Origin of the sequence: Pseudomonas orientalis (assembly GCF_001439815.1) — a bacterium.
Lineage (GTDB): Bacteria > Pseudomonadota > Gammaproteobacteria > Pseudomonadales > Pseudomonadaceae > Aquipseudomonas > Aquipseudomonas orientalis.
In genome coordinates, this window is the sequence record NZ_JYLM01000002.1 from 226,650 (window position 1) to 686,787 (window position 460,138).

General features: G+C 60.6%; 404 protein-coding genes, 2 tRNA genes and 8 pseudogenes (2 of these 414 only partly in view). 199 read left to right on the plus strand and 215 right to left on the minus strand.

The features are described 5' to 3' along the window. From TU82_RS05370 to TU82_RS05385, 4 genes are all read left to right on the plus strand, one after another. On the plus strand, positions 1 to 287 hold the 3' portion of the coding sequence (locus TU82_RS05370) for a RidA family protein (RefSeq protein WP_012723821.1). The gene continues 103 nt to the left of window position 1, outside the view; only the last 287 of its 390 coding nucleotides appear in the window; its start codon lies off the left edge, out of view; it ends in the stop codon at positions 285 to 287. A 166-nt stretch (positions 288 to 453) separates the two neighbouring features. Continuing rightward, entirely contained in the window at positions 454 to 1,218 is a 765-nt protein-coding gene (locus TU82_RS05375) for an IclR family transcriptional regulator (protein WP_057722094.1), read from the plus strand. Between the two features lie 9 nt (positions 1,219 to 1,227). After that, positions 1,228 to 2,436, plus strand: coding sequence for an amino acid deaminase (locus TU82_RS05380; RefSeq protein WP_057722095.1), 1,209 nt, complete (start codon positions 1,228 to 1,230; stop codon positions 2,434 to 2,436). A 108-nt stretch (positions 2,437 to 2,544) separates the two neighbouring features. After that, positions 2,545 to 3,450, plus strand: a complete 906-nt coding sequence (locus TU82_RS05385; protein ID WP_057722096.1) for a sugar kinase — start codon at positions 2,545 to 2,547, stop codon at positions 3,448 to 3,450. A 121-nt stretch (positions 3,451 to 3,571) separates the two neighbouring features. Here the strand turns inward: TU82_RS05385 and TU82_RS05390 are convergent, their stop codons facing one another. The 12 genes from TU82_RS05390 to TU82_RS05445 all read right to left on the minus strand — a co-directional run bounded on the left by TU82_RS05390 (position 3,572) and on the right by TU82_RS05445 (position 19,190). Further along, on the minus strand, positions 3,572 to 3,847 hold the full coding sequence (locus tag TU82_RS05390) for a peptidylprolyl isomerase (protein ID WP_057722097.1): 276 nt from the start codon (positions 3,845 to 3,847) through the stop codon (positions 3,572 to 3,574). Positions 3,848 to 3,890: 43 nt separating this feature from the next. Beyond that, positions 3,891 to 6,428, minus strand: a complete 2,538-nt coding sequence (locus TU82_RS05395; RefSeq protein WP_057722098.1) for a hybrid sensor histidine kinase/response regulator — start codon at positions 6,426 to 6,428, stop codon at positions 3,891 to 3,893. A 141-nt stretch (positions 6,429 to 6,569) separates the two neighbouring features. Beyond that, a complete protein-coding gene (locus TU82_RS05400) occupies positions 6,570 to 8,525 on the minus strand; it encodes an acetoacetate--CoA ligase (protein ID WP_057722099.1) in 1,956 nt (651 codons plus the stop codon). A 159-nt stretch (positions 8,526 to 8,684) separates the two neighbouring features. Next, a complete protein-coding gene (locus tag TU82_RS05405; RefSeq protein ID WP_057722100.1) occupies positions 8,685 to 9,458 on the minus strand; it encodes a 3-hydroxybutyrate dehydrogenase in 774 nt (257 codons plus the stop codon). 7 nt (positions 9,459 to 9,465) lie between these two features. Further along, on the minus strand, positions 9,466 to 10,857 hold the full coding sequence (locus tag TU82_RS05410; protein ID WP_057722101.1) for a GntP family permease: 1,392 nt from the start codon (positions 10,855 to 10,857) through the stop codon (positions 9,466 to 9,468). A gap of 283 nt (positions 10,858 to 11,140) precedes the next feature. Beyond that, the gene (locus TU82_RS05415; protein ID WP_057722102.1) at positions 11,141 to 12,541 is read right to left on the minus strand and encodes a sigma-54 interaction domain-containing protein; all 1,401 of its coding nucleotides are present in this window, start codon (positions 12,539 to 12,541) and stop codon (positions 11,141 to 11,143) included. Between the two features lie 108 nt (positions 12,542 to 12,649). Then, positions 12,650 to 14,221, minus strand: coding sequence for an ABC transporter ATP-binding protein (locus TU82_RS05420; RefSeq protein WP_057722103.1), 1,572 nt, complete (start codon positions 14,219 to 14,221; stop codon positions 12,650 to 12,652). 10 nt (positions 14,222 to 14,231) lie between these two features. Continuing rightward, on the minus strand, positions 14,232 to 15,254 hold the full coding sequence (locus tag TU82_RS05425; protein ID WP_057722104.1) for an ABC transporter permease: 1,023 nt from the start codon (positions 15,252 to 15,254) through the stop codon (positions 14,232 to 14,234). Beyond that, positions 15,254 to 16,312, minus strand: a complete 1,059-nt coding sequence (locus tag TU82_RS05430) for a microcin C ABC transporter permease YejB (RefSeq protein ID WP_057722105.1) — start codon at positions 16,310 to 16,312, stop codon at positions 15,254 to 15,256. Before TU82_RS05430 ends, TU82_RS05425 begins: the two co-directional genes overlap by 1 nt. Continuing rightward, positions 16,312 to 18,171, minus strand: coding sequence for an extracellular solute-binding protein (locus TU82_RS05435; protein ID WP_057722106.1), 1,860 nt, complete (start codon positions 18,169 to 18,171; stop codon positions 16,312 to 16,314). The genes TU82_RS05430 and TU82_RS05435 overlap by 1 nt, the downstream gene beginning before the upstream one ends. Before the next feature lie 128 nt (positions 18,172 to 18,299). After that, positions 18,300 to 18,581 (minus strand): peptidylprolyl isomerase, encoded by a 282-nt coding sequence (locus TU82_RS05440; RefSeq protein ID WP_057722107.1) that lies wholly within the window; start codon positions 18,579 to 18,581, stop codon positions 18,300 to 18,302. 114 nt (positions 18,582 to 18,695) lie between these two features. After that, positions 18,696 to 19,190: a DUF1543 domain-containing protein gene (locus tag TU82_RS05445; RefSeq protein WP_057722108.1), complete on the minus strand. Its 495-nt coding sequence runs from the start codon at positions 19,188 to 19,190 to the stop codon at positions 18,696 to 18,698. Positions 19,191 to 19,296: 106 nt separating this feature from the next. Between TU82_RS05445 and TU82_RS05450 the strand changes: the two genes are divergently transcribed. Beyond that, the gene (locus TU82_RS05450; protein ID WP_057722109.1) at positions 19,297 to 20,118 is read left to right on the plus strand and encodes an aldo/keto reductase; all 822 of its coding nucleotides are present in this window, start codon (positions 19,297 to 19,299) and stop codon (positions 20,116 to 20,118) included. A gap of 49 nt (positions 20,119 to 20,167) precedes the next feature. Here TU82_RS05450 and TU82_RS05455 read toward each other — a convergent pair whose 3' ends face one another. Further along, a complete protein-coding gene (locus TU82_RS05455; protein WP_057722110.1) occupies positions 20,168 to 20,683 on the minus strand; it encodes an Hcp family type VI secretion system effector in 516 nt (171 codons plus the stop codon). A gap of 478 nt (positions 20,684 to 21,161) precedes the next feature. Here TU82_RS05455 and tssA point away from each other — a divergent pair, with 478 nt between their 5' ends. From tssA to TU82_RS05535, 16 genes are all read left to right on the plus strand, one after another. After that, positions 21,162 to 22,715 (plus strand): type VI secretion system protein TssA, encoded by a 1,554-nt coding sequence (gene tssA, locus TU82_RS05460; RefSeq protein WP_057722111.1) that lies wholly within the window; start codon positions 21,162 to 21,164, stop codon positions 22,713 to 22,715. Between the two features lie 23 nt (positions 22,716 to 22,738). Further along, complete coding sequence (tssB, locus tag TU82_RS05465) at positions 22,739 to 23,248, plus strand: type VI secretion system contractile sheath small subunit (RefSeq protein ID WP_057722112.1); 510 nt, start codon at positions 22,739 to 22,741, stop codon at positions 23,246 to 23,248. Between the two features lie 15 nt (positions 23,249 to 23,263). Next, on the plus strand, positions 23,264 to 24,745 hold the full coding sequence (gene tssC / locus TU82_RS05470; protein ID WP_057722113.1) for a type VI secretion system contractile sheath large subunit: 1,482 nt from the start codon (positions 23,264 to 23,266) through the stop codon (positions 24,743 to 24,745). Positions 24,746 to 24,759: 14 nt separating this feature from the next. Next, positions 24,760 to 25,161, plus strand: coding sequence for a type VI secretion system baseplate subunit TssE (tssE, locus tag TU82_RS05475; protein WP_057722114.1), 402 nt, complete (start codon positions 24,760 to 24,762; stop codon positions 25,159 to 25,161). Continuing rightward, the gene (gene tssF, locus TU82_RS05480) at positions 25,151 to 26,938 is read left to right on the plus strand and encodes a type VI secretion system baseplate subunit TssF (RefSeq protein WP_057722115.1); all 1,788 of its coding nucleotides are present in this window, start codon (positions 25,151 to 25,153) and stop codon (positions 26,936 to 26,938) included. Before tssE ends, tssF begins: the two co-directional genes overlap by 11 nt. Continuing rightward, positions 26,902 to 27,909 carry a type VI secretion system baseplate subunit TssG gene (gene tssG, locus TU82_RS05485; RefSeq protein WP_057722116.1) on the plus strand — a complete coding sequence of 336 codons (1,008 nt, stop codon included), beginning with the start codon at positions 26,902 to 26,904 and terminating at the stop codon, positions 27,907 to 27,909. The genes tssF and tssG overlap by 37 nt, the downstream gene beginning before the upstream one ends. A 12-nt stretch (positions 27,910 to 27,921) precedes the next feature. Further along, positions 27,922 to 30,360: an AAA family ATPase gene (locus TU82_RS05490; protein ID WP_057722117.1), complete on the plus strand. Its 2,439-nt coding sequence runs from the start codon at positions 27,922 to 27,924 to the stop codon at positions 30,358 to 30,360. Continuing rightward, the gene (locus TU82_RS05495) at positions 30,357 to 31,889 is read left to right on the plus strand and encodes a sigma-54 interaction domain-containing protein (protein ID WP_057722118.1); all 1,533 of its coding nucleotides are present in this window, start codon (positions 30,357 to 30,359) and stop codon (positions 31,887 to 31,889) included. The genes TU82_RS05490 and TU82_RS05495 overlap by 4 nt, the downstream gene beginning before the upstream one ends. A gap of 81 nt (positions 31,890 to 31,970) precedes the next feature. Then, positions 31,971 to 32,102 carry a hypothetical protein gene (locus TU82_RS05500; protein WP_057722604.1) on the plus strand — a complete coding sequence of 44 codons (132 nt, stop codon included), beginning with the start codon at positions 31,971 to 31,973 and terminating at the stop codon, positions 32,100 to 32,102. A 20-nt stretch (positions 32,103 to 32,122) separates the two neighbouring features. Continuing rightward, positions 32,123 to 33,313 carry a type VI secretion system-associated FHA domain protein TagH gene (gene tagH, locus TU82_RS05505; RefSeq protein ID WP_057722119.1) on the plus strand — a complete coding sequence of 397 codons (1,191 nt, stop codon included), beginning with the start codon at positions 32,123 to 32,125 and terminating at the stop codon, positions 33,311 to 33,313. A gap of 5 nt (positions 33,314 to 33,318) precedes the next feature. Next, positions 33,319 to 33,804 carry a type VI secretion system lipoprotein TssJ gene (gene tssJ, locus TU82_RS05510; RefSeq protein WP_057722120.1) on the plus strand — a complete coding sequence of 162 codons (486 nt, stop codon included), beginning with the start codon at positions 33,319 to 33,321 and terminating at the stop codon, positions 33,802 to 33,804. A 1-nt stretch (position 33,805) separates the two neighbouring features. Further along, the gene (gene tssK, locus TU82_RS05515) at positions 33,806 to 35,134 is read left to right on the plus strand and encodes a type VI secretion system baseplate subunit TssK (protein WP_057722121.1); all 1,329 of its coding nucleotides are present in this window, start codon (positions 33,806 to 33,808) and stop codon (positions 35,132 to 35,134) included. 5 nt (positions 35,135 to 35,139) lie between these two features. Continuing rightward, positions 35,140 to 36,000 (plus strand): type IVB secretion system protein IcmH/DotU, encoded by an 861-nt coding sequence (gene icmH / locus TU82_RS05520; RefSeq protein WP_057722122.1) that lies wholly within the window; start codon positions 35,140 to 35,142, stop codon positions 35,998 to 36,000. Positions 36,001 to 36,017: 17 nt separating this feature from the next. Further along, positions 36,018 to 39,374, plus strand: a complete 3,357-nt coding sequence (gene tssM, locus TU82_RS05525) for a type VI secretion system membrane subunit TssM (protein WP_057722123.1) — start codon at positions 36,018 to 36,020, stop codon at positions 39,372 to 39,374. A 5-nt stretch (positions 39,375 to 39,379) separates the two neighbouring features. After that, on the plus strand, positions 39,380 to 40,090 hold the full coding sequence (locus TU82_RS05530) for a PP2C family protein-serine/threonine phosphatase (protein ID WP_057722124.1): 711 nt from the start codon (positions 39,380 to 39,382) through the stop codon (positions 40,088 to 40,090). Next, complete coding sequence (locus TU82_RS05535; protein WP_057722125.1) at positions 40,087 to 40,965, plus strand: serine/threonine-protein kinase; 879 nt, start codon at positions 40,087 to 40,089, stop codon at positions 40,963 to 40,965. The genes TU82_RS05530 and TU82_RS05535 overlap by 4 nt, the downstream gene beginning before the upstream one ends. On the opposite strand, the gene TU82_RS05540 is transcribed toward TU82_RS05535, so the two are convergent. After that, positions 40,935 to 41,264 carry a DUF6388 family protein gene (locus TU82_RS05540; protein ID WP_057722126.1) on the minus strand — a complete coding sequence of 110 codons (330 nt, stop codon included), beginning with the start codon at positions 41,262 to 41,264 and terminating at the stop codon, positions 40,935 to 40,937. The genes TU82_RS05535 and TU82_RS05540 overlap by 31 nt on opposite strands. A 10-nt stretch (positions 41,265 to 41,274) precedes the next feature. Continuing rightward, positions 41,275 to 41,553, minus strand: coding sequence for a hypothetical protein (locus tag TU82_RS05545; protein ID WP_057722127.1), 279 nt, complete (start codon positions 41,551 to 41,553; stop codon positions 41,275 to 41,277). Positions 41,554 to 41,866: 313 nt separating this feature from the next. Between TU82_RS05545 and TU82_RS05550 the strand changes: the two genes are divergently transcribed. Beyond that, positions 41,867 to 43,936: an EAL domain-containing protein gene (locus TU82_RS05550; RefSeq protein WP_057722128.1), complete on the plus strand. Its 2,070-nt coding sequence runs from the start codon at positions 41,867 to 41,869 to the stop codon at positions 43,934 to 43,936. A 53-nt stretch (positions 43,937 to 43,989) separates the two neighbouring features. On the opposite strand, the gene TU82_RS05555 is transcribed toward TU82_RS05550, so the two are convergent. From TU82_RS05555 to TU82_RS05565, 3 genes are read right to left on the minus strand one after another with little or no spacing between them, the layout of a single operon-like run. After that, positions 43,990 to 44,832 carry a metal-dependent hydrolase gene (locus tag TU82_RS05555; protein ID WP_057722129.1) on the minus strand — a complete coding sequence of 281 codons (843 nt, stop codon included), beginning with the start codon at positions 44,830 to 44,832 and terminating at the stop codon, positions 43,990 to 43,992. A gap of 15 nt (positions 44,833 to 44,847) precedes the next feature. Continuing rightward, a complete protein-coding gene (locus TU82_RS05560; RefSeq protein WP_057722130.1) occupies positions 44,848 to 45,738 on the minus strand; it encodes an SDR family NAD(P)-dependent oxidoreductase in 891 nt (296 codons plus the stop codon). Further along, on the minus strand, positions 45,735 to 47,273 hold the full coding sequence (locus TU82_RS05565; protein ID WP_057722131.1) for a flavin-containing monooxygenase: 1,539 nt from the start codon (positions 47,271 to 47,273) through the stop codon (positions 45,735 to 45,737). Before TU82_RS05565 ends, TU82_RS05560 begins: the two co-directional genes overlap by 4 nt. Positions 47,274 to 47,542: 269 nt before the next feature. Between TU82_RS05565 and TU82_RS05570 the strand changes: the two genes are divergently transcribed. The 10 genes from TU82_RS05570 (at position 47,543) to TU82_RS05615 (ending at position 61,033) form a co-directional block, all read left to right on the plus strand. Next, positions 47,543 to 48,541, plus strand: coding sequence for an alpha/beta fold hydrolase (locus TU82_RS05570; protein WP_057722132.1), 999 nt, complete (start codon positions 47,543 to 47,545; stop codon positions 48,539 to 48,541). Between the two features lie 300 nt (positions 48,542 to 48,841). Then, a complete protein-coding gene (locus tag TU82_RS05575; protein ID WP_057722133.1) occupies positions 48,842 to 50,122 on the plus strand; it encodes an alkane 1-monooxygenase in 1,281 nt (426 codons plus the stop codon). 124 nt (positions 50,123 to 50,246) lie between these two features. Next, positions 50,247 to 50,741 carry an alkane oxidation protein activator PraA gene (gene praA, locus TU82_RS05580; protein WP_057722134.1) on the plus strand — a complete coding sequence of 165 codons (495 nt, stop codon included), beginning with the start codon at positions 50,247 to 50,249 and terminating at the stop codon, positions 50,739 to 50,741. A 118-nt stretch (positions 50,742 to 50,859) separates the two neighbouring features. Then, positions 50,860 to 51,363: an alkane oxidation protein activator PraB gene (gene praB, locus TU82_RS27615; RefSeq protein WP_169794955.1), complete on the plus strand. Its 504-nt coding sequence runs from the start codon at positions 50,860 to 50,862 to the stop codon at positions 51,361 to 51,363. A 126-nt stretch (positions 51,364 to 51,489) separates the two neighbouring features. Next, positions 51,490 to 52,899 (plus strand): outer membrane protein transport protein, encoded by a 1,410-nt coding sequence (locus tag TU82_RS05590; RefSeq protein WP_057722135.1) that lies wholly within the window; start codon positions 51,490 to 51,492, stop codon positions 52,897 to 52,899. Between the two features lie 235 nt (positions 52,900 to 53,134). Next, entirely contained in the window at positions 53,135 to 55,660 is a 2,526-nt protein-coding gene (locus tag TU82_RS05595) for an acyl-CoA dehydrogenase (protein ID WP_057722136.1), read from the plus strand. A 91-nt stretch (positions 55,661 to 55,751) separates the two neighbouring features. Continuing rightward, entirely contained in the window at positions 55,752 to 57,095 is a 1,344-nt protein-coding gene (locus TU82_RS05600; protein ID WP_057722137.1) for a 3-oxoacyl-ACP reductase, read from the plus strand. A 3-nt stretch (positions 57,096 to 57,098) separates the two neighbouring features. Next, positions 57,099 to 58,007 (plus strand): MaoC/PaaZ C-terminal domain-containing protein, encoded by a 909-nt coding sequence (locus TU82_RS05605; RefSeq protein ID WP_057722138.1) that lies wholly within the window; start codon positions 57,099 to 57,101, stop codon positions 58,005 to 58,007. After that, the gene (locus TU82_RS05610) at positions 58,000 to 59,298 is read left to right on the plus strand and encodes an acetyl-CoA C-acetyltransferase (protein WP_057722139.1); all 1,299 of its coding nucleotides are present in this window, start codon (positions 58,000 to 58,002) and stop codon (positions 59,296 to 59,298) included. Before TU82_RS05605 ends, TU82_RS05610 begins: the two co-directional genes overlap by 8 nt. A gap of 31 nt (positions 59,299 to 59,329) precedes the next feature. Further along, positions 59,330 to 61,033 (plus strand): AMP-binding protein, encoded by a 1,704-nt coding sequence (locus tag TU82_RS05615; RefSeq protein ID WP_057722140.1) that lies wholly within the window; start codon positions 59,330 to 59,332, stop codon positions 61,031 to 61,033. Between the two features lie 184 nt (positions 61,034 to 61,217). On the opposite strand, the gene TU82_RS05620 is transcribed toward TU82_RS05615, so the two are convergent. Next, entirely contained in the window at positions 61,218 to 62,333 is a 1,116-nt protein-coding gene (locus TU82_RS05620; RefSeq protein WP_057722141.1) for a Gfo/Idh/MocA family protein, read from the minus strand. A gap of 332 nt (positions 62,334 to 62,665) precedes the next feature. Here TU82_RS05620 and TU82_RS05625 point away from each other — a divergent pair, with 332 nt between their 5' ends. From TU82_RS05625 to TU82_RS05645, 5 genes are all read left to right on the plus strand, one after another. Further along, positions 62,666 to 63,706 (plus strand): WD40/YVTN/BNR-like repeat-containing protein, encoded by a 1,041-nt coding sequence (locus TU82_RS05625; protein WP_057722142.1) that lies wholly within the window; start codon positions 62,666 to 62,668, stop codon positions 63,704 to 63,706. Positions 63,707 to 63,721: 15 nt separating this feature from the next. Further along, a complete protein-coding gene (locus TU82_RS05630; RefSeq protein ID WP_057722143.1) occupies positions 63,722 to 66,097 on the plus strand; it encodes an efflux RND transporter permease subunit in 2,376 nt (791 codons plus the stop codon). A gap of 166 nt (positions 66,098 to 66,263) precedes the next feature. Beyond that, positions 66,264 to 66,554: a DUF5629 family protein gene (locus TU82_RS05635; RefSeq protein WP_057722144.1), complete on the plus strand. Its 291-nt coding sequence runs from the start codon at positions 66,264 to 66,266 to the stop codon at positions 66,552 to 66,554. Further along, positions 66,541 to 67,716 (plus strand): lactonase family protein, encoded by a 1,176-nt coding sequence (locus TU82_RS05640; RefSeq protein WP_057722145.1) that lies wholly within the window; start codon positions 66,541 to 66,543, stop codon positions 67,714 to 67,716. Before TU82_RS05635 ends, TU82_RS05640 begins: the two co-directional genes overlap by 14 nt. 155 nt (positions 67,717 to 67,871) lie before the next feature. Continuing rightward, entirely contained in the window at positions 67,872 to 68,051 is a 180-nt protein-coding gene (locus tag TU82_RS05645; protein ID WP_057722146.1) for a hypothetical protein, read from the plus strand. A 119-nt stretch (positions 68,052 to 68,170) separates the two neighbouring features. On the opposite strand, the gene TU82_RS05650 is transcribed toward TU82_RS05645, so the two are convergent. The 5 genes from TU82_RS05650 to TU82_RS05670 form a co-directional block, all read right to left on the minus strand. Beyond that, on the minus strand, positions 68,171 to 68,764 hold the full coding sequence (locus TU82_RS05650) for a glutathione S-transferase (protein WP_057722147.1): 594 nt from the start codon (positions 68,762 to 68,764) through the stop codon (positions 68,171 to 68,173). Beyond that, the gene (locus TU82_RS05655) at positions 68,761 to 72,399 is read right to left on the minus strand and encodes an AAA family ATPase (protein ID WP_057722148.1); all 3,639 of its coding nucleotides are present in this window, start codon (positions 72,397 to 72,399) and stop codon (positions 68,761 to 68,763) included. The genes TU82_RS05650 and TU82_RS05655 overlap by 4 nt, the downstream gene beginning before the upstream one ends. Beyond that, the gene (locus TU82_RS05660; RefSeq protein ID WP_057722149.1) at positions 72,396 to 73,637 is read right to left on the minus strand and encodes an exonuclease SbcCD subunit D C-terminal domain-containing protein; all 1,242 of its coding nucleotides are present in this window, start codon (positions 73,635 to 73,637) and stop codon (positions 72,396 to 72,398) included. Before TU82_RS05660 ends, TU82_RS05655 begins: the two co-directional genes overlap by 4 nt. 254 nt (positions 73,638 to 73,891) lie before the next feature. Beyond that, a complete protein-coding gene (locus TU82_RS05665) occupies positions 73,892 to 75,136 on the minus strand; it encodes a saccharopine dehydrogenase family protein (RefSeq protein ID WP_057722150.1) in 1,245 nt (414 codons plus the stop codon). 28 nt (positions 75,137 to 75,164) lie between these two features. Further along, a complete protein-coding gene (locus tag TU82_RS05670; protein WP_057722151.1) occupies positions 75,165 to 76,262 on the minus strand; it encodes a carboxynorspermidine decarboxylase in 1,098 nt (365 codons plus the stop codon). A gap of 852 nt (positions 76,263 to 77,114) precedes the next feature. On the opposite strand from TU82_RS05670, the gene TU82_RS05675 reads away from it, so the two are divergent. The 9 genes from TU82_RS05675 to TU82_RS05715 all read left to right on the plus strand — a co-directional run bounded on the left by TU82_RS05675 (position 77,115) and on the right by TU82_RS05715 (position 87,417). Further along, complete coding sequence (locus TU82_RS05675) at positions 77,115 to 78,134, plus strand: LacI family DNA-binding transcriptional regulator (RefSeq protein WP_057722152.1); 1,020 nt, start codon at positions 77,115 to 77,117, stop codon at positions 78,132 to 78,134. Further along, positions 78,118 to 79,122 carry an ABC transporter substrate-binding protein gene (locus TU82_RS05680; protein WP_057722153.1) on the plus strand — a complete coding sequence of 335 codons (1,005 nt, stop codon included), beginning with the start codon at positions 78,118 to 78,120 and terminating at the stop codon, positions 79,120 to 79,122. The genes TU82_RS05675 and TU82_RS05680 overlap by 17 nt, the downstream gene beginning before the upstream one ends. Further along, the gene (locus TU82_RS05685; protein WP_057722154.1) at positions 79,123 to 79,941 is read left to right on the plus strand and encodes an ABC transporter permease; all 819 of its coding nucleotides are present in this window, start codon (positions 79,123 to 79,125) and stop codon (positions 79,939 to 79,941) included. Then, positions 79,938 to 80,732: an ABC transporter permease gene (locus tag TU82_RS05690; RefSeq protein WP_057722155.1), complete on the plus strand. Its 795-nt coding sequence runs from the start codon at positions 79,938 to 79,940 to the stop codon at positions 80,730 to 80,732. Before TU82_RS05685 ends, TU82_RS05690 begins: the two co-directional genes overlap by 4 nt. Further along, a complete protein-coding gene (locus TU82_RS05695; RefSeq protein WP_057722156.1) occupies positions 80,729 to 81,760 on the plus strand; it encodes an ABC transporter ATP-binding protein in 1,032 nt (343 codons plus the stop codon). Before TU82_RS05690 ends, TU82_RS05695 begins: the two co-directional genes overlap by 4 nt. A gap of 9 nt (positions 81,761 to 81,769) precedes the next feature. Continuing rightward, complete coding sequence (locus TU82_RS05700; RefSeq protein ID WP_057722157.1) at positions 81,770 to 82,603, plus strand: phosphodiesterase; 834 nt, start codon at positions 81,770 to 81,772, stop codon at positions 82,601 to 82,603. Positions 82,604 to 83,317: 714 nt separating this feature from the next. Further along, positions 83,318 to 85,606: a 5-methyltetrahydropteroyltriglutamate--homocysteine S-methyltransferase gene (metE, locus tag TU82_RS05705; RefSeq protein ID WP_057722158.1), complete on the plus strand. Its 2,289-nt coding sequence runs from the start codon at positions 83,318 to 83,320 to the stop codon at positions 85,604 to 85,606. Positions 85,607 to 85,655: 49 nt separating this feature from the next. Further along, the gene (gene zapE, locus TU82_RS05710) at positions 85,656 to 86,765 is read left to right on the plus strand and encodes a cell division protein ZapE (RefSeq protein ID WP_057722159.1); all 1,110 of its coding nucleotides are present in this window, start codon (positions 85,656 to 85,658) and stop codon (positions 86,763 to 86,765) included. Positions 86,766 to 86,925: 160 nt separating this feature from the next. Continuing rightward, positions 86,926 to 87,417, plus strand: coding sequence for a GNAT family N-acetyltransferase (locus TU82_RS05715; protein ID WP_057722160.1), 492 nt, complete (start codon positions 86,926 to 86,928; stop codon positions 87,415 to 87,417). A gap of 195 nt (positions 87,418 to 87,612) precedes the next feature. On the opposite strand, the gene TU82_RS05720 is transcribed toward TU82_RS05715, so the two are convergent. The 4 genes from TU82_RS05720 to TU82_RS28875 all read right to left on the minus strand — a co-directional run bounded on the left by TU82_RS05720 (position 87,613) and on the right by TU82_RS28875 (position 92,409). Continuing rightward, a complete protein-coding gene (locus tag TU82_RS05720) occupies positions 87,613 to 87,825 on the minus strand; it encodes a hypothetical protein (protein WP_057722161.1) in 213 nt (70 codons plus the stop codon). A 143-nt stretch (positions 87,826 to 87,968) separates the two neighbouring features. After that, positions 87,969 to 90,206, minus strand: coding sequence for a TonB-dependent siderophore receptor (locus TU82_RS05725; protein ID WP_057722162.1), 2,238 nt, complete (start codon positions 90,204 to 90,206; stop codon positions 87,969 to 87,971). A 129-nt stretch (positions 90,207 to 90,335) separates the two neighbouring features. Next, positions 90,336 to 92,078 (minus strand): phosphoethanolamine transferase CptA, encoded by a 1,743-nt coding sequence (locus tag TU82_RS05730; protein WP_057722608.1) that lies wholly within the window; start codon positions 92,076 to 92,078, stop codon positions 90,336 to 90,338. 154 nt (positions 92,079 to 92,232) lie between these two features. Further along, complete coding sequence (locus tag TU82_RS28875) at positions 92,233 to 92,409, minus strand: DUF6026 family protein (RefSeq protein ID WP_163003427.1); 177 nt, start codon at positions 92,407 to 92,409, stop codon at positions 92,233 to 92,235. A gap of 259 nt (positions 92,410 to 92,668) precedes the next feature. On the opposite strand from TU82_RS28875, the gene gnd reads away from it, so the two are divergent. Genes gnd through TU82_RS05745 form a run of 3 tightly spaced genes read left to right on the plus strand, consistent with a single transcriptional unit; the run spans position 92,669 to position 95,993 of the window. After that, a complete protein-coding gene (gene gnd, locus TU82_RS05735) occupies positions 92,669 to 93,652 on the plus strand; it encodes a phosphogluconate dehydrogenase (NAD(+)-dependent, decarboxylating) (RefSeq protein WP_057722163.1) in 984 nt (327 codons plus the stop codon). Beyond that, on the plus strand, positions 93,649 to 95,172 hold the full coding sequence (gene zwf, locus TU82_RS05740) for a glucose-6-phosphate dehydrogenase (protein ID WP_057722164.1): 1,524 nt from the start codon (positions 93,649 to 93,651) through the stop codon (positions 95,170 to 95,172). The genes gnd and zwf overlap by 4 nt, the downstream gene beginning before the upstream one ends. After that, entirely contained in the window at positions 95,169 to 95,993 is an 825-nt protein-coding gene (locus tag TU82_RS05745; protein ID WP_057722165.1) for a Cof-type HAD-IIB family hydrolase, read from the plus strand. Before zwf ends, TU82_RS05745 begins: the two co-directional genes overlap by 4 nt. 54 nt (positions 95,994 to 96,047) lie before the next feature. Here TU82_RS05745 and TU82_RS05750 read toward each other — a convergent pair whose 3' ends face one another. Beyond that, complete coding sequence (locus tag TU82_RS05750; protein ID WP_057722166.1) at positions 96,048 to 96,308, minus strand: hypothetical protein; 261 nt, start codon at positions 96,306 to 96,308, stop codon at positions 96,048 to 96,050. 328 nt (positions 96,309 to 96,636) lie between these two features. On the opposite strand from TU82_RS05750, the gene TU82_RS05755 reads away from it, so the two are divergent. Next, positions 96,637 to 97,962: a sigma-54 dependent transcriptional regulator gene (locus TU82_RS05755; RefSeq protein WP_057722167.1), complete on the plus strand. Its 1,326-nt coding sequence runs from the start codon at positions 96,637 to 96,639 to the stop codon at positions 97,960 to 97,962. A 670-nt stretch (positions 97,963 to 98,632) separates the two neighbouring features. On the opposite strand, the gene TU82_RS05760 is transcribed toward TU82_RS05755, so the two are convergent. The 7 genes from TU82_RS05760 to TU82_RS05790 form a co-directional block, all read right to left on the minus strand. After that, positions 98,633 to 99,931 (minus strand): hypothetical protein, encoded by a 1,299-nt coding sequence (locus tag TU82_RS05760; RefSeq protein WP_057722168.1) that lies wholly within the window; start codon positions 99,929 to 99,931, stop codon positions 98,633 to 98,635. Positions 99,932 to 99,980: 49 nt separating this feature from the next. Then, positions 99,981 to 100,724, minus strand: coding sequence for a hypothetical protein (locus TU82_RS05765; protein WP_057722169.1), 744 nt, complete (start codon positions 100,722 to 100,724; stop codon positions 99,981 to 99,983). 37 nt (positions 100,725 to 100,761) lie between these two features. Continuing rightward, entirely contained in the window at positions 100,762 to 101,442 is a 681-nt protein-coding gene (locus tag TU82_RS05770) for a C39 family peptidase (RefSeq protein ID WP_057722170.1), read from the minus strand. Between the two features lie 61 nt (positions 101,443 to 101,503). Further along, entirely contained in the window at positions 101,504 to 102,241 is a 738-nt protein-coding gene (locus TU82_RS05775; protein WP_057722171.1) for a hypothetical protein, read from the minus strand. A 69-nt stretch (positions 102,242 to 102,310) separates the two neighbouring features. Further along, positions 102,311 to 102,862 (minus strand): hypothetical protein, encoded by a 552-nt coding sequence (locus tag TU82_RS05780; protein WP_057722172.1) that lies wholly within the window; start codon positions 102,860 to 102,862, stop codon positions 102,311 to 102,313. Then, positions 102,862 to 103,311, minus strand: coding sequence for a hypothetical protein (locus TU82_RS05785; protein ID WP_057722173.1), 450 nt, complete (start codon positions 103,309 to 103,311; stop codon positions 102,862 to 102,864). The genes TU82_RS05780 and TU82_RS05785 overlap by 1 nt, the downstream gene beginning before the upstream one ends. Before the next feature lie 299 nt (positions 103,312 to 103,610). After that, positions 103,611 to 104,606 (minus strand): FecR family protein, encoded by a 996-nt coding sequence (locus TU82_RS05790; RefSeq protein WP_057722174.1) that lies wholly within the window; start codon positions 104,604 to 104,606, stop codon positions 103,611 to 103,613. Positions 104,607 to 104,754: 148 nt separating this feature from the next. Between TU82_RS05790 and TU82_RS05795 the strand changes: the two genes are divergently transcribed. Further along, complete coding sequence (locus TU82_RS05795) at positions 104,755 to 105,024, plus strand: PepSY domain-containing protein (RefSeq protein WP_025857288.1); 270 nt, start codon at positions 104,755 to 104,757, stop codon at positions 105,022 to 105,024. Positions 105,025 to 105,044: 20 nt separating this feature from the next. Here TU82_RS05795 and TU82_RS05800 read toward each other — a convergent pair whose 3' ends face one another. Further along, positions 105,045 to 110,183 (minus strand): dermonecrotic toxin domain-containing protein, encoded by a 5,139-nt coding sequence (locus TU82_RS05800; RefSeq protein WP_057722175.1) that lies wholly within the window; start codon positions 110,181 to 110,183, stop codon positions 105,045 to 105,047. A gap of 176 nt (positions 110,184 to 110,359) precedes the next feature. On the opposite strand from TU82_RS05800, the gene TU82_RS05805 reads away from it, so the two are divergent. Continuing rightward, positions 110,360 to 111,391 (plus strand): Ldh family oxidoreductase, encoded by a 1,032-nt coding sequence (locus TU82_RS05805; protein ID WP_057722176.1) that lies wholly within the window; start codon positions 110,360 to 110,362, stop codon positions 111,389 to 111,391. 128 nt (positions 111,392 to 111,519) lie between these two features. Here the strand turns inward: TU82_RS05805 and TU82_RS05810 are convergent, their stop codons facing one another. After that, complete coding sequence (locus TU82_RS05810; RefSeq protein ID WP_057722177.1) at positions 111,520 to 111,840, minus strand: ElaB/YgaM/YqjD family protein; 321 nt, start codon at positions 111,838 to 111,840, stop codon at positions 111,520 to 111,522. Positions 111,841 to 112,002: 162 nt separating this feature from the next. Here TU82_RS05810 and TU82_RS05815 point away from each other — a divergent pair, with 162 nt between their 5' ends. Next, positions 112,003 to 112,257, plus strand: a complete 255-nt coding sequence (locus TU82_RS05815) for a hypothetical protein (RefSeq protein WP_003190904.1) — start codon at positions 112,003 to 112,005, stop codon at positions 112,255 to 112,257. Here the strand turns inward: TU82_RS05815 and TU82_RS05820 are convergent. After that, positions 112,250 to 113,149 (minus strand): LysR family transcriptional regulator, encoded by a 900-nt coding sequence (locus TU82_RS05820; RefSeq protein ID WP_057722610.1) that lies wholly within the window; start codon positions 113,147 to 113,149, stop codon positions 112,250 to 112,252. The two genes, TU82_RS05815 and TU82_RS05820, sit on opposite strands and share 8 nt — an antisense overlap. Positions 113,150 to 113,241: 92 nt before the next feature. Between TU82_RS05820 and TU82_RS05825 the strand changes: the two genes are divergently transcribed. Next, complete coding sequence (locus tag TU82_RS05825; protein WP_057722612.1) at positions 113,242 to 114,168, plus strand: carbon-nitrogen hydrolase family protein; 927 nt, start codon at positions 113,242 to 113,244, stop codon at positions 114,166 to 114,168. A gap of 549 nt (positions 114,169 to 114,717) precedes the next feature. On the opposite strand, the gene TU82_RS05835 is transcribed toward TU82_RS05825, so the two are convergent. Next, complete coding sequence (locus TU82_RS05835; protein WP_043050713.1) at positions 114,718 to 115,179, minus strand: LEA/WHy family protein; 462 nt, start codon at positions 115,177 to 115,179, stop codon at positions 114,718 to 114,720. A gap of 12 nt (positions 115,180 to 115,191) precedes the next feature. Further along, the gene (locus tag TU82_RS05840) at positions 115,192 to 116,622 is read right to left on the minus strand and encodes a nucleobase:cation symporter-2 family protein (protein WP_057722179.1); all 1,431 of its coding nucleotides are present in this window, start codon (positions 116,620 to 116,622) and stop codon (positions 115,192 to 115,194) included. Between the two features lie 232 nt (positions 116,623 to 116,854). On the opposite strand from TU82_RS05840, the gene TU82_RS05845 reads away from it, so the two are divergent. Beyond that, positions 116,855 to 118,480, plus strand: coding sequence for a methyl-accepting chemotaxis protein (locus TU82_RS05845; RefSeq protein WP_057722180.1), 1,626 nt, complete (start codon positions 116,855 to 116,857; stop codon positions 118,478 to 118,480). Positions 118,481 to 118,595: 115 nt separating this feature from the next. Here TU82_RS05845 and TU82_RS05850 read toward each other — a convergent pair whose 3' ends face one another. From TU82_RS05850 to TU82_RS05895, 10 genes are all read right to left on the minus strand, one after another. Next, positions 118,596 to 119,573: a 2-hydroxyacid dehydrogenase gene (locus TU82_RS05850; RefSeq protein WP_057722181.1), complete on the minus strand. Its 978-nt coding sequence runs from the start codon at positions 119,571 to 119,573 to the stop codon at positions 118,596 to 118,598. After that, on the minus strand, positions 119,570 to 120,868 hold the full coding sequence (locus TU82_RS05855) for an MFS transporter (RefSeq protein WP_057722182.1): 1,299 nt from the start codon (positions 120,866 to 120,868) through the stop codon (positions 119,570 to 119,572). Before TU82_RS05855 ends, TU82_RS05850 begins: the two co-directional genes overlap by 4 nt. A gap of 45 nt (positions 120,869 to 120,913) precedes the next feature. Further along, a complete protein-coding gene (locus TU82_RS05860) occupies positions 120,914 to 121,855 on the minus strand; it encodes a sugar kinase (protein WP_057722183.1) in 942 nt (313 codons plus the stop codon). Next, entirely contained in the window at positions 121,848 to 122,630 is a 783-nt protein-coding gene (locus TU82_RS05865; protein ID WP_057722184.1) for a sugar phosphate isomerase/epimerase family protein, read from the minus strand. The genes TU82_RS05860 and TU82_RS05865 overlap by 8 nt, the downstream gene beginning before the upstream one ends. Before the next feature lie 85 nt (positions 122,631 to 122,715). After that, positions 122,716 to 123,777 (minus strand): LacI family DNA-binding transcriptional regulator, encoded by a 1,062-nt coding sequence (locus TU82_RS05870; RefSeq protein ID WP_156421640.1) that lies wholly within the window; start codon positions 123,775 to 123,777, stop codon positions 122,716 to 122,718. A 107-nt stretch (positions 123,778 to 123,884) separates the two neighbouring features. Then, the gene (locus TU82_RS05875; protein WP_057722185.1) at positions 123,885 to 124,472 is read right to left on the minus strand and encodes a LysE family translocator; all 588 of its coding nucleotides are present in this window, start codon (positions 124,470 to 124,472) and stop codon (positions 123,885 to 123,887) included. A 51-nt stretch (positions 124,473 to 124,523) separates the two neighbouring features. Next, positions 124,524 to 125,363 (minus strand): AraC family transcriptional regulator, encoded by an 840-nt coding sequence (locus TU82_RS05880; RefSeq protein ID WP_057722186.1) that lies wholly within the window; start codon positions 125,361 to 125,363, stop codon positions 124,524 to 124,526. A gap of 72 nt (positions 125,364 to 125,435) precedes the next feature. Beyond that, positions 125,436 to 126,077 (minus strand): DUF1345 domain-containing protein, encoded by a 642-nt coding sequence (locus tag TU82_RS05885; protein WP_057722187.1) that lies wholly within the window; start codon positions 126,075 to 126,077, stop codon positions 125,436 to 125,438. 185 nt (positions 126,078 to 126,262) lie between these two features. Continuing rightward, positions 126,263 to 129,361: an efflux RND transporter permease subunit gene (locus TU82_RS05890; RefSeq protein ID WP_057722188.1), complete on the minus strand. Its 3,099-nt coding sequence runs from the start codon at positions 129,359 to 129,361 to the stop codon at positions 126,263 to 126,265. A gap of 6 nt (positions 129,362 to 129,367) precedes the next feature. Next, the gene (locus TU82_RS05895; protein WP_057722189.1) at positions 129,368 to 130,510 is read right to left on the minus strand and encodes an efflux RND transporter periplasmic adaptor subunit; all 1,143 of its coding nucleotides are present in this window, start codon (positions 130,508 to 130,510) and stop codon (positions 129,368 to 129,370) included. 289 nt (positions 130,511 to 130,799) lie between these two features. On the opposite strand from TU82_RS05895, the gene TU82_RS05900 reads away from it, so the two are divergent. Further along, complete coding sequence (locus TU82_RS05900) at positions 130,800 to 131,501, plus strand: response regulator (RefSeq protein ID WP_057722190.1); 702 nt, start codon at positions 130,800 to 130,802, stop codon at positions 131,499 to 131,501. 3 nt (positions 131,502 to 131,504) lie between these two features. After that, complete coding sequence (locus tag TU82_RS05905; RefSeq protein ID WP_057722191.1) at positions 131,505 to 132,806, plus strand: ATP-binding protein; 1,302 nt, start codon at positions 131,505 to 131,507, stop codon at positions 132,804 to 132,806. Here TU82_RS05905 and TU82_RS05910 read toward each other — a convergent pair whose 3' ends face one another. The 3 genes from TU82_RS05910 to TU82_RS05920 form a co-directional block, all read right to left on the minus strand. After that, positions 132,807 to 133,481, minus strand: a complete 675-nt coding sequence (locus TU82_RS05910; RefSeq protein ID WP_057722192.1) for an anti-sigma factor — start codon at positions 133,479 to 133,481, stop codon at positions 132,807 to 132,809. It abuts the gene before it with no gap. Next, the gene (locus TU82_RS05915; protein WP_057722193.1) at positions 133,478 to 134,008 is read right to left on the minus strand and encodes a sigma-70 family RNA polymerase sigma factor; all 531 of its coding nucleotides are present in this window, start codon (positions 134,006 to 134,008) and stop codon (positions 133,478 to 133,480) included. Before TU82_RS05915 ends, TU82_RS05910 begins: the two co-directional genes overlap by 4 nt. Before the next feature lie 85 nt (positions 134,009 to 134,093). Next, a complete protein-coding gene (locus TU82_RS05920; RefSeq protein WP_057722194.1) occupies positions 134,094 to 134,615 on the minus strand; it encodes a DUF3455 domain-containing protein in 522 nt (173 codons plus the stop codon). Positions 134,616 to 134,806: 191 nt separating this feature from the next. Here TU82_RS05920 and TU82_RS05925 point away from each other — a divergent pair, with 191 nt between their 5' ends. Continuing rightward, positions 134,807 to 135,592 carry a sulfite exporter TauE/SafE family protein gene (locus TU82_RS05925; protein WP_057722195.1) on the plus strand — a complete coding sequence of 262 codons (786 nt, stop codon included), beginning with the start codon at positions 134,807 to 134,809 and terminating at the stop codon, positions 135,590 to 135,592. A gap of 462 nt (positions 135,593 to 136,054) precedes the next feature. Here the strand turns inward: TU82_RS05925 and TU82_RS05930 are convergent, their stop codons facing one another. After that, positions 136,055 to 137,293 carry an acyl-CoA dehydrogenase family protein gene (locus TU82_RS05930; RefSeq protein WP_057722196.1) on the minus strand — a complete coding sequence of 413 codons (1,239 nt, stop codon included), beginning with the start codon at positions 137,291 to 137,293 and terminating at the stop codon, positions 136,055 to 136,057. Positions 137,294 to 137,558: 265 nt separating this feature from the next. On the opposite strand from TU82_RS05930, the gene sfnG reads away from it, so the two are divergent. Further along, a complete protein-coding gene (gene sfnG, locus TU82_RS05935; protein ID WP_057722197.1) occupies positions 137,559 to 138,644 on the plus strand; it encodes a dimethylsulfone monooxygenase SfnG in 1,086 nt (361 codons plus the stop codon). 39 nt (positions 138,645 to 138,683) lie between these two features. Here the strand turns inward: sfnG and map are convergent, their stop codons facing one another. Both map and TU82_RS05945 read right to left on the minus strand, forming a co-directional pair. After that, positions 138,684 to 139,439: a type I methionyl aminopeptidase gene (gene map / locus TU82_RS05940; RefSeq protein ID WP_057722198.1), complete on the minus strand. Its 756-nt coding sequence runs from the start codon at positions 139,437 to 139,439 to the stop codon at positions 138,684 to 138,686. After that, complete coding sequence (locus tag TU82_RS05945; RefSeq protein WP_057722199.1) at positions 139,436 to 139,639, minus strand: ParD-like family protein; 204 nt, start codon at positions 139,637 to 139,639, stop codon at positions 139,436 to 139,438. Before TU82_RS05945 ends, map begins: the two co-directional genes overlap by 4 nt. A 360-nt stretch (positions 139,640 to 139,999) precedes the next feature. Between TU82_RS05945 and TU82_RS05950 the strand changes: the two genes are divergently transcribed. Continuing rightward, positions 140,000 to 140,266, plus strand: a complete 267-nt coding sequence (locus TU82_RS05950; protein ID WP_057722200.1) for a DUF1652 domain-containing protein — start codon at positions 140,000 to 140,002, stop codon at positions 140,264 to 140,266. Positions 140,267 to 140,328: 62 nt separating this feature from the next. Here TU82_RS05950 and TU82_RS05955 read toward each other — a convergent pair. The 11 genes and pseudogenes from TU82_RS05955 to TU82_RS06005 form a co-directional block, all read right to left on the minus strand. Further along, positions 140,329 to 141,318: pseudogene (locus TU82_RS05955) on the minus strand (autotransporter family protein). Positions 141,319 to 141,455: 137 nt separating this feature from the next. Beyond that, entirely contained in the window at positions 141,456 to 142,394 is a 939-nt protein-coding gene (locus TU82_RS05960) for a carbohydrate kinase family protein (RefSeq protein ID WP_057722201.1), read from the minus strand. A gap of 12 nt (positions 142,395 to 142,406) precedes the next feature. After that, a complete protein-coding gene (gene xylB, locus TU82_RS05965) occupies positions 142,407 to 143,888 on the minus strand; it encodes a xylulokinase (protein WP_057722202.1) in 1,482 nt (493 codons plus the stop codon). Between the two features lie 140 nt (positions 143,889 to 144,028). Beyond that, positions 144,029 to 145,510, minus strand: a complete 1,482-nt coding sequence (locus TU82_RS05970) for a mannitol dehydrogenase family protein (protein WP_057722203.1) — start codon at positions 145,508 to 145,510, stop codon at positions 144,029 to 144,031. Positions 145,511 to 145,528: 18 nt separating this feature from the next. After that, positions 145,529 to 146,632, minus strand: coding sequence for an ABC transporter ATP-binding protein (locus TU82_RS05975; RefSeq protein ID WP_057722204.1), 1,104 nt, complete (start codon positions 146,630 to 146,632; stop codon positions 145,529 to 145,531). Between the two features lie 23 nt (positions 146,633 to 146,655). After that, positions 146,656 to 147,486: a carbohydrate ABC transporter permease gene (locus tag TU82_RS05980; protein ID WP_057722205.1), complete on the minus strand. Its 831-nt coding sequence runs from the start codon at positions 147,484 to 147,486 to the stop codon at positions 146,656 to 146,658. 10 nt (positions 147,487 to 147,496) lie between these two features. After that, positions 147,497 to 148,387: a carbohydrate ABC transporter permease gene (locus tag TU82_RS05985; RefSeq protein ID WP_057722206.1), complete on the minus strand. Its 891-nt coding sequence runs from the start codon at positions 148,385 to 148,387 to the stop codon at positions 147,497 to 147,499. Positions 148,388 to 148,451: 64 nt separating this feature from the next. After that, positions 148,452 to 149,774: an ABC transporter substrate-binding protein gene (locus tag TU82_RS05990; RefSeq protein WP_057722207.1), complete on the minus strand. Its 1,323-nt coding sequence runs from the start codon at positions 149,772 to 149,774 to the stop codon at positions 148,452 to 148,454. A gap of 201 nt (positions 149,775 to 149,975) precedes the next feature. Beyond that, positions 149,976 to 150,212, minus strand: a complete 237-nt coding sequence (locus tag TU82_RS05995) for a DUF6124 family protein (RefSeq protein WP_057722208.1) — start codon at positions 150,210 to 150,212, stop codon at positions 149,976 to 149,978. 332 nt (positions 150,213 to 150,544) lie between these two features. Then, complete coding sequence (locus tag TU82_RS06000) at positions 150,545 to 151,450, minus strand: AraC family transcriptional regulator (protein WP_057722209.1); 906 nt, start codon at positions 151,448 to 151,450, stop codon at positions 150,545 to 150,547. Positions 151,451 to 151,520: 70 nt separating this feature from the next. Beyond that, a complete protein-coding gene (locus TU82_RS06005; RefSeq protein ID WP_057722210.1) occupies positions 151,521 to 152,810 on the minus strand; it encodes a glycosyltransferase in 1,290 nt (429 codons plus the stop codon). A 159-nt stretch (positions 152,811 to 152,969) separates the two neighbouring features. Here TU82_RS06005 and tpx point away from each other — a divergent pair, with 159 nt between their 5' ends. The 7 genes from tpx to TU82_RS06040 all read left to right on the plus strand — a co-directional run bounded on the left by tpx (position 152,970) and on the right by TU82_RS06040 (position 165,447). Beyond that, on the plus strand, positions 152,970 to 153,470 hold the full coding sequence (tpx, locus tag TU82_RS06010; protein ID WP_057722211.1) for a thiol peroxidase: 501 nt from the start codon (positions 152,970 to 152,972) through the stop codon (positions 153,468 to 153,470). 232 nt (positions 153,471 to 153,702) lie between these two features. Beyond that, a complete protein-coding gene (locus tag TU82_RS06015) occupies positions 153,703 to 155,001 on the plus strand; it encodes an MdtA/MuxA family multidrug efflux RND transporter periplasmic adaptor subunit (RefSeq protein ID WP_057722212.1) in 1,299 nt (432 codons plus the stop codon). Next, positions 154,998 to 158,099 carry an MdtB/MuxB family multidrug efflux RND transporter permease subunit gene (locus TU82_RS06020; protein WP_057722213.1) on the plus strand — a complete coding sequence of 1,034 codons (3,102 nt, stop codon included), beginning with the start codon at positions 154,998 to 155,000 and terminating at the stop codon, positions 158,097 to 158,099. Before TU82_RS06015 ends, TU82_RS06020 begins: the two co-directional genes overlap by 4 nt. Next, on the plus strand, positions 158,096 to 161,203 hold the full coding sequence (locus TU82_RS06025) for an efflux RND transporter permease subunit (RefSeq protein ID WP_057722214.1): 3,108 nt from the start codon (positions 158,096 to 158,098) through the stop codon (positions 161,201 to 161,203). Before TU82_RS06020 ends, TU82_RS06025 begins: the two co-directional genes overlap by 4 nt. Further along, positions 161,200 to 162,750, plus strand: a complete 1,551-nt coding sequence (locus TU82_RS06030; protein ID WP_156421641.1) for an efflux transporter outer membrane subunit — start codon at positions 161,200 to 161,202, stop codon at positions 162,748 to 162,750. Before TU82_RS06025 ends, TU82_RS06030 begins: the two co-directional genes overlap by 4 nt. A gap of 611 nt (positions 162,751 to 163,361) precedes the next feature. Further along, positions 163,362 to 163,892, plus strand: coding sequence for a GNAT family N-acetyltransferase (locus TU82_RS06035; protein WP_057722215.1), 531 nt, complete (start codon positions 163,362 to 163,364; stop codon positions 163,890 to 163,892). A 142-nt stretch (positions 163,893 to 164,034) separates the two neighbouring features. Next, positions 164,035 to 165,447: an MFS transporter gene (locus TU82_RS06040; protein ID WP_057722216.1), complete on the plus strand. Its 1,413-nt coding sequence runs from the start codon at positions 164,035 to 164,037 to the stop codon at positions 165,445 to 165,447. Positions 165,448 to 165,488: 41 nt separating this feature from the next. Here the strand turns inward: TU82_RS06040 and TU82_RS06045 are convergent, their stop codons facing one another. The 3 genes from TU82_RS06045 to TU82_RS06055 all read right to left on the minus strand — a co-directional run bounded on the left by TU82_RS06045 (position 165,489) and on the right by TU82_RS06055 (position 167,614). Beyond that, entirely contained in the window at positions 165,489 to 166,781 is a 1,293-nt protein-coding gene (locus TU82_RS06045; protein WP_057722217.1) for a PQQ-dependent sugar dehydrogenase, read from the minus strand. After that, positions 166,778 to 167,200: a DUF2231 domain-containing protein gene (locus tag TU82_RS06050; RefSeq protein ID WP_057722218.1), complete on the minus strand. Its 423-nt coding sequence runs from the start codon at positions 167,198 to 167,200 to the stop codon at positions 166,778 to 166,780. The genes TU82_RS06045 and TU82_RS06050 overlap by 4 nt, the downstream gene beginning before the upstream one ends. A 90-nt stretch (positions 167,201 to 167,290) precedes the next feature. Then, a complete protein-coding gene (locus tag TU82_RS06055) occupies positions 167,291 to 167,614 on the minus strand; it encodes a hypothetical protein (RefSeq protein ID WP_057722219.1) in 324 nt (107 codons plus the stop codon). Between the two features lie 252 nt (positions 167,615 to 167,866). On the opposite strand from TU82_RS06055, the gene uvsE reads away from it, so the two are divergent. From uvsE to TU82_RS06075, 4 genes are all read left to right on the plus strand, one after another. Beyond that, on the plus strand, positions 167,867 to 168,895 hold the full coding sequence (gene uvsE, locus TU82_RS06060) for a UV DNA damage repair endonuclease UvsE (RefSeq protein WP_057722220.1): 1,029 nt from the start codon (positions 167,867 to 167,869) through the stop codon (positions 168,893 to 168,895). A gap of 40 nt (positions 168,896 to 168,935) precedes the next feature. Next, a complete protein-coding gene (locus TU82_RS06065; protein WP_057722221.1) occupies positions 168,936 to 169,415 on the plus strand; it encodes a P-loop nucleotide/nucleoside kinase family protein in 480 nt (159 codons plus the stop codon). Further along, positions 169,412 to 170,188, plus strand: a complete 777-nt coding sequence (locus tag TU82_RS06070) for a nucleotidyltransferase domain-containing protein (RefSeq protein WP_057722222.1) — start codon at positions 169,412 to 169,414, stop codon at positions 170,186 to 170,188. The genes TU82_RS06065 and TU82_RS06070 overlap by 4 nt, the downstream gene beginning before the upstream one ends. 83 nt (positions 170,189 to 170,271) lie before the next feature. Beyond that, positions 170,272 to 170,733, plus strand: coding sequence for an NUDIX hydrolase (locus tag TU82_RS06075; RefSeq protein ID WP_057722223.1), 462 nt, complete (start codon positions 170,272 to 170,274; stop codon positions 170,731 to 170,733). 22 nt (positions 170,734 to 170,755) lie between these two features. Here the strand turns inward: TU82_RS06075 and TU82_RS06080 are convergent, their stop codons facing one another. After that, positions 170,756 to 171,319, minus strand: coding sequence for a TetR/AcrR family transcriptional regulator (locus tag TU82_RS06080; protein ID WP_057722224.1), 564 nt, complete (start codon positions 171,317 to 171,319; stop codon positions 170,756 to 170,758). Positions 171,320 to 171,458: 139 nt separating this feature from the next. Here TU82_RS06080 and TU82_RS06085 point away from each other — a divergent pair, with 139 nt between their 5' ends. From TU82_RS06085 to TU82_RS06100, 4 genes are all read left to right on the plus strand, one after another. After that, positions 171,459 to 172,160 (plus strand): glutathione S-transferase, encoded by a 702-nt coding sequence (locus tag TU82_RS06085; protein WP_057722225.1) that lies wholly within the window; start codon positions 171,459 to 171,461, stop codon positions 172,158 to 172,160. Between the two features lie 128 nt (positions 172,161 to 172,288). Further along, positions 172,289 to 173,698, plus strand: a complete 1,410-nt coding sequence (locus tag TU82_RS06090) for an XAC2610-related protein (protein WP_057722226.1) — start codon at positions 172,289 to 172,291, stop codon at positions 173,696 to 173,698. Positions 173,699 to 173,816: 118 nt separating this feature from the next. Next, positions 173,817 to 177,320, plus strand: coding sequence for an AAA domain-containing protein (locus TU82_RS06095; RefSeq protein WP_057722227.1), 3,504 nt, complete (start codon positions 173,817 to 173,819; stop codon positions 177,318 to 177,320). A 144-nt stretch (positions 177,321 to 177,464) separates the two neighbouring features. After that, on the plus strand, positions 177,465 to 179,663 hold the full coding sequence (locus TU82_RS06100) for an OsmC domain/YcaO domain-containing protein (RefSeq protein ID WP_057722228.1): 2,199 nt from the start codon (positions 177,465 to 177,467) through the stop codon (positions 179,661 to 179,663). A 476-nt stretch (positions 179,664 to 180,139) separates the two neighbouring features. Here the strand turns inward: TU82_RS06100 and TU82_RS06105 are convergent, their stop codons facing one another. The 3 genes from TU82_RS06105 to TU82_RS06115 form a co-directional block, all read right to left on the minus strand. Then, a complete protein-coding gene (locus TU82_RS06105) occupies positions 180,140 to 181,306 on the minus strand; it encodes a cystathionine gamma-synthase (protein ID WP_057722229.1) in 1,167 nt (388 codons plus the stop codon). Beyond that, positions 181,303 to 182,679, minus strand: coding sequence for a pyridoxal-phosphate dependent enzyme (locus TU82_RS06110; RefSeq protein ID WP_057722230.1), 1,377 nt, complete (start codon positions 182,677 to 182,679; stop codon positions 181,303 to 181,305). Before TU82_RS06110 ends, TU82_RS06105 begins: the two co-directional genes overlap by 4 nt. 203 nt (positions 182,680 to 182,882) lie before the next feature. Continuing rightward, positions 182,883 to 184,067: an MFS transporter gene (locus TU82_RS06115; RefSeq protein WP_057722231.1), complete on the minus strand. Its 1,185-nt coding sequence runs from the start codon at positions 184,065 to 184,067 to the stop codon at positions 182,883 to 182,885. A gap of 94 nt (positions 184,068 to 184,161) precedes the next feature. On the opposite strand from TU82_RS06115, the gene TU82_RS06120 reads away from it, so the two are divergent. The 14 genes from TU82_RS06120 to TU82_RS29495 all read left to right on the plus strand — a co-directional run bounded on the left by TU82_RS06120 (position 184,162) and on the right by TU82_RS29495 (position 198,379). Continuing rightward, positions 184,162 to 185,055 carry a LysR family transcriptional regulator gene (locus tag TU82_RS06120; RefSeq protein ID WP_057722232.1) on the plus strand — a complete coding sequence of 298 codons (894 nt, stop codon included), beginning with the start codon at positions 184,162 to 184,164 and terminating at the stop codon, positions 185,053 to 185,055. A 150-nt stretch (positions 185,056 to 185,205) separates the two neighbouring features. After that, positions 185,206 to 185,754 carry a hypothetical protein gene (locus TU82_RS06125; protein WP_057722233.1) on the plus strand — a complete coding sequence of 183 codons (549 nt, stop codon included), beginning with the start codon at positions 185,206 to 185,208 and terminating at the stop codon, positions 185,752 to 185,754. A gap of 261 nt (positions 185,755 to 186,015) precedes the next feature. Then, positions 186,016 to 186,531, plus strand: a complete 516-nt coding sequence (locus TU82_RS06130; RefSeq protein WP_057722234.1) for a hypothetical protein — start codon at positions 186,016 to 186,018, stop codon at positions 186,529 to 186,531. A 169-nt stretch (positions 186,532 to 186,700) separates the two neighbouring features. Further along, positions 186,701 to 187,261 carry a hypothetical protein gene (locus tag TU82_RS06135; RefSeq protein WP_057722235.1) on the plus strand — a complete coding sequence of 187 codons (561 nt, stop codon included), beginning with the start codon at positions 186,701 to 186,703 and terminating at the stop codon, positions 187,259 to 187,261. A gap of 764 nt (positions 187,262 to 188,025) precedes the next feature. Then, positions 188,026 to 188,922, plus strand: a complete 897-nt coding sequence (locus TU82_RS06140; RefSeq protein WP_057722236.1) for a nitrilase family protein — start codon at positions 188,026 to 188,028, stop codon at positions 188,920 to 188,922. 39 nt (positions 188,923 to 188,961) lie between these two features. Next, positions 188,962 to 190,125, plus strand: a complete 1,164-nt coding sequence (locus tag TU82_RS06145; RefSeq protein WP_057722237.1) for a substrate-binding protein — start codon at positions 188,962 to 188,964, stop codon at positions 190,123 to 190,125. 58 nt (positions 190,126 to 190,183) lie between these two features. Then, positions 190,184 to 191,017: a branched-chain amino acid ABC transporter permease gene (locus TU82_RS06150; protein ID WP_057722238.1), complete on the plus strand. Its 834-nt coding sequence runs from the start codon at positions 190,184 to 190,186 to the stop codon at positions 191,015 to 191,017. A gap of 70 nt (positions 191,018 to 191,087) precedes the next feature. After that, the gene (locus TU82_RS06155; protein WP_057722239.1) at positions 191,088 to 192,821 is read left to right on the plus strand and encodes an ABC transporter permease subunit; all 1,734 of its coding nucleotides are present in this window, start codon (positions 191,088 to 191,090) and stop codon (positions 192,819 to 192,821) included. Next, positions 192,818 to 193,525 (plus strand): branched-chain amino acid ABC transporter ATP-binding protein, encoded by a 708-nt coding sequence (locus tag TU82_RS06160; RefSeq protein WP_057722240.1) that lies wholly within the window; start codon positions 192,818 to 192,820, stop codon positions 193,523 to 193,525. The genes TU82_RS06155 and TU82_RS06160 overlap by 4 nt, the downstream gene beginning before the upstream one ends. A 5-nt stretch (positions 193,526 to 193,530) precedes the next feature. Then, a complete protein-coding gene (locus TU82_RS06165) occupies positions 193,531 to 194,532 on the plus strand; it encodes an asparaginase (RefSeq protein WP_057722241.1) in 1,002 nt (333 codons plus the stop codon). A 9-nt stretch (positions 194,533 to 194,541) separates the two neighbouring features. Beyond that, a complete protein-coding gene (locus TU82_RS06170; RefSeq protein ID WP_156421642.1) occupies positions 194,542 to 195,693 on the plus strand; it encodes a transporter substrate-binding domain-containing protein in 1,152 nt (383 codons plus the stop codon). Positions 195,694 to 195,697: 4 nt separating this feature from the next. Then, entirely contained in the window at positions 195,698 to 196,306 is a 609-nt protein-coding gene (locus tag TU82_RS06175) for an ANTAR domain-containing response regulator (protein WP_057722243.1), read from the plus strand. 71 nt (positions 196,307 to 196,377) lie between these two features. Beyond that, positions 196,378 to 196,725, plus strand: coding sequence for a hypothetical protein (locus TU82_RS28620; RefSeq protein ID WP_057722244.1), 348 nt, complete (start codon positions 196,378 to 196,380; stop codon positions 196,723 to 196,725). Positions 196,726 to 197,341: 616 nt separating this feature from the next. Continuing rightward, complete coding sequence (locus TU82_RS29495; protein ID WP_420893014.1) at positions 197,342 to 198,379, plus strand: methyl-accepting chemotaxis protein; 1,038 nt, start codon at positions 197,342 to 197,344, stop codon at positions 198,377 to 198,379. Positions 198,380 to 198,794: 415 nt separating this feature from the next. On the opposite strand, the gene TU82_RS06190 is transcribed toward TU82_RS29495, so the two are convergent. Continuing rightward, positions 198,795 to 199,742 carry a helix-turn-helix transcriptional regulator gene (locus TU82_RS06190; protein WP_057722246.1) on the minus strand — a complete coding sequence of 316 codons (948 nt, stop codon included), beginning with the start codon at positions 199,740 to 199,742 and terminating at the stop codon, positions 198,795 to 198,797. Positions 199,743 to 199,915: 173 nt separating this feature from the next. On the opposite strand from TU82_RS06190, the gene TU82_RS06195 reads away from it, so the two are divergent. From TU82_RS06195 to TU82_RS06205, 3 genes are read left to right on the plus strand one after another with little or no spacing between them, the layout of a single operon-like run. Beyond that, entirely contained in the window at positions 199,916 to 200,344 is a 429-nt protein-coding gene (locus tag TU82_RS06195; RefSeq protein ID WP_057722247.1) for a hypothetical protein, read from the plus strand. Between the two features lie 3 nt (positions 200,345 to 200,347). Then, on the plus strand, positions 200,348 to 201,709 hold the full coding sequence (locus TU82_RS06200; RefSeq protein ID WP_057722248.1) for a M48 family metallopeptidase: 1,362 nt from the start codon (positions 200,348 to 200,350) through the stop codon (positions 201,707 to 201,709). A gap of 3 nt (positions 201,710 to 201,712) precedes the next feature. Then, a complete protein-coding gene (locus TU82_RS06205) occupies positions 201,713 to 202,381 on the plus strand; it encodes a hypothetical protein (protein ID WP_057722249.1) in 669 nt (222 codons plus the stop codon). A 125-nt stretch (positions 202,382 to 202,506) separates the two neighbouring features. Here the strand turns inward: TU82_RS06205 and TU82_RS06210 are convergent, their stop codons facing one another. Further along, entirely contained in the window at positions 202,507 to 203,058 is a 552-nt protein-coding gene (locus TU82_RS06210; RefSeq protein WP_057722250.1) for an ankyrin repeat domain-containing protein, read from the minus strand. 234 nt (positions 203,059 to 203,292) lie between these two features. On the opposite strand from TU82_RS06210, the gene TU82_RS06215 reads away from it, so the two are divergent. Beyond that, positions 203,293 to 204,345: a DUF1176 domain-containing protein gene (locus tag TU82_RS06215; RefSeq protein WP_057722251.1), complete on the plus strand. Its 1,053-nt coding sequence runs from the start codon at positions 203,293 to 203,295 to the stop codon at positions 204,343 to 204,345. Between the two features lie 73 nt (positions 204,346 to 204,418). Here the strand turns inward: TU82_RS06215 and TU82_RS06220 are convergent, their stop codons facing one another. From TU82_RS06220 to TU82_RS27660, 3 genes are all read right to left on the minus strand, one after another. Then, entirely contained in the window at positions 204,419 to 205,234 is an 816-nt protein-coding gene (locus TU82_RS06220; RefSeq protein WP_057722252.1) for a hypothetical protein, read from the minus strand. Positions 205,235 to 205,303: 69 nt separating this feature from the next. Continuing rightward, positions 205,304 to 205,783, minus strand: coding sequence for a hypothetical protein (locus tag TU82_RS27655; RefSeq protein WP_082631970.1), 480 nt, complete (start codon positions 205,781 to 205,783; stop codon positions 205,304 to 205,306). A gap of 411 nt (positions 205,784 to 206,194) precedes the next feature. Next, positions 206,195 to 206,677, minus strand: a complete 483-nt coding sequence (locus TU82_RS27660) for a GNAT family N-acetyltransferase (protein ID WP_082631971.1) — start codon at positions 206,675 to 206,677, stop codon at positions 206,195 to 206,197. Positions 206,678 to 206,796: 119 nt separating this feature from the next. On the opposite strand from TU82_RS27660, the gene TU82_RS06240 reads away from it, so the two are divergent. From TU82_RS06240 to TU82_RS28625, 4 genes are all read left to right on the plus strand, one after another. Beyond that, the gene (locus tag TU82_RS06240) at positions 206,797 to 207,312 is read left to right on the plus strand and encodes a GNAT family N-acetyltransferase (RefSeq protein WP_057722255.1); all 516 of its coding nucleotides are present in this window, start codon (positions 206,797 to 206,799) and stop codon (positions 207,310 to 207,312) included. A 436-nt stretch (positions 207,313 to 207,748) separates the two neighbouring features. Then, positions 207,749 to 208,273 (plus strand): hypothetical protein, encoded by a 525-nt coding sequence (locus TU82_RS06245; protein ID WP_197678321.1) that lies wholly within the window; start codon positions 207,749 to 207,751, stop codon positions 208,271 to 208,273. Positions 208,274 to 208,513: 240 nt separating this feature from the next. Further along, complete coding sequence (locus TU82_RS27665; RefSeq protein WP_072024037.1) at positions 208,514 to 209,347, plus strand: DUF4393 domain-containing protein; 834 nt, start codon at positions 208,514 to 208,516, stop codon at positions 209,345 to 209,347. Between the two features lie 154 nt (positions 209,348 to 209,501). Next, entirely contained in the window at positions 209,502 to 210,749 is a 1,248-nt protein-coding gene (locus tag TU82_RS28625; RefSeq protein ID WP_072024038.1) for a hypothetical protein, read from the plus strand. Positions 210,750 to 211,014: 265 nt separating this feature from the next. On the opposite strand, the gene TU82_RS06255 is transcribed toward TU82_RS28625, so the two are convergent. From TU82_RS06255 to TU82_RS28630, 5 genes are all read right to left on the minus strand, one after another. Next, positions 211,015 to 211,572: a hypothetical protein gene (locus TU82_RS06255; RefSeq protein ID WP_057722258.1), complete on the minus strand. Its 558-nt coding sequence runs from the start codon at positions 211,570 to 211,572 to the stop codon at positions 211,015 to 211,017. A 352-nt stretch (positions 211,573 to 211,924) separates the two neighbouring features. Beyond that, a complete protein-coding gene (locus tag TU82_RS06260; RefSeq protein WP_057722259.1) occupies positions 211,925 to 212,203 on the minus strand; it encodes a hypothetical protein in 279 nt (92 codons plus the stop codon). A gap of 87 nt (positions 212,204 to 212,290) precedes the next feature. Further along, positions 212,291 to 212,761: a hypothetical protein gene (locus TU82_RS27670; protein WP_082631972.1), complete on the minus strand. Its 471-nt coding sequence runs from the start codon at positions 212,759 to 212,761 to the stop codon at positions 212,291 to 212,293. 169 nt (positions 212,762 to 212,930) lie between these two features. Then, a complete protein-coding gene (locus TU82_RS06265; protein WP_057722260.1) occupies positions 212,931 to 213,191 on the minus strand; it encodes a DUF6429 family protein in 261 nt (86 codons plus the stop codon). Positions 213,192 to 213,319: 128 nt separating this feature from the next. Beyond that, complete coding sequence (locus TU82_RS28630; RefSeq protein WP_156421643.1) at positions 213,320 to 213,475, minus strand: IS66 family transposase; 156 nt, start codon at positions 213,473 to 213,475, stop codon at positions 213,320 to 213,322. A gap of 111 nt (positions 213,476 to 213,586) precedes the next feature. On the opposite strand from TU82_RS28630, the gene TU82_RS06270 reads away from it, so the two are divergent. Further along, complete coding sequence (locus TU82_RS06270) at positions 213,587 to 214,801, plus strand: aldose 1-epimerase family protein (RefSeq protein WP_057722261.1); 1,215 nt, start codon at positions 213,587 to 213,589, stop codon at positions 214,799 to 214,801. Positions 214,802 to 214,856: 55 nt separating this feature from the next. Here the strand turns inward: TU82_RS06270 and TU82_RS06275 are convergent, their stop codons facing one another. Next, positions 214,857 to 215,477, minus strand: a complete 621-nt coding sequence (locus TU82_RS06275; RefSeq protein ID WP_057722262.1) for a LysE family translocator — start codon at positions 215,475 to 215,477, stop codon at positions 214,857 to 214,859. A 185-nt stretch (positions 215,478 to 215,662) separates the two neighbouring features. Between TU82_RS06275 and TU82_RS06280 the strand changes: the two genes are divergently transcribed. Together TU82_RS06280 and TU82_RS06285 are read left to right on the plus strand one after the other, a co-directional pair. Next, on the plus strand, positions 215,663 to 216,193 hold the full coding sequence (locus TU82_RS06280; protein ID WP_057722263.1) for a GNAT family N-acetyltransferase: 531 nt from the start codon (positions 215,663 to 215,665) through the stop codon (positions 216,191 to 216,193). A 95-nt stretch (positions 216,194 to 216,288) separates the two neighbouring features. Beyond that, positions 216,289 to 217,062: a pyrroline-5-carboxylate reductase family protein gene (locus tag TU82_RS06285; RefSeq protein ID WP_057722264.1), complete on the plus strand. Its 774-nt coding sequence runs from the start codon at positions 216,289 to 216,291 to the stop codon at positions 217,060 to 217,062. A gap of 24 nt (positions 217,063 to 217,086) precedes the next feature. Here the strand turns inward: TU82_RS06285 and TU82_RS06290 are convergent, their stop codons facing one another. The 5 genes from TU82_RS06290 to TU82_RS06310 all read right to left on the minus strand — a co-directional run bounded on the left by TU82_RS06290 (position 217,087) and on the right by TU82_RS06310 (position 221,996). Continuing rightward, entirely contained in the window at positions 217,087 to 217,707 is a 621-nt protein-coding gene (locus TU82_RS06290) for a hypothetical protein (RefSeq protein WP_057722265.1), read from the minus strand. Between the two features lie 70 nt (positions 217,708 to 217,777). Then, positions 217,778 to 218,725 carry a hypothetical protein gene (locus TU82_RS06295; protein ID WP_057722266.1) on the minus strand — a complete coding sequence of 316 codons (948 nt, stop codon included), beginning with the start codon at positions 218,723 to 218,725 and terminating at the stop codon, positions 217,778 to 217,780. 139 nt (positions 218,726 to 218,864) lie between these two features. Then, positions 218,865 to 220,010, minus strand: coding sequence for a sensor histidine kinase (locus TU82_RS06300; protein WP_057722267.1), 1,146 nt, complete (start codon positions 220,008 to 220,010; stop codon positions 218,865 to 218,867). 123 nt (positions 220,011 to 220,133) lie between these two features. After that, positions 220,134 to 220,373, minus strand: coding sequence for a hypothetical protein (locus TU82_RS06305; protein WP_057722268.1), 240 nt, complete (start codon positions 220,371 to 220,373; stop codon positions 220,134 to 220,136). Between the two features lie 747 nt (positions 220,374 to 221,120). Further along, a complete protein-coding gene (locus tag TU82_RS06310; RefSeq protein WP_057722269.1) occupies positions 221,121 to 221,996 on the minus strand; it encodes a LysR family transcriptional regulator in 876 nt (291 codons plus the stop codon). Between the two features lie 115 nt (positions 221,997 to 222,111). Here TU82_RS06310 and TU82_RS06315 point away from each other — a divergent pair, with 115 nt between their 5' ends. Then, positions 222,112 to 222,987, plus strand: coding sequence for an NmrA family NAD(P)-binding protein (locus tag TU82_RS06315; protein WP_057722270.1), 876 nt, complete (start codon positions 222,112 to 222,114; stop codon positions 222,985 to 222,987). A 20-nt stretch (positions 222,988 to 223,007) separates the two neighbouring features. On the opposite strand, the gene TU82_RS06320 is transcribed toward TU82_RS06315, so the two are convergent. From TU82_RS06320 to TU82_RS06410, 19 genes are all read right to left on the minus strand, one after another. Then, complete coding sequence (locus TU82_RS06320) at positions 223,008 to 224,501, minus strand: methyl-accepting chemotaxis protein (protein WP_057722271.1); 1,494 nt, start codon at positions 224,499 to 224,501, stop codon at positions 223,008 to 223,010. Positions 224,502 to 224,672: 171 nt separating this feature from the next. Then, positions 224,673 to 226,823: a TonB-dependent siderophore receptor gene (locus tag TU82_RS06325; RefSeq protein WP_057722272.1), complete on the minus strand. Its 2,151-nt coding sequence runs from the start codon at positions 226,821 to 226,823 to the stop codon at positions 224,673 to 224,675. 152 nt (positions 226,824 to 226,975) lie between these two features. Further along, positions 226,976 to 227,743 (minus strand): PIG-L deacetylase family protein, encoded by a 768-nt coding sequence (locus tag TU82_RS06330; protein WP_057722273.1) that lies wholly within the window; start codon positions 227,741 to 227,743, stop codon positions 226,976 to 226,978. 140 nt (positions 227,744 to 227,883) lie between these two features. Next, on the minus strand, positions 227,884 to 228,543 hold the full coding sequence (locus tag TU82_RS06335; RefSeq protein ID WP_057722274.1) for a glycosyltransferase family 2 protein: 660 nt from the start codon (positions 228,541 to 228,543) through the stop codon (positions 227,884 to 227,886). Continuing rightward, complete coding sequence (locus tag TU82_RS06340; RefSeq protein ID WP_057722275.1) at positions 228,540 to 229,139, minus strand: SAM-dependent methyltransferase; 600 nt, start codon at positions 229,137 to 229,139, stop codon at positions 228,540 to 228,542. The genes TU82_RS06335 and TU82_RS06340 overlap by 4 nt, the downstream gene beginning before the upstream one ends. Then, the gene (locus TU82_RS06345; protein ID WP_057722276.1) at positions 229,136 to 229,894 is read right to left on the minus strand and encodes a PIG-L deacetylase family protein; all 759 of its coding nucleotides are present in this window, start codon (positions 229,892 to 229,894) and stop codon (positions 229,136 to 229,138) included. The genes TU82_RS06340 and TU82_RS06345 overlap by 4 nt, the downstream gene beginning before the upstream one ends. Next, the gene (locus tag TU82_RS06350; RefSeq protein ID WP_057722277.1) at positions 229,891 to 230,889 is read right to left on the minus strand and encodes an acyl-CoA dehydrogenase family protein; all 999 of its coding nucleotides are present in this window, start codon (positions 230,887 to 230,889) and stop codon (positions 229,891 to 229,893) included. The genes TU82_RS06345 and TU82_RS06350 overlap by 4 nt, the downstream gene beginning before the upstream one ends. Before the next feature lies 1 nt (position 230,890). After that, positions 230,891 to 233,050, minus strand: a complete 2,160-nt coding sequence (glgX, locus tag TU82_RS06355; protein ID WP_057722278.1) for a glycogen debranching protein GlgX — start codon at positions 233,048 to 233,050, stop codon at positions 230,891 to 230,893. A 129-nt stretch (positions 233,051 to 233,179) separates the two neighbouring features. Further along, the gene (locus TU82_RS06360; protein WP_057722279.1) at positions 233,180 to 233,440 is read right to left on the minus strand and encodes a DUF2934 domain-containing protein; all 261 of its coding nucleotides are present in this window, start codon (positions 233,438 to 233,440) and stop codon (positions 233,180 to 233,182) included. 21 nt (positions 233,441 to 233,461) lie between these two features. Beyond that, a complete protein-coding gene (locus TU82_RS06365) occupies positions 233,462 to 236,212 on the minus strand; it encodes a malto-oligosyltrehalose synthase (RefSeq protein WP_057722280.1) in 2,751 nt (916 codons plus the stop codon). Next, complete coding sequence (malQ, locus tag TU82_RS06370) at positions 236,209 to 238,293, minus strand: 4-alpha-glucanotransferase (RefSeq protein WP_057722281.1); 2,085 nt, start codon at positions 238,291 to 238,293, stop codon at positions 236,209 to 236,211. Before malQ ends, TU82_RS06365 begins: the two co-directional genes overlap by 4 nt. Next, positions 238,290 to 240,038 carry a malto-oligosyltrehalose trehalohydrolase gene (gene treZ, locus TU82_RS06375; protein WP_057722282.1) on the minus strand — a complete coding sequence of 583 codons (1,749 nt, stop codon included), beginning with the start codon at positions 240,036 to 240,038 and terminating at the stop codon, positions 238,290 to 238,292. The genes malQ and treZ overlap by 4 nt, the downstream gene beginning before the upstream one ends. Before the next feature lie 19 nt (positions 240,039 to 240,057). Continuing rightward, on the minus strand, positions 240,058 to 241,614 hold the full coding sequence (glgA, locus tag TU82_RS06380; protein ID WP_057722283.1) for a glycogen synthase GlgA: 1,557 nt from the start codon (positions 241,612 to 241,614) through the stop codon (positions 240,058 to 240,060). Positions 241,615 to 242,125: 511 nt separating this feature from the next. Then, the gene (locus tag TU82_RS06385; protein WP_057722284.1) at positions 242,126 to 243,079 is read right to left on the minus strand and encodes a D-2-hydroxyacid dehydrogenase family protein; all 954 of its coding nucleotides are present in this window, start codon (positions 243,077 to 243,079) and stop codon (positions 242,126 to 242,128) included. Positions 243,080 to 243,100: 21 nt separating this feature from the next. Then, complete coding sequence (locus TU82_RS06390) at positions 243,101 to 244,102, minus strand: alpha/beta fold hydrolase (protein ID WP_057722285.1); 1,002 nt, start codon at positions 244,100 to 244,102, stop codon at positions 243,101 to 243,103. Positions 244,103 to 244,148: 46 nt separating this feature from the next. After that, the gene (locus tag TU82_RS06395) at positions 244,149 to 244,592 is read right to left on the minus strand and encodes a YqaA family protein (protein WP_057722286.1); all 444 of its coding nucleotides are present in this window, start codon (positions 244,590 to 244,592) and stop codon (positions 244,149 to 244,151) included. Between the two features lie 267 nt (positions 244,593 to 244,859). Beyond that, complete coding sequence (locus tag TU82_RS06400; RefSeq protein WP_057722287.1) at positions 244,860 to 245,315, minus strand: SRPBCC family protein; 456 nt, start codon at positions 245,313 to 245,315, stop codon at positions 244,860 to 244,862. 89 nt (positions 245,316 to 245,404) lie between these two features. Next, on the minus strand, positions 245,405 to 247,399 hold the full coding sequence (locus tag TU82_RS06405) for a methyl-accepting chemotaxis protein (RefSeq protein WP_057722288.1): 1,995 nt from the start codon (positions 247,397 to 247,399) through the stop codon (positions 245,405 to 245,407). A 131-nt stretch (positions 247,400 to 247,530) separates the two neighbouring features. Beyond that, a complete protein-coding gene (locus tag TU82_RS06410; protein ID WP_057722289.1) occupies positions 247,531 to 248,526 on the minus strand; it encodes an aldo/keto reductase in 996 nt (331 codons plus the stop codon). Positions 248,527 to 248,638: 112 nt separating this feature from the next. On the opposite strand from TU82_RS06410, the gene TU82_RS06415 reads away from it, so the two are divergent. After that, positions 248,639 to 249,550, plus strand: coding sequence for a LysR family transcriptional regulator (locus TU82_RS06415; RefSeq protein ID WP_057722290.1), 912 nt, complete (start codon positions 248,639 to 248,641; stop codon positions 249,548 to 249,550). On the opposite strand, the gene TU82_RS06420 is transcribed toward TU82_RS06415, so the two are convergent. Further along, a complete protein-coding gene (locus TU82_RS06420; RefSeq protein ID WP_057722291.1) occupies positions 249,547 to 250,449 on the minus strand; it encodes an AraC family transcriptional regulator in 903 nt (300 codons plus the stop codon). The genes TU82_RS06415 and TU82_RS06420 overlap by 4 nt on opposite strands. A gap of 101 nt (positions 250,450 to 250,550) precedes the next feature. Between TU82_RS06420 and TU82_RS06425 the strand changes: the two genes are divergently transcribed. The 5 genes from TU82_RS06425 to TU82_RS06445 are packed head-to-tail and all read left to right on the plus strand — an operon-like array spanning position 250,551 to position 254,968. Then, the gene (locus TU82_RS06425) at positions 250,551 to 251,111 is read left to right on the plus strand and encodes a carboxymuconolactone decarboxylase family protein (RefSeq protein ID WP_057722292.1); all 561 of its coding nucleotides are present in this window, start codon (positions 250,551 to 250,553) and stop codon (positions 251,109 to 251,111) included. 42 nt (positions 251,112 to 251,153) lie between these two features. Next, entirely contained in the window at positions 251,154 to 252,215 is a 1,062-nt protein-coding gene (locus TU82_RS06430) for an acyl-CoA dehydrogenase family protein (protein ID WP_057722293.1), read from the plus strand. Next, complete coding sequence (locus TU82_RS06435; RefSeq protein WP_057722294.1) at positions 252,212 to 253,015, plus strand: ABC transporter ATP-binding protein; 804 nt, start codon at positions 252,212 to 252,214, stop codon at positions 253,013 to 253,015. The genes TU82_RS06430 and TU82_RS06435 overlap by 4 nt, the downstream gene beginning before the upstream one ends. Beyond that, a complete protein-coding gene (locus TU82_RS06440; protein WP_057722295.1) occupies positions 253,002 to 254,201 on the plus strand; it encodes an ABC transporter substrate-binding protein in 1,200 nt (399 codons plus the stop codon). Before TU82_RS06435 ends, TU82_RS06440 begins: the two co-directional genes overlap by 14 nt. Continuing rightward, complete coding sequence (locus tag TU82_RS06445; protein ID WP_057722296.1) at positions 254,198 to 254,968, plus strand: ABC transporter permease; 771 nt, start codon at positions 254,198 to 254,200, stop codon at positions 254,966 to 254,968. Before TU82_RS06440 ends, TU82_RS06445 begins: the two co-directional genes overlap by 4 nt. 51 nt (positions 254,969 to 255,019) lie before the next feature. Here TU82_RS06445 and TU82_RS06450 read toward each other — a convergent pair whose 3' ends face one another. Beyond that, positions 255,020 to 259,648 (minus strand): membrane-targeted effector domain-containing toxin, encoded by a 4,629-nt coding sequence (locus TU82_RS06450; protein ID WP_057722297.1) that lies wholly within the window; start codon positions 259,646 to 259,648, stop codon positions 255,020 to 255,022. Between the two features lie 177 nt (positions 259,649 to 259,825). After that, positions 259,826 to 259,960 (minus strand): hypothetical protein, encoded by a 135-nt coding sequence (locus tag TU82_RS29335; protein ID WP_276307137.1) that lies wholly within the window; start codon positions 259,958 to 259,960, stop codon positions 259,826 to 259,828. Between the two features lie 173 nt (positions 259,961 to 260,133). Between TU82_RS29335 and TU82_RS06455 the strand changes: the two genes are divergently transcribed. Beyond that, a complete protein-coding gene (locus tag TU82_RS06455; protein ID WP_005788056.1) occupies positions 260,134 to 260,328 on the plus strand; it encodes a hypothetical protein in 195 nt (64 codons plus the stop codon). 12 nt (positions 260,329 to 260,340) lie between these two features. Here the strand turns inward: TU82_RS06455 and TU82_RS06460 are convergent, their stop codons facing one another. After that, positions 260,341 to 260,721: a hypothetical protein gene (locus tag TU82_RS06460; RefSeq protein ID WP_057722298.1), complete on the minus strand. Its 381-nt coding sequence runs from the start codon at positions 260,719 to 260,721 to the stop codon at positions 260,341 to 260,343. Positions 260,722 to 260,956: 235 nt separating this feature from the next. Here TU82_RS06460 and pvdQ point away from each other — a divergent pair, with 235 nt between their 5' ends. The 3 genes from pvdQ to TU82_RS06475 all read left to right on the plus strand — a co-directional run bounded on the left by pvdQ (position 260,957) and on the right by TU82_RS06475 (position 263,953). Further along, entirely contained in the window at positions 260,957 to 263,236 is a 2,280-nt protein-coding gene (gene pvdQ, locus TU82_RS06465) for a bifunctional acylase PvdQ (RefSeq protein ID WP_057722299.1), read from the plus strand. Between the two features lie 222 nt (positions 263,237 to 263,458). Continuing rightward, positions 263,459 to 263,532: transfer RNA gene (locus TU82_RS06470), tRNA-Cys, on the plus strand. A 223-nt stretch (positions 263,533 to 263,755) separates the two neighbouring features. Next, a complete protein-coding gene (locus TU82_RS06475; protein WP_057722300.1) occupies positions 263,756 to 263,953 on the plus strand; it encodes a hypothetical protein in 198 nt (65 codons plus the stop codon). Between the two features lie 444 nt (positions 263,954 to 264,397). Here TU82_RS06475 and TU82_RS06480 read toward each other — a convergent pair whose 3' ends face one another. Beyond that, complete coding sequence (locus TU82_RS06480) at positions 264,398 to 264,655, minus strand: hypothetical protein (protein WP_057722301.1); 258 nt, start codon at positions 264,653 to 264,655, stop codon at positions 264,398 to 264,400. A gap of 227 nt (positions 264,656 to 264,882) precedes the next feature. On the opposite strand from TU82_RS06480, the gene TU82_RS06485 reads away from it, so the two are divergent. Continuing rightward, positions 264,883 to 265,491, plus strand: a complete 609-nt coding sequence (locus tag TU82_RS06485) for a LysE family translocator (RefSeq protein ID WP_057722302.1) — start codon at positions 264,883 to 264,885, stop codon at positions 265,489 to 265,491. 362 nt (positions 265,492 to 265,853) lie between these two features. After that, entirely contained in the window at positions 265,854 to 266,837 is a 984-nt protein-coding gene (locus TU82_RS06490) for a GlxA family transcriptional regulator (protein WP_057722303.1), read from the plus strand. A 10-nt stretch (positions 266,838 to 266,847) separates the two neighbouring features. Here TU82_RS06490 and TU82_RS06495 read toward each other — a convergent pair whose 3' ends face one another. The 3 genes from TU82_RS06495 to TU82_RS06505 are packed head-to-tail and all read right to left on the minus strand — an operon-like array spanning position 266,848 to position 270,063. Further along, complete coding sequence (locus TU82_RS06495) at positions 266,848 to 268,095, minus strand: NAD(P)/FAD-dependent oxidoreductase (RefSeq protein ID WP_057722304.1); 1,248 nt, start codon at positions 268,093 to 268,095, stop codon at positions 266,848 to 266,850. Positions 268,096 to 268,151: 56 nt separating this feature from the next. Further along, positions 268,152 to 269,099: a dihydrodipicolinate synthase family protein gene (locus TU82_RS06500; protein ID WP_057722305.1), complete on the minus strand. Its 948-nt coding sequence runs from the start codon at positions 269,097 to 269,099 to the stop codon at positions 268,152 to 268,154. 37 nt (positions 269,100 to 269,136) lie between these two features. Then, positions 269,137 to 270,063, minus strand: coding sequence for a 4-hydroxyproline epimerase (locus TU82_RS06505; protein WP_057722306.1), 927 nt, complete (start codon positions 270,061 to 270,063; stop codon positions 269,137 to 269,139). A gap of 181 nt (positions 270,064 to 270,244) precedes the next feature. Here TU82_RS06505 and TU82_RS06510 point away from each other — a divergent pair, with 181 nt between their 5' ends. Then, positions 270,245 to 271,033 carry an AraC family transcriptional regulator gene (locus tag TU82_RS06510; RefSeq protein WP_057722307.1) on the plus strand — a complete coding sequence of 263 codons (789 nt, stop codon included), beginning with the start codon at positions 270,245 to 270,247 and terminating at the stop codon, positions 271,031 to 271,033. Positions 271,034 to 271,740: 707 nt separating this feature from the next. Then, a complete protein-coding gene (gene treS, locus TU82_RS06515) occupies positions 271,741 to 273,804 on the plus strand; it encodes a maltose alpha-D-glucosyltransferase (RefSeq protein ID WP_057722308.1) in 2,064 nt (687 codons plus the stop codon). Between the two features lie 92 nt (positions 273,805 to 273,896). Here treS and TU82_RS06520 read toward each other — a convergent pair whose 3' ends face one another. After that, a complete protein-coding gene (locus tag TU82_RS06520; protein ID WP_057722309.1) occupies positions 273,897 to 274,304 on the minus strand; it encodes a hypothetical protein in 408 nt (135 codons plus the stop codon). A gap of 226 nt (positions 274,305 to 274,530) precedes the next feature. On the opposite strand from TU82_RS06520, the gene TU82_RS06525 reads away from it, so the two are divergent. Continuing rightward, positions 274,531 to 274,989, plus strand: coding sequence for an Hsp20 family protein (locus TU82_RS06525; protein WP_057722310.1), 459 nt, complete (start codon positions 274,531 to 274,533; stop codon positions 274,987 to 274,989). 67 nt (positions 274,990 to 275,056) lie between these two features. Here TU82_RS06525 and TU82_RS06530 read toward each other — a convergent pair whose 3' ends face one another. From TU82_RS06530 to TU82_RS06545, 4 genes are read right to left on the minus strand one after another with little or no spacing between them, the layout of a single operon-like run. Beyond that, complete coding sequence (locus TU82_RS06530; protein ID WP_057722311.1) at positions 275,057 to 276,688, minus strand: dipeptide ABC transporter ATP-binding protein; 1,632 nt, start codon at positions 276,686 to 276,688, stop codon at positions 275,057 to 275,059. Then, positions 276,685 to 277,584: an ABC transporter permease gene (locus TU82_RS06535; RefSeq protein WP_057722312.1), complete on the minus strand. Its 900-nt coding sequence runs from the start codon at positions 277,582 to 277,584 to the stop codon at positions 276,685 to 276,687. Before TU82_RS06535 ends, TU82_RS06530 begins: the two co-directional genes overlap by 4 nt. Before the next feature lie 3 nt (positions 277,585 to 277,587). After that, positions 277,588 to 278,538 (minus strand): ABC transporter permease, encoded by a 951-nt coding sequence (locus TU82_RS06540; RefSeq protein ID WP_057722313.1) that lies wholly within the window; start codon positions 278,536 to 278,538, stop codon positions 277,588 to 277,590. After that, positions 278,535 to 280,145 (minus strand): ABC transporter substrate-binding protein, encoded by a 1,611-nt coding sequence (locus tag TU82_RS06545; RefSeq protein ID WP_057722617.1) that lies wholly within the window; start codon positions 280,143 to 280,145, stop codon positions 278,535 to 278,537. The genes TU82_RS06540 and TU82_RS06545 overlap by 4 nt, the downstream gene beginning before the upstream one ends. Before the next feature lie 503 nt (positions 280,146 to 280,648). Between TU82_RS06545 and TU82_RS06550 the strand changes: the two genes are divergently transcribed. Both TU82_RS06550 and TU82_RS06555 read left to right on the plus strand, forming a co-directional pair. Beyond that, positions 280,649 to 280,864 (plus strand): hypothetical protein, encoded by a 216-nt coding sequence (locus TU82_RS06550; protein ID WP_057722314.1) that lies wholly within the window; start codon positions 280,649 to 280,651, stop codon positions 280,862 to 280,864. A 308-nt stretch (positions 280,865 to 281,172) separates the two neighbouring features. Then, positions 281,173 to 282,228 (plus strand): NAD(P)-dependent oxidoreductase, encoded by a 1,056-nt coding sequence (locus TU82_RS06555; RefSeq protein ID WP_057722315.1) that lies wholly within the window; start codon positions 281,173 to 281,175, stop codon positions 282,226 to 282,228. A 183-nt stretch (positions 282,229 to 282,411) separates the two neighbouring features. Here the strand turns inward: TU82_RS06555 and TU82_RS27685 are convergent, their stop codons facing one another. The 5 genes and pseudogenes from TU82_RS27685 to TU82_RS06570 form a co-directional block, all read right to left on the minus strand. Continuing rightward, entirely contained in the window at positions 282,412 to 282,588 is a 177-nt protein-coding gene (locus TU82_RS27685) for a DUF3606 domain-containing protein (RefSeq protein WP_072024039.1), read from the minus strand. A gap of 229 nt (positions 282,589 to 282,817) precedes the next feature. After that, positions 282,818 to 283,372, minus strand: a complete 555-nt coding sequence (locus tag TU82_RS29500; RefSeq protein ID WP_420893015.1) for a methyl-accepting chemotaxis protein — start codon at positions 283,370 to 283,372, stop codon at positions 282,818 to 282,820. Beyond that, positions 283,352 to 284,128 (minus strand): annotated as a pseudogene (locus TU82_RS29505) (PAS domain-containing protein); the annotation flags it as partial. The pseudogene TU82_RS29505 and the gene TU82_RS29500, both read right to left, overlap by 21 nt. 348 nt (positions 284,129 to 284,476) lie before the next feature. Continuing rightward, a tRNA-Leu gene (locus tag TU82_RS06565) sits at positions 284,477 to 284,563 on the minus strand. Positions 284,564 to 284,699: 136 nt separating this feature from the next. Beyond that, the gene (locus tag TU82_RS06570; RefSeq protein ID WP_057722317.1) at positions 284,700 to 285,227 is read right to left on the minus strand and encodes a DinB family protein; all 528 of its coding nucleotides are present in this window, start codon (positions 285,225 to 285,227) and stop codon (positions 284,700 to 284,702) included. A 122-nt stretch (positions 285,228 to 285,349) separates the two neighbouring features. Here TU82_RS06570 and TU82_RS06575 point away from each other — a divergent pair, with 122 nt between their 5' ends. Further along, positions 285,350 to 286,054 (plus strand): tellurite resistance TerB family protein, encoded by a 705-nt coding sequence (locus TU82_RS06575; RefSeq protein ID WP_057722620.1) that lies wholly within the window; start codon positions 285,350 to 285,352, stop codon positions 286,052 to 286,054. 31 nt (positions 286,055 to 286,085) lie between these two features. Here the strand turns inward: TU82_RS06575 and TU82_RS06580 are convergent. The 7 genes and pseudogenes from TU82_RS06580 to TU82_RS06605 form a co-directional block, all read right to left on the minus strand. Beyond that, positions 286,086 to 286,283, minus strand: a pseudogene (locus TU82_RS06580) (hypothetical protein); the annotation flags it as partial. Between the two features lie 19 nt (positions 286,284 to 286,302). Next, a complete protein-coding gene (locus TU82_RS06585; RefSeq protein WP_057722319.1) occupies positions 286,303 to 286,650 on the minus strand; it encodes an SLOG family protein in 348 nt (115 codons plus the stop codon). Between the two features lie 61 nt (positions 286,651 to 286,711). Further along, positions 286,712 to 289,426, minus strand: a complete 2,715-nt coding sequence (gene mgtA, locus TU82_RS06590) for a magnesium-translocating P-type ATPase (RefSeq protein WP_057722320.1) — start codon at positions 289,424 to 289,426, stop codon at positions 286,712 to 286,714. Positions 289,427 to 289,660: 234 nt separating this feature from the next. After that, a complete protein-coding gene (locus TU82_RS27690; protein ID WP_082631973.1) occupies positions 289,661 to 289,954 on the minus strand; it encodes a hypothetical protein in 294 nt (97 codons plus the stop codon). 306 nt (positions 289,955 to 290,260) lie between these two features. Next, positions 290,261 to 290,872: a LysE family transporter gene (locus TU82_RS06595; RefSeq protein ID WP_057722321.1), complete on the minus strand. Its 612-nt coding sequence runs from the start codon at positions 290,870 to 290,872 to the stop codon at positions 290,261 to 290,263. Between the two features lie 424 nt (positions 290,873 to 291,296). After that, entirely contained in the window at positions 291,297 to 292,580 is a 1,284-nt protein-coding gene (locus tag TU82_RS06600) for an arsenic transporter (protein WP_057722322.1), read from the minus strand. Between the two features lie 19 nt (positions 292,581 to 292,599). Continuing rightward, a complete protein-coding gene (locus TU82_RS06605) occupies positions 292,600 to 292,869 on the minus strand; it encodes a hypothetical protein (RefSeq protein WP_057722323.1) in 270 nt (89 codons plus the stop codon). Positions 292,870 to 292,915: 46 nt separating this feature from the next. Here TU82_RS06605 and TU82_RS06610 point away from each other — a divergent pair, with 46 nt between their 5' ends. From TU82_RS06610 to TU82_RS06625, 4 genes are all read left to right on the plus strand, one after another. Next, on the plus strand, positions 292,916 to 293,131 hold the full coding sequence (locus TU82_RS06610; protein ID WP_057722324.1) for a hypothetical protein: 216 nt from the start codon (positions 292,916 to 292,918) through the stop codon (positions 293,129 to 293,131). Positions 293,132 to 293,202: 71 nt separating this feature from the next. Next, positions 293,203 to 293,898: an AzlC family ABC transporter permease gene (locus TU82_RS06615; RefSeq protein WP_057722325.1), complete on the plus strand. Its 696-nt coding sequence runs from the start codon at positions 293,203 to 293,205 to the stop codon at positions 293,896 to 293,898. Further along, positions 293,895 to 294,206, plus strand: a complete 312-nt coding sequence (locus TU82_RS06620; protein ID WP_057722326.1) for an AzlD domain-containing protein — start codon at positions 293,895 to 293,897, stop codon at positions 294,204 to 294,206. The genes TU82_RS06615 and TU82_RS06620 overlap by 4 nt, the downstream gene beginning before the upstream one ends. 171 nt (positions 294,207 to 294,377) lie before the next feature. Next, on the plus strand, positions 294,378 to 294,731 hold the full coding sequence (locus TU82_RS06625; protein ID WP_057722327.1) for a hypothetical protein: 354 nt from the start codon (positions 294,378 to 294,380) through the stop codon (positions 294,729 to 294,731). A 158-nt stretch (positions 294,732 to 294,889) separates the two neighbouring features. Here TU82_RS06625 and TU82_RS06630 read toward each other — a convergent pair whose 3' ends face one another. From TU82_RS06630 to TU82_RS06670, 10 genes are all read right to left on the minus strand, one after another. Beyond that, entirely contained in the window at positions 294,890 to 295,594 is a 705-nt protein-coding gene (locus tag TU82_RS06630) for a YoaK family protein (RefSeq protein WP_057722328.1), read from the minus strand. 62 nt (positions 295,595 to 295,656) lie between these two features. Then, entirely contained in the window at positions 295,657 to 296,709 is a 1,053-nt protein-coding gene (locus tag TU82_RS06635; protein ID WP_057722329.1) for a DNA topoisomerase IB, read from the minus strand. Positions 296,710 to 296,784: 75 nt separating this feature from the next. Beyond that, positions 296,785 to 297,864, minus strand: a complete 1,080-nt coding sequence (gene modC / locus TU82_RS06640; protein WP_057722330.1) for a molybdenum ABC transporter ATP-binding protein — start codon at positions 297,862 to 297,864, stop codon at positions 296,785 to 296,787. A gap of 5 nt (positions 297,865 to 297,869) precedes the next feature. Beyond that, positions 297,870 to 298,550, minus strand: coding sequence for a molybdate ABC transporter permease subunit (gene modB / locus TU82_RS06645; protein WP_057722331.1), 681 nt, complete (start codon positions 298,548 to 298,550; stop codon positions 297,870 to 297,872). Further along, positions 298,551 to 299,303 (minus strand): molybdate ABC transporter substrate-binding protein, encoded by a 753-nt coding sequence (gene modA, locus TU82_RS06650; RefSeq protein ID WP_057722332.1) that lies wholly within the window; start codon positions 299,301 to 299,303, stop codon positions 298,551 to 298,553. 105 nt (positions 299,304 to 299,408) lie between these two features. Continuing rightward, positions 299,409 to 300,467 carry an NAD(P)H-dependent flavin oxidoreductase gene (locus TU82_RS06655; RefSeq protein ID WP_057722333.1) on the minus strand — a complete coding sequence of 353 codons (1,059 nt, stop codon included), beginning with the start codon at positions 300,465 to 300,467 and terminating at the stop codon, positions 299,409 to 299,411. Positions 300,468 to 300,576: 109 nt separating this feature from the next. After that, positions 300,577 to 301,623 carry a bifunctional DNA-binding transcriptional regulator/O6-methylguanine-DNA methyltransferase Ada gene (gene ada, locus TU82_RS06660; protein WP_057722334.1) on the minus strand — a complete coding sequence of 349 codons (1,047 nt, stop codon included), beginning with the start codon at positions 301,621 to 301,623 and terminating at the stop codon, positions 300,577 to 300,579. A 75-nt stretch (positions 301,624 to 301,698) separates the two neighbouring features. Then, a complete protein-coding gene (gene alkB / locus TU82_RS06665) occupies positions 301,699 to 302,364 on the minus strand; it encodes a DNA oxidative demethylase AlkB (protein ID WP_057722335.1) in 666 nt (221 codons plus the stop codon). A 3-nt stretch (positions 302,365 to 302,367) separates the two neighbouring features. Beyond that, positions 302,368 to 302,535: a hypothetical protein gene (locus tag TU82_RS28880; protein ID WP_164484646.1), complete on the minus strand. Its 168-nt coding sequence runs from the start codon at positions 302,533 to 302,535 to the stop codon at positions 302,368 to 302,370. A gap of 24 nt (positions 302,536 to 302,559) precedes the next feature. Then, the gene (locus TU82_RS06670; RefSeq protein ID WP_003173824.1) at positions 302,560 to 302,862 is read right to left on the minus strand and encodes a DUF1883 domain-containing protein; all 303 of its coding nucleotides are present in this window, start codon (positions 302,860 to 302,862) and stop codon (positions 302,560 to 302,562) included. A gap of 212 nt (positions 302,863 to 303,074) precedes the next feature. Between TU82_RS06670 and TU82_RS06675 the strand changes: the two genes are divergently transcribed. The 4 genes from TU82_RS06675 to TU82_RS06690 all read left to right on the plus strand — a co-directional run bounded on the left by TU82_RS06675 (position 303,075) and on the right by TU82_RS06690 (position 305,477). Next, the gene (locus TU82_RS06675; RefSeq protein ID WP_057722336.1) at positions 303,075 to 303,425 is read left to right on the plus strand and encodes a hypothetical protein; all 351 of its coding nucleotides are present in this window, start codon (positions 303,075 to 303,077) and stop codon (positions 303,423 to 303,425) included. A gap of 188 nt (positions 303,426 to 303,613) precedes the next feature. Continuing rightward, positions 303,614 to 304,261, plus strand: a complete 648-nt coding sequence (locus TU82_RS06680; RefSeq protein ID WP_057722337.1) for a c-type cytochrome — start codon at positions 303,614 to 303,616, stop codon at positions 304,259 to 304,261. A gap of 59 nt (positions 304,262 to 304,320) precedes the next feature. Beyond that, complete coding sequence (locus TU82_RS06685; protein ID WP_420893016.1) at positions 304,321 to 305,169, plus strand: c-type cytochrome; 849 nt, start codon at positions 304,321 to 304,323, stop codon at positions 305,167 to 305,169. A gap of 77 nt (positions 305,170 to 305,246) precedes the next feature. After that, positions 305,247 to 305,477 carry a hypothetical protein gene (locus TU82_RS06690; RefSeq protein WP_057722339.1) on the plus strand — a complete coding sequence of 77 codons (231 nt, stop codon included), beginning with the start codon at positions 305,247 to 305,249 and terminating at the stop codon, positions 305,475 to 305,477. 9 nt (positions 305,478 to 305,486) lie between these two features. Here TU82_RS06690 and TU82_RS06695 read toward each other — a convergent pair whose 3' ends face one another. Then, positions 305,487 to 305,768 (minus strand): hypothetical protein, encoded by a 282-nt coding sequence (locus TU82_RS06695; protein ID WP_057722340.1) that lies wholly within the window; start codon positions 305,766 to 305,768, stop codon positions 305,487 to 305,489. A 144-nt stretch (positions 305,769 to 305,912) separates the two neighbouring features. Further along, complete coding sequence (locus TU82_RS06700) at positions 305,913 to 306,098, minus strand: hypothetical protein (protein WP_003173828.1); 186 nt, start codon at positions 306,096 to 306,098, stop codon at positions 305,913 to 305,915. A gap of 299 nt (positions 306,099 to 306,397) precedes the next feature. Between TU82_RS06700 and galU the strand changes: the two genes are divergently transcribed. Together galU and gorA are read left to right on the plus strand one after the other, a co-directional pair. After that, the gene (gene galU / locus TU82_RS06705; RefSeq protein ID WP_003173830.1) at positions 306,398 to 307,237 is read left to right on the plus strand and encodes a UTP--glucose-1-phosphate uridylyltransferase GalU; all 840 of its coding nucleotides are present in this window, start codon (positions 306,398 to 306,400) and stop codon (positions 307,235 to 307,237) included. 106 nt (positions 307,238 to 307,343) lie between these two features. Beyond that, positions 307,344 to 308,702: a glutathione-disulfide reductase gene (gorA, locus tag TU82_RS06710; protein ID WP_057722341.1), complete on the plus strand. Its 1,359-nt coding sequence runs from the start codon at positions 307,344 to 307,346 to the stop codon at positions 308,700 to 308,702. Here the strand turns inward: gorA and TU82_RS06715 are convergent, their stop codons facing one another. After that, the gene (locus TU82_RS06715) at positions 308,703 to 309,710 is read right to left on the minus strand and encodes a DNA-binding protein (RefSeq protein ID WP_057722342.1); all 1,008 of its coding nucleotides are present in this window, start codon (positions 309,708 to 309,710) and stop codon (positions 308,703 to 308,705) included. It lies immediately after the preceding gene. A 171-nt stretch (positions 309,711 to 309,881) separates the two neighbouring features. Here TU82_RS06715 and TU82_RS06720 point away from each other — a divergent pair, with 171 nt between their 5' ends. The 3 genes from TU82_RS06720 to ahpF all read left to right on the plus strand — a co-directional run bounded on the left by TU82_RS06720 (position 309,882) and on the right by ahpF (position 313,209). Further along, positions 309,882 to 310,814: a site-specific integrase gene (locus TU82_RS06720; RefSeq protein ID WP_057722623.1), complete on the plus strand. Its 933-nt coding sequence runs from the start codon at positions 309,882 to 309,884 to the stop codon at positions 310,812 to 310,814. Between the two features lie 144 nt (positions 310,815 to 310,958). Beyond that, positions 310,959 to 311,522 carry an alkyl hydroperoxide reductase subunit C gene (gene ahpC / locus TU82_RS06725; RefSeq protein ID WP_003191303.1) on the plus strand — a complete coding sequence of 188 codons (564 nt, stop codon included), beginning with the start codon at positions 310,959 to 310,961 and terminating at the stop codon, positions 311,520 to 311,522. Positions 311,523 to 311,643: 121 nt separating this feature from the next. Further along, positions 311,644 to 313,209, plus strand: a complete 1,566-nt coding sequence (gene ahpF / locus TU82_RS06730; protein WP_057722343.1) for an alkyl hydroperoxide reductase subunit F — start codon at positions 311,644 to 311,646, stop codon at positions 313,207 to 313,209. Between the two features lie 50 nt (positions 313,210 to 313,259). Here the strand turns inward: ahpF and gloA are convergent, their stop codons facing one another. Beyond that, positions 313,260 to 313,781 carry a lactoylglutathione lyase gene (gloA, locus tag TU82_RS06735; RefSeq protein WP_057722344.1) on the minus strand — a complete coding sequence of 174 codons (522 nt, stop codon included), beginning with the start codon at positions 313,779 to 313,781 and terminating at the stop codon, positions 313,260 to 313,262. Positions 313,782 to 313,958: 177 nt separating this feature from the next. On the opposite strand from gloA, the gene TU82_RS06740 reads away from it, so the two are divergent. Beyond that, complete coding sequence (locus TU82_RS06740; protein ID WP_057722345.1) at positions 313,959 to 314,495, plus strand: DUF4946 domain-containing protein; 537 nt, start codon at positions 313,959 to 313,961, stop codon at positions 314,493 to 314,495. A 102-nt stretch (positions 314,496 to 314,597) separates the two neighbouring features. Here TU82_RS06740 and TU82_RS06745 read toward each other — a convergent pair whose 3' ends face one another. The 8 genes from TU82_RS06745 to TU82_RS06780 all read right to left on the minus strand — a co-directional run bounded on the left by TU82_RS06745 (position 314,598) and on the right by TU82_RS06780 (position 325,346). Further along, positions 314,598 to 314,963 carry a histone-like nucleoid-structuring protein, MvaT/MvaU family gene (locus tag TU82_RS06745; protein ID WP_057722346.1) on the minus strand — a complete coding sequence of 122 codons (366 nt, stop codon included), beginning with the start codon at positions 314,961 to 314,963 and terminating at the stop codon, positions 314,598 to 314,600. Positions 314,964 to 315,161: 198 nt separating this feature from the next. After that, positions 315,162 to 316,703, minus strand: coding sequence for an EAL domain-containing protein (locus TU82_RS06750; protein ID WP_057722347.1), 1,542 nt, complete (start codon positions 316,701 to 316,703; stop codon positions 315,162 to 315,164). Between the two features lie 223 nt (positions 316,704 to 316,926). Next, positions 316,927 to 317,775: an aminotransferase class IV gene (locus tag TU82_RS06755; RefSeq protein WP_057722348.1), complete on the minus strand. Its 849-nt coding sequence runs from the start codon at positions 317,773 to 317,775 to the stop codon at positions 316,927 to 316,929. Positions 317,776 to 317,827: 52 nt separating this feature from the next. Further along, on the minus strand, positions 317,828 to 318,715 hold the full coding sequence (locus TU82_RS06760; RefSeq protein WP_057722349.1) for a phytanoyl-CoA dioxygenase family protein: 888 nt from the start codon (positions 318,713 to 318,715) through the stop codon (positions 317,828 to 317,830). 13 nt (positions 318,716 to 318,728) lie between these two features. Further along, complete coding sequence (locus tag TU82_RS06765) at positions 318,729 to 319,664, minus strand: hypothetical protein (RefSeq protein ID WP_057722350.1); 936 nt, start codon at positions 319,662 to 319,664, stop codon at positions 318,729 to 318,731. A 37-nt stretch (positions 319,665 to 319,701) separates the two neighbouring features. Continuing rightward, positions 319,702 to 323,067, minus strand: coding sequence for an ATP-binding cassette domain-containing protein (locus tag TU82_RS06770; RefSeq protein ID WP_057722351.1), 3,366 nt, complete (start codon positions 323,065 to 323,067; stop codon positions 319,702 to 319,704). 5 nt (positions 323,068 to 323,072) lie between these two features. Then, on the minus strand, positions 323,073 to 324,158 hold the full coding sequence (locus TU82_RS06775) for an AraC family ligand binding domain-containing protein (protein WP_057722352.1): 1,086 nt from the start codon (positions 324,156 to 324,158) through the stop codon (positions 323,073 to 323,075). A gap of 24 nt (positions 324,159 to 324,182) precedes the next feature. Continuing rightward, positions 324,183 to 325,346, minus strand: a complete 1,164-nt coding sequence (locus TU82_RS06780; RefSeq protein ID WP_057722353.1) for an ATP-grasp domain-containing protein — start codon at positions 325,344 to 325,346, stop codon at positions 324,183 to 324,185. A 973-nt stretch (positions 325,347 to 326,319) separates the two neighbouring features. Between TU82_RS06780 and hppD the strand changes: the two genes are divergently transcribed. Further along, positions 326,320 to 327,396, plus strand: coding sequence for a 4-hydroxyphenylpyruvate dioxygenase (gene hppD, locus TU82_RS06785; RefSeq protein ID WP_057722354.1), 1,077 nt, complete (start codon positions 326,320 to 326,322; stop codon positions 327,394 to 327,396). Between the two features lie 213 nt (positions 327,397 to 327,609). Here the strand turns inward: hppD and rarD are convergent, their stop codons facing one another. The 3 genes from rarD to TU82_RS06800 all read right to left on the minus strand — a co-directional run bounded on the left by rarD (position 327,610) and on the right by TU82_RS06800 (position 330,670). Next, positions 327,610 to 328,491 (minus strand): EamA family transporter RarD, encoded by an 882-nt coding sequence (gene rarD / locus TU82_RS06790; RefSeq protein ID WP_057722355.1) that lies wholly within the window; start codon positions 328,489 to 328,491, stop codon positions 327,610 to 327,612. A gap of 184 nt (positions 328,492 to 328,675) precedes the next feature. Continuing rightward, the gene (locus TU82_RS06795) at positions 328,676 to 329,686 is read right to left on the minus strand and encodes an aldo/keto reductase (protein WP_057722356.1); all 1,011 of its coding nucleotides are present in this window, start codon (positions 329,684 to 329,686) and stop codon (positions 328,676 to 328,678) included. An 81-nt stretch (positions 329,687 to 329,767) separates the two neighbouring features. After that, positions 329,768 to 330,670, minus strand: coding sequence for a LysR family transcriptional regulator (locus TU82_RS06800; RefSeq protein ID WP_057722357.1), 903 nt, complete (start codon positions 330,668 to 330,670; stop codon positions 329,768 to 329,770). Positions 330,671 to 330,769: 99 nt separating this feature from the next. Between TU82_RS06800 and TU82_RS06805 the strand changes: the two genes are divergently transcribed. Further along, the gene (locus TU82_RS06805; RefSeq protein ID WP_057722358.1) at positions 330,770 to 331,474 is read left to right on the plus strand and encodes an SDR family oxidoreductase; all 705 of its coding nucleotides are present in this window, start codon (positions 330,770 to 330,772) and stop codon (positions 331,472 to 331,474) included. Positions 331,475 to 332,031: 557 nt separating this feature from the next. Here the strand turns inward: TU82_RS06805 and TU82_RS06810 are convergent. Next, positions 332,032 to 333,342, minus strand: coding sequence for an MFS transporter (locus TU82_RS06810; protein ID WP_057722359.1), 1,311 nt, complete (start codon positions 333,340 to 333,342; stop codon positions 332,032 to 332,034). Positions 333,343 to 333,502: 160 nt separating this feature from the next. Between TU82_RS06810 and TU82_RS06815 the strand changes: the two genes are divergently transcribed. Further along, positions 333,503 to 334,603, plus strand: a complete 1,101-nt coding sequence (locus tag TU82_RS06815) for a sugar diacid recognition domain-containing protein (protein ID WP_057722360.1) — start codon at positions 333,503 to 333,505, stop codon at positions 334,601 to 334,603. A gap of 97 nt (positions 334,604 to 334,700) precedes the next feature. Continuing rightward, positions 334,701 to 335,864 carry a glycerate kinase gene (locus TU82_RS06820; RefSeq protein WP_057722361.1) on the plus strand — a complete coding sequence of 388 codons (1,164 nt, stop codon included), beginning with the start codon at positions 334,701 to 334,703 and terminating at the stop codon, positions 335,862 to 335,864. Here TU82_RS06820 and TU82_RS06825 read toward each other — a convergent pair. Then, a complete protein-coding gene (locus TU82_RS06825; RefSeq protein ID WP_169794957.1) occupies positions 335,849 to 337,462 on the minus strand; it encodes an alpha/beta fold hydrolase in 1,614 nt (537 codons plus the stop codon). The two genes, TU82_RS06820 and TU82_RS06825, sit on opposite strands and share 16 nt — an antisense overlap. A gap of 197 nt (positions 337,463 to 337,659) precedes the next feature. Here TU82_RS06825 and TU82_RS06830 point away from each other — a divergent pair, with 197 nt between their 5' ends. Beyond that, the gene (locus TU82_RS06830; protein ID WP_057722362.1) at positions 337,660 to 338,172 is read left to right on the plus strand and encodes a GNAT family N-acetyltransferase; all 513 of its coding nucleotides are present in this window, start codon (positions 337,660 to 337,662) and stop codon (positions 338,170 to 338,172) included. Here TU82_RS06830 and TU82_RS06835 read toward each other — a convergent pair. Further along, positions 338,169 to 338,860, minus strand: a pseudogene (locus TU82_RS06835) (aspartate/glutamate racemase family protein). The gene TU82_RS06830 and the pseudogene TU82_RS06835 sit on opposite strands and share 4 nt — an antisense overlap. A 268-nt stretch (positions 338,861 to 339,128) precedes the next feature. On the opposite strand from TU82_RS06835, the gene TU82_RS29095 reads away from it, so the two are divergent. The 4 genes from TU82_RS29095 to TU82_RS06855 all read left to right on the plus strand — a co-directional run bounded on the left by TU82_RS29095 (position 339,129) and on the right by TU82_RS06855 (position 342,009). Further along, the gene (locus TU82_RS29095; protein ID WP_057722363.1) at positions 339,129 to 339,644 is read left to right on the plus strand and encodes a hypothetical protein; all 516 of its coding nucleotides are present in this window, start codon (positions 339,129 to 339,131) and stop codon (positions 339,642 to 339,644) included. Then, positions 339,617 to 340,456 carry a cytochrome P450 gene (locus TU82_RS29100; protein ID WP_231982749.1) on the plus strand — a complete coding sequence of 280 codons (840 nt, stop codon included), beginning with the start codon at positions 339,617 to 339,619 and terminating at the stop codon, positions 340,454 to 340,456. The genes TU82_RS29095 and TU82_RS29100 overlap by 28 nt, the downstream gene beginning before the upstream one ends. A 303-nt stretch (positions 340,457 to 340,759) precedes the next feature. Further along, entirely contained in the window at positions 340,760 to 341,254 is a 495-nt protein-coding gene (locus TU82_RS06850; RefSeq protein WP_057722365.1) for a hypothetical protein, read from the plus strand. 83 nt (positions 341,255 to 341,337) lie between these two features. Further along, positions 341,338 to 342,009, plus strand: coding sequence for a DUF3313 domain-containing protein (locus tag TU82_RS06855; RefSeq protein WP_057722626.1), 672 nt, complete (start codon positions 341,338 to 341,340; stop codon positions 342,007 to 342,009). Between the two features lie 49 nt (positions 342,010 to 342,058). Here the strand turns inward: TU82_RS06855 and TU82_RS06860 are convergent, their stop codons facing one another. Both TU82_RS06860 and TU82_RS06865 read right to left on the minus strand, forming a co-directional pair. Further along, the gene (locus tag TU82_RS06860; protein ID WP_057722366.1) at positions 342,059 to 343,459 is read right to left on the minus strand and encodes a DUF1254 domain-containing protein; all 1,401 of its coding nucleotides are present in this window, start codon (positions 343,457 to 343,459) and stop codon (positions 342,059 to 342,061) included. A gap of 110 nt (positions 343,460 to 343,569) precedes the next feature. Beyond that, positions 343,570 to 343,929, minus strand: a complete 360-nt coding sequence (locus TU82_RS06865) for a response regulator (RefSeq protein ID WP_057722367.1) — start codon at positions 343,927 to 343,929, stop codon at positions 343,570 to 343,572. Positions 343,930 to 344,166: 237 nt separating this feature from the next. Between TU82_RS06865 and TU82_RS06870 the strand changes: the two genes are divergently transcribed. The 5 genes from TU82_RS06870 to TU82_RS06890 all read left to right on the plus strand — a co-directional run bounded on the left by TU82_RS06870 (position 344,167) and on the right by TU82_RS06890 (position 350,740). Beyond that, positions 344,167 to 347,670, plus strand: a complete 3,504-nt coding sequence (locus TU82_RS06870) for a response regulator (RefSeq protein ID WP_057722368.1) — start codon at positions 344,167 to 344,169, stop codon at positions 347,668 to 347,670. Next, positions 347,671 to 348,501 carry a CheR family methyltransferase gene (locus TU82_RS06875; RefSeq protein WP_173667467.1) on the plus strand — a complete coding sequence of 277 codons (831 nt, stop codon included), beginning with the start codon at positions 347,671 to 347,673 and terminating at the stop codon, positions 348,499 to 348,501. Further along, positions 348,498 to 349,097: a chemotaxis protein CheB gene (locus TU82_RS06880; RefSeq protein ID WP_057722369.1), complete on the plus strand. Its 600-nt coding sequence runs from the start codon at positions 348,498 to 348,500 to the stop codon at positions 349,095 to 349,097. Before TU82_RS06875 ends, TU82_RS06880 begins: the two co-directional genes overlap by 4 nt. Further along, a complete protein-coding gene (locus tag TU82_RS06885; RefSeq protein ID WP_057722370.1) occupies positions 349,091 to 350,284 on the plus strand; it encodes a hybrid sensor histidine kinase/response regulator in 1,194 nt (397 codons plus the stop codon). Before TU82_RS06880 ends, TU82_RS06885 begins: the two co-directional genes overlap by 7 nt. A 78-nt stretch (positions 350,285 to 350,362) precedes the next feature. Continuing rightward, on the plus strand, positions 350,363 to 350,740 hold the full coding sequence (locus TU82_RS06890) for a response regulator (protein WP_017528049.1): 378 nt from the start codon (positions 350,363 to 350,365) through the stop codon (positions 350,738 to 350,740). Positions 350,741 to 350,789: 49 nt separating this feature from the next. On the opposite strand, the gene TU82_RS06895 is transcribed toward TU82_RS06890, so the two are convergent. From TU82_RS06895 to TU82_RS06910, 4 genes are all read right to left on the minus strand, one after another. After that, positions 350,790 to 354,599, minus strand: a complete 3,810-nt coding sequence (locus TU82_RS06895; RefSeq protein ID WP_156421645.1) for a hypothetical protein — start codon at positions 354,597 to 354,599, stop codon at positions 350,790 to 350,792. 141 nt (positions 354,600 to 354,740) lie between these two features. Further along, positions 354,741 to 356,411 carry an ATP-binding protein gene (locus TU82_RS06900; RefSeq protein ID WP_057722372.1) on the minus strand — a complete coding sequence of 557 codons (1,671 nt, stop codon included), beginning with the start codon at positions 356,409 to 356,411 and terminating at the stop codon, positions 354,741 to 354,743. Then, positions 356,408 to 357,910: an ATPase domain-containing protein gene (locus tag TU82_RS06905; protein ID WP_057722373.1), complete on the minus strand. Its 1,503-nt coding sequence runs from the start codon at positions 357,908 to 357,910 to the stop codon at positions 356,408 to 356,410. Before TU82_RS06905 ends, TU82_RS06900 begins: the two co-directional genes overlap by 4 nt. A 142-nt stretch (positions 357,911 to 358,052) precedes the next feature. Beyond that, complete coding sequence (locus TU82_RS06910; protein ID WP_057722374.1) at positions 358,053 to 359,111, minus strand: tetratricopeptide repeat protein; 1,059 nt, start codon at positions 359,109 to 359,111, stop codon at positions 358,053 to 358,055. A 204-nt stretch (positions 359,112 to 359,315) separates the two neighbouring features. Here TU82_RS06910 and TU82_RS06915 point away from each other — a divergent pair, with 204 nt between their 5' ends. Genes TU82_RS06915 through TU82_RS06935 form a run of 5 tightly spaced genes read left to right on the plus strand, consistent with a single transcriptional unit; the run spans position 359,316 to position 364,877 of the window. After that, on the plus strand, positions 359,316 to 360,965 hold the full coding sequence (locus TU82_RS06915) for an AMP-binding protein (protein WP_057722375.1): 1,650 nt from the start codon (positions 359,316 to 359,318) through the stop codon (positions 360,963 to 360,965). 21 nt (positions 360,966 to 360,986) lie between these two features. Beyond that, the gene (locus TU82_RS06920; RefSeq protein ID WP_057722376.1) at positions 360,987 to 361,754 is read left to right on the plus strand and encodes an SDR family NAD(P)-dependent oxidoreductase; all 768 of its coding nucleotides are present in this window, start codon (positions 360,987 to 360,989) and stop codon (positions 361,752 to 361,754) included. A gap of 12 nt (positions 361,755 to 361,766) precedes the next feature. Beyond that, positions 361,767 to 362,951, plus strand: coding sequence for an acetyl-CoA C-acyltransferase (locus TU82_RS06925; RefSeq protein WP_057722377.1), 1,185 nt, complete (start codon positions 361,767 to 361,769; stop codon positions 362,949 to 362,951). A 13-nt stretch (positions 362,952 to 362,964) separates the two neighbouring features. Next, entirely contained in the window at positions 362,965 to 364,092 is a 1,128-nt protein-coding gene (locus TU82_RS06930) for an acyl-CoA dehydrogenase (protein ID WP_057722378.1), read from the plus strand. Between the two features lie 11 nt (positions 364,093 to 364,103). Next, positions 364,104 to 364,877, plus strand: coding sequence for an enoyl-CoA hydratase (locus TU82_RS06935; protein WP_057722379.1), 774 nt, complete (start codon positions 364,104 to 364,106; stop codon positions 364,875 to 364,877). Positions 364,878 to 364,954: 77 nt separating this feature from the next. Here the strand turns inward: TU82_RS06935 and TU82_RS06940 are convergent, their stop codons facing one another. From TU82_RS06940 to arnC, 12 genes are all read right to left on the minus strand, one after another. Next, positions 364,955 to 366,106, minus strand: a complete 1,152-nt coding sequence (locus TU82_RS06940; RefSeq protein ID WP_057722380.1) for an acyl-CoA dehydrogenase family protein — start codon at positions 366,104 to 366,106, stop codon at positions 364,955 to 364,957. Between the two features lie 3 nt (positions 366,107 to 366,109). Beyond that, the gene (locus TU82_RS06945; RefSeq protein WP_057722381.1) at positions 366,110 to 367,213 is read right to left on the minus strand and encodes an enoyl-CoA hydratase/isomerase family protein; all 1,104 of its coding nucleotides are present in this window, start codon (positions 367,211 to 367,213) and stop codon (positions 366,110 to 366,112) included. Between the two features lie 132 nt (positions 367,214 to 367,345). Further along, positions 367,346 to 368,053, minus strand: coding sequence for an HPP family protein (locus tag TU82_RS06950; RefSeq protein ID WP_057722382.1), 708 nt, complete (start codon positions 368,051 to 368,053; stop codon positions 367,346 to 367,348). Between the two features lie 164 nt (positions 368,054 to 368,217). Further along, the gene (locus TU82_RS28640; RefSeq protein ID WP_156421651.1) at positions 368,218 to 368,394 is read right to left on the minus strand and encodes a hypothetical protein; all 177 of its coding nucleotides are present in this window, start codon (positions 368,392 to 368,394) and stop codon (positions 368,218 to 368,220) included. A gap of 292 nt (positions 368,395 to 368,686) precedes the next feature. After that, positions 368,687 to 370,309: an ArnT family glycosyltransferase gene (locus tag TU82_RS06955; RefSeq protein WP_057722383.1), complete on the minus strand. Its 1,623-nt coding sequence runs from the start codon at positions 370,307 to 370,309 to the stop codon at positions 368,687 to 368,689. A gap of 3 nt (positions 370,310 to 370,312) precedes the next feature. Beyond that, positions 370,313 to 371,692, minus strand: a complete 1,380-nt coding sequence (locus TU82_RS06960; RefSeq protein WP_057722384.1) for a UDP-glucose dehydrogenase family protein — start codon at positions 371,690 to 371,692, stop codon at positions 370,313 to 370,315. Then, entirely contained in the window at positions 371,689 to 372,102 is a 414-nt protein-coding gene (gene arnF, locus TU82_RS06965; RefSeq protein ID WP_057722385.1) for a 4-amino-4-deoxy-L-arabinose-phosphoundecaprenol flippase subunit ArnF, read from the minus strand. The genes TU82_RS06960 and arnF overlap by 4 nt, the downstream gene beginning before the upstream one ends. Further along, entirely contained in the window at positions 372,099 to 372,446 is a 348-nt protein-coding gene (gene arnE / locus TU82_RS06970; RefSeq protein WP_057722386.1) for a 4-amino-4-deoxy-L-arabinose-phosphoundecaprenol flippase subunit ArnE, read from the minus strand. The genes arnF and arnE overlap by 4 nt, the downstream gene beginning before the upstream one ends. Further along, complete coding sequence (arnT, locus tag TU82_RS06975) at positions 372,443 to 374,098, minus strand: lipid IV(A) 4-amino-4-deoxy-L-arabinosyltransferase (protein ID WP_057722387.1); 1,656 nt, start codon at positions 374,096 to 374,098, stop codon at positions 372,443 to 372,445. Before arnT ends, arnE begins: the two co-directional genes overlap by 4 nt. Next, the gene (gene arnD / locus TU82_RS06980; protein WP_057722388.1) at positions 374,095 to 374,979 is read right to left on the minus strand and encodes a 4-deoxy-4-formamido-L-arabinose-phosphoundecaprenol deformylase; all 885 of its coding nucleotides are present in this window, start codon (positions 374,977 to 374,979) and stop codon (positions 374,095 to 374,097) included. Before arnD ends, arnT begins: the two co-directional genes overlap by 4 nt. After that, positions 374,979 to 376,970 (minus strand): bifunctional UDP-4-amino-4-deoxy-L-arabinose formyltransferase/UDP-glucuronic acid oxidase ArnA, encoded by a 1,992-nt coding sequence (gene arnA / locus TU82_RS06985; RefSeq protein WP_057722389.1) that lies wholly within the window; start codon positions 376,968 to 376,970, stop codon positions 374,979 to 374,981. Before arnA ends, arnD begins: the two co-directional genes overlap by 1 nt. Further along, a complete protein-coding gene (gene arnC, locus TU82_RS06990; protein WP_057722390.1) occupies positions 376,967 to 378,001 on the minus strand; it encodes an undecaprenyl-phosphate 4-deoxy-4-formamido-L-arabinose transferase in 1,035 nt (344 codons plus the stop codon). Before arnC ends, arnA begins: the two co-directional genes overlap by 4 nt. Positions 378,002 to 378,400: 399 nt before the next feature. Between arnC and TU82_RS06995 the strand changes: the two genes are divergently transcribed. Beyond that, on the plus strand, positions 378,401 to 379,213 hold the full coding sequence (locus tag TU82_RS06995) for a M949_RS01915 family surface polysaccharide biosynthesis protein (protein WP_057722391.1): 813 nt from the start codon (positions 378,401 to 378,403) through the stop codon (positions 379,211 to 379,213). A 108-nt stretch (positions 379,214 to 379,321) separates the two neighbouring features. After that, the gene (locus TU82_RS07000; protein WP_057722392.1) at positions 379,322 to 380,236 is read left to right on the plus strand and encodes a site-specific integrase; all 915 of its coding nucleotides are present in this window, start codon (positions 379,322 to 379,324) and stop codon (positions 380,234 to 380,236) included. 14 nt (positions 380,237 to 380,250) lie between these two features. Here TU82_RS07000 and TU82_RS07005 read toward each other — a convergent pair whose 3' ends face one another. Further along, the gene (locus TU82_RS07005) at positions 380,251 to 381,447 is read right to left on the minus strand and encodes a multidrug effflux MFS transporter (protein WP_057722393.1); all 1,197 of its coding nucleotides are present in this window, start codon (positions 381,445 to 381,447) and stop codon (positions 380,251 to 380,253) included. Positions 381,448 to 381,604: 157 nt separating this feature from the next. On the opposite strand from TU82_RS07005, the pseudogene TU82_RS29510 reads away from it, so the two are divergent. The 5 genes and pseudogenes from TU82_RS29510 to TU82_RS07025 form a co-directional block, all read left to right on the plus strand. Continuing rightward, a pseudogene (locus TU82_RS29510) lies at positions 381,605 to 382,360 on the plus strand (MCP four helix bundle domain-containing protein); the annotation flags it as partial. A 132-nt stretch (positions 382,361 to 382,492) separates the two neighbouring features. After that, positions 382,493 to 383,218, plus strand: coding sequence for a methyl-accepting chemotaxis protein (locus TU82_RS29515; RefSeq protein WP_420893017.1), 726 nt, complete (start codon positions 382,493 to 382,495; stop codon positions 383,216 to 383,218). A 240-nt stretch (positions 383,219 to 383,458) separates the two neighbouring features. Further along, positions 383,459 to 384,379, plus strand: a complete 921-nt coding sequence (rbsK, locus tag TU82_RS07015; protein WP_057722395.1) for a ribokinase — start codon at positions 383,459 to 383,461, stop codon at positions 384,377 to 384,379. Between the two features lie 28 nt (positions 384,380 to 384,407). Next, positions 384,408 to 385,739: an L-fucose:H+ symporter permease gene (gene fucP, locus TU82_RS07020; protein WP_057722396.1), complete on the plus strand. Its 1,332-nt coding sequence runs from the start codon at positions 384,408 to 384,410 to the stop codon at positions 385,737 to 385,739. After that, positions 385,736 to 386,782, plus strand: a complete 1,047-nt coding sequence (locus TU82_RS07025; RefSeq protein ID WP_057722397.1) for an aldose 1-epimerase family protein — start codon at positions 385,736 to 385,738, stop codon at positions 386,780 to 386,782. Before fucP ends, TU82_RS07025 begins: the two co-directional genes overlap by 4 nt. On the opposite strand, the gene deoR is transcribed toward TU82_RS07025, so the two are convergent. Beyond that, on the minus strand, positions 386,779 to 387,537 hold the full coding sequence (gene deoR / locus TU82_RS07030) for a DNA-binding transcriptional repressor DeoR (protein WP_057722398.1): 759 nt from the start codon (positions 387,535 to 387,537) through the stop codon (positions 386,779 to 386,781). The two genes, TU82_RS07025 and deoR, sit on opposite strands and share 4 nt — an antisense overlap. 128 nt (positions 387,538 to 387,665) lie before the next feature. Here deoR and deoC point away from each other — a divergent pair, with 128 nt between their 5' ends. Continuing rightward, complete coding sequence (gene deoC, locus TU82_RS07035) at positions 387,666 to 388,349, plus strand: deoxyribose-phosphate aldolase (RefSeq protein WP_057722399.1); 684 nt, start codon at positions 387,666 to 387,668, stop codon at positions 388,347 to 388,349. 237 nt (positions 388,350 to 388,586) lie between these two features. On the opposite strand, the gene TU82_RS07040 is transcribed toward deoC, so the two are convergent. Next, positions 388,587 to 388,778, minus strand: coding sequence for a hypothetical protein (locus TU82_RS07040; RefSeq protein ID WP_057722400.1), 192 nt, complete (start codon positions 388,776 to 388,778; stop codon positions 388,587 to 388,589). 20 nt (positions 388,779 to 388,798) lie between these two features. Here TU82_RS07040 and TU82_RS07045 point away from each other — a divergent pair, with 20 nt between their 5' ends. Then, positions 388,799 to 388,984: a helix-turn-helix domain-containing transcriptional regulator gene (locus TU82_RS07045; protein WP_057722401.1), complete on the plus strand. Its 186-nt coding sequence runs from the start codon at positions 388,799 to 388,801 to the stop codon at positions 388,982 to 388,984. A 132-nt stretch (positions 388,985 to 389,116) separates the two neighbouring features. Here TU82_RS07045 and TU82_RS07050 read toward each other — a convergent pair whose 3' ends face one another. Beyond that, complete coding sequence (locus tag TU82_RS07050; RefSeq protein WP_082631975.1) at positions 389,117 to 390,058, minus strand: LysR family transcriptional regulator; 942 nt, start codon at positions 390,056 to 390,058, stop codon at positions 389,117 to 389,119. A 499-nt stretch (positions 390,059 to 390,557) separates the two neighbouring features. On the opposite strand from TU82_RS07050, the gene TU82_RS07055 reads away from it, so the two are divergent. Further along, positions 390,558 to 391,934, plus strand: a complete 1,377-nt coding sequence (locus TU82_RS07055; RefSeq protein ID WP_057722633.1) for an MFS family transporter — start codon at positions 390,558 to 390,560, stop codon at positions 391,932 to 391,934. 76 nt (positions 391,935 to 392,010) lie between these two features. Here the strand turns inward: TU82_RS07055 and TU82_RS07060 are convergent, their stop codons facing one another. Next, the gene (locus tag TU82_RS07060; RefSeq protein ID WP_057722402.1) at positions 392,011 to 392,904 is read right to left on the minus strand and encodes a LysR family transcriptional regulator; all 894 of its coding nucleotides are present in this window, start codon (positions 392,902 to 392,904) and stop codon (positions 392,011 to 392,013) included. A 103-nt stretch (positions 392,905 to 393,007) separates the two neighbouring features. Between TU82_RS07060 and TU82_RS07065 the strand changes: the two genes are divergently transcribed. From TU82_RS07065 to TU82_RS07110, 10 genes are all read left to right on the plus strand, one after another. Next, positions 393,008 to 393,676 carry an RraA family protein gene (locus tag TU82_RS07065; protein WP_057722403.1) on the plus strand — a complete coding sequence of 223 codons (669 nt, stop codon included), beginning with the start codon at positions 393,008 to 393,010 and terminating at the stop codon, positions 393,674 to 393,676. Positions 393,677 to 393,699: 23 nt separating this feature from the next. Further along, positions 393,700 to 394,914, plus strand: coding sequence for a pyridoxal phosphate-dependent aminotransferase (locus TU82_RS07070; RefSeq protein ID WP_057722635.1), 1,215 nt, complete (start codon positions 393,700 to 393,702; stop codon positions 394,912 to 394,914). A 64-nt stretch (positions 394,915 to 394,978) separates the two neighbouring features. Continuing rightward, positions 394,979 to 395,875, plus strand: coding sequence for a LysR family transcriptional regulator (locus TU82_RS07075; protein ID WP_057722404.1), 897 nt, complete (start codon positions 394,979 to 394,981; stop codon positions 395,873 to 395,875). A gap of 123 nt (positions 395,876 to 395,998) precedes the next feature. Beyond that, positions 395,999 to 396,664 (plus strand): RraA family protein, encoded by a 666-nt coding sequence (locus TU82_RS07080; protein ID WP_057722405.1) that lies wholly within the window; start codon positions 395,999 to 396,001, stop codon positions 396,662 to 396,664. 87 nt (positions 396,665 to 396,751) lie between these two features. Then, complete coding sequence (locus tag TU82_RS07085) at positions 396,752 to 398,098, plus strand: MFS transporter (RefSeq protein ID WP_173667468.1); 1,347 nt, start codon at positions 396,752 to 396,754, stop codon at positions 398,096 to 398,098. Positions 398,099 to 398,162: 64 nt separating this feature from the next. Beyond that, complete coding sequence (locus TU82_RS07090; protein WP_057722406.1) at positions 398,163 to 398,825, plus strand: RraA family protein; 663 nt, start codon at positions 398,163 to 398,165, stop codon at positions 398,823 to 398,825. A gap of 406 nt (positions 398,826 to 399,231) precedes the next feature. Further along, positions 399,232 to 400,146: a glutamate/aspartate ABC transporter substrate-binding protein gene (locus TU82_RS07095; protein WP_057722407.1), complete on the plus strand. Its 915-nt coding sequence runs from the start codon at positions 399,232 to 399,234 to the stop codon at positions 400,144 to 400,146. A gap of 81 nt (positions 400,147 to 400,227) precedes the next feature. Further along, on the plus strand, positions 400,228 to 400,974 hold the full coding sequence (locus tag TU82_RS07100) for an amino acid ABC transporter permease (protein ID WP_057722408.1): 747 nt from the start codon (positions 400,228 to 400,230) through the stop codon (positions 400,972 to 400,974). Continuing rightward, the gene (locus tag TU82_RS07105; RefSeq protein ID WP_057722409.1) at positions 400,974 to 401,645 is read left to right on the plus strand and encodes an amino acid ABC transporter permease; all 672 of its coding nucleotides are present in this window, start codon (positions 400,974 to 400,976) and stop codon (positions 401,643 to 401,645) included. Before TU82_RS07100 ends, TU82_RS07105 begins: the two co-directional genes overlap by 1 nt. Then, complete coding sequence (locus TU82_RS07110) at positions 401,642 to 402,376, plus strand: amino acid ABC transporter ATP-binding protein (protein ID WP_057722410.1); 735 nt, start codon at positions 401,642 to 401,644, stop codon at positions 402,374 to 402,376. The genes TU82_RS07105 and TU82_RS07110 overlap by 4 nt, the downstream gene beginning before the upstream one ends. A 52-nt stretch (positions 402,377 to 402,428) precedes the next feature. On the opposite strand, the gene TU82_RS07115 is transcribed toward TU82_RS07110, so the two are convergent. Together TU82_RS07115 and TU82_RS07120 are read right to left on the minus strand one after the other, a co-directional pair. Then, on the minus strand, positions 402,429 to 402,893 hold the full coding sequence (locus TU82_RS07115; protein ID WP_057722411.1) for a RidA family protein: 465 nt from the start codon (positions 402,891 to 402,893) through the stop codon (positions 402,429 to 402,431). Between the two features lie 26 nt (positions 402,894 to 402,919). Next, on the minus strand, positions 402,920 to 403,921 hold the full coding sequence (locus tag TU82_RS07120; RefSeq protein ID WP_072024041.1) for a threonine ammonia-lyase: 1,002 nt from the start codon (positions 403,919 to 403,921) through the stop codon (positions 402,920 to 402,922). 331 nt (positions 403,922 to 404,252) lie between these two features. On the opposite strand from TU82_RS07120, the gene TU82_RS07125 reads away from it, so the two are divergent. The 8 genes from TU82_RS07125 to TU82_RS07160 all read left to right on the plus strand — a co-directional run bounded on the left by TU82_RS07125 (position 404,253) and on the right by TU82_RS07160 (position 411,230). Then, on the plus strand, positions 404,253 to 404,792 hold the full coding sequence (locus TU82_RS07125) for a thiamine pyrophosphate-binding protein (protein WP_057722412.1): 540 nt from the start codon (positions 404,253 to 404,255) through the stop codon (positions 404,790 to 404,792). Next, entirely contained in the window at positions 404,780 to 405,376 is a 597-nt protein-coding gene (locus TU82_RS07130) for a thiamine pyrophosphate-dependent enzyme (RefSeq protein ID WP_057722413.1), read from the plus strand. The genes TU82_RS07125 and TU82_RS07130 overlap by 13 nt, the downstream gene beginning before the upstream one ends. Positions 405,377 to 405,442: 66 nt before the next feature. Continuing rightward, on the plus strand, positions 405,443 to 406,606 hold the full coding sequence (locus TU82_RS07135) for an acyl-CoA dehydrogenase family protein (RefSeq protein ID WP_057722414.1): 1,164 nt from the start codon (positions 405,443 to 405,445) through the stop codon (positions 406,604 to 406,606). A 19-nt stretch (positions 406,607 to 406,625) separates the two neighbouring features. Beyond that, complete coding sequence (locus TU82_RS07140) at positions 406,626 to 407,828, plus strand: CaiB/BaiF CoA transferase family protein (RefSeq protein WP_057722415.1); 1,203 nt, start codon at positions 406,626 to 406,628, stop codon at positions 407,826 to 407,828. Positions 407,829 to 407,865: 37 nt separating this feature from the next. Then, positions 407,866 to 408,615, plus strand: coding sequence for an electron transfer flavoprotein subunit beta/FixA family protein (locus tag TU82_RS07145; protein ID WP_057722416.1), 750 nt, complete (start codon positions 407,866 to 407,868; stop codon positions 408,613 to 408,615). Positions 408,616 to 408,617: 2 nt separating this feature from the next. Beyond that, positions 408,618 to 409,547 carry an electron transfer flavoprotein subunit alpha/FixB family protein gene (locus tag TU82_RS07150; protein WP_057722417.1) on the plus strand — a complete coding sequence of 310 codons (930 nt, stop codon included), beginning with the start codon at positions 408,618 to 408,620 and terminating at the stop codon, positions 409,545 to 409,547. Positions 409,548 to 409,572: 25 nt separating this feature from the next. Next, entirely contained in the window at positions 409,573 to 410,415 is an 843-nt protein-coding gene (locus TU82_RS07155; RefSeq protein WP_057722418.1) for an HTD2 family dehydratase, read from the plus strand. Then, positions 410,412 to 411,230, plus strand: a complete 819-nt coding sequence (locus tag TU82_RS07160; RefSeq protein WP_057722419.1) for an HpcH/HpaI aldolase/citrate lyase family protein — start codon at positions 410,412 to 410,414, stop codon at positions 411,228 to 411,230. The genes TU82_RS07155 and TU82_RS07160 overlap by 4 nt, the downstream gene beginning before the upstream one ends. Before the next feature lie 113 nt (positions 411,231 to 411,343). On the opposite strand, the gene dctA is transcribed toward TU82_RS07160, so the two are convergent. The 5 genes and pseudogenes from dctA to TU82_RS07185 all read right to left on the minus strand — a co-directional run bounded on the left by dctA (position 411,344) and on the right by TU82_RS07185 (position 416,177). Further along, a complete protein-coding gene (dctA, locus tag TU82_RS07165) occupies positions 411,344 to 412,648 on the minus strand; it encodes a C4-dicarboxylate transporter DctA (protein WP_057722420.1) in 1,305 nt (434 codons plus the stop codon). A 40-nt stretch (positions 412,649 to 412,688) separates the two neighbouring features. After that, complete coding sequence (locus tag TU82_RS07170; protein ID WP_057722421.1) at positions 412,689 to 413,630, minus strand: D-2-hydroxyacid dehydrogenase; 942 nt, start codon at positions 413,628 to 413,630, stop codon at positions 412,689 to 412,691. Then, complete coding sequence (locus TU82_RS07175; protein WP_057722422.1) at positions 413,627 to 414,010, minus strand: VOC family protein; 384 nt, start codon at positions 414,008 to 414,010, stop codon at positions 413,627 to 413,629. The genes TU82_RS07170 and TU82_RS07175 overlap by 4 nt, the downstream gene beginning before the upstream one ends. After that, a pseudogene (locus tag TU82_RS07180) lies at positions 414,007 to 414,970 on the minus strand (hydroxymethylglutaryl-CoA lyase). The gene TU82_RS07175 and the pseudogene TU82_RS07180 overlap by 4 nt, the downstream one beginning before the upstream one ends. Positions 414,971 to 414,986: 16 nt before the next feature. Continuing rightward, entirely contained in the window at positions 414,987 to 416,177 is a 1,191-nt protein-coding gene (locus TU82_RS07185; RefSeq protein ID WP_057722423.1) for a CaiB/BaiF CoA transferase family protein, read from the minus strand. A 112-nt stretch (positions 416,178 to 416,289) separates the two neighbouring features. Between TU82_RS07185 and TU82_RS07190 the strand changes: the two genes are divergently transcribed. Continuing rightward, complete coding sequence (locus TU82_RS07190; protein ID WP_057722641.1) at positions 416,290 to 417,189, plus strand: LysR family transcriptional regulator; 900 nt, start codon at positions 416,290 to 416,292, stop codon at positions 417,187 to 417,189. Positions 417,190 to 417,317: 128 nt separating this feature from the next. Here the strand turns inward: TU82_RS07190 and fabF are convergent, their stop codons facing one another. The 3 genes and pseudogenes from fabF to TU82_RS07205 all read right to left on the minus strand — a co-directional run bounded on the left by fabF (position 417,318) and on the right by TU82_RS07205 (position 419,704). Continuing rightward, a complete protein-coding gene (gene fabF, locus TU82_RS07195) occupies positions 417,318 to 418,604 on the minus strand; it encodes a beta-ketoacyl-ACP synthase II (RefSeq protein ID WP_057722424.1) in 1,287 nt (428 codons plus the stop codon). 10 nt (positions 418,605 to 418,614) lie between these two features. Further along, positions 418,615 to 418,854: pseudogene (locus TU82_RS07200) on the minus strand (hypothetical protein); the annotation flags it as partial. A 229-nt stretch (positions 418,855 to 419,083) separates the two neighbouring features. Then, positions 419,084 to 419,704, minus strand: a complete 621-nt coding sequence (locus tag TU82_RS07205) for a TetR/AcrR family transcriptional regulator (RefSeq protein WP_057722426.1) — start codon at positions 419,702 to 419,704, stop codon at positions 419,084 to 419,086. 164 nt (positions 419,705 to 419,868) lie between these two features. Between TU82_RS07205 and TU82_RS07210 the strand changes: the two genes are divergently transcribed. Next, positions 419,869 to 420,930, plus strand: a complete 1,062-nt coding sequence (locus tag TU82_RS07210; RefSeq protein ID WP_057722427.1) for an SDR family oxidoreductase — start codon at positions 419,869 to 419,871, stop codon at positions 420,928 to 420,930. Positions 420,931 to 420,957: 27 nt separating this feature from the next. On the opposite strand, the gene TU82_RS07215 is transcribed toward TU82_RS07210, so the two are convergent. Next, entirely contained in the window at positions 420,958 to 421,896 is a 939-nt protein-coding gene (locus tag TU82_RS07215) for an alpha/beta fold hydrolase (RefSeq protein WP_173667469.1), read from the minus strand. 96 nt (positions 421,897 to 421,992) lie between these two features. On the opposite strand from TU82_RS07215, the gene TU82_RS07220 reads away from it, so the two are divergent. Further along, positions 421,993 to 422,574 carry a CGNR zinc finger domain-containing protein gene (locus TU82_RS07220; RefSeq protein WP_057722428.1) on the plus strand — a complete coding sequence of 194 codons (582 nt, stop codon included), beginning with the start codon at positions 421,993 to 421,995 and terminating at the stop codon, positions 422,572 to 422,574. A 69-nt stretch (positions 422,575 to 422,643) separates the two neighbouring features. Here TU82_RS07220 and TU82_RS07225 read toward each other — a convergent pair whose 3' ends face one another. Then, positions 422,644 to 422,943: a hypothetical protein gene (locus TU82_RS07225; RefSeq protein ID WP_057722429.1), complete on the minus strand. Its 300-nt coding sequence runs from the start codon at positions 422,941 to 422,943 to the stop codon at positions 422,644 to 422,646. Between the two features lie 206 nt (positions 422,944 to 423,149). On the opposite strand from TU82_RS07225, the gene TU82_RS07230 reads away from it, so the two are divergent. Then, the gene (locus TU82_RS07230) at positions 423,150 to 423,740 is read left to right on the plus strand and encodes an acyl-homoserine-lactone synthase (RefSeq protein ID WP_057722430.1); all 591 of its coding nucleotides are present in this window, start codon (positions 423,150 to 423,152) and stop codon (positions 423,738 to 423,740) included. 46 nt (positions 423,741 to 423,786) lie between these two features. Here the strand turns inward: TU82_RS07230 and TU82_RS07235 are convergent, their stop codons facing one another. Continuing rightward, positions 423,787 to 424,512, minus strand: a complete 726-nt coding sequence (locus tag TU82_RS07235) for an autoinducer binding domain-containing protein (RefSeq protein WP_057722645.1) — start codon at positions 424,510 to 424,512, stop codon at positions 423,787 to 423,789. Between the two features lie 401 nt (positions 424,513 to 424,913). Here TU82_RS07235 and TU82_RS07240 point away from each other — a divergent pair, with 401 nt between their 5' ends. Genes TU82_RS07240 through phzG form a run of 7 tightly spaced genes read left to right on the plus strand, consistent with a single transcriptional unit; the run spans position 424,914 to position 431,199 of the window. After that, a complete protein-coding gene (locus TU82_RS07240) occupies positions 424,914 to 425,405 on the plus strand; it encodes a PhzA/PhzB family protein (protein ID WP_057722431.1) in 492 nt (163 codons plus the stop codon). Between the two features lie 25 nt (positions 425,406 to 425,430). Continuing rightward, positions 425,431 to 425,919 carry a PhzA/PhzB family protein gene (locus TU82_RS07245; protein ID WP_057722432.1) on the plus strand — a complete coding sequence of 163 codons (489 nt, stop codon included), beginning with the start codon at positions 425,431 to 425,433 and terminating at the stop codon, positions 425,917 to 425,919. Positions 425,920 to 425,942: 23 nt separating this feature from the next. After that, a complete protein-coding gene (locus TU82_RS07250) occupies positions 425,943 to 427,145 on the plus strand; it encodes a 3-deoxy-7-phosphoheptulonate synthase (RefSeq protein WP_057722433.1) in 1,203 nt (400 codons plus the stop codon). Positions 427,146 to 427,160: 15 nt separating this feature from the next. After that, a complete protein-coding gene (locus TU82_RS07255; RefSeq protein WP_057722434.1) occupies positions 427,161 to 427,784 on the plus strand; it encodes an isochorismatase family protein in 624 nt (207 codons plus the stop codon). 20 nt (positions 427,785 to 427,804) lie between these two features. Then, the gene (locus TU82_RS07260) at positions 427,805 to 429,694 is read left to right on the plus strand and encodes an anthranilate synthase family protein (RefSeq protein ID WP_420893018.1); all 1,890 of its coding nucleotides are present in this window, start codon (positions 427,805 to 427,807) and stop codon (positions 429,692 to 429,694) included. Between the two features lie 3 nt (positions 429,695 to 429,697). Further along, the gene (locus TU82_RS07265; RefSeq protein WP_057722436.1) at positions 429,698 to 430,534 is read left to right on the plus strand and encodes a PhzF family phenazine biosynthesis protein; all 837 of its coding nucleotides are present in this window, start codon (positions 429,698 to 429,700) and stop codon (positions 430,532 to 430,534) included. Then, the gene (gene phzG / locus TU82_RS07270; protein WP_057722437.1) at positions 430,531 to 431,199 is read left to right on the plus strand and encodes a phenazine biosynthesis FMN-dependent oxidase PhzG; all 669 of its coding nucleotides are present in this window, start codon (positions 430,531 to 430,533) and stop codon (positions 431,197 to 431,199) included. The genes TU82_RS07265 and phzG overlap by 4 nt, the downstream gene beginning before the upstream one ends. A 34-nt stretch (positions 431,200 to 431,233) precedes the next feature. On the opposite strand, the gene TU82_RS07275 is transcribed toward phzG, so the two are convergent. The 3 genes from TU82_RS07275 to TU82_RS07285 form a co-directional block, all read right to left on the minus strand. Beyond that, a complete protein-coding gene (locus tag TU82_RS07275) occupies positions 431,234 to 431,851 on the minus strand; it encodes a dTMP kinase (RefSeq protein ID WP_057722647.1) in 618 nt (205 codons plus the stop codon). Positions 431,852 to 431,902: 51 nt separating this feature from the next. Next, positions 431,903 to 433,642 carry a hydrogenase maturation protein gene (locus TU82_RS07280; RefSeq protein ID WP_057722438.1) on the minus strand — a complete coding sequence of 580 codons (1,740 nt, stop codon included), beginning with the start codon at positions 433,640 to 433,642 and terminating at the stop codon, positions 431,903 to 431,905. Between the two features lie 138 nt (positions 433,643 to 433,780). Then, the gene (locus tag TU82_RS07285; protein ID WP_057722439.1) at positions 433,781 to 434,791 is read right to left on the minus strand and encodes a zinc-dependent alcohol dehydrogenase family protein; all 1,011 of its coding nucleotides are present in this window, start codon (positions 434,789 to 434,791) and stop codon (positions 433,781 to 433,783) included. Positions 434,792 to 434,959: 168 nt separating this feature from the next. On the opposite strand from TU82_RS07285, the gene TU82_RS07290 reads away from it, so the two are divergent. After that, on the plus strand, positions 434,960 to 435,859 hold the full coding sequence (locus TU82_RS07290; protein WP_057722440.1) for a LysR family transcriptional regulator: 900 nt from the start codon (positions 434,960 to 434,962) through the stop codon (positions 435,857 to 435,859). Between the two features lie 141 nt (positions 435,860 to 436,000). Continuing rightward, a complete protein-coding gene (locus TU82_RS07295; protein ID WP_057722441.1) occupies positions 436,001 to 436,225 on the plus strand; it encodes a hypothetical protein in 225 nt (74 codons plus the stop codon). A 21-nt stretch (positions 436,226 to 436,246) separates the two neighbouring features. On the opposite strand, the gene TU82_RS07300 is transcribed toward TU82_RS07295, so the two are convergent. Further along, entirely contained in the window at positions 436,247 to 436,477 is a 231-nt protein-coding gene (locus TU82_RS07300) for a DUF317 domain-containing protein (RefSeq protein ID WP_057722442.1), read from the minus strand. 193 nt (positions 436,478 to 436,670) lie between these two features. Between TU82_RS07300 and TU82_RS07305 the strand changes: the two genes are divergently transcribed. Next, a complete protein-coding gene (locus tag TU82_RS07305; protein ID WP_057722443.1) occupies positions 436,671 to 436,931 on the plus strand; it encodes a metallothionein in 261 nt (86 codons plus the stop codon). Between the two features lie 102 nt (positions 436,932 to 437,033). Here the strand turns inward: TU82_RS07305 and TU82_RS07310 are convergent, their stop codons facing one another. Genes TU82_RS07310 through TU82_RS07320 form a run of 3 tightly spaced genes read right to left on the minus strand, consistent with a single transcriptional unit; the run spans position 437,034 to position 445,351 of the window. Continuing rightward, positions 437,034 to 437,546, minus strand: a complete 513-nt coding sequence (locus TU82_RS07310) for a hypothetical protein (RefSeq protein ID WP_057722444.1) — start codon at positions 437,544 to 437,546, stop codon at positions 437,034 to 437,036. After that, entirely contained in the window at positions 437,543 to 438,982 is a 1,440-nt protein-coding gene (locus TU82_RS07315; protein ID WP_057722445.1) for a hypothetical protein, read from the minus strand. Before TU82_RS07315 ends, TU82_RS07310 begins: the two co-directional genes overlap by 4 nt. A gap of 12 nt (positions 438,983 to 438,994) precedes the next feature. Then, positions 438,995 to 445,351, minus strand: a complete 6,357-nt coding sequence (locus tag TU82_RS07320; RefSeq protein ID WP_082631976.1) for a LamG-like jellyroll fold domain-containing protein — start codon at positions 445,349 to 445,351, stop codon at positions 438,995 to 438,997. Between the two features lie 406 nt (positions 445,352 to 445,757). Between TU82_RS07320 and TU82_RS07325 the strand changes: the two genes are divergently transcribed. Further along, positions 445,758 to 446,663, plus strand: a complete 906-nt coding sequence (locus tag TU82_RS07325) for a LysR family transcriptional regulator (RefSeq protein WP_057722447.1) — start codon at positions 445,758 to 445,760, stop codon at positions 446,661 to 446,663. Between the two features lies 1 nt (position 446,664). Here TU82_RS07325 and TU82_RS07330 read toward each other — a convergent pair whose 3' ends face one another. From TU82_RS07330 to TU82_RS07340, 3 genes are all read right to left on the minus strand, one after another. Continuing rightward, positions 446,665 to 447,597 carry a cupin domain-containing protein gene (locus TU82_RS07330; protein WP_057722448.1) on the minus strand — a complete coding sequence of 311 codons (933 nt, stop codon included), beginning with the start codon at positions 447,595 to 447,597 and terminating at the stop codon, positions 446,665 to 446,667. A gap of 155 nt (positions 447,598 to 447,752) precedes the next feature. Next, the gene (locus TU82_RS07335; protein ID WP_057722449.1) at positions 447,753 to 449,075 is read right to left on the minus strand and encodes an LLM class flavin-dependent oxidoreductase; all 1,323 of its coding nucleotides are present in this window, start codon (positions 449,073 to 449,075) and stop codon (positions 447,753 to 447,755) included. Positions 449,076 to 449,098: 23 nt separating this feature from the next. Next, on the minus strand, positions 449,099 to 450,055 hold the full coding sequence (locus TU82_RS07340) for an ABC transporter substrate-binding protein (RefSeq protein WP_057722450.1): 957 nt from the start codon (positions 450,053 to 450,055) through the stop codon (positions 449,099 to 449,101). A gap of 290 nt (positions 450,056 to 450,345) precedes the next feature. On the opposite strand from TU82_RS07340, the gene TU82_RS07345 reads away from it, so the two are divergent. Continuing rightward, complete coding sequence (locus TU82_RS07345) at positions 450,346 to 451,215, plus strand: isocitrate lyase/PEP mutase family protein (RefSeq protein WP_057722451.1); 870 nt, start codon at positions 450,346 to 450,348, stop codon at positions 451,213 to 451,215. 60 nt (positions 451,216 to 451,275) lie between these two features. On the opposite strand, the gene TU82_RS29520 is transcribed toward TU82_RS07345, so the two are convergent. Beyond that, positions 451,276 to 451,770, minus strand: a complete 495-nt coding sequence (locus TU82_RS29520) for a methyl-accepting chemotaxis protein (RefSeq protein ID WP_420893019.1) — start codon at positions 451,768 to 451,770, stop codon at positions 451,276 to 451,278. 93 nt (positions 451,771 to 451,863) lie between these two features. Further along, positions 451,864 to 452,631, minus strand: a pseudogene (locus TU82_RS29525) (PAS domain-containing protein); the annotation flags it as partial. Positions 452,632 to 452,813: 182 nt separating this feature from the next. On the opposite strand from TU82_RS29525, the gene TU82_RS07355 reads away from it, so the two are divergent. Together TU82_RS07355 and TU82_RS07360 are read left to right on the plus strand one after the other, a co-directional pair. Continuing rightward, a complete protein-coding gene (locus tag TU82_RS07355) occupies positions 452,814 to 453,194 on the plus strand; it encodes a RidA family protein (protein ID WP_057722453.1) in 381 nt (126 codons plus the stop codon). Positions 453,195 to 453,489: 295 nt separating this feature from the next. Beyond that, positions 453,490 to 455,469 carry a peptidase U32 family protein gene (locus TU82_RS07360; RefSeq protein ID WP_057722454.1) on the plus strand — a complete coding sequence of 660 codons (1,980 nt, stop codon included), beginning with the start codon at positions 453,490 to 453,492 and terminating at the stop codon, positions 455,467 to 455,469. A 73-nt stretch (positions 455,470 to 455,542) separates the two neighbouring features. On the opposite strand, the gene TU82_RS07365 is transcribed toward TU82_RS07360, so the two are convergent. Next, on the minus strand, positions 455,543 to 456,451 hold the full coding sequence (locus TU82_RS07365) for a DMT family transporter (protein ID WP_057722455.1): 909 nt from the start codon (positions 456,449 to 456,451) through the stop codon (positions 455,543 to 455,545). Between the two features lie 109 nt (positions 456,452 to 456,560). Between TU82_RS07365 and TU82_RS07370 the strand changes: the two genes are divergently transcribed. After that, on the plus strand, positions 456,561 to 457,001 hold the full coding sequence (locus tag TU82_RS07370) for an Lrp/AsnC family transcriptional regulator (RefSeq protein ID WP_057722456.1): 441 nt from the start codon (positions 456,561 to 456,563) through the stop codon (positions 456,999 to 457,001). A gap of 134 nt (positions 457,002 to 457,135) precedes the next feature. On the opposite strand, the gene xylB (TU82_RS07375) is transcribed toward TU82_RS07370, so the two are convergent. The 3 genes in view from xylB (TU82_RS07375) to TU82_RS07385 are tightly spaced (at most 25 nt apart) and all read right to left on the minus strand, a layout consistent with a single transcriptional unit that may run on beyond the window. Next, positions 457,136 to 458,596 (minus strand): xylulokinase, encoded by a 1,461-nt coding sequence (xylB, locus tag TU82_RS07375; protein ID WP_057722457.1) that lies wholly within the window; start codon positions 458,594 to 458,596, stop codon positions 457,136 to 457,138. Between the two features lie 14 nt (positions 458,597 to 458,610). Beyond that, a complete protein-coding gene (locus TU82_RS07380; RefSeq protein WP_057722458.1) occupies positions 458,611 to 459,603 on the minus strand; it encodes a LacI family DNA-binding transcriptional regulator in 993 nt (330 codons plus the stop codon). Between the two features lie 25 nt (positions 459,604 to 459,628). Continuing rightward, on the minus strand, positions 459,629 to 460,138 hold the 3' portion of the coding sequence (locus tag TU82_RS07385; RefSeq protein WP_057722459.1) for an ABC transporter substrate-binding protein. The gene runs 423 nt beyond the window's last position; 510 of the gene's 933 nt are visible here — the last part of the coding sequence; its start codon lies beyond the right edge, outside the window; its stop codon occupies positions 459,629 to 459,631.

Consider the following 460,138-nt stretch of genomic DNA (forward strand, 5'->3'; position numbering starts at 1 on the left):
AGGTGCCTGCGGTGGACGGCGAAATCATCACGGGCGGGATCATCGAGCAAACCCGCCAGACCCTGCGCAACGTGGTGGCGATTCTTGAAGAGGCCGGCTACGAATTGAAAGACGTGGTGCGCGTCGGCGTGTGGCTGGAAGACCCACGGGACTTCTGGAGTTTCAACAAGGTGTTCGGCGAATACTTCACCCCGGAACACGCCCCGGCGCGGGCCTGTGTGCAGGCGAACATGATGGTCGATTGCAAGGTCGAGATCGATTGCGTGGCCTACAAGAAAAAGGGCTAAATTGCCCCATTCTCAAGACCACAGCAACTCCAATGTGGGAGGGGGCTTGCCCCCGATAGCGGTGTATCAGTAACAGATGTATGGCTGACACACTGCAATCGGGGGCAAGCCCCCTCCCACAGGGGATCACTGTGTAGCACACACCCAAGACCGGACCGGAACCGCCATGACCGAAGACACCATCAAACGCCGCGCCAAAGGCCTGGACCGTGCGTTCGATATCCTCGATTTTCTCAAGGAAATCGGCCAGCCGCTGCGCCCCAATGATATCGCCAGCGGTATCGGCGGCCCCAAGTCCACGGTCTATGAACTGGTCGCCTCGCTGCTTGAGCGTCGCATCCTGGAAACCGTGGGCAAGGACGGTCACGTCTATCTTGGGCGCCAGCTGTATTTCCTCGGCCAGGCGCACCTGCGCCACTTCGACCTGACCCGCGAAGCCGACCATGCCCTGCAGGAAATCGTCAGTCAGACCCACGAAACCGCGCAAATGTGCCTGCTCAACGGGCGCAAGTACACGGTGGCGCTGATGCGCGAAGGCCAGCGGCATTTCCGTATTTCTTCGGATATCGGTGAAAACGCGCCGATCCCCTGGACCGCTTCCGGACGCCTGTTGCTGGGGCATTTGAGCGACCAGCAAATCATCGACCTGATCGACCCCGACGATTTCATCCTGCCCGACGGCCTGCGCCTGCCCCTGGAGACCTTCCTGGCGCAGATCCGCCAGGCTACCCTCGATGGGTTCTTCTCCTTCGACAGCGTGGCCGATACCTTCACCCACTGCTTTGCCGCTCCGGTGCGCGATACGCAGGGCATCAGCATTGCAACGTTGTGCATCGTTGCCCCCCGGGCCGATGCGAGCAAAAACTATCACGACTATCGCCGGGTGCTGATCGACAGCGCCAACAACCTGGCCCGGCGTATCACCGAATAGGAATTTCCCATGTCTGCCTTCAATGCCGTTGAAAAAGGCGCCGCCGCGGTTGGCGCCCACCTGGTCCGCGACGTCAGCCTGCCGGCGTTGGTCCTTCACCGCGATGCTCTGGAGCACAACATTCGCTGGATGCAGGACTTTGTCGGCAGCAGCGGTGCCGAGCTGGCGCCCCACGGCAAGACCAGCATGATGCCGGCGCTGTTCCAGCGTCAGATCGCGCAAGGCGCCTGGGGCATCACCCTCGCCACGGCGGTGCAGACCCGCGCCGCCTATGCCGGTGGCGTGCGTCGTGTGCTGATGGCCAACCAATTGGTGGGCGCGCCGAACATGGCGCTGATTGCCGACCTGCTGGCCGACAAGGATTTCGACTTTCATTGCATGGTCGATCACCCGGACAACGTCGCCGACCTGGGCCTGTTCTTCGCCGCCCGTGGCCTGCGCCTGAACGTGATGATCGAATACGGCGTGGTTGGCGGCCGGTGCGGTTGCCGCAGCGAGCAAGAAGTGCGCGAGCTGGCCAAGGCGATCAAGGCCCAGCCCGCATTGGCGTTGACCGGTATCGAAGGCTACGAAGGCGTGATCCACGGCGAGCACGCCATCAGCGGCATCCGCGACTTCGCGGCCAGCCTGGTGCGCCTGGCGGTGGACCTGCAGGACAACGGCCTGTTCGATCTGCCCAAGCCGATCATCACGGCGTCGGGCTCGGCCTGGTATGACCTGATCGCCGAATCCTTCGAGCAACAGAATGCCGCCGGGCGCTTCCTCAGCGTGCTGCGTCCCGGCAGCTACGTGGCCCACGATCATGGCATCTACAAGCAAGCGCAATGCTGTGTGCTTGACCGTCGCAGCGACCTTGACGAAGGCCTGCGCCCGGCGCTGGAAGTCTGGGCCCATGTGCAATCGTTGCCGGAACCGGGCTTTGCGGTGATTGCCCTGGGCAAGCGCGACGTGGCCTACGACGCCGGTCTGCCGGTGCCGCTCAAGCGCTACAAGGCCGGGATTGTGCCGGCCGAGGGCGATGATGTGAGCGCGTGCCAGGTCACCGCCGTGATGGACCAGCATGCGTTCATGACCGTGGCGCCGGGGGTTGAACTGCGCATTGGCGACATCGTTTCGTTTGGTACTTCCCACCCTTGCCTGACGTTCGACAAGTGGCAGGTGGGTTGCCTGGTGGATGAGCAGTTGCGCGTGATCGAGTCCCTGCGTACTTGCTTCTAGACCGAGTCGCGCCTATCGGGGGCAAGCCCCCTCCCACAGGGGAATGCATTCCAATGTGGGAGGGGGCTCGCCCCCGATGAGGCCATCAGCCCCACCGAGACAGCAGCCATGACCACTGAACCGCGCATCGCCCTCATCGGCGAATGCATGATCGAACTGCAACACCGCGCCGACGGCAGCCTGCACCAGAGCTTCGGCGGCGATACCCTGAACACCGCTGTGTACCTGCGCCGCGAACTGGGAGGTATCGGCAGCGTTGACTATGTCACCGCCCTGGGCGACGACAGCTTCAGTGATGCCATGTGCCAGCAGTGGGCCGAAGAAGGCCTGGGCCTGGGCATGGTTCAACGTTTGCCCGGGCGCCTGCCGGGCTTGTACTGCATCCAGACCGATGCCAGCGGCGAGCGCAAGTTTCTCTACTGGCGCAACGAAGCCGCCGTGCGCGACTGCTTCACCACGCCGGCGGCCGAGCCGATCCTGGCCGCCCTGCCGGGCTATGACCTGGTGTATTTCAGCGGCATCACCCTGGCGGTACTGGGGGAGGTTGGGCGCGAGCGCTTGCTGGAAACCCTGGTCGAAACTCGTCGCCTGGGTGGCAAGGTGGTGTTCGATAACAACTATCGGCCACGGCTGTGGGCCGATGTGGACGCGGCGCGTGAGGCTTACCGCAAGGTGTTGGCCGAAGTGGATATCGCCTTGCTGACCGAGGATGACGAGCGCGCGCTGTTTGGCTATGAGGACAGTGAGCAGGTGTTTGCGGCGTATCCATCGATTGAGGAGGTGGTGCTCAAGCGCGGGGCGGATGCGTGTTTGATTCGGTGCGCGGGGCAGCGCGTTGCGGTGCCGGCATTGAAGGTGGAGAAGGTGGTGGACACCACGGCGGCGGGAGATTCGTTCAGTGCGGCGTATCTGGCCGGTCGGCTCAAGGGTGCGTCGCCAGAAGAGGCCGCGTTGGCTGGGCATCGGCTGGCGAGTCGGGTGATTCAGGTGCCGGGGGCGCTGATACCGAGGTGAATGGCCGCCTGTGGCGGATCGGGGGCAAGCCCCCTCCCACATTCGACTGTATTCTTCCAGTTAAAACGCGGTTAATTGTGGGAGGGGGCTTGCCCCCGATAGCGATGTAAAACCAACCCCATCAGTCCCGATAAAACACCTGCACCAGGTGATAGCCAAACTTGCTCTTGACCGGCCCATGCACCACCTTCACCGGCTTCTTGAAGATCACCGCATCGATCACCCCCACCATCTGCCCGGGCCGCACCTCACCCAGGTCGCCGCCACGCTTGCCCGACGGGCAGGTGGAGTACTTCCTGGCCAGCACGTCAAAGGCTTCGCCCTTGGCAATGCGCTGCTTGAGTTGTTCGGCTTCTTCGCTGGTTTTCACCAGGATATGGCGGGCTTGGGCTTTCATTGATTTTTACCAGGTGTGCGACGGCGCGCGATTATGCCTGAACTCAGGCATCGACGCCGATCATGCTACGGATTTTGGTGGCTAGAAGGTCAATGGAAAATGGCTTGGCCACCATGTCCATGCCGTCCTCCAGGAAGCCCTGGCGTTCAGCGGCTTTCTCGGCGTAACCGGTCATGAACAGCACGCGCAGGCCCGGGCGATGCTGGCGGGCGATTTCCGCCAGTTGCCTGCCGTTCATGCCCGGCAGGCCGACGTCGGTTACCAGCAAGTCCACGCGCAAGTCCGATTCCAGCAACGGCAGCGCGGCACGGGCATCCGCCGCCTGGTGCGCGGTATAGCCCAGTTCGTCGAGTACGTTGACCACCAGCATGCGCACCGCCGGGTCGTCCTCGACCACCACCACGGCTTCACCGGCCAGGGCCACCGGCGCCTCGCTCAGGCTGGCGGGCAGGCTGCTTTCCAGCGCGGTGCCGTGCAGACGCGGCAAGTACAGGCGCACGCACGTGCCCTGGCCCGGTGCGCTCTGGATAGTCACATGGCCACCGGACTGCTGGGCGAAGCCGTAGATCATCGACAGCCCCAGGCCGGTGCCCTGGCCGATGGGCTTGGTGGTGAAGAACGGGTCGAAGGCCTTGGCCAGGATCTTCGGCGCCATGCCGCTGCCGTTGTCGCGCACGCCGAGCATCACGTAGTCGCCGGCCTTGACCGGCTCCAGGGTGGTGATATCGGTGCCGTCCAGATAGCTGTTGGCGGTTTCGATCAGCAGTTCGCCGCCGTCGGGCATGGCGTCGCGGGCATTGATCACCAGGTTGAGCAGGGCGTTTTCCAGTTGGCTGGCGTCGGTGTTCACCGGCCAGATGTCTTTGCCAAGCTGCACGTTGAGCGTGATATGCGCGCCCTTGGTGCGGCGAAAGAGATCTTCCAGGGACGCTACCAACTGGTTGGGATCGGTGGGGCGTCGGTCCAGCGATTGGCGCCGTGAGAACGCCAGCAGCCGATGGGTGAGGGCGGCGGCGCGGTGGGCGGACGTCACGGCGGCATCGGCAAAACGGCCGATGTCCTCACTGCGACCGTCGGCAATGTAGCGTTGCATCAGGTCGAGGCTGCCGATGATACCAGTGAGCATATTGTTGAAGTCGTGGGCGATACCGCCCGTGAGCTGGCCCACCGCTTCCATTTTCTGCGCGTGGCGCAAGGCGTCTTCGGCTCGTTCGCGTTCAAACATTTCATTCTGCAGGCGCTGGTTGGCTTCGGCCAGCGCCTGGGTGCGCTGGGCCACGCGTTCCTCGAGGTTCTCGTTGAGATTGCGCAGGGCTTCTTCGGTGAGCTTGCGTTCGGTTTCGTCGATTACAAAGATGTAGAAACCGTTCACCGAGCCGTCGTTGCTGAAGCGCGGCAGGTACTTCATCAAGGCATGGCGCGCGCGCCCGTCGCGATGCGGCGTGACGGTCATGAAGCTGCACGCCTTGCCGTTGAGCGCGGCGGCGATCTTGTCTGCGCGCCCGGCGTACACCTCGTCGCCGATGACTTCGCGGATGGTCTTGCCGTACAGCTCCTGGGGCGTCTTGCCGTACCAGTCGAGGTAGGCGCTGTTGTTCAGGCGAAAGCGCTGCTCGTGGTCGACGTAGCCGATCAATACCGGCATGGCGTTGATGATCAGTTGCAGCTCGGTCTGGCTTTGACGCAGCGCCTGTTCGGTGTGCTTGCGCTCGGTGAGGTCCAGCGCGGCGCCGAGGAAGCGTGCCGGCCGGCCTTGTTGGTCCTTGTAGCAACGGCCACGGGCGAACACCCAGCGCACCTGGCCGTCGGCTTGCTGCAGGCGGTATTCCTCGGCGTATTCGGTGCCGTGGGTGATGCAGTGCTTGATGCTGCGCGTGACCGTGCCACGGTCTTCGGGGTGCACGCCGAGCAGGTAGGCGCTGATGGGCAACAGGCCGGCGTCATTCGGGTCGACACCATGCAGGTAAGCGAAATGCGCGTCGGCGATAAAGCGGTCTTCACCGATGTCCCAGTCCCAGGTGCCCACCGCGTCGGTTGCCGCCAGTGCCAGCTGCAGGCGCTGCTCGGTGCTGTGCTGGGCCTTCAGGCTGTCTTCGGAGCGCTGCTGCAGTTCGAGGGTTTTGCTGCGCCGCTCGTTGGTTTCGATGGCGGTGACCAGGATGCCCGCCACGCTGCCGCTTTCATCGCGCACCGGGCTGTAGGTCAGGTCGAGCCAGATTTCGGTGTCGCGATGGTTGCGCTGCAGCACGAAACATTGCTCGCTGAAGGTCCGCACCTGGCCGCTGAGCACCGCGTCGTAGATCGGCGCAGCAAAGCCTTGCAGTTCCGGCCAGGTGGTGTGTACCGGCTGGCCCAGGGCGTCGGGGTGCTTGTTGCCGGCCAGCAGGGCGAAACCATCGTTGTAGAGCTGGATAAGCTGCTCGCCCCAGAGCAACAGCATCGGCATGGGCGAATGCACCACGATATCCACGGCGGTGCGCAGACTTTGCGGCCAGTCATTGGCCTCACCGAGGGGGCTTTGCGCCCAGTCCAGCCGCTCGATCAGTGCAGCGGCCTCGCTACCGGTGGATGTTCCATTCATGAAAAAAGCCCTGCGCATCACGCTTTGAAAAAATGACAACACCCATTATCCCAAGAGACAACGGCGGGTGGCTACCTCGAAAAATAGCATGCATTGCCGGATTTTCTGCAAAAACGCCGTATCAGCGCTGAAACCTTTCATCTAGCACGCCAGCTCAGGGCGGTCGCGAAATTGCCCGAGCGCCTGGGGATTGGCCAACGCATCGGTGTTTTTCACCGGTTCACCGTGTACGACGTTGCGCACCGCCAACTCGACGATCTTGCCGCTGATGGTGCGCGGGATATCGGTGACCGCAAGGATCTTCGCCGGCACATGGCGCGGCGTGGTGTTGGCGCGGATCACCTGGCGGATCTGCTGCTCCAGTGCCTCATCCAGTTGCACGCCGTCGTCAAGGCGCACAAACAGCACCACGCGCACGTCGTCCTGCCAGCGCTGGCCGATGGCGAGGCTTTCCAGCACCTGGGGGACCTTTTCCACCTGGCGATAGATCTCGGCGGTGCCGATGCGCACGCCGCCGGGGTTGAGCACCGCGTCGGAGCGCCCGTGGATCAGCAGGCTGCCGCTGGCACACTGCTCGGCGTAGTCGCCCTGGGCCCATACGCCGGGGAACTGGCTGAAATACGAAGCGCGCAACTTTTGCTGGTGTGGATCATTCCACAAGCCGATGGGCATGGCCGGAAAGTGGCGGGTACACACCAGTTCGCCTTTTGCGCCGACCAGCGGCCGGCCCTGGTCGTCCCATACTTCGATGGCCATGCCCAGGCTCTTGCATTGCATTTCGCCACGGCGCACCGGCAGCACCGGGTTGCCGATCACGAAGCAGGAGACGATATCGGTGCCGCCGGACATCGACGACAGGCACAGCTCGCCCTTGATCTGGCGGTACACATAGTCGTAACTCTGCGGCGACAGCGGCGAACCGGTGGAAATCAGGCCCTTGAGGCTGCGCAGGTCGTGGCTCAGGCGTGGCTGCAGCCCGGCTTTCTCCAGGGTCACGAGGAACTTGGGGCTGGTGCCGAACACACTGATTTTTTCCGCATCGATCAGGTCGATCAAGCGCTCGGGGCCGGGGTGGAACGGTGAACCGTCATACAGCACCGCCGTGGCGCCAATCGCCAGCACCGAGACCAGCCAGTTCCACATCATCCAGCCGCAGGTGGTGTAGTAGAACAGGCAGTCCTCGCGGGACAGGTCGGCATGCAGGCCATGTTCCTTCAGATGGGTGAGCAGCACGCCGCCGGTGCCGTGAATGATGCACTTGGGTACCCCGGTGGTGCCGCTGGAATAGAGGATGTACAGCGGATGATCGAACGGCACCGCGACGAATTCGGGCTCGCCGCCGGGTTGGTAGAAGTCGCTCCACAGTGCGACGCGAGCATGGGTCCGGTAGTCCTCGACCTGCGCCCGGGGGCGTGCGTAGGGCACGATGATCAGCTGTTCCAGGGACGGCAGCCGAACGAGGATTTCATTGAGCTTGGCGCTCTGGTCGATGGTCTTGCCGGCATAGCGATAGCCGGCGCAGGTGATCAGCACCTTGGGTTCGATCTGGCCGAAACGGTCGATCACGCCCTGGGTGCCGAAATCCGGTGAAGAGCACGACCAGATCGCGCCGAGGCTGGTGGTGGCGAGCATGCCGACCAGGGTTTGCCAAGTGTTGGGCATGCACGCGGCCACTCGGTCACCGAGGCCGACGCCGGCCGCGCGCAGGCTTTTTTGCAGGCCGGCGACGTGTTCAGCCAATTGCGCATAGCTCAGGTGTTCGCGCTGGCCGTCTTCGCTGATGGCTATGACGCCGGGGTGATCGTCGCGTCTGCGCAGCAAGTGCTCTGCAAAGTTCAACGTTGCGCCAGGAAACCATTGGGCGCTGGGCATTTCAGTGCCTTCGATCAACGTGGCGCTGGGCGGGCTGCGAAAGTGCACGTCGAAGAACGCCACGATGGCCTGCCAGAAGTCCGCGCGCTGATCGATGCTCCATTGGTGCAGGGCGGGGTAGTCATTGAGCTGCACAGCGTGGCGTTGGTTGATGAAGTGGCGGAATGCGTCCATCCGCGTGTTGGCAATGCGTTCGGGGGAGGGTTGCCAGAGGATGTCGGACATAGCGAGATCTCTTGTTCTTGTACAGGTCTTCCAAACAATAGAGTTCCAATGTGGGAGGGGGCTTGCCCCCGATAGCGGTGTGTCAGAGTGAACATTTGTAACTGAACTACCGCCATCGGGGGCAAGCCCCCTCCCACATTTGATCTCCACTGTCTGGGGTTATTGGGCCAGCCAGCCGCCGTCGATATTCCACGCGGCGCCACGTACCTGGCTACCGGCCTCGCTGCACAAGAACAACACCAACTCACCCAACTGCGACGGCGTCACAAACTCCAGCGACGGTTGTTTTTCCGCCAGCAAATCCTGCTGCGCCTGCTGCGGGTCCACCCCACCGGCCACACGATCATCGATCTGCTTCTGCACCAGCGGCGTCAGCACCCAGCCTGGGCAAATGGCGTTGCACGTCACGTTGCTGGTCGCGGTTTCCAGGCCCACCACTTTGGTCAGACCGATCACCCCGTGCTTGGCCGCCACATAGGCCGCCTTGCCCACCGAACCCACCTGGCCATGCACCGAGGCGATATTGATGATGCGTCCCCAGCCCCTGGTCTTCATCCCCGGCAGGCTCAGGCGGGTGCTGTGGAACACCGACGACAGGTTGATGGCGATGATCGAGTCCCAACGCTCCACCGGGAAGTCTTCCACCGCCGCCACGTGCTGGATGCCGGCGTTATTGACCAGAATATCGACACCGCCGAACTCGCGCTCGGCGTAGGCGAGCATCTCGGCGATCTGCGCCGGGTCGCTGACGTCCGCCGGGTGATGCCCGACCTTGCCGCCCAATGCCTGCACCTGGGCGATCACCGCGCTGGCGTCGCCGAAGCCGTTGAGAATCAGGCTGGCGCCGGCGTTGGCCAGGCTCAGGGCAATGCCCAGGCCGATGCCGCTGGTGGAACCGGTGACCAGGGCCGTCTTGCCGTTCAATCTCGTCATGAAAACCTCACACAATGCCGGTGGCGTAGAAAGTACCGATCACCACGAACACCGCGAGGGTCTTGATGATCGTGATGCCGAAAATGTCCTTGTAGGCTTCGCGGTGAGTCAGCCCGGTGACCGCCAGCAGCGTGATCACCGCGCCGTTGTGGGGCAGGGTGTCCATGCCGCCGCTGGCCATGGCCGCGACCCGGTGCAGCACTTCAAGGGGAATATTGGCCGCATGGGCCGCTGAAATAAAGCTCTCGGACATGGCTGCCAGGGCGATGCTCATGCCGCCGGACGCGGAGCCGGTGATCCCGGCGAGCAGGGTCACGGTAATGGCTTCGTTGACCAGCGGGTTGGGGATGCCCTTGAGCCAGTCCGCCAGCACCAGAAAGCCCGGCAACGAGGCGATCACCGCACCAAAACCATATTCCGAGGCGGTGTTCATGGCGGCGAGCAGCGCACCGCTGACCGCACTTTTGCTGCCTTCGGCCAGCTTGCTCTTGATCGCCGAGAAGCCGAACACCAGCACCACGATAATCCCCACCAGCAACGCCGCCTGCACCGCCCAGATCGCGGTGAGCTTGGCGATTTCGGTGGTCACCGGGGTGCTCATGCCGGGCAGGCTGAGGCTGTGGGTCTTGCCGTACCACTGTGGAATCCAGTGGGTGAACAGCAGGTTCATCACTCCCACCAGAAGCAGCGGCGACAGCGCGATCCAGGGGTTGGGCAGGGCCAGGTTCTCGGCGGTCTCCGGTTCGTTGCGCAGTTCGGTGCCATAGCCTTCACCCGCGCGCTGGGCCTTGTTGCGCTGGCGCGCCAGGTACAGCATGCCGGCGCAGAACACGAAGATTGTGCCGATCAGCCCCAGCCACGGCGCCGCCCAGGCGGTGGTGTTGAAAAAGGTGCTGGGAATGATGTTCTGGATCTGTGGCGTGCCGGGCAGGGCGTCCATGGTGAACGAAAACGCACCGAGGGCGATGGTGGCCGGGATCAGGCGCTTGGGGATATTGCTCTGGCGGAACATCTCCGCCGCAAACGGGTACACCGCAAACACCACCACGAACAGCGACACCCCGCCGTAGGTGAGCAGGGCACAGACCAGCACGATCACCAGCATCGCCTGGCGCGTGCCGAGCAAACGAATGGCGGCGGCGACAATCGAGCGCGAAAACCCCGACAGCTCGATCAGCTTGCCGAACACCGCACCGAGCAGGAACACGGGGAAATACAGCTTGATAAAGCCGACCATTTTCTCCATGAACACCCCGGTAAAGGCCGGAGCGACAGCGGAGGGGTCGGTGAGCAGCACAGCGCCAAGGGCGGCGATTGGGGCGAACAGGATAACGCTGTAGCCACGGTAGGCAGCCAGCATCAGCAGCGCCAGGGCTGCCAGGGCAATGATCACACTCATGGTGTGTCTCCATCGGATTGTTATTGTTGTGGGGTGGGGCTTTAGGGAGGTATAGCGAGATGTGTGCCAGGTTATTAACCTATTGAAAAGTAACAATATTTTTTATTCTTCGAGTGGGTTTCGTGAAATTTGTCTCAATTCTGAGACATGCGCAAATCCAATGTGGGAGGGGGCTTGCCCCCGATAGCGGTGTGTCAGGTGTATTTGCTTAACCTGACACACTGCCATCGGGGGCAAGCCCCCTCCCACATTGGATTGTCTTTGTATTGAGAGCGCTGTCTCTTTAGGGAGACTTAATTAGTCCGAGGGCGACCATTTTCTTGTACAGCGTCGACCGCCCCAACCCCAACCGCTGGGCTGCCTCCACCACATTCCCCGCGCACGCCTGCAAGGCCTCACCGATCAACTGTCGATCAAACCGCGCCCGCGCCGCTGCAAACGTCTCACCCTCAACCGTGGCCACCGCACCGTGTGCCACCGGGCTGAACGTACCAATCGCCGCACGAATCTCGCCGGCGCTCAACACCAGGTCATCACTCAACAACGCCGCACGCTCGAGCACATTGCGCAGCTCGCGGATGTTGCCCGGCCAGGCATGCCGGGCCAACAGTGTCAGCGCTTCGGGGCTCAATTCATGCTGGCTGCGCAGTTCTTCCAGAATCGCTTCGCTCAGCGCGGGGATATCCTCCAGGCGTTCACGCAACGGCGGCACCTGGATCGGCAGGACATTGAGGCGGTAATACAGGTCTGCGCGAAACTCGCCACGCTTGATCGCTGCTTCCAGGTCCATGGACGTGGCGGCGATCACCCGCACATCGCTGTGCAGCATTTCGTTGGAACCCACCGGTTCAAATTCCTTTTCCTGCAGTACCCGCAATAACTTGCTCTGCAGGGGCAGCGGCATGTCGCCGATCTCATCCAGAAACAGCGTGCCACCCTGGGCGATCTGGAACTTGCCGGGGCGGCCCTTGCGGTCGGCGCCGGTAAAGGCGCCCGGGGCGGTGCCGAAAAATTCAGCTTCAAGCAGGTCGTGGGGAATCGCCGCGCTGTTGATGCTGACGAACGCCTTGTGAGCGCGAGGCGACGCGCCATGGATGGCCTGGGCGAGCAATTCCTTGCCGGTGCCGGTTTCGCCGAGCAGCAGCACCGGCGATTCGGCGCTCGCACTGCGCCGCGCGCGGCGCTTGACTTCAAGGCTGGCGGCGCTGGTGCCGATAAAGTGCGCGAAATTGTATTTGCTTTGCCGCGAGCGCAGCAGCGAACGGGTGGACGCCAGCTCCTGCTGCAGGCTCAGGTAGCGCTCGATCAGCGGCGACAGGTTGCGCAGCTCATCGAACAGTGCAAACCCGATCGCACCCATCACCGCGCCCGCGTCGTCGTGGATCGGCAGGCGCATCACTACCAGCGGGCCTTTGGGCGTGTCCTGGATATCCAGCAGGATCGGCCGGTCATTGCGCACCACCTGGCGCAACAGACTATTGGAAATCACCTGCTCGCAAGGTTGGCCGATGGCCTGCTCGGCGCTCTGCAGGCCAAAGCGCCTGGCGTAGCGTTCGTTCATCCAGACGATATTCGCATCGCGATCGACAATCACCGTGCCTTCGCTGGACTGCTCGATGATCTCGAACAGCGACTGGATGGCCTGGCCGCGAACCTGTTGGTAATCCTTGAGGCTGGTACTCATGGGTACAAAATCCTGTAGGAGCGAGCTTGCTCGCGAAGGTCATCAACGATAATGCGGCGCTTCTGTAGGAATCTGGAGCATTCAATTTCTTCGCGAGCAAGCTCGCTCCTACAGGGGGATGTGGGCTGCGGCCAGCAATTCTTTGGTGTAGGGGTGTTGCGGCGACTCAAAGACCTCATGACTGGCGCCGCGCTCCACCACCTTGCCGTCCTTGACCACGATCATATCGTGGGCCATCGCACGCACCACCGCCAGGTCATGGCTGATGAACAGGTAAGTCAGACCGTATTTCTCCTGAAGTTCGCGCAGCAAGGCCACCACTTGTTTTTGTACCGTGCGGTCCAGCGCCGAGGTGGGTTCATCGAGCAGCATCAGCGCCGGCTTGAGCACCAGCGCCCGCGCAATCGCGATACGTTGCCGCTGGCCCCCGGAAAACTCATGGGGGTAGCGATGGCGGCTGGCGGGGTCCAGGCCTACATCCTTGAGCACCTGGATCACCTGCGCCTCGCGGTCGGCGAGGCTGCACGGGGCATGCACTTGCAGGCCCTCGCTGATGATCTGCTGCACCGACATGCGTGGGCTGAGGCTGCCATAGGGATCCTGGAACACCACCTGCATCTGCTTGCGCCACGGACGCATCTGCTGATGGTTGAGCGGGTCGAGGGCCTGGCCCTGGAAGCAGATGCTGCCGCTGGAGTCCAGCAAGCGCAAGATAGCCTGGCCGAGGGTGGACTTGCCCGAGCCGGACTCGCCGACAATCCCCAGGGTCTTGCCCCGTTGCACGCTCAGGCTGATGCCGTCTACCGCGCGCAGGTAGGTCTTGGGCCGAAACCATCCGCCGCCGAGGCGAAACTGCACCGTCAGGTCATCGACCTGCAAGACCGTCTCGCGTTCTTCGCTGCACAGCACATCGCCGGAAGGTTCGGCGTCCAGCAGCAGGCGGCTGTAAGGATGCCGGGGCGCGGTGAACAGCGTCTGGCAATCGGCCTGCTCGACGATCTCTCCGGCGCGCATCACGCACACCCGCTGCGCAATGCTGCGCACCAGGTTGAGGTCATGGCTGATCAGCAGCAGTGACATGCCCAGGCGTTGCTGCAGGGACTTGAGCAACAGCAGGATCTTGCGCTGCACGGTTACGTCCAGCGCGGTGGTCGGTTCGTCGGCAATCAGCAGCTCCGGCTCGCAGGCCAGGGCCATGGCGATCATCACCCGCTGGCGCTGGCCGCCGGAGAGTTGATGGGGATAGGCCTTGAGCCGCTCCCGGGGTGTCTGAATGCCCACCAGGTCGAGCAGCTCGAGGATGCGTGCCTGCGCCGCCTTGCCGCCCAGGCCCTTGTGCAGCAGCAGGGTCTCGCCGATCTGCTTTTCGACCGTATGCAGCGGGTTCAGCGAGGTCATCGGCTCCTGGAAAATCATGGCAATGCGGTTGCCGCGCAATTTTTGCAGGGCCGCAGGCGATGCGCCCATCAGCTCCTGGCCGCGGTACTTCACCGAGCCTGTGCTGTGGGCGCCGGCTTCGGGCAGCAATTGCAGGATCGAATGGGCGGTCACCGACTTGCCCGAGCCGGACTCGCCAACCAGCGCCAGGCATTCGCCGGGGCGTACGTCCAGGCTCACGTTGCGTACCACGGTCTGGCCGCTGAACGCCACGCACAGGTCACGGATTTCAATCAGGTTCATACGCGATCACTCATGAGCGAGGGTCGAAGGCATCACGCAACGCCTCGCCGATAAACACCAGCAGCGACAAAATCAGCGCCAGGGTGAAAAATGCCGTCAGGCCCAGCCACGGTGCTTGCAGGTTCTGCTTGCCCTGGGCGATCAACTCACCCAGCGAAGCACTGCCGGCCGGCATGCCGAAGCCGAGGAAGTCCAGGGCGCTCAAGGTCGAAATCGCCCCGGTCAGGATGAACGGCAAGTAGCTCAAGGTCGCGGTCATGGCATTGGGCAGTATATGCCGGGCAATGATCTTGCCGTCGCCCAGGCCCAGGGCGCGTGCGGCCTTGACGTACTCCAGGTTGCGCCCGCGCAGGAACTCGGCGCGCACCACGTCCACCAGGGCCAGCCAGGAAAACAGCGCCATGATCCCCAGCAGCCACCAGAAATTCGGCTCGACGAACCCCGACAGAATAATCAGCAGGTACAGCACCGGCAGGCCCGACCACACCTCCAGGATGCGTTGGCCGAGCAAGTCCACCCAGCCGCCGTAGTAACCCTGCAACGCCCCGGCGGCGATGCCGATGGCCGCGCTGATCGCGGTCAACGCCAGGGCAAACAGGATCGACACCCGCGCGCCGAAGATCACCCGCGCCAGCACATCCCGCGACTGGTCATCGGTGCCCAGCCAGTTCACCGTCGACGGCGGGCTGGGGGCAGGGCGGGTCAATTCGTAGTTGGGGGTATCGTCGCTGAAGGGGATGGGCGGGAACAGCATCCAGCCGCCGTCCTGCTTTACCAGCTTTTGCACGTAGTCACTGCGGTAGTCGGCCTGGAACGGCAACTGCCCACCGAACTGCTGCTCGGTGTAGCGCTTGAACACCGGGAAATACAGCTCGTTCTTGAAGCTGAGCACCAGAGGCTTGTCATTGGCGATCAACTCGCCACCCAGCGTCAGGATGAACAGGCCGATGAACAGCCACAGGGACCACCAGCCGCGACGGTTCTTTTTGAATCGCTCGAAACGCCGACGCGCCACGGGAGACAGATCGAGCATCAGGCGTTCCTCGCGGCAAAGTCGATACGCGGGTCCACCAGGGTGTAACAGAGGTCACCGATGAGTTTTATCAAGAGGCCGAACAGGGTAAAGATAAACAGCGAACCAAACACCACCGGGTAATCCCGCGACACGGCTGCCTCATAGCTCATGCGGCCCAGGCCATCGAGGGAGAAAATCACCTCGATCAGCAGCGAACCGGCGAAGAACACGCTGATGAACGCCTGGGGAATCCCGGAAATCACCAGGAGCATCGCGTTGCGAAACACATGGCCGTAGAGCACGCGACGTTCGCTCAAGCCCTTGGCGCGCGCGGTCACTACGTACTGTCGGGTGATTTCGTTGAGGAACGAGTTCTTGGTGAGGATGGTCAAGGTGGCGAACCCGCCGATCACCAGCGCCGTGACCGGCAATACCAGGTGCCAGAAGTAGTCGGCGATCTTGCCCACGGTGCTCAGTTCTTCGAAATTCTCCGACACCAGACCGCGCACCGGGAACCAGTTCAGCGAAGTGCCGCCGGCAAACACCACGATCAGGAACATCGCGAACAGGAACGCCGGCATGGCGTAGCCGATCACGATGGCGGTGCTGCTCCATACATCAAAGCTGCTGCCGTGGCGCACCGCCTTGCGTATCCCCAAGGGGATCGACACCAGGTAGGTAATCAAGGTGGCCCACAGGCCGAGGGAAATGGTGACAGGCATTTTTTCCAGGATCAGGTCGATCACCGTCGCGCCGCGAAAAAAGCTGTTGCCGAAGTCCAGTCGGGCGTAGCTCTTGAGCATCAGCCACAGACGTTCCGGCGCAGGCTTGTCGAAGCCGTATTGTTTTTCGATGTCCTTGATCAGTTTCGGGTCCAGGCCGCGGCTGGCCCGCGAGCCGCTGATGCCTTCGCCGGCAGCGCCTGCCACGCCGCCGCCGCCAATGCCTTGCAGGTGGGCAATGGCTTGTTCGACCGGGCCGCCCGGCGCGGCCTGCACGATGACGAAATTGACCAGCAGGATGATCACCAGGGTCGGGATGATCAGCAGCAGGCGTCGCACGATATAGGCAAACATCAGCGCGCGCCCCCGCGTTTTTCCAGCTTGGCGCGCATCTGTTCGTTTGTCAGCGGCGTCGGGCTGACTTCCCACCAGGTTTCCAGGGCTTCATCGTTTTTCGCCTCGATGGCCGGGCGGCCGAAGCGGTTCCACCACGCCGCGGAAGTGCCGGGCGGGTAGTAGTTGGGAATCCACAGGTAGTTCCATTGCAGCACCCGGTCCAGCGCGTGGGCGTAGGTGAGCATCTGCGCCTGGGTATCGGCCTTGACCAGGCCCTTGACCAGGCTGTCGACGGCCGGGTCCTGCAGCACCATGTAGTTGTTGGCTCCCGGATCGAACGCGGCGGCGGAACCGAAGAAGTTGTACAGCTCCATGCCCGGCGATGCCGTGACCGGAAAGCCGGTGACAATCATGTCGTAATCCCGTGCCATCAAGCGGTTGACGTATTGGGAGGCGTCGATGCGGCGGATATTCAAGGTGATACCGATTTGCGCCAGGTTGCGTTTGTACGGCAGCAGCAGACGCTCCACACCCGCCTGGGCATTGAGGAAGGTGAACTCCAGCGGCTCGCCCTCGGCGTTGACCAGTTTGTCGCCGTCAGGCTTCCAGCCCGCCTGTTCCAGCAGGGCCAGGGCCTGCAACTGCTTGTCGCGGATCACACCGCTGCCATCGGTGACGGGGGCCTTGAACACCTGGGTAAACACTTCATCGGGAATCTGCCCGCGCAGGGGTTCAAGGATCGCCAGTTCTTCCCGGGTCGGTAACTGGGTGGCGGCAAGCGGGCTGTTGGAGAAAAAGCTCTGCTGGCGGATGTACAGATTGCGCATCATCTGCCGGTTGGCCCATTCGAAATCCCACAGCATGGCCAGGGCCTGGCGTACACGGCGGTCCCTGAACATCGGCTTTTGCACATTGAACACATAGCCCTGGGCCGGTTGCGGCATCTCCTTGGCCAGATGTGCGCGCTGCAGGCGGCCATCGTCAAGGGCCGGGCCGTTATAGCCGATGGAGTAGCCGGTGGCGGAAAACTCCCGGTTGAAATCGTAGGCGCCGCCGCGCAGCACCTGGCGCGCCACTTCGGTGTCGCCGAAATACTCCAGGCTCAGGTGATCGAAGTTGTACAGGCCACGGCTGACCGGCAAATCCTTGCCCCACCAATCGGGGTCGCGGGTAAAGGTGATGGTATTGCCGGAGTCGATCTTGCTGACCTTGTACGGGCCACTGCCCAGCGGCGCTTCATAGCCGCCGCCGTTGGCGAAGTCGCGGGTCTTCCACCAATGCTCGGGAAACACCGGCAGGGTGGCGATATCCAGGGGCAGGGTGCGGTTTTCATTGCTGGAAAAGTCGAAACGCACCTGACGCTCGCTTTCGGTTTCGACATGCTTGACGTCGGCAAACAGCGTGCGAAAGCGCAGGCTGCCTTGGGTCATCAATAAATCGAAGCTGTAACGCACGTCTTCGGCGGTGATCGGTGTGCCATCGGCAAAACGCGCCTTGGGATTGAGATAGAAACGCAGCGACAGCCCATCGTCGGCGCGCTCCATTTTTTGCGCAACCAGGCCGTAGACGGTGTAGGGCTCATCCAGGGATCGCTGGGCCAGGGGCGCATACAGCCAGCCATCCACCTGGGACACACCGATGCCTTTGTCGATATACGGCAAAACATGGTCAAAGCGCCCGATCTCCAGGGCGGAACGGCGCAGGCTGCCGCCTTTGGGCGCATCCGGGTTGGCATAGTCGAAATGGCTGAAGCCGTCGGGATATTTGGCCGGCTCGCCGTACACCGTGAGGGAGGCTTGTGGTGCGGCGATCACGGCGGTGCCGGTCATGAACAGGACCAGGGTGATGCTGAACAGTTTTGGAAAAGCCAATCGCATTATCAGCCTTGAGCGCGGATGAACAAAAATAGAGAGCGGTACGTTAACGGCTTAAGCGTCGCCAGTCATCACATGCACAACGGCCCGCCAAATGGCGGGCCGTTGTTTACAGCATCAGCACGGACCGATCAGTCCTGGCGGCTGGTGACTTCCAGCAGGTGATAACCGAACTGGGTTTTCACCGGGCCTTGTACGGTATTGACCGGGGCGCTGAAGACGACGCTGTCGAATTCCTTGACCATCTGGCCCGGGCCGAACGAACCCAGGTCACCGCCTTGACGGCTGGACGGGCAGCTGGAGTTGGCTTTGGCGACTTCTGCGAAATCAGCGCCGCCTTCGATCTGGGTCTTGAGTTCGTTGCACTTGTCTTCAGTGGAAACGAGGATGTGGCGGGCGGTGGCTTTGGCCATGGGAAATAACTCCTTAAGTGAAAAACGGTGAGCCTACCGGATTCAGGCGGTTATTTCCCGGCAAAGTTCCACCGGCTTGCCTGACCGGGTGAGGAACGGCCTGGCATGCGCGATTCAGGCCAGAACGATGTAGTCGTTCTGCTGGACGATGGGGGCGTGCGGGCCCTTGACCAGATGGATATAGCGGCCGTCCACCAGGTCGATGGGCAGGCAGTCGTCGATGTCCATGACCGCGTCGGTGTGGGCCTGGGACCAGTGGCGCAACATCCGCTGCTTGCCCATGCTCATCGCTTCGCGCTTGTCGCGCGCGACCAGCAACAGGTAGTGATGGGCCTCGCCAAAGCTGTCGGCCTCATAACCGCCGAGGTTGATGAAATACAAGTGCGGTGCATCGGCGTGCGGCGCCAGTTGGCTGAATTCGACCTTCCAGCCGTCGACACCATCGACCGCCATCCACGAATCGATGTGCACGCCCTTGGGGCTGCCAAACCAGGCGTCGCGCAATTGCGGGTAGGTGGCTTGCAGCGTATCCGCCACGGCAAACGCCACATCGTGTACTTCGATCCGGGCCCTGGGATGCTTGCCCCCGAGCATGACAACAAACAGCATTGCGAGTGATTCCTGGCGAATGAGCAAAGGCCAACCATACTGCGATTGAACCCTTTTGTCCGGTCAATGCCACACTGTTAATTCGCCAATTCATCAGGAGGTTGTCATGCGCACCATCGATCTGGCCGGCGTTCCCGTCCCTGTCATCGGGCAGGGCACCTGGCGCATGGGCGAAGACCCGAACCGGCGCCGCGCCGAAGTTGGCGCATTGCAACTGGGCATCGACGAGGGCCTGACCCTGATCGACACCGCCGAAATGTATGGCGAAGGCGGTGCGGAAGAGGTGGTCGGCGAGGCTATAAAGGGCAGGCGCGACCAGGTATTCCTGGTGAGCAAGGTCTATCCGCATAATGCCAGCCGCACGGGCGTGCCCCGCGCTTGCGAAGCGAGCCTTCAGCGCCTGGGCACGGACTACATCGATCTGTACCTGCTGCACTGGCGCGGCCAGTACCCTCTTGAAGAAACGGTCGAAGCGTTCGAGCGTTTGCGCGAAGCGGGCAAGATCGGCCGTTGGGGTGTTTCCAATTTTGATGTGGCAGACCTGCAGGAACTGGCATCCCCCGTGTGTGCAACCAACCAGGTGCTCTACAACATTGAAGAGCGTGGCATTGAATTCGACCTGCTGCCGTGGTGGCAACAGCACCATTTGCCACTGATGGCTTACTGCCCTGTTGCCCAGGGCGGTGCGCTGTTGGCGAGCCCGACGCTCAAGCAGATCGCCCATCGTCATGAGGCCACTCCCGCGCAAGTCGCGCTCGCCTGGGTCTTGCGTCAGGACGGCGTGATCGCCATCCCCAAGGCCGTGACACCCGAACACATACGGCAAAACGCCGCCGCTGCGAAGCTGATATTGGACGAGCATGACCTGGACGCGATTGATCGCGTGTTTGGCGCGCCCAAGCGCAAGCACCCGCTGGCGATGGTGTAATGTCGGCAGGAACGGTGCCTTCCCTGGACCGTTCCCGCCTGCGCCGCAGTTAGCCGGCCACCGGACTGCGCCAGTCATCCGCGCCTGACGTGCCGGCTACTTCATGGGTCCAGACGATCTTGCGATAGCTGAAATACACGTCCTCCAGATGGGTGAAATGGGCGTTGTCCGGGTCCTGGCAATTGGGCATGCGCGACTGGATGTCCACAATCGTCGCGCCTTCCAGCTCAACGGTGAAGTAGTGCTCCTGGGTGCCTGCCGATGAGGTACGAAACCATTCCAGCCGGCATGACACCTCTTCCCCCGAGGTCAATGCGCTGAAAAGCAGGGGCGAGGACTTGTCGAAAACCTTGCTGATCATCAGCGGTTTGTGCACGCGCTGGCCGGTGGGCTGGCCCGATTGCGGATCGCGGGGAATGATCACCTGGTGCGCAAACGCCTGCACCAGGATCTGATCCTCATGGCCTTCCTGATAAATGTTCCCTACCGAGTCCTGGGTGAATGTACCTGCGGTAATCAAACCTTGTTTGACGCCGGTGATGGAGAGGTACGCGGGTGTTGGCATGACGGGTGTCCTTGTCTGATTGAGTAGGTGTTCCCGAACGGCGAGGTTGCCGGGCGGGCAAATGCCTATAACAAAAAGCGTGCCTGAAAGTGCGGGGGTCAATGAAATCAAGACGATAGAGTTGTAGGGTTTAATAGGTGGGAATGTAATGGTTTTTTTTGCAGTGTATTTTGTATTTAAGTTGCACGTAAGTGCGCAGCTAATTGCTCATGGTGATAAATGAGTGATTAAGCGCATATGGGGAGGGTTGGAGGTTTTTTCAGTTTATTAAGTGTGCAAAACATTGCGCAGGCTATGATTTTAGAGGCCTGTAGGAAATTCCTTAAGTCCCGATCTGCGGCTTGCTGGTTGTTTTTAGGGTGGCTAAGGTTCGTTCACTTCGTTGCGTTTTGAACGCAGGTCACGCGGAACTCTGGTACGTATTTTCTTGCGGTATCAAGTTTGCCTATTCAGCCTTATTAGTTGTGTGCGGCCCAAAATGGTTCATTCAGAAAAGCTCTGCGCTTATTACCAGGAACTCGCACGTACCCCTTGTTCGCCAGGGAACTTCGCCGGCAACGACGTGCGTTTTTCGAGTGAGTTTGAAGCCGTGGAAGCCGAGGTCGCCAGGACACAATCGATACATGGCGCGAGCCTGCCGGATTGGCAGCAGGTCTGCGAAATCAGCGAGCGCCTGCTGCGTGAGCAATCCAAGGATCTGCGCGTCGCTGTGTGGCTCACCTGGGCACTGCATCAGCGTGATTCATTTGCCGGGTTGCTGGCCGGCCTGGTTTTGCTGGTTTATCTCTGTGAGCATCACTGGGTGCAGGTTTATCCCACCAAGCCACGCACCCGCGTTGCCGCGTTGGGTTGGCTGGTGGCGCGCCTTGACCCGCTCTTTTCGCAAAACCTGTCGCTTGTCGACCAGTTGCCCATATTCCGGGCGTTGCATGACCACCTCGTGCGCCTTGATGAGCTATTGAACGAGTACCTGGGTGGCGACGCCCCGTTGTTGTTGCCGAGCCGGCGCCAACTGGCGCAGCGTCTGGCGCGCGCCACGCAAGGTGAAGTGAAGCCGGCGGGCATCGCGGGCGTCGTTGCCCAGGTCAGGCAGGCGAGCATGCGACCGCTCAAGCCTGAACCGTCCATCAGCAACGAAAAGGATGCCCACAAAGCGTTGCGCGCCTTACAGGAGCAGGGCCATACGTTATGTACCTGGTGGTTGCGCCAGAATGCCACCGACCTGCGGGCCCTGCGTCTGGGACGCACTCTGGCCTGGCTGAGCCTCGTCAACTATCCCGATGCCAACAGTGAGGGGTTGACGGCATTGCGCCCGCTGGCTCCCGACAAGCTTAAACGTTACCAGGATCGTCTCAACCACGGCCATCACGCCGAGCTGTTGCTTGAACTCGAGGCCAGTCTGGCGGGCGCATTGTTCTGGTTCGATGGGCTGCGCATGGTCTGGGAGTGCCTTGACGCCTTGCATGCGAGCCAGGCAATGGCCGAGCTGGAAATGAGTTTCGCGCTGTTATTGCAACGTTTGCCGAACCTGCCTGAATTGCGCTTCGACGACGGTACGCCGTTTGCGGCCCCGGCGACCTGTGAGTGGATCAGGCTCCACGTGATGTGCCATCTGCACAAACCCGAGCCTTTCAATGCTGTCGCCGATGTCGGCAGCGAACCTTGGGAAGCCGCCTTGCAGGCGGTCATGCCGAGTTTGCGCCAGGACGGGCTCAAGGCAGCAGTGGGCGTGCTCAAGCAAGGTTTGCAGAACGCGTGCGGTGAACGCGCATGTTTTCACTGGCGGCTGGCGCTGGCCAGGTTGTGTGTGGGGGCGGGCAAGCCGGACTTGGGCAGGATCCAGCTGGAACAGCTTGACCTCGAATTACAGCGCGCGGGCCTGGATCGCTGGGAGCCGGAACTGGCCCTGCACGTCAGTCGGCTGTTGTACCGCTGCTATGACCTGTTGCCACAAAGCCATGCCGTGCGCGAAAGCAAGGACGCCACGCACCGCCGGTTGTGCCAGTTCGATCTGGAAGCGGTACTCGAATAAAAATCATCAAAAGGAGAAACATCATGGCCAAAGACGGTTCGGTAGCACCCAAGGAACGTATCAATATCACCTTCAAACCCGCCGTCGGCGGTGCTCAGGAGGAGGTCGAGCTGCCGTTGAAACTGTTGGTGCTGGGGGATTTTTCACAACGCGAGGACCCGCGCAAGCTTGAGGACCGCAAGCCTATCGGAATCGACAGGAGCAGCTTCGACGAGGTGCTGGCCAAACAGGCCCTGAACCTGACGTTGAGCGTGCCCAATCGCCTTCAGGAAGAAGCTGACGTTGAAGATCTGGCGATTCAGGTCCGTATCAACTCGATGAAGGATTTCAACCCCGCCAACCTGGTCGAGCAAATACCGCAGTTGCAAAAGCTGATGGTGCTGCGAGAGGCATTGGTAGCGCTCAAGGGGCCGCTGGGCAACACCCCGAGCTTTCGTAAAGCCATTGAGCAGGCGCTGGCCGACGACGACTCCCGTACTCGGGTGCTGGCCGAGTTGGGGCTGAGCAGCGCCGATGCCGAACCCATTCAGTAAAAGGACACTGACACCATGACGACTACCCAGTACACCCCGAAGCCCCTGCCAAAAGCCACCGCCGAGTGCAGCATTCTCGACAGCATCATTGCCCAGACGCTGCTGAATGCCGATGACGAGGCGTACAGCATTGCCAAGCGGGGTGTGGCGGCGTTTATCGAAGAGCTGGTCAAGCCCCACAACCGCGAAGAACCGGTCAAGAAACGTCTGGTCGACCGGATGATCGCCGAGATCGATGCCAAGCTCAGCCGGCAAATGGATGAGATTCTGCACCACCCGGACTTTCAGGCACTGGAGGCGGCCTGGCGAGGCTTGCAACTGCTGGTCGAGCGCACCAACTTCCGTGAGAACATCAAGATAGAAGTGCTGAATGTCTCGCGGCAGGACCTGTTGGACGATTTCGAGGATTCCCCGGAAATTACCCAGTCGGGGCTCTACAAGCACATCTACAGTGCCGAATACGGCCAGTTTGGCGGGCAGCCGGTAGGGGCGATCATCGCCAACTATTTCCTGTCGCCCAGTGCGCCTGATGTAAAACTCATGCAATACGTGGCCGGTGTTGCCGGTATGGCCCACGCCCCGTTCATTGCGGCGGCCGGGCCAGGCTTCTTTGGCCTGGAAAGCTTTACCGGCCTGCCTGACCTCAAGGACCTCAGGGATCATTTCGAAGGCCCGCAGTTTGCCAAGTGGCAGAGCTTTCGCCAGAGCGAAGATGCACGCTACATCGGCCTCACGGTACCGCGTTTCTTGTTGCGCACGCCGTACGACCCCCTTGAATGCCCGGTCAAAACCTTTGCCTACCAGGAAACTGTGGTCAACAGCCACGAGCACTACCTGTGGGGCAATACGGCTTATGCCTTCGCTACGCGCCTGACCGACAGCTTCGCGCGCTTTCGCTGGTGCCCGAATATCATCGGCCCTCAGAGCGGTGGGGCGGTCGAGGACCTGCCGTTGCATCACTTCCAGAGCATGGGTGAGATTGAAACCAAGATTCCTACCGAGGTACTGGTTTCAGACCGGCGCGAATATGAGTTGGCGCAGGAAGGGTTCATCGCCCTGACCATGCGCAAGGGCAGTGACAACGCGGCCTTCTTCTCCGCCAGTTCCGTGCAGAAGCCCAAGACGTTCGGCATCAGTGAAGAGGGCAAGGCAGCCGAACTGAACTACCGGCTCGGCACCCAGTTGCCTTACATGATGGTGGTCAATCGTCTGGCCCATTACCTCAAGGTTCTGCAGCGTGAACAATTGGGCTCGTGGAAGGAACGGACCGACCTGGAGTTGGAGCTCAACAAGTGGATTCGCCAATACGTGGCGGATCAGGAAAATCCCAGTGCGCAAGTGCGCGGGCGGCGTCCATTGCGCGCAGCGCGCATTGTCGTCAGTGATGTCGAGGGTGACCCGGGCTGGTACCGCGTCAGTTTGAGCGTACGGCCGCATTTCAAGTACATGGGCGCGGATTTCACCTTGTCCCTTGTCGGCAAGCTCGACAAAGAATGAGACGAGGCCAGGGAATGCGCCACCACAACAGCCTTTTTGAGCGTCTTGAGCCCGACGCGCCCGCCAGCATGTGCCGCGTGACGTCCGTCGCCACGCACTTGACGAAAATGCTCAGCACCCGTGCAGGCAGCGTGCAGACGCTGCCGGATTACGGCTTGCCTGATCTCAATGACATGCGGCTCAGCCTGCATGAGTCGCTGACCCAGTCGCGCTTGCTGATCGAGCGCTTCATCCAGGCCTACGAACCACGACTGGTGGAGGTGCGCGTCAGGGTGCTGCCCCGCACGCATGAAACGTTGGCATTGGCATTTGCCATTGATGCCGGGCTGCTCATTGAAGGTGGCACCCAACCTGTTGTGTTTCATGCGCGCCTGACGGATGCAGGGCAGGTGGAGGTCTGCGCAGATGGCCTTTAACCACTATTTTCAAAGCGAACTCAGTGCCCTGCGGCAACTTGGGCGGCGCTTTTCAGAGCGCAATCCGGCCCTGGCACCGTTTCTCGCCGAGGCCGGTCAGGACCCGGATGTGGAGCGATTGCTGGAGGGCTTTGCATTTCTGACCGCGCGCCTGCGTCAGAAGCTGGATGACGAGCTGCCCGAATTGACGCATTCCTTGATGCATCTGTTATGGCCCAACTACATGCGGCCAATGCCAGCCCTGAGCATCCTGCAGTTCGACCCGTTGAAATGTGCCGGCCCCAGCGTTCGAGTGGTACGGGATACCGCGGTGGAAAGCCTGCCCATCAAAGGTGAACGTTGCCGTTTCAGAACCTGCTATGCCACCGAGGTCATGGCGTTGCAACTTCGGAGCCTGGATTACACCTGCCAGGGGGCAGTGGACTGGCTGGACCTGCGCCTGGCCCTGAGCGCAGAGGGCAATTTCAGTGCGTTGGCATTCGATTCGTTGCGCCTGCACCTGGCTGGAGACCGTCATGTCAGCCAAGGCCTGTACCTCGGCTTATTGCGCCATCTGGACGGTATTCATCTGCACCTGCTGGACCAGAACGGTTTGCCGGTCAAGGGCGTCGATGATCAGCCTGCGACGCTACGGCTCAGCGCCAGCCAGGTCCGGCCGGTGGGTTTTGCACAGGAACACGCACTGATTCCTTACCCGCAAAACACCTTCTGTGGTTATCGCCACCTGCAGGAATATTTCACGTTCCCCGAAAAGTACTTGTTTGTCGATATCGAAGGGTTGGCTGCGCTCCATCGGTTTCCCCAGGAGGTGCTCAAGCAGGCACACGCCATGGTGCTGCGCTTCGAGCTGCGCGGGCAGGGCCGTGCGCTTGCGCGTCCCACACTGGACAACGTGAAGCTGTACTGCACGCCTGTCGTCAACCTGTTCAATCAGGATGCGATACCCATTCGGCTGGACGGAAAACAGGATGAGTACCTTCTGTTGCCGGGGGAATACTCCCCGGGGAACGCCGCTGTGTTTTCGGTTGACCGTGTTACCGGCTGGCGCCCCGGTGGCTTGGGGTATCAGACGTACGTGCCCTTTGAATCGTTCGAGCATGACGGTGCTCTGCAGACTACGGGCGCGATCCCCAGCTTCAGTATCCGTCAACGGCCTTCGGTACAGCATGACGGGCTGGCCACCTGGATAGGGTTTGGCGGACGCCGCGAGGAGGGCCCGGAAACCCTGTCGATCGAGCTGACGTGCACCAATGCCGGACTGCCGCGCCAGTTACGGGCCGGTGAAATCAACCAGCCCGGCGAGCACACCCCTGAGTCCTTGACGTTTCGCAATATCACCGCGCCAACCGCCAGTTTTGCGCCGCCGCTGGACCAGGATTATCTGTGGAAGCTGATCAGCAACATGTCGCTCAATTATCTCTCACTGACCGATATCAACGCGCTGAAGGTGATTCTCGAAGCCTACGATTTGCCTCGCTATCACGATCGCCAGGCGATGAGCGTCAGTCGCAAGAAATTGGGCGCGCTGCGCGCCATCCAGCATGAAGCGGTTGACCGCTTGCACCGTGGCCTGCCGATTCGCGGATTGCGGGTGGACCTGACGGTGGACCCCATGGGGTTTGCCGGCCAAGGCGACCTGTTCGTGTTCGCTTCGGTCCTCAATCAGTTTTTTGCGCTGTACGCCAGCCTCAATTCCTATCACGAGTTGCGAGTTATCAGCACACAAGGAGACGTGTATCTATGGCCGTTCCAGATGGGGCAGCAACCCCTGCTTTGACCGAGCTTTGCCGTGTCATCCGCGAATACACGCTATTCCAGGCGGTGGTGCAGGTGGTTGCATGTTTAAGCCGGGCTCATCCACGGCTGGATGAGGATGCGCTGTACGACCTGCTGGAATTCCAGGCCAATCCAGGCCTGGGGTTTGCGGGACACGATATTGACCGTGTGGAGTTTTTTACGGAGCACGGGACCTTGCGGGCGCGCCTGCGCATCAATGTGCTCGGGTTGTTCGGCGCGGGTTCACCCTTGCCTGCGTTTTATGCTGAGCAGGCATTTGCGGAGCGGACAGGTGGCAATCCCACGCGGGATTTTCTCGATATGTTCCACCACCGACTGCACCGTTTGATGTTACCGATCTGGCGAAAATACCGTTACCGGGCCTGTTTTCAACAGGGTGCCAGTGATGCGTTTTCACAGCAGATGTTTGCGCTGATCGGCCTCGGCAGTCAGGCGATCCGGAACGCCTCGCGTCTCGATTGCAAGCGCTTGCTGCCTTACCTTGGGCTTCTGAGTCTGCGAACGCACTCGGCTGCGCTGATCGAGACCGTGCTGCGGTACTACTTCAAGCATGCCCCGGTGTTCATCGAACAATGGGTCGAGCGCAGGGTGGATCTCGCGCAGTCGCAGCGCAATGACTTGGGCCGCGCCAACTGTGCGCTTGGTCAGGACCTTGTGCTGGGACGCCGGATCGCTGACCGCAGCGGCAAATTCAGGGTGCATATCACTGCGTTGGATTGGCAGCGTTTTCACGATTTTCTCCCCACGGGAACGGCGTATGCCCCGGCGTGTTCGCTGGTGCGTCTGACCGCGCCGGACGCGCTGCAATTTGACCTGCGCCTGGTGCTGGCGCCCGACGAAATCCGGGCGCTGCACATCGGCGCGAACAATGTGTGCCGCCTGGGTTGGACCAGTTGGCTGGAACATGAGCGAGCAGAGGGTGCGATCACGCTCGCCGGGCATTTTCATTAAGGATTGATGCGCATGATTAATGTTGACCTGCAACAACTGATCCGTACCTTGACGGACCAGACCCGCCGGGACCTGACGCGTGCTGCCGAGCGCTGCATGACCAGAGGCGGTCATGAAGTATTGGTGGAGGATCTGCTCCTGGCCTTGCTCGAGCATCCCGCTGGGTTGATGGCCAAGGCATTGTCCGATGCCGACGTTCCCATGGGTGAACTGCAAGCAGCCTTACAGCCCAGGAGTGAGCAGAGCGCTACACGCAACCCGGTGTTAGCCCGGGCCCTGGTGCTGTGGTTACAACAAGCGGTGATGGTTGCGCACGTGGAGTTGGGTCAACGTTTTGTCGATCATGGTGCGCTCTTGCTGGCACTTTTACAGCATCCGCTGGAGCACGCCGGCAGCAGGTATTACGCTGTGCTCAGCCGACTGGACAGCACCAGACTGCGTGATTTCCTGAAGAGCCAGCCCTGCGAGAATCAGCCGATTGCCAACGAGTCGCTGTTGCAGCGCTTTACCCATGACCTCACCCGACAGGCCCGTGAGGGCCGGATAGACCCCGTGCTGTGTCGCGAGCGTGAAATACGTCAGCTGATCGATATTCTGCTGCGGCGGCGCAAGAACAACCCGATTCTGGTGGGGGAGGCTGGGGTAGGGAAAACGGCGATCGTCGAAGGGCTTGCGTTGCAGGTCGTTGCTTTGCAGGTACCCGATGCCCTTAAAGCGGTTCGCGTGCTGACCCTCGATATGGGCTTGCTGCAAGCGGGGGCCAGCCTCAAAGGGGAATTCGAGCGGCGCCTCAAAGGGGTGATTGATGAAGTGAACGCATCACCGGAGCCGGTGATCCTGTTTATCGACGAAGCCCATACCCTGATTGGCGCTGGCAGCCAGCCGGGAGGCCTGGACGCGGCCAACCTGCTCAAGCCGGCGCTGGCTCGCGGCGCACTGCGTACGATTGCCGCCACCACCTGGTCGGAATACAAGCGGTACATCGAAAAGGACCCGGCCTTGGCGCGACGCTTCCAGCCGGTACTGGTCGAGGAGCCTGGTGTCGAACAGGCAGTATCGATTCTGCGGGGGCTGGTACCTGCCTATGAAGCGAGTCATGGCGTGTACGTGCGTGATGATGCGGTGGTGGCGGCCGCTCGCATGAGCGCACGCTATCTTGCAGGCCGCCAGCTGCCGGACAAGGCAGTGGACGTGCTGGACACCGCCTGTGCCAGTGTGCGTGCGCGTCAGGCCATGCCGCCGCAGGCATTGCAGGCGCTACGCGCCGAACTGATCGAGGGCCAGCGGCAGGCGCGGGCGCTGGAGCGAGACGCCGAGCTCGGTTTGCCCGTGGATGCCCATTCCTTGCAGGCGTTGAAGCTGCGCCTGGAAACCCTCGAGCACGAGCGCCTGACACTGGAGCGGGACTGGCTTGAGCGGGGTGGGCAAGCGTTGGTGAAACCCGAGGTATGCCCGCGTGGCGTTGCCCAGGTCATCAGCGCGTGGACCGGTATTCCCATTGAGCAACTGGCCCTCGAACCGAACGAAAAAGTCCTGGGTTTTGCCGAAGCCTTGCGCGCCCGCGTGCTAGGTCAGGAGCACGCAGTGCAGGCCCTGGATCGTGCCTTGCGCGCGGCCGCCGCAGGGCTTGAGAAGGTCGATGCACCTGTCGGGGTGTTTCTACTGGTGGGGCCAAGCGGTGTCGGCAAGACCGAAACGGCACTGGCGCTGGCCGATCTCTTGTACGGCGGTGAGCAGTTCGTCACCACGATCAACATGTCGGAATACCAGGAGCAGCACGCGCTTTCCCGATTGATCGGTGCGCCACCGGGTTATGTCGGTTATGGCGAGGGTGGGGTATTGACCCAAGCCGTACGCCAGCGTCCCTATTCGGTGGTCCTGCTCGACGAGGTGGAGAAAGCCGACCCGCAGGTGCTGAACCTGTTTTACCAGGTCTTCGACAAAGGCCGCGCCAATGATGGCGAGGGGCGGGAAATCGACTTTCGCAACACCGTGCTGCTGATGACTTCCAACCTGGCAAGCGACTGTATCAACGCGCTTTGCGCAGGCGGTCAACGACCTGACCCCCAGGTGCTGCAAGACGCGATTTACCCGGTACTGCGGGCCCACTTCAAGCCCGCATTGCTCGCCCGCATGCGTGTCGTACCGTATTACCCGATCGGGGAGAAGGTACTGCACGAGGTGGTCGCACTCAAACTTGCGAGCCTTGGCCAGCGGCTGTACCAGCGCCAACTGGCGTTCACCTGGTCTGATGAGTTGGTTGCGCACATGACCGAGCGTTGCGCCGACAGCGACAGCGGTGCGCGGTACATCGACCAGTGGATCGAGCGGCATTTATTACCGCAGATGGTGGATGGCCTGCTCGGCGCCATGGCCGTGGACGCGCCGGTTGCCTCGGTGCATGCCCGATTGGATGGCAACGGTCTGCCTGTCTGTGAGTTCAGCCAATGACGGGAGGAAGCCTTGAGCAACTGCCTGACCCGCTTGCCCATGCCAGCGCCTTGCTCGACTGTTTCACGCGAATAGGCCTGGACACTGACGTCGCTTCATTGCCCGGTGCGTGCGTTTCAGCTTCGGCACACATAAGCCACTGTGAACTCAGCCAGCTGTACCGGCTTGATGAAGCGACTGGTCGGCTTGATCTGATCGCCCAGCACCTGACCACGACGCCTGTGCTGGCGGTTGCGGCTGCGGGTATCGATCTGCAACAGGTGGCTTTGCTGCGCGACACAGTGGACCACGGCGCCGCCATCAGTGTGGATGATGTGCAAAGCAGCCCCTACGACACGGCTTTTTTGCCAGCGCTCGCGTCACCGTGGCGCACCCTGTTGAGTGTACCGCTGTTCAACCGCCTCAACGCGGTCACTGGCGTGCTGCTATGCGCCGCTCAACGCCCGGCCGCGTTACGAGGTTACGCGTGCTCGCTGGGCCAGTTCGGCAGCTTCGCCTTGCACCAATTGGCCCTGCTGCGCAGTCTGCGGTGGGTGCCGGCTGTTGCACCGCAAGGACGCGAAGTCCCGGCGACCGTTACCTATGGCCTGATTGGCAGCAGCGCAGCGATGGTGCAAACCTGCCAATTGATCAGCAAGGTGCTGCATACCCCTTATACCGTCCTGCTGCGCGGAGAAACCGGCACCGGCAAAGAAGTGGTGGCTCGGGCCATCCACTTGGCGGGGCCGCGTGCGGCCAAGGCGTTCGTGGTGCAGAACTGCGCGGCGTTCCCGGAAGGCTTGTTGGAGAGTGAGCTGTTCGGCTACCGGAAAGGCGCGTTCACCGGTGCCGAGCGCAATTATGCCGGGCTGTTCGACGCCGCCCATGGCGGCACCTTGCTGCTGGATGAAATCGGCGATATGCCGCTGTCCCTGCAAGCGAAGCTGTTGCGGGTATTGCAGGAAGGCGAGATTCGCCCGTTGGGTGCCAGTGCCGCGCATAAGGTTGATGTGCGCATCATCGCGGCCACTCACCGCGACCTGGCGGCCATGGTCGCCGAAGGCAGTTTTCGCGAAGACCTTTATTACCGGCTTGCCCAGTTCCCCATCCGGTTGCCCGCCTTGCGCGAGCGGGACGGAGATGTGCTGCAACTGGCACGGCATTTCGCCGACAAGGCGTGCGCAAGCCTGGGGAGGACGCCTGTGCAATGGTCCAACATCGCCCTTGATCAACTCTCGAGTCATTCCTTTCCCGGCAACGTGCGTGAGCTCAAGTGCCTGGTGGAGCGAGCCGTTCTGTTGTGTGACGACAACGTGATTCTGCCGGTACACCTGTCGCTGCCCCAGGCGTCGGTAGCGAACTCCGCTGATGATGTAACGCTGCGCCAGCGCATGGAGCGGGTAGAGCGGGTGTTCCTGCTCGATTGCCTGCACAAGAATCGCGGCAACCGCACCCGTACGGCGCGTGAGCTGGGTGTTGCACGGCGCACGCTGCTGTACCGACTTGCGCGCTTGAACATTGCCTGCGGCGATGCCAGTGGGGAGCGTTGAATGGTGCACCTGAAGATTGTCCGGATCAGCGCCGCCGCCACCGATAGGCATCGACGCGCCTTTTCAACGAGGAGAAACCTGATGCTTGATCGTCCCTGGCACCTTGTCGTGCTTGTGGTGTGTCTGCTCGGCGGTTGTAACGCCAACTATGTATTCGATGACGCCCAATACCGGCCTTTGGGTGAGCCTCAGGCGGTGATCCGTGGGCGCTGAACAGAGGAGGGAGCCTGACCATGCAACTGATGCTTGAAGTATGTGAGGCCGCAGGCGCCAGTCCTGCGTGCACGGTGCGCAAGGTGTTTGACGGCGTGGGCGGCGTGATTGGCCGTGGCTCCGGCTGTGACTGGGTAATCCACGATCCCAGCCGCTTGCTCTCCAGCCACCATGCCCTGGTGGGCTGTCGGGAAGGACGTTACTTCCTCACCGATATCAGCAGCAACGGTATCGGCATGCCAGGCAGTGGCGAACGACTGCGCAAGGGGCAGGCGCGATTGATCGAGGATGGCGACGTGTTCGAGCTGGGAGCGCTGTCGGTACGCGCCCGGTTGATGGAACCCGCTCAGCCCTTCGATGAGCAGCCGGTCATCACGGGTGTACCGATTCCCGATGATGCTTTCCTGGCGCTGGACCCATTGCAGGCGCTGGACCTTGAGCACCTGCGGCTTAGCGTCTCGGATGAACTGCTGGCGTTGAGCGCGGGCGTCGGCGAGCTCGGAGCATGGGCGGATCGGCATGCCGCCGACCGCGAGCATGTGGCAATACCACGCCGGGTCGAGCCCGTCACAGCGATACCTGTGGTTGAGCCGGTCGCGATGGCAGCGTTGTCCGACGACGCCTTCTGGATAGCGTTCGCGGCGGCGCTGGGGTTTGACCTGGGCAGGCTTGACAGCGCCGCCCGAGAGGCGCTGGCGATCAAGGTGGCGCGCTTGTTTCGGCTTGAGGTGGAACGGCTGCAAAGCAGCCTGCGCACCTGTGAAGCATTGCAAGGCGAACTGGCAACGCTGCCTGCCGACGTGTTGGGCACCGCCCGGAACCCCTTGCACAGTTGTGTCGATACCGACGCGGCCGTGACCGCGATATTGGACATGGCGGCGGCAGCCCCGCTGTCTGGCGAACAGGCTATAACCCAGGCGCATCGGGCGCTTCAAGCGCATCAGGTCGCGTTGCTGAGCGCCTGCCGAAGTGCGCTGCGTAACGCGCGAAGCGCTTTCGCGCCAGGCCATTTACTGGAGTGCACCGAATTTCAGGACGCAACTCCCCGATGGTGTTCCGACGGTGCGCGCTGGCGGGCATACCTGCGTCACTACCGGCGCACGGCAGCGGATGAGCGGTTTGACGAGCGACCGCTGGGCAGCGACTTCGTCAGGGCCTATGAGGAACAGGTGCGCCTGATCTCAACCCTGCACAGCGATTATCCAGGATGACGTTCATGTCTCGAGCCACCCTCATATCTGCGTTGCTCATGCTCGGCCTGTTGACTGGCTGCAGCGCCCTATCGCCTTTCTCGACGTTGACCAAACTGGACCTGGTACTGACCGCCAATGAGCACCTCAACCCGGACCTTCATGGTCGACCTTCGCCGGTCGTGCTGCAGCTGATTGAACTGCGCCATGGCGCTGCCTTTGAGAACGCCGACTTCTTCAGCCTGTATGACAACGCCGAGCAGGTATTGCCAAAGGATTGGGTGAGCAGTGAGGAAGTTGAACTGCGCCCGGGCGATCGACTGGTACTCAAGTTGAGGATCGAACCAGGCAGTCATTTTGTGGGCGTGCTGGCGGCCTATCGAGACTTGCCGCACGTTCAATGGCGGCTGCTCGTTCCGCTCACCGCCCAGCAACTGAACCGGGCCGAACTGGTGCTGGACCAGGACGGAATACGGCTGGCCGACCCGCGTTCCGACAAGGAGGTGCAGTGACATGCACGTACATAAAGTCATCTGGCAGGAAGGCATGCTGTTGCGGCCACAGCACTTGCAGCACAACGACCGTCATTACCAGCAACAGCTCAACCAGACGCGTTTGCTGGGCCCTGATGCCTGGGGGTTCCTCACGCTGGAGCTCGATGTGCAGTACCTCAACCTCGGCAAGCTGGTGGTCACTCAGGCCAGCGGTGTGTTGCCGGACGGCACCCTGTTCGTCCACGGTGCCGCCATGGAACCCCTGGTATTACAGGTGCCCGCCAACGCCGGGGAACAGGCCGTTTACCTGGCGCTATTGCTGGCGACCGACAATCAGATTGAAGCCCGTCAACCGGAGCAGGTCGATGTCATGGCGCGCTACCTCAGTTGTGAAGTGGAGGTAGGCGATTCGAATGCCGGGACCGACTCTCGTTGCCGGATTCAGTGCGCGCGGCCTGATTTGCGTCTCCTGCTGGGTGAGCAGCACAGGGAGCAGGGTTTCGTCACGCTCAAGGTCGCACAGGTGCTGGAGTCTACCGATGTGGGCGGCGTGCGCCTGGACGCGGCGTTCGTCCCTACATTCATTTTTATGCAGGACCGCGGGTATGTAGCCTCTTGTCTCAAGGAGGTGATCGGCTTGCTTGCATCGCGAGGGGATGCCATCGCGACCCGGATCAAGGGGGAGGGCACCGCCGCCGGCACACAGGTCGGCGATTTTCTGATGCTGCAAGTCATCAATCGTACCGAGCTTGCGCTGCGCCATTGCTTGAGCCAAGCCCGGGTTCGCCCTGAGGCGGTATTCCGCGCACTGCTGGCGCTGCTCGGCGAGTTATCGACGTTTGCCAGCGATAGCAGGCGCGCCGAGCTGGATGTGCATTACCGGCACGCTGACCAGGGGGCGAGCTTTCGTGGGCTGATGGAGGCTGTCCGTGGGGTGCTGTCGGTCGTGCTGGAACAACACTCTGTCGAGTTGACGCTGCAACAGCGCCAGTACGGCGTATTGGTTTGCCCGATAAGCGACTTGAAATTGCTGGAAACTGCGACGTTCATTCTGGCGGCCACCGCGCAGTCTGATTCGGAGCAATTGCGCCAACGCCTGCCAGCGCATCTGAAAGTCGGCCCCGTTGAGCGCATACGCGAACTGGTCAACCTGCACCTTGCGGGTATCAAGGTCAAGCCATTGCCCGTAGCGCCGCGCCAGATCCCGTTTCATGCCGGCAAGACTTATTTCATGCTGGATATGACTGCCCGCGACATCGCGCAACTGCAGCAGTCGGGTGGGTTCGCTTTCCATGTGGGGGGCGAGTTTTCCGCACTTGAGCTGACCTTCTGGGCCATCAGGAATTGAATGCCATGGACAGTGAATATTTTCAGGATGAAAAAACCGTCCTGCTCGACCGCGACGGCCATGGGCCCGCACAAGGCTCGCTTACGCAGTTCCCCTCACCGCCACGCTACGAGCAGTTGCAGGATCGGATGATCTACGCGAGCCAGGCGTTGGGCGCACACCGCTTCACAACAACGCTCAATCCGCTGGTAGTCGCAGCTTGGGAGGTATTGTCGCAAGTGGTCCAGCTCAAGGACTGCTCCGGTCGTGAAAACCTCGTCACGATCAACGATCGATTGTCATCAGCGGTGACTCAGTTCGAAACCCGCGCCTTGCAGGAAAGCGTTGAAAACACTCAGGTCATGTCGGCGCGCTACGTATTGTGCAGCCTGATCGATGAAGCAGTCGTCACCACGGCGTGGGGTGCTCGAAGCGACTGGTCGAAGATGAGCCTGTTGAGCCGCTTTCACCACGAGACGTTTGGCGGCGAGAAGGTCTTCCAGTTGCTCGAACGCCTGGCGCGAGACCCGGTAAAACACGTGGCGATGCTGGAGCTGGTGTACCTGTGCCTGGCCCTGGGGTTTGAAGGAAAGTTTCGAGTGATGGAGCGGGGGATGCTGCATCTCGAGGCCGTTCGCGATGGCCTGTATCGACAGATCCGGCAGGTGCGTGGCAACCCATCGTCGGCGCCGGTTTTACCGGTCGGGCAGGCGCATGCGCGGCGCAAGCGCATACGCGTCATGCCTGCCCGCTGGCTTGTTGCCTTAACGCTGTGCTGCTTGCTCGCGATGTACGCGGGGTTCTCCTGGGTGTTGGCGCGAGAAAGAGCGAGCGCGCTGCAGAATCTTCAACTTTCGGCGTCGCAGCTTACCCGGACGCCCTTGTAAAACGCAGGGAGCAATGAATGAACGCATTCTTCAAGGGCGCGGGCGCCGTGCTGGGCAGAGTTTGGGTCTGGAGCCTGATACTGGTGCTTTCCTGCGCTGTACTGGTGTGGTGTGTCGGACCGCTGCTGGCCGTGGACAATTACCGATTCTGGCAGGGCGCGGCTGCCCGTCTGGTCACCATCAGCGTTTTGTTTCTGCTGTGGGGGTTGGCGATGGTCCTGGCGGGCGGACGCCGGGCTGCCGAACTTCAGCGGCGGGATTCGCCAACGACTCAACCGTCATTGAAAGCGGTCGAGGACGAGTGCAAGCACGTCCATGGCCGCTTCAAGGAAGCGTTGCACCGGTTGAAAACGTCCCCTCGCTATGGCGAGCGCAATGCGCGTTGGCGCCATGATTTACCCTGGTACCTGCTGATCGGTGAACCGCGCAGTGGCAAGACTCAGTTGCTGGAAGCAGCCGGGTTGCAGTCGCCGCTCGATCGGATGGACACAGGGTCGACGGACAGCGGCGCCCATTGTGACTGGTACTTCGCTGACGAAGGTGTGCTCATCGATACGCCGGGGCGCTACCTGGTTCAACCCGACCGTTCGGTGGATGCCGCCGGCTGGACCATGCTGCTGAACAGGCTGAGGTGGCGGCATCGAGTACGTCCGCTCAACGGCGTGGTGGTGACGCTGTCGGCAGACAGGCTTCTGAGCGCTAACGAGCACGACCTGGAGCAAGCGGCACGCCACGTGCGTTCGCGTTTGCAGGAAATCCAGCAACTGCTGCATGTGGATGTGCCCGTCTACCTGGTGTTGACCCAGGCGGATCGACTGTCAGGGTTCACCGAGTACTTCGGCTCACCCTCATCGGGCGATGTCGATGCAGTGCTGGGCCAGCCCCTGGAGGCTGACAAGACGGGTAATGACATCACCCAGGTTCGCCAGGCATTCGAGCAGTTGCTACAACGTTTGCACAGTGAATTGATCGAACGGTTACACCAGGAACGCGATGTCGAGCGTCGGCGGCGGATGCTCGATTTTCCCGAACAGGCGGCACGAATGGGCGAGCATTTGTGCCTGTTCATCGAATGGGTGTTCTGCGCTCATCGCTACCAGCGCATCAACGGTTTACGTGGGTTCTACCTGACCTGTGCCAGTGACAGGCGCAGCCATTTCGTGCAGGGTTTGTTCAGCCAGGTGATCTTTGCCGAGGCGGATCTCGCCGCGTTACAGAGCAGCGAGCGACAGCGCATCTGGCGGCGCAACGGGTTGCTGGGCATTGCCGCTGCGCTGGTGCTGGCGTGTGCCGGTGGGCTGTGGATGCACAGTTACACGATTAATCAACAGCGTTTGACTCACATCGCTGCTCTCAGCGCACCCGTTGCGCCAGATCGCGACGAAACCTTGACGCTCCTGGCGCTGCTGGACGCGCGTTGGGCGGCGACCCGGGTATTTCCCCCGGCAGGCGACACGCCGCTGATCGAACGCGCCGGCCTGTATCAAGGCGAGGTCAGCCGTCCAGGGGTGTCACGCGCCTATGAGCAAGCATTGCAGCAGCGACTGCTGGGCCGCACCGCTGCCCTGCTGGAAGAGCAGGTACGCGCCAGCCTTGGCGATCGGGAGCGCCTGCTCGACAACTTGCGTGCGTACCTGATGCTCAATCTGCGTGAGCGGCGTGATACCACATGGCTGGCGCAGCATATGGCGAGCTATTGGTCGCTGCGATTTTCCGGTGATATGCCGGTACAGAAGCGCCTGAATGAACACTGGGCGCGATTGCTCGAGCAGCCGTTTTCAGCGCCACTCAATGACGAACTGATAGCCCAGGCGCGTGCCGCGCTGCGGGGAGAGTCACTGGCCGATGTGGTGTATCGGGTACTGCGTGAACAATCGCGTGACCTGGAGCCGTTGCGCCTGGCTGAGGGCAAGGTATTCGCCGCCATCGAGTCCTCGGTTCCTGGTTTCTACACCAAAAGGTACGTGCAGTACTTCGAAACTCAGGGCCCCAGGCTGGTGAACGCCATCGCTCAGGATAATTGGGTACTGGGAGAAGGCACTGACTTGAGCGGCCAGGATTTGCAGCGCTTGATGACCGAACTGCAACAGCGCTACTTCAGCGAATACGCCCAAGCCTGGAGCGACGCCCTCGGGCGCGTCAGGCTGCTGCCAACCGACAGTTTGCGCGAGGATACTGAACGGCTCGCGGGGTTGACGTCGGCGCAATCACCGGTACTTCTGTTATTGCAGCAGCTCCGTGAGAACACCCGGTTACTGCCGGGCCTGGAACTGCCGGCAACGCTGGCTCAGCCCTCAGGTGCGCTGGGCACTGTCGCCAAGGCCGCGTTGGCGCAGGGGCAGGCCAGCCTGGGCGACTCGTCTCGCCGGGCCTTGCAGCGGCGTTTTGAACCGCTGCATCAATTGCTGGACGAGCAGCAGAACCCGGGCGTCGAGCTGACCCGAGGGCTGCGCCTGCTCGACCAATTGCACCTGCAATTGGCGGCGCTGAACCGTGAGGGTTCGCCGGAGCAGGCGGCTTTTTTGCGGGCCAAGCGGCGTATGGATGGCCAGCAGGATGTATTGAGCGACCTGCGTGAGGCGGCCACCCGTTTGCCGCCTCCGCTGGCCGGTTGGTTCGAAGGCATTGCCGAAGAAACCTGGCGCCATGTGCTGGACCAGGCCTATGCCCACATCAATCAGCACTACCAGAGCGAGGTGCAGAGCCTTTACGCCAGGACGATTCGCCAACGCTATCCGTTCAGCGCCCACGCCACGAGTGATGTGGCCCTTGAGGATTTTCGCGAATTTTTCAAACCCCAGGGCGTTCTGACGCGTTTTTACGAGGCTTACCTGCGCGCCTTTGTCAGCGCGGATGGCACTCGCTATCGGCTGCGCGGACTGGACGGGCAAGGTTTGCCCATCTCGCGCTCGCTGCTGGATCAACTGACGAAAGCCCAAGTTATCCGACGTGGTTTTTTCACCGAAGAGCAGGGCGAGCTGGCCGTGCGTTTTACCTTGGCGCCCTACAGCCTGGATCAGTCCGTCAACCGGGCGACCTTGCGATTGGGTGGAAAGCAGCTGGAATACCGGCACGGCCCGATCATACCCATAGCGTTCCGCTGGCCCATCGAAGCGGATAACGGTCGTGCCAGCCTCGTACTGGAGAGAGGCGCCGAACTGCGGCCCCTGGGTATCGAGAAGAACACCGGCGCCTGGTCGTTGTTCCGGTTTTTCGACCTGCTGCAGCGAGAGCCTGCCAGTGGCGGCAACGCACAGATCATCAAGGCCGACCTGGCCGGGCTGCGCGCCAATTACCTGCTGACGAGCCAACGAACACCCAGCCCATTTGAGATGGACAGGTGGCGCAGCTTCCGCCTGCCGGAGCAACTGTGAGTCCGATGCGCCCATGGCGCAGTGCCGGGCGTACACAGCGCGGGCAGTCACGGCCACGCAATGAGGATGCCTTGCTCGATTGCCCGCAACTGGGCTGCTGGGCCGTGGCGGACGGCATGGGAGGGCACCGGCACGGCGATGTCGCCAGCCAGTGGGTGATCAGCAGCCTGGCTTCGTTGCCCGCGCGGGGCAGTCTTGATCAGCGGGTCAATGCGGTCCGGCAAAGCTTGCAGGGCGTCAACCAGCGGCTGGCGAATGCGCGGCGGGCGCCTGGCAGTGCGGTGACAGGCAGCACGGTGGTGACGCTATTGCTGGAGAACGGACGCGCAGCGTGTGTGTGGGCGGGGGACAGTCGCTGTTATCTGTGGCGCCAGCAGAGCCTGTATCAGCTTTCCAGGGATCATTCGTTGTTGCAGCGTCTTATGGACGAGCGTCGGTTGAGTGCAATGCAAGCTCGCGCCCACCCTGATGCCAAAGCCTTGACCCGTGCGGTTGGCGCGCACTCGCCTTTGCGGCTTGAGGTGCTGGAGCTCAGTACCCGCCCTGGCGATGTATTTTTACTGTGCAGCGATGGTCTCTACCAGGCACTCAGCCATGCCGAACTGGGCCTGGCGTTGAGTGCGGGCGGGCCGCGACAGGTGGTGGACAGACTGTTTGCCGGCGCGCTGCACACCCCGGCGCGCGATGACCTGACCGCAGTGGTGGTGCAGGCATGAATACAGGAACGACTCCGGTATTGCTTCTCGGCCGCTACCACCTTGAGCAGGTATTGGGCCGGGGCGGAATGGGCGTGGTGTACCGCGCGCGCGACCTGCTGCATGAGCAGTTCGGCGAACCTTGTTCAGGTGTGGCGCTCAAGCTGTTGGACGAGTCCTTGTCGGCGTGCCCGGATGCCCATGTCTTGCTGCACAGTGAGTTTGCGTTGTGTCGTCGCCTGCGACATGAACACGTCGTGAGGATGTATGCGTTTGAGGTGGATACTTGCAACCAGATCGCCTTTTTCACCATGGAACTGCTGCATGGCATGACGCTGGATCGGTTGCTTCTGGAGTATCCCGATGGAGTGCCTTGGGCCGAGCTGCAACCGATTGCCCTGCAACTGCTGGATGCGTTGGCTTACGCCCATCAACATGAGGTTCTGCATGGCGATATCAAGCCGACCAATGTCATGGTGGGAGAGGAGGGTGTGCGCTTGTTCGACTTCGGCCTTGGGCAGTCGATTGCGCAGACCGCGGCGCACTTGCCGAGTGTGAATCGCAGCCGGCTGAATGCCTGGACTCGCACCTACGCAGCACCCGAATTACTCGAGGGTGGCGCGTTGACCCCCGCAGCGGACCTCTATGGCGTGGCATGCGTTCTGTATGAGCTGGCCCAGGGGAGTCGCCTTGAGGATCGCCAACCGGGCCACGGACTGCCCCGGCCCAGGCATCTGCCCCGGCGCTGCTGGCCGGGACTGCACACCGCGTTGGCGCCGGACCCGCAACGCCGCACTCTGACGGCCGCAGAATTGCGCGAGGTCATCGGTTGCAAGCGGCCTTGCTGGTATGGCTGGCCGCAGCGTCAACCGCTCAAGTCATGCAGTTGGCAGTAGTCGGCCCAACTCATGCCGGCCATCTGCGCGACTTCCTTGTGCACCTCAAGGCGCTCGGCTTCGAAGGCTGCGCTGGACTCGGTTGTCAGCTTGAGGGTCAGCTCCCAGGCGAACAGGCCTTCGCGCTCGGCCTGCGCCTCGAACGCTTGATACAGAAGCTCGGTACGATACTGCGCCAGGCTTTCCCCTCTGGCTTGGGCTGCCAGGGGGTTGAGGCTGTCCAGCTCGGCGGCCACGTCCGGGTGTTCGCGCAGGAACCGGTCCAATGCGCGTTGATAGTTATCGCCAGGTGCTGACAACGCCAGGCCCTCAGTGAGAGGGATGGGTGTCGACGTCGGGCGCGTGCCCGCCGACATGACGCCGCGCGCGCTTGCGCGACCGGCGCTGAATCCAGCGTTGCACCGGTGCCAGTAAAAAGAACATCAGGTAGGCGACGAGCACCAACGCCAGGTCTATCCAGGTTTCCGCGACGGGCCCGGTAAACAGTTCGATGACATTCTTGATCACAAACAACAGCACCACACTGCACAACCACAGCAGGATGGTGACGAACAGGGGGCGCATGGTGCTGGACTGCTTATCGTGCATGGTAACGCTCTCTCCTTTGTGCCTGCGTATCCAGGCAATATTCCCTGAGTAGACACCTGGTGTTACCCAGGTTGTAACATCCTTCAACACTCGGAAAAGCCGCGGATGATACCGACTCAGGCAGGTTTAGGGAGTGGAATGCGTCAGAAAGTTCGATTTTTTTTGTGGGTATTTTCCTAGGTCTGCGAGTTTTTCGCTGAAAGCGCCCGTGGCGATGGCAAAAAGCTTTCGCTCCGAGCATCAGGGCGTGTAGCGTTGACGCGTATTCCGGCGCTGATCTCCAGATGCCGCGAGTACGGGCGGAGGGCGGCTCATGGCGCAAACGCTGTTCAAACTGTTCCTGACCCAGCGTCTCGCGGCCCTGGCCGGTATCGAGTCGTTGCGTGCGATTCGGGAAGGATTGTTGTGGATCTTGCCCTGCCTGTTGGTGTCCGCCGGGTTCCTTATTCTATCCGAGTGCGCCAGGATGCTCGGGTTCAGCCCTCAGACCGTCAGCATCCTGGCGGGTCTGCATGACCGCATCAGCTCGGTAATCCCGCTGCTGGTCGCAGCCTCCATCGGTTATATGTTAGCCATTCAGCATCGCTTGCCACAGCTGCCGATAGCCTTTTTATGCCTTGCCCATGTCGTGCTGGCCACGTTTATCCTGCGCGAATACCCTCGAGCCTCGGCCACCTTTGTGCTGTTTATTGCCATCGCTTCGCCGCTGATCAATGTGCCCTCCATTGCCTGGCTGCACCGTTTTCGTTGGACACGCCTGGTTCATGAAGACCTGATCGGATACAACCTCAAAGGCACGATCAACATGGTGCTGCCCGGCGCGATCACCGCGTTGACATTGGTGATGGTGCTGTCGTTGCTGCTGCAGATCCCCTACGTGGCGCACCTGCAGGGGCCGCAGGTGCTCAATGTGTTACAGGCGCCTTACGGCAGCGGTTTGTTCGTAACCTTGATGAACTCGCTGTTGTGGTTTTTTGGGATTCACGGTGTGTACGCGCTGCAACCGCTGTTCGATGTGCTGGATCAGGCCGTGACGCTCAACGGTGTGGCGCTGGCGGCGGGCGAGCCGGCGCGGTACCTGCTCAACAGTGGCCTGTTGGGCAGCTTCGCGTTTATCGGCGGGTCGGGCAGCGCGTTGTGCCTGCTGCTGGCAATCCTGCTGTTTTCCAGGAGTCGGTCCATGCGGCTGCTGGCGATGGCCAGCTTGCCGCTGTCGTTATTCAATGTCAGCGAAGTGCTGTTGTTCGGTTTGCCGATCATCCTCAACCCGCGGTTGTTCATTCCGTTTCTGCTGGTGCCGGCGTTGAATGGGATGGCGGCGTTGGCAGCGGTGCAATTGGGCTGGGTGTCGCCCGCAGTGGCCAGCGTGCCGTTCACCGCGCCGGTGTTGCTCAATGCCTACCTCAGTACCCATGGCGACATGGCGGCCGTGGTGCTGCAGGTTGTGCTGACGGGGCTGGGGACGCTTGTGTATGCGCCTTATGTACGGGCGATTCATCGCCAGGCCAGTGAAGGCGGCACGGTGTATCTCAAGTCGCTGGACATGACCTTTCGCGGCCTCGAGGAGAAAGGCCGGTTGCTGGAGTTCGACCCCATCCTGGCTGCGCATCGCACCCTGGCTCGCCAGGCCGTTGAGTTGAGTCGCATCCAGCAGATCAGCGATTACGATTTCTATCTTGAGTTCCAGCCTCAAGTCTCCACCCGCACCGGCCTGTGCACCGGCTGCGAAGCCTTGATGCGGGCCCGGGACGGCGAGGGCACGGTGCATTCGCCCTGGGAGTTCCTGCAATGGCTGGCACAGGCACGGTTGATGCCGGACGTGGACGTGTGGGTGGCGTCCCAGGCCGTGCGCCAATATCAGACGTGGAAAAAGTCTGGTTTTGAATTGCCCATCACCATCAATGTCTCCAGTTTCACGCTCAAGGACGCGGCCTTTGGCAATCGCCTGGTGGAGATTCTCGCCCAGGCCCACGGAGGGGTATCGGTGGAAATCACTGAAGATGCGCTGGTCAGCGATATCCGCGCCACCCGTCAGACCATTGGCAAACTGCAGGCGTTGGGGGCCAAGGTGTATATCGATGATTTTGGCACCGGGTATTCGGCGCTGAGTTATCTGCACCAGTTTCCGGTGGACTTCATCAAGATCGATCGCAGCTTTGTGGTCGCCCAGCACGACCCCAAGGGCGCGCAGGTGCTGACGGGCATGCTGCGTTTCTGTGAGGCATTGAGCCTGGGTGTGGTGGTGGAAGGGGTCGAGACCGCCGAGCAATTGGCGTTCCTGAATACGGGGGCGGAGTTGTTTATTCAGGGATGGTATTTCAGCAGGGCGTTGCCGGGGGATGAAATGCCGCAGTTTGCGCGCGAGCGGGCCGCTCTGGCTTGATCAGGCTGGCTTGGCGGCCCCGCTTCAAATGTCGGCTTCCACACTTCGGTCGTCTAGACTGCCTCGTAGCCACGATTGGTCTGCTCGATCTCCTCAACCAGCCCATCTATCCCCTGAAGCCGGGCACGATTGTCATGATCCCATGGATGAAAGCCCGGTTTGAAATAGTGCAGCCAGGGCCGCAGCATGCGCGGGAAGACGCCCTTGGGGCCGTACAGAAACTTGAGCATGCGCCAGAACCCCTTCAGATGCCCACCCGCCTTGCGGTCGGCAATCAGCAGGCGCACATGGAAGTCAAACACCACCAGCCAGAAGAGCAGCGTGGTAAACAGCATGGTGCCGGTGCGCAGCAGGTAGCGTTTGGGCCCAGGCTTGATCACTTGGTTCCACACATCGAAGGCCACGGCTTTATGTTCGGTTTCTTCCAGGGCGTGCCAGTACCACATCTGCCGGTAGCCCTTGAGTGAGTCGCCAAAGCGCGACGGGTCGCTCAGCAGGATTTCCGCGAGCATCGCGGTGTAGTGCTCAAGGGCAATGGTCACCGCAAGATTGAAGGACGGTGGCAGGTGTTTCTTCTGCAGGTCGAGGAAGAATTTCAGGCGTTGGTCCAGGTTGTGCGCCGGCAGGCCCGCCGCTTGTAACAGGTCGTTGTAGGCCACGTGTTCACGGCTGTGCATAGCCTCCTGGCCGATGAAACCCTGGATTTCCTTCTTGAGGTCCGGATCGTCGATGCGCGAGCGGTAATGGCGCACGCTGTCCATGAAAAACAGCTCGCCCTGGGGAAACAGCAGCGACAAGGCATTGAAAAAGTGCGTCACGAACGGGCCTTGTTCATGCCAGTTGGTGATGCGCCCGGCGGGCAGGGCAAAGCGGATATCACGGCGAATCGGCAACATGGGGCGTACTCCTGTTCAGAGGCGAGGCTCGTCGTTGGTTTCAAACACGGGCGTGCGTGGTTTGGGCGCCATGCGCCTGCTGGCAAACACCACCAGCGCTTGATAGGCGGCCGGCAGGCAGCGGGCGAGCAGGTCGAGGAAATAGGCATCGCGGCCGATCAGCACGCGGCGCTTGTTTTTACGCACGCCTTGCAGGATGACCTTGGCGGCCTGATCCGCGTCGGTGATAAACAGTTTTTCGAAATCGGCGCGCGCTTGTTGTTCGCTGTGGATCAGGAAGCCGGTCATGTTCGCGTCGATACGGCTGCTGCGGCAGATATCGGTGCGAATTCCGCCGGGATGCACGCATGTGGCGGATACGCCGCAGCGTTGCAGATCCAGCTCCTGGCGCAGCGCTTCGGTAAAGCCGCGCACCGCGAACTTGCTGGCGTTGTAGCCGCTCATGCCAGGCTGGGCGAACAGGCCGAACACGCTGGAGGTGTTGACGATATGCCCGTCGCCGCTGGCCTTCAGGTAAGGCAGGAACGCCTTGGTGCCATGCACCACGCCCCAGAAATTGATGCCGACGATCCACTCAAGGTCCGCATAATCCACGCCTTCCACGGTGCTCGACAGCGCCACCCCGGCATTATTGAAGACCAGGTTGACCTGGCCGTGCTCCGCAGCGCAACGCGCCGCCCACGCCAGCATGGCTTGGCGGTCTGCCACATCCACTACCTGGGTGGTGACGGTGACCGGTGACAAGGTCGACGCCCTGATCAAGTCCAGGGTCTGCTCCAGCCCCTGGCTGTTCTTGTCGGCCAGGGCCAGGTGGCAACCTTCCCGTGCCAGGGCCAGTGCCAGGGCGCGGCCCATGCCGGAGGCCGCTCCCGTGATTGCCGCTACGCGGCCGTTGAATGACTTCATGACAGGCTGCCTTCTGTGGCGCAATGAGGGGTTGGTTCCGGACGCGGCACAGACGCAACCGGCGCCCGGTTGACCACGTAGTCCTTGAGCGCAAAATGCCGGGTAGCCTGCTTGAAGCGCCACGTCGAGCCGGGCCACAGCGTGGTGTTCCTGCCGGTGCGCGGGTCGAGGTACCAGCTGCGGCACCCGCCGGTATTCCAGATGGTGCGCTGGAGCTTGCCCTGCAATTGCTCGTTGTAGGCCTGCTCCACGGCGGGTTTGACCTCTACCATGGCGATGCGCTGACGCTGCATCTGTTGCAACGCGTCAAGGATGTAGGTGACCTGGGCCTCGATCATCAGGATCATCGAGTTGTGCCCCAGGCCCGTGTTAGGCCCGACGATCAGGAACAGGTTGGGATAGCCCGGCACCGTGGTGCCTTTGTAGGCGTGGGCGCCGTCGTGCCAGGTGTCCATCAGGTCGACGCCGTTGCGCCCGATGATGCAATCACGGGGCAGGGGGTCGGCGGCCTGGAACCCGGTGCCGAAGATCAGGCAATCGGCGGGGTGCTTGATGCCGTCGGCGGTGATCACGCCATCGGCTTCGATGCGCAGCACGGTGTCGGTCACCACCTCGACGTTGCTGCGTGACAACGCCGGGTAGTAGTCGTTGGAGATCAGCACGCGCTTGCAGCCGATGGTGTAGTCCGGTGTCAGAACTTTGCGCAGGGAAGGGCGCACTACCTGTTTGCGCAGGTGGCGCAGGGCGATTTTCTGCACCATCTTCATCAAGCGCGGATGCAGGGCAAAGCCGACCACGCGGCCTTCCAATGCCCAATAAAAGGCGCCGCGCACCAGCGTTTGAGTAAACGGCAGGTGCTTGAACAGCCAGCGTTCGACAGCTGAGATGGGCCGGTCGGGCTTGGGCATGATCCACGGCGGTGTGCGCTGGAACAGGTCCAGATGCGCCACGTGCGGTGCAATCTGCGGCACGAACTGAATGGCGCTGGCGCCGGTACCGATCACCGCCACGCGCTTGCCTTTCAAACTGTAGTCATGGTCCCACTGCTGGGAATGGAAACGCTTGCCCTTGAAACTGTCGAGGCCGGGAATGTCCGGCAGTGCCGGGCGCGACAGCCCGCCCATGCCCGACACCAGCACGCGCGCGCTGACGTGGCGGCCATCGCTGAACGTCAGGTGCCAGCGCTGTTGCTGATCATCGAACACCGCCCGTTGCAAGCCCATGCCGAAGCGCAGGTACGGCGCCAGTTCGAAACGCCGCGCGCAATGCTCCAGATAAGCGCGAATCTCCGCTTGCGGGGCAAATTGGCGCGTCCAGTCCGGGTTGGGTGCAAAGGAAAATGAATAGACATGGGACTGCACGTCACAGGCACAACCGGGGTAGTGGTTGTCACGCCACGTGCCGCCCAGGCTGTCGGCCTGCTCGGCGACAAAAAAATCGGTGAACCCGGCTTCCTTGAGTTTGATCGCCATGCACAGGCCGGCGAAGCCTGAGCCGATGATCGCGATGTCGACGTTGTCACTGTGGGCATTCATAGGTTGTCCTTCTCGGGCATCGGATGTGCTCCCGTCTTTTTGTTGTGTGTTTTGGATAGAACACCATTGCAAAGGAAAATTGAATTAATTATTTTAAAAAAGATTTTAAATAATCTACCTGAAAATTTCGTCTACGCCAGGACCTTGTTCGATCCGTGCGACTTGTCCGACAGACGCACCTGGAGGTTGGGCCCAAGGTAGGGACGAACGTTGAGGCCTCGATCAATCCCGGTCAGGTCGCCAGCAGCAGGGAAGCAGAGGACCGAGCTATGGCTGTCGAGTGGGTTGTCGCTGCGGGTGTGGTGATAGGCGCAAGCGCTGCGTTGTGGGTATTCAGTGCATGGATGACACGGCGTATCGAAACGGCTGTTCCGATCAACGGGCGCTTTGTCGAGGTGGATGGCGAGCGCTTTCATTATGTGGAAGAAGGTAAAGGCCCGGCGCTGGTGATGATCCACGGGCTGATGGGCAGCAGTCGCAACCTGACCTATGCGTTATCCGGTCAGTTGCGTGAGCATTTTCGCGTCATCAGCGTGGATCGCCCAGGGTCGGGCTACTCCACTCGCCAGCGTGGCACGGCGGCGGACCTGCCGGCCCAGGCTCGCCAGATTGCCGCCTTTATCAAAACCCTCGACCTGGACAAGCCGCTGGTGCTCGGGCATTCCCTGGGTGGTGCGATTGCACTGGCCCTGGCCCTTGATCATCCCCACGCGGTATCGGGGTTGATCCTGGTGGCGCCCTTGACCCATCCCCAGCGCATGTTGCCCCTGGTTTTCCTGTCATTGGCGGTACGTCCCGCCTGGCTGCGACGCTGGGTGTCGCGCACCTTGACGATGCCCTTGGGTCTGTTGACCAAGGGTGCGGTGGTCAAGGGTGTGTTCGCCCCCGACGCCGCCCCGCCGGACTTCGCCACGCGCGGCGGTGGCTTGCTGGGGATGCGTCCCGACAACTTCCATGCGGCGTCCACCGAGATCAACCAGGTCAATGATCACCTACCGGACATGGTCAAACGCTACCCGCAACTGACGCTGCCCATCGGCCTTATCTACGGCGCGCGGGACAAGGTGCTCGACTTCCAAAAGCATGGCCAGGGCCTGGCCAGCAAGGTGCCTGGGCTGAAGCTGCAGGTGGTGGAAGACCGTGGACACATGCTGCCGATTACCGCCACCGAGCGCGTGGTGGCGTTGGTCGAACAGGTCGCCAGGCGGGTTCGACCGGTGCAAACCGCCACCGTGTTGCACCCTTCGTTTGCCGTGGCGAGCAAATAATCGTGCCATTCCATTCGCGGCGCCAGTGCGTCAACGCCTGCCCTAGACACCTGGCCAAAGGTCTGAAAAAGAGACTGTACGGTCACGGAAAAAAGGCCTGGATAAACTGGTTGACGACCTAACGATTCCGCGCTATTTATTTAAAAAAATTATTTCAATGTCTAATTTGAAACAGTTTTTGAAATGCCTAAGAGCGAATAAAATAATGAAAAAAACGCCTTTTATCGCATGGTTGATGTCTCGCAGCGCTCAGCGCTGCGTCACTGCCTTGGCTGCTTTAGCCTGTGTCCGGAGGCTGCCATGAACCAGACTCTGGCAGCTCCAGCCGTCTGGGCCGACGGCAAGCGCTACCTATGGTGGCTCGGCATCATGCCCCTGGCGACCCCCTTGCTTTCGGGCGCCCTGGCGATCGGCACCGGTATCCAGCAGCTGTGGTGGGTCGGTGTACTGGTCATCTTCGGCCTGATCCCCTTGATCGACGGCCTGCTGGGTGAGGATGTCAGCAACCCGCCCGAATCCGCCGTCAGCCACCTCGAATCCCAACGCTATTACCGTTGGATCGTCTACACCGGCGTGCTGTTTGTGATCGCTTCGGTGGTGATTACCGGTTGGCTCGCCGCCGGTGGCATTGACTGGATCATTCGCGGCGGTCTACTGCGGGCCACCGCGATGCTCGATCCGTCGAGCGGGTGGGCGAAAGCCGCAGCGTTCATTACCTCGCGCACCGAGTTGCACGGCCAGATCAGTGGGTTCACTTATCTGGGCATGGCGATGTCCACCGGGGCCGCCACCGGTATTGCGATCAACACCGCCCATGAGCTGGGCCACAAACCCAAGCCACTGGAAGTGTTTCTCGCCAAGGTAACCCTGGCGCCGACCTTCTACGGCCATTTCTACACCGAACACAACCGCGGCCATCACGTACGCGTCGCCACACCGGAAGACCCGGCCAGCTCGCGCCTGGGTGAAAGCTTCTGGGCGTTCCTGCCGCGTTCGGTGTGGTTCAGTGCGCGCTCGGCGTGGAACCTGGAGCGCGAACGTCTGCGCAAGCTCGGGCTGCCGGCCTGGCACTGGAAGAACGCCGTGCTCAGCGCCTGGATGTACAGCGTACTGCTCTGGGGCGCGATGATTGCCTGGCTGGGTGTGGCGGTGATCCCGTTCCTGATCATCCAGGCCATCTACGGTTTCTCGCTGCTTGAAGTGGTCAATTACGTCGAACATTACGGCCTCAAACGGCAGAAACTGCCCAACGGTCGTTATGAGCGCTGTTCGCCGCGTCACTCCTGGAACAGCAACCGGATTGTGACCAACATCTTTCTGTTCCAATTACAACGGCATTCCGACCATCACGCCAATCCGACCCGTAGTTATCAGTCATTGCGACACTTTGATGAATCACCGCAACTTCCGTATGGGTACGCAAGTATGATTGTCTGGGCGTACGTGCCTTACTTGTGGCGGCGACGGATGGACCATCGTGTATTGAATCATTATGCCGGCGATATAGCCTTGGCAAATCTTCAGCCGTCACAGCGTTTGAAGTATCTGGAGAAGTACGGCGGCGACGCCAAGCCGTTTTAATTTGAAATAAATAATGCTTTTTCGAGTATGTTTCGATAAGGATTTCTGCGCCGATTATTTGATAGCTTAGTTGCAAGGCAGTTGTTTATCCGAGCATGAATAATTTCAAGGGAAGGGCCTAAACATGCAAGTAAGTGCAAAGTTCACCGTTCATGTGCTGTTGGCCGCGTTGGGCCTGATCGCCTGTCAACACGCCCACGCCGCCCGTATTGAACCTGCCGGCAGTGCATTTACAGCCCAGGGGCCCATCAGTTTTTCCAAGGGCACGTTGATCAGTGCCGACTGCACCATCAAGGTGGCCGGCAAAGTGGCGGCCGATGGGGCGTCGGTCAATATCGACAAGGTGGCGTTCGACGGCGGGCTCAAATGCAGCCGAGTCGAAGCTATTAATTTGCCATGGATTTTGATTGCGAAAGATACCAAAAGCGGCTCGATGTCGAAGATCAGCGTGGATGTGCATGCCTTCGGCCTGGGCGGCAAGTGCGGTCCTTCTACCGCAGCAGGTACTTGGGATAACGCCACCGGAAAGTTGGAGGCTGCCAATGTACCGATTGGTGATGACTGCACAATTAAATCGGTGTCAATCAAGATGCCGCCTGATTTTAAAGTTGTCGAATAAGTGTATCGGATTTAACTGAATTTGGCTGGAGTGCGAAGTTCTGCAGTTTCACCGTGACTTCGTGTTCATGGCCATTACCCCAGGCGAAATAACTCGCCATTACATGTGAGGCAAAATAATGAAAAGCTTGAAAACCCTCGTTTGTGCTACTTCGTTCGCCCTGAGCCTTGGTGCAGTATCGATGGCCAACGCTGCCACTATCGCGCCTGCCGGCACGGCGTTCTCCACATCGGGCTCGATTACCGTCACTTCGCCTGCGTCCCTGAACCTGCCGGTGACCTGCAACATCGCCTTTACCGGTTCCGTCGCGGCTGATGGCTCGAGCGCTTCGATCACAGGCGCAACGGTCAACGGTTCCAATGCGCTGTGCGGTGTACCCAAGTTGTTGGGCCTGCCGTGGACATTGAACGTGGCAAGCGGCGGCCCTGATGCCTTCACCGGTACGGTGTCGGGCGTGAATTTCCAGATTCTCAACAACTGCTCCGCTTCGCCGGTGACCATCAATGTCGGCTTCAGTAACTCCACCAACCAGTTGAAGGTGCCAAGCACACAAACCGTTGGCTCCTGCAAAATTACCGCTCTGACCGCTACACCGTCTCCGGCCTTTACCGTTACCCCATAAATGCCGTGAGCATTTGACGTGATGATCACACGTTGAAACACGCCAGTGCCTCGCAAGGGGCACTGGCTGCGGGAGGCCAGGTCGGGACGACCGATCTCGGAGGATAAAAACAATAAGGAGTGGAGCATGAATAACAAGAAGCAACAGGCACGTACGTTGTTGAGCCTGGCCATTCTCGGCGGCCTGATCACGGCGACAGGCCACGCACACGCCGGCGGTTTCTCGACGCCGACCTTCGGCGCACCCGGATGGGGACGGGCCTTCGGCGGTGGCTCACTGTTCCAGAATGATCCTTCCGCGGCCTACAACAACCCGGCCGGCATGGCGTTCATCGATCATACGATTTCTCAATTCACCGTCGATTACGCGCGCATCAACGTTAAATACAAGGGCACGGCCACGGACTATGCAGGCAACGCGCCTGCGGCGGTCGACCCTACGGATTTGAGTTCCACGCCACGCACCGGCGATGGTGGGCAAGGCGGCTTTACCGCCTGGTTGCCAACCGGCTTCATGGTGATCCCGATCAACGACCGTTTTGCGTTCGGGCTGAGTCAGGTGGTGCCGATGGGCGCGCGCACAACCTGGGATCAAGACTGGATCGGTCGCGACTTTGCCGTTGATACGCGCATTGAAACGGTCGGTGTCACAGGTTCCCTGTCGTTCAAGGTCAATGACCAGTTTTCGGTGGGTGGCGGTGCTATCGTCCAGCACACCAAAGGCTTTGTAAGCCAGAACCTGGACCTGTATTCCGCAGCGGCCTTGTCGCCGGAAATCGGCATCCCGTTCCCTTCCGGCGTCGGCTCCTCGCTGATGCGGGTCAAGGTGGACAACACCTCGGTCGGCTGGTTTGCCGGTGTGGTCTGGAAGCCTACCGAGTTCGATACCCTGGGCTTGAACTACCACGCCAAAATCAAGAATAAACTCGAAGGCAAATACAATTTGTATGCCGACGAAGCGAACAAGTCACTGATCGAAGGCGGCTTGCCGGCGCTGGCTTATCCGGGGCTGGACCTCAACGTCAATGGCGCCAAGGCGTCCACCCAATTGGACGTGCCCGCCAACGCCTCCATCGACTGGGTCCACCAGTTCAATGATCGCCTCACGCTCGGCGCCAGCGTCACCTGGACGCAATGGTCGTCGTTCAAGGCGCTGACATTGAAGTCCGAAGGCACGCAGATCGTGTCGATCCCCTATAACTACAAGGACGCCTGGATGGTGTCGCTGGGTGGCGACTACAAATTCACCGACGACTTCACCTTCCGCGCCGGTGTCGCCACCGACCAGACGCCCACCCGCAACTCTACGCGTGACCCGCGTATCCCCGACGGGGATCGGATATTCGCCTCCCTGGGCTTTGGCTACAACATCCGCGCTGTTCCCGGTTTGAGCATTGATGGCGCCTATTCGCGACAGTTCGTCGAGAAAGCCAAGCTGCGGACGCACAACCAGGATCGCCTGGGCGGCGCAACGCTGGATGGTAAAGCCGACGCCAAGGGCGAAGTCGTCAGCCTGTCAGCGACGTACGCGTTCTGATCCGTTAATGGTGCGCGACCCTGTGGTAGACGGGTCGCGTAGTCGTACTCATGCTACTCGATAGTGACCTGAAAGGCTGATCCGCTCAGCCCGTTATTTTTTCGCCAACGCATTAAATAAAAATTTCAAAACAAAATTTGAATTTATCTTTCCGAATTTGTAGTGTGGCTCTACGCCGCCGCTCAATCCGAGCGGCCCGCAGGTGTCACGCCCTGGATCAAGTAGAGGTATCCCCATGGTTATCTGGTTATTGGTGGGTTTCGTCGCAGCAACTGCCCTGGCGTATCGACAAGCGGCTGCAACGTTGTGGCTGGGCGCGGGCCTGGTATGGCTGGCGGCTGGCTTTCTTTTCAATGTGGTGGCCGCCTTCGGCGCCAGCGTCGCAGCGGTGCTGGTGCTGCTGCCGGCCGTGGTGCTGGCGATCAAACCGCTGCGCCGTGTGCTGTTGACCGGCAAGGCCCTGGGGCTGTTTCGTACGATCATGCCGGCGATGTCCGACACCGAGCGCGCGGCCATCGAGTCCGGCACCGTGTGGTGGGACGCCGAGCTGTTCAGCGGCAAGCCTGACTGGCAGCGCCTGTTGCAAGCCGCACCGGCCAGCCTGAGTACCGAAGAGCAGGCATTTCTCGACAATGAAGTGGAAACCCTGTGCGACATCGCCAATGACTGGGAAACCACTCAGGTGTGGCAGGACATGTCCCCCGAGGGCTGGCAGTACACCAAGGATGCGGGCTTTCTCGGCATGATCATCCCCAAGCAGTACGGCGGCAAGGGCTTCTCCCACTATGCGCACTCCCAAGTGGTGATGAAGCTGTCGACCCGCTGTTCGGCGGCGGCCATTTCGGTGATGGTGCCCAACTCCCTGGGCCCCGCCGAACTGTTGCTGCATTACGGCACCGACGCCCAGCGCAACTACTACCTGCCGCGTCTTGCGCGGGGCGAGGACATCCCGTGCTTTGCGCTGACCAGCCCATATGCCGGCTCCGACGCCGGCGCAATTCCCGACGTGGGCATCGTGTGCAAAGGCCTGCACGAAGGTGAGCAAGTGTTGGGATTCAAGGTGACCTGGGACAAGCGCTACATCACCCTCGGCCCGATTGCCACGGTACTGGGCCTGGCGTTCCGCGCCGAAGACCCGGACGGTCTGCTCGGTGCCGCCGGTTCCCTGGGCATCACCTGTGCGCTGATTCCTACCGCCCACCCGGGCGTGAACAGTGGTCGCCGCCACTGGCCGTTGAACGCGGTATTCCAGAACGGTCCCACCACCGGCAAGGATGTGTTCATTCCGCTGGAGTGGGTGATCGGCGGCCGCGAACAAGTCGGCAACGGCTGGCGCATGCTGATGGAATGCCTGGCGGCGGGCAGGGCGATTTCGCTGCCGTCGGCCAATGTCGGTCTGGCCAAGGTGGCGGTACGGGGCACCACCGCCTACGCGGCGATGCGTAAACAGTTCGGCCTGCCCATCGGCAAGTTCGAAGGGGTGCAGGCGCCGTTGGCGCGCATGGCCGGGCATTTGTATGCCTGTGATGCGGTGCGCAAGGTGTCGGTGGCGTCCCTGGATGCCGGTGAGAAACCCTCGGTGATCTCGGCCATTGCCAAATACCACGTCACCGAGCGCGCCCGCATGATCGTCAACGACGGCATGGACATCGTCGCCGGCAAGGGCATCTGCATGGGGCCCAACAACTTCCTGGCCCGTGCCTATCAGCAAAGCCCCATCGCCATCACGGTGGAAGGCGCGAACATCATGACCCGCTGCCTGATCATTTACGGCCAGGGGCTGATTCGTTGCCATCCCTATGTGTTCCGTGAAATGGAAGCGGCGCGTGACCCCGATCGGCGCAAGGCACTGGAGGCGTTCGACAGCGCGATGTTCGGCCATGTGAGCTTTGTATTGGCCAACACCGTGCGCGCGGCGGTGCATGCACTGACCGGCGGCCGGTTGCTGTCTGCCCCGGCCAAGACCGACCCGGCGCTGGCGTCCTACTACCGTCAGGCCAATCGCTTGTCGGTAGTGCTGGCGCTGGTGTCGGACATTTCCATGGGCGTGCTGGGTGGCGCCCTCAAGCGCAAGGAAAGTATCACCGGGCGCCTGGGCGATATGCTTTCGCAGTTGTACATCCTGTCCTGTGTGCTCAAGCGCTTTGAGGATGATGGCCGGCCCCAGGCCGATTTGCCGCTGGTGCATTGGGCCGCCCAGGATGCCTTGCTGCGGGCCCATGAAGCCTTGGCTGAAGTACTCGACAATTACCCCTCAAAAGTCGCTACCGGGGTGCTGCGGGGTTTGAGTTTTCCATTCGGCATTCCCTTGCACAAGCCGTCGGATCGCCTGCTGGCCCAGGTCGCCGATGTGGTGCAGACCCCCGGCGAAACCCGCGACCGCTTGCTGGCCAATTCCTACATCCCACGGCCGGAAATCGACAAGCTGGCCTACGGCGAGCTGGGACTGCGCCTGTTGCCCCAGGTTGAGCTGATCGAGGCACGGCTCAAGCCCACCATCAAGCAAGGCCTGCTCGAGCCGATGCCGATTTCCGCTGTGGCCTTTGCCGGCTGGCGCGTCAAGGCGCGGGCGCTGGATTTGATCAGCGACGACGAACAAGCCTTGCTCGCGCGCTACGTGGAATACGCCGACCACGCTATCCAGGTCGACGATTTTCCGCAGGACTTTGGGTTGCTGGAGGCCCTGCAGCAGCGCAAGCAAGCGTTGGAGCCCGCCGCCAAGCGTCGCGCCAACCAAAGCGAGAACGCTTCGGTCAATTAATTCAAACGCGGTCACCTGTGGGAGGGGGCAAGCCCCCTCCCACAGGTGACCGGGTTTCCAAGGCAGGATTGTGCTGTGAATGGATCTATCTATGAGTGACAGCTACCTTTCTTTTGTCAATTCCCCCTGGGGCCGTCGCCTGGCCCAGGCCGTCGGCTTGCCGCAACCCTTGCCCCTGCAACGCCACCGCAGTGGCCGGCAGGGGCTGGCCAATCCGGTGATCCTCGCCGGGGCAGGGCGCCTGGTGGAGCAGGTGCAACGCATCTTCACTAGCACTGATACCGTCGCCGCCACCCCGGCGACCCTCAGGGCGCCGTCCACGGTGAACGTGCAGGGCGCGGTGTTCGATGCCAGCGGCGTGACCGACCCGCAGCATCTGGATGAGCTCTACCAGTTCTTTCACGCCAATGCCAGACGCCTGGGCCAGCATGCGCGCGTGCTGGTCCTCGGCACCGCGCCGGAACATTGCCGGGACTTGCCCCAGGCCGTCGCCCAGCGTGCGCTCGAAGGTTTGGTGCGCTCGCTGGCCAAGGAACTGCGCCGGGCCATTACCGTGCAATTGATCTACGTGGCGCCCGGCGCCGAGGACGCGTTGGACAGCAGCCTGCGCTTTTTTCTGTCGCGTCGGTCGGCCTATGTGTCGGGGCAAGTGATACGCCTGGAAAAACCGTTGGGCGACGCGCCGGGTGTCAATTGGGACACGCCGTTCGCCGGCCGTCGCGCCCTGGTCACCGGTGCCTCCCGGGGCATCGGCCTGGCCATTGCCCAGGTGTTGGCGCGCGACGGTGCCCATGTGGTGTGTGTCGACGTGCCCCAGGCCCGGTTGGCGCTGCAACAAGCCGCCGACAGCGTGAACGGCTCGGCGCTGCCCCTGGACATCACTGCGCCGGATGCCGCCGCGTTATTGCAGGCGCATGTCAGCCAGTACGGCGCCTTTGATGTGGTGGTGCACAACGCCGGGATTACCCGCGACAAGACCATCGCCAAGATGACCGAGACCGCCTGGCGCAGCGTGCTGGCGGTCAATCTGGAAGCGCCGGTGCAGCTCAGCCAGGCGCTGCTGGACAACCAAGGCCTTAACCCCGGCGGGCGCATCGTTTGCGTATCGTCGATTTCCGGTATTGCCGGCAACCTCGGGCAAAGCAACTACGCCACCTCCAAGGCCGGGGTGATCGGCCTGGTGCAGGGCCTGGCCCCGCAGGCGGCGGCGCGACAGGTGACGGTGAATGCCGTGGCGCCTGGGTTTATCGAGACGCAGATGACCGCGAAAATCCCGCTGATGATCCGCGAGGCCGGGCGGCGCATGAACTCCCTGTCCCAGGGCGGGCGGCCGATCGACGTGGCCGAGACCATCGCGTGGCTGGCGCATCCGGGGTCCGGCGGGGTCAACGGCCAGGTGGTGCGGGTGTGCGGCCAAAGCCTGCTGGGAGCTTGAACCATGGATTACGTGACGCAAATCATTGACCCGCCGCCCTCGCGCACCCGATTGTTGCTCGACGGCGTGCGCGGCTTGCGCAAGCCCAAGCCCGACGGCGCGCCGCCACTGCCCAGGGAGCGTCTGGTACGCCCGGCGGTGGAACTGTCGGACGCGGCCATCGCCGCCTATGGCCGCGCCTGTGGTTTTCGCCGCGAACAGGGCGTGCCGCTGTCCTATCCTCATGTGCTGGCGTTCCCGCTGCACTTGATGCTGCTGACCCGCCCCGGCTTCCCGTACCCGGCCAGCGGCATGGTGCACCTGGCCAATCGCATTCGCCAGCATCAACGCTTGCACGAAGGTCAGGCGCTGCGCCTGGAAGTGTTTTGTGAACGCTGGGTCGCCCATCCCAAAGGGCAGGCGTTGAGCATTGCCACCCGCGCCTACGGCGACGAGGCCCTGGTGTGGGAAAGCGACAGCCTGTACCTGCGCCGCGACGTGAAAAATCCCATCGGGGAGCTGTGGGTGGAGGCACTGCCGTTGCAGGAAGAAGGCTTGCTGCGCACCCAGCGCTGGGTCTTGCCCGCCGATCTGGGGCGCCGTTTTGCCAAGGTTTCGGGGGACTTCAATCCGATTCATACGTCGGTACTGGGCGCGAAGGTCTTCGGCTTTCGCCGCGCCATCGCCCACGGCATGTGGACCCTGGGCCGAGCGCTGGCCGCACAGCAGCCTCCGGGTGGCCTGGATCGCGCCGAGGCCCATTGCGATTTCAAGTTGCCGATCTTCCTGCCCGGCCAGGTCGCCCTGTGGAGTCACCCCGTGACTGGACCGTTGCGCGAGTTCGAAGTGCGCAACGTCGCCGGCGACAAACCGCATATGCGCGGCTTGTTTATGTGGGATCAACCGCCTGGAATGAGAGCCTTGCATGAGTGAATACAGCTTCAATCCGCCCCCGAGCCGGCGCGTGGCGATCATCGGCGGTAATCGCCTGCCGTTTGCCCGTTCCAATACCGTCTATGCCCATGACTCCAATCAGGACTTGCTGGTGGCCGCACTGCAGGGCCTGGTGGACCGCTACAACCTGCACGGCCAGCGCCTGGGGGAGTTCGCCGCCGGTGCGGTGATCAAGCATTCGCGGGATTTCAACCTGGCCCGCGAGTCACTGCTGTCGACCACACTGTCCGCGCAGACGCCTGCCTACGATGTGCAACAAGCCTGCGGCACGGGCCTGGAGGCCGCGTTGCTGGTGGCGAATAAAATCGCCCTGGGCCAGATCGAGGTCGGCATTGCCGGCGGCGCCGACACCACCTCCGACGCGCCCATCGGCATCAACGAATCCCTGCGCCACACCTTGCTCGCGGCCAACCGGGCCAAGGGCCTGGGCGATAAACTCAAGGCCCTGTTAAAGGTGCGCCCGTCGATGTTGTTCAAGCCCCTGCTGCCGCGCAATGGCGAGCCGCGCACCGGCCTGTCGATGGGCGAGCACTGCGAAGCAATGGCCAGGCGCTGGCAGATCAAGCGCCTGGCCCAGGACGAGTTGACCCTCACCAGTCACCAGCGCCTGGACGCGGCCTATCAGCGCGGTTTCTTCGACGACCTGATCAGCCCCCATCGGGGCCTGGCCCGGGACAACAACCTGCGCGCCGACATCAGCCTGGAAAAACTCGCCGGCCTGGCGCCGGCGTTCGATCGCCAGAACGGTACGCTCACCGCCGGCAACTCGACGCCCCTGACCGACGGCGCCTCGGTGGTGCTGCTCGCCAGTGAAGACTGGGCCGCCGCCAATGGCTGGCCGGTGCTGGCCTACCTGCGCACCGGCGAAACGGCGGCGGTGAATTTCGTCGACGGCACCGAAGGCCTGCTGATGGCTCCGGCCTACGCCGTACCGCGCATGCTCAAGCGTGAAGGCCTGAGTTTCGCCGACTTTGATTTCTTCGAAATCCATGAAGCCTTCGCCGCCCAGGTGCTGTGCACGCTCAAGGCCTGGGAAGACCCGGACTATTGCCGCGAGCGCCTGGGCCTGGACGCACCGCTGGGCGCCATCGACCGCAGCAAAATGAACGTCAACGGCGGCTCGCTGGGCTGCGGCCATCCGTTTGCCGCTACCGGTGGCCGACAACTGGCGGCGCTGGCCAAGGCCATCCACGAGCGCGGTGGCGGTCGCGGGTTGATCTCGATCTGTGCGGCGGGCGGGCTGGGTATCACCGCCATCGTCGAAAAGTAGACCTCCTCAAAACAACAATAAGGACACTGCCATGAACGCCATCAGCCTGGAACAGACCGAACGCATCTGGTTGAACGCCTATCTGCCCGGCGTGCCGGCGGACATCGATGCCGCCATCGAGGATTACCCCTCATTGCGTGAAGTGTTCCTGGAGCACCTGGAAAAATTCCGCGAGCGGGTGGCCTATGTCAGCATCGGCACGCCGATGACCTATGCCGATTGGAATATCCAGGGCCACGCCTTCGCCGCCTGGCTGCAGGGCCAGGGGGTGAAGAAGGGTGATCGTGTCGCGTTGATGATGCCCAATTGCTTGCAGTACCCCATCTGCCTGTTAGGCACGATCCTGGCCGGCGCGGTGGTGGTCAACGTCAATCCGTTGTACACCGCCCATGAACTCAAGCACCTGCTCAAGGACAGCGGCGCCGAGACCGTGGTGATCTTCGAAAACTTCGCCCACACCCTGGAAAAAGTCATCGCCGGCAGCAGCGTCAAGCGCGTGGTGGTGGCAGCCATCGGCGATTTGCTCGGCACCTTCAAGGGCGCGGCGATGAACTTCATCCTGCGCAGCGTGCAAAAGCAGGTGCCGGCCTTCAGGCTGCAAGGTTCGGTGCGTTTCAACCAAGTGCTCAAACAGGGGCGGGGGCTGACGCATCTGCCGGTCAGCCTGGACCGCGATGAGCTGGCCTTCCTGCAATACACCGGCGGCACCACCGGCGATGCCAAGGGCGTGATGCTCAGCCATCGCAATATCATCGCCAACCTGTTGCAGGCCAAGGCCTGGGTCGGCGACCAACTGGACCAGGACAAGCAGGAAACCAACGTGACCCTGTTGCCGCTGTACCACATCTTTTCCCTGACGGTGAACTGCCTGATGTTCATGTGCCTGGGCGGGCGCAATATCCTCATCGCCAACCCCCGGGACGTGAAACGGGTGCAGATGATCCTGCGCAAGGAGCGCTTCAACGGGATTGCCGGGGTCAACACGCTGTTCAACGGTTTGCTGGAGAACAAGGAATTCTGCGCGCGGGACTTTTCCGACCTGCGCCTGGTGATCGCCGGGGGCATGGCCACGCACACGGCGGTGGCCAAGCGCTGGAAGGAGGTCACCGGGGTGCCGATTGTCGAGGGCTACGGGCTGACTGAGTGTTCACCGGTGGTGAGCATCAGCCCCATCGACATTCACCGTATGCGCGAGATGGCATTCACCGGCAGCATCGGCGTGCCCTTGCCGTCGACCTGGGTGCGTTTCATGCGCGAAGACGGTGAATTGGCCGAGGTCGGCGAGCCGGGCGAATTGCAGGTGCGCGGTCCGCAAGTGATGCAGGGCTACTGGAAGCGTCCCAGGGAAACCGCCGAAGTGCTGGACGCCGAGGGCTGGTTGTCCACCGGTGATATCGGGGTGATGGATGCGCGTGGTTACATCCGCCTGGTGGATCGCAAGAAGGACATGATCCTGGTCTCTGGCTTCAACGTGTACCCCAATGAAATCGAGGACGTGGTGGCGCTGCACCCAGGCGTGGCGGAAGTGGCGGCAATCGGCGTGGAAGATGGCGTAACCGGTGAGCGAGTCAAGATCATCGTGGTACGCAGGGACCCGAGCCTGACCCAGGCGCAGATCCTCGCCCATTGCCGGGAATACCTGACCGGGTACAAAGTGCCGCGCTATGTGGAGTTTCGCAGTACCGAGTTACCCAAGACCACGGTGGGCAAAGTACTGCGCCGAGCCCTGCGCTGATACTGAAGGTAACGCAGACCAAATGTGGGAGGGGGCTTGCCCTGATGCCTGTAGGAGCGAGCTTGCTCGCGAAAAACGTCAACGATAACGCGTGCTTCCTGAATGAACGCGGTGCCTGTGAGTTTTTCGCGAGCAAGCTCGCTCCTACAAAAAGCCTTATTAGGGCAAGCCCCCTCCCACATTTTCAGACCGTGGCCACTGTTACCCAGCGCTCCTCACGGGCAGCCATCCGAATCGCCGTCGCCAACCGCTCCACCGCCCACGCCGCTTCAAAATCAGTGCCATCGCCACCTTGACCCGCCAGCGCCATGATCAGCTCCTGCACCTCCAATGTCTTCAGCTCGTTGTAGCCCAACTGATGCCCCGCCGCCGGGCTGAACGCGGCATAGCCGGGCAGGGCAGGGCCGGCGAGCAGACGCTGGAAACCGTCCTGGCCGGCGCGGCACAGGCGCAGTTCGTTCAAGCGCTCCTGGTCGAACGCCAGCGTGCCCAGGGTGCCGCTGATTTCGAAACTCAGGTGATTCTTGTAGCCATGCTTGAGCCAACTGCTGCTCACCGTGCCGCGCGCGCCGTTGGCGAAACGCAGCAGGGCATGCACCTGGTCGTCCACGGCGATGGCGTTCAATGCGCTGCTGCCTTTGGAGGCTGGCCGTTGCGCGTGGACGGTCTGGGTATCGGCGCACACGCTGACCACTTCGCCCACCAGATAATGGGCCATCGACAATAAATGGCTGCCGAGGTCCGCCAGCGCGCCGCCTGCATGTTCCACCTCACAGCGCCACGACCAGGGCGAGGCCGGATCGGCCATGAAGTCTTCGCTGAACTCGCCCTGGAAGCTGATGATTTCGCCCAGCTCGCCGCTGGCAATCATCTGTCGCGCCAGCACAATCATCGGGTTGTGCTGGTAGTTGTAGCCGACGCGCGTCACCACCCCGGCCGCGCCGGCCGCTCGACGCATCGCATCGGCCTGCTGCAGGCTGACCGCCAGCGGCTTCTCGCAATACACCGCCTTGCCCGCCGCAATCGCGGCCATGGCCATGGGGTAGTGCAGATGGTTGGGCGTGGTGATGGCCACCACATCGACCTTGGGATCGTCGATCAGCGCCTGCCAGTCGGCATGGGCCTGGGCAAACCCCCAGGCACTGGCGCAACGCTGCGCGCGTTCGGTGTCGGCATCGGCCAGCGCCGCCAGTGTAAGCGTGACCGGCAGTTCGAAGACCGCCCGGGCGTTGTTGAACGCCAGCGCGTGGGCGCGCCCCATGAAGCCTGTGCCGATCAAACCGATTCCGAGTTCACGCATTGCCGTGGTCCTTTGGATTATTATTTTCAGGATGCGTATTAATGGAATAAATATTCTCAAAATTCAATAGATGGAATAAAAATTCATTCTGCGCGGAGCGATAACGGGGACGGTCACATCATCATTTCGGCTGATGCAGCTATATTCAGCCTGTGGCCAACTGCCGCCAGTTAACAAAAGATAACGTAGCGCCGATTGTCAGAGGATTCGAAAGCCCGATAGGATGGCCCGTGCTTGTTCCAGGCGCTCTAGATTGCAGGTTTCAGAGCCCTGCGCCAGGCGACACGACCTAACAATAATAAATGGGAGAAAGGTCTATGAGTGAGCCTGTCATGGGTTGGGTTGTTTGCCGCCCACGCGCCGCACGCAAGGTTGCGTTGCTGGCCACAGCGCTCTCGCTGTTTGGAGCCGTCGCGTTACCGGGTATCGTTCAGGCCGCCAGCGAGCCTCCAGCTGCGGCAGTGTTTGCGATTGAATCCCCCAAGGCCGCCAAAGGCCTGATGATTGATGTGGTCCACGCCGGCCAGCGCCTGGTGGCGGTGGGTGATCGCGGGCATATCCTCTATTCCGATGACCAGGGCGGCACCTGGGCCCAGGCCAAAGTCCCCACCCGGCAACTGCTCACGGCAGTGTTTTTTGTCGATGCCAAGCACGGCTGGGCGGTCGGTCATGATGCGCAGATCCTTGCCAGCAGCGACGGCGGCGCCAGCTGGACCCAACAATACCAGGACCTCAAGCGCGAAGCGCCGTTGCTCGATGTGTGGTTCAACGACGCCAATCATGGCCTGGCCGTAGGCGCCTACGGTGCGCTGATCGAAACCACCGACGGCGGCAAGACCTGGGAAGACGTCAGCGACCGTCTCGACAACGAAGACCAGTTCCACCTCAACGCCATCGCCTCGGTCAAGGACGCCGGCCTGTTTATCGTCGGTGAGCAGGGCAGCATGTTCCGCTCCAGCGACGACGGCCAGACCTGGGAAAAACTCGAAGGCCCCTACGAGGGCTCGTTGTTTGGCGTGATCGGCACCGCTCAGCCGCACACCCTGCTGGCCTATGGCCTGCGCGGCAATCTTTACCGTTCCACCGACTTCGGCGGCACCTGGGAGCAGGTCGAGTTGACTGCGGCCCGTGGCGCCCTGGAGTTCGGGCTGTCGGGCGCGGCCTTGCTCGAGGACGGTTCCATCGTCGTGGTGGGCAATGGCGGCAGCGTGGTGGTCAGCCACGATGATGGCCAGACCTTCAGCGTATTCAACCGCCCGGACCGGATTTCGCTGTCGGCGGTGACGGCGGCAGGCAATGGCAACTTGATTCTGGTCGGGCAGGGTGGTGTTCGTGTCGCCACGGCCACCGGCGCTGAACCAAAAAAACAATAAGAAGGCGGGGAACGCATGAGCAGTCATCACAACGATAAAGCGACCTTTCTTGAGCGCCTGATCTTCAACAACCGCCCGGCAGTGATCGTCATCTGCCTGCTGGTAAGTGTCTTCCTGTTCTGGCAGGCGACATTGATCCGCCCCTCCACCAGCTTTGAAAAGATGATCCCCCTCAAGCACCCCTTCATCGAAAAGATGATGGAGCATCGCAATGACCTGGCCAACCTGGGCAACACGGTGCGTATTTCGGTGGAGGCCAGGGACGGCGACATTTTCACCAAGGAGTACATGGAAACCCTGCGGCAGATCAACGACGAGGTGTTCTACATCTCCGGCGTCGACCGCTCGGGCCTCAAATCATTATGGAGCCCCAGCGTACGCTGGACCGAAGTGACCGAGGAAGGCTTCGCCGGCGGTGAAGTGATCCCGCAAAGCTACAACGGCTCGCCGCAAAGCCTCGATCAACTGCGCAACAATGTGCTCAAGTCCGGCCAGGTCGGGCGGCTGGTGGCCAATGACTTCAAGTCGAGCATCGTTGACATCCCGCTGTTGGAGTCCTACCCGGACCCGCAGGACCAGGGCAAGTTGCTGGCCCTGGACTATCGCAAGTTCTCCCACGAACTCGAAGACAAGATCCGCGACAAGTTCGAAGCCCAGAACCCCAACGTCAAGATTCATATTGTCGGCTTCGCCAAAAAGGTCGGCGACCTGATCGATGGCCTGGTGATGGTGGTGCTGTTCTTCGGCGTTGCGTTCGTCATCACCCTGATTCTGCTGCTGTGGTTCACCAATTGCCTGCGCAGCACCATTGCGGTGTTGAGCACGACATTGGTGGCGGTGGTCTGGCAACTCGGGCTGATGCACTTCTTCGGTTTCGGACTGGACCCGTATTCGATGCTGGTGCCGTTCCTGATCTTCGCCATCGGCATCTCCCACGGCGTGCAGAAGATCAACGGTATCGCCCTGCAATCCAGCGAGGCGGACAATGCGCTGACCGCCGCACGGCGCACCTTTCGGCAACTGTTCCTGCCGGGAATGATCGCGATCCTCGCCGACGCAGTGGGCTTTATCACGCTGCTGATCATCGACATCGGCGTGATCCGCGAACTGGCGATCGGCGCGTCCATCGGCGTGGCGGTGATCGTATTCACCAACCTGATTCTGCTGCCCGTGGCGATTTCCTACGTCGGTATCAGCAAGCGCGCTATCGCCAAGAGCAAGAAAGATGCAAATCGCGAGCATCCGTTCTGGCGCCTGCTGGCCAAATTCGCCAGCCCCAAGGTCGCCCCGGTATCGGTGCTGCTGGCCCTGGTCGCGTTTGGCGGCGGTCTGTGGTACAGCCAGAACCTGAAAATCGGCGACCTTGACCAGGGCGCGCCGGAACTGCGCCCGGATTCGCGCTACAACAAAGACAACAATTTCATCATCAACAACTATTCCACCAGCTCCGACGTGCTGGTGGTGATGGTCAAGACCAAGGCCGAAGGCTGCTCGCGCTACGAGGCGATGGCGCCCATCGACCAGTTGATGTGGAAGATGCAGAACACCGAGGGCGTGCAGTCGGCGATCTCGCTGGTGACCGTGTCCAAGCAGATGATCAAGGGCATGAACGAGGGCAACCTGAAATGGGAAACCCTGTCGCGCAACCCGGACGTGCTGAACAACTCCATCGCCCGTGCCGATGGCCTGTACAACAACAATTGCTCGCTGGCGCCGGTGCTGGTGTTCCTCAATGATCACAAGGCCGAGACCTTGGACCGCGCGGTGCATGCGGTGCAGGACTTCGCCAGGGAGAACAACAAGGACGGCCTGGAATTCATCCTCGCCGCCGGCAATGCCGGAATCGAAGCCGCCACCAACGAGGTGATCAAGGAATCTGAACTGATCATCCTGATCCTGGTGTACCTGTGCGTGGCAACCATGTGCATGATCACCTTCCGCTCCTGGGCGGCGACCCTGTGCATCGTGCTGCCGCTGGTGCTGACCTCGGTGCTGGGCAACGCGCTGATGGCGTTCATGGGCATCGGCGTCAAGGTCGCGACCTTGCCGGTGGTAGCCCTGGGCGTGGGCATCGGCGTGGATTACGGCATCTACATCTACAGCCGCCTGGAAAGTTTCCTGCGCGCCGGGCTGCCGCTGCAAGAGGCGTATTACCAGACGCTCAAGTCCACCGGTAAAGCCGTGCTGTTCACCGGCCTGTGCCTGGCCATCGGCGTGTGCACCTGGATCTTCTCGGCGATCAAGTTCCAGGCCGACATGGGCCTGATGCTGACCTTCATGCTGCTGTGGAACATGTTCGGCGCGTTGTGGCTGCTGCCGGCACTGGCGCGGTTCCTGATCAAACCGGAAAAACTGGCGGGGCAGAAGGGCAACTCGTTGTTTGCGCACTGAACTGTAGGAGCGAGCTTGCTCGCGAAAAACGTCAACGATAACGCGTGCATTCTGGATAAATGCGCTGTCTGTGAGTTCTTCGCGAGCAAGAACTAGGCGTCCCCCTCGCTCCTACATTATTGGTTTGGGCTATCATTGCGACCTTCCTCGTAAATGATTGACTGCCATGACTGCCGACACCCTCACCACCGCCCTTGCCACCAGCGACATGCTGATCATCGACGGGCTGCATGCCTTCGATTTCACGTTTGACCGGCACTTGTCGATCGAAAGCATGGACGGCCGGGAACTCAAGCGTTGGACGTTCAGTCCAGATCAACTGAACGCCGCGACCTTTGATGACAGCTTGCAAAGCTGGCTGCTGAGCAACGAGGACGGTGAACACCGTCTGGTCTGCCTGAGCGCCATCCAGGGCAACAACAATAACGATGAGGATGAAGCGGATGATGATGCGTAAATTCTGGCCCCTGCTGATGGCCGGCAGTGTCGGCGCGATGTCGGTGCAGGCCGCACCGGCCGACACCTATGAACTGCTGGTCGGCAGCTACACCGCCGGCAGCAGCGAAGGGATCTACCGCCTGCAGTTCGACAGCCGTACCGGGCAGTTCAGCGGCAAACCGGTGCTGGCGGCCAAGACCGCCAACCCGTCCTGGCTGACGATTTCCAAAGACCAGAAACAGCTGTTTGTGGTCAATGAAAACGGTCCGGGCCAGGACGATGTGGTCGGTCGCGTCAGCAGCTACCGTATCGATCCGCAGAACCATCAGCTCACCCTGATCAATCAGGTGCAGAGCCTGGGCAATGAGCCAACCCACTCAAGTGTGGCCGCCGACGGGCGTTACCTGTTTGTCGCCAACTATTCGGTACTCGAAGATCCGGGCGGCAGCCTGGCGATCTTGCCGGTGGACACCAGCGGCAAACTGTCGGCACCGGTGCAGTTGAGCGGGCACCCGGCCAGCGGTGTGAACCCTGAGCGTCAGGCCTCCAACCACGTCCATTCGGTGGTGTCGTCGCCGGACGGCAAGTATGTGTATGTGCAGGACCTGGGCGCGGACAAGGTGTTTGCCTACCGCTACGACCCCAAGGCCAACCACGAGCAGCCGCTGACCCCGGCCGAGCCTGCCGCCGTGCAACTGCCGCCGGGTAGCGGTCCGCGCCACTTGCTGTTCAGCGCCGATGGCAAGCATGCCTGGCTGACCACCGAGATGAGCGCCCAGGTGGCCGTGTTCGACTACAACGAGGGCAAGCTTGTGCAAACCCAGTTGGTGGATTTCGCCGCCGGCCAACCGGTGTCCGATAAAGCCGGCGCCGCGCTGCATGCTTCCAACGACGGCAAGTTCCTCTATGTGAGCAACCGTGGCACGGCCAATCAGCTGGTGGTGTTCAGCATCGATCCGGCCACCGCGCACCTCAAGGAAATCCAGCGCCGCTCGGTCGAAGGCGACCACCCGCGCGAGTTCAGCCTGGACCCGAGCGGCAAGTTCCTGCTGATCGCCAACCAGAAAAGCAATGAAATCGTGGTGGTTGAGCGCGACCCCAAGACCGGCCTGCTGGGTAAAACCGTGCAGAAATTGCCGATCGATGCGCCCAGCGACCTCAAGTTCCTGGTGCGTCAATAAGCCACAGGCCCCGAAACTCGGGGCCTGACCTTGACTATTAATTTTATTGATGACGGCTACTGTTTCAAAGCATTTCTAAGGTTCAACCCTCGGGCGTAAGTTGGGTTCCAAGGCCTCCCGGCCACCTGAACGAAACGCACACGAGGGTTACCGCCATGAACTTCAATCTGTTCTCGATCATCGCCGCTTCCGCTGTTTCTGCGACTGTTGCACTGCCGGCTGCTGCCAGCGTGGAAGTCGTCGGCAAAAAATCCGCCACCACCGCCTATACCCAGAAGTACCTGCAGCAAAGCGCCAACTTCTATGCTGCGCTGGATCACAAGATCCGGGGCTAACACAGATCAACCTGTGGGAGGGGGCTTGCCCCCGATTGCGGTGGGTCAGCTACAGATAAGCAGACTGACACATTGCCATCGGGGGCAAGCCCCCTCCCACAGGTTGATTGATGTTGGTTTCAGGGCTTTGCCATCACCGCGATAAACAGCGGTGACTCCAGAATCCGCTGCAGCCACGCCTGAAGTCGTGGATACGGCGCCCCCGCAAACCATTCACGATCCACATGGGCGAACTGCCGCACGAACGGCACCACCGCCGCGTCCGCCAGACTCATGTGCCCGGCGAGCAGATACTCACGGTCGGCCAGCAAGTCCTCCAGCCTTCGCAGGAAGGCCTCACCCTCGGCCCGATAATGTTCCATCGGTTGTTCCGGGTAGCGCTCGGCGTACTTGTATCGATTCAAGTGATGTTTGAACACCTGGTCATTCTCGGCAATCAACGCCAGCACCCAAGGATCGCCTTGCAGCAGCCAATCATGGGGATCGTGCTGCGCCAAGGCCCATTGCATGATCTCCAGGCTTTCCTCGATCACCCGACCCTCCACGCTCAACACCGGCACCGTGCCTTTGGGCGACAACGCCAGCATATCGGCCGGTTTGGCCTTGAGGCTCACCTCGACGATCTCCACCGGTACGCCTGAATAGCGCAACGCCAACCGCGCGCGCATGGCATAGGGGCAGCGCCGGAACGAGTACAGCAGCGCCTCGCTCACTTGACCTCCAGGGTGCTCAAGCCGTTGCCCTGGCGCTTGACCTGGATCTGCACCGGGATGCGTTCGTGCATTTCCTGCACGTGGGAAATCACCGCCACCTTGCGTCCCTGGGCCTGCAAACCGTCCAGGGCGTCCATGGCCAGTTGCAGGGACTCGGGATCGAGGCTGCCGAAACCTTCGTCGATAAACAGCGACTCGATCTTCAAGGTGCTGGAGGCCATCGAGGCCAGGCCCAGGGCGAGCGCCAGGGAGACGAGGAAGGTTTCACCGCCCGACAGCGAGTGCACCGAGCGCAGTTCATCGCCCATTTCGGTGTCCATCACCAGCAGGCCCAGCATGCTGCCGCCGCGTTTAAGGCGGTAGCGGCGCACCAATTGACGCAGCTGCACGTTGGCATGGTGCACCAGCAGGTCGAGGTTGTAGGCCTGGGCGATCTTGCGAAAGGTGTCGCCGGTGGCCGAGCCGATCAGCGCATTCAGGCGAGCCCAGCGCTGCCATTGGTCATAGGCCCTGGCGATCTGTTCGGCCAGGGCGTGGTTGGCATCCTGGCGCCGCTGGTCTTCGGCCTGGCGCGAACGCAGTTCGGCGCAGTGCTTCTCGCCCTCGGCCAGTTGCTGGTTGAGCGCGGCGAGGCTGGCGTCCAGCTGTTCGGCGTCCAGATTGCCGTTGTGCAAGGCCTGATGCTCGGCCAGGCGCTGTTCACGCTCTTGCAGCAATACCCGGGCTTGTTCGACGGCTTTTTCGCGGGTTTGCAACTGCTGGCGCAGGTCGGTGACCTGGGCCTCGTCGAAGGCCAGCAGGCGGGCCAGGCCTTCGTCATCCAGCTCGGGGTGCGTGGCGCGCCACGCGTTGATGCGCGTATCCAGACTGTGCTGTTCCGCCTCCAGGGCCTGCTGGCGGTCCTGCCGGGCCTTGAGATCGGCAACCAGTTGCACCAGCGCCGTGTGTACCGCGTGCAATTCCTGGCTGGCGTCGGCTTCGCTTTGCCGCGCCTGGGCAACGGCCTGGTCCAACTGCTGTTGCCAGTGTTCGGCGCTCTCGTGCTCGCCAATCAAGTCGCGCAGTGTTGTCTGGGCGTCGTGTTGCTGGGTGCAAAGTTCTGCCACCTGCAGATTCAGTGCTTCCCGTTGCTGCTGGCGATGCTGCTGATGGGTCTGCTGCTTTTCAATGGCCTGCTGGCGCTCTTGCTGCTCGGCCAGTTCATCGCGTTGATGGCCCAGTTGTTCGAGACGTTGGCTGACCTGCTGGTCGAGCTGCAGGAAGGTCGCCGCCGGCTCACTGCGCAAGCCTTCCAGGGTCGCGGCGGGCAGTAGGCTCGCGAAGCCGGCGAGTTCGCCATCGAGGCGCTCGCGGTCGCTGGCCAGGGCGCGCTGCTGGTCCAGCAACACCTGGCGGGCCTGCTGGCTGGCGTCCTGGGCGGCTTGCAATTGCTGCTGCAAACGCCCGGCGTTTTGTTGCAGGTTGAGCAGGGCGCTTTGACGCTGTTCGTCCTGGGCGATGCTTTGCGTCAGTTGCGCCAGTTGCTGGGCCAGCCAGTCGGTGCGCTTGACGGCGTCCTGATGCAACAGCGTCGCGTACAGTGGGTGCGCTTCAAGGCTTGGCGCCAACGCCTGTTGCTGCAATGCCAGCTGTTCCTGTTGCGCCAGGAATTCCTTCTGCTGGGCGATCAGCCCACCCACTTCGCCGCGCAGCTCGGTGAGCTTTTCCTTGAGACGGTCCACGGCGTTTTGCGCCGTGGCCTCTTCGCTTTCATCGTGGCGCCCCAGGCTCTGCAACAGCGCTTCGGGCTGGTGATACGGATGCTCGTGGCTGCCGCAGACCGGGCAGGGCTGGTCATCCTGCAACTGTTCGCGCAGTTCCTCGACGCTGGCACTGCGGGCCAGACGCTGGCGCTCCAGCAGTTGCCTCGTCACCGTCAGGGTCTGCTCGGCCACCGTCAGCTCGGCTTTGGTTTGCAGGCCGGTCTGGTTCAGCTGCTCGCGTTGCTGCGCCGCCTCGGCGAGTTTTTGCGCCAGCGTGCGGGCCTGTGTGTCGAGCTGCTGCTGGCTGTCCCACAAACGGGCCAGGTCTTCGAAGGCGCGTTGTTGCTTGCGATTGTCCTGCAGGAGGCTGGCGAGCAATTGAATCTGTTCGGCCACCGCGTGCGGTTCGGCGCCGGCCTCCTGGTACAGCAGTTCCAGGGCTTCGCGTTGCCGGGTAAATTGCTCGACGGCGGCGTTGGCGCGCTGTTCGAGTTGCGGCAGCTCGGCCTCGCCCTGGTTCAGGCGATTGCCGATCATCATCAGTTGTTGCAGGCGTTCGCGGTAGGCGGTCCAGGCGTCGCCCAGTGGCGCGAGGGCGGCGCTTTGCTCAAGTTCGGCGGCCAGGCGTTGCAGGCGCTCGGCGACCTGGGCCTGCGTGTCCTGCAGACCTTTGAGCAAGGCTTGGCCTTCAGTGCAGGCGCTTTCCTGTTGCTGCTTGTCCTCGGTGCGCCTGGCCAGCTCTTTGGTCAAGTGGGCGAGGGTGGTCTGCTGTTCAAAGGCCTGACGCAACAAAGGCGCGGCGTGCGCCAGGTTCTGCTGGGCCTGGGCCAGGGCCGATTGAGCGGCGGCCTGCTGCTGTTGCGCCTGCGCCTGGCGGCTGTGCAGCGCGGTCTGTTGCTCGAGGTGCTGTTGAATCTGCGCGGCGAGCGGGGCCAGCAATGCGTCGAGTTCAGCGCGGCGCAGGAAGTGATGGCGCTGCGGCGCGAGCTGGTCCAGGCGCGTCAGGTCCAGGCGCTGCTGGTCTTGGCTGTCCCACGACTGCTGGGCTTGCTGCAACTGCTCGGTGGCGCTTTGCTGGCGCTCCTGCCATTCGCGCAATTCCTTGAGCCAAGTGTGCTGCAACTCCAACTGCTTGAGTTGGGCCTGGTGGGTCTTGAGTTGCTGCTGTGCCTGGCTCAGCTGTTGATCCAGCTCGGCGCGGGCTTCGGCAGCCAGAGGCACCACGCCGCTGGCCTGGTCCTGCAACTGTTTATGCGCGTCCCTGGCATCCTTGGCCTTGTCGAATGCACGGCGGCCCAGTTGGGTGTAGAGCGCCGTGTCGGTGAGTTTTTCCAGCAGTTCGCTGCGCTCGTTGTCGTTGGCCTTGAGAAACGCGCTGAACTCGCTTTGCGCCAGCAGCACCGCGCGAGTGAACTGTTCGAAGTTCAGGCCCAGGGCCAGTTCCAGCTGGGTCTTGTATTCGGTTTTCTGGCTGGCCAGCAGTTGTTCGCTGTCCAGGTCGATCAGGCTCTGGCGGCTGTTCTGCAACTTGCCGCTGGCCTTGTCGCGTGCGCGATTGGCTTCCCAGCGCGCACGGTAGCGGCGACCGCTGACGCCGACGAAATCCACCTCGGCATAGCCCCCGCCGGTACCGCGCCGGAGCAGGGTGCGCGGGTCGCCGATGGAAATGTCGCTGTCGGCATCCGGCATCTTGGCCTGGCCGGTATCGCCCAGGCGCGGCACCGCGCCAAACAGCGCCAGGCACAGCGCATCGAGCAGGGTGCTCTTGCCGGCGCCGGTCGGCCCGGTGATGGCGAACAGACCGGCACTGGCCAGCGGTTCGGCGGTGAAGTCGATCTCGAACGGCCCGGCCAGGGACGCAAGGTTTTTCAGGCGGATGGCGAGGATCTTCATGGCTGTTCGCCCTCCTGTTGCACTTCCTGGAGCAGCACGGCGAAGTCTTTCAAGGTCTGTTCATCCACTTCGCTGCCATAGTTGTCCTGCCAGGCGCGGCTGAACAGCTCCTGGGGGGTGAGTTGGTCGAGTTCGACCAGGCGGTCTTGGTCGCCGTCTTCGCGCGGGCCAGTGCCTGCGTATTCGGCGGCGATGCGCACCAGGCGCACGGCCTTGCCTTGCAGGGCGGTTTCGATCTGCTGGCGCAGGTCCGGTTGTGGTTCGTCCAGACGTACCCGTACTTCCAGCCAAGGGTGGCGCTGGGTTTCGGCGAGCAGATCAATATCGGGCAAGTCGGCCAGCTGTTTGAGAATCTCTGCCAAGGGCGCGGCTTCCAGCCGTTGCAGGTTGACCGAGCGTGGAATCAGCAGCGGTTCGACGCCGACCAGTCTTTCGCCCTGGAATGTCACGTCGAGCACCTGGTGCTTGTAGCCAATTTCGGAAAACGACAGCGGAATCGGCGAGCCGCTGTAGCGAATGCGCTCTTCGCCGTTCACCTGTTGCGGCTTGTGCAAATGGCCGAGGGCAACATAGCCGACACTTTTATCGAAGAGGGTGGCCGGCAGCGCCTCGGCATTACCGATGATCAGGCTGCGCTCGGAGTCTTCCGACACCGAACCCCCGGCCATGTGCGCATGACTGATGGCAACCAGCGCCTGGCCTTTCTTGCGTTTGGCGTTGGCGGCGGCGATCAGCCATTCATGCACCTGGCCGATGCCCTGCAGGTAATCATCACCCAACTGCGCGCCCGTGACTTCCGCCGGGCGCAGGAACGGCAGCGCCAGGCACCAGGCGGCGATCTTGCCTTTGGCATCCGGCAAGGGGATCAACAGGCGTTCGGCATCCAACTGGCCATCATCGAGCCACAACACCCGGCCCAGGGCGTGGGTGCGCAGACGGCGCATCAAGGGCGCGGGCAATTCGATGCGCGAACCGGAGTCGTGGTTACCGGCAATCATCACAATCGTCAGGGTCGGGTTTTGTTCGTGGGCGCTGATGATGAAGTCATACAGGCGCTCCTGTGCCTTGAGCGGCGGGTTGACCGTGTCGAAGATATCGCCGGCGATCAACAGCGCATCCGGGCTGTGGGCCTTCAATTGACCCAGCAGCCATTCGAGGAAACAGGCGTGTTCGAAGTCGCGTTCCTGGCCGTGCAGGTTTTGCCCAAGGTGCCAGTCGGAGGTGTGGAACAGACGCAAGGCGAACTCCGTGCAGAAGAGGGAAAGGAGGGGAGTTTACCTGTAAAAGCACGCGGGGTGCCTGCGGGTAGACCCGGATCCAATGTGGGAGAGGGCTTGCCCTCGATAGCGGTGGGTCAGCTTGCTTATTTGTATCTGAAGCACCGCTATCGGGAGCAAGCCCCCTCCCACAGGGGATCGCGTTGCTGTATTGGGTATCCGTGCCCCAACAAAAAATGCGCCCCTGAGGGCGCATTTTTTTGTTCTATCGCCTGTCAGGCAATCGCATCCCAGGCCCGATCACCGTGCTCGTCCTTGATCCGAGTCGGCAAGCCCATCACATCCAGCGCCTTGAGGAACGGCTCGGCCGGCAGTTCCTCCACGTTAGCCATGTGTTTCACATCCCATTCGCCACGCGCCACCAGCAGCGCAGCAGCCACCGGCGGAACGCCTGCGGTGTAGGAGATGCCCTGGCTGTCGGTCTCGGCGAAGGCTTCTTCGTGATCCGCCACGTTGTAGATGAACATCTCGCGTGGCTGGCCATCCCTGGTGCCTTTGACCAGGTCGCCGATGCAGGTCTTGCCGGTGTAACCGGGGGCGAGCGACGACGGGTCGGGCAGGACGGCCTTGACCACTTTCAACGGCACCACTTCCAGGCCTTCGGCGGTGGTGACCGGCTTCTCGGAGAGCAGGCCGAGGTTTTTCAGCACGGTGAACACGTTGATGTAGTGTTCGCCGAAGCTCATCCAGAAGCGCACGTTGGGCACGTCGAGGTTTTTCGACAGCGAGTGCACTTCATCGTGGCCGGTGAGGTAGAGGTTCTGCGAACCCACGACCGGCAGGTCGTCGGTGCGTTTGACTTCGAACATGGTGTTGCTGGTCCACTGGCTGTTCTGCCAGCTCCACACCTGTCCGGTGAACTCGCGGAAGTTGATTTCCGGATCGAAATTGGTGGCGAAGTATTTGCCATGGGAGCCGGCATTGACGTCGAGAATGTCGATCGACTCAATGCGGTCGAAATGCTGTTGCTGCGCCAGCGCGGCATACGCGTTGACGACACCCGGGTCGAAGCCCACGCCAAGGATGGCGGTGATGTTCTTCTGTTTGCACTCTTCCAGGTGATTCCACTCGTAGTTGCCGTACCAAGGCGGGGTCTCGCAGACCTTGCCCGGCTCTTCGTGGATGGCGGTGTCGAGGTACGCAACGCCCGTGTCGATGCAGGCCCGCAGCACCGACATGTTGAGGAACGCGGAACCGACGTTGATGACGATCTGCGAGTCGGTCTCGCGGATCAGGGCCTTGGTCGCTTCCACGTCCAGGGCGTTCAGCGCGAAGGCCTGGATGTCGGCGGGCACCTTGAGGCTACCCTTGGCCTTGACGCTGTCGATGATGGCCTGGCATTTGGAGATGTTGCGCGACGCGATAGCAATACGACCGAGTTCGTCGTTGTGCTGCGCGCACTTGTGGGCCACCACCTTGGCGACACCTCCTGCACCAATGATAAGAACGTTCTTTTTCAATTGCTTTATTTCTCCTTTATCCGCCAGCTTACGAAAGGCTGGACAGGTAGTCGTCGTAACCAAATTCACGAACCACTTCGACTGTACCGTCGAGTTGTTTCACTACGATGGACGGCATTTTCAGGCCGTTGAACCAGTTTTTCTTGACCATGGTGTAGCCTGCGGTGTCGATGAACGACAGCCGATCGCCGATGGCCAGCGGACGATCAAATTGATACTCGCCGAAGATGTCCCCGGCCAGGCAGGATTTGCCGCACACCATCACGGTGTGTTCACCCTCGCTCGGCGCCAGCTTGGCGTTGAGGCGGTAGATCAGCAGGTCCAGCAGGTGGGCTTCGATGGAGCTGTCGACCACGGCCAGGTTCTTGCCGTTGTAGAGGGTGTCGAGCACGGTGACTTCCAGGGAGGCGCTGTTGGTGATCGCCGCTTCGCCGGGTTCCAGGTAGACCTGCACGTCGTACTTCTGCGAGAACGCCTTGAGGCGCTGGCAGAAGGCGTCGATGGCATAGCCTTCACCCGTGAAGTGGATGCCGCCGCCGAGGCTGACCCAGTTGACCTTGTGCAGCAACTCGCCGAAGCGTTCTTCGATGGTGCCGAGCATCTTGTCGAACAGGCCGAAGTCGCCGTTCTCGCAATTGTTGTGGAACATGAAGCCGGAGATCTGTTCTATCACGCCTTCGATCTTCACCGGGTCCCACTCGCCCAGGCGGCTGAACGGGCGTGCCGGGTCGGCCAGCAGGTAATCTGAGCTGCTCACTTGCGGGTTGACGCGCAGGCCACGGGTCTTGCCTTCGCTGCGCTCGGCAAAGCGCTGCAACTGGCTGATGGAGTTGAAGATGATCTTGTCGCAGTTCTCCAGCATCTCTTCGATTTCATCGTCGGCCCAAGCCACGCTGTAGGCGTGCGCCTCACCTTCGAACTTCTGGCGGCCGAGCTTCAACTCGTACAGCGACGACGAGGTGGTGCCGTCCATGTATTGCTGCATCAGGTCGAACACCGACCAGGTGGCAAAGCACTTGAGTGCCAGCAACGCCTTGGCGCCGGACTGCTCGCGCACGTAGGCAATCTTCTGCATGTTGACCAGAAGCTTCTGTTTATCGATGAGGTAGTACGGCGTTTTGATCATTTTTGAGAGCCTGGGGCGGTGCCTGCCAAAAAAGGACACGCATTGTGCCCGCAGTTGGTCAGGATCGAAAGGTTAGCCGGCGGATTTTGCACGCCGGGTTTCAAGCATAGGCCCTGAGTATGAACATCCATGGATGTACACCGACCTAATGTGGGAGGGGCGGTGCGACGGTTCGACTTGCCCCCGATGGCGGCCCACGGATTCAAGCCTGCGTTCGGCCAGCGTGGTTTAACGGGGCGCCTGAGATCAAGATCAAAAGCCAGATCAAGATCAAGAGCGGCTCGCTTCGCATCGTGGTTACCGGTGGGCGCTGCGGCGTTGTGTAGGAGCGAGCTTGCTCGCGAAAAACGTCAACGATAACGCGTGCTTCCTGAATCAACGCGGCGCCTGTGAGTTTTTCGCGAGCAAGCTCGCTCCTACAGACGGCGGTGTACGCAAGCCCGCGTATCCACGATGCGAAGCGAGCCGCTCTTGCTTTTGATCTTAGGCGCCCGCGCCATGGATGGCGCGGGGCGGCGGCCCCCCACATCAATGTCGGATTGTGGGCACACCGAGCCTGGGCGAGGTGCCGAGTGGTGGGGCAAGAGCCTTTTGGTTACTTTGGGGCTTTTCCAAAGTGACCCGCCGTCAGGGCTGAACCCTAAGCAGCCGTGACCACAGCAACGGATATGTACTCAACCCAATCCACCATCCTGGTCGGCCCAGAGGCCGCCATCGGGGGCAAGCCCCCTCCCACAGTTGGATCTCTGAACATCAGACACACTGACATCAAACCGTCATCTTTCCACCACCTTCCTGCCACATTCCCTCGCTAATGTCCTCGCCAATGAGATCGATCTCAAGCGAGCCACAATGACCGACCTGAAAGACGTAGCACGCTTGGCTGGCGTGTCCCGCGCCACCGCCGCCCGCACCTTTGCTTCCCCGGAACAGGTGCGCCCGGTCACCCGTGAGCAGGTGTTCGCCGCCGCCCGTGAGTTGGGCTTCCGGCCGAACCTGCTGGGCCGCCAGTTGCGCCTGCAAACCACCCAACTGATCGGTGTAGTAGTGCCCAACCTGCTCAACCCGGTATTCGCCGAGCAGTTCCAGGCCATGGAACGCGCCGCGCGGTTACGCGGCTACAGCCTGGTGCTGGCCACCACCGATTACAGCAGCGAGCGCGAAAGCACGGTGGTGGAGGAACTGCTGCGCCAGCGCGTCGACGGTCTGGTGCTGACGGTCACCGATGCCGAAAGCAATGCGGTGCTCAGCAGCCTGAACACCGAGAAGACTCCGTTCGTGCTGGCCTACCATCAGCCGAGCAACCCCAACTACAGCGCCGTGTCGGTCGACAACCGCGCGGGCATGGCCCTGGCCACGCGTTATCTGCTGGACGCCGGGCACCGCCGGATCAGCATGGTCGCCGGCCCCGCGTTGCAGTCCGACCGTGCCCGTTTGCGGCATGCGGGGTATTGCGAGGCGATGGAAGCGTACGGTCTCAAGAGCCGCCCGGTGATTGAAATGCCGGCCCACACCCAGGCCGAATTCACGGCCATCGCGCCGTTTCTGCAGCGCCCCGACGCGCCCACTGCTTTGGTGTGTTCCAACGACTTCCTGGCGATCAGCCTGATCGCCGAACTGCGCCGTAACGTCTGGAACGTACCCGGGCAACTGTCCGTGATGGGCTTCGATGGCATCAGCCTCGGTACCCAGATGCACCCGACCCTGTGCAGCGTGGTGCAGCCCATCGCGCTGCTGGCCAGCACCGTGATCGACCAACTGCTGGCGCAAATCGCCGGCAACGCCCCGACGTCCCATTGCCTGCCTTGCCATATCCGGCCGGGCGAAAGTACCCAGCCCCATGAGGAGACCCTTGATGCGCGCACTCAGTAAAACTCTGGCAGCCCTGCTGCTGTGCGGTGCGGCCGGCCTGGCCCAGGCCGCCGACACCGCGATTTGCTACAACTGCCCGCCAGACTGGGCCGACTGGGGCACCCAGCTCAAGGCCATCGCCGCCAACACCGGCGTGCAGGTGCCGCTGGACAACAAGAACTCCGGCCAGTCCCTGGCGCAGTTGGTGGCGGAAAAAGCCGCACCGGTGGCCGACGTCGTCTATTACGGCGTGACCTTCGGCCTGCAGGCGCAAAAAGCCGAGGTGGTCGACACCTACAAACCCAAGGCCTGGGAGCAGATCCCCGCAGGCTTGAAAGACCCCGCCGGCCATTGGTTCGCGATCCATTCGGGCACCTTGGGCATCATGGTCAACGTCGACGCGCTCGGTGGCTTGCCGGTGCCGCAAAGCTGGGCCGACCTGCTCAAGCCGGAGTACAAAGGCATGGTCGGTTACCTTGACCCCTCCAGCGCCTTTGTCGGCTACGTCTCGGCAGTGGCGATCAACCGCGCCATGGGCGGTGACCTGGACAACTTCGCCCCGGCCATCGACTACTTCCGGAAACTGGCGAAAAACAGCCCCATCGTGCCCAAGCAGACCGCCTACGCACGGGTGCTGTCCGGTGAGTTGCCGATCCTGGTGGACTACGACTTCAACGCTTACCGCGCCCGCTACAAAGACCAGGCCAACGTCGCTTTCGTGATTCCCCAGGAAGGCAGCATCAGCGTGCCCTATGTCATGAGCCTGGTCGCCAACGCGCCACACCGCGCCAACGCGGAAAAAGTCCTCGACTTCGTGCTCTCGGACGAGGGCCAGGCACTCTGGGCCAAGGCCTACCTGCGCCCGGTGCGGCCGATGAAGATGCCGGCGGACGTGGCCGCACAGTTCCTGCCCGACAGCGACTACGCCCGCGCCGGTGTGGTGGACTACGAAAAAATGGCCGCCGTGCAGGAAGCCTTCGCCGCCCGTTACCTGAACGAGGTCAAGTAAATGGCAACATCGGCAAGACACGCCGCCTGGGCACTGGCCCCGGCCTTTGCGGTGCTGCTCGCGTTCTGGCTGTTGCCGCTGGCGCACCTGATGCTGCTCGGCGCCGAGAGCCGCGACAGCGCCGGCAGCGGTTACTGGCAGGTGCTCAGCAGCGCGCAGTACCTGGGCAGTCTGGGGCAAACCCTGATCCTGGCGATGGTGGTGACGCTGGTCGCGTTGGTGATCGGCGGCATCAGCGGCGTGTTCCTCGCCCGGCAACAGTTCTTCGGGCGCTCGGCGCTGGTGGCATTGCTCACGTTTCCGCTGGCCTTTCCCGGTGTGGTGGTGGCGTTCCTGGTGATCCTGCTCGCGGGGCGCCAGGGCTTGTTTGCCGCGCTGGGCCTGCAGTTGGCCGGTGAGCGCTGGATTTTTGCCTACTCGTTGGCGGGGCTGTTCGTGGGCTACCTGTACTTCTCGATTCCCCGGGTGATCCTGACGGTGATGGCGGCCTGTGAAAGCCTCGACCGCAGCCTGGAGGAAGCCGCGCATTCACTGGGGGCAGGGCACTGGCGCGTGGTCTGCGATGTGATCGTGCCGGGCCTGGCACCGGCGCTGGCATCGTGCGGGGCGATCTGTTTCGCCACGTCCATGGGCGCCTTTGGCACGGCGTTTACCCTGGGTACGCGGCTCAACGTCACGCCCGTGGCGATCTATAACGTATTCACCAATTACGCCAACTTTGCCGTCGCCGCTGCGCTGTCGGTGGTGCTTGGCGCGGTGACCTGGGCGGTGCTGCTGCTCACGCGGCGTCTGGTGAAAAATTCGGGGACTGTGCTGTGAAGCGCTCATCGCTGTTTGTGCCGCAACTGCTGTTTACCCTGCTGGTGTGCGCCTTCATGTTGGTGCCGGTGCTGCTGTCGCTGCTGGCCGGGCTGACGCGCAACTTTTTTGTCGGCGTTTCCAGCGGCTTGACCTTCGACTGGTTGATCCAGGTGTGGCAGGCCTACTCGCCCACCGTGTGGTTGTCGCTGCAACTGGCCCTGGCTTGTGCGGTGTGCGTCTGCGTGATCGGCGTGCCGGCGGCCTATGCCCTGGTGCGCATGAACAACCGCTTCAGCCGCGCCTTCGAGGAATTGATGGTGCTGCCGGTGGCTATGCCAGGGTTGGCCAGTGCGTTGGCGTTGCTGCTGACGTACGGCCAGTTCGGCGGCTTCCGTAGCAGTTGGTTGTTCATCCTGGTCGGCCATGTGCTGTTCACCTTGCCGTTCCTGGTGCGCCCGGTGATGGCGGTGATGCAGCGCCAGCAACTGCCGGTGCTGGAGGAGGCGGCGGCGAGCCTGGGCGCGGGTCCCGTCAAACGCTTTTTCAGCGTGGTGGTGCCCAACTGCCACGCGGGCATCCTGGCCGGCGTGTTGATGGTGATCACCCTGAGCCTGGGTGAATTCAACCTGACCTGGATGCTCCATACGCCGATGACCAAGACCCTGCCGGTGGGCCTGGCCGACAGCTACGCCTCGGCGCGCCTGGAAATCGCCAGCGCCTACACCCTGATCTTTTTGCTGATGATCGTGCCGCTGCTGATCGCGCTGCAGGCCATCAGTGCCCGTTTGTCCCGTGGAGAGCGTCGATGACCGCTATCACTATCCGCCTGCAAGGCTGCCGCAAGGCGTTCGCCGACGGCACCGTGGCCGTGCATGACTTGAATTTGACCGTCGAAGGCGGCGAAACCCTGGCGATCCTCGGCCCCTCCGGCTGCGGCAAGACCACCACCTTGCGCCTGATCGCCGGCCTGGAACGCCCGGATGTGGGACAGGTGCTTTTCGGTGACCAGGACGTGACTCGCCTGCCCATCGAGCGCCGCGATGTGGGCATGGTGTTCCAGAATTACGCGCTGTTCCCCAACCTGGATGTGGCCGGCAACATTGTCTACGGCTTGAAGGTTCGCGGCATGGCGCCGCGAGAGCGCAACAAGCGTTGCGAAGAGTTGCTTGAGTTGGTGGGTTTGCAGCAGTACGGCAAGCGCAGCATCCATGAACTCTCCGGCGGCCAGCGCCAGCGCGTCGCCCTGGCCCGCGCCCTGGCGCCACGCCCGAAAGTGCTGCTGCTGGACGAACCCCTGGCGGCCCTCGATGCGCAACTGCGCGAACGCCTGCGCAGCGAGCTGAGTGAACTGCTGCGCGGCCTGGGCATCACCTCGGTGTTCGTCACCCACGACCAGGGCGAAGCCATGGCCCTGGGCGACCGCATCCTGGTGATGGAACACGGGCGGATCGCGCAACTGGCCAGCCCACGGGATATCTACCAGAAACCGGCCAACGCCTTCGTCGCAGGCTTTGTCGGCAACCTCAACGCCTTCGCGGTGAGCGGGGCGTCGCCCACGGGTTTGAAAGTCTGCGGCGGCGAACTGCCGTGGCACGGCACCGACCAGCCCGACACCCTGTATTGCCGCCCCGAACATTTGCGCGTGATGGAGAGCGAAGGGCACTTGCACGGGCGTCTGCTGGCGCAGTTCTTCCAGGGCGCGCAAAGCCGTTTGCTGGTGGACGTCGGCGCCCCGCAACCGTTGCTGGTCGACAGCAGCGACAACCGGCTGTACGCCGTCGGCGCGCCGATTGCCCTGGCGATTGCGCCGCATATGTTGTTCACCCTGAATGCGTGAGAATCCACTGTGAATCGTCCGTTTCTCGTCGCCCAGATCAGCGACCTGCACCTCAAAGCCGGCCAGCGCCTCACCTATGGCGTGGTGGACACCCTGGGCGCGCTGCGCCGCGCCGTCGACCATCTGAACGCCAGCCATCCACGGCCTGACATCGTGGTGATCAGCGGCGACCTCGTGGACTTCGGCCGTGCCGATGAATACGCCGTGCTGCACCCTGAACTCGCGCGCTTGCACATGCCGTGCTACCTGGTGCCCGGCAACCACGACACGCGTGGACCGTTGCTGGATGCGTTCCGTGATCATGCCTACTTGCCGTTATCGGCAGAGGCCCCGCTGGACTGGGTTGTTGACACCCATCCGCTGCGCCTGATCGGCCTCGACTCCACCATCCCCGGCAGCCATGGCGGGCAGTTGCTGGACAGCCAATTGCAGTGGCTCGATGAGCAACTGGCGCTGCGCCCGCAGGCGCCGACCTTGTTGATCCTGCATCACCCGCCGTTCATCAGCGGCATCGGCCATATGGACCGCGAGCCGTTTATCAATGCCGCCGCCCTGGAGCGTGTGGTTGCGCGCCATCCGCAGGTGGAACGCCTGTTATGCGGCCATTTGCACCGTCCGATGCAGCGCCGTTTCGGCGGCAGCCTCAGTTGTGTCTGCCCCGGCACGTCTCACCAGATCGTGCTGGATTTGCAGGACGCGGCGCCCGCGCATTTCAACTTGGAGCCGGCCGGTTATTTGTTGCATCGCTGGGACGCGCAACAGGGTTTGATCAGCCACAACGGCGTGTTCGGGGATTACCCCGGGCCGTATCCGTTCTATGACGCTCATGGGTTGATTGACTGAGGTTTCGATTCTGCTGATGTAATCACTGTGGGGGCACAGGTATCCCACAACTAGGGTGCGGCGCCGCACCTGTGGCGAGGGAGCTTGCTCCCGTGACGGCCGGACAGCCTTCGCCTATCTACCTGACGCTCCGAGATCCAAATGTGGGAGGGGGGCTTGCCCCCGATGGCGGCTTCAGGATCGGTCAGAATATTGGATCAGACCGAGTACATATCCGTTTCTGCGGTAACGGCTTCTGGCGGTTCCGCTCTTACAGCGGGTCACTTTTGGAGGGACCCAAAAGTAACCAAAAGGTCCTCGCCCCACCACTCGGCACCTCGCTCATGCTCGGTGTGCCCGAACGCAGGCTTGAATCCGTGGGCCGCCGCAATGGGCCATCCCTGGCCCAGTGCGGCTAACCCGGCGTCCTGCCGGGTTGCCCACGGATTCAAGCCTGCGTTCGGCCAGCGTGGTTTAACGGGGCGCCTGAGATCAAAAGCGCGGCGGCCTTAGAGCCGACCGGTATTTTGTGTCGACCCCGGTCCAAATGTGGGAGGGGGCTTGCCCCCGATGGCGGCCTCCGAGCCGACCAGGATGTTGGATCAGACGTTACGGGTGGGCGCTGCGTTGCTGTATGAATGAATTTTGTATTCATCTAAAGAAAAATGAGTTTGTCTCATTATCGCCATCTCCCGACAATGACCGCCATAGATACCGACATTGGAGATAACAGTCATGGCAGTCGCTCATTCCCTCGGATTCCCGCGCATCGGACGCGACCGTGAATTGAAAAAAGCGCAGGAAGCGTTCTGGAAGGGTGAGCTTGACGAAGCCGGTTTGCGCGCCGTGGGGCGTGACTTGCGCAAGGCCCATTGGGACCTGCAAAAACAGGCCGGCATCGAGTTGCTGCCCGCCGGTGATTTCGCCTGGTACGACCAGGTACTGACCCACTCGCTGATGTTCGGCGTGATTCCGGAGCGTTTCCGCCCGGCCGACGGCCAGGCCACGTTGCAGACATTGTTCGGCATGGCCCGTGGCGTCAGCGACACGTGCTGCGCCGGCGCTCACGCCCAGGAAATGACCAAGTGGTTCGATACCAACTATCACTACCTGGTGCCGGAGTTCAGCGTCGATCAGCAATTCCACCTGGGCTGGGAGCAGTTGTTCGAGGAAGTCCAGGAAGCCCTCGACCTCGGGCACACCGTCAAGCCGGTGGTGATCGGCCCGCTGACGTACCTGTGGCTGGGCAAGGCCAAGGGTGGCGATTTCGACAAGCTCGACCTGCTCGACCGCCTGCTGCCGTTGTACGGCCAGATCTTCCAGCGTTTGGCCGAGCTGGGCGTGGAATGGGTGCAGATCGATGAGCCGATCCTGGTGCTGGATTTGCCGCAGGCGTGGAAGAATGCGTTTGAGCGCGCCTATAACCTGATCCAGCGTGACCCGCTGAAAAAGCTGGTGGCCACTTACTTCGGTGGCCTGGAAGAAAACCTCGGCCTGGCCGCCAATCTACCGGTCGACGGCCTGCACATCGACCTGGTGCGGGCGCCGGAGCAATACCCGACCATTCTTGATCGTCTGCCGGCTTATAAAGTGCTGTCCCTGGGCGTGGTCAATGGCCGTAACGTATGGCGTTGCGACTTGGAAAAAGCCCTGGCGACGTTGCAGCATGCCCAGGAAAAACTCGGTGATCGCTTGTGGGTCGCGCCGTCCTGCTCACTGCTGCACAGCCCGGTGGATCTTGAGCGTGAAGACCAGTTGGACGCCGAGCTGAAAAGCTGGCTGGCCTTTGCCTTGCAAAAGTGCGCGGAAGTCGCGGTACTGGCCCGGGCCGTCGACCAGCCCGAGACGCCGGAGGTGCTGGCCGCGCTGGCCCACAGCCGTGCGGTACAGGTTGCGCGCGCCGCTTCGCCACGTATCCAAAAGCCCGCCGTGCAAGCACGCGTTGCCGCTATCAGCCCTCACGACAGTCAGCGCGAGTCGCCTTTTGCCCAACGTATCGAGAAACAACGGGCCGGCCTCGACCTGCCGCTGTTTCCCACCACTACCATCGGTTCTTTCCCGCAAACCGCGTCGATCCGCCTGGCGCGCCAGTCCTACAAGGCCGGCAAGTTGAGCGAAGCCGAATACGTCGAGGCGATGCACAGCGAGATCCGGCACGCGGTCGAGGTGCAGGAAAACCTCGGCCTGGATGTGCTGGTACACGGTGAAGCGGAGCGCAACGACATGGTCGAATACTTCGCCGAGCAATTGGACGGCTACGCGTTCACCCGTTTCGGCTGGGTGCAGAGCTACGGTTCGCGCTGTGTGAAACCGGCGCTGATCTATGGTGACCTGAGTCGGCCGAAAGCAATGACAGTGGAGTGGATTCGCTATGCACAGGGCCTCACGCACAAGGTGCTCAAGGGCATGCTGACCGGCCCGGTGACCATGCTGATGTGGTCGTTCCCACGCGAAGACGTGAGCCGCGAGGTGCAGGCCCGGCAACTGGCCCTGGCGCTGCGTGACGAAGTGCTGGATCTGGAAGCCGCCGGCATTCGGATCATGCAGATCGACGAGGCCGCGTTCCGCGAAGGCTTGCCCTTGCGTCAGGCGCAGTGGCCGCATTACCTGGACTGGGCCACCGAAGCGTTTCGCCTGTGCGCCTGCGGCGTGCGTGACGAGACCCAGATCCACACTCACATGTGCTACAGCGAGTTCAACGATGTGATCGAATCCATTGCGGCGCTGGATGCCGACGTCATCACCATTGAAACTTCGCGCTCGGACATGGCGTTGCTGGATGCGTTCGAAGCCTTTGCTTATCCCAACGACATCGGCCCTGGCGTCTACGACATCCACTCGCCACGGGTGCCGGAAGTGGCGCAGATGGTTGACTTGCTGCGCAAGGCGGCCAAGCGGATTCCGGCCGAGCGATTGTGGGTCAATCCCGATTGCGGCCTGAAAACCCGTGGCTGGCCGGAGACGCAAGCGGCGTTGATTCACATGGTGGCGGCGGCGCGCCAACTGCGTGCGGAACTGGGCTGAGGGCCAAGATTGCGCGGTAGACGTTTGCGTTGTACGGCATACTGCGCCCATGACTTTCGACTCGCCGCTCGCCGCTTATCAACACGCTATCGCCCAGCAAGGCTTCGTGCCCGACGACGCTCAGCGCCGTGCGGTGCAGGCCTTGCAAACCTGTCATCAGGCGTTGCATCTGGGCGGTTCGCCGATTGCGGGTGTTTACCTGTGGGGGCCGGTGGGGCGCGGCAAGACCTGGCTGATGGACCAGTTCCATCAAAGCCTGCGCGTGCCCGCACGCCGCCAGCATTTTCATCACTTCATGGGTTGGGTGCACCAGCGTTCGTTTCAGCTCACCGGCACCCGGGACCCGCTGCAGGCGGTGGCCCGGGAACTGAGCCGGGACGTGCGCGTGCTGTGCTTCGACGAGTTGTTCGTCAATGACATCGGTGACGCAATCATTCTTGGTCGCCTGTTTCAGGTGATGTTCGAGGAAGGCGTGGTGATGGTCTGTACCTCCAATCAACCCCCCGAGCAGCTGTACGCCGAAGGTTTCAACCGTGAGCGCTTCCTGCCGGGTATCGAGGCGATCAGGCGGCATATGCAGGTGGTGGCGGTGGACGGCGGCGAGGATCATCGCCTGCATCCCGGCATTGGCCTGCAGCGCTACTGGGTGAACCAACCTGATGCGCTGGCCCCGGTGTTCAAACAGCTGAGCGACGGGCAAACCGTCGGCCATGGGAAGCGGGTGGACGTGGGGCATCGCACGATTACGGCGGTACAGGCCAGCGACGCGGTGCTGTGGTGCCGCTACGCCGAACTCTGCGAACAACCCCTGGCCGCGATTGATTTCATGCTGCTGTGCGATCGCTTCAAGGCCATTCTGCTGGGGGAGGTGCCCAACCTGAGCGCACAACAGCGCCCCGGTCGTATTGCCCGTGGCACCGAAGACGGCGTCGAGCGCGTGGACGCGGGGGATCGCCAGTTGCCGGAGTTGTCCAGGCACGATGACAGCGTGCGACGTTTTATCGCGTTGGTGGATGAATGCTACGACCGCAAAGTGCCGTTGTTCATTGAGGCCCAGGTGCCACTGGAAAGTCTCTACACCGAAGGCTACCTGGCGTTTCCTTTTCGCCGCACCTTGAGCCGCTTGCGCGAAATGCAGCTGCTGCGCTTCGGTGCTTGAGAGCCCCGGGATCACCCCGCTTGGGGCTTTGGATGCCCGCAACCTGTGCGTTTTCTGTCAGACATTTGTCGTTAATCGCCTTCATCTACTGCCGACTCCATGCTTACAATTGCCCTCTCAAAGGGAATCGGTTCCCTGGTTGTCGTTATCGAGGAAGGAAATGGACACCCCAGACATCCTGGTGCTGCAAGCCAGCTACACCAACGCCGTGCACGCCGAGGCCATCGGTTCGCTGCTCAACCACTATGCTGAAGACCCGATGGGCGGCGGCCACAGCTTGCCGGCCGATCTGTTGCAGCAACTGCCTGCGGAACTGGCCAAGCGCCCCCATGCATTCAGTGTGCTGGCATTCGTTGGGGGTGTGCCGGCCGGGCTGGTCAATTGCTTCGAGGGGTTTTCGACGTTCGCCTGCCGGCCCTTGGTCAACGTCCACGATGTGGTGGTGGCGCAACAGTTTCGTGGCTTGGGCTTGAGTCAGAAGATGCTGCAGAAGGTCGAGGAAATCGCCCGGCAGCGCGGTTGCTGCAAGATCACTCTGGAAGTGCTTGAAGGCAATGCGCCGGCACAGTCGGCCTATCGCAAGTTCGGTTTTGACCACTCGGTATTTGATCCCGCCCATGGCCGCATGTTGTTCTGGAACAAGTCACTTTAATAACAACGCTGAAAAAAGGCGCGATGATGAAAAAACTGCACTCGCGTAATGGTGACGCGGAGCGTGGGAACGATCAAACAACAAGTCACTGTAATAAAAGCACTGCAAAAAAAGGCGCCATTGAATGGCGCCCAATAAACCTTTGCCAAAGGAGCGGATTGGCACAGGGTACTTGCGGATTAACTCAGCATTAAATCAACTGTTGGGTTGAGCGGGTTCGGCAGTGGTGGCTTTAACCGATTTGCCATCGGCGGACACAACTTGCTGTTCGGCCTTGCCGTGGGTGGTTTCCTGAATGAAGCTGAAGTTGTTATAGAACTCTTTCGAACGCTCTGAACCGCCCTCGGCAAAGGCGGCGGCGGAGGTCAGGGTCATCAGGCTGGCAAGCATCAGTGTCGAGAGTTTCATTGCAGTGTTCCCATTAAGAGTGATAGGTGTCCGGTCACTCCATGATCAGATCGTGGGGCGACTATGGCGTTATCCTATTAAGTGGGAATTAACGGAACTCACCTGCGAAGTTAACGTTTTTGTTAACTTCGCAGGGCAGGGCGTTATAGCCTCCAGTCAAGTGCCAGTGTGATCGAGCGTGGATCGCCCCAATACACGCCATTATAAAAACCGACGCGCTCGTAGTATTTCTTGTCAAACAGGTTATTGACGTTAATCGATGCCGTCAGCTGTTCGTCGAACTGGTAGCGCGACATCAGGTTGACCACGGTGTAGCCCTGTTGCTCGATCTTTGCCCGCGTGGTGATCAAGTTGCCTTTGTCATCGCGTACGCCCGTGGGCCGATCGCCAAAGTCAAAGATATCGCTCTGCCAATTTACCGCGCCGCCCACGGTCAGGTTGCGCCAGGCCCCCGGCAGGCGGTAAGCGCTGGATAGTTTCAGCAGGTTCAACGGCTGGCCGGTATTGTTGCGCTGGCCTGCGCCGTTCACCGAGTGGGTGTAGGTGTAGCCTGCGGTCAGGTTCCAGTCCGGTGCAATTTCCCCGGCCGCCTCCAGCTCGAAACCCTTGACCTTGTTGCCCTTGCCGCCGGACTTGTAGAACTCCTCGCCGGTGGCCGGGTTGGGCGGCACCGAGTCATCGCGTTCGGCGACGTTGTCCTGGGTGCTCCAGAAATACGCGGCCGCCAGGTTCAGTCGCTCGTTGAGCACGCTGCCCTTGAGGCCGATCTCATAGTTGCTGCCCACCACCGGCTCCAGGTACTTCTTGTTGACGTCCCTCGTGCTTTGCGGCTTGAAGATGTCGGTGTAGCTCGCGTAGACGGTGTACTGCGGCGTGATGTCGTACAGCAGCCCGGCGTAGGGCGTCCACATACCGTTATGGGTCTGGCCGGTTTTGCCCGATGCGGTCAGTTGATCGTTGGCGTCGTATTGGGGTGTGGCGCTTTCCAGCTCCCAACTGCCATAGCGGCTGCCGAGAACGGCATGCAGACGGTCAGTCAGGCTCAGGCGCGTGGCGAGGTAGCCGGCCTTCTGTTGTTTCTTGCTGTGCTCGCCCTTGAGGTCGGTGACGTCATCGGTGAACTTGCCGATACCGCCCATGTGCTTCCAGTCCTCGATGGTGTAGTAGCCTTTGGGCAGATTGCTGCGCATGAAGGGCGAACTGTCCCGTTGCGCCGCTTCGCCGTAGCCCATCATCAGCTGATGTTCGCGGCCCAGCAGGGCGTAGCTGCCGGCCAGGTTGAGGTCGATGGCTTCCATTCTCGACGTGCCGCGCATATGGCTGGCCCAGGCGGTCATGCCGCTGCGGTCGGCATTGGGGAAACCTGCGCCGCCGTAGTACACCTTGCCATCGGTATCGCTCTGGCGATGGGTGTAGGCGGCCTTCAGGTGCCAGTCGCCGCCGAGGCGATGATCGAGGGTGGCGAAGGTGGTCTTGTCGGTCAGTGGCCAGGAACTCCAGTGCGCGGCCATATTGGTGGAGCGCGACAGCCCGGCCTTGCCGCCCTGGCTGTTCCAGTAGGGTACGGTGCCCCAGGACGTGCCTTGTACCTGTTTGTCCTGGTAATCAAAACCTACGGCCAGCACGGTGTCGTCGGACAGGTCGCCCTCGAGAATGCCGTAGCCGACCGCGCGTTGCAGTGCATAGTTGTCGCGAAAGGACTTGCTGTCACGGTAGGCCAGTACGCTGCGCCCGCGCAGCCTGCCGTCGAAGGCCAGCGGGCCACCGACGTCGAGATAGCTGTAGTAGTTGTCATGGGTGGCGCCGCTGATCCCGGTATTCGCCTGCCATTGGGCGGTAGGGCGCTTGCGTACCATGTTGACGGTGGCCGAGGGGTCGCCCGCGCCGGTGGTCAGGCCGGTGGCGCCGCGCACCACTTCGATACGGTCGTAGATGATGGTATCGGCGTCGCTCTTCATGAAGCCGAAGGTGTTGAGCATCCCGTCAATCTGGAAGTTGTTGATGCCGTAGCCACGGGAGGTATAGGACACGCGATCCGAGTCATTGTGCTGGACGTTGATGCCGGTGGTCTGGCGCAACACCTCGGTCAGGGTGTTGAGATTGAAATCATCCATCTGTTGGCGTGTGATCACCGAGATCGATTGCGGGGTTTCCTTGACGGACAGGTTCAGGCGCGTGGCGGTGTTCATCGAGCCTGTAGTGTAGGCGCCGGTGTGCTCGGTGGTCGTGCCCAGGCCTTCGGCGGTCACGCGGGTAGCGCCCAGTTCGAGGGCGCTGGAGGGGGCTTGTTCAGGGTCGGTTTCGGCCAGCAGTTCAGGGCTTAGCGCAAGGCTGAACAGGCCCAGGGTAACGCTGATGGAACGGGTAAAAGGCGCGAGCATCGCGGCAAACTCCTTGTCGTCTCTGAGGCCGCCCCGAAAAGGGGCGGGTATGGCTCAAAGACGAAAGGAGGGGCGGAACTTTAGGTTTAAACGAGAATGATTGTTATCTTTGTGTTTCAAGCCTCTCGGTTACTTGACCACCACGTCGGTGCTGTCGGCCTTTTTCGGTTTGATCAAACTGAAATCGATTAAGGCTTTCTGCTTGGTCTCGTAGGGGTTGCCGATCAGCAAGGGGCGCGGCTTGAAGCTGTCGCTGACCAGGCTTTTGCTGTGGTCCAGTTCATCGAAACTCAAACCGGCCAGGTCCGCCCAGGTGTGGATCAGCTGCGAGCTGCTGTAAGGCCGCTGCAGGTCGCCGGCGAAGCTCCAGTCGTGGCTTTCGCGCCACTTGGGTGAGGCGTAGGCCATGAACGGAATGGTGTACATCGGCGCGGTCGGCTTGCCTTCGTTGCGGCCCAGGGTGTCGTGGCCGGCCGAGTCGAACACGTCTTCGCCGTGGTCCGACAGGTACAGCAAAAAGCCGTTGGGATCGGTCTTGGCGTAGTCCTTGATCAGGCTCGACACCACGAAGTCGTTGTACAGCACCGCGTTGTCGTAGCTGTTATAGGTCGGCAACTGCGCGTCGCTGACGCCCGGCGGCACACCCTGGCGATCGGTGAACTTGTCGAATGTCTGCGGATAGCGGTACTGGTAGCTCATGTGCGTGCCCAGCAAGTGCACCACGATGAACTTGCGTTCGGCGGTATCGGCCAGGGCCTTGGAAAACGGCGCCAGTACGTCGCCGTCGTATTGGCGGGCGTTCTGGTTGCGGTTGTTGTTCAGGTACACCTGCTCGTCGGCCTGTTCGGAAAAGGTCGTGAGCATGGTGTTGCGCTTGGTCATGGTCTGCTGGTTGGTGATCCAGAACGTCTTGTAGCCGGCCTGTTTCATCACGCTGACGATCGACGGCGTCTTGAGGTACAGGTCCGGGTTTTCTTCGTCGGCGAAGGTCAGCACCTGCTGCAACGCTTCGATGGTGTAGGGGCGCGGGGTGATGACGTTGTCGAACACCGCCAGTTGGTCGCGCAGCTTGTCCAGTTCCGGCGTGGTATTGCGCGGGTAGCCATAGAGGCTCATGCGCTGGCGGTTGGTGGACTCGCCGATCACCAGCACCAGGGTGGAGGGCTGGCCGGCCATGCTGTCCTTGAGGTTCTTCAAGGGCGGAATCTGGCTGGCACTGGTCAGCATGCCTTGCATGTTGTCCAGCTGTTCGGTGTAACGGCGGTAGGCAACGATCATCTGCCACGGCACGGCCGGTTCTATCCGGGTTTCGAAGCGGTCGATGGCCTGTTCCATCGTGTCGCTGGTGGCGATCTGCTTGACCAGCGGGTAGCCGACCACCGCCAATACGATGGCGATGGCCGCGACGATCGACTGGCCGCGGGGCAAGTACACCGGGCGCAGGCGTGTCCAGAGGAACACCGCGAAGGCGGTGTGGGCAAGGAACGCCAGCACGATCCACCAGGCAAAGTACTGGGTGGCGTATTCGCCCGCTTCAGAAATGTTCGACTCGAACATGATGAAGATCACGCTCTGGGAAAATTCCTGCTGGTAAATGAAGAAGTAACCCAGGCTGGCCATGGAACAGGCCCACAGCACCACGCCGATCACGGCGGCAAGCACCCGCGTTTGCCGGGGGAACAGCAGCATCGGCGCCAGCCACAGCGCACTCATGAAGAATGCCTGGCGGAAACCACTGAAGCCGGACGTACCGGTCAGTTGGATAAGGAGTTGGGTAATACCCGAGAAATACCAGAAAAACAGGAATAACCAGCCAAGGCCAGCCCAATCAAAACCTTTCGCAGTCGTCGTGCTGCGTTTGAACATCGCCATCCAGCGCCCCATCAGAAAATGATCGTTGCGCACAGGCGCGCAACATCGGGCCGCTCAGAACATGAGCGGCATCGCGGGCGGGAGTATCGGGACAAGCGTGTGAAAACTTTGTGAGTTTTCTGTAGGTATTGCCTTACAAACTAACCAAAGGCATTCAGCAGAGCGCGGGCTTGGCGCCGGACGGCAGTTCGAGCTGGGCCTGGAGGTGCGAACGCAGGCGCAGGACTTCCTGTTGCAACTGATCGCGCTCGTCTTTCAACTGGCGCAATTCATCGCGGCGGATGCTGACGTAGAGGGTCTGTGGCGGTCGGGTCATCTGTGCTGTGCTCATTGCTTGCCTCGCAAATAGCCGGGTAGATCGCGCCGCCGAAACAGGTGAGCGGCAGCAGTCGGGACAAGTTTGAATTCTTTTTCACATCAAGGGAACTTTTTTATTTTTGATGGTCGTGTGACTTTTGCCGCCGTGATGCTGAAGTGATGGCAACTTTTTTGCCATGAAACTACACGGATCCGCTCTGGACTAACCCTCATTAGCCTCATTGCGCTATAAACTATGTCACACATTTTTTAGCAGTTAGGAGCATCAGCACATGCAACTGGGGATTATCGGACTAGGCCGCATGGGCGGTAACATTGCGCGGCGCCTGATGCTCAATGGGCATACCACCGTTGTATATGACCGTAACGAAGCCTTTGTCAAAGGCCTGAGCGAGGAGGGCGCCACCGGCGTCGCCGACTTGAAAGCCCTGGTGGCCGGCCTGCAAAAGCCTCGCGCCGTGTGGGTGATGTTGCCGGCGGGCGCGCCGACCGAAGACACCATCAATGAACTCAGCGGGCTGCTGGAAAGCGGTGACGTGATCATCGATGGCGGCAACACCAATTACAAGGACGACGTGCGTCGCGGCAAGGCCCTGGCGGAAAAAGGCCTGCACTACGTCGACGTCGGCACTTCCGGCGGCGTGTGGGGGCTGGAACGCGGCTACTGCATGATGATCGGTGGCGACGTGGAAACCGTGCAGCGCCTTGATCCGATCTTCAAGAGCCTGGCACCTGGCATCGGCAGCATCCCGCGGACCAAGGACCGTTCGGCCGCCGCCGACCCGCGTGCCGAACAGGGTTACATCCATGCCGGCCCGGCGGGCTCCGGTCACTTCGTCAAGATGATCCACAACGGCATTGAATACGGGATGATGCAGGCATTTGCCGAAGGTTTTGACATCCTCAAGACCAAGAACTCGGACAACCTGCCCGAAGACCAGCGCTTTGACCTGAACGTGGCCGACATTGCCGAAGTCTGGCGCCGTGGCAGTGTCGTGTCGTCGTGGCTGCTGGACCTGACCGCCGATGCCCTGGCGACCGATCCGAAGCTGGACGGCTATTCCGGTTCCGTGGCGGACAGCGGCGAAGGTCGTTGGACCATCGAAGCGGCCATGGAGCAGGCGGTGCCGGTGCCGGTACTGTCGACGTCGCTGTTCGCGCGTTTCCGTTCGCGCCAGCAGAGCACCTACGGTGACAAAATGCTGTCGGCCATGCGCTTCGGCTTTGGCGGCCACGTGGAGACTTCCAAAAAATGACCGCCAACGGCAAGAAACCCAAGGCCGAACCCGCTCCACCGACCACGCTGTTTCTGTTTGGCGCCCATGGCGACCTGGTCAAGCGCCTGCTGATGCCGGCGCTGTACAACCTGAGTCGCGACGGGCTGCTGGGCGATGGCCTGCGCATCGTCGGCGTTGATCACAACGCTATCAGCGACGCCGACTTTGCCAAGAAACTCGAGGACTTCATTCGCACCGAGGCTGCCGGCAAAGTGCGCGGCAACGCCGAAAATGCCCTGGACCCGCAGTTATGGGCCCAGTTGGCCAAGGGCATCAGCTACGTCGAGGGCGACTTCCTCGACGACAGCACCTACGCGGCTATCGCGCAGAAAATTGCCGACAGCGGCACCGCCAATGCGGTGTTCTACCTCGCCACTGCGCCGCGCTTTTTCAGTGACGTGGTGCAACGCCTGGGCAGCGCCGGCTTGTTGAGCGAAACTGACGAAGGCTTTCGCCGCGTGGTCATCGAAAAGCCCTTCGGCTCCGACCTGGCCACCGCAGAAGCCTTGAACGCGTGCCTGCTCAAGGTGATGAGCGAGAAGCAGATCTATCGCATCGACCATTACCTGGGCAAGGAAACGGTGCAGAACATCCTGATCAGTCGTTTTTCCAACGTGTTGTTCGAAGCGTTCTGGAACAATCATTACATCGATCACGTGCAAATCACCGCCGCTGAAACCGTCGGCGTGGAAACCCGTGGCAATTTCTTTGAGAAAACCGGCACGCTGCGGGACATGGTGCCCAATCACCTGTTCCAGTTGCTGGCCATGGTCGCCATGGAGCCTCCGGCGGCCTTCGGTGCCGACGCGGTGCGCGGAGAGAAGGCCAAGGTGGTCGGTGCAATTCGGCCCTGGTCCCTGGAAGATGCGCGAGCCAACTCCGTGCGCGGGCAGTACACCGCCGGTGAAATCGCCGGCAAGCAACTGCCGGGCTATCGCGAAGAAGCCAATGTCGCGCCTGACAGCAGCACCGAGACCTTTGTCGCGCTGAAAGTGATGATCGACAACTGGCGCTGGGTCGGCGTGCCGTTTTACTTGCGTACCGGAAAACGCATGAGCATCCGCGACACCGAGATTGTGATCTGCTTCAAGCAGGCGCCTTACGCGCAGTTTCGCGACACCGACGTCGATGAACTCAAGCCCACGTACCTGAAGATCCAGATCCAGCCGAACGAAGGCATGTGGTTCGACCTGCTGGCCAAAAAGCCCGGGCCGACCCTGGAGATGGCCAATATCGAGTTGGGGTTCGACTATAAGGACTTCTTCGAGATGCAGCCGTCGACGGGCTACGAAACCTTGATCTACGACTGCATGACCGGCGACCAGACCCTGTTCCAGCGTGCCGACAACATCGAGAACGGCTGGCGTGCGGTGCAGCCGTTCCTGGATGCGTGGAAGGAAGACGACGGTATCCAGGCCTACAAGGCCGGCGAAGATGGCCCGGCGGCGGCGGACGCATTGCTGGCCCGTGATGGCCGTACCTGGCACAGCCTCGGATGAGTGATGCAGCGATTCATCCCATCCGTTTTATCCTCAGTGACGTGGACGGCACATTGCTGCATCCGGATCACAGTCTCAGCCAGCGCACGGCCGATGCGGTTCGCGCGTTGCGTGAGGCGGGGGTGCTTTTCAGCCTGGCCAGCGGGCGCCCGCCCAAGGCCATGATGCACTTGATCGAGACCTTCGGGATCGACGTGCCGGTGGCGGGTTTCAACGGCGGTACGTTGATCAACCCGGATGGCAGCATCCTGGTGGCGCACCATCTGCCGGCGGAAGCGGCGTTAGTGACATTGGCGCTGTTCTCGGCCGAGCCTGACGTGGAAGTCTGGGTATTCGCCGACGGCGACTGGCTGCGCCGTGACCCGCCGGGGCCGATGGCGCAGCGCGAAGCTGACGGTCTGGGGTATGGGCCGATAGTGGTGGAAAGTTTCGAGCCCTACCTGGACCGGGTCGACAAGATCGTCGCCGCGAGCAATAACACCCAGTTGCTGGTGGAGCTGGAAGCGCGGTTACATCCCAAGGTACAGGGCCTGGCCCAGGTCTCACGTTCGCAACCGGTTTATCTGGATGTGACAGCGATGCTGGCCAATAAAGGCGAAGCCTTGAAGACTCTGGCGGCGCACCTTGGGGTGCCGCTGGAACAGACGGCGGCCATTGGTGACGGCGGCAACGACCCGGCGATGTTTCATGTGGCCGGTTTATCGATTGCCATGGGCCAGGCCGAAGAAACCGTCAAGCGTCAGGCCAGCGTGGTCACCGGCAGCAATGTCGATGACGGCGCCGCCGAAGCGTTCGAGCGCTTTATTCTCAACGTGCGATAAGTAAGCTCAACTTCCGATCACTGTAACGCAGTGATCGGAAGTTACCCTCTTGACTTACTTGGGCATTGCCCACTGCTGCAACTGATGGCCATCTTTGTCGAGCTCGGCACGTGCCTGCAACAGCAAGTCTTCCAATTGCGCCGGGTCTGTGTAAGTGGTCGAGGACAGCTGTTTGCTGCCGATACGCGTATTGGTGCGGTCGATGACGCTCAGGCTGAGGGCGCCATGACCATCGTGCCAGGCCACGCACTGGAAGGGCTGGAAAGCACGGTCTGCAATCAAAAGAGCTTCGTTGATGCGCAGCGGAGCGTTCATGTGTGTCGTCTCTCTCTATGCCCATTCAAGTGAATACCGGCGGTTGGGCTGACCGTGCGGCGGGTTACTTGTACTGATGCACGATGGTGGGGGGCGGGTCACATGCTAGAGCGATAAATTTTAACTTTCCCTGACGGGCGTCATGTAAGCGGCTGTTTTGAAAGCGGAACTAACGTTTGGCAAACGGACAACTTTTTACGAGTTGATGGTTTTTGGCTCGCGGTTATAGCGAAAGGGTACAAGCGCGGCGTCAATATTTTGATATGTTTCTATTCGGTATCTATAAATGATTGTTTCTATTAAATAAAACTGACGCCAAGGAATAGTCATGCTTGTGACGCCTGCGCAACGCCGCCTGCTGGTGGTCGACCCCTGTGAGGACTGCCACGGGTTACTGCCCGGCTTGCGTACGGTTGGCTGGGAAGTCGACAGCTGTGCCCTGGAAGCCGTGGGCGAGCGTTCCTGCGATGTGGGCCTGCTGCGGTTGCAGCCCTGTCATCTGGAACGTCCCGAAGCGGTCAAGGAGCTGATTGGCCGTAGCGGCACCGAATGGATCGCCGTACTCAGCCAGGATGTACTGCGCCTGCAGAACGTCGGGGATTTCGTCTGCGAATGGTTTTTTGACTTCCACACCTTGCCGTTCGATGTGTCGCGGGTGCAGGTCACCCTGGGGCGCGCCTTTGGCATGGCGCGCCTGCGCGGCAAGGGTCACACCCCGGTGGGTGGGCCCGGGCATGAGCTGCTGGGCGACAGCCGGCCCATTCGCGAACTGCGCAAATTGTTGGCGAAGTTGGCGCCCACTGAATCGCCGGTACTGATTCGCGGAGACAGCGGCACCGGCAAGGAACTGGTGGCCAAGACGCTGCACCGGCAATCCCAGCGACACGCCAGGCCGTTCGTGGCGATCAACTGTGGTGCGATTCCTGAACACCTGATCCAGTCGGAACTCTTCGGCCATGAAAAGGGCGCCTTTACCGGTGCGCATCAGCGCAAGGTCGGACGCATCGAGGCCGCCCATGGTGGGACGCTGTTCCTCGATGAAATCGGCGATCTGCCGATGGAGCTGCAAGCCAACCTGTTGCGGTTTCTCCAGGAGAAACAGATCGAGCGCGTCGGCGGCAGCCAGCCCATCCCGGTGGATGTGCGGGTGCTGGCCGCGACCCACGTTGACCTTGAGGCCGCCGTCGAAAAGGGCACCTTTCGCGAGGACCTGTATTACCGGCTGAACGTGCTGCAAGTCGTTACCGCGCCCTTGCGTGAACGCCATGGCGACGTGGCGATGCTGGCCAATCACTTTTCGCGTTTCTATAGCCAGGAAACCGGCCGCCGCCCGCGCAGCTTCAGCGAGGCGGCCTTGGTGGCGATGGGACAACACCCGTGGCCGGGTAATGTGCGTGAACTGGCCAACCGTGTGCGGCGTGGCCTGGTCCTGGCCGAAGGGCGCCAGATCGAGGCGGCTGACCTGGGATTGCAAGGCCCGCAGGCTGTGTCGCCGCCGATGGCGACGCTGGAAGATTACAAGCACCGCGCCGAACGTCAGGCGCTGTGCGACGTACTTCACCGGCACAGCGACAACCTGAGTATCGCGGCCCGGGTGCTGGGCGTTTCCCGGCCGACGTTCTACCGGTTGCTGCACAAACACCAGATCCGCTAGGTTTTTTCAAAGGGTGCATGCAAATCAAAATGTGGGAGGAGGCTTGCCCCCGATGACGGCCTCAGAGCCAGCCAGTATCTTGGATCAGACCGAGTACATATCCATTATTTAGGTCACGGCCACTTAGGGTTCCGCCCTTACGGCGGCTCACTTTTGAAAAGCCGGAATGCCGGCCCAGTCAAAAGTAAGCAAAACGCTCTTGCCCCACCACTCGGCACCTCGCTTGGGCTCGGTGTGCCCGAACGCAGGCTTGAATCCGTGGGCCGCCGCAATGGGCCATCCATGGCCCAGTGCGGCTAACCCGGCGTCCTGCCGGGTTACCCACGGATTCAAGCCTGCGTTCGGCCAGCGTGGTTTAACGGGGCGCCTAAGATCAAGATCAAGATCAAGAGCGACTCGCTTCGCATCGTGGTTACGGTTGAGCGCTACAGAGTTGTGTAGATACCTGCTCATCGGAGGCAAGCCCTAATACCAGTCAGTTAAGCGTACACGCCTCTGTAGGAGCGAGCTTGCTCGCGAAAAACGTCAACGATAACGCGTGCTTCCTGAATGGACGCGGTGTCTGTGAGTTTTTCGCGAGCAAGAGCTAGGCGCCCCCCTCGCTCCTAGAAAAAGCCTTAACTGATTGGCATTAGGGCAAACCCCACATTTAAAAGCGCTCGCCTCTCGATCAGAAGTAATACGGAAATTTCAGACTGAACGTAAAGTCCGGCGCGTCATCGGTCATCCCGATCGCCAGGTTCGGCACGATGGTCAGGTTGTCCGACGCGGCAATGGTCATGCCGACGTTGAAGTAGCCCGCATTCGCATCGCTGGAGACCACCGATTGCCAGTCGCCGCCGTCCGGCTTGAGCTTGCTTTTGCGCTGCACCAGGTCGGACACCGAGAACGACATGCTCATTTTTTCGTTCAAGGCAAAGGCTACGCCGACACCGAACTGGAAGCTGTCGCCCAGGCGCACCTTGCCCCCCACCTTCTGGTTGACCTCACTGCTGATGTCATCGAACGAGTCTTCGAAGTTGTGGGTGTACGACAGCGAGCCGAACAACACCGCAGGGTCGAAGGTCTTGACCAGGGAGATGCCCGGTGTGACCGACCACACGCCGTTGCCCGTCGGCAGGCTTTCGGGCAGGTAGAGGTTGTCGTTGTTGGGTTGTTTGACCAGTTTGATGCCAAATGGCTCTTTGCCCGTAGGCGCCTTCACCCGCACCGACACCACGGCATCCGGCAGGGTAGGGGTTTCATCGAGGAATTTGTACGCCACGCCGAAGTTGACGTCGCCGATGGTGGGGTCGCGGGTCACCGAAGCTTCGGAGGTGGCCGTGGCATCGTTGCCGGCGCCGCCGGACTGATAGGTCGATTCGCGGTAGACCACCGGCACGTTGAGGTCGAACTGCCAACGGTTATCGAGGTTGTAGCGGCCGGTCAGGTCCAGGGTCCAACTGTCGGACTTGATTCGGTCCAGGTTGATGTTGCCGAGGAAGATCGAGTCCAGCGCCAGGAAGCCGTTGAGGGTCAGTTGGCGCGCGTCGTAGCGGGCATAGGTGATGCCGGTCTCGACGCTGAACTTGCCATTGCCGAAAAAGCCGCTGGCTTCGTTGTAGAGGTTACTGACGCTTTGTGCAGGGGCCGAGTCGTCCTTGAGCGACTGGCCGTAGGAACTGCCGCCGCCTCCCGCGCCCCCTGACGCCGCCGCACCGGTGCCTGCGACGCTCGTAGCGCCTTTCTTGAAGTCGGCGGGGGATTTGGCCAGGCGCCTGGGTTCCGGCGCGGCCGGTTGATCTTCCACCTGGCGTACACGTTGTTCCAGCACGGCCAGGGCCTTTTGCTGCACGTCGTAGCGTTGCTTGAGTTCCAGGAGTTCCTGCTTGAGGGTTTCGATATCGGCATCCGGCGCGGCATACAACACGGATGCGGGCAAGAGGGTACTTAAACAGACCACCGCGCGGAGCGATAACGATCGATGCATGAAATAAGTCGTCCTTTTTCAATGCGTAAGTGTCGAGGGGCAGCGTAGTTCAATAACCGAGCGTGCGTAGGCCTTTGAGCTGGTCCAGATTGCAGTTCAACGCGCCGTTGTTCAGACCGTTATTGTTCATCACGACGTTGAGTTGGGTCATGTTGTTGACGAAGTTGGTATTGCCGGTCAGAACCGTCCCCTGCAGCACATTCCCGCCGCCGATCTGCTGCAGGCTTGTGCCCTGGTTGTGGTTGGCCTGGATGGCCATCTGCAGGCCGCCATGGTTGGCCGACACGCTGACATGACCGGCCTGGCTGTCGCCGGTGACGGTGCCGCCGGCCACCAATACCTGTCCGGACTGCACGGCATTGGCAGGCGCAAAGCCGTTTTGGGTGACGTTGATGCCGACATTGTTGTAGGCGGTGTTGCCATCACCGGCGGTGCGTACGCTCTGGATCACGCCCTGGCCACTGCCGAGGCCGGCGCCGCCGGTCACGTTGCCGCTGCCGGTAGTGGGCGTTCCGGAACCTGCCGCACCGGAGGTTTGCACGTAGAACTGCGGCGTGAGGGTGGTCTTGTCCAGCTGCATGCTGGCCTTGCCGGTAATGCTGTCACCCACGGCATTGGTCCAGGTACTGCTCATGACGATGCCGAAGCTGATGATTCGCCCCGGCATCACATAGCGGCCACGCAGCTCGGCCATTTGCGCATCATTGAGTTCGATCGGCTTGAAACCCGACGAAGCATAAGCGGGCATCGAGGCTGCCAGACACACAACCGTCAGCCAACGGGACGTGTTCATCTTTTGCTCCTGGGGCGTCCTGCCCCTTATTGCGCTTCTAGAAGAAGTCGCTCTGGATAAAACCGAAATCCATCAGCTCGGCGTCGCCTACGGGCCGGAACTCGTTCAACTGGTTTTTGGCGGTCAGCGGCGCAGGCGGGTCGAGCAACACATTGGCCTTGTCGTAGCCTTCACCCAATACGGCGAAGACGATGCCATTCCAACCTTTGACGAAATCGTCCCGCGAATAGCGCTTATGGCCCAGCACCGGGTCGCCGACATACACCCAGTCCTTGTCGGCCCGCTGCATCACCACGAAGTGCTTGTAGCCACGGATTTCCAGCAGCACCACCACCGGGATTTTCACGGTGACCAGGGTGTCCGGGGCGATCTTGTAGCCCCGGGCGCGCATGCCGATGCTTTCGAGGTAGCGCTTCATGTCCAGCATGGAAAAACCCTGGGTACGCACCAGGTCCTGGTCGGCGGTGACCAGCATGCCTTTGATGATGTGGTCTTCGTCGACGTCCAGCCAATAGGCCTGGCGCAGGATGGTGGCGAGCGCCGCGGCGCCACAGCTGAAATCGGTTTTCTGTTCCACCAGATTGGCGAACCGGCGTTCACGGATGCTCTCGACCTTCTTGAAAATCACCGCACCGCCGGGCATGGCGGAGATCGCCATGGTGCCTGCCCAGGCGGGGCCGGTGAGCACCATCAGGAGGGTGAGGGTCGCGAGGCGCATGATCGACTGACCTGTTGGACACTGGAATAAAAAAGGGCCTTGTTGCCAAGGCCCCGTTGGATCAGAAGCGCACGCCGCTGCTGCAGACGCTGCAACCTTGACCGATCGACAGGCTGTTGCTGCCCTGGTTGCCCGCGCCGGATTGCAGGTTCACACCCACGTTGCCGGAGTTGCGGTTGACCGAGTTGTCGAGGCTTGCGTTGTTGGACACGTATTGGGGCTTGCCGTAGCCATGGCTGCTGACGGCGGTGTTGAGGTAGCTGTTGTTGAGCGAGTTCTGCTCGGTGTTGGAGGCGGCAGCGATGTTCTTGCCGTCAGCGGTGGTGATCGCCAGGTTGTTTTTACCCTGGTTGCCTTGACCGGCCTGGCCGTTGTAACCCACGTTGCCGGAGTTGCCGTTGACGGAGCTGTCCAGGGAGGCGTTGTTTTGCGTGCCTTTGTTGATGAGGTTGTTATTGGTGCTGGCTTGATCCACATCGATCACGGCGAACACGCTGGCAAAGTCGCCTTTGGCACTGGAGATGGCGCCCGCGTTATCCGCCTGGTTGCCCGAGCCCGACTGTACGTTGACGCCCACGTTACCGCTGTTGCCGGTGACCGAATTGTCGGCCGAGGCGTTGTTTTCGGTGTTGCTGTCGTCGAATTTGTTGTGTTCGCTTTTTTGCACATCAGTGACGACAGCGGCGACGGTACCGGTGGGTTGAGGGGCTGGATGCCAGCCACCACCCGCTTGAGCTGCCGCAGCCATAAGCGCGGCGAGAGCGAAAACCAATGGTTTGAGCGCCATTTGAGGTTTCATGGTGTTTCTCCTTGCTTCTAATTAGTTGGGTTAAGTGTTGGTACGGTCTAACGAACGCCTATCAAGCAGTTACTTGATAGTGATACCCAGGGTGTTAGCCACTCGGTTCCCCACCCCGGCACTCTGGTTCACCTGAATCACTCCTCGGCTGCCGGTGAAGGCCTGGTCGCTGGTCACGACCTGGCGGCTGCCAGTGGTGGAGGTGGACCCTGAGTCGGTTGCCAGCGTCGTCGTGTTCTGTTGCAACAGGACGCTGTCATCGATGCTTTGCGGGCCAGGATTGACGCTGATCCGCACCGCATTGATCGATTGGTTATTGGCCCCGGCCGACTGGTTGATGCCCAGTACGCCGTTGCCGCTGGTAAAGGAGGTGCCCAGGATCGCCGCCTTGGCGTTCAAGGACGGGTCGACGTTGCCGTCGAGCTTCTGGATGTTGACGGTGGTGGCCTGGCCACCGAGGACAATGGCGCGGCTGTTGGACATTTGTTGCCGGTTGCCGGCCGCCTGGTTGATCGACAAGACGCCCTGGTACTGTTGCCCGCTGCTATCGATCATGGCGGTGTCGTCAGCCGGGCTTGATGCGCTGCCCAGCAGGGCGCATATCAACAGCACGCGCCTCATCACTTGCCCCCCAGCATGCTGCCGAGGTTGTTCAAGGGCGCCATGCCGCGCTGGATCGAATCGCTGATCTGCCCGCCCATGGCACTGCCTGAACCGTGGCCGGCGCTTGTACCGCTGCCCAGGGTCGACATGCCGGTTTGCGTGGCGCCCAGGCCCGACAGATTGCCGTTGGGCTGCACCGAGCGCGCAAGGCTCGAACCGCTGCTGATGCCGCCGATGTCCACATCGCTGAGTTCGCCGGAAATGGCGCTGATCACTTCTTTGCTGGGGTTGGCGTTGGCGGTGTTGGGGTAGGGGTCGGGGCGGGAGATGCGCCCATACATATGACCTTGTACGGTGCGCCCGGTCACGATCACGCCATCATCCGCATGACTCGGCAGGCAGGCGCCGGCACTGAGCACGCAACTGATCAGCAGTGCGTTTATCGAGGCATGAGTGAATGTGTTCACGGCGGCAGTCCTTTTATTCACGCTGACCCTGAACAGCGTTGTCAGGGACAGAGCAGAAGGCGTGCCGGTTTTTATTTTTCCTGTGGATTCATGAGGTTGAGGTTTTCGCCGGCGGCTTCGTCGGCTGCGGTGTTTCATCCATGAAACAGTCTTCGCGCGGCGCCGTATGCCCGGACGCTCGCGCCCGTTGTATCAGTGATGAAACAGTGTCCATGACAAAACGATGAATCCGTCCCTGCTGGGCGATTCAAGACAGTAGGGTGTTTCAAAAGTGGACAGGTCGCGCGGCCGGCGCAGGCTCAGTCCTTGGGGGTTTTACGCGGAATGGCGTTGAGTACCGGGTTGCCGTCCTGATTCTGGGTCAGGTAGACCGGCAGTACCTTGGGCAGGGAGGGGATGAGGTTGTTGACTTCGCTGAGGTTGTAAATACCGCCAATGCGAATGCTCCCGGTGCCCGCGTCCGCCAGCATCGCGGGTTTGTCCAGGTAGCGGTTGATCAGCGGCAGCGCATCGGCCAAGGCCAGGTTATCGAGCACCAGTTTGCCCGTGCGCCATGCCAGGGCCGTGTCATCTGGCTTGATCGCCGCCACGCGTGGGGTGGCGTCGCCCCGTTGGTAACTGGCCTGCATCCCCGGGGTCAGCGGCACGCTGCCATGCACCGAGTCGCTGGCGATCTGCACCGAACCTTCAAGCAGCATCACCCGCACCTGGTCCGCATAGGTCCAGACATTGAACTGGGTGCCCGTCACTCGCACCTGGCCCTCGCCAGCCTGCACGATAAAGGGATGATCGCCGTCATGGGTGACCTTGAAAAACGCTTCACCCTTTTTCAGGCTGACCTGACGCCGGTCCTTGTAATTGCTGTAGACCAGCTCGGTGCCCAGGTTCAACTCCACCTGGCTGCCATCGCCGAGGGTGACCTTGCGCAAGCCATTGGTCGCTACGTAGTGTTTGTAGGCGCTGGGCAACCAGCCGGCTTCCCAGCCGGTAAAGGCGGCCAATGGCAAGGCGCCCAGGCAGATGGCGGCGGCGACCGCGTAGGTGCGCCAGCGCTTGCGCGGCTTGTATGGCAACCTGACCGGTGCCGGCGTGTCGCGCGGCAGATGATCGGCCACGTCCCAGATTTCCAGCATCGCCGCATATTCGAAAGCGTGCAGCGGGTGAGCGTCGTGCCATGTTTCAAATGCCTGACGCTCGGCGGCCGAGCAATCCGCGGCATGCAGGCGCATGCACCAATGCGCGGCGGCGTCGGTAATGGCGTCGTACTCGGCTTCTGAAAGGGACTGTTCGCTCATTGACTCATCCTGATTTCCCGCATTCTAACCTTCTGAAGCACGCGGCGAGAACAGCATCATGGCGATTGCACATCAATTGGAACTTATTCTTGTTTGAGCGCGCCTAAAAATTCAGGAATTAACCTGTCAGCAACCATGGAGTACCAACATGTTGAAGAAAACCTTAGTTGCCCTGTGTGCCACCACCGCCTTGCTGAGCGCCGGCGCTGCCCTGGCAGACAAGCCGGGTGCGGGCTGGATTACCATTGAAAAAGCTATCGAGGTGGCGAAGACCAAGGCGGGCTATATCGAAGTGTATGCCGCCGAAGCCGATGACAATGGCTATTGGGAAGTCAAAGGCCGCAAATCCGACGGTACCGTCTATGAAGCTCGCATCGACGGCGCTTCCGGCAATATCCTGCGCGATCAGAAAGACTGACCCGCCCGCTGGGGGCCTGCTCAGGCCCCCACATCCAGCATGCGCCCCAGATGCGTAATCAAATAAGTGACCGAGTCGGCGTTGGTTAGAATCACGTCAATGCGTTTGTCGATATTGCTCATGAAGATTTGACGGGCTTCATCCAGGGTCTTTGCACCGGTAATGCTCAGGACTTTGCGCTTGAGGAAGTTGGTGGTGGTGTAAACGCCGTAATCCTCCCAGGTATTCGATATGTCATCCCATGTCTTGAACAGCATGCTGGCCGGCGTCAGCGTGGACAGCGCGGTGGTTTGCAAATCATCCTGGCGCGTCCTTACTGCCTGGGCGCCAGGCTTGGCCGTATCGATCAGGTCGCGGAACGGTTCCATGCTGCGCAGGTAGGCAATGTCTTCGGTCTTGAACCTCAAGTGCGTCAGTTCGTGAATCAGCGTCGACGCTCTGGCGTGGGCGAACATGTCGAAGGGCGCATTCAAGATGTTGGCGTATTCCGTCAGGTTCGGATCGAAGAAACGCTCGAACAGAAACACTTTGCGTTCACTGTCATCGACGAGCACCATCGCGTAATCACCCGTGGGGTTCGTCAGGCTGTCGCCACTGACGAGGCGTATCGAGTCAGGGCCGATCAAGGTGGGGTCGCTTAACTCATCCAGTATCCCGTCGATGATGGTCTCGATTTTCCTGACCTGGTCCGGGTTCAGGTTGATAGTGCCGAACAGGTCGCATAGAAACAGGCCCACTCGGCTATCAGGGGTGAGCAACTGTGAAAAGTGTTGGATGTTGCGCTTGCAGTTGACGGCGTAGTAAGTCGCCACATTCAACGCTTCGTCGACGGCCTGGGCTTTCCAGCGGGAGACGGCGGCAATCGCCTTTATGCCATGCGCTTCAACGTTGATCTCACGCCGTTGGGCCCGTTGCGTTTTCTGACGCGTCCAGGCCTGGCCGAAGCGGGGTTTGTGCAGGCTCAGGTCCAGCACCCATTGGCCGTCCGAATTGCGCCCAACATAGGGCCCCTGCTGATCATCGTTGCCCAGGCGCCAGTAATCCCGGGTTTTCGTCACCGGATACACTTTGCCTGCCAGCGGTACGTAAGCGTTGGCGCGCGCCTTATCCTCGTAGACACGGGTGGAGGTACCCAACTCCAGGTCCTTTAGAGCGACGTCATACTCCTCGAAGCGCTGCAACCGCGTGCGCGACGTGGTGGTGACGTCGTGCAGCCCCGGGATAATGGCCGTGGGCAGTTTGCCCGGCTGCAGGTCGACGACATCAGCGTCTCCGGGCGGCGGGGTTTCGCTGCCGTCCAGCTCGCTGTACAACGCGGCCATTTGCACCAGGGCCATGATGAATTCCTTCATCGCGACTTTCCACTGATGCAGTTGCAGCGCTTCCATCGTGCGCTTGACCTGCTTGTAGCTGCGCCAGACCACCAGCGGATAGGCGAGTTTACCCGCCATGAAGTGCACCGCTGTCGGGATGCCCTTGCCGAACAGGCCGACCGCTGTATCCCAAAGCAGCTTGGTGCCTTCCTCGAATTGACAGGCGAGCATCTTCAGCAGGATCAGCGTGTTTTCACTGAACAGATAATGCAGCAGGTTGCCGGTTACCGCGGATGAGGCAAGGCGAATATCGGAGGGCCGATGAGCGTTGTTTTGCAGCAAGTGGCGGTAAACGGCCAGGTGCGGATCTTCCAGGTGCTGGATGACCCAGTTCTGCAGGTCGCCCGGACTCTGCACTTCATCCAGCAGCGCTTGCTCGCTGTCATATTGCCTGAGCACATGGTTTTCGCTGTAAGGCGCATATAACACCACCGGGCCAGGGGGGTCATGTGCGCCGCTGATCAGGTACATGCCCAGTACCTTGGCGGCAGTGGCGCCGTCGGTCGCCACCAACTCCACGGGCCGGATCAGCGTCGACACGCCTGGCAGCGCCGCACGTGCCAGGGCGTCAGGCATGTCGAACACCTGCTGGACCCAACCCAGGGCCTGGGTTGACAGACGCTCCTGCAGGTGTTGCTCGTGGGCATATTGCAATACCTGCCAGGGCAATTGCCGACAGAACCGGCGTCGGCGCCCGCGTGCAGCCTCTGTGCGGGTGTCCAGCTCGGTTTGCAACAGTTTCTGGTAGACCGATTTCAAGTCCAGCTGGCGCACCATCTGGATCACTGCAGTGGCATCCAGGGTATCTGGCAGTGGCGTGGCGGTGCGCGAACGCGGATGCAGAGTCTGCCTGTTCAGGTCAGGCCAATGGCGCAAGGCGAAATCGGTCAGGCTGCAGGTGTGGATATCGAGGGCCTGGTGCACGGGAATCAGCACGTTATCGGGGCTGATGGTGTGCTCGGGAAAGCGTGCCTGGAGCAACTTCAGCAGGGCGGAAAAGGTGTGCTCGCGCAGGGTCGGGATGCCCTGCAGGTAGTCTTCTTCCTGCGCAGCGCTGTTGTGGTATTGCTCAAGCAGTTCGGCATGGTAGATCTGCTCCCTGGCGGGCGCCATTGCCAGCCACACGGGCAGGACCTGCTGGGTGATCATGGCGTCGGCCAGCGCCCTGGCCCGTGCCAGGTTGGTGGGTACGGGGGTCTCCAGGAGCGCATCCAGGCGGTCCTGCACGGCGCGCGCGGGCAAGTCCATGGCCAGCAAATGATCGACCGCGTCCATGACATTGTCGCCGTGGGTCTCCAGGCGATTGTCCAGCAGGTTATCGTCAATGCGTTGCAGCGCAGCCAGGCGATACACCTGATGGGGCACGCGTTGGGACATTCGCAGATTCTCCAGCAGCGTCAGCCGTTTGACCGGATGGGCCAGGCGCTGGGCGAGTGACTCGCGCAGAGCCGAGATCGATGGGAAGACCTCATGACCACGCCTGGGCGTCCACAGGATGGCCTGGCCCGAATGCTTGGGGTCAAGGCCGCCACGCTCGGTCAGTACAAACAGATTGGCCAGCGGCAGCAGCGCGTCGGACGTGCCCCGTTGCAGCGCCAGCGCATAAGCATCAGGAAGAAAACCGTTGATCCCATGACGGGTCAGGCGCATCAGGCTGTCGGTGCGCAGCACCGTATCAAGAATGGCATGGCTGCCGGCCGGCAGGGTTTTACCCAGCAAGCGCAGTTCAGCCTCGCTGCGCAAGCCCAGCAACATCGAATGCGCGTGTTTGTCGCGGTTGTTGTCCAGGAACAGGCGCGGCAGTTCACGCAGTTCGTGGCCGGCAAATACCTTCAACACCCGTTCGATTATGTTGTTGAAGGTTTTGAGGGTCATGTTGTTGAGCTTCAGGGCGACGTGCGGGGCGCGGCGTTGGTAGAAACCCGTCCTGGAAGACACGGGAAGCGGCGGGCTCTGCGGACGCAGGCGCTCGATGAAATGTTCAACCATGCTCAGGGACGACACAGGCGCACGCTCCTCGAGCTGCTCGGCGCGGGACGCGTACGTGTTGATATAGACCTCATCGGCCTTGAGGTCCAATCGTTGGGTTTGCAGTTCCGTGTTCAGGGCCAGGGTTGCCATGCTGCGCAGCGTGGGATGCTTCAGGCGCTCGATCTGCAACCCTTCTTCGGCGGCTTGCAGGCGTTGCAGGTGCAGCTTGGCGCGCTCGGTTTGCACCGTGGAGGGGCGGCCACTGCCACTGCTGACGGGATGTATCGTCCAGCGCCCGTTGGTGTCCAGGTCCGCAAGGCGACTGTCGAGCATGGTGCGGATGTCCAGGGCGTAATCGAGCAGTGCATCCAGGTCCAGCTGACCGGCGCTGCTGCGATACAGGCCCAGGGCATGGTTCATATTACTGGTCTGCTTGGCGGCGATGTCTTCGATCATGCCGGTGAACACATGCCCGGTGACGGGGCGTGCGGCAATGTTTATCTGGTCCAGGCCGATAAAGGTATCGCGCTCGTCCAGGGACAGGAAATTGAGCAGTTCATCCTCGTGTCCGGCCGCCGTGAGCATGGTCAATAGCGTGTCTTTGAGGTCATCCAGGTCTGCAAGTACCTGCACACCACGGGACTGGGTGTAAAGATAGGCATGGCTTTGATGCAGCATCAGGGTGCTGGCCAGTTCCACGTAGTGTTGATAGGGCGCATGGATACGCACTTTTTCCACGCTCAGGTCGGCGGCGTAGGCGCTGCGAGCGTCCTGGTCGCTGAGGCACAAGGCCTGGAGCATGTGGCTTTCATCGGCACTGAGGATGCCGGTCTGGCGTTTGAGCAGCACGTCGAGGCGGAACTTGTCAGCCAGCACTTGGGCGAACAACTCCAGGCGCGAGGTGCCGTTGTCGATGTCTTCGTTCCAGTAGGTTTGCAGCAGGCTGTCGAGCAGTTTGGACAGCGTGCCGGAGGTCTGCTCGATGAGTGTTTCCCATCGCTCGCGGTCTTGCTGCAACCGGGCCTGGTTGAAGTGGGTGGTGACATGCTGGGGATTGATGAATTCGCGGGTTTGCCCCAGGGGCCAGGCATGTTTCACATAAAACTGCAGGAACGCGTCACGTAGCGACAGCGAGTCGATCCAGCGTCGGTCGTTGTCCGTCGGGCTTTGGATAAAGCAGTTCACCCGAGTGTCCCGTTGATCCAGGCCAGGGAAATACGGGTGCGCCATGATCCCGAGCAGCGTATCGAGCATGTCGGACAGGGTCGGGGTTTTCTGCAAGTGCTCAAGCATTGATTGCACGTTGGCCCGTTGGCAGGCCTGCAGGGTTTGTTCCTGGTCTTCCATGACCGGACCCGGCACCGGCGAAGTGCTCAGGGTCAGGGCGGTAACCGCCGAAAGGCTGTTGCGCTGGGCAATCGACAGAAAGCTGAGCAAGTCGACGCGCTGCACCGTATCAGCCAACGCCAGGCTGACCTCACTGAGCAGCACGGCATGGCTGTCAAACACCTGGATACCGCCATACGGCGTGTACAGCAGGGCCTTGGCACCGTCCGGAGTCGGGCTCATCACAAACGCGCCGGCGAGTGGAATTGCAGCGTGGCCCACCGCATTGATCAACAGCTTTTCGACGCGCATGGGATGGCTTTGCAGGCGCGTATCCTGACGGCTGGCATCACTGGCGTAATACACGCCGTGCAGCCATTCCAGGTCCTTGACGGTGAGCCCCAGGGCGCGTTCGCGTTCACTCAATACCGAGCGATTGACGGGCAGCAGGAATTCGTCAAAAAAATACGGCGGGGTGACGCGGGTCATCGCCTGTCTCCAGCGTGAATAGGGACACACAGGGTAGGCAGGCACCCGTGGCGGGCGGGGGTAACTATTGAGTCTGAGTCGCGCCGTCAGTTGACAGCGAGCGCTGTGGGTGGTGTTTAATCAACGGTCTGGATGTCCATTCGTTGCCCCTTCCAATCATAAAAATGGAGCTACAAATGTCTGCGCAGTCTCCAGAAATTGCCACGGCCCTCATCAGCTTCACTGAGCTGGTGGGATTGCTCCAGCGGATTTTCGTCAGGCACGGCACCTCGCCAGAAGTGGCGGCGATCCTTGCACACAACTGCGCGAGCGCCGAACGTGATGGCGCCCACAGCCACGGTGTTTTTCGCATCCCCGGTTACCTGTCGACCCTGGCCAGCGGCTGGGTCAATGGCACTGCCGTGCCCACGGTCAGCGATGTGGCCTCAGGCTTCGTAAGGGTCGATGCCGGCAATGGGTTTGCCCAGCCGGCCCTGGCGGCGGCGCGTGCGTTGCTGGTGAGCAAGGCCCGCAGCGCCGGCATTGCGTTGTTGGCGATCCATAATTCCCATCACTTTGCCGCGTTGTGGCCGGACGTCGAACCGTTCGCCGAAGAAGGGCTGGTGGCGCTCAGTGTGGTCAATAGCATGACATGCGTGGTGCCCCATGGGGCCGACCGGCCACTTTTTGGCACCAATCCCATCGCGTTCGCGGCGCCGCAGGCAGATGGCGCACCGATCGTGTTCGACCTGGCCACCAGTGCCATCGCCCATGGTGATGTGCAGATCGCCGCGCGCAAAGGTGAGCGCCTGCCGCCGGGCATGGGCGTGGACAGCCTGGGTCAGCCCACCCAGGACCCGAAAGCCATTCTGGAAGGTGGCGCGCTGTTGCCGTTTGGCGGGCACAAAGGTTCGGCGTTGTCGATGATGGTCGAGTTGCTGGCGGCGGCGCTGACCGGCGGCAATTTTTCGTTCGAATTCAGTTGGGCCGACCATCCGGGGGCGCGTACGCCGTGGACAGGACAGTTATTGATTGTGATCGATCCGAGCAAGACCGCCGGGCAAAACTTTGCCGAGCGCAGCCATGAACTGGTGCGGCAGATGCATGCGGCGGGGTTGCGGCGGTTGCCGGGGGATCGGCGCCATCGCGCACGGGCAAAATCGCTGGAAACAGGCATAGAACTGCCGGTGCAGGAGCTGAACCAGCTTCAGGAATGGGCGGGGGATTGAACACGGGTGCGAGGGTGCCGGCAGACATACTAGGATTCAGCAAACAATGAAACCCAATGTGGGAGGGTGCAAGCCCCCTCCCACATTTATACCGAGTTCCAGCTTTGAATCAGCGCAACCCGTACCGGTCAGTTACGACGACCCAGCAGCAGGCCTACCACCAGGCCAAAGCCTGCGGAAATGGCCACGGTCTGCCAGGGGTGACCACCGATGTAGGTTTCGGTGGCATCCACAACGGGCTTGCTGCGCTCACGGACATTGGACACCGAGTCCAGCGCTTGCTTGAGTTTGATGGCGACCTGCTCGCGCAGGGTTTCGCCTTCCTCGCCCACCAGGGATGCGCTGCTCTTGAGCAGTTTGTCGGATTCTTCGATCAGCGAAGTCAGTTCGCTGAAGGCTTGATCCTTGATTTGTTCTTCGACGGCTTGGGCGGCGGTTTTGCGGGCCATGTGTGACTCCTTGCAAGTGAATGTGGCAGTGAACAATGGAGTGTCGGGCGCCGGCAAAAGTTGCAGTTATTTTGCTGGCCGCCCATTTGCGGCAAAATCCAAATCGGGTCCTTTGGACCTACAGTGTAAGATGTCCCTTATTTGTGCAGCAGGTAATTCACCATGAGCTTCAATCTCGCCAACAAGACCCTCGCCGAACGCGCCGAGCTGGAAGATGAAAAGTCCCGTCTCTACGACCTGTGGCAAACCAACCTGGGCAAGGCCAAGGGCGAAGCCGCGCGGTTGTTCGGGGAGCGCGCCAAGCGCAAGGGCAAATGGGCCGAATGGGTGCGTGCCGAACTTGACGGCATGTCGCCGCCGGAGTTTTCCAACATGGTGCGCAGTGAAGTCAACAAGCTGATGGCAGCGGCTAAATAAAGCACGCCTCAATCGCCTCACGCACCTTAAGCAGCAAAGGGTCGAGCTGGGCCTGGGTGCGCCAGCCCAGCTCCACCGGATAGCGCGGCAAAGCCAGCGGGCAGGCCAGCACGCGCAAGCCGGTCAGGCGGGCGATGGCCTCGGCGGCGTGCCCGGGGATCGTCGCCACCGCCGTGCTGCCCTTGAGCAGAAAGGCCAACGCGGCAAAGTGGCTGGTGGAGGCACACACCTGGCGGCTCAAGCCGTGCGCCGCCAAGCCTTCATCGGTAATGCCGATAAACCCGCCCGACGACACCAGCACATGCTCGCGCGCGACGAACTCCGTCAGGTCGATCCGTTGCTGGCCGGGCGCCAGGCTGTCCGGGTCCACCAGGCAGCGGTAGTCACCTTCGCCGAGCACTTGCCGACTCAGGCGCCGCTCGGCAAAACCGCCGGCGGTGATGGCCAGGTCCAGGCTGCGGTCGAGCAGGGCGTCGGCGACGATCTGGCTGTGGGTCTGGCGGAAAATCACCCGCAGTTTCGGCAGGCGCTGTGCGACGCTGTCGATCAGTCGACGACCGTAGGCAATCTCGAAGTCGTCCGACAGCCCCAGCACCACGGAGCGGCCCTGATAATTCGGGCTCTGCGGGTTGATCATCGCCAGGCTTTGGCGACAGCGGTCCAGTGCTTCGCTGATGACTGGTTTCAACTGATTGGCGCGCGTCGTCGGCGCCAGTCCCCGTCCCGTGCGCACAAATAGCTGATCGGCGTACAACTCGCGCAAACGCCGCAAACCGGCGCTGATTGCCGATTGGGTGACCCCCAGGCGCAACGCTGCGCGGCTGGCGCTGGACTCGTCATGCAGGGCCTCGAAGGTTTTGAGCAGGTTCAGGTCGACCTGGGCGATATTTATATGGCTCATATCATTTAGCACTGAGGTGGGCTTTATTCATGATCGAGCCTGGCCGGAGAATGGGCAACCCCCATTGATTCGGAGTGATCGTGATGCCTGTTTCTACCGTGGCTGCTTTACAAATTGGCGCACTGCCGGGCGGCAAGGCCGAAACCCTGGAACAGATCCTGGCCTATGAGGGCGACATCCAGCGCAGCGGCGCGCAATTGGTGGTGATGCCCGAGGCGCTGCTGGGCGGCTATCCCAAAGGTGAAGGGTTCGGTACTCAGTTGGGGTATCGCCTGCCCGAGGGGCGTGAAGCCTTTGCGCGCTATTTTGCCAATGCTATCGACGTACCCGGCGTCGAAACTGAGGTATTGGCCGGGTTATCCGCGCGCACCGGCGCCAGCCTGGTGCTCGGCGTGATCGAGCGCAGTGGCAGCACTTTGTATTGCACCGTACTGTATTTCGAGCCCACAGGCGGGCTGGTGGCCAAACACCGCAAGCTGATGCCCACCGGCACCGAACGGCTGATCTGGGGCAAGGGCGATGGCTCCACGTTGCCGGTGGTCGACACGGCGGTAGGGCGGATCGGCGGCGCGGTGTGCTGGGAAAATATGATGCCGCTGCTGCGCACGGCCATGTATGCCAAGGGCGTGCAAGTGTGGTGCGCGCCGACCGTGGACGAGCGCGAGATGTGGCAGGTGAGCATGCGCCACGTGGCCCATGAAGGGCGCTGCTTTGTGGTGAGCGCCTGCCAGGTGCAGGCCTCGCCCGAGGCGTTGGGCGTGGACATTGCCAACTGGCCGGCGGATCGAGCGTTGATTGCCGGTGGCAGCGTGATCATCGGGCCGATGGGCGACATTCTTGCCGGGCCGCTGGTGGGTGAAGCGGGGCTGTTGACGGCGCGGATTGATACCGATGAGTTGGTGCGGGCACGCTACGACTATGACGTGGTGGGGCATTACGCCAGGCCGGATGTTTTTGAGCTGACGGTGGACGAGCGCGCCAAGCCTGGGGTGCGCTCTATCACTGACTAAACGCGGTTAAAAATGTGGGAGGGGGCTTGCTCCCGATGGCGGCCTCAGGACCGACTAGGATTTTGTGTCGATCCCGGTTCAAATGTGGGAGGGGGCTTGCCCCCGATGGCGGCCTCAGAGCCGACCAGGATGCTGGATCGGACCGAGTACATATCCGTTTCTGCGGTAACGGCCACTTAGGGTTCCGCTTTTACAGCGGCTCACTTTTGAAAAGCGCAAAAGTAAGCAAAACGCTCTTGCCCCACCACTCGGCACCTCGCTTGGGCTCGGTGTGCCCGAACGCAGGCTTGAATCCGTGGGCCGCCGCCACGCGCCATCCATGGCGCGGGGCGGCTAACCCGGCGTCCTGCCGGGTTACCCACGAATTCAAGCCTGCGTTCGGCCAGCGTGGTTTAACGGGGCGCCTAAGATCAAGATCAAAAGCAAGAGCAAGAGCGACTCGCTGCGCATCGTGGTTAGCGTTGGCCGCTACAGAGTTGTGTAGATACCAATGCTCATCGGGGGCAAGCCCCCTCCCACATTTGATTTTCAGCGTTTGTTGCCCGTCGTTCACCAGGTGGCGGTGTTGGGCAAATCCAGCGTGCCACGTTCCACAAAACGCATCGTCCCGAACAACCCGCCCGCCAGCTTGCCCCGCAGCACATACGGCAGGTTGTTCAGGCTCTGGGTCTGGCTCAGGCCCAGGGTCTGGCGCAATACGCTAAACGCCGAAACACTCACCGGCACCATCAGCACCGTCTCGGAGAAACGCGGGATGCTGCCCGCCTGGTCACTCACCCCGGACGCCAGCGGCCGGCCGTTGACCTCCAGGTCCAGGGCCACGCCGTTGTAGTCGATCGCCGTTTCATTGGGGTTCTGCACCCGCAGCTTGACGGCGAAGCGCACTTCCAGGTCCTGGCTTTGCAGCGGTTCGATGCCGACCACGTTGATGTTGACCGGATCGCGATTGGGGAACAGCGCGCAGGCGCTCAAGGTCAGCAACAACAGCGATAGAACCATGAGTTTGCGCATCTGAAAGAGCCTCTAGCGTTTGGTGACGTCCGGGTCCTGCATGACCTTGAGGGTCGAGGACTCCGGATCGAATTCATCTTCTTCCAGCTCTATGAACTCTTCGGGCAGGAAAATGTTCAGCAGGATGGCACAGAACGCCCCCACGGTAATCGGCGACTCGAAGATGTTGTGCAGCGCCTTGGGCAAGTCGCGCAGCACTTCGGGCACGGCGGCAACGCCCAGGCCCATGCCTAAGGAAATCGCCACGATCAGTACGTTGCGTCGATGCAGACCGGCTTCGGCGAGGATCTTTATACCCGCCACGGCCACGGTACCGAACATGATCAGCGTCGCGCCGCCCAGCACCGGCTTGGGCATCAGTTGCAGCACCGCGCCGATCATCGGGAACAGCCCGAGCAGCACCAGCAGGCCGGCGATGAAGTAGGCTACGTAGCGGCTGGCCACGCCGGTCAGTTGGATCACGCCGTTGTTCTGGGCGAAGGTCACCATCGGCAGGCTGTTGAAGGTGGCCGCCATGGCCGAGTTGAGGCCGTCGGCGAGCAGGCCGGACTTGATGCGCTTGATATACAGCGGGCCTTTGACCGGCTGCTGGGAAATCATCGAATTGGCGGTCAGGTCACCGGCGGCTTCGAGCGGCGAAATCAGGAAAATCACCGCCACCGGGATAAACGCCACCCAGTCGAACGAGAAGCCGTACTTGAACGGCACCGGCACGCTGATCAATGGCACCTGGGGCAGGGCGCTCATGTCGACACGCCCCAGCCACCAGGCCACGACAAAGCCCAGGGTCAGGCCGATCACGATTGAGCCCAGGCGCAGGAACGGGTTGTCGAAGCGGTTGAGCACCACGATGGTCAGCAGCACCAGCGCCGCCAGACCCATATTGCTTGCCGCGCCGAGATCGCCGGCGCCGAAACCGCCGGCCATGTCGGTCACCGCGACCTTGATCAACGACAGCCCCATCAAGGTAATGATGGTGCCGGTGACCACCGGGGTGATCAGCTTGCGCAGCTTGCCGATGAACTGGCTGAGCACCACTTCGATGAAGGCTGCGAAAAAACAGATGCCAAAGATCGTCGAGAGGATTTCATCGGTACCGCCGCCCCGCGCCTTGACCATGAAGCCGGCGCTGAGAATCACGCTGATAAAGGAAAAACTGGTGCCCTGCAGGCATAACAGGCCCGAGCCGATGGGGCCGAACGTGCGCGCCTGCACGAAGGTGCCGAGCCCCGAGACGAACAACGCCATGCTCACCAGATACGGCACTTCGCTCTCCAGGCCCAGCACGCCACCGACGATCAGGGTCGGGGTGATGATGCCGACGAAGCTCGCCAGCACATGCTGCAAGGCGGCAAATATCGCCGCCGTGAAGTGCGGACGGTCTTCCAGGCCGTAGATCAGGTCGGATTTATAGCGCGGGCGGGGGGCTTGAGCGTCAGACAAAATGAGGGCTCGGGTCGGAAAATGGAGGCGCAGGATGCCAGAAACGGCCAGTCGTCAGAAGTGTAATAAATTATTTATAAAGCGCCCTGCATAAAACTTCGACATCAGCCGATACCCCGTATAGGCCCACCTAACCATTCTAAAACGGGCGGCCAAGGTCTGGGCAGTGCGTTGGCGCTGACGGATCGATTCGCGGCAGACGCTGGCAACATCACTTCTGAGAGCCCCCCCTATGTCCCTCCGTCATCTCAATATCGCCCCTCGCGCATTTCTCGGGTTCGCCTTCATCGCAGTTCTGGTGGTCATTTTGGGGGTGTTTGCGGTCAACCGCATGACTCTGATGCGCCAGGCTTCGCTGGACATGAGCACCAATCAGTTGCCCAGCGTGACGTACCTGGGGCATATGACGGAAAACGTGTTGCGCATGCGCATCCTGTCCTTTCGCGTGCTGGTCAACCGTGAGCCGGCTGCCCTGCAGGAAGCCGAAACCCGCATCGGCGTGCTGGTCGACAAGGTCAGGGCGGCGCAGACCCATTACGCCGCGTTGCCGGCAGGTACCGAAGAGGCGGTTCTGTACAAGGCCTTTGCGACGACCCTGGACAACTACGTCAAGGCCCAGGCCGACATGATTGCCCTGTCCAAGCAAGACAAGGTCGATGAAACGCGCGCCTTGATCAACAGCCGTATCAAGGAAGGCACCGACCAGATGGGCGAGCAGTTGAACAAACTGATCGCCCTCAACGCCGCTGGCGCCAAGGCCGCCGATGCCCAGGCCGAACACAGTTACGAAGCGGCCATTACCGGCGTCATCGTGGTGTCGGTCGCCGCTGCGTTGCTGACGGTGTTGCTGGCCTGGCTGCTGACCCGCAGCATCGTCACGCCGTTGCGCAAGGCCGTGCAAGCGGCTGAAAGCATCGCCGGCGGCAACCTGACCGCAGCCATCGGGGACGACGGCAAGGACGAACCGGCGCGCCTGATCAGTGCCTTGTCGGCCATGCAGGCCAACCTGCGCCAGACCATCCAGCACATTGCGGGCTCGGCCACGCAGCTGGCGTCCGCTGCCGAAGAGCTGAGCGCGGTCACCGAGGAAGCCTCCAAAGGCTTGCAGCAACAGAACAATGAAATCGACCAGGCGGCTACGGCGGTCAATGAGATGACGGCGGCGGTGGAAGAAGTGGCGCGCAATGCGGTGTCCACGTCCGAAGCGTCCGGGCAGTCCAACCAGGCTGCGCGCGAAGGCCGCGACCGTGTGATGCAGACCGTGAGTGCGATCCAGACCATGACTCAGGACGTGCAAAACACTGCGGTGATGATCGAAGGCCTGGCCACTCAGGGGCGCGACATCGGCAAGGTTCTCGACGTGATCCGCGCGATTGCCGAGCAGACCAACCTGCTGGCGCTCAACGCCGCGATCGAAGCGGCGCGCGCCGGTGAAGCCGGGCGTGGCTTTGCCGTGGTGGCCGACGAAGTGCGCGCATTGGCCCACCGCACGGCCCAGTCGACCCAGGAAATCGAAAAAATGGTCGCCGGTATCCAGAACGGCACCGGTGAAGCCGTGCAATCGATGCAGCAGAGCAACCAGCGCACCCAGAGCACCCTGGAAATGGCCCGCGCCGCCGGTGTTGCACTGGAGCAGATCACTCAGTCCATCAGCCTGATCAACGAACGCAACCTGGTGATCGCCAGTGCGTCCGAAGAACAGGCCCAGGTGTCGCGCGAGGTGGATCGCAACCTGATCAACATCCGCGACCTGGCGACCCAGTCGGCAGCAGGCGCCAACCAGACCAGCGCGGCCAGCCATGAGTTGTCACGCTTGGCGGTGGATCTGAACGCGATGGTGGCCAAGTTCGTTATCTAGAACCTGAACTACGGTTCAAATGTGGGAGGGGGCTTGCCCCCGATGGCTGTGGGTCAGCTAAAAATTAACTGGCTGACACACTGCAATCGGGGGCAAGCCCCCTCCCACATTGGGTTCACTGTTTCCACGCGGCCGCATTCACCAGATTCTGCGGCCGTTCGCCCGCCAACGCCTGCAACAGATTATCCACCGCACACCTAGCCATCGCCTCCCGCGTCTCATGGGTCGCGGAGCCGATATGCGGCGTGGCCACCACGTTGTTCAAGCGCAGCAGCGGGGACGCGTGGTCGAGCGGTTCTTTTTCGAACACATCCAGGCCGGCGGCGCGAATGGTGCGTTGTTGCAAGGCCTCGACCAGCGCCGCTTCGTCCACCACCTTGCCCCGTGAAATGTTGATAAAGATCGTCTCCGGCCCCATCAGCGCAAATTCCTCGGCGCCGATCAACTTCTCGGTCTCAGCAGTGAGCGGCAAAGTCAGGCAGACAAAGTCAGCCTCTTTGAGCAGGTCCTGCAGGCTGCGGTACTGCGCGCCAAAGCGGGCTTCTACCGCAGGCTTGGGCGAATGGCTGTGGTAGATCACCGGCATGCCGAAGCCAAAGTGCCCGCGCTGGGCCAGGGCTTCGCCGATGCGACCCATGCCGATGATACCCAGGGTCTTGCCGTGCACATCACTGCCAAAGTGCGCCGGGCCGATGTTCTTGCTCCATTGACCGGCGCGCACCATATCGGCCAGTTCCACTACGCGCCGGGCCGTCGCCAGGATCAGCGCGAAGCCGGTGTCGGCGGTGGTTTCGGTAAGCACGTCCGGCGTATTGCTGAGCAGGATGCCGCGTTGGGTGAGGTAGTCGATATCGTAGTTGTCGACGCCCACCGAGACACTCGCCACGGCCTCCAGTTTGGGCGCCAGCTCGAGCAGCCCGGCATCCAGGCGCAGGCTGGCGCCCAGCAGCCCGTGGGCGCCCGGCAGGGCGTCGCGCAGGCGGGCCAGGCCGGTCTCGTCCAGTGCGTCGATCAGCGTCACGTCGGCCTGCTCATGCAGGCGAGCCATCAGCGGTGCGGAGAGTTTCTTGTATAAAACCACGGATTTTTTCATCGAGTATTTGCCTTCAGTTCGAGGGTCGCCAAGGGCGCGCGTTCACGGTCGCTGGCGCCAGGCTTGAGGAAAATCGTCAGCACCACCGACACCAGCAATGCACCGCTCATCAGCAGGTACGAGGCGCCGGGCGAACCGGTGCTGCTATTGAGGTAACCCACCAGATAGGAGCCGCCGAACGAGCCCAGCGCGCCCATGCTGTTGATCAGCGCCATGGCGCCCCCGGCGACGTTGGCCGGGAGGATTTCCGGGACGATGGCGAAGAACGGGCCATACGGCGCATACATGCAGGCGCCGGCAATCACCAGCAGGGTATAGGACCACCAGAAGTGTTCGGCGCCGAGCGCATAGGAGGCGTAAAAGGCAATCGAGGCAATCAACAGCGGCGGCCACACGAAGCGTTTACGCTTTTGCAGCTTGTCCGAGCCCCACGAGACCACCAGCATGCCGATCACGGCGGCAAGGTACGGCAGCGCCGACAGCCAGCCGGCTTCGACCATGTCCATTTTCAAGCCGGCCTTGAGGATCGATGGCAGCCACAATACGAAGCCATACACGCCAATGCTCCAGCAGAAGAACTGCAGCGCGAGGATGATCACTTTGGGCGAGCGGAACGCTTCGGCATAGTTCTTCACCGCCTTGATACCGACCTGTTCGGCGGCCAGGGCACTTTCCAGGCTTTGCTTTTCGCTGTCGCTCAGCCACTTGGCGTCCTTGGGACGTTCATCGGCCAGCTTCCACCAGATAAACGCCCACAGCACCGCTGGCAAGCCCTCGATGATGAACATCCAGCGCCAGCTGAAATGCTGCACCAGGTAGCCCGAGACCACCGACATCCACAGCATGGTCACCGGGTTGCCGAGGATCAGAAAGGTGTTGGCCCGCGAGCGTTCGGCGCGGGTGAACCAGTGGCACAGGTACACCAGCATCGCCGGCATTACCGCGGCTTCCACCACCCCGAGCATGAAGCGAATCACGATCAGCATGTAGGCGTTGGACACGACGCCCGTCAGAGTGGCCAGGCCACCCCACAGGATCAGGCTGACAAAAATCAGTTTCTTGACGCTGCGCTTCTGCGCGTAGATCGCCCCCGGCACCTGGAAGAAAAAGTAGCCGAGGAAAAACAGCGCACCGAGCAGGGACGACATGCCGGGCGTGATCATCAGGTCTTCCGCCATCCCGGAGGCCGCGGCGAAGCCGTAGTTGGCACGGTCCAGGTAGGCCAGGCTGTAGGTGATAAACACGATGGGCATGATGTACCACCAACGGCGGGTGGCGAGTTTCACGGTTTCCATAAGGTTGCTCCTGAGCTTGTTGTAGTTGTGGCAACAGGTAGTGGGTTATGCAACGGATCGACTGGGTAATTCGGCGCGGGTGGGCAGCCCTTCCATATCGCCACGGCTCTGTACGGCGCGGCTGCCGATCCAGTTGCCGCGTTGTACCGCCTCGGGAAAACTCGAGTTTTCCAGCAGGGCGCTGATCATGCCCACGGCAAACCCATCGCCGGCGCCCACGGTATCGACCACGGTGTCCACGCGCACGGCGGCGACAAAGCCCTGGTCCATCTGGGTGCGGTAATAGGCGCCATCGGGCCCGAGTTTGATCGCCACGGCTTCGGCGCCCTGATCAAGGTAGAACGCGGCGATATCGGCCGGGTCATCGAAGCCGGTGAGCAGGCGGCCTTCGCTGAGGCCGGGCAATACCCAGTCCGCCAGGCTGGCGAGGGCGTTGATTTCGCGGATCATCCGCGCCTGGCTGCTCCACAGGGAGGGGCGCAGGTTCGGGTCGAAGGACACGCTGCGGCCGGCCTTGCGCATCTGTGTCATCAGCTCAACCGACAATTCGCCGGTGGCCTCCGACAATGCCGGCGGAATCCCGGTGGCATGCAGATGACGGGCTTGCAGCAGTGCCGGGTTGATGTCTGCAACCGACAAATGGCTGGCCGCAGAGCCTTTGCGGAAATACTCCACCTGGGGATCGGCGCCGGACTCTTCGCGGGACTTGAGCTGAAAACCGGTGGGGTGCAGCGGGTCGACGCTCACATGGCGGCAGTCCAGGCCTTCGTTGGCCAGCGTGTCGACGACAAAGCGCCCGAGGGAGTCGTTACCCACCCGGCTCAGCCACGCGACCTTGAAACCCAGGCGCGACAGGCCAATCGCGACATTACTGTCGGCGCCCGCAATGCGTTTGTGAAACTGGCCGACCTGGGCCAGATCGCCGGTCTGCTCGGCGACAAACATCGCCATGGTCTCGCCAAACGACAGGATATCGATCTCAGACATGGGCATTCTCCACGCGGGGTTGGCCCAGACGGGCGAGGGTGGCGACCTGTTGCGCGGTGACGTCGACCAGGTCATCGCCCTGCAGCGGAAATTCCACCGCCCGGGTAATACCTTGAGTCATGTGCGTGAGCAGTTGTTCCCACAGATGCAGGTCGGTGGCGCCAGGCGGCAGGGCCACCAGCTTGCCGTCCGGGCGACGCGCGACGGCCTTGCAGTGCAGGTAGTCCACATGCCGGCCCAGCAGACGCGCGGCGGTGAGGGCGGACTGATCCTGCCACTGCCAGTTGCCGATGTCGAAGGTCATCCTGACCGGCAGGCCCAGGCGTTCGACCTCGGTGAAAAACCGCTGCATCGGCTCGATCCGGCCGCCGTGCAGGGTCTGGTCGTTTTCCACCAGCAGCTTGACCGCGTGGCGATTGAGCAGGGCCTGCAGGCTCTCCAGGTCGTTGGTGTCGGTGAAGTAACCCAGGGAAACTTTCAGCCAGCGCGAGCCGAAGGCCTGGGCGCGGTCGAGGGTGGCGGCGAGGTCTGGATTGGGCTGGGCACGCCCGGCCACCCAGAGTTCCAGGGGCGAGGAAAACACCGACTCCAGGCCTTGCTCGGCGGCGGCCCGGGCCAGCGTGTCGGGCTGTTCGGTGGTGAGCAGTTCTTCACGCCATTCGATGCGCCGGGCACCGGCGGCGCTCAGCAGCGTGACAAAACTCAATTGGCCCTGCTGGCGGACCAGCTCGGCGCCGAAGCTGGAAAGGCTGATGGAGACGGGGTATTCATGCATTGTTGTTTACCTCTGAAACCGGTTTCATTTTTTGTGCGCAGAACAAAATGTGGGAGGGGGCTTGTTCCCGATTGCGCTATGTCAGTCAGCTTATCTGTAGCTGACCCACCGCAATCGGGGGCAAGCCCCCTCCCACAGGGAGTTGGGTGGAGCCGCGAATGATCAGTTGGGGCAGGAAATCGAGGGTACGGGTGGGGGCTGTGTCGCCGCGCAGGCGCTTGAGCAGACAGTCGAACGCGGTAGCGCCAATCGCCTCGGTGGGCTGGGCGAGGGCGGTGATGCCGTTGCCCACCAGTGGGTACCAGTCCAGGTCATCCAGGGCGATCAGGCCCACATCGCCGAACAGCTCGCAGCCCGATGCCTTGAGCGCCCGTGTACAGGCCAGCGCTGCAACACCGTTGGCGCAAAACAGCGCCTTGTGGCCGGGCTTGGTCAGAAAGACTTGCAGGCGGCTTTCCAGCTCGCCATCGAGTTCAACCACGGCACCGGTCAAGCCCGGGCGCCGGGCGATTTCGGCATTGAAACTGTCCAGGCGCTCCAGGCGTGAACTGGTGCCATCGGTGGCTTCGCTCACCAGCAACAGGTTGCGGTAACCCTGTTGCTCCAGGTGCTCCACCGCCATGCGCACCGCCGCTGGATTGTCCAGGCCGACCAGGTCGCTGTGCAGCGGCTCGACCTTGCGATCCACCAGCACCAGGGGCATTTCCCGTTGCAGTTCCAGCAGTTGGTCGAGGTGATGGCCGAGGGTGTTCACGATCAGCCCTTCGATGTTGTACGAACGCAGTGCCGCCAGGTGCTGGCGCTCCTGCTCGTCATCGCGGTCGGTATTGCACACCACCAGGCTGTAGCCGTGCTGGCGGCAGGCGGTTTCGACGCCGTGCATCACGGCAATGGAATAGGGGTTGCGGATATCGGCCACCAGCATGCCGATCAGGCGCGTGCGCCCGCGTTTGAGACCGCGGGCCATCTGGTTGGGGCGGTAGCCGAGTTCAGCGATCGCCTGCTCGATCCGCAGGGCAATGGCGTCGGAGAGCAGGGCGCGGTCGTCGCCGATAAAACGCGACACGCTGGCTTTGGAGACGCCGGCGCGCTCGGCGACATCAAGCATGGTCACGCGGCTGCGCTGGGCGGCAGAAAAGTTGTTCACGGTGATCGACCTTCTATTTTTATTGGAATCGCTGAAACCGGTTTCAGGAAACCATCAAATGAGGAAAGTCGTCAAGTTGTTGTAGGACAAAGTCAGATAGCCGGCGTCTACACCATCACACCCAGCCAGGTCGCGACCAGCAGCAACAAGGCCATGCCCCGGTTGAAGCGCTGCATGGCCCTGGCTGAACGAAACACCCGTGACGATCCGATGCCCAGCAGTGCCCACGTGCCAAGGCAGGGCAGGGAGATCAGGAAAAAAACCAGGGACAGGGCCATTACCTGGCTCTGGCGCCCCTCACCGTTGCCGGCAAATACGCTCACGACTGCCAGGGCCATCATCCAGGTTTTGGGATTGATCAATTGCAGCGCGGCGGCGCCGATCAGGCCAAGGGGCTTTTCGACGGTGCCCACTTCGATGGCTTGGGCGGGCGCGCTGAAGATTTGCCAGGCCAGGTAAGTCAGCCAGGCGACGCCGATCCATTGCATGGCGGTCTGTACCTTGGGCAAATGGACCAGGGACTGGCCGAATCCGCTCCCCACCAGCAACACAAGGCCCGCAGCCCCGGCGCAAGCGCCGAAGATGATCGGCAGCGCGGCTCTGAAGCCATAGCGTGCGCTATTGCTCAGCACCAGGATATTGGTGGGGCCGGGGGTGATAGAGGCAACAAAGGCGAACACGATAAACGCCAACATGACAGGAACTCCAAAAACAATCGGTGGAGTCCATCTTCACCAGCCTGCACGCTACCTGTCTGGAAGATTTGAGCAACGCTTGCGGTACGCGGCGGGCGTGAGGCCGTAGGCGCGTACAAACCCGCGGCCCAGGTGGCTCTGGTCGGCAAAACCCAGGGCAATCGCCACATCCGCCGGTTGCTCGCCCCTGGCCAGCAAATGCCGGGCGCGAGCCAGGCGCAGTTGCACCAGGTAGGCGTGAGGCGGCAGGCCGAACGCGCTCTTGAAGGCGCGACTGAGGCGGAAGCGGTCAACACCGCAGGCCAGGGCCAACTCGCCCATGCCGACATCGGCGTGCAAGTGGGCATGCAAATATTCCCGGGCCTTGTGCGCCACTTGCGGCAAGCGCGGGTCTTCGCGGTAGCGGGTGCGCCAGTAGAGTTGGCCGGTGAGGCGCTCCAGCAATTGGTCCATGGCGCGTTGCCGCACAATGCGCAGCTCGCCGCTGTGCAGGGTCTGGAAGGCCTGGCTGGTGGCCAGGGCCAGGCGCGGATCGCTGGTCAAGGTGCTGGCGAAACTCAACTGGCTGTCCAGCGGCGCCTCTTCGAACACCGCGCTCACTTCACGCGCCAACCAGTGCGGGTCGAGGTAGAGCATGTGATAGGTGAAGCCGTCCGGGGTGGGCGCATCGCCGTCGTGCAACTCGCCGGGTTCCACCAGGAACACCTGGCCGGGCACGCTGTTGTGGCGCGTGCGCCGGCAGTTGAATTGCTGCACGCCTTGCTCGGTGACACCGATCAGGTAGCTGTCGTGCCAGTGCGGATCGTAGGCGTGGCCCTCGAAATGCGCGCGCAGGGTCTCGATGCCGGTGTCGGCGTCCTGGGACAGGTCGATCCAATTGTGCGCGGCCATACAACACCGAGGATGAGTAAGTACTGTCATTAGCGCCCGAGGGCAGCCTGGCGTCTAGAAGGTTTGTGCAGCTCAGCCAAACAGACCGGCGGCGATATTGATCGAGAACCCCAGAATCGCCGTGTTGAACAGAAAGCCGATCAACGATTGCCCCAGCACCACCTTGCGCAGGCCACGGGTGGCGACGCCCACATCCGAGGTCTGCACCGCCACGCCGATGGTGAAGGAGAAATACAGGAAATCCCAGTAGTTGGGCGTGAGCAAGCCTTCGGCAAAGCGCAGGGCCGGTTCCTTGCCGTTCCAGGTGTAATAGAGCCTGGCGTAGTGCACGCTGAAGATCACCCCGATCAGCAGCCACGAACCGATCACCGTCAAGCCGGTGAAGCCGTAATGCAACAGGCGCTCGGTGGTTGCCAGGTCTTTGCTGCCGGCCAGTTCGAAGGTGATGGTTGCCAGGCTGGCGATGGCGGCGATGCACACCATGAACAGCACCAGGCCGGCGTTTTCGTCTTCGATTTCGGCGATGCGCTTGACGTCCTCGGCCCTGGCGCGACTGGTCAGCCACAGCATCAGCACCAGATAAGTCCAGACGCCGGCGTTCCAGCCGATCAGGATCTTGCTGACCCACGTCTCGGCCGGCACCAGGATGCCCACGGCAAGGCCCAGCACAGCGGCGGATGAAAGGCGAGGGTGGGTGCGGGCGAGGAAGGGCATGGCGGTTCACACTGGGTAGTTGTGAGCACCATAGCCTATTCGGTGGTACCTGATCATGAACTTGATCGATAACCCCTGTGGGAGGGGGCTTGCCCCCGATGACGGTGGATCAGTCAGAGTGTTTGCAACTGATACACCGCAATCGGGGCAAGCCCCCTCCCACATTTTTACCGCGCCTGGCTGGACTAAGCGGTCTTGTGGCGCTTGCGCACCAGCTTCATCACCACCACAAAGAACACCGGCACAAACACCACCGCCAGTGTCGCCGTGATCATCCCGCCAATCACGCCGGTACCGATCGCCTGCTGGCTCGCCGAACTGGCCCCGGTGGCAATCGCCAGCGGCACCACGCCGAGGATGAACGCCAGCGAGGTCATGATGATCGGGCGCAGGCGCAGGCGCGCGGCCTTCAAGGTGGCGTCGACCAAGTCCTCACCCTGTTCATACAGGTCCTTGGCGAATTCGATGATCAGGATCGCGTTCTTCGCCGACAGGCCGATGATGGTGATCAGGCCGACCTTGAAGAACACATCGTTGGGCATACCGCGCAAGCTCACCGCCAGCACCGCCCCGAGCACGCCCAGCGGCACCACCAGCAATACCGAGGTCGGGATCGACCAGCTCTCGTACAAGGCGGCCAGACACAGGAACACGATCAGCAGCGACAGGCCCAGCAGGATCGGCGCCTGGGAACCGGACAGGCGCTCCTGCAAGGACAACCCGGTCCATTCCTGGCCTAGCCCTGCGGGCAACTGACTCACCAGACGCTCGATTTCGCCCATCGCCTCGCCGGTGCTGTGTCCTGGCGCCGCTTCGCCGCTGATGGCGATGGCGGGGTAGCCGTTGTAGCGCGTCAGTTGCGTCGGGCCCTGGGTCCATTTGGCTTCGACAAACGCCGACAGCGGCACCATTTTCCCGGCGTTGTTGCGCACGTTGATCTTCATCAAGTCCGCCACCTGGCTGCGCTGGTCGCCTTCGGCCTGCACCACCACGCGCTGCATGCGGCCCTGGTTGGGGAAGTCGTTGATGTAGGCCGAGCCGATGGCCGACGACAATACGTTGCCGACGTCGGCAAACGCCACGCCCAGCGCATTGGCCTGCTTGCGGTCCACTTCCAGCTGTACCTGCGGGGCTTCGGCCAGGGCGCTTTCGCGCACGTTGGCCAGGATCGGGCTTTTCGCGGCAGCTGCCAGCAACTCGGTACGTGCGGCCATCAACCCCGCGTGGCCGACGCCGCCACGGTCCTGCAGGCGGAACTCGAAGCCGCTGGAAGTGCCGAGGCCGTCTACCGGAGGTGGCAGGACCGCATAGGCAATCGCGTCCTTGAGTTCGCTGAAGGCCACGTTGGCGCGGTCGGCAATCGATGACGCCGAATCATCGCCGCCACGCTCGGACCAGTCCTTGAGCGTGGTAAACGCCAGCGCCGCGTTCTGCCCGGAGCCGGAGAAACTGAAGCCCATGATCATGGTGGTATCGCCCACTCCCGGCTCCGTGGCGTTGTGCGCCTCGATCCGCTCGGCCACCTGCACCGTGCGGTTCTTGCTCGCGCCCGGTGGCAACTGGATATCGGTGATGGTGTAGCCCTGGTCTTCCACCGGCAGGAACGAGGAGGGCAGGCGACTGAACAACAGCCCCAGGCCCACCAGCAGCACCAGGTAGATCAGCAGGTAGCGGCCGCTGCGCTTGAGGGCATAGGCCACCCAGCCTTCATAGCGGTCGGTCAGTTGCTCGAAGCGTTTATTGAACCAGCCGAAGAAGCCACCCTTGGCGTGGTGTTCGCCCTCGGCAATCGGCTTGAGCAAGGTGGCGCACAGCGCCGGGGTCAACGTCAGGGCCAGAAACGCCGAGAACAGAATCGAGGTGGCCATCGACAGCGAGAACTGCTGGTAGATCACCCCCACCGAGCCAGGCATGAACGCCATCGGCAGGAACACCGCGACCAGGACCAGGGTGATACCGACGATGGCGCCGGTGATCTGGCCCATGGCCTTTTTCGTGGCGTCCTTGGGCGACAGGCCTTCGCTGGCCATGATCCGCTCGACGTTCTCCACCACCACAATCGCATCGTCCACCAGGATGCCGATCGCCAGCACCATGCCGAACATGGTCAGTACGTTGATCGAAAAGCCCAGCAACAGCATGGTGGCGAAGGTGCCCATCAGTGCAATCGGCACCACCAGCGTGGGGATCAGGGTGTAGCGCACGTTCTGCAGGAACAGGAACATCACCGCGAACACCAGCGCCATCGCCTCGAGCAAGGTGTAGACCACCTTGGTAATCGAGACTTTGACGAACGGCGAGGTGTCATAGGGGATCTTGTATTCCACATTGGCCGGGAAATAGCGCGACAGCTCGTCCATCTTCGCCCGCACCAGGGTCGCGGTGTTCAGCGCGTTGGCACCGGGTGACAGTTGCACGCTGACGGCGGTGGACGGTTTGCCGTTCAGGCGCGTGGAGAATTGGTATTCCTGGCTGCCGACTTCCACCCGCGCCACATCGCCGATGCGCACGGTGGAGCCGTCAGGGTTGGCCTTGAGCACGATGTCGGCGAACTCCGCCGGTGTCGACAATTGGCCCTTGACCAGAATGGCCGCGGTGATTTCCTGGGTGTTGGTCCCCGGCAGGTCACCGATGCTGCCCGCCGAGACCTGGGCGTTCTGCGCGCTGATCGCGGCATTCACGTCGGCCGGCGTGAGGTTGAAGCCGATCAGCTTCTGCGGGTCGATCCAGATGCGCATGGCGCGCTCGGCGCCATACAGCTGGGCCTTGCCCACCCCGTCCAGGCGCTTGAGTTCGTTCATCACGTTGCGCGCCAGGTAATCGCTGAGCGCCACGTCATCAAGCTTGCCGTCATTGGACGTCAGCGTCACCAGCAGCAGGAAGCCGGCCGAGACTTTCTCCACCTGCAAGCCTTGTTGCGTCACCGCTTGCGGCAGGCGCGGCTCCACCGCCTTGAGACGGTTTTGCACATCCACCTGGGCCATTTCCGGGTTGGTGCCCGGTTGGAAGGTGGCGGTAATGGTCGCCGAACCCAGGCTGCTCTGGGACTCGAAATACAGCAGGTGATCGGCGCCGTTGAGCTCCTGCTCGATCAGGCTGACCACGCTTTCATCCAGGGTCTGGGCCGAAGCGCCAGGGTACACCGCGTAGATTTCCACCTTGGGCGGCGCGACGTTGGGGTATTGGGCCACCGGCAATTGCGGGATCGCCAGGAAGCCGGCCAGCAAAATGAACAAGGCCACCACCCAGGCGAAAATCGGGCGGTCGATAAAGAACTGCGGCATGGCGGGTTATTCCTTTACGAGCGGGCTGTCGTCCACTTCTACTTTTTCACCGGGGCGTGCATGTTGCAGGCCCTCGACGATAATGCGGTCACCGGGCTTGAGGCCGCTGCTGACGATCCAGCGATCCTCGATCACCGCGCCCAGCTCAACCGGCTGCTGGCGTACGGTCTGCTCGCCTTCCAGCACCAGCACCATGGGGATGCCGGCGCTGTCGCGGGTGATGGCGCGTTGCGGCACGCTCAGGCCTTGCCTGTCGACCGCCTGTTCCAGGCGTACCCGCACAAAGCTGCCGGGCAGCAGGTCGAGGTCCGGGTTGGGAAACTCGCTGCGCAGGATGATCTGCCCGGTGCCCGGGTCGACGCTGATCTCGGCGAACAGCAACTTGCCCGGCAGCGGGTACAGGCTGCCGTCGTCCTGGATCAGGGTGGCCTTGGCCTGGTCCTGGCCGACCTGTTTCAAACTGCCGGCTCGGAAGGCACGGCGCAGGTCATTGAGCTCGCGGGTCGACTGGGTCAGGTCGGCGTGGATCGGGTCCAGTTGCTGGATGATCGCCAGCGGGGTGGCTTCGTTCTGGCCGACCAGCGCACCTTCGGTCACCAGGGCGCGGCCGATGCGCCCGGAAATCGGTGCGGTCACGGTGGCGTAGCCCAGGTTTAACCTGGCGCGCTCGACGGCGGCCTTGTTGGCGGCGACTTCGGCGTTGGTCTGGCGCAAAGCGGCGCGGGCGTTGTCGTATTCCTGGCCGCTGATGGCGTTGCCTTCTACCAACTGACTGTAGCGTTGCTCCTGCAGGCGCGCCTGGAATGCATTGGCCTCGGCCTTGCTCAGGTTGGCCTGGGCACTGTCGAGGTCAGCCTTGAAGGGCGCCGGGTCGATGCGAAACAGCACGTCGCCCTGTTTGACGTCACGACCTTCTTTGAACACGCGTTGCATCACCACCCCGGCCACCCGGGCGCGCACCTCGGCAATGCGCGGCGCGGCGATGCGCCCGCTCAATTCGCTGGTGATGGACAGGGGCTTGGCCTGCAGCGTCTCGATGCGCACTTTGGCCAGGGGCATTTGGGGCGCCTCGGCTGTGGACTTGTCACACGCGCCGAGCGCCAGTGCGAGGGCCAACAGGCAAAACGGCGCAAACAGATTCTTCGACATGCTCTTATCCCAATATTGACTGGCGCATCCTAAAGTCACCTGCGCCGTGGTGCTGTGAAGCTGTGTAGCTCGTGTGTGAAGAAATGTAAGGGTCGGGGCGCTTGGCCTCGGGGCCGTATATCCTTGCACAACCTTGCTTGCAACGAAGATCAAATGTGGGAGGGGGCTTGCCCCCGATGACAGGGTGCCAGTCGACTTTTGATTAGCTGACACACCGCTATCGGGGGCAAGCCCCCTCCCACATGGGATTTGTGTACGACACCTCACTGTATTTTCTGGAAACACCTTCATGCCCAACATCCTCCTGGTGGAAGACGACGCCGCACTCTCCGAGTTGATTGCCAGCTACCTGGAGCGCAATGGCTACCACGTCAGCGTGCTCAGCCGTGGCGACCTGGTCCGTGAACGGGCGCGGCTGAACCCGCCGGACCTGGTGATCCTCGACCTGATGCTGCCCGGCCTCGACGGCCTGCAGGTGTGCCGCCTGCTGCGTGCGGACTCGGCGGGCCTGCCGATCCTGATGCTCACGGCCCGTGACGACAGCCACGATCAGGTCCTGGGCCTGGAAATGGGCGCCGACGATTATGTGACCAAACCCTGTGAGCCCCGCGTGCTGCTCGCCCGTGTGCGCACCTTGCTGCGCCGCAGCAGCCTGTCGGAGCCGCAGGTGGCCAGCGACCTTATCATCATGGGCAACCTGTGCATCGACCTGTCCGAGCGCACCGTGACCTGGCGCGAGCAGGCGGTGGAGTTGTCCAGCGGCGAGTACAACCTGCTGGTGGTGCTGGCGCGCCATGCCGGTGAAGTGCTCAGTCGCGACCAGATCCTGCAGCGTCTGCGCGGCATCGAGTTCAACGGCACCGACCGTTCGGTGGACGTGGCCATCTCCAAGCTGCGCCGCAAGTTCGACGACCACGCCGGTGAAGCGCGCAAGATCAAGACGGTGTGGGGCAAGGGCTACCTGTTCAGCCGTTCCGAGTGGGAATGCTGAGCCATGTTCCGTGTGCTGCTGCGCCTCTACCTGATTACCATCGTCACCTACAGCGCGGCGATTTACCTGATCCCCAAGCTGGTGATCCAGCTGTTCGAACACCGCTATATGGCCTACAACGTCGAACAGTCCCGTGGCCAGCAAAGACTCATTGTCAAGCAATACCTGCGCGCGCCGGTGGAACGCTGGTCCCAGGTCACCGAGCAACTGAGCCGCGACTTCGCGCCGTTGAAGGTGCAATTGCTGCTGCGCCAGGATGCGCGCTACACACCGGCCGAGGAGCAATTGCTCGAGCAGGGCAAACCGGTGATCCGCCTGGGCGAGTGGGGCTGGATGGAAGAAGTCAGTTCGCCGATCAACGAGCAGTTCGCGGTCAAGCTGATCATCCCGCCGGACCCGCTGGACATGAACCTGCTGTACTGGTCGATGAACGTGCTGGTCGGCGCTGCGCTGCTGGCCTGCCTGCTGGTATGGTTGCGCCCCCACTGGCGCGACCTGGAGCGCCTGAAAAGCACCGCCGCGCAGTTGGGCAAGGGCAACCTGGGCGAACGCACGCAGATTGCGCCGAGTTCCAGCATCGGCAGCCTGGCGGCGGTATTCGACACCATGGCCAATGATATCGAGCACCTGTTGAACCAGCAGCGCGACCTGCTCAACGCGGTGTCCCACGAACTGCGCACACCCCTGACCCGCCTGGATTTCGGCCTGGCCCTGGCGCTGTCGGAAGATTTGCCCGCAGCCAGCCGCGAACGTCTGCACAGCCTGGTGGCGCATATTCGTGAACTGGATGAGCTGGTGCTGGAATTGCTCTCCTACAGCCGCCTGCAAAACCCGGCGCAGTTGCCCGAGCGCGTGGAGGTGGTGCTGGATGAATTCATCGACAGCGTATTGGGCAGTGTCGACGATGAACTGGAAAACCCCGATATCGTTATCGATGTGGCGCTCGACTGCGCGCTGGAGCGCTTCAGCCTTGATCCGCGCCTGACCGCCCGCGCCCTGCAGAACCTGTTGCGCAACGCCACGCGATACTGCGACAAGCGCATCCAGGTCGGCGTCAAGGTCTGCCCCAAAGGCTGTGAAATTCGCGTGGATGATGACGGCATCGGCATCCCGCCGGACCAGCGCGAACGCATCTTCGAGCCGTTCTATCGCCTGGACCGCAGCCGCGACCGCGCCACCGGTGGTTTCGGCCTGGGCCTGGCGATCAGCCGGCGCGCCCTGGAAGCCCAGGGCGGCACCTTGACCGCCGAAGCGTCACCGCTGGGCGGCGCGCGGTTTCGCGTGTGGTTGCCTACCGCCGATTGATCACAGCACCTTGACCGCGCGGCCGATGGCCTGGATCGGCCCGGTCGGTTTGCCGGTGGGAGAGCCGCTCGGGTCTTCCAGCGTCAGTTCGAACAGCTGATTCGGCGCCAGCGGCGGGAGCTTGTCCAGGGGCACCGACAATGTCTGCCCCGGCCTGACCAGCCCCAGGGACACCGGTCCCTGCCAGCCATCGGCCTTGGTCCAGAATTGCAGGGCCTTGTCGGCCGGCACCTGCATCACACCCAGCGGAATCAACTGGATCCGCTGATTATCGCTGGCCTGGATCACCCAACCAGGGGCCTGGCTTTGCGGCGCCATCAGCACCACCAAAAAGCTGGGTTCGGCCATGGGCGGGCGTATCAGCAGCAGCGCGCTCAGGACCACGGTTGCCATCAGCCCCGCGGCGGCCAGGCCGCGCCAGAGCGACAGCCAATCCCACCACGCCACGCCTTTGTGCGGTGCTGCGAGACGGCGTTCGATACGCCGCCATAACTGCGTCGAAGGGCGCACCGGTTGCGCCAGCGCCGTCAGGGGCAACAGGCGTTGCTCCCAGGCGTCCACTGCTGCGCGCAGTGCTGCATCGTGCTTTAGACGTTGCCGGACTTCGCTGCGCTGTTCGGCGGGCAGGGTGCCCAGCACGTATTCACCGGCCAGTTCATCTAGTGTGTCGTTCATGCCATGCACTCCCGCAAAGCGGCAAGGCTGCGTTTGATCCAGGCTTTGACGGTGCCCAACGGCGTGCTTAGCTTCTGCGCGATTTCGTTGTGGGAATAGCCGTCCACATAGGCATGCAGGAGGCAACTGCGGCGGGCCGGGTCGAGTTGCTCCAGGCAGGTGTGGATCTGCCCGGCGCGCGCGGCGAATTCAAAGCTATCGGCCGGTTCAGCCAGTGGCTCGTACTGATCATCCAGCGGCACCACGCGCCCGGCATTGCGCACGCCATCCAGGGCCAGATGCCGAGTCACGCTGAATACCCAACCGCGTGCAGAGCCTCGACCGGGATCAAAACTGCGCGCGCCGTGCCAGATTTTGATGAAAGCGTCATGCACGATGTCTTCAGCCTGTGCCTTGTTCCGAGTGATCCGCAGCGCCACGCCGAGCAAGCGGCTGCTGTCATGCTCATAGAGCTGATGCAGGGCGCGGTGATCGCCACGGGCGCAGGCCAACAGGCACATTTCGTAATCAAAGGTGATTTCAGCCAAACCAACACTTCCTGCTACTGAGTGAACGACCGTCCTGTGCAGGAGCGAACGCTCGCTCCTGCATGGCCAGCGTAGCCGAGTTTGCTCAGTTGGCTGCCCAGAAGATGTAATCGGCCTGATACTTGACCTTTTCCTGCTGGCCCTTGTTCGAGACGGTGCATGGTGTGCCGGGTGCGACCCCGCCCTTGAGCGCAACCCGCTGTACATAAGTCACGCCGCTCATCGCACCCTTGCCCTCGGCCGGATTGGCCTTGACCAACTGATAGGGCAGGTTGCCCGGACTCGACGGTGCCACGGCCAATTGCGTGCCGGTGATCTTTGAGCCGTCCTGGGCCTGCCAGGTGGCGGGCGGGCCGAAGTAACTGCCCACGGCCTTGCCGCTACGGTCGTTGAGCACTGCTTTGGGGCCGACGAAGGTCCATTCGGTCTGGCCAGCGGCGTTGGCTTTGTCGCGGCATTCATAGGTGATTTCGCCGACACCTGTGGTTTCCATCGTTACCTTGTGGCCGTCCGGCACCCTGATGCCGTCGGGCACACCGGTCTTTGCAAAGGCGGACTGTGTGGTGATGAGCAAACCGGTCAAGCAAAGCAGCGCTTTAACGTGCATGGTGTTTCTCCTTGGGTAGAACAGCGGGGTTACATCAACTACTACGCAGGAGTCACACCGATTGGATGCAGGGTCGTGCAAAAAAAATCGAGATTTAAAAAATGCATAAAGTCAGATCATATTGATATAAGTAGTTATAAGAAAAATCGCTATCCTGCGGCCAGAAATTTATAAGGCCGCAGGTAGTTGTAATGGATGTGGGTAATGTGGGTTTCGTGGTTGCCGGCCTGATCGTAGGTTTTATCGTGGGTATGACCGGCGTTGGTGGGGGCTCGTTGATGACGCCGATCCTGTTGTGGTTCGGGATCAATCCGGCCACCGCCGTGGGCACTGACCTGTTGTATGCCGCCATCACCAAGTCCGGTGGGGTGCTGGTGCACAGCAAGAACAGGAACATCGACTGGACCATTACCGGTTGGCTCACCCTGGGCAGCGTGCCTGCGGTGTTGCTGACCTTGTGGTTCCTCGCCAGCCTGCACACCGACCCCAGCGCAATGAATGCGGTGATCAAGCAGGCACTGGGCGTGGTGCTGCTGTTGACGGCCCTGGCAATCCTGTTCAAGAAAAGCCTGCTGGCGTTCGCCCAGCGCCATGCCGGTGACGACTATCACATGCGCCCGCGCAATCTGAATGCGTTGACCGTGGTGACGGGCGCGGTGCTCGGCACCATGGTGGCGCTGACGTCCATCGGCGCCGGCGCGCTGGGGACCGTGGCGCTGTTTATCCTGTATCCGTTTCTCGCCACGCGCCGCCTGGTCGGTACCGAGATCGCCCATGCCGTGCCGCTGACTCTGGTGGCGGGGTTGGGGCATGCGAGCATGGGCAATATGGATTGGCACCTGCTGGGTTTTCTGCTGATGGGCTCGCTGCCGGGTATTTATCTGGGCAGTCATATGACGGGCAGGATTCCGGACGGTGTGCTGCGTCCGTGTCTGGCGGTGATGTTGATGGCGGTGGGCTACAAACTGGCGTTTTAGGATGGACGCGGTCCAGTGTGGGAGGGGGCTTGCCCCTCTGCGGTCACGGCTTCTGGCGGTTCCGCTCTTACAGCGGGTCACTTTTGGAGGGACCCAAAAGTAACCAAAAGGTCCTCGCCCCACCACTCGGCACCTCGCTTAGGCTCGGTGTGCCCACTCCGGCTTGAATCCGTGGGCCGCCGCAATGGGCCATCCCTGGCCCGGTGCGGCTAACCCGGCGTCCTGCCGGGTTACCCACGGATTCAAGCCTGCGTTCGGCCAGCGTGGTTTAACGGGGCGCCTGAGATCAAAAGCAGATCAAGATCAAGATCAAGAGCGGCTCGCTTCGCATCGTGGTTAGGGGGGCGCTGCTGCGTTGTGTAGGAGCGAGCTTGCTCGCGAAAAATGTCAACGATAACGCGTGCTTTCTGGATGAACGCGGTGCCTGTGAGTTTTTCGCGAGCAAGCTCGCTCCTACAGGCATTAGGCTTTCGCCGGGCCGTTGCCGATCTGCCAGACAAACGGCGGCTCGGTGCCGTTGATCACCCAGTCGCCGACGATGCGCGCCTTGTAGATCAGCGGGTTGTGCGATGACACCGTCCGCGCATTGCGCCAGTGCCGGTCCAGGGCCTTGCCTTGACGCACATCCGAGGCGCCCAGGGCGTTGAACAGTTGGCTGGTGGCCCGCTGGATCAGTTCCGACACCACCACCTGGGCCGTCGCCGATTCGATTTCAGCGGCCACGTTGGCTTCGCGTTCGGCCACCTCATCGCCACCGAAGCGTGCCAGATAAGCCCGTTGCGCCGGCAGCGCGGCATTCAATGTGCTGGCACGGGCTGCGTACACGAGCGCGGCGACTTCGCCTACTACTTGTTGCACCTGCGCGTCCTGGCTGACATGCGCGGCATTGCCGTGGCTGTAGATGCGTTTGCGCGTGCGTACCTGATGGGCCACGTCATTGAGCGCCGCGTGGCCGATGCCGGCCAGGGTGGCGAGCAGCACCAGTTGATAGAACGCAGTCTGGTATTTGAAGCGGGTGGCAAAGTCGATCACGTTTTGCCCCTCGACCACGGCATCGGTAAAGCGCGTGGTGCCGCTGCCGGTGGTGCGTTGGCCAAAGCCGTCCCAGTCATCGTTTTGCACCACCCCGGGCTGGCGCGTGCGGGTGGCGGCGATGACGTCGCCGCCGGTGTCGCTGCGCTGGGCGTATACATCGATCCAGTCGGAGAAAATGCTGCCGGTGCTGTAGAACTTTTCACCGTTGAGTGTCCAGTTGTCACCGTCGGGGCTGACCTGGGTGATCACATCACCGATGGCCACGTTGCCGATTTCAGTCCAGGCGCAGCCGACGAGGTCGCCATCGACAAAGCGCTTGAACCACAGGTCACGGCCGGCACTCGGCGGCGCGTTCAGGCGGTCTTCGGCAAACGCAAAATGCCCGCGCAGAGCCTGGGGCACGTTGGAGTCGGCTTCAGCCAGTTCGATCAGCAATTCAAACAGTTGCGGCAGCGACGCACCGCCACCGCCATATTCCACCGGCACCCGCACCGCGCCGAAACCGGCTTCCTTCAACCAGCGGATCGGTTCATGGGGCAGGGTGCGGCTGAGTTCGCGCTGCACCGCGCCGTCGGCGATGCGCTGGAAGATCGGTCGGAAACGCGCGGCCAGGGCGGGGTAGTCGACGCCGATGGACAGCGGGTTGATGACGTGTTGCTCGGTCATGGGGTGCGGCTCCTGGGCGGTGATCAAGTCCCAGGGTGCCTGCACAGTCCGTGCCGGGCACAACGGCCCGTGTTTACGGCGCCGGGCCGCCAGCCACTGTTGCTCCAGCAACAGTGTTTGCACAAAACGCAGCCATCCAAGACAGTCGCAACACCCTGCATGACCCCGGCTATTGCTCCATAACCCACAAGGCCAGGGCTTCTGCCCGTGGCTGGCACGCTTGCTGCTCAAGTCCTCCTACATTCCTTTGTGCGAGGTACCCCCGATGAGTCAAGACGCCGTGAAATTTGCCTATTGGGTGCCCAACGTCAGCGGTGGGCTGGTGGTCAGCAAGATCGAGCAGCGTACCCACTGGGGCATCGACTACAACCGTAAGCTGGCGCAATTGGCCGAAGCCGCCGGCTTCGAATATGGCCTGACCCAGATCCGCTTCACTGCCGGCTACGGCGCCGAGAACCAGCACGAGTCGGTGGCCTTCAGCCACGCGCTGCTCGCGGCGACCACCACCCTCAAGGTGATTGCGGCGATCCTGCCGGGCCCGTGGCAACCGGCGCTGGCGGCCAAGCAACTGGCGACCATCGACCAGCTCACCAACGGCCGCATCGCGGTGAATATCGTCAGTGGCTGGTTCAAGGGCGAGTTCCAGGCCATCGGCGAACCGTGGCTGGAGCACGATGAGCGCTATCGTCGCTCCGAAGAATTCATTCGCGCCTTGAAAGGCATCTGGACCCAGGATGATTTCACCTTCAAGGGTGACTTCTACCGCTTCAACAATTACACCCTCAAGCCCAAGCCGCTGGGGCAGCCGGAGATCTTTCAGGGCGGCAGTTCACGGGCGGCGCGGGATATGGCGGCGCGGGTCTCCGACTGGTACTTCACCAATGGCAACACCCCCGAAGGCATCAAGGCCCAGGTCGACGATATTCGCGCCAAGGCCGCGGCCAATCACCATTCGGTGAAGATCGGCGTGAACGCTTTCGTGATCGCTCGCGATACCGAAGAAGAGGCGCGCGCCGTGCTGGCGGACATCATCGACAAAGCCGACCCGGAAGCGGTCAACGCCTTTGGTGATGCCGCCAGGCAAGCGGGCAAGGCGTCACCGGAAGGCGAGGGCAACTGGGCCAAGTCCAGCTTTGAAGACCTGGTGCAGTACAACGACGGCTTCAAGACCAATCTGATCGGCACACCGCAGCAGATCGCCGAGCGCATCGTCGCGCTCAAGGCGGTGGGCGTGGACCTGGTGCTGGCCGGCTTCCTGCATTTCCAGGAAGAAGTGGAGTACTTCGGCAAGCGTGTGTTGCCGCTGGTTCGCGAGCTGGAGGCCAAGGCCCACGTCAAGCAGGTGGCCTGAGCCGATGATCGTTCCCACGCGGAGTGGGAACGATCGCGGTCATGTCGGCGGTTGCAGGGTCAATACCTCAAACCCGTCCGCCGTCACCGCGACCGTATGTTCCCACTGCGCCGACAGGCTGTTGTCCCGGGTCACCACCGTCCAGCCATCCTTGAGGCTGCGCACTTTGGCGCTGCCCTGGTTGAGCATCGGCTCGATGGTGAACACCATGCCTTCGCGCAGTTCCAGCCCGGTGCCGGGACGGCCGAAGTGCAGGATCTGCGGTTCTTCGTGCATGTCCCGGCCAATGCCATGGCCGCAGTATTCACGCACCACGCTGTAGCCGTTGGCTTGCGCGTGGGACTGGATCGCATGGCCGATATCACCCAGGCGCGCGCCGGGCTTCACCTGGCGGATGCCGGCCCACATGGCTTCGAAGGCCATCTCTACCAGGCGCCGCGCCTTGGGCGTTACATTGCCGATCATGTACATCTTGCTGGAGTCGGCGATAAAGCCGCCTTTTTCCAGGGTGATGTCGATGTTGATGATGTCGCCATCCTTGAGGATTTGCCTGGCGCTGGGCATGCCGTGACACACCACTTCGTTGATTGATGTATTGATGCTGAACGGGTAGTCATATTGCCCGAGGCTGGCCGGGCGGGCTTTCAACTCCTGACGGATGAAGGTTTCGACGGCGCTGTCCAGCTCCAGGGTGGAGCGACCGGCGGCGACAAAGCCGTCGAGCATGCTGAACACCTGCGCCAGCAGGCGCCCGGACTCGCGCATCAGCGCAAGCTGTTGTGGCGTCTTGATCATTGGCTGCGCCCCCGAATCAGGTCGGGCTTGTCCAGCAACAGTTTGTTGATCAGCTCGTTGTAGGGCAGCTGAGGATTGAGCTCGGCGAGCAGGCCGATCTTGATCCAGAACTCGGCCTGGGCGTTGATGGAACGGTCCATCGCGGCGCTGGCCAGGCGCAGTTGTTCGTGCAGTTGGTCGGTGATCTTGACGATGCCCATAAGCTTCACTGTGAGATATAGATATACGAAGCGTATATGTTTCGTATGTTTTGCGAAAGTCCCGCTCGCCGGCTGTTCGATGGGGTGATTGTTTGCCATATGTTGCCAAAAAATGGCCCATGGCAATTGCGCCTGCCGGTTAAACGTTTAATCGGCGCGGTTCGACGATGATTTCAGCGGCGCAATTTACGTCGTATAAGCAAGCGCTGAGCTTATGAAGAAAGGTTACAACAGCGCAGGATTTTGCCGAGTAGGCTTATTTGTTGAAGGCGTCTTCCAAGGTCGGCAAGACGTGGCAGGCAAGTGCCTGCCGGATCCCTATAAAAACTGTTGGCAGTCTCAAACAAGGAGAGGTTAGCCATGCTTTCGGAATTAGAGCTTCGCAGCATTATCGAAGGAAGTTTCCTGCCCAAGCGGTGCGAGTGCACCAAAGCCGAAGATGCTTCACTGACGATCAAGGTGTACGACGACCGCGACCGTGATCGCGTGGAACTGGAGGTCAAGGGTATCAACGCGGACAAGCTTGACAGCAGTCGCGCCATTTGCAACCTGATCACCGGGCTGCGTGAAGACCTCAAGCACACCCATACGCCGGTCCTGCAGCGAGCAGGAGGGCGTAATTTTTAGTGTCGTGTCGGTTCCAGCATTGTCGTGGAGGCCTGGTATTGACCAGGCCCCCTGAGCTGCTGTCACCAGCTCACGTGCATCCCGACGGTGCCGCCCCCGCCCTTCTGGGCATTACCATCCAGGTTGGCGGTGACGTTCGCCGCCAGGTAAAGGCTCACCGCTGACGACAAGTGGGCGACAACCCCTACGCCGACATCGGCGATGGACGACTTGTGATCGCTCTTGATGCGGTCCATATCATTGTAAGTCACCGTGTCGCGACCACCGAAGGTATGCCGGACGTTGGCGCGCACGTACGGCTCGACGGGCGTATCGCCCACCAGGTAGCGACCCTTGACGCGGGCGCCAACACGGCCGGTCCAGTACTCCTGTGAGTCGAATGATACCTTGGAAATACCGTCGTGCTGGTTGTCCAGGTCGATGGTCTGGCGGATTATCTGAACCTGGGGTTCCAGCACCAACTCTCTGGAGAAGGTGATCGGATAACCCGCTTCGGCGGACAGCGCCAGGGCGTGGCCCCGGGTGTTCATTTTCACGCCGCGCTCGGATTTGTTGTCACCGTCCAGGCGCGTGCCCATGGCGACCAGGTCGATGTACCAGCCTTTGGGGTCGGTGAGGGTCCAGTAGGCGCCGAGGTTATCACCGTCCAGCTAGACGCGCCCGGAGCGCCGATCCTGAAAGCCTTCGGCAAATCCCTTCACGTCTCCGCGCAGGCGGCTCTGCCCGATGAACAGATCAAAACGTTGCAGTTGCCCGCCACTGGTTTGCGCAGCGTAGAGGTCATGCCCCACCTGATAGCCGCTGATGTTGCCGTCGAAGCTTGGCGCTACGGTGCCCGACCAACGCTTGTTCAAATCACCGCCGTAGGCCCGCGCCCAACCGGCCGCAACCGCGCCCGTTTCGGTGAGCAGGCTTTGCTCGCCCTTGCGTTGATGAAATGTGCCCAGGGCCATCCAAATCATTATTTGCGCGGCCGGGATCACTATCGAGTACCCCGGCACCTCCAGGCGGTACAGCGGGATAGCTCGGGCACCGGCCACAGCCGTTGGCAGCGCCGGGCTGCCGGCGGCGGGCTTCGGTGAGTTTTTGTTTTAATTACTGCTGTTCTTCGGTTTAGCACAGGCCTCCTGCATCGCAAGATTTTCGGATAAAAGGTAACAGGCCGCGCAGGACGCGGCCTGTGGGGCGGTCAGCGCAACTGGCTGCGGTAGGGCAGGTCCGGCCCGGTGCGGGTGCAGGTCAGTGCTGCGGCGCGAATCGCAAAGCCGAGCATGGCGTCGATCTGTTCGCGGCTGAGCTGTTGCAGCCCCTCAACCGAGTCCAGGTGATGCTCGGTCAACCAGGCAATCAGCGCCGCCTGGAAGGTGTCGCCAGCACCGACCGTGTCGGCCATCACGATATCCACGGCCGGTTGTGACCAACTGCCGTGCCGGCGGCTGAACACACTGGCGCCATCGCCGCCACGGGTGAGGAATACCAGTTGGCAACGGTGCTGCAGCCAGCCTTGCAGTACGCTTTCCGGGGACTGCTCGGGGTACAGCAGGTGCAGGTCTTCATCGCTGACCTTGATCAGGTCCGCATGTTTGACCAACTTTGCCATACGGTCGCGCCACAGCTGGATGTCCGGCTGCGGGTTCAGCCGTACGTTGGGGTCGAGACTGATCAGGCGCTTGCCGCTTTCGCGCTTGACCAGGTTCAGCAGCGTGTCGCCAATCGGCTGTACCACCAGCGAAAACGAGCCCACATGCAGCCCGCGAATCTCATCGCCCAGGGGCGGCAGATGGCTCAGCTGCAACTGCCGGTCGGCACAGCCTTCGCCACGAAAGCTGTATTGCGGTGAACCATTGGCCCCCACGGCCACCATGGCCAGGGTGGTCGGCGCATCGAATGGCACCAGGAAGTCTTCGCTCACGCCTTCGTCCTTGAGCACCTGCAGCAAGCGTCGGCCCAGGTAATCATTGGAGATTCCGGCAAAGAACCCGGATTCGATACCCAGGCGGCGCAGGCCGACCGCCACGTTGAACGGCGAACCGCCGGCAATGGCCTTGTAATTGAGCTTGGCGGCCTGCCCGTCGGCATCCTCCTCGCAGAAAAAATCAAACAGCGCTTCACCACACACCAGATACATAGTCGCTCGCTCTTAAAGGGTTGCCACCAGCTGTTGATAACGCTCGTAGGCCTGTTGATAGGCCTTGACGTTGGCCGGCACCGGCACGGTGCGGCTGGCCGGGTCAAGGCTCACGCATTTGTCGCACAGGCCGGCCAGGGATTCGCCGGACTGGCACCACGCCGCCTGGATCGCCGCGCCCAGGGCGGCGGCCTCGCTTTGTTCGGTACACACCACTTCGGTGTTCATGATATCGGCGACCATCTGCCGCCACAGCGGGCTTTTCGAACCGCCGCCGATCAGGCGGATGCCCAGGCTTTGCAGGCCGGTCTGGCGCAACAGGTCCAGGCCGTAGCGCAAGCCGAAGGTGGTGCCTTCGACCACCGCGCGGCACAGGTTGGCGCGGGTCAGGTTGGTCATGGTCAGGCCGTGCAGGCTGCCGGTGGCCTGGGGCAGGGCGGGCACCCGTTCGCCGTTGAGAAACGGCAGCATGCTCACCCCGTCCGCGCCGATGGGGGCCTGTTCGACCAGGGCGTTGAAGGCGTTCAAGTCCAGCTCGAACAGCTCGCGCACCACGCCGGTGGCGTTGGTCAGGTTCATGGTGCAGATCAACGGCAGCCAGCCGCCGCTGGAGGAGCAGAAGGTGGCGACCGACGCCTGGGGGCTGACGTTGGGCTGGTCGGCAAACGCGTAGACGGTGCCCGATGAACCCAGGCTCATGGTGATCACGCCGGGGGCGATATTGCCGGTGCCGATGGCGCCCATCATGTTGTCGCCGCCGCCGCTGGCGACGATGGCGTTGGGGTTGATGCCCAGGCGCTCGGCAATGGCGGGGAGGATCGTGCCCACCGCCTGGTCGGCGGCGATCAGCTCGGGCAGCGCCGACTGCAGGCGCCCGCTGGGGTCGATGTGCTGCAGCAGCGCCACGTCCCATTCACGGCGGCGCACATCGAAATAACCGGTGCCGGAGGCATCGCCGTATTCGGCGACAGCGCGGCCGGTGAGCCAGTAGTTGAGATAATCATGGGGCAGCAGGATATGGGCGATGCGCGCAAACAGGTCCGGATGCTGTTCGCGGGTCCACAGCAGTTTTGACACGGTGTAGCCCGGCGCAATGACCACGCCCAGGCGCTCTAGCGAGCCGCTTTCGCCGCCCAGGTACTGCAACAGGCGCTCGTTTTCGGCTGCGGTTTCGGTGTCGCACCACAGCTTGGCCGGGCGCAGTACCTGGCCCTGGGCGTCGAGCAGAACCAGGCCATGTTGCTGGCCGGACACGCCGATGCCGAGGATGTCCTGGCCGTCGACCCCGGCCTGTTGCAAGGCGCGGTGGGTGGCTTCGGTAAACGCGTCGAGCCATTCCTGGGTGTGCTGCTCGCGACGGCCATTGGCGCCGCTGATCAGTGTGTGGGCGGCGGCGCCCAGGCCCAGCACTTTGCCGCTGGACGCGTCGAGGACAATGGCCTTGGTGCCCTGGGTGCCGCAGTCGATGCCGAGGAACAGGTTTTGCTGGGTCATGATGGAGTGCTCAGCAGTCTTATTGTTGGGGTTGTCAATGCGGTCCAAATGTGGGAGGGGCTTGCCCCCGATAGCGGTGTGTCAACTACAGATGCCTTTACTGACACTCCCTCATCGGGGGCAAGCCCCCTCCCACATGTTCAAGCCGGTTTCTTCAGTAACAGCTTCAGCGTTTCAGTGACGCCGTGATCGCGCAAGCTTGCATAACACCGCTCGAACGCTGCCACAAACTCGGGTGAGTTGGGAATAGCCGTGCCAAAAATCTCTTCTACCCCCAGCAGGCGCCGGCTGATCAGCGTGTCGTCGCTGACCAGCGCCTGGCAGAACTCGGCACGCGGATCCGGGATTTTGTAGCTCACGCCGTTCTCATCCACGCCCTTCAAGTACAACGCCCACGCGGCGACCACCAGTGCAGCGCGTTCAGTCTCACGGCCGCCGGCAATCAGGCGATTGATCGTTGGCACGGTGAACTTGGGAAACTTCGACGAGCCGTCCGAGCACACGCGCTCCAACTGGTCGGCAATCGCCTGGTTGGAAAACCGGTCGACCAGAGTCTGTTTGTACTCGATCAAGTCAATGCCCGGCACCGGCGCCAGGTTAGGCGTGACGTCAAGGTTCATGTAGGCGCGCATGTAGGCCACGAACAGCGGGTCGTTCATGGTCTCGTGCACGAACCGGTAGCCCTTGAGGAACCCCAGGTACGTCAGGGCCAGGTGGCTGCCGTTGAGCAGGCCGATCTTCATTTCCTCGTAAGGCGTCACGTCATCGGTGAACTGCACGCCGACCTTTTCCCAGGCCGGGCGGCCATTGACGAATTTGTCTTCCAGCACCCATTGCACAAAAGGTTCGCACACCACCGGCCAGGCATCGTCAATACCGTGCTGGTCATGCAATTGCAGGCGGTGGGCGGTGCTGGTCATCGGCGTGATGCGGTCGACCATGGCGTTCGGGAAGCTCACATTGGCCTTGATCCAGTCATGCAGCTCGGCGTCGTGCAGCGCGGCGAACGCCAGCAGCGCCTTGCGCGTGACGGCGCCGTTGTGCGGCAGGTTATCGCAGGACATCACCGTGAATGCCGGGGTACCGGCGGCGCGGCGTTGGGTCAGGGCGGCGCAGAGAAAGCCGAACACGGTGGTCGGTGCGCTCGGGTGCGCCAGGTCATGCTGGATCTGCGGCAGGTGGGCCATGAACTCGCCGTTGCTGTCGTCGATGCAGTAGCCGCCTTCGGTGATGGTCAGCGACACGATGCGGATGGCCGGCTCGGCCAGTTTGTCGATCAGCACCTGGGCGCCGTCCTCGGCCAGCAGCATGTCGCTGATCGAGCCGATCACGCGCACTTCGGTGTCGTCGGTGTCGCCCAGTTCATACAGGGTGAACAGATAATCCTGGCCGGCCAGGTCGTCGCGGGCCTTGCGGTCTTCGGCCCGCAGGCCCACGCCGCAGATGCTCCAGTCCAGGCCTTCGCCGCTGTTCATCAGTGCGTCGGTGTAAAACGCCTGATGCGCCCGATGGAAACCGCCGACGCCGATATGCGCGATGCCTTGCGATGTGCTGGCGATGGCATAGGTGGGCAGTTTCACTTCGGGGGCCAACTGGGTAAGGGTGTGTTTATTCAGCTTCATGGCGTAATACTCGCGAAATCAGGCGGCGGCGCGCAGAGGGCGGGCTACGGCCACGCCGTCGGTGTCGAACAGATGGCAGTGCGCCGGGTCCAGGTGCAGGTGCAGCGTCTCGCCGTACTGGCTTGCCATGTCGCCACGGATGCGCATGGTCAGCGGCTCGCCGTTGGCGGTGATGACGTGGCAGAAGGTGTCGCTGCCCAGGCGCTCGCCGACGTCGGCGGTGACGGTGAGGGACGTCTGGCCCGGCGTGGCGATTTCCAGGTGCTCCGGGCGAATGCCCAGGGTCACCGCACTGCCCACGCTCAAGCTGGCACCGCTCAGCGGCAGGCTGATCAGGGTGCCGGCGTCCAGTTGCACGTCACACCCCTGGCCTTCGACACGGGTGACCTTGCCCTTGAGAAAACCCATCTTCGGCGTGCCGAGAAAGCCCGCCACAAACAGGTTGGCCGGCTGGTGATACAGCTCCAGGGGCGAGCCGACCTGTTCGATGCGACCGCTGTTGAGCACCACGACTTTGTCGGCCAGGGTCATGGCTTCGACCTGGTCGTGGGTCACGTAGATCATGGTCGCCTGCAGCTCTTTATGCAGGCGCGCCAGTTCCAGGCGCATCTGCACGCGCAGGGCGGCGTCGAGGTTGGACAAGGGTTCGTCGAACAGGAAGATCTTCGGGTTGCGCACAATCGCCCGGCCAATCGCCACGCGCTGGCGCTGGCCGCCGGACAGTTGCTTGGGCTTGCGCTCCAGCAGCGGGCCCAGTTCCAGAATGCGCGCCGCCTCATTGACTTTGCTCTCGACGAGCTTTTTGTCGACACCGGCCAGGTCCAGGGCAAACGACATGTTCTTGCGCACGCTCATGTGCGGGTACAGCGCGTAGGTCTGGAACACCATCGCCAGGTCGCGCTTGGCCGGTGTCACTTCGGTGATGTCGCGGCCATCGAGTTCAATGGTGCCCTCAGTCACTTCTTCCAGGCCGGCGATCAAGCGCAGCAGGGTGGATTTGCCGCAGCCCGACGGGCCGACGAACACCACGAATTCCTTGTCGTTCACTTCCAGGTCAATGCCCTTGATGATGGAAAAACCTTCAAAGCCTTTTTGCAGATTCTTGATTTTCAGGTTGGCCATGATGGGCCCTCCGCTTGGAATTATTATTTCACGGCGCCAAAGGACAGGCCGCGCACCAACTGCTTCTGGCTGATCCAGCCGAAGATCAGGATCGGCGCGCAGGCCAGGGTCGACACGGCGGACAATTTGGCCCAGAACAAGCCTTCGGGGCTGGAGTAGGAGGCGATCAGCGCAGTCAGCGGCGCGGCGCTGGAGGACGTCAGGTTGAGCGACCAGAACGCCTCGTTCCAGCACAGGATCAGCGACAGCAAGACGGTGGACGCCAGGCCGCCCTTGGCAATCGGCAGCAGCACCCGCACCATCTCCTGCCACAGCGTGGCGCCGTCCAGGCGGGCGGCTTCGAGGATGTCCTTGGGGATGTCCTTGAAGTAGGTGTACACCATCCACACCACGATCGGCAGGTTGATCAGGGTGTAGATGATGATCAGCGCAACGCGCGTATCCAGCAGGCCAAAGCTCTTGGCCAGCAGGTAGATCGGCATCAGTACGCCCACCGGTGGCAGCATCTTGGTCGACAGCATCCACAGCAGCGTGCCCTTGGTGCGCTGGGTTTCATAGAACGCCATGGAGTAGGCGGCCGGCACCGAGATCAGCAGGCACAAGGCGGTGGCGCTGAAGGAAATTACCACCGAGTTCCAGGCGTAGGCGAAGTAGTTGCTGCGCTCGTTGATGTGCAGGTAGTTCTCCAGCGTCGGCGTGAAGATGAACTGCGGCGGCGTGGCGAACGCGTCGATTTCGGTCTTGAAGCTGGTCAGCACCATCCAGAAGATCGGAAAGAAGATCAGGGTCGCGATGGCCCAGGCCAACGTGCCGAGCAACAGGCTTTGCAGGCGGCGGGATTGTTGAAGCGTCATGGCGCGGCCCTCAAGGCTTGTCAGTCAGGTTTTTGCCGATCATCCGCACCAGGATGATCGCCGCGATATTGGCGATGACCACGGCAATCAAACCGCCGGCCGAAGCCATGCCCACGTCGAACTGCACCAGCGCCTGGTTGTAGATCAGGTAGGCGAGGTTGGTCGAGGCGTAGCCGGGGCCACCGTTGGTGGTGGTGAAGATTTCGGCGAACACCGAGAGCAGGAAGATAGTTTCGATCATCACCACCACTGCAATCGGCCGGGCCAGGTGGGGCAGGGTCAGGTGCCAGAAGATCGCAATGGCGCCGGCGCCGTCCAGGCGGGCGGCTTCCTTCTGTTCCTGGTCGAGGGACTGCATGGCGGTCATCAGCAGCAGGATCGCGAAGGGCAGCCATTGCCACGACACAATGATGATGATCGACAGCAACGGGTAATGCGCCAGCCAGTCCACCGGCTCGGCGCCGAAGAACTTCCACACGGCGGCGAGAATCCCCGACACCGGGTGGAAAATCAGGTTCTTCCAGATCAGCGCGCCGACGGTGGGCATGATGAAGAACGGCGAGATCAACAGCACCCGCACGATGCCACGGCCCAGGAACTCACTGGCCTCCAGCAGCGCACTGATCAACACGCCGAACACCACGCTGATCAACAGCACGCTGCCCACCAGCAGCAAGGTGTTGGTGGCGCCGGGCAAGAAGCCCGAGTCGGTGACGAAATAGGTGAAGTTTTCCAGCCCCACGAACTGGTTTTCGCCGGGGTAGAGCAGGTTGTAGCGGATCAGCGAAAAGTACAGGGTCATGCCCAGCGGCACGATCATCCACAGCAGCAACAAGGCCACGGAGGGGCTGACGAGAAACCAGCCGGGGTTGGCCAGACGGTTTTTGGGCGTTGTATTCATGATATTCAAGGCCAGTGCAAAACAGGAATCGGAGCGCGGTCAGTGTGGGAGGGGTGAGGCTGGCTTATTTGGGGTAACCGGCCCGCTTCATTTCCCGCTCAGTGGTGGTCTGCGCGGCAGTCAATGCGGCATCCACCGTCTGCTGACCGGTCAGCGCACCGGAGAAAAACTTGCCGACCTGGGTACCAATCGCCTGGAATTCAGGAATGGTCACCAATTGGATACCGATATACGGCACCGGCTTCTCGGTAGGCTTGGTCGGGTCCGCCACTTTCAGCGATTCCAGGGTCACCTTGGCAAACGGCGCGGCCTTCATGTACTCATCGCTGTAGGTCGACTTGCGCGTGCCTGGTGGGACGTTGGCGACGCCGTCGGTCTTGGCGACCAATGCGCCATACTCCTTGGAGGTGGCCCAACTGGTGAACACCTTGGCGGCGTCCTTGGCCTTGGAACTGGTCGGGATCGCCAGGCTCCAGGAGTACAGCCACGAGGTGCCCTTGTCGGTCTTCTCGTGGGGGGCGAAAGTGAAGCCGACATGGTCAGCCACTTTGCTCTGGGTCTTGTCGGTGACAAACGAGCCGGCCACGCTGGCATCCACCCAGATCGCGCACTTGCCGCTGTTGAACAGCGCCAGGTTTTCGTTGAAACCGTTACTCGACGCACCCGGCGGGCCGGATTTCTTCATGTTGTCGACGTAGAAGTTCAGCGCGTCCTTCCATTCAGGGCCGTTGAATTCGGGCTGCCACTTCTCATCGAACCAGCGCGCGCCGAAGCCGTTGGCCAGGGTGGTGATCAGCGCCATGTTCTCGCCCCAACCGGCTTTGCCGCGCAGGCACAGGCCGTATTGCTCTTTGGATTTGTCGGTGAGTTTGGCCGCGAATTCGCCGATCTGGCTCCAGGTCGGGTGCTCGGGCATGTTCAGCCCGGCGTCCTTGAACAGGTCGGTGCGGTAATAGGTGATCGAGCTTTCGGCATAGAACGGCAGGGCGTACAGCGAGCCCTTGACGGACAAGCCATCACGCACCGAAGGGAACACGTCATCAAGGTCGTAGGACGCCGGCAGGTCCTTCATGGCTTCCAGCCAACCCTTGGCGCCCCAGAGTGCGGCTTCGTACATGCCGATGGTCAACACGTCGAACTGCCCGCCCTGGGTGGCGATGTCAGTGGTCAGGCGTTGGCGCAGCACGTTTTCTTCGAGCACCACCCAGTTCAGCTTGATCTCCGGATGCTCGGCCTCGAAGGTTTTCGAGAGCTTCTGCATGCGGATCATGTCGCTGTTGTTGACGGTGGCAATGGTCAGGGTTTGCGCGCCAAAGCTGACGGCGCTGAGGGTCATGCATGCAGTCATGCAGGTAGAGGCAAGCAGTACTTTTGCTGTGAACTTCATCGCGCACTCCATTTCCGCGCCCAGGGGCTACGGAAGGACAGTTATTGTTGTTGTGTCTTCCTATCAAGGTGGCAGGAAGAGTGTGCGTTGATTACAGCCTTGAAATGGGGTTGTGACAAATCCTTGGGCGCACGCTCACTGATACTTTTTTGCACTCGGTGATCGCCCTCAAACGCAGCTTGAGGGCGATCAAGGCAGGGGTTAGCGCTCGATATCAGCTAATACCCGTTCAGCCAGCAGCCGAGACACCTCGATCAACTGCGCAATACCCAGCGCGCCTTCGCGGCGTGAGCCGTCGAGGTCAAAGGCGAAATCGCAGGTGAGGGCGTAGGCAGAGGCGAGGGATTCGCTGAGGTTGACCAGCAGGTCTTGGGTGCAGATGCCGTCTTTAACGGTGAATAGCACGCTGGCAGGAGGATTTGGGGTGGGTTTGATCATGGTGAAACTCCGGAGATTAAAGGAGCTGCCATTGATCGCCGCGACGCGATGGGGGTGGCAGCTGTACGCAGGTTCGCGGACCGACTCTCCAGAACATCGGCATACCCGAAGGTATCCCGCGCACAGCCGCCATAGCGCCGCACAGTAGACGATAAAAAAGCGCCAACTGAAAGGACACATGACGCTTTTGCGTCTGAAGAAATACGGGCCGCGACGCCCGACCGCTGCGTGTGCAGCGGTGTACGGAGACTAGAGATTGAGTGTCCTAGGGACAACCTCAAATCCTTGTCAGACGTTTCTGTTTGCCCCGACACCCAGCCGAACGGCCAATTTCAAGCCAAATTCTGCTCCGTCAACCGCTGCACCGCCAACCGCCGATAATGGGACGGCGTCATCCCCTTGAGCTGCTGAAACCGCCGATTGAAGTTGGAAATATTGTTGAAACCCGACTCAAAGCACACATCCGTCACCGCCTTGTCGCCATCGGCCAACAGTTCGCAGGACTTGCTGATGCGCAGCCGGTTGACGAACTCAATGAACGTGCGCCCCGTAGCCTGTTTGAACACCCGGGAAAAATACGTCGGCTTCATCCCCAGGTACTCCGCCACTTCTTCCAGCGGCAACTCCCGGGCGTAGTGGGCAAAGATGTAGTCCACCGCGCGGTTGGTGCGGTCGATGCTATGTTCATCGGCTTGCTGCGGGGTGGTCACGCCGGACAGCAACTGGTAGTCCTCACAGGCGCTTAACACTTCCAGCAAGATAAAGAAGTGCCCCAGGCGCGCCATGCCGTGGGCGTCTTCGATTTGCTGCATTAGGGTCATGGCCTGGGTGATGGTCTTTTTGCAGCGGAATTCGATGCCGTATTGGGCACGCTCGAGCAACGGCGTCAGGCTCTTGAGCTCGGCAAAGATGTGGCTGCCGTGCTCGAACAACTCGTCGGTGAAGTTCACCAGCATGTCGCGCTTGGGCACCACTTCGTCTTCTTCCACCTGGCTGATCCAGTTGTGGGGCAGGTTGGGGCCGGTGAGAAACAGGCTTTCCGGGTAGAAGTTGCCGATGTAGTCACCGATAAATACCTTGCCCGAGCTGGCGACGATCAGGTGCAGCTCGTATTCCTTGTGGAAGTGCCAGCGCACCAGCGGGCAGGGGAAGCCGTGCTGGCGATAGATGATGGACAGGCCGTTGTGGTCGTCCATCAGCTCGTAGGAAGGATCGGTGATGCGCGTTGCTCGGGTCATGTTGCCGTCGCTTTATTGTGGTCGCTGCGTAGGATAATGCCCCGTCGCGCACGACCTCGCCAGCGGTAGCTTATACGTTGCGGTTCTTCGCCTCGATCCATTGGGCCATGTACTGGGTACTCTTGTGCGCATGATGGCGCAGCATGCTGCCGGTGAAGTTGTCCCGGCGATGGGCGGCGAGGTGGCGGCGGCATCGCTCCAGGCACTCGACCAAGGCTGGCCCATGCAGGGCCTGGTCGTAACGCCGGGCCAGCAGTTGGCGCCCGTGTTCCTGGGCCTGGGTCCAGCGCTCGCGGTCCTGGTAGAGGGCCACGGCAGCGGCGGCCAGGGCCGGGGCGTCGTGGGCGATCACGCCGGGCCAGGGCTGATCATCGCCCATGGCTTCGGCGCCGATGGGGGTGGTGACACTGGGCGTGCCGCACAGCATGGCGTCGACCAGCTTGCCCTTGATGCCCGCGCCAAAGCGCAAGGGTGCCAGGCAGATGCGTGCGGCAGTCATGACTTGCAGCGCATCTTCGGCCCAGTTCATCACATGAAAGCCCTGTGCCGGGTTGTGCAGGGCAGTGGCCTTGGGCGGGGTGTAGGCGCCGTAGATATGCAACTGCGCGCCCGGCAATTGCTGGCGAATCAGCGGCCACAGACAGTGCTTCATCCACAGCACCGCATCCCAATTGGGCGCATGGCGGAAGTTGCCGATGCTGAGAAAGTGCGCACGCTCTTCAAACGGCGCAAACGCGGCGCCGGGCGGTTGCAACATCAACGGGCACCAGTGGAGGAGGGCGGCAGGCACCTTGAACTGTTCGGTGAGCAGGCGGATTTCCACGTCGGAGATCATCAGGCTGATGTCGCAGCGGTAAATCGCGGCGATTTCGCGCTTGGCCAGATCGGTGTCAGCCATGCGCTGGAACTCGTTCTCCAGCGCCGGCGCGAACAGGGCGCTGAAGTCGTCGCTGTCGGGGCTGGCTTTTACATGCTCCTTGAAACGCTGGTGGCGGGCGTCGCGCAGGCTTTGCAGGTCGGAGGTCTCCAGCACACGCAGGGCGTCGGGGCAGCATTTTTCGACGCGCCAGCCAAATTGCTCTTCCATCATGAAACGGTCGAACAGCACGATATCCGGGGCCAGTTCGCGAACAAAATCATCGAAGCTGCTGTTATTCAGTTCAATGGCGCATTCAGCGATGCCAAGGGCGGGCAAGTCGGCCTTGTGTTCGCCGATGGTCGCCGGGCTGCTGAAGGTAATGTCCCAACCTTGCGCCAGAAAACTCTCCAGGATTTGCATCATATGCCCGCCCGCAGCCGAAGAGCGGGGCTCCGGCCAGACGTAACCAATGACCAGGACTTTGGTGGCGGGCTGATTCATTAGCAGCGGTTTCCTTGAGGGACAGGCGAAAAGCGCGCAATTAAACCACAACCCGGCGACATGACAATTTGTGTCTGGCGGTAGGTAGCGTCGGCACTTTGTGGTTAACTTCGGCCTCTCGAATTCGTTTAACCAAAACCCAGCATAAGGATTCCGTTCATGGCTCAAGTCACCCTCAAAGGCAACCCGGTCCAGGTTGAAGGCGAACTGCCACAAGTCGGTACCCAGGCGCCCGACTTCACCCTGACCGCCGGCGACCTGTCGGACGCGACCCTGGCGACCTTCGCCGGCAAGCGCAAAGTGTTGAACATCTTCCCTAGCGTCGACACCCCGACCTGCGCGACCTCGGTTCGCAAGTTCAACGCCCAGGCCAACGACCTGAACAACACCGTGGTGTTGTGCATTTCCTCGGACCTGCCGTTTGCCCAGGCACGTTTCTGCGGCTCCGAAGGCCTGGATAACGTCAAGAGCCTGTCGGACTTCCGCAGCGCGGCGTTCTCCCAGGACTACGGCGTAGACATCGTTGAAGGCCCGCTGCGCAGCCTCACCGCTCGCGCCGTTGTGGTGCTGGATGAGAACGACAAGGTGCTGCACAGCGAACTGGTTGCCGAAATCGGCCAGGAGCCAAACTACGAAGCGGCCCTGGCTGTTTTGAAGTAACTGTTTCTGCGCATGACTGTCGTAAGGCAGTCACACGTATGATGCAAGATTGCGGCCTGGCCTAGTCCAGGCCGTTTTTATTTGGGTGTCAGCAGCTTAGCGAAACCGCCCAGGCACCAGGACCCGAATTTCAAAAGTTGTAAGCCCAAGGTAAATAGCCGGTAAAGGCGCTTTTCTAAATGCGCTCCAGTGCTTATCTTTCAGCCTCCCAAAGAAGAAGCTCTCGCGCCCAATGGTTGATCACTCCATGCAATCCTCCCCCCGCAACTCCCGCCGCTGGCTGTTTGGCCTGCTTGTGCTGCTGGTTATCGCCGGCCTGTGCTGGAAATTCTGGCCCGGCGGCGCGGCCCACAAGGACGCCCCGGCCGGGCACACCGGCAAGACCGGCATGGCGCGTCCGGGGTTTGGCGGCTCCACCGGCCCGGTGCCGGTGCGCGTTGCGCCGGCGGTAGTGGGGGAGTTCCCGGTGTACTACAAGGCCTTGGGCACGGTCACCGCGCTCAACACCATCAACGTGCGCAGCCGGGTGGGCGGTGAGCTGGTGAAGATCGCCTTTGAAGAGGGGCAAATGGTCAAGGCGGGCGACTTGCTTGCGGAAATCGACCCGCGCAGCTACCAGAACGCCTTGCTCCAGGCCCAGGGCACGTTGCTGCAGAATCAGGCGCAGTTGAAAAACGCCCAGGTCGATGTGGAGCGCTATCGCGGCCTGTACGCCCAGGACAGCATCGCCAAGCAGACCCTGGACACCGCCGAAGCGCTGGTCCTGCAATACCAGGGCACGGTCAAGACCAACCAGGGCGCGGTCGACGATGCCAAGCTCAACCTTGAATTCACCAAAATCCGCGCGCCGATTGCCGGTCGCGTCGGTTTGCGCCAGCTCGACGTCGGCAACCTGGTCGCCGCCAACGACACCACCGCCCTGGCGGTGATCACCCAGACCCAACCGATCAGCGTGGCCTTCACTCTGCCGGAAAACACCCTGGACACCGTGCTCACCCGTTATCACGCCGGCAACAAGCTGCCGGTGGAAGCCTGGGACCGTGGCGACGCGAAAAAGCAGGCGGTGGGCGTGCTGCAGAGCCTGGACAACCAGATCGACGTGACCACCGGCACCCTGAAATTCAAGGCGCGTTTCGATAACAAGGATCAGGCGCTGTTTCCCAATCAGTTCGTCAATGTGCATCTGCTCGCCGACACCTTGCACAACGTGGTGCTGGCGCCGTCCGCCGCGATCCAGTTCGGCAACAACGGCACCTTTGTCTACAAGCTCGATGGCGACAAGAAGGTCAAGGTGCAGCCGCTGGTGGTGGGCGATACCGACGGCGACAACACCGTGATCAAGCAAGGCCTGGCGGCGGGTGATCGGGTGGTCATGGAAGGCACCGACCGTCTCAAGGACGGCAGCGAAATCGAAGTGGTCAACGACAGCAGCGAAGTGCCGACCACCCCGACCGAACACCTGCAAGGCAAGCCCGCGGCGAAAGGGGAGACCGGTACTGACGCCGGCAAGGCGCAAAAGGTCGGCGCATGAACCTGTCGCGCCTGTTTATCCTGCGGCCGGTCGCCACCACGCTGAGCATGCTCGCCATCGTGCTGGCGGGCCTGATCGCTTACCGCCTGCTGCCGGTTTCGGCCTTGCCCCAGGTGGACTACCCGACCATTCGGGTGATGACGCTGTACCCCGGCGCCAGCCCCGACGTGATGACCAGCGCGGTCACCGCGCCGCTGGAGCGCCAGTTCGGGCAGATGCCCGGCCTGACCCAAATGGCGTCCACCAGCTCGGGCGGTGCGTCGGTACTGACCCTGCGTTTCAACCTCGACATCAATATGGATGTGGCCGAGCAGCAGGTGCAGGCCGCGATCAACGCCGCCACCAACCTGTTGCCCAAGGATTTGCCGGCGCCGCCGGTGTACAACAAGGTCAACCCGGCGGACACCCCGGTGCTGACCCTGGCGATCACGTCCAAGACCATGCTGCTGCCCAAGCTCAATGACCTGGTCGACACGCGCATGGCGCAGAAGATCGCGCAGATCAGCGGCGTCGGCATGGTCAGCATCGCCGGTGGCCAGCGCCAGGCCGTGCGCATCAAGGTCAACCCCGAGGCCCTGGCGGCCAACGGCTTGAACCTGTCGGATGTGCGCACCCTGATCGCCGCGTCCAACGTCAACCAGCCCAAGGGCAACTTCGACGGGCCCACGCGGGTGTCGATGCTCGATGCCAACGACCAGTTGGTATCCCCCGAGCAATATGCCGAACTGATCCTGGCCTACAACAACGGCGCGCCGTTGCGTCTCAAGGACGTGGCGCAGATCGTCGACGGCGCCGAAAACGAGCGCCTTGCCGCCTGGGCCAATGAAAACCAGGCCGTGCTGCTCAATATCCAGCGCCAGCCGGGCGCCAACGTGATCGAGGTGGTGGACCGGATCAAGGCCCTGCTGCCGAGCATCACCGATAACCTGCCGGCGGGCCTGGACGTGACGGTGCTCACCGACCGTACCCAGACCATCCGCGCGTCGGTCAAGGACGTGCAACACGAATTGCTGATCGCCATTGCCCTGGTGGTGATGGTGACGTTCCTGTTCCTGCGCCGGGTCAGCGCCACGATCATTCCGTCCATTGCCGTGCCGCTGTCGCTGGTCGGCACCTTTGGCGTGATGTACCTGGCGGGGTTCTCGGTCAACAACCTGACGTTGATGGCCCTGACCATCGCCACCGGGTTCGTGGTGGACGATGCCATCGTGATGCTGGAGAACATCTCCCGCTATATCGAGGAAGGCGAGACGCCCATGGCCGCCGCGCTCAAGGGCGCCAAGCAGATCGGTTTCACCCTGATTTCCCTGACCCTGTCGCTGATCGCCGTACTGATCCCGCTGCTGTTCATGGCCGATGTGGTCGGGCGCCTGTTTCGCGAGTTCGCCATCACCCTGGCGGTGGCGATCCTGATTTCCCTGGTGGTGTCCCTCACGCTCACGCCGATGATGTGCGCGCGCTTGCTCAAGCGTGAGCCGAAGGAAGAAGAGCAGGGGCGTTTCTACAAGGCCAGCGGCGCCTGGATCGATTGGCTGATCGAAGCCTACGGGCGCAAGCTGCAATGGGTGCTCCGGCACCAGCCGCTGACCCTGCTGGTGGCCATCGCCACCCTGGGCCTGACGGTGGTGCTGTACCTGATGGTGCCCAAGGGCTTTTTCCCGGTGCAGGATACCGGGGTGATCCAGGGCATTTCCGAGGCGCCGCAGTCGATTTCATTTGCCGCGATGAGCCAGCGCCAGCAGGAACTGGCGAAGATCATCCTGGCCGATCCGGCGGTGGAAAGCCTGTCGTCCTATATCGGCGTGGATGGTGATAACGCCACCCTCAATAGCGGCCGCCTGCTGATCAACCTCAAGGCCCACGGGCAGCGCGACTTGAGCGCGACCCAGGTGATCGCTCGCCTGCAACCTGCCATCGACAAGCTGGTGGGCATCCGCCTGTTCATGCAGCCGGTGCAGGACCTGACTATCGAAGACCGCGTCAGCCGTACCCAGTACCAGTTCAGCATGTCCTCACCGGATTCGGAGTTGCTGGCGCTGTGGAGCGACAAGCTGGTGCACGCCCTCGGCCAGTTGCCGGAACTCACCGACGTGGCCAGCGACCTGCAGGACAAAGGCCTGCAGGTGTACCTGGTGATCGATCGCGACGCCGCCTCGCGCCTGGGAGTCAGCGTCTCGACCATCACCGACGCGCTCTATGACGCCTTCGGCCAGCGGCAGATTTCCACCATCTACACCCAGGCCAGCCAGTACCGCGTGGTGTTGCAGGCCCAGTCGGGCGAAACCCTCGGCCCGGCCGCGCTCAACCAGATCCATGTGAAGACCACCGACGGCGGCCAGGTGCGGCTGTCGAGCCTGGCCCATGTGGAGCAGCGCCAGGCGCAGTTGGCGATTGCCCATATCGGCCAGTTCCCGGCGGTGATGATGTCGTTCAACCTGGCCCCCGGGGTCGCGCTGGGCAAAGGCGTGGAACTGATCAACCAGACCCAGAAGGACATCGGCATGCCGGTCGGCGTGCAGACCCAGTTCCAGGGCGCGGCCCAGGCGTTCGAAGCCTCGCTGTCGAGCACCTTGCTGCTGATCCTGGCGGCGGTGGTCACCATGTACATCGTGCTCGGCGTGCTCTACGAGAGTTACATCCACCCGATCACCATTCTGTCCACCTTGCCGTCGGCGGCGGTGGGCGCCTTGCTGGCGTTGCTGCTCAGCGGCAATGACCTGGGCATGATCGCGATCATCGGCATCATCCTGCTGATCGGTATCGTCAAGAAGAACGCAATCATGATGATCGACTTCGCCCTCGACGCCGAGCGCAACCAGGGCCTGGACCCGCAGACCGCCATCTACCAGGCGGCGCTGCTGCGCTTTCGGCCGATCCTGATGACGACCCTGGCGGCCTTGTTCGGTGCGGTGCCGTTGATGCTGGCCAGCGGCTCCGGCGCGGAACTGCGCCAGCCCCTGGGCCTGGTGATGGTCGGCGGGTTGCTGGTGAGCCAGGTGTTGACGCTGTTCACCACGCCGGTGATCTACCTGTATTTCGACCGTCTGGGCCGGCGCTGGCGCAAGGAACCGCAGAGCCTGGAGCCGGTTGAGTCATGAACCTGTCCGGACCTTTCATTCGCCGGCCAGTAGCCACCATGCTGCTGAGCCTGGCGATCATGTTGCTCGGCGGCGTCAGCTTCAACCTGCTGCCGGTGTCGCCGTTGCCGCAGATCGATTTTCCGGTGATCGTGGTGTCGGCCAGCTTGCCGGGCGCCAGCCCCGAGGTGATGGCGTCCACCGTGGCCACGCCGCTGGAGCGTTCGTTCGGCGCGATTGCCGGCATCACCACCATGAGCAGTTCATCGAGCCAGGGCTCCACGCGGGTGATCCTGGCGTTCGATTCCGACCGCGATATCAACGGCGCAGCGCGGGAAGTGCAGGCGGCGATCAATGCGTCGCGCAACCTGCTGCCCAGCGGCATGCGCAGCATGCCCACGTACAAGAAAATCAACCCGTCCCAGGCGCCGATCATGGTGCTGTCGCTGACGTCCGACGTGTTGCAGAAGGGCCAGCTGTACGACTTGGCCTCGACCATCCTGTCCCAGAGCCTGTCCCAGGTGCCGGGCGTGGGCGAAGTGCAGATTGGCGGCAGTTCCCTGCCGGCAGTGCGCATCGAGCTGGAGCCCAAGGCCCTCGATCAGTACGGTGTGGCCCTGGACGATGTGCGCAATACCATCGCCAACGCCAACCAGCGCCGGCCCAAGGGTTCGCTGGAAGACAGCGAGCGCAACTGGCAGATCCAGGCCAACGACCAGTTGGAAAAGGCCAAGGACTACGAGCCGCTGCTGATTCGCTACCAGAACGGCGCGGCGCTGCGCCTGAGCGATGTGGCGAAGATCAGCGACGGCGTGGAAGACCGCTACAACAGCGGGTTTTTCAACAACGATTCGGCGGTGCTGCTGGTGATTAACCGCCAGTCCGGCGCCAACATCATTGAAACCGTGCGCCAGATCAAGGCGCAGTTGCCAGCGTTGCAGGCGGTGCTGCCGTCCAGCGTCAAGCTCAACCTGGCCATGGACCGTTCGCCGGTGATCACCGCCACCTTGCACGAAGCCGAGATGACCCTGCTGATCGCCGTGGCCCTGGTGGTGCTGGTGGTGTACCTGTTCCTGGGTAACTTCCGCGCCTCGTTGATCCCTACCCTGGCGGTGCCGGTGTCGCTGGTGGGCACCTTTGCGGTGATGTACCTGTACGGTTTTTCGCTGAACAACTTCTCGCTGATGGCACTGATCCTGGCCACCGGCCTGGTGGTGGACGATGCCATCGTGGTGCTGGAGAACATCTCCCGGCATATCGACGAGGGCGTGCCGCCGATGAAGGCCGCGTACCTGGGTGCCCAGGAAGTCGGCTTTACGCTGCTGTCGATGAACGTGTCGCTGGTGGCGGTGTTTCTCTCCATCCTGTTCATAGGCGGAATCGTCACCAACCTGTTCCGTGAGTTTTCCATCACCTTGTCGGCGGCGATCATCGTCTCGCTGATCGTGTCGCTGACCCTGACCCCGATGCTCTGCGCGCGCTGGCTCAAGCCCCATGTCAAAGGGCAGATGACCGGCTTGCAGCGCTGGAGCCACCGCATCAACGAGCGCATGGTCGCCGCCTATGCCACCAGCCTGGACTGGGTGCTGCGCCATCGGCGCCTGACCCTGCTCAGCCTGCTGATTACCGTCGGCGTGAACGTCGCGCTGTACGTGGTGGTGCCGAAGACCTTCATGCCCCAGCAGGACACCGGCCAGTTGATCGGTTTCGTGCGCGGGGATGACGGGCTGTCATTCAATGTGATGCAGCCGAAGATGGAGATCTTCCGCCAGGCCGTGCTCAAGGACCCGGCGGTGCTCAGCGTGGCCGGCTTTATCGGCGGCAACAACGGCACCAACAACGCGGTGATGCTGGTGCGCCTCAAGCCGATCGCCGAGCGCAAAATCTCGGCCCAGGCGGTCATTGAGCGCCTGCGCAAGGAAGTGCCGCTGGTACCGGGCGGGCGCCTGTTCCTGATGGCCGACCAGGACCTGCAATTCGGCGGCGGCCGCGACCAGACCAGCGCGCAATATTCCTACATCCTGCAAAGCGGTGACCTCGCTGCGTTGCGCCTGTGGTACCCAAAAGTGGTCGCCGCCATGCGCGAGCTGCCGGAGCTGACCGCCATCGACGCCCGCGAAGGACGCGGCGCGGCCCAGGTCACGCTGATTGTCGATCGCGACCAGGCCAAGCGCCTGGGGATCGACATGGACATGGTCACCTCGGTGCTCAACAACGCCTACAGCCAGCGGCAGATTTCCACCATCTACGACAGCCTCAACCAGTATCAGGTGGTGATGGAGGTCAACCCCAAATATGCCCAGGACCCGATCACCCTCAACCAGGTGCAGGTGATCACCGCCGATGGCGCGCGGGTGCCGCTGTCGACCATTGCCCATTACGAAAACAGCCTGGCCGATGATCGCGTCAGCCATGAAGGGCAGTTCGCCTCGGAAAACATCGCCTTCGATCTGGCGCCAGGGGTCACGGTGGAGCAGGGCACTGCCGCCATCGAGCGCGCGATTGCCAAGGTCGGCCTGCCGGAAGACGTGATCGCCAAGATGGCCGGCACCGCCGACGCATTCGCCGCGACCCAGAAGGGCCAGCCGTTCATGATTCTCGGCGCGCTGGTGGCGGTGTATCTGGTGCTGGGCGTGCTGTATGAAAGCTATATCCACCCGCTGACGATTCTGTCGACCTTGCCCTCGGCCGGTGTCGGCGCGCTGCTGTCCATCTACCTGCTGGGCGGGGAGTTCAGCCTGATCTCGCTGTTGGGGCTGTTCCTGCTGATCGGGGTGGTGAAGAAAAACGCGATCCTGATGATCGATCTGGCGCTGCAGCTTGAGCGGCATGACGGCATGAGCCCGCTGGAGTCGATTCGCAGCGCCTGCCTGCTGCGCCTGCGGCCGATCCTGATGACCACGCTGGCGGCGATCCTCGGCGCGTTGCCACTGCTGCTCGGCGCCGGCGATGGCGCGGAAATGCGCCAGCCCCTGGGCCTGACCATCATTGGCGGCCTGGTGTTCAGCCAGATCCTGACCCTTTACACCACTCCGGTGGTTTACCTCTATCTTGACCGCGCGCGCCACCGCTTCAATGCCTGGCGCGGCGTGCGTACCGATGCTGCCCTGGACACTGCGCTATGAACGATTCAACCAACGCCAATGCACCCCGGCCCCCTGTAGGAGCGAGCTTGCTCGCGAAAAACGCGCATACGCCGCGTTCTTCCAAGCTCGGCGCGTTATCGTTGACGACCTTCGCGAGCAAGCTCGCTCCTACAGTGGGGTTGGCATTGTTGCTCAGCGCCTGCGCCATCGGCCCTGATTACCAGCGCCCACCCGTGGTCGAGCCGGTGCAGTTCAAAGAAGCCCAGGGCTGGCGCCAGGCCAATCCAAGCGACTCCCTGGCCCGTGGCGCGTGGTGGGAGCTGTACGGCGACCGCCAGCTGAACGACCTGGTGGTACGCCTCAACAGCGCCAACCAGACCGTCGCCCAGGCTGAGGCGCGTTTCCGTCAGGCCCAGGCCCTGGTGCGCAGCGCGCGCGGAGCCTTTTACCCCAGCGTCGACCTGAGCGTCGGCAAAACCCGCGCCAGCCAGGGCACCGGCAGCAGCAGCGCGAGCCTGAGCAGTTCGAGCAGCGGTATTCGCGACACCCTCAACGCGCAATTGGGCGTGAGCTGGGAAGCCGACGTCTGGGGCAAATTGCGCCGTGGCCTGGAGGCCAACGAAGCCAGCGCCGAGGCCAGCTCGGCGGATCTGGCGGCGATGCGCCTGAGCCAGCAGTCGGAACTGGTGCAGAGCTACTTGCAGTTGCGCGTCATGGATGAACAGACGCGTTTGTTGCAAGCCACGCTGGACACTTACCAACGCTCGTTGCAGATGACCGAAAATCAGTACAGCGCCGGTGTGGCCGGCAAGGACGCCATCGCCCAGGCGCGAACCCAGCTCAAGACCACCCAGGCCAGCCTGATCGACCTGATCTGGCAGCGTGCCCAGCTGGAAAACGCGATTGCGGTATTGATCGGTGAAGCGCCGGCCAATTTCAGCCTGGCCGTGAGCAAAGACATCCCGGCGTTGCCGCAGATTCCCGTGGGCCTGCCGTCGCACCTGTTGGAGCGCCGCCCGGATATCGCCTCGGCGGAACGCTCGGTGATTGCGGCCAACGCCAACATTGGCGTGGCCAAGGCCGCCTATTACCCCGACCTGACCTTGAGCCTGGCGGGGGGCTACTCCAGCAGCACCTATGCAGACTGGATCAGCCTGCCGAACCGCTTCTGGTCGGTAGGCCCGAAGTTGGCCATGACCTTGTTCGACGGCGGCCAGCGCTCGGCGGAAGTCGACCGCAGCGTGGCCAGCTATGACGAAACCGTGGCCAAGTACCGTCAGACCGTGCTGGATGGCTTCCGCGAAGTGGAAAACTACATGGTGCAGCTCAAGGTGCTGGCCGACGAAGCGGTAGTCAGCAACGAAGCGTTGGAGTCCGCCCGCGAGTCGTTGCGCTTGACCGAAAACCAGTACAAGGCGGGGCTGATCGCTTACCTGGACGTGGTGACCGTGCAGGCAACGGCCCTGAGCAACGAGCGCACGGTACTGACCTTGCTGCAGTCGCGGTTGGTGGCGAGCGTGCAGTTGATTGCGGCGTTGGGCGGGGGATGGGATGGGAACACCCGTCCGGCCGACCAAGATAAGTAGGGGTAACTCAATCTCGGGATGGCCTATGCTGCTACCCAAATGACACGCCTCGGTCAATGTGGGAGGGGCGGTGCGACGATTCGACTTGCCCCCGATGGCGGCCTCAGGGCCAACCAGGATGTTGTGTCGATCCTGACCCAAATGTGGGAGGGGGCTTGCCCCCGATGGCGGCCTCAGAGCCGACCAGGATGTTGGATCAGACCGAGTACATATCCGTCTCTGCGGTAACGGCCACTTAGGGTTCCGCCCTGACGGCGGCTCACTTTGGAAAAGCCCCAAAGTGAGCAAAGGGCTCTTGCCCCACCACTCGGCACCTCGCTTAGGCTCGGTGTGCCCGAACGAAGGCTTGAATCCGTGGGTCGCCGCAATGGGCCATCCCTGGCCCAGTGCGGCTAACCCGGCGTCCTGCCGGGTTACCCACGGATTCAAGCCTGCGTTCGGCCAGCGTGGTTTAACGGGGCGCCTGAGATCAAGGTCAAAAGCAGATCAAGATCAAGAGCGGCTCGCTTCGCATCGTGGTTACGGTTGGGTGCTACAGAATTGTGTAAATGCCTATGCCTATGCAGGGTGGGTTTGAGAGCATTAGTTTTTTACCCCAGTGGAGCCACCTGATGCCAGACAGCGTGTCACGCCTCGTCTACCGCGCACCTGTTGCAGAAGACCTGGAGCGGTTATTCGCCATCTTCGGCGACCCCCAGACCAACCTGTTCAATCCTGCCGGCCCCATGGCCCGTATTGAAGACGCCCAGCGCCTGCTGGGCCGATGGCTGCAGCAATGGTCCAGCAAGGGCTACGGCTGGTGGGCGATTGCGCGGCGGGAGAGCCCCGACCACATCATCGGTTTCGGCGGCATTGCACCGCTCGATTATCTGACCGCGCGGCGCATTAACCTCGGTTATCGATTCGCCGTGGAAGCCTGGGGGCAGGGCTATGCCACAGAGGTCGGACGCGATGCCTTGGCGTTGGCGTTCGACACACTGGGTCTGCCTGAAGTGTTCGGCCTGGTACGACCGGACCATGCGGCGTCAATCCGGGTATTGGAAAAAATCGGCATGCAGCCATTCGGCCTGCTGGACGATGTGCCCGGTCAAGCCCCCAGTTTGGTATTTCGCGCCTGTCATCCTACAACTGCCCCTGCCTGACATTCCATCCTCTCCCGTAGACCCTGGCTGTCTTTAATCTTTCAGATTGACACCGTCAGAACAGCCCGATATAAAAGTCGCAGTTGTACGACGACATATGACGTTACATATGTCCTACCTAACAAAAATAAAAAGTGATGCCATGAATCTGAACGAGCCCATCAGTGCCCATCGTGTCGGCCAGGCGGTCGGCAGCTATCGCTGGACGATCTGCGCGATGCTGTTTTTCGCCACTACCGTCAACTACCTCGACCGCCAGGTGCTCAGCCTGCTGGCGCCGCAGTTGTCTACGCAATTTGGCTGGAGCAATACCGATTACGCCAACATCGCGGCGGTGTTCCAGTTTGTCTATGCGATATCCATGCTGTTCGCCGGACGCTTCGTCGACAAGATCGGCACCAAGGCCGCCTACGTCGTGGCGATCGGCATCTGGTCCACCGGCGCGATCATGCATGCGTTCTCGGTGCAGATGGGCGAGGGCATTGCGGCTGTCAGCACGGCCATCGGCCTGGCGGTGATTCCGGTCTCGATTGCCGGTTTCATGCTGTCACGCGCGGTGCTGGCGATTGGCGAGGCGGGCAATTTTCCCATCGCGATCAAGGCCACGGCCGAGTACTTCCCCAAGAAAGAACGCTCCTTTGCCACCGGTATCTTCAACTCGGGCGCCAACGTGGGCGCGATCCTGGCGCCGATCTGTGTGCCCTTGATCGCCGGTATGTGGGGCTGGGAAGCGGCCTTCATGGTCATCGGCATGCTGGGTTTCGTGTGGGTGGCCGTGTGGGCTGCCGTGTACGAAAAACCGGAGCAGCAAAAGCGCCTGTCGGCCGAAGAGCTGGCCTACATCCGCAGTGATCAGACCGTACAACCCTTCGCGCCAACCCCTACAGGCCCTGCGGGCGCAACCGCGAAAAAAGTCTCGTGGTTCAAGTTGCTGACCTATCGCCAGACCTGGGCTTTTGCCTTCGGCAAGTTCATGACCGACGGCGTGTGGTGGTTCTTCCTGTTCTGGCTGCCCACGTTCCTGTCGGCGCAGTACGGCATGAAGGGCGCCGATATCGTGATGCCGCTGGCCGTGCTGTACAGCATGACCATGGTCGGCAGCATCGGTGGCGGCTGGTTTCCCAGCTACTTCATGGCGCGGGGCGATGCGCCCTATGATGGCCGCATGAAAGCCATGCTGGTGATCGCGCTGTTCCCGCTGGTGGTGTTGCTGGCGCAGCCGTTGGGCTACATCAGCTTCTGGGTTCCGGTGTTGCTGATCGGCGTGGGTGCCTCGGCGCACCAGGCATGGTCGTGCAATATCTTCACCACGGTGTCGGACATGTTCCCGCAGAAAACCGTCGCGTCGGTGGTCGGTATCGGCGGCATGGCAGGGGGGCTGGGCGGAGTGGTGATGACCAAGATCGGCGGCTGGGTGTTCGACTACTACAAGTCCATCAATGACATCCACACCGGCTACATGATCATGTTCGCGATCTGTGCCGTGGCGTACCTGGTGGCGTGGAGCGTGATGAAGGCGCTGGTGCCGCGCCACAAGGAAATCACCGACCTCTAGGTGAGTGCGCCGGAGCGGGCAAGCCGCTCCGGCATGCCGGTTTACTGATTACGCGTAACCCGCCAGACCGTATTGGCCAGGTCATCGGCAATGATCAGTGCGCCCTTCGGGTCCACTGTCACGCCCACCGGACGGCCACGGGTCTTGCCGTCGTCACCGCGAAACCCGGTGGCGAAGTCGACCGGCTCGCCGGCCGGTTTGCCGTTGCTGAACGGTACGAAGATCACCTTGTAGCCCACCGGATTGTCGCGGTTCCAACTGCCGTGTTCGCCAACGAATACGCCGTCGGCGAATTTTTCGCCCATGGCCGGGATGGAGAAATCCACACCGAGCGCTGCCACGTGGGAACCCAGGCTGTAATCCGGTTTGATCGCCGAGGCGACCTTGGCCGGGTTCTGCGGTTGCGCACGCGGGTCGACGTTCTGGCCCCAATAGCTATAGGGCCAGCCGTAGAACGCACCCTCACGTACCGAACTGAGGTAGTCCGGCACCAGGTCCGGGCCCAGTTCATCGCGCTCGTTGACCACTGTCCACAACTGCCCCGAGCCCGGCTGGATGGTCAGCGCCGTGGGGTTGCGCAGGCCGGTTGCGTAGGGCCTGTGCGCGCCGGTGGCGGCGTCGATCTGCCAGACCATCGCCCGGTCGATTTCCACTTCCATGCCGCGCTCGGTGATGTTGCTGTTGGAGCCGATCCCGACGTAGAGCTGGCGCCCGTCCTCGCTCACGGCCAGGGATTTGGTCCAGTGATGGTTGATCTGTGCCGGCAGGTCGGTGACTTTGACCGGGGCGCCGCTGGCCTTGGTCTGGCCGTCGGCGTAGTCGAAGCGCACCAGCGCGTCCTGGTTGGCCACGTAGAGTTTGCCGTCGGCATACGCCAGGCCATAGGGCGCGTTGAGGTTGTCGGCGAACACCGTCTTGAGTTCGTAGGTGCCGTCACCGTCGGCATCGCGCAACAGGGTGATGCGGTTGCCGCTCTTGACCTTGGTATTGCCCTCGGCCTTGATCAGGCTGGCGATCACGTCCTTGGGCTTGAGCTTGGCCGCGCTGCCGCCACGGCCTTCAGCGACCAGAATATCGCCGTTGGGCAGCACCAGGGTCTGGCGCGGGATGGCGAGATCGGTGGCAATCGCGGTGATGCTGTAACCCTCTGGCACCTTGGGTTTCTGATCGCCCCAGGCGGCCGGCTCGGCGATTTTCATGCTCGGCAGCAGACTGCTTTGTTGCGCCGGTAACTTGGGGTCGGGACCGTGGGCCTGGGTCTTGTCGCCTTCGCCGCCGCAGGCAGTCAGCAACAGCGCTGCGCTTAACAGGGTCAATGTGCGGGTGGTTTTCATTGGGCAGCTCCCGAACGCAGGTTAGTCAGGCCGATCCACGTCGCGAGCATCGCCAGCAGCGTGACGACCACCGACAGCACCAGGCCGGTCGGCATCATGGCGTAGGCATCCTTGGCGTGCTGGAAAGCATTGATCAGCCCCAACACCCAGGCGGCCAGCAACAGCACAAAGTAAGCGGCCGGGCGCCCGGCCTTGCGTTCGGCGCGCAGCAGATTGACCAGGGCGAACAGCAGGGCGAACCCACTGAAAACCAGCGCACCGGCGATTAGCCAGGAGGCGAAGTTGGCCCACTGAATCTGGTAGGTCTGGCCGTAGGCAATGTCGCTGAGCAGGGCGCCCAGGAACAGCGGCACGCTGCCGGCGAGCAAGGTCGCATGCAGCGGGCCGGGCGTGCAGCGATAGGTGGGGAGGGTAGTCATGGGCGGTGCAGCTCCTTATCGTTCGGCACGCCTGGCGGCAGGTGTGCGTTGACTTTGCATAGGAAAGGAGCGTGCTGCGTGTGAGAAAGTTCACTGAGGGTTCGTGTCGGAATGTTTATCGAACCAGTCGGCGTAGGGTGTGTTCGCCACCTTGTAGCGATTGAAGTCGGGACTGCCATCCGCCCACCATACCGGCCCGCGTTCACCGAGTGCGACCTTCGCCCGCTGCACCTGCTCGCGGGCCTGCTTCAACTGCTGTGAGTCGCCGCAAGCCTTGGCCGCCTTGACGGCTCGGCGCGCATCCATCAGCGCATCCACCCAGCGCTGGCGCTCGGGCTCATCCAGCGCCGGGTTGGTGCGCCGCCAGAGTCGGCCCTTGAGCACGAAATAGCGGCCATCCGGGGTGTCAATCATGGTGCCAGCGCAGCACCCGCAGCACGCCCCACATCATCGACATCACAATAGCCAGCCAACCGGCGAACAGGCTGAAGAGTGTCATTGCAAGGTTCATAACCACCTCTCTAACGTCGTTGTTGCGATGTTGTCCTGCAATAGGTGACCCCGCTCTGGGCGCAGGATTCAACCGAATTTGACGAATGAACCCTTGGCCGCCTCCATCGCCTAAGCCTCTATAATCCTCCCGATTGCATATCACCAGGCGCTCCCATGACCCACCCCCGCATCGGCTTTGCATGCCAATACAAGCATCCCGAACGACTCCCGTCCGCCAGCGCCCTGAAGCTGATCGAAGGCCCGTTCAACCCGCGTACCACCACGCTGCGCTGGATGGACAGCGTCGAACCGCAGGTGGCGCGGGACAAACTGGTCGAGGTGGTCACGCACAATCTCGCCGCCCAATTGCGCCTGCTGGCCTACGTCGCCGACCTGCCGCCGACCTTGCGCATGCTGCGCCTGAGCAGTGACCTGTTGCCGTTCTACAGTCACCCGAAAGTTGCTGCGGTGTACCAGGATCCCGCCATCCAGCGCCAGTTGCAGGACGGCTTTGCGGCCATTGGCGAGCTGGCGCGGGCCTCGGATATCCGCCTGTCGTTTCATCCCGGCCAGTACTGCGTGCTGGCCTCGGAAAACCCCAACGTGGTGGAAAACAGCCTGGCCGAGTTCGAATACCATGCCGACATGATCCGCATGATGGGCTACGGCCGCTGCTTCCAGGACCTCAAGTGCAATGTGCATATCGCCGGTCGCCTGGGCGTGGCCGGCACCCGCGCAGTGTGGGCGCGCCTGTCCGAAGTGGCGCGCAACTGCATCACCTTTGAGAACGACGAGAAGACCTACGGCCTGGACCATTGCCTGCAGGTCGCTGACCTTGCGCCAGTGGTGCTGGATATTCACCATTGCTGGATCAACGAGGACGCGTACATCGACCCGCATTCGCCCCGCGTCGCCAGGGTGATCGACAGCTGGCGCGGCGTGCGTCCGACCCTGCATTACTCCCAGCCCCAGGAAAGCTTGCAGGCACTGGGGTTTGACGCCGAGCACAAACTGGAAATGAGCGCCTTGTTGAAGGTGGTTTCCAAGCGCGACCTCTACGCCCACAGCGCGCAAATGTGGAACCGCTGGACCAACGACTACGCGCTGCAGTTTCTGGATCGCTTCGACATCATGCTCGAAGCCAAGGACAAGAACGTCGCCGCGCTGGCGTTCTACAGGTATTGGCAAAGCCAATCGGCCTGAACCATGGCATGCTTGACGGCCTGACAAAAGGAACCGTCCCATGGCTACCCTGCACCTGCTCTGCGGCAAGATCGCGTCCGGCAAATCCACCCTTGCCGGCCGTCTTGCCACCGATCACGCCGCTGTCCTGCTCAGCGAAGACCACTGGCTCGCCACGCTGTATCCCGGCCAGATCCAGACGATTGCCGATTACCTGACCTGCGCCCGGCAGATTCGCGGTGTAGTAGGGCCGCTGGTGAGCGACTTGCTGGTATCAGGCGTCAATGTGGTGCTGGATTTTCCGGCCAATACCCTCGCCAATCGCGAATGGCTGCTCGGCCTGGCCCAGGCCGTCCAGGCAGCGCATTGCCTGCATTACCTGGAACTGGATGACGCCGCCTGCCGTGCGCGACTGCACGCGCGCAACGCCAGCGGCGCGCATGATTTCGCCACCACCGATGCCGAATTCGACCTGATTACTCGCCACTTTTGTGTGCCGAGTGAGGAGGAGGGGTTGGTGATCGAGGTGCATCGGCTGTGAGTGCTGAATGTCCTATCGGTGTTGACGCCAAGGGCTACATTGTCAGCGTCGGCGCAGCCCCTGTGCAGCCTGAGTTCGAGCCATTATTGAAGGATGTGCTGGCCACGCTTTCACAGCCCGTATACGGGTTGGAGGGTATCTACCTGTACGGCAGTGTCGCCCGAGGCGATGCCAGTGCCGAAGCGTCCGACCTCGATCTCACCCTGGTCCTGCGTGATCCACCCCAGCCAGCGGTGCTCGAACAACTCGAACTGGCGCGGCTGGCGCTGGAGCAGCGGCATTCCTGCGTCACCAAAATCGATTTAGACATCGGCCACCGTGCACAGGTATTGGCGCCGGAGCACCACAATCGCTGGGGCTTCTGGCTCAAGCATCATTGCCGATGTGTGTGGGGCGATGACCTTGGGTTGCGGTTCGAGCCATTCCGGCCAAGCCGAGACATCGCCTTGGCGCTCAACGGAGATTTTGCGCAGGTGTTGTCCCGCTATCGCGCAGATATCATGCAAGCCGCGAACACACCGCAGCGCTTGCTCTTGCAGCGCGAAGCTGCGCGCAAGTTGATCCGTTCCACGCATACGCTGCGCTCCCCTGACGCACTGATGTGGCCCCGGACGCTGGAGGAGCATGTGGCGATGTTCACCCAGCGTTATCCAGGCAGGGTCGCGCAAATCGCGTACTTTCTCTTTGAAGCCAGAAACCCGAGCGCCGAGTGCGCGGCATTTTTGCAGCGTCTTGACGCTTTTGTTGAGTGGATGGCGTCGCAGCCGGAATAAACAGGAATGGGACGGCTGCGCCGTCCAGCGCGAGTAAGCGCCCTCGCCACCGTGACAGTCGTGATCAGAAAGGAATCAGGCAAATGCGCGAGCGCAAGGCAGCACGCCTGCTGGTAATAAGTCCCTTGAACGATGTACTGCTGTTCAGGTTCGTCCATAAGGAAGGCGCCCTGGCGGGCCGAAACTACTGGGCCACGCCGGGCGGAGGCGTTGAAGCGGGCGAAACCTTCGAGGCTGCAGCGATTCGCGAGCTGCGCGAGGAAACCGGCCTTACGGTCAGCCGTGTTCAATCTCATGTAGCGGAACGCACCTTCCCCTTGATGCTGCCGAGCGGCGAAACGGTGCAGGCCATCGAGCGATATTTCGTGGTGCATGCGCCGAGTGAGGCGGTCTCCACTACGCAATGGACTGAACAGGAAGCCCAGGTCATGGCCGATCACCGCTGGTGGTCAGCTCAGGCGCTTCGTTCGACTCATGACACCGTATGGCCCCAAGGGTTGGCCGAGATGCTGGTGGCTGCCGGGGTTTTTCAAGCTGCGTCTTGAGTGATTGATGCCTGGCAACTCGTCACACCGGCAGCAACCCCGCCTCCTGATAGCTCCCGACCAGTTCATCAAACAAACCGATATCCGCGCGCGTGCGCGCAATCAACTGTGCGCCGGCGATGGCGGTGTAGATCGCGCGGGCGCGGCGCTGGCAGGTCTCTGCATCGCCCAGTTCGAGCTCAGTGAGGCGTGCGGCCAGCCACGCCACGTTGATATCGGCGAAGGCGACGATTTCTTGTTTAACGGGCTCGGGCAAGTCCTGGTATTCGGCCGCCATAAAGCTGGACAGGCACAGCCGGTTGCCGTTTTCGAGTGAGGCTCTAAAAATGCTCGGGTAGCGCCGCAGGCTGTCGCGCGGGTCAGGCGTTTCGTGGTGGATCGCTTCGAGCACGGCGGCGGTGTCTTCCCAATAGCGCTTGGCGACCGCCGCGCCGAGTTCGGCCTTGCTGGGGAAGTGGTAGTAGATACTGGCGTTCTTGATTCCCACCGTTTCGCCGATGCTGCGAAAGTTGATGCCGCTGTAGCCCATGTGCTGCGCGGCGACTTTGGCGGCTTCCAGAATGGCTTCCCGGGCGTTTTCGCTCACGTATTGAGTCCTCGGTGGTGGGTGATAGGGTGGATTCTACGCGCAAATTATTTTACCTGCCAACTGGCAGGTAGTGGTTGACAGCGGCGGATAAAGCTCGCAATCTTTACCTACCACTTGACAGGTAGGCGGATTAAACATGACTTTTCAGCAAACGCATTCCAATGGCGCCCAAGACTCCGTGCTTAAAATTTACGACTGGTATAACGGGCCTTATCCGGCGCGTGTCCGCATCGCCCTGGCCGAAAAAGGGCTGCTCGCACACACCGAGTTCGTCTCCATCAACCTCTGGGAAGGCAAGCACAAGCAGCCGGCTTTCCTGGCCCTGAACTACTCCGGAACCTTGCCGGTGCTGGCGTTGCAGGACGGTACTCTGATCGCCGAGTGCACCGCCATCACCCAATACCTCGACGTGCTGGACGGCAACCCGCTGCTCACTGGCAAGACGCCCAAGGAGCAAGGCCTCATCCATATGATGACGCGGCGCGCGGAAATCGAATTGATGGATGCGGTCAGCGTTTACTTCCATCACGCCACACCGGGGCTGGGGCCAGAAGTGGAGCTGTACCAGAATGCTGAATGGGGCGAGCGCATGGGGGACAAGGCGGTAAGGGGCATGCGCCACTTCGACGCCATCCTCAAGACCCGGCCGTTCGTGGCGGGCGAGGCGTTTTCAATGGCCGATATTGCCCTGCTGGGCGGCCTGATCTTTGCGTCGTTGGTCAAGCTGCCCGTGCCTGCCGAATGTGAAGCGCTGCATGCCTGGCATGCCCGGATGAACGAGCGCGCCAGCGTGAAGGCCTGGCGAGCGATGGTGCAGGAGGGCGATCTGCAGAACTAAACCCCATACGCGCGTAGCGCCCACCAACGGCAGGTGGGCCGCTATGCGTTCCAGAGCAGCGATTTGTTCGATGCATCCGGCATTTGCCTTTACACTGCGGGCCCCGATTTTCAGCAAGGATGCTTCGAATGCGTTCGCTCGTCAGCGCCGTATGCCTGCTCATGACCTTTTCGGCCGGTATCCTGGCCGAGCCGCGCTCGTTTTCGCTCAACGATCCCAGCGGTCACTACCTGGTGGAAGTCCTGTTCCCCGACGCGCCTCAAGACCTGCAACAACTGGCGCCGGCACTGATTACCCTGCGCGACAAAACCACCCTCGACATCCTGCAGCAGTTGCACACCCCAGCCGGCAATCTGCCGCTGGACCAGAACGGCAAGACCGACCCCTATCGTTTAATGGGACAGTACGGACTGCTGTACTTCCTGGATATCGACGCCGATGGCCGCCAGGATGTGGCGATCCGCAACGGCAGCAGTGACGATGACGACAGTCAGTACCACTACGATGTCTACCTGCAGGACCCGCAGCAGACGCAATGGCGGCGCAACGGCCCGTTGTCGGAACTGGCCAACGAAACCTTCGGCGGCATGTTCTCGGTCACCCCGAGCGACGGCATTATCCATTCCCAATCCGACCGAGGCTGCTGCTGGACCCGTGCCAGTCGCTTGCAGATGCGCGACGGCCAATTGGTGCGGCTCAGCGCCTACACCCAGGAGCAGGTCCCGCCCACCGAATTTGGCGAAAACTCCAGCATGCCCAGCGGCTTTATGCTGCGCACCACCGGCGAATGGAAAGACGGCCAGTGGGTGGAGACTCCACGGCTCGAAGGGCCGGTCAACGAAGATCCGCAGTACCTGGTCGGTACGCTCAACGGCAAGATCCCGGTACAGATCTGGTACCAGCAGCAGGGCGCGGTGCTGATCGGCGAGTTGCGTTATACCAAGAGCGGCAGCGGCGACCCGATCAAGCTGGTGGGCGACCAGGACGAGTACGATGGCAAGCCGTTTATCTACCTGCACGAGTATGCCGATGACGGCCATCAAACCGGCATCTGGCGCATCACCCGGCAGACCGTTGCGCCTTATCTCTACAGTGGCACCTGGGTCAGCGACGCCAAGGGCAGCCCGCGCGAACTGGCCATCGACCTGCGCTCCGATGACCGCGAACCGGAATACAAGAAACTCGGCGATGTGCCCCGCGACCAGCGCAGCGGCCATTACCAGATGCGCGATGACTTCCTGGGCCGCGACGGTGACCTGGAGCTGAACATCCTGCCCGAGCGCGATGCCCAGGGCCGGGAAATCGCCGAATTGAGCATAACGCTCAAGGACGCCGGCACCTCCCATGTGATCGTCACGGAGCAGCACCGGGTGCCGATGCAAACCGACAACCTGATCATCGTGCGTGAACCCCTGGCGCCCAAATCCAACGGGCCGTATCACATCCAACTGGTCAAGAACTTTGCCGTGATCAATCACAACTCGGCGCCGGACGCGCAGGATTATCTGACCGGAATGTACCGCAGACAGCCGCGCTGAACACCGATGACCTAAGACGCAGGTGATTGCCCACCTGCACACGGAACCGCTACCCTGGTTTTGACCTCTCCAGCCACCGACCGTAACAGTGAGTCACGGTCTGCACCGAATCAGGACGATGAACGATTATTCTCTGAAACTTGCCAACTACTGGCGAAACTCGTTGGCCGACGCGGAAAACGGCAATGGCGCCTTGTCCCCCAGTCATGTCAAAACCTATTCGGTCGTACCTTTGGCCGCATTGGCCGCCGGGTGTGTGCCGGTCGAGCAGGTGGACCTCCTATTCGCCGATGAACCGGCGCAACGGCTCCACGTGGATGTCACGCTACGCCCGTTTGTGTACGCCTCGCGCAAGGAACACCGCATGGCGCGCAGAGGGCTGCCGGCCTTTATCACGCCGATCATTTGCCGGGTGTCGGTCACCCGTGACGGGCTCATCTATCCGACCGGGCCCGCGCTGGTACCCCGCGATATTCTGGAGCCGTTGGACCGCGACAATTTCACCATTGGCGCCCAACATGACCTGGACCGATTTTTAACCGCGCAAGACGCGCCGCAATTCGAAGTGCCAGCCCCTGGCGCAGAAATGCAGCCCGACGAATATCACGACAAATGGCTCACCTACCTGCGCTACTGCAAGACCTTGTTTCAAACGGTGTGCAACGCCTGGAATGGAGCGGACGATGGTTTCGACCCGGCCAGCTATTGCTACGTGTTCAAGGAGCAGAAGGCCGACGGTTTCAGTCGCAATATCGTGGCGCTTTACGATCATCTGCGCCTCGCCAAACCCGAGGCGCCGTTGTTCGAGCGCTTTGCGCAACGTGAACCCACACCCGATGAGCGCTGCCTGCCCGCCAATGGCCTGTTCGCCGGGCGAGGCGGGCATGCCGGTGATGAATACGCCCTGGCGCCGGCCCAGCGCGACAGTCTTGCGCACCTGCTGGCGGGTAACACCGGGGATATCCTCGCGGTCAACGGGCCGCCGGGTACCGGCAAGACCACCTTGCTGTTGTCCGTGGTCGCGTCGCTCTGGGCCAGGGCCGCAGCCGAGGGTGGCGAGCCGCCTGTGATCGTCGCCAGTTCGACCAACAATCAGGCGGTCACCAACATCATCAAGGCCTTTGGTAAGGATTTCTCGGCAGGCACCGGCCCCTTTGCCGGACGCTGGCTTCCCGATATCAGCAGCTTTGGCGCCTACTTTCCGACAGCCTCGGCGGAAGCGGAGATGGCCCGCACCTTCCAGACCAAGAGCTTTTATCTGGCGCTGGAGACGCAGGCCTATATCGATAAAGCGCAGCAGGCCTATCTGGAGCGCGCCGCCATCGCTTTTCCGGGACAGTCGCAGCCCACGCTCAAGGGCACCGTCGACGCGCTTCAGGCCCGGATTCGCCTGCGCCTGCAGCAGCTCAGTGATATCGAGCAAGGGTGGGCCAGATTGCGGGTGGCGCGCGATGCCATCAAGGCCTTGCTGGGCGATGATCCACAGGCGGCGATCGCGGGTCTTGAAGCGCAACGGCAGGCGCTGTCCGAGCGGCTGGAGCATGCCAAGGCACGGCTGAAAGACTTCAGGCATTACCTGGCCCACGAGTCGCTGGTGTATACGCTGTTCGGCTGGTTCGGCCCGATTGCCGCCAAGCGCCTGCGCCTGGCCAAGCTGCACGTCGATGAGGCTGATGCACAGCTGCAGGAGGCCACCGATGTGCATGACATCGAGCGCCGGTTGACGGCCGCAGTGGCGCATTACGCACAAAGCCTGAAAACCCTCGAAACCCAGCGTGAGCGTGTGGAGCAACTGCTGCGCGGCGAACAGCGTGAGCTGTTGAACTGGCAGGCGGTGATTGGCCGGTTGCCCCAGGCGGCCGGCAAACCCGCCGCCCAGGTGACCCTGGAAGACTGCGACCGTTGGGCGGACACCTCGTTGCGCTTCGAGACGTTCCTGCTGACCACGCATTACTGGGAGGGTCGTTGGCTGCTGGAAGTCATCGACGAGCTGCCGCTGATTCTCAAAAGCCGCAATAAAACCGGGCGCAAGACGTTGGAGAAAAACTGGCGCCGCTGGATGAAGCTCACGCCCTGCGTCGTCGCGACATTTTACCGGCTGCCCGCAGAGCTGTCTTGCCAGCGCCACGATGGCAATGGTCTGGTCGGCGATTACGCGCTGAACTTCATCGACCTGCTGATCGTGGACGAAGCCGGTCAGGTACTGCCCGAGGTGGCGGCGCCGTCGTTCGCCCTGGCGCGCCAAGCGCTGGTGATTGGCGACACCCAGCAGATCGAACCCATCTGGTCGGTGCTGCCGGCGGTGGATATCGGCAATCTGCTCGCCGCCGGCCTGTTGTCGCGCAGCCGCGTGGACGACGAGTACATGGCCTTTTGTGACAGCGGACGCAGCGCCGCCAGTGGCAGCGTCATGGCGATTGCACAGTCCACCAGCCGCTATCACTACGACCGCGACCTGGCGCGCGGCTTGTACCTGTACGAACATCGCCGTTGTTATGATTCGATCATCGATTACTGCAATGCGCTCTGCTACAAGGGCAAGCTGCAACCCCGGCGCGGCGCCAAACCCGAGGGCGGCCTGCCGGGGCTGGGTTACCTGCATATCGACGGGATCTGCCAGCAGAAGCAGGGCGGCAGCCGCCATAACCTGCTGGAAGCCCAGACCATTGCGGCCTGGATCAAGGCCCATGAACAGCAGCTCACCCAGCGCTACGGCAAGGAACTCTGGGAAATCCTCGGGGTGATCACGCCGTTCGGTGCCCAGACCCAGGCAATCACCGACGCGTGCAGCGCATTGGGTATTCGTACCGGCAAAGGCGACGGTGAACTCACCGTTGGCACCGTGCACTCTTTCCAGGGCGCCGAACGGCCGGTGGTGATTTTTTCCGCAGTGTATTCCAAGCATGCCGACGGTCCTTTTATCGACCGCCGCGACAGCATGCTGAACGTGGCCGTTTCCCGGGCCAAGGACAGTTTCCTCGTATTCGGCGATATGGACCTGTTCAGCCAGATACCCACCAGCAAGCCGCGCGGGAGGCTGGCGCAGTACCTGCTGAACAGCCCGGAGAATGAGCTCACATTCGATTTTCAACCCCGGGTGGATTTGCTCACGGTGCGCACCGGCTTGAGTCATCTGCATGAATTTGCCGAGCATGATCGGTTTCTGTTGCAGACGCTGGAAACCGCGCAACAGCAGGTCCAGATCGTGACGCCCTGGGTGCGGCTGCGCGGCATGCGCGAAAGCGGTGCCCTCCAGGCCATGTGCGGTACCGTCCAGCGCGGGGTGCCCGTAACGGTGTATACCGATTTGCGCTTCAACACAGACATCGGCCACGGCAAGTCCGACGGTGATCCCGGCAAAATCGCCGAATTCAAGGATGCGCTTGCGACCCTCAAGCGCCACGATGTGCAGGTGCGCGTGGTCAACAAGGTGCACAGTAAACTGGTGATGGCCGATGAGCAGCTGCTGTGTGTCGGTTCATTCAATTGGCTGAGCGCTGCACGCTCGGGCGATTATGTGCACCATGAAACGTCCATGGTCTACCACGGGCCGGACGTCAGCAGCGAGCTGGCAATCAACCGCAAGAACCTGGGGCAACGCTTGATCTCAAGCCAGCCCTAGCCTGGCGCAACGCTATGCCAGGGGCCGCAGGCTGCTGGCATGGCAATACCGACCAGCAGCCCACGCGCAAAATCCTGCGACTTCCCGGCGAAAATCTTCATAATGGCGGCCATTTTGTTTAGCCCGTTATTCTGGTGTGCCCGCATGGAAATTAAGGTCAACTTTCTCGACAACCTTCGACTTGAAGCCAAGTTCGATGATTTCACGGTGATTGCCGACCAGCCGATTCGCTACAAGGGCGACGGTTCGGCGCCGGGACCATTCGATTACTTCCTGGCTTCGTCGGCGTTGTGCGCGGCATATTTTGTTAAGCTGTACTGCGCCACGCGCAATATTCCCACCGAGAATATTCGCCTGTCGCAGAACAACATCGTCGACCCGGAAAACCGCTACAACCAGATATTCAAGATCCAGGTCGAACTGCCGGCGGACATCTCCGACAAGGACCGCCAGGGCATCCTGCGCTCCATCGACCGTTGCACCGTGAAGAAAGTGGTGCAGGCCGGGCCTGAGTTCGTGATCGAGCAAGTGGACAACCTCGACGCCGACGCCCAGGCGTTGTTGATGCCCAACTCTACCTCCGAGGCGGGCACTTACATTGCCGGCAAGGACCTGCCGCTGGAGCAGACCATCGCCAATATGTCGGCGATCCTGGCGGGCCTGGGCATGAAGATCGAGATCGCCTCGTGGCGCAATATCGTACCCAACGTCTGGTCGCTGCATATCCGCGATGCCCACTCGCCGATGTGTTTTACCAACGGCAAGGGCGCGACGAAAGAGGGCGCGCTGGCGTCGGCGCTGGGCGAGTTTATCGAGCGGCTCAATTGCAACTTCTTCTACAACGACCAGTTCTGGGGTGAAGAGCTGGCCAATGCGCCGTTCGTGCATTACCCGGATGAGCGCTGGTTCCAGCCGGGCCCGAACGACGAGCTGCCGAGCGAGATCCTCGACGCTTACTGCCGCAAGGTCTACGACCGCGAAGGCGAGCTGCGCGGTTCGCACCTGTTCGACACCAACTCCGGTAACCAGGAGCGCGGCATTGTCTCGCTGCCGTTCGTGCGCCAGTCCGATGGCGAGGTGGTGTACTTCCCCTCCAACCTGATCGAAAACCTCTACCTGAGCAACGGCATGAGTGCCGGTAACACCTTGGCCGAAGCCCAGGTGCAGTGCCTGTCGGAGATTTTCGAGCGGGCGGTGAAGCGCGAAATCATCGAAGGCGAATTTGCTCTGCCGGACGTACCCGCCGAAGTGCTGGCCAAATACCCTGGCATCCTCGCCGGTATTGAAGGCCTGGAGGCCCAGGGCTTCCCGGTGCTGGTCAAGGATGCGTCCCTGGGCGGTGAATTCCCGGTGATGTGCGTGACCCTGATGAACCCGCGCACCGGCGGTGTATTCGCCTCGTTCGGCGCGCACCCAAGCCTTGAAGTGGCGCTGGAACGCAGCCTCACCGAACTGCTGCAGGGCCGCAGCTTCGAAGGCTTGAACGACTTGCCGCAGCCGACCTTCGAAGGCCAGGCGGTCACCGAGCCGAACAACTTCGTCGAGCACTTTATCGACTCCAGCGGTGTGGTGTCGTGGCGCTTCTTCAGTGCCCGGTCGGATTACGAGTTCGTCGAGTGGGACTTCTCCGGCCATGGCGAAGACTCCAACGCCCAGGAGGCCGCGACGCTGTTCGGCATCCTGGAGGGCATGGGCAAAGAATCGTACATGGCGGTGTATGAACACCTTGGCGCCACCGCCTGCCGCATCCTGGTGCCGGACTATTCGGAAATCTACCCGGTGGACGACCTGATCTGGGACAACACCAACAAGGCGCTGTTCTTCCGTGAAGACATCCTCAACCTGCACCGCCTTGATGAGCAGGCTTTGCAGGCCTTGGTCGAGCGCTTGATCGAAAGCGAGCTGGACGACTACACCGATATCACCACCCTGATCGGCATCGAGTTCGACGACAACACCGCTTGGGGCCAGTTGACCATCCTGGAATTGAAACTGCTGATCTTCCTGGCCTTGAAGCAGTATGAGGAGGCCAAGGAGTGCGTGGAAATGTTCCTGCAGTACAACGACAACACCGTCGAGCGTGGGCTGTTTTACCAGGCAATGAATGCGGTGCTGGAGATGGAGCTGGACGACGACCTGGAACTGGCCGACTACGAAGCCAACTTCCGGCGCATGTTTGGCAATGAACGCATGGACGCGGTGATCGGCTCGGTGGAGGGCAGTGTGCGTTTTTATGGGCTGACGCCGACCAGCATGAAGCTGGAAGGGCTGGACCGGCATTTGCGTTTGATCGACAGCTACAAGAAACTGCACAGCGCACGGGCCAACATCACCCAGGCCTGATTAGCACAACCAATGTGGGAGGGGGCTTGCCCCCGATAGCGGTGGGTCAGCTGCCAATAAGCTGACTGACACACCGCTATCGGGGGCAAGCCCCCTCCCACAGTTTGATTGGTGTTTGACTTTAGATGTGTCCAGGGCCTGAGGCCAGATCTGCCCGCGCCGCCTAACCTCAGCTGATTAGCACAACCCGTGTGGGAGGGGGCTTGCCCCCGATAGCGGTGGGTCAGTTGCCAACAAGCTGGCTGATACACCGCCATCGGGGGCAAGCCCCCTCCCACAGTTTGATTGGTGTTTGAAGTTAGATGTGTGCCAGGGCCTGAGGCCAGATCTGCCCGCGCCGCCTAACCTCAGCTGATTAGCACAACCCGTGTGGGAGGGGGCTTGCCCCCGATAGCGGTGGGTCAGTTGCCAATAAGCTGGCTGATCCACCGCCATCGGGGGCAAGCCCCCTCCCACAGTTTGATTGGTGTTTAAGGTTAGATGTGTGATAGAGCCTGGGCCAGATCTGCGCGCAAATCCTCTATATCTTCAACCCCCACCGACAAGCGCACCAACCCATCACCAATCCCCAACTGCGCCCGCGTCGCCGCCGGGATGCTCGCGTGGGTCATGATCGCCGGGTGTTCGATCAGGCTTTCCACGCCGCCCAAGCTCTCGGCCAGGGCGAATATGTTTACGTTTTCCAGAAAGCGCGTAGCGCCGGCCAGGTCGCTGTTCAAGTCGACAGAAATCATCCCGCCAAACCCGTGCATCTGCCGTTTGGCCAGCTCGTGCTGCGGGTGGGATTCAAGGCCCGGGTAGTAAACCCGCGACACCTGCGGCTGCTGCTCCAGCCAGGCCGCCAGTTCCAGCGCGTTGCTGCAATGGCGCTCCATGCGCAGGGCCAGGGTTTTCACGCCGCGCAGGGTCAGGAATGCATCGAAGGGCCCGGCGATGGCACCCACCGAGTTTTGCAGGAAGCCCAGGCGTTCGGCCAGTTCCGGGTTGTCGCCGACGATGGCGATGCCGCCGATCACATCCGAATGGCCGTTCAGGTACTTGGTGGTGGAGTGCACGACGATATCGCACCCCAGCTCCAGCGGGCGCTGGATCCACGGGCTGGCGAAGGTGTTGTCGGCCACGCACAGAATGCCGCGGGCGCGGCACACGCGGGCAATGGCGCTGAGGTCGGTAAGGCTCAGCAGCGGGTTGCTCGGTGTTTCGACCCAGACCATGCGCGTGTCGTCCTGCAGCGCCGCTTCGAAGGCCGACACGTCACTCAGGTCTACGTAGCTGAACCGGTGGCCGGCACTGCGCTGGCGCACCTTGTCGAACAGGCGGAAGCTGCCGCCATACAAGTCATTGCCGGAAACAATGTGCGCGCCGGCATCGAGCAACTCCAGCACCGTGGAAATCGCCGCCAGCCCCGAGGCGAACGCGAAGGCCTGGGTGCCGCCTTCAAGGTCGGCCACGCAACGCTCCAGGGCAAAGCGCGTGGGGTTGTGGGAGCGGCCGTAGTCGAAGCCTTTGTGCACGCCGGGGCTGTCTTGCAGGTAGGTGGAGTTGGCATAGATCGGCGGCATCAGCGCGCCCGTGGTCGGGTCGGGGGATTGTCCGGCGTGGATCACACGGGTGGCAAACGCGCTTTTATCGGGCTGGCTCATGCAAGGGATCTCCGTAGATGGTTTAGCAGGTCGACGCGGGTGATCAGGCCATGGAAGCCCGAGGCGTCGGCAATGATGGCGACCAGGCCGCGATCCAGTTCCGCCTGCAGGTCCGCAAGGCTGGCACTGGGGGCCAGGGTGCGCGGGGTGCGGGTCATGGCGCTGGCCACGCTCATGGAGAAATGCGTGGCGTCCTGATGCAGGCCCAGCAGCAGGTCGGACTCATCGATGACCCCCGCCAGCTGCCGGCCGTCGATCAATACCGGCAATTGCGAGACATCCGCCAGGCGCATGCGCTGGAAGGCGGTGAGCAGGGTGTCGTCGGGGCTGACGCTGATCACCCGGCCATCCTCGAAGCGGCGGGCGATCAGGTCGCGCAGGTCGCCGTAGTGCTTGTACTGCAACAGCCCGGCGTCGTTCATCCATTGGTCGTTATAGACCTTGGACAGGTAGCGCGTGCCGGTGTCGCAGACGAAGGTGACCACACGCTTGGGCTCGGTCTGCTCGCGGCAATAGCGCAGCGCGGCGGCGAGCAGGGTGCCGGTGGACGAACCGCCCAGGATGCCTTCGGCCTTGAGCAGTTGGCGGGCATGGTCGAAGCTTTCTTCATCGCTGATGGAGTAGGCGTGGCGCACGCTGGACAGGTCGGCAATCGACGGAATGAAATCCTCACCGATGCCTTCCACCGCCCAGGAACCCGGGGTTTCAAGCTGACCGCTGCGGCTGTACTCGGCCATCACCGACCCCACCGGATCGGCGAGCACCATGGCCAGCTCGGGCTGCACGCGCTTGAAGAAACGTGTCAGACCGGTAAGGGTGCCGGCCGAGCCGACGCCCACCACAATTGCATCGACATCATGCTGGGTCTGCGCCCAGATCTCCGGTGCGGTGCTGGTTTCATGGGCTAGCGGATTGGCCGGGTTGTTGAACTGGTCGGCGAAGAACGAGCCCGGAATACCCTCGGCCAGACGCGCCGCCACGTCCTGGTAATACTCGGGGTGGCCCTTGCCCACATCGGAGCGGGTGATATGCACCTCGGCACCCATGGCCTTCAGATGCAGCACTTTTTCCGTGGACATCTTGTCCGGCACCACCAGCACCACCCGATAGCCCTTGGCCCGCCCGACCAGCGCCAGGCCCAGGCCGGTGTTGCCGGCGGTGGCTTCGATAATGGTGCCGCCAGGGCGCAGGCGGCCATCGCGCTCGGCGGCGTCGATCATGGCCAGGCCGATACGGTCCTTGATCGAGCCACCGGGGTTTTGCGATTCAAGCTTGAGAAACAGCGTGCAAGGGCCGGTATCGAAGCGGCTGACCTTGACCAGCGGCGTGTTACCAATCAGTTCAAGTACGGCGGGGCGGGAGAGGGTAGGCATGTCGTCACCTGGTTACGGGATGGGCACAGGGTGGGGGACAGCAAATCACAGCATGGCTTGAAACATAGGCCGGTATCGCCAGGCTCGCAACCGGACGGTCCGATGCATGACTTTTTTTGGCGCATGGGCGATGGAAGGGGAGAGGGGCTGGTGAAGGTCAAATGTGGGAGCGCCCGGCAATCGCACAATAGCAACGCCCGCGCTCAGGCTTCCACGGCTTCCCGGCAGGCGCGAGCACCCACACGCCGCGAGCGCCACCCCAAACCCAGCACCATCAGCAAACCCAGCCCTGCCATCAACGCACCGGCCAGAGAAATGGCCGGGTAGCCCAACCCTGCGTTGATCACCGCGCCGCCCACTGCCGCGCCAATCGCATTACCGAAATTGAACGCACCAATATTCATAGCCGAGGCCAGGTTGGGCGCGTCTTTGGCTGCCTCCATCACACGCATCTGCAACGGCGGCACCAGGGCAAAACTCGCGGCGCCCCACAGCAGAATCGACAAGGCGGCGGGCAGCGGCCATTGCATCAGCACCGAGAAGGCCAGCAGCACCGCGATCAATACCACCAGCGAGGTGATGAGCGTACGGTCCACCGAACGGTCTGCAGACTTGCCACCCCACACGTTGCCCAGGGTCAGCCCGATGCCGAACAGCACAAGCATCCCGGTAACGAAATTGGTCGACGCGTGGGTGACATCCCGCAAAATAGGCGCGATGTAAGTAAACACCGTGAACATCGCACTGGAGCCCACCACCGTCAGCGCCAATGCCGCCAGCACCGGCCCGCGACTCAGCACGCGAATCTCCGCCATCAGGCTGCCGCCTTTCGGCGCGGGCGCATTCGGCAATGCCCACCAGAGTGCGGCCATGACCACCGCACCGAGCCCACTGATGCCCCAGAACGCGGTACGCCAACCAAAGTTCTCGCCAAACCAGGTCGCCAGGGGTACACCGCCAATGGTTGCCAGGGTCAGCCCCATGAACATCGCAGCGACAGCTCCCGCGCGCTTCTCGGGCGCTACCAGGCTTGCGGCCACAATAGAGCCGATTCCAAAAAACGCCCCGTGATTGAGCGAGGTCACTAGCCTGGCGATCATCAAGGTCTGGTAATTGGTCGCCAGCGCCGACAGCAAATTACCCAGGGTGAAAATCGCCATCAGCCCGATCAGCAGATAGCGGCGTGGCACCCTGGCCGTCGCCAGCGTCATGATCGGCGCACCAATCAGCACGCCCATGGCATAGGCACTCACCAACAGCCCGGCGGCGGGAATGGAAACGCCAAGATCGGCGGCAATACCGGGCAACATGCCCATGGGTGCAAATTCGGTGACCCCGATGCCAAAGGCACCGATGGACAATGCTACAAGGGGTGGATTGATACGCATGGCTGACTCCTGATCTGTGTGCTGAATGCTACAATCCAGCCTTTTCCAGCAGTAGCCCTCGGTTGGGAACTACACCTTTGCGCAGGAGGCAAAAATGGACATAGGCGGTCGATCCGGCGAGATGGAAGTGTTCACCCTGGTCGCCGAGCATGGCAGCCTGTCCGGCGCAGCGCGCGCCCTGGGGCTGACGCCATCGTCCATCAGCCGCATCATCACCCGCACCGAACAGCGCATCGGCACCCGGCTGCTGCTGCGCACCACCCGCGCCATCACCTTCACCGCCGAAGGCGAGGCCTACCTGCGCGGCGCGAGGCGCATCCTCGCCGACATGGCCGAAGTCGAAGACGCCATCGCCGACCAGGGTGCCCCACGCGGGCGCCTGCGGGTCAGCGCGGCCCTGGCCCATGGCCGCATGACCATCGTCCCACTGATCGCCGCCTTCAGCGCCCGCTATCCCGCCATTGTGGTCGACCTGATGCTCGGCGATGAAGTGGTGGACATCCTCGGCGGCGAAGCGGACGTGGCAATCCGCTTCGGCGAACTCCCCGACAGCCCCTTGACCGCCCGCCATATCGGCTCCACCGGCCAAGTCATCGTCGCCTCCCCGGATTACCTGGCCCGGCATGGCACGCCGGTGATGCCGCATGACCTATTTCAGCACAACTGCCTGCGCTTCAACTTTCGCAGGGCAGCTCCCGACTGGCCGTTTCGGGTGGATGGGCGGGAGTTTTCGCTGAAGGTTGCGGGAACGATTGAGGGGAATAGCGGAGAAGTGTTGGCGCAACTGGCGAAGCTGGGGGCGGGGATTGCGCGGGTGGGGGCGTTCAGCGTGGCGCAGGATCTTGAATGCGGGAACCTGGTGCCGTTGCTGGAGGCTTATAACCCAGGGGATGTGGAGCCGATTCATGCGGTGTTTGTGGGCGGCACGGCGATGCCCGCGCGGGTGAGGGCGTTTGTGGATTTTTTGGTGGAGCGCCATGAGGGTTGACGATATACCTTGCTGTATCGCTTGGCGGATAGTTGGTATATGTCGGTTAAGCCCAAAGGCTACGGTGATCATTCGTGACGCCAGGACCGGCGAAGAACTGCGCAGTGAAAGTCCATATCACTGCAGTTGAACCATAAAAAAGGGATTTCCATGAGAACGTTTCTGATCGCAGGCCTGGCCTTAGCCATGAGCGGCTGCGGCAATATTTCCAATATCCGTGCTTACTCCACGGCCTATGTTGAACCCGCCTCAGGTGATACCGCGCGTTTGCGCATCATTACCAATGGTATGGCGCGTGGCGTACCGGGCCGCGACTGCATCGACTGGCGCGTTCCCGGCGCCGGGGTGATGGCCGTGTCCGAATCCGGCTTTGCCGATCAGAATAATGGGCGCAGCCTGGGCATGCCCGAGAGCCACCGCCGCGTGGAAGGGCAAGCGCTGGCGCGTACCGAGCTGAAGGTGCCGGCGGGCATACCTTTCGCCATGAACTTCCAGAGTGAAGGCTACGCCTCCGGCGGCTATTCCTACAGTTGCCGGCAGAGCTTTCGCTTCACCCCGCAGGTGGGTGAGGACTATGAGCTGATCCTGTTGGAGAGTGGCCAGTGCCTGGTCGCGTTGCAGCGCTTGAATCCGGCGGGGAAATCTGAAAGCGAGCGTGTTGAGAAGGCAGGGCTCTGTAGGGGGCTGGATGTTTTTTAGTTCAGCATGCCCGTACTCATTACAGTAACGTGCGGCTTCTGGTCGACTGAGGGGCTTTGGGGCAGTTCGCTTTGGGACGATTCCTGCCTCTCACGAAGAGTTTGAATCGGTCAAAGGCGACCAATGCGCCAATCTAGTAAACCAGAGGCGATTCACTTTATTTCAAGTCTGGTCAGGTGCTCGTTCTCTCACTTATTGCTTGACTCATTGTGATTGATCAGGCCTGTTAACGCGGCCTCTTGCGCCATTAATAAGGAAATTATGAAGCCTCTTTACCTGTGTTCAGTTCTGTTGCTTGCAGGCTGCGCCCCAGCGCCGAAATACCTTGTGCCTGCGGGGGCGCCCCAGGCGATGATCCGCAGCGAGTTGGTCTCTATGGAAAATTATCGAAACGGCGTGACTCTGGTTCAGGCGCCTGCCATCGGCTGCAAATACGGCAGAACCGTGGCGACTGAGTCCGGGATGGGGAAGCAGTTGGTTTCCGTTTATAAGAATGTCTCGACGCCGGAGGGTTTTTTTCCTGTTGAAGCCGGCAAGCCGCTGCACCTGGAAATGCGCGGCGCGGCCAATGCCAATCGCTCTTGCAGCGTAGCATTTGTCAGCGAGTTTGCGCCGGGCGCACGTTATGTGATCAAGGGAGGGATTGTCGACGTCCCGGGCTCGCTAAGCCATTGTTACATTGAAATATTCAATATCGATTCGGGCGTACGCGTGCCCACGGCCGGTGAGCCGAAAATAGAACGTACTTGTGCGTTGGACCGGTTACCGACGCTGTAGGGAAAAGACGGGTCAGGCTACCAGCGTAAAAGCGGGGTTATATTTGACTTGTGATCTGACCCCGGTTTTATGCTGTTATTCTGATTTGGCAACCCGGCGTGTAGATAAGATGCTATACGGCATTAAGTCACAGGAATGTCGGCTAATTGATAGTTAGGGAAAGCTGAGTATGCGTCGCTTAAAAGCCAACGGGTTTATGTTTATCAGCATTGCTATATTCTGCTCCGGCTGCACATCTTATTCGTCCCAGCCGACAATCAACGAACCCGCTGAACCGGACACACAAGAAATCATCTCTAGCTTCAGTTACGCAATAAACTCACCATGGAAAGACAGTCGCTTCGGCAAGGACGCATATGCAGCGACGCTCAAAGTTATTCCCAATGCACAGGATGCGGACTCCAGTTTTGCCACCTCGACCCTGCCGGCATTAGAAATAAAGATATCGGAGTTCTCATCTGGCGGCGCTTGCGGACAAGATTACTTGACGGGCCTGAGTCTGGGTTTGATCCCCAGTTGGTGTACTCGGACAAACCTTTTCAAGTTTGATTTTATATTGAATAAGGGTCGGCGCTTTTGCAGGCAGAAAACCTACTCGATAAACTCCACGTCGTTTTCACATCTCACGATGATTCCATTTGCACTATTCAATACAGACAATCAGCCATTGACGCTCTATCAGGCGGCGCTTAAAGATTTTCTTCGGATAGGCCAATGTGCGGCGCGTTGAGATGCATGTCAACAGGCTTATTTTGCGGCTAAGAGGGACTCATTCCAGGCGCTGGGACCTTCGAACTTATCTCCGGTGAGCCGCACCTTTTGGCCCGATAGCTGCCGCTCACGGATGATCGCTTTCGACCCATAGCTGCCATTCGTGATCGTCCGCTTTAGGCCGTAAAAACATGTCGAGTAAACAGAATTAATTCGTCAGATTTTCACCTGTCAGCGAGATCAAGGGCGGGCTTTAACGGATGGTCTTTAGGGATATGGGCTCTTATTTTTTGCTCGATATTGCGTATAGCCATGCCGCTGCATGGCATAACGGTAGTGGCTGGTGAATTCGGTTCGCTAACGCCACTAAACGAGGCGGCACACGGGAGTTGCGTTACGGCGCCCGCACTGGAATGCAGATGTCCCAGCTAAACTCACCGGTGTGGACGTCCAGTGCCGTGGGTGCAGAAAACATCTCGAAGCAAGGTCGGTCGTCGCATTGCAGTCCGCTGGACGGAATCCATTTACGCGTCATTCACATTCAGGCGACCTCGCTACGGCATGACGGCCGCCCGGCAGAGTTAGCTATGTTAGAGGGTTCGATTTTGTCGAAAAAAATGCGTTGACAACGTTCGTTAGGCCTGTGTAACGTTAATCCCATCGGTCGCCTTTTCTCGTCAGAAATTGCAGGCCCTCAGCAATATTGCTGGGTACATATCGGCTATAGAAGCCCCTGATTTGCGTGGATAGCGCATTCGGGGGCTTTTTTTTGGAAAAAATTTAATGTCGACTTCGCAATCCACTAACGAAACCCAGGAATTTCCGAGCATCACGGTGGCAGCCGTACAAATGGAGCCACGAGTGGGCTGCAAGGCTGAAAACCTGGAAGTGTCGCTGCGCTTGATCGCCGAAGCGGCCAGCGCCGGTGCGCAGATCGTTGTACTGCCCGAGTTGGTCAGTAGCGGTTATGTCTTTTCCAGTCGTGAAGAGGCATTTGAACTGGCGGAGTCAGTACCGGCAGGCTTCAGCACCCAGGCGTGGGAAGACGCTGCCCGTCAGCACAATGTTTACATCATTGGCGGCGTTGCCGAACGAGTGTGTCATAAGCTTTACAACGCTGCCGTCATGGTCGGCCCCGAAGGTTACGTGGGGACTTATCGCAAGCTCCATCTGTGGGGTGACGAACATCTGTATTTCGAGGTCGGCGACTTTGGTTTACCGGTGTTCCATACGCCTTTTGGCCGCTTGGCGATGATCATCTGCTATGACGGCTGGTTCCCGGAAGTCTATCGGCTGCTGGCCATGCAAGGCGCGGATATCGTCTGCATGCCAACCAACTGGGTACCAATGCCGGGGCAGGGTAACGGCGCCATGATCATGGCCAATACCCTGGCCATGGCCAATGCGCACGTCAACGGTCTGAACATCATTTGCGCTAACCGTGTAGGCACCGAGCGCGGTCAGCTCTTTGTGGGCAACAGCATCATTGTCGGCGCCGACGGTTGGCCATTGGCTGCTCCAGGCAGCGCAGACCGCCAGCAAATCCTTTACGCCGATATCAATCTGAAGGCGTCCCGCCAATCCCGGCACCTCACGACATTCAACACGGTCCTGCGTGACCGACGCACCGATATCTACGACCCCATGCTGGGCACCGGCTGGCAGCTACCTCGCTACTAACCCCCCTTATCTACAATAAAAACGATTGAGGATACTCACATGAAATCCACTTACCCCCTCATCCGCATCGCCGTTCTAGCCGCTTCAGCACTCGTAGCCACTCAGGGACATGCCGCTGAACCGATCAAGATTGGTGTGGCAGTGGGGTTGTCAGGCGCCAATAGCGTCGTGGCACCGGCTGTTGTCCAGTCCTCAGAACTCGCTGTGGAGCAAATCAACGCCGCCGGGGGGATCCTCGGTCGTCCGGTGCAGTTGGAGATTGTTGATGATGCTTCCGGCGCAATAGGGGCGCAGAAAGCCTTTGATACGCTGGTGCTGGAAAAGAAAGTAAACGCCATTATCGCGATGGAAAGTAGCGCGGCGCGCAACGCCGCCTTACCGGTTATTTCCCGAGGTCGCGTGCCCTATATCTATACCTCGTTCTATGAAGGCCGTTCTTGCAATAAGTGGATGTATGTAAACGGTTGGGTACCCGAACAGCAAGTTGCCCCTGTAGTGGATTACTTCAGCCAGAAACTCGGGGCAAAAAACTACTTTCTTGTCGGGAGCGATTACGCCTTTGGCCGGGGCATGCTGAAGTTTACCAAAGCGTACATTGAGCAACACGGCGGGAAGGTCATCGGTGAAGAGTACCTGCCGATGGACGGAAGTGACTGGACGGCCATTATTTCAAAGATTCGCTCGACGCAACCTGACGCGCTTATCAGTGCCACAGCGGGTGGCGCACCTAACGTTTCATTGGCCAAACAGTTGAAAGCGGCGGCGTTGACACTGCCTTATGGCAACCTGGCTATCGACGAAGGCACCGGCAAGACCATGGGGGATGTGGCATCAGGTATGTACATGTCGGCCTCGTACTTGACCAGCATCGACACGCCGGAAAATAAAAAATTCCTGAGTGACCTCGGCCAGAAGTTTGGCGGGAACCTGTCCACGCCAAACGAACTTTCCGAGCCGCAATATGAAGCCTTCTTTCTCTACAAGGCTGCGGTGGAAAAAGCCAACTCCATCGACTCCGCTGCGGTCGTAGAGGCGCTGAACGATGTATCGATCGTCGGGCCGCGTGGCGTTGTGCAGATGAATGCCAGCCGTCATACACCCTTGGCCATGCGTCTGGGCCAAATACAAAGCGATGGGTCTATTCGCATTCTTGAAACCCAAGAAGGAGTCAGCCCAGGTATTCAATGCCCGAATTTGAAATAGTCCACTGCTTGATTACTCAGTAACGCTTCACGTTGCATTCTCCCCGGAGGGAGACGTCATGGTGTTAATTCTAGATATAACAACAACAATAGCCATGCTGTTCATTGTTACTGCGGGCCTGATGATGATTTTCGGAATAATGAAAATCGTCAACTTTGCCCACGGTGCCTTGCTGACCATGGGAGGGTATGCGGCGTTTGTCGTGACCCAACTGGGATGGAGCCCTTGGCTTGCCTGGCCGCTGGCTCTCGCGACCGGCATTATTGTCGGCGCGATCATCGAGTACCTGATTGTTCGGCCACTCTATAAGCGCCCCTTGGATGCCATCCTGGCAACGTGGGGGCTGGGTATCGTGATCGGTCAACTGATCATTCTTGCCTTTGGCCGGGATGTGAAGTTTGCAGACGTGCCTTTGACAGGAACCTGGTCGCTGGGTGGAACGGATTACTCCGCCTATCGATTGCTGTTGATTCCACTGGCACTCGGCCTGTGCGCGTTGCTGACGGGGCTACTCAACGGCACCCGCTTCGGTGTCAAAACCCGCGCCGTCATCATGAACGAGGAGTTGGCCAGTGGCCTGGGCATCCATGCCGGGCGTATACGCTTCATTACCTTCAGTCTGGGCGCGGGCCTGGGTACATTGGCAGGCGCCTGGATCAGTCCGCTTTCGAGTATCGACCCGGGCATGGGGCTTACCTGGCTGGTTTCTGCCTTCATGCTCGTCATGGTCTCCGGGCATTCGATGCCCAGCCTGATCGTGACGTGCGCGGTGTTCGGTGCATGCCAAGTCATCGTGAGCACCTATGCGAGTCCGGTGCTTGGCGGGCTCACGATTGCCGTGTTGGCGGCGTTGACCTTGCGTATTCGTCCAAAGGGGTTCGCACATGACTAACTCTACGTTGCACGCGGCGAACACCAGATCCACGGGGTCCAGTCGCCAGGGAGCATGGGGCCGTTCGGGCATGCTGGCTCTGGTCGGCATCGCATTGCTGGTCGCAGGGCCATGGATTTTCGACAGCTATGTTCTCAACCTGCTGATCAAGGCCTTTCTGTTTTCGATCGTCGTCATCACGGTGGATGTGCTGTGGGGTTACACCGGATATCTCACCTTCGGGCAGTCGGCGTTCTTTGGTATTGGTGCGTATGCCGCAGGCTTGGTTTTTACTCACTTTGGCCTGTCGCCAGGCACTATCGCTATCGCCATCGGGCTCGCGGTTGTCGTCCCGATGGTGGTTGCAGGGCTGGTCGGGTGGCTGTCCTTCTACCGGGGTGCCTCGCCGTTTTTTGCCACGGTTATCTCGCTGGTGTTGCCCATCGTAATGACCCAGTTACTGCTGTCCGGCGGTGAGTGGACGGGCTCCAGTTCGGGCCTGACCGGCTATGACACCTTCGACTTGTCGCTGAATGCCTGGTACTGGATCGCCGGGAGTGGCGTGGCACTGATCGGGCTTTTCGCCTGGCTGTTCGTACGCAGTGATGCAGGGCGTGTGCTGGCGTCGATCCGTGACAACGAGTCCAGATGTGCGTACCTGGGGATCAACGTCCCGACTATCAAAATCCTGCTGCTGATTGCAACTGCGGCGATTACAGGGGTCGCAGGTTTTGGCTATGGCGCCTTCAGTGGCGTGGTGGCGCCCGAGTTATCCGGTTTCGTCTTGGGTACCGAGTTGATCATCTGGGTGGCATTGGGTGGACGCGGAACGTTGTGGGGGCCCATGGCGGGGGCGATTCTGATTAACGTTGCCACGGCCTATCTTGGCAGTCGCATGCCGTTTCTGTGGCAACTGATTCTCGGCCTGTCCTTTGTGCTGGTGATCGTCTTGCTGCCGCAAGGGATCGTCCCGGCATTGTTCAAGCCCTTGGGGTTCGGTGCGCGTTCGCGGCGGGTACCTGCGCTGGTTGAACGTGCGGGGAAAGCTGTTCCCGAATCGGATGGCGTGCCTGCACTCCTGATGGAAGATGTGACGAAGAGCTATGGTTCGCTCAAAGTCTTGCAGGGGATCAACCTCAAGGCTGAGGCCGGTGATCTGGTTGGACTGATCGGCCCCAATGGTGCCGGTAAAACAACACTGATGCGGTGCATGAGCGACGGGGCTGACCGTACATCCGGGACGGTGCATCTATGCGGTAACGATATCCGTCGGCTTCCGGCTGAGGCCTGTGTTCGTTTTGGTCTTGGGCGCAAATTTCAGAATGCCAATATTTTCGAATCCCTGACCGTCGCCGAGTGTTTGCGTATGGCTGGCACCCTGCACGAACGCCCCACGTTTTTCACTCGGTCGGATACGTTGGCTTTGCCATCCTATGCCTTGGACGTTTTGCGGGTTACCGGGCTGGATAGCATGCTGGACGTGGTCGCTCGAGACCTGTCGCACGGTGAACAGCAAGCGTTGGAACTGGCCATGGTGCTGGCCCTGGAACCTCGTATCGTGCTGCTCGACGAGCCTACCGCAGGGCTGACAAAGACCGAGCGCACGCAAATCGGTGTGGTGCTTTCCATGCTCGCAAACCGCTACAAGTTGTGTTGCCTGCTGGTTGAACACGATCTGGATTTTGTGGAACAGATCGCTACCCGAATCGTGGTATTACACCAAGGGGCGATGGTCATGCAGGGTACTTTCGAAGAAGTCGTGAACTCGGATCTGGTCAAGACGATTTATGCCGGATCTGCACTTGCTCCACGGGAGGTCGTATGAACGGTGCCACGTTGGAACTGAATTCAGTTACGAGCGGTTACAGGGCGTCCGTCGTCATACGGGATATGTCGTTCAAAATCGCGGCCGGCGAAGCGGTCGCTTTGCTGGGCAAAAACGGCATGGGCAAGACGACATTGCTCAAGACCATCATGGGGTATCTGCCCAAGAAACACGGTGCTGTTCAAGTCAACGACTGTGACATTACCCGGCTGTCGCCTCATCGAGTCGCACACGTAGGCATCGCTTATGCGGCCCAGGAAAAATCGCTTTTCACCGAACTCAGCATCCGGGACAACCTTCGCATGGGGCTCGAGAAAGATGCGCTGTTCGATGAGCGTTTCGCGGCCATCGAATCCGTGTTCCCGGTGTTCAAGGACCGTCTGAAGCAGTACGCCGGCACGTTGTCGGGAGGCGAGCAAAAAATGCTGCTGGTGGCGCGCGCGTTAATGATGCGCCCCTCCATCATACTGCTAGACGAAATCACTGAAGGCTTGCAGCCCTCGGTGATTGACCGGATCGCTGTCGCACTGGGGCACGAGCGGCAACTCCACGGCACAACCATGCTACTTATCGAGCAAAATGTGCCATTCGCATTGAAGGTGGCGGATCGATACCTGGTGCTCAAACAAGGCGAGATCGAAGAGGAAGGCGACGCCCGCGCGCCAGGTGCTACCGAAGCCATTTTCAATCATCTGAGGGTGTGACGCTCATGGCCCTGTCCAGTACTGACGACCTGCCGTTGTGCCTGTTCATCGCCACAGGCGGAACAATTGCCATGCAAGTTGACCCTTCAACGTCGGCTCCAATACCTGCGTTGTCGGGCAGCGACTTGATCAAAGCCGTGCCTGCCATAGCGACGATCGCGCGGCTCGAAATCAATAACCTGTCTAATGTCCCGTCAGTCGAAATGGGGCCGCAGCGCTGGGTACAGTTGCATCAGGTCATTGAAGCCGCGTTGGCTCGTCAGGATATCGCGGGTGTGCTGGTGTCCCACGGCACCGATACCCTTGAAGAGACCGCGTGGTTTCTCGACTTGACGTTGACCTCCAGCAAGCCTGTTGTGCTTATCGGCGCACAACGCAATGCATCCGAATCGGACTTCGACGGGCCACGCAACCTTTTGAGCGGTGCCAGGGTCTGCGTTGAGCCTGAGTCTTCGGGCAAGGGCGTGATGGCGGTCCTGAACGATCAGATCAACGCTGCACGGGAAGTCAGCAAAACCCATACCTCGGACGTTGAGTCGTTCAACTCGGGCGATGCCGGTTTTCTCGGAAGAGTGGACGGCGATACGGTCATTTTTTATCGCTCATCCTGTCGTCGACAATACTTGTCGCTGGGGCGAGACAGCTTGCCTCGCGTTGACATTGTGGCCATGTACGCCGGCGCCGACGCTACCTCGTTGAACGCTGCCGTCCAGGCGGGGGCCAGGGGGATCGTCATTCAGGCCCTGGGGGCGGGAAATGTGAATGCCGAGGTGTATGCGGCCATTTCGCAGGCCATCGAAGCCGATGTCACGGTGGTCATTGCCACACGCGTCCCCCGTGGTCGGGTCAGGCCCCTCTATGGCTTTGCCGGGGGCGGCAGTACCTTGAAAGAGGCCGGTGTGATCTTCGCCAATGACCTGAGTTCGCAGAAAGCGAGGATATTGTTGATGTTGGCTATCCAAAGCATCAGGTCCGCAACCGAACTACAAGATATTTTTGATCAATAGGTGAGCGTCATGCCCAACACCAAGACAGCAGTCACTAAAGATCAGGGGTGGCCTATCGGCATCTTGTACTCGCGCTCGGGTGCTACCGGTGTCACCGAGTCCGAACATTTTTTTGGTACTGCGCTGGCGATCGAGGAAATAAACGCCCTGGGTGGCGTCCTGAATCTGCCGTTGATCCCAACTGCATATGACCCCAAGGGGGCGGCGGAAGAATACCGACGCTTGACCGGCAAGTTGCTGATCGAAGATGAGATCAACGTCATTTTTGGTTGTTCCCGATCTTCCAGCCGAAAAGCGGTGCTGCCGCTCATCGAACGCCATAACGCGTTGCTTTGGTATTGCTCGTTCTATGAAGGGTTCGAATATTCCCCGAACATCATTTATACCGGTGCCGTACCCAATCAGAACAGCATTCAACTGGCCGCCTACCTGTTGCAAAACAAGGGCACCCGGTTTTTTTTGGTGGGCGCGGACTACATCTATCCGCGTGAATCCAATCGCATCATGCGGGACGTCGTTGAACAATACGGCGGCGAGATTGTAGATGAGGTCTACCTGCCCATCGACGCAGGCGTAGAACAACTCAAGGACGTTTTGAATGAAATCCGCGAAGCCCAGCCGGATGTTGTGTTTTCGACCCTCGTCGGACAGTCGGCCCGCTCTTTCTATCAGTTGTATGGAGAGCATGGACTGGATCCCAAAAAAATACCCATTGCCAGCCTCTCCATGACCGAAGAAGAAATCCGTTTGATCGGGCCGCAACTGTGTGAAGGCCACATCACCGCTGCCACCTATTTCGGTTCGCTGCGCAACGATAGTAATCAACGGTTCATTGAGCTTTGGCGCACACGCTTCGGCGATCGGCCAACCAGCACCTGGTCGGAAATGGCCTATTCCCAGGTTCACCTGTTTGCGCGTGCCCTGGAGCGAGCTGGTAGTCTGGACAGGCGCAAATTAGTCGACGCCGTACACAAGGTGAAATTCGCTTCGCCAGAAGGGCCAATAGCGATTGATGCGGAAAATAACCATTGCGCCCTGACGCCCCGAATCGGCATCTGCCGCAGTGATGGGCAGTTCGACGTCGTATGGGAAGGTTCGGGCCCCGTCAAACCCGATCCTTACCTCTCCACTTTCGGGTTCTCTGAGTTTTGGTTGAGGTAACGCCATGAGTTCCAGCCTTCGCCGTCTCTATGAAGATTTGCGCAGTATCTGCGTTGCGTTTGTTTATCCCCCCGGGGATGACCGCGATATTGTCATGCAACAGCTTAAAAGAATTGGCTGCCGGGTGAAGATCGTCTGGCCATTCCCCTCAGAGCCCCCTGCGGACGTCGACGTCATTCTCTTTCAGATAACGCAGGAGCTGGAAGGCAACAAGATCTGGTCGGGCGCCTCCGTCAACGCGGCGCTCATCGCGCTTTCCGACTACGAAAGCCCGACCATCTTGAAGTTGTTGCTCGATACGCGCGCTCACGGGGTGATTTCAAAACCGTTTCGATCTTCCGGAATTCTTAGCACGCTGGTACTGGCCAGAGCCTCGTATAGCTACCAGGAACGCTTGCAGGGGAAGATCGACAAACTGGAGCTGACCATAAAGTCCCGTCGACAGATCGAAAAAGCCATTCGTGTGTTGGTCGAACGTCAAAACCTGACCGAGACTCAGGCCTACGAACACATGAGATCGCGGGCAACCAAGCTGCATGTCACCGTCGCCGAAGTGTCCGGGATGATCATCGAGGCCCATGAGGCCATGGAACGGCTCGGTTTGAAGCTTTAGCTTTGGCGCGCCGCGATCCGTTTGTACTCGTTGTAACGAGTGCCTACAGCCACTAAAACAAGAAACCCGCTATGACAATGCTTGATTCCCACCTCACGGGTGAGCCTCGGCCTGGCCCTATATCGCCTGGATTTTTTAAACGCGCTCTTGGTGATCTCTCGGTCGGCGGCAAACTGGCGTTTGGTTTTGCGCTCGCCGTGTTGGTAACCATTGGTGTGATTGCTACTGCTTTAGTCAGTCAGCACTTTCTGTTCAATGGCAATGAACAGTTGAACAAGGTCATGGTTATCAATGAACGGGTGCTGCGTGCCCGAGTCGCCGAAAACCGCTTTGCGTTGAGTCGTGCCGATGATCAACAGCAAGAGATCAAGCAGTCGCTTGCTGTCGCTGTCGAAACGCTTAAAAAGCTTGCTGCTTGAACAGAAAGCATCTGATAAACCCTGGTCAGAGATGCTGGAGGCCATTGATCTCTATCAAGCACAATTCGAAGCTTATGCAGGCCTGTTGAACGCTGGATATCTCGCGCAATTGGGGATGCAGGACCAGGCACGTACGGCGGCAGAAAGCTTCGAATTGGTCTTTCTTGATCTGCTCGATAACTTTAGCAGTGGTGCCGGACACGCTGCCATATCCAGCGACAGGTTCACCGATCTTGATCAGACGGCGGCATTGATGCGCAAGCTATTGAGTGTGCGTGATCGTGAAGCCTCCTTCATTCTCGAACCCGACGATGACCACCGTGCCGCTTGGGACATGGCAATGGCTGATACCCATACAGCCATCGACCATTTGCTCACGTATCTACCTCTAGCCCAGCAGCAACCCCTGCAAATGGCCAAGGAAAATCTGGAGCAATATCGGCTGCGGTTCAACACTTTTAGTGACAGCCAGGTAGAGAGTCGGTTGAGCGCGCAAAAAATGCGCGGTCAGGCTGATCAGGTTTTGGCGTTGGCTAGGCATGCATCGTCCGAGGAGCAGGCACTGATGCTCAATGCCGGGAGTCGGGCCGAGAAATTGCTGCTCGGGGCGGCGGTGATGTCCATAGTGGTCAGCCTGCTGGCGTGTTGGATTATCCGGCGCTCGATCGTGTCCCCGTTGAATGAAATCCTGATCCTCGCCAAACGGGTAGCGGCCGGCCGGTTGGGCGACCCTGTTTTTGTGGTAGCGCGCAAGGATGAGCTTGGCGACGTCCAGTCCACAGTGCATGTCATGGTGGCAAGCATTCGAGGATTGGTCGGCCATATGGGGTCAGGTATCGCACAGTTGGGGGCTGACACGTCAGAGCTTTCGTTGATATCCGCTCAGACGCAAAGTGATGTCAGGCAACAGCTCCTGGAAACCGAGCAGACTCTGGAAGCCATGCGCAGGGTCTCCGGAACAGCCGAGCAGGTCGCCCTCAATGCCGAACGAGCAAGCATTGAAACCGAGCAGGCGCGTAGCAGGGTCAGCAGCGGGGGAGAGGTTGTTCAGCGTGTCACTGAGCAAGTCATCCACCTTTCGGGCGATATTGAAGCCTCTACCGAAGCGATGCGTCATCTGCGTCACGAGAGCATCCAGATTGGCAAGGCTCTCGATGTCATTAAGTCTGTCTCCGAGCAAACCAATTTGCTTGCACTCAATGCTGCTATCGAGGCAGCAAGGGCCGGTGAGCAAGGGCGAGGATTTGCTGTAGTCGCCGATGAGGTTCGAGCTTTATCCATGAGTACGCGCGACTCGACGGTGCACATTGAACAGCTCATGCAACAGCTGCGGAAAGGAGCAGATACCGCCGTGGTGCGCATGGAAAGTAGCGGAGCGTTGACCCGTAACGTCGTCCTGCTGGCCGACCATGCTGCGACGGCTCTCGACGATATCTCGCTGGCCATCGCGAGTATTGATGAGCTCAATCAGCAAATTGCCATTGCCGCCGAGTCCCAGAGAACCATGGCCACTCAGGTAGCGCTCAGCATGACTCGTGTTCGTGAAGTCAGCGAAAGCAGTGCAAATGTTGGAGAGCGCCTGGAGAGGTCCAGCGAGGGGCTTCGATTGCTCGGACAGCGTCTGTCGGAAACCGTAGGTAAATTTAACGACTGAAGGTCGACAGTTTTGAGGATCGTCGGACCGTTAAATCCTTGGACACTGCACATGGCGGCGACAATGTCATGATCGAATGACTACCAGATCTCTTTGCCAAAGCAGGTCTTGTCTTGGGAGACCTGAATCGAGTTTGGTTTCATTGGCATATCTGAATGACTTCTATTGGCCGATAGCGGCCTGTCATGGATGCCCCTCAACGCCAAACATGTTCAATGCGTTTCATGCCGTCGGTGCCAGACCATAAGCACAGAGCAGACAACCGCTCGAAAATTCGAGCAATCGACTCAAGAGACAGTGGCTAGCCGAAGGGCCCGAGTAGGTTTAGAACGCTGACAATGCCCCGAGCAAGAGGCCAAGAGGTGAGCCTTTTGACGCACTGATGCATAAGCCAGCAGAGCAGGCGCACCGAACGTCAGAACTCCGCCCCTGGCGGATGGCCGAAATACGCCTTATACGCATGGTTGAAGTTGGCAGGGTTGGCGTAGCCCAGACGGTGGGCAATCTGTGCGACGTGCCATTTGCGCTGGCGCAGCAGGTTGCGCGCCAGTTCCAGGCGCTGTTGGCGCACGTAATCAAGCATCGACTGCCCGTACACCCGGCTGAAGGCACGTCTGAGGGTGGTTTCACCCACGCCCAGCTCCCGGGCCAGCGCCAGAGTGCCGGGTGGGTTCATCAGGTTGGCGTCGAGCTTGAAGCGTGCTTCGTGCGCCAGGTCCGAATGGCTGCGCAACGCGGCCACAGGGTTGGCCGGCGATGGCGCCAGGTGCGTCGCCAGCTCGACCAGCACGGCCAGGCTCAGGCTTTCCTGATTCAGCCGTTCCAACGTCCCTTGGTAGGGCGAGTGATAAAGGCGCTCGAACAAACGCCCGACGACACGGCAGCCGTGCAGTTCTGAAAAGTGCATGCCATCGTCGAGCAGCCTGGCCAGCGATTGCAGTGACGGGTCTTCTTCGGCCAATTCGCGCAGATAGTCGCCGCCGATGCGCAGCCCGGCCATGCGCGCACGGCTGCCGGCAGGCATCTGGTCCATGGCTTCCATGCTTTCGCTCAAGCCCAGCACATGAGGCGCGCCGAGGGTGTATTCATTTAGGCGACCGTCTACCCGATGCTGCCATTGCCCACCCAGTACCTGCACGATGCAAACGCTGTCGGGCAGCACCTTGTGGATGCGTAACGGTTCAGGGAACTGCAAATCGCAGTCGAAATACTGCAGGTGCGACCGCACTGTCTGCGCGCGGTAATGGCCGATCGCGCTGCCCATGACCTGCCGCGCGCTGGCGTCAAATACACCAGCCTGGTCCAGAGCCTCTGGGTGATCGAAGCAGAAGTGGGTGTCCAGATAGGGGTTGCGGCGGTCCATTGGCAAAAGCGTCCGTCAGGGCGGGTGGGCAACGTTGCATGATATCGACATCGGGCAGCCCGATCAGTTGTTGTGAGTCACGGCCTTATTGTTGTGCGCCGCGGCCGGACCGCTTGGCAGGGGTCGGAGCTTTGATTTCAATGGTCGGCTCTGAACTGTCGAGGAAGCCATAAATGTTGATGTATCGCAAGTGGGCAGCGCTGTTGGCCTTGGTTCTGGCCCTGATCGCGGGCGTCGCCCATGCTGACAACCGCCCGGAAGTCGCAGAAAAAGTGCTGGCCTATGCCGGCGAAGGCGGTGTGAAAGTCTGGACCCTGCGCATCGGTGCGCGCGGTGACAATCAGGCGCTGGTGCAGGTAGAGGGCGTGGACCATGACTGGAACATGAAGATCCAGAAAATGGCCGTGGAAAAGACCAGCAAGGACACCCGTTATTCCACCACCGTGGACGGCCAGAAATTCGTGGTGCTGGTGCTGCAACGAGGTTGGGGCGAGCTGTACCTGCCCGGCGAATCGCAGGCGCTGAACGTCGGCTATGACGAGTTCCTGTCCAGCCAAGGCAATGCACAGGCTTTTCTGACCGATTATTTGCAGGCCAACTGAGCCATGGGCCGATTCGCGCGATGGTCGTGGCCGCTGATGATGTTGCTGCTGCCGCTGGTACTGATGGGCTGGGCCAGTGTGCAAGGCGGGCGCGTCGATGACGTGCTGCGCCAAGCACAGGGGCTGGGTAGCGACTACGCCTGGCTGCGCGTGCTTCAGGTGCTGGCGGGGCTGGCCTACTGGCTGGCCCTCGCCGCGTTGGTGGCCGGACCTGCGACGTGGCTCAAGCTGAGGCTGGATGCCTGGCGCGCGCTGAAGTCCCGGGATTTTCTCTACGACCGCCTGTTCCTCTGCTGGCGTGCCTTGGGGCGTTGGCTGGTGGCGTACACCGGGCTGTTGGTGGGCGCGTTGGCCCTGAGCCTGGTGTATGAACTGAGCTGGGGCTGGGACCACTTCAAGGCCGGTGGCGCGTTCATGCTGGTGGTGGCGGTGCCGCTGATTGCGGTGCTGTGGGCGGGATGTTTGTTGATCGGGCGTCTGCGCCAGCGATGGCATGCCCTGGATAGCCCGTCCTCGGGGGTTCTGGGGCAACGGATCGGGCGTGACAAGGCTCCGGCCTTGTGGGCGTGGATTGAACAACTGGCCACAGTCACCTGCGCGCCGGTGCCCGACCATATAGTGGTGGGCATCGACCAATCGTTTTTCGTCACCAGCGTCGATGTGCTCCTGCAACCGGCCTGCGACTTGCTCTGCGGGCGTACCCTTTACCTGCCGCTGACCTACCTTTCGACCCTGAGCCAGGCCGAGACCGCGTCGATCATCGGTCATGAGCTGGGCCATTTCAGCCGCCGCGATACCGAGCGCGGCAGCGAGATCGGGGCGCAGTTCAGCCTGATGTGCCTGCATTTTGCGTCTATCCGTGCCGAGGATGCCGACCCGGCCTGGATCGAGCGCCCGGCGATCTGGATGACGCAACGTTTCCTGCATTACTTTCAACTGGCGGTGCATCACTGGGGCCGCGCTCAGGAATTGGTCGCGGATCGGGTGGGCGGCAACATCGGCGGTGAGCGCCTGTTCTGCCAGGCGCTGTTACGGGTGATCGCGTTGGACGGCGAAATCGCCACGCTGCTCGCCGAGCGTCACTCCAACTTGATCCAGGCCCTGGCCGACCACCTGAGCCACACGCCGCTGCGCCTGAACGAGGCGGCGCTGGACCACGCCGTCGCGCACCCTTTCGATACACACCCGCCGACGGCATTACGCCTCCAGCAGTTGGGCGTGACGTTGGATGAGGCACTGCTGGCCGAGGCCACCCGCGTGCCCACCGAACACGACCGACACTGGTTCAGCCAACTTACCCGTACGGCGTCGCCGGCTGCCACGCAGCCCGAATCACCGCCGATACCAACCGTCCAAGGAGAATGACTCATGACCCAACCCTTCGATCCGCTGTCGGATCTCGCCAGTTCACTCAGCCAGGAATATGCCGATTCCCGCGACGCCCAGCGCGAGCGTGCGATGGCCGAACTCGAGCAGGTTATCCAGCGCGTACCCGAGCAGACCGAATTCACCAACTCACGCCGGTACAAGGTGCGCGGCCCGCTGTTTTTGCTGATTGCCCTGGGCTTGCTGGGGTACGCCCTGAATCGCGGGGCCACTGGCCTGGCCGTATGTGCCGCGGTGATGGCGGTGGTGTTTGTATTGATGACTTGGCAGCACCGCAACGCCGGGCAACACGCATTCATGCGCTTGACCCGCCGCCAGCTGTTTGTGGACACCCTGAGCGCACCGTTGAATCTGGTGGACATTGTCGACGTGTCCGTCGGTGAGGAAGGCTGGCTGACGGTGCAGAAACTGCTTTTGCGGCCCGATGCGCCCCTGCCTGTTCATCGCTCCGCGCGACAGCTGTTCGGCAACCAGGCCCTGGCCCTGAAAAAGCCCCAGCCGCAGATCCGCATCCATTCTGCCGGCCTGATGCATGAGGGCGTTACCCTGGATTGCGACCAGGTTGCAGATATCCTCAACGCCTATTGCAAAGCCGCCCACGCGCAACAACATCTCGATGCGCTGCGCCAGGGCACTCGGCGCGATTGCTGAGCGGTTGTAGGGTGAAATCAGGGTCAGGTGAAACCAGCGTCAGACCACATTTTAGATAATGGTGGTTTGACCCCGTTTGTAGACCCCGTTTGTATGCGATGGGCAAGGCCGAGAAACTGGGCATTTCACATACGCAGCGTCGATTCACCATCCATTCCGCAGGGAGGATCGAATGTGCCATGCCATCCAATCAGCGGGCGTCCGAACGAATCTGCGTAATACCTGGCTTCGCTGGGAATTTGTACGACTCCTCCCGCATAGGCAACGAGCATCAACGTACTCGCTCGACGCTCATTCGCCTCCTCGAAAAGGTTACTGCTGGGCAGCAGAGCCGGGTTGGACGGAACTGACCACAAGGAGCGATCCTCAAAGCTTGACCGATCCAGTAGAAGAGCGAGTTCACTGTGTCCATGCTCCCGAGCCACCTCAATTGCGGACTTCCCTTTGGCGCTCTGCCTGGCAGCTGAACCACCAAGGCGAATGAGCTCAATGCATGCAGACTCGCGTCCGAAATAAGCGGCTTGGTGCAAAAACGTCCAGCCGGAGAACGGCGCCTGGTACAGGCTGCAAAGCCTGCCGAGCAAAGGCTCTTGCATCCACTGCGACATAACGCTGTCCCAGTCTCCATTTTTGGCCTGCTCGTAGATTTGACTTATCAGATGGTTCAGAGCGCTCATGCGTTTACGACCTATGATCGACAGTGTGATTCCGATCGGGATCACGTTGCGCGGGATTATCTACGATGGAGGTAACGCTGCGACATATCGGTTTTTCATTTGTTTAAAGTCTGCCCCATTTTTTCTTGCCGATTGTTCAGTACGGCAATTCTGTTGTGACTGACGGCCATGCAATAGGTATGAGCAAATAATTCTGCCCTAATACGCTTTTACCTGTTCAAAGGCATCGGTCGGATGATACGAAGCACTTTCATATTCCTTTTGGCTGCAGGCATTGGCTGCGCGCACGCTGGCGAGAAGGTCCCGTTGGCGCGCGAAATCAAGGACTGGATTATCGGCTGCGATAACACACGAACATGCACGGCCATCAGTGCGGTGCAGCAGCGCGATGACACTGGCTTTTCAACGTTCAGCGTACGAATCACACGTGAAGCCGGCCCGCAGGGCGCCTTGCATGTCGGGGTGTTCAGCTACACAAAACCCCTCGGCCAGCCAACACTTGATGACGATCCGCTGAAGTCTCAATTTGAGCCTGGCGAACTGAAAGAAGGCGATACGCCCGAGGTATTTGCGCTGAACGGTAAGTCAGCCCAAGCCCTGATCACAGAGTTGCGCAACGGCAACTACCTGGTGCTGCCGTTCAAGGAGGATAAATCGTACGCATCGCTAAGCGGGATGAGCGCGGCGCTGTTGCTGATGGACTCGGTTCAAGGGCGGGTCGGCACGCAGGACGCACTGATGTCCAAGGGGCCGGCAGCCGCCAGCGGCGTGCCGCAAGCCCCTGCGGCTCCGATAGCGCCAAGTTGGCAGGCGCCTCCCCCGCTGACTCCGGACAAAGCAAAAGAGATCACGGATGCCGTGGTGGTCGCCACGCGCAAGGACTGGCAGGAAGATCTGAATGAAGGTGTCGCGCCCAAAGCCAAAGCGTACGCCTTGAGTTCAGATCAAGCGCTAGTGATCATCGAAACCGGCTGTGGGGCCTACAACTGTTTCTACACTATTTACCAAGCGCCCCTGGACCACCCGGAGCAGGCGCGTGCAGCGCTGATCGCCGAAGTGCCAAACCTGCCGGAAAGAGAGCCCCAGGGCTTCGTAGCGTTTGATCCGGCCACGGGTGAACTTAGCAGTCAGGTAAGGGCGATGAGTATGGGCAATTGTGGCACTGCGCTGCGCTGGCGTTACGATGGTAAGGGTTTCACGCTGACGCATGCGGCTGAAATGATCCCGTGCATGGGGCTGGATCAGGTGTATTGGCCTGTGCTGTGGCGTACCCAGGCAAGCCGCTGATACTGTCGGATACCCCACCATGCTGACGTTCCTGATTGATCCGTGCAGTGACACATTGGTTGCTTTGGACTGGTCAGGCCGTCGAAAGAGCAATCGCTTTTTCTAAGACGGCTTGTAACATCTTCTCCGGTGATTGTGCCTTGTTGAAGACGCTCGGTGACAATTTATCAGCGTCGTTTTCAGTCGATTGCCTGAGAAGGGCGAGCGGCCCCGATTGTTCTAACTGCTCTTGGTAAAGACTTTTTATACTGTCCCTAAAGCCATCAGGGTATGCCGCTTTCTCGACCGCTGGAAGATCATCGAAATAGTCCATGATGCCTTTGAAGATTTCACTGTTGTCACCGCCGTTCGTGATATTGGCGTACAACTTGGAAAAATAGGATTCATCCTGCTTACTAAGCTCCCCATAGGCGGCATATCGTTCTGCATCCGTATAGGTTCCTGAGTCATCATAAACAATATTGCTTAGCCCGTTTCGAGCCATACCTTCAAATGGGTTTGGAAGTTTTTCCGGGGGGAGTTTAGAGAGCCCAATTGCGTAATCCAATGACTGCTGACCTAACGCCAAACGGGCAGGGTCGTCTGTTTTGGGAAGCAGGTCCTCATTATTAAGATTCCCGCCAGCAATCCGCTGCCCGAAATTGTACATGTCGCTCTGACCTTTTGCATATTGTCCTTTTAAATCCTTATTGGACATAGAGGCTTGTTTATCATCAGCGTTACTTAATGCGTACAGTGCCCGTGCAGAATCGGAGATTGTGACGGTCTCCGTCGTCTTGAGGGCGACATCCCCTGAAGGTAAATTTACAGGGTTGGACGAAGGCGGCTTCTCTTGTGTAGACACTTTTGCCTGTGTGCTTGCTTGATACGATTTAATCGAAATATCCATGGTGATACTCCATACGCTGGAGATAGATTGAGAGCTATCTCCAGCTAGGGTGCCTATACAAATGTCGGATTATTTGATTTCAAATTCGACAGTGTAGTTATAGGGAGGCGTCGATTGAATTGCTGTGATAGTGGCATTGCAAGTAGCCATATCCGAACCAGTGCTGGTGCCCATTTTAGTCCAGCTAGGAGCTTTAGTCGTTGGATTGACTTGGTGGCTTGCTGCAAAACGACATTTCTTATTACCTGACGTATAGACGAAGCGCATTCCTGAAACCGTATCCGCCACACTGGTCAGGGCAAATGTGGTCGTTGCAGACGGCAGAATCGTACTTGGGGAGGGGGCTACACTCCCTGAAAAGTACTCGAAGGTGTAGGCGGCTGGACCGGTCGTAGAGTTCTTTACCTTGACGGTGACGATTATGCCTGCCTGGGCAGATGCAATCATAGAGGCGAATAGAGTTGCTGCCCCGAATAGTTTAGCGAATCTCATAAATATCCCTTTAATTTGATAATCACTATGACTCTTGTCTTGCGCGTCGTCTTGCATAGAAAAGACAGCAAGACTCAACCTCTATAACGGCAGGTGACCAGAATTCTTTAAGCCAAGGGTTGCCTTTTTGACACATCGAATGAATAGCGAATTCACTACCTGCAGGAACTGACACATATCCAGCCTGCAACCCTTCAATTTCAATAGCTTGCGCAGTGGTCCTGGTTGCCGCTGCCGGCTATCACCATAGTGGCGAGGAACTGCGCAGCGAGAGTCCTTACCACTGCCGCTAACCCTGCCAGCAAACCTTCCGTTTCACCCCAAAGGCGGGTCAGGAATATGAACTGATTCTGTTGAACGGTGGCCAGTGCCTGGTCGCATTGCAGCGTTTGAACCCGGCTGGCCAAGCTGAAAACGAGCCTGTTGAAAAGGCAGAGCTTTGCGTACGCCGAGGTGCATCATATCCAGCTAGCAGGCCGGGCCAATCGCCGGAACATGCTGACGAACATAATAATTGTCGAATTCACTGCTTTCGATGAACTGGAAGCCATGGCGGGTATAAAAGCGATTGGAAGCGCTTTCTTTGAGAGCGCCCACTTTAAGAGGAAGCGCAGCTGCATCCGCTTCTTTGAAAATCTGCGTGAGAACAGCAGACCCCACCCCTGATCCTTGCGCGCTCGGCCTTACATACAAATGATCGAGCAAGAGTTCATTGTGGTGATGTTTGACCACTACGAAACCCACCCTCTCTCCAGATACCTCGATGTAACGTGTGTAGCGAGCTTCAAAGCCGCTAAGAAACCGCTCCCGCGCACGGACCGGATCAAACCGCCCAACACGCTCCAGACTTTCGCGCATGGCCTCAATTCGAATGGCTACCAGATTATCCAAGTCGCTTTGTTGAGCGGGGACCAAAATGATGGGGGAATTTTGATTGGGTGTGACGGGCATAGGGTGTGCTCCAACTACCATCCTGGGGGCTCAGTATAGAGAGCCTGATACTGATGAAGCGACCCGCATGGTATGTTCACGGCATAAATGGAGTAACGGCCGCCAGGAAGGAAACTGCAATGCCAGTCGACACCCACCCAATCCGCATTCTCTCGCAACGCCTTAGTATTGAGCCCTTTTGCGAGCAGGACGCTGCTGAGTCTTTCCCTTGTCTCACACCGTCTCTGACTCGCTACATGTCCTGGGAGCCGCCTGCCTCGCTAGAAGAATACGCGCAAGTCTGGGAGCAGTGGCTGCCTGCGATAGCGGATGGCAGCGACATCGTGTTCACGGTCAGGGAACTGGTGAGTGCCCGTTTTACCGGCTTGGTCGGGCTGCACCATACCGGCAGTGAAACACCGGAGTTGGGTATCTGGATCCGTGAAGATAAACACGGGCTGGGCTTTGGTGGTGAAGCGGTGCGGGCGGTTGTTCAGTGGGTTAGCAAGCGGGTGGCGGCAAAGCACTTCATCTATCCTGTTGCGACGCAGAACCGTGCGAGTCGACGTATTGCCGAAGCTTTGGGGGGAGTCGTCATTGAGAGGCGGATGACGGAGAAATATGATTCGGTTGTGTACCAGATACCGGGGGTTTAACTCTGGGTAACAGGTTTGCCGATTGTTGTCCTTCACGAACGGTAGAAACCGGCCAGAAGCGGACTATGGACACTATACTCATGGCTCCGTAATCTTCCTGTTAAGCCAGTCGTTTTTCTCTACCTCTACTGACGGACGTTCCCCTGCTAGTTTTTAAGGCTGTGGAACACCTCACAAGTCAAACATTAGGCGTGAAATGAGCATACCGAGACCCTACCGAAGAACGTGCCGACAGTTCGCCGATGGAAGCTATTCCGAAGGTGGGCGGTGGATGTATTTGCTACATCCAAAATATGCGACAGATCCAAGACACTATGTTCGAGCATTCCTATTGCTACAACAGGATTTGCTAGAGTTATTCTCATTTATTGAACCAAGCGATTCAAATTTAAATACTTATTCTCATCGAATACAGCAACTACTGATGAGAACATGCGTGGAAATCGAAGCAAATTTCACAGCCATCTTTCTAGATAACGAATTTCCCAGAGCAAATCAAAGCCTAAACATTGGCGATTATAAGCTGATCAATCGCTCACACAGACTTTCGGCCTTTGAAATTCGCATTCCTGGCTGGAAAGGCATCCACGGTCATCGTAAGCCATTTGCAAATTGGAACACGGATGAACCGCTACGTTGGTACCAGGCTTACAACAAGTCAAAACACAACAGGCACGAGAATTTTCACCTTGCGACATTCGACGCTTTAATGGATGCGTTCGCCGGGCTCAATGTTCTCATATCCGCCCAGTTTATGAATGAGGAATACGGGCCGGGTAGTAAGTCCCTATCGATCAGCGGTAACTATACATATGAAGGAAATGATGGAATGGAGGCATCTATTGGCGACATGCTTAGGATTCGCTTTCCCACAGACTGGCCAACTGTTGATAGCTATGAATTTGATTGGAGTGCCTTGTCCACGCTGGACGATCCATTCGTCAACTATGTGTATGAATAGTACGCCTAATAATTCATCCAAGCTAACGCCGTCTCGCGGCGTGGTATGACTTAGGAGTTTGCGATAGTCGGATACTGGTCGGAAGCGGCTGAGCACGTCCGGCTGCAATCGGCTAGAAGCGGACGCTCACTCAAGACAACTGCTCGCAAATTGTATAACTGGAAGGGAAAAGGATGTAGCGGTGCGTATTCCACGCATGCATGGCACAATCGTTACTCATATGAACACTGGGAGAAATATATGTCCGATTCAGGAAATGTCAAAAGCACGATTGATGCAGTCACAGGCCTAGTCAAAGAAGTTCCGATTTATCAAGACTTGCTGCAGCCCTCGGTTCGAGAGATCGGGAAAGGATTACACACTGTAGCCAAGACAGTGAATATCGCATTATCACCTCTTAGCACTCTAGTTTGGGGTTATGATCAACTCAGCAAATTTGTGACGACAAAAGTAGCGGAAAAGCTTAAAGATACACCGGTTGAAAATATAATACCGCCTAAGCTTAATGTGGCAGGGCCCGCATTGGATGCCCTTCGATACATTGGCCATGAAGAAGCACTTAGTGATTTGTATGCCAATCTTTTGGCCACAGCCATGGATAAAGCAACAGCAGAATCTTCTCATCCTGCATTCGTTGAGATAATTCGCCAGATGACGGCTGATGAAGCGAAAATAATGAAATTGTTTTTAGACCGAAATGCTTTCCCAATAATAACTATTCGAGCAGAAGTCAAAGAAAGCAACGCGGGATACGACCACACAATACTAATAAACTTCCTTGGTGATGATGCGCATTGCGAACTACCTAACATGAGCCCTTACTACATAGACAATTTGCGGCGTCTGGGGCTTGTAGAGATTCTGCCTGTATATGGCCTACACGATTCTGATGGGTATAGCAGATTGGAAAGTGGCGAAGAAACCCAAAAAATACTCCTCGGCATTTCAGAAAAAACCGAATATGAAGCTAGAGTAATTCGCGGCGGCGTTAAAATCTCTCCGTTGGGGAGCTTGTTTCTAGATGCCTGTATTAAACTAAAAGCCTCGTCGTCCGACACCCCACGTTTTGTGTAGACAAGTTGCCGATTACTACTATTCGCAACCGGCAGCTTTCGGCTAAACGTGTCCTTTGGGTGTAGAGGGGACGCTCAACGTTTTATTTTTTAGCTCTCAAGCGATTTATTTTGTACAACTTAAAAGCCGACAGATAAAAAATAGAGGGCTGAATATGAAGATAGGATGGAAGACTAAAAATAGCAATTTGAAGCCCGAAGAAATTATTAAAAAAATTGAGAGTATAAAAAAAATAACCGTTGATGGTCGAGTATCATTCGAAGCCTTTGAATATCACAATGCCTTCGCAAGCCTTTTCTCAATGATTGAGTTAACGTCAAAATCGGACGGACTAAATCTTGACTCAATTCTGTCCAGAAGTATTTCAATCACTGCTACGGCAGGAGTGCTCACTAAAGATGCGCTAATGGAAAACATTCAGAAAATTTGTCGAGCTGAGCTCGCTACCAGAGAAGAAAAATATTGTTTCCTCACTTCTGTATCCATCAACCCTGCTCACCTGACTCTTAAGTCAATATACATTGAAGATACACATATAAATTTATTTTCTGGAGACTATCCTAAAAAATACTACTCTAGGAGCCGGGAGATTAAGGCATCTCACCGTACGTTGAATGACGAACATGAGCAATATTGCAAGGTTAAGATCCAGTTGAAAGCCAAAACCGACCAGGGAGCCACGACGAAAGCACTGAGAAGCTTAGACATACTCAGAGCGATTATGGCGTTATTTGGAAATTCGAGTATGGAGCTAATGGGAAATAAACAGGCCGCCATAAATAAAGTCAGGCTGGGGCAGACGCACACATTACACTACTTTAGTGGCAAGCCAGCAAAATCGACTGTATGGTATGAACCATATTTTGAAGCAGGTAAAGTATACTCACCATCGAAGCCGGAAGTATTTGGTAAAAACGTCAAGTGGGCTCTTTCAAGATTAAAAACATGCAAATACGGTAGAGTAATAAAGGACTCGCTACTTCGATACGTCCGAGCACTGGATGAAAGAGAACACAATTCGGCTCTTATAAGGCTTTGGGGCGCACTAGAATGTCTTGCATCACCATCTGACTCAAATAAAGATGGCATACCTCGACGCTGCGCTTTCTTATTCGAAGAAAGCGAGTTTCATCAACAAGTACTTGAACACCTTCGTGAACATAGGAATCAGAGCGTACATGCCGGCGAAGAAAGCGAGCGCGCTAAAACATATTGTTATCAAATACAGTTTTATTTCAGAGAGCTCATCTTATTTCATCTACGCCGATCCGACGACTTCCAGTCTTTAGCCGAAGCTAACCAGTTTCTCGACCTGCCAGCGAAACCAAGCGATCTACAAAGAAAGATTGATCTGTATAAAAAGGCGTTAGAGTTTCAAGGCGGATCTACGGATATCCAATGACGCCATTGCAGAAAAGCTCATGAGTATCCACTACTCGATCCCGAGTAGTGCTTGCGCGGAGGAACGGCAAGAATGCCATATTGTGTTAGCAATACCCATAGCGCCAGCATGAGCGCCGCAAGGGTGTCGCGTGGTGGTAACGAGCAAGATGTTTCGACTACGACGGTTCACCCGAAGCCGGCATTTACTAAGGTCTGCTTTCGGCCAAAAGCTGCCGCTCACTTGAGATAAATTTCGAACGCCCCAAAGCCTGTTAACATGCGTCTCAACGCGCACATTGGCCTATTCGAAGAAAATCTTTAAGCGCCGCCTGATAGAGCTTAAATGGCTGATTGTCCGTATTGAATAGTGCAAATGGAATCAACGTGAGATGTGAAAACGACGTAGAGTTTATCGTGTAGGTTTTCTGCCTGCAAAAGCGCTGATCCTTATTCAATATAAAATCATACTTGAAAAGGTTAGTCCGCGTACACCAACTGGGGATCAAACCCAGACTCAAGCCCGTCAGGTAATCTTGTCCGCAAGCGCCGCCAGATGAGAACTCCGAGATCTTTATTTCTAACGCCGGCAGGGTTGGGACGGCGAGGCTGGAGCCCGTATCCCGTGCATCGGGAACAACCTTGAGTGTCGCTGCGTATGCGCCCTTGCCGAAGCGACTGTTTTTCCATGGGGAGTTTATTGCGTAACTGAAGCTGGAGATGATTTCTTGTGTCTCGGGTTCAGCGGGTTCGTGGATTGTCGGCTGGGACGAATAAGATGTGCAGCCGGAACAGAATATCGCAATGCTGACAAACACCAACCCATTGGCTTTTAAGCGACGCATACTCAGCTTTCCCTAACTATCAATTAGCCGACATTCCTGTGACTTAATACCGTATAGCATCTTATCTACACACCATATTGCTGAATCAGAATAACAGGGCAGGCTGTACGCGCGACACATCGGGAGAGAGAAAAGGCCGCGGCGATGCTTTCTTTGCCCCAATCCAATGCGAGCCCGCGAACTGATCGCCGGGTTTCTGGACCCTGCCATCGGGAGCGTGACGCATGCTTATCAACTGGATGTGAGGTCGCTCGATAACCCCGACAGAGTGTTCGGAATGTCGCCCGGGCAGTTGCAGGGACGACTCGCCGCTGTCGCCATGAGGGTATGGGGCAACGGCACCCGCCCTCCGCTAACGCGGCCTTTTATCCAAGTTAAATTTGCTCAACAATTCGGCACCGTCAGTGACACCAAGAATCTGATCGATTGCAGCGATTTTAAAGCTTGCATTGGCGATCTGAAAATCTGCGTTGTTGTATGCAGCCTCCGCCTCATTGTGGAGCGCGTAAGCCATGTGCGCCGCGACACGGACGCTCATGGATGCATCTACATCTGTGCCCAGATAATCGGCAAGCAATGTCCTGATCTCGAGCAGTGCGAGCGCGAGTAGCCTGGTCTGGTCAGTTTGCATAAAGTGATCCCGTATTCTAAAAACGAGAGTGCTAGTGAATTCGTAAGGTTACATAAACGCTCGGTCGGGAAAAAGTGACGATTGGGGTCAAGCGTCTATGTCATTTATCAGTTCGCGCCAGACATCCCTGGCCTTCTGTTCCGAGGTAAAAACTTGTACTTTTGGATGCCAGAACTCCCCCTCAATTACGATGCATTCCAGGGTAGAGTCTTGAAACGTAAAGACATAATGGATGGCATTTTCTAGAAACCGCTGTTTATCGTGTCGCGGATGAGTGGCGTTTCTCTGCTCAAGCTCTGCTAGCCAAGGTGAATTATCTATTCGATGAATGTGGTAATGCTTGAGGCCAAGTCTGACAAGCGGATGTGCCCCCAAAGCCTCGTCGTTTGGGGAGCCGAACTGAATTTTTTTAACCAGGGGAAAATGGATTACAACTATTTGTTCCCCAGCGGCGCAATACCTTAAACATAGCTGCGTGTCGGTGGCAAACACGACGGGTTCGGGGGATGTACTTGGTTGTGGCCAGCGGTCGAGCAGCACTACTGTTGCAAATGACATATCGAAGCCTAGTGAATAAACAGGAGGCAAACAGAGTGGGAGAGCGACGCGTTGTCGTCAAATGGTTCTGATCGCTACGGGACTATAGGGGGCAGACCACGATTAATCAGAAAGTCAGGGTCGGACCACACTCTATATAGTGGTGGCCTGACCCCGTTTGTACTTGAAGTCAGGTATCCGAGTCGGATCCATGCTCCACTTGAGTGCTTACCCCAAACAATCGGTCGGCTATCTGTCGACCACGCTCCAGCCCTTCAGCCGTCAACCAAATCGATTTGTTCTTGTTCACCGGATTGCTGATGAAACCGTGTTCATGCAGTCGGCTCATGGTCTCGAAGTCGAACCCTTTCCAAGCATTGCCGTTATCAAAACTGAAGGTTACCAACAGGGCAAGAATGGCTTCTTCAATCAATTTATCGTCGTATTCCATGATCGTTGCTCCGCTCGTTCTTTAAACTCATCTTAAGCCCTACCTGGCCATCAAAATGGACAGCGCGTTTGACTAAGCGACACCGGTTTGCGCACCCAAGGCGTTGTAACCAGCGTAATCATCGGTCGTCAGGTAGCCATGATAGCTTTCGAGCAATCAAATTCAGCAAGGGTTACGGGGTTTTTAGGGTCAGCAGTCCGCTCTGACTTGCGCCCGAAAAAACGCTGCTGCAACAGCGCGTTTTCTTCTTCAAGACGAACGATGGCACCGACTTGCTTTTCCAATTTCCCCCAACCCCTTTAGGGCAATTGCCCACGTAATACCGCCTTTTAAGCTTGCTGAAACGTTTCATCGCGTTTATAAAACGTCTACAACTCCAAAAAAAGGCTACCCCCATGACCCCCCTCAAACTCGTTGTTGCCCTTACCGCACTCTCCGCCGCCTCCCACGCCATGGCCTGGGATTACGTCCTCCTCGACACCGACAAAGCCGCCCAGAACTGGCAGGTCACCAGCCAGCAACTGGGCGTGCAAACCGACAAACCCTTCAGCGTTACCTTGCGCACCTTGCACGGCGGTCGGCAGGAGGGCGTGAGCATTGTCGATATCGATAACGGCACGATGAAGCTCTCGGTGGTGCCGACTCGCGGTATGAACGTGTTGCAGGCTTCGGTCGGCGATGTGCGCATGGGGTGGGATTCGCCGGTCAAGGAGGTGGTCAATCCTTCCTTTATCGAGCTCAATGGTCGCGGTGGGCTGGGCTGGTTGGAAGGGTTCAACGAGCTGGTCACCCGTTGCGGCTACGAATGGGTCGGCCACCCTGGCATGGACAACGGTGAACTGCTGACACTGCATGGTCGGGCCGCGAATATTCCTGCGAACAAAGTCACCCTGCATATCGATGAAAAACCGCCGTACGCCATCATCCTGCGCGGTGAACTGAAAGAGCAGGCGTTCAAGAAGGTCGATTTTTCCGTGGCGACCGAACTGGTCACCGAGCCCGGTAGCGTCGTGTTCGCCCTCAACGACACCCTGACCAACAACGGCGACTATCCGAAGGAATACCAGGCGCTGTATCACAGCAACTTCAGCACCCCGTTCTTGGAGCAGGGCTCGCGGTTCGTCGCACCGGTGAAGCAGGTGTCGCCGTTCAACGACAAGGCCAAGGGCGAATTGGCCGACTGGCAGACCTACCGCGCACCCACCAAGGACTACGACGAAACCGTGTACAACGTGGTGCCCTATGCCGATGCCAAGGGCGATACCTTGACTGTGCTGCATAACAAGGCCGGCAGCCTGGGCGTGTCGGTCGGTTTCAATACGCAGACACTGCCGGTGTTTTCCCTGTGGAAAAACACCGATACCCAAGGGCAGGGCTATGTCACTGGGTTGGAGCCGGGGACAAGTTTTTCCTACAACCGCCGTTATCAGCGGCCACTGAATCTGGTACCCACCATCGGGGCCAAGGAACACAAGCAGTTCCGCATCAGCTACAGCTTGCTGGCGGATAAGGCGGCTGTGGACGGGGCCCTGAAGCAGGTCAGCGAAATTCAGGCCGGGCGCGAGACCGAGGTGCGGCAGACGCCGTTGGTTGATTTGACCAAGGAGTAAGGCCAGCCGACGCGCTGTCGCGCGCCTGCACTGCTTCCACAGGTAGGCGCGGGGTTCATGCCCGGCGCGCCGTCAATAAAACCGTCGCCGCCGCCGACAACAGCCCCGCGCAGCAACGATTGAAGATGCGCTTGCCCCTCGGCTCGGCAAACCAGCGGCGCATATGCAGGCCCATATAGGCGTAGGCGCTGATGGCGATCCATTCAAGGGCCAGGAACATCGCGCCCAACAGTGCAAATTGCGCGGTGATGGGTTGGCCGGGCACCACGAACTGCGGCAGGAAGGCGGTGAAGATCAGGATGGCTTTGGGGTTGCCCGCCGCCACCAGAAACTCCTGCCGCGCCAATGCCCATAAGCCCACCTTGCTGGCGGCAATTTCCGCTTCTGCCTGCGGGTCTGCACGCCACAGCTGATAGGCCAGGTAAAACAGATAGGCCGCGCCGAGCAGCTTGATCCCGTAGAACAACAATTCCGACGTTTGCAGCACCACCGCCAACCCGGCGGAGGCGAGGGCGATCATGCCGGCGAAGGCCAGCAAGCGGCCGAGACCGGCGAGGCAGGAGATGCGGTAGCCATAGCGGGTGGCGTTGCTCACCGACAACAGGTTGTTGGGGCCGGGTGCCATGTTGAGGGCGAAGCAGGCGGGCAGGAAGAGGGCGAGGGTGGCGAGGTCCATGGCGGCTCCGGGTTGGGTCGGGCGGGAGTGTCGAGAATAAGGGCTATTGGGGCGGTGGGGCAATTCGAGCTTCGAAAGTGGACGCCCTCCTGCGGCCGGATTACCTAGGATGAAACTTAATTTCGTCATAGGCCCGCGTGCATAGTCAAGCGACAGCATTCAGTGTTCGAAGATGGAGCAAACCCATGATCCGCAGAGCGTTACCCACCCACGCCAAGGCTGTCGCCCAGGTGCATGTCAGCAGTTGGCAAGAAGCCTATCGCGATCTGATGCCTGCCCGTTACTTGAATGCGCTCAATGCAACACTGACTCAACGAGAAGCGCATTGGAGCCGCCTGATTGCATCGGGCGAGTCGAACGTCTGGGTCGCGGAGCTGGACCAGCAGATTGTCGGTTGGATAGCGGTCGGCGCCAGCCGTGATGACGATGTCACTGGGGCAGATGCGGGTGAGGTCATGGCGCTCTATGTTTTAGCCCGTCATTGGCAAACGGGCGTTGGGCTGGCCTTGTGGCGCGCGGGCGTGCAGGATTTGATGGAGCAAGGATTCAAGCGTTTAACGCTGTGGGTACTGACCGGTAATGAAAGGGCTATCCGATTTTATCGCAAGGCAGGATGTGTTGAGGAAACCGGAACGGAGCGCACGCTTGAGAGGGGTGGTGTCACACTGATGGAGGTGAGGTATGGGGTGCCGATAACCGGATTGACTAAAGCATGACGGATGCGTGCATGTGGCTTGCTGCCTATGAGTTCATTTGAAAATAAAGTGATAGCCATTGATTTGAACCACTGGCTTCGAACGGAGGAAACACTTTGCTGAGCATTGGGGTCTTGGGCGTTGGCGAACTGACTGAAAAAGTGGTGATCGGTCTGCGGCGTGGCGGTTTTACCGGGCGGGTGCTGTTGTCGCCCCGCAATCAGGCGCGCGCCGAGGAGTTGGGCAAGGTTTGGGCGTGCGAGGTCATGGCCGACAACCAGGGAGTTGTCGATGGGGCCGAGCTGCTGTTTCTCGGTGTACGTCCCGATGTGGTCGAAGGACTTTCCAGGGATGTACGGCTAAATCCCGGGCAACCCCTGGTTTCCCTGGTTGCCGGCTTGCCACTCAATGATCTGGCACGCTGCTTCCCACAGGCTCGGCCGGTCCGGGCGATGCTGTCCTATGCCGCCCAGATCAACCGCTCCACCGTGGTGGTCACGCCGGCGGGAGCGGTCCACGAGACGTTGTTGGGCACCCTTGGTTCACTGATCGTGCTGGAACAGGAACAAGCCTTCGAGTTGGCAACCGTAGCGGCATGCATGAATGGCTGGTTCTATTTCTTTCTCAACGATCTTCAGCAGTGGTTTACCGACAAAGGTCTGACCGCAGAGCAAGCTCGCCAATTGGTAATGGGCAACATGCAGGACTGTCTTTCCAGCGCCGGACATCAGCCCCTGGTCAGTATGGCGACCCTGGGCAATGCCATCGCTACGCCGGGCACCTTTACGGCCGCCGGGCTTGAGGTGTTGCGAGATAAGGGTGCGACACAGGCATGGGCAGCGGCGTGCGATGACGTGCTTGAACGGTTGCAGACCGACGGCGTTTTATAGGCGCGGGTAATCCAAGGGATTTGTCTAGCTTGTGACTTCGTCCGGTTCAGTCGGCTTGATCTTCTCGAGGTTCGACAGCGCGACCTTTTTGAATCGTGATGAAAGGCGGCGTAATCGCTTATGCATAATGATCGAATACACGCAGGCAATGGAGCAGACGACCGTTATGAGCGTTTGGTACTCGGGGGGCGCATAAAAAAATGCGGTGAGGGCTCCTGCAAAAGCATTGAGGGCGGCTCCTCGAGCGATTCTATCCCTGCTGACATAGGCCTCCATTGTCCTGACGGCATCCGGAACCGAACGCGCTAGAATTGCAGCGCTTCGTTCATAGGAGTCTTTCTTCGGCGTTCCGGCAATAGCAAAATATATTGATGCGAGCTTATTTCGAACGCTTTCGGCGATATTCAGCTTTTCACCCAGTAGGCTGAATATTTCTCCGCTTCTTCTTATGAGATAGGAGGACGTGGTGTCGATATAAATGCCCAAAATGTAAGTGATGGGCAGGTAGATGACGATAAAAACCTCTTTGTAATTATTTATCTTGTCGAATGACAGCGGATAGTAATGATGGAGTATTGCGGTCAGCCAGGCTGATGCGACCACGCCAGATATAAGATATTCGATCAGTGCTACGGCAAATTGCATTTATTTCTCCGGTAGAGGGTATTCAAGCGCCAATGTGGTCAGGTGTTGGGACGGCGTGAGCGCCGAGGACTCAGATATATCCCTGTTGCGGTAGTAACTTGAATGGGGTGGTGTTGATGTCCTCGTAATCTTCTCGCTGGATGAGGGATTCGGTTTTTTTTCTGATCTGCTGGATTTTTTTCATTACCTTTTGGTGCGCTGACAAAAATATCGACTCGTTACCAAAGTAGGGCACGCAGTGAAGTTGTCTTTTCTTCCTGGCAATGGGCAAAAGCATCTGCTCGTAGCATGGGCGGTAATGTTCATCGCAGCGAGCAAGCCAGCCGGCGTGCAGGCGCGCCGCGGGAAATTTGTCCTCGGTCATTGCGAGATTCGTGACAGAGTCAATTGTCCCCCATGTGGCGTCCTGTTGGTTACACTGTACTTTTACAGAGTCATAAGCGATTCCGTGATGCGCTTTATAGTTGCAATAATCGTTGTAGACCCGCCTGATGACCTCATAAAATCTTTCGTCTTGAGTCGCAAATAAAGAACTTAGCACTTGTGAAAATCTGGAACCGTCGTTGGCTGCATACGTGAAGTGTGTGTCTTTGTTGAGCGTGAAATAACTGAATAGAAAATAGTCGCCAGGCTTGATGCCACATTCTTTTAATGCAACAAACGGATGGTCGGCCAAATAAAGCTTGCGTTCGCCCTCGGCGTTGAAACGGCCTGCACGGACGTGTCCAGCGTTGGAGGTTGGGGGGAAGAAGTCATCGACCTTCAGAGGGGTCGATAATAGCTGGTCAAGCTTTTTATCGCTTAGTCTTCGAACTCTTGAAAAGATCGAGCCTTTGCAGTAAGTGCGCGATACGATTTCAAACCCCGCAAAGCTGAAGCTGTTGGGTGTTGAGTCAGGCATGAGAAATTTTCGGATCGCTGCGCAATACCCTTCAATCCCACGGCAGGGATCAAATTTTTCGAAATTGGGTATTGGAGACGCATAGAAGCGACGCGGGAAGGGCGGCTCTATTTTCATACTTAAATCCTTTTAAGATATTGAGCCCTGCTGCCCTTGAGTACAGTCACCACGCCTCGTTGCAGTCAGGCGGGCGCATTATGACTTAATGCTCCTGCTCGCCGCAAAATGTCTCTGCCAGGGTCAGGGATAGCCGACTTCAGGCAACCCCAGGCGCTTGCCTATCAAGCGGCACTCGCACCTGAAACACCGTGCCCCGTTCCGTGTCGGAGCTGACCTCAATCGACCCACCATGGGAGGCGACGATTTCCGAGGCGATGAACAGGCCCAGGCCCAGGCCCTCGGTGGGGCCGTGATTGATCGCGGTACGCTGGGAGAAACGGCCCATGGGGTTGAATATGAACGGGAGCACGTCCTCGGGTATCGCTTCGCCGTTGTTGTGCACGGTGAATACCGCGAAGTCTTCCTGTGTGCCCAGCTCGACCTGGATAGGCCGTGTGGTGTCGCCATGCTGCACCGCGTTGCTGATGATGTTCGAAAACACCTGCTCCATTCGCCCGCCGTCAAACTTGCCTGACACGCTTGTGTTCGCGTCGAACATCACGATGGCCTCGGGATGAAACGCGCGGATTTCTTCCACCACACGCTGGCACAGCGGTGAAAGGTTGATATCGGCTGTCTTGACCGGAATGCCCGGCCCCATCTGGCAGCGGGTAAGGTCAAGCAGGTCGCCGACGATCTGGCTCGCGCGGCGCACGCTGGTGTAGACCTGATTGGCGATCTTGGTCGCCCGGGCGCCTGCGTCCTGGGAGCGGCGCAGCACATCGGCACCCAGCAGGATTGCGCCGAGTGGGGTGCGCAAGTCGTGGCCGAGGATGCCCAGAAACATGTTGCGCGAGGCCTCGACCGCCCGTGAATAGCTGGCGATGGACTCGGCCAGGGCCTGGTCAATGGCTTCGTGGAAGCGGGTCATGTCGTCGACGTTGATCGGTGTGCCGTCCTTGACCTGGCGCATCCACTGGCTGACCACACTGGTGCGCAGCGCGCGGTATTCCGAGACCATCTGATCGATGGTGAACCCGGCCATCAGCCGCGTCATTGCATGGGTTTCCGCCGCGGTTTCCTGTTCATCCGCCGGGGCCTGGCCCTGGGCCTTGGCGATTTGCTCGCGCCGGGTCTGCTTGGTGCGCAGGTCACTGACGATGGCCAGCAACATCTGCTCGGCATGGTCGCGCAGCGCGACGCTGTCGAGTTCCTCGCCCGGCGTGTCGATGGTTCTGGCGAAATCTTCCCAGGCCTGCAGAATCGGCTCGAGGTTTTCCAGAATGAAGTCGGGCAGGCGCATGTCTGTAATCCTGAAGGGAGGCGGGCAGAAAAGCGAAGCTGCGCAGGTGTAGGAAATTTCCGGCAGTGTAGGAGGTTGTTCGTCGCTTTTAAAGCCCGGCCTGCAACAGGGAGACATTGGACATTACAGCCCCAATGTCAGCGACCGCAGCCGTTGTTCCACCACGCTGTCAAAATGACTGGCCAGCGTCTCACAGCGCTCCGGCGTGAGCCCTTCGCAGCAGGTGATGCCCAGCACAAACCCCTGGGCTTTGGCACCGCCTTTGACGGCAAGGATCATCGAACCCGCCAGTTCGATCTCGCGCAGAATTCTGTCAGCCTGTCGTTTTATAGGGCCGGGCAAATCGTTAATGGCTTCTTTCATGGCCGTCTCCGCAGGCATTCACTCATACACACAAGGCAATAGAGGCACTGCCGGCCTCTTGAAAGCATCGACCGGAGGATGGTTCAAGAGTTTCGTCGTGCGCGGGTGGAAGGCGATGATGTGCAGGGCCGTCGTTGCCCTGTGGCCGCTTGGCAGCCGACGGATATCCAGTTGATACACCTCGGTCCAAATGTGGGAGGGGGGCTTGCCCCCGATGGCGGCTTCAGGATCGGTCAGAATATTGGATCAGACGAGTACATATCCGTTTCTGCGGTAACGGCTTCTGGCGGTTCCGCTCTTACAGCGGGTCACTTTTGGAGGGACCCAAAAGTAACCAAAAGGTCCTCGCCCCACCACTCGGCACCTCGCCCAGGCTCGGTGTGCCCTCTCTCCGGCTTGAATCCGTGGGCCGCCGCAATGGGCCATCCCTGGCCCAGTGCGGCTAACCCGGCGTCCTGCCGGGTTACCCACGAATTCAAGCCTGCGTTCGGCCAGCGTGGTTTAACGGGGCGCCTAAGATCAAGATCAAAAGCCAGATCAAGAGCGACTCGCTTCGCATCGTGGTTACCGGGTACAGCGGTGTGTGGCCTATGCTCCGATGCGTAGAGTCAGTAAATGCATCAGCGACTGACACATCGCCATCGGGAGCAAGCTCCCTCCCACATTTGGACCCAGGTGTATCAGACGGATCACCGCGCGCCGTCTGGCGTGTAGCGCAACGAATGAATGTGCCAGGCACCGGCATGTTCAGCCGCGCAGCACCAGCGCCATATCCGGGTATTGCGCGCACAGGAAGTCGACGAAGGCGCGCACTTTGGGCGCGGCCAGGCGCCTTGAGGTGTGCAACACCCAGAGCTGCGGCTCGACTCCGGCCACCGTGCCCCATTGCACCAGTTCGCCCCGGGCCAACGGGGCGCCGGCGATGGACAGAGGTATCAGGGCCACGCCGCCGCCGGCGATGGCCGCATCGCGCACCATCAGTAACGAAGAGAACTGCAGCCTGGGGATCGGTTCCAGAGTCAATTGCCCGCCGTCCAGGTGCCAATGGGTCGGTGTGAATCCCGGCGTGACGATGCCGGCCACGGGCCTGATCGCGCCGGGCTGCGGCTTGGGTATTTCGGGTGCGGCCACCACCACCAGGCGGTCTGTGGCGAAGCATCTGCCGACCAGGTCGCTGTCCGGGCTCGGGTTGATGCGAATGGCGACGTCGAATTGTTCTTCAACCAGGTCCACCTTGCGGTCCTCCGCCACCACCTCAATAACGACGTCCGGATAGGCCGCACAGAATCGGGCGCCAATCGCGCCCATTGCCAACTGAGAGAACAGGATCGGCGCCGCCACGCGCAAGCGGCCGCGTGGCGTCGAAACGCCCTCACGTGCGGCGGTCATGGCTTCAGTCACTTCCCCCAGCGGACCTTGGGTTCGCGACATCAGCAGCTCGCCGGCTTCGGTCAGTTTCAGCCCGCGCGCGCTGCGCTCAATCAGCCGCACACCCAGTTGCTCTTCCAGATCGGCGATTCGGCGCGACAGGGTGGCCTTGGACACACCGCTCGCGCGGCTGGCCTTGCCCAGGCCTTCATGGGTGGCGACCTGAATGAAGTCGATCAGCGCGTTGAGGTTCATGGTGTTCCGTTTTTGAGACGAGGTGTCTGGATTTTGTGGTCTTCGTTTTCGTTATGCAACGGTTTACTTTGCACTCGACCCCAAACCCACTGATTCACCAGCAGGAGTTTCAACCATGAGCATTCTCGTCATCGGCGCCACCGGCACCCTCGGTTCACTCGTTACCCAGGGCCTTGCCGCACAAGGCGCGCAAGTCAACGCGCTGGTGCGCCAGACAGGTAAGCGGCAATTCCCGGCCGGCGTCACCCAAGTGGTCGGCGACCTCACTGATGTGGCGTCCATGCGCGCCGCACTGGCCTCGGTGCGTACCCTGTTTCTGCTCAATGCCGTGACGCCCGACGAGGTGACGCAAGCGCTGATCGCGTTGAACCTCGCTCGGGAGGCCGGCATCGAGCGGATCGTTTACCTGTCCGTGATCCATGCCGACACTTTCACCCAGGTGCCGCATTTCACCGGCAAGCACACCGTTGAGCGCATGATCGACAGCCTCGACATTCCGGCGACTGTATTGCGCCCGGCGTACTTCATGCAAAACGACCGTAGGGTCCAGCAGACGATCCAGGACTACTCGGTATACCCGATGCCCATCGGCTCGGCCGGCGTGGCCATGATTGATACGCGGGACATCGCCGATATTGCCGTTGCAGAGTTGCTGCGCCGCGATCGGGCAGCCACTGCGCTGGAGCGCGTGACGCTGGAGCTGGTTGGGCCGCAGGCGCTGACGGGAGCCGATGTGGCCAAACTCTGGAGTTCGGCCCTGGGACGCGAAATCGCCTACGGCGGCGATGACGTAGCCGCGTTCGAAGCACAGTTGGCCGCCTACGGTCCGGCCTGGCTGGCGTATGACATGCGCCTGATGATGGAAGGTATCCAGGCGTTCGGCATGCAGGCAGCGCAGGGCGCCGTGACGCGGCTTGAAGCGATCATCGGGCGCCCGCTGCGCACGTATCAGGATTTCGTGAGCGAGTCGGTGACGAATACTGCCGCTTAAGCCGCTGCCGGGAGCTTGAATCAGGGATGAAACCTGCGTCCCAGCGCATCCAGGCGGATGGCGATCGGTGGCAGGCGTTCGCTGCTGCGGGCCAGGGTTTCCACGTCGTCGGCGGTGTTTTGCGCGATGTGCTGCACCGATTGCAGGCGTTCGACAATTTCCAGGTTCGCCGAGCTCTGCTCGCGGGTGGTGGTGACGATGCGGCCATTGAGTTGGTCGATATGCGCGATGTCTTCACCCACTGCGCGCAGCATGTCGACGGCCACCTGGCTGTCTTCCACGCAACGCTCCACACCCTGGCGGCTGTCGTGCATGGCTTCGACGGCCTGGCGGCTGCCTTGCTGCAAGCCCTCGATGATGGTCCTGATTTCCTGGGTGGAGAGGGCGGTGCGCTGGGCCAGGCTGCGCACCTCGTCGGCGACCACCGCAAAGCCACGGCCTTGCTCGCCGGCGCGGGCGGCTTCGATGGCGGCGTTGAGGGCGAGCAGGTTGGTCTGGTTGGCGATGCTGCTGATCACCTCCAGCACCGAACCGATTTGCTCCGCCTGCACGGCCAGCGATTGCACGGTCGCTTCGGTGCCATTGATGCGCGAGGCCAGTTGCGTGATTTCATGCTGGGCGCGCCCCACGCTTTGCTGACCGCGCTCGATCTGCTGGCTGGCCTGGCCGGCGTGCTCCACGGCCTGTTCGACGTGCACGGTGATGTGGCCCGTGGCGTCTTCCATGCGTTGCATCGAGCCGGTCATTTCATTGATTTGCGCCAGTTGATGCCGCGCGCCTTTTTCCAGGGTGCCGCTGGCCGTGGCCAGTTCCTGGCCGAGTTGGCCCAGGCCATGGGAGTCGCGTGCGACGCCGTCGATCAGGTGGGTGAGCTGCTGCAGGAAATGGTCGAAGCGCTTGGCGAGGGACACGTGCTCCTTGTCTTCTCCCTTCGCCGTTTCTTCGGTGAACTGCGAGGTGACGGCGAGCATTTTTTCCAGCATTTCCTGGCTTTCGACCGCTTCGGCGTGGCTGTGCACGGCGAGGTAGAGCAGGGCGACGCTTTCCATCACCACATAGAAGGCGTGGACGAAGATCATGGTCCAGCCGCCGTGGTGCTCCATCACAAACACCGGCCAGCCTTGATGCTGCAGGGCGTGGAACCCCAGGTGATGCACGGCGATGGTCAGCGCCGCCACCAGGATCGGCAGCCAGTCACGGTAGAACGTCAGCACGGCCAGCAGCGCAAAGATACCGAAGTGCGCTTCGATCACCCCCTGCGCCTGGTTGATGTGCAAGGCCGCCATCACCATCAGGCCGGCACCGAGTGCGCAGCGCATCACACGGGTGCCGCCGATGGCGCGATACAGCGCGGTCAGCACCACGCCGGTGCCGCCACCGACAATCACCGCCTGGGTGAAGGTGTCATGCCAGAACCCCAGCCCGAGGGAGAACAGGAACATCAGCCAGATCAGCGCCAGCATGATGCGGTCGGCCTTGCGGTAGTGCTCCAGAAAGCGTGTGCGGAGGGGCATTCACGTTACTCCATGTGGTTTGGCCAGGAATCAAGCACGCGGCGTGCCACGCGCGCGGCGGGTCAAGAGCCAGGCGGGCGCGGCGACGAGATCCGGCAATCGGTTATCGGCACGTTGCAGGGAGACTTTAAGAACGGCTGCCCGAGCAGGCAGCCGTGGTCGCAATCACGATCAGAAGCTGTACTTGGCCGTGAGCATCATATTGCGCGGGCTGCCGTAGGAGTCGCCGCCATAGCTGACGGACTCGGCGATGGACTGGTAGTAGTGCCGGTCAAAGATATTGTTGACGTTAAGCTGCAGATCCAGGTGCTGGTTGACCCGATACCCGGCCATCAGGTCGGTGACGGCATAGCCGCCTTGCTTGAGCCGATAGGTGCTGCCGTCCGCCAGCTGGATGTCGTTGTACATACGGCTCTGCCAGGACACATTGCCGCCCACGCGAAGTTTTTCCAGCGGGCCCTGGAAGTTGTAGCGGGTGGTGACCTTGAACAGGTGCTCCGGTGTGTCGGTGTCGAACTGCTTGTTGACCTTCTGCGGGTTGGCGTCGTCCTTGATCGTGTGAGTGCGCGCGTAGGTGTAGCCACCGCCGACCTGCCAGTTCTCGGTCAGGGCGCCCTGCAGTTCAAAGTCGATACCCTGGCTGCGGATCTCGCCCGAGGCTTGATAACAGGAGGCCTGCGGGCAGTCCGGCACGACGATCTGCACCGCGCGGTTTTCCTGGTCGACACGGAACAGCGCCACGCTGGCATTCAGCGCGCCGCCCAGGTATTCACCCTTGATGCCCACCTCGTAGTTCTTGCCGACAATGGGCTTGAGCGGAGTGGCAGAGGTGCTTTTTTCACTTTGCGGCGTGAAGATGTCGCTGTAGCTGGCATACACCGAGTGCTGGTCGTTCAGCTCGTAGATCAGGCCTGCGTAGCGGGTAAGGTTGCGGGTGACCTTATAGTCGCCGTCGCCATCGCGGTTGTCGTAGTCGTACCAGTCCAGGCGTCCGCCGAGGATCAGTTTGAGCGGGTCGGCCAGGCTCAGGCGGGTGGTCACGTAGACACCGTCCTGGGTGGTGACGTCGCGTTGGTTGCTGGTGCGGGTAAAGTTCGGCTTGCCGGCATTGATCGGCCAATTCAGGTCGTACGGGCTGTAGTTGTGCGTGGTCATGTCGTAGATGCGCTTGCTGGCGCCCACCACCAGCTCATGGGTGCGCCCGAACGCCTGGAACGGTCCGCTGGCAAAGGCATCGAGCCCGGCCTGGTTTTCATCGAAGGCGGCCTGGTACACGGTGCGGGCCAAGGTGTTGTCGACCCAGCGCGACTGGTAGGAACCGGAGAACAGCGCGTTCTGTTCGGCGTAATTGGCGTTGACCTGCAATTTCCAGTCGTTGGCCAGTTGCTGGCGCAACTCGACGAATACGGTGTTGATCTCCTGGTCCTTGTTCTCCCAGTCGGTACCGGGATTGTAGGAACGCGACAGGTCCAGGTGATGGCCATCCAGGCCGATCATCGACGAGCCCCAGAAGTAGTTGGTCTTGTCTTTCTGATTGGAGTAGCCGAGGGTCAGGCGCGTGTCCTCGCTCAGGTCGGCTTCGGTCACGGCATAGAACAGGCCATGATCCTGCTCGGCCTTGTCGATGAAACTGTTGGCGTCGCGGTAAGAGGTGACCACCCGGCCACGCCAGGTGCCGCTGTCATTGAGGGGGCTGGAGGCGTCGAGCTCGCCACGGTAGTCATCCCAGCTGCCGGCGGCGCCGGTCAAGGTGACTTTCTGCTCGTCCAGGGGCCGCTTGCGAATCAGGTTGATGGCCGCCGATGGGTTGCCGGCGCCGGTCACCAGGCCGGTAGCGCCGCGTACCACCTCGACGCGATCGAACATCGCCAGGTTCGGTTGAGCCCCCACATTGACGCCGTTATAGCCACTGGGGATGCCGTCATACATGAGGTTGTCGACGTTGAAACCGCGCGCAGTGTAGGCCTGCCGGCCGGGGCCGTTGGAGTAGTTGAGGAACAATCCCGGCGTGGCATTGACCACATCGTTGATGCTGGTCATCGCCTGGTCATCCATGCGCTGACGCGTAATCACAGTGACGGCCTGTGGGGTTTCGCGCAGGGTCAGCGGCAGCTTGGTGGCGGTGCTCATGGAACCTGTGGTGTACGACTCGGACCCTTCGGTGGTTTCGCCAAGCTGTTGGCCGGAAACCTGCGTAGCGCCGAGCTCAATCGGGGCGGCCAGCGCATCGGCGGCAAAGGCCGCGTGGGAAGTCGTCAAACAGATAGCCATGGCTATCAAGTTCGGTGAAAAACCTTTGCCGGCATGGTGTTGCACAGACATGAATGTAACTCTCCCGGAACGCCGTCCGTGGCGAATAATAAATCTGTTGATAATTATTCGCATCAGTGTGGCAGATCTGGCCTGTGGGAAAAAGCCTGCGGGATGAATCAGTTAACGAATTTTTCACACGGAGAGGGGTGGCATTTTGCCGCCTACGGCTGGATGAACAAGACTTCGTAAGGCTCACGCATGCGCTCCAGCAACACCCGGGCGAGTATCGGCGCCAGGCCGATCGCGGGGTCGCCCGTGAGCTGGCTGGCATAGGCATGCACCGCGTGGAGTTTGTGCGCCACGCTCCAGGTGTCCAGGCACAACTTGCGCGCCCGCTGCCACGGCATCAGCGAGCCCTCGCGCATGGGCCAGTGCCAGGCCCACATCGGCAGCTCATACAATTGCGCGCCCACCTGATTGCAGGCGTTGGCGCTGGCACGGCCGACGGCTTCGTGATCATCGTCGCCATCATGGCGCCAAGTGGTAAAGACCACGTCGCCTGGCATCAGGTAACGGGCGATGAACTGGCTCATCGGTTGCTCCTGGTTGGCCAGGGCATTGTCGCAAAACCCGCCACGAAGCCATTTCAGGCTGTGCAGCGGCACACCCAGGCGGCGCAGAGCCTCGGCGCTTTCCTGGGGACGGATCACACTCAGGCGCCCGGCCGACCACACCCGCGAGCCGGGGTGGCTGGCGCTGCCATCGGTGATGGAAATCAGTTTCAAGGGGTGTTGGCGGGTGCTGAGCATTTGCAGCAAGCCCCCGCAGATGAGCACTTCATCACCCGGGTGGGGCGCGATCACCACCACACGGGCACTCGGCGGTACGAGGCTGGCCAAGGTGATAACGGGCATCTGCGCCAGCTGTGGCGCGCTGTTCCAGATTTGCGCGGGACCGCGACGGCCCTCGCTTAGCGAGGCAGTTTTCATGGGGTGTCACATCCTTGTCGGTTGACGCTCTGGTGCTCACCTCAGGCTCCGCTGCGGTGAGTGCGCGGCGCTCCGTTCCTGGAGCGCTGTGCGAGACGTTCTAAGCATAGACAAGGAAAAATAAAGGCAACGTCGTATTTTTACGAAACGTGCAGCAGGCCCTTCAAGTAGTCACCGAAACCACCCTGGGCGCGGCAATCCAGGCGCGCGCTGGTGATCACTTGCGGGGAATGGCTCCAGGCGATGGAAGCGCCGCAGCGCTCCAGATTGCGCACCAGTTGCACATCCTCATGACAGGCCAGGGGTTCAAAGCCACCGGCCTGTAAATAGGCGCTGGCGCTGACGCCCAGGTTGGCGCCGTGGATATGCCGATGCCCGTCACGCGCTTCGTAGGCCTGGTGATAGCGAATCTGCGCCGCCGCGTCGAAGCCTTCGCTCCAGGCGTCCACGGTCACGGTGCCGCAGACGGCGTCGCAGCCCAGCGCCAGTTGCGCCACCAGCCAATCCGGGGCGACGCGGCTGTCGGCGTCGGTACAGGCAATCCAGCGCGCGCCCAGGTCCAGCAGGTGCCGTGCGCCGACACCGCGGGCATGCCCTACATTGCGTGCCTGCACGGGCAGGCTGTGCACACCGTGGGCGCGGGCAATCGCCGCACTGCCATCGCTGCAACTGTCGAGCACCACCAGGATCTGCACCGCTTCACCCTGTAGTTGCGGATGGTTGGCGGCGATGGCCGCAGCGTCCAGACATTCGCCCAACAGCGCTTCTTCGTTATGCACCGGAATCAGGATGCCGATCATCGCAGGCCCTCAAGGCTTGCTACCGAGACGCCGTCACGGCCCCACAGGTCGAGCAGGAAATCGTCTTCGTGGTGGCGTACCACCGCGTGCAAACCCAGTCGTCGCTCGAGCAGCGCGTGCACCTGTTCGGCGGTTTGCGGGCAGCCGTCGATGCGCGGTCGCCAATGGCAGGCCAGCAGCTGGCCATCCTCCGTCAAGGCCGCGAGGCAGCGGTCAGCCAGGCGCTCAAGATCAGCGGCGTCAAGGTAGTAACAGAACTCACTCAACACGATCAGCTCGAATTGCCCCGCCGGCCACTGTTCGGGCAGCCAGCGTTGCTCTATCTGCACGTTGGAAAACCCTGCCAGCCGCTTTTTCGCCAGCTCCACCGCAGCGCTTGCCGTATCGCAGCACAGCAAGCGATCACAACGCGCCGCCAGTTCGGCGCTCAGCTCGCCATTGGCGCAGCCGGGTTCGAAAGCCGATGCGTAGCGCGCCCGGGTCAGGACGGCCAGGGTCAGTGCGCGCTTGCGTCGTTCGTACCAGCGTTGACGAAACGCCCAGGGGTCGTCGCTGCCGGCGAACATCTGGTCGAAATAGGGGGTTGTCACACTCAAACGAACACCACTTCAAAAGGTTGCAGCAAACGCTCCACCACATAGGGCGCGAGCACGGGCGGCAGGCCGACCTGCGGGTCGCCCTCCAGCTGGCTGGCAAAGGCATGGATGGCATGGCGTTTGCGCGCCACGCGTTCGGGCGTCAGCGGGATCTTGCGTGCCCGGTGCCAAGGCACCATGCCGTCTTCGGCGGTCGCCCAGTGCCAGGTCCACACCGGCAGCTCGTACAAGGTCGCGCCCACCGCCTGGGCGGCTTGCGCGCTGGCGCGGCCAACCGCCTCATGGTCGCAATGCCCGTCTTCACGCCAAGTGGCAAACACCACATCGTCGGGCTTGAGGTAGCGCTGGATGAATACAGCCAGTTCTTGCTCGCGCTCGGCGACCTTGCTGTCGGTAAACCCGGCGCGCAGCCACTTCAGACTGTGCAGCGGCAAGCCCAGGCGGTGCAGGGCCTGGGCCGATTCCTGGGGGCGCACCACGCTCAGGCGCTGCACCGGCCAGCGTGTGGAGCCCGGATGGCTGGCGCTGCCGTCGGTGACCGAGATCAGCTGAATGGGCCGGCCCAGCTCGGCCAGGCCTTGCAGCAGGCCGCCGCAGCCGAGCACTTCATCGTCCGGATGCGGCGCAATGATGACCGCGCGGCTTCCCTCGGGCACCAGTTGTTCAACGCTGACATGCGGCAAGTCCGCCAGGCGCGCCGACGTCTGCCAGTAATGCAGTGACGTGCCCTGGCCGACAATCGGGTTGGGTTTCATAACTGCCACCTCCCTGACGGTTCGCCGGCGACCTGTTCGCCCAGGGCGGCCAGGTCGCGTTCGGCATGACTTTGACGCACATACACCGGCAAGTCCGCCATCAATTGGGCAAAGTGCGGGTCCTTGCAATAAGGCCCCGCACCTACGGCACGCCCGACATGACGAATGACCTGCTCGACAGTTTCCTCCACACACGCGCGCACCTGCTGGGCGAGGAGCCGGGCATCGGCGGTCGGCGCCCGATCGACCTGCTCGGCACTGGCGCGCAGCACGCAGGCGGCACTGTTGAGTGCGCTGTCCACCGCGCCGAGGTGAGCCATGGCATGGGGCTCGGGATGCTTGCCGCACTGCTCGCGCAGCACTTCGGCCAGGCGCTGCGCCGCGCCATACCAGCACGCCGCAATACCGATGCCGCCGTGCCAGAAGCCCGGGCGGGCCAGGTAGTCGCCTGGTCCGCCCACCGCAAGCCCCCGCGCCTCGCTGAAGACGATCTCGACACTGCCGGTGGCTGCCATGCCCACCGCATCCCAGCCGTCGTCCGTCACCCTGACGCCGGGCTGGTCCATCAGCACGGCCACCAGTTGCTGGCGATCATCTTCATCCCACGCGGTCAACAACCCATGTGAGACCACGGATGCCCCTGAGCACCAGGCTTTACGCCCGTCGACGATCAGCCGCTGGCCGTCGCGCCGCACGCGCACCTGGGCGCTCGGCGGCTCGGCGGCCCACATCCCCCAGGTGCTGCCCAACGGCGGCAGCGGGCTGTCGAGTTCGGCAATGATCGCCAGTGCATCGGTGTGGCCTTCAAACAGCTTGCACAAACGCAGGTCGTGACCGGCGACTTGCGCCAGCCCGCTGTAACGCTCCAGCGTCTGGCCGCTGCCGGGCAACGGCAGCTGGTCCAGGCCTTCCTCCTGAAGGTCCTTTAAGGCATTACCCAGGGCTTGCGTATTCGCATAGCCCCGGTAGCCGGAAAGGAATCCGTGCAACGCCATTTCACACCTCGTCGTCGTGATGCAGCTCAAACAACAGCAGCGAACGGCCGGTGGCGGCGTATTCGTGCTCAAAGTCAAAGCGCTCCTGGCCACGGACTGCCGGGTCGTTGGTATCGAGCAGGCAATTCCAGTACTCGCCCTGAGGCACCGGTGGCAGGCGGAAATTGACCATGTCGTGATGGGCGTTGACCACCAGCAACAAGGTTGCATCGGCGCCTGCACGGCGAATCCCGGTTTCCTGGGCGCGGCCATCCATCAGCATGCCCAGGCAACGGCCATGGCTGTCTTCCCACTGCTCGGTGGTCATTTCATTGCCATCCGGGGCCAGCCAGGTGACGTCCTTGACACCGATATCTTCATTGTAGTCACCGACCAGGAAGCGCCCACGGCGCAGGATCGGGTACGCCAGGCGCAGCTTGATCAGGCGCTTGACGAACTTGAGCAGTGCCTTGCCGTCGTCGTCCAGGTCCCAGTTGACCCAGCCGATTTCGCTGTCCTGGCAGTAGGCATTGTTGTTGCCGTGCTGGGTGCGGGCGAACTCGTCACCGGCCACGATCATCGGCGTGCCTTGGGCCAGCAGCAGGGTGGCGAAGAAGTTGCGCATCTGGCGCAGGCGCAGCGCGTTGATTTCCGGATCGTCGGTAGGGCCTTCGACGCCATGGTTCCAAGACAGGTTGTTATTGCTGCCGTCCTGGTTGTTCTCGTCGTTGGCTTCGTTGTGCTTGTCGTTGTACGACACCAGGTCGTGCAGGGTGAAACCGTCATGGGCGGTGATGAAATTCACCGAGCTGTAAGGCCGGCGCCCACGGTGGTTGAACATCTCGCCCGAGGCGGTCATGCGTCCGGCGAAGTCTGCCAACTGGCCATCGTCGCCTTTCCAGAAGGCGCGCACGGTGTCGCGGAAACGGTCGTTCCATTCCGCCCAGCCCGGCGGGAAGTTGCCCACCTGATAGCCGCCCGGCCCGCAGTCCCAGGGTTCGGCGATCAGTTTGAGCTGGCGCAGGATAGGGTCCTGACGGCACGCCACGAGGAAACTATGACGCTCGTCAAAGCCGTCGCGATAGCGCCCGAGAATAGTCGCCAGGTCGAAGCGGAAGCCGTCGACGTGCATCTCGGTGGCCCAGTAACGCAGGGAGTCGGTGACCATCTGCAGCACGCACGGGTGACTCAGGTCCAGGGTGTTGCCGGTGCCGGAATCATTGATGTAGAAGCGCTTTTCGTCGGGCATCAGCCGGTAGTACGAGGCGTTGTCGATACCGCGCATGGACAGGGTAGGGCCGCGCTCGTTGCCTTCGGCGGTGTGGTTGTAGACCACGTCGAGGATCACTTCGAGCTTCTGCTCATGCAGGTGCGCGACCATCTCCTTGAACTCGGCGATCTTGCCGCTGGCCAGGTAGCGCGGGTCGGGGGCGAAAAACGCAATGCTGTTGTAGCCCCAGTAGTTGGTCATGCCTTTTTCCAGCAAATGCTGGTCGTTGACGAAGGCATGCACCGGCAACAGCTCGACCGAAGAAACCCCCAACTGGCGAATGTGCTTGAGCACGTCATCTTCCATCAGCCCGGCGCAGGTACCGCGCACGGATTCACCGACCGAAGGGTGGCGCATGCTGATGCCGCGCAGGTGGGTTTCATAGATGATGGTGCGGTCCCATGGCACGCGTACCGGCTGGTCATTGCCCCAGGTGTGCGCCGGGTCGATGACCTTGCACTTGGGCACGAACGGCGCGCTGTCGCGCTCGTCGAAGCTGAGGTCGTCGTCAGGATGGCCGATGGTATAGCCAAACAGTGCTTCGGACCATTTGAGTTCGCCCACCAACTGCTTGGCATAGGGGTCGATCAGCAATTTGTTGTGGTTGAAGCGGTGACCGTTTTCCGGGTCGTAAGGGCCATACACACGGTAGCCGTAGATCAGCCCGGGATGGGCGTCGGGCAAGTAGCCGTGGAAGATTTCATCGGTGTATTCGGGCAGTTCGATGCGCTCCAGTTCCACTTCACCGGCGTCATCGAACAGGCACAGCTCGACCTTGGTGGCGTTGGCGGAAAACAGCGCAAAGTTGACGCCCAGGCCGTCCCAGGTCGCGCCAAGCGGGAAGGGCAGGCCTTCACGAATCCGCGACGGCTCATGGTCCGGCGTGGTTGAGGCTTTATCGGGTTGGCTCATGGTGTTGCTCCTGCAAGGGTTCTTTTTTCGGGCCGAACGCGGCCGTACTGACAGTTATTCAGCGTATGACATAGAAAGATGAAGGCCCCCTGACGGCTATGCAGTCAGGGGGCGCGGCGATCGAAAAGCTTAAGGCTTGGGCTTCTTCGGTGCGGCGGGCTTCTTTGGCGCAGGTTTGGCGGCGGCAGGCGCAGCCGGCTTGGCTTTGGCCGCAGCCTTGGGCGCGGTCTTGGGTTTGGCGGCCGGCTTGGGCTTGCTTGGCGTCAGCGCCTCGGCTTCGGCGAGCTTGCGCGCCATTTCCCAGTGCCGTGCATCTTCACCGTGGGGCTTGCCCTCGGACTCCCAGATCTGATGCGCCAGTTCGCGGATGCGTTTGTCTTCATTACTCATCACACACTCCTCAGAAAATGTTCAGCTTTCTTGATTATCGGCATTGATAAAAACATTGACCGGGAAATCCCCCAGGGCAGCGCTGATCAACAGCTCCTTGTCTGGTGTGACTGCGCTCGTCTGAAAAAGTCCCTTCCAGTTTTGCGTTGTGGCGGCGAACGGTAATTTCACCCGCGTATCGCCCCAAACCTGGGCAGGAATCAGCGGCTGCAACGCATTGTCGAGCAGGCGCCGGGGCCAGCGTGGCACCACCACCAGCACGTGTTTGCCCTGCAGTTCGCGGCAGAACGCAACGACATGATCGGCCAGTGAGCCAACCACCTCCAGGGCGGTGTAGGCGCCGTCGCTGAACAGCTCGACGTTGGCCTTGCGCAGGGCCAGCATCTGCGCGATCGCCGCCTGCTTGATACGTCCGTCGCGCCAGTTGGACAACAGTTCACCGATGTCCGCCGGGTTATCCAGTGCACGCTGCCGTGCGTGGAAGTCCACCGGGCGCCGGTTGTCCGGGTCGACCAGGCTGAAGTCCCAGAACTCATCGCCCTGGTACACATCCGGTACGCCCGGCACGCTCAGATGAAGCAAAGTCTGCGCCAGCCCGTTCAAGGCGCCGGCGGGGGCGATGGCCTGGGCGGCGTCGGCAAGGGCATCGCGCAACGGCTTGCCGGCTTCACTGAGCAATACGCGCTGCAGGAAGGTCTCGACGCCGTGTTCGTAAGCCTCGTTCGGCGCGCTCCAGCTGCTTAGCAGCTTGGCTTCGCGCAGGGCTTTCTGCTGCCACTGCCACAGGCGTTGCTGATAGGCCTCAAGGTCAGGGTTCTGCTCCAGTGGCCAACTGCCAAGCAGCACTTGATAGAGGATCAACTCGTCGCCGGCCGAGGGGCTGTCAGCCGTCTCGCGCAACGGCGCGGCCAGGCTGCGCCAGTGTTCGACCTGCTCGGCATACCAGGGCGCGCATTCGCTCAGCACCGCCAGGCGCGCGCGGGTGTCTTCGCCACGTTTATGGTCGTGGGTGGCGGTGGCCAGCAGGTTGTGCGGGAAGGCTTTCAGACGCTGCTGGTTGGCCCCATGGAAGTCGGCCAACGGCGCGCTGAACTGCTCGGTGCTGAAGCCCACATCGTTACGCGACAGCAACACCGCCGAACGGTAGAACGCCGTGTCTTCCACGGCCTTGGCCGCAGCGGGCGAGGTCAGTTGCTGGAAGCGCACGCAGGCATGCTTGAGTATCTTGCGCTCGCGGCCAACAGGGCGATTGCGCCAGGGTTGCCCACCCAGCCATTTCTCCAGGTGATCGAGCACGGGCCAATCACCCTCGCTCAGGGTGCTGCGCGCGCCCTCCATGGCCTGTTGGAACACCTTGTCGTCGGCCGCGCTGCGTCCGCGCGCGCTGATGTAGGTGCGGTACACCGGAAAATGCACGATCAGTTCCTGCAGTGCCCGGCGGATTGCGCCCAGGGTCAGGTCGCGGGTCATCACGTCGTCACGGGCCACTTGCAGCAGCGCCTGGGCCACGCTCTCGAAATCGCCGCCCAACGAACCGTTGAGGATTTGCTGGCGTGCCAGCCGTGCTTCTTCCATAAACGCCGAAGGCCGTTCGCTGTGGCGCGACCACAGCTCGGCCAGCGGCGCGAAACCGTCGGGATGATGCTGCATCAATGACAGCTGGTTCATGAATTCGTAGCCGGTGGTACCGTCCACTTGCCAGTCTTCGCGAAGGGTCTCGCCTTCACCGAGGATCTTTTCCACGAAGATCGGCAAATGCCGCGCAGGCGACAGCGCATCCACCCGGCGGCGCAGCTTGCGGCAGTAACCGCGCGGATCGGCCAGGCCGTCGATATGGTCGATGCGCAGGCCATCGATCAGGCCTGCGCTGATCAACTCGAAAATCTTGCCGTGGGTGGCCTCGAATACCGCCGTGCGCTCCACGCGCAGGCCGCCCAGTTCGTTGACGTCGAAGAAGCGCCGCCAGTTGATGTCGTCCGCCGCCGTGCGCCAACTGGCGAGGCGGTAGGTCTGCTCCTCCAGCAGTCGATGCAGGCGCTCGAAGCCCTCAGGCGTACGTCCGTCGAACGCGGCGAGGCGCTGTTCGATGTCGGGCAATACCTCGCTGGCGCGCTCGGCCAGTGCCTGTTTCAGCCAGCCGGCTTCGGCGTAGGCGTCGTCCTGGTAGGCCAGGGCGGCGAAGCGCTCGGCCAGGGGCTTGAGCGGTTCTTCGTTGCCCAGGATCAGCGCGTAGTCCCGTGGGCAGATCGGGAAGCGATGTTCGTAGTGCTCGACGTAAAAGGCCCCCTGCGCCGCCTCGAACTTGAGCACCAGGCTGCCGCTCTGCACTGCTTCGCCGTAGTCGCTGCCGAGGAACGGCATCAGCAGTTGGCCTTTGAGCAGCGGGTCGGGTGAGTGCCATTGAATGTCGAAGAATTCGCTGTAGGGGCTCAAGCGTCCCCATTCCAGCAGGTCCAGCCACCAGGGATTATCGGCGCCGCCCACGGCCATATGGTTGGAAACGATATCGAGGATCAGGCCCATGTCGTGTTCGCGCAACGCGGCGACCAGACGCTGCAACGCGGCTTCGCCGCCCAGTTCCGGGTTGACACAGGTGGGGTCGACCACGTCATAGCCATGCATCGACCCGGCCCGCGCCTTGAGCAGCGGTGAGGCGTACAGGTGGCTGATGCCCAGTCGGGCGAAATACGGCACCAGCGGCACCGCATCGTCCAGGGTGAAGCCTTTATGAAATTGCAGGCGCTGGGTCGCGCGCAGGGGCAGTGCTTTCATCGGTCACGCTCATAGGCTTGGTTGCGCGCGACGGCCAGCAGTTCGAGGCGGCGCGCGGCGCCGGCATTGTCGAGCAGGCTGGACGCTTCACCGGGCAGGCGGCGGCGCCAATTGGGGTGGGTGTCGGTGGTGCCGGGCAGGTTGGGTTGTTCTTCCATGCCCAGTGCATCCTCCAGGGGCAGCAGTACCAGTGGCGCACGGGTGTGGCCGAGGTAGCGCACGCTGGCATCGATCATGTGGTCGGTGTCGTTGCGGATCTCATCGACGAAATTCTGCGGGTCCTGGCTCAAGGCCTGGCGCAGCGCCTGGCGTTCGCGCAGGCGGTGTTCGCTCCATTGATCCACGGTGGGCGCGTCGATCAGGCCCAATTCGATATTCCATTCGATGTCACGGCTGTGCCACCAGCCATTGAGCGTCGGCAAATCGTGGGTGCTGGTGGTGGCCAGGGCGTTGTCGGGCCAGTCGAGGATCGGCCTGAACTGGCCTTCATGGTTTTGCTCGAACAGCAATACACGCATGCCCAGGATCGCCCGGCTGCTGAGTTTTTCGCGCAGGCCGTCGGGCACGGTGCCGAGGTCTTCACCGAGCACGATGGCATGGTGGCGATGGGATTCGAGGGCCAACAGCCGCAGCATGTCGTCCACCGGGTAATACAGGTACGCGCCTTCGCGCGGTGAGGCCCCGTTAGGGATGACCCACAGGCGTTGCAGGCCCATCACATGGTCGATGCGCAGGCCGCCCGCGTGAGCGAAGTTGGCCCGCAGCATTTCAATGAAGGCACGGAAACCGTTGCGTTTGAGCCCCTCGGGGGAAAACGCGGAAATGCCCCAGCCCTGGCCCGCGCGGTTGAGAATGTCCGGTGGCGCGCCGACGGTGAGGTCGGCGAGCAATTCGTCCTGGCGACTCCACGCCTGGCTGCCGCCGCCGTCCGCACCCACCGCCAGGTCGGCGATCAGGCCGATGCCCATGCCGCTGCCACGCGCGGCCTGTTGCGCGCGTTGCAAGCTGCGCGCGATCAGCCACTGGGTGAAAGCGAAATAGCCGATTTCGTCACGGTGCTCTTCGGCAAACTGCGCCAGCGCCGGGCTTTGCGGTGTACGCCAGTCCTCTGGCCACTGGCGCCAGTCGAGGTCTTCCCCGGCGGCGGCGCGCAACGCTTGCACCGCTTCGAAACGGCAGTGGTTTTCCAAGGCTTCACCGCCAGCCTGGCGAAAGCTCTGGAAGTCGGCATGTTGCGGATGATGGCCGTGGCGGAAGTCGTCATACAGGGCGCGCAGCAGGCGCTGCTTGGCCTTCGCGGCGGTGGGCCAGTCGATCAGGGTGAGCTGTTCCAGTTCGTGCAGCTCCTCGGCCAGGCCTGTGGCCTCAATGGCGGTGCGCACTTCACGTTCGCCCAGGATGCACCCCGGCGAGGCATACAGGCTGTTGAGAAACAGCCGGCTGGAAGGCGAGTAGGGGCTGTAGCGCTCGGTATCGGCGCTGAACATGGCGTGCATCGGGCTGATCGCCAGGGCGTCGGCCCCGCGCTCGGCGGCCGAACGGGCCAGGTGCTCCAGGGCCAGGGTATCGCCGAAGCCTCCGTCGCCGAGGCGGTGCAGCGAGTAGAGCTGGGCACTGAGGCCCCAGGCGCGGGCGGGATGGGTGTCGACCGCTTCGGCCACGCTGTAGCACTGAGCTGGGGCGACGGCCAGAGTGAAGGTCTGGCCGTCGATATGCGCCTGATGGTAGCCAAGGGCGATCACGCCGGGCAGCACCCCATCCCCATCCAGGCGCAGTTCCAGGCTTTCGCCATTTTCCAATTGCACGCGGCACGGCGTGTCCGGGGCGAAGAAACGCGCCAGATCCAGGCCTTCACCGCTGTCGACGGTCATCAGCGGCGGTAGATGCTTGTCCTGCTGTACTTGTTCCAGTTCCTGCAGGCTGGCCTCGATCTCGGCCTCGGTATCGGCCGGATGACCCAGCCCCTTGAGCACGGCGCGCAGGGCGTCGGGCTTCACATGTTGCGGGCGACCGTTGGCATCGATCCAATCGACGGCCAGGCCCGCGCGGCTGGCGAGTATTTCCAGGTTCGCTTCGCTCAAGACTGTTCTCCAGCAGGGAATAGGGACACGCGTGCGCTGAAGGGCGGCAGCTGCGCCGCCGCAGGGTCGGCAGGCGTTTGAAAGATCACGTGGGGCGACGCCTGCTGATCGACGGGCTCGGCGCTCAGGTTCAGGTCGATTTGCAACATGCTGCCATTGCCCAGACGCCAGCGCGCCGTGACGGCGCCGTCGGCCAGCACCTGCGCGCCCAGAGGCACGCTGCCGGGAAGGTGGGGCACCACATACTGATGGCGCAGGCTCAGCAAATGTCGGTACAGCTGGGCACGCTCGTTTTCCGCCAGGGTGGGCCTGGATTGCAGGAAAGTGGTCAAGGCATTCGGATCGGGGATGCGTTCGCGCTGCTCGGGGTCATGAAACGCGGCGAAATCGGCGAACTCGTTGCGTCGACCTTCACGCACGGCCTCTGCCAGTTCACCGTGATGGTCGGTGAAGAACAGGAAAGGCTCGGGCGCATTGACCTCATCGCCCATGAACATCAGCGGGATCATCGGCGACAACAGCAACAGCGCGGTCGCTGCCTTCAACGCCTGGGGCGGGCATAGCTGATGCAAGCGTTCGCCCAGGGCGCGATTGCCGATCTGGTCGTGGTTCTGCAGGAACGCCACGAACGCCGTGGGCGGCAATTCGCCGCTCGGCTCGCCGCGTGCATGGCCGTGGCGGGTGGGCTGGCCCTGATAGATAAAGCCTTCACCCAGGCAGCGCGCCAGTTTGGCCGTGGGCTGCTCGGCGAAGTCGCTGTAATAGGCATCGGTTTCGCCAGTGAGCAGCACGTGCAGCACGTTATGGAAGTCATCGTTCCATTGCGCATCGAAATCATGCTTGAGCAGGCCGGCCTGGTTCAGCTCGTTTTCCAGCACCAGCCACACGTGGCGCCCGGTGTCCACCTGCTGGCGTACCCGCTGCGCCAGTTCCTGCAGGAAGCCGGGGTTGTCGATGGCGTGCACCGCGTCCAGGCGCAGGCCGTCAAAGCGGTATTCCAGCAGCCACATCAGGGCGTTATCGAGGAAGAAGTCCCGCACTTCGCGGCGTTCGAAATCAATCCCCGCGCCCCACGGCGTGTGCACGTCTTCCTGGAAGAAGCCCTTGGCGTACTGGCCCAGGTAGTTGCCATCGGGGCCGAAGTGGTTGTAGACCACATCAAGGATCACCGCCAGGCCGTGCCCGTGGGCGCTGTCGATCAGGTGCTTGAGTTGTTCGGGGGAGCCGTAGGTGGCTTGCGGGGCGTAAGGCAGTACGCCGTCGTAGCCCCAGTTGCGCTCACCGGGGAATTGCGCCAGAGGCATCAATTCGATGGCGGTCACGCCGAGCTCGGCCAGGCGCGGCAGGTGCTTCTCGACTTCGGCGTAACCGCCCATCGCGCCGACGTGCAGTTCGTAGATCACCGCCTCGTGCCAGGGGCGGCCTTGCCAGTGGCTGTGCTGCCATTGATAGGCGAGCGGGTCGACCACCCGGCTCCAACCGTGCACATCCAGGGCCTGGGCCCTGGAGGCGGGGTCGGGCACATCCCGTTCGCCGTCGATATTGAAGCGGTAAAGCGTCCCGGCAGGGCAGGCTATCTCCACTTCGAACCAGCCATCTGCCTGGGGCAGCATGGCCACGGATTTTCCTTCCTGCAATTCAACGCTGACATAAAACGCGTCTGGCGCCCACAAGGCGAAACGCGTGTGTTGCGCGTCCAGCATCAGTGCGCCGTGGGGCCAGGTTTCCAGAGTCCGTAACGGCATCTATGAAGACCTCTCTTGATTATTTAGTCGATTTCCCCAGTGCTTTAACCACCAGTTGTTCGTACAGCTCGGCGTAGGGTTCCACCGCCTGCGACCAGTTGAACGGTTGGGTCATGGCGCGGCTGCGCATGGCATTGAGCAGGCCGGGGAAGGAGAACACCTTGAACGCGCGCTGCAGGGCGGCCTTGTAGCTGTCGACGGTGGACTCGTTGAACAGAAAACCGGTGACACCGTCTTCAATGGTGTCGGCCAGGCCACCGGTATTGCGCGCCACCGGCAACGAGCCGAAACGCTGCGCATACATCTGGCTCAAGCCGCAGGGCTCATAACGCGACGGCATCAGCAGGAAGTCGCTGCCGGCGAACATGCGGCGAGCGTCGGTTTCGTTGAAGCCGATGCGCACGCCAACCTGGCCGGGGAAGCGCAGCGCCAGTTCGCGCATCGCCTGTTCCTCTTCCGGCTCGCCGCGCCCGATGATCGCGATCTGGCCACCGTTTTCAACGATGAAGCTGGCGACCGCCTCCGTCAGGTCCAGGCCTTTCTGGTAGACCAGGCGCGAGACCACGGCAAACAACGGGCCGGTGGAATCGTGCAGGCCGAACAGTTCGCGCACATGGGCGGCGTTGATGGCCTTGCCTTCCCAGTCACCGATATTGAAATTGTGGGTCAGGTGGGTGTCGGTCGAAGTTTCCCAGCTTTCGTCGATGCCATTGGGAATCCCGCTGAGCAGGCCTTGCTGGGTCTTGCTGGCGAGGAAACCGTCCAGGCCGCAGCCGAATTCCGGCGTGGTGATTTCCTGGGCGTAGGTGGCGCTGACCGTGGTGATGTGGCTGGAATAGGCCATGCCGGCCTTGAGGAACGACATCTTGCCGTAGAACTCCATGCCTTCCTGTTGCAGCGCGTGGGGCGGAATACCCAGTTCGGGGGTGCAACCCAGGCTCACCACGCCCTGGTAGGCCAGGTTATGAATGGTGAACAGGGTCGGGGTGCGTGAACCACGCCAGTGCATATAGGCCGGGGCGAGGCCAGCGGGCCAGTCGTGGGCGTGCACCAGGTCCGGGCACCAGTGGATCTGTGCCAGGTTGGCGGCCATGTCGGCGGCGGCCAGGCCCAGGCGTGCGAAGCGGATGTGGTTGTCCGGCCAGTCGCGGCCATTGTTGGCGCCGTAAGGTGTACCTTCGCGCTCATACAGCTCGGGGCAGATCAGCACATAGATCACCAGGCCGTCCTTGAGGTCCATGCGCCCGATCTTGCACGGCGGCAGTGCGGCGTGACCACCCAGCTCGCCGATGATGTGAATCGGGTTGTCGCTTTCCATCACCTGCGGGTAACCGGGGATCAGCACGCGCACATCGTGCAAGTGAGCCATGGCGCGGGGCAGGGCCGCCGACACATCGCCCAGGCCGCCGGTTTTCACCAGATCGGCAAATTCGGAAGTAACAAACAGCACCTTCTTTCGGTTGGGGTTATGACTGGACACCGGCCGCACCGTATTGAGGTCGACGACCAAAGAGGTCGACCCGCCAACTGGCTGACTAACACGCTCTCCCTGAATACTTGCTGCGGCACTGATCATAATTCTCTCCAACGTGTTGGTTAGCTAATGGCCCGCTGCCATTAGCTCGATGACCGCTTCCTGCGGCCAAGCGCACAAGCGCACGACAATCTGGCAAGGCGTATGCCAGTTGCACGGATAACTAAAAAGATTGGATGGACGGGCATGTAGCGTGAATCGCGGAGTGCTCGCCTTGCCTTAAAACTTGACCAAGGGCCGAGTTGAAAAGTTTAGTTTTTTTGCGGGGTTTTTGTTTTGGAACGGACCCATCGGTCATGAGTCTAGGCCAGATCCCAGCGTCTGCCGGGTTTCGAGGGGATTTTTGTAGGACAAAAAACTTTTAACCTTATGCCGGCGCACGTCCGGATCCAAATGTGGGAGGGGGCTTGCTCCCGATAGCGGTGGGTCAGTTATCAGTACTCTGACTGAGCCAACGCTATCGGGAGCAAGCCCCCTCCCACACAAATCAACAGCGTATGCCAACATTGTGCAATTGGGCATTGCCATTCAGGACATGCCCTTGATTGGTGCGTCAGCCGAGCACTCGAATGGGTGCGCCGTTCACCCAGGCCTGAATATCTTCGATCATCTGCTGGTAGAACTGACGGTAGTTCTGCTCGCTGACATAACCGACATGGGGTGTGGCCAGCACATTGGGCAGCGAGCGGAACGGATGGTCATGCGGCAGTGGCTCCTGGCTATACACGTCCAGCGCTGCGCCGGCCAGTCGCCCAGTGCTCAGCGCATCCACCAGCGCCTGCTCATCCACAATCGGCCCGCGCGCCGTGTTTATCAGCCGCGCGCCGGGCTTCATCCAGCCCAGCGCCTGCGCGTCGACCAGGCCGCGGCTGCGCTCGCTGAGGACCAGGTGGATGGTCAGAATGTCAGCCTGCTCGAACAGCTCGCGTTTGCTGACCCAGGTCACCCCGGACTCAGCCGCCCGTTGCGGTGTGAGGTTTTCGCTCCAGGCAATCACGCGCATGCCGAATACCTGGGCAAATTGCGCGACCTTCTGCCCGATGCTGCCCAGCCCCAGGATACCCAGCGTCTTGCCATACAGATCGCCGCCCAGGCCGACCTGCCAGCCGCCTGCGCGCACGGCGTTGGCTTCGGCCAGCAGGTTGCGCGTGGAGGCCATGATCAGTGCCCAGGTCAGCTCCGGCGCGGCCTGCTTGTAACTGTCGGTACCGCATACCTGGATCCCCAACGCCTTGGCGGCGGGAATATCGAGGGCGGCGTTGCGCATGCCACCGGTCACCAGCAACTTAAGTTTGGGCAGGCCCTGCAGCAGGGCCTGGTCGAAAGGGGACCGTTCGCGCATCACGCAAATGACGTCGAAACCTTGCAAGCGTTCGATCATCGTGACGGTGTCGGCTGGATAGTCGTGCAGGAAGTGCACCTGGCCCAGCGGATCGAGCACCGACCAATCCACCACGCTACTGGCCACTTGCTGCCAATCATCAATCACTGCGATCTGTAGCGACATGCACACGTGCCTCAAAAAGGGTTAAAGGGCGTTCAAGCCCTGCAACAGCGCTGCATGAAACCGCGCCGGCTCTTCCATCTGCGGTGCATGGCCCAGGCCGGGAAACTCCACCAGGGTGGCATGGGGAATCAGCTTGGCCACCTGTTTACCCAGTACTTGATAGTTGCCGATCCGCGCCTTGACTGCAGGCGGCGCCAGGTCCTTGCCGATGGCAGTGGTGTCGCTGGTGCCGATCAGCAGCAGAGTGGGCGCTTGCACGTCCTTGAATTCGTAATACACCGGCTGGGTGAAGATCATGTCGTAAATCAATGCCGAGTTCCAGGCCACCAGCGTGTGCCCCGGGCCCTGGTTCAGGCCGGCGAGCATGTCCACCCAGCGCTCGTATTCAGGCTTCCAGCGCCCCGCGTAATAGGTGTCGCGCTCGTATTTGCGCACCCCGTCGGCGCTCAGTTTCAGCTCGCGTTGATACCACTGGTCAACGCTCTGGTGGGGCACGCCCAGGGCCTTCCAGTCTTCCAGGCCGATGGGGTTGACCAGGGCGAGCTGCTCGGTCTGTGCCGGGTACATCAAGGCATAGCGCGTGGCGAGCATGCCGCCGGTGGAGTGTCCGAGCAGCGTGGCCTTTTGAATCCCGAGTTTTTCCAGCAACTGGTGGGTGTTAAGCGCCAGTTGCTGGAAGCTGTACTGGTAATGCTCGGGTTTGCTGGAGGTGCAAAAGCCGATCTGATCCGGCGCGATCACGCGGTAACCGGCGTCGCTCAGGGCTTTGATCGACGCTTCCCAAGTGGCGCCGCAGAAATTCTTGCCGTGCATCAGCACCACGCTGCGCCCGTTGGCCTTACCTTTGGCCGGCACATCCATATAGCCCATTTGCAGGCTTTTACCCTGGGACTCGAAGTTGAAGCGCTCCACCGGATAGGGGTACTGGAAACCCTCGAGTTGAGGGCCGTAGGTGGCGGCAAACGCGGGCGCGGCGCTGGCCGTGAGCAGGCCGGCGATGCACAAATCACGGATGGAAGGCATGGTCATAAGCTCCGGGAAAGATGTTCCGGATGCTGTTTGGGGAGGATTAACGGGGGATTAACACCCACTGCAGGCTGATTGCGGCAAGCGCGCCGTAGCGCAGCGCCTTGGCCAGGGTCACCAGCAGCAGGAACCGCCAGAGCGGCTCGCGCATGACCCCGGCCACCAGGGTCAGCGGGTCGCCGATGATCGGCACCCAACTGAGCAGCAGTGTCCAATGCCCCCAGCGCGCGTAGTGGCTGCGCGCTTTGTCCAGTTGCCGGGTGCTGACCGGAAACCAGCGCCGCCCCTGGAAGCGCTCCACCGAACGCCCCAGCAGCCAGTTGACCAGCGAACCCAGCACATTGCCCAGCGTGGCAATGCCCAGCAGCAGCCACAGGTTGTAGTGCCCACTGAGCAGCAGCCCGACCAGCACGGCTTCCGATTGCAAGGGCAGCAATGTCGCTGCGCCAAAGGCGGCGAGGAACAGGCCAAGGTACGCCATCACCATCGCGCGGGGGCTCGTTGCACAGTGGAGTTCATGGTCGGTCTCGGAAAAGGCGCGGCATTGGGCCGTAATGCTGTTCAGTTAAGCGTATATCGCCCTCTGTAGGAGCGAGCTTGCTCGCGAAAAACGTCAACGTTAACGCGTGCTTCCTGATTGAACGCGGCGCCTGTGAGTTTTTCGCGAGCAAGAGCTAGGCGCCCCCCTCGCTCCTACAAAAAAGCATTGGGCCGGGCATTTTCCCTGAATCGGGTCAGTTATGCGATAGAGCGGTCAACGGCTGAAGTTTTCCAGGCGATGCTTGAGGCGGTCCAGCGCAATTGCCGAGAGTTCGATCATGCGTTCATGCAAGGTCGCCAGTTGCAGTTCGGTCTCATAGGTCAACACACGCTTGAACAGCGTGCCGCCCTGCTGCGCGTGCAGGACATAATGAATGCAGCCGTCGAGCGCCAGCGAGGTGAACACGGTCTTGAACTCGTTGGGGCATCGGGCGACTTGCACGCGGTAGCTCAGCGGGAAGCGGATGCCCAGCAGGTCGATGACTTCGGTAAAACGCGCGCCGGCCGGCAGCGAGCCGCGGGTGCCGGTGTCGGCGCTGAGGGAGGAGGGGTGCCATTCGTGCCAGCGGTCGGGCTGGGTCACATAGTCGTAGACGGTCTCGACCGGCGCCAGGATGAAGCGTTCCTGGCTGATGCGCTCCAAGCGGACCGACTGCTCAATCGCGGGCATGACACACCTCCCTGTGTGGCGAGTGTTAAACCACGAGCTGTCAGGATAGCCCGACTCCCGCGCTTTGCACGGGAGTATTCCGGTCTGGATCAACGCACTTTGAAGCGTCCCATCAAGGCAATCACCCGGCCATTGGCTTCCAGCAGGCTTTGGGTATTGGTTTCGGTGGCGTGACCGCTTTCTACCAGCTCTTCGACCATCTGTCGGATCTGCACCATGCTGCGGTTGATCTCTTCGGTCACTGCGCTCTGTTGCTCGGCGGCCGTTGCGATCTGGGTGCTGAGGTTGTTGATATGGCTGACTGAGCCGGCCATCTCATCGAGCCCGGTGTTCACCCGCGCCGTGGCATCCGCCGCCGACTGGCAACTGGCCTGGGTGTTTTCCATGGCGGCCACCGACGAGCTGACACCGGTGGTCAAGCGCGCCAGCATCTCGTTGATCTGCGAGGTGCTGGCCTGGGTGCGTGCGGCCAGTGCGCGTACCTCATCGGCCACCACGGCGAACCCGCGCCCTTGTTCCCCGGCCCGCGCCGCTTCGATCGCGGCGTTGAGCGCCAGGAGGTTGGTCTGGCCGGCGATGGCGCCGATCACGCCGAGGGTTTCGGTGATGCGCGCGGCGTCCTGGCGCATGTTCTCGACGGTGTGGGTCGCGCTGGCCACTTCACCGATCAGGGCGCTGACGCTGGTGGACGCTTCACCTACCACCACCCGTGAGCGGTCGGCGTGCTCGTTGGCGCGCTGGGTGAAGGCCGCCGTTTCTGCGGCATTCTGCGCGACCGTGTCGGCGGTGGAGCTCATTTCGGTGATGGCGGTCACCGTCTGGTCCGTCTCCGAGGCGTGGCGCAACAGGATCTGGTTGGTGTGCGCCGAGGTGTGCTGCAACTGCTCAAGGCCCGAGGCCATGGCGCCAGTGGCCTGGGTCACTTCGCCGATCATGTTTTGCAGGTAGACGATAAAGCGGTTCACCGAGTGGCCAATGGCGCCCAGTTCATCTTCGGCGCGGATGGTGATGCGCCGCGTGAGGTCGGCGTCACCGGCGGACAGTGCGTCGATATTGCCCTTGAGCGCTTTCATGCGCTGTACCAGTTGGCGAATCGCATACGCCGCCAGCAGTACCAGCAGGATCACCATCGGGATTTGCAGCAGTGCCAGGGTGCCGAGCACATCATTGCGCTGGGCGGTGATCAACGAGGTGGGCAGGGCGGTCGCGAGGAACCACGGTGTGCCCTGGATCGGGCGCATATAGAAGGTGCTGGCCACGCCCTGGTTGTCGAACTCGGCGCGTTGCAGGGCCTGGTCGCGATGGGCGAGGGCTTTGCTGACCTGGGCGGCGAACGCCGAAGTGCCGGTCAGCTCGCTGATGTTTTTCAGTACCACCGGGCCGCTGATGCGCGAGCTGTTGCTGATGATCTTGCCGTCGCCTTCGACGATGAGCATTTGCCCGCCGATGTCTTTTTCCTTGCTGGCCACCAGGTCGTTGAAGAAACCCAGGGTCACGTCGATGGTCGCCACGCCATAGGCGGCGCCGTCGCGCTGGATCGCCATGGCGCAGTTGGTGCGCGGCTCCTGGCTGGCGTCGTCCTTGTAGGCGGCGGCCCAGGCGCATTGGCCACGGGGTGAGGCGAGGCCGCCCTTGTACCAGCTCTGGTCGTAATAGTTGGGCGCGGCGTCGCTGTTCCAGAAGGTGTTGACCGCCAGCTTGCCCGAGGCGTCACGGTGCCAGAATGTGCTGTGCTTGTTACGCCCGGGCGTGCGCTGGTTGGGCAGCGGCCAGATACCGCCGCCGAACACTTTCAGCTCGCCATATTGATCCACCAGGCCGGGCAGGACCTTGTCGATGGCATCGCTGTCGAGCAAGGGAATCGTCTGGGTGATGGTGCGTTGCTGGGCCTGAACCTTGTTCAGTTCGCCCTGGATCTGTTCGGCCACCTCAGCGACGCGGTTGAGTACCACCTGTTCTTCGGTGTCTTGCAGCTTGGGCGCGACCAACTGGCCGATACCCACGACGGTCAACACCAATAACACCAGGACGAACAGCACCAGGAACAGGGTATAGCGGGCTTGGATGGAGCGCAGTGGGGGCATGGGGCCGTCCTTACGAAGCGTTATTGTCGACGCGGCTTTATTAGAGCTTCGTAGGGCTATCGGCCTGGATCGGGGGAGCTTTAGGTACGTGCGTGCAAGAAAGAGCAGGCGCCGTCGGGCGGCGCCGCAGGTCAGATCTCCAGCATCGCCATGACCTCCTCGGGGTAGCGCAGGCCGGCCGTGGCATCCGCCGGAAAGATCGCCGCCAACGCCGCCCGTTCGGTCGCGCTCAGGTTGATCGACACGGCCGCCACGTTCTCTTCCAGGTATTTACGTTGCTTGGTGCCGGGGATCGGCACGATGTAGTCGCCTTGCGCCAATACCCAGGCCAGCGCGAGTTGGCCCGCCGTCACGCCTTTGTCCGCGGCCAGCGCTTGCACCTGCTTGACCAGTTGCAGGTTCTTGGCAAAGTTCTCGCCCTGGAAACGCGGGTTGAAACGGCGATAGTCATCGGCAGCGAAATCCTCCGGGCGCTTCAGTGCGCCGGTCAGAAAACCCCGGCCCAACGGACTGTAAGGCACGAAGGCGATGCCCAGGCGCTGGCAGGCGGCGAGGCAGCCGTTGTCTTCCTGATCGCGACTCCACAGTGAGTATTCACTTTGCAGGGCGCTGATGGGGTGAACCTTATGCGCCCGTTCCAGCGTGGCGGCGGACGCTTCGCTCAAGCCCAGGTAACGCACCTTGCCCTGCTGCACCAGCTCGGCCATGGCGCCGACGGTTTCTTCGATAGCCACCTCGGGATCGATGCGGTGCTGGTAGTACAGGTCCAGGGTGTCGATGCCCAGGCGTTGCAGCGTGCCGTCAATGGAAGCGCGAACGTACTCGGGGCGCCCGCTCACGCCACGCAGGGCGGGGTTCGCCGGGTCGCGCAGGATGCCGAACTTGCTGGCCAGGAACACCTGGTCACGCTTGCCGGCGATGGCCTTGCCGATCAGTTGTTCATTGGTGTGGGGGCCGTACATGTCGGCGGTGTCGAGAAAGTTGACGCCCAGTTCCAGCGCACGGTGCAAGGTGGCGATGGCCTCCGAGGTGTCGGTGCCTGGGGCGTAGAAGTCGCTCATGCCCATGCAGCCGAGGCCGATGGCGGAGACGTGGGGGCCGTTGTTGCCGAGTTGACGAGTGCGCATGGTGAAGCTCCTGTGGATGAGGTGCTCATTGTCACGCTCGACAAAACCTGGATAAACCGGCTAAAAGCACTATCACTGTTTGGAAAATCTAAACAATTGCCGGGAGCTCACCGTGGACCGTTTCAATGCCATGCGCGTATTCACCCGGATTGTCGAGTTGGGCGGTTTCGCCAGGGCGGCGGACAGCCTGCAACTGCCGCGCGCCTCGGTAACCATCCTGATCAAGCAACTGGAAGCGCACCTGGGCGTGCAACTGCTGCAACGCACCACGCGCCAGGTCAGCCCGACCCTGGACGGCGCGGCGTATTACCAGCGTTGCGTGCAGTTGCTGACGGATCTTGAGGAAACCGAGGCGGTGTTTTCCTCGCGCCGACAAAACCCGCGAGGCACGCTGAGCATTGATATGCCATCGGGCATTGGCCGTCTGATCGTGATTCCGGCGCTGCCGACGTTCACCGCGCTCTATCCGCAGATCGAGTTGGATATCGGGCTCAACGATCGTCCGGTGGATTTGATTCGCGAAGGGGTCGATTGCGTACTGCGCGGTGGCCTGGCGCTGGACGAATCGCTGGTGGCGCGTCCGCTGGCGATGATGGACCAGTTGACCCTGGCCAGCCCCGCCTATCTGCAGCGCATGGGCGTGCCCACCAGCCTCGACGAGCTGGCGCGGCACCAGATGATCGAGTATGTCTCCAGCGCCAGTGGCAAGCGCTTTGGCCTGGAATTCCAGCTCGGCGCCGAACTGCGCACTATCAACCTGTCGAAGGTGGTCGCGGTAAACAGTTCCGATGGCTATTTCGCCGCTTGTGAAGCGGGTTACGGGCTGATCCAGGCGCCGCATTATCATGCGATGAAGCAACTGGCCGAGGGCACGCTGGTGGAAGTATTGCCGCAGGTGGCGGTGCCGAACATGGCGCTGACGGCGCTGTACCCGCCGCATCGTCAGCTGTCCCAGCGGGTGAGGGTATTTGTCGACTGGCTGGTGGCGCTGTGCGCACAGCCGGGCAATGGTTTGCGGCGCTAGCTTTGCGCCCGGCGGTAGGCCCCCGGTTGTTGCCCGATGACTTTATGAAAGGCCCGGGTAAACGCCGCCACCGACTGATAACCCACCGCCAGGGATACATCCGCCACGGTCTGGTCCGCCTTGAACAACTGGCAGGCGTGGCGCATGCGCATCATCAACAGCACTTGGCCGGGTGACTGTCCGCACAGCTCATTGAAGCGTTTGAAAAACGCCGAGCGTGACAGTCCGGTGCAGGCGGCCATGCTTTCCAGCGTCCAGTTCTCTTGCGGGCGTGCGATCAACTGTTCCAGCAAACCGGAAAATGCCGGTTGCCGACCGAGTGCCGCCAGGCCGCCCAGTTCAGTGTTGTCGAGCACTTGTTGACGCAGCACATACAGAAACAGCAGGTGGCACAGACGTTCGAGCAAGGCCTGGGACGGCGCCGGCAGGCGTTCGCATTCCTGCAGGATCAGTGCGAACAGGTTGCGCGCGGCGGTCAACGACGGGTCGCCGGCGCGCAGGATGATCCAGGCGGGCAGGCTGTCGACAATCATCGCCGACAGCCCCGACTGGAAATCAAAGAAGCCGCAGACCAGCCCCGCGCCATCGGTGGCACGGCTGTCCAGGGGCAGCATCGGCCGGCGCGGGCACTCCTGCGCGCCTGCTGCGCTGTCCGCGCTGGACAGCCGATATTGGAGGTCGCGCAGCAGGAACACGGCATCGCCATTGTTCAGGTATTGCGCCGGTTGGCCGTCGATATGCAGCCAGCAGTCGCCTTGCACAATCAGATGAAAACTCGCCCTGGCCAGGCCATGGGTGCTCGCGTGCCAGACGCCGCAGTAGCGGCCGACATGAAACAGGCTGGTGTTGAGTTCGAGGCTCTCTAATAACCAATCGACAAGTGCACTGGACGAATTCATCTAATGAAAAGACTCTGGAGCAAGTAATCGCTACTTTAGCCTATTGAGGGGTTTTTTTATAACCAACAGACTGCAGCCTTCACCTATCAGGAGACCACTCCATGTCCCGTGTACCGTTGCTCACGCCTGAAACCGCGCCGGAGGCCGCCAAACCCTTCCTGGAAAATGCGCTGAAAGGCTCGGGGTTCATTCCCAACCTGCTCGCCGTACTGGCCAATGCGCCGGCGGCACTGGAAACCTACGTCACCGTCTCCGCCCTGAACGCCAAGTCGGCCCTGAGCCTGGCGGATCGTGAAGTGGTGCAACTGATCGCCGCTACAAACCACGGTTGCGATTTTTGCGTTGCCGGGCACACCGCCGTGGCGCGTAACAAAGCCAAGTTGCCCGAAAACGTCATCGAAGCGCTGCGCCAGCGCGGTGAATTGCCCGATGCGCGCTATGAGACACTTGCCGCGTTCACCCGTGAAGTGATCGCGACCCGTGGCGATGTCAGTGATGCCGGCTATGACGCGTTCCGCGCCGCCGGCTACACCGAGGGAGAAGCGCTGGAAGTGATTCTGGGGGTCAGCCTGGCGACGCTGTGCAATTTCGCCAACGTGTTTGCGCGCACGCCGTTGAACCCGGAGCTGGCGCAATACCGTTGGGAAAAACCGGCCAGCTGAATCGGCGCTGATCCACCTGTTGCAAAACAAGGAGAAACACCCATGCTTGACCCGATCTTGAGCCGATGGCTCGATGTTCAAGCGCAGGCCCTGGACGTGGGCAGTTGCGATCCACAGGAAGTACTGCCGCGGCTGGCAGAGGCCAATGTATTGCGCATCGGCGTGCCCAAGGCCCTCGGCGGCCTGGGCGGCGACGTGGCGGGGGCGGTGGAAGCCATCGCCAATATTGCCAGCCATTCCCTGGCGGCGGCCTTCGTCTGCTGGGGCCAGCGTTCCTTTATCGAATACCTGCTGCAAAGCCCCAATGCGCGGCTGCGCGAGCAACTGCTGCCGGACTTGATCAGCGGCAAGCTGGCCGGTGCCACCGGGCTTTCGAATGCGATGAAGTTCCTGTCCGGCATCGAGACGCTGCAGATCAGCGCCGCGCCCACCGAGCACGGCTGGACCCTCAACGGTCGCCTGCATTGGGTAACCAACCTGCGCAGGAACGGCTTCGTCGCCGCTGCGGCCATTGAACACGCCGGGGGCGGCGCGCCGTTTATCCTGGCGATCCCGGATTCGGTGGCCGGCTTGCAGCGCTCCCGCGATCTGGAACTGCTCGGGTTGCAGTCAAGCAACACCGCCGCCCTTGGCCTTGAAGGCGTGGAGCTGAGCCGCGACTGGCTGCTGCACGAGGACGCGCGCCAGTTCCTGCCCGCCGTGCGCCCGGCGTTCCTGGGCTTGCAATGCGGCCTGTCGATCGGGCTGGCGCGCCGCTCCCTGGCGGAGGTGGCCCATCACTTGGGCGCTTCGCGCACGGTGTTGCGTGAAGAACTCGAAGCGCTGCGGGTGACCCTCGATCACCTGGTCACTGAACTCAAGAACGGCCTGTTGGCCGGGCGCTTCGCCGCCGAACCGGTGCCGTTGTTCAAGCTGCGCATTGCCCTGGCGGAAACCGCCGCCAGCGCTGTGCAGCTGGAGCTGCAGGCCAGCGGCGGCAAGGCCTACCTCACCGCCCATGGCAGCGGCTTTGCCCGGCGCTGGCGCGAATCGGCGTTTGTGCCGATCGTCACGCCCAGCCTGGTGCAGCTGCGTACCGAACTGCAACGCCAGGCCAACCTATGAGTCCGGCGGTATTGACGGCCCGGGGTGTGTGCCTGGGGTATGCCAGTGGCCCGGTATTGCAGGGCTTCGACCTGCAGTTGCAGCCCGGTGAAGTGGTGTCGATCCTCGGCCCCAGCGGCGTGGGCAAGTCCAGTCTGTTGCGGGTACTGGCCGGATTGCAGGCGCCCCAGGGCGGCAGCGTGCAGGTGCTGGGTGAACCTTTGGATGGCCCGCATCCACGGGTGGCGGTGGCGTTTCAGGACCCCAGCCTGTTGCCCTGGCTGAGCCTGGAAAAGAACGTCGCCTTCGGCCTGGATTTTGCCCGCCAACCGCAGTTGAGCAGCAGCGAGCGCCGCCAGCGTGTCGACCACGCGATTGCTGCGGTCGGCCTGGAAGCCGCCCGTCATCAGTTCCCCGCGCAGTTGTCCGGTGGCATGGCCCAGCGCACCGCATTGGCTCGCTGCCTGGCGCGCCAGCCACAGGTGCTGCTGCTGGACGAGCCCTTCGGCGCCCTCGATGAAGTGACCCGCGCGGACATGCAGCACCTGTTGCTCAAGGTCAATCGCGAGCAGGGCTCGGCGGCGGTGTTGATCACCCACGACATCGATGAGGCCTTGCTGTTGTCCGACCGTATCCTGCTGCTGGGTAACCGCCCGGCATGCACCCTGGGCGAATGGCGAATCGAGCTGCCGCAACCGCGTGAGGAACAGGTCGACGCCATCGGCGCACTGCGCATCGACATTCTTAAAACCTTACGGCAGGCGAGCCGCCCTCAACCCAACCCCCTTGAACTGCTGGAGCCTAGCCATGTGTCTGGATGACCTGACCCACTCGCGCCGTGACTTTCTCAAACTGTCTGCGGTGCTCAGTGCCGCCGGCGCCTTGCCGTTGCTCAGCAGCCTGCAGGCACGTGCCGCCAGCGAGCCTGACGCGCCGGTACGCATCGGTTACCTGCCGATCACCGACGCCACGCCGTTGTTGGTCGCGCACAATAACGGGCTGTTCGAAGCCGAGGGTATCAAGGCCGAACGTCCGGTGTTGCTGCGCAGTTGGGCCCAGGTGATCGAAGCGTTTATCTCGGGCCAGGTCAACGTGATTCACCTGTTGTCGCCCATGACCGTATGGGCGCGCTATGGCAGCAAGGTGCCGGCTAAGGTGGTGGCGTGGAACCACGTGGGTGGTTCGGGCCTGACCGTGGCGCCGGGCATCACCGATGTGAAGCAACTGGGCGGCAAATCGGTGGCGATTCCGTTCTGGTACTCGATTCATAACGTGGTGGTGCAGCAGTTGTTCCGTGACCACGGGCTGACGCCGGTGGCACGTGCGGCAGGCGGCGCGATTGGCGCCAATGAAGTCAACCTGATCGTGCTGCCGCCTTCGGACATGCCCCCGGCATTGGCCAGCAAGCGCATCGACGGGTATATCGTCGCCGAGCCGTTCAACGCCCTGGCGGAGAATCTCAAGGTCGGCCGGGTGCAGCGTTTCACCGGCGATGTATGGCGCAACCATGCGTGCTGCGTGGTGTTCATGCACGAGCATGACCTGACCCAGCGCCCGGAGTGGTCGCAGAAAGTGGTGAACGCTATCGTCAAGGCCCAGGTCTGGACCCGCGACAACCGCGAAGAAGCGGTGAAGCTGTTGTCCAAGGACGGCCCGAACCGCTACACGCCACACGCCGAACCGGTGTTGAGCAAAGTGCTGGCGCCTGCCGCCGCCGATCGCGTCGGGTACCTGGCCGACGGCGCAATCCAGCACGCCAACTGGGACGAGCACCGCATCGACTTCCAGCCTTACCCATTCCCCAGCTACACCGAGGAACTGGTACGCCGCCTGAAAGACACCTTGATCGAAGGCGACAAAAAATTCCTCGCTGAGCTGGACCCGGCCTTCGTGGCCAGGGATCTGGTGGATGACCGTTTCGTGCGCAACGCCATCGAAGCGGTCGGCGGCATGAAGACCTTCGGCTTGCCCGACGGTTATGAACGCAACGAGGAGATTGGCGTTTGAACAGCGGCAAAACCGTAGCGTGGCCGGGCTGGTTGCTCGGCTTGGGCGGCCTGGCTGGTTTGCTGGTGCTCTGGTGGCTGGGCGTCAAGGTCTTCGGCGATGCGCAGGGTCTGTCGTCGCGCTTTTCCCTGGCGGCCACGTTCAGCAGCCTGTGGGAATTGCTGGGGCGCAGCGAGCTGTACCTGCACATTGCCGTGAGCCTCAAGCGTATTTTTATCGGCTTGTTTTTAGCCCTGCTGGTGGGCGTGCCGCTGGGGCTGCTGGTAGGCAGCTCGCGCAACCTGGAGGCGGCGACCACGCCGGCCTTCCAGTTCTTGCGCATGATCTCGCCGCTGTCCTGGATGCCCATCGTGGTGATGCTGATGGGCGTGGGCGACCAGCCGATTTACTTCCTGCTGGCGTTTGCCGCGGTGTGGCCGATCATGCTCAACACGGCTGCCGGCGTGCGTCATCTCGACCCGCGCTGGCTGCAATTGAGCAAGAGCCTGAGCGCCACGCGCTGGGAGACGTTGCGGCGGGTGATCATTCCCGGAGTGGTGGGGCATGTGCTGACGGGCGTGCGCCTGGCCATCGGTATTCTGTGGATTGTGCTGGTGCCATGCGAGATGCTGGGGGTCAGTGCGGGGCTGGGCTATTACATCCTCGATACCCGTGATCGGCTGGCGTACTCGGAATTGATGGCGATGGTGCTGCTGATCGGGCTGTTGGGCTTTGCGCTGGATGGGGTTGCACGGTGGTTGCACCAGCGCTGGGTGCACGCCGGTTGAAGGCTAAAGGGCCTGCGAACCGCGCAGGCCCTCGTTACACGCAGAGCCGTTTCACTCAGGCGCGAAGATTTGCAGGTCGCCCGTCATGTCGTTATGCGAGGTCATCGTGCCCTGCGGACCCGGCCGCGCGTCCGTGGAGTGGGTGCCGTAGCCGATCTTCAGGCCTGCTCGTTCATATACCCCAATGCCCAGCCCTCCGGTTGCTTCTGCCAGGCCTGTGATGCCTTGGGTGGTATTGATGTGCTGACGTCCGACCAATGCAATGACTTTGCCTTTATGCTTGTGTCGTAGCAGCTCGCGGGAAGCGTAGTAGTTCATTTCCTTGAGCCTGCGTGTGTTGCGCTCGGTTTCGCTCAGATTGGTGTACGCACTTCGATCATGCCGATGCCGAGTCAGATAAAAGTGATCGAGTGGCACCACCTCGATGCCGTTGTCCTGGAATTTCTGGATCAGCGCTTGCAGGTTCAACGCCGGGTCGGCAGGTCTTTGCCCAGGGCCCGTGTCTCCCATTCCATCGTCCTTGAGTCGCATCTTGTTGTCGTAAACGACGCCCTCGATACCGATGACCTTCACGTTTTTGCGTTTGAACAGGGTGATGTGCTCGTCGAGTGTGCGAAACGTGGCCAGGTGTCGGTGGTTCTCGCCAAATATCACGATATCCGAGCTGTCCAGGGCCTTTTCGATCAGGTCCGACACTGATTCGTAGGGCTTGGTTGAAGGGATGGGAGGGCGAGGCAGCGCAAGTTGCGTCTGCAGCGCTTGATAGCTTCGATTCATCTCCATTTCGAAGCGGTCCTGCGTGGGTTGCCTGCGGCTCGGGGTGAAATGAGCTTCGCTGGGGGCGCCCTTTATGGCGTCGACGTACTCTTGCGTGGTGGGCGGCAGATGATCGGCTTTATGCACGATAGCGCCCGTTTGCGGAGGCACTCCATTGAATCGCCGTTGCGAAAGTGAAGCCTGGCCGGGATGCTTGTACGGCTGCATCCGATGGTGTCGATGGGCGTCGGCGCGCGCTCTGGAAAAGTGGCGCGCGTCGGGAGACGGGGGCATAAGCGTGTGGCGCGGGCTGAAGCTCTCCAGGGGCGGGCCATAGGGCTGCATGCGAGAGGCGTCGAACGCGTACCACTGCTCGTTGTTTTTGACGGCGCTGGCGTTCACGGTGGTACCCGCCACTTTGGCCGTCCCAGTGGCTGCGGCGTCATAGCGTGCGCTGGCCGCGATCAACGCCGGTTGATTGGCCGTGCCCCTGAGGGTGCGCAGGCCATCGCGCGTGGCGCTCGCACCCTCATAGGCCAACTTGCCCGCACCCAGTAATAACTCACCCGCGCCGTTGAACGGATTGAGCTCTTTGAGCAGCGGGGGAATCATGATTTTCGTGACTTTGAGCGCCTTGCTCAGGGCGGAAGCCGTCGTTCCCAACGCCTTGCCCGCTTTGGCGGCGGCGCCGATGCCTGCGGTGATGAAGCCGAACATATCGAAGGCGACGTCGTTGATTCCCTCGCTATAGTTTCCGTCACTTAAATTGACAATGGCCGAGCGCAAGGGAATCAAGTCCAGAAAGGCATTCCTCAATGTTCGGGTCTGTTCGGCCCGGTGTTCGGCGGATGTGGTCCCGGCGGCGGCCTTGCGTCGTGCAGGGTTGTCGAGGTCCAGCGCTGCGAGGATCGATTCGGCGATGTGATGGCTGCGGGGACTCGTGAACATATAGGGCGCAGACGCGATGGCGGGCTGCTCCTCGTCGAGACTGTCGCGTTTGTAGCTGTCGGTATCCATCCAGGGAAGCAGGGGATTGGTCGGCAAGTAACTGACGAATGTCTGCAGGCCATCGACCACTTTAGCTTTGTCGATATCCGGAAAAAATTCTTCAACCTTACTGACTTCGTCCGCGACGTATTGCGGTGCGCGGGGCACCGTCCTGCCGTCAATATTGTGAATGACGCCTTTATCTGTGTCGAACTCATACTTGGACAGCTTGCCGTTGTTCTCTGCCGTCACCAGTATTTTGGGGCTGGTGTGAAACAACGTGGGGCTGATGAGCGGAAAGCGACTGACCCGGTAGCTTTTCTCCTGGAAATACCTGAGCTTTCCCGTGCTGAGGCTTTTTTGATCATCAGGTGGGAGTTGACTGAGCGCATTGAGCACAGAAAATTTTTTGACGGTTTTATGCTGAACGGTAGCGTTTGCAAAGGCTTTGTCGAAGGCGTGTTGAATGTTGAACTCAGGGCCTTTGGTGAAGGCGATAAGCGTGTCGATATCAACCCCGCTGGCGCCTTTCTGGATACCCCAGCGCTCGTCCATGACCACCCCCTCCATGACGATCTCAAGCAGCGAATAAGGCTTGCCGGGTTTGGGCGGCAGGCTGTTGGAGAGCCTGGAGTAGAGTTTTTCGTCGATCGAGGTGGTTTGCCCGAATGTCTTTTCCAGCAGCTCCCGCGCCATCTGTTCGCGATCGGGCATGGGCGTGTCCAATAACGCTGAGGCTTCTTGCAGTCTCCCTTGCTGATGGGTGAAGGCCGCTTGTGCCCGGCTGATTTCATCCTGGCTGTAACGCGCGTCGTCCTTGGCCTCGAGGATATTATTGGCTACCCCCCAGTCCACCATTGCCGCTGTTTGTACGGAGGCGGGAGCGGGGTGGAGGGTGCTGGCCATGATCATCACTTCGGCAAAGGTCATGGTGGCCGCCCGTCCAGGGGCCTGGGCTTCAATCGCGGCAGTGGCGATGCACAGATTCGCCCAGGCCTGGCTGCCGTAAAGTACATGCTCAGGGATATTCTTGACCAGAAATTGCGGCGCAGTGCGCATCAGCAACACATGCGCGGCGGTGTTGGCCAGGGCAGGCGATGTTCTTTCGTTGTCGATCAAATGCTGGCGCAGCGCCGCGACGATGGTGGAGGGCGGCTGGAACCAGTGGCCTTTTTGCGCCAAGTCGAAGCCGGCCAGGCGGTTTCGATGGGGGGTGGTGATGGACTCCGGATCGAGCCCCAGGTTGATCACCGCCAAGGTGTAATCGTTCACGCTGTTTTCGCTGGCAATGCCGTTCATCTCGGTTTGCATGGCCAGCCCCAGCGCCTGGCCATCCGTGGAATTCACGAGGGTTTCCAGGGTCTTGACCGGGTCTTCCAGGGTTTCGACAGACAGCGGCTGGCGCCTCATCAGGCATTCCAGCATGCCGAGCCTGGGGCTCTCCCGTTCGTCGTTCGTGCGGTTGAAGTGCTCGATGGCGGCGGCGCGCAGCGATGGCTGGTCTTCGACGCTCAAGGGTATCGGCCAGGACAAGGCCCCGCCGAAGTTGCCGAAAGGGTGTTGCCGGGCTCGCGCTGAGGCAGTGTGCGCCAGTGACAGCAACGCTTCGCGGGTGGTCGGTAGTGCAAAGCCGTTATCGCCGATGAAGGTCTCAAGGCTGACGGATTTACCGGGCTCCAGGATGTAGGGCAAATAGTGAGCGGAGTCCGGGGAAACATTCATCGGTGTTCGTTTCAAGTAGGCCGACACCTCCCGCGCCGATGGGTTTTGCGGCAGGTTTTCAACAGCGTCGTTGAGTTTCCGCGCCAGGTACTCCCAGTTTTTACGATTGCCCTGCTGCCGATCAAAAGCTTCGCTGCCACTGGCTTGGTCCAAGCGATCGAGCAGCAGTTCGGTGCGCGTCCAAAGTGCGTGGGTGCCGTCGAAGTGCGCCTCCAGCTCAGAGGTTTGCTTGAGGTCCTCCACTGTGTCCGGCAGGCGCCGGGGCTCGGCAATCGTCCTGACGCCTTGCGCCTGGTTTTGCGCGTGCAGCAGGTTTTTGGCCTGCTGCTGTTGGCGTTCCAGCAGTTGCGGCAGGCCTGTTGCAATGACGTCGTCGGCGACCGGAACCAGGGTTTGGCTGAGCTGATTTTTCCAGTCGCGCGGCAAGCTTTTTTCGACTGTCAGTGGCAGGCTCTGCATCAACTGCTGGGCGCTGTCGGGTTCATCGCTGATGCGTTGGCGCAGGGTTTCAAACGCCTTGCCTGGGCTGTCGAACGCCTCAAAACCATCGCGAGGGGTATACAGCACTGCCAGGCCTTGTTGTTCGCCGGGCTGTAATGTCCTGTCCACATCGGCCGTGTCGAAGCGACGCTGTGCCGATGAACCATCGCTGCTGGTGATGATAAAGGCGCCGGCCAGCAGGGTGCCGGTGGGCTGCGGCGTATCGAGCCTGAGCGGATACACCCCCGGCCGCTCGCCATCGTTCATGGTGCTTTCCCGAGCTGCCAGGGTAGGGTGCTCAATGGCGGTGTCGATCAGCGCCTTGGCAGCCGGTGCCAGGGTGCCGTCTTCCACCCGCAAGGCCGCCAGCGTGGACAGCATTTCCCGATGAGTACCCAGCAGTTGATCCTGCGCCGACTCAAGATCGTCTGCGTCAGCACGGGGTTCGGTCCAGAAGCGCGCAATGCTCGAAGGCACCTGGTGGTCGATGCTCGGTTGCCGATCTATCAGTGCCTGAATCTTCTGACTCAGTGCCTGGTATTGGTTGAGCAGCAGGCGCTGGTCGGTGATATGCAAGCCGTTCAGCAGGTCTGTACGAATCGCGCCGACGGGGCTGATGCCCGCCACATGAGCAGGCGTTGGCGATGATGCGCTGACAGGGCTTGCGGCAGGCGTGTGTATGTCCAGAGCAGCAACGTCCCGGCGCAGGCGGGGGTGGGCGATACCTATAGGCAAGGGTCTGACTCCAACAGCGTTGGCCCATGCTTCCTGACGACAATTGGGGGGAATCTTTCCTTGGTGGGCTTGCTGTATGTGAGATGCGGATCTCGGATGGTTCCGACTGATGCGGGGAAAAGAAACTCTAAAGATTTACCGCTCGTTTGCCGACGGGCAAGCGAGCGGCCGACGCGATCAGCGGTGCTCGTAGCCTGGACCACCGCCATAGTGATGGTCATGCCAGCCGCCGCCCCCACGCGGGAAAAAGAAGCAGCCGCTCAAGGTCAACATGGTCAGCAAGGGGATCAGCAGGGCGATTCGGCGCAGCATGTCTACATCCTCCGGGGTATTCACAAGATCGAACAGGCGCGGAACGAGCCAAAGCTTTTCATCGCCTGTAACATGAGACCTTGCCGTCCCCGGTCCATCCCCGTTTTCGGGTAGGTGCTTGGCATGCGCGGCGATACACAGTGGATACATTCTTAAAGGTGCAGGAACTCGTCATGACCCAAAAGCAACGTCTGAAATATTCGATTCTGATTGCCCTGGCCGTGCTGGCCTCGATGTTCGGTCTGTCCTACCTGCAGAACATTGGCGTGATCAGCGAAAAAACCTTCCAGTACCTGGCCATTGCGATTGCCGTGGTGGTGGTCGTGATCAACGGCATCATGCGTCGCAAGGTCAAGCCGCACTTCTGATGAACGCGTGATTCAGACGCGTCCCTCAAGCACTTTGGCAGCCTCTTCGTGGAGGCTGTAGCTCTTGTCGGCATTGAGGGTAATCACGCCCTCGCTGCACAGGCGCTTGAGCACCTCGCGCACACTGAGGAACGACAGCGGGATGCCCAGTTCCAGCAAATGGCCGTGCACGCCGCGCACGCCAAGGGTGCGCTGGTTGCCGGCCGCGGTGAGCAGGGCGTCGATGACCTTCAGACGAATCAGGCTGGTACGCAGGCCGAAACACTTGAGCAAATGGCGTATGCGCTGGTTGCCCTGCTGTTCCGGCGTTTTGCCGAACCCTTGCGGGCCGCTGCCGAAACCGGCCTCGGCGGTTGATGAGTGTCCATCCGTGGGCGCTTGTGGGTTGTACATGCAAAACTCCTTATCAGAGCCTGATCAGGAAAATGATGGTGCTCTTATTCAATAAGACGAACGAACGAGCAAAATCATGAAGTGCAGGATGTAGAAAATTTGTCGGTATCGGATTTGTCACACTGCGCTGGACAGGAATAAACCTGCCACGCGGCTAAATTATTCCCGGTGGGTTGCGTCCTAACGGTGGGGCAGTTGTCCCTATCGAGGGTGTTCAATTGACTGTGGAGTCGGCGTGATTATTTCCAACGGGTTGTCCAGGGTATGCGTGGCAGGGCTGTTGCTCGGGTTGAGCCTGGCGGCATCGGCGCGCGAGCAGGTGACGCAGGCGTCGGCCGAGATTCGGCGTACCACCTATGGTGTGCCGCACATCCGCGCCGACGATGAGCGCGGTCTGGGTTTTGGCATCGGCTACGCGTATGCCCAGGACAATCTGTGCCTGCTGGCCAATGAAATCGTCACGGTGAACGGCCAGCGCTCCAGGTTCTTCGGCCCCGAGCAGGTCACCCTGGAAGAGCGCAACAATCTCGCCAGCGATGTGTTCTTTACCTGGCTCAACACGCCTAGCGCGGTGGAGGCATTCTGGAGCGCGCAAACGCCGCAGATCCGCCAGCGTATCGAAGGCTATGTGGCAGGCTTCAACCGTTATCTGAAAGAGCAGGGCGCACCGGCGCAGTGTCAGGCGGCGTGGGTGCGTCCGCTGGTCAAGGAAGACCTGGTCAAGCTGACCCGCAGGCTGCTGGTGGAAGGCGGTGTCGGCCAATTCGCCGAGGCCTTGGTTGGCGCGACGCCTGCGCAAGCCACTGCCTCTGTGCAGCCGAGCGCGAAGGCGTTCGAACTGGCTGCGGCGCACCAACAGCGTTTCACCCTTGATCGAGGCAGCAACGCGGTGGCGGTCGGTCGGGATCGCTCATTCAATGGGCGCGGCATGCTGCTGGCCAACCCGCATTTCCCGTGGGTGGGCGGCATGCGTTTTTACCAGATGCACCTGACCATTCCCGGCCAGCTGGATGTGATGGGCGCGGCGCTGCCGGGCTTGCCGGTGGTGAATATCGGCTTCAACCAGCACGTGGCGTGGACGCATACGGTGGACACCTCCAAGCATTTCACCCTGTATCGCCTGACCCTCGACCCCAAGGATTCTACGCGTTACCTGCTCGACGGCAAATCGTTGCCCCTGGATAAAACCACGCTGACGGTACAGGCCAAACAGGCCGATGGCAGCCTCAAGGATGTCGCCCATACGGTTTACAGCTCGCAGTTTGGTCCCATTGTGCAGTGGCCCGGCAAGCTGGACTGGGACAGTCATTACGCCTACAGCCTGCGCGACGCCAACCTCGGCAACGACCGCGTGCTACAACAGTGGTACGCGATGAACCGTGCTGGCAGCCTCGACGAACTGCAAAGCTCGGTGCACACCCTGCAAGGCATTCCGTGGGTCAACACCCTGGCCGCCGATGACCAGGGCCAGAGCCTGTACATGAACCTGTCGGTGGTGCCCAACGTCAGCGCCGCCAAGCTCGCGCACTGCAGCGACCCCCGCGCCGGCCTGCAAATGATCGTGCTCGACGGCAGCCGCAGCGCCTGCGCCTGGGACATCGACCCGCAAGCCGCACAACCGGGCATCTTCCCGGCCGCCCAACTGCCGCAACTGCAACGCAGCGACTACGTGCAGCATTCCAACGACTCGGCCTGGATGGCCAATCCCAAGGCACCGCTCACCGGCTTCTCCCCGGTGATCAGCCAGGACAACATCGGCCTGGGCCCTCGTGCGCGTTTCGCCCTGCAGCGCCTTCAATCGCTGGAGAAACAACCGATCACCGTTGGTGAGCTGCAAAACATGGTCATGGACAACGAGGTGTACCTGGCGGGCCAAGTCATGCCTGACCTGTTGGCGTTCTGCGCCGAGCACCTGGGCAAGGATGCCGCCGCGCTCCAGCCACTGTGCAACAGCCTGAAAACCTGGGACCAACGCGCCAACCTCGACAGCGGCCTGGGCCTGGTGCATTTCATCAACCTGGTGGAACACCTGCAGCAGATCCCCGATGCCTGGCGCGTCGCCTTCGACCCGGCCCACCCGCTGACCACCCCAAGCGGCCTGGCTATCGACCGCGCGCCCGTGGCCAAAGCCCTGCGCGAAGCCATGCTCGCCTCCAGCGCCGCCGTCGACAAACTCGGCCTGAAGCGCTGGGGCGACCTCCAGGTTTCCGGCCAAACCCCCATCCATGGCGGTCCGCAAGAGCTGGGCATCTACAACGCCATGCAAACCGTGCCCCGCGCCGACGGCAAACGCGAAGTCGTCAGCGGTACCAGCTATCTGCAAATCGTCAGTTTCGACGACAAAGGCCCCCAGGCGGTAGGCATACTGGCGTTCTCCGAATCCAGTAACCCTGACTCAAAATACGCCAAGGACCAGACCCGGGCGTTCTCCGAGAAACAGCTGCGCCCACTGCCTTTCACCGAAGCCCAGATCAAGGCCGACCCGCAGTACCAGACGCAACGGGTGAAGGAGTAGGGCGCGCACGCAACCCCTTGATGCCAATGCGAAATATTTTTGAAATCAAGGGGTTGCGGGCAAAAGCAAATAAGTACATAATGGCGCCCATCGAACGCAATGAAGCATTAAAAACCTTAATGTATTCAATGAGTTAGGTAAGTTAGAGTAGAGGCGCGCTTCACAGAGCCCACTCAAGTTTGTATGCGGTGAGTGCCGGCAACACAGGCATTGATCGTTTGAGGCCGAGTAGCAAAATGGTTATGCAGCGGATTGCAAATCCGCCTACGCCGGTTCGATTCCGACCTCGGCCTCCACTCTTGAAAACCCCGTAGATTAGCGTCTACGGGGTTTTTTATTGCCTGTAAAAAACTGGAAGGTGCATCTACGCAAGGATCAGGACTGAGAACATCAAATGTGGGAGGGGGCTTGCCCCCTCCCACATGGGGGTCACCATTCGTCTATCAACCGGCACTCTGCCTGCCATGGCGTTTCTGAATATCAAGCGCGGATATCCCGGGCGTATGACGGAGAGCCAGCATGTACATCAACGAGAATGCCCCAGGTAACCTGTCCCAGCAGGCAGTCACTCGTAGCACCGATAACGAAACAGGCCACGATCCGAAGCGTGATGAGGACAATATTCCGCTACCGCCGGACGACGACGCGCCGTTGGAGGAGGATATGTCGGATGTGGATGCGGCCGATTCGGTGGCGAGTGAGCATCCGGATAACTAGTGATTGATTCAAGCTCATGAACCCGGCCTGGCGCCGGGTTTTTTTGCGGTGCAGAACGCCCCGGCCACCGTTTCATCAAATCCTGAATCAGTAGTTTTCGACGAATGACGCGTCTAGATCAAGGGTTCTGGCCCAGGAAGGGTTGTCACCTACGCCCTGGCCGACTACCCTGAAATTGTTTGTATTGTTACAAACAATTTCGGTGTGGCTGTTTTCCGGTCACACGGCTTCAGGATGAGGAACGAAAAATGTTTTCACACGAAGGTACCGCGCTAGAGCTTTTAACCCTGGTTTTCGGCGTGACGGCTCTACTTCTGGTGATATGGTCTGTCCACCACCAATACGAACTCAGGGCGCGAAAGCGTGTAAAAAAACAACAAGCTGAGGGCGGCCAGCATTCAACGCAACACCGCTGATTGGCCCAATGCAGCGTTGCGGCTGGTCTCAGCCAGCCGCTTCAGAGCGATTGATTCGCTGCTCTTTGACTTCATTCGCGTAGTCCTCAAGGCGTTTCTGCTGCACAGCCAGCAGTTCGCATACTTTGATCAGCAGCGCCGCTTGATTACCCGCCTTGCCGTCGGCCGCCATGGCCGTCAGTTCAACCACCGACCAGCCGATCACTGCGCCGGCATCTTCAAGGTCGTAGAACAGTTCCTGCTGCGCAGTCCTGGGACCGCCGAGATCGTCTATCAAAGCGTCCATTCTGTGTATCCGGAAAAAATCACGGGCAAAGAAAAGCCCGCGATGGGGGAGCGGGCTAAAAGGTGTTCATGTAGGAGCTGGGGTAACTTTAGGCGTGCGTCTGTGAAAGCTTCGTGAAACCCATGTCGTCAAAGTGTATTCCTCGATCCAGTGCCAGCTGTATGGGGCGATAAACCGCACAACCCTCTACTGTCGCAGGACATCAACCCCCGCTTGGATGCCGCGCCATGTTCATGTCCACCAGTCTTCTGTCAGCCTTTGTGCTGTTCGCTTTCGTGTCTTCGATCACCCCAGGGCCCAACAACACCATGTTGCTGGCCTCTGGCGTGAATTTCGGCTTTCGCCGTTCTATGCCCCATGCGCTGGGCATCAGTATTGGCTTCATGGTGCTGGTAATTTGTGTGGGGCTGGGCCTGGGCGAAGTGTTCAAGCTGTTCCCGTGGGCGTACACGCTGTTGCGCTATGTCGGTGCCGCTTATCTGCTGTACCTGGCCTGGAAGATCGCCAACGCCGGCGGCATGGCGGACAGCGATGACGAACAGGGCAAGCCGATGACCTTTCTCGGCGCCGCGGCCTTCCAGTGGGTCAATCCCAAGGCGTGGATCATGGCACTGGGCGCGATCACGACCTATACGCCGGCCGAGGGCTACGTGACCAACGTGCTGGTGATTGCCCTGGTGTTTGCCGTGGTCAACCTGCCAAGTGTGTGCGTGTGGGTCGGCTGCGGCAGCGGCTTGCGCAGTGTATTGCGCGAGCCGCGCTGGTTGCGGGCGTTCAACTGGACCATGGCGGGGTTACTGGTGCTGTCGTTGTATCCGATGCTTGTTGTGGGGTGACAGCCCCACTAGACCGGGGAGATAGTCGCCAGCAAACCGATGCCGATGGTCAATACCAGGAAACCGAACAGGAAAATAGCCATCTTGGTCATAAGGCCTCCAAAGGGAAGGGGACGACAGGAATGTCGGATGGCGCCATTGTCCGCTTCAGGCGGTTTTCGATACAGAGGCAGATGGCGCGAAAAAAACCGTATCAGATGGCGCGCCAGCGCCTGGGTCACAGGTTTTCAGGCGCCACCGGTTTTTGCTGATCAGCGGCAGGGAGTGAGACAGCTGCCGCGTTTGCCCCTAAGATAGCGCCCACTGCATCAACAATAAGAGTGGGCCAACCCTCGATGGAAAGACGCCAGTTCAGCGGTGGCATGAAGGGTAAGAACCTGCGCTACCTCAATGACAACTCCCAGCAGACGGCGGCGGTCACCCGCATCGGCTTCCTGCTGCTCGAACACTTCTCGCTGCCTGCCTTCACCCAGACCCTCGACACGCTGGTCACCGCCAACCTGCTGCGCCCCGAGCTGTTTGCCACACGCACGTTCGGTTGGGACGAGCGTGAGATTATCAGCGACCTGGGCCTGGTCATCCGTCCCGATGCGCGCCTGGAACCGGGCGTGTTGCAGGCGTTGGACCTGCTGGTGATCTGCGGTGGGTTTCGCACCGAACTCAAGGCCAGTGAAGACTTCATCCACATCCTGCGCGCCGCTGCCGAACAGGGCATCGGGCTTGCCGGCCTGTGGAACGGCTCGTGGTTTCTCGGCCGCGCCGGGTTGTTGCACGGCTACCGTTGCGCCATCCACCCGGAGCACCGCCCGGCGCTGGCGGAGGTGTCCAAGGCCGCGCAGGTGACCAGCGAGCCCTACGTGATCGACCGCGACCGCCTGACCGCTTCCAGCCCCTCGGGCGCCTTCCATATGGCCCTGGACTGGATCAAGAGCCTGCACGGCAAGGCGTTGGTCGAAGGCATCGAAGACATCCTCGCCTTCGAAGAGTCGCGCTACCGACGCATCAAGCCGACCGAAAACGTCTGCGTCAGCGCACCGCTGCGCGAAGTGCTCAAATTGATGGACGCCAACCTGGAAGAACCCCTCGAGCTCGACCAGCTCGCCGTCTACGCCGGCCGCTCGCGTCGCCAGCTGGAACGCCTGTTCAAGGAGCAACTGGGTACCACCCCGCAGCGCTATTACATGGAGTTGCGCGTGACCGAAGCGCGGCGCCTGTTGCAGCACACCGAGCTGTCGCAGGTGGACGTGCTGGTGGCCTGCGGGTTTGTGTCACCGAGTCATTTCAGCAAGTGCTACAGCGCGTATTTCGGCTATCGGCCCTCCAAAGAGAAGCGGTTGGTCAAATAAAAAGGCTTTATCAGAACCGCTCCAGTCGATACGCCTGCAATCCCGGCACCTCCTCACCGCCTGCCAGCCCGGCGATTTTTTCCGCCGTCACCGCTGCCTGGGTCAACCCTAGATGCTGATGACCAAACGCAAGCAGCACCTTGGCGTCGCACACTCGGTCGATGATCGGCAGTGAGTCCGGGAGGGAGGGCCGAAAGCCCATCCATGGCGTAGCGTCGGCAGCGTCCAGCGGCTGGCGGAACAGGCCGTCGCTCAAGCGGTGCAACTGCCACGCCCGCTGCATGTTGGCCGGACGTTCCAGGCCGGCGAATTCCACGGTGCCGGCCAGGCGCAGGCCGTCGGCCATGGGGGTCATGATGAATTTGCGCTCCAGTGAGGTGACGGCGAAGGGCAGGCGCTGGTGTTCGTGGGGCAGCATCAGGTGATAGCCGCGTTCGGTGTCCAGCGGCACGCGTTTGCCGGTGAGGGCGGCAGTCAGCGCCGCCGAGTGGGCACCGCAGGCGATGAGGACCTGGCGCGCCGTCACTGCGCCTTTATCGGTCATCAATGAAACGCCGTCATCTTCGACACGGCCATCCACGACGCGCCGTTGCAGGAATGTCACGCCAAGGGCCTTGGCGGCGCTCACCAACTCGCTCACTACCTGGTACGGGTCGAGGAAATGCCCCGTAGCGGGAAAAAACAGACCGCCCCGTATCGCCTCGCCCAACTGCGGCGCCGCCGTGTGCACGGCTTCAGCGGACCAGAACGCAACCGGCACGCCTTGTTGCTGCATCCGTTGTTGCAAGGCATCCAGCGCCGTGCGGGATTCGGCGTGCTCGTAGACCAGCAGCGAACCCTCTTCGCGCAGCAGCTGCGGTTGCCCGATAGAGCGCAACAACCGCTGCCACGCGCCCAGGCTGGCTTCGTTCAGCGCGCGAATGCCGGCGACGGTGCGCCGGTAGCGTGTCGGTCGCAGGTTCAGCAACAAGCGCACGAACCAGGGCAGGGCGCGGGGCAGGTAGGTCCAGTCCAGGCGCAGCGGGCCCATGGGGTCGAACAGCATGGCCGGCAGGCGCTTGAGAATCGACAGGTCGGCGATGGGAAAGACCTGCTCGGTGGCCAGGTGCCCGGCATTGCCATAGGACGCGCCCATGCCGGGCGCTTGCGCGTCGATCACCAGCACTTGCCGTCCTTGTCGCGCCAGTTGCAAGGCGCAGGCAACGCCGATGATGCCGGCGCCGACCACGACGATGTCGGCTGAGTGGGGGTTGGCCATCGCTAAAGCCGGGGCTACTGCGTAGCCAGCGGGAGCAAGCTCCCTCGCCACAGGGATCAAGCGACATTCTGCTCGGCCGACCAGTTGGCGTACCACTGGCGGAACAGTGCGTACTGCTGCTCGGCATAACGGCGCTGAGCGTCGCTGAGCACATCGGTTTCGTTGAAGTGCAGGGCATAGCCCTGGTCGCCGTTGAGCACCATCAGGTGCTTGTAATACAGCACCAGGTCGCAGCCTTCGTCGAACGAGGACAGTACCGCCAGTGCGGCTTCCAGCTCGCGGGCCTGGCGCCGGGCCTTGGCATCGCCCCTGGCGGCCAGTTTGCTCAGCGCCACCAGTTGCAGCACTTCCCGTGGCAGCGCATTGCCGATGCCGGTGATGGCGCCGGTGGCATTGCAGTTGACAAAACCGTGCACCACCTGGGTATCGACACCCACCATCAGGGTCACGTCGTCGTCCTGGGAAGTAATATTTTCCGCCGCATAACGCAGGTCGGCGGCGCCGCCGAATTCCTTGAAGCCGATCAGGTTCGAGTGCTCGCGGCGCAGTTCGAAGAAAAGATCGGCGCGGGTGGCAAAACCGTAGTACGGGCTGTTGTAGATCACCGCCGGCAGGTTGGGCGCCGCCTTGAGGATCGCCGCGAAGTGGGCCTTTTGCGCGGTGGCCGAGGCGCCACGGGACAGCACGCGCGGAATCACCATCAAGCCATGCGCGCCAACCTTGGCCGCATGCGCGGCGTGAGACACGGCCTCACGGCTGTTGACCGCGCCGGTGCCCACAATCGTCGGTACGCCGGCGGCCACCAGGCGCGCCACGCCTTCCTGGCGTTGGGCTTCGGTGAGCAGCGGCCAGTCGCCCATGGAACCGCAATACACCACGGCGCTCATGCCGATATCGATCAGTTCGCGGCCCTTGGCCACCAGGGCGTCGAAGTCCGGTTGGCGCGCGGCGGTGCAGGGCGTCATCAGGGCGGGCATGCAGCCGGTGAAGATGGTGTCGCTCATGGTGCTGACTCCTTGGTACTTGAGTATGAGGAAGGGCTCAGATGCCCCAGGCAAAAGGGTCCTGCTCGTCGATCAGCAAGATGCTGTCGGCGGTCATGTGGGCGCGGCCGGTGATGAACGGGCGTATGCGTTCGCCGTCCCATTCATAGCGGGCCAGGAATCGGCTGCCGGTGATGCTGGCCTGCACCCAGGGCTCATCGGGGCCGAGCTTGCCGTCGGCCGCCAGGCAGGCGAGCTTGGCGCTGGTACCGGTGCCGCAGGGGGAGCGGTCATAGGCCTTGCCGGGGCACATCACGAAATTGCGGCTGTCGGCGTCGGCGTCATCGGCGAACAGTTCGATGTGGTCGATCAGCGCGCCGTCTTCGCCATGGATGCCCTGGGCTTCAAGGGCCCTGAGCATGGCCCAGGTGTAGTCGGTGAGGGCGTCGACGTTGTTCATCTGCAGCGCCTGACCGTGGTCGGACACCAGGAAAAACCAGTTGCCGCCCCAGGCAATATCCCCCACCACCGCGCCGTGCCCGGGCACCTGCACCTCGACGTGCCGGCGATAGCGATAGGCGGGGACGTTGCGCAGAGTCACCGTGCCGTCGGCCTGCAGCGTGGCCGCCACCGGACCGACCGGTGTATCGAGGCTGTGCACGCCCGGCTCGATCAGCCCCTGGTAGTGCAGCGAGGCAACCAGGCCGATGGTGCCGTGTCCGCACATGCCCAGATAACCCGCGTTGTTGAAGAAGATCACGCCACAGGTCGCGCCCGGGGTGACCGGCGCGCAATACAGCGCGCCCACCAGCACGTCGTTGCCGCGCGGTTCCAGCAGGCAGGCGCGGCGCCATTGATCGTGATGCGTGCGCAGGTCGTCGAGCTGATCGGCGATTGTGGCGCCGGCCAGTGTGGGGAAGCCATTCATGATCAGGCGCGTGGGTTCGCCGCCGGTGTGGGAGTCGATAACGTGCAGGCGTTTCATGCAAGGCTCCATCAGTGGGTGGCCGGAGAAAGTGCGGTGCTATCGTGAACCCCATGAACGGGCGGCGATTGATGGTTTGCATCGGGATGGATGACGAATTCAGCACAGTTTCAGCGCTCGACAGTGTGTCGGGCCTGGGGCAATCTGCTCGGCGTCGGGGTCGGAAACGGGCGATTAAGTCATGGTGCAGCACGTGTTTGCGCGTCTCTTGCAGGGCAGTCGCCCCCACAGCATCGAGCAGTTGCTGACGGGCGCGGCGCAGCTGTTGCCGTTGCTGGACGTGCTCCCCAACGCGGCGATTTTCATCAAGGACATCGAGGCCCGCTACGTGCTCGCCAACCGCACCCTGGTGCAGCGCTGCGGCCTGCGGCACCTGCAACCGCTGCTGGGCAAGACCAGCGCCGAAGTGTTCCCGGCGCAACTGGGGCCGGGCTATACCGAACAGGACCGGCGGGTGCTGCAACAGGGGCTGGTGCTGGAAGACCAGCTTGAGCTGCACCTTTACGGCAGCCGCGAACCGGGCTGGTGCCTGACGCACAAATGGCCGTTGTATAACGATGGCGGCGCGATCATCGGCCTGGCCGGCATCTCGCTCGACCTGCAATCGGCCAGCCAGACCCATCCCGCCTACCAGCGCCTGGCGGCGGTGGACGAATATATCCGTGCTCACTTCAACCGCCGTGTCACCCTCGGTGAACTGACGCGCCTTGCTGGCATTTCCGTGGCGCAGCTGGAACGCTACTGCAAGCGCGTGTTCCACCTTACGCCCCGGCAAATGATCCAGAAGGTGCGGCTCGAGCATGCCCATCGATTGCTGCACAGCGAACTGCCGATTACTGAAGTCGCGTTGCAGTGCGGCTATACCGACCACAGCGCGTTCACCCGCCAGTTCAAGGCGTCGACCGGGTTCACGCCCAGGCAATACCGGCAGGCCACGCAACAGGTGTGGGAGGGGGATTGCTCCCGATAGCGGCCTCAGAGCCGACCGGGATTTTTTGTCGATCCTGGCCCAAATGTGGGAGGGGGCTTGCCCCCGATGGCGGCCTCTGGGCCGACCAGGATGTTGGATCGGACCGAGTACATATCCGTTTCTGCGGTCACGGCTGCTATGGGTTCCGCTTTTACAGCGGCTCACTTTTGAAAAGCCGGAATGCCGGCCCAGTCAAAAGTAAGCAAAACGCTCTTGCCCCACCACTCGGCACCTCGCTTGGGCTCGGTGTGCCCGAACGCAGGCTTGAATCCGTGGGCCGCCGCAATGGGCCATCCCTGGCCCAGTGCGGCTAACCCGGCGTCCTGCCGGGTTACCCACGGATTCAAGCCTGCGTTCGGCCAGCGTGGTTTAACGGGGCGCCTAAGATCAAAAGCCAGATCAAGAGCGACTCGCTTCGCATCGTGGTTACCGTCGGCTGCTACGGTCTGGAAAGTTGTGTAGATACCTATGCCCCGATAACACTATGCCCCGATAGCAGGCAGCCAGACAGCGATGTGTAAGCTGACACACTGCAATCGGGGGCAAGCCCCCTCCCACATTGGACCGAGGCGTGTCAGTTGGGATGCCGTCACTGGGGCAAGCGCCTCCCAGATTTGGATAGGGATCTGCATCCCGATGCAACGAATCGCCCCGGTCGTCGCTCCTATGCTTACGAATCACCTTTAACGACCACAGGTATCAGGCTTATGACGGCGGCGGACAACGATCATGTGAATTGGCTGGTGCAACAGTCCATGCTGAACGCGGCGCGCCAGCGCGCCAAGCTCTATTCGGGGCAGGGACGGATGTGGCAGCAACCCTTCGCACAAACGCGCCCGCGTGACGCTTCAGCCCTGTCATCGGTATGGTTCACGGCATATCCGGCGTCGATCGTGACCCGCGAAGACGGCACGGTGCTGGAAGCGCTGGGGGACGAAACCTTGTGGCATGCGTTGTCGAAAATCGGCATCCAGGGCATTCACAACGGGCCGCTGAAAAAGTCCGGCGGTTTGTCCGGTACCCGACACACGCCGACCATCGACGGCAACTTCGACCGCATCAGCTTCGACATCGACCCGCAACTGGGCACCGAGGCGCAGTTGCAGGCGCTGACGCGCATGGCCGCTGCGCACAACGCGGTGATCATCGACGACGTGATCCCCTCGCACACCGGCAAGGGCGCGGATTTTCGGCTGGCGGAAATGGCCTATGAAGACTATCCCGGCCTGTATCACATGGTCGAAATCCGCGAAGAAGACTGGGCGCTGCTGCCCGACGTCGCCGAAGGCCGCGATGCGCAGAACCTCAGCCCGCCGCAGGTGGACGCACTGCGCGACAAGCACTACATCGTCGGCCAATTGCAGCGGGTGATTTTCTTCGAGCCCGGCGTCAAGGAAACCGACTGGAGCGCCACGCCCGTGGTGGTAGGTGTCGACGGCAAGCCGCGCCGCTGGGTGTACCTGCATTACTTCAAGGAAGGGCAGCCGTCGCTGAATTGGCTCGACCCGTCATTCGCCGCCCAGCAGATGATCATCGGCGACGCGCTGCACGCCATCGATGTGATGGGCGCCAAGATCCTGCGCCTGGACGCCAACGGCTTTCTCGGCGTGGAGCGCAAGCTCGACGGCAGCGCCTGGTCGGAAAGCCATCCGCTGTCGATCACCGGCAACCAGTTGCTGGGCGGTGCGATTCGCAAGGCCGGTGGTTTCAGCTTTCAGGAACTCAACCTCACCGTCGACGATATCGCCTCCATGTCCCACGGCGGCGCCGACCTGTCCTATGACTTCATCACCCGGCCGGCCTACCAGCATGCGTTGCTGATGGGCGATGCCGAGTTCCTGCGCCTGATGCTGCGCCAGATGCACAGCCTCGGCATCGACCCTGGCTCGCTGATCCACGCGCTGCAGAACCACGATGAACTGACCCTGGAACTGGTGCACTTCTGGACCCTGCATGCCCATGACAGCTTCATGTTCCAGGGCCAGACCTTCCCCGGCAACATCCTGCGCGAGCATATCCGCGAGCAGATGTACGAACGCCTGACCGGCGAACACGCGCCATATAACCTTAAGTTCGTCACCAACGGCGTGTCCTGCACCACCGCCAGCATCATCACTGCGGCCCTGGGCATTCGCGACCTGGACGCGATCACCGCAGCCGATGTGCAGCAGATTCGCCAGATCCATTTGCTGCTGGTGATGTACAACGCCATGCAGCCGGGGGTGTTTGCGCTGTCCGGTTGGGACCTGGTGGGCGCCTTGCCGTTGGCCGCCGAAGAGGTCGGGCATTTGATGGCCGATGGCGACACGCGCTGGATTCATCGCGGCGCCTACGATCTGGTTGACCTCAACCCCGACGCCGAACTGTCGGCCGGGCAGATGCCGCGTTCCAGAAGTCTGTATGGCAGCTTGAACAGCCAGTTGCAGGACCCGCACTCCTTCGCCTCGCAATTGCAGAAGATCCTCGGCGTGCGCCGCGCCTATGACATTGCCGCCAGCCGCCAGATTCTGATTCCGGACGTCGAGCACCCGGGCCTGCTGGTCATGGTGCACGAGTTGCCGGCAGGCAAGGGCACCCAGATCACGGCGCTGAACTTCGGCGCGACGCCGATCACCGAATCCCTGCACCTGCCCAACATCGCACCGGGGCCGGTGGTGGACATCATCAATGAGCGAGTGGAAGGGGATTTGACCGAGGAGGGCACCTTTACGATTACGCTGGATGCCTATGAAGGACTGGCACTGCGGGTGGTGAGCAGTACGCCGATGTAACTGCGGTAAGGGCGGTCTCTTACACGCCGGGTTGAAGGACGTTTTAATATCGTTCAACCCGGCGAGTGTGCTGAGGGGACAGCGTCAGAGGATCAGCGATGCTTGTTCTTGTGTTTATGCTTGTTGCCTTTGTGTTTCCCGCCGTCATCCCCCAGGTTGTTGCCCACCGCACCGCCGGCGGCGCCACCGAGGCCTGCGCCGATGGCCGAACCGGTGCTGCCGCCCAAGTGATTGCCGATCACTGAACCACCCGCAGCGCCAACTCCGCCGCCCAGTGCCGCTTCCGCTCGATTGCCTTTGCGCGCGCCCACCGCGCTGCCGGTCGCACCGCCTACACCGGCGCCTATGGCCGCACCGGTCGAGCCACCGAGCTGCCCGCCCACGACATTGCCCAGCACGCCGCCGACACCGCCGCCCAGCGCGGCGGTGCCATCTCCGGCGGCCAAGGCGCCTTGGGAGATCAGGATGCCCAATGCCAGGGCTGGGAGAGTCATTTTCATTTTTTATACCTCAAGGGCTGTCTCAGGCGCTCACGGGGTAAAGCACGCCTGTGTTGAGATTAGAGCACAGGCGCTGACCCCGCCGTTCCTGCGACAGCGATATCGGCAAAGAAAAATTTTTCTCAGCCCTATTGAAAACCTTTTGAGCGTCCATAAATGTTTGATCACGCGATGCCGAATGCGGGTCGCGTGCTAAATCACTTGGAGAAACTCAGGAGATTTTAAAATGGCTACTACCCTTTCGTTGGCCCCACTGTTCCGTCAATCGGTGGGCTTTGATCGTTTCAACGACCTGTTCGAGTCGGCGCTGCGCAGCGAGGCTCCGAATTCCTATCCACCTCACAACGTGGAAAAGCACGGTGATGACGCCTACCGGATCGTCATCGCAGTGGCTGGCCTGACCGAGGAGGATCTGGATATCCAGGTCGAACGAGGCGTATTGACGGTTTCCGGCGGCAAACGCGAAACCGACGAGAAGGTCGCTTACCTGCACCAGGGCATCGCCCAGCGTGCTTTCCGGTTGTCGTTCCGCCTGGCGGATCACATCGAAGTGCGCGGCGCAGCCTTGAACAACGGGCTGCTGAGCATCGACCTGCTGCGCGAGGTGCCTGAAGAGGCCAAACCCAAGCGCATCATGATTGGTGGCGAAGCCAAGCCTGAGCTGCGTCAGGTAAGTTTGCAGTAACGCAATCGGCGGTAAGAAGGCGCTCTTCGGAGCGCCTTTTTTGCGTGACTGCCTGATGCGGTAAAAGTCAGGCAGCCGTGGCCGTGACGCGCTGACCCGGGATGGCAGCAATCAACTCACGGGTGTACGCGTTGCTTGGCTGGTTGAACAGTTGCTCCACCGAACCCTGTTCAACGACGTGGCCGTTGCGCAACACCAGCACCTGGTGGGCAAAGTTGGCCACCACCGACAAATCATGGGAAACCAGTACGTAGGCAATGCCCATTTCTCGCTGCAACTCTTCCAGCAAATCGAGAATGGTTGCCTGCACCGATACATCCAGCGCGCTGACCGGCTCGTCCAGCAGCAACAGGTCCGGTTTCAAGACAAGCGCCCTGGCGATGGCGACACGCTGGCATTGGCCACCGGACAGTTCGCGCGGCAGACGATCCAGGTAGCTGACGGGCAGTTGCACGCGAGCCATCATCTCCCGCGCCGCCTGCTCCAGGGCCGGCCCTTTGAGCAGGCCGAACGACACCAGCGGCTCGACGATGCTGTCGAACACGCTAAAGCGCGGGTCGAGGGCGGCAAACGGGTTCTGTTGCACCAGCTGCAGGCGTTGGCGCAGTGGACGGAAATCGCGCCAGCTCAGGTCGGTGACGTCTTGCTGCTCGAACCAGACCCGGCCCCGCGTCGGCTTTTCCAGGCCCAGGGCGATGCGCAGCGCGGTGCTCTTGCCCGAGCCGGACTCGCCGACAATCGCCAGCGTCTGGCCGGGGTACACCGCCAGGCTCAGATCTTCCAGCGCCACAAAGGTGCTGTCCTCACCCCTGATGCGGGGCAATGCGAACGTCTTGCCCACGTGTTGAAGGCTCAGGAGGGGGGTGTGCGATGGCTCAATGCGGGCCAGGGGTTCGCGACGCTTGGCGAACGCAGGCGCGGCGGCAATCAGTGCCCGGGTGTAGTCGTGTCGTGGCGCGCCGAGGATCTGGCGTGGCGAGCCTTGTTCGACCACTTCACCGTGCTGCATCACCAGGATCCGATCACCCCGGTCGGTGGCGACGCCCAGATCATGGGTAATGATCAACAGTGAAATCCCGCGCTCCCTGACCAGGCGTTGCAAATGGTCGAGGATCTTGCGCTGGACGGTGACGTCCAGGGCACTGGTGGGCTCGTCAGCGATGATCAAGCGCGGGTTGCCCGCCAGGGCAATGGCGATCAGTACGCGCTGGCGCATGCCGCCAGACAGTTGGTGGGGGTACTGGCGTGCGCGCAGCACAGGTTTATCGATGCCCACCTGCTGCAGCAGCTCGAGGATATCGGCATCGACGCCAGGGTAGCGTTTGCCCTTGGCGAGGATCAGCGCCTCGGCGATCTGTTGGCCGATGCGCAGGGTCGGGTTGAGGCTGACCATCGGGTCCTGGGGCACCAGGCCGATTGTGCGACCGCGCAGCCTGCGTTTCTGGCGCTCGCCGGCGTGGGTCATGTCGTTACCGTCCACCCATAACTGCCCGGCGCTGATCCGTGCAGTGTCCGGCAGCAGGCCGAGGATGGCATTGGCCAGGGTCGACTTGCCGGAGCCGGACTCGCCGACAATCGCCACCGTCTCGCCCGTGGCGATGGAGAGCGACAACCCGCGAATCGCCTGGTTGACCTGCGTGCCGCTACGGTAGCTGACACTGAGTTGCCGAATATCGACCAACGGGGCAGGGGCACTCATCGCTGCAACTCCTCGAACGTGCGGGCAATATGGTTGAGGCTGAACACCACGGCGACCAGGAACAGGCCGGGCAGCAGGGAAACCCACGGGGCGGTGATCAGGAAGTGGCGGCCGTTGGCGATCAGGGTGCCCCATTCCGCTGCCGGTGGCGCGGCGCCAAAACCGAGAAAGCTCAGACCGGCGGTGGCAAGGATCGCCGCACCAAAGTCCAGGGTCGCCAGTACCGCCACCGGCCCCCATGCGTTGGGCAGGATGTGCCGTAACAAGGTGCGTCCCCAGCTGGCACCGCCCAGGCGTGCAGCCTCGACGTAGGGCAAGGTCTTGACCCGCAGTACTTCGGCGCGGGTGGTGCGGGCAAACCCGGGAATGATGCCGACGCCCACGGCAATCGCCACCGGCACGGTGCCGAAGCCGATGGCCGTGACAATCGCCAGGGCCAGCAGCAGACCGGGCAGGGCCAGCAACACATCGACCAGGCGCATGATCAGCGCATCGATGCGGCCACCGGCAAAGCCCGACAATATGCCCAGCCCCAGGCCGCCCACCAGCGCGATACCCACGGCCAGGAACGCGGCGAGCACCGACAGGCTGGAGCCGAATACCACACGCGTATACAGGTCGCGTCCCAGCTCATCGGTGCCGAACCAATGGGTCAAGTCAGGCGGGCGCAGCTTGTCGATCGGGGCGGTGGCGTAGGGATCGAAGCTGCTCAACCCGTGCGGCACCACGGCCGCCAACAGCGCGAACAGGACGATCAGCAGCGCCAGGCTGAACCCGGGCCGTCGCAACAGTGGCAACACCACCGTCGTCGCGCGTTGCAGACGGCTTCGACGGCGCCACAGCCCGGCGTCGGCGCGGATGGCTTCGCGGCCCAGGGGTTGCTCGAAGATAGTCATGGGCTAGGACACCTTTGGCGTGTGAGAAATGCGCGGGTCGAGCAGCGGGTACAGCAGGTCGACCAACAGGTTCACGCAGACAAATGCGGCCGCCGACACCGCGACGATGGCCAGCACCACGGGGATGTCCTGGCGCAGTACCGCTTCCTGGGCCAGGCGGCCGATGCCGGAGCGGGCAAAGATGGTCTCGACCAATACCGCGCCGGACACGGTATTACCCACCTGCAAGCCGATCAGGGTGAGGATGGGCAGCGCGGCATTCTTGAACCCGTGGCGTGCCTGCACTTGACCACGGCTCAGGCCCTTGGCGTAGGCGGTGGCGATATAGGATTCTTGCCAGACGCCCTGAAAGCTGCGTTGCAGCACTTGGGCGTACACCGCCGCGCTGGGAATCGCCAGGGTGATGGCCGGCAACACCAGGCTTTCCATGCCCCGGCTGCCGGTGGCGGGGAACCAGCCAAGGCCAAAGGCAAATACCTGGATCAGCAGCAGGCCCATCCAGAACACCGGCACCGAAAATCCCAGCGACGGCAGCCGCGCCAGCGCCTTCTTCAACGGTTGCCAACGGATGTAAGCCGTCAGGTACGCCAGGCCGATCCCGCCCAGCAGCGACAGCACGATGGCCAGGCCTGCCAGGGACAAGGTCTGCGGCAGGCGCTCGGCAAGCAGTTCAGCCACCGGGCGGTTCAGCGATAGCGACTGTCCGAAGTCACCCCGCAGCGCCCCCAGCAACAAGTCGAAATATCGCTCGAACAGGCCTTTGTCCAGGCCGTAATAAGCCCGCGCTTTGGCCAGGTCTTGCACCGACAGCGAGTCGGCCTCCATGCCCGACGCGCTGAGCATGATCGACAACGTGTCGCCCGGCAGCAGATAAAGGATGAAATAGGTGATGCTGTAGGCGCCCCAAAGCACCAGCAGCGCCTGGCCGACGCGGCCGACAAGATAGCGGCTCATGGCGTGTCGACCTCGATATCGCCCAGCAGCGCAAAGCCTTCGGCGGTCCAGTGGAAGTTCTTTACCCTGGGCGAAGTGGCGGCCTGCCACACGCGTTCATACACGGGAAATGCGCTGCTTTGATCGATCAGCAGATCCTGCAGTTCGCCATAGGCCGCCGCGCGCTGCGGGCTTTGGGTCGCGGTGATACCGGCATCGAATAAACCCTTGGCTTTTTCCAGTACCGCCGGTTCATAGGTGTTGGTCGCCACGGTCGAGCTGTTGGCGCTGCGCGGATCCAGGATGGTTTGCAGGATGATCGGGTCGGCGCGGGTCATGTAGTTGAGGGTCAGGTCGTAGTTGCCCGCGGCGTTGTTGGCGACCCATTCGGCGCGCGTGACCACGCTGAGTTTCAGCTCGATACCGACCTTGCGCAGTTGGTCCTGGATCAGCACATCGCCGGCCGTTTCCGACGGGCTGATGTTGTAGCTCAGGCTCAGGCGCTTGCCGTTTTTTTGCCGATAACCGTCGGCGCCTTTGCTCCAGCCGGCCTGTTCCAGCAATTGCTCGGCGCCTGCTGGATCATAGGCCAGCTTGTTGCCCTGGCTTTTGAAGTACGGCGTGGTGACATCGAAGATGCCGTCCACCACTGGAAACTGCGCGTTGTAGACGGTGCTCGCGTAGCTGTTGCGGTCAAGTGACTTCTGGACGGCAAGGCGCACTTGCCGGTCGGCCAGGATGCGTGCGCCGCGGGTGTTGGGGTACAGGTTGAGCGCAGGCCCCGGCAGCGACCGGCTCTGGATGGTCGCGCCCTTGTACTGGAACAGCTTGAGGTCGACCTCCGAGAACGGGTTGCGCGGCCACAGGATGTCGGCCTTGCCTTGCAGGAACAGGCCGTTGCGCACGCTTTCTTCGGGGATGTAGCTGATGTCCACGGCGTCCAGGTGCGCTTCGCCCTGGTTTTTCATATTGGCCGAGGCCCACGCATAGCCTTTGCGCTTGGTCAAATGTGCGCCCACTTCCGGCGTGTAGCTGGACAACACGAACGGCCCGGTGCCGATGATCTTGCCCAGGGAGCGCTCTTTGGCGGTCAGCGCGTAGGAGGCGGGCGCGAGGATCGCCAGGTTGGTGGTTGAGGTGGCTTGCAGGAAACCCGCGTTGGGCTTGGACAGCACCAGCTTGACGGTGAGGGCGTCCACCACTTCGGCGTGGTCGTAACCGGCCAGGTACGTGGCGCCGAAGGTCGCCGGCAATTCAGTGGCCAGGGCCTTGTTGCTGTCGAACGCAGTCTTCACCGCCTGTGCATCAAAGTGCTCGCCATTGCTGAACGTGACGTCGTCGCGCAGGTGGAAGGTATAGGTCAACGCGTCATCACTCACTTCCCAGCGCTTGGCCAGCCAGGGAATGATCGTGCCGGTTTGCGGGTCCTGGTCGGTGAGCGATTCGGCGACGTTACGCAGCAGCACCCGGTGTTCCAGCCAATACACCTGGAACGGGTCGACGCTGACCAGGGTGGTGTTATCGCCGAAGAACGCGATGTTCAGGGTCTTGCCCGTTTGGCTGTCATTGCCGGGTGAGCACGCCGTGAGGCTGAGCGCGAGGGCGCAAGGGGCCAGCAGACGGCTCATCAAGTTGGAGGTATTCAATGGGAGGCCCTCAAGTGGCGATTGCGATGCGTGCACGGTGTGGATCAGAAGTCGTAAGCCAGCGTCTTGGCCCTCCGCCAAGTAGGGGGTCGGTCTTGATGCGAAGATATTCCTATAAAAAATCTTAGTGAAAGTATTTTTTGGAATAAGCTAATTATTAATTATTGGCATTTTATGAATGTTATAAAATCAGATAATTTTATTTTTTTGGGCGGCCCGGCACGGATCCGGTCGACATTCATTTTGAACCGCTTGCAGTGCTGGTTGCCGAAACTGTTACCACACGGAGGACACAGCCATGACCGAGGAAAAGCGCAAAGAACCCGAAGAGCAAACACCGGCGCACTCCACCGAAGAGGAGCGTGAGCGACTGAAGGATTTCAACAAGGATGGTATCCCGCCGGGGGCGTGCTGAAGCGCACGTCCTGTTTGAGTAGCCCACTCAGCGCTATGCGCAACCGCGCACTACCGAAAAGAGGTGATTTATGGTCAATGACAATAACGGTCCCGCAGCGCCCTATCCTGGACCGGACAAGCAAATGCCTGACCTGGGCGAAGGTCATGAGACAGGCCTGGATCAGGCTGAATCCGAGCCCAAGCAGGGCACTGGCGAGAAACCGGAAGATTGGAACCCGCCGCCTGGCAATCCCGGATCGGATCAGGACGCCCAGACCGAGCGTGACAATGGCGGTGCGAAGTAGCGCGTCGCACAAAATGACCACAAAAAAACCCGGCCGTACGCCGTAATGCCGTTCAGTTAAGCGTATATCGCCTCTGTAGGAGCGAGCTTGCTCGCGAAAAACGTCAACGATAACGCGTGTTTCCTGATTGAACGCGGCGCCTGTGAGTTTTTCGCGAACAAGAACTAGGCGTGCCTCGCTCCTACAAAAAACCTTAACTGAACGGCATTAGGCCGTACGCCGGTTTTTTTTGTTTGGCTCTAGGAAGTATCGCTACTCTCTGAGTGTCTGGGTATCGGCAGGCGTTACCCGGCAAGAGGATCAACTGTATGGCATTGACCACCCTGATACTGGATGCCCCCGGCCCGCCGTTACTGTTTGAGGAAGTCGATCGCTTTCTTGAACTGGGCCTGGGCGTCACGCTCAACCTGCACTATTTCGCCGACAAAGAGCACATTCGGCAGCACTACGGCACGCGCATTGACTATGCCGAGATCAACTGCCATGACGAACCTGGCTTTATTGCCGCCGTGAATCGGGCCGGGGGTTACAGCGTGTTCAAGACGCGCCTGAACATCCCCATCGGCGCCAGCCTGATCCGCGCCGCCACCTCGCCGGCGCTGGCCATGCCACTGCGTGCCATCGCCCAGGCCGGTGCGGGCGTCAATCATATTGATCGGCGCGAGTGTGAGCAGCGTGGCGTGGCGATCCTCAACACGCCGGGCTCCAACGCGATCGCCGTTGCCGAATATGTCGTGGCCCAGGCGCTGTTTCTTTCCCGCGACCTGGATGACTATAACGCCCAAACGCACAACGGCCATTGGGCAAAAGGCACCTTGGCACCTGCTCCCGAATTCGCCGAACTGACACTTGGGCTGGTGGGCACCGGCAGCATTGCCCGCCAGGTGGCGCGCAAGGCTGCGGCGCTGGGCATCAAGGTGATCGCCACCGGGTCCGAGCGTTTTACCGAACCGGTGGCGCACAGCCTTGGGCTTGAACGACGGGCAGGTCTTGGACAGTTACTGGCCGAGGCGGACATCGTCTCGATCCACGTACCGCTCACCCCGCAGACCCGAGGCTTGTTCGGCACGGCCGAGTTCCGGCAGATGCGCCAGGGCTCAATCCTCATCAATACCGCGCGCGGCGGAATCGTCGACGAGCACCAGTTGACCGCCTTTATGCGCGAGTTTCCCAGGCATATCAAAGCGGTGGCCATCGATACCTTCGCCCTGGAAAAAGACCGCTTCGACTCGCCATTGACCGCTATTGCCAATGCGCAACTGACGCCGCATATCGCCGGCAATACCACCACGGCAATCCGGACGGCATCGCGCCAGATTGTCGATAAGATCCACGCATTCAGTGCCGCCGCCACCGCGGGTTAACCTGCCGGACACAAGGCACGCCATCACGAAAACCGCCATTTCACCCGCCTCAACACCCTATGCGGCACCGACCCCTCGCCGATGACGGCTACCAGGTATTGCAGACGCCGCGTGGCTGATTGGACAGTGACGGAAGCCGCAGCGGCTGCGACTTCAGTTTGTGCTGGAGGGCGCCATTACCCTTCACTTACCGAGTCTTTTACGCACGTCGGTCACCATTGGGCCAACAGCTTCCACTGCATCCTTGAGCTGTTGCTCCGTCACGCCAAATTCTTTCGTCCAGTGCTTCACCTCCCAAGCTTCCGAGGTGTTCACTCGAGCACGGTCTTGCGGGCCACGGTTGTTCAGATCGTCAGACATATTCAGCTCCATGCGGATTGGCCTGGAAATGTCCAGGCGTCTGTCAATAGAACGTTAGTACAGGTTGGTAGTTCGGTCGAAATGCAGAGGTAGGATTTTCGTTCGTCAGCAAGCGGAGAGGAGGTGACATTGTCCGCCTCGATCGGCGCCTCTTCTGCCGTACTTCAAAGGCTGAGTAGGCCCTGTTAGTGGCTAAAGCCGCCGTGCTCGATACCATGATGAACTGGCCTCACAGATGCTTGGCAAACCGCTCAACCGCCCCCAGAACCTCCCGGGCGCCGGACTGAATTTCCAGTATTACACTTCCCGCTTGCTGAGCAAGCATCAGCCCTTGCTCCGCCTGGGAGCGGCTGTTACCCATATTTGCTACGGCTTCGTCAACAAGAAGCTGATTTTTTTGCACGACCGCTACGATTTCCTCAGTCGCGTTACTGGTTCTTCCGGCGAGTTGCCGTACTTCGTCGGCGACCACCGCAAATCCTCTGCCTTGTTCTCCTGCGCGCGCTGCTTCGATGGCGGCGTTCAATGCTAGGAGATTGGTTTGGGCAGCAATGCCGCCGATCGTTTGTACCATTGAACTGATCAGATAGGACTGCTTGCCCAATGCTTCAATACCTTCCGAGGCAGAAGATATCTGGTCAACAATCTTGTTCATTGTGCCGACCGTTTTCTGAACAACTTCTGCACCCTGATTTGCCGAAATATCGGTTTGCTGCGAGATACCGTAGGCGGTGCTGGCAGCTGAACTGATCTCTTGTTCGCGCTGGACTTGATCGGTAACCAACGTGGCGAATTTTACAATTTTGTAGAGGTTTCCTCGGGTGTCATACACCGGATTGTAGGTAGCCTCAAGCCAGATTTCCCGCCCGGCACTGTCTATTCTTTTGAATCGGCTTGCCACAAAGTTTCCTTCGTTCAGCGTTTTCCAAAACTGCTGGTATTCTGCAGAAGCGGTATAAGCAGGTTCACAAAACAAGCTGTGGTGTTTTCCAACTAGTTGTACAAGTGAGTAACCCACCGCATTTAAAAAGTTAGCGTTCGCGGTGATGATTTTCCCCGAGGGGTCGAATTCTATCACTGCTGTAGATCTCAACAGGGCTTGGATAAACTCACTGTTTTCACGTGCTTTATCCATAGCGGCGGTTGCATCCAATCCATAGCAGCTCATATGGGTTACATGGCCATTCTCATCTTTGATGGGGCACCAGGCCGCGTGTATCCAAACCATTCGTCCGTCGGCTGCGATATATCTGTAGTCATCACTGACCGACCGTCCTTCAGACATGGCGAGCATAAAATTCTTATAGCAAGGTAATTCTTTTACATAGGCGGGAGAGAGAGCACCTAGTGAGGTGCCTACCAATTTATGCTGGTCATAACCTACCAGGTTTGCAAAATTTTTATTGAGACTGGTAATCATCATGTTGCTATCGACAGTCACGCTGACCATTTCGGCGTTCATGCTATCTTGTAGCTCTTGCTGCCTCTTGAGTTCGCTCTTCAATTCCAACAGATTTTTATTCAAGATTTTATTAAACATATAAATACCCGAAATTAAGTCGCTTGGTTGAGTCCGTCGATTAAGGTGGCTGGCTGAGCGTTTGGTTGAGCCGATAGGTGCTGATTTTTTAGTGTAGTTGAACACTTGCGCCAGCGAAAAAATATTAAGTCAGTACGCGTCGTACCTATTTGCCAAGCTCAATTGCAGTAAATGAAATGTTATCTATAATCGCGTCATGAGAATTGCCAGGGTTGATTTGCGATTCAGGTGGTCGGGGGGGCGATCGGCAGGACGCCGGAGATAGGTAATTGCGGAGCAGGTTCTGAAATTGCGGAACAGAAACGATAAGGGCCTGCTCAGGTTTCCCCGGCAAGCCCTTGATATCTTTGGTGCCCGAACCCGGAATCGAACCGGGACGCCCTTACGAGCGGGGGATTTTAAGTCCCATGCGTCTACCAGTTTCGCCATTCGGGCGGTAGCGCGGTGCAGCAGGGTTGCGAATATATAGATCCAGACGCTTGGGCGCAACCTCGATACATCCTTTCCTGCACAAACACGGGCTTGAAAAAACCTGCCAGATCAGTGATCTACGCAGCGAAGCAGGCCCCGTTCAGTCAATCAGCGCGAGCAGGTCGGTATCACCCACGTCCACACCGGCCTGGCTTAATAATGTGGTCACTTGGCCGCGATGGTGGGTCTGGTGATTGAAGAAATGCGTCAGCAGGCCAAAAAACGGTTTTTCAGACGCTACACCACCCATGCTGTGATAACTCAATCGCTGGTCGAGGTGGGATTCGTGCAGGCTGTGGGCCCAATCGAGGATGAGTTGATCCAGCCACGCACGATGGGCCGAGAGCTCACGTATGTCTGCGAATGCCAATTGCCTGAGGTCGACGGGGGTGGCGATGGCGTTCAAGGGGGCCAGCGCGCTGAACCCCGCCGGGTGCTCGGCAAAGCGCTTGAGCCAGACGGTGTCGCCCAGGGTCAGGTGATTGAGGGTGCCGAGGATCGAGCCGAAAAATGCGTGTCGGTCCGCAGTCAACGCCGCGTCTGTGAGCGCGCCGGCGGTCTCATAGACCTTGCGATTCATCCATTGATTGTAGTTGGCCAACAACCCGATGTGCTCGATGCGGTTCACCTGGGTTCTCCCTTGAGGTGGTGGTGGCGCCATCATAAGGCTTGCCCGCCCGGCGGTCATGGTGTTCCATCGGGGGCGAGCTAAGGTTGATTAACGCCACTATGCGCCTGGAGGGCGACACCATGAATACCGGCGATCTATTGGAACAATTGTTGCGCGGCGCAGGGCAGGGCGGTGATTCTTCCAGGGGCGGTTCGGCCGGCGGTCTGGGCGGCGTGCTGGGAGGACTGCTCAAGGGCAATCGCGCCGGTAATGCTTCGGGCGGCGGCAGCCTGGGTGATTTATTGGGTGGGCTTGGCGGCATGCTGGGTGGTGGCGCGGCCACGCGTCCGGCGCAAGGGCGCGCCGGTGGGATGAACTACGCTGCGCTGGCCTCTCTCGGGATGATGGCCTACAAGGCGTATCAGGCCTGGCAGAGCCAGCAGGTGAGCCAGGCGCAACCAGCTTTCCAGACGGCCGATCAGCTCTCGGGCGCGCAAGTCGAAGCGCACAGCCATGCCGTATTGCGCGCACTGATTGCGGCTGCCAAGGCCGATGGCCGGATTGATGACAAAGAGCAGCAGCTGATTTCCAAAGAGCTGGGCAAGCATACGGACGATCCGCAGTTGCAGCAGTGGCTCGACGCTGAAGTCGCCAAGCCGCTGGATGCTGCGGATTTCGCCGAGTTTGCCGCAGACCCGGCGGTGGCGGCCGAGGTGTATCTGGCCAGTGTCATGCTGGTGGACGACCAACAGGATGCAGAGCGCAATTACCTGGACGACCTGGCGGGGCAGTTGCACATCGATCCGCAGTTGCAACTGCACCTGGAGCAGCAGGCCAAGGCCTAAAACCTCAGCGTTGCCGCCGTGGTCAGCCACTGCCCGCTGCATAAGCCTTCGCGAAAAACGCCATGAGCAGCACAACGCTCAGGCTCACCCCGAGAAATATCAGGTTGCGTTGCAGCGCACGGCGTTTGGCCGGCGGCAACAGCAGCAGGCTGGGACGCACGTTGCGCGAATGACGGGCGCGGTATTTGGCAAACCCGTCCGCCTGCTTTGGGTTGTGTTGGTTGTGCATGATGCGCCTCGCTTGAATTTCAGTTTTCTACGCTCAGCACCGAGATGCCGCTGGCTTTGGCCTGGCAGACCAGCTCCGAGGTGTCGTCACCGCCCGGCAGGGCAATGATCACGTCGGGGCGGCTGTCGGCCAGCATGAAGTGGTTGCGTTGGCGTTCCGCCTGTTTGCCATGACGTTGCCAATTCGGCGGATAGCGCACCACGTCGATGCCGAGTTCACGGGCCCATTCCTCGATGTCGCTGCCCAGGAACGGGTTGCCGCCGTGGATCAGCACCTGCACTGGACGCAGGCGATGGTAAGCGTCCAGCACCTGGCGGGACTTTTTGGTGTCGGCGTAATGCCGACCTGCACAGATCAACACGCGCATGAGCAAATCCTTGTGTTGCACGGTGAGGGCCGGGCGGCCTTCACCGTTTGAACGGTGATGATCAGTACCACTGCTTGAAGCGGCGGATGTAGATCGTCTTCATCAGTTGGGCGACGCAGCAGTAGGCGAGCAGGGTGCCGACCAGCCATGGGAAGTACGCCAGCGGCAGCGGTTGCAGGCCCACCAGGGTGCCCAGGGGCGAGAACGGTACGTAGATGCCCAGGGCAATGACGATGCCGGTCATTATCAGTACCGGCCAGGCGGCCGTGCTCTGGAAGAACGGGATCTTGCGGGTGCGCAGCATATGCACCACCAGGGTTTGCGAGAGCAGGCCCTCGATAAACCAGCCGGACTGGAACAGGGTCTGCATTTCCACGCTGTTGGCCGAGAACACGTACCACATCAGGGCGAAGGTGGTGATGTCGAAGATCGACGAGGTCGGCCCGATCCAGATCATGAAGCGGCCGATGTTTTTCGCATCCCATTTGCGTGGTTTGGCGAGGTATTCCTTGTCCATCTTGTCCCACGGCAGGGCCAGTTGGGAGATGTCGTACATCAGGTTTTGCAGCAACAGGTGAATCGCCAGCATCGGCATGAACGGAATGAACGCACTGGCCACCAGCACCGAGAACACGTTGCCGAAGTTGGAGCTGGCGGTCATGTTCAGGTACTTCATGATATTGCCGAAGGTCTCGCGGCCTTTGAGCACGCCTTCTTCGAGCACCATCAAGCTCTTTTCCAGCAGGATGATGTCGGCCGACTCCTTGGCGATATCCGTGCCGCTGTCCACCGAAATACCCACGTCGGCATCGCGCAGGGCGGGTGCATCGTTGATCCCGTCGCCGAGGAAGCCGACGGTGTGGCCGTTGGCTTGCAGCGCCTTGAGCACTCGCGATTTCTGCAGGGGTGTGAGCTTGGCAAACACCGTGCGTTCTTCCACGCAGCGCAGCAGCGTCGCGTCGTCCATCGCTTCGATTTGCGGCCCCAGCAGCGGCTGGCCGGGCTCGAGGCCGACCTGGCGGCAGATCTTGCTGGTCACTACCGCGTTGTCGCCGGTCAGCACTTTGACCGCCACACCGATTTGTTGCAGCGCGGCAATGGCCGGGCCGGCGGTTTCCTTCGGTGGATCAAGGAACGTCAGGAAACCATGGATCACCAGGTTGCGTTCATCGGCGGCGGTGTACTGCTGGCGCGCCAGCGCTTTAGGGATGGTACGGGTGGCGACGACCAGTACACGGAAGCCGTCTTCGTTGTAGTCATTGGCGATCGCCAGCAACTGCCCGCGACGGTGCTCATCCAGCGGCACGGCGGCGCCGTTTTCCATTGTGTGGGTGGAAATGCTCAGCATCTCTTCCACGGCGCCCTTGCACACCAGCAGATGATCGCCGGCGGCATCCTTCATCATGATCGACAGGCGTCGGCGGACGAAATCGAACGGCAACTCATCGACTTTGCTGTAGGCAAACGGCACCTGGAACTTGGGATTCTGCGCGGCGAACTGCACCACGGCCTGGTCCATCAGGTTCTTCATGCCGCTCTGGTGAAAGCTGTTGAGCCAGGCCAGGGACAGCACCGCATCATCGCGCCGGCCACAGGCGTTGACGTGGTGTTCCAGAATGATTTTGTCCTGGGTCAGGGTGCCGGTCTTGTCGGTGCACAGCACATCCATCGAACCGAAGTTCTGAATTGCATTGAGGCGCTTGACCACCACTTTGCGCTTGGCCATGGCCGTGGCGCCCTTGGCCAGGTTGGCGCTGACGATCATCGGCAGCATTTCCGGGGTGAGGCCTACCGCAACGGCGAGGGCGAACAGGAAGGCATCGCCCCAATCACCTTTGGAGAAGCCGTTGAGGAAGAACACAATCGGTACCATCACCAGCATGAAGCGGATCAGCAGCCAACTGACGCTGTTTACGCCACGGTCGAATGCGGTTTGCACCCTTGAGCCGACGATCGCTTTGGCCAGCGAACCGAAGTAGGTGCGCGGCCCTGTCGCCACTACCACGGCTGTCGCCCGACCGCTGACCACGTTGGTGCCCATAAAGCAGACGTTCGGCAGGTCGAGCAGGTTGCCCTGCTCGGCAGGTAGTGGGGACGCGGATTTTTGCGTGACATCGCCCAGGGTGTCGTATTTCTCCACCGGCAAGGCTTCGCCGGTGAGCACCGCCTGGCTGATAAACAGGTCGCGGGATTCGATCAGGCGGATGTCGGCGGGGATCATGTCGCCGGCCGACAGGTGCACGATGTCACCGGCCACCAGCTCGCGCATCGGCACTTCGCGCAGGCTCGGCTGGGCGCCCACCTGCTCGCGGCGCAGTACCGTGGCAGTGGTGCGCACCATGGCCTTGAGGGCCTCGGCGGACTTGGCCGAGCGGTGTTCCTGCCAGAAACGCAGCAGGCTGCTGAGCAGCACCATGGTCATGATAATGATGACCTTGGTCGGGTCGGCTTCTTCGCCGTCCTGCATCGGCAGCCAGCAGTCGGTGATGAAACTGATGCCGCCCAGGGTCAGCAATACGTAGATGAAGGGATTGTTCAGCGCCTGCATGAACTGGACGATAGCGTGAGGTGGCTTGTCGTGAGCCACCTCGTTGTAGCCTTCGCGATGCAGGCGCGCCGAGGCGTCCAGTTCGGTCAGGCCATCCTGGGTGGCGCGTACGTTGGCCAGAGTGGCCGACAGGCCGTTGCGGGCTTCGCGGGCGGCGCGCATCGACAGTCTGGTGCTGTCGTCGCTGCCTTTTTTCTGCTGCAGTGGCGTGTTTTTTACGACGCTCATGGTGTGTACTCCTGTCGCCAACTCTCGACAAAACATACCCGTTACTTGCCTGATGACAGGCGAGCGAAAGCATGCCGAGCCGCGAACTTCGCGATCGGTTTGAATAAGGTCTGGATAATCCTTAACAGTGAATGCTGACGGCGCGTTAATTAACGTGCGCGCAGCGATCCACAACTGGGAAAGTTCATAAGGAACTCCAGTGCATCAATAAGAAAGTTGCTGTTTCCAGTTAGGTCAGGCGGTGCGAGCGCTCAAGTAAAACCCGAGCATCACGCCAGCCTGGGCCAGGCTGGAAACGATGGGTCTCTGCGGGTCCTGAGGGTCGGCGTGATCCCAGTGCTGCACCAACTGGCCGCTTCGCGGGCAGACACGCCAATGCGCCAGCGGACGCGCCGGACGCATTTGGAGGCAGGTTGAAACAAAGGCTGCACGGGCAGGGGACACGCCAGCGGGTGCACGGCACAGCCTGGCGCGCAGGGCGGCGGCCAGAGAGCGCACATCAGGTAAAACAAGGGTTTGCAAGGTCATAACACACCTCGGGACCGGACACGCGACCGGCGAGGCAGTTACGGTGGAGCATCAAGCTCTAGCGCAGCTTACCGGGCCTGGAAGGCAAGTCCCGTCATGTTCTGGGTTTGGCGCCCGACGCCCGCTGAGGCGGTGCTCGGACAGCGACTAGATACTGTGTCCATTGGCTTCTTTTGTGAGGTTTAAAAAAGGCCCCTGTTTGCGGGCAGGGGCAATTTACTCAGGCAGTTACAGAATGTCAACGCATGATTAATTAAATGAGTCAATGTTCAGAGTTCATTCAGATAAGTGATGGTCTATGTAACTTCAAATACTCTGTGCGGCGAGGGCTGCCAAATAAATCAATACTGCCCCACAAGTGCCATAGCTGATGCGCTGCCAAGTCGGCGAGGCGTTCTTGCGCAGTAAGTTGACCAGTGCGGCAGTCAGAAAGCAGGACAGCACTGACGCGATCATGAACCCTGCAAAAAACATCAGCGTTTGCCCATGGCTCGGGGTAGTGCCGACGATGCCCGACAACGCGCTGCCCAAGGCGCCCCAGTAAACGATGTTCTTCGGATTGGCCAAAGAGATCGCTGCGCCCACGGCCAGTGCATTTTTTCCGGAGCTGACGGGCGCATTCTCGATTTGCGGTAACTGCCAGGCATCGATCAGGCTGCGAATGCCCAGCCAGGCCAGGTAAAGCGCGCAGATCACCGTCAGCGGCACGCGCACCGCGTCATGCTGGATCAACAACGCGATGCCCGTCAGCCCGATCACCGCCCAGACCGCATCGCCCACCAACGAGCCAACCTGCACCAGCAGGGCCGGTGTGAAACCGTGGAGCAAACCACGGCGCAGGGTCTCGGCGAGCACCGCGCCGGGAGAGAGGCAAAACACAAAGCCGAAGACCAGCGCGTAGAAAAAGATTGTCAGCATGCCCGCGTCCTGTCGAGAAAGTGCGAAAGCATACGTCAGTCCGAGGGCAGGAAACCATGCAAAATCGAATGTGTGCGAGGGAGCGCTGGCGATGAGTCACCTCGGTCCACATGTGGGAGGGGGCTTGCCCGCGAGACGTTGGCCCGGCACACCGAGCCCAAGCGAGGTGCCGAGTGGTGGGGCAAGAGCGTTTTGCTTACTTTTGACTGGGCCGGCATTCCGGCTTTTCAAAAGTGAGCCGCTGTAAAAGCGGAACCCTAAGTAGCCGTTATCGGAGAAACGGATATGTACTCGGTCCAATCCAACATCCTGGTCGGCCCAGAGGCCGCCATCGGGGGCAAGCCCCCTCCCCATTTCTATCGAGGTCGGCTTGGGAAGTTGCCCCCATTCAAACGCATGAACAGAACTTTCTTCACTGCATTCCTCAGACACTCAGGCGCAAGGCGAGGGCGGCGAGGGTGATCAACAGCACTGGCACGGTCAGTACAATCCCGACTTTGAAGTAGTAACCCCAGGTGATGGTAATACCCTTGCGTGCCAGAATATGCAGCCACAGCAAGGTGGCCAGGCTGCCGATCGGGGTGATTTTCGGGCCCAGGTCGCTGCCGATCACGTTGGCATAGATCATCGCGTCCTTGACCACGCCCACGGCATGGCTGGACTCGATGGACAGCGCGCCGATCAAGACGGTTGGCAGGTTGTTCATCGCCGAAGACAGCAGCGCGGTCAGCACGCCAGTGCCCATGGCTGCGCCCCACACGCCATGGGCGGCGAAGGCGTCGAGCCAGGTGGCCAGGTAGTCGGTCAGGCCGGCGTTACGCAAGCCGTACACCACCAGGTACATGCCCAGGGAAAAGATCACGATCTGCCATGGCGCGTCTTTCAAGACTTTGCGCGTGGAGAGGGTGTGGCCCTTGGCGGCGATCACCAGCAACAGCACGGCGCACACTGCGGAAATTGCGCTGATGGGAATGCCCAGCGGTTCCAGCGCGAAGCAGCCCACCAGTAGAATACCCAGTACCCACCAGCCGGCACGAAACGTCGCACGGTCGTGGATGGCACTGTCGGGTTGCTCCAGATCGGCCGGGTCGTAGGTCTGCGGAATATCGCGGCGGAAAAACCACAGCAGCACCGCCAGGGTCGCGGCGACGCTGACCAGGTTCACCGGCACCATCACGGCGGCGTATTCGTTGAAGCCGATCTTGAAATAATCCGCCGAGACAATATTCACCAGGTTCGACACCACCAGCGGCAGGCTCGCCGTGTCGGCGATAAAGCCTGCGCCCATGACGAACGCCAGCGTCGCCGCGGGCGAAAAGCGCAGGGCCAGCAGCATCGACATCACAATCGGGGTGAGGATCAACGCCGCGCCGTCATTGGCGAACAGGGCCGACACCAGGGCGCCGAGCAGCACCATGTAGGCAAACAGGCGACGGCCCCGGCCACGCCCCCAGCGCGCCACATGCAGCGCGGTCCAGGCGAAGAACCCGGCTTCATCCAGCAACAGGCTGATGATGATCAACGCGACAAAGGTGCCGGTGGCGTTCCAGATGATGTGCCACACCACCGGAATATCCGCCAGGCTGATCACCCCGCAGGCCAGGGCCAGGATCGCGCCCAGGCTGGCGCTCCAGCCGACGCCCAGGCCCTTGGGTTGCCAGATGACCAGCACGATGGTGACGAGGAAAATCGCGATTGCGACAAGCATGAATTAACGCTCCGATGGCTCAGCGGATGCTGGCCCGTTGTGGTGTGTCGCCCATTGCATCCCGACGCAGCGTGACGTGTTGCAAGCAGGGCCGGCTTTCATCCAAGGCATGGATCGGTTCGCCTGCGTAAAGTTCGCGCTCGCGCAGGATTAATCGCGTCAGTCGCGCTTGAGCGGCATCGGCCCGGCATTTGATCAGCACCGCCATGTAAGTCAAATCCTGATTTCGGTTGACGTGGATCAACTGCCCGATGATCGACCACAAGTGATTGAAATTAAACTGAAACATGAATGTCCTAAAGTGCCCGCCCATTGCTGATGAAGGAAGCTCCCGCGTGACCCGAGCCACTCGTAACCTGCGCAAAACCCTGGATTCCGTCGCGGAAAATAACGAAACCGCGGCGTTCGACTTGATGCGTGCCGTCGAAAAGCTCGGCGATGAAGTGCTGCGCCAGCGCCTGCTCAACAGCATTCACCGGTTGAACCAGGATGCCTACGAACTGCGCGAAGCGCGCGACTCGGTGGAGATGGTGTCGGTAAAGCTGGCCTGAGCAAGATCGTTCAAGACAAGCGCCTGAGTGCGCTGGCATGCTTGTCGACTGTCTGTCGATGAGCCCAGTCCATGCCTACCGCCTTACCTCGTGACGCGTTCACCCGTGGCGCCATTGCTGTCATTCCGTTATCCCTGGCCTGCGCCCCCTGGGGGTTGCTTGCAGGTTCCATGGCCATCGATGCGCAGTTCACGCCGCTGCAAGCCCAGGGCTTGTCCGCCATCGTGTTTGCCGGCGCGGCTCAACTGGTGGCGATCGGTATGGTCAAGAGCGGCGCCAGCCTGATCTCCATCGTGCTGACCACCTTGCTGCTGACCTCCCAGCATTTGCTCTACGGCATGCATATGCGCCCGACGCTGTCCTCGCTCAACACCCGCTGGCGCATGAGCCTGGGTTTTCTGTTGACCGACGAGTTCTTTGCCCTGGTCAATCACTATGACCGCCAGACCTTCAATCGCTGGTATGCCCTGGGTGTCGGCCTGACGTTCTATATCATCTGGAACTTGTTCACCCTGGCCGGCATTGTGCTGGGCCAAAGTATTCCCGGTCTGGACCAGTTGGGCCTGGAGTTTTCGATTGCCGCGACCTTTATCGCCCTGATCACGCCGGTGGTGCGCGACGTGCCGACGGTGGTGTGCGTCGCCGTCTCCCTCTTGTGTTCGGTGTGGCTGAGTTACCTGCACTGGGAATCGGCGGTGGTGGTCTCGGGCGTATTGGGGATGAGCGCAGGATTCGCCTGCAAACGCCTGGGAGTCGGACAGCGATGATTTACCTGATGATTGTGGCGATGGCGCTGGTGGTGTTTTTCAATCGCTACCTGTTTATCGAGCCGCGCTTGCCGGTGCGGCTCAATCGGGGCACCCGTGAGTTCCTCGGGTTTGCCGTACCGGGCATGCTCACCGCGATTTGCGGGCCGATTATTTTCATCAAAGACCACCAGCTCAACCTGAGCCCGAGCAACCCCTACCTGCTCGCCGGGATCTGCGCCGTGGGGTTGATGCTGTGGACGCGCAGTGTGCTGGTCACCGTGCTGTCGAGCATGGCGCTGTTCTATCTGTTGCGCTGGTGGTTGTAAGCCGCAGGCAAAAAAAAGCCCGCGGGAGGGCGGGCAGAAGGGAGACTTCTAAAAATGAGCGTGCCCACTATAAGCGGCCGGTTTTGCCTTTACCGTGAAACAAACTTCATGGGCGCGTCAGTTGGCGGCGGCGCAATGGTAGAGTCACGGTTTTTCCAAGGAAGCACAGGCATGTACAAAGTGGTGATAGGCGCATTGGTACTGGCAACGCTGGCCGGCTGCGCGGGTTCGAAGATGAAAGAGGCGCGTACGGGCAACCCGTACAAGACCATGGCGTCGGACAAGGCCACCCTGGTGGTTGCCCAATGCATTCAGTATGGCTGGCAGGATGAAAGCGTATTCGGCGTCGATGCCGGCGGCTTCAAGGAAGCCACCGAGGCCGGAGGCTTTACGGTGTACACCACGGGCGGTGACTACTTTGCGGATGTACTGAGCACGGGCGCGGGTTCTACCGTCAAGTATTACGCCGCAGAGGACACGATGCCGGCCAAACGCCGCCTGGCAGCGCTTGCCACGTGTCTGTAATACCTTGCCTTAGTCCTATTCGCAAACGCCCGGCGGGACAGCCGTCGGGCATTGGCCTATTATTCAACGGCTCGCCCGACGTGATGGCTCTTTACCGGTACACGGATGTCGAGGCCTAAACGTCGGGCGGGCACTTCTTTTTTTCCAAACCTTGATGGTCAGCGTGGCATGAAGCCCAACTGCCAGCGCCGGGGAATCGCCAGGGTCGCCAGGCCCAGCAGCCCCGCCAGTGCGCCACTGACCCACAGCGCGCGCAGGCCGATCTGCTGTTCCAGCAGCGCTCCGATTACCGCGCCGACAAACATCCCCGCCCAGGGTATCAACTGCATGCGCCAGCCATTGCGGCGCTCGCCCATCACCCAGCGGCCCAGCCCGCGACCAAAACGCGACAGCGCCCCCGTCACATAGGTGAGACCCACCGGCACGCCATTCACTTGCTCGACGGCCGCGTTAAGCATGCCCATGGCGATAATCGCCGCCAGCAGAGCGGGCAGCGTATCGGGCCACGGCAGCAGCGCCGCAGCGCAGAGCAGGGCGCCGATGCTGAGCAACAAGGGCAGCGCGTGGCGCTTGCTCACGCGGCTGACGATGACGCCCAACGCGTTGCCGAGGATGAAGGTAGCCACCAGCAATACCAGGCGCGCGGTAAGCCCCCCGTCGCCTGCGCTGATCGCGACCGCCAGGCGTGTGGTGTTGCCGCTCATGAACGAGACAAAGTCGCCGCTGGCCATGAAACCAATGGCATCGGTCATGCCGGCGAGCACCGACAAACCGGCCACCAGCAGCAGGCCCACGCGTCCACGCCAGCGTTGTCGATGGGCGAGCGCGGCATTGGCGTAAGGCTTGCGGGGCGAAGGCAGCATCGGGCCGGTTTCCAGTGAGATTATCCCGCCACTACCCTAGGGCGCTTTGCGACGGCGCGCAATCAGCGTTGCAGTGAGGTCTGGCCGGGCAAGTCGGCGACCAGTTGCTCAAGGAACATCGCCAGGGCGACTTCTTCGGCCTTGAGGCCCTTGCGCACCCTCGGCTTGGGCAACTTCGACAGCTCGCCCAGGCTGAAATGCTCAAGCACCGCCGGGTGGATATAGCACTTGCGACACACCGCCGGCGTATTGCCCAGTTGCCTCGCGACGTCCTTGACCATGCTGACCACATGGCGCTTGGCGTCGGACTCCGGCTGCCATGCCAACTCGCGCAGCACCGCCAGCGCCATGGCCGTGCCGGCCCAGGTGCGGTAGTCCTTGGCGGTAAAGTCTTCGCCGGTCAGGCTATGCAGGTACGCGTTGACGTCCTGGGAGCTGACGGTATGGCGTTCGCCGTGTTCGTCCAGGTACTGGAACAGGTTCTGTCCGGGCAGTTCCATGCACCGCTTGACCACACTGGCCAGGCGCCGGTCCTTGACGCTGATTTGATGCTCCACGCCGCTCTTGCCGCGAAACTGGAATTTTATCTCGCTGCCCTTGATGTCCACGTGGCGGTTGCGCAGGGTGGTCAGGCCATAGGATTTATTGTCGCGGGCGTACTGAGTATTGCCGACGCGGATCAGCGTGGCATCGAGCAACATCACCACCGTGGCCAGCACTTTTTCGCGGGTGAAGCCGGGCTCGGCGATCTGTGCTTCCAATTGTTTGCGCAACTTGGGCAAGGCAGCGCCGAAGGCCTGCAGCCGCGCATATTTGTCGCTGTCGCGCACCTCACGCCAGCGCCCATGATAGCGATACTGCTTGCGGCCTCGGGCGTCGCGGCCGGTGGCTTGCAGGTGGCCGCGCGGGTCGGCGCAGATCCACACATCGGTGTAGGCGGGCGGCACCGCCAGCGCATTCAGGCGCTTGATTTCATCGGCATCGGTGATGCGTTCGCCGTCGGGGCCGAAATACTGGAACTTGCCGCGCAGCTTTTTGCGGCGGATGCCGGGTTGGCTGTCGTCAACGTAATGCAGGTCACGGGGTAGATCGGCGGGCAGCGCAGAGTCGGGCATGGTGCGGGTTCCTTGGCAATGGATCAGGCCGGTATGTCTGATTGACCGCGTCGTTCTGCGGTCGTGCCAAATGGTTTAGGCCAGCACCGCCACCGCCTTGATCTGCGCCCACAACACCTGTCCCGGCTGCACATTCAGCTGGTCCCGCGAGAACCGCGTAATGCGCGCCAGCAACGGCGTGCCACCGACATTCAGGCGCACCAGTGCATGGGCGCTGTTATCCGCCGCAACGTCCTGGATGACGGTCACCGGCAGGCGGTTGAGGATGCTGCTGTGCTCCTGCGCCTGGTGGCTGAGGCTTACATCCCGTGCCTGAATCTTGACCCGCAGCTGTTTGCCCAGGGCCATCGGCGTGTGGGCCACGCGTATCTGCAAGGGGCAATCGGGCAGTTGCAGGGTGAGCAACTGATAGTGCTCGTCGTAGGCAATCACGCTGCCAGTGACCACCACGCCGGCATCGTCGCCCCGCGCCAGGGGCAGATCGAGCCGCGCCAGGGTTTCGCCGATGGGGCCGCTGGCCTGGACCTTGCCGTCGCCGAGCAGGACGAGGTGGTCGGCCAGGCGCGCCACTTCGTCCTGGGCATGGCTGACGTACAACACGGGAATATCCAGCTCGTCGTGCAGGCGTTCGAGGTAAGGCAGGATTTCGTTTTTGCGCTGGCTGTCGAGGGCCGCCAGGGGTTCATCCATCAGCAGCAAGCGGGGACTGGTGAGCAGGGCGCGGGCAATGCCGACGCGCTGGCGCTCACCACCGGACAGGTGCTGCGGGTCACGTTCAAGCAGGTGAGCGATACCCAGCAGCTCAGTGGCCTGGGCCATGTCCACGCGCCGCTGTGCGCGTGGGATGCGCTTGAGGCCGAACGCCAGGTTTTCCCGCACCGACAGATGGGAGAACAGGCTCGCCTCCTGGAATACGTAGCCCAGGGCGCGTTTGTGCGCAGGCACGAACAGCCCGTTACGGCTGTCTTGCCAGACCTCGTCGTTGATCTGCACAAACCCGTCAGCGGCGCGCTCCAGGCCGGCGATACAGCGCAGGCAGCTGGTCTTGCCGGAGCCGGAAGGGCCGTAAAGCGCGGTGACGCCACGGCCGGGCAATTGCAGTTCCACATCCAGCGCGAAGCCTGTGTACTTCAGGTGCAGGCGTACCTCAATCATCGCGATCAGCTCCAACCCATTTTGGTTTTACGGCTGGAGTAGAGCGCCAGCAACACAAGGAACGCGAACACCACCATCGCGCCGGCCAGCCAGTGGGCCTGGGCGTACTCCATGGCTTCGACGTGGTCGTAGATCTGCACCGAGGCCACCCGGGTCTTGTCCGGGATATTGCCGCCGATCATCAGCACCACGCCGAACTCGCCGACGGTATGGGCGAAGCCGAGGATCGACGCCGTAATAAAACCTGGGCGAGCCAGCGGCAGGATCACCGTGAAAAAGGTGTCCCAGGGACTGGCCCGCAAGGTCGCGGCCACTTCCAGCGGGCGCGTGCCGATGGCCGAGAACGCGTTCTGCAACGGTTGCACCACGAAGGGCATGGAGTAAATCACCGAGCCGACCACCAGCCCGGCAAAGCTGAAGGTCAGGGTGCCCAGGCCCAGCCATTGGGTGAACTGACCGACGTAGCCATTGGGCCCCATGGTCAACAGTAAGTAGAAGCCGATAACCGTCGGCGGCAGCACCAACGGCAACGCGACGATTGCACCAATGGGGCCGCGCCACCAGGAGCGGGTGCGCGACAGCCACAGGGCGATTGGCGTACCGATCAGCAGCAGGATCACCGTGGTCAGCGAGGCCAGTTTGACCGTCAGCCAGATCGCGGAAAAATCAGCGCTCGTGAGTGGCATTTACAGCGCATAACCGTAGGACTTGATCACCGCGGCGGCCTTCGGTCCTTTCAGATAATCGACCAGGGCCTTGGCGGCGGCGCTGTCCTTGCCTTTGGTCAGGATCACCGCATCCTGTTTGATCGGGTCATGCAGGGATGACGGCACGATCCACGCCGAACCGCTGGACACTTTGCCGTCCTTGTAAATCTGCGACAGCGCCACAAAGCCCAACTCGGCGTTGCCGGTGGACACGAACTGATAGGCCTGGGTGATGTTTTGGCCTTCGACGAGCTTGTCCCTGACCTTGTCGGTCAAGCCTTCCCTGGCCAGCACTTGAGTGGCGGCCAGGCCGTACGGCGCGGCTTTCGGGTTGGCGATGGACAGGTGTTTGAATGCATTCTGCTTGAGCACGTCACCCCCGGCATCCACGTAACCTTCTTTCGCCGACCACAGGGCCAGGGTGCCGACCGCGTAGGTAAAGCGCGAGCCTTTGACGGTATCGCCTTCGGCCTCGAGCTTCTGCGGGGTGGTGTCGTCGGCACTGAGGAAAACCTGGAACGGCGCGCCATTCTTGATCTGGGTATAGAACTGCCCGGTGGCGCCGTAGGACGCGACCAGCTTGTGGCCGGTGTCTTTCTCGAAGTCGGCGGCAATCGCCTGGATCGGCGCGGTAAAGTTGGCGGCGACGGCCACTTGCACCTCATCGGCCTGCGCCGAACCCAGGGCGAAGACGGCAAGCAGGGGGGCCAGGCGCACGGCGCGGATCATCATGAAGCAACTCCTTGAGGGGATACGGCTGATTGCCGCTATGTACGAGAATATATAGCGGTTGCCGGGTGCCGGTACAGTGCGAAGTTACTGAAGGTGCTCGGGGCTCTAGCCCAGTTTGGCCAATGCCTGCGCAGCCAGTCGGCGGGTCAGGTCGTAAGTTGAACGTTCGTGGCCCAGACGCAAAGCCTGGCCCGCCCACAGGTTGCTGAAATCCGCTTCGTTCCTGGCCTTGAGGGGCATCAATGCACCACCGGCCCGTGGAAATGCCGGCGCGGCCGGGTTGATCGCGCCCAGCTCGCGCATCACGCGGTTGATAATGCCCCGCGCCGGGCGGCCGGTGAACAGGTTGGTGAGGGCTGTTTCGCTGGCCTGGGCATGCCGCAGGGCATGGTGATGGGCAGCGCTGACGCTGGCTTCGGGGGTGAACAGGTACGCCGTACCGATCTGCACCGCCGAGGCGCCCAGGGCAAACGCCGCGAGCATCCCGCGCGAATCCGCGATACCACCGGCCGCGATCACCGGCACGCTGACGGCGTCGACAACTTGCGGCAGCAGCGCCATCAAGCCGATCTGACTGTTGAGGTCGTCACTGAGAAACATACCGCGGTGCCCGCCGGCCTCGATGCCCATTGCGATAATTGCATCACAGCCGTGCTGTTCCAGCCAGACCGCTTCCTCCACCGTCGTGGCCGATGAAAGCACCTTGGCGCCGCTGGCTTTTACCCGGTCCACCAAGGCTTTTTCCGGCAGGCCGAAGTGAAAGCTGACGACTTCAGGCCGGAAGGTTTCGATCACTTCACACGCCGCTTGATTGAAGGGGGCACGATTGGAGACCGGGGTCGGCGCAGCAAAATCGGCGCCCAGTTCGCGGTAGTAGGGCTCCAGCAACGCTTTCCAGCGGCGGTCCTGCTCCGGGTTCGCTTCGGGCGCCTGATGGCAGAAAAAGTTGACATTAAGAGGGCGGGTGCCGGCTTGGCGAATGAGGGTCAACGCGTCGCGCAGTTGCTCGATGCTCAGCGCCGCGGCGGGCATGGAGCCCAGTGCGCCGGCCTGGCTGGCGGCAATCACCATCGCGGTGGTGGTCGCGCCCGCCATGGGTGCCTGAATGATGGGCAGGTCGATGCCCAGCAGATTGAGAATGCGCGCGTCTGGCCAGGTACTCATGGGATGCGTCTCCAGCGTCAGTGAGGCTTTTCGCTGTTTTAGCAGGGCCCTTGGCGCCCGGCCAGTCTGTTTTATTCACTGGACGAGGGCGCTGCTTTATGCAACGGGCTCAGTCCGATGCTTCCCGCTCCAGCAACGTGCGCTTGCGCTCGACGCCCCAGCGGTAGCCGGACAGGCCACCGTCGCTGCGCACCACGCGATGACAGGGGATTGCCACCGCCAGGCGGTTGGCGCCACAGGCCTGGGCCACCGCGCGACATGCGGTGGGCGCGCCGATCCGCTGGGCAATCTGCGCATAGCTGGCCGTGCTGCCTACCGGAATGTCGCGCAGCGCCTGCCACACCCGTTCCTGGAAAGCCGTGCCGCGCAGATCCAGCGGCAGGTCCAGGCCCAGGGCGGGCGCTTCGATAAAGCCCACGACCTGGGCGATCAATTGTTCGAAACCCCGATCCGCGCCGAGCAGTTCGGCGTTGGGGAATTGGTCCTGCAGGTTCCGCACCAGCGTATCCGGATCATCGCCCAGCAGAATCGCACATACGCCGCGCTGACTCTGCGCCACCAGAATCGCCCCCAGCGAGCATTGGCCCACTGCAAAACGAATCCGGTTGTTGGCACCGCCGGCCTTGTACTCCCGTGGTTTCATGCCGAGCACCTGGTCAGCCGCCGCATAAAAGCGGCTGTTGGAATTGAAGCCGGCGTCGTACAGCGTATCGGTGACCGACTGCTGCCCCTTGAGCCCATCACGCACCTTGCGCGAGCGCAGGGCACCCGCGTACGCCTTGGGCGTCAGGCCGGTGATGGCTTTGAACACCCGATGGAAATGGAACGAACTCAAGCCGGCCTGGCGCGCGAGGGCCTCCAGGCTGGGTGGCGTTTCGGCCTGTTCTATCTGGCGACACGCGTCGGCGACCAGCTTGCCATGGTGGGCGGCCCGTTGGGTCTGGTCGCCGGCGGCGCGTCGGCTGGGTCGATAACCGGCGGCTTCGGCGTGTGCCGGGGTGTCGAAGAATTCGATGTTTTCCGGGCGCGGCAAACGTGAGGCACTGCTGGGACGGCAGTACACACCGGTGGTTTTCACACCGTAGACAAACAGTCCGTCGGCCTTGGCATCGCGGGCAACGATGGCGGCCCAGCGTGGGTCCAGTGGGTTGTTCATGGCCTGCACTCTTGTGTGGTGATCGGCAGATTAGCCCTACGGTTTGCGCTCGACACTCCGAAGCTTGCGGTCAAATCAGCCGGCGGTACGAAAGGTCAGGTTGATGCGTTGCGGCCCCATGATCGGGTGCTCGCCTTCGCGGATCGGCATCACCCCATGGTAGCGCAGGCGATCGACACCGCCCCAGACCACCACATCACCGTGAAACAGCGAGACTTTTTGTGCCTTGTCACTGCGCTGATGGCCGCCGAACAGGAAAATCGCCGGCAGGCCGAGGGACACCGACACCACTGGCGCGTCATAGCCCCGCTCGTTCTTGTCCTGGTGCAGCGACATCTTGGCACCGGGTACATACCGATTGATCAGGCAGGCATCCGGCGAGAAATCGCTGAAACCTGCCGCGTTTGCTGCGCAGATGGCCAATTCACGCAACGCGTCGGGCATTGCCGGCCAGGGTTGCCGGCTGCGCGGATCGATGGCGCTGTAGCGATAGCCGCGCGTGTCGGTGGTCCAACCCAGCGCGCCACAACTGCTCAGCGCGGCCGACATGGTGAAGCCGCCGGGCGTGACCATTTGCCGAAACGGCGACTGGGCCAGGACACGCCGCAACTCAGGCAATAAACGCTCAATCCAGGGCAGGGCGTAGCCCCTCAGGACGTAAGACTCTTCGCCAATCTGCTCGCGCCCTGCAGGTTGCTGCAGAGCATCATCGCCGAACAGGTCAGCCGTAGGCCCCGGCATGGCTTACAGCGCCTTGCTCACGTTGATGTCAGTAATTTCGTCGCTTGCATCGTGGATTTTCGCCAGGGCTTGGCGGGCTTCTTCGACGCTGTTGCTGGTCAACTGGGCAAATTCGAAGCGACGTTCGCCGTTGAGTTTGTACTTGATGACGTATTTGATCGTGGTGTTCACGGCTTTTTCCTTACGGTGTTCGGGTCAGCTCAGCTTGGTGCTGGTGCGACGAACGATGCGAATCTTGTGGGACAGCGCCGGTTTGCGGGTCACACTGATGGCGCGGCGTGTGACCACATCCAGGGTAATGTTCCAGAAACCCGTGCTGGGCGCGGTGATTTTCGCCGGGAATTTGTCGAATGCGCCACCGTGATAAGTATGGCGGCCGCCGTTCTTGAAGCTGCGAAAATTCGCATCGCTCATCAGACGGATATTACAGGTCTGTGAGCATTCGATGACGACAATGTCCCCCTCGTTAAGGTGCTCACGCTGATGGATGAATTTCATGGGGTGTCTCCAGAAGGGCTTTTTCTGAAAAATCAGAACGATACGTAGGTTAAGATGGAGTTTATCAGCCCCAGCGCGATTATTATCGGGCCGTCGTCGACGACTTCGACAATTTAAAACAGTTATTTACCGAGTTTTTAGAGATAAATCCTACATTGGCGGGAGAAATTCCCTATGCCCGCTGTCGTAGGGTCTTTATCGGAGGTTTTAGTATGAAGTGGAGTGTGTTGGTGCTGGCCTTGGCAATAGGTGGGTGTGCTTCGGTTGCCGATATCAAGCAGACCCCACCCACGTTGGTGGTCATTTCCGGGAAAAAGCCGCAGGAATATGCGGCATGCGTGGTGCGTAAATTGGAGGCGACACGTCGTCCCCCACAGATCGAACCCCATAAGGAAGGTATTCAAGTGATCGTGCCGCAGAAGTTTTCGGCCGATCCGTCAGCGATCTTCGAAATCGAGGACCGCTCCAGTGGCAGCAGCATCAAGCTCTATGAAAGCATGTCCAACGTGCCGATTCGCCCGGGCGATGTGAAAAAAGCCGGGGAGGATTGCATTTCCGGCTAAGCCAGGGCGTATTTCCACGAACTGAATCCGATAAAAGCCCCACCCTGTAAGGAACGAGTCTCTTCGCTCCTGCAGAGTGGGGCTTTTTTTGTACTTTATTTGGTGTTGTAGCAGAAGGCCAATTCCCCTACCATCTGTGCGGTTATGCAGTTATTGCCTAAGCTTATAACTATAAACATGGAGCTGTGATGATGTCTCTGGAGCGAGCACTGGTGGGGGGCGCGTTATGGTTGCTGTTGGGCAACGCTTACGCGCTTGACGGCAACAGGATCTTTACCGAGGGCGGTTCGCAACCCGGCGCGATGCCCTGTGTGGCCTGTCATGGCGCCGATGGCCTGGGGCTGGCCGCGGCGGGTTTCCCCCGGCTGGCGGGTTTGCCGGCGCAATACGTGCGCCGGCAATTGGCGGACTACGCCAGTGGCGCGCGAAGTCATCCGGTGATGCAGCCGCTGGCAAGCGCGCTCACCGATGCCGAAATCGCTGCACTGAGTGATGCCGTGGCCGCGATGCCTGCCCCCATGATCGCTGCGGCAACCCGTAGCGAAATGCCTGCCAACCCGATACAAAAACTGGCCCTGCAAGGTGCGTGGGAACGGCAGATCCCCGCATGCGTCAGTTGCCACGGCCCCGCCGGTGTCGGCGTGGGGGATGCATTCCCGCCCTTGGCCGGCCAACCCGCCGCTTATCTGGTGGCGCAACTGAACGCTTGGCAGAACGGCACGCGGCGCAACGATCCCAATGACCTGATGGGACACATCGCCAAAGCCCTGCCCCCTGATGAGGTGCAGGGCGTGGCCCATTACTTCGCCTCCTTACCCCTGGAGGCCAAGCCATGAAGGCGATCCTATTGATGGGAATGCTGATTGCATTGCCTGCCCAGGCGACAACGATCGCCATGGAAGATCAGTCGCAATTGCAGGCCGTGAAGCCTCCCAACGCCCCGGCGTTTCAACCGCCCCGGGAGAGCGAACTGCCGGACAATGCCTACGGCAAGCTGGTCAGGCAGGGCTACGGTTTGTTCGTGGACACCAAGCGCCTGGCGCCGCAATTTGTCGGCAACGGGCTCAATTGCAGCAACTGCCATCTGGATCAGGGCCGCATGGCCAATTCGGCGCCGTTGTGGGGCGCGTATCCCATGTATCCGGCTTATCGCAAGAAGAACGACAAGGTCAATACCTTTGCCGAGCGTTTGCAGGGCTGCTTCCAGTTCAGCATGAACGGCGGTACACCGCCGGCTGCAGACAGTCCCGAGATTACCGCGCTGTCGGTGTACGCCTACTGGCTCTCCAGCAAGGCGCCGTTGGGTGTTGAACTGCCGGGGCGCGGCTATCCCGATGTGGCGCAACCGGCCAGCGGCTACGACCTGGCTCGAGGCGCGCAGGTGTACAACGGGCAGTGCGCCATATGCCATGGTGCGCAAGGGCAGGGGCAGAAAGTCGGCGAGGGGTATGTGATGCCGCCGTTATGGGGTAAGGATTCCTACAACTGGGGGGCTGGCATGCACCGGATCAACACGGCAGCGTCCTTCATCAAGCACAACATGCCGTTGGGCAAGATCGGCAGCTTGAGCGATCAGCAGGCGTGGGATGTCGCCGCGTATATCAACAGCCACGAGCGCCCTCAGGATCCGAGGCTGGTTGAGGGGTCGATCGAGAAGACCCGTATCAAGTTTCACGCCAATGACGGGGTCAATCTCTATGGTCAGACGGTGGATGGCGTGTTGATCGGGCAAGGCATCCGTTAAACTGTCGGTCACTGCCTACAAAAATGCCGCTCAAACCCTCGGTCTGAGCGGCACTGCCCTGCCTGGAACGTCCCAATATGAAGCGAGAACATGTCACAGCCCGCCATGCCGAAGGTCAGATCACGGCGACCCACGTCATCCAGAACCCTGCCGACCTGGGCGAGTGGATCGTATTTTTCAAGAAAAGTGACGGACGCAGTTACTTCCTGGTGGACGATCAGGATGAGGTCGAGTCATTCCCGCGCCTGGATGACTTGATCGACACCCTGCGTGGCCTGGGGATCAAGTTCGCCGAAGTTCACCTGTAGCGCCAAGGCTTACTTGCACACCACCAGGACGCTGCGGCTTTTGAAATTGCCCACGTCCTTGCCCAGGGTCTGTTCGCTTTCCTTGAGTGCAGGGGTTCCGTCGGTCCCGACGATGCGGTAGCCGGTGCCCGCGCAGGAGGCGTCGGCTTTCTCGTAGCAACTGGCCCACGAGTTGGCTTCGCCCGAGCAGTCGATGGTCAGGCCTTGTTCGCCATTTTTCAGGTAAGTGTCGGATGTGGTGGTGCAGCCGGCCAGCGCCAATACCGCAGTGAGTGCCAGGATCTTGTTCATAGAGAGTTGTCTTCGAAGGTGTTGAGGGGGAGCGCTGACACTGTCGTGGGGCGTTGACGGAAGATTATAGCGAACTGCCATCTAGGTACAGTCAAACACAAAAAAGCCCCGCTTTGCGGGGTTTGCGTTGCAAGACCGTGTGGCTTACTTGCCTTTCGGCCGCTTGCTCGACGCGTGACCGGCTTCGTCCACGAACACTTCGGCCACTGCAATCGCCATGCTTTCGGTCTCGAAAACGCCCGCGACGCTGTCGCCATGGAAGTTGATCAAGTGCCAGCCGTCCGCACGTTGGGTGATCAGGTAGCCGTTTACGCCTTTTGGTTCTGACATCTAATTAGCAATCTCGTAAGCTGATTCAAGGGTGCAATGATAGCCGTAAATACCACGGGGTTGCCCAAGTAATTCAAGTCCGGTGCCGGGCTTCGAAAAGCGTGCTACAAGGGATCAGGCCCTTTGAAAAATCAGCGCTTGAGCACCGGTCAGCCTGTCGGTTGAAAGATCGGCGGAACTTACGCCGACATTTTTTCTCTATGATGACATCGCGGCGCCAGCAGGACCCATTGTAAGGTGACTGCGGCCTGATTAGACTGCGCCGAATTCCGTACGTACAGCCCTTTGTAAGGACTCATATGATCAAGAAATGCTTGTTCCCAGCAGCCGGTTACGGCACTCGCTTCCTGCCAGCGACCAAAGCCATGCCCAAAGAGATGCTGCCGGTGGTGAACAAGCCACTGATTCAGTACGGCGTCGAAGAGGCACTGGATGCCGGCTTGAATGAAATCTCCATCGTGACCGGCCGCGGCAAGCGCGCACTGGAAGACCACTTCGACATCAGCTATGAGTTGGAAAACCAGATCAAGGGCACTGACAAGGAAAAATACCTGGTCGGTATTCGCAAGCTGCTCGACGAATGCTCGTTCTCCTACACCCGTCAGACCCAGATGAAAGGCCTCGGCCACGCCATCCTCACCGGTCGCCCGCTGATCGGTGACGAGCCGTTCGCCGTGGTACTGGCCGATGACCTGTGCGTTAACCTGGAAGGTGACGGTGTGCTGACCCAGATGGTCAAGCTCTACCAGAAATACCGCTGCACCATCGTCGCGGTGATGGAAGTCAACCCGACGGAAACCAACAAATACGGCGTGATCGCCGGTGACGACATTGGTGATGGCCTGATCCGCGTGCGTGACATGGTCGAAAAGCCTGCGCCGGAAGATGCCCCGTCGAACCTGGCGATCATCGGCCGCTACATCCTGACCCCGGACATCTTCAAGCTGATCGAAGAAACCGAGCCAGGCAAGGGCGGCGAAATCCAGATCACCGACGCCCTGCTCAAGCAAGCCAAAGACGGTTGCGTGATTGCCTACAAGTTCAAGGGCCAGCGTTTCGACTGCGGCGGCGCTGAAGGTTATATCGAAGCGACCAACTTCTGCTACGAGCACTTCTACAAGACTGGCAAGGCGTACTGATTTCACCCTTGCTCATCTGTTTCAAGTGAAAGCCACCCCCGGGTGGCTTTTTCGTTTTTCAGCCCCATGTAAGTCGGTATGCTGGTGTCCTGCCGAGGAGAATGAAATGGCCTACGATTTTGACCTGTATGTAATTGGCGCCGGTTCCGGCGGTGTACGCGCGGCGCGCTTTGCCGCAGGCTTTGGCGCCAAGGTGGCCGTGGCGGAAAGCCGCTACCTGGGTGGTACCTGTGTGAATGTCGGTTGCGTGCCGAAAAAACTGTTGGTGTACGGCGCGCATTTTGCCGAAGACTTCGAACAGGCCAGCGGTTTTGGCTGGTCGTTGGGCGAGGCGAACTTTGACTGGGCGACCCTGATCGCCAACAAAGACCGGGAGATCAACCGTCTCAACGGTATCTACCGCAACCTGCTGGTCAACAGCGGCGTGACCCTGCACGAAGGGCATGCGCGCCTGGTCGATCCGCATCAGGTGGAGATCAATGGCGAGCGCTTCAGCGCCAAACACGTTCTGATCGCCACGGGCGGCTGGCCGCAAATCCCGGACATTCCAGGCCGCGAGCATGCCATTGGCTCCAACGAAGCCTTCTTTCTCAAAGAGCTGCCAACGCGCGTGCTGGTGGTGGGCGGTGGCTACATCGCCGTTGAGTTCGCGGGCATTTTCCATGGCTTGGGCGCACAGACCTCGTTGCTGTATCGCGGCGACCTGTTCCTACGCGGCTTCGATGGCGCGGTGCGCAAGCACTTGCAGGAAGAGCTGACCAAGCGCGGCCTGGACCTGCAGTTCAATGCCGACATCGAGCGCATCGACAAGCAAGCCGATGGCAGTCTAAAGGCCACCTTGAAAGATGGTCGTGTCCTGGAAGCCGATTGCGTGTTCTACGCCACCGGCCGGCGTCCGATGCTGGACAACCTGGGCCTGGAAAATACCGGCGTCACCCTTGATGAGCGTGGCTTCGTCAGCGTGGACGAGCTGTATCAAACCGCCGAGCCGTCGATCCTGGCCATTGGCGATGTGATCGGCCGCGTGCAATTGACCCCGGTTGCCCTGGCCGAAGGCATGGCCGTGGCCCGTCGTCTGTTCAAGCCCGAGCACTACCGTCCGGTGGATTACGCGATGATCCCGACGGCGGTGTTCAGCCTGCCGAATATCGGCACGGTGGGCCTTACGGAAGAGGAGGCGAGGAAGAACGGCCACAAGGTGCAGATCTTCGAAAGCCGCTTCCGGCCCATGAAGCTGACCCTGACGGACTGCCAGGAAAAGACCCTGATGAAGCTGGTGGTCGACGCCGACACCGACAAAGTGCTGGGCTGCCACATGGTCGGGCCCGATGCCGGCGAAATCGTGCAGGGTCTGGCGATCGCGCTCAAGGCGGGCGCGACCAAACAGCATTTCGACGAGACCATTGGCGTGCACCCGACGGCGGCCGAAGAGTTCGTCACCATGCGCACGCCTGTGGCGGGCTGATCAGGTTTCGGGCGTTGCCTCTGGCGTCGTTGCAACGACGGCAGCCAGGCGCAGCGCTTCAATGCTGGCCTGGGCCTTGATCAGGTCCAGCTCCAGCGCCTTGCTGGCCTGCTGATGTTCAACCAGTGCCGCCTGGCGTGACTGGCTTTCCAGCAGTGCCACCCGCAAGCGCTCCTGGAGCAGCGTGCGTTCGCTGTCGACCTGGCTGATTTTCTCGTTCAGTTCGAGCTGCAAGGCCTGGTCTTTGCGCAGTTGCTCCTGCAGTGCGTTCAGCTCTCTCGTGGTCACCCGCTGCTCAATCAACAAGCGTTCGTTGTCCCGATGCAATTGGGTGATTTCATCCTGGCGCACCAGTGCGCTCTGCTGGGCCTGGCGCAGTTCGGCCTGGACCTGTTGCAACTGACCTTCATGACGACGCTGCTCCTGCTCACGCTGCTCCTTGACTGCATTGCGGTAATGCTCAAGGGCATCGCGGGCGTGCAGGTGCTTGTCTTCCAGGGAGCGAATCTGCTCGTCCTTGTCCTTGATCCTCAGTTCGTAATCGCTGCACGCCTGGCTTAGACCGGCGTTGCGCGTCTGCTCGGTCTGCAGGCTGGTGCTGGCGGTTTGCAGGGCGGCGCTTTCCTCGGCGAGGGCGGCGGCCTGGATATCGAACTGCTGTTGCAACTGGTCGTGTGCTTGCTGCAGCGCTTCAAGTTGAGTGAGCAGGGCGCTTTTGTGTTGCTCAAACTGCGCCAGCGCCAGATCGATGGGCTCTTGGGCCTTGTCTTTCAGGCGCTGGGCGAGCCGTGCCACCAACTCACCCAGCTCATCGTCGATGGGGGCTTCGGTGATGGTTTGGCGGGTCTCGCTTTCGTCCAGCTCCTTCAGATAGCGATGAATGGTGGTTTTCGAGCCGGTATTGCCCATCTCGATGCGCACGGCGTCGATGCTGGGGTTTTCGCCACGGGCGAGGATTGCCAGACGTGCCGTCTGAACGACTGCTTTGTTTATGCCACCGCGAGCCATGGGGTCTCCGTCGATTTCGTACTGTGGTACAGAGTATGTATTTACATACTATAACATGATTAAAAAATGCTTTGAAATCATGATTTAACGGATGGGATATTGGCGTATTATCCCGTGTCATAAGCTTTTTGGACGCCATTATGGGCGTGAGCAGTACGAATGGGCCCCGCCATGAGTGATCTTGATCGTTACCTCGACGCCGCCACCCGCGATAACACCCGCCGTAGCTACCGCGCAGCCATCGAGCATTTCGAAGTGAGTTGGGGTGGGTTCCTGCCCGCCACCAGCGACAGCGTGGCGCGCTATCTGGTCGCGCATGCGGGCGTGCTGGCCGTCAACACCCTGAAGTTGCGCCTGTCCGCGCTGGCGCAGTGGCACACCAGCCAAGGGTTTGCCGATCCGACCAAGGCGCCGGTGGTGCGCAAGGTGCTCAAGGGCATTCGCGCCGTGCACCCGGCGCGGGAGCGGCAGGCCGAGCCGTTGCAGCTCAAGCACCTGGAGCAGGTGGTGGCCTCGCTTGAGCTGGAGGCCAGGGAGGCCGGCGATAATCAGGACAGGCCGCGTCTGCTACGGGCCAAACGCGACACTGCACTGATCCTGCTGGGCTTCTGGCGTGGGTTTCGCAGCGATGAGCTCTGTCGCTTGAGCATCGAGCATGTCCAGGCAGTGCCTGGGGCCGGCATCAGCCTGTATTTGCCGCGCAGCAAAAGTGACCGCGACAACCTTGGCAAGACCTACCACACACCTGCACTGCTGCGCCTGTGCCCGGTGCAGGCGTACAGCGAGTGGCTCAGTGCCTCGGCATTGGTGCGCGGCCCGGTGTTTCGCGGCATCGATCGCTGGGGCAACCTGGGGGAGGAGGGGCTGCACCCCAACAGCGTGATTCCGTTATTGCGCCAAGCGCTGGAACGCGCGGGCATCCCCGCCGATCAGTACACCAGCCATTCCCTGCGCCGCGGCTTCGCTACCTGGGCCCATCGCAGCGGCTGGGATCTGAAGTCATTGATGAGTTACGTCGGCTGGAGCGACATGAAATCGGCCATGCGCTATGTTGAAGCGACGCCCTTTCTCGGCATGACCTTGGCGACCCAGCCGCTGTTATGAGATTTCTTCTATTAATACAGTCATCTGATAGAGAAACCCAATCGTCAGCATCAGGTTTGCCAATGAGCCATCGTCGCCAAGAGTGGGTAGGATTCATCCCATCAACTTATTAAGCCTTTCTACAAACCTGACGGAGAGTCAACGATGCCTATCATCAACAGCCAAGTAAAACCGTTTAAAGCCACCGCTTTCAAAAACGGCAGCTTCGTCGATGTGACCGACGCTGACCTGAAAGGCAAGTGGTCTGTGGTGTTCTTCTACCCAGCCGACTTTACCTTCGTTTGCCCGACCGAACTGGAAGACCTGGCTGACAACTACGCCGAATTCCAGAAACTGGGCGTGGAAATCTACAGTGTGTCCACCGACACCCACTTTGCCCACGCTGCCTGGCACAACACGTCGCCAGCCATCGGCAAGATCCAGTACACAATGATCGGCGACCCGACCCTGACCATCTCGCGCAACTTCGACGTACTGATCGAAGAAGCCGGCCTGGCGGACCGCGGTACGTTCGTGATCAACCCGGAAGGCCAGATCAAGATCGTTGAGCTGAACGACGGCGGTGTTGGCCGTGACGCGTCCGAGCTGCTGCGCAAGATCAAGGCTGCCCAGTACGTGGCTGCCCACCCGGGCGAAGTGTGCCCGGCCAAGTGGAAAGAAGGCGAGGCTACCCTGGCTCCGTCCCTGGACCTGGTCGGCAAGATCTAAGTCTGTGAAGTCTCAAGGGCGGGTATCCGCACCTACCCAGTAAGCTGCAACCGCCCTCAAAAACGCCCGGGCGAGATTCGCTCGGGCGTTTTTTTACCCAGAATTAAAGGAAATCGCCCGTATGTTGGACGCCAATCTTAAAGCTCAGTTGAAGTCATACCTGGAGCGGGTTACCCAGCCGATCGAGATCGTCGCTTCCCTCGATGACGGCGCGAAATCCGAGGAAATGCTCGCTCTTTTGCAGGACGTAGCCAGCCTCTCCACGCTGATTACCCTGCACTCCGATGGCAATGATGCGCGCAAGCCGTCGTTCTCCATCAACCGCCCGGGTGCCGAGATCAGCCTGCGTTTCGCCGGCATCCCCATGGGCCATGAATTCACGTCCCTGGTGCTGGCCCTGCTGCAAGTCGGTGGCCATCCGTCCAAGGCCAGTGTCGAAGTGATTGAACAGATCCGTGCCTTGAAAGGCGAGTTCAGCTTCGAGACTTACTTCTCGCTGTCGTGCCAGAACTGCCCCGACGTGGTCCAGGCGCTGAACCTGATGGCCGTGCTCAACCCCAACATCCGCCACGTGGCCATCGACGGCGCGCTGTTTCAGGCTGAAGTCGATGAGCGCCAGATCATGGCGGTGCCCAGTGTCTACCTTAACGGTGTAAATTTCGGCCAGGGCCGCATGGGCCTGGAAGAAATCCTCGCCAAGCTCGACACCAGCGGTATCGAAAAAGCCGCCGAGAAAATCAGCGCCAAGGATGCTTTTGATGTGCTGGTTGTCGGCGGTGGCCCAGCGGGTTCATCGGCTGCGATCTACGCGGCACGCAAAGGCATTCGCACCGGTGTGGCTGCCGAGCGTTTTGGTGGTCAGGTGCTGGACACCATGTCCATCGAGAACTTTATCTCGGTCCAGGAAACCGAAGGCCCGAAACTGGCCAGTGCCCTGGAAGCCCACGTGCGTCAGTACGACGTGGACATCATGAACCTGCAGCGTGCCAGCAGTCTGGTGCCAGCGAAAAACCCCGGCGAGCTGCACGAAATCCGCTTCGAAAGCGGTGCGACGCTCAAGTCCAAGACCGTGATCCTGGCCACCGGCGCGCGCTGGCGTGAAATGGGTGTGCCGGGCGAGCAGGAATACAAGGCCAAGGGCGTGTGCTTCTGCCCGCATTGCGATGGTCCGTTGTTCAAGGGCAAGCGCGTGGCGGTGATCGGCGGTGGTAACTCCGGCGTTGAAGCCGCCATCGACCTGGCCGGTATTGTCAGCCATGTCACCTTGCTCGAGTTCGACAGCAAGCTGCGCGCCGACGCTGTGTTGCAGCGCAAGCTGTACAGCCTGCCGAACGTTGATGTGATCACCAGCGCCTTGACCAGTGAAGTCAAAGGCGATGGTCAGAAAGTCACCGGTCTTGCGTATAAGGATCGCGACAGTGGCGAGTTCAAGACCATCGACCTGGAAGGCATCTTTGTACAAATCGGTTTGCTGCCTAACACCGACTGGCTCAAAGGCACTGTGGAACTGACACCTCGCGGCGAGATCATCGTCGATGCACGTGGCGAGACTTCATTGCCGGGTGTATTCGCCGCCGGTGACGTGACGACTGTGCCGTACAAGCAGATCGTGATTGCCGTGGGCGAGGGCGCCAAGGCTTCCCTGAGTGCGTTCGACCACCTGATCCGCACGTCCGCCCCTGCGTAAAATCCGAAGCGCAAATAAAAAACCCCATGAGTGATCATGGGGTTTTCTCGTTACATCGGTGCTGGCTGAATGATCTCAACCCAGTACGCGTCCGGGTCCTTGATAAAGGCCAGGCTTTTCATGCGGCCATCGCTCAGGCGCTTCTGGAAATCGCAGCCCAAGGCTTCGAAGCGTTCGCACGCCGCAACGATATCCGGTACCGAGATGCAGATATGGCCAAAGCCACGGGGGTCGGTATTGCCGTTGTGATAGGCGAAGTCGGCATCGTTTTCGGTGCCGTGGTTGTGGGTCAGTTCCAGGATGCCAGGAATCGACTTCATCCACTGGGTGCGCTCGGCTGCGTCAGCCGGGATCTGTGCCTTGTCCACCAGGGCCAGGAAATACAGGCTGAATTCGGCTTCCGGGAAATCGCGTTTTTCAACCAGGGAAAAACCCAGTACGCGGGTGTAGAAATCCAGCGACTTGGTGATGTCCTTGACTCGCAGCATGGTGTGGTTGAACACGAAGTTCGTGGTGGCGGTATCAGGCTGGGCAGTCACGCCGGGAAAGGTGTTCAGTTCGTGCAGGCTCATGGGCCCTCCAGAAAAAATGGGGCAAAGCGGTCCCTTGGCTTGCGGCAAGCATCCGTGCAGCCGGGCCATGATACGCAACGCCTGCCGGTGACGCCAAATGAAAAAACGTACGCGGCCCTTGCGGGCTGTGGGTCCGGGGCCGCAAACTTTGGTGCTGGAACCCTGGATGCTTTAGCAATGATCGAGTGTCGTAAACCGTTGTTGAGTACCTTGTGCCTACTGCTGGCGAGCCCGCTCGTATGGGCGGCCGACCCCGAGATCCATTGGCCCAGCGGTTGGCAGGTGGAGGCGGTTGAACCCGATGCCAGCGCCGCCGGTAAGAGCCAGGCCGTGACGCGACAGCGTGCGATCAAGAATGACGAAAATGGCCAGACCTTGATGGTGATGGAGTTGACCGGTACGCCCATTGAGGCCGGGCACAAGGTTAATCTTCAAGGCGTCTTGCTGGAAATGCGTAAGTCCATTCAAAAAGATTTTGCCCAGGGCGGTTATCAAAGCGTGTGTACCAAAATGCACGCCGCTACATTGAGCCGCCTTGACGCGCTGGAAACTACTTGCGTGATTACCGAGAATGGCCGGCATGTGCTGTCGCAGACACTAGTGGCGGCGGTGGATGCGGATAAAGCCTACGTGTTTTCATATGCGGGCCAGGCGCAAGCGTACGAGGCCAGTCAGGCTGAAGTCAGTTCGGTGCGTGACAGCCTCACACTTTGAATGGGTGCAGGCGAACGAATGTGAACTTTAATTTAAGTTCGTTTGCGAACCTATAAACGAAAAAGCCCCGCCTGAGCGGGGCTTTCTGTTAGTGCATGTTAATCAACCGCGCAGCCAGGAATCCACTTCGGCTGCGCCGTATTCTTCTTTCCAGGCTTTCAGGCCACGATGGTTGCCGCCTTTGGTCTCGATCAGCTCACCGGTGTGCGGGTTCTGGTAGACCTTGACCACGCGGGCACGGCGCTGTTTCGGTGCGGCAGCGGGCGCGGCGCCGCGTTTGGCCGGGTTTGGATCAAGGATGGAGATCACATCGCGCAGGCTTTTGTCATAGCTGCCCATCAGTTTTTTAAGTTTTTCTTCAAATTCGATTTCTTTCTTCAGCCCGGCGTCGTTCTTCAGGGATTCCAGCTGGGCAAGCTGCTCTTGAAGGGCTTTTTCTGCTGCGCGAAATTCGGCGAGTCTGGACAAAATCTGTACTCCAATAGTGTAGTTAGCTGATATCTATTGCGAAGAAAGCCTTAAGCCAAGAGGATTAAGCTAACTCAACGAAAACACCTGGCTTTGAGTGTATCGCCGGCACGAAAAATTGTAGTAGTTAATCCACTTCGAGTAAATCATGTCTTTTGTCTAAATAACATTCTTTCATCTGGGGCCGTCGATGGCTATTCAATGGCGGGTCAATGACTTAATGAACTCATCGCCGGGTAACGGACGGCCGAACAGGTAGCCTTGCAAAAAATCCACGCCTTTTGCGACAAGGTAATCACACTGTTGCGCGGTTTCCACGCCCTCGGCCACGATGCCAAGGTCGAGCTTGGCGGACAGTTCTATGATGCTGTCCAGAATATGTCGCGAGAGTGCATCCGCCCCGATCATGGCGACGAAGCTTTGATCGATCTTCAAGTAGTCCACATTGAAGTTACGCAAATAACCCAGGCTGGAATGCCCGGTACCGAAGTCGTCTATGGCGATCATCACGCCCAGCTGGTGCAGCGCGTCGAACAAGCGTTGTGTGGTGTCGGTGGGCTCGATCAACTCGCGCTCGGTCAATTCCAGTACCAGGGTGACCTGGCCGGGCCGGAAGGCCGCAAGGAACTCCCGGCAGTCGTCCACCAGTTCCAGGTCCTGACAATGACGCGCAGTGATATTCACACCGATATGAAAGCCCGGGCTGAAGCGCTCGGCATGCGGTGCCAGTTGCGCGGCAGTCTGGCGCAGCAGGGCGCGCGTCATGGGCACGATCAGTCCGGAGTGCTCGGCCAGGGGAATGAACAGATCCGGTCGCACCAGGCCCTCTTTCGGGTGTTGCCAGCGCATCAGCACTTCGCAGCCGGCCCATTGGCGCGTGTCGCCGCGCACCACCGGTTGGAAATACGGAACGAATTCGTTGGCGTCCAGGGCACGTCGCAACTCGTGGGTGGGCGCGCAAGAGCGCTTCTGCAGCCAGTGGGCAAGGATGCCGGCCAGCACACCAAAAAACACCACCAGACTGAATACGGCCGGATAGCGCGCCTGCATGTAACGCCAGACCTCACCCTCGGGCATGCCCACGTCGACGCTGTATTGATAGCGGTTGGAGGCCAGGACGTGAGGGGCTATGGCAAACTTCGGTGGCGCATCAGTATGGACTTTGCCGCTGGCGTCCAGCCAGTTGGGCCCCACTTTCAACACCAGGAAAGCGTAGCGGCTGATCAGGCGCAGGGCATTGGTCAGGTGATAGCCGTCAATCGAGGCGAACGCGGCTCGATCACCGTCGACCAACCGGTACACCAGCAGTGCGGTGTCCGGTGTGACGGGGTTGCCGTTCATCAACCACAGACGCCCACCCACGTAGTCGTCCGGGTTGACCGGCGACTCATGCTTGCTGCCGAACAATGAACTGCAATAGATGTTTTTCTGCCAGGACAAGGTGGTGGCGCGCACGAACGGCCGGCGCGTGACCTGCTCACGCAGGGCCAGCTTCGCCGCGCTGTCACACGGCAAGCCGGCCAGTGGCAACAGGGCCTGCGCCGCGAGTGCGGTGTTGTCGAGCATCAAGTCGAACTGCCTGACCGCCTCCTGTGCGGTTTGAGCGGTGCTTTGCTCAAGCGTGCGTTCGGCTTGCCAATAAAGAATCACAACCCCCAATAAGACCGGGAGCAGGGCGCAGACGCCGTTGAAGGCATAACGGGCAACTCGGCTTCGTGGGCCTTTGGAGGTCAGGGGCATAGAGGCGCGGCCATGCAGAAAAGAAGGGGACTATGCCGATGATAGATGGCATTGCCACAAGGCGCTCAGCAAAACGTAACAGTGCATGCCTCAGGGGCAATGAGTTCAAGGCGCAGCGGGATACAGCATTTGTGCCAGTGCAATGAACGCGAGTGTCGCGGGTGACAACCGGCGGCGGTCGAGCACCGCCGGTGCCAAAGGGGGAGCATGCTCCCCCAGGCTGTCAGTGCGATGAGCGCATCACGATTTTTTTGTATTCTGCGGTCAGCGACTCGACCCATGGATTCTTTTCATAAATCACGTCATCAATGCGACTGACCTCGGTGATTTCCATGGCGGTGCCACATAGAAAGGCGCCGTCAAAGTGGCCCAGTTCCGAGCTTGAAATATCGCGCTGCACAATTTGCAAATCCAGTGTGTGAGACAGTTCGTCAATGATGACGCGACGGGTGATGCCTGCCAGGGCCATTTCGGTGGTCGGTGTAATGAGTTGGTTTCCTTTCACAAAAAAGACGTTGGATCCACTCGACTCGCAGACAGTGTCAGTCGTCGAAAGGAACAACACATCATCGAATGCATCACCTTTGTCACGAAAGCTCAAGAAACTGAGCGCATACGTGGACGAGTTTTTTGCCTGATAGGGGTGACAGTGAGCCGGTGCTCGGCGCCAATTGGCTATCGTCAGCCGGTAAGGTGTGGTGGCGGACTTGGGGGCGAATGGCAGGACAAATATCACTACTTTGCTGCGACAGCCGCGCCCCATGAAACTGACGTCGGCGTCGTCATAGAACACGATGATTTTAATGTACGCGTCTACAAGTCCGTTTCGCGCCAGCAGTTCATTGCAAGCGTCGGTCAGCGTGGCGTTGCTGTAGTGCAATTGGTGTTTGAACAGCTGCGCCGACTGTTGCAGACGTTGCAGGTGTTCCTCGCATTTGAAAATCCTTGCGTCGTAACTGCGCATTCCCTCGTAGACCGACGAGGCATAAGAAAGCGAGTGAGTGACGGGTGAAAAAGTTATCTGATCCGTCTGGAGGTATTGGCCGTCCAGCCACGCGATTGCCGTAGTCATGATCCATTCCCTGGTTGATGATTGAAGTGGGTTCTAATGGCGACGAGGGGGATCAGTGATTGAAGACTTCACGCGCGGTCAGTGCGTTGTAGAACTCGCCCTTGATCAGGCCTTCGCCTTCGTAGCTGTTCGGACGTCCACCTTGAAGCTCGAGCTCCTTGATGATGGATTCGTAGGCGTCCACGGGGACAATCCTGAAATCCATGCTCACACGCGTCATGTCCTCAGTGTTCTCTGCGGTCCCGTGTAACACCCGTGGATCGAACATCAGACACTGGCCATACCGAAGGTTGGTCGGCATGGCATCCGTCCGAAGGTCTGCCATCAATTGTGGGCGTTGCTTTGCATAATCGAAAAAAGCGACCCGGCTGTCCTTGTATTCGTCGTAGCTGTAATTTTGATCTTGAGCGAACGTTTTCAGGGTGCGGATGCTGGTGTGCTTGGAGCAAACGCTGAGTGCTGCTGTATTCTTCACGTCGCAGAACGGCAACCACATGTTGATTTGCTGGAAGTAATCGCCGAGCAGGGTGTCCGAATGGTGAGTGAATAATTCACCGTCCGGCAGCCTGTAACGATCATCCAGTTTTGCGGGGATGTGGTAGCGCACCAACGGGTTATGTTCGAACACGAAGTCGAAACCCAGGTGTTGGCTGAGCCAATTAACAAATTTGTAGTACGCCTCGATCATCGGCGCCCCCAATGTTTGTAGCGGGTCATGCCAATGGCCGGAGTCCTCCAGGTGCTGACTGATTTCTTCCCGACCAAGGCTTTCATGAATCTTGTTCAGCGCAAAATCATTCCTGAGGTTGTAGCGACCGACCAGCGTCTGCTGAAGTGTACCGGCCAGGTCAAAGGTCGACGTCGGGTAATCCATAATCGAGATGCCATTCTCTATTATGTGTTCGCTATTGAGTTGCTGGCTTATATCAAAAAAAGACATGTAAAACTCCTTGTCAGCGGTCTCTCTTGGTTGAAAATTCATGCATTTGTTCTTGTTGGCCAGTTCTGATGGGGATTAACCAGTTTTCCAGGTCGACCACCAGGTTGGAGCCCATGCGTTTTTTTATATCGATGGCCCCGCGACCCAGACAACTTGTCTTGAATCCCAATTCGTCAGCCACTCGATACAGTTGATAGTAATCGCTGACGTATAAGTTAAGTCCCGGTGGCACCTGACTGCGATCTTGACCTTGTACCAATTGGGAGAAAACGCCTTGTTGCTCATCCGCGTAACTCAGGGAGCCATAGACGGGCACATTGTTCGATTTTTCGTAGTTCATTTTTATGTAGTACTTTGAACCTTCCGTTGAGCGTGCCAGCGCCTGCATCGCCTCAAGCGAATAAAGGTTCCTTACGTGCTGATATTTGTCCACGTTGAACGACTGCAGCGTTGAAAAGGCTTTGAGCACTTCACCGTTTCCAGGCAATTCGCTGAGGCGATACACCTGTGTATGGCAAAGGTCCTCGGCCCTTCGGGTCAGGCGTACCATTTCTTTGTACGGCTTTCTGCCCATAATCGTGAGCAGGCAATCGTCCAGGTTTCCCTCAACGCGCAGATACGCGACTTGCATGAAGGGCACCGGGATAATGTCTGTTTCGTATTGTTGGCGCAGCGAGCTGCTGGTCTTTTCCAAGGACGGTACCAGTAGCCAATCGGCGGTATGTGCCTCTTGTATCAATTGGTTCAAGAACTGCGGCTCCGGCTGCGTGGTGACCGGCAGGTAAAAAAAACCGGGCGCCACATAGGCCTGTTCCTCATGCAGGGCGTTGTGCTGATCCACCGTTCCTTTAAGCGTTGCTTCCCAGTGGGCAATCCCGCTCAAGGGCAGTTGTGGGTTAGAGACGCCATAACTGATACAAAACGCATCCCGTTGCGCGTGTAACTCCATGTTGACGATCCTTGTATAACGGCGTGTGAGGATGTGTTTATTCTGTTTTTTCAACCATGCGCTTTTCATGGTTGAAGTTGAAGTTCCTGTTTCCAAGCGTGGAAAGTTCAGGGTTGTGCGTGATGATGAAAAACAAGGTTTGCGGCAGCGCAGTAATCACTTTCTTGATGAGTTGCAGTTCTTCGGCACTGCTTAGCTCCGAGGTGGCCTCGTCGAGAATGGCAATGGCCGGCGTATTGATAGTCAGATCAAGCAACGCGAGTCGTTGAAGTTCTGACTTGCTCAGGTTTATTTCTCCACTCCAGGGAACCTGTTGATTAAAACCATCCGGCAAGCGCTCGACAATGTCCGAAAGTCCAAGATAAGCCGCTCGCTGATAGAGTTCTTCGCGTGACGGACTATTGAAATGTTCGATCAGCAAACCCGGTTTGAATATCGGACTGGAGGTCAGTAACTGCACTTCTTCGGCATGTTGTCGTGCCAGATACCCATCAGTGCCGCCCAGTGTAGAGATCTTCCCCAGACTTGGCAGCAGGCTGCCCACCACCAGATTGGCAAAGGTTGATTTGCCAACGCCGCTGGCTCCCATGATCACCACCACATCGTTCTCGTGAAACGCCTGGTCGAATTGTTCGAGCACCGTTGTTCCGCTGCACGGGTTAACAAACGTGACGTTTGAAAACGCCACCAGTGGCGCATTCTCACGAGCCTGTTGGCGCCTTGGCGCTGTCGCCGGGAAGGTGCCAGCCACCACCAGGCGATCTGCGCTGTCGAGGACTTGTCGTAGTTCCACCGCGCATCTGCCCAAGCGGGCAAAAATCGCAATCAGGCTGTAGGAGAGACTCACCGCCAGCACGTTAGCCATGGTCCCTGTGCCGGTGGCGTGAAAGTAAATCGTTGACGCTACGATACCGACCAGGAAAAAAACGCCCATCAAGTCCAGTTTGTAGCTGTACCAGCGACGCGTCGCGGCGTTATCCAGAGACGCGAAGGCCCGAGTGGCCAGGCTGGCGCTCAACCAATCAAGGATGCTTGAGTTGTTCGCGGTGCTGTCAAATCGGCCGCCATCCCAGTTCAGCGCTTGAACGCGTGAAAACAATACGGCGGTCGCGTCGATTTCCCGGGTATTGTACCTCTGCAACAACTCGCCGGAGCGTCTTGCCCCCCGCCAGTAAAACAGGCCGATAAGAATGAACGGAAATACTACGTAGATGTTGTTCAGGACGACGTAGCCCGTCGTGACGAATAGCAAGGTTGCCGCGCTGACGGTCTCCAGCAACAGCACGGGCAATACTTCGTCGACGCGCCGCTGGTCCCATGTCAGCTTGTTTTGGCTGTCGCGATTGATTTCCTGGGTCAGGTGCTTATCCAGGCCAGGGTTCATCAAATAGGAGAAGTAGCGGATGCATTGTGCCGACGCCGCCTCAATGCTTTTCCTGACCGTCATCAACGCCCCGGAAATCGACAGTAAGGCACTCACCAGTAGAACGCTGGCCAGTCCGATCAAGGATGCGTGCAGGTGAGTACTCAGATAACCGCTGGCGATCAGGTAGTCACCGGCAATGGTGAGCACTTCTTTGAGCGCCAGCACAATGAAGGCAATCAGCGTAATGGTTCCTATGCCAAAACCCATCAGGCTGCTGGTCATTGACCTGGAATATTTTGCCGGGTCGTCTGCCGTCGAGCGATCTGCCTCTGGCGCCGACCGGACAGGAACAGGACGTACAACCGGTGCGGCGGCACGTCGAAAGCGGGCGGCAGCGTAATGGATTTTCACGTCAGTGACCCTGCCTTCAGAGACAGTCCAGACTTCCTCGGCGGCGTCTTTTTCTTCTGGTTTGTCCGTGACGAACATCACCCTGGTGTCGCGCCACGGGCCTTGCAGCAGTGACGTCAACAATCCAGCGGCTAGCGTTTCGTCCAGCCCCGAGGTGGGTTGATCAATGTAGATCCACTCTGGTTGCGCCAGCAAAGCGCGGACCAGTTCAAAGCGTTTTCCCTGGCCTCTGGAAACGTCCCAGTGGGTCTTGGCGCCATGGTTCCGCTCATTGATGTAATCGAGGTAGAACTGCTCGGGCAAGCGTGCGAGGGCGACGGCATTTCGCACCTCTTCGTCTGAAAAGTCCCGGCGATAGAGACTCAGGTTTTCGCCAAGACCCCCGGCAAATATCCACGGCTCGTCCGGAATGAAAATCGCCTGGCCGACAGCCTCAGGAAAACGTTGCGCACAGTTTCTCAGCACGGACGTCTTGCCACTGCCTGCGGCACCGACGATAGCGATATGTTTCGCCGTCGTGGAAGGCATCGTTGGCATTTCGGGAGGGAGTGTACTGGGCTCACGGCCATCAAGGTATTGCTCTATATGCTGGTGACCGACAATCCCTTGAGAGATGCTTTGCACAATGTCCGGAATATTATTGGCGACCGATCTCAGTCCACCGATCAATGCGATGGCGGCAAGCACCCCGGGCGCATCGACGTGGCCCAGGTAGAACAGTTGCAACAGAGCCGAGCTCAACAGCGCGGCGATGGGCGTCATGGTCGAGATCAGGCTGATAGCCGCTACCAGACGGGCAGCTTTTTTCAGAGAGGCTTCTTCAAGGTTTCGTTTGGAGGCATAGTCGCGAATCAATTCGGCATTCCAGTTTTTCAGGCAGGCCTGGCGCCGATTTTTTGTCGCGAATGCTCCTATTTCTATGCGCTGAGTGGAGCTCAACGACAGCTGTTCATAGGTCATGTTCAGTCGTTGGGCAATCCAGAACACGGTCAGTGAACTGCCGACAATGACGGCCAAGGCGGCCATTGCACTGACACCCAGGGCAAAAAAGAAAAACGTGGACGTGAAGATGACCGTTGCGAGCGCCAGGGTGATCGTGATCAACCCTGACCATGACGATTCGACACGTGCCGCTTCGCGGTCAAACAACGTGGTCAGGCTGAGCGGGAAAGTGCCGCTCTGTGCAGCAGTCCTTTTGAGTAAAATCCGTTGTTCCACATAAGAACGACTGCCGACACCGACCAGCTCAGCCAGAAAGAACGTGTGGTTGAGTGCCAGCCAGGCGCAGTAAGTCAGCGCCAGGCAGGTGGCGCCCTGCGTGATGTTCGAGAGGACTGGCGAGTCATCCTGCATGAGTTGCGCCAGCAGTGATTTGAGGTAGATTGCGGCGCCAAAAGCCGCCGCGGTATGCACCCCGATCGCCACCAGCGCCAACATGACATCCCGTTTGAGGGCTGCAAAAATCCTGATATGAAGCCGTCCTTTCCCGGCTCCCCGCGCATCATGGACGACGGCCTTGCACCAGCGTTGCCAGCGAGAAGCGTGGACCGAATCTGCACCCCGATTTCGTTCAGGCTCAGGCGTGCGAAACCACAGGATAGTCTTCAGGATTTCTGCAATCTTCATGAGGGTCAGCTATATACCGGTACAGGTTGAGCAGCAGTGGGTGTTGCGCGCACCGGGTGGTCCGAACAGGCTATATCGGAAAGTCGATCGCACAGGAGGGTGATCATGCTCCAGCCTTCGCTCAGGGTTTCACGCAGCTCTTCGATTTCCTTTGGCGACGCCTGGTTCAGCAGTTCTATGCCCATGCTGACGTGGCTGCCATCGTCTTCACCATGTTCCTGGAAGTGCGGCATGCTGGCGAATACCCGAGCGGCCTCGCTATGAAAGATCTCACCGCTGCCTTCCAGTACGACGTGCATCAACAGCGTCTTGACCATGTCGCTCTTGTAGAGCATCTGGTGCCTGAACCATTCCATGGTGGAATGAAAGGCTGCATCCGAGACGGGCGAATGGCGAGCATCGCGCTGATTGCGCAGGTTGTTGTTATGCCCCAGTTCTTCCACCAGATGCTCAAGGGCAATTTTCTTGTGCGCAGGGTCACGCGTCATCGCCACCCGGATATGCAGCAGGTCCTGAAACATGTCTGACCAGGTCTGCAGGCAGTCGAGGAGTTTTTCGCGCACTTCGGGCTGATCGATTGACGGCGAATTGACCAGCGACAACAGTCGGCTGTTCTTGAAGCTATCCAGATAAGCCTCGTTATCGCGTAACAGCGCATCGGCGGGCTTCGCAATGTCTGTTTCCTGAGGTTTGAAGACGACATTCGGTCGTGTGGTGTCTTCGTACAGGGCCTTGCCGTTGAACTGGATGGACAGCGCCCAGAACCCCTCATGGGTGCCTTTGAAACCATGCAAGGAGTGGGGCGGCACCAATACCATATCGCCGGCCTCTATATTACGTTCGGTCGCCCCCAGGGTTTTCCCCGAACCGTCACAAATCAGGATCAGGCTCGCTTCGGGATGTTGGTGGACCGACAGTTCCTGGTCCTTTTCGAGCCGAACCCAACTGATGGCCAGCTCACTTTGGGACGGAATGAACTCAGCCAGCGCAGGATGCTGGGAGAATATTTTTACAACGCCTAAATCGTGCAAGGCGCCATTCACCACAACGCTGTTGAGGGTTGCGATATCGTTACGGGAGATGACTTCCATATCTGCTCTACCTTTTGTGAATAATTAGTGTGCGGAACTTAGCCTGTTCAGATGATCAATCGCGGTGTAGAACTTTTTGCGATCATGGCTGGCGATAACCACCAGGCCGACTTTGTCATCATTGGTGTGTGGCCTGCCCAACGGTGGATTGGCCTCGCCCATGACCAGCCTGATAATATCCACTTCCCGTAAGTAATTCTTGAGAAGCTCCGTATCCAGCGGTTCATAAAAGAGATGAGAGCCGGCGAATTCGTAACGTACCGGTTGTTCGGAAGTAGTTGTTTCGACTGCACAACTGTGGAATTGCAATGTTTCTCTGAACAGATCAACGCCTGTTGTCAATTCAACCAACAGACCGATGTAATCGCCGCCGACCCGGTTGTTGATCTCTATCAGATGAAACTGTCCATCCGCGATAATCACCTCAATATGACAGGGACCGTGTTTATAGTTGATGGCAGTTAATAAGCGCTCGCAATAACGACTCAGTTGCTTGAGCGTGTCGCTGTCGAGATTGTCCGGCGAGATGATGTGCTGCTCTTCTGCAAGGGATGTTTGGTACAGCTGTTTGTTGGTGACTGCGAGGACACGGTGTTGCGAATCGATAGTCAGTGTTTCAACGCTGACTTCCCGACCGTTCAGGAATTCTTCCGCCAACATGACGAAATTTTCCTGAGGCAGTTCGTCCAGTGTACTGCGCAGGGACGTAGCGTCTTTAATGATAAAGACGTTTTCGCTCCCGGAGCCCTTCGGGTCTTTCAGGACGATTGCGCCTGCGTGCCGGCTGAAAAAACGTTCGACGTCGGCGCGTGTTCTGCAGGTTTCGCTATTGACGGCGAATTCGGTCTTTTCAAGCTTGGTGCGCATCAAGGCCTTGTCGATACACATTTCGCAGGTGTCGAAGTCCATGCCGGCAATCGCATAACGTTGGCTGGCGCGTGCCGCTGGCAGTAACCCGTCTTCGGTGAATGAAAAAATGAAATCAACTGGTTGGGTTGTCAGGATCTCATCCATCTTGTCGAGAACGGTGGCTTCGCAGAAGTCACTGACAAGATGAATCTTGTCAGTCAGGGCTGTGAGGTTGGGGCCAACCGAGTCAGGTAGTTGCAATACGGTAAAATCAAAACCCAAGCCGCCATAGTGCATGAAGGTTTCATCATGTCCGCCGATCATCACGATATGCTTCATAATATGCCTCAATAGATCATTCGACCCATAAGGGTCGAGCGTGCAGGAAATGGTGGTTAATACCCGTTAACGGTGCGTGAGTTACCCGATGTATCGATGTTGATTCATTTGGCAAATAAATGTGTTCGCGCGTTTCGCAGGTGGAAACGAACGGCGTACAGGGAGATGCTGACTTATTCAAGAACTAGTTGTTGGCCCCTGATCAATCAAGACTCCCAGCGAGGGACTGGCTCGTGCCGAGGACGTAATGATATCTATCGCTGGAATGGTGTTGAGCTGAAACTGATAATGCGCGGAGTGGTTTAGAGGAAAAGGTACGCGGAAGAGGAGAAGTAGTTATAACGGCGGTATGAAACATGCTAATTCCTTTTAGCGTTTAAAACGTTATTGATTATTATGAGTGCGATCCTTGCTCGTGACCGATAATTTCATTGTTGTTCCTGGATGTCAATGCTGAAAAAACAACTTGACAAGGTGGCTGCCAAGAGGATCTAGATAAAATAAACCCCTAAGTCGACGCGCCAGCAATCGCGCTTCAGCCAGCCATACCCAAGCTTCACCCGCGCCGTGTAATCACGGCAGTCATTTGCGCGGCGGTGCTGCTCAACGAACAACTGACGCTCCCCATGCTGCTGGGCGGTGGTGTGACTCTGACGGTCATCTACCTGTGCTACATACCCCTTGCGCATGGCAGGGCGATGAGGATTTGATAAGACTACGGACAAACATGGTTACGCTGTGTAGAATCGATTTACGCATACAAGAATATGGACTTGCGCTCACGCAAGCCTCGCCGTCAGAGACTGATGACACCATGAAGCAACTCGGTTCGCCCCTCATCTTTGGTGACTTCCTTGCCCGCAGCGTGCGAGGCCTTTCCTGCGCGCCTCCCGCTGACCTCATCCTTGCCCGCAAATAACCCAATAGCTGGTAAACAACCAGTTGTTGCCCCAAGCATGATGAGGCACCCGACATGACCGACCAATACGAAAACCCGATGGGCCTGATGGGCTTTGAATTCATTGAGTTCGCATCGCCGACCCCGGGCACCCTGGAGCCGATCTTCGAGATCATGGGTTTCACCAAGGTGGCGACCCACCGTTCCAAGAACGTGCACCTGTATCGCCAGGGCGAGATCAACCTGATCCTCAATAACGAGCCGAACAGTCTGGCCTCGTACTTCGCCGCCGAACACGGCCCCTCGGTGTGCGGCATGGCATTTCGCGTGAAGAACTCGCAGCAGGCCTACAAGCGCGCCCTGGAACTGGGGGCGCAGCCGATTCATATCGAAACCGGTCCGATGGAACTGAACCTGCCGGCGATCAAAGGCATCGGCGGGGCGCCGCTGTACCTGATCGACCGTTTTGGCGAAGGCAGCTCGATCTATGACATCGACTTCGTCTACCTCGAAGGCGTAGACCGCAACCCGCAGGGCGCCGGCCTGAAGGTCATCGATCACCTGACCCACAACGTCTACCGTGGGCGCATGGCCTACTGGGCCAATTTCTACGAGAAGTTGTTCAACTTCCGTGAAGCGCGCTATTTCGACATCAAGGGCGAGTACACCGGCCTGACCTCCAAGGCCATGAGCGCACCGGATGGCATGATCCGCATCCCGTTGAACGAAGAGTCGTCCAAGGGCGCAGGCCAGATCGAAGAGTTCCTGATGCAGTTCAACGGCGAGGGCATCCAGCACGTGGCGTTCCTCACCGACGACCTGGTCACGACCTGGGACGCGTTGAAGAAGATCGGCATGCGCTTCATGACCGCGCCGCCGGACACTTACTACGAAATGCTCGAAGGCCGCCTGCCCAACCACGGCGAACCGGTGGACCAGCTTCAAGCGCGCGGGATCTTGCTGGACGGCTCGTCGATCGAAGGCGACAAGCGCCTGTTGCTGCAGATATTCTCGGAAACCCTGATGGGCCCGGTGTTCTTCGAGTTCATTCAGCGCAAAGGCGACGACGGGTTCGGCGAAGGCAACTTCAAGGCGTTGTTCGAGTCGATCGAGCGCGATCAGGTACGTCGCGGTGTATTGACCGCCGACTGAGCAATACAAAGCCCGGCTTTGGCCGTAATGCCGTTCAGTCAAGGCTTTTTGTAGGAGCGAGCTTGCTCGCGAAAAACGTCAACGATAACGCGTGTTTCCTGAATGAACGCGGCGCCTGTGCGTTTTTCGCGAGCAAGCTCGCTCCTACAGAGGGCGATATACGCTTAACTGAACGGCATTACGGCTTCGGCCGGGCTTTCTTTTGCCTGGGATTCAGGCTTTGCGTTGACGCACCAGATGCTTGAACCCTTCATACACCAGCACCATCACCGCCAGCCAGATCGGGATATAGGTCAGCCATTGCCCGCCCTTGATGCCTTCACCCAGCAGTAATGCCACCGCGAGCAACAACACCGGCTCCACATAGCTGAGCAGGCCGAACAGGCTGAAGGCCAGCAACCGGCTGGCGATGATGTAGCTCACCAGCGCCGAAGCACTGATCAAGCCCAGCATGGGAATCAACGCGTACAGCCTGGGCTGCGCATCCAGTACCGCGAAGCCCTGTTCGCCGCTTTGCACAAACCACCAGGCCACCGGCAGCATCAGCGCCATGTCCAGCCACAGGCCGCCCAGATGGTCGGTGCCCAGGTATTTGCGCACCACGAAGTACACCGGGTAACCGATGATCACCACCAGCGTGGCCCAGGAAAAACCGCCGGCCTGGTACAGCTCGTTGAGCACACCCAGTGTGGCAAACGCCACGGCGATCTGCTGCAAGCGCGACAACTGCTCGCCGTAGACCAGACGCCCGGTCAGCACCATGGTCAGCGGCAACAGGAAATAGCCCACCGACACGTCCAGGCTGCGCCCATTGAGCGGTGCCCACATGAACAGCCATAACTGCACGCCGAGCAGCGCGGACGAGACCAGCACACCGCCGATCAGGCGCGGGCTGGCCGCGAGCATGCGCAGCAGTTCCCACACCCGTCGCCATTCTCCGCTGACCAACATGAAGACGGTCATGCAGGGCACGGTCAGCAACATGCGCCAGCCGAAAATTTCCAGGCCACTCAGGGGGGTGAGCAGCGACGTGAAGTAATACATCACGGCAAACAACACCGACGCCGACACCGATAACACAACACCTTTAGACACGCAGTCCTCGCGAAAGCCGATTGGAGATAAACAAGAGATTGAGAGGGGGATTATGGTGCTTTTGAGCGCAAAGATGCGCTGTTTTGGGGCGAGAGGCGGAAAAAGGCTGAAAATGGTCGGTTTACATGCTTGGGCTCGAGCGCTCCCACAGGAGTTGACGAGCCCGCGTGCCTCGATGGGCTGTTCAGGGACGTGCCGTACGACCCGAAACAAAGTGACTCACATCGTTGAACCCCGGCGTGGACGAGTGCCCAGGAGTCACCAGCGAATCGATGAATGCCTCATCTTCAGCGCTGATCTTCACGTCCAGTGCGCCGGTATAGGCATCCCACTGCGCCTCGGTGCGCGGGCCGACAATCGCCGAACTCACCGCCGCGCTATTGAGCACCCAGGCAATCGCGAACTCGACCATGCCCACGCCACGTCCCTGGGTGTATTGCTGGATCTGCTGGGCGATGCGCAGCGATTCCACGCGCCATTCGGTTTCCAGGATACGTTTGTCCTGGCGTGCCGCGCGGCTGCCGGGCTCAGGTGTCAAGTCGGGCGCGTACTTGCCGCTGAGCACGCCACGCGCCAGCGGGCTGTACGGCACCACGCCCAGGCCATAGGCGGCAGCGGCGGTGATCTGCTCGATTTCGGCCTGGCGATTGACGATGTTGTACAACGGTTGGCTGATGATCGGTCTGTCAACGCCCAGCCGCTCGGCCACGCGAATGACCTCGGCGATACGCCAGCCACGGTAGTTGGACAAGCCCCAGTAGCGAACTTTGCCCTGGGCAATAAGATCGCCGATCGCTGATACCGTGACCTCCAGCGGCGTGTCGTGGTCCTCGCGGTGCAGGTAGTAGATGTCCAGGTAATCGGTGTCCAGGCGGCCCAGGCTGGCCTCCAGTGCGTTGAACATACGCTTGCGGCTCAGCCCGTTGCGGTTGGGCACGCCATCCGCTGGACCAAGCCCGACCTTGGACGCCACCACCCAGTCCTGACGGTTGCGCGCGATGGCCTCGCCGACGATCTCCTCGGAGCGCCCGCCGGTATAGACGTCGGCGCTGTCGATAAAGTTGATGCCCTGGTCCCAGGCCTTGTCGATGATGCGCAGCGAGTCTTCAGTGCTGGTCTGTTCGCCAAACATCATGGTGCCCAGCGTCAGTGCGCTGACCTTCAATCCGGACTGGCCCAATGTGCGGTAAATCATGCAAAGCTCCTCAAAGCAGGCAAACGTGTGTGATGCAATACCAGACGGGCGCGCTCTGGAACAAGCCCTGTGCGTGTTTCTTCATGCATTCAGCAACGTCTGGCAGCGCTCCTGTAAAAATCGCTGCAGCACTTTCACCCGTTCCGATACCTGCAGGCGATGGGGGCACATCAGGTTGAACGGCGCCGGTTCGCCTTGCCACCCATCGAACAAGGCCACCAACCGGCCGGCGGCAAGGTCGCCCACCACATCCAGTCGAGCCTTGTAGGCGATGCCATGCCCGGCCAGGGCCCAACGGCGCACGATTTCGCCGTCGTCGCTGAGATAGTCGCCGCTGACCTCGACCTCTTCAACCTGCGCGCCCTGGCGAAAGCGCCAGGTCTTGCTGACCTGGCCCTGGCGCATGTAACGCAGCGCGCTGTGCCGTGACAGCTGCGTTGGATGCAACGGTTTGCCGTGGCGCGCCAGGTAGGCGGGGCTCGCGCAGGCAATGCGATGGTGGTCGGGGGCGATCGGCAGGGCGACCAGGCTGGAGTCCTGGGGCGCGCCAAAGCGCAGGGCAATGTCGACCGTGTCCCGAAACAGATCGGCGTTGTTGTCGTTGAGCATCAGTTGCAGGCGAATATGCGGGTGTTCAGCCTTGAACGCGTCCAGCCAGCCCAGCACCACGTTGCGCCCGAAATCCGACGGCGCCGCCACTTGCAGCAAACCGGTCAGGCCCTGGCTTTGCTGCTTGAGCGCCTGTTCACCTTCAGTCAATGCGGCCAGCGCAACGCGCACGCTGTCCAGATATCGCCGGCCTTCCTCGGTCAGCCGCATGCTGCGCGTGGATCGGGCGAACAGGCGTGAGCCCAAGCGGGCTTCCAGGCGCTTGAGGGCGATACTCGCCGCCGCAGGGGTCAAGCCAAGTCCGCGCGCCGCCGCAGACAGGCTGCCTGAATCGGCGGTACGCACGAACACTTCAAGATCCAGGATAGAGCTCATTTGTAAAATTCCTTTAAGGATCTTGTCGTTTTACCGGGATTTTTCTCCGATTACCAAGCGTGGAAGATGAGCGTTCACTTTTCAACTAGGACTTTTTCCATGACGACGTCTCTGAGCGGCAAAACCATCATCGTGATCGGCGGCAGTAGCGGTATCGGCGCAGCCGTCGCCAAGGCGGCCGTCGAGCGCGGTGCACACGTGGTGGTGGCGGGGCGCCGTCTGACCTCGGCGGTTCACAACGGCATGCGCAGCGAGCCGGTGGATGTCAATGACAGCGCCTCGTTGCAACGCCTGTTCGAAACCGTTGGGCGTTTCGACCACCTGGTCTACACCTGCGGCCCTTCGGTCAACGCCAAGACGTTGATCGAGACTGACCTGGACCAGGCCCAGGACAATTTCAATGTCAAACTCTGGGGTGCATTGCGCGCGATTCAACAGGCGCTGCCGTTTCTGCATGAGCATGGCAGCATCAGCCTGACCTCCGGACAGTTGGGGCGCAAGTTGGTGCCGGGGCAGTTCATCAAGATCGGTATCAATGCCGCCACCGAAGCGCTGGGCAAGCAGTTGGCCAAGGAGCTGGCGCCGCGCCGTGTCAACGTGATCAGCCCGGGCGTGATCGATACACCGGCCTACGCCGGGCTTGGCGAAGAGCAGCGCCTGGCGATGTTCGCCAAGGTGGGTGGGGCCTTGCCGGTGGGGCGCGTGGGGCAGGCGCAGGAAGTAGCGGCGGGGTATGTGCTGGCGGTGGAGAACGACTTTATGACCGGCGCCGTGATCGATATCGACGGCGGCGGACAGTTGTAACCGCGCTCCCACGTGGCATAGGTATCTACACAACTTTGGCGCGATGCTGGATCTGTGGTGAGGGAGCTTGCGCCCGTGACGGCCGGACAGCCGACGCGTTTCTACCTGACGCTCCGGGGTCAAAATGTGGGAGGGGGCTTGCCCCCGATGGCGGCCTCTGGGCCGACCAGGATGTTGGATTGGACCGAGTACATATCCGTTTCTTCGGTAACGGCCACTTAGGGTTCCGCCCTGACGGCGGCTCACTTTGGAAAAGCCCCAAAGTAAGCAAAGGGCTCTTGCCCCACCACTCGGCACCTCGCCCAGGCTCGGTGTGCCCGAACGCAGGCTTGAATCCGTGGGCCGCCGCAATGGGCCATCCATGGCCCAGTGCGGCTAACCCGGCGTCCTGCCGGGTTGCCCACGGATTCAAGCCTGCGTTCGGCCAGCGTGGTTTAACGGGGCGCCTGAGATCAAGATCAAAAGCCAGATCAAGAGCAAGAGCGGCTCGCTTCGCATCGTGGTTACGGTTGAGCGCTACAGAGTTGTGTGGATACCTATGCTCACATGGGCGCGCTTTAGACCTTCAAGGTGCGCGTCATCCGCAACGCCAACACACTGCCAGCAACGATCACTGCGGCCAGCAGATACAGGGCTACGTCCGTGGACCCGGTGGCATCTTTGACGAAGCCTACGATGTACGGGCTGAGAAACCCGGCCATCTGGCCCATGGAGTTGATCAACGCCAGCCCGCCGGCCGCGGCGCCCGCGCTGAGCATGGCGGTGGGCACCGGCCAGAACATCGGCAGGCCGGTGAGGGCGCCCATGGTGGCGATGGTCAGGCCGAGGATGGCGATCGCCGGGGTGGTGGCGAAGTTCACCGCGATGACCAGGCCAATCGCGCCCATCAGCATCGGCACCACCAGGTGCCAGCGACGCTCCTTGCGCAGGTCGGCCGAGCGGCCTACCAGCAACATGAACACCGCAGCCAGCAGGTAAGGGATTGCACTGAGCCAGCCAATCACCAGGTTATCGCTGAAACCCAGGCTCTTGATGATTGATGGCAGCCAGAAGTTGATCGCATACACGCCGCTCTGGATACAGAAGTAGATCAGGCCGAACGCCCAGATCGCCGGGTTTTTGAAGACCTCGGCCAGGGAGTCGGTGGTGGTTTTCGGTTTGTTCGCCAGATCGATGGCCTGGTCGGCTTCCAGCAGCGCGCGTTCGTGGGGCTTGAGCCACCTGGCATTGGCGAAGTTGTCGCTGAGCAGAAAGTAGGCGAGGGCGCCGAGGATCACGGTGGGGATGCCTTGCAACAGGAACATCCACTGCCATCCGGCAAGCCCGCCCTGGCCAGCCGCGAAGTGGTTGAGAATCCAGCCGGAGAACGGGCTGCCGAGCAGGCCGGAGACCGGAATCGCCGACATGAACAACGCCATGATCCGGCCACGGCGAAAGGTCGGGAACCACTGCGAGAGGTACAGCACCACGCCCGGAAAGAAGCCCGCTTCGGCGGCACCGGTAAACAGGCGCAAGGTGTAGAAGTGCGTCGGTGTGGTCACGAACAGCAGGCAGGTGGACAGGGTGCCCCATACGATCATCATCAGCGCAATCCAGCGCCTCGGCCCGAACCGGGTCAGCGCCAGGTTGCTCGGCACGCCGCACAGGACGTAGCCGATAAAGAAAATCCCGGCACCCAGGCCGTACACGGTTTCACTGAATTTCAACGCATCGAGCATCTGCAACTTGGCAAAGCCAACGTTGACCCGGTCAAGGTAGTTGAACAGGTAGCAGATAAAAATGAAGGGGATAAGGCGCAGGGTTACGCGCTTGTAGATGGCGTTTTTATCGTCATCGGTGGCCAGTGCTGCAGCGGCGCTCTGTGACATGGCGAGTCTCTCTTTATTATGATTTTTGGCGATGCGAGGGTAACGTTGATCGCTTGAACAGTCTCGGTGAGGCGATGGGCAACTGTCTTTGTGCTCGCGCACAGTCAAGCCCGCTTTGCGCTGTGCCGCTGACCAACCCGTTTCGAGGAAAATAGCCCCCATGTTCGAGCTGGATCATGAGCTGGCACAGGATATTGTCGATCGCACCATGGCGATCCTGCCCTACAACGTCAACGTGATGGACAACCAGGGCCTGATTCTCGGCAGCGGCGAGCCGGAGCGCATCAACACCCGTCACGAAGGCGCGCAACTGGTGCTGGCCAACGGGCGCGTGGTGGAAATCGACGGGCAGACCGCCAAGCACCTCAAGGGCGTGTTGCCGGGTATCAACCTGCCGCTGATGCATGACCAGCGCCTGATCGGCGTGCTGGGTATCACCGGCGAACCGGACGGGTTGCGCACCTACGCCGAACTGGTACGCATGACCGCCGAAATGCTGGTCAGCCAGCGGCACCAGCAGGCCGAGCAGCAATGGCGACGCCAGCGCTGTGACGATTTGCTGGCCTTGCTGCTGGCCGACACGGGCGACTCGCCGCGCCTGATCGATGAAGCCCAACAACTGGGCCTCAAGCCGCAACTGGCGCGCACGCCCTACCTGTTCGAACTGGGCGTGGGGCAGTCGGCCGAGGCTCTGGGCGCCTGGTTGAGCTCGCGTTATCCGGACAGCTGGTGCGTGAGTTCCGCGCAGCTTTCCCTGCTATGGTGCCGTCCCGCTGCCCTGCCAGTCGACGACCCACGCCTGCTGGAAAAGCTCGATGGCCTGGGCTGGAATATCCTGCGGGTGGCCGTAGGCGGGCAGGCCCAAGGGCTGGCCGGCCTGCGCCGCTGCTATCGCCGCGTAGGTGACTTGCTGGCCTACGGTCGCGATATCCTGCCCCACGCGCGCCTGTTGATCCTCAACCGCTATCGCCTGCCGGTCATGCTCTGGCGCCACCGCAACGATGACGCCCTGGACGAATTGCTCAACCCACTGCGCAAAGTGCTGGCCAGGGACAGCAACGGCCAACTGCTGGTCACGCTGCGCAGCTGGTGCGAGCACGACGGGCAAAGCCAGGCCTGCGCCGACGCCCTGGGCATCCACCGCAACAGCCTGCGCTACCGCATGGAAAGGATCGCCGAACTCAGCGGCGTCGACCCGCTGACCCTGGACGGCATGCTTGCGCTGTATCTGGGCGTGCAGTTGCTGCCCCAGGCTTTGTAAAAATGAACAACAAACCTCACCCGCACTTGTGCATCGGACCGGCGTCAGCAGCGGTGCCAACTGTCAGCATGGGCGTTATAAAAACCGGAGAACGCCCATGAAAATCATCATCGCCCCCGACTCGTTCAAGGACAGCCTGAGCGCCGAGCGGGTCGCCCAGGCCATTGCCGAGGGCCTGGTTCAGGTCTGGCCTGACGCGCAGTTGGTGCAATGCCCGATGGCGGACGGCGGTGAAGGCACGGTCGAGGCAGTGCTCTCAGCGTGTAACGGCCAGTTGCGCAGCCACAGCGTGCGCGGGCCCTTGGGCGCCAGGGTGCAGGCGCACTGGGGCTGGTTGGCCGACAGCCACACCGCGATCATCGAAATGGCTGAAGCCAGTGGCCTGCAGCTGGTTGCGCCGGGGCAGCGCGATGCCTGTTCGAGCAGCACCCATGGCACTGGCGAGCTGATCCGCGCGGCCCTCGACCTGCGGGCTAAACGCATTATTCTGGCGATCGGCGGCAGTGCCACCAATGATGGCGGTGCGGGCGCGATGCAAGCGCTCGGTGTGCAGCTGTTCGATGCCCACGATCAGCCACTGGCACCTGGAGGTCTGGCGCTGGGGGGGCTGGCCCGCATCAGTCTGGAAAATCTGGATTCGCGTCTTGCCCAGGTCCGTTTTGAAATCGCGGCGGATGTGAACAATCCGCTGTGCGGTCCCCAGGGCGCCTCGGCGATTTTCGGTCCGCAAAAAGGCGCCACGCCCGAGCAGGTTAAACAGCTGGATGCCGCGCTCGGCCATTTTGCCGACCACTGCGCAACAGTGCTGCCCAGGGATGTGCGCGACGAACCTGGCAGTGGTGCGGCCGGTGGCCTGGGGTTTGCCGCCAAGGCGTTTCTGGGGGCACAGTTCCGTGCCGGCGTTGAGGTGGTGGCCGAGTTGGTCGGGCTGGACGCCGCCATGCGCGGTGCCGACCTGGTCATTACTGGCGAAGGCCGCTTCGACGCCCAGACCCTGCGCGGTAAAACCCCGTTTGGCGTGGCGCGTATCGCCCGTCACCACAAGGTGCCGGTAATCGTGATCGCCGGAACGCTGGGGGAGGGCTACGAGCAGATGTACGCCCACGGCGTGGATGCCGCGTTTGCGTTGCCGTCAGGGCCGATGAGCCTGGAACAGGCGTGCAGCGAGGCGCCGCGACTGTTGCGCGAGCGCGCGGCGGATATCGCCCGGCTTTGGCAAACAACGCTGCGGGGCCGAACCTGGGATCAGGGTAATTCGTAGCAGATCGAAAAGCGGTCGGGTTTACGGCCATAGGCCAGGAAATCCCCGACATTCTTGTTCACGCAGGCATTGGTCCCGAAGAACGACACGCCGTGTCGGTAGGCGCCCTTGAGCAGCGTCATGTGCGCGGCAGGCACGCTTTTGAACGCTTTGAAGGCGCCTGCTGCGGGCGTCTGGTCGTCATATTCAGCCTGAACCATAAAGAGACCGTCGACCTGCACCAGGGTGCGCTGCGGTACGCCATCAAGCGGTTTACCGCGCCAATCGGCGCAATGCCTTGCCGGGAAGAAACTGCCGCCCACTGGATACTCGATGGCGTACTGGTTTTCCTTTTCGGTCCAGAATGCTTCGTCTGCGGACGCTGAATCGTTGCATAACACGGTGCTACGGACGGACTCTCGGGGCGTGATTTTCAAGGGACCAAGCGCCAGACCACTCCATGGTGACGGGTGGCGGGTGACTTCGAGCAGGCGTGCAAATGCCTGTTTCGCCGCCGCATTTACGACAGGGTCGGGGCTGAATCGATGGGCTCGGAGTTTGGCCAGCAGCTTGGCGTCTGGCAGGCCGGGTGATTCGCGCAACCACTGGTTGAGTGCACGGGCAGCCATCAGGTATTCAGGCACGCTGTAGTACTCGTTGTCTGAACGCAGCGCCGCTCTGACTTGAGGCAACAGGTCGAGAAAAATCGCGCCTATGGCCTTCGGGTCGCTGCCCATCTGGTAGCGCCGTGGATCGCCGGCGGCGCGCTGCGCAACAAATCGCGCGAACACGCGGTCTTTTTCCGGTGCCTGAACCAACGAGGCGTCCTGGAACGTGGCGGTCCAGTCCGTACTCGAGTCGAGCACCATGCGCCCGACCTGTTTTGGAAACAGGCCAGCGTACCAGGCACCCAGCCATGTGCCGTATGAGCTGCCGAAGTAGTTGAGCCGGGGTTCGTTGAGCAGCACCCGCACCAACTCCATGTCCCGCGCCGTTTGTTCAGTGTTGATATAAGGCGCCAGACGCTGGCTGGCGCAGCCCCGGGCCAGTACGCCAGCGTTATGCCGGATAGCCTCGATGTTGGCGGGACTGCGATCTTCGGTCATATCGTTTTGCGCAACGATTTCCTCACCGGATTGGCACACCAGTTGCGATTGCGGGTCGCTGCCCATTCCGCGAGGTGTCATTCCGATCACATCATAGGCGTTGATCAAGCGCCGATAGGCCTCGCCTTGTGGCTGGTCAGCGTAGCCTTTCCATATGGACGCCAGAAGCACAGTGAATCCGTCGGCCTCGGCGCCAGGCCCGCCCGGATTGGTAAACACGGCGCCCTCGCGCTCAGCGGGCAGCAGCGCCCAAACGCGGGTGATATCCAACTTGAGAGTGCCGAGCGTGGGGTTCAAATGGTCAAGCGGCACGGTGGCGATGCCGCATTGCGTCCTGGCGACCACCTCCGGATCCAGCCCGGAGAAGGGCCGGTCGTCACAATCCGGCAGCCAGCGGATACCCCACTCAGGCGGTTGTCTGGTCGCACAAGCGCTGCCCCCCAATAGCACCGCAACAAAAAAGCAGGCTGATAGTATTCGTTGTTTTATCAATTGGCAGGCACTCGGGCGCATGGTTGGACGCGCCCGAGTTTTGCAAGTAAAGCTTGCCGTGAATGTAGGATCGTATCGGTTGTTCGGTCAGCAATTTCTGACAGTACTCAACCAGCCTGCCACCCAGCCGCCGGGTACATGAAAGTTCAAGGGCTCGCCAGGGCGGCGACTTTGCTCCTACACTGGTCGGCCACTTGTCTTTCAAAGGATGAAACACAATGCACATGCCTGACCCCCATATCGTGATTCAGCGCTTCACCGAGGCCCACCTTGAGGGCGTCACGGCGCTCTATAACGAACCGGCCGTATGCCGTCAGGTACTGCAGATGCCGTTCCAGTCGGTGGAAGCCTGGCGCAAACGCCTGGTGATGGATAACGAACGCCGACTGCAACTGGTGGCGCTGCACGGCGGCGAAGTGATTGGCCAGTTGGGTCTGGAACAGTACCTGCGCGTGCGCCAGGCGCATGCGGGGTCGTTCGGCATGGGCGTGGCGACGGCGTGGCAGGGCAAGGGCATCGGTTCGAAGCTGCTGACGGCCGCGCTGGACGTGGCCGACAACTGGATGAACCTGCACCGCGTGGAACTCACGGTGTACGCCGACAACGAAGCGGCGCACAACCTGTATCGTAAATTCGGCTTCGAGGTCGAAGGGCGTTTGCGCGATTACGCCCTGCGTGACGGTGTGTTCGTCGATACCCTGAGCATGGCGCGCCTGCGCACCTCGGTTTAATCCTCCAGCGCAAACGCCACCGCAGCCCGCGCATGCAGCTCGGTGGTGTCCAGCAGCGGCAGGTTGCTGTGCTCGGGCTTGATCAGCAGGCTGATTTCCGTGCAACCGAGAATCACCGCCTGAGCACCGCGTGCGGCCAGGGACTCGATCACCCGCTGGTAGATTGCGCGTGATGGGTCGCTGATCACTCCGACGCACAATTCCTCATAAATGATCCGGTGCACGTCCCTGCGTTCGTCCACATCCGGCACCAGCACGGTCAGGCCCTGCGCGCTCAAGCGGGACTTGAGGAAGTCCTGTTCCATGGTGAACGCAGTGCCGAGCAAGCCGACGGTCAGGGTGCCGGCTTGCAAGGCTGCAGCCCCGGCCGCATCGGCGATATGCAGGAAGGGAATCGTCACCGTCGCCTCGATACGTGGCGCCACTCGGTGCATGGTGTTGGTCACAGCACCACACACTCGGCGCCGCCGGCCTGCAGACGCCGCGCGGCGTCTTCCAGGATCAGCGCGGCATCGTCCCAGCGCCCGGCATGCTGGGCCTGTTCCACCGGGCCGAAGTCCACGCTGTACATCAACAGCTGCGCCGAACGCAGTGGGCCGAGCCGGTCGCGAACATGCTGGTTGATGATGCGGTAATACTCGGCACTGGACTCCCAGCTCATGCCGCCGATAAGGCCGATGGTGCGCATGCGGTGCTCCGGACAGGGGAATGTGACTTCACCATACCCACCGACAACGGATTAGTCATTGGCAGTTGCCGGCCAATTCACCTGAGCAGTTTCAGTGTCGGTTCAAGCGGACTCACTCAGGTCTGTTGGAAGCGTCGATGCCCACGAGGACGATTCCGTCACTCAAGGCTACCGTTGCCTGGGTGATGGTCAGACAAACCCCACATCCTGAGTGGTTGGTTTTCGATAAGGTCCGTCCTGTTCAAAGCCCATCCAAGAGGAGCCCGTCATGGCGCCGCCACACCGCGAGGGGGATTCCGGCCCCAACCCCGGAGCTCATCTGCCGCTGCCGCTCCTCATCCCCGAGATCCAGTTTCCTTTCGCCGCACCGCCACTGCGCTGCGACAGCGAACGGTTGCGCACCCATGCCCTTGACTGGGCGCAGCGATACGGCTTGATCGGCCGCCGGGGGGCGCATCGGTTGAGCACCACGGCGCTGCTTGATCTGGGCGTGGCACTGTGCGGCGGGGCGCCCGCGCACCGCGCCGAGATTCTGGTGTGCTGGTACCTGTGGGCGCTTACGCTGGATGACCGTATCGATGACGGCCCCTGGGCGGAAAACGGAGCGCTGGAACGTTTCATCACTTCGGTGCAGGCCTTGACCGAGAGCGACGGTGAATCTGGCGAAAGCAACCGATTCGAGGACCCGATGCTCGCGGTCCTGGTCGATGATCTTTGGCCTCGGACCCGCTGCTGGGCGGACGAGCGCTGGCGCGCATGCAGGGTCGACCTCGGGTTGACCTGATTGCCGACTTCACCGCCGCGCTGCCGGTGCGGGTGATGGCGCATGCGCTGGGGCTTGCGGCTCACACCCGTGAAAAAGTGGAGCGGCTCAAGCGCTGGTGTGCCATCGGTTTTGCCTACATGGGCAACTATCGACAAGACCCAGCACTGCTGACCGGTGGGTTGTCCAATCGAGACAGCTTCTACGACTTCCTTCAGCCCCATATCGACGCGCGCCGTGCTGCACCCGCGGAGGATCTGATCTCTCACTTGCTGGCGGTACGCATCGACGGTCAGCCGTTGTCCGAGACATTCGTGCGCGCTTACTGCGCGATCCTGATGACGGCGGGCAGCGAAACCAGTCACGGCGCCCTGGCGAACCTGATGGTCAACCTGCTGAGCGAACCTGGCGTCAAGGCGGCGGTGATTGCCGATCCGCAGCTTATGGAAAATGCTCTCGCCGAAACCTTGCGCCGCAACCCGCCGTTGCAACTGGTACTGCGCGAGGCCCGTGAAACGCTGCAGCTGCCCTCGGGAACGATCCCGGCCGGCGCGACGCTGGCCTGCCTGATTGGCTCGGCTAACCGTGATCCGGACCAGTTCAGTCACCCGGATAGCTTTGACATGTCGCGCACCGAGCAGGCCACCAGTCATTTCGCCTTCGGCGCCGGGCGCCACTTCTGCCTGGGCTCCCTGCTGGCACGGATGGAGATCACGACCGGCGCCCGCATGTTGCTGCAAGCCTTCCCGAACGTGCGCTGGGCGCCTGGGTTCACCCCCGTTGAGCGCGGCTTCCTCAACCGCTGCCCGGATCGACTCGAGGTCGTACTATGACCACTACGGTCGACTTCGATGAGCCCGGCTACACCAGCAGCTACCTCGCTGACCAGCACTCCGGCCAATTGGCACGGCTGCGCACCCTGGAACGCGCGTTTGCCCCCCTGGTTTCGAATGCAGTGGCGTCGCCTTCTGGCGCAACACCCCTGGTTCGATACACCCTCAAGCCCAGCATGACCTGCCTGCGGTCGATGGCAGCATCGTCGGCGAGCCAGGCGCATTCACCTTTAACCCGTACGCCAGGACGCTGCATCTGCCATGATCGGGTTTCGCAACCTGGCTCACCCAAGGAAATCCGCAATGGACGATGTACAGCAACTGGGCGAGATGCTTCGTCGTTACGCCGAGAGCGAGGCGCACAAAAAGCAGCAATTCGATACGCAGTCGGCGCGTTGGGCACAGAAGCTTGGCGAGTTGTTCGATCACATCGAGCAGTGGCTGGAGCCGGTCAAGAGCGCCGGTTTGCTCGAGGTGCGTCGGGAAGCCTATGTCGCCAGTGGGCCGAGCGTGCCAGTGGAAACATCGACCTTCAAGACCGAGAAGTTGAATGTGCTGATCACGGGTAAAAGCGTGGAGTTCGTGCCGGAGGTGATGGGGACGGACGGGTCTATTCGTGTGGCGGTAATGGGCCTGACCGCCGCCCGGCACGGCAGCGTCTCGCTGGTACTGCCTGCCGATAAAAATGATTGGCTCTGGAAGAAGACCAATGGCCTCAAGGACCCGGATACCTTCGGCTTCGACGCCAATTTCCTGGCGGCGCAGTTGCAGAGCCTGATCCCCCGCGAACGCGGCTGAGGGCTGTTCCCTGAAATAACCGGCCCCGCCGTCCCACGATTGGCTATACCTACAGCTCAATCTATCGACGGGGAGTTCCAATGATGAACCTAAGGCTGATGGTCGGCGCGCTGTGCATCGCCTTGCTCGGCATGGCGGGCTGCGCCAGCAAGGTCACGCAACCGGACGAGTATTCGGGCTTCCTGTCGGACTACAGCCGACTCAAGGAAGCCAGGTCGCCCTCCGGAGCCTTGGTGATGCGCTGGGTCGATCCCGAACTGGACCTGAGCCGCTACAACGCGGTGTACATCGAACCCACGCAGTTCTACCCCAAACCTCAAGCCACTCCCCGGATTCCGGACAGCACTCTGCGCGGCATCAGCGCCTATTACAACCAGGCGCTCAAGCGTGAACTGGCCGGTTCACTGCCGCTGGCCAACGGGCCTGGCCCCGGCGTGATTGTGGTGCGCGCAGCGATCACGGCCGTGAGCAGCAAAACCGAAGGTCTCAAGCCTTATGAATTCATTCCCGTGGCGTTGGTCGCTGCGGCGGTGAGCACCGGCACCGGGATTCGCGACCAGGAAACCACCTTGGGTACCGAAGCGCAGTTCCTCGATGGCGCCAGCGGCAAGGTGATTGCCCAAGTAGTACGCAAAGGCACCGGAAAGCCGTTGGCAAACGACACCCAGGTGATGCAGGCCGGCGATGTACAAAGCGTTATCGATGGATGGGCATCCGACCTGCATCAGTCTTATCTGAAGCTCAAACAGCACTGATGCGCAGGGCGCGGCAGGGGGCGTAGGTGAAGCGCCGCCCGCCGTGCATTCACTTGAGCGGTGTCAGCGGCGGCAACTGCCATTGGCCGCTGGTGACTTCGGGCTTGGGCAGGTAGATACGCAGCACCGCGAAGAACGGACCGGTCGGCGCGGGCAGCCAGTTGCTCTGTTCGGCCTTCGGCGGCTCGTGATGCTGCAGGGCCAGGGTCAAGCCACCGTCGGCGTCCAGTTTCAGGCCGGGCAGCATGCGTGAGTTGATCAGGTAACGTTTCTTGTGGTTCGGCACCAGCAATTTGGTCTTGGCGTCGTACATGGTCAGCGACCAGAACGCATCGGCCGGCGGCAGTTGGTCCTTGGCAAAATGGACGGTGTAGCTGCGGCGTGCGCCGTTGGCCGGTTTGCCTTCGCTGTCATCGAACCAGGTGAAGTAAGCGGCCTCGTCGGTGGAGTTGCCGAACATCCCCAGGCTGGCGCCGGCATAACGGTACAGGTAATTGTTTTTCAAGCGGTCACGGCTGCCGTACAGGTCGCCGCTGGGGACTTGATGGGTGTCGATCTTGTCTTTCTTGAATGCGGCGAACTCGGCCTTGCCATCGGCAATCCCGTCTTCCAGCGCTTTGCGCTGTTCGGCGGTCAGCTGGTTCAGCTTGAATGGCGCGCCGGGGACGATGCCGATGGTGGCGAAGCGTGCCAGCAGGTCTTTTTCACTGTCCTGGGGCGCGGCAAAGGCCAGCATGAAGTTCAAGTAGCGGAACAATTGCGGGCTGTCGCTCATGTTCGCCATCGGCTTGGGCCACTCGATCTTCGGCACCTTGGCCGGGGCCGCTTGTTTCACGTAGCTGCTCAGCGGCTGCACTTTATAGCCGTTCTGGATTTGCTTGACCTTGCCCAGGTCTTTTTCATCGAACAGCTGCGTGCGATACAGGGCGTAGGCGATAGTGCTTTCGCTGTAGACCACGCGGTCGATGTCGACCGGCTGCTGGCCCTTCCAGTCGGGACCCGCGATCATGTAGTGACCGCCGTTGTTGCCGGTGCTGCGCGTACCCAGGTAGGCGATGTTCTGGGTATAGAGGTCGAGCAACTGCACCGAGTAGTAGCGATTGTCTTCGACCTTGGGCAGGGTCAGCACCAGCGGTTCCTTGCGCAGGTCCATCCACACGAAGGAGTAGGGCGTGTCCGAGTTCGGGGTGGTGAACGCGCTGTCCTTGGGGGTGAAGACCTGTGCGGTGTTGCCGATGCGATTGAACGGCGCCTTGAAATTGGCCCCGCCTTTGTCCACGGCCTGGGTGTAGAGCGTCTTGTACATCTCTACCACGGGGTAGCCGTACAAATAGGCTTCCTTGGCTATGGCCCGGGCTTGGGCAGGGTTTGCCGTGAAGTCGGCCCAGGCGCCGGTGCTCAGGAGTATCGAGAGGCTCGCCAACACCAGGCGCGCAGGTTGTCCAATCATGTTGTTGCGTCCTTCCAGGGTTCTTTTGATTGACGGGGAGATGCAGGCGCTGAGTTTCCTGTTTTCTTTCCCGCACGTCACGTTAAAACCTGCAAAAGGACGCTGGATATTCAGGGCAACATCGATTTGACTTTATCGCGCAACTGGTCGATCGAGAACGGCTTGCCAATCACCTGCATGCCGGCGGGCACATCGATGTTCTCGGCGTAGCCGCTGGCGAACAGGACAGGCAGGGCAGGGCGCAGTTCGCGGACCTTGGTTGCCAGTTGCTTGCCGTCCATATCCGGCAAGCCGACGTCGGTCATCATCAGGTCGATCACCTGGTCGGTTTTCTGCACGTGTGCCAGAGCCTCTTCGGCGTCTGCGGCCTCAAGCACGGCGAACTCCAACTCCTCGAGCACATCGACGATCAGCATGCGCACGATAGCGTCGTCTTCGACTACAAGGATGGTGGAGGCAATTGCGGACATAGAAGGCATTCCCAAAAAAAGACGAGTGTTTAACGCTGGCCACTCTGACAGGCCTGTACTTGAGTAAGCGCGGGCTATCGACAAGTTCCCAGGGCGTTAAAACAATGCAGTACAAAAGACCAGGCAGAATAGCCTGTTCTGTTGTAGGAATCTGTACAAAACCATCCCAGAAAAATGGTCTTGAACGTCACTTTGGGGCAAACTCCCGGTTTTTCCGCACTTGGCCAAGGCATGCCCATGACTCCCGCGTCGTCAGTTGATGAAAAGAGCTTCCGTAAACTCCTGAGCCGTAACGTGGCCCTGCCATTGGGCGTGGGTGTGCTCAGCGCGGTGTTTTTCGTTGTGCTGATCACCTACTTGCTGTCGGTGATCCAGTGGGTGGAGCACACCGACCGGGTCATCAACAATCTCAATGAGTCGTCCAAACTGACGGTCGACCTGGAAACCGGCATGCGCGGCTTCCTGATCACCGGTGACGAGCATTTCCTCGACCCTTATGAAGTGGCCAAGCCAAGGATCATTGCCGACCTGCGCAATTTGCAGGATCTGGTTGCTGACAATCCGCAGCAGGTTGACCGCCTCAAGCGCCTGGAAGCGCTGCAAGTGGAATGGAACAACTATGCGCAGTCGATGATTGAACTGCAGCGCAGCAATGGCGATTTCCGCGGTGCCGTCAAGGCGGGCCGGGGCAAGCGCCTTACCGACGAAATTCGCAAGGAATATGACGACGCGGTGGCGATGGAACAGCAGTTCCGTATCACCCGCAATGAAGAGGTCACGCGCACCACGGTGGTCAGCGTGACGCTGTACCTGGTGTTCGTACTCGGGCTAAGCGGTGTTCTCGCGTATATCGGCAGAAAGAATTTAATCGAACTTTCAAATAGTTACAGCGCAAACCTCGCGTCGCAAAAGAAGATCGCCAAGCGCCTGGAACAGCAGGCCTGGCTGCGCAATGGCCAAACCGAACTGGCCGAACAGGTGCTTGGTCAACTGACCTTGAACCTGCTGGGCCGCAACATCCTGCAGTTCTTTGCCCAATACATGGGCTCAGCGGTTGCGGCGTTGTACGTGCGTGAAGAGCACGGCGGCCTGCGTCGGGTGGCCACGTACGGCTTCTCCCGCGAACAGGCGCAGCTGGAACAGGCGATCTACAGCGACGAAGGCATCGTAGGGCAGGCCGCCCAGCTCAATCGGTTGATCCGCCTGGACGACGTACCGGTTGACTACTTCAAGGTCAGCTCGGGGCTGGGCGAGGGCGCTACCCGCAGCGTACTGGTGGTGCCGACCAGCGATGACGACCGCGTCAACGGCGTGATCGAGCTGGGCTTCCTGCGCCCGCTGGAAGAGCGCGACGTGGAACTGCTGGAACTGATCGCCGGCAATATCGGCACCTCCATCGAAGCCGCGCGCTATCGCCAGCGTTTGCAGGAAGTGCTCGCCGAAACCCAGCAGCTCAACGAAGAGCTGCAAGTGCAGCAGGAAGAACTCAAGACCGCCAACGAAGAGCTGGAGGAACAGTCACGCATCCTCAAGGAGTCCCAGGCGCACCTGGAGACCCAGCAAGCGGAGCTTGAGCAGACCAACGAGCAACTGGCCGAACAGACCCAAACCCTGGCCGAGCAGCGCGATGCCATGGACCGCAAGAACATCGAGCTCAACCGGGTCCAGCTGGAACTGGAAGACCGCGCCGATGAGCTGCAACGCTCCAGCAAGTACAAGTCCGAATTCCTCGCCAACATGTCCCACGAGTTGCGCACGCCGCTCAACAGTTCGCTGATCCTGGCCAAGCTGCTGGCCGAGAACCCCCAGGACAATCTCAGCGCCGAACAGGTCAAGTTTGCCGAGTCGATCTATTCGGCCGGCAATGACCTGCTCAACCTGATCAATGACATCCTGGATATCTCCAAGGTGGAAGCCGGCAAGTTGGAAGTGCGTCCGGAAAACTCCAGCGTCGAGCGCCTGGTCGATGGCCTGCGCGGCATGTTCGAACCGCTGGCCAAGGATCGCAACCTGGGTTTCCAGATCGACGTGCAGCAAGGTTCACCCACCCTCTTGTTCACCGACCGCCAGCGCCTGGAGCAGATCCTCAAGAACCTGCTGTCCAACGCCATCAAGTTCACCGAACAGGGCCAGGTCAGCCTGTCGGTGTCCCGCGCACCGGGGGAGGGCATCGCCTTTACCGTGCGCGATTCCGGGATAGGCATTGCCCAGGATCAACAGGAAAGTATCTTCGAAGCCTTCCGCCAGGCCGACGGCACCACCAATCGCCGTTACGGCGGCACCGGCCTGGGCCTGTCCATTTCCCGGGACCTGGCGACCTTGCTGGGCGGCTACATCAGCGTGACCAGCGAGCCGGGCAAGGGCAGCATCTTCACGCTGGTTTTGCCGGAGCAGTATGTTGAACGCGGCGAAGATGCCGCGCCGATCGAAGTCCCACGCCAGGCCGTGGCGGTACCGGCGCCTGCGCCTTTGCCAGCCAGGGTCGCGGCGCTGCCGGTGGCCGACGCCGAACCGATTCCGCGCTTTGCCGATGACCGTGACAAAGCACCCTTCACCACCCGCTGCATCCTGGTGGTGGAAGATGAAGCGAATTTCGCGCGCATCCTCTTCGACCTGGCCCACGAGCTGGGCTACAACTGCCTGGTCGCCCACGGTGCCGACGAAGGCTACAGCCTGGCTGAAGAGTTCATTCCCGACGCGATCCTGCTGGACATGCGCCTGCCGGATCATTCCGGGCTGACGGTGCTGCAACGTCTCAAGGAGCACGCCAACACCCGGCACATTCCGGTGCATGTGATTTCTGTGGAAGACCGCGTCGAAGCCGCCATGCACATGGGTGCCATCGGTTACGCGGTGAAACCCACCACCCGAGAAGAACTCAAGGATGTGTTCGCGCGCCTGGAAGCCAAACTGACGCAAAAGGTCAAACGGGTGCTGCTGGTCGAGGATGACGACCTGCAACGTGACAGCATTGCCCGCCTGATCGGCGACGATGACATTGAAATCACCGATGTCGGCTACGCCCAGGCGGCGCTGGACCTGCTGCGCACCAACGTCTACGACTGCATGATCATCGACTTGAAGCTGCCGGACATGCTCGGCAACGAACTGCTCAAGCGCATGGCCACCGAAGATATCTGCTCATTCCCACCGGTGATTGTCTACACCGGGCGCAACCTGACACGCGATGAGGAGGCCGAGCTGCGCAAGTACTCGCGCTCGATCATCATCAAGGGTGCGCGCTCCCCGGAGCGCCTGCTCGATGAAGTCACACTCTTTCTGCACAAAGTCGAATCCCAGCTGTCCCATGATCGCCAGAAGATGCTCAAGACCGCGCGCAGCCGCGACAAGGTGTTCGAAGGGCGCAAGATCCTGCTGGTGGACGACGATGTGCGCAACATCTTCGCCCTGACCAGTGCCCTGGAGCATAAAGGCGCCGTGGTGGTGATCGGGCGTAACGGTCGTGAAGCCATCGACAAGCTCAATGAGGTCGAGGATATCGACCTGGTACTGATGGACGTGATGATGCCGGAGATGGATGGCTACGAAGCGACGGCGCTGATCCGTCAGGACCCGCGCTGGAAAAAGCTGCCCATCATTGCCGTCACCGCCAAGGCCATGAAAGATGACCAGGAACGTTGCCTGGCGGCAGGTTCCAATGATTACCTGGCCAAACCGATTGATCTGGACCGTCTGTTCTCGTTGATTCGTGTGTGGCTACCCAAGATGGAACGCATTTAAGTGGAGCGAAGTTTCTTGGACAAAAGCAGCGACATTGAGCTGCGCCTGTTGATCGAGGCGATTTACCTCAAGTACAGCTACGACTTTCGCGACTACTCCGGTGCGTCGGTCAAGCGGCGCGTGGCCCATGCCTTGCGCCAGTTCGACTGTACGACCATTTCCGCGCTGCAGGAGCGCGTGCTGCACGACCCGGCCGCGTTCATGCAGTTGCTGCAGTTCCTGACCATTCCCGTGAGCGAGATGTTTCGCGACCCGTCGCACTTTCTGGCGATTCGCCGGGAAGTGGTGCCGTTGCTCAAGACCTACCCGTCGATCAAGATCTGGATCGCCGGCTGCAGCACCGGCGAGGAGGTCTACTCCATGGCGATCCTGCTGCGCGAAGAAGGCTTGCTCGAACGCACCATCATCTACGCCACCGACATCAACCCGGCCTCGCTGGACAAGGCCAAGCAGGGCATCTTCTCGCTGGAGAACGTGCGCGCCTACACCGCCAACTACCAGCAGGCCGGTGGCCAACGTTCATTTGCCGACTACTACACCGCAGCTTACGATAATGCGATCTTCGACAAGACCCTGCGCGAAAACGTGACGTTCGCCGACCATAGCCTGGCGACCGATAGCGTATTCTCCGAAACTCAATTAATTTCATGCCGTAACGTACTGATTTATTTCAATAAAAAGTTGCAAGACAGGGCGTTTGGGTTGTTTCATGAGTCGCTGTGTCATCGCGGCTTCCTGGTACTGGGCAGCAAAGAAACCCTGGATTTTTCCGCCTACAGCAAGCAATTCGAACCCTTGGTCAAACAGGAACGGATCTACCGCAAATCATGAGCGACGCTGCAACCAACCCGATTCTCGGGATTGAAGCCATCGTCGTCGGCGCCTCCGCCGGCGGTGTGGAGGCGTTGCTGAGTATTTTTGGCGGATTGCCGGAAGGCTTCGGCCTGCCGATCATCGCCGTGCTGCACCTGCCGGATGAACGTCGCAGCCAGTTGGCCGACGTCTTCGCGCGGCGCTTGCGCGTTCCGGTGAAAGAGGCGCGGGACAAGGAGTCGATCGAGGCGGGCACTTTGTATTTCGCCGGCCCCGGCTATCATCTGTCGGTGGAACAGGACCGCAGCTTGTCGCTGAGCCAGGAGGAACGCGTGCACCATTCGCGGCCGGCCATCGATTTTCTCTTCACCTCGGCCGCCGATGCCTACGGGCAAGGGCTGCTGGCGATCCTGCTGACCGGCGCGAACCAGGACGGTGCGCGCGGGCTGGCTTACGTCAAGCAATCGGGCGGCACCACCGTTGTACAAGACCCCGCGGAGGCCCGGATTGCCGTGATGCCCCTGGCCGCCCTGGCGCTGCACACACCTGACCATATTCTTTCCTTGAGCCGGATTGGCTCATTGCTGGCTTCCCTGGAACCTTCCCCATGTTAAGTACTGTCCAGGCCAAACTGCTGATCGTCGACGATCTGCCGGAAAACCTGCTGGCCCTCGAAGCGCTGATCAAGCGCGAAGACCGCCAGGTATTCAAGGCATTGAGTGCCGACGAAGCGTTGTCCCTGTTGCTGGAACATGAATTCGCCATGGCGATCCTCGACGTGCAGATGCCTGGCATGAACGGTTTCGAGCTGGCCGAACTGATGCGCGGCACCGAAAAGACCAAGAACATCCCGATTGTGTTCGTCAGCGCCGCCGGCCGCGAACTCAATTACGCCTTCAAGGGCTATGAAAGCGGCGCGGTGGACTTCCTGCACAAGCCGCTGGATATCCACGCGGTCAAGAGCAAGGTCAACGTATTCGTTGACCTGTACCGCCAGAGCAAGGCGATGAAGCTGCAGGTCGAAGCCCTGGAGCGCAGCCGCCGCGAGCAGGAGCTGCTGCTCACGCGCCTGCAGGCCACCCAGGCCGAGCTGGAACAGGCGGTGCGCATGCGCGATGACTTCATGTCGATCGTCGCCCACGAAGTGCGCACGCCACTGAACGGGCTGATTCTGGAAACCCAGTTGCGCAAGATGCACCTGGCCCGGGACAACGCGGCGGCATTCACCCTGGACAAGATGCACGCGATGGTCGACCGCGATGAGCGCCAGATCAAGAGCCTGATCCGCCTGATCGAAGACATGCTCGATGTGTCGCGGATTCGCACCGGCAAACTGTCGATACGCCCGGCGCGCTTCGACCTGGCACAACTGGTGCGCAACCTGGTGCATAACTTCGAACCGCAGGTCGCCGCCGCCGAATCGTCGATGCAGCTGATGGCTGATGAGCCTGTCGAGGGCCATTGGGATGAGTTTCGTATCGAGCAGGTGGTCACCAACCTGTTGACCAATGCCTTGCGCTACGGCGCCAAAAGCCCGGTCGAAGTGCGGGTGTATGCCGAACATGGCGAGGCCTGCGTGGAAGTGCGTGACCATGGCATCGGCATCAGCGAGGAGAACCAGAGGCGCATTTTCCAGCAGTTCGAGCGGGTGTCCGTCAGCCATGCGGCCGCTGGCCTGGGCCTGGGATTGTTCATCTCCGAACAGATCGTCGCGGCCCATGGCGGCACCATCGAGGTTGAAAGCCAGATAGGCGAGGGCGCCCTGTTCCGGGTCTGTCTGCCGCTCCAGGCACCGGCATGAAATCAATCGTCAGCTGGACGCAACCTCTACGTGACCCCATGGTCGTAACACCAGCTACTGACTGGACAAAGGCTTCCCATGAGTGAAGATGCACAAGATGTCGTACTGATCGTCGAAGACGACGAATCCATCATGTTTGTGCTGGGTGAATACCTGGCCGGCCTGGGTTATCGGGTATTGAAGGCGGTCAATGGCAAAGAAGCCTTTGAAATCCTCGCGACCAAACCGCACCTGGACTTGATGGTCACCGATTACCGCCTGCCCGGTGGCATTTCCGGTGTGCAGATCGCTGAGCCTGCGCTCAAGGTGAGGCCGGAATTGAAGGTGATCTTTATCAGTGGCTATCCGCAGGAAATCCTCGACTGCAACAGCCCGATTACGCGCAATGCGCCGATTCTGGCCAAGCCGTTTGACCTGGATACGCTGCAGGAGCACATACAGCGCTTATTGGCCTAAGCGCGCCCAGCCGGTGCAGATTTCTGGGCGCCCGTCTCGAACCAGGCGATCAAGTCAGGTCGTCGTACTCGGAAAAATCAATATCAGCGGTTTGACTGCCACTACTTTCGTTAGGTTTTACAGGCTCCGGTGAGTACGGTTTTCGAGGGGGCTTGGTGGGCATGGGTTGGCCCAGAGCATCGAAGTGGACGGGGTTGTAATCCGGATGTTGCGTGTAAATAAATCGGCCGTCATCCGTCATGCCTGTCGGCTGGTACTTGGTGATGGTTTTCTTGGTGTCGATAACGGTATCGTTGATTAAATCCTGTTGTTTGGCGCCACCATTTTTGAAGCGGGCAACTGCAATATTTTCTACCTCGCTGCTGGTGTACATGATGCCCTTGAAGCCCTCAGTCGGCTTTTTGGAAAGTTTGGAAAATTGCGCTGCAAATGATTGCGCGCCGCCTGTTGCGGAATTACACATCGTTAAACGAACCTCGACGTACTTGCTCAGGTCGATGTTCTTTGCCTTCAGCAAGTCTAATAATTCATTAGGGGTTATAGGCGCACCGCCTACCTGCATAAGCGCTGAGCTTTGCCCCGGTGGAATGACACCGTGGGCATCCACCGTCAGACGAAGCCCCCGTTTGGTTGTATCAGTGGAAATGCCTGCGTCGTTAGCCAACATTTTGAACTCTTCAATCTTGCCGCCCATGGCCACATTATCGGGAGTAAACATCGCAAGCGGCTTGCCATGCGGGCGACCGTTCACCGGGTTGTAGGCGTACCATTTACTATTGTGCAGTACGGCACAGCCGTCAACGGTTTGCTCTGCATACTTAAAGGTGCCTGTTGCAACGATACCGTTTTTTCTACTGGCCGCTGTGAGCTGGAGATTACTGACCTTGCTAAATGCCTTGCGCCCTCCATTGACGACGCCCCGAGCCAAGTCGTCGATTCCGCTCAGCGGGTTCAGGCTCCCCAGCGCGGCACGCCCGAGAATCTTTACTCCCTGGGTAATTCTGTTCGCGGCGCTAAGCCCCGCCTGGAGGAGTTTGGCGCCTCTCGCTGCTGCGCCGATAGCCAAGGCAAAACCAAAGGCGTCGAACATCAAATCAAGAGCGCCTTCACGCACATTACCTGCTTGAAAGTTGAGGATGGCCGAGCGCAGGGGGATCAAGTTAAGAAAGAATTCTCGGGATTTTTTGTAGAAAGGAACCTCAGTGTCGAAGGTTGTCAGACCCCTGGCCTGACTTTCCAGCGCCCTGATGTTGGTATCTTCCACCAAAGTGTCGGCTATGTACCGACTGCGCTCACTGGAAAAGCTGTTCGGTGTACCTCCTGCAGGTTTTTCATCAGTGATATTCGCAGGATAACCACCGGATGGCCTGACTTCCAACAGCATTTTGTTCAATTTTTCATTGTTTACATAACCGAGCAAGCGGCCCGTCGGATGGTTTTTCAGCTCTTCACGTTTTCGAATGCTGTTCTGTTTTAGATCGACTTCGTGAACATGGGTGATGCCGTCGAGCTCTGTTTTCAGCAGCAGGCGATGGGGTACTTTGGTTTCAACACGCACTTGACTATAGGCGGTGTAAGTAACGGCGTACTCCGCGAGCAGGGTGATTTTTCCATACTCAATAGCTTTTCTATCTTCAAGTGGTAGCGTGGTGATGAGGTGTTTGACTTGAGTCGCCATTGCCTTTTCCATGGCGGGAAAGTAGTTGGCTATCTCGGCATTAAACGCCGCGTTTATGTTGGGGAGCTTGTCAGTTTTGTTCTTAATACGCTCTAAGTCGATGTCGTCGGGCGATGACACCCAGTCTCTGGGATGGAGCTGACCCTTGAGGTAAAGATCCAGTACCGAATAAGGACCAGGGCGATCACGGTCCTCTGCGAATGGCCTGATGCATTTTTTCTCAAACTTCAGGTCGCCATACACCGCCTTGAGTGCCTCGAGCGCCATAATGCGACGCTCGGGGAGCGGCGTCGAATAAGTCTGTGAGGCTTCGCGCAATGCGGCAACATGCGTGTTGTATTCACTGTAGACGCGGCTCATCTGCTCGTTGGTGTAGGCGTCCACGGCGCTGCGCGGTATGACGCCGTGGGCCACGCCCCAATCTTTCAGGGCGTCTCGTTGGGCCATATATTCAACCTGGAGCTCCTGGTCGGTGACAGGGGCCAGATCGGTTCGCTGCATCACTTGCGCGTAGGTCATGTTGGCGGTTGAGCCGGGTGCCTCGTGCTCAACGCGCGCAACCGCGGTGCTGAAACTGACCCAGGTGTGCGAGCCATAGCTCACCTTGTCAGGTATGTCCTTGACCAAAAAAGCCGGTGCTCGGGGTGACAGCAACAGGTGGGCTGCGATAGGCGCCAACTCGGCACTGGCACGGCCTGTGGCAACCAAATGGTTAACCAACCCCGATACCAGAGCTGAAGGATGCTTGTCCCAGTGTTCACTGCGGGCCATATCGAAACCGGCAATACTCGTTCTGACCGCAGCCGAGGTGTTCGTTGCTTCGCCGTCTTGGCCGAGGGTAATGCCAAGGGCCGCCAACGTCCAATCATTGACGCTCTCTGGAGTGGACACCCCTCCGAATTTGTCCTGCAATGCGAGCCCCAACGCCTGGGCCTTGGGCGTAGTGAGAAGATTTTGAATAAACTGCGCCGGATTGTGAAGTTCGTAAGTCGCGAAATGCTGATTGTGCGTCAGATACCCAAGTACACCTGTGTTCTCGTCATAATTTTGCAGGCCACTTAGCCCGGGGGAGTTTTGGCGCAGGGTATTCTTAATCTCGTCCTGATCCTCATCACTCAAAGGCGTTGGCCAGGACAATGCTCCGCCGAAATTCCCATGAGAAAGGAGGGAGAGGGGTGGATTTTCGAATGTCTTGCCAAGATTTATAAGTTCTTCGCGGTTCTTGGGCATATTCCAGCCGTTATCGCTACAGTACGTTTCCAGGCTGACAGTGTGGCCCTCCTGCAACACCTTGAAGGGCGAATCGGCGTGCAGTGAGAAATGAGTACTGCGCATTTCGTCGCGGATGAGTTCCTCAATTCTATTGTCGAGAGCCGAGGGGCTCACATACTTGGGATCAAGGTGACTCCTGGTGGTGTTCAATGGCAAGTCGTTGGCCTTCAGAAAAATACCAAACAGTTTTGAGCCGACATTAAACTGGTCGTGGACATTGGCCAGCTTGGCCTTTTCGTCTTGCAGTATCTCTGCGCAACGCTCGGAGTCGGCCGGGGTGGAGGCAAAGGCTTTGGAGTGCTCAAGTTCCGTCGCACGTGCCGCCATGGACGCTCGGGTATGCCCTGAGAGGGCTTCACCGTAAAAGTCGGCGACTGCACGGTAAGGCGCCCAAGTACTGCTTGAGGGGCTTAAAATATAGCTGGAGCTAGACGTTAGCGCGCTTGCCGCACGCATGATCGGCGCCATCATCGAGGTCCATGGATGACCGTGTTCGAATCCGGAAAATGACTTTCGCTGCCCACCCACCATGGCTTCGATGGAGTTGGCTCTATGGTTGATATGAATAGGCTTTGAAAGATCAATGGACTGTTTTTCAGCCCAAAGGACGAAGTGGCGGCTCTGCATCAGATTGTGCAAATGTGACCACCATTGGCCGAAGGTAGACGCGGGGGGGATATTTTCTATGTCATGGAGTACCCCGGTATTCGCTCCTACGCGCATTGCTTGTGCCAAACGCACTGCCAACTCACTGTCACCTGTGGTCTGCGCAGTGGCCAGCCTGTTTTCGGGCACTGCTACCGTGGCGCTTTCATGCTGTGCGGACCGTAAGTGGCGCGTTAATGGTTTTTCAACTGGCGTATGCAAAGGGCGTTGTTGCAGGGGAATATCTGGGCGTGAAGAAATCATTGGGGGGCGTACTCGAAACGTCAGTGGAGGATAACCGCAGCGACTTTTCACGCACTGCGTTCTGACTTTTACGTGTCCAATCGTTCATTAACGGTTCCGGACCGTTAACCACCATATATTTCGCAACATTGCGCCACGCCATCACGCCCGAATCATCTCCCGCACCTTCGCCGTCAACAAATCGAACGTAAACGGCTTGGTGATCAACTGCATCCCCGGATCAAGAAAGCCACCGCGCACCGCCGCATGCTCGGCGTAGCCGGTGATAAATAATACCTTCAGTTCCGGACGCAATTGCCGCCCGATTTCCGCCAGTTGCCGACCGTTCATGCCGGGCAAGCCCACATCACTGATCAACAGGTCAATGCGCTGATCAGATTCGATGATCGGCACCGCGGTGGTCGCGTCACCGGCTTCGACAAAGGCATAGCCCAACTCTTTCAGGACGGCGCTGACGAGCACCCGCACAGCCGGGTCATCTTCAACGATCAGCACCGTTTCACCGTCATTGGCGAACGGCAGCATGGCCGGGTTCACCACGGCGTCAGCCACGAACTCACCCACAAAGCGGGGCAGGAACAAGCTGACGGTGGTGCCTATACCGACTTCGCTGTGCAGGGTGACGTGCCCACGGGACTGACGGGCAAACCCATAGATCATCGACAAGCCGAGGCCGGTGCCCTGGCCGATCGGTTTGGTGGTGAAGAACGGGTCGAACACGCGGCCCATGACGCTTTGCGGAATGCCGCAACCGGTGTCACTCACGCTCAGCTCAACGTAGTCGCCAGGGCTCAAGGTGCCATAGGCGGCGGTGAACACGCTGTCGAGGTGGCGGTTGGTGGTCTCCACGGTAAGGCTGCCGCCGCTGGGCATCGCATCGCGGGCGTTGATCACCAGGTTGAGCAGGGCGCTTTCCAGTTGATTCGGGTCGGCCTCGGCTGTCCACAGGCTATCGCTGAGGCGCATTTGCAGGCAGATGCTTTCATTGATACTGCGTTGCAGCAATTCGCCCATGGAGGTGACCAGTTGATTGATCTCTACGGGTTTCGGGTCCAGCGACTGCCTGCGCGAAAACGCCAGCAGGCGGTGGGTAAGACCAGCGGCACGGTTGGCCGAGGTGACGCCCAGGTCGATCAAGCTGTCCAGATCGTCCAGCTTGCCCCGTGCTACGCGTCGTCGCAGCAATTCCAGGCTGCCGATGATTCCGGTCAGCATGTTGTTGAAGTCATGGGCGATGCCGCCGGTCAATTGGCCGACGGCTTCCATTTTCTGCGACTGGCGCAAGGCTTCTTCATTGCTGCGCAATTGCGCGGTACGTTCTTCCACCTGCTGTTCGAGGGTTTCCAGGGTGCGCTGCAGGCGCAACTCACTGGCGCTCAGGTCGAGCAAACGGTCCCGTGCTTCGTATTGCCGCCGCCGCCCACGCAAGGCGGTACTGACCAGGCTGATCAGCGTCACGGGGTGGAAAGGGCGCTCAAGGAAGGTGACATTGCCCAGCAGCCCGCTCAGGTGCGACGAGCCGTTTTGCTCGCTGCCGCCGTGATGGGTCATCAGCACAATGGGCAGGTCCGACCAGGCCGGCTGCTGGTGCAGGTACTCCAGCAGGGGCTCCATGTCCACGCCACGCAAGGCTTCGGCTGCAATAATGAGCAGGCCGGCGCCCTCGTTCAGTGCCTCGCATAAGCCGGTGAGATTACCGGCTACCACGCCATGGTAGCCGGCCTCCTTGAGCATCATCAGCGCCAACGAGCTGTCGCGGCCCAACGGCGCGAGAATGATGGCGCGTTCAAAAACCGGGGACAGAGACGTCACACGCCCTCTTCCTTGAGCAGAGGCGAGCCGGCGCCCATGTAGATCGGAATGCCGCGTAGCACGCCCTGGAAATTATCCAGAGGTTCACCGACGGTCATGCCGTTGCTGCTGATGCGGTATTCGCGAATTGTAGATTCGTGGGTGCCGGTACGTTTCTTGATAATGGAAATGGCCCGGCGGACCTTGCCCAGTGCTTCGAAGTAACGCAGCAGAATCACGGTGTCGGCCAGATAAGTGATGTCAACGGGGGTCTGCATGTCGCCGACCAGGCCGTGCTGGGCAACGGTCATGAACGTCGCGGCGCCACGGCGATTGAGGTACAGCAGCAGTTCGTGCATATGCAGGATCAGCGCGTTCTCTTCCGGCATGGACGCCTGGTAGCCGTTGATACTGTCGATCACCACGGTTTTGATGCCGCCTTCGTCCACGCAGCGGCGTACACGGTGGGAGAATTCGCCGGGGGACAACTCGGCCGCGTCGACCTGTTCGATCAACAGGTTGCCGGTGGCTTGCAGCGCCGCCAGATCGATGCCCATGTTCTTCATGCGTTCGAACAGCAAGCCCATCTCTTCGTCAAAGATGAACAGCGCGGCTTTTTCGCCACGCTCTACCGCAGCGGCGGCGAAGACCATGGAAATCAGCGATTTGCCGGTGCCGGCGGGGCCAAGGATCAGGCTGCTGGAGCCGGTCTCGACGCCGCCGCCCATCAGGGCATCGAGTTCGGGGATGCCGCTGCTCATGGTCTGGCGCGTGTAGCCGCCGCGATGTTCGGCCGCCACCAGGCGCGGGAACACATGGATGCCGTCGCCCATGATCGTGAAGTCATGAAAGCCGCCACGGTACTTCTGGCCGCGGTACTTGACCACCCGCACCCGGCGGCGTTCGGCGCCGTAGTTGGGGGTCAGTTCTTCCAGACGGATCACGCCATGGGCCACGCTGTGCACGGTTTTGTCGAGGGATTCGGTGGTCAGGTCGTCGAGCAGCAGCACGGTGGCGTCATAGCGCACGAAGTAGTGCTTGATCGCCAGGATCTGCCGGCGATAGCGCAAGGAGCTTTGCGCCAGCAGGCGAATCTCCGACAGGCTGTCGACCACCACGCGGGTGGGCTTGACCCGTTCCACCACTTCGAAAATCTGCCGCGTGGCTTCGCCCAGCTCAAGGTCCGAGGAGTACAGCAGGCTCTGCTGGTGCTCGGCGTTGAGCAGGCTTTCCGGCGGGGTCAATTCGAAGATGTGAATATTGTCGTCCAGGTCCCAGCCATGGGACTTGGCCCCTTGGCGCAGCTCATGTTCGGTTTCGGACAAGGTGATATACAGCGATTTTTCACCGTTTTTCGCGCCTGCCTGCAAGAAGTGCAGGGCCACGGTGGTTTTGCCCGTGCCAGGCTCGCCCTCCAGCAGGAACAAATGGCTGCGCGATAGCCCCCCGGAAAGAATGTCATCAAGACCTTCGATGCCGGTGGCTGCCTTTTCACTTAAAAGCGACGTTGATGTAGACAAGAAGTGCCCTCAGGTCACGTACGGGTTCAGGGCGCGCCGTTGGGCGCGTCATATTCACTTGACCCTATCGACCTGTGGCGGTTCAACGTTTTGGATTATTTGTAAGGCACCTTGCGACTTCTTACACATTTTTCAAAGGCCGTCACAGCCCTTGCTGCAGCGCCGGGTCATCCGGGTTCTGCTGTTCCAGCTGTGCCAGCAGCACCTGGACGTTCTGCAACTGGCCGCTCTCTTTCCAGTAATTGACCAGCAGCACCCGTGCTTTTCGATTGGCCGGGTGGCGCTGCACGATGTCTTCCAGCTGCCGCTGGGCCGCCTCGAGCTCCTCCTGATCGTGCAGCGTGGTGGCCAGGTCGTAGCGGTAATCCTGATTGTCCGGCTCAAGCTCCACCGCCTTGGACAGGCCGAGCAGGGCATAGGGGCGCTCGCCATGGTGCAGCAGCCACATACCCAGGGCGTGTTGCAGGTAGGCCGAATCCGGGTGTGCCGCCAGTTGCTGCGCCAGCAACTGCCGCGATTCGTCGGTCTTGCCCTGTTTATCCAGCAGCTCGATCTGCGCCACCACGGCTTGCAGATTGTCCGGTTGCAGGCGCATGGCCTGCTGCAGCGCATTTTGCGCGTCCGGCAGCAGCGCGCTGTGGATATACAGGCGCGCCAATTGAATCCAGCCTTCGGCGGTCTCGGGCTGGGCTTTGAGGGTTTTGGCAAATTCGTCGAGTACTTGCTGCAGCGGGCCGAAATACAGGCCCAGGGTGTCCGGTGACAGGCCGAGCAGGGCGTTGGCCGCCGCAAAGCGCACGTGCTGCTCCGGATCGTCCAGCACCGGGCCAAGCAGCAGGGTGCGCTGACCGGTCGGTACCAGGCCGACAATGCTGTGGATCGCCGCTTCACGCACCACCGGCGAGTCATCGGCCAGGTCTTTATCCGCCAGCTTCAACGCCTGGGGGCTGGGGTAGTTGGGCAGCTCGGCATGCAGCGCAGCGCGCCGCTCGGGTGACAGGTCCGGCCGCCCCATTTGTTGATACAACACCCGCGCCGCGCCCGGCTCGCCATTGCGTGCCTGCTTCAAGGCTTTGGAATAACCCTGGGCAATCGCCGGGGGTACGGCCACTGGCGTTGAGCGGGAGAAAAACCAGATGATCAGCACGATCGATAACAGGGCGCACAGGCCGATGATTGAGTAACGGCGTGACTTTGACATGCAGGCGTCCGAAGGCAGGGTACGGGTACAAAGTCTCAAGCTTCGGCCAGTGCAGGGCAGGTGTCAAACCGGATTGGCCAAACCAGTCAGTCAGGTTGGCGGCTTTGACCATTGCTGGTGGCGGCGCTGCGGAGCGACTATTTGCGGGCGATTGACCTCGTTAAAACGTGTCCTTAAAACAAAAACACACAAGGAACTGAAGCGATGCGTGATTATCTGGCGGCCACCACCGAATTCGATTACCAGCACCTTGTCGACGCCACGCTTGCCGGCAACCTGCAGGCGCTCAACGCCTGTGTGGAATGCTGTGACCGTCACGCACTGCCTGGGCGCATTGCCCTGTTCTGGGAGGGCAAGGACGGGCGCAGCGCCACGCTCACCTTTACCGACTTGCAGGAGCAGGCCGCACGCTTCGCCAATTTCCTGCTGGCCCAGGGCGTCAAGCGCGGTGACAAAGTGGCCGGCCTGTTACCGCGCACGGCCGAGCTGCTGGTGGTGGTCTTTGCCACCTGGCGTATCGGCGCGGTCTATCAACCGTTGTTCACCGCGTTCGGGCCCAAGGCCATCGAGCATCGCCTGAACAGTTCCGGCGCCGCCCTGGTGGTCACCGACGCGGTGAATAGACCCAAGCTCGCCGAGGTGCAAGGCTGTCCGACCATCGTGACGGTCAGCGGGCCCAAAGGCGAAGGCCTGGTGCGCGGCGATTTCAGCTTCTGGGCCGAACTTCCCCATTATTCCGCTCTTTGCGAGCCCGTGCTGCTGAGCGCCGATGAACCTTTCCTGCTGATGTTCACGTCGGGCACCACCGGGCCGTCCAAAGCCCTGTCGGTGCCGCTCAAGGCGATGGTGGCATTCCAGGCGTATACCCGCGACGCGGTGGACCTGCGCCCGGAAGACGCGTTCTGGAACGTCGCCGATCCGGGCTGGGCCTACGGCATCTATTTTGGCGTGACCGGGCCGCTGTCCATGGGCCATCCGATTACCTTCTACGATGGCCCGTTCACCCTGGAAAGCACCTGCCGGATCATCAACAAATACGGCATCACCAACCTGACCGGCTCGCCCACCGCGTATCGACTGTTGATTGCCGGCGGCGAGCAGTTCGCCCGTTCGATCAAGGGCAGGTTGCGCATCGTGAGCAGCGCCGGCGAGCCGTTGAATCCCGAGGTGATTCGCTGGTTTGCCGACAACCTGGGCGTGACCATCCACGACCACTATGGGCAGACCGAACTGGGCATGGTGCTGTGCAATCATCATGGCCTGGCGCATCCGGTGCATGTCGGCGCGGCGGGGTTCGCATCGCCCGGGCATCGCATCGTGGTGCTGGATGAAAACCAGCAGGAATTGCCGGCCGGTCAGCCCGGCATTCTGGCCATCGACCGTGAGCAATCGCCGATGTGCTGGTTCGCAGGTTATGAGGGCGTGAAAACCAAAGCCTTTGTCGGCAAGTACTACCTCAGTGGCGACACCGTGGAGCTGAACCCGGACGGCAGCATCAGTTTTGTCGGGCGCAGTGACGACGTGATTACCACCTCCGGCTACCGCGTGGGGCCGTTCGACGTGGAAAGCGCGCTGGTCGAACACCCGGCCGTCATCGAGGCCGCCGTGGTCGGCAAGCCGTGCCCGGAGCGCACCGAACTGGTGAAGGCCTTTGTTGTGATCAACGAGCAATACCGCGCCACCCCGGAGCTGGCCGAAGAGTTGCGCCTGCACGTGCGCCAGCGCCTGGCGGCCCATGCCTATCCACGGGAAATCGAATTCGTCAGCGACTTGCCCAAGACCCCCAGCGGCAAGTTACAACGCTTTATCTTGCGTAATCAGGAAATCGCCAAGGCCCAGGCGGCCGTGGCGTGATCCTTTCAAAAGGAAACAGTGATGCATATTGAAAACAAGGTATTCCTGGTCAGCGGCGGCGCGTCGGGCCTCGGTGCGGCCACTGCCGACATGCTGATCGCGGCGGGTGCCAAGGTCATGCTGGTGGACCTCAACGCCGACGCCGTAGCCGCCAAGGCCAGGCAGCTGGGCGACAACGCCCGCAGCAGCGTGGCGGACATCAGCCAGGAAGCGGCTGCCGAAGCCGCCGTACAGGCAACCGTTGCCGCCTTTGGTGGTTTGCACGGGTTGGTCAACTGCGCCGGTGTGGTGCGGGGCGAGAAGATTCTCGGCAAGGACGGCCCGCACGCCCTGGCCAGTTTTGCCCAGGTGATCAACGTCAACCTGATCGGCAGCTTCAACCTGTTGCGCCTGGCCGCTGCGGCGATCGCTGAAACCGATGCGAATGCCGACGGCGAGCGCGGTGTGATCATCAATACCGCCTCGGTGGCCGCGTTCGACGGGCAGATCGGCCAGGCCGCGTATGCCGCCTCCAAGGGCGCGATTGCCAGCCTCACCTTGCCGGCCGCGCGCGAACTGGCACGTTTCGGCATCCGGGTGATGACCATCGCCCCCGGCATTTTCGAAACCCCGATGATGGCCGGCATGACCCCGCAAGTGCGCGACGCACTGGCCGCCGGTGTACCGTTCCCGCCACGCCTGGGCAAACCCGCCGAATATGCGGCGCTGGTGCGGCATATCATTGAAAACAGCATGCTCAATGGCGAGGTGATCCGTCTCGACGGCGCCTTGCGCATGGCAGCCAAGTAAGGAGGCATCTGCATGAATGATCCTATCGTTATCGTCAGCGCCGTGCGCACGCCCATGGGCGGCTTCCAGGGCGACCTCAAGGGGCTGACCGCACCGCAACTGGGCGCCGCCGCGATTCGTGCGGCGGTCGAGCGCGCCGGTATCGCCAACGACGCCGTCGACGAGGTGTTGTTTGGCTGTGTGCTGCCCGCGGGCCTCGGCCAGGCGCCGGCACGCCAGGCGGCGTTGGGTGCCGGGCTGGACAAGTCCACCCGTTGCACCACCCTCAACAAGATGTGCGGCTCCGGCATGCAAGCGACCATTCTGGCGCATGACGCGTTGCGCGCCGGCAGTGTCGACGTGGTAATCGCCGGCGGCATGGAGAGCATGTCCAACGCGCCGTACCTGCTCGACCGCGCCCGCAGCGGCTATCGCATGGGCCACGGCAAGGTCCTCGACCACATGTTCCTCGACGGCCTGGAAGACGCCTACGACAAGGGCCGCCTGATGGGCACCTTTGCCGAGGACTGCGCCGAGCACAACGGTTTTACCCGGCAAGCCCAGGACGCCTTTGCGATTGCTTCCCTGACCCGTGCGCAGGAAGCCATCACCCACGGCAGTTTTGCCGCCGAAATCGTCCCGGTGCAGGTCACCGTCGGCAAAGAGCAGAAAACCATCCTGCATGACGAACAGCCACCGAAAGCCAAACTGGACAAGATCGCCGGCCTGAAGCCGGCCTTTCGCGAAGGCGGCACGGTGACCGCAGCCAACTCCAGCTCGATCTCCGATGGCGCGGCGGCGTTGCTGTTGATGCGTGAATCCGATGCGCGGCAACGTGGCCTCAAACCCCTGGCGGTGATTCATGGGCATGCGGCGTATGCCGATGAGCCGGGGCTGTTCCCGGTGGCACCGGTAGGGGCGATCCGCACGTTGATGGGTAAAACCGGCTGGAGCCTTGATGAAGTCGACCTGTTCGAGATCAACGAAGCGTTCGCGGTGGTCAGCCTGGTCACCATGAGCAAACTTGCGATTCCCCACAGCAAGGTCAACGTGCAAGGCGGCGCCTGTGCCCTGGGCCACCCGATCGGCGCCTCGGGTGCGCGTATCCTGGTGACCCTGCTCTCGGCCCTGCGCCAGAAAGGCCTCAAGCGCGGCGTCGCGGCAATCTGCATCGGCGGCGGAGAAGCCACGGCCATGGCCGTTGAATGCCTGTATTAAGTAAGGACTGACCATGCTGCCTACTGACGAACACCTGCAAATCAGCGACGCGGCCAGGCAATTTGCCCAGGAACGCTTGAAACCCTTCGCCGCCGAATGGGACCGCGACCATCGCTTCCCCAGGGAGGCCATTGGAGAGATGGCCGAGCTGGGTTTTTTCGGCATGCTGGTGCCGGAACAATGGGGCGGCTGCGACACGGGCTACCTGGCCTACGCCATGGCCCTGGAAGAAATCGCCGCCGGCGATGGGGCCTGCTCGACCATCATGAGCGTGCACAACTCGGTGGGTTGCGTGCCGATCCTCAAGTTCGGCAACGACCGCCAGAAAGAACAGTTCCTCAAACCCCTGGCCAGCGGCGCCATGCTTGGCGCCTTTGCACTGACCGAGCCCCAGGCCGGCTCCGACGCCAGCAGCCTTAAGACTCGCGCACGCCTTGAAGGTGATCATTACGTGCTCAACGGCTGTAAACAATTCATCACCTCAGGGCAGAACGCCGGCGTGGTGATCGTGTTTGCCGTCACCGACCCGGCGGCGGGCAAGCGCGGCATCAGTGCGTTTATCGTGCCCACCGACTCGCCGGGCTACAGCGTGGCGCGGGTCGAGGACAAGCTGGGGCAGCACGCGTCGGATACCTGCCAGATCCTGTTTGAAGAGCTGAAGCTGCCGCTCGCCAACCGCCTGGGCGAGGAGGGCGAGGGCTACCGGATCGCCCTGGCCAACCTTGAAGGCGGACGGGTGGGCATCGCCGCGCAAGCGGTGGGCATGGCCCGCGCAGCCTTTGAAGCGGCCCGCGATTACGCCCGTGAGCGTGAAAGCTTCGGCAAGGCCCTGATCGAACACCAGGCCGTGGCCTTTCGCCTGGCGGACATGGCCACGCAAATCGCCGTGGCGCGGCAGATGGTGCACTACGCGGCAGCTCTGCGCGACAGCGGCAAACCGGCGTTGGTCGAGGCGTCCATGGCCAAGCTGTTCGCGTCCGAAATGGCCGAGAAAGTCTGCTCGGCCGCCTTGCAAACCCTGGGCGGTTACGGTTACCTGAGCGACTTCCCGCTGGAGCGGATCTACCGCGATGTACGGGTCTGCCAGATTTACGAAGGCACCAGCGATATCCAGCGCATGGTTATCTCACGCAATCTTTAAGGAGCCAATACATGAGTTACGAAACCATTTTGCTCGAAGTCCAGGGCCGCGTCGGGCTGATTACCCTCAACCGTCCGCAGGCGCTGAACGCCTTGAACGCCCAACTGGTCAGCGAGTTGAACCAGGCGCTGGATGGCCTGGAAGCCGACCCGCAGATCGGCTGCATCGTGCTGACCGGCTCGAAGAAAGCCTTCGCCGCCGGTGCCGATATCAAGGAAATGGCCGAGCTGACCTACCCGCAGATCTACCTGGACGATCTGTTCAGCGACAGCGATCGCGTGGCCAACCGCCGCAAGCCGATCATTGCCGCAGTGAACGGCTTTGCCCTCGGTGGCGGCTGCGAACTGGCCCTGATGTGCGACTTTATCCTGGCTGGCGACGGTGCCAAATTCGGCCAGCCGGAAATCAACCTCGGCGTACTGCCTGGCATGGGTGGCACCCAGCGTCTTACCCGCGCGGTGGGCAAGGCCAAGGCCATGGAAATGTGCCTGACCGGGCGCTTTATCGACGCGGTAGAAGCCGAACGTTGCGGCATCGTCGCACGTATCGTGCCGGCCGATGAGCTGCTGGACGAAGCCTTGAAAGTCGCCACCTTGATTGCCGGTAGATCGGTGCCGATCAGCATGATGGTCAAGGAAAGCGTAAATCGCGCGTTTGAAGTGAGCCTGTCCGAAGGCGTGCGTTTCGAGCGTCGCGTATTCCATGCAGCGTTCGCGACCCAGGACCAGAAAGAAGGGATGGCAGCGTTCGTCGCCAAGCGCACGCCGGCGTTCAAGGACAAGTAACGAGACTCTCACATTCTGTGCAGATCCAATGTGGGAGGGGGCAAGCCCCCTCCCACAGTTTTACCTCTGCATGTCAGTCAGAGCGGGTAGTTCTTCAGTTCCCTGGCAATCACCATCCGCTGAATTTCACTGGTACCTTCGTAAATCTGCGTGATCCGCGCATCCCGGTAGTAGCGCTCCACCGGATAGTCTTCCAGATACCCATACCCGCCATGAATCTGCATCGCCTTGGAGCAGACCTTTTCGGCCATTTCCGAGGCGAACAGCTTGGCCTGGGACGCTTCCGACAGGCACGGCTTGCCGGCGCTGCGCAGGCGTGCGGCGTGCAGGATAAGCAGGCGTGCGGCGTTCAGTTGGGTTTGCATGTCTGCCAGCAGGTTGGCCACGCTCTGGTGTTCGATGATCGCCTTGTCGAACTGCACCCGATCCCGGGCATAGGCCAGCGCCGCTTCAAAGGCGGCGCGCGCGATGCCCAGGGCCTGGGCGGCGATGCCGATACGTCCACCCTCCAGGTTGGACAGTGCGATGGCCAGGCCCTTGCCGCGCTCGCCCAGCAGGTTGGCTTCGGGGACCGCGCATTGGTTGAAGGTGACGGCGCAGGTGTCCGACGCCCGGATGCCCATCTTGTGTTCCGTACGGTCGACCACGAAACCCGGGGTATCAGTGGGCACCAGGAACGCCGAAATGCCTTTCTTGCCCAGCTCCGGGTCGGTCACTGCAAACACAATGGCCAACTGGGCACGCTTGCCGTTGCTGACGAACTGCTTGGCGCCATTGATCAGCCATTGGCCGTCGCGCAGTTCTGCGCGGGTGCGCAGGTTGTGGGCCTCGGAACCGGCCTGGGGCTCGGTCAGGCAGAAGCAGCCGATGGCCTGGCCACTGGCGAGTGCGGCCAGCCAGGTGCGCTTCTGCGCCTCTGTGCCGTAGTTGAGGACCGGGCCGCAACCCACTGAATTATGGATACTCATCAAGGCGCCAGTGGCACCGTCACCCGCGGAAATTTCCTCCACGGCCAGGGCATAGGCCACGTAATCCACGTAGGTACCGCCCCATTCTTCAGGAACCACCATACCGAGCAAGCCCAGCTCGCCCATCTTGGCCACCAGCGTGTCGTCGATCCAGCCGGCCTTTTCCCAGGCCTGGGCGTGGGGTGCGATTTCACCACGGGCAAAGTCACACGCCATGTCGCGAATCATCACTTGTTCTTCTGTGTATTCAAGATCTTGCATGGCTTATTTCTCAATCTGCGCGAAGTCACGAAAGAAGCTTTGGACATGGCTGGCGTCCAGCGCATGAACCGTCGGCGGATTCCACTGCGGTTTTTTGTCCTTGTCGATAATCAGGGCGCGAACCCCTTCGATCAGGTCGCCACGTGCGAACCACTGGCGGTCCAGGTGCAGTTCCAGGGCAAAGCACTGCTCCAGCGGCAAGTGGCGGCCACGGCGCAGCATCTGCAGGGTGACGGCCATGGCCAGGGGCGAGCGGGTTTGCATCAGGTCGACCGTGGTCAGCGCCCAGGCGTGGCTGTCGGCGACGGTGACTTGCTGCAGTTGCTCGATGATGCTCGGCACGTCCGGCAAGGCGAAGAAATGGTCGATCGCCGGACGCAAGGCCGCCAGTGGCGGATCGGGCAATTGCTGCACGGCCAGCCGGGCGAGCACGCCTTGCAGGTCCTTGAGGGGGGAGTCGCGCCATTGCAGGCCATCGAGCTTTTGCGCCAGCTCGGTCAGTCTGGCGCTGTCCAGGTACCAATCCGCCAGGCCGCAGTACAACGCGTCCGCCGCACGGATCTGCACCCCGGTGACGCCCAGGTAGATCCCCAGCTCCCCAGGAATACGCGGCAGGAAGTAGCTGCCACCCACGTCGGGAAAATACCCGATGGCCACTTCCGGCATCGCCAGGCGACTGCGCTCGGTCACCACGCGCAGGTCGGCGCCTTGCACCAGGCCCATGCCGCCGCCGAGTACAAAGCCGTCCATCAACGCCAATACGGGTTTGGGGTAGTGGTGGAGGGCCAGGTCGAGTGCGTATTCCTCCACGAAGAAGTCTTCATGCAGGGTGTCGCCACCCTTGAAGCTGTCGTACAGGGAACGGATATCGCCGCCGGCACAAAAGGCCTTATCGCCGGAGCCGCGCAGCACAACGGCGTAGATCAGTGGGTCATCGGCCCAGGCGTGCAGCTGCGTGGTCATCAGCCGCACCATGCCCAGGGTAATGGCATTCAAACCGGCGGGGCGGTTGAGGGTGAGGTATCCGATATGGTTACGCACCTCACTGAGTACTTCCTGCTGCTGAATATCGGTGTGGCTTGCTTCGGGGGACACCTGAGCAGTCATCACTAACTCCCTGCTTTTATTGTTCTTTATCCAAGATGTTCGGGGGCGAACTATCGCGTGATCCTACCAGCGCAAATTTGCCGCGTACAACCCGGAATCATGCAGGTCGTTGTTGCATTTATGCAGTGCGCATCAAACCACCCGGCTGGCCAGGACCTCGCCGATGCTGCGGCGTCGCGCATGACCTTCGGCTGTATGAATCAATGCTTCCAGCGCCGTGGGCTCGACGTCGAAGAACTGCTCCATATCGGCCAACGCCAGCTTGAGGTCGGCGGCGGTGATGGCCGGGTCGGTCACGGACGCATTGCCGATCAGGACCGGCACCGGTTCGGCAGGCGCCTTCGGATAACGCGTGCGGGTGGCATTGTTGTAGGCCAGCGCGCACGTCAGCAGGGCACCTGCGCCGAGCATGACCGGTGCCAGTTCGTGCCAGCCCAGGGCGATGGAGGCTGGGTCGGCCAATACCAGCGTCATGGCCAGGCCACCGGCCGGCGGATGCAGGCAGCGTAGCCAGCAGATCAGCACGACGGTCATGCCCGCCGCCAGGCAAGCGCTGCCCAGGGTACGTCCCAGCACCCGCGCCACCAGCAATGCCACGATGCCCGCGCACAGATAACTGCCCATGATCGACCAGGGTTGCGCCAATGCTCCGGACGATACGGCGAACAGCAACACCGCCGACGCCCCCAGCGGACCAAGCAGATGCAGGGCGACTTCCATGCCGAACACTTGGGCACACACCCAGACACTGAGCAGGGTGCCCAAGGCCATGCCGATAGCGGCGCGACTCCATTCCGAGGGACGGGTATTGATGGCAGCGGGTAACCAGCGAGCAAGCATTGAAAAGGGGTCCTGAAGCTGAGGGCGAAAAAAAGGCTTGCCTGGTTTCCCGGGAAAGCCCTTTGAAGGTTCCAACATTGGGGGAAGGAACGCGTGCAGTGTGCCAACTGAGTTGTACCGGCGCCAATGCATATTAATGAAGGTTGAATGCAAAAATTATGTACTCAAGCGCCTTCGCCGAACGTGATTCGAGCGACACCCTGCGGGGCTGGCGTGCTGATCTTGCCCAGCACAAGGCTATTGAGCTCTTCGTTGAACAGGTGTTTTTGCAGGCTCTCCTGCATGCCTGGCTCGTCGGCCAGCGGGCCCTTCAACGCCACCAGCGCGTCGCGTAACCCCATCAACCGATCCAGTCTCGGCGCCGCTACAGCCAGGCTATCCTCTCGCACGGCATTGTCTCCTTGTTGTTTACGCAGGTTCGCTGACCAGAGCTGTTCCAGACAGGCCTTGATGCAGGTGGTAAATAATTACTGCACTTGGCAAGCGAGTCTACAGTCGGGTTCCTGGCGTCGGAAGGCAAAGTGCACCGGCGCTTACGCAAAGCTCTGTAGGTGTTTTCTCGGTGATTCTAATGAAAAACGCCCACTGTTTTATAAGTGGGCGTTATTTCTTACGCGCTGGTTGGAAACACGCTCAAGGAGACGTGTTTTTTTCCAGATGCAGCAACACATAAGGGGTCTTATCGAACGCCCCAGTGAGGGTCGGCGTGAGCGAACGCAAGCGCGGGTCAGTCAGGCTTTGGAAGTCAGCCTGGCTCATGACCAGCCAGGCCGGCGCCTGAATAGGCTGGAGTTCAACCGGCAACTGGGTAAACAGCGGGACCTTGTCGCAATTGAAGTTGACCATGAACTTGATGGCTTTTGCGTCCTTGCCCAATGCATGCAACACCAACGGCGCCGGTTGCTGCAGGATCTGCTCCCTGGCCGCCAGGGTAAACGTGCGGGTGTCGTAAAGGCTGCGTTCCAGGGGTTCGACTACCAGGATGTAAGTCGACCAGACCGCCACCACTGCGGCGAATGCCGGACCGATCACGCGCAATCGAACCTTTAACAACGCCAGCAACGCCAACCCCTGAAGCACCGCGAGCAGGCCGAAGATCAGCTCGAAATCGGCCAGTTGCTCCGGGTAACGGCGCCGCGCCGCGACCAGGCCGACCATCAACAACGCGGGCAACAGCGTCCACAGCACCAGCATCAAGCCGCGCAGCGCGCTGAACAGACGGCCCTGGGCAACCTGAAACGGATAGGCGGCAATGATTGCAGCCATCGGCAGCATCGGCAGGATATAGCGCGCCTTTTTTGCCTGGGGCACCGACAAGCCCAGCATCACCAACGCGCCCGCCGCCGCGCAGTACAGCACCAGCTTCAACGCCGGGGCCGGCGCTTGGCGGCCGCGGCTCACCACGGCCAGCAACACCAGAAGCGCCACCGGGTAGGCCAGCGCATAGTTGCCCAGGGAGCTGGTGAAGTAATACAGCACGCCGCCGGAGCCTTCGCTGCCATCCATGCGCCCCAGAAACTGCATGCGAATCACGTCATGCATGAAGTCTTCGCCACCGCTGAGCTTGGCCAGCAGCAACAGCAGGCCGATACACGCCGCGAGCAACGCCAGCGCCAGCAGCCCGAAACTGAACAACTGCCGCCATTGACGGTTGATCAGGTAATAGCTGCACAGCACGCCGGTCGGGATGACCAGCCCAATCGGCCCGCGAATCGCAAAACCGAGCATCAACAGCGCGAACACCCAGTGCAGGCGTTTGGCCGCAGAAAAATGATCATGGGCATAACCCAGATAGAACACCGCCAGGGTCACGGCCGCCAGCATCTGGTCCAGGGAGACGGCGCGGGTTTCGCTGATAAAGGTGCTGCTGAGCAGGAGCATGGCGATGCTCAGCAGGCCCCAGCGCAGGGAATAGGGGGCAGTGAGCCGGTACATCAGCACCACGATGCCCGCCGAAGCGACGGCGCTGGGCAGCCAGGCCGTGAGGCTGCTGACCTGGCCCGAGGGCAGGGACAGCAACCAGGTCAGCAGCGTGGAGGTGGCCAGGTAGTCTGCATACGGCTGGCCGTAGGTGGTGGGAAAGAAGCTCGGCCCATGGCGCAGCATCTCCTGGGCAAACACCACAAAACGCGAGTCGAAGCCGATAATTGCCTGGTGCCAGTTGCCGGCGATGAACAACAGCAGTGCCAGGAGCCCCAACCCCAGTGACTGTAGACGGATTGTCGGGTTGAGCAGGGGCGGGTGAGCCTTGTTCACGTATCAGCCTGCCTTGGCCTGTGGCACCCAGTTCTGCTGGGGGATCGGCAACTCGCAGGAGTCGCCACGACCGATCGGGAAGTACTTGAAGCCTTTGCGCGTCAGGCGCTCGCCGTCGTACAGGTTGCGACCGTCAAAGATCACCGGGGTTTTCAGGCGCTGGTGAATCAGGTCGAAGTCCGGTGCCTTGAATTGCTGCCACTCGGTGCAGACGATCAGCGCATCGGCGCCGCCCAGGGTGGACTCCGGCGTTCCCATCAGCATCAACCGCGGGTCATCGCCATAGAGGCGCTGGGTTTCCTGCATGGCTTCGGGGTCGAACGCACGCACGTTGGCGCCAGCCTCCCAGAGCGCTTCCATCAGCACGCGGCTCGGCGCGTCGCGCATGTCGTCGGTATTGGGCTTGAAGGCCAGGCCCCACAAGGCAAAGGTCTTGCCGCGCAGGTCACCCTTGAAGAACGCGTTGATGCGCTCGAACAGCTTGCCTTTCTGGCGCTGGTTGATCGCTTCCACGGCTTCGAGCAGGTCGCTGGAGCAGTTGGCCTGCTTGGCGCTGTGGATCAGGGCGCGCATGTCTTTGGGAAAGCAGGAGCCGCCATAGCCGCACCCTGGGTAAATGAAGTGGTAGCCGATGCGCGAGTCGGCGCCAATTCCCAGGCGCACGGCTTCGATGTCGGCGCCCAGGTGTTCGGCCAGTTCGGCGATCTGGTTGATGAAGCTGATCTTGGTGGCGAGCATGCAGTTGGCGGCGTACTTGGTCAGTTCGGCGCTGCGCACGTCCATGAAGATGATGCGGTCATGGTTGCGGTTGAACGGCGCGTACAGGTCGCGCATCACCTCGCGCACTTCTTCGCGCTCGCAGCCGATGATGATGCGGTCCGGGCGGCGGCAGTCGGCCACGGCCGAGCCTTCCTTGAGAAACTCCGGGTTGGAGACGATATCGAATTGCAGCTCACGGCCGGCGGCGCGCAGGTTCTTGCGCATATGGTCGCGCAGGGTATCGCCGGTACCCACGGGCACAGTGGATTTCTCCACCAGGATCACCGGTGCCACGCGATGACGGGCGACCGCATCACCCACCGACAGCACGTATTTGAGGTCGGCCGAACCGTCTTCATCCGACGGCGTGCCCACCGCAATGAACAGTACTTCACCATGCTCGACGGCGAGTTTTTCGTCGTAGGTGAAACGCAGGCGTCCGCTTTCCAGGTTTTCCTTGACCATCGCCGCCAGGCCCGGCTCGAAGATGGTCACGTGACCCTTTTGCAGCGACTCGACTTTGCGCTGGTCAACGTCCATGCAAATGACATCGTGACCGACTTCGGCTAATACCGTGGCCTGGACCAGACCGACGTAACCACTACCAAATACACTGATTTTCATGGGGTATTCCTGGGACTTGAGGTGCTAGCACGACGAGAGTTGATAACCAGTACGCCGAGGATGACCAAGGCCACCCCCAGGGTTTTCGAAAGCGAAAAGTGTTCGTTGAAAACCGGCAGGCTGGCCGCCAGCAGGTACACCAGCGCATAGCTGATGCTGAGCAGCGAATAGGCGCGCCCGAGGGGCAAATGCTTCAGCGCGCCGAGCCAGCAGAGCATCGACAGCGCGTAGGCGATGATCGCCAGGATCACCACGCCCAGGGCGTTCAGGTCGATGCTGGCGCTGCTCAAGGCGTCCGGCCACTGATCCGGCAGCGGCAGCCGCGTCATGCTCCAGCGCATGCCCAATTGGGCGGCACTGACCAGGCCGACGCTGCCTAGGGCCAAGGCGAAACCGCGTGTCCGGCTCATACCTGGCGCCCCAACAGCACGACACCGGCAATGACCAGCACCACGCCCAGCCAGTGGCGGCCATCGATGTGCTCGGCAAAGACAAAGCGCGCCATCAGCGTGACCAGCACAAAATTCAGACTGAGCATCGGATAGGCAATGCCCACTTCCAGGCGCTGCAGCACCAGCAACCACACCAGCAAGCCGAGGCCCAGGCACACCAACGCCGACCACAACCAGGGTGAGCGCAGCTTCGGCGCCCAAGCGTCGGGCAGGTCACGCCAGCTCTCTACGGCAAACTTCTGCGAGACCTGGCCCATGCAGGTGAGCAGGCAGGCCGTGAGCAATAGCAGCAAGGTGATCATGGCGCGACCTGTGGAAAAATCAGGATCACGATGTTGCCTTGGGCATACCGCTGGCCGTCCGGGGGCAGCAGGGCGAGTTCTTCCTTTTCGCCCTGGCTGTTGACGCGCATTACCACGCCTACAGCACCGCTGAGACGGGTTTGCGCCATCCAGGCCTGGATTTGATTGCGATCGACCAGACGGTGGGCGGTATCGGCGTATGCCAGCCCGTATTTCACTTCGCCAGAGGTGTTGTACAACGTGATGTCGGGCCGCTTCAGTCGCCATGCCAGCGCTGCGGACGCGCCCAGGTCATTGCTCAACAGGGCAAGGGAGGGCTTGAGTTCTTCGGCGTGATCGATGATGAACTGGTCCGGCGTCTTGTTATAAACCACCGAATGGGGCAGGGCGGCGGGTAACAAGGCAACCAGCAAGCCACTGCCGATCAGCGGGGCGGCCCACAGTTTCAACGGACGGGCCGCGTGCAGCAGGTTGACCAGGATCCAGCCGAACAAGCCGGTCAATACCAGCATCAGGCTGAGGGTTTCCTCACCGGGTTCGTACAGCGGCTTCTTGAATTGGAACCAGATGAGCGCCAACAGCACGAGCACGCCGATCACCAGGTTCAGCCAGCCGTTGATGCGCAATACGCGGCCACGGCCTTGAGCGAGCTTGTCACTCAAAGTCGAACCCATCAGCAATGCCAAGGGCAACAGGCACGGCATGATGTAGGAGGGCAGCTTGCCCTTGGCCAGACTGAAGAAGGCCAGGGGCATCAGCAGCCACAGCAGCAGGAACGCGGTTTTCTGCGCGTGCCTGTCCGACCACGCCTGCTTGAGCGTGGACGGCAGCAGGGCAACCCACGGCAACGTGAAGGCGACCAGCAAGGGCAGGTAGTACCAGAACGGTTCGGCATGCTGGGCATCTTCACCGGCGAAGCGCTGGATATGCTCGTGCCAGAAGAAGAAGTGCCAGTAATCCGGCTCTTGCAGGTGCACGGTCAATGCCCAGGGCAAGCTGACCAGGATCGCCGCGGCCACCGCCACCGGCCCGAACTTGAACAACTCAACCGAGCGTTTCTGCCAGATCGCATAGGGCAGGGCGATCAATACCGGCAGCAACCACGCCAGGAAGCCCTTGGTCATGAAGCCCATGCCGCAGGCCAGGCCCAGCAAGGCCCAGGACCACAGTCGAGCACGGCGGGTCGTGCTGTCGAAACAGAACCACAAGGCCACACCGGTCAGGTTGACCCAGAAGGTGAATTGCGGGTCCAGGTTGGCGTAACCGCCGAGCATCGCCACGCTGACGAAACTCATGTACAGCACACAGCTGACCAGGCTTTTCTGCGGGTCGTTCCACAACCGGCGCGACATCAGGTAAACCAGCAGAATGCTCAAGCCGGTGCTCAGGGCCGAAGCGAAGCGCACGCCAAACAGGTTCTGGCCGAAGATCGCCTGGCCGAGCGCGATCATCCAGTAGCCCGCCGCCGGTTTTTCGAAGTAGCGAATGCCCATGAAGTGCGGCGCGGCCCACTTGCCGGTCAGCAGCATTTCCTGGCTGATCTGTGCGTAGCGGGTTTCATCGGGAATCCACAGGCCATGCGTGGCCAGCGGCAGCAGGTAAAACACGCCAAACGCCAACAGGAGCAGGGGCAATGCCCAGCGACGGATCATGCCTGCTGCACTCCGAGCCAACCTTCACGGCCGCTCAGTGCGCCGCGCACCAGCTGTTGCTGGGGCAGGGTGGTCACATCTGCGGGCAACAAGTCGCCCAGGGGTTTGAAATCAATCCCGCGCTGCCCTGCCTGGGCGAGCAACTGGCGAAACTCATTGGCCATCAGAATCCCTTCTACTTCTGCGTGGATCGTATAGACGTTCAGCGTCGAGGCGCTGAACCGGTCCAGGATGAAACGGTTGAAGTCCTTGGCAGCCACCACCGGCCCCACGACTTCGTCGAAGGTCGGCAGGTCTACCGGAATTTGTGGGGTACCCGCGCTGCCATCGGCCAGGGTCGGACGAAACAGGCTGGTGCCTCGGCAATCGCTGCTGTAGCGAAAATTGAAGGCTTGCTTGGCTTGCACCACGCGCTCATCGGCGCGCCAACCGGCGGCCGCCGAACAGTCGATACGCTCACCGAGGATGTCGCTCAGGGTGTCCACGCCGCGCCGGATCTGCTCGACCAGTTGTGCATCGCTCCAGCGCCCGGTGTTGGCCTGCCAGCCATGGTGATCCCATGCATGCAGGCCGACTTCATGCCCGGCGGCCTTGGCCTGGCGCATCAAGTGCCCCAGGTCGCGGCCGATCGGCTTGCCCGGCCAGGCGGTGCCGGCCAGCAAGATGTCCCAGCCATACAGGCCGGCGGCATTGGAACGCAGCATTTTCCACAGGAACTGCGGGCGGATCAGACGCCACAAATGGCGCCCCATGTTGTCCGGCCCGACGCTGAAGAAAAACGTCGCCTTGATCCCGGCTTCGTCCAGGGATTCGAGCAGCCGCGGCACACCTTCACGGGTGCCACGGTAGGTGTCGACGTCGATGCGAAGACCTGCATCCATTACTTTTTGTCCGCTATTTCAAGCATGGCTTCACGCAGGAAGAAATCGAGCGTGTTGCCGATGGTCTCGCTCATCTCCACGGTCGGTTCCCAGTTCAGCAGGCGCTTGGCGTTTTCGATGCTTGGCTTGCGGTGCGCCACGTCCTGGTAACCGGTGCCGTAGAACGCCTTGCTTTCCACATCGCGGAAACCGGCGAACGGTGGGAAGTTGTGGCGCAGCGGGTGCGCTTCGAACTGACGCAGCAGCTCTTCGCCCAACTGGCGGATGCTGGCTTCGTTTTCCGGGTTGCCGATGTTGATGATCTGGCCGTCGCAAACACCGTTTTCATTATCGATAATGCGCGCCAGGGCTTCGATGCCGTCGGCGATGTCTGTGAAGCAACGCTTCTGCTCGCCACCGTCGAACAGGCGGATCGGCGTGCCTTCCACCAGATTGAGGATCAACTGGGTAATGGCACGGGAACTGCCGATACGCGCGGAGTCCAGGCGATCCAGGCGCGGGCCCATCCAGTTGAACGGACGGAACAGGGTGAATTTCAGGCCTTTGTCGCCGTAGGCCCAGATCACACGGTCGAGCAGTTGCTTGGAGACCGAGTAAATCCAGCGTTGCTTGTTGACCGGCCCGACTACCAGGTTGGAGGTGTCTTCGTCGAAGTACTGGTCCTGGCACATGCCATAGACTTCGGAAGTCGATGGGAAGATCACGCGCTTGTTGTACTTGACGCAGTAGCGCACCAGCTTGAGGTTTTCTTCGAAATCCAGTTCGAACACGCGCAGCGGGTTGCGGGTGTATTCGATCGGCGTGGCGATGGCTACCAGCGGCAGCACCACGTCGCACTTCTTGATGTGGTACTCGATCCACTCGGTGTGAATGCTGATATCGCCTTCCACGTAGTGGAAGTTAGGGTGGCTGCGCAGGCGCTCGATGGCGTCGGAGCCGATGTCCAGGCCGTAGACTTCATAGCGGTCGTCACGCAGCAGGCGCTCGGACAGGTGGTTACCGATAAAGCCGTTCACCCCCAGGATCAGCACGCGGGTCCGGCGTGGCTTGCGGCCCGACTCGGCGCCGCGCAGCACGGAACCGTCCACCAGGCCCAGTTCATCGGCCAGGGAAGGGCCGGCCAGGTACAGGCCGTTGTCGTTGCGTTGGCCGAACTTGACCACCAGCGAGTCTTCACCACAGGCGATGCGCAGCGGGTTGACGCTGATCACGCGGCCCGGCGCCAGGCCTTCGTTGCCCTTGACCACCTCGGCCTGCCACACGACGAGCTTGTGCTCGCCGACGGCGCAAAAGGCGCCAGGGTACGGCTGGGTCACGGCGCGGACCAGATTGAACAGTTGTTCGGCGGGCTTTTTCCAGTCGATCTTGCCATCGGCGGCGGTACGGCGGCCGAAGCAGGTGGCCTGGCTTTCGTCCTGGGCGGTTTCGCTCAGTTTGCCCTGGGCCAGTTGCGGCAGGGCGTCACGCAACAGGTTGCCGGCGGCCTCACGCAGTTTGGCGTGCAGGCTCAGGCCGGTATCGTTGCGCTCGATGCTGACTTTCTGCTGGGCCAGGATCGCACCGGCATCGGCACGCTTGACCATGCGGTGCAGGGTCACGCCGGTTTCGCTTTCGCCATTGACCAGCACCCAGTTGGCCGGTGCGCGGCCACGGTATTTGGGCAGCAGCGAACCATGCAGATTGAAAGCGCCGTGGCGGGCGGTGGCCAGCAGCGGCTCGCTCAACAGGTTGCGGTAATAGAAGGAGAAGATGAAATCCGGGTTCAGCTTGGCGATGCGCTCGACCCACAGCGGGTGGTTGGCGTCTTCCGGCGCGTGCACCGGGATACCGTTGCGGGCGCACAGCTGGGCGACCGAGCCGTAGAAATTGTTTTCCTTGGGGTCGTCGGCATGGGTGAATACCGCAGCGATGTCGTAACCCGCATCGAGCAGGGCTTCAATACCGGCACAGCCAATATCGTGGTAGGCGAAGACAACGGCTTTTGAACTCATGACTGGACCTGATCGGAAGAAGAAGTAGAAGTATGGGAAGACACCAGGCCGTCAACGACGACCACGGGAGCCGGTGCCGCCGGTTGGTTGCGCAGCACTTTTTCAATGAAGAAACGCGGGCGGGCCCTTACATCGCTGTACATGCGGCCCAGGTATTCGCCCAGCAGGCCCATGCCGATGAACTGGCCACCGGTGAACACGAAGAGCACGGCGAACAGCACAAACAGGCCGTCGCCCGCCCAATCGGCACCGAAGGCCAGGCGCATGACGATCAGCGCAAAGGCAAACAGCACGCCCAGCGCCGCCAGGCTGAAACCGACGATGGACAGCAGGCGCAACGGCGTGGTGGTCATGCAGGTGAGCAGGTCGAACATCAGGCTGATCAGGCGCATGGCGCTGTATTTGGATTCGCCGTGTTCGCGCTCGGCGTGGTGCACCAGAATTTCCGTGGTGTGACGGGCAAAGCCATTGGCCAGGATCGGGATAAAGGTGCTGCGCTCGCGACAGGCCAGCATCGCGTCGACGATGGTGCGGCGGTAGGCGCGCAGCATGCAGCCGTAGTCCGTCATGGCCACGCCGGTGGAGCGCTGCACGGCCAGGTTGATCAGGCGCGAAGGCCAGCGGCGGAACGCGGAATCCTGGCGATTGTTGCGCACTGTGGCGACCACGTCGTAGCCCAGGGCGGCCTGTTCCACCAGGCGCGGGATTTCTTCCGGCGGGTTTTGCAGGTCGGCGTCGAGGGTGATCACCACTTCGCCGCGGCACTGCTCGAAACCGGCCATGATTGCAGCATGCTGGCCATAGTTGCGGTTGAGGATCACTGCAACCACGTTGCTGCCGTCTTCAGCGGCGGCGTCTTCGAGCAACTGCGCCGAATCGTCGCGGCTACCGTCATCCACCAGGATGATCTCGTACTCGTAGGCCAGCTGTTTGCAGGCTGCCGTGGTGCGCCGCAGCAATTCGGGCAGGCTCTCTTGTTCGTTATAGACCGGGATAACGATCGATACGCAATGAATAGGGTAGGGTTTCAAAGATTCATGACCTCGGCTGGAGCAACTTGGAGCGCGAAAACAGCAGCGATTATCGGGCAAGATTACAGCCCGCAGAGTACAAAACGGCGCTAAAGATAAAGCGGAATCAACAGCTTAGTCGATTAACCCCGGATTGCTCTGAAGTGTTGCATACAAGGTTAAGCGTAAAAATGTTCAACGAATATGAAAGGCGGATGAAAAACTCGTTTATTTGACAGGTAGACAGCCAGGGTTCAGCTATGTCGCCAAGGTGTTAAACACTGTGATTTTCAGGTGGATAGGAGCGGGCCGCCGGGTATTGGGTTCATATCGATGGCTCCCGTGCATCTATTCAACAAACTTCTCTGCATTGCCCTTCAAGTGCCGGTAAAGTAAGCCATCTCTTGCCAGGGTACTCGGATGAATAGCGTGCAGCTTTTAAGCGGCCAGTTGCGGCCGGTGTTGATGGGACTGTGGGTGTGCCTTGCCTGTGTCACCACGGTGCGGGCCGATGAGGCCGTTGCCTTGGCGAGCATCGATCAGGTACCGGAAGGTGTTGAAGTGCGCGGCAAACAGGTCGGCGCCTATACCTGGGACGACCGCCAGGGCAAGAACCTGCTGGTACTCGCCGAACAGGTCGGCGAGCGGGACGACGATGGCACCCAGTCGGCCTTTGTCTACGCGGCCCAGTACCTGCTGGCCGGCGAGCATCCCAAGCGCGTGTGGATGCTCTACGACGATGTGCGCCAGTGCCAGTTCGACGCCGGGCTGCACTTTGACACCGCGGCCACCCAGGTCACCGACCTGCTGGGTGACGGCAATACCCAGGCGACTGTTGGCTACTCGCGCACCTGCACCAGCGATGTCAGCCCGAATGAATTCAAGTTGATCATGCATGTCGGCAAGTCAGAGAAGTATCGCCTGCGCGGCGTCGACCGCTACGGCGCAGCCTGGTGGGACGAGGACGCCGGTGCCCTGCGCGGCATGCCGTTGCCGACCGATTGCAGCGTGGCCGCGCAGCAGGCGTTGGTCAGCCAGTACAAGGAGCAGGGCACGGAGCTGCCGCTGCCAGGCTGCTACGGCGACGAGAAGGATTTCGCCAAGGCGCCGGACAGTTACCTGACGTTCATGCGCCGGCACTGGTTTGCGCTGATGCGCAAACAGGACGCCGATTGGAGCCAATCCCAGACTCAACCCCAGCAATCCGCAGAAGCAGAGGACGTGACGCCCTGATTTGATGGCAGGGCCGATACTGCGCTAGACTCGGCCTTCGCCAATTCAATAAATATCAAGATTAATCAATAGATTGCTCGTGATATTTAATCCAAAGGCTGATCTACCTTGACTGAGTCCATCCGCAACCCGCTGACCCTCTACCTCACCCGCCTTGCGCCCTCCAGCCAACTGACCATGCGTTACGTGCTGCAGGATGCCGCTGACCGTCTGGGCTTCGAAGACGTCAACCTGGAAGACATCGACTGGCACCTGCTGCAACCCGAACAGGTGATTGCCCTGGTCGCCGCGTTGCGCGAGGACGGCTATGCGCCGAACACTTCATCACTGTATGTGAACGCCGTGCGCGGGGTGATGAATGAAGCCTGGCGGATGAGCCTGATCAGCCAGGAACACCTGTTGAAGATGCGTTCGGTCAAGGCCGCGTCCGGTACGCGCCTGGGGCAGGGACGTAACCTGCGCCGCACGTTGATCCGCGAAATGATGGAAGTCTGCGCCGCCGATCCGCGTCCCCAGGGCCTGCGCGACGCCGCCGTCATCGGCATCCTGTACGGCTCGGGCATGCGCAAATCGGAGTCGGTCAACCTTGACCTGGCGCAGATCGATTTTGCGCAGCGCAGCCTGCGCGTGATCGGCAAGGGCAATAAGGAACTGCTCAAGTACGCGCCGGACTGGGCCTTCGCCAAGCTGCAGGCCTGGCTGGAGTTTCGTCGCGGGCAACTCAAGGAAGGCGAAGAGGACGATGCATTCCTGTTCAACCGCATTCGCCGCGGCAGTCATATCACCCGGGAACGCATCACCAAGCATGCGATTTACTACATCGCTCGCCAGCGCGGCGACCAGGTGGGGGTGAAGATCATGCCCCATGACTTCCGCCGCTCGTTCATCACCCGGGTGATCGAGGAACATGACCTGTCGATTGCGCAAAAGCTGGCCCATCACACCAACATCCAGACCACCGCCAGCTATGACGTACGTGACGACAACGAGCGGCGGCGGGCGGTGGATCGGTTTGATTTGTAGGCGCTAAGCGATGATCAGGCGCTCGCCAGGTGCGGTGGCAAGCGGCGCAGCGTCCACAGCACCGTGAGCATGGCAGCGGCCGCGCACAGCGCAATGCCCACCAGCATCGGCGCGGGTGTGTGGTCGGCGAACAGCCCCACCAGCGTCATGGCCACAGCGGCGGTGACCATCTGAATCGCGCCCAGCAAGGCCGACGCCGAACCTGCCACCGCGCCATGGTCTTCCAGCGACAACACGCCGGCGGCCGGTAATAACAGGCCGAGAAAACCGAAGCCGATAAACAGCAGCGTCATCATCAAGGCCAGGTGATTGCCCCACAGGGTCGTGGCCGCCAGCAGCGCCATCACGGCTGTCACGGCAATCACCGACCAGCGGATCAGCGCTGGCAGGCCGAAGCGCGCGCTCAGGCGCGCGGTGAGCTGGCTCATGGCGAAAAACGACGCCGCATTCACTGCAAAGCACAGGCTGAATTGCGTCGGTGTCAGGCCGAAGTACTCGATGTATACAAAGGGCGCGCTGCCGATAAACACGAAGAACGTGGCCAGGCCGAAGCCGCCTACCACCGACAACCCAGTGAACACCGGATCGCGCAGGAGCGCGCCGTAGCTGCCGAATGCGCTGCCCAGGGTCTTGCCCAGACGACGCTCCGCCGGATGGGTTTCCGGCAGTTGCACGATCGTCATCACCAGGCACAGCAGGGCCACCACCGCCAGCGCGGCAAACACCTCGCGCCAGCTCCAGAGCGAAATCACCAGGCTGCCGGCCAATGGCGCAAGGATCGGCGAAACACTCATCACCAGCATCAACAAGGCCATCAGGCGCGCCGCTTCATGACCGGTGTACAGGTCGCGGACAATCGCCCGTGGAATCACCATGCCGGCGCATGCCCCAAAGGCCTGCACCGCGCGAAAACCGATCAACACTTCGATGGTCGGTGCCAACGCACAGCCGATGCTGCCGACGGTAAAGATCACCAACCCCACATAGATCGGCAATTTACGCCCGAAGACATCGCTGATCGGGCCGTAGAACAGTTGGCATACGCCAATGATCATGAAGAACACCGTCAGGCTCATCTGCACGGCGGCCGGCGACGCCTGGAGACTGGCGCCGAGGGTTGGCAGGGCCGGCAGATAGCTGTCGATGGCAAACGGGCCGACGGCGGTGATCAAGCCCAACAGCAGGGCAAGGTGGGCGATGCTTCGAGGCATGGGCAGGTCCGGGCAGAGCAAAAGGCGCCCAGCTTAAGGGATTCGCGCAGATCCGCAAACTTAGGCTTCACTAACGGGTACCGGTGCCGATAACGGTACTAGTGACGCGCTCGAACGGTTGGTTTCCCAACCGGCGGTCCAGGTACGGGGATACCAGATGACGATCAAACTACGCTTGATGCTATTGATTGCGACCGGGCTGCTGACCGCCTTGATCATGAGCCTGGCCGGCTACCTGGGAAACAGCCGGATGGGCGCTGCCGTGCAGGACAATGAAGTCAGCATGACGGTGCTGCGCAACCATATGGAAGCCGACATGATGCACGACGCCCTGCGTGCCGATGTGTTGTCCGCCATGTTGGTGGGACTGGGCAAAAGCACCAGCACGCCAACCGAAGTCAGCGCCTCGCTCAAGGAGCATGCCGAGCACTTCCGGCAGATGCTGGCAGATAATTTCAAGCTGCCGTTGGACGACTCCATCAAGGCCAGCCTGGAAAAAATCAAACCCAGCCTGGAAACCTACGTAAGCGCTGGCGAGCGCATCGTCGCGCTGGCTCTGGCCGATCCCGAGGCCGCGCGTGGGGAGCTTGGGACCTTCAATGCGGCGTTCAGCCAGCTGGAGGACCAAATGGCCGCGCTGAGTGAATTGATCGAGAGCCATACCCTGCACACCAGCAGCGGCACCCGGCAAGCCATCAGTAACGCCAACTGGATCCTGGGCGTGGTACTGGGCGCCAGCCTTTTGCTGCTGCTGGCCCAGGGACGCTGGGTGATCCTGAGCATCATGGGACCATTGCGCACCGCCAGCCGCATTGCCGACAGCATCGCCCACGGCAACTTGAGCGAACCGATTGTCGAACCGCGCAACCAGGACGAAGCCAGTACGCTGATTCGCAGCCTCGCCACCATGCAGCGCGATTTGCGCGGCATGATCGACGTGGTGCGCAGCAATGCCCATGACGTCAATGGCGTCAGCGAACGCCTGAGCCAGGGCTGCCATGAAGTGGCGGGCAGCAGTCAGCAGCAAAGCGCCGCCGCCAGCACCATGGCCGCCGCCGCGAGTGAAATGACCGCCAGCATCGAAGAAATCACCCGCCATGCCGGACACGCACTGGACATGGCCAACCAGGCTGAAACCCTGGCCAAGGACGGCGGCCGGATCATTCATCAAGTGGTCAGCGATATGGATGGCATCGCACGCTCGGCACAGCAATCGGCCCAGGTGATCCGCACGCTGGACAAAGAGTCCGAAGCCATCTTCAGCATTATTCAGGTAATCAAGGGCATCGCCGACCAGACCAACTTGCTGGCCCTCAACGCCGCCATCGAAGCCGCCCGCGCCGGCGAGCAGGGCCGCGGCTTTGCCGTGGTGGCCGATGAGGTGCGCAGCCTGGCAGGCCGCACCAGCGCATCGACCCAGGAAATCGCCAGCATGGTCGGGCGTATCCAGCAGAACACCCGCGAAGCGGTGACCAGCATGGAGGAGGGCGTTGCTCAGGTGGACAAGGGCATGGCCGTCACCGCCGACGTGGAACGCGCAATTCGCGAGATTCTCCAGGCTACGCTCAATACCACCGAATTGGTCAACGATATTTCCCGAACCATCAGCGAGCAGAGCCTGGCCAGCAACGAGATTGCCCATCAGGTGGAGATGATTGCGGGGATGTCGGAAAGTAATAGCCGTGTGATTGCGGGAACGGCGTCGACGACGGATGAATTGTCGAATTTGGCAGGGAAGCTGTCGCAGTCCGTGGATCGGTTCAGACTCTAACGCAGGCTTATTCTTGGCCGGCTCCTCGTGGGCCGGTTTTTTTTGCGTGAAATTATCATTCAACAACGGCTCAAGGTCGCGCCCCGGCGCCTGATGTCCGAACCTTACCCGTGCCTCTTTGTACGGCGTTTTGAATCGTCCCCGCAAAAAAAGATTGAATATTCACACCTTATGTTATTTAAATAACAAAACAAGAGCGGCATGACCTGCCTGGTCGTGCCGCAACAAGGTGGAATAGCAATGAGCAAGATCGCAGTCATCGGCAGCAACATGGTGGATTTGATTACCTATATCGACCGCATGCCGGTCCAGGGCGAAACCCTGGAAGCGCCCGGCTTTGCCATGGGGTGCGGCGGCAAAGGGGCCAACCAGGCGGTGGCGGCCGCCAAGCTTGGGGCCGATGTCCTGATGGTGAGCAAGGTCGGCGACGATATGTTTGCCGATAACACAGTGGCCAACTTCCAGCGCTTTGGTATCGACACCCGTTATGTGCGGCGCGTGCCTGGCGTCTCCAGCGGCGTCGCGCCGATTTTTGTCCGGGCCGATTCCCACAACAGCATTTTGATCGTCAAGGGCGCCAATGCGCATCTGCTGCCGGCGGACATCGAGGCGGCCGCCGCCGACCTGCGCGAATGCACGCTGATCGTGCTGCAGCTGGAGATCAATCTTGAGACGGTGTACCACGCCATCGAATTCGCTCACCGACACGGTATCGCGGTGCTCCTCAACCCTGCACCGGCCCTGGCCGGTTTGAGTCGTGAGCACCTGGCGCACCTTGACTTCCTGATCCCCAACGAATCGGAACTGGCGTTGATCAGCGGCCAGGTCGTGGACTCGCCGCAATCGGCCCGGACCGCCGCCCGCCGCCTGGTGACCAGCGGCATCCGCCACGTGATCGTGACCCTCGGCGAGCACGGCGCGCTGTACGTGGGGGAGGAGGGCGAGTTCCAGGTGCCGGGGGTGCGGGTTGAAGCCCGTGACACCACCGGTGCCGGGGATGCCTTTATCGGTTGTTTCATTCACCACTGGAACCGCGATCGCCATATCCGCCAGGCCATGGAGCGGGCGGTGGCGTATTCCGCCTGCTCGGTCATGGGGCTGGGTACGCAGAGTTCCTATCCCGACAGTGAAACGTTCAATCGCTTTGAGCAACAGCGCTGACACCCTCACCCCAGCCCGGAGAACAATAATGAACAAACCTGCGCTGCAACAGACACCCGATGGTTTCTACCTGAACCGCACGCCCTGGTTCGCCTTTATCCTGCTGTGCAGCATCTTTGCCCTATGGGCCGCGGCGGCGAGTATGAACGACGTGCTGATCGCCCACTTCAAGAAAGCGTTTTTGCTGAGTGATTTCCAGACGGCCTTCGTGCAGTCGGCGTTTTACCTGGGCTACTTTTTTGTGGCGATTCCGGCCGCGATGGTGGTTCGTCGTTTCAGCTACAAGAGCACGATTCTGATCGGGCTGCTGCTGTACATGTTGGGCTGCCTGTTGTTTTTCCCGGCCGCGTCCACGGCCAAGTACGGCATGTTCCTGCTGGCGCTGTTTGTGATCGCCGCCGGCCTGTCGTTCCTGGAAACCGCCTGCAATACCTACTCGACACTGATGGGCCCTCGGGAAACCGGGACCCGGCGCTTGAATATTTCCCAGACCTTTCACCCGTTCGGCGCCATGGCGGGCGTGTATGTGGGCAGTTTCGTGATGTTCAAGGACACCGACGCCACCACTGAACAGCTGGCTCGGATGAGCGCTTCCGAGGCAGCGGTGCAGCAGTTGCAAATGATCCAGTCCACGCTGTTGCCCTACAAGTGGATGATTGCGGTGCTGGTGCTGATATTTATCCTGATCGCCATTACGCGGTTCCCTGCGTGCAAGGGCAACAAGCCCGCCGGCAGCAAGCCTGGCAGCCTGGGTCAAAGCCTGGGGCGGCTGTGGCGTAACCCGCGCTTTACCTTTGGCGTATTGGCGCAGTTTCTGTATGTAGGCGCACAGGTTGGCGTGTGGAGCTTCACCATTCGCCTGGCCATGCAAATGGGCGGTATGAATGAACGCAGCGCCTCGTGGTTTCTGCTGACCACGTTTGCCGCCTACTTTGTCGGCAAGTTGATCGCCAACCTGTTGATGCGGCGCCTGCACCCCGCCAAGGTACTCGCGATCTACGGGGTGCTGTGCATCGTGCTGCTGGCCTACACCATCCTGGTGCCGAACATTTCGGCGGTGTATGCAGCGGTTGGCGTGAGTATCTTCCTCGGCCCGTGCTGGCCGACCATCTACGGCCTGACCATCGATGGCCTGGGTGAAGACACCGGCGTCGGCGGTTCATTGCTGGTGATGAGCATCGTCGGCGGCGGGGTGATTCCGATCTTCCAGGGCCTGTTGTCCGACGCCAGCGGCGGCAATATGCAACTGGCTTACAGCGTGCCGTTGCTGTGTTTCATTGTGATCGTGATGTATGCCCTCAAGTGCATGCGCCAACCCGGCACCTTGCCGGTGGGCGCGACCAGGGCGGTGGCCTCATGAATACACGGATCGCGCTGTACCCTGCGGTGTTTTCCGAACAGGAGAAGATCCTCCTGCAATCGTCGGCCTTCAAGGTCAGTGCCTGGGCCTATCCGTCCGGCGTGCTGGCCGTGAGCCTGGAGAATAGCCGTGGGCGACTGGTGATCCTGCCTTTTCAAGGGCAGATGATCTGGTCAGCCGTGTTCGACGGTTGCGACTTGACGATGAGCAACCTGTTCGAGCAACCTCGACCCAGTCCGACGATAATCGATACTTACGGCTGCTTCATGTTTCACAGTGGCCTGCTGCGCAACGGCTGCCCGGCGCCGGATGACACGCATGCCTTGCACGGCGAAATGCCCTGCGCGCCCATGGACACGGCCTGGTTGGAGGTGGACGAGGGTGTTGTTCGTCTGGGCGGCGCGTATGAATACGCCAAGGGGTTCGGCGATCGCTACCGAGCGAGCCCCAGCGTGACACTGCGCGCCGATTCGGCCGTGTTCGATATCGACATGCAGGTGACGAACCTGGCCGGCAAGCCCATGGACCTGATGTACATGGCCCATATGAACTATGCGTACGTGGACGGCGCCCGCTTTATCGAGCCATTGGGCATGCAGCGCCAGCGTCTGCGCACCAGCGTGCCGGATCATGTCAAGCCGACGCCGGCATGGAGTGCCTACATGGCGCAGCTGGCCGAGCAGCCTGCGCAATTGGCCTGTCTGGAGCAGCCGGCATTGTACGACCCCGAAATCGTGTTTTTCTTCGACGGGGTTGGCACAGACGCCACGGGCCAGGCGCACTTTTTACTGGATCATCCCAGCGGTGCGGCGTTCTACACCCGCTACCGTCCCGAGCAATTTGCCCACGCCGCACGCTGGATCCTGCACACGCCGGATCAGCAAGTGGCGGCGTTCGTGTTGCCGTCCACCTGCGAGCCCGAGGGCTACAACGCCGAGAAAGCCAAAGGCCATGTGCGTGTGCTGCCGGCCAAAGCCAGCGCTTCATTCAGTGTCAGTACCGGTTATTTGAGTGCGCAGGAACGGCAACGGTTGCTGGATTAAACCAGCAATTGCGCGCCACTGGCCTGAATGACGTCCTTGTAGCTGCGGGGGATTTTCTTGTCGCTGACCACGTACTGAAAGTCCTCAAGCGCGGCGAAGTGTGCCGTGCGCACCGTGTCGAACTTACTGAAATCGGCGAGCAACACGCGTTGCTGAGCCTGGCGCATGACCTTTTGCTTGACCTCGACTTCATTGAAGTTGAAGCACGTTACGCCAAAGGCCTGGCTGACGCCGGCGGCGGTCACAAAGGCCCACGTCAGGCGCACGCTGTCGAGGATGCTGCTTTCGGCGCTGCTTTCAAAGACCTGGTTCTTGCGGTGAAAAGTGCCGCCGCACAACACGATGTGGCAATTGGGTTTGTTCTGCAGCTTGAGCAGCACGTTCAATGAGCTGCACACCGCCGTGAACTCCAGGGCATCGGGGATGAAATCAACGACAAACGGCGAGGTGGTACCACAGTCGAAAAATACCGTATCTCCGGCCTGGATCAACGAAGCGGCGAGTTTGCCGATGCGGCGTTTTTCCTCAACGTGGCGCGTGTCCTGCTCGGCTACCCGGTAATCGCCGCTCTCATTGCCGACCCGGGTGATATAGCCGCCGAGCAGCCGCAGGTGATCGCTGAAGTGGCTGAGATCGCGGCGCAGGGTCATCTCGGAGACGTCCAGCAGTGCGGCCATTTCCTTCAGGTGAATGGCGTTCTGGTCCTGCAGGGCTTGCTGGATAAGCTTCAATCGCTCGGCTTTTCTACTGTCCACGAGTCTTCCAGGGCTTGATTGTTGGTGTTAAATAAGTAACATTAATTGTTATTATTGTAACGAATTTATGTGAGCGCTGGGACCAGCGCCTCACAATCATTGGCAACATACAGGCAAGGGCCCATTAAATGAACAGTCTGCAACCCGCCGCATTGGCCAAGTACATCGATCACACCTTGCTGGCGCCCGACGCCTCCCGTGCACAGATCCGCACCTTGTGCGAAGAAGCCCGCGAGCATGGCTTTTATTCGGTGTGCGTCAATTCCGGTCAGGTGCCTTACGCGGCGTCGTGCCTGACCGACCACAGGGTGGTGATTTGCGCCGTGGTCGGCTTTCCACTTGGCGCCGGCCTGAGCGATACCAAGGCTTTCGAAGCCCAGCAGGCGATTGCCGCCGGGGCAGGGGAGATCGACATGGTGCTCAATATCGGCTGGTTGAAGGACGGGCTGCTGGACGCCGTTCGCGAAGACATCGCCCTGGTCCAGCAGGCTTGCGGCGCCGTGCCGTTAAAAGTCATCCTGGAAACCTGCCTGCTGGACGACAAGCAGAAGGTTCAAGCCTGCGAGATCTGCCGTGACCTGGGGGTGGCCTTCGTCAAGACGTCCACCGGGTTCAGTCGAAGCGGCGCTACGGTCGAAGACGTGGCACTGATGCGTAGAACTGTAGGGACCGGGGTTGGGGTGAAGGCATCCGGCGGCGTACGCGATTATCCGACGGCGTTGAAGATGATTGAAGCCGGGGCCACACGCTTGGGCAGCAGCTCAGGGATTGCGATTGTGGGTGGGGAGATGACGGCGGCGAGTGGTTATTGACGCGTTTTGTCGGGGGTAAGGACAGTCGCTATCTAATAACTCAACTAAATAGTCATTTAGTATAGTTATGCACAATTGTTATTAATAAGGAGGAGGGTAGCTCAACAGATGAACGAGGGGTAGCTCATCCTTGCTCGTTATCTTCCAAATTTGAATGCTATCTCTCAAAGATTAGACATTAGCATCCAGTGAAATCACGTGTAGTCGGTAACAAGCGTGTGGATGGCTGAATTGATCCTACGCACGAACTGGAGTCAGGATTATCGTGCCGTTAGGTTTTACTTCCAGGTCGAGTCTGTCGCCGCTGGCCAACTTGATGGTCGACAGGAGATCGTCAGTCAGCGGTATGATTAAATCGCCAGTGCCATCAGCAGCGTCCTGGCATTTGACTTCCCAGCTCGTATTTTTAACCTTGGGTTTCAGGTTCATTATTTTCTCCAAGTGATCAGATGACAGAGCCGATTCATGATTATGACCCAGCAGACGCGCTGGTTGATTCGGAGACCGTAGCTGTCTTTTTGGCTGATGCTCTCGACACCGGTGACGCGGCTTTCATTGCCGAAGCGATGGCCGTTGTTGCACGCGCCAAGATTCGTATCGAGACAGATGGCCAAGCCCAGGAGTCATCGTCCTGAACGTGTGTTGCTAGTAGCAACACCTTTAACGCTGATCACCTGGTGAAAAGCAGCCTCCAGCCCCTCAGCTCCGTATAGGACGGTTCGCATAATGTATATTATGTTAAATAGCATGCGAGGTTGGCCGATGGCTCAAAGCATGTGCCCAGCCCAAATCTTGCGATCGACCAGATCGGCAGCAATCTCGATGAAGGCATCGCCGACGAATTTTGCGGCCGGACTGACCCGTCTGTCTGCGGGAAACACCTGAACCAATTTGCGCATTGGAACGGGGTCGACCAAGGGCGCGGCACTTAGCACGCCAGATTCGATTTGCGTATAAATCGAAGCCAAAGGCAAAGCGGTCAAACCGAAGCCATTGCAGACCAAGGCGATCATCGCACCGAAGGAATCAGCTTCAACGCTAGTCTTGAGCTTGATCCCGACTTCACGTGCACAATCATCCAGAATCACGCGAAGGCTGTGTCGAGCGCTTGGCAATACCAATGGCTGTTCAGCCAACGACTCGAAAGACACCGGCGTATCAAGCCGCAGGTTGGCGCTGGCGGGACCTACCAATAGCAGATTTTCCATCATCACCGGCACGATACGCAGTGTATTCAGGGGTTGAGGGTCATAAGAAATCGCCAGTTCCAACTCGCCACGCTGCACCCAATCCAGCAGGTAGCCGCTGAAGGCCGAGGAAAATCTGATAGCAAGATTGGGATGCATTTCCTTGATCTTACGTACGAGTGGGACGGTGGCAATTTCCGCTACCGTTGGCGTCGTACCGATGACGACCGTTCCTCGAAAAGAAGTTTTCCCCCCTGCCACTGAACTTCGAATGGACTCCATCTCTTCCATGATGCGCGTGGCATGCGCCAGTACTTCGCGGCCGGCATCGGTAATTTCCATGCCTCGCCCGTGTCGATCAAACAGGTAGGTGCCGAGCTCTTTTTCCAACAATCGAATTTGTCGGCTGAGTGCCGGTTGTGCGATGTGTAGCCGATCGGAGGCTTTGCTGAGACTGCCCAGCTCCGCCACATGAATCAGGGTTTTGAGTTGAACGACATCCATTACCAGGCCAGCCAGCATCGAGCTCGGCGCGATATGCGTCGAAAGTTTTGTGAGTGTAATCGCATTTGCGCACCTTGGAATGCCCCCGTAAACCGCTAATCTTGAGGCTTCAAGACTTCCGCGCCGGCTGAGCGCCCCAGCCTGCCGGGGCTGTGCGCCAAGCTATAAAATTTAGGCATATCAGTTAGGCCTGCCTGATGGCTTATTACGCGTCTGACTCTGCGGTAGCGTGCAGTCAACGTCGGCGCCAGAGAGCGCTCGGCCCACTACAAGAATAAGATTCGAGGGCTCACGCCATGATGTTTGATGCTTTTTGTCATCTGACCTATTCGATTTCCCCTGGCCACGTACAGCTCGCCACGCTCGCGCCCTCCTCCGCCATCGTCCTTTCAGAAAACCCGGCGGTGAGCGGGATCACGCTCCTTCGTTAAGCCCAGCAACCCCATCTAGCCAGTCACGTCGGACACGCATCAGCGCGTTCCTCGTATCGCCTTGCTTTGAAGAAAGGGTGAACATCATGTCCGCAACAAATTCAAAAACCACACACCAAACCACCATGAGCAATCAGGAAGAAGCGCCCAATCGTGTCAAAGCCATCATGGGCGCCTGCTCCGGCAATCTAGTGGAGTGGTATGATTTTTTCATTTACGCCTACACCGCCATTTACTTCGCCGCTTCGTTTTTTCCCAAAGGGAACACTACCAGCCAACTGCTCGCTACGGCGGGCGTATTCGCGGTCGGCTTTTTCATGCGTCCGCTCGGTGGCTGGATCTTTGGCTGGATTGCCGACACTCGTGGACGCAAAGTATCAATGGTCATCTCGGTGTTCATGATGTGCGCGGGCTCCTTGCTGATTGCGATCATGCCAACCTACGAAACCATCGGGGTTGCGGCCCCGATACTGCTCGTAATCGCCAGGTTGATTCAGGGCCTTTCCGTAGGGGCTGAGTACGGCACTGGCGCCACCTATATCAGTGAGATTGCGACACCCGGCCGACGCTGCTTTTATGGTTCCTTTCAATACTTCACCATTATCGCCGGGCAATTGCTGGCCCTGATGACCGTGGTTATCCTCCAGCAAACCCTCACAGGGGATGAGTTACGCCAATGGGGCTGGCGCATTCCGTTTTTCATCGGTGCGCTGAGCTCGATCGTTGTGGTCTACCTGCGTCGAGCCATGCATGAAACCGCCAGCCAGAAAGACATGAAGCGCAAGGACGCCGGCTCGCTGCGCGGCATGTTCAAACACAAGCGCGCAGTTGCGTTGGTGGTGGCGTTTACGATTGGTGGATCGCTGTATTTCTATACGTTCACCACGTACATGCAGAAATTTCTGGTGATCTCGGCAGGCTTCAGTCCGGAGACGGTGAGTTTCATCATGACCGCTGCGTTGGTCGGCTTCATGTTCTGCCAGCCGATTTTCGGTCTGCTCGCCGACCGTGTGGGCATCAAAGCGCATATGCTGATGTTTTCGGGGTTGGCCCTGCTGCTCGTCATCCCGCTGCTGTATGCATTGAAAACGGTCAGCAGCCCATTCACTGCGTTTCTATTGGTGTTTGGCGGCCTGGCTATCGCTTCGCTTTACACACCCATCGCCGGTATCGTCAAAGCAGAGCTGTTCCCTCCCGCCGTTCGCGCACTGGGCGTCGGGTTTCCATATGCAGTGGGTAATGCGGCGTTTGGTGGCACCGCCGAATACGTGGCACTGTCGCTACGCGCCCAAGGGATTGAAGAGTATTTTTTCTTCTACGTCGCCGCCGTTGTGACCATCACTTTCATTGCGGCAATGCTGATGCCAAACCTGTCCCGATACGGCTACATCAGCGGATCAGGCGAAATCGAAGAGCGCACCGGTTTGAGGTGCTACGCGAAGAGGCACGTGGCGAGAATCTGATTAAACAGCACGATATGGGCCCATTGCAGCCCGCTGGAGTTTCCTTGTCCCGGAGCGCTTCCATAGGCCCAACGTATCACCCCCTGGCTTTCAACTGGTTGACCAACGCTTCCACCAGCGGATTCGGACGCAGTGTATTCCAGGCCACGGCAGTCGTGACGACATTGAGCGTCTGGCTCAGCGGGCGCAATACCACGTTGCTGGGCGCCAGTTTCTTCATCGATGCCGGTACCAACGCAATACCCTGGCCGCAACTGACGAACGCGATTTGCGATGCCACCGAACGGACTTCGTGCAGGACCCGCGGAGAAAATCCGCTGGCGCGGCAGGTGGCAATCAGATTGTCGAAATACACCGGGCTGACGTTGCGAGAAAACATCACTAACGGTTCGGTAGCCAGGCTGGCCAGGCTGATTCGCTTGCGTGACGCCAGTGGATGATCGACGGGCAGCGCGACCATCAGGCGATCCTCCGTTAACGCAAATGACTGGATCGAAGCACCAAAGTCACCGTCGAGGCGAGCAAAGGCCAGATCGATTTCTCCCGCCTCCAGTGCCGGAATCGCCTCGACGCTGTCGATTTCCCGAACGGATACGGTGAGCTGCGGATACTGGGTTTTCAGTTGGTCGATCACGCCAGGCAGAACATCGAACATGGCCGTGGAAATTGCGCCGATGGTCAGCATTCCGGACTGCCCCGCCACCGCCTCTTCCACCGCGAGCTCCAAACGCTGCAGTTGGTCGGCAAATTTGCGCACGGCTGGCAGAATCGCAGCGCCGACCGGGGTCAACCTGGCACCACGGCGCGAACGTTCGAACAGCGTGACTTTGAGTGCCTGTTCAAGGATCTGGATTTGCTCGCTCAACGGTGGCTGCGACATGCCAAGGCGTTTGGCGGCGCGGCCGAAATTCTGTTCCTCGGCCACCGCCAGAAACAACCACAGATGACGAATCAGGCGAAAATTGATCATGGAATACCATAGGTTCAACGTATGTAATACATCCGTGATTCGTAATATACCTATCAAATCCTCTCGCTGACACTGGGCGCCTCCGCTATCAAGGGGCTCCTCCATGAATCAAGCTCATTTACTCCAACGCCTGGCATTGCTCGACACCAACACCGTGTCCGATGCACTCGATTTCCTCGGTTTGCCCGGCGCCGCCGTCGGGCTGCGCCCGCTCTGGAACTGCCCGAAAATCGTCGGCCGCGCCAGCACCGTGCTGCTGGCGGCAAAGACCGACAACGCCGCGACGGTGCACCTGATCACCCCGGTTATCGAACGGATCGACAGCGATGATCGGGTGCTGGTGATCGCCGGCGGGCTTGACGGCGTGTCCTGCTGGGGCGACATCCTCGCCAACGCGGCGGTGGGCAAGCAGATACGCGGCACGGTGATCGATGGCTACAGCCGTGACATCGACGGCAGCGCGGCGATTGGGTACCCGGTGTATGGCCGGGGCGTGACCATGGTCAGCGCGCGCAATCGGGTCATCCAGATCGATTCGGCCGTGACCCTGGACATCGCCGGCGTGTCTGTCAGCGAGGACGACTTTGTCATCGCCGACAGTTGCGGGACCGTCTTCGTGCCCCAGGCCCATATCGAAAAAGTGCTCGACCTGGGCGAACGCATCGCCCGCCGGCAGGACGGTATGGTCGAGGCCGTCCGCGGCGGCCGCTCGGTCGCCGAGGTCATGCATGACAGCCAGTTCGAAGCCATCCAGGTGGAGCACGCACAATGAATGTCACAAACGAGGCCGTCGACGTGAACATTGAGATCCAACGCTTGAACCCACGCCTGGCGAGTGCCCAGCCTTCGGCGACCTACCGCATCATGGATCGGGTGGCGGAACGCCGGACGCACGGCGCGAACATTATCTCCCTGTGCGCCGGCGAGCCGGATTTCGATACGCCAGGGCACATTCGCCAAGCGGCGATCAAGGCAATTGAGCAAGGCCACACGCGCTACACCCAGGTGGCCGGCGTGCGCTCATTGCGTGAAGCGGTGGCCGCCAAGTTTCGCCACGAAAATGGCTTGGACGTTGACTGGCAAGACACCCTGGTCTGCAACGGCGGCAAGCAGGTGATCTACAACGCGCTGGCCGCAACGCTGGACGAGGGCGATCAAGTCATCGTGCCGGCGCCCTATTGGGTCAGTTATCCCGAAATGGTCCAGTTGTGCGGTGGCGAGCCGCGGATCGTGACGTGCCACGCCGACAGCGGCTTCAAGCTGACGCCTGCGGCATTGGCCGAGGCGATCACGCCGAAGACGCGATGGCTGCTCCTCAATTCACCGTCCAACCCGACCGGGGCCGTGTACAGCCGCGACGAGTTGCTCGCCTTGGCGCACGTGCTACTGGCCCATCCCCACGTGCTGATACTGGCGGATGACATCTATGAGCACCTGATCTTCGACGATCAGGTCTTTCATACGCTGGCAGCGGTGGAACCGCGACTGGCCCCGCGAACCCTGACCATGAACGGCGTTTCCAAAGCCTACGCCATGACCGGCTGGCGTATCGGTTTTGCCACCGGGCCGCGCTGGCTGCTGCAAGCCATGGAGAAGCTTCAGGGCCAGCAAACCTCGGGGGCCTGCTCCATTTCCCAGCAAGCGGCACTGGCCGCGCTGACCGGGCCGAAGGATTTCATTCAGCACAGCCGCGCCGCGTTCCAGGCGCGTCGCGACATGATGGTCGCGCTGCTCAATGCCACGCCGGGCCTGGAATGCGCCAGCCCTGGCGGCGCGTTTTATGCGTTCGCCTCCTGCGCCGGCGTGATGGGTCGCACCTCGCCTGCAGGACGGCGGTTGCTCACCGATGAGGACGTCGCCCACGCCTTGCTCGATGAAGCGAACGTGGCGGTGGTCCATGGCAGCGCGTTCGGCCTCGGCCCTTACCTTCGCATCGCCTACGCCTTGGATGATGCTTCCTTGCGCCAGGCCTGCGAGGCAATCCGGCGCTTTTGCGAGGCCTTGCGCTGACCGGGCCGGACGAACAGACTCGGCGGATCGGCATCGAATCACTTCCTACCGGGTCTGACTGCGCATGATTACCTTCAAACAACTGGAAGCCATTTATTGGATCGTCGAACTGGGCAATTTCGAGTCGGCGGCCATGAAGCTGAACATGTCCCAGTCGGCCATCTCCAAGCGTATCCAGGAACTGGAAGAAGTGTTCGACATGCCCATCTTCGACCGTTCCAGGCGCAGCGCCCGACTCACCGAGAAAGGCGCCGAGCTGTTCGAGGAAGCGTCGCAGATCCTGCGCCAGCGCGACTTTCTGCTTGAGCGCATCAGCGCCAGGGAAGTGCTGGTCAGGCGCTTTCGTATCGGCGTGACCGAATTGACCGCCATCACTTGGTTGCCGGCGCTGATCGAAGCCATTCGCAGCGCCTACCCGAAAGTGGTGCTGGAACCTTCGGTGGAGCTCAGCACTGAACTGGTGGCCAAGCTGGAGAACGATCAGCTCGACCTGATTATCGTGCCTGACATTTTCGCCGACGCACGTTTTGTCAGCACCGCCCTCAGCTCGGTGGAAAATGCCTGGATGTGCGCGCCCTCGCTGCATCAGGGCAACGCCAGCGTGAACATGCAGACCCTGTCGTCGTACACCGTGCTCACCCAAGGCGGCAGCTCCGGCACGGGATTGATCTACGATCGCTGGCTCGCCCAGAACGACGTGCGCCTGAACCGTACCCTCAAGAGCAACTACCTGATCGCCCAGTTGGGCTTGACCCTCTCGGGCGTCGGGATCAGCTATTTACCTCGCCAATGCCTCTCGCCGCTGGTCGACCAGGGACGGCTGCAGGTGATCGAAACCGAGCCCGCATTGCCGCCGATCCACTACATCGCCGCACACCGTGCCGACCGGCTCCAGGGCTTGAGCGTCGAGGTCGCGCGCCTGGCCGCCGAGCGCTGTGATTTCAGCAAGATGGTCTGGTAATCCCGCACCCGAAAGGAGAAAAAAAGTGATGGGGTTGCATAGATAAATATCGCTAATCCTGGCCAACGACCTTTCTTAAGATGCGCTTATCGCCCGCCAGGGTTATTCGTAAGTGAGGTCGCCATGTCATTGCCCGGTTCACGCATCCACCCTTCTCCGCCCCAGGCTCCGGGCTCCTTGCTGGACGCATTCCGATCGGTTGTCACGCCCCATATCAGCGACAACCTGGGACGCCACATCGGCGCCCGGGGCCTGACGCGCTACAACCTCACCGGCAAGCTGGTGGGCACCGCGCTCACGGTGAAAACCCGCCCTGGCGACAACCTGTACATCTACAAGGCATTGACCCTGATCGAACCGGGCCATGTGCTGGTGATCGACGCCCAGGGAGACGCCACCAACGCCGTGATCGGTGAGCTGATCAAGCTCTACGCGCAGCAACGCGGCTGTGTCGGCTTCGTCGTCGACGGTGCTATTCGCGACGTCGCCAGCTTCCAGGACACCCCTTGCTATGCGCGCAGCGTGGTGCATTGCGGCCCTTACAAAAGCGGCCCCGGCGAGATCAACGTGCCGGTCTCGATCGGGGGGATGATCGTCAACCCCGGCGACATCCTGGTCGGCGATGAAGACGGCCTGGTGGCGTTTTCGCCAGACGTCGCCGAGGAGCTCCTGCGCAAGGCCCACGAACACGACGCCCATGAACAGGAAGTCAAAGCCGAAATCGCCACCGGGGCGATCGATCAGTCCTGGTTGGACAGGGTGCTGGAAAAAGCCGGGCTGGCGAACTGACGCCCGGTTTATCGGTGCGCTGGCAATGACCCCAGCCGCACCACGAACCGCTTGACCAGACAACCGATAAAAACAAGGTCCGCTTCCATGTCCATGCCCGAAGTCTTGAAGCCTGCGGTGCGCAGCAGATACCGCTGGGTCGTTGCCACGCTGATTTTCCTGATCTACACCATTGCCGCCGCCGACCGTGCCAACCTCGGCGTGGCGTTGCCCTTCATTCGTAAAGAATTCGAGATGAGCAACGCCGAAGCGGGCGGCTTGATGAGCCTGTTCCTGCTGGCTTATGCGATGGCGCAGATTCCCTCCGGTTTCGCTTTCGGACGGTTTGGCGTCAGCAAAATTCTCCCGGGGGCGATGATACTGACGTCCATGATGACCGGGCTGGTCGGCACCGCAGGCTCGTTGCTGGCGTTGAAACTGTATCGCCTGGGCCTCGGCCTGGCCGAAGGTCCGTTGCCCATCAGCATGACGACGACTATCAACAACTGGTTCCCACCACGGGAAAAAGGCACGGCGTCGGGCATCTTCCTGTCTGCCGTCAAATTCGGCCCGGTGATCGTGCCGCCACTTTGCGCAGTGATCATTTCGGTCTGGGGCTGGCGAGAGATCTTCTACTTCTTCGCCATACCGGGCATCGTTCTCGCCGTGGTCTGGTACTTGATGGTGGCGGACCATCCATCGCGCAGTCGCTTCGTCAACGAAGCCGAACTCAACTACATCGCTGACGACAAACCCGTTGCCCAGGCCGCCGAGGCCGTGCGGCCACCGGAACCGCCGGCGTGGGTCAAGAAACTCGATCGGTTCATTCGCACCCGTGATGTGGTTGCCCTTGAAACCAACCGGCAGGTGTTCAAGTCGTGGAATATCTGGGGCTGCGCCACCAGCTATTGTTTCCAGCTCGGTGTCTCGAGCGTGCTGCTGGCCTGGATTCCAACCTACCTGATGACTGTAAAGCAGTTTTCGATCATGAACATGGGATTGGTGTCGGCCGCACCGTGGGTGGGCGCCGTGCTGGGCAACCTGCTCGGAGGCCTCTGCTCGGACCGGTTCATGGGCGGTCGGCGCAAACCCGGCATGCTCCTGTCGGCGCTGGGCACCTCGGTGATGATGTACCTGCTGATCAACTCCCCCGCCGAGCCCCTGCCCTATGGGTTGCTGCTGATGCTGACCGGCATGGCCCTCAGCCTCGGGTTTTCCTCCTATATGGTTTACCCGATGGGGCTTACCACCAAGAAAACGTTCCCCATTTCCAACGCCGTGGTGAACATGATCGGGCAACTGGGCGCGGCCGCGACGCCGTTCATTACCGGCCTGTTGCTGGACAACTATGGTTGGAACTACGTGTTCGCCTGGCTGGCGATCGGCTCGTTCATCAGCTTCATCATCCTGCTGACCATCGCCGAGCCAAGGCCCGCCGCCGCCCGTGCCGATTGACGCATCCAACCACCCGTGCGCAGCGCCTTGCGCTGCGCTAATTTGAAGAACAAGAGGAATTTTTATGTCTCCCGAAGACCAGGAACTGGTTGCCCTGTTTGAAGGCCTGGATACGCCCGGTGTGTCCGACGCCCTGGATAAACTCGATCTGCCCGGACAATGCCTCGGGGTCATGCCGCTGGATAACTACCGTCAGGTGGTGATCGGCCCGGCATTCACCGTGCGCTACGTCAGCGCCAGCTGCCCGCCGGGAACGGTCGGCGACTTTATCGATGATGTCGCCGAAGGCGATGTCGTGGTCATCGACAACGACGGGCGCACCGACTGTACGGTCTGGGGCGACATCATGACCCAATATGCCGGCAGCAAACGCATCGCCGCGACGGTGATCGACGGCGTGTGCCGGGACGTCAGCAAGGCATTGGGCGACGGGTATCCCCTGTTCAGCAAAGGCCGGTTCATGCGCACCGGCAAGGACCGGGTCGAAGTCGCCTCGGTCAATCAGCCGGTCTCCATCGGCCAGGCCCGGGTCTGCGCCAGGGACATCGTGGTCGCCGACGCCAACGGCGTGGTGGTCGTTCCCCGAAACCGGGCCCGCGAGGTGGCGGCGTGTGCCCGCTCGATTGAAACGGTGGAGAGCCGTATTCGTGAACTGATCGCCGAGGGCAAATCCCTCAGGGAAGCCAGGGATCTGTTGGGTTACCACACCCTGCAACGCAAATCCTGATCGTCCCGTCCGCCTGACATCCCTTTCCCTTTGCCCTCACAGCCTGCCCACGACAGTGCAATGTGAGGGCTTTTTTTTGCCGGCCTATTCAAGGCATCACTTTCCAATTCCCGCAGTTACAAGCTATAGCGGATGGCTATAGCTGATATCCCTTAGGGCCCATGTCACGTCCTGCCTGGCAGTGGTAGCCTGAATCCGTCATATGTCAAAACAACAACAATAGGACACGGCGATGACCACGTTGAATAAATACCCCAGCGGCCTCAATCAGCGTTTCGCTCACATCATTAAAGCCTGCCAAACATTAAACAGAATCGACATTAGCGAATTCGGCTGAGTCCAAAGGCCGCGCTCTCTGATGCAGGGGTTCGAAAAGATCCCGTTTAACTAATTTGAGGATTTTCTGATGCGCGCCTTTCCGACGATGTTGAGTATCGCACTTGCAGTAACACTCATCAGCCCTTCATTAATGGCTGCAGAACTCACCGGCACGCTTAAAAAAATCAAAGAGTCTGGCACTATCACCGTTGGCCACCGCGACTCATCTATACCCTTTTCCTACATCGCGGACGCCTCCGGGATGCCGGTCGGTTATTCCCAAGACATCCAACTTCAGATTATTGAGTCCATCAAGAAAGCACTAGACATCCCCAACCTGAAAGTGAATTACAACCTGATTACCGCGCAGAACCGTATCCCATTGGTTCAGAATGGCACAGTGGACCTGGAATGTGGCTCGACGACAAACAACGCTGAGCGCGCACAACAGGTTGCCTTTTCCATAGGGATATTTGAAGTAAGCACCCGCCTGCTGTCCAAGAAGGATTCGGAGTACCAGGACTTTGAACAGCTCAAAGGCAAAAACGTGGTCACCACGGCGGGGGGTACCTCCGAGCGGCTGCTCAGGGCGATGAATGCTGACAAGCAGATGAACATGAACATCATCTCGGGCAAAGACATTGGTGAGTCGTTCCAAATGCTGGAGACCGGTCGTGCCGTCGCATTCATGCAGGACGATGCCCTGTTGGCCGGTGAGCGGGCAAAAGCCAGAAACCCGGATGAATGGGCAGTCACAGGCACTGCCCAATCACAAGATATATACGGTTGTATGATGCGCAAGGGCGACGAGCCGTTCAAAAAAGTAGTGGATGGCGCTATCAAGGCTGTTTTTACCTCGGGCGACATCAACGTTATCTACGACAAATGGTTCAAGCAGCCCATCCCCCCAAAAGGTCTGAACCTTAACTTCCCCATGAGTCCTGCACTCAAAGAACTCATTGCCAACCCTGCCGACAAGCCAGCGTCTGAAAAAACGCTTTAGCCATTCCCCGCGCTCTCATGTCCGCCACGCGCGGACATGAGGCAACTGCATGCACGTCACTATTGTTCGGAAGGCATTTCCATGAATTACAACTGGGATTGGGGCGTATTTTTCAAGTCCACCGGCGTGGGACATGAAATATATTTAGATTGGTTTATTACAGGCCTGGGCTGGACCATTGCTATTGCCATAGTGGCCTGGATGATAGCCCTGCTATTGGGTTCGGTACTCGGTGTTATGCGGACCGTGCCAAGTAGAATCGTGTCGAGCATCGCCAGCCTGTATGTGGAAGTGTTCCGAAACGTCCCATTACTGGTTCAGCTGTTTATCTGGTATTTCCTGATACCCGACTTACTGCCTGAGCACCTGCAGCAATGGTACAAACAGGACCTTAACCCAACTACCTCGGCCTATCTGAGTGTCGTCGTATGCCTCGGTCTTTTCACCGCCGCTCGGGTGTGTGAACAAGTTCGTACAGGCATCCAGGCGCTGCCACCGGGCCAAGAGTCCGCCGCGCGTGCGATGGGCTTCAAGCTGCCGCAGATCTACTGGAACGTGCTGCTGCCCCAGGCTTACCGGGTCATCATTCCACCGCTGACCACCGAATTCCTGGCTGTGTTCAAGAACTCTTCGGTGGCGTCCCTGATTGGCCTGATGGAGCTGCTGGCGCAAACCAAGCAAACAGCTGAATTCAGCGCCAGCCTATTTGAAGCCTTCACCCTGGCGACGCTGATCTATTTCGTTCTGAACATGGGCCTTATGCAGTTGATGCGCAGAATCGAGAAGAAAGTCGCCGTGCCCGGGCTGATTTCAATAGGAGGCAAATGATGGAACTCGATTTCAGCGGCATCACGTCTGCCCTACCCGGTCTGTGGAACGGCATGGTCATGACCTTGCGGTTGATGGCCATGGGCGTCGCTGGCGGAATCATCCTCGGTACGATCCTGGCGTTGATGCGCCTGTCCCACAGCAAATGGTTGTCGCGCATCGCCAGCACCTACGTGGACTACTTCCGCTCAATCCCCTTGCTCTTGGTGATCACGTGGTTTTACCTGGCTGTTCCGTTCGCGCTGCGCTGGGTCACTGGCGAAGACACCCCGATCGGTGCGTTCACCTCGTGTGTCGTGGCTTTCATGATGTTCGAAGCCGCGTATTTCTGCGAGATCGTCCGCGCGGGTGTACAGGCGATTCCAAAGGGCCAGATGAGCGCCGCTCAGGCGTTGGGCATGCGTTACGACCAGACCATGCGCCTGATTATCCTGCCGCAGGCGTTCCGTAAGATGACCCCGTTGCTGTTGCAGCAAAGCATCATTCTGTTTCAGGACACCTCGCTGGTTTACACCGTCGGCTTGGTGGACTTCCTCAATGCCTCTCGTTCGAGTGGCGACATTATCGGCCGCGCCAATGAATTCCTGATCGTTGCCGGCCTCGTGTATTTCACTATCAGCTTTGCCACCTCACTGCTGGTCAAGCGTCTGCAAAAAAGGTTCGCGGTATGATCTCTATAAAAAATGTCGACAAATGGTATGGAAACTTCCAGGTGCTTACCAAATGCAGCACGCAGGTCAAGCAAGGTGAGGTGGTGGTGGTTTGCGGTCCGTCGGGGTCAGGCAAGTCCACGTTGATCAAATGCGTTAATGCGCTGGAAGCCTTTCAGAAAGGCGATATTACCGTCGATGGTACTTCCATCAACTGTCCGAAGACCAACCTGCCAATGCTGCGTTCGCGCGTTGGCATGGTGTTCCAGCATTTTGAACTGTTTGCGCACCTGACCATCATCGAAAACCTGGTTATCGCGCAAATCAAAGTGCTGGGCCGCAGCAAGGAAGAAGCCACCAGGAAAGGCTTGCAACTGCTCGATCGAGTCGGGCTCGCCACCCATGCTGAAAAGCATCCAGGCCAGTTATCCGGCGGACAGCAGCAGCGTGTAGCGATTGCCCGCGCGCTGGCGATGGATCCCATCGTCATGTTGTTCGACGAACCGACTTCGGCACTGGATCCTGAAATGGTCAACGAAGTGCTGGACGTCATGGTGCAACTGGCCCAGGAAGGCATGACCATGATGTGCGTGACGCACGAAATGGGTTTCGCCCGCAAAGTGGCGAACCGGGTAATCTTCATGGACCAAGGCCAGATCATCGAAGACTGCCCCAAAGAGGAATTCTTCGGCAACATCAGCGCGCGATCTGAACGGGCGCAGCAGTTTTTAGGCAAAATCCTGCATCATTAAGCCCTTGCTAACAAGCCGCCCGATACAGGGCGGCGATCACAACATCCAGCCGCTAGCGCAATGCAAATACCGCTTCGACTTCCACAGGGGCACCACGGGGCAATGCCGCAACACCCACCGCGGCACGAGCATGCTTGCCGCGTTCCTCGCCAAAAACCGAGACCAGTAGATTGGACGCACCGTCCAGCACCTTGGCCTGCTGTTCGAAGTCTGGAAGGCACTTTATAAACCCATTTACTTTCAAAACCCGCACTGTACTAAAATCCCCTTGGCAAGCCAGATTGACGATTGCAAGCAGGTTCAGCGCGCAGAGAGACGCAGCCTCTTGAGCTTCTTCTATTGAGAGATCAACGCCCACCGTCCCTTTGCAGTGTAAAACATTGTCCTTCAAACATACCTGGCCTGATACAAAGAGCAGATCTCCCTGCACTGTATACAGATTATAGTTTCCACCCTTTACATTGAGCGCTGGCAACTGCAGGCCCAATTCTTTCATTCGAAGCAGCACGTCATCCATTTAATTCTCCGCGATTCTTTATAAAACTATTGACCTACAGTGGAAGCAGCCCACCCAAGATCTAGAGCCTTGGTGAACATATCAGGATCGACATTACCTCCTGAACATACGACGACGACATTCTGACCACGAAACTTTTCCTTTTCTCGGATCAGGACGCCAAGGGCAGCCGCACCGCCTGGCTCTACAACCACTTTCAGATGACGGAACGCCGCGCTCATCGCCACGAATACATCATGTTCGGCAGCAACGGTGCAGTTAAGTTTTTTTGTTCTCAACACTTCAAACGGTTTGGCTCCAACAGACGGGCCGGCAATGCCATCAATGATTGTAGGCGACAAGGTTTTCAGCTTTTCAGGCCGTCCACTTTCAAGGGACAACGCCCACTTTTCATAGCCTTGCGCTTCCGTCAAATAGCATTGAGTCATCGGATACCGGCTATTGATGACTGTGATTACACCCGCAGCGAGGCCACCACCACTACAGCCTAAAATTAAGGAGTCCGGCGCTTTACCCAACGCTTTAAGTTGATCGGTAATCTCGATTCCAATGGTGCCCTGTCCGGCCATTACAAGGTGATCATCAAAAGGAGGAATAAAAGTGAGGCCTCTCTCTGCGATGAGCTTTGCCGCTACCGCCTCTCGATCTTGAGTATGCTTGTCATACAACACTATTTCTGCTCCCCACCAACGGCAGTTATCCTGTTTTATTCTGGGAGCGTCGCTTGGCATGACGATAACGGCTGAACAACGCAGCACTTGGGACGCTGCGGACACTGCATTTCCATGGTTGCCGGCGGAGTAAGTAATGACTCCATTCTTTTGCTGTTGAGGTGTGAGCGACATCATCTTGAACAGTGCGCCACGAATCTTGAACGCCCCCGTCTTTTGCAAACATTCCGCTTTGACATATACATTGGCACCGACCAGGGAATCCAGGGCCGGCGAGCTGAGCAAAGGTGTCTTTATTATGTGAGAAGACAGCTGCCCTGCCGCCGCCCTTATCAGGTCCAGACTAAATATTGTCATTTCATTCCTCCAGCGGATACCGGTGATCAAGGCATAAACAAGTGGTGAGCAAGTGGCCGCTACCGGCAAGAAAAATCAGGCAGACACCAGAAGCACGTTACCCCAGCGGCTCACTGCCCCATACACACTAAAAAGGCATAGCTGATATGCCGGTTTTCTATCCGCCGTCCTGCTATCCAACCTTGTTATGGAATATCGGCATTCCAAATATATTCACGGCCCAGCTATAGCGATGAAGCATATCTAATAGACAAAAACGGTAGTCGTCGTTCGCTTTCCACGCTCCCAGAATGTGTGAAAACACAAAAGCAGCACTGCTTGGGAGATAGGCATGTCAACAGAAGCTGAACAAACCGCAGGGCAGGATTGGCAGGAGGACGTGTTCCGCGTCCTCAAGGCCCACGACGTCAAACACGTGGTCTTCGTACCCGACGCCGGTCACTCGGCGGCCATCCGCATGTCGTATGCCGACCCGGACACCAAGGCAGTCGTACTCACTACCGAAGAAGAAGGCATCGGCTACCTGGCCGGCGCCTGGCTTGGCGGCGAGCGCGGTGCACTCCTGATGCAATCCAGTGGTGTCGGTAACTGCATCAACACCCTCGCGCTCCAAGTCTGCGCCGGCTTTCCGCTGTTGATGGTGGTCACCATGCGCGGCGACTGGGCCGAGTTCAACGCCTGGCAGAACCCGATGGGCCAGGCCACCGAAGCGTCCCTGAATCTGATGAAAGTCATGACCTGGCGGGCGGATGTCCCGGAAGATGTCGCCCCGCTGCTGCACGGTGCCGCGACCATGGCCTTTAACGGTGATTCGTCCACTGCCCTGCTGCTCGGCCAGCGCCTGATTGGAGAAAAGAAATGGGTCAAGTAAGCGCAAACCACACCCTGTGCCGCCGCGAAGTGGTCAAGGCCTTGCTGGCCGACCGCAAAGACGTGCTGGTCGTGACGGGTCTCGGTTCGGCGTCCTACGACGTCATGGCTGCCGGTGACAATGATCTGAATTACTACCTCTGGGCGGCCATGGGCAGCGCCATCACGGTGGGCCTGGGCCTGGCGAATGCGCAGCCGAACAAGTCGGTGGTGGTGGTCACCGGTGACGGCGAGTTGCTGATGGGTTTCGGTGCACTGGCGACGGTCGCCCTGCAAAAGCCTGCCAACCTGACCATCGCCGTACTGGATAACGGGCACTTTGGTGAAACCGGCATGCAAGTCAGCCACGCCGGTTTTGGTATTTCCCTGGACCAGGTGGCTAAGGCTTGCGGCTTCAGTTGGACCGATGAAATCCGCGACATGGAAGGCGTACATGATCTGCGCGAACGCTTTGCGACCCGCGATGGCGTCAAGCTCGCGACGATCAAGATCAAAGCGGAAAACCCGCCACGGGTGCTGCCACCGCGCGATGGTCATTACGTCAAGAATCGCTTTCGTGCCGCCTTGGGTTTCAACCCGATCTGATTGCTCTTTGCCCGAACCTGATCACGCAGGGCTGATGCCATGCGTGACGCGTTGAGGAGAATAATAATGACCGACCGCAATTCTGAAGAACTCAATGCCATTCGCGAGGGCGTCCGCGCACTTTGCGCTGAATTCGATGCTGCTTACTGGCGCAAAGTCGACGAAGAAAAAGGCTTTCCGGAAACCTTCGTCAAGGCCCTGACCGACGCTGGCTGGTTGGCCGCGATGATTCCTGTCGAATATGGTGGTTCCGGCCTCGGGCTGGCAGAGGCCTCGGTGATCCTCGAAGAAGTGAACCGCTGCGGCGGTAACTCCGGCACCGTTCACGGGCAGATGTACAACATGTTCACTCTGCTGCGTCATGGCAGCGAGGCGCAGAAAAGCGACTACCTGCCGAAACTCGCCAGCGGCGAATTGCGCCTGCAATCGATGGGCGTCACTGAACCTACCACGGGCACCGACACCACCAAGATCAAGACCATCGCGATCAAGCGCGGCGACAAATACGTAATCAACGGGCAGAAGGTATGGATCTCGCGAATCCAGCATTCCGACCTGATGATTCTGCTGGCCCGCACTACGCCCTTGGCCGAGGTGAAGAAGAAATCCGAAGGCATGTCGATCTTCCTGGTCGACCTGCGCGAGGCCATTGGCAATGGCATGACCGTGCAGCCGATCGCCAACATGGTCAATCACGAAACCAACGAACTGTTCTTCGACAACTTGGAAATTCCCGCTGACAGCCTGATTGGCGAGGAAGGTAAAGGCTTCCGGTACATCCTTGACGGGCTGAACGCCGAACGCACACTGATCGCCGCCGAATGTATTGGCGATGGTCGCTGGTTTATCGAAAAGGCCAGTGCCTACGCGCGTGACCGCGTGGTGTTCGGCCGTCCGATCGGGCAGAACCAAGGGGTGCAGTTCCCCATCGCCGAAGCCCACATCGAAATAGAAGCGGCGGACCTGATGCGCTGGCGGGCCTGCGAGGAATACGACAGCGGCAAGAACGCCGGGGCCAGCGCGAACATGGCCAAGTACCTGGCCGCCAAGGCTTCCTGGGAAGCCGCCAACGCCTGCCTGCAAACACACGGCGGCTTTGGGTTCGCCTGCGAATACGACGTGGAGCGCAAGTTCCGTGAAACCCGCCTGTACCAGGTTGCCCCCATTTCCACCAACCTGATCCTGTCATACGTTGCCGAACACCTGCTCGAATTGCCGCGCTCTTTCTAATAACAAGAGAGAAAAAATCATGAGCCAGCCCAACGGTCTCCGTCCGCTCGATGGCATTACCGTCGTCAGCCTTGAACACGCCATTGCAGCGCCCTTCTGCACCCGACAACTGGCCGACCTCGGCGCTCGGGTGATCAAGGTCGAACGTCCAGGCACAGGTGATTTCGCCAGAGGTTATGACCAACGTGTCAACGGCCTGGCCTCGCACTTCGTCTGGACCAATCGTTCAAAAGAAAGCATTACCCTCGACCTGAAACAAGACTGCGCCAAAAGCGTACTGGACAGTTTGCTGACTACCGCCGATGTGCTCGTGCAAAACCTGGCGCCCGGAGCGGCCGCGCGGATGGGGCTGTCGTTCGAAGCGTTACACCGGCGTTTCCCCCGCCTGATCGTTTGCGATATTTCAGGCTATGGCGCGGGTGGCCCCTATGAGAAGAAGAAAGCCTACGACCTGCTGATCCAGAGTGAAGGCGGCTTCCTGTCGGTCACCGGCGGCCCGGGCGAGGAAGAAATGGCCAAGGCCGGCTGCTCAATCGCCGACATCGCGGCCGGCATGTACGCCTACACCGGGATTCTGTCTGCGCTGCTATTGCGTGAACGAACTGGCGAAGGCAGCCACCTCGATGTGTCGATGCTGGAAAGCCTGGTCGAGTGGATGAACTACCCGATGTATTACGCCTACGACGGCGCTCCCCCGCCACCTCGCGCCGGTGCCGCTCACGCCACCATTTACCCCTACGGTCCTTTCCCCATCGGTGACGGCACCACCGTGATGCTCGGTTTGCAGAACGAGCGTGAGTGGCAGTTGTTTTGCGACAAGGTGCTGCTGACGCCCGAGTTGGCGAAAGACGACCGTTTCTCGGCCAACTTCAAACGCGTCGAAAACCGTCATGCGTTACGCGCGCTGATCGTTGAATCGTTCTCCACGCTAAACTTCGATGCTGTATTTGATCGGCTGGAACATGCGCAGATCGCCAACGCGCGGGTCAACGACATGCAAGGGGTTTGGAACCATCCACAACTTCATGCCCGTGATCGCTGGCGGGAAGTCGAGACCTCTGCCGGCACCGTCCCGAGCTTGATACCGCCAGGCAGCAACAGCGCGTTCGAGCCTCGTATGGATGCCGTACCGGGCCTTGGCCAACACACAGAGCAGGTGCTAAGGGAGCTGGGGCTGGGAACGGATCGCATTGAACAAATGCGTTCCGCCGGGGCCATCTGACTGCAGCCATCACAGATTATCGAGAGAACACCGGCCCATGAAGATACTGGTAGCGATCAAACGCGTTGTCGATTACAACGTGAAAGTTCGCGTCAAGGCGGACAATTCCGGCGTCGACCTTGCTAACGTCAAGATGTCGATGAACCCCTTCTGCGAAATCGCCGTGGAAGAAGCCGTACGCCTGAAAGAGAAAGGCGTTTCGACTGAAATCGTCGTGGTTTCCATCGGTCCTGCCACTGCTCAAGAGCAGCTGCGTACCGCCCTGGCACTGGGTGCCGACCGCGCCATCCTGGTCGAGTCCGCCGAAGAGCTGACCTCCCTGGCCGTGGCCAAGCTGCTCAAGGCCGTTGTCGACAAGGAACAGCCGCAGCTGGTGATCCTTGGCAAACAAGCCATCGACAGCGACAACAACCAGACTGGCCAGATGCTGGCTGCACTGACCGGTTACGGCCAGGGCACCTTCGCTTCCAAAGTCGAAGTGAGCGGCGACAGCGTTGCGGTCACCCGTGAAATCGACGGCGGCGCGCAGACGGTTTCCCTGAAACTGCCGGCCATCGTCACCACCGACCTGCGTTTGAACGAGCCGCGCTATGCGTCCCTGCCGAACATCATGAAAGCCAAGAAGAAGCCGCTTGAAGTGCTGACTCCGGATGCTTTGGGCGTTTCCACCGCCTCCACCAACAAGACCGTCAAGGTTGAAGCACCGGCTGCACGCAGCGCGGGCATCAAGGTCAAGTCGGTGGCTGAACTGGTCGAGAAACTGAAAAACGAAGCGAAGGTGATCTGAACATGACTATCCTCGTAATCGCCGAACACGACAACAAGGTGCTGGCCCCGGCCACCCTGAACACCGTGGCCGCTGCCGCTAAAATCGGTGGCGACATCCACGTGCTGGTTGCAGGTCAGGGCGCTGGCCCGGTCGCTGAAGCCGCCGCGAAAATCGCCGGCGTGAGCAAAGTGCTCAACGCTGACAACGCCGCTTACGCGCACCAACTGCCGGAAAACGTTGCGCCGCTGGTTGCAGAGTTGGGCAAGAGCTACAGCCACATCCTGGCTGCCGCCACTTCCAACGGCAAAAACATCCTGCCACGCGTCGCCGCGCAGCTGGACGTTGACCAGATCTCCGAGATCATCTCGGTCGAAAGCGCTGACACCTTCAAGCGCCCGATCTACGCCGGTAACGCCATTGCCACCGTGCAGTCGAACGCTGCGGTCAAGGTCATCACCGTACGCGCCACCGGTTTCGACCCGGTGGCCGCCGAAGGGGGTTCGGCTACCGTTGAGGCCGTCGCTGCCGCCCACGACGCCGGTACATCCAGCTTTGTCGGCGAAGAGCTGGCCAAGTCGGATCGCCCGGAGCTGACCGCTGCCAAGATCGTCGTTTCCGGCGGGCGTGGTATGCAGAACGGCGACAACTTCAAGCACCTGTACGCCCTGGCCGACAAGCTGGGCGCAGCGGTCGGCGCTTCCCGCGCGGCGGTCGACGCAGGCTTCGTACCCAACGACATGCAGGTCGGCCAGACCGGCAAGATCGTTGCGCCACAGCTGTACATTGCCGTCGGCATTTCCGGTGCGATCCAGCATTTGGCCGGGATGAAAGATTCCAAGGTGATCGTTGCGATCAACAAGGATGAAGAAGCGCCGATCTTCCAAGTGGCCGATTACGGCCTGGTGGCGGACTTGTTTGAAGCGATTCCGGAAATGGCCGCCCTGGCCTGATCACCGACCGACGGGAGCGATAAATATGAACAGTACCGATTTTTCAGCCTGGATTGGACGTCGTCAGGAAAGCCAGGACCGGATCAGTTTCAACCTGGTGAAACGAATCGCCGCGACGTTGAGCGAAGTGACACCGCAGCCTGGTGAACCGCTTCCCCCCTTGTGGCATTGGGCATTTTTCCAGGACCCGGTTACCGCCGACGAGCTGGGCCCGGACGGTCATCCGGCGCTCGGGGGATTCCTTCCGCCCGCCCACAACCGCAACCGCATGTGGGCAGGTAGTCGGCTGGAGTTTTATCAGCCGCTGAAGGTGGAGGCTGAGGTGACCTGTGTATCAACCATTCTCAATGTCGAAGAGAAACACGGTCGCACGGGTTCCTTGTTGTTTGTCACGGTACGCCATGACTATTTCCAGGACGGTAAGCGCGCCCTCCAGGACGAACAGGACATCGTCTATCGGGAGCCCACTGCTCCCAAACTAAGCGGCACCGAAGCACTTCCTGAAGGCCAATGGCAGGCACGGGTCGAGCCCTCAGCTACCCTGCTGTTCCGCTACTCTGCCGTCACGTTCAATGGCCATCGAATTCACTATGACTGGCCATATGTCACAGAGACCGAAGGTTATCCGGGGTTGGTCGTGCATGGCCCTTTGATTGCCACCCTGAATTTGCGTGCCTTTACCCAAGCGCACCCGAACGTACGCTTGAAGCGCTTCACCTTTCGTGGCGTCCGACCTTTGATTTCACCTCAGCCTTTCGAGGTCGGCGGACGTCTGACCGACAACGGCAAGGCACAGCTCTGGGCAGGTAATCAGGACGGTACAGCGCAGATCGGCGAAGTCGAGTTCAGCGCGGGAGAAGCGCCATGAATACGTCGATCGTTCGCTCTGCCCTGTTTGTGCCTGCCACTCGTCCAGAGCGCATACCCAAAGCCATCGCAACCGGTGCGGACCGGGTCATTGTCGATCTGGAGGATGCCGTGCAGGAAAATCTCAAGGAACAGGCGAGGGATAACCTGGAGCGCTTCTTGAGTGACAATCCGAACGCCCCGATCCTGGTACGCGTGAATGCCCCGGATCACTGGGCCCACGAGGCAGATCTGGAGCTTTGTCGACGACACGCCGCCGTGAGCGGCGTTTTGCTGCCCAAAGCAGAAAGCGCGGAACACGTCCTCAGGGCGGCCAATACTCGCAAGCCGATCTGGCCCATCATCGAAAGCGCCAAGGGTCTGGTCGAACTCCAGGTGATCGCCCAGAGCCAGGGCATTGAACGCTTGTCGTTCGGAAGCCTTGATCTGGGCCTGGACCTGAACTTGACCACCGGCAGCCATGCCGCCCAACAAATCCTGAGTCACGCTCGCTATGCAGTACTGCTCGCGACCCGGGTGGCCGGCCTCGCTCCGGCGCTGGATGGCGTGTTTGCGTCCATTCAGGACACCGTCGGCCTGCACAGCACCGTTCAGTTTGCCCGCGACATGGGGTTTGGTGGCGCTTTATGTATCCACCCGAGCCAAGTGGCGATTATCCACCAAGCGCTGAAACCCGCTCTGGAGGAGCTGCACTGGGCACAACGCGTCATGGACGCCGCCCGTTCGGGGGAAGGTGTATTCGTGCTCGATGGCCAAATGGTCGATGCGCCTGTCATAGCCCGAGCCCAGGCCATCCTGGCGCGCGGCGCGATCTGACTCAACAGCAACGCTCATCCCATACCGCCAGCCACTGAATCAATCACAGAAAAAAACGCAGAGCCTCCCGTGCATCAGCCAGGCGTGGAGGCCAACAACAAAGTGTCTCTGCGTTAAACCGAACCTAGTTCACGGCTGAGTTGCTCACGGTCCAGAACACCCTCCCAGCGGGCAATAAACAGCGTGGCGACACCGTTGCCGATCACATTGATCAGCGCACCGCCTTCGGAGATGAACCGGTAGACGCCTAGCACCAGTACCAGGCCTGCCGCCGGTATCACATCAATCGAACCGAGGGTTGCCGCCAGGGTGATGAACGCGCCTCCGGTCACACTCGCGGCGCCCTTGGACGTCAGCAACAGGATCAATAACAGCGTTACTTGATGATAAAGAGACACGTCGATGTCCAGGGCCTGGGCAATGAAGATCGCCAGCACCGTCATGTTGATGCAGCTGCCGTCAAGATTGAAGCAGTAGCCGGAAGGTACTACGAGGCCGACAGTGGACTTTTCGCAGCCGAGCTTCTCCAGCTTGCCCATCAGGCGCGGTAACGCCGACTCCGACGAGGAAGTGCCGAGCACCAGTACCAGTTCTTCGCGGATGTACTTGAGGAACTTCCACAGGCTGAAACCAGCCAGCCGCGCCACCAGATTCAGCACCACGAATACGAATACCAGCGCGGTAAGGTAGTAACACACCAGCAGGTTCACATAGGCCCCGAGCGATTGCACGCCGTACTTGCCCACCGTGAAAGCCATGCCGCCGAAGGCTCCCAGGGGAGCCAGGTACATGACGATCCTGAGCATGCGAAAGAACGCCTTGGCCACCAGATCGATGGTGTTGAGCAGCGGCTTGCCAGTCTCGCCCAACAATTGCAGGCCGAAGGCGAACAGCACCGAGATGAATAGCACTTGGAGGATATCGCCCTCGGTAAACGCGCCGAACACCGTGGTCGGCACAATGTGCGTGAGAAACCCGACCACGCTTTGATCATGGGCGGCCTTGGTGTAGCCCGCGATAGCCGAAGCGTCGAGGCTGGCCGGGTCGATGTGCATGCCGACACCTGGCTTGAGCAGGTTCACCCCGATCAAGCCGATCACCAGGGCTATGGTGGTCAGCACCTCAAAGTAAATCAGCGACTTGAAACCGATACGCCCGATGCGCTTAAGGTCCTGCATGCCGGCGATACCGCTGACCACCGTGCAAAATATGATCGGTGCGATCAGCATCTTGATCAGCTTGATGAACGTATCGCCCAAGGGTTTCATCTGCTCACCGAGACCGGGGCTGAAGTGACCGAGGATCACCCCCAGCACGATCGCTGCGAGGACTTGTACGTAGAGGTGCTGGTAAAACGCTTTGCGCCGTGGAAGCGGTTCATCCACGGATTCGACTGACGAGCTGATTATTTTTGTCATGGCTCTGCCTTATGGGGTTGTGATTGGGGGAGCTGAGGGTTCAAGTCACCACGTTGATCGGTTGATGGGCGGCGAACGCCGCTATATTGGCTGCCAGCACCGCTTTGAGCCGCTCGACACTGCTCTGGCTGGCCCAGGCGACGTGGGGCGTAACCAGCAAATTGGGATGTTCGCAGTGCAGCAAGGGATGGTCGGATTGGGGCGGTTCCACCTGGAGTACGTCCAGCGCAGCCCCGCCCAATCGGCCGCGGGCGAGCCCGTCGAGCACGGCGTTTTCATCTACCAGTGCACCGCGTGCGGTGTTGATGAGCAAGGCACCGGGTTTCATCCGTGCGATCTCGGCGGAACCGATCAAATTACGGGTCTGCGGCGTCAATGGACAATGCAAGGTCAGCGCATCGGCCTTGGCCAATACCGTGTCGAACGCCGTGTAGCCTTCCCTCACCCGCGACGCGCCACGGTGTTCGGCAAACAGCACGGTGATGTCCAAGGCCTTGGCCAGGCGCGCCACGCGGCTGCCGATATCACCTCGGCCGATGATACCCAGGGTCGAGCCTTGCAGGTCTTGGACCGGCGCCGCATGCACGCAGAAGTGAGATGACTGTGGCCACAACGTGGTCGACGCCGCACGATACGCCATGAGGTGACGACGTAGCGCAAACAGCGAACCGATCACCGCTTCGGCCACACTGACCGCGCTGTACGCCGGCACGTTGCACACCGTCACGCCTTGATCACGGCAAGCGGCAATATCAATGCAGTCGTAACCAGTCGCAGCCACACAGATGAGCTTCAAGCGTGGCAGTTGCCCCAGGGTAGCTCGGTCGATGCGTACCTTGTTGGTAATGGCCACATCGGCTTCGGCCAACGCCTGCACAACCTGGCCGGGAGTGGTTTTTTCTCGTTCGGTCCACGCGCTGGCCTGGGCCGGGCGCGCCAATGGCGACGGCAAGCTTGCACCGTCGAGAAACACGATATTCATACGGGCACCTGTTCAGAAATTTCGATGAGGTTCAGGTCCGGGTCGCGCACATACACCGAACGAATCGGCCCAGTGGCGCCTGTACGCGGCACAGGGCCTTCGATGATCGGCCAGGCCTGGGCCTGCAGATGGGCGATCACTTCCTCCAGCGAGGTGCTGGTGATAAAACACAGGTCCAGCGCACCGGGCACCGGCAGATGGGCCTTGGGCTCGAACTCTCGCCCACGCTCATGCACATTGATTTTCTGGTTGCCGAAGCGGAACGCGAGTCGGCCGTTGCCAAAGCTCTCCAGGTGCATGCCCATGACGCGAATGTAAAAGTCTTTGCAGGCCGCTACGTCGATGGTGGTAAGAACCAGGTGGTCTAGATGATCAATCATGGGGTGCGCTCCAGTTCAGCGTTGGCCACTTGCTTGCTCAGGCTGTGTACGTGATCGGGGATGGGATGCAGGTCCAGGCGCTTGCCGGCTTTGAGGATCTGGCTGGGAATGTCGTGACCAATCAGTCCGGGCAACTGGGCGGACGCCGCCAGTAGGCGGTCCAGGTTCATGCCGGTGTCGTAGCCCATCAGGTCCAGCATGTGCACCAGGTCCTCCATGCACACATTACCGCTGGCACCCGGTGCATACGGGCAACCGCCCAAGCCGCCCAGGGAGGCATCAAAGCGGTCGATGCCGGCCTGCAGCGCCGCCAGGGTATTGGCCAGGGCCATGCCACGCGTGTTATGAAAATGCAAAGTCAGTTGCAACTCAGGAAAGCGCTCGCACCTGGCGCGACAACGCCTCCACTTGCGAGGGATAGGCCATACCGGTGGTGTCACACAGGGTGACGCCACGCACGCCCAATTCGGCGAAACGCCCGACCCAACCCAATACATCGTCGGCCGGCACGTCGCCCTGCATCGGGCAGCCAAATACCGTGGACAGCGACACGTTGACCGCCACCGGCCCGCGCCCAATTACCCCCACCACATCTCTGAGCTGGGCGAACGACTGTTCACGCGTCATGCGCAGGTTGGAGCGGTTATGCGGTTCGCTCACCGACATCACCAGGTTGGCTTCGTCGATTCCACACCCCAGCGCTCTTTCTGCCCCCCGAATGTTGGGCACCAGCACCGTGTACTCCACATCTTTATGCCGCTCAATCGCAGCCATCACGGCCTCGGCGTCGCGCAACGCGGGAATGGCCTTGGGCGAAGTGAAGGAAGTCACTTCGATCTTGGCGTAGCCGCACTGGCTCAGCGCATCGATCAAGGCGATTTTCTTTTCGGTGTCGATAAAGGTCTTTTCGTTCTGGAAGCCGTCACGGGTCGCGACTTCCTGCAGATATAAGCGCTTCATTGAGGTACTCCTGGTTTCAGATGAGGCCGCGAGCGCGCCAGGCTGTACGGGTCGGCGCATCGATACCGATGCTCTCAAGCACCGCATCGGTGTGTTGCCCAAGACTCGGCGCGCGCGAACGCACTCGGCCGGGTGTGGCCGTCAACTTGGGAACGATGCCGGGCAAGGTGACGGCAGTGCCGTCGTCCAACTGGCTGGCGAGTAGCATGTCGCGTGCCTGGTAATGGGCGTCGCCGGCGATGTCGGCGGCGTCATAGATCTTGCCGGAGGGGATGTTGGCGACCTTCAGCGCGGCGAGCACATCATCAAGGTTCCGCTCGGCCGTCCACGTGGAAATTGCCGCATCAATGCGCGCCACATGGCGCACGCGACCATCGTTCTGCGCCAGTTCCGGGTCCTCGGCCAAGTCCGGGCGGTCGATCTTTTCCATCAGGCGGCGGTAGATGCTGTCGCCGTTGCCCGCGATCAATGCGTACTTTCCATCCTTGCAACGGTAGGCATTGGTCGGCGCAATCCCCGGAAGGCTGCTACCAGCCGGCTCGCGCACCGTGCCAAACACCGAATACTCGGGAATCAGGCTTTCCATCATGTTGAAAACCGACTCATACAAAGCTACATCCACCTGCTGGCCGACACCTTGATTTTGTTCGCGATGGCGTAGTGCAAGCAGCACGCCGATCACACCATGGAGTGCGGACAACGAGTCGCCTATCGACACCCCCACCCGCACCGGTGTGCGCCCTGGCTCGCCGGATAAATGACGCAAACCGCCCATGGCTTCTGCGATAACGCCGAAGCCTGGCGAGTCGCGATAAGGCCCGGTCTGGCCGTAGCCGGACACCCGCAGCATCACCAGGCCAGGGTTGATAGCGAACAGTTCATCCCAGCCCAGCCCCCATTTTTCCAGTGTTCCAGGACGGAAGTTCTCGATCAGGATGTCGGCGTCCTTGACCAGCCGCTTGACCACTTCCCGGGCTTGGGCCTGACGAAGATCGAGGGTGACCGATTGCTTGTTGCGCGACTGGGCCGCCCACCAGACTGAGGTACCGTTGTGCAGCAAGCGCCATTTGCGCAGGGGGTCGCCGGTGACCGGCGGTTCGATCTTGATAACTTCGGCACCGAACTCGGCGAGAATCTTGGCGGCGAAGGGCCCAGCAATCAGTTGGCCCATTTCGACCACCTTGATACCTTCTAGCGGTAGGCTCATGACGTTTTCCATGCTTGTTGGAGGCGATGACCGGATAATCCACTCAAACGCGCGGCGTGAGAATTTCAAAGATTTCCACTACTCTTTCCGAACTGGAAACACAGAGGTGGATATGTTCAATCTGTTGCAGCTCGATCTGGTGTCGCTACGCCTGCTGGTATTGACCGCCAAGACGGAAAATCTGACCCAGGCCGCAAACAGTGCACACATGACTGTTTCCGCAGCGAGCAAGCGGTTAGCTGAACTTGAAAGAGTGACCCATTGCACCTTGTTCACCCGCGTGGCCCGAGGACTGCAGCTCACTCCCGCTGGGCGCGGCCTGGCAGAACATGCGCGGGCCATCCTCGACGTCGCACAGCAAATGGCCCACGACGCCGCCGACTACGCCAATGGTGTCCGCGGCCATGTGCGGTTATTTGCGAATACCTCGGCAGTGATCCAATTCCTGCCGCATGACCTGGCGATATTTCTGGCGGCCAACCCCCACGTACGTATCGAGCTTGCGGAAGCGCTCAGCGACAGCACCATCCACGCGGTGGAAAGCGGCCGGGCCGAGATTGGAATCTTTGCCGACAATGCGCCTGCGCCCGGGCTGCAAATGCAGCCCTATCGACGCGACCGCCTCGTGGTGCTGGTACCCCAAGCCCACGAGTTGGCGCAGCGAGCCGCCGTGAGTCTGGCTGACACGCTGGATTTTGATTACGTGGCTTTGAACCAGGGCAGCTCACTGCTGCGTCGCATCAACGACGCCGCTGCCAGCACTGGTAGGCTGCTGAAAGTACGGATTCAGGTCAGCAGCTTTGACGGCATCTGCCGCATGATCGAGGCTGGATTGGGCATTGGCATTCTGCCGCTCGGGTCGGTCCATCCCGAACTGCTTGAATCGAAGCTACGAGCGATACCGCTGGAGGGGGCCTGGGCGACGCGTACGTTGTATGTCGGCGTGGCTGACGCCTCACGTCTGTCACCGCAAGCAATGAATTTATATAACTATCTAGGGAGTTTGGAATAGGAAACAGGGCTTGACCGAAATCGCCACTCTCTCAAAGGCCGATGCCCTCGGTGTTCACGGCTATTCCTTGAATAAGGGGCTACCGATGGATAACCCCTCCCAAGCGCCGCTCGGCATCACGCTGCAAACTAAGACTCCCAGCGACGAAACAACACACTCGCATTAACGCCACCAAAACCGAACCCGTTTGAGAGTGCATTCATGATCGGCATCTCCCGGGACTTGAGGCTGACCAGGTCAAGCCCATCAGCCGCTTCGTCGGCATGATCCAGGTTCAACGTGGGAGGTGCGATCTGGTCGCGAAGCGCCAACACGGTAAAGATCGCTTCAATCCCTCCTGCCGCGCCCAGCAGATGCCCGGTGGCAGACTTGGTCGAGCTGATTGCCACGCCGGAACCCTTCCCGAACACCGAGCGAATGGCGGCCAGCTCGCCCTTGTCTCCGACTTGCGTGGAAGTCGCGTGTGCATTGATATGCTGTACGTCGCCAGGACTGACAGCAGCCTGACGCAGTGCCTGTTCCATGGCACGCCGTGCGCCGCTGCCATCTTCCGGGCCCGCCGTAAGGTGGTAGGCATCGGCACTGGTGCCATAACCCACCAGTTCAGCCAGTGGCTTGGCGCCACGCGCCAAGGCATGTTCCAGTGACTCGATCACCAGCAACCCCGCGCCTTCGGACATCACGAAGCCGTCGCGCTCCCGATCAAAAGGCCGTGAAGCCTGCTGCGGGTGTTCGGCAAAACCGGTGGACAGCGCACGGGCCGCGGCAAAACACCCTAGGGTCACACGGTCGATCGCCGCTTCGGTACCGCCGCACAGGGCGATGTCCGCTTCGCCACTTCTGATGAGCCTGGCCGCATCGCCGATGGCCTGTACGCCGGCGGCACAGGCCGTTACCGGGGCGCCGAGCGGGCCCTTGAAACCGTGCCGGATGGAGACGTGCCCCGCCGCCATGTTGGCCAGAAAAGACGGCGCGGTGAATGGCGACAATCGGCGCGGGCCACGTGTGTCGGTGGTCCGCACAGCATCGGCAATCACACCAAACCCGCCCACGCCAGATGCAATGATCGTCGCGGTCCTTTCCTGGTCAGCCTCCTCGGTCGGGTGCCAGCCGGCCTGCTCAAGCGCTTCGTGCGCCGCCACAAGGGCAAACTCGATGAAGCGATCCATCTTCTTGCGGTCCTTGGCCGAAATGACGCGCTCCGGGTCATACCCCGCGATGGGGTCTTCCTCCAGAGACGGCACCTGACCGCCGACTGCAACACCGGTGCCCTCGGTCACCTCGACCGGTAACTGGCGGATGCCGGAACGCCCCGCCAACAAACGCTTCCAGACCTCCTCAACGCCGCACCCCAGCGGCCCGACAATGCCGACGCCCGTGACTACGATTCGCTTTTGACCGTTGAGATTATTCATTGACCCCTCTTCATTTATCAGTCGAAAGTGCTTGGGTGGGTTTCGCTGCCTGAGTGCTGCTTTCAGGCTCAGGGCGGATCTTGAACCAGATGGCGTACATCGCCGGCAGGAACACCAGCGTCATGATGGTCTCAACCAACGTGCCTCCGATGAGTGTGTAGGCCAACGTCCCCCAGAAGACGGAATGGGTCAGCGGGATGAACGCCAGGATGGCCGCCATTGCGGTCAACAATACCGGTCCAGCCCTTCTTGTTCGTTTTGAGAAGGGTCTTTTCATTATTAGCGCTCTTCGTTCAACACCGAAAGGAATCAGCAGGAGGGGTTCTGTAAGCGCCCCTTTTTGGCTGACACGCTATGCTTATTCAAGTGACTCATTATGTCAATGGTCACTATCCGGACAGAATATTTGCTGAACGCGAGGCCAGAGATGCGCTATTTTGACTTTCACGTAAGGATTGCAAGGCTGGCACAGCCAGGCGTCATGGCATGAGGCTACGCAATATCAGGTTTGACGTGAGGGTCGGGGCAGTCTCAACGAAGTCGAGATTATATTGAAGCAGCAAAGGGTTGACGAAAGGCCGCAATGCAAAATGTATGGAGTCCACCGTTTCATCCAGTGGTGTCTTGCGTTCAAATTCGCCGCTTTCCCGCCCTTCACGCACGATTCGCAGCACGAAGCGCTTGATCCGGGCGTCGTATACCTGCGAACTCGGCCAGCTCTCCGATGCCGCAAACGCCGCGATATCGTAGAGTTTTCGATCATTGAAGAACAGGCTTACACCCGTGGAAATCAACGTTTTGACCAGGCGTCGAAAGCGCTCTGTCGACGAAATGCCCTCGGCGTCGATTGCCTGCTCGGCAGCCGCAACAATCTCAGCCAGGCAGTTGGCGCAGATAGCTTCGCCGATCGCTTGCTTGGAATCAAAGAACTTGTAGATGTAGGCCTTGGAAAAACCAATAGCTTTAGCCAGGTCGGAGACCGTGGTTTTACTGTAGCCATACTGGCTGAAATGCGCATTGGCGGCAGCGACAATCTGATCGCGAATGTCATGATCGGCTGGGCCGCGAACGCCGCGCGAGGAAATAGAGGGTTGGTTCATGGCTGTAGCTTACGCACCCACGTCGAGATTGACAATTTAGTGACCCAATTTCTAAAGGGTCACGAAAGTTTGTCAAATCACATCAAGGGACGCGCATACGGATCAGATTCAGTTGAACCTCCGTCACCTGGACGGACTCCCAAACCTGAATCCAGGAGAAACCTATGACCCATACAGCTTTGGTTGTGGGCGCCAGCGGCATCGTCGGCAGCGCCATCACTCAGTTACTCATCGACAACAACTGGCAGGTCGCCGCGCTGTCCAGGCACCCGTCGCAGGCACCAGGCGTCATCCCTCTCGCGGCAGACCTTCAGGACCCTGCTTCGCTGGAACAGGCGTTGGCAAATCTGAAACCTACTCACGTGTTCATTACCACTTGGTCACGGCAAGCCACGGAAGCCGAGAATATTCGCGTCAATGCCGCCATGGTTCGCAACGTGCTAACCGCCATCCGGCCAGCCAAAAGCGTCGAGCACGTAGCGTTGGTGACTGGCCTGAAGCACTACCTCGGCCCATTCGAAGCCTATGGTAAAGGCAGCCTCCCGCACACCCCGTTTCGCGAAGACCAGCCTCGCCTGGATATCGAAAACTTCTACTACGCCCAGGAAGACGAACTCTTCGCCGCAGCTGAACAGGACGGCTTCACCTGGAGCGTTCATCGCCCGCATACCGTCACCGGGGTTGCCGTGGGCAACGCGATGAACATGGCCACTACCCTCGCCGTCTATGCCTCGATTTGCAAACACACCAATCGTCCCTTTGTATTTCCCGGTTCAAGGGTGCAGTGGGACAGCCTCACGGATATGACGGATGCCCGGCAGTTGGCCAAACAACAATTGTGGGCGGCCACCACGCCGGCTGCGGCCAACCAGGCATTCAACGTCACTAACGGCGATGTGTTTCGCTGGAAATGGATGTGGGGCCGCATCGCCGACTACTTCGACGTGTCCGCTGCCGATTATCCCGCGTCACCCTCCCCCCTTGAGCAGCAGATGGCTGACGACCAGGCCGTATGGACGCAAATAGTCGCGGAACGAGGCCTGAAAGAATCCGATATCAGCCGCCTGATATCCCCATGGCATACCGATGCAGACCTGGGTCGCCCCATCGAAGTGGTCACGGATATGTCGAAGAGCCGTGCCATGGGCTTCACCGCATACCAGGCGAGCGATCAAGCGTTTTTCGAGGTGTTCGACCAACTACGCGAGAGACGCTTGATACCTTAGGTCGCTCCAGAAAGGCATTTGCGTTGGTCACCGCAGGTTCTTGTCCAGGAACGCCCGTATAACCGCAATGATCTCCTTTCCATGGGTTTCCAGCGCAAAGTGCCCGGTGTCATAAAAACGAATATCCGCCTTGGGAATATCGCGCTTCCACGCCTCGGCGCCGGCCGGCAGAAAGAATGGGTCGTTCTTTCCCCAGACCGCGAGCAGCGGTGGCTGGTACTGGCGGAAGTACGCCTGGAAGGCCGGGTACATCGCTACGTTCGAGGCGTAGTCCAGCAACAGGTCGAGCTGGATGTCGGCATTGCCCGGCCGGGATACCTGCAGCCCTTCCAGCGTGTAGCCATCGGGTGAAATCGAGCTTTTGTCGGCCACGCCTTCCAGGTACTGCCACTTGATCGAGGCGGGAGTTGGGAAGTCGCGCAGGGCCTCACGGTTTTGTTGGGTCGGGGCGTGCCAGTAGCGTTTGATGGGGGCCCATCCTTCGCCCAGGCCTTCTTCGTACGCATTGCCGTTTTGGGAAATGATCGCGGTCACCCGCTCCGGATGAGCACCGGCCATGCGCCAGCCCACGGGGGCGCCGTAGTCGTGAACCATCAGCGCGTATTTATCGAGTTTGAGCTGTTCGGTGAATTGGCCGATGGTCTTGGCCAGTTGGCTGAAGGTATAGGCGTATTCGCCGCGCGGTGGAGCTTGGGTGAAGCCAAATGCCGGCAGGTCTGGCGCGATGACGTGGTAGCGGTCGGCAAGCTCGGGCATGAGTTCGCGGAACATGAAGGATGAACCGGCGAAGCCGTGCAGCAGCAACACGGTCGGCGCGCCGGGGTCGCCGGCCTCGCGGTAGAACACCTTTACGTCACCGACCTGCTCATAGCGGTAATGCACTGTGTTGTCGGCATGGACAGCGCCGCTCATCAGCAAGGAGGCGGCGAGCCCGGCGGCGGCCATGGAGGCGTTGGACGTAGTCATATGTGGCTTCCTGTGTAACCGTTAAAGTTGGTGTTTGAAGGTTATTCTCATATTTGGTAACCTGTCAAACATATTTTATTGGTTACAGGTTGCCCCATGAATCCGAACAGCACTGCCTCAGGCGCCCTTTTTCTGGCTGACAACCTTGCCCTCGACTTCATCAACTCCGAGTACGGGGTGGGTGATCAGCGCCATGACTGCTTCGTCGATGATGACAGCGTAATGAACTGGCTGACCCGAGCGGGGCTGTTGCCCGAACACGTTGAGCTGCAGGCTCCGAGCGGGCTGCTGGCACTCGCTTGCACGCTTCGCGCGAGTTCAAGGGCGGTGGTGAATGCCGCAATGACAGGCGTTCCCGTCGATCTTGCGGTGATCAACCAGGTGCTTGAAGCGGGGCGCCCGGTGAGCAGGCTGGAATGGGTGCAGGAGAAGAAGGCATTTCGAGTTGCCACTCATCCTCGGGACTGCAGCCCGGAAAGCCTGCTTGGGCCGGTGGCCGAGACGCTGGTGGGCTTGGTCACCAACGATAAGTTTGAATTCGTCCGGCAGTGCGAGGCACACGACTGCGTGCTGTTGTTCCATGACCTGAGCAAATCACACCGCCGCCGCTGGTGCAGCATGGCGACCTGCGGCAACCGGATGAAGGTGGCGGCGTTTCGTTCCAGGAATAAACCTTGATCTTTCCCGGCCGCCCGTATCCGGCGAGAGCGGTGCACGCCCCAAGAACGGACGGTCGCACTCCTTTTCTTATTGATGAGTGTCCGCTTCCTCAGCCGGATAAAACTCGCCCTCCTTGCCCATTTCTTTCAGCCGCTCGCGCACAATTGCCTCAACGCCGGCGACGCCAGCTTGATCGTCAGGGCTGACCAACTGCAGACACAGGCGTCGGACATTCTGATCGTGGGTGCCTTCGCTCATCATTTCGTGGGTGAAGACCTGTTCGCCGCGCCACAGGCACAGTTGGGTGTGCGTCCCGCCGAGCCATATTTCGTTGATTGATCCAAGGTCGGTGGTAGCCAGTTTATCGACGGTGATTGTCTTATCCATTGCGCTGTACCTTAACCATGAGTAGAGAAAGGTAGACTTGCGGGCATAGTGGGTCGTTCCAAGTGTCTGCAGCTCGTCTTGATAGCAGAGCAGGTTTTGCACACCTGGCCAACGCCCACGCCCCCCTACAAGATCTTGTAGTCGCTAAGCCCCCACAAGTCCTCTATAAAAACCCGCACTTTCCCCGCCCCAAGGAACACCCTGCCATGCACATGGAAGAGCATACGCTGAGCGCAATGAGCGACGAGCTTAAACTCATGCTGGGCCGCTTTCGGCATGAACAATTCGTCGAGAAACTGGGATGGCGATTGCCTATACCGCCGGATCAGGCCGGTTATGAATGGGATCAATACGACACCGAATACTCCCGCTATCTGCTGGCGTTCAACGAACACCGCTCGATAGTGGGCTGCGCCCGTCTGATACCTACGATATTTCCCAATTTGCTGGAGGGTGTCTTCAGCCATACCTGCGCAGGCACACCGCCCAAGCATTCGGCCATCTGGGAAATGACACGTTTCACCACCCGCGAGCCGCAATTGGCCATGCCCTTGTTCTGGAAAACGCTCCAGACCGCCAGGCTGGCAGGCGCCGATGCCATCGTCGGCATCGTCAACAGTACGATGGAACGCTATTACAAGATCAACGGGGTCAACTACGAACGCCTGGGGCCGGTCATCACGCACCAGGACGAAAAAATCCTCGCCATCAAGCTCTCGGCTCACCGTGAACACCACCGTGGTGCCCGCCTGCCTTCAGCCTTTACGTCCGAGGCGTTAATGAAGCAGAGCGCTTGATAACGACCGAGTTGTCCTTGCGGTCGACTCGGCATACCGCAAAACTTCAGATATAGCCCAGCGCGACGGCGTAGGACACCGCCTGCACACGGTTGCTGGCGCCGATCTTGCGCTGGATGTTGCGATGGTGGTAGTTCACGGTGTCGGCGCACACGCCCATGATCACGCCAATTTCCTCCGAGGTCTTGCCGTCCGCGGTCCAGCGCAGCACGTCACATTCGCGCTCACTGAACGCCACATCGGTGTTGAATACACGCACATCCGTCTCCAATGCGCAGATTTTCTCCAGGGCCGCCGCCGCAAACGCTTTGGTCACGGGCTTCAATGCTTCGAATTCCTGAAGGCTGATGGCGTTGTCCTTGCGAGCCAGGCTCAACACGCCGACGCGCCCTTGGCTGTTGAACGAAGGCTGGGCCAGGCCATGGCACAGATATGAGTCGTTGGCTTCAGACCACAGGTCCGGACAGTCCCGGAACAACTCGTTGCTCCACAAAATGGGCGCCGACGAGACCTTGCTGTGTTTCACCGTAGGGTCGATTTTCGCGTAGTTAGCGGCTTGATAGCGCTGTATCCAGCTCTCGGGATAATTGCCGTACATATAGGTCTTGGGCCGCATGAATGGCGTCACGCTGCACATGCCATAGGCAAAGAAATCAAAACGCAGTTCGCGCAAAGCCCTCAATGCTACAACCGTGAACTCCTCCATGTTCATGGTCTGTGCAAAGATACTGTAAAAATAAGCATCCCATCCCAACAGCTGTCCTAATTCCATTTTGAACACCTATAACGCTCCAAGGAAGTCGAGAGACTAAACCAAACTGAACGCCTGTCAACACACAAGACCATCCGCCCTAGACTGCTTCGCACTAGCGAAAGATTTTTTATGTCTAACCCAGGCAACTAGCCTTAAGCCACTACTTCTCAGGCGATGAAGGAGTCCGCCCTTCATAATAATGCAACACTCCATCCGACCGCTTGCAATGCGCCCCACTCCTGCTGAGCCACTACAAGATCTGGTAGTTTCAAGTCCCGGAAATGCGGGTGTATAAACAACACCGCACAAAACAGCCCCGAAGGCGCAACTGTTAAAGATCGTTCAATTTTGTTGTGCGCAACTAACTAATTATTTAATTGATTTTCAAGAAACTTAATAAATTAAGGAGAACAGCGCCCATGTCTGCTTCGCTTTCACCTGGCGGCTTTAATGACTCGCTTGAACTTCGCCGGAAAAACCGGGCCACGGTTGATCAGTACATGCGCACCAACGGCGAAGACCGCCTGCGCAGGCATGAGCTGTTCACCCCGGATGGCAGTGGCGGTTCCTGGAATACCGAAACCGGTGAACCCCTTGTATTCAAAGGTCACACCAAACTGGCCGCGCTCGGCGTGTGGCTGCACAAGTGCTTTCCAGACTGGCAGTGGCACAACGTGCGGGTGTTTGAAACCGATAACCCCAATCACTTCTGGGTGGAAAGTGACGGCCGCGGCATCACTCGAGTGCCTGGTTACCCTGAAGGTTACTGCGAAAATCATTACATCCACTCGTTTGAACTGGACAACGGCAAGATCACGCAAAACCGTGAATTCATGAACCCTTTTGCACAACTTCGCGCCTTGGGCATCCCGGTGCCAACGATCAAGCGCGAAGGTATCCCCGCCTCATAAGTCCTTTATCCATTGGAGATTGAACATGCCTGATAGCACCGTGCACCAACCCATCACTGACGATACCGAACTACGTCGCAGGAACCGCGCCACGGTTGAACAATACATGCGTACCAAAGGCCAGGATCGTCTGCGCCGGCATGAACTTTTTACCGAGGACGGCTCAGGCGGATTATGGACCACGGACACCGGTGCACCGATTGTAATCAATGGAAAAAGCAAACTGGCCGAACATGCTGTCTGGTCACTCAAGTGCTTTCCGGATTGGGAATGGTACAACGTCAAGGTATTTGAAACCGATGACCCCAACCATATCTGGGTCGAGTGTGATGGCCACGGCAAGATTCTCTTTCCAGGTTACCCGGAAGGTTATTACGAGAACCACTTCCTGCACTCATTCGAACTGCAAGACGGCAAAGTAAAACGCAATCGCGAGTTCATGAATGTTTTTCAACAATTGCGCGCCCTGGGTATTCCCGTGCCGCACATCCAGCGTGAAGGCATTCCCGCCTGATCCTTTGGGAGAGTGATCGCATCATGGAAGACTTACTGAAACGGGTTCTTAAGTGTGAAGCGTTGCAGCAGCCTCAATGGAGCGAACCCTCGCAATTGCATGATGCGCAGGCCTACCTCAGGGACAGCGCGTCACTGGTTCGCGTCGAAGACATCCTGATTCTGCGCGCGACCCTGGCCAGGGTCGCGGCGGGCGAAGCGATGGTCATCCAGTGCGGTGACTGCGCCGAGGACATGGATGAAAGCGCCTGCGACCATGTCACCCGCAAAGCTGCGCTGCTGGACATCCTGGCCGGCGCGTTCCGGCTGGTGACCCAGCAACCGGTGGTGCGGGTGGGTCGGATTGCTGGGCAATTTGCCAAGCCGCGCTCCAACCACAGCGAGCGCATCGGCGATGTGGAGTTGCCGGTGTACCGCGGCGACATGGTCAACGGTCGCGAGGCCGTCAGCGGCCATCGTCAGCACGATGCGCAACGCCTGGTACGCGGCTATCGCGCCGCCCAGGACATCATGGGGCACCTGGGATGGACGGAGCCGTCCGGCGAAATGCAGCTCACCGGCTCCCCGGCCTGGACCAGTCACGAGATGCTGGTGCTCGACTACGAACTGCCGCAAGTGCGCCAGGACGAGCAGGGCCGGATTTTTCTGGGTTCCACCCACTGGCCGTGGATTGGCGAACGCACCCGCCAGTTGACGGGCGCTCACGTCGCGCTGCTCAGCGAAGTGCTCAACCCGGTGGCCTGCAAGGTCGGCCCGGATATCACTCAGGACCAGTTACTGAGCCTGTGCGAGCGCCTGGACCCCAGGCGCGAACCCGGCCGGCTGACCCTGATTGCCCGTATGGGCGCCCACAAGGTTGCCGAGCGCCTGCCACCGCTGGTGGAAGCGGTGCGCCGTGCCGGGCACAAGGTCATCTGGCTCAGCGACCCGATGCACGGCAACACCATCGTCGCGCCCTGCGGCAACAAGACCCGCATGGTGCAGACCATCACCGAGGAAATCAGCGCCTTCAAACAGGCCGTGATCGCGGCCGGTGGCGTGGCCGCCGGCCTGCATCTGGAAACCACCCCGGATGATGTCAGCGAGTGCGCCTCCGATGCCGCCGGCCTGAGCCAGGTGGCCAGCCACTATAAAAGCCTGTGCGACCCGCGCCTGAACCCGGGGCAAGCCATTGCTGCGGTGATGGCCTGGCAGGCCTGCCCTCCTCCCTCTTTTGCATCCCTTTGACTGGAGTTCGTCGCCATGACCGGCATTCCATCGATCGTCCCTTACGCCCTGCCCACCTCCCGCGACCTGCCCGCCAACCTCGCGCAATGGCGCATTGAACCCCAGCGCGCCGTGCTGTTGGTGCACGACATGCAGCGCTACTTCCTGCGGCCCTTGCCGGAGGCCTTGCGTGAGGAAGTCGTGGGCAATGCCGCCCGCGTTCGCCAATGGGCGGCCGACAACGGCGTGCCCGTGGCCTATACCGCCCAGCCGGGCAGCATGAACGAGGAACAACGCGGGCTGCTCAAGGATTTCTGGGGCCCGGGCATGAAGGCCAGTCCGGCCGACCGCGAGGTGGTCGACGCACTCACCCCAAGGCCCGGTGACTGGCTGCTGACCAAATGGCGCTACAGCGCGTTCTTCAACTCCGACTTGCTGCAACGCATGCACGCCAGCGGGCGCGATCAGTTGATCCTGTGCGGGGTGTATGCACACGTCGGTGTATTGATTTCCAGCGTGGATGCGTACTCCAACGATATCCAACCCTTTCTCGTTGTCGACGCTATCGCCGACTTCAGCAAGGAGCATCACTGGATGGCCATGGAATACGCCGCCAGCCGTTGCGCCATGGTCATCACCGCCGATGAGGTGATGCTATGAGTCAAGCCGCTGCCCGCCTCATGGAACGCATCCTGCAACCGACGCCCGAACCGTTTGCCCTGTTGTACCGCCCCGAATCCAGCGGCCCCGGGCTGCTGAATGTGCTGATCGGCGAAATGACGGAGCCACAGGTCCTGGCCGATATCGACCTGCCCGCCCCCTCGATCGGCGCCCCGCGCCTGGATGTACTGACGCTGATTCCCTATCGCCAGATCGCCGAACGCGGCTTCGAGGCGGTGGACGATCAGTCGCCGCTGCTGGCGATGACGATTACCGAGCAGCAATCCATTGGCATCGAGCAATTGCTGGGGTTGCTGCCCAACGTGCCGATCCAGTTGAACAATGAACGCTTCGACCTCAGCGACGCCCGCTATGCCGAGATCGTCAGCCAGGTGATCGCCAACGAAATCGGCTCCGGAGAAGGCGCCAATTTCGTGATCAAGCGCACCTTTATGGCGGAGATCAGCGAGTACGGTCCGGCCAGTGCGCTGTCGTTCTTTCGGCATCTGCTGGAGCGCGAGAAAGGCGTCTATTGGACCTTCATCATTCACACCGGCAGCCGCACTTTCGTCGGCGCATCTCCCGAGCGCCACATCAGCGTCAAGGATGGGCTGGCGGTGATGAATCCCATCAGCGGCACTTACCGCTACCCGCCCGCCGGCCCCAGCCTGACAGAGGTGATGGACTTCCTGGCCGACCGCAAGGAAGCCGATGAGCTGTACATGGTGGTCGACGAAGAGCTGAAAATGATGGCGCGTATTTGCGAAGACGGCGGGCACGTCCTCGGTCCTTACCTGAAGGAAATGACGCACCTGGCGCACACCGAGTACTTCATCGAAGGCAAGACCCGTCGCGATGTGCGCGACATCCTCCACGAAACCCTGTTCGCCCCGACGGTCACCGGCAGCCCGCTGGAAAGCGCCTGCCGCGTGATCCGGCGCTATGAGCCGCAAGGCCGCGCGTACTACAGCGGCATGGCCGCGCTGATCGGCAGCGACGGCAAAGGCGGACGCTCTCTGGACTCGGCGATCCTGATTCGCACCGCCGACATCAATGACAGCGGGCAGGTACGGATCAGCGTCGGTTCGACCATCGTGCGCCACTCCGAACCCATGACCGAAGCCGCCGAAAGCCGGGCCAAGGCGGCGGGCCTGATCGCCGCGCTGAAAAACCAGACGGCCTCGCGCTTCGGCGACCACCTGCAGGTGCGCGCGGCATTGGCCAGCCGCAATGCCTACGTTTCGGATTTCTGGTTGATGAACAGCCAGCAACGGCAACAGACCCAGGCCGACTTCAGCGGCCGCCAGGTGCTGATCGTCGACGCCGAAGACACGTTCACCTCGATGATCGCCAAGCAGCTGCGGGCGCTGGGACTGGTGGTGACGGTGCGCAGCTTCAGTGACGAGTACAGTTTCGACGGTTACGACCTGGTGATCATGGGCCCCGGCCCTGGCAACCCGAGCGATGTGCAACTGCCGAAAATCGAGCATCTGCACGTGGCCATCCGTTCCCTGCTCAGCCAGCAGCGACCGTTTCTCGCGGTGTGCCTGAGCCATCAGGTGTTGAGCCTGTGCCTGGGCCTGGAGTTGCAACGCAAGGCCATTCCCAACCAGGGCGTGCAAAAACAGATCGACCTGTTCGGTAACGCCGAACGGGTGGGTTTCTACAACACCTTCGCGGCGCGCAGTGCCAGTGACCGCCTGGACATCGACGGCATCGGCAGCGTCGAGATCAGCCGCGACAGCGAGACCGGCGAGGTTCATGCGCTACGTGGGCCGGCGTTTGCCTCCATGCAGTTTCATGCCGAGTCGCTGCTGACCCAGGAAGGCCCGCGCATCATCGCCGACCTGCTGCGGCACGCCCTCATCCACACCATTGTCGACAGCAGCGTTTCGGCCGCCGGGAGATAAACCATGCATAACTACGTCATCATCGACGCCTTTGCCAGCGTCCCGCTGGAAGGCAATCCGGTCGCGGTGTTCTTTGACGCCGATGACTTGCCGCCTGCGCAAATGCAGCGCATCGCCCGGGAAATGAACCTTTCGGAAACCACCTTTGTGCTCAAGCCGCGCAACGGTGGGGATGCGCTGATCCGGATCTTCACACCGGTCAACGAGCTGCCCTTCGCCGGGCATCCGTTGCTGGGGACGGCCATCGCCCTGGGCGCGCATACCGACAACCACCGGCTGTACCTGGAAACCCGCATGGGCACCATCGCCTTTGAACTCGAGCGCCAGAACGGCAGTGTCATCGCCGCCAGCATGGACCAGCCCATTCCGACCTGGACGGCCCTGGGCCGCGACGCTGAACTGCTTGAGGCCCTGGGCATCGGCGCTTCGACCTTTCCCATCGAGATCTATCACAATGGGCCGCGCCATGTGTTTGTCGGCCTGCCGAGCATTGAAGCCTTGTCGGCCCTGCACCCCGACCACCGGGCGCTGGCCAGCTTCCACGACATGGCGATCAACTGCTTTGCCGGCGCCGGACGGCATTGGCGCAGCCGGATGTTTTCACCGGCCTACGGCGTTGTCGAAGATGCGGCCACCGGCTCCGCGGCCGGGCCATTGGCGATTCATCTGGCGCGCCATGGCCAGATAGCGTTCGGCCAGCCCGTGGAGATTTTACAGGGCGTGGAAATCGGCCGCCCTTCACTGATGTTCGCCAAAGCCGAGGGGCGCGCCGAGCAACTGACGCGGGTCGAGGTATCAGGCAATGGCGTCACGTTCGGGCGGGGGAGCATCGTGCTATGAACAGCTCACTGCAAGGCAATCCGCTGCTGGGCAAAGGCCTGTCGGAATCGCTCACCGGCACCCTGGATGCACCGTTTCCCGAATACCAGACACTGCCCGCCGACCCCATGAGCGTGCTGCACAATTGGCTCGAACGTGCGCGCCGCGTCGGCATCCGCGAGCCCAGGGCACTGGCGTTGGCCACTGCCGACAGCCAGAGCCGGCCCTCCACGCGGATCGTGGTCATCAGCGAGATCAGTGACACCGGCGTGTTGTTCAGCACCCACGCCGGCAGCCAGAAAGGCCGTGAACTGATCCACAACCCGTGGGCTTCGGGTGTGTTGTATTGGCGCGAAACCAGCCAGCAGATCATCCTCAATGGCCAGGCCGTGCGCTTGCCGGACGCCAAGGCTGACGAGGCGTGGCTCAAGCGGCCCTATGCCACGCACCCGATGTCATCGGTGTCTCACCAGAGTGAAGAGCTACAGGATGTGCAGGCCATGCGCAACGCCGCCAGGCAACTGGCCGACGTGCCAGGCCCGCTGCCGCGTCCTGCGGGGTATTGCGTGTTCGAGTTGCGACTTGATTCCCTGGAGTTCTGGGGCAATGGGCGCGAACGCTTGCATGAGCGGCTGCGGTACGACCGTAGCGAGGCAGGCTGGAGGGCGCGGCGTTTGCAACCCTGAGTCGATTCGACCCAGCCACTGGGTGGGCGCCGGACTAGCGCCCACCCAACACATTATTTATCTCGGAAACTACCCGCCTCGTCGCTTCCTCGATCGACCCTTCATTGCGGCATAAAACCCAACCCTGATCGGCAATCGCGCGTTCGAACGCATGGGTGCAGGCAGCATGTTCTTCCAGGGTGTGCAGCACCGTACTGTTCAGCCCCCGCCGGCGTGCCGCTGCCCTCGTCCATGAGGTCTGCGCGTCGGTGACGACCCCGACATGCAGATCCGGCACTTGCACGTGCCGGTCGATGTTCAGTTGCAGAATCTGCGCAAACGGAATCAGCCGGCGAAAGGCTGCGTCAGACGGGTACCAGCGGTCAATCAGGATGATGCTGTCGGCTGGCTGCCTGGTCAGTACGTGCCGGGAAATCCAGCTGCGGCTATCCGCGAACCGCTCACACACCGCCCACTCCAGTGCCGGGTTGGGATGTCGGACCAGTTGGTTGACCAGCGCCATGGTTTCACCCCGGTGGGGATCGCTGTTTTTCTCACAAAGCCGGATCACCTTCTTATGATCGGCCCTCAGCGCTGCCGTCACGCTCTCCAGCAGCGTGGTCTTGCCGGTGCCCTTGGGCCCGTCCAGTGAAACGAACAGTGGGCGACTCATCACTCTCTCGCCATCCTGTTCCGAAACATCAAGCATAGCATCGCAACTGGCTTATCCAGCCATCCCTTGCGGGCTCTCCGGCAACGGCGTCTCGAACCTCAACGCCCAGGCCGCGATCAGACGCTGCGGCGTCTGGCAGGTTTTGCGCTTGAGTACGAAGTGGCGGCACTTTTGCGCAAACTGCTGGCGGTCTTGCACCATGTCCAACTGCATCTGTGCCAGCTCCTGTTCACGGCAGCGTTCAACCTGTTCGATATCCAGCGTGGCTTTACGTGTGCGTGCGTGCAGGTATCGCTCATCGGTCAGTGCGTCGCTGGCCTGTTGCAAAAGCCATAGGCCGAATGCGTGCGGGCAACGCGGTCCGATGTCCTGGACCATGCCGTATTGCCGGGCCTGAAGGGCACTGACGGGCAGGCACTCTTCGCTGAGCCTGTGCGCGACTTCAGCGCCGACGGCCCGTGGCAGGCTGTAGGTCCAGTATTCGGAGCCATACAATCCCATGCTTTTGTAATGAGGGTTCAGCACGACGCCTTCGCGTGCCAAAACAATATCGGCGGCCAGCGCGAGCATGACCCCTCCCGCGCCCGCACTGCCGGTCAACCCACTGATCACCAGTTGCCTGGCCGTCAGCAGCTCCCGGCAGACATCGTCGATGGCTTGAATGTTGGCCCAGGCTTCCAGCCCCGGCACCTTGGCAGCCTGGATGACGTTCAGGTGAACGCCGTTGGAAAAGCTGCCGCGACCGCCCTTGATCAACAGCACCTGGGTGTCTCGCTCCTTGGCCCAGCGCAACGCAGCCACCAGCCGCTGGCATTGTTCAGTGCTCATGGCGCCGTTGTAGAACTCAAACGTGAGTTCGCCGACATGACCGAACTCCCGGTAGCGAATCGGTTGATAGGCCTGGGGATTGAACGCCTGGTGGGCGATGGAACTATCGAGCACCGGAACGCCGGCCAGGTCCTCGGCCAGGACATGCCGCGCCGGCCGCTTGAAGGTCTCCTCCCCTGGCTGGGCCTTGCGCTTGAGCGAGCCGATCCACAGGCTGTGATCCCCGGTAGCCACCAGCACGGCGTCGTCCTGTACTGCAAGGATTTCTCCGGGCGTGCCCTGGCGTGGATCCAGGTGCGCGTCGTACAGGTAATACTGCCCGCCCTTGAGGCTTGCCAGCACACCGGGCTGGCCATCGGCGGCGTCGATGCTGCGCTTGATGAAGGCTGCGCAATCGAACCAACTGAAGGTGCGGTCAGCCTGGGTCATGTTCGGCTGCAAACGCCCTATAACGCTGGCGTGCGTGTAGTCGAGGGGGACCGGAACGAAGCCCTTGGCGAATTTTTCCACCACGTCGCGGATGCACTCCATCGCGGCGTCACTTACCGGGCCGTTGTACAACTCGGATTTGCGCACATCGGCGGGCATGTCGAACTCACAGGTCGACCAGATCGGCCCGGCATCCATTTCCTCGACCGCCTGCAGCGCCGTGACGCCCCAGCGCCCGACCTGCCGGGTGATGGCCCAGTCCAGCGCACTGGCGCCACGGTCGCCGACAATGCCCGGATGGATGATCACCACCGGGCGCAGCGGGTGGCTCCACAGTTGCTGTGGCACGCGGTCCTTCAGAAATGGGCAGATCACCAGGTCCGCGCCCGAGTCCTCGACCTGCCGGCACACCGAGGCCTCATCCGTAAACACCACGACACTGGGGTCATGACCCGCCTGGCGCAACTCCAGCCAGGCCCGCTGGGTCAAACCGTTGAAGGCCGATGATAATAAAAGGATCTTGACTGATCGCATGGCTGACTCTTCCCTGAGAGGTGCGACCAGGGAGGCTCGTTGAACCGTCCCTGGTCTTCGATGGAGGCCCGAGGTTACAGGGCGGGTGAACAAGGACACCTGATCAGGATCAATGATGAGCGCTCTATTGACGATGTCTTAGCTGACCTTGATGACGACTTTGCCGAATGGGCCGCGCGCCAGGTGCTCATAGGCTTCACGCGCCTGTTCGAAGGGATAGACGTGGTCGATCACCGGACGGATGTGATGGGTATTGAGGAACGCGTTCATCCGGTCGAATGACGAACGTGGAGCCACCGCAATGCCACGCAGGGTGGTTTGGCGGAAGATCAGCGGCATCAAGTTCAGGTTTGCCGTCTGCCCGGTCAGGAAGCCAATCTGGGCAATGCGGCCACCCACTTTGGTTGCCTGGATGGAGTCGTTGATACCTTCGCCGCCGGCGACGTCCAGGAGCAGGTCTACGCCCATACCGTCGGTGAGTTTCAATACTTCAGCCGCCCAGTCAGGTGTTTTACGGTAGTTGACGCCAGCAATCGCGCCCAGCTTGATGAGTGCATCGAGGTTTTCATCGCGGCTGGAGGTGACGATGACCTTGGCACCCAGGGCCATGGCGATTTGCGCGGCAAAGATGGACACGCCGCCGGTGCCTTGCACCAGTACAGTCTGGCCAGCTTCAACCCGGCCGAAATCCACCAGCGAGTACCATGCGGTCAAGGCCGCGATGGGGAGGGTCGAGGCTTCTTCGTCGCTCATGTCATCGGGGGCACGCACTGCGCTGTCTTCATGGATGATCATGAATTCAGCCAGCCCACCCGGCAGTGGTGAGCCGATGCAGTAGTCTGGTTCGTCGTGGGCCGGCATGCCGTCGATCCAGCGCGAGTACAGGTGCGAGTTGACACGGTCGCCTACTGCGAATCGGCTTACGCCCTCGCCCACTGCCACGACTGTGCCCGCCGCGTCGCTGACAGGGATCAGCGGCTTGGGAACCTTATGCGGTTCATAGATCCCGTCCACGATCGCCTTGTCGCGAAAGTTGAGGGAGACCGCGCCGACCCGGACCAGCAGCTCTCCGGCCTTGGGGATGGGCGTTTGGGTCTCGCCCTGTTTGAGATGTTCAAGACCAAAATCCTGCAGCAGCCAAGCTTTCATATTCTTACTCCAAGCAATGTGGACGCGCCGAAAAATTCGACTGTGCCCAAGCTGGAGGCATTGTTTCTTTCTACGCGCGCTGGATAAACAGCCCTTGAAGCACAAGATTGTTATCAATCCAATTACAATCGCGCTCACTCACGTAACGGTTTAAATAAAGGCCTGACAATGAACATGATCGAGGCGATGGAAATCTACGTGGCCGTGGTTGAGCAAGGCAGCTATACCCGCGCAGCCGAGTCGCTGAGGCTTCACCGGCCCGCGCTGTCCAAAGCGATTCAGAATCTGGAACAGGAACTCAACGTCCAGCTGTTGCATCGCACGACGCGCAAGATCCACGTAACGCCTGAAGGGGAGGAGTTCTACGGTCGATGCAAGCAACTGCTGGCCGATCTGTCTGATACCTTGGCGTGGTTCTCACCGAATCGACCTGCCCGGGGAAAGCTCAGGGTGGACGTTCCGGTGACCCTCGCGAAGGCATTCATCATCCCTTCCCTTCCGGGGTTTCGGGCTCTCTATCCAGAAATCGAGTTGATTCTCGGGTCTTCGGATCACCAGGTTGATCTGATCGCGCAGGGCGTGGACTGTGCCGTGCGGCTAGGGGAACTTGACTCCTCGAGCCTGATTGCCAAAAGAATCGGCACCGTGTCCATGGTCACCTGCGCCGCGCCCTCCTACCTGGAACAGTACGGCACCCCCACCACCTTCGAAGCGTTGTCCGATCATATTGCGGTCAATTTTCTGATTGATCACCGCCAGCAAATCATGCCCTGGAGGTTTCAAACCGGGGGTAAAAGCCTGTCGGTGACATTGAAAAGCGGCATCGTGGTCGATGACTCGCAAGCCTTCCTCAGCTGCGGCCTGGCGGGGTTGGGTATCCTGCAGGGCTTGCGTCCCTCGCTGCAGCCCCATATCGAGACGGGGGAGCTGATTGAGATTCTGCCGGATCTGCACAGCATCCCCAAACCGGTCTCGCTGCTTCTCACCGACCGCAAATACCGTTCGCCCAAAGTGCGCGCTTTCATGGATTGGCTGGTCGCTGTGTTTGCCGAGCAAGGGCTCGGTTAGCCAGAGTGGCGCGTTCCGGCACCTTGTCCAGCCATGATTGATAGAGCACGCTGGTTTTATTTTGAATCACGGCACCTGATAGTCATCAAACGAACAGGCCCTGCTCGGGTAACGCCTGTCAATCGTAAGGGAGAAGCGCCCATGTTCGAAAAACCGCACTACCTCGTCAGTTTCATCCTCGACAACCAGCCCCAGAGTCGCGCCCTTGACTACGAGGGCGACCTGGACCCGCAACTGGCCGAATCCCTGCTCAGGCAGCGCTTTGCCGAACTCAAGGATGCGCGGTTGAGTGACATCCAAGTGCAGAAACGCACCAAGCCGGCTGACGAAGGCCATGACATTCCGGGGCATTATCAACAGCCATGAACGGCTCTGGCGTTGCGGGACTCAATCGATCGGACCGATGTTGATCGTGCGATCAGCGCCCAGCCCCTCGACCTTGGCGAGGACTTCGCTGGGCGTGCGCGCGGAAAACGTCAGCACATAGCCCATGCCGCTGCCGTCCTCCTCCACCGAGGTCACCCACAGCTCGACCTCGTCCGCCGCCAGGCCTATGGCATCGCCGATCGAGCGGTTGCGCGCTTCTGAATCGGCTTCGCCCACTGGGTAATCGTTCATCTGCAAACCTCCTATGCCGGTGAATACGTTCTTTTCAACATAGACGGCCGACATCCTGCGGGGTTCGTTTTTTTGCCTCGCGTACGCAGACCCACCGTTCATCACCCACACCGCGTTTTTTTTAAACTCGCGGGTTTTGGCTGATCCAAACCAAGTGTGGACTGTTCAATCATGACTGACGATCGGAGGACTCATGAACCACGCCACCCCGGATTTGCCATGCGCCTGCCCAGGCTGCATGTGCCAGGTGAGCGACGCCGCCCACCATCAACGCGACGGTAAAGCCTACTGCAGCCAGGCATGCGCCGACCGGCATCCAGGCGGACAGCCGTGCCCGAATGCCGAATGCCATTGCGAGTCGAGTGTGAAGGTGCGGGACCGCGCAGTCAGCGATAGCCAGCTCGACGAGGCGATCGAAGAAACCTTTCCGGCCAGCGATCCCATTTCGCCCTGAGTACTCCTCTGTCTGTCCAGGCGGACGGACGGCCGAGTAAAAATGCGGAAGAGCTGGTTAGCCTCCTCCGCATTTTTGTCAGGGTGCTGATGTCCAACTCGCTCAGCCCATTTTTTCTCCCCAGCGAGTGAACCCGGGGGTTACCAGGTCCATGGCAGGGCACGACTCTGTGGGCAGCAGCGCTTTTTTGCTCGCGACGCATCCGCACATGCCACACACGCGCCCATCATCGCTATTGAGCAGGCCGTAAATCAAACGTTTGGGCGGCGCCTGCAGGTGTTCACAGGCCTGGCAGGCTGCGATGCGACATGCGTACACCTTTTCATCAACGCGCTTGAGACCGGCAGCGGCCCATCTGGCAATGGCTTTCACCGCCGACGCGACCAGCTCTGTATCAGAGTGCTCCGCAGGCGTATCCGTGACAGCCGGGGCTCTTTCGAGCAAGTAACGAATGGTCTCGGTTGACCCCCTGCTGCCGACCAATTTGCGCGCATAGACGGGGTCCGCCAGAGCGGCTCTGAGTACTACCGGCTGCACCGCTTCATCCAGGCCCAGAAACGCTCCGAAGGCCTGGCAAGCATCGCTGGTAGTCTGGACAGTGACCGCCGGGGTCATGAGGGCACCGCCGTGCCTTGACCGCCAGGTGTGATTGTCGACCAATCGACGGTACCGCACGCCGCACACGCGGGAATCGGCTGGCCGGCCATGGCGGCGCTGATGGTGTCGAGACGACAGTCGTTCGACGGATAGGCCCGCCCTGCCTTGTCCAGATCCGGTGAAACTTGCGGAATAAACGAGTAAAGCAACTTGAACTGATCTACCGATTTGGTGATGAAATTGCCGTACAACTCGCCGAACCATAGCTTGCGCAAGGCAATCTTCGCCCCGTAGTAATCTGCCTCGCCCTCACAGGTGACGCCGAGCGGCGAGCCGTCAGGTGTGCCGTATAAATGCCCTACTTCGTGTGCAATCGCCAGGCAGATACCCTCGTACTCAAAGCCGGCAATGCGCAGCAGGCCACCATTGAGCAGTATGGTTTTTTCACCTTCAGTCACGTAGGAATGGGCGTTGACAATCGAGTTATACCAACTGATGTGGAATGTGATATCAGGGTAAAGCGAGCGGAACTGGTCGAGCACATAATCGCCCATTTGATGGTAGTAGGTGTCGCCGATAGGGTGCTTTGGAGCGAACTTTTTCAAAGCAGATGCCTGGCTTGGTGGCAGGAAATCAGCGGCGTGGTCCGGCGCCACAACGATCTGAGCCGGGGTAAAGACATGGCCGGTAGCCGTACGAAGCGTAATCGCGTTCAATGCCTGCGCTGCTGGTTTACCGACACTCAGAACAGTCGCTTGGGTACGTGCGGGGTTATTGGCCTGCCATTCATCGGACCCGACCTCGTGGCGCGTATTGACCGTCGTCGGGCCCGGCAGATCGGAGAACACCTGTATGGCAAAATCCCCGGAAACGACACCGTTGGTCAGTACCAGATGATTGGTGTAGTCGTTGTCAGGGGGCGTCATCGATGTCGCAAACTCATAGAACGACCCCGAGTAGCTGCCCCATTGGATATCGACAACCTGAGCCGGCTGCCCGCCCTGGTCATATAACTGATCCGTAAGCTGCAAGCACTCAGCCACGATCAGGTGTTTGTCCGGGTAGATGAGGAACGGATGGTCACGGGTCACCACAATCTCACGGGGCGCTTGCTCTCCAGCCAGTAAATACTGGATATACAGCGTATGCTCGGTCAACCCAGGCGTGGCGAACGATGCCTGTCCCACCACCTGCTCCGACCAGCTCAGATCTATCCCGGCCGCGAGCACGATGGTGGTGTCAGCCACGATATCCTGCACTTTGACGGTGCCCGTCGGCGTCGCGACGGGGGTGTCGACTGCCAGACAGGAGCAGACGCACCAGCATTGGGTCGATGTGCCAGGGGGAATCAGCACAATTTTGTTACCCGCCTGATAATCAAGATCGTGGCAATCGCCATCGATCATGTTCTTGTTGTTGCCGCAGTAGTTGTTAGCACACTGTTGAAGCGACATAGGTATCTCCCTTTACACTATTGAGTAGTAACTCTGCATGTAGTACATCGCATCGCTTTTGATCGCCTTGTAGTTGCTGACAACAAGGGCGCCATAGAGCGCGTTTTGGGACATCTGCGACAGCAACACATCAAGCTCCGAGCTGATGGTGGCCAGCGGTGTGGGGTCGTTGGATTGCAGGGGCACGGAGTCGATCATCAGCGCATTGGTCGCGATGCTCTGGGCATCGGGACGCTGAATATCGGGAGGAAGGGATTCGGCTTCGCCAGGATCGGAGGCCAATGGCACCCGATTGACGTATGTCACACGGTGAAGCACGCGCCACACCAGGTTTGGATACGCCAGTGCTTGCTTGAGCGCGAATGCATCGGGATCGTAGGAACCGGCATAAGCGCCCTGCCGGTTGAGCCAGTTCTGATCGACGATTGAATGAAAGTCCTCGAAATTTTTCTTTCTGGGCGCCAGGTAAAAGGACATGAAGCGATACTGATTGACCTTGCCTGGGCACGCCGCATCGTCGAAGGCAACCGGGTATTCGCCCGGTGGGGGCGTTGGAGCCGAATCCGGCGCCCGCTTGTTAAGGAACCCTTCGCCTGGCATTGAGACGGCAAGCCCGAACGACGTGGCCTCACGACGACTCTTCATCGACTTGGTGGATACACGGCTTCCAAACAGCACTTCCACCGAGTCCGCCGGCCCGACGTTGAAGCTGGCTTCGAGGTAGAAACCGTCTTTGGAAACCTGCTCGTACGTACCGGCCCCGGAGTCCTCCCGCACGGCACTGAACTGCTCTTCTTCCGAATACAGTCCACCGTCGGAATTCCACACATAGGTATTGACCAGGCTTCGGCGTGCCACCTGTGCCTTCCAATCGTCCCATGACAGCGCCGTATTGCCGGGTAAATTAAGCAATAGATTGTCGAGGCTCCTCGACTCGTCGCGAATGTCGCTGCCTTGGCCCACTGATGTGGCGTCGAACTGTTGGTAATACGCTTCCAGTTGCTGCTGTTCGCGTGCGATCAGTGTCTTGAGTGCATAGGCCTCCAGCGGCTTGAAGTAGCTGCCCCGCTCGCCTGCCGATAGAAACGGATAATCCTTGTCACGTTGGAACCCGACGTACCCATCCAGCGTGCCGTTCTTCACGTAGAGCGGATCGATCTTGAACATGATGATGTTTGTATCTGCCGGAATATCCGGATTTGGCATCATCGAATAGGAAACCAGCGCACCGCTTGAAATTGAGCGTAACGCGTACAAATCCGCCGTCTCCGAGCGCACGAGAGCGAACCCCTTATTGTTCGGGACATAGATCCGCTTGACGTTCGGGTCGAAGTTATAGGTATTGGTTTCCCAGGTACCGAACACCTCGATGGTCTTTTCGCTGGTGGAAGTCGACTGGGTCGACATGCTGGCGTCATTCGACCAGGCTGTGCTGGAGTCCAGCGCAGTCGCCCAGCCCCCTGACGTTTCGGCGCCGAAGACCAGGGACTCCACGCCGATGCCCACGCTTTCAGCCGCTAGAAAATGCAGGCCCACTCGGCCTTGCATGCTGGTCGATGTGCCGATTTCGCGCGACGCCGAGTAGGCGTAGGTGACGTCATTGGATTCGGTCAGGGTGACGGTACTGGCGGCGAGGTATTTGTAGGGCGTGATCGGACTGTCAACCGTCAGGTTCTCGGACGGTAACGGTGGCGCCCCCTCGATGTAGCCGATCAAGTTGGGCTTGGTCTGTACCTGGCCGACGTACTGCATCAACAGCTCAGCGACTTCATAGTCCTTCGAGAGGCTCAAGGTGCCGCTGCGTATGGCCGCATAAGCCCGACTCATGACCCCACTCGGCGTTCCCGATGCGTCCATGATCAACTGACCATATTCAGCCGCTGCGGGGGCGGACTCGGCCGTTGCATTGCTCGGCTTGGCGACGCCGCCGATGGCATTGAGAATCTGCGGGGCTTCGTTGGAAACCGGAGCGATGGAGACCTGCCAGTCCGGGTCGTCCACACCGTTCCATATGCCGTTGGCACCATAGCCGGTTCGATCGGAAAAAATTTGACCCGAGCCTGCGGAAAATGGCCAGTAACCTACAAGCCCGGACTCGACACCGCTCAGCGGTCGGTTCAGGTTCGCGCAAATTTGTTGCCCGGAGCGCTGGGTCTTCCATACCCGAAGCTCATTGATACTGCCGGGGTAGTACGAGGTGACCGCGATGTTGTAAAGCATGGCGCCAATCGAGCATTGCGTGGCACCGAAGCTCTGCGGTTCCAGCGAGTAGGGCTGTGTGTCGACTTCGACGCCATTGATGTAGATGTGCCAGCCGGAACGGAACTGTGTGGGCACCCACATCGCGTTCACTGATTCGTCGCTGAGTTTCACGTTCGCGTCGCGAATGACCGCATTGTTCTGGCTTTTACTGTCGAACCCGACGTGTCCTGCCCCGGTCTCAAACTCCCAGTCACTGACCAGTCCCATCAGGTTCGATTGCAGATCCGCGACCGCGTAATACTGTATTTCCCAAGTCATGCGGCCCACACGCCATAACCGAACCGCATCCATCACGCCCTGGAAGTAGGAGGCCTTCGCCCCGCTCCCCAGCTGCATGCGGTCTTCGGTCAGGGCGGGGGTATTGGAAACGGGATTGGACACAACCGGGGTGCCATCGATCAATAACCGATGGGCGAACTGGCCCTTGTCAATCTGGATATAGCTGGCCGATACCAGGGTGCCGTTACTGACACCACAGATGTCCATGGCGGCAGTGCCGAAACGGTCGGCAAACGTCCAGCAGCCAACCAGACCGGGTTCACCGCCGCTCAGTGGCGTTCGTATGTAATGGCGCACCGTGCTGATATCGAGTGCCACGTTCCACAGGCTTACATCGTTGACGACAGCGTTGAGCGAGTTCGTGCTGGCCGTGCCGCCCACGGTATAGGCCACGCCGGCAGCCGTTGGTGTGCCCGAAGGTGCATTGGTGGTGGCCGCCGTGGCCATCAGCAGGCCATCCACATACAGCACGAGGGTGCTGGCGTCGTAAGTGCCGCTCAAATGTGTCCATTGATCGTAGGCCAACGGGGCGGACGAAGCGGCATTGACCCCGTTTATGGAAAAAACCGGACAGTTGTCGGCAAGGATCAGGGTGAATACGACAGGGTCATCACCGTTAACCGTCTGCATGATGATTTGAGTTTGCAGGGGCGTCGGCGGCTGGATCAGTTTGATCCAGAGTTGCACTGTCATCGTTGTGGTCAGCGGCGTGGTCAACGCAGGAATAGAGACGTAGCCATCGGTTGCGGCGATGAACTGAACCGCACCGACTTTTTCGCTTGCCACATCATACACACCCGCAACGTGGTGCCACTTGCCGGTATCGAGCGCAGCCGAGGCCTTGACGGTGACCAGTTTCTTGGCCGTGCCGTTGTTGGTCGTTACTCCAAAGGCGGGCTTGCCGTCGCTGTCGACGTAGAGCTCCCATTGCACATCGCCCTCGTCCGCTTTGGAGGCGATGGTTTGGCGAATAGCGTTCGAATCCAGCTTGATCCAGCCTTCCACCGTCAGCGCATCGCCAGTATTGAGGCTGTCGTCGTTGCCAATATCCAGATAGCGCTCGCCCGACAACGCTATGCCGTAGTCGCTGCGGTAACTGGCGGCAATGTGTGTCCATGCGGACAAGGGTATGGACGGTTTTGAAGCCTGCACCATGAGGTCGTTGCCGGCATAGACCTGGCCATCGCCGGTCAAGCCAAACGCGTACTGTGCTTGGGCAGGGCCCGCATTGAACAGCAGGATGACTGAACGAGAACTGGGGCTGATGGTAAAGGCAGCGGGATTGACCCAGGTTTCCACGCACATGTCCTTGGTCAATGCCAGCTCACCCGTATAGGTCGCCATGGCATTGCTGTCCAGGACCGTAATCATCGAACCCGGCTGCGCCAGTGCCAGGCACGCTTGCGGCGGATCGTTCACCCACCAGGTGTCCGTACCCGCCCTCACAAGAGGCAGCGGCTCGCTCGCCGGCGAGTCCTGAATCAGGGCGACATAGCCGTTATTGGCGTCTGCGTCGGGCGCGACGGCGAACAGGCATGAGCCCCGGTTCGGTGCCGGAACAGGCCCCGATTGCTGGCCTGATGCGGTTACCGTGACTGCGCTGTAGTCATATTGCAAGGTGCCCTGGGGGGCTGGCGCCGAGCCATTTGTGGCCTGCACGGCGTTGCCATTGATAACGCCACAAAATGCCGAGATCGCTCTGGGTACCGCTGGCCACACTTCGGTGTAACCGGTATAGCTTTTCAATGTCACGGTCGCGTGTGCAGGGTCGGCACCTGCTGCTATTTGAACGCGCTGCGGGCTCGGCGCCGTGCTGTTCATCGCACTGCCCGTCTGGCGGGCGGCAAAGCGCACTGTGCCGACCTGGGAGTTGGTACTGAGCGTCGGGTCTTGCGCCAGCCATGCTGCTGCAAAAGTCGCTCTGGAGGTTACCGTGCTCAAGTGCGCCGCCATTTGCGTGGCGCCGGTGGCGGCACTGAAGTACAGGTGCACCTGACTGTCGGCACCCGCCATTAACGACGCACGCACTGTGCTTTTGGCAAAAGGAAGTATGGCAGTACAGACAGTCAATCCGTCTGCACTCCACGCAACGGGTGCGTAGGACTGAGCCGTCGGCGCCTGCGAAGCGCTCCAGAGGGCCCCCTCAAGGGTGCCGTCGGCCGCCGTACCCGTCGATGCCGCATTGGCAAATGTCGGCCAGATGTCGCTGCCGACAGGTTCGACAAGTGGCCAATAACCGACAAGGTCAGCCCACTGCGTATCGCTCGATGTCACACTGGTGCACATCCGAGAGAGGATCTGCGTCTGGTTCAGCGACGTTTTCCAGATACGCAACTCGGCGATGTCGCCGCTGAACCCGCTCGGTCCCCCAAGGGTATAGCCGCTTGAGAATACCGCAACCGACGCGGCGGTACCTTTTAAGGTGAACGGTGTTCCGTTGACGTAAATAATCGCTTGGCTGGCATCCCACGTACACGCCAGATGGACCAGAAAGCCGGGTTCCAGCATCGGCCCGCAGGCCGTGACGGTGGTTGTCCCGAATACGCTGAACGTAGGAACGCCCGCCTCCAGCGTAATCGCAAAGCGAATGCTCTCGCCTGTGCCGCTCTGCAGCACCACATCCGACCCCTGGCTGAACGTCAATGGCTTGAACCAGCACTCCACTGTCAGGGCGCCGGCCGTCAGTACGGGCAGTGGTGGAAGGGTTGCCGATGAGGCGGCAAAGCGATCGAAATGCAGCGCACTCTTCACCGTCGCAACCGACGCCACGGGCAGCGCGACCAGGGGCGGCGTCCCCGTACCGGCTATCTTGGGAAGGTAACCGGAAAGATCAATTGCGAAATCGATGGTCGCGATGGAAAAATCTGCACCGGTGGGCACTGCCAGCATCAGGCGTGCTTCTTTCTTCAGCAAGTCGTAGCGGCCGTATTCGTCTTTGAGCCGTTCCTGTTTGGCATAAACCGTTGCGCAAGGCGGCCCACTGAATGAAGTACCGCTCAACACCAGCGCGCAATCCGGAACGACGCTGCCATTGATCATTGGCGCATGGGTGAGATCGAACAGGCCGTCGGATGTACGCGCAAAAGAAAAGCAGTTCATGGCCTGGGACGTGGCGCTGTAGACAAATATCTGCCACCGGTCAGTGCCGGGTAACCCTGATGGCGTCAAGGCTACCGTGAACCAACCCTGGGTCACGCCGCTGATCGGCGTCAGCTCGGTTGTCGCCTCGATGAACGTATCGCCCTCCATGTCGGTAGAGCCGAAGGTGTCTTTTTTGTCCGCTGGAATATCAATCTTCTTGCTACGGCGATAGCGTACTTCCCAAGTGTTCGTCAGCGCATTAAGCACGTCATCGAAAACAAACCGATCGACAAGCAATGTACCGCTGGAAGACTGGCGGAAGATGTAGACGTGCTGATTATCCGACAACGCCTGAAAAGGTTCGTCAGATGCGGGCACAGGATTGGGTTTGAAGTCGAGCGTAATCACCGAACGTCCGACAGGGCGCAAGGTCGTGGGAAAAACCAGGCGTTTGAAGTTGGTCCACTGGCCCGAGCCGTCGGAGCCTGCGTCGGGCAGCAACACCGTAAACCCGATATGCCATGCCCCATCGTCAGACTGGATCGAGGACAGCACAATGACATGACCTTGGTGAACCACTGAAACCGCGTATTTGCAGGCTCCTGCAGTGGTGTCAGCCAAGGTTGACGACTCAGCAACGGATCGCTGGGCGAGGCCCGCAGCCCTGGACGCACGGGATTGGCGCTCCTCGGCTGCGATCAGTCGACCACCATCGATACGTTTGGGCGTGCGCGCACCTGATCTCATTGGAGTTCCTTTCCGCGTATGTCGAGTCCATGACCTTATTCACTTCGATGCTGACCTGAAGAACCTGTCAGCAAACCGAAACAGCAGTTTGCGCAAGTTTTTCGATGCGGCGAATCAGGGCTGTCGATCACACTGGCGGTTCATCGTGAAACGCTCAGTGCGTCAAGTTCCGGGAGTCTAGGTTGGGTCATCAGGCTGTCAAGGCGGGGGCAGCGTGCGGTGCAACAGGTCTTTGCGCCCGGCAGATGTCGCGCATGGCGCCTAAGCTCATGTAAAACCACGGGCTTCTGCGCTGGAGAAATCCGAGCAGATCGCCGATAGTGGCACTTTGGAATACCGCCTATGCCAAAATGATTGGTGCACGACCCTGCGAGCTCCGTTCCCCTGCCCACCACGGAGGCCACCCTTGGACTATTTCGCTGCCCTGACCGCTTTCGTCGAAGCCGCTGAAGGCAACAACTTTTCCCGCGCCGCCGAGCGCCTGGGCATCAAGGGCTCCACCGTTTCACGCTACGTGAAGGACCTCGAGCAGGACCTGGGCATCGCGCTGTTCAATCGTTCCACACGCACCCTGCATCTGACCGAAGGCGGCCAGACGTTCCTGACGCACGCCCGCAGAGTGCTCGATGAACTGGAACACGCCAAGGCGGCGACGTCGGCGCTGAACCAACACCCGCGCGGATTATTGAAGCTCAACCTGCCGCCGGCCTTTGCCCGTCATCATATCCTTCCGGCCTTGAACGACTTTCGCCTGCGCTACCCGCAAATCAGCGTCGAGCTGATGCTGGATAACGCCCAGGTCAATCTGATTCATGCCGGGGTCGACCTGGCCATCCGCATCGGCACGCTGGCCGACTCCACATTGAAAGCGCGCAAACTCTGCGACGGCCACTACCGCCTGGTGGTCAGCCCGGCATTTGCCCTGCAGCACCCGCCGCCTTCGACGCCCACCGATCTTGCCGGTGTGCCTGCGGTACTGGGCACGCATTCGGTGAGCGATATCACCTTCGTCGCCGACAGCCGGGTAGCGTCGTTGATGCACGGCGACTGCATCCGGATCAATGACCTGGACGCGCAACTGATCGCCGCGCGCCAGGGATTGGGCTTTGCGCTGTTGCCGGACTGGCTGGTGGCGCGCAGCCTCAAGGCCGGCGAGCTGGTGGTGTGGCTGCCGCAGTGGCACATCCAGGGCGTCGAGCGGGCGTTTGCCGTGTGGTTCGTCTACCCGCCCAAGCGCATCGTGTCGTCCAAGGTCCGGTGTTTTATCGACTTTATCGTTGAACGCCTGGGCGAGACATCGGACTGGGCCTGATTCAACTGAAGCGAATATCCAGGGCGCGCAGGTAAGTTTGCAGCCCCGCGTCCTGAATCGGGATCAGGAACGCTTCGGTGTCGGATTCGTTGAAGTGCGCATGCCAATACCCGGGCGGCGTCACGAAGGCGAGGCCAGGTGCCCAGTCGACCCGCACCGGGTTGCGAATCTGCCCGTCCGGCTCCAGCTCCGTTCCCACCAGGGAGTAGCAACCCGGCGGGCAATCAATGATGAAATCCAGGGCGATCGACTGGTGCCGGTGGGGCTTTTGCACCGAGCCGGCCGGCAGGATTCCATACATCGCCCACAGCACGTGGGTCACGGTGCGTGTCTGGGGAAAGTGGCGGTTGCCCAGCAGGATACTGATGCGGCTGCGGTCCTGGGCACGCGGATCATCGGCGGCTTCGCGCAGCTTGGCGTTGGCCAATGCCGCCGGGTACAAGGTGGGCGTGAAGCGATCGGCGCTGGCGGTCACGCCCAGGTAACGCAATAACGGTTCATCGTGCACATAGTAGAGACGCGCATCCTCGCTGGCGCTGAACTGCGCCGCCTGCAAGCCAGGCAGCGCGATAAAGCAGCCCTTGGACCATTCAATCGAGAACTGGCCCTGAACCACCCGGCCCTCCCCGGCGATCACGTAGAACACCTGCGAAGTGGCGTTGGGCCGCAGGTTGAGCGTATCGCCGCGATTAAGCCGCATGAAGTTCGCGCACAGGCCCGGCCCGGTCGCCGGGCCTTCACATCCCAGGGCGTCGCTGAGGTCCAGCGGTACCACGCGCGACGGGCCGCTGTCGTACAGCGAGGCGGGAAAGCTGTGGTAGGGAATGCGCGGGATGAGATTGGCGCTGATGGGATTGGCCGCCTTGCTGTACTCGAAGTACTCGGCGTCCACTTGATTGACAGCGCTCAGGGCGGGATCGAATTCACGGTTCATCAGGCTCACCTCAGTCAGGGCGGGTTGCGCAGCACGCTTGAATGCTGCGCGGATGACTCGACTATAGGCGTGGCGCGCCCACGGATTAATCCCTGGATCCGCACAGCAGTTATGCCAAATGGGGCGGTGACTGTTGCGCGTTCACGGCACCTGACTTAACGCCGCGAAAACCGTGGAACGTCCAACCCCAGACTCTCGCGCAGCGTCGTCCCTTCATACGCGGTCCGGTAAACGCCGCGCTCCTGCAGCAACGGTATGACCTCCCGGGTAAATCGAGCAAATTGCTCCGGGTGCCCGATGTAGATATTGAACCCATCCACGGCGTGGGCCTGCAGCCAATCCGCCATTTTCTGCGCGACTGTATCGGCCGTGCCCGTGAAGGCTCCCGGACGCAGTTGCCGACCAAACTCCACCGCCTGGCGCAGCGTGAAGCCTTTCTCGCGGGCCTGGTCGGCAATGCGCTTGGCTGCAGTGAAAAAGCTGCTGCGCGCAGCCTCCAGGCTTTCTTGAGGAAATGGCGCATCGAGGTCGTACTGGCTGAAGTCATGCCAGCCGAAATTACGCCCGAACTCTTTCAGTGCCAGCTCGAAACTATGGTCGATCTGATGATAATGCTGCTCGATTTCGCGGGCGTGTGCATCGGTGTCGCCGACATAGACCTCGGCCCCCGGCATGATCAACAGTTGTTCCGGGTCACGGCCTGAGGCCACTGCCCTGCCCTTTATATCCCGGTAAAACGCCTGGCCCTGCTCGATGCTGGCGGCATGGGTGAAGATGACGTCGGCTGTCGCGGCGCCCAGGTCGCGGCCTTGCTGGGAATCCCCGGCCTGGAAGATCACCGGCTGGCCCTGGGGTGAACGCTGGATATTCAGCGGGCCGACCACTGAAAAGTGTTCGCCCTGGTGATTCAGGCTGTGCAGTTTGCTCGGGTCGAGAAACTGCCCGGTGGCACGGTCGCGCACGAAGGCGTCGTCCTCGTAGGAGTTCCACAGCCCCTGCACCACCTGCACATGTTCGGCCGCGCGGCTGTAGCGCGTGGTGTAGTCGTAATGCTCGTCACGGCTGTAATTGCCGGCGGTGCCGGCGTCGCCGCTGGTCACCACGTTCCAGCCGGCCCTGCCTTTGCTGATCAAGTCCAGGGAGGCCAGGCGCCGCGCAACGTTATAGGGCGCGTTGTACGACGTCGTCAGCGTACCGACCAGGCCGATATGCCGCGTGCTGACGGCCAGTGCCGACAACAACGTCAGCGGCTCCAGGCGATTGAGGTAATGGGACGGTGAGCCCGGGGTGATGAATTGGCTGTCGACGATAAAGATCAAGTCGAACAGCGCCGCCTCGGCCTGGCGTGCGATATCGATATACCAGTCGATGTTGACGCTGGCGTCGGCGGGCAGCTGCGGATCGAGCCACAGGTTGTGGCGGCCCGGCCCACCGCTGCCCATGGTCAAGGCGCCCAGTTTGAGCTGTCGTTGGGTCATGTCAGAGGAAGTCCTTGGGGTGTTCAGGGCTGTGTTTGCGCGACGGCCGGCTGCAGGGCCGCGCTGAAGGATGAGTCGAACAGGCTGGCGGCAGGGAACGATTTGACCAGGCCCTGGCCGGCGAAGAAATCCACGGTCTTTTGCGCCTCGACAGGCGCCTGGGCGCTCAGTGGCTCGAGGGTGGTGCGCGCCCGGGCAAACCAGACGCGGGCGATATCAGCGTCGGCGCGGGTGCGTTTGGCCCAGGCGTCGGCGTAGGCATTGGTGTTGGCCGGGCTCTGACGTGCCCAGTCGCGGGCTTTTTTCAGGCGCTGGAGAAAGTCGTTGATGGGTGCACGCTTGCTGTCGATCGCCTTGGCGTTGGCGGCGATGAAACTCTGCGCCGGAATCAACCCCTCGGCCGTCGCCAGTACCCGCGCACCTTGACGTTCCTGCTGGGTGACATAGGGTTCCCAGGTAGCGATGACGTCGACCGAACCGCCTTCCAGCGCATGGGATGCATCCAGTGCGCTGAGGTAGCGCAGCTCCAGGGAGCCAGGGGCTACGCCGGCCTTATCCAATGCGCTCAGCAGCAGTTGCTGGCTCCAGGAGCCTTTCCAGATGGCGGCGCGTTTGCTGGCAAGGTCCGCCAGGCTGCGGATCGGCGAATCCTGTTTCACCAGAATGGCCACGCCCGCCAGGTTTTGCCGGCTGACGGCAATCACCTTGATCGGCGCGCCCAATGCGCCCAGGAACAGCACGGGCGCGTCGCCGAGCAGGCCGATATCCAGGCTGCCGACGTTAAGCGCTTCGGCCACCGGCGATCCGGCAGTGAATTGCTTCCATTCCAGGGTGTAGGGCAGGTCTTCAAGCACGCCCGCCGCTTCCATCACGGCTTGGGCGTTGTAGCTCTGATCGCCCACCACCAGGGTTTGCGCATGCGCGCTCAGGCAGATCAATGCGGCGGCCAGCCCGGCCGCCAGGTTTGTCAGGTAACGCACGTTCGTCTCCAGATGCCGTGTAAGGCACGTCAAGTCGATCCGCGCGTGCGGTCTCGGTGATAGTCGTGGGGCTACGATGAGGTTATAAGAACGCGCTGTAAAATATCTTTAGCGCATAACCTAATTCTGTAAAATGCAGATATTGCATTTTAACCACGCATCCCGGTTGCCCCATCCGTCTGTGCTGAACGCTCAAACGTCATAAACCCCTGCCCGTCCCCGTGGTAATCTCGCGCCACCACGAATAGACATTGATCGTCACTTGACGATGACCAAAGCCAGGAAAGAACATGCCCAAGATTTCTCACTCAGCGCTGCGCCGCAACTTCCGCGAACTGCTTGCCAAGCCTATCTGTGTCGAAACCGCCTCGGTTTTCGACCCCATGTCCGCGCGTATCGCGGCGGACCTGGGCTTTGAGGTCGGTATCCTCGGCGGCTCCGTCGCCTCCCTGCAGGTACTGGCGGCACCCGATTTTGCGTTGATTACCCTGAGTGAGTTCGTCGAGCAGGCCACCCGCATCGGTCGCGTGGCGCAGTTGCCGTTCATTGCCGACGCCGACCACGGCTACGGCAATGCCCTCAACGTGATGCGTACGGTTGAAGAACTGGAACGCGCCGGGGTTGCCGCGCTGACCATCGAAGACACCCTGCTGCCTGCGCAATTCGGGCGTAAATCCACGGACTTGATTTCGGTCGAGGAAGGCATCGGCAAGGTCAAGGCGGCCCTCGAGGCGCGTGTCGACCCTGAACTGTCGATCATTGCCCGCACCAACGCCGGTGTATTGCCCACCGAAGACGTGATCGCCCGCACCCAGGCCTATGAAAAGGCCGGCGCCGATGGCATCTGCATGGTCGGCGTCAAAGACTTCGAGCACCTGGAAAAAATCGCCGAAAACCTCAGCGTACCGTTGATGCTGGTGACCTATGGCAATCCACAGCTGCATGACAGCGAGCGCCTGGCCAGCCTGGGCGTGCGCATCGTGGTGGCCGGGCATGGCGCCTACTTTGCCGCGATCAAGGCCACTTACGACAGCCTGCGCGCGCAACGCCAGCTCACCCACAGCACCTCCAACCTCAGCGCCACGGAGTTGACCCACACCTACACATTGCCGGAAAGCTATGTGGCGTGGGCTGAAGAGTTCATGGATGTGAAAGAGTAATACCGCGCCGGTGCTGATCCTGGCGATCAGCACCGGGGGCGCGCTGTTAATGGACCGGCATTATCCGACCCAACCCACCGCGGTCTTGGGAATGACTTCCGACTCGTCCAGCTTGGACGCAAACATGCTCACCGCCTGCACCGCATCGCTGGTGCTGGTGCGGATCTGCAAAATCACCGATCCGGCCTGATCGGCCAGGCTCACGCCGCGCTGCGCCCCTTCCTGGGTGGCGTTCATGCTGCTCACGGCATCACGGGTTTCATTCAGGATCATGCCGATCATCTCAGCGATTTCCGCGGTGGAGCGGCTGGTACGCCCCGCCAGTTGCCTGACCTCATCGGCCACCACCGCAAAGCCGCGTCCCTGATCGCCAGCGCGTGCCGCCTCGATGGCGGCGTTAAGCGCCAACAGGTTGGTCTGGTCGGCGATCCCGCGGATGGTGTTGACGATTGCGGTGATCTGCTCGGAACGATCGCCCAACTGCCCCACCAACCGCGCCGATGCGCCGATATTCTCGGCAATGCGGCGCATCTCGGTGGCGGTGTCCTGGATCACCTGAGTGCCGTGTTCGGCAAAGCGCTCGGTCTCGGACGAAATATGGTAGGCCCGTGATGCGCCGCGCGAGTCTTCCTCGAACTTCTCGACGCGCTCGGTGATATCGCTGGCGAACTTGACGATCTTGACCAGCTTGCCGTCGCCGTCGTAGACCGGATTGTAACTGGCCTCCAGCCACACGACCCGGCCGTGCTTGCCGAGTCGTTTGAACTGGCCGGTGAAAAACTCACCGTTGTTCAAGCGACGCCAGAAATCGGCGTATTCACTGCTGTTGATCAGGCTCGGCTCGCAAAACATCCGGTGGTGCTTGCCTTTGAGTTCCGCCAGCGAATAGCCCATCACCTGCTGAAAGTTGGCATTGGCGTCCAGCACCTGGCCGCTCAAGTCAAATTCGATGACCGCCATCGCCCGGTCCAGTGCCGCGAGTTTGCTGCGGGTGGCGGCTTCCTGCTCGACCTTGGCGGTGACATCCAGCGCGTACTTGACCACCTTCAGCACCTGCCCGCGCTCATCCAGCAGCGGGTTATAGCTCGCCTCCAGCCAGATGGTCGCGCCGCTGCTATGCATGCGTTTGAAGGTGCCGGAGACAAACTTGCCGGCGCGCAGGTCGCTCCATAATTGAGCGTAGGCCGGGCTGCCGGTGAGGGCTGGGGAGCAAAAGTCGCGATGGGTCTTGCCGGCCAACTGGTCGCGGCTGTAGCCCAGGGTATTCAGAAAATTATCGTTGGCACGCAGCACCTTGCCGTTGAGGTCGAATTCGACGACGGCCATGGAGCGTTCGAGTGCAGCAATCAGTCCTTTGTACTCATTGACTTCGACCGTCCTGGCCGTCAGCTCTTGTTTGAGTTTCGCGTTGAACATGATATTGCCCTCAGCCGTGCAGAGAATTGTTCTCTAACTCGCTATCGGCGCGGCCTTGAGCGACTTTACCTGGCGCAAAACTTTCTTTTTTGACGTCAAAAAACTACTGACGGCCACCGTGACCCGCAGGCCCTCAATCGTTAGACTGCCCGGCAACGTTTACGCCAACGCGAGAGGTTTTCATGGCAAACCACGATCTACACTTCACCCCTGACCCGGATGCAGAGTCCATCTCATCCGACGTGATCGGTTTCAACGGCATCCTGGTTTCCACCCAGATCCCGACCCACCCCGATGGCAGCCTGGAACTGGGCGATATCACGGCGCAAAGCGAATGCACCCTGCAAGCGCTGAAAGTCGCCCTGGAAAAAGCCGGCAGCTCCCTGGACCGGGTAATGCACCTGACCATTTACCTCACCGACATGGCCGACCGCGCCGCGTTCAACGATGTGTACAAGCGCTTTTTCGCCAAACCCTGGCCGGTACGGGCGGCGGTGGGTGTTGCGGAACTGGCCGTCAAGGGCATGCGGGTTGAAGTCACCGCGATGGCCGCCAAGGCCTGATACCTGAGCATGCTGTAGCAAATGTAAGAGGGGAGCTTGCTCCCGTGACGGCCGGACAGCCAACACATATTTACCTGAAGTTCCGAGATCCAAATGTGGGAGGGGGCTTGCCCCCGATAGAGGCGTGTCAGTTGAACAGTTTTTGACTGATGCGCCGCTATCGGGGGCAAGCCCCCTCCCACATTTGTCATGTATTGCCAGGAGGCCCGGGCTGACAGCCCTATGGTAGATGCCGGTCAGGCATTTCACAGCTACAATGCGCGCCTCGACCGTGACAAGCCTGACTAAAAAAACTATGTCCTTGCCCAAGCATCACCTGGAATTGCTCAGCCCCGCCCGCGATGTGGCCATCGCGCGCGAGGCTATCTTGCATGGCGCCGACGCCATCTACATCGGTGGGCCGAGCTTCGGCGCCCGTCACAATGCGTGTAACGAGGTGAGCGATATCGCTCAACTGGTGGAATTCGCCCGTCGTTACCACGCCCGCGTGTTCACTACAATCAATACCATCCTGCACGACAACGAGCTGGAGCCGGCGCGCAAGCTGATCCACCAGCTCTATGACGCGGGCGTGGATGCGTTGATCGTGCAAGACCTGGGCGTGATGGAGCTGGATATTCCGCCCATCGAGCTGCACGCCAGCACCCAGACCGATATCCGCACCCTGGGCCGGGCCAGGTTTCTCGACCAGGCCGGTTTCTCCCAGTTGGTGCTGGCCCGCGAGCTGAACCTGCAAGAGATCCGCGCCATTGCCGACGAGACCGATGCGGCCATCGAGTTCTTCATTCATGGCGCCCTGTGCGTGGCATTCTCCGGGCAGTGCAATATCTCCCACGCGCAGAACGGCCGCAGCGCCAACCGTGGCGACTGCTCCCAGGCGTGCCGCCTGCCGTATACCTTGAAGGACGATCAGGGTCGCGTCGTCGCCTTTGAAAAGCACCTGCTGTCGATGAAAGACAACAACCAGAGCGCCAACCTGCGCGCGCTGGTCGAAGCCGGCGTGCGTTCGTTCAAGATCGAAGGCCGCTACAAGGACATGGGCTATGTGAAGAACATCACCGCCTACTACCGCCAGCGCCTGGACGAGATCCTCGAAGACCGCCCGGACCTGGCCCGCGCCTCCAGCGGGCGTACCGCGCATTTCTTCCTGCCGGACCCGGAAAAAACCTTCCACCGTGGCAGTACCGACTACTTTGTCAGCGACCGCAAGATCGACATCGGTGCCTTTGACACCCCGACCTTCACCGGCCTGCCGGTGGGAGTGGTAGAAAAGGCCGGCAAGCGCGACTTGCAGGTGGTCACCCACGAGCCGCTGTCCAACGGCGACGGTCTGAATGTGCTGGTCAAGCGTGAAGTGGTGGGTTTTCGCGCCAACATCGCCGAGGCCAAGGGCGAATTCGAGGAAGACGGCCAGAAACGCTACCGCTACCGCGTCGAACCCAACGAGATGCCGGCCGGCCTGCATCAGTTGCGCCCCAACCATCCATTGAACCGCAACCTGGACCATAACTGGCAACAGGCGTTGCTCAAGACCTCGGCCGAGCGCCGTATCGGCTTGTCATGGGTCGCGCGCCTGCGTGAAGAACAGTTGGACGTCACCGCCACCAGCGAAGAAGGCATCAGCGCCAGTGTCACCCTGCCCGGCCCGTTCGGCGTGGCCAACAAGCCGGAACAGGCCCTGGATACGCTGCGCGACCTGCTGGGCCAGCTCGGCACCACCGAGTACCACGCCACCCATATCGAGCTGGATGCGCCGCAGGCTTTGTTCATCCCCAACTCGCAACTCAAGGCGTTGCGCCGTGAAGTGATCGAAACCCTGACGGCGGCGCGCATCAAGGCGCACCCGCGTGGCGGGCGCAAGGCCGAGACCACGCCGCCGCCGGTGTACCCGGAAGCGCACCTGTCGTTCCTGGCCAACGTCTACAACCAGAAGGCCCGCGACTTCTACCACCGCCACGGGGTGAAGCTGATCGATGCGGCCTTCGAAGCCCACGAAGAAACCGGCGAAGTGCCGGTGATGATCACCAAGCACTGCCTGCGGTTCTCGTTCAACCTGTGCCCCAAACAGGCCAAAGGTGTTACGGGCGTCAAGACCAAGGTGGCGCCGATGCAGTTGATCCATGGCGACGAGGTACTGACGCTGAAGTTCGACTGCAAACCGTGCGAGATGCACGTGGTGGGCAAAATCAAGGGGCACATCCTCGGATTGCCGCAGCCGGGCAGCGCGGTGGAGCATTTCAATCCGCAAAACATTATCTTTCAGGGCACGCACTGACCCTCGGTAGGAGCGAGCTTGCTCGCGAAGAACGTAAGGACGCCGCGTATTAACCCGATGCGCTGCGTTATCGTTAACGTTTTTCGCGAGCAAGCTCGCTCCTACCGAGGTTACGGGGCCACCACCAGCCCCGCTGCAACCCCGCCGCCGCCAGCAGAATCGCTGCCACACCCAGCCATTGCAGCCATCCCAGGCGATGCCCGAACGCGATCCAGTCGACGAAAATCGCCGCAATCGGGTAAATGAACGACAAGGCGCCGGTCATTGCGGTCGGTAGCTTCTGTATTGCCCCGTACAACAACACATACATCAAGCCCGTGTGCACCAGACCCAGGGTCGCGAGCGCCGCCCAGGCATCGGTCGATGCGGGCAAACGGTCCCAGGGCACCAGAGGTGCGAGCAACACCGCGCCGGTGGTCACCTGGATCAACGCCATCAAATGCGGCGGCACCGCCTTGAGCCGCTTGATGATCAGCGCGGCAACCGCGTACAGAAAAGCCGCGCCCAGGGCCAGGGCGATGCCTGCCAGATAGTCGCCGCCGCCCTGCTGCTCACCATGGGCCGTGACAATCGCCAGCATGCCCAGGAACGCCACGCTCAGCCAGGTGATTTTGCGCAGGGTGATCGGCTCACCGAGAAACACCGCCGCCAGCATCACCAATAGGAACGGCTGCACGTTATACACCGCCGTACTGATAGCGATTGAAGCGCGCGAGTAGGATTCGAACAGCAGCAGCCAGTTGCCGACAATGGCCACGCCACTGAGCACCGCCAGCCCGAGCCTGGTCCAACTGAGCAGGTCCAACCTCAGGTAACCGAGCAAGGCGCACACCAGCAGCAGTGCCAGCGCCCCAATCACACAGCGCCAGAACACCACCTCGATCACCGACACGCCGGACACCAGCACAAACCAGCCGATGGTGCCGGAGATCAGCATGGCGGCGATCATTTCCCACATTCCGCGACGGATGGCGGTATCCATAATTGATGCTCCTCAAGTGAGGCTCAATTATGGCAATCTGGCACGCAGCCGCACCAGCGACTAAAAAAGGTTGGAACCTCCAATCACCTTTATTAATTAGGCCAATCCCATGATTGACACCATCGACCAGCAACTGATCGCCGCCTTGATGGATGACTCGCGCCTGTCCCTCAAGGCCCTGGCCGGCATCACCGGGCTGTCGTCGCCAAGTGTCGGCGAACGCTTGCGCCGCCTGGAAGAACGCGGCGTACTGACCCACTACACCGTCGACATCGACCCCAAACACTTCGGTTACCTGCTGCAGGCCATCGTGCGCATCCGCCCCCTGCCCGGCAAGTTGCAGGAAGTGGAACGCCAGATCCAGGCGATCCCCGAGTTCACCGAGTGCGACAAGGTCACCGGCGAAGACTGCTTCATCGCCCGCCTGCATGTGCGCACCATGGATCAGTTGGACAGCCTGTTGGACCGAATCAACGGGTATGCCGAAACCAACACCGCAATCGTCAAGAAAACCCCGGTGAAACGGCGGTTGCCGCCGCTGACCGACTGACGGACAGCACACCGCACAAACCTGTGGGAGGGGGCTTGCCCCCGATGGCGGGGTGTCAGTCAGCACATCGGCGACTGACACACTGCTATCGGGAGCAAGCTCCCTCCCACATTGGATCTGTTCCAGCCGTCGATTCAATCCTGAAGGGCTTTCGCCGCCGCCAGCAACCCCTGGAATTTGCGATAGCGCACCGCCAACACCGGCTGCTGCCGTACATCAGGCACATACCGCGCCTTCACCGGCATCCCCCCCGCCAGCAAATCCGCGCCCTGCCCGATGGCCATGAATCCCAGCTTCGCCGCCCCAATGCACGCGCTCAACTCGCTGCCGTGCAAGGTGTAGATCTCACGTTGCAGGATATTCGCCAGCAATTGCGCCCAGTACGCACTGCGCGCCCCTCCACCGACGAGCGCAAAGGACTTGACCTCGACGCCGGACGATTGCACCGCGCGCCAGGCGTCGAGCAAGCCGAAGCCCACGCCTTCCATCACCGCATAGCCGAGCATCGCCGGCGTGCAGTCGTGGCCAAGGCCCAGGAAGCCGCCGCGCAGCAAGGGGTCGTTATGGGGCGTGCGCTCACCCGCCAGGTACGGCAGGAACAACGGAGTGGACAGCGGCGCCCCTTGCTCGATGGGCAATTGCGCCTGCACCTGGTCCAACAGCGTTTGCTCATCCGGCATGCCGGTCAGGCGTGTTACCCAGCGCAGGCAACTGGCACCGGCCAGCATCGCGCCCATCGTGTACCAGCGTTCGGGCAGCGCATGGCAGAAACTGTGCACGGCGCTGGCCGGGTTGCCGGCGGCGTGATCGGTAATCGCCACAATCGCCGCGCTGGTGCCCAGGGTGATAAAGCCGTCACCGGCGTTGATCGCACCGATACCGACCGCCGCCACCGGGTTATCCCCTCCGCCACCGGCAATGACGACGTGCGGCGACAAGCCGAGCCCAACCGCCGTCACACAGGCACTCGCGCTGCCGCCCTCCACCAGCCTGGGCATCTGCGCAGGGGTCAGGCCGGTGGTGTGCAGCATCGGCGCAAACCATTCACGTTGCGCCACATCCAGCCACAGGGTGCCGGCCGCATCCGACATCTCGCTGATCCGCTCGCCGCTCAGGCACAGGCGCAGGTAATCCTTGGGCGAAAGCACGCAATCAATCGCGTTGAACACGTCGGGTTCATGCTGTTGCAGCCATAGGAGCTTGGGTGCGGTCAACCCGGCCATCGGCAAGCTGCCCGTAACCTCGGCATGCTCGGCGCCCAGTTGCTCCGCCTGCAATACCGCGCGGGAGTCGTCCCACAGAATGGCCGGGTACAACACGCGGTTGTCATCGCCGAGCAATACCGCGCCGTGCATCTGCCCCGACAGGCCAATACAGGCCACGCGGGCAAACGCCGCATGCCCACGCAGCTGTTGCAGCGCCTGCAAGCACGCGTGCCACCAGTCTTGCGGCGCCTGCTCGGACCAGCCGTCATGGCGACGCGAGACGCTCAAGCGCACGCCCGCGTGGGCCAGCACGTTGCCGTCGATGTCCATGAGGATGGCTTTGAGTTCCGAGGTGCCAAGGTCGATACCGAGGGAAACAGGACCGCTCATACGTGGGATTCCAATCAATCACAGCCACAGGAATTGCGCACATGCAGGCGAGGCGCCAGGCGCACGCTGTGCTTGGGTGCAGTGGGGGTCGCCATGCGGTGCAGCAACAGCTCGACGGCGCGTGCGCCCAATTGCTGGACCGGCTGGGCGATCAGGGTCAGGCGTGGCAGGAAAAAGTCCGCCCATTCGAAATCATCGAAGCCGACCAGGGCCATTTGCCCCGGCACGTCGATGTGCGCATCACGCAGGGCCTGCATGGCGCCCAGGGTCATCAGGTTATTGCCGGCCATGATGGCGGTCGGCGGCGCGGCCAGGCTCAGCAGTTGCACGGTAGCCTGGCGTGCCGGCTCGGTGTTGGAGCCGCCGTTGACCAGCAGCTGCGGATCGAACCCCAGCCCCGCCGCCTGCAATGCCGCCTGGTAGCCCGCCACCCGCTCATCGGTGGTACTGAACCCCGCGCGCCCGGCGATAAAGCCGATGCGGCGGTGCCCATGGGCAATCAGATGCGCGATCAGCGCCTGGGTAGCCTGGCTGTTCTCCACCCCGACCTGATCGAACTGCTCACTCATCATGCGATCCACCAGCACCGCAGGAATTGCATTGGCGCGCAGGTAATCCAGGGCCAGCGAGCCGTTCGACGGCGCCAGCACAATTCCGTCGACCCGCCGCTGATGCAGCGCGGTGACTACCCGCAATTCCTGCTCCGGGTCGTCATGGGTGTCGACGAACAGCATCATGTAGCCGTGCCTGGCGCACGCGGTTTCAATCGCGTGCACCGTCTCGCTGAAGTAATGGTTGGACAGCGCCGAGATCGCCACGCCAATGGTGCTGGTGCTCGACCGTGCCAGTGAACGCGCCAGGGTGTTGGGTGCGTAGCCCAGCGCCTGGATCGCCTGCTGCACCGCCTGCACCGTGGCCGGGCTGACCTTGCGGGTGCCGTTGAGCACATGGGACACCGTCGACGTCGACACCCCGGCCCTGCGTGCCACGTCATCCATGGTGACCATGGCGCTATCCCCTCGGCTCAACGACTCAGTGTTTGCTCGACCAGCCGCTGTAGCTGCCCACGTTGTCGCGGGTGATCAGTTTTGGCGTGAGCAAGGTCACCGCTTCGGCCGGGGCTTTATCGTTGAGCAGGTCATTGCCCACATCCACGGCGGTCTGGGCCATGGCCCACGGGTCCTGGCTGGCGGAAGCCTGGATCTGGGTGTCGGTCTTCAACGCGTTCTCGATATCCGGCGCGCCGTCCACCGAGGTGATGATGATGCCGCTGCGCTTGAGTTGCTTGGCCGCCAGGTCGCTGCCGATGGCTTGCGGATCATTGATCGCGAACAGGCCGTCGATTTTCGGGAAGCGCGTCAGGTAACCCTGCATCGCGTTCAAGCCGCCTTCACGCGAGCCCTTGGCGTCCTGGTCGTCGGACAGCACCTTGATTTCCGGCGCGCCGGCCAGCGCGGCTTTGCAGCCCTTGACTCGGTCGGTCACCGCGGTCACTTGCGGGCCGTTCTGGATGATCACATTGCCTTTGCCCGAGAGTTTGTC

Coding starts and splice junctions, on each gene's coding strand:
- tssK (WP_057722121.1), top strand. CDS start 33,806: ATGCACGTACATAAAGTCATCTGGCAGGAAGGCATGCTGTTGCGGCCA.
- TU82_RS05610 (WP_057722139.1), top strand. CDS start 58,000: ATGAGTGAATACAGCTTCAATCCGCCCCCGAGCCGGCGCGTGGCGATC.
- TU82_RS06860 (WP_057722366.1), bottom strand. CDS start 343,459: ATGATTGGACAACCTGCGCGCCTGGTGTTGGCGAGCCTCTCGATACTC.
- TU82_RS07040 (WP_057722400.1), bottom strand. CDS start 388,778: ATGAACCTGAAACCCAAGGTTAAAAATACGAGCTGGGAAGTCAAATGC.
- TU82_RS06255 (WP_057722258.1), bottom strand. CDS start 211,572: ATGCGTCGCTTAAAAGCCAATGGGTTGGTGTTTGTCAGCATTGCGATA.
- TU82_RS05845 (WP_057722180.1), top strand. CDS start 116,855: ATGTCCCTCCGTCATCTCAATATCGCCCCTCGCGCATTTCTCGGGTTC.
- TU82_RS06305 (WP_057722268.1), bottom strand. CDS start 220,373: ATGAAAGAAGCCATTAACGATTTGCCCGGCCCTATAAAACGACAGGCT.
- TU82_RS05815 (WP_003190904.1), top strand. CDS start 112,003: ATGAGCTTCAATCTCGCCAACAAGACCCTCGCCGAACGCGCCGAGCTG.
- TU82_RS05730 (WP_057722608.1), bottom strand. CDS start 92,078: ATGGCGATGTTCAAACGCAGCACGACGACTGCGAAAGGTTTTGATTGG.
- TU82_RS06935 (WP_057722379.1), top strand. CDS start 364,104: ATGAGTTACGAAACCATTTTGCTCGAAGTCCAGGGCCGCGTCGGGCTG.
- TU82_RS06765 (WP_057722350.1), bottom strand. CDS start 319,664: ATGGAGTTACACGCGCAACGGGATGCGTTTTGTATCAGTTATGGCGTC.
- TU82_RS06530 (WP_057722311.1), bottom strand. CDS start 276,688: ATGAGTGCCCCTGCCCCGTTGGTCGATATTCGGCAACTCAGTGTCAGC.
- TU82_RS06830 (WP_057722362.1), top strand. CDS start 337,660: ATGCACATGCCTGACCCCCATATCGTGATTCAGCGCTTCACCGAGGCC.
- TU82_RS06770 (WP_057722351.1), bottom strand. CDS start 323,067: ATGAAGATTGCAGAAATCCTGAAGACTATCCTGTGGTTTCGCACGCCT.
- TU82_RS06300 (WP_057722267.1), bottom strand. CDS start 220,010: ATGCGCCTGCCCGACTTCATTCTGGAAAACCTCGAGCCGATTCTGCAG.
- TU82_RS06480 (WP_057722301.1), bottom strand. CDS start 264,655: ATGGACGCTTTGATAGACGATCTCGGCGGTCCCAGGACTGCGCAGCAG.
- TU82_RS06405 (WP_057722288.1), bottom strand. CDS start 247,399: ATGCCCCCACTGCGCTCCATCCAAGCCCGCTATACCCTGTTCCTGGTG.
- TU82_RS06950 (WP_057722382.1), bottom strand. CDS start 368,053: ATGCTTGCTCGCTGGTTACCCGCTGCCATCAATACCCGTCCCTCGGAA.
- modC (WP_057722330.1), bottom strand. CDS start 297,864: ATGATTGAGGTACGCCTGCACCTGAAGTACACAGGCTTCGCGCTGGAT.
- TU82_RS07125 (WP_057722412.1), top strand. CDS start 404,253: ATGTCAACAGAAGCTGAACAAACCGCAGGGCAGGATTGGCAGGAGGAC.
- TU82_RS29495 (WP_420893014.1), top strand. CDS start 197,342: ATGTCCATAGTGGTCAGCCTGCTGGCGTGTTGGATTATCCGGCGCTCG.
- TU82_RS06670 (WP_003173824.1), bottom strand. CDS start 302,862: ATGAAATTCATCCATCAGCGTGAGCACCTTAACGAGGGGGACATTGTC.
- TU82_RS06110 (WP_057722230.1), bottom strand. CDS start 182,679: ATGCCTACCCTCTCCCGCCCCGCCGTACTTGAACTGATTGGTAACACG.
- TU82_RS07160 (WP_057722419.1), top strand. CDS start 410,412: ATGAATACGTCGATCGTTCGCTCTGCCCTGTTTGTGCCTGCCACTCGT.
- TU82_RS06525 (WP_057722310.1), top strand. CDS start 274,531: ATGGCTACTACCCTTTCGTTGGCCCCACTGTTCCGTCAATCGGTGGGC.
- TU82_RS06720 (WP_057722623.1), top strand. CDS start 309,882: ATGAGTGATCTTGATCGTTACCTCGACGCCGCCACCCGCGATAACACC.
- TU82_RS06690 (WP_057722339.1), top strand. CDS start 305,247: ATGAAGCGAGAACATGTCACAGCCCGCCATGCCGAAGGTCAGATCACG.
- TU82_RS07235 (WP_057722645.1), bottom strand. CDS start 424,512: ATGGAATTAGGACAGCTGTTGGGATGGGATGCTTATTTTTACAGTATC.
- TU82_RS06960 (WP_057722384.1), bottom strand. CDS start 371,692: ATGAAAATCAGTGTATTTGGTAGTGGTTACGTCGGTCTGGTCCAGGCC.
- icmH (WP_057722122.1), top strand. CDS start 35,140: ATGGACAGTGAATATTTTCAGGATGAAAAAACCGTCCTGCTCGACCGC.
- TU82_RS05635 (WP_057722144.1), top strand. CDS start 66,264: ATGACTGCCGACACCCTCACCACCGCCCTTGCCACCAGCGACATGCTG.
- TU82_RS05980 (WP_057722205.1), bottom strand. CDS start 147,486: ATGACGCTTCAACAATCCCGCCGCCTGCAAAGCCTGTTGCTCGGCACG.
- praB (WP_169794955.1), top strand. CDS start 50,860: ATGAAAAGCTTGAAAACCCTCGTTTGTGCTACTTCGTTCGCCCTGAGC.
- TU82_RS06035 (WP_057722215.1), top strand. CDS start 163,362: ATGCCAGACAGCGTGTCACGCCTCGTCTACCGCGCACCTGTTGCAGAA.
- TU82_RS05835 (WP_043050713.1), bottom strand. CDS start 115,179: ATGCGCAAACTCATGGTTCTATCGCTGTTGTTGCTGACCTTGAGCGCC.
- TU82_RS06485 (WP_057722302.1), top strand. CDS start 264,883: ATGTTCATGTCCACCAGTCTTCTGTCAGCCTTTGTGCTGTTCGCTTTC.
- TU82_RS07380 (WP_057722458.1), bottom strand. CDS start 459,603: ATGGTCACCATGGATGACGTGGCACGCAGGGCCGGGGTGTCGACGTCG.
- uvsE (WP_057722220.1), top strand. CDS start 167,867: ATGACCCACCCCCGCATCGGCTTTGCATGCCAATACAAGCATCCCGAA.
- TU82_RS05445 (WP_057722108.1), bottom strand. CDS start 19,190: ATGCTGTTTGTTGTCATGCTCGGGGGCAAGCATCCCAGGGCCCGGATC.
- TU82_RS06145 (WP_057722237.1), top strand. CDS start 188,962: ATGAAATCCACTTACCCCCTCATCCGCATCGCCGTTCTAGCCGCTTCA.
- TU82_RS05800 (WP_057722175.1), bottom strand. CDS start 110,183: ATGACCCGCGTCACCCCGCCGTATTTTTTTGACGAATTCCTGCTGCCC.
- TU82_RS05455 (WP_057722110.1), bottom strand. CDS start 20,683: ATGCCAACACCCGCGTACCTCTCCATCACCGGCGTCAAACAAGGTTTG.
- TU82_RS05630 (WP_057722143.1), top strand. CDS start 63,722: ATGAGCAGTCATCACAACGATAAAGCGACCTTTCTTGAGCGCCTGATC.
- TU82_RS06700 (WP_003173828.1), bottom strand. CDS start 306,098: ATGTCAGAACCAAAAGGCGTAAACGGCTACCTGATCACCCAACGTGCG.
- TU82_RS06170 (WP_156421642.1), top strand. CDS start 194,542: ATGCCCAACACCAAGACAGCAGTCACTAAAGATCAGGGGTGGCCTATC.
- TU82_RS07170 (WP_057722421.1), bottom strand. CDS start 413,630: ATGAATATCGTGTTTCTCGACGGTGCAAGCTTGCCGTCGCCATTGGCG.
- TU82_RS06460 (WP_057722298.1), bottom strand. CDS start 260,721: ATGTACAACCCACAAGCGCCCACGGATGGACACTCATCAACCGCCGAG.
- TU82_RS05615 (WP_057722140.1), top strand. CDS start 59,330: ATGAACGCCATCAGCCTGGAACAGACCGAACGCATCTGGTTGAACGCC.
- TU82_RS07370 (WP_057722456.1), top strand. CDS start 456,561: ATGATTGACACCATCGACCAGCAACTGATCGCCGCCTTGATGGATGAC.
- TU82_RS06475 (WP_057722300.1), top strand. CDS start 263,756: ATGTACATCAACGAGAATGCCCCAGGTAACCTGTCCCAGCAGGCAGTC.
- tssF (WP_057722115.1), top strand. CDS start 25,151: ATGGCCTTTAACCACTATTTTCAAAGCGAACTCAGTGCCCTGCGGCAA.
- TU82_RS05410 (WP_057722101.1), bottom strand. CDS start 10,857: ATGAGTGTGATCATTGCCCTGGCAGCCCTGGCGCTGCTGATGCTGGCT.
- TU82_RS06625 (WP_057722327.1), top strand. CDS start 294,378: ATGTACAAAGTGGTGATAGGCGCATTGGTACTGGCAACGCTGGCCGGC.
- TU82_RS05570 (WP_057722132.1), top strand. CDS start 47,543: ATGGCTGTCGAGTGGGTTGTCGCTGCGGGTGTGGTGATAGGCGCAAGC.
- TU82_RS06125 (WP_057722233.1), top strand. CDS start 185,206: ATGAGAACGTTTCTGATCGCAGGCCTGGCCTTAGCCATGAGCGGCTGC.
- TU82_RS07130 (WP_057722413.1), top strand. CDS start 404,780: ATGGGTCAAGTAAGCGCAAACCACACCCTGTGCCGCCGCGAAGTGGTC.
- TU82_RS05395 (WP_057722098.1), bottom strand. CDS start 6,428: ATGAATGGAACATCCACCGGTAGCGAGGCCGCTGCACTGATCGAGCGG.
- TU82_RS06740 (WP_057722345.1), top strand. CDS start 313,959: ATGATCGAGTGTCGTAAACCGTTGTTGAGTACCTTGTGCCTACTGCTG.
- TU82_RS06025 (WP_057722214.1), top strand. CDS start 158,096: ATGAACCTGTCCGGACCTTTCATTCGCCGGCCAGTAGCCACCATGCTG.
- TU82_RS06135 (WP_057722235.1), top strand. CDS start 186,701: ATGCGTCGCTTAAAAGCCAACGGGTTTATGTTTATCAGCATTGCTATA.
- TU82_RS07255 (WP_057722434.1), top strand. CDS start 427,161: ATGACCGGCATTCCATCGATCGTCCCTTACGCCCTGCCCACCTCCCGC.
- TU82_RS06050 (WP_057722218.1), bottom strand. CDS start 167,200: ATGACTACCCTCCCCACCTATCGCTGCACGCCCGGCCCGCTGCATGCG.
- TU82_RS07305 (WP_057722443.1), top strand. CDS start 436,671: ATGAACCACGCCACCCCGGATTTGCCATGCGCCTGCCCAGGCTGCATG.
- tssC (WP_057722113.1), top strand. CDS start 23,264: ATGACGACTACCCAGTACACCCCGAAGCCCCTGCCAAAAGCCACCGCC.
- TU82_RS05490 (WP_057722117.1), top strand. CDS start 27,922: ATGATTAATGTTGACCTGCAACAACTGATCCGTACCTTGACGGACCAG.
- TU82_RS06760 (WP_057722349.1), bottom strand. CDS start 318,715: ATGTCTTTTTTTGATATAAGCCAGCAACTCAATAGCGAACACATAATA.
- TU82_RS07360 (WP_057722454.1), top strand. CDS start 453,490: ATGTCCTTGCCCAAGCATCACCTGGAATTGCTCAGCCCCGCCCGCGAT.
- TU82_RS05860 (WP_057722183.1), bottom strand. CDS start 121,855: ATGTCTGAGATCGATATCCTGTCGTTTGGCGAGACCATGGCGATGTTT.
- TU82_RS05770 (WP_057722170.1), bottom strand. CDS start 101,442: ATGCGCCTCGCGACCCTCACCCTCCTGATGGTGCTCACCGGCCCCGCC.
- TU82_RS05560 (WP_057722130.1), bottom strand. CDS start 45,738: ATGAAGTCATTCAACGGCCGCGTAGCGGCAATCACGGGAGCGGCCTCC.
- TU82_RS06810 (WP_057722359.1), bottom strand. CDS start 333,342: ATGTCACAGAGCGCCGCTGCAGCACTGGCCACCGATGACGATAAAAAC.
- TU82_RS06630 (WP_057722328.1), bottom strand. CDS start 295,594: ATGCTGCCTTCGCCCCGCAAGCCTTACGCCAATGCCGCGCTCGCCCAT.
- xylB (WP_057722457.1), bottom strand. CDS start 458,596: ATGAGCGGTCCTGTTTCCCTCGGTATCGACCTTGGCACCTCGGAACTC.
- TU82_RS05890 (WP_057722188.1), bottom strand. CDS start 129,361: ATGCCGCAGTTCTTTATCGACCGCCCGATTTTCGCCTGGGTGGTGGCC.
- TU82_RS05535 (WP_057722125.1), top strand. CDS start 40,087: ATGAATACAGGAACGACTCCGGTATTGCTTCTCGGCCGCTACCACCTT.
- TU82_RS07260 (WP_420893018.1), top strand. CDS start 427,805: ATGGAACGCATCCTGCAACCGACGCCCGAACCGTTTGCCCTGTTGTAC.
- TU82_RS05960 (WP_057722201.1), bottom strand. CDS start 142,394: ATGTATCTGGTGTGTGGTGAAGCGCTGTTTGATTTTTTCTGCGAGGAG.
- TU82_RS07310 (WP_057722444.1), bottom strand. CDS start 437,546: ATGACCCCGGCGGTCACTGTCCAGACTACCAGCGATGCTTGCCAGGCC.
- TU82_RS06345 (WP_057722276.1), bottom strand. CDS start 229,894: ATGAAACCCAACCCGATTGTCGGCCAGGGCACGTCACTGCATTACTGG.
- TU82_RS05655 (WP_057722148.1), bottom strand. CDS start 72,399: ATGAAGATCCTCGCCATCCGCCTGAAAAACCTTGCGTCCCTGGCCGGG.
- TU82_RS06390 (WP_057722285.1), bottom strand. CDS start 244,102: ATGCCTTCCATCCGTGATTTGTGCATCGCCGGCCTGCTCACGGCCAGC.
- TU82_RS06550 (WP_057722314.1), top strand. CDS start 280,649: ATGGTCAATGACAATAACGGTCCCGCAGCGCCCTATCCTGGACCGGAC.
- TU82_RS28875 (WP_163003427.1), bottom strand. CDS start 92,409: ATGAGCACAGCACAGATGACCCGACCGCCACAGACCCTCTACGTCAGC.
- TU82_RS05440 (WP_057722107.1), bottom strand. CDS start 18,581: ATGGCCAAAGCCACCGCCCGCCACATCCTCGTTTCCACTGAAGACAAG.
- TU82_RS06115 (WP_057722231.1), bottom strand. CDS start 184,067: ATGCGTATCAATCCACCCCTTGTAGCATTGTCCATCGGTGCCTTTGGC.
- TU82_RS05910 (WP_057722192.1), bottom strand. CDS start 133,481: ATGAACGACACACTAGATGAACTGGCCGGTGAATACGTGCTGGGCACC.
- TU82_RS06915 (WP_057722375.1), top strand. CDS start 359,316: ATGCGTGATTATCTGGCGGCCACCACCGAATTCGATTACCAGCACCTT.
- TU82_RS07330 (WP_057722448.1), bottom strand. CDS start 447,597: ATGAACCGTGAATTCGATCCCGCCCTGAGCGCTGTCAATCAAGTGGAC.
- TU82_RS05425 (WP_057722104.1), bottom strand. CDS start 15,254: ATGCTCGATCTGTCTCCCGTGGCGCGTCGGCGTTTCGAGCGATTCAAA.
- TU82_RS07045 (WP_057722401.1), top strand. CDS start 388,799: ATGACAGAGCCGATTCATGATTATGACCCAGCAGACGCGCTGGTTGAT.
- TU82_RS06795 (WP_057722356.1), bottom strand. CDS start 329,686: ATGATTTACCGCACATTGGGCCAGTCCGGATTGAAGGTCAGCGCACTG.
- TU82_RS05590 (WP_057722135.1), top strand. CDS start 51,490: ATGAATAACAAGAAGCAACAGGCACGTACGTTGTTGAGCCTGGCCATT.
- TU82_RS05945 (WP_057722199.1), bottom strand. CDS start 139,639: ATGGGCATCGTCAAGATCACCGACCAACTGCACGAACAACTGCGCCTG.
- tpx (WP_057722211.1), top strand. CDS start 152,970: ATGGCTCAAGTCACCCTCAAAGGCAACCCGGTCCAGGTTGAAGGCGAA.
- TU82_RS05605 (WP_057722138.1), top strand. CDS start 57,099: ATGGATTACGTGACGCAAATCATTGACCCGCCGCCCTCGCGCACCCGA.
- TU82_RS06280 (WP_057722263.1), top strand. CDS start 215,663: ATGATCCGCAGAGCGTTACCCACCCACGCCAAGGCTGTCGCCCAGGTG.
- TU82_RS06750 (WP_057722347.1), bottom strand. CDS start 316,703: ATGCCCCTGACCTCCAAAGGCCCACGAAGCCGAGTTGCCCGTTATGCC.
- TU82_RS06410 (WP_057722289.1), bottom strand. CDS start 248,526: ATGCGCACTCGTCAACTCGGCAACAACGGCCCCCACGTCTCCGCCATC.
- fabF (WP_057722424.1), bottom strand. CDS start 418,604: ATGAATAATCTCAACGGTCAAAAGCGAATCGTAGTCACGGGCGTCGGC.
- TU82_RS06510 (WP_057722307.1), top strand. CDS start 270,245: ATGGTGCAGCACGTGTTTGCGCGTCTCTTGCAGGGCAGTCGCCCCCAC.
- TU82_RS05695 (WP_057722156.1), top strand. CDS start 80,729: ATGACCGCTATCACTATCCGCCTGCAAGGCTGCCGCAAGGCGTTCGCC.
- TU82_RS06605 (WP_057722323.1), bottom strand. CDS start 292,869: ATGTTTCAGTTTAATTTCAATCACTTGTGGTCGATCATCGGGCAGTTG.
- TU82_RS07300 (WP_057722442.1), bottom strand. CDS start 436,477: ATGAACGATTACCCAGTGGGCGAAGCCGATTCAGAAGCGCGCAACCGC.
- TU82_RS27690 (WP_082631973.1), bottom strand. CDS start 289,954: ATGACCTTGCAAACCCTTGTTTTACCTGATGTGCGCTCTCTGGCCGCC.
- TU82_RS05930 (WP_057722196.1), bottom strand. CDS start 137,293: ATGACCGAGCAACACGTCATCAACCCGCTGTCCATCGGCGTCGACTAC.
- TU82_RS06165 (WP_057722241.1), top strand. CDS start 193,531: ATGGCCCTGTCCAGTACTGACGACCTGCCGTTGTGCCTGTTCATCGCC.
- TU82_RS06910 (WP_057722374.1), bottom strand. CDS start 359,111: ATGTCAAAGTCACGCCGTTACTCAATCATCGGCCTGTGCGCCCTGTTA.
- deoC (WP_057722399.1), top strand. CDS start 387,666: ATGAACAGTCTGCAACCCGCCGCATTGGCCAAGTACATCGATCACACC.
- TU82_RS06490 (WP_057722303.1), top strand. CDS start 265,854: ATGAAGGGTAAGAACCTGCGCTACCTCAATGACAACTCCCAGCAGACG.
- TU82_RS07025 (WP_057722397.1), top strand. CDS start 385,736: ATGAATACACGGATCGCGCTGTACCCTGCGGTGTTTTCCGAACAGGAG.
- TU82_RS07055 (WP_057722633.1), top strand. CDS start 390,558: ATGTCCGCAACAAATTCAAAAACCACACACCAAACCACCATGAGCAAT.
- TU82_RS05645 (WP_057722146.1), top strand. CDS start 67,872: ATGAACTTCAATCTGTTCTCGATCATCGCCGCTTCCGCTGTTTCTGCG.
- praA (WP_057722134.1), top strand. CDS start 50,247: ATGCAAGTAAGTGCAAAGTTCACCGTTCATGTGCTGTTGGCCGCGTTG.
- TU82_RS06495 (WP_057722304.1), bottom strand. CDS start 268,095: ATGGCCAACCCCCACTCAGCCGACATCGTCGTGGTCGGCGCCGGCATC.
- TU82_RS05420 (WP_057722103.1), bottom strand. CDS start 14,221: ATGAACCTGATTGAAATCCGTGACCTGTGCGTGGCGTTCAGCGGCCAG.
- TU82_RS05990 (WP_057722207.1), bottom strand. CDS start 149,774: ATGAAGTTCACAGCAAAAGTACTGCTTGCCTCTACCTGCATGACTGCA.
- TU82_RS06205 (WP_057722249.1), top strand. CDS start 201,713: ATGACCCAACCCTTCGATCCGCTGTCGGATCTCGCCAGTTCACTCAGC.
- metE (WP_057722158.1), top strand. CDS start 83,318: ATGGCAGTCGCTCATTCCCTCGGATTCCCGCGCATCGGACGCGACCGT.
- TU82_RS06160 (WP_057722240.1), top strand. CDS start 192,818: ATGAACGGTGCCACGTTGGAACTGAATTCAGTTACGAGCGGTTACAGG.
- TU82_RS07075 (WP_057722404.1), top strand. CDS start 394,979: ATGATTACCTTCAAACAACTGGAAGCCATTTATTGGATCGTCGAACTG.
- TU82_RS06575 (WP_057722620.1), top strand. CDS start 285,350: ATGAATACCGGCGATCTATTGGAACAATTGTTGCGCGGCGCAGGGCAG.
- TU82_RS06715 (WP_057722342.1), bottom strand. CDS start 309,710: ATGGCTCGCGGTGGCATAAACAAAGCAGTCGTTCAGACGGCACGTCTG.
- TU82_RS29335 (WP_276307137.1), bottom strand. CDS start 259,960: ATGCTGCGCCGAATCGCCCTGCTGATCCCCTTGCTGACCATGTTGACC.
- TU82_RS06265 (WP_057722260.1), bottom strand. CDS start 213,191: ATGGAATACGACGATAAATTGATTGAAGAAGCCATTCTTGCCCTGTTG.
- TU82_RS06420 (WP_057722291.1), bottom strand. CDS start 250,449: ATGAATTCGTCCAGTGCACTTGTCGATTGGTTATTAGAGAGCCTCGAA.
- TU82_RS05790 (WP_057722174.1), bottom strand. CDS start 104,606: ATGAGCGAACAGTCCCTTTCAGAAGCCGAGTACGACGCCATTACCGAC.
- TU82_RS05895 (WP_057722189.1), bottom strand. CDS start 130,510: ATGTCGAAGAATCTGTTTGCGCCGTTTTGCCTGTTGGCCCTCGCACTG.
- TU82_RS06240 (WP_057722255.1), top strand. CDS start 206,797: ATGCCAGTCGACACCCACCCAATCCGCATTCTCTCGCAACGCCTTAGT.
- TU82_RS07050 (WP_082631975.1), bottom strand. CDS start 390,058: ATGCTGGCTGGCCTGGTAATGGATGTCGTTCAACTCAAAACCCTGATT.
- TU82_RS07365 (WP_057722455.1), bottom strand. CDS start 456,451: ATGGATACCGCCATCCGTCGCGGAATGTGGGAAATGATCGCCGCCATG.
- TU82_RS06090 (WP_057722226.1), top strand. CDS start 172,289: ATGCGTTCGCTCGTCAGCGCCGTATGCCTGCTCATGACCTTTTCGGCC.
- TU82_RS05825 (WP_057722612.1), top strand. CDS start 113,242: ATGCCTGTTTCTACCGTGGCTGCTTTACAAATTGGCGCACTGCCGGGC.
- TU82_RS06385 (WP_057722284.1), bottom strand. CDS start 243,079: ATGTCGCTACAGATCGCAGTGATTGATGATTGGCAGCAAGTGGCCAGT.
- TU82_RS06210 (WP_057722250.1), bottom strand. CDS start 203,058: ATGAGCGCTCTGAACCATCTGATAAGTCAAATCTACGAGCAGGCCAAA.
- TU82_RS05995 (WP_057722208.1), bottom strand. CDS start 150,212: ATGATCAAACCCACCCCAAATCCTCCTGCCAGCGTGCTATTCACCGTT.
- arnT (WP_057722387.1), bottom strand. CDS start 374,098: ATGATCCGTCGCTGGGCATTGCCCCTGCTCCTGTTGGCGTTTGGCGTG.
- TU82_RS07190 (WP_057722641.1), top strand. CDS start 416,290: ATGTTCAATCTGTTGCAGCTCGATCTGGTGTCGCTACGCCTGCTGGTA.
- TU82_RS05670 (WP_057722151.1), bottom strand. CDS start 76,262: ATGATCAAAACGCCGTACTACCTCATCGATAAACAGAAGCTTCTGGTC.
- TU82_RS06335 (WP_057722274.1), bottom strand. CDS start 228,543: ATGATCGGCATCCTGATTCCGGTGCATAACGAAGAAGCGCTGTTGGGC.
- TU82_RS05780 (WP_057722172.1), bottom strand. CDS start 102,862: ATGAGGCGCGTGCTGTTGATATGCGCCCTGCTGGGCAGCGCATCAAGC.
- tagH (WP_057722119.1), top strand. CDS start 32,123: ATGCAACTGATGCTTGAAGTATGTGAGGCCGCAGGCGCCAGTCCTGCG.
- TU82_RS06310 (WP_057722269.1), bottom strand. CDS start 221,996: ATGAACCTCAACGCGCTGATCGACTTCATTCAGGTCGCCACCCATGAA.
- TU82_RS07275 (WP_057722647.1), bottom strand. CDS start 431,851: ATGAGTCGCCCACTGTTCGTTTCACTGGACGGGCCCAAGGGCACCGGC.
- TU82_RS07220 (WP_057722428.1), top strand. CDS start 421,993: ATGAATCCGAACAGCACTGCCTCAGGCGCCCTTTTTCTGGCTGACAAC.
- TU82_RS05755 (WP_057722167.1), top strand. CDS start 96,637: ATGCTTGTGACGCCTGCGCAACGCCGCCTGCTGGTGGTCGACCCCTGT.
- TU82_RS07210 (WP_057722427.1), top strand. CDS start 419,869: ATGACCCATACAGCTTTGGTTGTGGGCGCCAGCGGCATCGTCGGCAGC.
- TU82_RS06500 (WP_057722305.1), bottom strand. CDS start 269,099: ATGAGCGACACCATCTTCACCGGCTGCATGCCCGCCCTGATGACGCCC.
- TU82_RS06675 (WP_057722336.1), top strand. CDS start 303,075: ATGAAGTGGAGTGTGTTGGTGCTGGCCTTGGCAATAGGTGGGTGTGCT.
- TU82_RS07240 (WP_057722431.1), top strand. CDS start 424,914: ATGTCTGCTTCGCTTTCACCTGGCGGCTTTAATGACTCGCTTGAACTT.
- tssM (WP_057722123.1), top strand. CDS start 36,018: ATGAACGCATTCTTCAAGGGCGCGGGCGCCGTGCTGGGCAGAGTTTGG.
- TU82_RS05380 (WP_057722095.1), top strand. CDS start 1,228: ATGTCTGCCTTCAATGCCGTTGAAAAAGGCGCCGCCGCGGTTGGCGCC.
- TU82_RS06920 (WP_057722376.1), top strand. CDS start 360,987: ATGCATATTGAAAACAAGGTATTCCTGGTCAGCGGCGGCGCGTCGGGC.
- TU82_RS06200 (WP_057722248.1), top strand. CDS start 200,348: ATGGGCCGATTCGCGCGATGGTCGTGGCCGCTGATGATGTTGCTGCTG.
- TU82_RS06815 (WP_057722360.1), top strand. CDS start 333,503: ATGTTCGAGCTGGATCATGAGCTGGCACAGGATATTGTCGATCGCACC.
- TU82_RS06455 (WP_005788056.1), top strand. CDS start 260,134: ATGACCCAAAAGCAACGTCTGAAATATTCGATTCTGATTGCCCTGGCC.
- TU82_RS05415 (WP_057722102.1), bottom strand. CDS start 12,541: ATGAGTACCAGCCTCAAGGATTACCAACAGGTTCGCGGCCAGGCCATC.
- TU82_RS06350 (WP_057722277.1), bottom strand. CDS start 230,889: ATGGCGTTGCACGGATTCCTTTCCGGCTACCGGGGCTATGCGAATACG.
- TU82_RS07090 (WP_057722406.1), top strand. CDS start 398,163: ATGTCTCCCGAAGACCAGGAACTGGTTGCCCTGTTTGAAGGCCTGGAT.
- TU82_RS07225 (WP_057722429.1), bottom strand. CDS start 422,943: ATGGATAAGACAATCACCGTCGATAAACTGGCTACCACCGACCTTGGA.
- TU82_RS07175 (WP_057722422.1), bottom strand. CDS start 414,010: ATGATTGATCATCTAGACCACCTGGTTCTTACCACCATCGACGTAGCG.
- TU82_RS06440 (WP_057722295.1), top strand. CDS start 253,002: ATGTGTCTGGATGACCTGACCCACTCGCGCCGTGACTTTCTCAAACTG.
- TU82_RS06365 (WP_057722280.1), bottom strand. CDS start 236,212: ATGAAAGCACTGCCCCTGCGCGCGACCCAGCGCCTGCAATTTCATAAA.
- TU82_RS07355 (WP_057722453.1), top strand. CDS start 452,814: ATGGCAAACCACGATCTACACTTCACCCCTGACCCGGATGCAGAGTCC.
- TU82_RS05530 (WP_057722124.1), top strand. CDS start 39,380: ATGCGCCCATGGCGCAGTGCCGGGCGTACACAGCGCGGGCAGTCACGG.
- TU82_RS05405 (WP_057722100.1), bottom strand. CDS start 9,458: ATGACGAGATTGAACGGCAAGACGGCCCTGGTCACCGGTTCCACCAGC.
- TU82_RS07265 (WP_057722436.1), top strand. CDS start 429,698: ATGCATAACTACGTCATCATCGACGCCTTTGCCAGCGTCCCGCTGGAA.
- TU82_RS05500 (WP_057722604.1), top strand. CDS start 31,971: ATGCTTGATCGTCCCTGGCACCTTGTCGTGCTTGTGGTGTGTCTGCTC.
- TU82_RS06695 (WP_057722340.1), bottom strand. CDS start 305,768: ATGAACAAGATCCTGGCACTCACTGCGGTATTGGCGCTGGCCGGCTGC.
- TU82_RS07285 (WP_057722439.1), bottom strand. CDS start 434,791: ATGAAAGCTTGGCTGCTGCAGGATTTTGGTCTTGAACATCTCAAACAG.
- TU82_RS05640 (WP_057722145.1), top strand. CDS start 66,541: ATGATGATGCGTAAATTCTGGCCCCTGCTGATGGCCGGCAGTGTCGGC.
- TU82_RS06620 (WP_057722326.1), top strand. CDS start 293,895: ATGATTTACCTGATGATTGTGGCGATGGCGCTGGTGGTGTTTTTCAAT.
- TU82_RS05600 (WP_057722137.1), top strand. CDS start 55,752: ATGAGTGACAGCTACCTTTCTTTTGTCAATTCCCCCTGGGGCCGTCGC.
- TU82_RS05390 (WP_057722097.1), bottom strand. CDS start 3,847: ATGAAAGCCCAAGCCCGCCATATCCTGGTGAAAACCAGCGAAGAAGCC.
- TU82_RS06425 (WP_057722292.1), top strand. CDS start 250,551: ATGTCCCGTGTACCGTTGCTCACGCCTGAAACCGCGCCGGAGGCCGCC.
- TU82_RS06150 (WP_057722238.1), top strand. CDS start 190,184: ATGGTGTTAATTCTAGATATAACAACAACAATAGCCATGCTGTTCATT.
- TU82_RS06290 (WP_057722265.1), bottom strand. CDS start 217,707: ATGCAATTTGCCGTAGCACTGATCGAATATCTTATATCTGGCGTGGTC.
- TU82_RS06615 (WP_057722325.1), top strand. CDS start 293,203: ATGCCTACCGCCTTACCTCGTGACGCGTTCACCCGTGGCGCCATTGCT.
- TU82_RS07135 (WP_057722414.1), top strand. CDS start 405,443: ATGACCGACCGCAATTCTGAAGAACTCAATGCCATTCGCGAGGGCGTC.
- TU82_RS06095 (WP_057722227.1), top strand. CDS start 173,817: ATGAACGATTATTCTCTGAAACTTGCCAACTACTGGCGAAACTCGTTG.
- TU82_RS07230 (WP_057722430.1), top strand. CDS start 423,150: ATGCACATGGAAGAGCATACGCTGAGCGCAATGAGCGACGAGCTTAAA.
- TU82_RS05920 (WP_057722194.1), bottom strand. CDS start 134,615: ATGCACGTTAAAGCGCTGCTTTGCTTGACCGGTTTGCTCATCACCACA.
- TU82_RS06395 (WP_057722286.1), bottom strand. CDS start 244,592: ATGGTGATGGCGTACCTTGGCCTGTTCCTCGCCGCCTTTGGCGCAGCG.
- TU82_RS05430 (WP_057722105.1), bottom strand. CDS start 16,312: ATGTTTGCCTATATCGTGCGACGCCTGCTGCTGATCATCCCGACCCTG.
- treS (WP_057722308.1), top strand. CDS start 271,741: ATGACGGCGGCGGACAACGATCATGTGAATTGGCTGGTGCAACAGTCC.
- galU (WP_003173830.1), top strand. CDS start 306,398: ATGATCAAGAAATGCTTGTTCCCAGCAGCCGGTTACGGCACTCGCTTC.
- gloA (WP_057722344.1), bottom strand. CDS start 313,781: ATGAGCCTGCACGAACTGAACACCTTTCCCGGCGTGACTGCCCAGCCT.
- TU82_RS06775 (WP_057722352.1), bottom strand. CDS start 324,158: ATGGAAGTCATCTCCCGTAACGATATCGCAACCCTCAACAGCGTTGTG.
- TU82_RS06755 (WP_057722348.1), bottom strand. CDS start 317,775: ATGACTACGGCAATCGCGTGGCTGGACGGCCAATACCTCCAGACGGAT.
- TU82_RS06155 (WP_057722239.1), top strand. CDS start 191,088: ATGCTGGCTCTGGTCGGCATCGCATTGCTGGTCGCAGGGCCATGGATT.
- TU82_RS06195 (WP_057722247.1), top strand. CDS start 199,916: ATGTTGATGTATCGCAAGTGGGCAGCGCTGTTGGCCTTGGTTCTGGCC.
- TU82_RS07290 (WP_057722440.1), top strand. CDS start 434,960: ATGAACATGATCGAGGCGATGGAAATCTACGTGGCCGTGGTTGAGCAA.
- TU82_RS05375 (WP_057722094.1), top strand. CDS start 454: ATGACCGAAGACACCATCAAACGCCGCGCCAAAGGCCTGGACCGTGCG.
- TU82_RS06275 (WP_057722262.1), bottom strand. CDS start 215,477: ATGGACCTCGCCACCCTCGCCCTCTTCCTGCCCGCCTGCTTCGCCCTC.
- TU82_RS27655 (WP_082631970.1), bottom strand. CDS start 205,783: ATGCAAGACGACGCGCAAGACAAGAGTCATAGTGATTATCAAATTAAA.
- TU82_RS06870 (WP_057722368.1), top strand. CDS start 344,167: ATGACTCCCGCGTCGTCAGTTGATGAAAAGAGCTTCCGTAAACTCCTG.
- TU82_RS07115 (WP_057722411.1), bottom strand. CDS start 402,893: ATGGATGACGTGCTGCTTCGAATGAAAGAATTGGGCCTGCAGTTGCCA.
- TU82_RS07080 (WP_057722405.1), top strand. CDS start 395,999: ATGTCATTGCCCGGTTCACGCATCCACCCTTCTCCGCCCCAGGCTCCG.
- TU82_RS06320 (WP_057722271.1), bottom strand. CDS start 224,501: ATGCCCCTCCGCACACGCTTTCTGGAGCACTACCGCAAGGCCGACCGC.
- TU82_RS06270 (WP_057722261.1), top strand. CDS start 213,587: ATGACCCCCCTCAAACTCGTTGTTGCCCTTACCGCACTCTCCGCCGCC.
- TU82_RS05595 (WP_057722136.1), top strand. CDS start 53,135: ATGGTTATCTGGTTATTGGTGGGTTTCGTCGCAGCAACTGCCCTGGCG.
- zapE (WP_057722159.1), top strand. CDS start 85,656: ATGACTTTCGACTCGCCGCTCGCCGCTTATCAACACGCTATCGCCCAG.
- TU82_RS07345 (WP_057722451.1), top strand. CDS start 450,346: ATGCCCAAGATTTCTCACTCAGCGCTGCGCCGCAACTTCCGCGAACTG.
- rbsK (WP_057722395.1), top strand. CDS start 383,459: ATGAGCAAGATCGCAGTCATCGGCAGCAACATGGTGGATTTGATTACC.
- TU82_RS06325 (WP_057722272.1), bottom strand. CDS start 226,823: ATGTCTGTGCAACACCATGCCGGCAAAGGTTTTTCACCGAACTTGATA.
- TU82_RS06140 (WP_057722236.1), top strand. CDS start 188,026: ATGTCGACTTCGCAATCCACTAACGAAACCCAGGAATTTCCGAGCATC.
- TU82_RS06545 (WP_057722617.1), bottom strand. CDS start 280,145: ATGAGCCGTCTGCTGGCCCCTTGCGCCCTCGCGCTCAGCCTCACGGCG.
- arnA (WP_057722389.1), bottom strand. CDS start 376,970: ATGAGTTCAAAAGCCGTTGTCTTCGCCTACCACGATATTGGCTGTGCC.
- TU82_RS06600 (WP_057722322.1), bottom strand. CDS start 292,580: ATGCTTGTCGCAATCGCGATTTTCCTCGTCACCATCGTGCTGGTCATC.
- TU82_RS07155 (WP_057722418.1), top strand. CDS start 409,573: ATGAACAGTACCGATTTTTCAGCCTGGATTGGACGTCGTCAGGAAAGC.
- TU82_RS05775 (WP_057722171.1), bottom strand. CDS start 102,241: ATGAAACCTCAAATGGCGCTCAAACCATTGGTTTTCGCTCTCGCCGCG.
- TU82_RS07120 (WP_072024041.1), bottom strand. CDS start 403,921: ATGACAATATTTAGTCTGGACCTGATAAGGGCGGCGGCAGGGCAGCTG.
- TU82_RS06890 (WP_017528049.1), top strand. CDS start 350,363: ATGAGTGAAGATGCACAAGATGTCGTACTGATCGTCGAAGACGACGAA.
- xylB (WP_057722202.1), bottom strand. CDS start 143,888: ATGACCCAGCAAAACCTGTTCCTCGGCATCGACTGCGGCACCCAGGGC.
- TU82_RS06065 (WP_057722221.1), top strand. CDS start 168,936: ATGGCTACCCTGCACCTGCTCTGCGGCAAGATCGCGTCCGGCAAATCC.
- mgtA (WP_057722320.1), bottom strand. CDS start 289,426: ATGAGCGTCGTAAAAAACACGCCACTGCAGCAGAAAAAAGGCAGCGAC.
- TU82_RS07140 (WP_057722415.1), top strand. CDS start 406,626: ATGAGCCAGCCCAACGGTCTCCGTCCGCTCGATGGCATTACCGTCGTC.
- TU82_RS06540 (WP_057722313.1), bottom strand. CDS start 278,538: ATGAGCCGCTATCTTGTCGGCCGCGTCGGCCAGGCGCTGCTGGTGCTT.
- TU82_RS05970 (WP_057722203.1), bottom strand. CDS start 145,510: ATGAAGCTGAATAAACACACCCTTACCCAGTTGGCCCCCGAAGTGAAA.
- TU82_RS05715 (WP_057722160.1), top strand. CDS start 86,926: ATGGACACCCCAGACATCCTGGTGCTGCAAGCCAGCTACACCAACGCC.
- TU82_RS05865 (WP_057722184.1), bottom strand. CDS start 122,630: ATGCATGAATACCCCGTCTCCATCAGCCTTTCCAGCTTCGGCGCCGAG.
- TU82_RS07250 (WP_057722433.1), top strand. CDS start 425,943: ATGGAAGACTTACTGAAACGGGTTCTTAAGTGTGAAGCGTTGCAGCAG.
- TU82_RS06030 (WP_156421641.1), top strand. CDS start 161,200: ATGAACGATTCAACCAACGCCAATGCACCCCGGCCCCCTGTAGGAGCG.
- TU82_RS07065 (WP_057722403.1), top strand. CDS start 393,008: ATGAATCAAGCTCATTTACTCCAACGCCTGGCATTGCTCGACACCAAC.
- TU82_RS05575 (WP_057722133.1), top strand. CDS start 48,842: ATGAACCAGACTCTGGCAGCTCCAGCCGTCTGGGCCGACGGCAAGCGC.
- TU82_RS05975 (WP_057722204.1), bottom strand. CDS start 146,632: ATGGCCAACCTGAAAATCAAGAATCTGCAAAAAGGCTTTGAAGGTTTT.
- TU82_RS28620 (WP_057722244.1), top strand. CDS start 196,378: ATGACAATGCTTGATTCCCACCTCACGGGTGAGCCTCGGCCTGGCCCT.
- TU82_RS28640 (WP_156421651.1), bottom strand. CDS start 368,394: ATGGGGTTACGCGACGCGCTGGTGGCGTTGAAGGGCCCGCTGGCCGAC.
- TU82_RS05675 (WP_057722152.1), top strand. CDS start 77,115: ATGACCGACCTGAAAGACGTAGCACGCTTGGCTGGCGTGTCCCGCGCC.
- TU82_RS07150 (WP_057722417.1), top strand. CDS start 408,618: ATGACTATCCTCGTAATCGCCGAACACGACAACAAGGTGCTGGCCCCG.
- TU82_RS27660 (WP_082631971.1), bottom strand. CDS start 206,677: ATGCCCGTCACACCCAATCAAAATTCCCCCATCATTTTGGTCCCCGCT.
- TU82_RS29095 (WP_057722363.1), top strand. CDS start 339,129: ATGGCGCCGCCACACCGCGAGGGGGATTCCGGCCCCAACCCCGGAGCT.
- tssG (WP_057722116.1), top strand. CDS start 26,902: ATGGCCGTTCCAGATGGGGCAGCAACCCCTGCTTTGACCGAGCTTTGC.
- TU82_RS06190 (WP_057722246.1), bottom strand. CDS start 199,742: ATGGACCGCCGCAACCCCTATCTGGACACCCACTTCTGCTTCGATCAC.
- TU82_RS06595 (WP_057722321.1), bottom strand. CDS start 290,872: ATGCTGACAATCTTTTTCTACGCGCTGGTCTTCGGCTTTGTGTTTTGC.
- TU82_RS07105 (WP_057722409.1), top strand. CDS start 400,974: ATGGAACTCGATTTCAGCGGCATCACGTCTGCCCTACCCGGTCTGTGG.
- TU82_RS06880 (WP_057722369.1), top strand. CDS start 348,498: ATGAGCGACGCTGCAACCAACCCGATTCTCGGGATTGAAGCCATCGTC.
- TU82_RS07315 (WP_057722445.1), bottom strand. CDS start 438,982: ATGTCGCTTCAACAGTGTGCTAACAACTACTGCGGCAACAACAAGAAC.
- sfnG (WP_057722197.1), top strand. CDS start 137,559: ATGAGTCAAGACGCCGTGAAATTTGCCTATTGGGTGCCCAACGTCAGC.
- arnE (WP_057722386.1), bottom strand. CDS start 372,446: ATGATCACCTTGCTGCTATTGCTCACGGCCTGCCTGCTCACCTGCATG.
- TU82_RS06215 (WP_057722251.1), top strand. CDS start 203,293: ATGATACGAAGCACTTTCATATTCCTTTTGGCTGCAGGCATTGGCTGC.
- TU82_RS07060 (WP_057722402.1), bottom strand. CDS start 392,904: ATGATCAATTTTCGCCTGATTCGTCATCTGTGGTTGTTTCTGGCGGTG.
- TU82_RS06020 (WP_057722213.1), top strand. CDS start 154,998: ATGAACCTGTCGCGCCTGTTTATCCTGCGGCCGGTCGCCACCACGCTG.
- ahpC (WP_003191303.1), top strand. CDS start 310,959: ATGCCTATCATCAACAGCCAAGTAAAACCGTTTAAAGCCACCGCTTTC.
- TU82_RS07110 (WP_057722410.1), top strand. CDS start 401,642: ATGATCTCTATAAAAAATGTCGACAAATGGTATGGAAACTTCCAGGTG.
- glgX (WP_057722278.1), bottom strand. CDS start 233,050: ATGAGCCAACCCGATAAAGCCTCAACCACGCCGGACCATGAGCCGTCG.
- TU82_RS05745 (WP_057722165.1), top strand. CDS start 95,169: ATGAGTGATGCAGCGATTCATCCCATCCGTTTTATCCTCAGTGACGTG.
- TU82_RS06850 (WP_057722365.1), top strand. CDS start 340,760: ATGGACGATGTACAGCAACTGGGCGAGATGCTTCGTCGTTACGCCGAG.
- dctA (WP_057722420.1), bottom strand. CDS start 412,648: ATGACAAAAATAATCAGCTCGTCAGTCGAATCCGTGGATGAACCGCTT.
- TU82_RS06260 (WP_057722259.1), bottom strand. CDS start 212,203: ATGCAAACTGACCAGACCAGGCTACTCGCGCTCGCACTGCTCGAGATC.
- TU82_RS06680 (WP_057722337.1), top strand. CDS start 303,614: ATGATGTCTCTGGAGCGAGCACTGGTGGGGGGCGCGTTATGGTTGCTG.
- TU82_RS05495 (WP_057722118.1), top strand. CDS start 30,357: ATGACGGGAGGAAGCCTTGAGCAACTGCCTGACCCGCTTGCCCATGCC.
- glgA (WP_057722283.1), bottom strand. CDS start 241,614: ATGATCAGTGCCGCAGCAAGTATTCAGGGAGAGCGTGTTAGTCAGCCA.
- TU82_RS07335 (WP_057722449.1), bottom strand. CDS start 449,075: ATGACCCAACGACAGCTCAAACTGGGCGCCTTGACCATGGGCAGCGGT.
- TU82_RS06685 (WP_420893016.1), top strand. CDS start 304,321: ATGGAAGATCAGTCGCAATTGCAGGCCGTGAAGCCTCCCAACGCCCCG.
- map (WP_057722198.1), bottom strand. CDS start 139,439: ATGATCAAGACGCCACAACAGCTTGCGCTGATGCGCGAGTCCGGGCGC.
- TU82_RS06220 (WP_057722252.1), bottom strand. CDS start 205,234: ATGGATATTTCGATTAAATCGTATCAAGCAAGCACACAGGCAAAAGTG.
- TU82_RS05880 (WP_057722186.1), bottom strand. CDS start 125,363: ATGGCCGCGCACAATTGGATCGACCTGTCCCAGGACGCCGACACCGGC.
- TU82_RS05925 (WP_057722195.1), top strand. CDS start 134,807: ATGGATGTGGGTAATGTGGGTTTCGTGGTTGCCGGCCTGATCGTAGGT.
- ada (WP_057722334.1), bottom strand. CDS start 301,623: ATGAACAACCCACTGGACCCACGCTGGGCCGCCATCGTTGCCCGCGAT.
- modA (WP_057722332.1), bottom strand. CDS start 299,303: ATGATGATCCGCGCCGTGCGCCTGGCCCCCCTGCTTGCCGTCTTCGCC.
- TU82_RS06555 (WP_057722315.1), top strand. CDS start 281,173: ATGGCATTGACCACCCTGATACTGGATGCCCCCGGCCCGCCGTTACTG.
- TU82_RS05565 (WP_057722131.1), bottom strand. CDS start 47,273: ATGAATGCCCACAGTGACAACGTCGACATCGCGATCATCGGCTCAGGC.
- TU82_RS05385 (WP_057722096.1), top strand. CDS start 2,545: ATGACCACTGAACCGCGCATCGCCCTCATCGGCGAATGCATGATCGAA.
- TU82_RS06925 (WP_057722377.1), top strand. CDS start 361,767: ATGAATGATCCTATCGTTATCGTCAGCGCCGTGCGCACGCCCATGGGC.
- TU82_RS06295 (WP_057722266.1), bottom strand. CDS start 218,725: ATGAAAATAGAGCCGCCCTTCCCGCGTCGCTTCTATGCGTCTCCAATA.
- TU82_RS27685 (WP_072024039.1), bottom strand. CDS start 282,588: ATGTCTGACGATCTGAACAACCGTGGCCCGCAAGACCGTGCTCGAGTG.
- tssB (WP_057722112.1), top strand. CDS start 22,739: ATGGCCAAAGACGGTTCGGTAGCACCCAAGGAACGTATCAATATCACC.
- TU82_RS07100 (WP_057722408.1), top strand. CDS start 400,228: ATGAATTACAACTGGGATTGGGGCGTATTTTTCAAGTCCACCGGCGTG.
- TU82_RS06400 (WP_057722287.1), bottom strand. CDS start 245,315: ATGCCCGCGATTGAGCAGTCGGTCCGCTTGGAGCGCATCAGCCAGGAA.
- TU82_RS06005 (WP_057722210.1), bottom strand. CDS start 152,810: ATGAATCAGCCCGCCACCAAAGTCCTGGTCATTGGTTACGTCTGGCCG.
- TU82_RS06895 (WP_156421645.1), bottom strand. CDS start 354,599: ATGATTTCTTCACGCCCAGATATTCCCCTGCAACAACGCCCTTTGCAT.
- TU82_RS05545 (WP_057722127.1), bottom strand. CDS start 41,553: ATGCACGATAAGCAGTCCAGCACCATGCGCCCCCTGTTCGTCACCATC.
- tssJ (WP_057722120.1), top strand. CDS start 33,319: ATGTCTCGAGCCACCCTCATATCTGCGTTGCTCATGCTCGGCCTGTTG.
- tssE (WP_057722114.1), top strand. CDS start 24,760: ATGCGCCACCACAACAGCCTTTTTGAGCGTCTTGAGCCCGACGCGCCC.
- TU82_RS07245 (WP_057722432.1), top strand. CDS start 425,431: ATGCCTGATAGCACCGTGCACCAACCCATCACTGACGATACCGAACTA.
- TU82_RS06505 (WP_057722306.1), bottom strand. CDS start 270,063: ATGAAACGCCTGCACGTTATCGACTCCCACACCGGCGGCGAACCCACG.
- TU82_RS06045 (WP_057722217.1), bottom strand. CDS start 166,781: ATGAAAACCACCCGCACATTGACCCTGTTAAGCGCAGCGCTGTTGCTG.
- TU82_RS06655 (WP_057722333.1), bottom strand. CDS start 300,467: ATGAGTACCTGGCCAGACGCGCGCATTCTCAATCTGCTGGGCATCGAC.
- TU82_RS05855 (WP_057722182.1), bottom strand. CDS start 120,868: ATGGAAACCGTGAAACTCGCCACCCGCCGTTGGTGGTACATCATGCCC.
- TU82_RS07095 (WP_057722407.1), top strand. CDS start 399,232: ATGCGCGCCTTTCCGACGATGTTGAGTATCGCACTTGCAGTAACACTC.
- gnd (WP_057722163.1), top strand. CDS start 92,669: ATGCAACTGGGGATTATCGGACTAGGCCGCATGGGCGGTAACATTGCG.
- TU82_RS06435 (WP_057722294.1), top strand. CDS start 252,212: ATGAGTCCGGCGGTATTGACGGCCCGGGGTGTGTGCCTGGGGTATGCC.
- TU82_RS27670 (WP_082631972.1), bottom strand. CDS start 212,761: ATGTCATTTGCAACAGTAGTGCTGCTCGACCGCTGGCCACAACCAAGT.
- TU82_RS06015 (WP_057722212.1), top strand. CDS start 153,703: ATGGTTGATCACTCCATGCAATCCTCCCCCCGCAACTCCCGCCGCTGG.
- TU82_RS06075 (WP_057722223.1), top strand. CDS start 170,272: ATGCGCGAGCGCAAGGCAGCACGCCTGCTGGTAATAAGTCCCTTGAAC.
- TU82_RS05550 (WP_057722128.1), top strand. CDS start 41,867: ATGGCGCAAACGCTGTTCAAACTGTTCCTGACCCAGCGTCTCGCGGCC.
- TU82_RS28625 (WP_072024038.1), top strand. CDS start 209,502: ATGAAGATAGGATGGAAGACTAAAAATAGCAATTTGAAGCCCGAAGAA.
- gorA (WP_057722341.1), top strand. CDS start 307,344: ATGGCCTACGATTTTGACCTGTATGTAATTGGCGCCGGTTCCGGCGGT.
- TU82_RS05750 (WP_057722166.1), bottom strand. CDS start 96,308: ATGAACGCTCCGCTGCGCATCAACGAAGCTCTTTTGATTGCAGACCGT.
- TU82_RS05810 (WP_057722177.1), bottom strand. CDS start 111,840: ATGGCCCGCAAAACCGCCGCCCAAGCCGTCGAAGAACAAATCAAGGAT.
- TU82_RS05620 (WP_057722141.1), bottom strand. CDS start 62,333: ATGCGTGAACTCGGAATCGGTTTGATCGGCACAGGCTTCATGGGGCGC.
- TU82_RS06635 (WP_057722329.1), bottom strand. CDS start 296,709: ATGCCCGACTCTGCGCTGCCCGCCGATCTACCCCGTGACCTGCATTAC.
- TU82_RS07320 (WP_082631976.1), bottom strand. CDS start 445,351: ATGAGATCAGGTGCGCGCACGCCCAAACGTATCGATGGTGGTCGACTG.
- TU82_RS05555 (WP_057722129.1), bottom strand. CDS start 44,832: ATGTTGCCGATTCGCCGTGATATCCGCTTTGCCCTGCCCGCCGGGCGC.
- TU82_RS07215 (WP_173667469.1), bottom strand. CDS start 421,896: ATGACTACGTCCAACGCCTCCATGGCCGCCGCCGGGCTCGCCGCCTCC.
- TU82_RS06130 (WP_057722234.1), top strand. CDS start 186,016: ATGAAGCCTCTTTACCTGTGTTCAGTTCTGTTGCTTGCAGGCTGCGCC.
- tssA (WP_057722111.1), top strand. CDS start 21,162: ATGGTTCATTCAGAAAAGCTCTGCGCTTATTACCAGGAACTCGCACGT.
- TU82_RS05685 (WP_057722154.1), top strand. CDS start 79,123: ATGGCAACATCGGCAAGACACGCCGCCTGGGCACTGGCCCCGGCCTTT.
- TU82_RS06885 (WP_057722370.1), top strand. CDS start 349,091: ATGTTAAGTACTGTCCAGGCCAAACTGCTGATCGTCGACGATCTGCCG.
- zwf (WP_057722164.1), top strand. CDS start 93,649: ATGACCGCCAACGGCAAGAAACCCAAGGCCGAACCCGCTCCACCGACC.
- TU82_RS06120 (WP_057722232.1), top strand. CDS start 184,162: ATGGACATAGGCGGTCGATCCGGCGAGATGGAAGTGTTCACCCTGGTC.
- TU82_RS05875 (WP_057722185.1), bottom strand. CDS start 124,472: ATGTTGGCGTTTATCGTGTTCGCCTTTGTTGCCTCTATCACCCCCGGC.
- TU82_RS06040 (WP_057722216.1), top strand. CDS start 164,035: ATGAATCTGAACGAGCCCATCAGTGCCCATCGTGTCGGCCAGGCGGTC.
- TU82_RS06930 (WP_057722378.1), top strand. CDS start 362,965: ATGCTGCCTACTGACGAACACCTGCAAATCAGCGACGCGGCCAGGCAA.
- TU82_RS05900 (WP_057722190.1), top strand. CDS start 130,800: ATGCCCAACATCCTCCTGGTGGAAGACGACGCCGCACTCTCCGAGTTG.
- fucP (WP_057722396.1), top strand. CDS start 384,408: ATGAACAAACCTGCGCTGCAACAGACACCCGATGGTTTCTACCTGAAC.
- TU82_RS29515 (WP_420893017.1), top strand. CDS start 382,493: ATGGCCGCCGCCGCGAGTGAAATGACCGCCAGCATCGAAGAAATCACC.
- arnF (WP_057722385.1), bottom strand. CDS start 372,102: ATGAGCCGGACACGCGGTTTCGCCTTGGCCCTAGGCAGCGTCGGCCTG.
- phzG (WP_057722437.1), top strand. CDS start 430,531: ATGAACAGCTCACTGCAAGGCAATCCGCTGCTGGGCAAAGGCCTGTCG.
- TU82_RS07005 (WP_057722393.1), bottom strand. CDS start 381,447: ATGCCTCGAAGCATCGCCCACCTTGCCCTGCTGTTGGGCTTGATCACC.
- TU82_RS05985 (WP_057722206.1), bottom strand. CDS start 148,387: ATGAATACAACGCCCAAAAACCGTCTGGCCAACCCCGGCTGGTTTCTC.
- arnD (WP_057722388.1), bottom strand. CDS start 374,979: ATGGATGCAGGTCTTCGCATCGACGTCGACACCTACCGTGGCACCCGT.
- modB (WP_057722331.1), bottom strand. CDS start 298,550: ATGCCACTCACGAGCGCTGATTTTTCCGCGATCTGGCTGACGGTCAAA.
- TU82_RS07185 (WP_057722423.1), bottom strand. CDS start 416,177: ATGAGCCTACCGCTAGAAGGTATCAAGGTGGTCGAAATGGGCCAACTG.
- TU82_RS05720 (WP_057722161.1), bottom strand. CDS start 87,825: ATGAAACTCTCGACACTGATGCTTGCCAGCCTGATGACCCTGACCTCC.
- TU82_RS06085 (WP_057722225.1), top strand. CDS start 171,459: ATGACTTTTCAGCAAACGCATTCCAATGGCGCCCAAGACTCCGTGCTT.
- TU82_RS06000 (WP_057722209.1), bottom strand. CDS start 151,450: ATGACCCGAGCAACGCGCATCACCGATCCTTCCTACGAGCTGATGGAC.
- TU82_RS07145 (WP_057722416.1), top strand. CDS start 407,866: ATGAAGATACTGGTAGCGATCAAACGCGTTGTCGATTACAACGTGAAA.
- TU82_RS05885 (WP_057722187.1), bottom strand. CDS start 126,077: ATGCCCTTCCTCGCCCGCACCCACCCTCGCCTTTCATCCGCCGCTGTG.
- TU82_RS07085 (WP_173667468.1), top strand. CDS start 396,752: ATGTCCATGCCCGAAGTCTTGAAGCCTGCGGTGCGCAGCAGATACCGC.
- TU82_RS05805 (WP_057722176.1), top strand. CDS start 110,360: ATGTCTGCGCAGTCTCCAGAAATTGCCACGGCCCTCATCAGCTTCACT.
- TU82_RS06360 (WP_057722279.1), bottom strand. CDS start 233,440: ATGAGTAATGAAGACAAACGCATCCGCGAACTGGCGCATCAGATCTGG.
- TU82_RS05950 (WP_057722200.1), top strand. CDS start 140,000: ATGCTTTCGGAATTAGAGCTTCGCAGCATTATCGAAGGAAGTTTCCTG.
- alkB (WP_057722335.1), bottom strand. CDS start 302,364: ATGCCGGGGCCTACGGCTGACCTGTTCGGCGATGATGCTCTGCAGCAA.
- TU82_RS06100 (WP_057722228.1), top strand. CDS start 177,465: ATGGAAATTAAGGTCAACTTTCTCGACAACCTTCGACTTGAAGCCAAG.
- TU82_RS05680 (WP_057722153.1), top strand. CDS start 78,118: ATGCGCGCACTCAGTAAAACTCTGGCAGCCCTGCTGCTGTGCGGTGCG.
- TU82_RS05450 (WP_057722109.1), top strand. CDS start 19,297: ATGCGCACCATCGATCTGGCCGGCGTTCCCGTCCCTGTCATCGGGCAG.
- TU82_RS06855 (WP_057722626.1), top strand. CDS start 341,338: ATGAACCTAAGGCTGATGGTCGGCGCGCTGTGCATCGCCTTGCTCGGC.
- hppD (WP_057722354.1), top strand. CDS start 326,320: ATGACCGACCAATACGAAAACCCGATGGGCCTGATGGGCTTTGAATTC.
- TU82_RS06330 (WP_057722273.1), bottom strand. CDS start 227,743: ATGAAAACTGCCTCGCTAAGCGAGGGCCGTCGCGGTCCCGCGCAAATC.
- TU82_RS06175 (WP_057722243.1), top strand. CDS start 195,698: ATGAGTTCCAGCCTTCGCCGTCTCTATGAAGATTTGCGCAGTATCTGC.
- TU82_RS06940 (WP_057722380.1), bottom strand. CDS start 366,106: ATGCAAGATCTTGAATACACAGAAGAACAAGTGATGATTCGCGACATG.
- TU82_RS06520 (WP_057722309.1), bottom strand. CDS start 274,304: ATGAAAATGACTCTCCCAGCCCTGGCATTGGGCATCCTGATCTCCCAA.
- TU82_RS07295 (WP_057722441.1), top strand. CDS start 436,001: ATGTTCGAAAAACCGCACTACCTCGTCAGTTTCATCCTCGACAACCAG.
- treZ (WP_057722282.1), bottom strand. CDS start 240,038: ATGCCGTTACGGACTCTGGAAACCTGGCCCCACGGCGCACTGATGCTG.
- TU82_RS05760 (WP_057722168.1), bottom strand. CDS start 99,931: ATGCATCGATCGTTATCGCTCCGCGCGGTGGTCTGTTTAAGTACCCTC.
- TU82_RS05905 (WP_057722191.1), top strand. CDS start 131,505: ATGTTCCGTGTGCTGCTGCGCCTCTACCTGATTACCATCGTCACCTAC.
- TU82_RS05435 (WP_057722106.1), bottom strand. CDS start 18,171: ATGCGATTGGCTTTTCCAAAACTGTTCAGCATCACCCTGGTCCTGTTC.
- TU82_RS05795 (WP_025857288.1), top strand. CDS start 104,755: ATGTTGAAGAAAACCTTAGTTGCCCTGTGTGCCACCACCGCCTTGCTG.
- TU82_RS06585 (WP_057722319.1), bottom strand. CDS start 286,650: ATGCGCGTGTTGATCTGTGCAGGTCGGCATTACGCCGACACCAAAAAG.
- TU82_RS07205 (WP_057722426.1), bottom strand. CDS start 419,704: ATGAACCAACCCTCTATTTCCTCGCGCGGCGTTCGCGGCCCAGCCGAT.
- TU82_RS05765 (WP_057722169.1), bottom strand. CDS start 100,724: ATGAACACGTCCCGTTGGCTGACGGTTGTGTGTCTGGCAGCCTCGATG.
- TU82_RS07280 (WP_057722438.1), bottom strand. CDS start 433,642: ATGCGATCAGTCAAGATCCTTTTATTATCATCGGCCTTCAACGGTTTG.
- TU82_RS05625 (WP_057722142.1), top strand. CDS start 62,666: ATGGGTTGGGTTGTTTGCCGCCCACGCGCCGCACGCAAGGTTGCGTTG.
- TU82_RS06780 (WP_057722353.1), bottom strand. CDS start 325,346: ATGAAGCATATCGTGATGATCGGCGGACATGATGAAACCTTCATGCAC.
- TU82_RS29100 (WP_231982749.1), top strand. CDS start 339,617: ATGCAGGGTCGACCTCGGGTTGACCTGATTGCCGACTTCACCGCCGCG.
- TU82_RS05400 (WP_057722099.1), bottom strand. CDS start 8,525: ATGTCCGACATCCTCTGGCAACCCTCCCCCGAACGCATTGCCAACACG.
- TU82_RS06535 (WP_057722312.1), bottom strand. CDS start 277,584: ATGACTATCTTCGAGCAACCCCTGGGCCGCGAAGCCATCCGCGCCGAC.
- TU82_RS05725 (WP_057722162.1), bottom strand. CDS start 90,206: ATGCTCGCGCCTTTTACCCGTTCCATCAGCGTTACCCTGGGCCTGTTC.
- TU82_RS06430 (WP_057722293.1), top strand. CDS start 251,154: ATGCTTGACCCGATCTTGAGCCGATGGCTCGATGTTCAAGCGCAGGCC.
- TU82_RS06315 (WP_057722270.1), top strand. CDS start 222,112: ATGAGCATTCTCGTCATCGGCGCCACCGGCACCCTCGGTTCACTCGTT.
- TU82_RS06805 (WP_057722358.1), top strand. CDS start 330,770: ATGACGACGTCTCTGAGCGGCAAAACCATCATCGTGATCGGCGGCAGT.
- TU82_RS06865 (WP_057722367.1), bottom strand. CDS start 343,929: ATGTCCGCAATTGCCTCCACCATCCTTGTAGTCGAAGACGACGCTATC.
- TU82_RS06105 (WP_057722229.1), bottom strand. CDS start 181,306: ATGAGCCAGCCCGATAAAAGCGCGTTTGCCACCCGTGTGATCCACGCC.
- TU82_RS06995 (WP_057722391.1), top strand. CDS start 378,401: ATGAATAGCGTGCAGCTTTTAAGCGGCCAGTTGCGGCCGGTGTTGATG.
- TU82_RS06945 (WP_057722381.1), bottom strand. CDS start 367,213: ATGACTGCTCAGGTGTCCCCCGAAGCAAGCCACACCGATATTCAGCAG.
- ahpF (WP_057722343.1), top strand. CDS start 311,644: ATGTTGGACGCCAATCTTAAAGCTCAGTTGAAGTCATACCTGGAGCGG.
- TU82_RS06820 (WP_057722361.1), top strand. CDS start 334,701: ATGAAAATCATCATCGCCCCCGACTCGTTCAAGGACAGCCTGAGCGCC.
- TU82_RS06825 (WP_169794957.1), bottom strand. CDS start 337,462: ATGCGCCCGAGTGCCTGCCAATTGATAAAACAACGAATACTATCAGCC.
- TU82_RS05850 (WP_057722181.1), bottom strand. CDS start 119,573: ATGAAAAAATCCGTGGTTTTATACAAGAAACTCTCCGCACCGCTGATG.
- TU82_RS27665 (WP_072024037.1), top strand. CDS start 208,514: ATGTCCGATTCAGGAAATGTCAAAAGCACGATTGATGCAGTCACAGGC.
- TU82_RS06055 (WP_057722219.1), bottom strand. CDS start 167,614: ATGATTGACACCCCGGATGGCCGCTATTTCGTGCTCAAGGGCCGACTC.
- TU82_RS06800 (WP_057722357.1), bottom strand. CDS start 330,670: ATGAGCTCTATCCTGGATCTTGAAGTGTTCGTGCGTACCGCCGATTCA.